This window comes from Winslowiella toletana, assembly GCF_017875465.1.
GTDB classification, from domain to species: Bacteria; Pseudomonadota; Gammaproteobacteria; order Enterobacterales; family Enterobacteriaceae; genus Erwinia; species Erwinia toletana.
This window is the reverse complement of sequence record NZ_JAGGMQ010000001.1, coordinates 284,781-746,153: the sequence shown is the minus strand read 5'-3', so window position 1 is coordinate 746,153 and position 461,373 is coordinate 284,781. Positions and strand designations below refer to the sequence as shown.

Below are 461,373 nucleotides of genomic sequence, written 5' to 3'. Positions count from 1 at the left end.
CTCTGCCGCGGCGTCATTTGCCGCCAATCCGCTCTACTTTGATCCGAAAAACATTGTTGAACTGGCGATTGAAGCCGGTTGTAACTGCGTGGCATCCACCTATGGCGTGCTGGCATCGGTATCACGTCGCTATGCACACCGTATTCCGTTTATGGTCAAGCTGAATCATAACGAAACCCTGAGTCTGCCGACCCAGTACGATCAGACCCTGTATGCCAGCGTCGGGCAGGCGTTTAACCTCGGCGCAGTAGCGGTTGGTGCGACCATCTACTTTGGGTCCGAACAGTCGCGTCGTCAGATTGAAGAGATCTCCGCCGCCTTTGAACGCGCCCATGAACTGGGCATGGTAACGGTGTTGTGGGCCTATCTGCGTAATAACGAATTTAAAAAAGACGGTACTGACTATCATGCCAGTGCGGATCTGACCGGTCAGGCTAACCATCTGGCGGCGACCATTGGCGCGGATATTGTGAAGCAGAAAATGGCGGAAAATAATGGCGGCTATCAGGCGGTGAAATTCGGTTATACCGATGAACGCGTCTACAGCAAGCTGACCAGCGACAACCCGATTGACCTGGTGCGTTACCAGCTGGCCAACTGCTATATGGGACGTGCCGGTCTGATTAACTCCGGTGGCGCAGCTTCCGGTGATACCGATATCGCCGAATCGGTGCGTACTGCGGTAATCAATAAGCGCGCTGGCGGTATGGGCCTGATCCTCGGTCGTAAGGCGTTTAAAAAGTCGATGAAAGAGGGCGTGGCGCTGATTAATTCAGTGCAGGATGTTTATCTGTCGAAAGATGTGACGATTGCCTGACAGACGGGCGGCGAGAACGCCGTCCCTGTAATCAATCCCGTAGGGGCGGCTTTTCGCCGCCCGTGTTACGGATTTTCACGAACGTATTGACGGCGTTCTCGCCACCCGCATATTAATGAGTTAAGCCTGCTCAAACCAGTCGCTATTCTGCTCAGCAATCGGCGTAATGGAGAAGATCATCTCCTGCAAGTGATGGCGTAAGGCGCTTTCGGCGGCGTCAGGATCCTGATCGATAATCGCCTGATAAATCTGCTGATGCTGCTCAATTAAACGTTCCGGCGGCGAGACTTCGCTCAGGGTGAGAAAACGCACCCGGTCCATGGTCGCTTTGATATTTTCCACTGTTTCCCACGCCAGCTCGCAGCGAATGCTTTGCGCTATCAGGCGGTGAAACTCATCATCCAGCAGTAAAAACGCCTGACTGTCATGACGCTGCGCCGCCAGCCGTTGCAGCTGTAAGTTATGCTCCAGCTCGCTCAGTGCTTCCGCAGTGGCTTCCAGCGCCGCACGACGTACCACCGCGACTTCCACCGCTTCGCGGATAAAACGCCCATCAGCCACGCGCTGGGCAGAGATTTTGCGCACAAAGGTGCCGCGCTGTGGCAGCACCTGAACCAGCCCGGCTTCCGCCAGCTTAATAAAGGCTTCGCGCACCGGCTGACGTGAGACGTTAAAGCGGGTGGAAACCTCTTTTTCTGACAGCAGCGCCCCCGGATGAATCACGCAGGTGACGATATCCTGACGCAAAAAGCGGTAAATCTGCTGATTTACCGGTTCGCTGGCAGTTATGGTGTAAGAGATCGACATTCAGCAACATCCTTTTTGCGGCTAACACAGAGGTCAACCTTGCTGGAAAGCTTTCAGTCTAAACAGCCCGTTGCGCCAGCGCCAGCATTAGTCGCTGGCGATCAGCTGTTTTACCGTCTCTCTGGCCCCCAGAGTTTGCAGCTGCTGGTAAAAGTGGTTTACCCGCGCCACCAGCAGCGGCTGTGCCGCCAGATCGTCGCCAAAAATAGTTTTTATCGCCAGTAAGGCGGCGACCCGCTGCGGGCCTTCCGCAGTTTCGGCCACCCGCCGGGCGATTTCATCTTTTAACGGATCGTTAATCACTATTGCCGCGCCTTGCTCATCAACCCCGCTGACATAACGCATCCAGCCGGCCACGCCCAGCGCCAGCAGATCAAAGCAGCTGCCGTTTTTCAGGTGCCAGCGAATGCTGTCGAGCCAGCGCTGCGGCAGTTTCTGGCTGCCGTCGGTGGCAATCTGGTAAGTGCGATGTTTAATCGCGCGGTTCTGATAGCGTGCAATCAGTGAATCAGCGTAAGCCGGCAGATCGACATCCCGGGTGCGCAATGTCGGCGCCTGTTCCGCCAGCATCAGCTGACGCGCGGCAAGCAGGTAATTCTGATCCGCCATACAGTCGCTGATATGCTGATAGCCGCCAAGGTAACCCAGATAAGCCAGAAACGAGTGACTGCCGTTAAGCATGCGCAACTTCATCTCTTCGAACGGCAGCACATCGGCTACCAGTTCGGCGCCCGCTTTTTCCCATGCCGGGCGGCCGCTGACAAAGTTATCCTCAATCACCCACTGAAAGAATGGCTCAGCGACCACGCCAGCCTCATCGCGACAGCCCAGTTTTTCGCTCAGCGCGGCCAGAGTTTCCGGCGTCATTGCCGGAACAATGCGATCGACCATGGTCGACGGGAAGCTGAGATGGCTGACGATATACTCTGCCAGTGCTGCATCCTGCTGGCGCGCCAGTTCGGTAATCACCGCGCGGGTAACGTGACCATTTTCCGGCATATTATCGCAGGACATCACGCTAAAAGGCGGCAGGCCGCGCTGCTGACGGCGTTTAATCGCCGCCAGTATTACACCAGGCAGTGAAACCGGGCTGTCCGGATGGGCGAGGTCGTGCTGAACAGAGGGATGGTCAAGATTCAGTGTGCCGCTGGCAGGGTGATGGCAGTAACCTTTTTCGGTTACCGTCATCGAGACAATAGCCACATCCGGCGCACTCATCGCCTCTATTACCGCTTCAATACCGTCGCTCTGTCCGTGCAGCGCGGCATTGATTACGCCGATCACCCGCGTCGACAGGCTGTCATCGGCCATTTCCGAAACCGTATACAGCAGCGACTGCGCGCGCAGTACTGCAATCAGTTCACCGCTGTTCAGATTCACTTCGCAGTAACCCCAGTCGCTGCCGTGGTCGCTGGCCAGTTTATCGCTGCATAACGCCTGATGGGCGCGATGAAACGCCCCAAAACCAATATGTACCATGCGGGTGCGCAGACGGGAGCGATCGTAATCGGGGCGCCGGACGTCTGGCGGGAGCTGTTCGAGGCTTAGCATAGTCAATCCTTGTCGGGAGAAGGGCGCTGAATGCGCCCTGAATGATCAGACCGAAACGGCGTCTCCGCTGCTGGCTTTCGGGCTTTTAATCAAAAACAGCACCAGGAAGGCGCCAAGGGCGGCAACCACCCCAGCCAGTACAAAGGCGCTGTCGAACTTGCCGGTGTTCTGCACGATATAGCCGGTGGCAATCGGGCCGATAATGCCGGAAATGCTGCCGATAAGATGGATAAAACCGCTGATGCCGCCGACCCGGCTTTTATGCACCACATCCTGAATAATCGCCCAGTAGATAGCGCCGGTGATATACAGAAAGAAGATCGATACCGACATCAATACCACAGCAGAGGTGACCTCTTTTACCGTACCCGCCAGTCCGACACAAATGGCCGCCGCCAGCAGTGAGACCACCAGCACAATTTTCCGCGACAGCAACAGCTTACCGGTGACCTTAAAGATCTTATCGGAGATCAGACCGCCCAGCGCCAGGCCGACAAAGCCAACAATCCACGGGATCATGGTGGTGATGCTCATCTCCTTGATATTCAGGCCATGGGCCTGCACCAGGTAAGCCGGGAACCAGCTGAGAAAGAAGAACAGAATATAGTTGTAGCAGAAGAAGGCGAACGCGGTCACCAGAATGATCGGCTGACGCAGATAGTAACCAAGGCCGTGAGCGGCTTGCGCCAGATCTTCCTCGGCGCTGATCTGCTCCTGCTTCAGTTTCTCAATCAGCGTGCGCTCATCGGCGGAAACATGCTTACTTTTCGCCGGATTGTCTGCCGAGATAAAGAACCACACCACCATCCAGACGATGCCGATGCAGCAGATAATCATAAACGCCGGACGCCAGCCGAACGACAGCGCCAGATAGCCGATAATCGGTCCGGCTACCGCGCCACCTAAAGGTGAACCGGCACTGAGGAAGCCCATGGCGGTGGCGGCCTGTTTCTTCGGAAACCAGCCGTTAATCGCTTTATTGGCGGAGGCGCAAATCGGTCCTTCAGCCATGCCAAACAGCACACGCAGAATCAGCATCGACCAGAAGCCGGTGGCGACGGCGGTCAGGCCGCAGAACAGCGACCACATACCGACCGCCACGCCGAGCACCAGCGTCGGACCATATTTATCGGTAGCCAGGCCGCCAATAAAGTTAAACAGTGCGTAACCGAAAAAGAAGCTGCCGAAAATCATGCCGAACTGCTCTGCATTCAGCAGCAGATCTTTTTCAATCATCGGTACGGTCAGGGAGAGGGCGACACGATCGAGGTAGTTAATCATGTAGACCAGAAACAGCAGCAGTACGATAGTCCAGCGCAGGTTCTTGAACATAATGACTCCGTAATAATTATAATATGCAGGTACAGTTTTCCCGGTACGGGCCAGCGGTAACTGGCCCGGTAAGTTGTTGTGTCAATCCACTTTTAAAATCACCTTGCAGCAGCTGCGGGGCTGCTTTTCAAACAACGTCATCGCCTGTTCCACATCACTCAGCGCAAAGGTATGAGTAACCAGTTTTTCCGGGTGAATCAGCCCCTGTTCCATCCAGCTAATTACCTGCGGAAAACGCTTACTGTTAAGCCTCGAGGTAAACAGCGACAGCTCTTTACTGGTCAGACTTTGTTGTGTCAGCGTGCAGGGATCGCCGGAAAAACCGAGCAAACCAATGCGTGCTGCCGGGGAGGCCAGTGCCACCGCTTCGGCAAGGATCGCCGGGTGACAGGCGGCATCGATAATCAGCGTTGGCTGGATGCCATCAAGCTGCTCTGCCAGCGGCCGTTCGCTGTTATCCAGCACCCGATCGGCACCGCTCTGGGTGGCCAGCGCCAGGCGTTCCGGCAGACGATCAACCACGATCACCTGCTGGACGCCATACACCCCTTTCAGCACCTGAATGGCGGTCAGTCCCATCGGTCCGGCGCCGTAAATCAGCGCGATATCGTTAGCCATGGGTTGCAGAAACGCGGTGATATTGGCGGCAATGGTAAAGGGTTCCACCAGGCTGGCCAGCGTATCGGGAATGCTCTCCGGCAGGGTATATGCGTTAGCGGCTGGCGCCAGCGCATACTGGCTAAAGCCGCCATCGCGATGCACGCCAATCACCTGCAACTCGCTACAGACATTCGGGCGACCGACAGAGCAGGGATAGCAGTGACCACAGCTGACCACCGGATCAACCGCCACTCGCTCGCCGAGGCGGGACGCATCAACCGCTTCACCGACGGCATCAATCACGCCAAAGAACTCATGGCCAATCACCCGTGGATAGCGGGCAAAGGGGTTGTGACCATGCCAGATATGCACATCGGAACCGCAGATACTGGCGTAACGCACTTTTACCCGCACTTCGCCACGCGCGGGCTGCGGGATATCGCGTTTTTCCAGCGTCAGCGCGCCCGGACGTTCAATGACTACTGAGTTCATCATCTGCTCCTTTACCAGTTCCACAGGGTGCCATCTTCGAGGCGCGCCACCGGCAGATAAGCGGGTTCATAGGGATAGCGGGCCGCCAGCTTTTCGTCGAACTCAATGCCGAGGCCTGGCTTATTGCCTGGATGCATATAGCCGTTATCGAAGCTCCAGCTGTGGCCGAATACTTCCAGCATCTGCTCGGAGTAGCCCATATACTCCTGTACACCAAAGTTCGGCACCCAGAGGTCAAAGTGCAGCGCTGCCGCCATACAAATCGGTGACAGATCGGAAGGGCCATGTGAGCCGGTGCGCACCTGATACAGCGAGGCGAAATCGGCGATGCGGCGCATGCCGGTAATACCACCGGCGTGGGTGATGGTGGTGCGGATATAGTCAATCAGCTGCTCTTCAATCAGCTGTTTGCAATCCCAGATGCTGTTAAACACTTCACCGACCGCAATCGGGGTAACGGTATGCTGGCGGATCAGGCGGAAGCTCTCCTGATTTTCTGCCGGGGTCGGATCTTCCATCCAGAACAGGCGATAATCTTCGACGCTTTTACCAAAGCGCGCCGCTTCAATGGGCGTCAGGCGGTGATGCATGTCGTGCAGCAGATGTTCGTCAAAGCCGAACTTATCGCGGATGGCGGCAAACAGCTTCGGCGTAAAATCGAGGTACTTTTCCGTCGACCACAGCTGCTCTTCCGGCCAGTTGCCTTTGGTGGCGGGTTCATAGGCCAGGCCTTTACCTTTCGCCATGCCATAAGTGGTTTTCATTCCTGGCACGCCGCACTGGGCGCGAATCGCTTTAAACCCCATCTCTTTATGGCGGGCGTAGTCGTCCATCACTTCATCGATGGTGTGACCGGTGGTATGGCAATAGACCATCACGCCGGTGCGTGAGGCGCCGCCCAGCAGCTGATACAGCGGCATATTGGCGGCTTTACCTTTGATATCCCACAGCGCCATATCGACCGCAGAAATGGCCGACATGGTGACCGGACCGCGACGCCAGTAAGCACCCTTATAGAAAAACTGCCAGATATCTTCAATCTGGTGGGCATCGCGGCCGATCAGCTGCGGGCAGACATGATCTTTTAAGTAGGAGGCCACCGGCAGTTCGCGGCCATTGAGCGTGGCGTCACCAATACCGGTTAATCCTTCATCGGTGGTGATTTTTACCGTGACAAAATTTCTGCCGGGGCAGGTGACAAACACTTCTGCGTTAATAATTTTCATCTTCACAACCTTGTAACAGCATTCGATGATGAAAAATTACGCGCCTTTATACTACCATACAAGTTCGATGGCTGGATTTTGCGGCAGGGATCACGTTGTGATGTTTGTGAGGAAGATCGACGAGAATGCCGTCGTCATGCTTTGTGCAACTCTTCAATACGGGGGGCGAGAACGCCGCCCCTACAATAAATAGCCAGTAGGGGCGGCGTTCTCGCCGCCCGTGTTAATAAACAGGGGAAATTCTAAGCCAGCAACTCACACGACGGCGGTAAACGACATTGCAGGGCATTTGGCAGCACTTCAATGCGGAATTCACTGCCGCTTAGCGGCTCGCCATCCAGGTTAAACGTCATCTCATTGGGTGAGCGGATCGTCAGCCACGGCAGCGAAGCGGAAATAATATTAGGATTATCATCGTCACGAGTAAGCGTGTGCAGCAGCGTTGGTAAGATCTCCTGTGAAGTCACAATACTCAGCTCCAGCGCGCCATCATTGATCAGAGCGCCCGGACAAAGACGCTGTCCGCCACCCGCCTGACGCCCGTTACCAATACCGATCACCAGCGCATCACCCTGCCAGCTGAAATCCGGGCCGCTAATTTCGCAGCTGTCCGCTTTCAGCTGATCCATACGCATCAGGCCATGAATAAAGTAGGAGACGCCGCCCAGCGCTGATTTCAGCCTTTCCGGGGTTTCGGTGGTGATTTTGGTGCCGAAGCCGCCGGTAGCCATATTGATAAAGTAGCGCTGCTGATTCACACAGGCCAGATCGATATCAACCGCTTTGCCGACAATCGCCAGACGCAGTGCCTGCTCCATGCCTTCGGGCACTCCGGCGCTGGTGGCGAAATCGTTGGCGGTGCCCAGCGGCAGAATTCCCAGTACCGGCGGTGTCGTATTCTCCAGCTGCGCCAGCGCGGTGGCTATTTCATTAATCGTGCCATCACCGCCACCGGCGACCACTGTTTCGGCGTTCAGCTGCACCGCTTCCTGCACATAGCGCGCGCCATCACCCTGTTCCCAGGTGACACGTACCGCAATGTCGTAGCCTTCATCACGCAAAGTCGTAATCGCTGCGCGCAGATCTTCGTTACCTGCGCCTTTGCCATTTAAAATCACCAGCGTAAGTGCCTGCTTTTCCATCGTTATCCCTTTTGTTGCGCTGGCCATAATGGCCGAAAAAATTGAAATCATTAGATGTATAGCACATCGGGGAGGAAAGGTTTACCGCAAGAGACGGCAGCGTTATCTGCGACAGAAAAAGAAAAACCCGCACGGGGGAGCCGGGCGGGCGAATGAGGTGGTTCCTGTAAAACCTTGCTTTTTTTATTGCTCGTTGTAGCAGGCGAGATAGTAGCGACAAAAGCGGCAAGGTAATGTGATCAAATTCTAATATCTGTAACAACAGGTGAATTAAACCTGGCGTAATCTCACATATGGTGTAGTGCCAGCTATGCTGGCAGATTGCGCATCAGCAGTGCGTAGCTGAGATCGATCTCGTCCGGGATCGGGATCCAGACAAAATGACCGTTGCCTGGCGCGACGGTCACCGGCTGCGCTTTACTGTTTTCCATCTCCTGCAAACAGAAGGTGACATTACCCGCTGGCGTCATCATCTCAAGGCTGTCGCCAACCAGAAACTTATTCTTCACATCCACCAGCGCCAGCGCGCCACGGCGTTCGCCGGTAAATTCGCCGACAAATTGCTGACGATCCGACAGCGAGTGGCCGGTTTCGTAACTCTGATAGCTGTCATGGGTGTGGCGGCGCAGAAAACCTTCGGTATAGCCGCGATGCGCCAGCCCTTCCAGGGTCTCCAGCAGGCTGGGGTCAAATGGTTTACCGGCGGCGGCATCGTCAATCGCGCGGCGGTAGACCTGCGCGGTGCGCGCGCAGTAGTAAAATGACTTGGTGCGTCCTTCAATTTTCAGCGAATGTACGCCCATCTTGCTGAGGCGTTCAACGTGAGCGACGGCGCGCAGATCTTTCGAGTTCATAATATAGGTGCCGTGCTCATCTTCGAACGCCGACATATATTCACCCGGACGCTGCGCTTCTTCGATCATAAAGACTTTATCGGTTGGCTGACCGACGCCGAGGGTCGGTTCGACGGTTTTTACCGGAATCGGCTGGTACTGATGGACGATATTGCCGACTTCGTCCTGTTTACCTTCCTGCACGTTATATTCCCAGCGACAGGCGTTGGTGCAGGTGCCCTGATTCGGGTCGCGCTTATTCAGATAGCCAGACAGCAGGCAGCGGCCGGAGTAGGCCATACAGAGCGCGCCATGGACAAAGATCTCCAGCTCCATTTCCGGCACCTGCTGGCGGATCTCCGCAATCTCTTCCAGCGACAGTTCGCGTGACAGAATCACCCGCGTCAGCCCCATCTGTTGCCAGAATTTCACCGTCGCCCAGTTAACGGCGTTGGCCTGTACCGACAGATGCACCGCCATCTGTGGAAAGGCTTCACGCACCAGCATAATCAGACCGGGATCGGACATAATCAGCGCATCAGGCGCCATCTCAATCACCGGACGCAGATCGCGGATAAAGGTTTTCAGCTTGGCGTTATGCGGCGCGATATTGACCACCACATAGAACTTTTTGCCCAGCGCATGCGCTTCAGCGATGCCAGTGGCAAGGTTCTCATGGTTGAATTCGTTATTACGCACTCGCAGGCTGTACCGCGGCTGACCGGCATACACCGCATCTGCCCCATAGGCAAAGGCGTAACGCATATTTTTCAGCGTACCGGCCGGAGAGAGGAGTTCCGGTTTAAACATGTTTTTCTCAGTCTGATGTCAGGTCAGAACGGCAGATCGCCGCCAGCCGACAGAGAGTCTGTCGGCCTTACAAAATGTGCGGGGATTGTAGGAGGTTGAGAAGGTTATGTAAATTGACGTGGATCAAACCAGGCGACAGATATCCGCTTCCCAGCGGTAGCCCATACCGTAGACCGCGCGAATAAATGGCTGCTCACTGTCGAGCGCTTCCAGCTTACGGCGCAGATTTTTAATATGGCTGTCGATGGTGCGGTCAGTCACCACGCGATAATCGTCATACAGATGATTCAGCAGCTGCTCGCGTGAGAACACCTTGCCCGGTTCCTGCGCCAGAGTTTTCAGCAGGCGAAACTCGGCCGGGGTCAGATCCAGCGGGCGATCGCGCCAGCTGGCGTGAAAGCGCCCCTCATCGACCACCAGCAGTGAGGCTTTCTGCACCTCTTCCGGCGAGCTTTTTACCCGCCGCAGAATGGTTTTCACCCGCGCCACCACTTCGCGTGGGCTGAAAGGTTTGCAGATATAGTCATCCGCACCGATTTCCAGTCCCAGCAGCCGATCAATCTCTTCGGTTTTGGCGGTGACGATGATCACGGGCAGTTCAGAAAAACGGCGGATTTCACGGCACAGCGTCAGGCCGTCGGTACCGGGCAGCATCAGATCCAGCAGGATCAAATCGGGAGGGGTCTGCTGCACATAGCTGATGACCTGAGCGCCATCGGCAATATGATGGGTGCGGTAGTTCGAAGCCTGCAAATAATCGATTAACAGCTGGGCCAGTTTCGGCTCGTCTTCCACTACCAGAATCATCGGTTCGTGATATTCAGTCATCTTCTCATATTCAGTTGGAGTCAGGCGGCAAGATTACCGTAATACGCAAGCCGCCCAAATCAGAGTGGTCTGCACTGAGTGTACCACCATGGGCTTCGACAATGTTTTTGCAGATCGCCAGCCCCAGCCCGGAGCCGCCGCTGGCGCGATTGCGTGAACTTTCCGTACGGTAAAAGCGCTCAAAAATCTGCTGCCGCTGCTCATCGCTGACGCCCGGCGCGCTGTCATCAAAATGTAGCAGCATTTTACCGGGCTGTTGTTGCAGCGAAATTTTCAGCCCGCCACCGGCATCGGTATAGCGCAGGCTGTTTTCCATCAGATTGCTGAACAGTTGCATCAGGCGATCGGCATCGCCAAACAGCGGCGCTTGCTGCGGCAGCGACAGGGTTAAGGATAGCTGACGGCTGGCAAAGCGGGCGCGGAAACTTCCGGCGACCACTTCCAGCAGCGAGACCACATCGGTGGCGGCTTTGCGGTAAGCCAGCGCGCCCTCATCCGACAGCGACAGCTGATGTAAATCGTCCACCAGTTTGGTCAGCGTCACCACTTCCGCCTGTAGCGAAGCGATAGCCTCCGGGGTCAGCTTACGCACGCCATCCTGCATCGCTTCCAGTTCACCGCGCAGGATCGCCAGCGGCGTGCGCAGTTCATGGGAGATATCGGCCATAAAGGCGCGGCGCATACTCTCGTTTTTCTCCAGTGAGCTGGCCAGCCGGTTAAAGTCCTGCGCCAGCCGTCCCAGTTCATCACGGCTGCCGACCTCAACGCGGGTGGCGAAATCACCGGCCGCCAGATGATGGGTGCCTTCGACCAGCCGCTTAACCGGCGCCAGCAGGCCGCGCGACATCAGCCAGGTAACGGCGGCGGCTAACAGCGTCGACAGACCGACAATCAGCCAGCTGGTGCGCCGCTGTTGCTGGTCAAAGTTAATATCGGTGCTGCGGGTAATGCGCTCGGACGGCGAGCCAATCACCCAGCCAACCACTTTATTATTGCTGGTGGTGATATTGCGCCGGGTGCCTTCCTGCGGGACTGGCGCACGCGGTCCCACCAGCACGCGATACTGCTGGTCGATAATCCAGAACTGGGTGCGCCAGCCGTGCGGCGGCAGCGAATTACTGGCATCCGGATTCTGCTCCAGCGAGCGCAAAATGGTAAATACCAGCTTGTTATTGTTACGCAGAAAATCCCAGCTGCCGTGCTGCTCATACTGATCGGCCAGTGCATCACTGAGCAGCGCCAGACGCTGCTCATTGCCGCGCTTAATATAATCAATAAAGCCATGTTCAAAACTGAGACGTACGCCCCAGTGCATAATAATCAGCACCAGCATGCAGGTGGAGAAGATGGCGAGGAACAGTTTGGCGCTGATGCCGATACGCATTTTTCTCATGGTTGGTTTTTTCTCCTGCGCGCGAGCGTCACATTTTTGCTGATATCCGTGGGCACCCGCCAGAACACCAGCGCTGGCAAGATAATCACCAGCGCCATACAGAGGTAGGTATAGATAAAGGTCTGATGCGCCATGGCGCTGTCGGCCACCGCATGATGGCCAAAAGCGCCAAGCAGCAGGCCCGCCACCGTCACGCCGATACTCATCGACAGCTGCTGCACCATCGACATCAGACTGTTGCCGCTGGAGGCCAGCTCATCCGGCAGATCTTTCAGCGTCAGGGTATTCATCGCCGAGAAGCGTATCGCATTGACCATCCCCTGTAAGAACAGCACCAGCGGCAGCAGCCAGAACCAGCCCAGCAGCGCCACCAGCGGGAACAGCACCACCACCAGCGCCAGCGCGATGGTCGAGCCGGTCAGCACATTGCGATAGCCAAAACGATTGACGATCTGCACCACGATGCGTTTCATGCCCATATTGCCCAGCACCATCGGCATCATCATCAAACCGGCATGCAACGGGCTGTAACCCATACCAATTTGCAGAAACAGCGGCGTCATAAACGGCAGCATAGCGCTGCCGATGCGCCCGGTCAGGCTGCCAAGCAGGCCAATCGAGTAGATACGATTATCAAACAGTTTCAGGCTGAACAGCGCCCGGTCATTGCCGCGGGCATGCAGCAGATAGAACAGCAGCGAAAACATCCCCACCAGGATAAACATCCCCAGCAGCAGCGGTGAAATTCCCGAGCCGCGCGGACCATCCAGCGCCAGCGTCAGGGTCGCCATCCCGGCGGCCAGCAGCACAAAACCGAGGAAGTCAAAGCGTCTGGCGGGCAGGGTATAGTTGGGCATCAGGGTCATGGTGGCGATAGCGCCGATAATGCCGACCGGGATATTAATCAGGAAGATCCAGTGCCAGCTGGCATATTCCACCAGCACGCCGCCCAGCGCCGGGCCAATAAGCGGACCAATCTGGCCGGGCAGGGTAACAAAGGTCATCGCCGCCATATACTGGTCGCGCGGCACAATTTTCATCACCGTCAGGCGTCCGACCGGCACCATCATCGCACCGCCAACACCCTGCACCACGCGTGACATGACCAGCTGATCAAGGGTGCCGGAGAGGGCGCACAGCAGCGAACCCAGGCTGAACAGCAGGATGGCGACAAACAGGATATTGCGCACGCCAAAGCGGTCGGCCAGCCAGCCGCTGAGCGGCAGGGTGACCGCTACCGTCAGCACATAGGAGACGATCACCGAATGCATATTGAGCGGGCTGACGCCAAGATCGCGCGCCATCGACGGCAGTGCGGTGTTGACGATGGTGGTATCCAGCGTCTGCATAAAAAAGCCAAAAGCGACAATCCACAGCTGCCAGCGCACCGTCGCAGGGGTATTACTCATGGGAAATGGTTCCTGGATGTTTAAATACGGGCGGCGAAAACGCCGCGCCTACGGAATTGCAGATGCTCCATCGCAGGTGCAGCGTTTTCGCCGCCCGTGCCAATAATGTCATCCTTGTTCCGTCAGCTGGGGCTGATACGCCTTTTTCCGCCGCAGCTTATCCATAAACAGATAGACTACCGGCGTGGTATACAGCGTCAGCAGCTGGCTCATCACCAGTCCGCCGACAATGGTAATCCCCAGCGGCTGCCGCAGTTCCGCGCCATCGCCGCTGCTCAGCACCAGCGGTAACGCGCCGAGCAGGGCTGCCAGCGTGGTCATCAGAATCGGACGGAAACGCAACAGGCAGGCCTGATAAATGGCGTCGCGTGCGCTCAGATCGCCATTGCGCTGCGCCTCAAGCGCAAAGTCCACCATCATAATGGCATTCTTTTTCACAATACCAATCAACAACATAATACCAATCAGCGCGATCAGGCTAAAGGGCGCATCAAACAGCTCCAGCGCCAGCAGCGCGCCGACGCCCGCCGAGGGCAGGGTGGAGAGGATGGTCAGCGGATGCACATAGCTTTCATACAGAATGCCCAGCACGATATAGACGGTGGCGATGGCGGCCAGAATCAGCCATAGCTGGCTGTTTTGCGACTGCTGAAACGCCTGCGCGGTGCCGGCAAAGCTGCCGCGTACGCTGGCTGGCACCCCCAGTCCGGTAATGGTGCGATCGATAGCCTCGGAGGCTTCTGACAGCGATACCCCTTCCGGCAGGTTAAAGGAGATGGTGGTTGCCGCTGACAGCCCCTGATGATTTACCGACAGCGGCGCGTTGGCAGGCTGCCATCTGGCGAAGAACGACAGCGGCACTGGCTTGCCGTCGCTGTTTAGCACAAACATCTTCTCCAGCGCGCTGATATCCTGGGTATAACGCGGATCGACCTCCATCACCACTTTATACTGATTCAGCGGCTGATAGATGGTGGAGATTTGCCGCTGGCCAAAGGCGTTATTCAGCAGTCCGTTAACATCCGCCACGCTGATGCCAAGACGATACATACTTTCGCGATCGTAGGTGATCGCCATCTCCGAGCCTTTATCCTGCTGGTCGGAGTTTACATCGGCCAGCTGTGGCAGCGCGGCAAAGGCGCGGCGGATCTTCGGTTCCCATTCACGTAAGTCATCAAGATTATCCGACAGCAGCGAATACTGATATTCGGCGTTTGACTCACGTCCGCCGAGACGCAGATCCTGCATCGCCATCAGAAACAGGCTGGCGCCCGGCTCTTTCGCCAGTTTAGTGCGAAGTCGTGCAATCACCTGCTGCGAACTCTCGTTGCGTTCGGATAGCGGCTTCAGCGTAATAAACAGGGTGCCGCTGTTGGTGCGCGAGCCACCGGTAAAGCCGCTGACGTTGGTGACGGCCGGATCCTCACGCACAATCTTCATAAAATCTTCCAGTTTGCTGCGCATCGCCTGGAACGAGATGCTCTGATCGGCAGAAATATTGCCCATAATGCGGCCGGTATCCTGCTCCGGGATAAAGGTTTTCGGAATGGAAATATAGAGATAAACCGTCAGCGTGATGGTCGCCAGCAGCAGCAGCAGGGTCCAGCGCGCATGGTCCAGCACCCACTTTAGTGAAGAGCCATAACCCTGCTGGATCTTCAGCAGCAGCTTATTAAATCCACGAATACGCGGCTGGCTGCGCACCTGATGGCCTTTAAGCAGATACGCACACATCATCGGCGTCAGGGTGACGGAGATCGCCAGCGAAATCATAATCGCCACCGACAGCGTCACGGCAAACTCCTGGAACAGCCGTCCCACCATGCCACCCATCATCAGTAGCGGAATAAACACCGCCACCAGCGATACGCTCATTGATAACACCGTAAAGCCGACTTCGCGCACCCCTTGTAGCGACGCCTGCAACGGTTTCATACCGGCCTCGATATGGCGCGAGATATTCTCCAGCACCACAATCGCGTCATCGACCACAAAGCCGGTGGCGATGGTCAGCGCCATCAGCGACAGGTTATTCAGGCTAAAGCCGCACAGATACATGGCGGCAAAGGTGCCAATCAGCGATACCGGTACCGCCACCGCCGGGATCAGCGTGGCGCGTGCGGAGCCGAGAAACAGAAATACCACCAGAATCACCAGCGCGACGGCAATCACCAGCGACTGCTCCACTTCGGCCAGTGAGGCGCGAATCGTCGGTGAACGATCCTGCGCAGTATCCAGCGTAATCGAAGCGGGCATCATCTCGCGTAATTCCGGCAACTGCGCGCGGATGCGATCCACGGTTTGGATAATATTGGCTTCCGGCGATTTACGGATCAGCATCAGCACCGCCGGTCGCGCATTGGACATCCCGGCGTTGCGCACATCCTGTACGGAATCTTCGACGCTGGCGACATCCTGCAGGCGTACCGCGGCACCGTTGTTATAGTGCACGATCAGCGGCTGGTATTCGGCGGCGGTTTGCAGTTCATCATTGGTTTTTAACTGCCAGCGCTGCTGCTGATCTTCTGTCACCCCCTGCGGTTTTCGTACGTTGGCATTGGCAATTGCCGTGCGCACCGCATCCAGCGACACTCCCTGATTAAACAGCGCCTGCGGGTTAAGCGCCACACGCACCGCCGGTAACGAGCTGCCGCCAACCGCGACATCACCGACGCCGTCAATCTGCGATATTTTTTGCGCCAGCTGCGTTGAGGCAAAGTCATATATCTGACCCGCTGACCACACATCCGAGCTGAGCGCCAGAATAATAACTGGCGCATCCGAAGGGTTCGCTTTGCGATAGGTAGGACGGGCGGGCATACCGCTGGGTAGCAGCGCCTGCGCGGCATTGATTGCCGCCTGCACATCACGCGCAGCGCCGTTAATATCGCGGTCGAAATCAAACACCATAATAATGCGCGTGCTGCCCAGCGAACTGGTGGAGGTCATTTCACTGACCCCGGCGATACGGCCCAGCGAGCGTTCCAGCGGGGTCGCCACCGAGGAGGCCATGGTTTCCGGCGAAGCGCCCGGCAGAGAAGCGCTGATCATAATCACCGGATAATCGACCTGCGGCAACGGCGCTACCGGCAGCAGACGGAAACCCAGAAAACCGGCCAGCGCAATTGCCAGCGTCAGCAGAATGGTCGCTACTGGGCGGTGGATAAACAGCGCAAAGAACTTCACGACGCACTCTCCGGGCGTTTCAGACGACGGCGTGTGGCATGCGCCAGGCGGTCAAACAGCAGATAGATCACCGGGGTGGTAAACAGCGTCAGCACCTGGCTGACAATCAGGCCTCCGACCATCGCTACCCCCAGCGGATGGCGCAGCTCAGCGCCAACCCCGCTACTCAGCATCAGCGGCAGCGCCCCCAGCAGCGCCGCCAGCGTGGTCATCAGAATCGGGCGGAAACGCAGCAGACAGGCCTGATAAATTGCATCATATGGCGTCATCCCCTGCTCGCGCTCGGCGGCCAGCGCGAAGTCGATCATCATGATGGCGTTCTTTTTCACAATGCCGATCAGCAGAATAATGCCGATAATGGCAATCACATCCAGTTCATTGCCGCTCAGCATCAGCGCCAGCAGCGCGCCGACACCGGCGGAGGGCAGGGTGGAGAGAATGGTCACCGGATGGATAAAGCTTTCATACAGCACGCCGAGCACGATATACATCGCCACTACTGCGGCGACAATCAGCCAGACGGTACTGCCCAGCGCCGCCTGGAAGGCCAGCGTGCTGCCCTGGAACTTCGTCATAATATCTGACGGCATCGCCAGCTGCTGTTCGGCGGCGGTAATCGCCGCCACCGCTTCACCTAACGCATAGCCGTCGCTGACGTTAAACGAGAAGGTGGTCGAAGGGAACTGGTCGAGATGATTGATGGTCAGCGCACCGTGGCGCTGCTCAACGCGGGCAATGGCGCTGAGCGGCACGCTGCCGCCATCGCTGCTGGTAAGACGAATGGTGTCGAGCGCCGCCAGCCCTGGCGTATGCTGAATATCCTGCTCCAGCACCACCCGATACTGATTTGCCTGAGTATAAATCGTTGAAACCAGCCGCTGACCAAAGGCGTTATACAGTGCGTTATCCACATCCGCCATCGAAATACCGAGACGGCTGGCGCTGTCGCGGTCAACATTAACGTAAGCTTCCAGCCCCTGGTCCTGCCAGTCACTGCTGACATCCTGCAACTGCGGTAACTGATGCAGCCGCGCCAGCAGCTGCGGCACCCATTCACTCAGGGCATCGAGCGAACCGGCCTGCAAGGTGAACTGATACTGCGTGCGACTGAGCTGGGTATCAATGGTCAGATCCTGCACCGGTTGCAGATAGAGCGCGACGCCCGGCACCTTCGCTACTTCATCCTGCAGTCGTGCAATCACTGCCGGGATGCGATCATCGCGTTGATCCAGCGGCTTAAGGTTGATCTGTAAACGCCCGCTGTTGAGCGCCGGGTTGGTGCCATCGACGCCAACAAAGGAGGTCAGGCTCTGCACTGCCGGATCTTTCATAATAATCGACGCCACGGTTTGCTGTCGTTGCGCCATATTGGCATAAGAGACCGACTGCGGCGCCTGCAAAGTGCCCTGAATAATGCCGTTGTCCTGCAGCGGGAAGAAGCCTTTCGGGATCAGCGTCCACAGCAGCAGGGTTAACAGCAGGGTGCCGATCGCCACGCTTAGGGTCAGCCACTGATGATTGAGCACCTTTTGCAGCAGACGACCATAAGCGGCAATAATGCGTTCAAACATCGCCTCACTGGCGCGCGAAAAACGGTTCTGTTTACGCAACGATTCGGCGCTCAGCATCCGCGCGCACATCATTGGCGTCAGGGTCAGCGACACTACGGCTGAAATCAGAATCGCCACCGCCAGGGTAACGGCAAATTCGCGGAACAGTCGCCCGACGATATCGCCCATAAACAGCAGCGGGATCAGCACGGCGATCAACGAAATGGTCAGCGAGATAATGGTAAAGCCAATCTCCCCGGCCCCCTTCAGCGCCGCCGCCAGCGGTTTTTCGCCTTTTTCGATATAGCGTGAGATATTCTCAATCACCACAATCGCATCATCGACGACAAAGCCGGTGGCGATGGTCAGCGCCATCAGCGTCAGGTTGTTGATTGAGAAGTCGAGGAAATACATCACCGCAAAGGTGCCGACCAGCGACAGCGGCACTGCCACCGCCGGAATAATGGTGGCGGGCACGTTGCGCAGAAACAGATAGATAATCATCACTACCAGCGCCATCGCCAGCATCAGCTCCATCTGCACGTCATGCACCGAGGCGCGAATATTGGTGGTGCGATCCGACAGCAGCTGCACATCGACCGATTTTGGCAGCGAAGCGGTCAGCGCTGGCAGCATCTGCCGAATACTGTCCGCGGTGGTAATAATATTAGCGCCAGGCTGGCGCTGTACATTCAGCACAATGGCCTGCTGGCGGTTGGCCCAGGCGCCAAGCCAGCTATTTTCCGCGCCCTGTTCGACGGTGGCGACATCACCCAGTCGCACCGCTGCGCCATTCTGGTACGCCACGATCAGCTGGCGATAATCTTCCGCCGATTTCATCTGATCGTTGGCGGAGAGAGTAACGGAACGTTCCGGGCCATCAAGGCTGCCTTTCGCCGAGTTAACGTTGGCGTTACTGATGGCGGTACGCACCTTTTCGCTGTCGAGGCCCAGTGCACCGAGCGCCTGCGCATTCAGCTTCACCCGCACGGCCGGACGCTGGCCGCCGGAAAGTGTCACCAGACCGACGCCGGAGACCTGCGAGATTTTCTGCGCTACTCGTGTTTCCACCATATCCTGCACTTGCGTCATCGGCATGCTGGTGGTGGTGACCGCGAGGGTCATAATCGGCGGATCCGCCGGATTGACTTTACTGTAGACCGGGGGATTAGGCAGATCGGAGGGTAGCAGGTTGGTCGCGGAGTTTATCGCCGCCTGCACTTCCTGTTCGGCGACATCCAGCGGCAGCGTTAACTGGAACTGTAAGGTGACCACCGATGCGCCGCCAGCGCTCTGCGATGACATTTGCTTCAGCCCGGACATCTGGCCAAACTGGCGCTCCAGCGGCGCGGTAATTGCCGAAGTGACAACATCGGGACTGGCGCCGGGATAGAGAGTGACCACCTGAATTGTCGGGTAGTCGACTTCCGGCAATGCCGATACCGGCAGCGCGCGATAACCGATAATGCCCGCCAGCAGAATCGCCACCATTAACAGCGTGGTGGCTACCGGCCGCAGAATAAACTGCCGTGAAGGCCCGCCGCTGGCGTTGGGAGGCATCACCTGCATCAGGAACGCTCTCCTTTAGCCGGTTGCGCGGTTTTCCCGGCAGGCAGCGGCGTGGTTTGCGGCGCCACCACTTCGACGCTCGCGCCTTCCGTCAGGCGATCAAGGCCGTCGGTAACCACGCGTTCCCCGGCGTCAAGTCCTGCTTTAATCACCACCTGTTTGCTGTCCTGCGTGCCGACGCTCACCAGTTTTTTGCTGACTTTATTCTCGCTGTTTACCACCCAGACAAAGTGGCCCTCGTTGCCCATCTGCAACGCGGCAGCCGGGATCACAATGGCGTCATGCAGGGTGTTGACCTTCAGGCGGGCATTAACAAACTGGTTGGGAAACAGCTGATCGTCGCTATTGGTGAAGCGCGCTTTCAGCTTGATGGTGCCGGTGGTGCTGTCGATCTGATTATCCAGGCTGAGCAGCGTGCCCTCGGTGATTTTTGTGCTGTTACTGCGATCCCAGGCTTCCACCAGCAGCGACTGGCCGCTTTTTTGCGCCTGCAATATCGGCGTGATGCTGCTTTCCGGCAGGCTGAAGACCACATCAATCGGGTGAGTCTGGGTGATCACCACCAGACCGGTAGTATCACCGCTGGTGATATAGTTGCCGATATCGACCTGCTTCAGGCCAACGCGGCCGGCAATCGGCGCGGTGATACGGCTGTAAGTCAGATTCAGCTGGGCGCTGGCCACGCTACCCTCATCGGCTTTAATCGTGCCGAGGGTTTCGCTGACCAGTGAACGTTGGGTATCCAGCTCCTGCTGCGATACCAGGCTGGTTTTCGCCAGCTTTTCAAAACGCGCCAGATCGCGGCGTGCATTGGCCAGTGTCGCCTGGTCTTTCGCCAGCTGGCCCTGCGCCTGCGTCAGCGCCACCTGATAAGGGCGCGGATCGATCTCCGCCAGCAGCTGACCCGCCGTCACCTGCTGACCTTCAGTGAAGTGCAGCGCCATCAGCTCGCCATCGACGCGGCTGCGCAGGGTGACGGTGCTGGCGGCGCTAACGGTGCCGAGTCCGGCAAGATATTGCGGTACGCTCTGCTTCAGCGCGCTGCTGGCCTGCACCGGCGCCAGCGCAGCGGAACGGCGTCCACCTTTACCACGTTGCTGCTGCTGAGGCTGTGCGCCACTTTCTGCGCCAGTTGAACTGCTGTGCTGCCACCACCAGAATGCACCGGCGGCAATCACTACGATAACAGCAAGGGTCAGTGTCGTTTTTCGGGCATTCATAAGGATGGGTTGCTCTCCAGCTGTGTGGCCAGGCATTCACGCGGATTAAAAAAAACCGGCAATCCGCAAAAACAGTAGTGTAGTCATCTGCTACGGTACAAAAATGAAGGAATTAAGGATAACTGTATAGTTTGGTTGTGTCGCGGCGATTGTACTGCCGCTGCCTGCGAAAATTCCGGATTAAGCGTAACTGAAATTGTTTCACCAGAATTGCGCAAAGCGCGGCGAAAAAAGTTTGCTAAGCTCACTGACGCACAGGAAAAACCCCTTTCAGGAGAAAAAAGTATGAGTCAGTTAACCGAACGCCAGCTTGGCCGCAGCGAACTTCAGGTACCTCCGCTTACTTTTGGTGGCAATGTATTTGGCTGGACCATCGACCAGACCACCTCCTTTTCCCTGCTGGATGCACTGGTAGAGAAGGGACTCAATTTTATTGATACGGCTGATGTTTACTCACGCTGGGCGCCAGGCAATCAGGGCGGCGAATCAGAAACCATTATCGGTAACTGGTTAAAGCGTAGCGGTAAACGTGAGCAGATTGTACTGGCGACCAAAGTCGGGATGGAAATGGGGCCAGCAAAAAGCGGGCTGGCGGCGAACTATATTCGTCAGTCGGTAGAAGATTCGCTGCGCCGTCTGCAAACCGATTATATCGATCTCTATCAGGCCCATCGTGACGATCAGGATACGCCGCTGGCTGAAACCCTCGCGACCTTTGACGCGCTGGTGAAAGAGGGCAAAGTACGGGCAATTGGCGCCTCTAATTATAGTGCTGAGCGCCTGGCGGAAGCGCTAAAAGTCAGTAAAGAGCATAATCTGGTGCGCTATGAGACGCTGCAACCGGAATATAACCTTTATGATCGTCAGGGCTATGAAAACGGTCTGCAACAGCTGGCGGTTGAGCAGGAGCTGGGAGTAATTAACTACTATTCACTGGCCAGCGGTTTTCTCAGTGGTAAATACCGTACGCCGCAGGATGCCAGTAAAAGTAAACGTGGTGATGGCGTGGTGCAAAAGTATCTTAACCCGCGCGGGCTGAAGATTCTGGCCGCACTGGATCAGATTGCTGATGGCCGTGGCGTCAGCCAGACGCAGGTTGCGCTGGCGTGGCAGATCGTACAGCCGGGGATTAGCGCGCCGATTGTCAGCGCGACTTCGCTTGAACAGCTGGAAGAGCTGGTGAAAGCGGCCAGTCTGAAGCTGAATATTGCCGAGATTGAACAGCTGACCGAAGCCAGCCGTTAATCAGTTTCAGAACATCACCTGCGCCCAGCGCGCGAGACCGGCGGTTACGGAACCAAAATCATCGCCGGTGGCCAGCGGGATATCCGGCAGTTGCTGCTGCAATGCCTGACGCAGCAGCGGCGAGCGGGCGCTACCCCCGGTAAGATAGATCACATCAGGACGGGTGCCGCTGGTGGCTAACGCCAGTTTCACCTGCTCCTGAATGCGGGCTAACGGCTGCGCAATCGCCGCCTGCAATCCTTCTACACTGATTTCACTGCTGAGCAATGGTTCGATAAAGCCGAGCGCAGCGGTGGTCTGATTGCTGTCCGACAGCGCAATTTTGCTCTCTTCGGCGGTACGCACCAGACGATAACCCAGGCGTTGCTGCCACACTTTCAGCAGGCGTTTTACCACCGCAGGCTGCTCCGCATCGCGAATCAGATCCTGCAGCTGCTTACCGCTGGCGGCGGCATAAAAATCACTTTGCGCCGGAACATCATTAATGGCGACGGCATTCCACCATGGCAGCGCCGGCAGACCAGTCCCTTTTTGCGTCTGACCGCCAAGGCCGAGATGCGGCATCAGCTCTTTAAACGCCAGCATAATATCGAGATCGTTACCGCCGACGCGGCAACCGCTGTGGCCGAGTAAACTGGCGCTGCGTTCCGCTTTGGCGTGCCATTGCGGGCCCATCAGCAGCATACTGCAGTCGGTAGTACCACCGCCGATATCGACCACCAGCACCCGCGTCTCCTGTTGCAGAGTGGCTTCAAACTCTAAGCCCGCGGCGACTGGTTCAAACTGGAAGATCACGTCGCGGAAACCGGCGCGATGCGCAGCGCGCTCAAGGATCCCCTGCGCCTGCTGGTTGGCGTCGTCGCCGCCTGACCCCTGAAAGTTAATCGGACGACCAATCACCGCCTGTTCAATCTGGCTACCCAGCTGGCCTCCGGCAGTCTGGCGGATATGCAGCATCATCGCGCACACCAGATCTTCGAACAGCGCAAGCTGCTGTGGCTTCAGGCCGCTGGCGCCGAGGAAGGATTTCGGTGATTTAACGAACCATACCTCTTCCGGATCAGCCATATACTGCGCCAGCGATGCCAGACCAAACTGCACGCTGTCTGGATTGACCTCAATATCTTCTTCGCGGTTAAAAGCGATGGCGCGGCGCAACAGCGCCTGGTTTTCCGCCTCCGGCGTGGCAACCTGATGGTGGCGGAACAGCCATTCGCTGATCGCTTCACGGGTTGGCGCGCATAACATTGAGGGCAACCAGGGCGAGTTATTTTCCAGTGGCAACAGACGTGGCGCGCCATTTTCCATCACTGCTACCGAGCAGTTAGCCGTGCCGTAATCGAAACCAATAAACATGGTTACCCTCCCAATGTCGAAAAAAGGGGGCGACTTTAGCGCAGCCCGTGGAACATGGCAAACGGTATCTGACCTGTTTCAGATCAACGCTGGCAGGGACAGTTATTTGCTGGCGAAATAGCTATCGGACAACAGGGCGCTCAGCGTTTCGCTGCTGCTAATCGCTTCGCCCCAGACGACATTGACGCCGATAGTCGCCAGCGTGGCCAGCGCTACCGGCAATTTTACCGGGCCTGCCATGGTGGCGATATTCAGCCGCTGCGCATGGCCGTGAATGACCGACACCATCATCTCATCCATCAGATTGCAGTGGACGTTGGCAATCAGATCGGCGCTGAACATCAGATAGTCAATTTCGTCGGCGTGCAGCACATTGAAGGCGTCAAGGTTACGACCAAAATTGCACAGAATGATGCCGCAGCCGAGCTTGCGCAAACGGGCAACGTTGGCATGCAGACCCTCATGCTGCTCCAGCAAGGCATCGGCCTCCGGCATAAACCACAGCAGATTGCCGTTGACCTTACCGCTGCTGATAGTGGCGACCAGCTCATCAATAAAGGCGTTATCTTTTAAACTATATCCGCAGAGTGGCAGGGCAATGCCAGTCGATTTACTGGCGATCCCCTCGGCATAATCGGCATAGAAGCTGTTGATCACTTTACGATCCAGCGCGATATGCTGCTGTGACTCGTGCAGGCTGGCGCGGAACTCGGCTTCATCAACCACCTGTCCGGTGCTGGAGAACAGTTGCAGCTCCGCCAGCCAGAAACTGACCGACTGGGTTTTACGTGGCGGCGCGACTGCCCGCGCCAGTAAGCGCAACGGACTATCATTAATAATGTGCACTATTTCGTCATCGGTTATCACCGGACGCAGCTGGGGTTGCAGCCGTGCTTCATACACTGAAATCTGGCCGCGCCCACTGTGCTTGGCGTTGTAACAGGCGAGATCCGCCTGCGCCATTACGTCGCTGCTGCTGCAGTTGTCGCGCCGGATTTGCGTTAATCCGGCGCTGGCACCGACGCGATACTGCCGTCCTTCCCACAGGAAACGGTATTCATTAATGCTGGTGACCAGACGCTGCACCACCTCTTTAGCGTGATCGAGCGCGCAGTCACTGAACAGTAAACCAAACTCATCACCGCCAAGGCGCGCCAGCAGATCGCTGCTGCGTAGCTGCGACTGCATCAATTTGCCCAGTTCACGCAACAGGGCGTCACCCGCAGCATGCCCAGCCGTATCGTTAATCGCTTTAAAACGATCCAGATCGATAAAGATCAGTACATGTTGCTGCTGATGTTCGCTGGCGGAAACCAGCAGCCGCTTCAGCTGATGTTCAAAACTGGAACGGTTGGGCAGACGCGTCAGCATATCGTGCGAGGCGCTGTAGCTGAGGCGTTTTAACATTTCCCGTGATTCACTGACATCATGAATCACCATCACACTGCCTTTACTGCGTCCGGCGAGGGTTTTCAGCGGGGTGATACTGTAATGAATATCAAACTGCTCGCCGCTGGCATTATGCAGCACCAGATCGTGATCGAAGTCAGGCGTGGTTTTTACCGCCGGTAAATCGCACAGCAGCAGGCTCTCCATTTCCGGGCCGTCTCTGCCGTGAGTGATATGCAAAATGGTGCTGAGATGCTTACCGGCGGCGGAAGACTGTGACCAGCCGCTGATGCGTTCGGCGACCGGATTCATAAAGGTCACCAGCATATCTTCGTCGGTACTGATAACCGCTTCACCAATCGAGTCGAGGGTGATCAGCATGCGCTCTTTTTCCTGGAACAGCGCATCGTTAAGCGCGCGCACTTCGGTAATATCCTGCGCCACGCCCAGCATGCGCTCAATATGGCCTTCGCGGCTGAGTATACGGTTAGCCTGCGAGCGAATATAACGAATCCCTCTGGCGCTGAAGACGCGGTATTCGACATTCAGGGTTTCCTGCTGATCCAGCGCACGCTGCACCGCTTCCGCCGCCATTTCGCGATCTTCCGGCACAATGCGTGACAGCCAGAAGTCATAGGTGGGACGTTCGCCGTTGCGCAGTTCGAAGATTTCATACATTTGCTTATCCCAGCTAATCATGTCATCAACGAAATTCCACTCCCAGACGCCAATGCCGCCGGCTTCATTGGCCAGCGTAATCCGCTCCATTAGCAGGCGGTTGACCTCAGTCGACCGTTTCAGCTCGGTGATATCTTCAATTTGCGAAATAAAGTAGAGCGGATTTTGCTCAGCGTCGCGCGACATCGAGACCGACAAGCGTGCCCAGACAATCTGGCCATCTTTGCGATAGTAGCGTTTCTCCATGGTGTAGGTTTCAATCGAACCTTCATGCATAGCGCTGAACTGTTCAAGGTCGGCATTCAGATCGTCAGGATAGGTAATCTGCTGAAAGGAGAGACGTTGCAGTTCGTCAGGCTCATAGCCAAGAAACTGGCACAGCGATTTGTTTACCTTCATCAGGACGCCTTCGGTGGAGACCAGCGCCATACCGATCGCCGAATGCTCCATGGCGCTACGGAAACGGTTTTCGCTGTCGCTGATATTCCTGCGCTCTTCCTGGAAGGCGTACATCACCATGGTCATCATATGGCTGGGGATCAGCGCCAGCAGAAACGGCAGCCAGGGCGCGGTGGCGATAAAGGCCTGGCTGACACCAACCCCGCGCAGATCCAGTAAATGGAGCGCCAGCATCAGTGACATCATGGCGATATTGGCGAGGTAGACTAAAAAAGCTTCGAGCCGCGGCAGGCGCACTGCGCTCCAGAACAGAATCACGATGACAAAGGTAAAAGGCCATGGCAAAAAGCGTAGCGCGATATAGCTTAGCGCCAGCGTGACCACAAGGATAATCGCCGCCTCAATACGCGCCGGTCTGCGCAGCTGTTTGCGGAAGTAGCCAGATTGCCACAGCAGCGCCACCGGGCCGAGCGACAGCATGCCGATCACTTCTGAAATCACCCAGGTGATAAAAAAGTGCAGGGTGGTGGTGTGGGTTTGAGGTAATAACGCGCTGGCCATTAAGCCGCCCAGTAATGGGGTGAGCACGCCCACCGCCAGCATCATTTTGTACCAGCTGGTCAGCGAGTTTAGCGGATTCTGGCGGTCCAGCAGCAGACGCAGCAAAAAACCGCCGATCAGCGCCTGCAGCAAATTGACCATCGGGAAAGTAATACTGGCGCTGGAGGGGCCAAAGATTAGCGCATTAGCCACGATAACGGCGACCATGCAACACAGCAGAATCGGCGGCAGCGCGCGGGCAGGATAACGGAATATCACCACAGTCATTAACGCGGTAGGAAACCACAGCGGTGATATATGTCCACTGATCATAATCAGTTCAAGACAGAATAGCGTCAGCAGAAAGCTTAATGCTCCCAGAATGAAAGCTGTGCGCCAGAGTGGCGTGGTATGTCGGAAGGGTAAAATATCTGTCGTCATCAACGGTTCCAGCTGCGTGCCTGAGAGCCGAACAGGCCGAATCTATCACAATAATTAATCTATTTGCATGCTAGCACATCCGTTGTGCAATGCCTGTGGCAAATCAAATTTATGCGTTATTCGACCGATTGACGGCGCTTTTCAGCGCCATTCATTGACAGAGTGGGACTGACGCGCCTGTTTGAGCATCTCGTGGCGGGTCCAGGGTTTCTCTACCCCGGCAATTTTGGTGGACAGTTGCGCGAGGAAATCTTGTGTACCGGCAATGCGGCCATGGCCTAACAGCAACAGTGGCAACAGCAGCGCGACGCCCAGTTGCATCACGCTAAAGCTTTTCAGGTGGGCGCTGCGCTGCGAGACTAAAAATGCGCTACTGAGCGTATACCCAAGCAGTAAGCCGCTAATCACTTCACTGGTGGAGTGCGCATGCAGCACCAGCCGCGACAGCCCGACCAGCAGTGGGATCAGATAACCAACACCAATCGCCATCGCACGCCAGAACAGCGGCAGACGGCCAGTAAGCAGCCACAGCATCACCGGCCACAGGGTGGCGGACATCGCGCTATGGCCGCTGAAACCAGTAAAATTAAAGCGCGCGCTGCCTATACCGAAGCCCATAAAAGCGATTTTCGACACACTGACAATTAACCCGGCCAGACAGAAAGTGGTGATCCAGAACCATACGGCGCGCCGATCGTCGTTTTTCCACGGCATCACCAGCGCAATAATCACTGCGGTGGGGATCAGCAGCATACTGTCACCGAAATAGGTTAACGTTCTCCAGGACATAGATTTCCTTGTTAATTGCACGGTTACTGCAGGCCGGACGGTGCGGAATCGATCAAATGCGGATAAATAACATCCGAATACCGGCTAAGTAGTTTACTGGTGAACGGTGTTTTTCCCTAAAGGGAAAGTCTGAAAAGCCGGATGCTGCTTTTTTCTGGCATCAAATCCGCTAAATCCCTATAATTGCCAGCGAATCACCCCTCTCATTCCTGACCAGTCAATAGGGCCGGGCACTGTAGTGCTGCCTTATCGATTTGTCACATAGTTATCAGGTCTTTAATTATATGACTGACAAGTCTCACCAATGCGTCATTGTAGGAATCGCAGGCGCTTCAGCGTCGGGTAAAAGTTTAATTTCCAGTACCCTGTACCGTGAAGTGCGTGACCAGGTTGGCGACGAACATATCGGCGTGATCCCGGAAGATTGCTACTACAAAGACCAAAGCCACCTCACCATGGAAGAGCGGGTTAAAACCAACTACGACCATCCCAGTGCGATGGACCACAATCTGTTACTGCAACATTTGCAGATGCTGAAGTCCGGTCAGGATATTGAACTGCCGGTTTACAGCTATGTTGATCACACCCGCACCAAAGAGACCATCCATCTTAAGCCGAAAAAAGTGATTATCCTTGAAGGCATTCTGCTGCTGACCGATGCGCGCCTGCGTCAGGAGATGAATTTCTCGATTTTTGTCGATACGCCGCTGGATATCTGCCTGATGCGCCGTATGAAGCGTGATGTGAATGAGCGCGGGCGTTCCATGGACTCGGTGATGGCGCAATATCAGAAGACGGTACGCCCGATGTTTCTGCAATTCATTGAGCCTTCCAAGCAGTATGCTGACATTATCGTGCCGCGCGGCGGCAAAAACCGTATCGCGATTGATATTCTGAAAGCGAAGATTAATCAGTTCTTCGAATAACATGCCTTTAATCCGTTCAGGGAGTAGACGACGATGAGATTATGCGACCGCGACATCGAAGCCTGGCTTGACAGTGGCAAGCTGGACATTACGCCACGTCCGCCGCAGGAGCGCATCAGCGGCGCCACTGTGGATGTGCGCCTCGGCAATAAATTTCGCACCTTTCGCGGTCATACCGCTGCCTTTATTGACTTAAGCGGTCCTAAAGATGAAGTCAGCGCCGCGCTGGATCGCGTGATGAGCGATGAAATTGTGCTGCCGGAAGGGGAGGCTTTCTACCTGCATCCTGGCGAGCTGGCGCTGGCGGTGACCTATGAATCCGTCACCCTGCCTGATGATCTGGTAGGCTGGTTAGATGGCCGTTCTTCGCTGGCGCGACTAGGATTGATGGTTCACGTTACTGCACACCGTATTGATCCCGGCTGGCAGGGGCGTATTGTGCTGGAGTTCTATAATTCCGGTAAGCTGCCGCTGGCGTTACGTCCGGGGATGCTGATTGGCGCGCTGAGTTTCGAACCACTTTCAGGTCCGGCCGCGCGTCCGTATAACCGTCGTCAGGATGCGAAATACAGGGATCAGCAGGGCGCGGATGCCAGTCGGATTGACAAAGATTAATAGCCTGGGTGTTCAGGTGAAATAAGAGGGTCGGATGAGAAGATTGATTACCGCGCTGGGCATTTTGCTGGTGGTGATTGTGGCAGGAATGTCCGCGCTGGTACTGCTGGTGAATCCCAACGATTTTCGTGCCTATATGGTTCAGCAGGTTGAACAGCGTAGCGGCTATAAGCTGACGCTGGAAGGCGATCTGCGCTGGCACGTCTGGCCACAGCTGAGTATTCTCGCCGGCCGTATGTCCATTACCGCGCCCGGGGCGCAGCAACCGCTGGTTGCTGCGGAAAATATGCGCCTCGATGTTAATCTTCTGCCGTTATTCTCCCATCAGCTCAGCGTCAAACAGGTGATGCTGAAAAATGCGGTGGTGCGCCTGACGCCGGAAAGTGATGCGCAGCGTCCGCAGGATGCACCGGTTGGCCCTTCTGACACGCCTGCGCCTGAAGCAGTTAGCGGCTGGAAATTTGATATTGGCCAGTTGCAGGTGGTGGACAGTTTGCTGGTCTGGCAGCAGGCTGGCGGCGAACAGATCAATTTCCGCGATATTAATCTGGATCTGTCACAGGACGATCGCAAACAGGCGCGCGTGGAGCTAAGCACCCGCGTCAGCCGTGACCAGCGTGAACTGCAGCTGGCGCTCAAAGGCGATATGAATGTGGCGCAGTATCCGCAGCAGCTTACCGGCAATATTCAGCAGTTAAGCTGGGAGTTAAAAGGCGCCGATCTGCCGCCGCAGGGTCTGAAAGGTGAGGGCAGTTTACTGGCCGAATGGCTGAATGATCGCCAGCAATTTACGCTGAAAAATCTGGCGCTATCGGTTAACGACAGTCAGCTGAACGGCACGATATCCGGCAAACTGGGCGCGGTGCCGAATCTGAATATCGATCTGCATTCCGCGAAGCTGGATGTGGATGCGCTGACCGGCCATGATCCCGCTGCGCAGGGAGAGAATAGTCCAACGGCACAGGCCCAGCTTTCCGGTCGCGCGCCGGTGATTTCCCAGCCAGCCGATCGCAACAGCGCCAACACGCCGCTTAATGATTTTACCGCAGAGGTAAAAATGCAGATCGATGCCTTGCGCTGGCGCGGCATGGATTTTAATCAGCTGATGTTTGCCGCCCGTAATGATCGTGGCCAGATTGCGATTAATACTCTGAGCGGCAAATCAGGCAGCGGTGATTTCTCGGTGCCGGGCATCATTAGCCTGAGCGGAGCGCAGAGCAAAGTGGCGTTTCAGCCACAATTGCATGCGATTGAACTTGCCCCGTTGTTAAAAGGCTTTGAATTACCGGAAACCGTCAGCGGCAAGCTGTCGATGGCGGGTAATCTGCGTGGCAATGGCTTAAGCGTCGCCGACTTTAAGCAAAACTGGCGCGGTAATGCCGAAATCAGCATGGATAATGCACGGCTGGCCGGTCTTAACTTCCAGCAGATGGTGCAGCGCGCTGTAGAGCGCAGCAGCGATCAGGTGCGTGGTAGCGCCAGTGAAGCCAACTATACCGAAGTTCAGCAGTTAAAAGGTTCGCTGCAGCTGGATAATGGATCCATGGCGCTGGTCAACCTGCAAGGGCGCTCTGCGCTGCTCGATCTGGCAGGGAAAGGGGTTATCGATCTTGATAAACAGCAGTGCGATATTACCTTTAATATTAAAGTGATCAGCGGCTGGCAGGGAGATAATGCGCTGGTGCAGACACTAAGCAATACCGCCGTGCCGCTGCGTCTGTACGGGGCATGGGATGGACTGCAATATTCGCTGCCGGTCGATCAGCTGTTGCGTAAGCGTATTCAGGATGAAGCGAAATCGCGGCTGAATAACTGGATCCAGCGTAATCCGGACAGCAAATATAACGATGATGCGAAGAAGTTACTGAAGTAGGGGCGGCGTTCTCGCCGCCCGTGTTGCGGATGTGCACAATGGCAGGGGCGGCGTTTTCGCCGCCCGCCAACTACACCTCGTAATCCGGTTCCGGCATATTCACCGGGATAATCTGTACTTTCTGCACGCGGTGGCTTTCAACCTGCAAAGTGCGGAACAGATAATCACCAATCTGCACCTCCTCTCCTTCCTGCGGAATACGTTGCAGATGCTCCATCAGCAGCCCGGCGATGGTGTGGTATTCGCGTTTCTCATCCAGCGGTAACGCCAGATACATCACCAGGTCATCCAGTGGCATATAGCCGTTGGCGGTCCAGCTGCCATCCTCGTTCTGCATAATGTCATGACGCGCATCCAGCTCCTCATTTTCATTCGGCAGATTTCCGGCGATGGTTTCCATCACGTCACTGAGCGTTACCACTCCTTCGACCGAACCAAATTCATCGACCACAAACGCAAAGTGCGTGCGCGCGCTGCGGAACTGCTCCAGCGCCTGCAACAGCGGTAACTGTTCAGGGAAGATAAGCGGCTGACGGATCAGCGCCCGCAGGTCGAGTGAGTTCTCATGCAACGACTGGTGCAGCAGATCGATGATATGCACCACACCCAGCGGTTCATCACTGTTATCGGTGATAATAATGCGCGTGTGCTGATTACGGTCCAGCTGCGCCATAATCTCTTCCGGCGGATCACTGAGGTCAATATTTTCAATATCATGGCGCGAGGTCATAATGCTACTGACGCTGCGTTGTCCCATGCCCAGCACCCGGGCGATCATCAGCCGTTCCTGCTTATTGAAAATACCATTGCTCTCATGGTGATCGGCCACCAGTGAAGAGGTTTCCGCATCCAGTTCGGCATTCTCATGATGACCACGCAGCAGGCGCAGCACGGCTTCCGCGGTGCGTTTGCGCAGCGGTAGTTTTGCTGACAGGAAGCGGCGGCGATTAAAATGCGCCAGCTGGTTCAGACTTTCGATAATCACTGAGAAGCCGATGGCGGCGTAGAGATAGCCTTTGGGAATATGGTAACCAAAACCATCAGCCACCAGACTAAAGCCAATCATTAACAGAAAACTGAGGCACAGGATGACGATCGTCGGATGGCTGTTCACAAAACGCGTCAGCGGTTTGCTGGCCAGCAGCATCAGGAAAATCGCCACAATCACTGCGGCCATCATCACCGCAAGGTGATCGACCATACCAACCGCAGTGATCACCGAATCCAGCGAAAACACGGCATCCAGTACGACGATCTGTGCCACGACCGGCCAGAAGCGCGCCCCGCGTTTCTGCGGATTTTGCTCCTCGTCTTTGCCCTCCAGCCGCTCATTAAGCTCCACCGTGGCTTTAAATAGCAGAAATACCCCGCCGACCAGCATAATCAGGTCACGTGCGCTAAAAGGGTGCCCCACAATGGTGAAAATCGGCGCGGTAAGGGTCGCGAGCCAGGAGATAGAGGCCAGCAGCAACAGCCGCATAACCAGAGCCAGCAACAGACCAGTGACGCGCGCGCGGTCACGCTGTGCCGGTGGCAGTTTCTCCGCCAGAATGGCGATAAAGACGAGGTTATCAATGCCTAAAACCAGCTCCAGCACGATAAGCGTGACCAGACCGGCCCAAATTGAAGGATCAGCGATCCATTCCATACGACGTAATTTACCTTATTGCAGAACATTAATCAGATTAATGCTGATAGTGAAGTGAGAATAGCCAGAATGCAATGCAGTATAAGATAATTCCTAAAATAAATTCAATTGCACTGGCACTAAGATGTTAGCTCCATAAAGGGGCATGGAAATTGTATAACCATTCTACGCCTTTATATGGTCTGTGCATTTATAACCGGTGGAAATTACAGCAAACAAAGATTGAAATCGCAAAAATATTATTATCAACATGGATTACTCTGGAAATCGCCCGCTTTGCGGTTTTATGTAAGTATTTGAAAAATAACATTTAAATTTTGATTTTGTTAGTCTTATTCTGAAAGTGCCCTGGTTTTGCATACTCAAGCTTGTAACGAACGATCAATAGTATAAAAATCTAGCCATAACATTAGTCGCCAGTTACTGATTACCTCTGTCTGATTGACAGTAGTGATTACCAAAAGTTTTATTGGCGATTTTTAAGCTCGGGTAATAAAAGCTCACTTATTCGTCACTCACAAATAGCACTGTTCCGGATTTAACAGCATTGGTAGCTGAAAGCCAGGGGCGGTAGCGTGCTTAAAATCGACGATGTATATTAAATAATGCACGTCAACATAAATATCGTTAATTGCGCTATTTTAAGATTAATGCCAGTTAAATCTGCGGAATTAACCTTTTCTTACTGAACTCAGCTACCTGTTTACGGTAATAAGTTCGGGAAAAATCAGGGGATTCGGAGAGTTACAGCTTGTCGGCGCGCCGCATGTTGCTACACTTCCCCTGGTCCGGTGGTGTGAATCTTGTCAAAACTCTTAAAAGGCTGCATTAAGTCAGCAACTTTTGTGCGCAATTTCGAGGGCGAATATCTGATGACGGAACGAGAATAGTTGGGGATAAAGCTGGACGTGGGTGAGACACGATTCACGAACACTTTGCGGCATTGACCGCTTTAGACAATAAATCAGCAATAGCGATGATAATTCAATGATGAAATCAAAACTCAAGTTGGCACCCTTGCTGGTGTCGATAACACTTATCAGTGGCTGTACCATTGTTCCAGGCCAAGGCGTTTCAACCAGCGGTAAGGATGTTATTAAACAGCAAGATGCTGATTATGATATTGATAAAATGGTCAATGTCTTCCCGATGACGCCAATGCTGATTGAGCAGATGCGTCAGGCGCCGGTCACCGCGCGACCGAACCCTCAGCTCGACCAGGAGCTGGCTGCCTATGAATACCGTATCGGTGTGGGCGATGTGCTTAGCGTTACCGTCTGGGATCATCCGGAGTTAACCACGCCAGCGGGTCAGTATCGTAGCGCCAGTGACACCGGCAACTGGGTCCACTCTGACGGCACGATTTTCTATCCTTATATTGGTAAGGTTAATGTCGTCGGCAAAACCATTCAGCAAGTCCGCAATGAAATTCAAAACCGCCTGACCACCTATATTGAAAGTCCGCAGGTTGACGTCAATATCGCCGGTTTCCGCTCGCAGAAAGTCTATGTGACTGGTGAAGTCGGCACCTCCGGGCAGCAAGCCATCACCAACATTCCGCTGACGGTTCTTGACGCCATCAACCGCGCAGGCGGTATGGGTCAGAATGCTGACTGGCGTAATGTGGTGTTGACGCATAACGGTCGTGAACAGCGTATTTCGTTGCAGGCCCTGATGCAGAACGGCGATCTGACGCAGAACCGTCTGCTCTATCCGGGCGATATTCTCTATGTGCCGCGTAACGATGACCTGAAAGTCTTTGTTATGGGTGAAGTGAATAAACAGCAGACGCTGAAGATGGACCGCAGCGGGATGACGCTGACCGAGGCGCTGGGTAATTCAGAAGGTCTGGATCAGACCGCCGCCAATGCTACCGGCGTATTTGTTATCCGTCCTAACCGTGGACAGGGCGGCAAAATGGCCAACATCTATCAGTTAGATACCTCTGATGCGACCGCGATGGTGATGGGAACTGAGTTCCAGTTGCAGCCTTACGACATTGTCTATGTCACCGCAACGCCGTTGACCCGTTGGAACCGTGTTATCAACCAGTTGCTGCCAACAATTAACACACTTCGTTACGGGGTCAGCACTACTCAACAACTGCATAACTGGTAATGAGTATGTTTGATTCAATTTTGATTGTCTGTGTTGGCAATATTTGTCGGTCGCCTACTGCTGAGAGATTACTTAAACAGTATGCGCCCGACAAAGTGATTACCTCGGCAGGCATTAGCGCGATGGTGGGTCACTCTGCCGATAAACGTGCGACTGAGGTGGCCTCAAAGCATCAACTTTCGCTTGATGGGCATATTGCACGTCAGTTAAAACCGGAACTTTGCCATAACAGCGACCTTATCCTGGTTATGGAACGGAATCATATTGATGCTGTATGTCAGGTATCTTCTCAAGTAAGAGGAAAAGTTATGCTTTTCGGACACTGGTTGTCGAAGGAAATACCCGATCCTTATCGGAAGAGTGAAGAATATTTTCAGTCCGTGTATTTGCTCTTAGATCAATCCGCACAAAAGTGGGCTCAGGCACTTAACTAATAAATCAGGGACCGCAATGACAGAGAAAAATAAATTATCGCTGCCAGGCATCAGCGACAATCGTGATGAGATTGATTTAGGACGTGTGTGGGGAAGTCTGGTTGATGCCAAGTGGCTGATTCTGACTATCACACTTTTCTTTATCATTATTTCCATCATTTACGTTCTATTTACTACACCCGTTTATCGCGCAGATGCCGTTGTGCAGGTTGAGAAAGCCCCTGGCAGCTCACTGATTTCGACTATCAGCAGCATGATGCCAGATTCAGAACCGGCTTCATCAACGGAAATCGCCCTGATCCAGTCACGTATGGTGCTGGGACAGACCATTGATGATCTTCACCTGGAGTATGATGTCGCACGTAACTACTTCCCGGTATTTGGTAAGGGATATGCGGCGTTAACCGGTGATGATAAAGATGTGGTGACCATCACGACTTTCACCATGCCGCAAAGCAGCATCAATCAACCCTTCACCTTAACCGTTACCGGCGCTGACACTTACACCCTTAGCAATGATCAGGGTGAGATCCTCTCCGGCAAAGTGGGTGAGCGTGTTACAGGGAAAGGTTACAGCCTGCTGATTTCGGCGCTGGAATCAAAAGAAGGCCGTGAATTCACCGTGGTTAAACACCCACTGCTGTCGGTTTACAACACCATTTACGGTGTGCTGCAGGTCGCCGATGCCGGTAAAGACACTGGCGTGATTAACCTCAGCTATGACGATACCAACCCGCAGAAAGCCGCCGATGTGCTGAACAGCGTTATTGACAACTATCAGCTGCAAAACGTTAACCGCAAAACGGCGGAAGCGCAGAAAAGCCTGCAATTCCTCGCCGATCAGTTGCCTAAAGTGCGCGGCAAACTGGATTCCGACGAAGATAAACTGAATGCGTATCGCCGTGCGAACGATTCAGTGGATATGTCACTGGAAGCCAAATCGACGCTGGATACGCTGGTGCAGCTGGAAGGTCAGCTGAACGAGTTAACCTTTAAAGAAACCGATATCTCCAAGCTGTATACCAAGCAGCACCCGGCATATAAAGCGCTGGTCGAGAAGCGTCGTGTTCTGGAAGATGAGCGTAATGAGCTGAATAAGAAAGTCTCGGCGTTGCCGGAAACCCAGCAGCAGATTCTGCGCCTGACGCGTGAAGTTGAAGTGGGTCAGCAGGTCTACATGCAGATGCTGAACCGTCAGCAAGAGCTGAAAATTGCTGAAGCGAGCACCGTCGGTAATGTGCGTATTATCGACCCGGCAATGACCCGCTTAAGCGCCGTCAAGCCGATGAAAGCGGTTATCGTGCTGCTGGCGGCAATCTTTGGTGGTTTCCTCGCCTGTGCCTGGGTTCTGGCGCGTAAAGCGATGCATAAAGGTATTGAGTCTCCGGACCAGCTGGAGAGCATGGGCATCAACGTCTATGCCAGTATCCCACTGTCTAAATGGCAGCAGGATCAAAACCGCACGCTGGCGACAGCCGGTGGCAAGCTGCAACGCCAGGAGAATCTGCTGGCGCTGGGCAATCCCACTGACCTGGCGCTGGAAGCGATTCGTAGTCTGCGTACCAGTCTGCACTTCGCCATGATGGAGTCGCAAAACAACATCCTGATGATCAGTGGTGTGAGTCCGTCGATTGGTAAGTCGTTTATCAGTGCTAACCTCGCGGCGATTCTGGCGCAGGCAGGGCAGCGTGTACTGCTGATTGATGCGGATATGCGCAAAGGCTATATGCATACCCTGCTGGAAGCAGCTGATGGCGATAAAGGCCTGTCGCAGATTCTCTCTGGTCGCTTAGCGGTTGAAGATGCGGTGAAGCCGGTCAGTAAAGTTGAAAATCTGTCGGTGATCAGCCGTGGTCAGATTCCACCCAATCCATCTGAACTGTTAATGAACAAACGTTTTGATGAATTACTGGACTGGGCCAATAAGAACTTCGATATCGTACTGATTGATACCCCACCGATTCTGGCGGTAACTGACGCTGCTATCTGTGGTCGCAGCTGTGGCACCTCGTTGCTGGTGGCGCGCTTTGAAGAAACCACCGCGAAAGAGGTTGATGTCAGTATTCGTCGCTTCGAACAGAATGGCGTGGAAATCAAAGGCGTGATTCTGAACCTGGCGGTACAGCGTGCAGCCAGCCAGTACGGCAATGGCGGTTACAGTTACTATCAGTATGAATACGGTGATGCCAAAAAATAGTTTTCACAGAAAGAGACCACTCCGGTGTCATTGTCCTCTCTCTGCATAAAAATGGCCGGGAGTTCCCGAATCGCGCAAGCGGTTCGGGAACGCTATGTCACTAACACGGCAAGGAAAACACTGTGAGGCATATATTTAAGTTCTTGATATTGTTTTCATTGGTTTGCACAGTAACCAATCTGGTACCAGCCAGCGTCATTATGATTGTGCTGCTGCCAATGGCTCTGATCGGCCTGTTTTATCGCAAAGATTTTCTGCGCTTTGAAAAAATTGAGCTGTACCTGATTCTGTTGTTCAGCTACGTCATCATCTCTACAGTGCTGTATAACAAATCTGCCCTCGGGGATTTCGATTTTTATCGACGCGATGGCAACTTTATCATCAGCTACCTGATTTTATTCGTCTTTATCTTTCTGCCGCTGGCCGTCAATATTAATGTCGACCGCGCGTTTTATATTATTTTCGCCATTTTCTTCGGCTTATCCTGTATCGGATTTGTTGGCATGCCACTGGAGGAGGGGGTCTATCGCTTCTTCTTTGTGTCACACAATGCCGCCGGCGGCTTCTACTCCGTGGTGGCCTCCGCCTGTTTAGGGTTGTGGTGGGTTAAACGACGTCCGCTCTATCTGCTGTACAGCCTGGCGTTTGTCTTCTTCCTGTATCAGACCGATTCAAGGGGCAGCGTGCTGGCGATTATCGCCGCTATCGGTTATGGCCTGACCCTGCGCTTTAAGCGTCCGGGTTTAGTGTTTGGCCTGTTCCTCGCCGTACAGTTTTTGGTGGTGCTCGATACCTATCCGGTATGGTTGTCGATGGGCAAAATTATGTCGGTGGGCGCCAACTTTACCATTAACCAGGATATGGACTTCGAACGTGCCGGTACCTTTATCGACCGCCTCTATTATCTGTGGCCACGCGCGTTTGATAACTTCCTGCACTCGCCGATTTTTGGCATGGGCTTTGGTAGCTTTGATGATCTCTGGTATCGCTACACCACCGTCATTCCGCATATCCTGACGCTGAAGGATCATCAGTTGCTGCGCCATACTGACTCCCATGCGCACAACTCAACCTTCACCATTCTGGCTGAGCTGGGCCTGGTGGGTTACACCCTGTTTGTGCTGCTGTTTGGTCAGATGCTGGCAAAAATCAGGAAGATGAAGGACTTTGATCCGGGTCTGGCATTAGCCCTCCAGCTTTCGTTCTGGACCTGCGTATTCTCTTCCGCCACCGAGCACCGCATTACCACGCCAGCGCAGATGATTCCGTTCTTTACGCTGTTTGGTATTGGCTATGTGAAGTATTTCGGTAAAAAAAGAGAAGCTGAAACACTTTCTCATCATGCAGCAAAAATTAAGCCGCCTGCTTCATCAGAAGGTAAGCCGGTAACATGAAGTCATTATTGTACTGGGTGATAAAAGCAACTTACCTCAAATGACCCTGCTGTCTGTACTTTTCTTGAAATCAAAGTGTGGCTTATGGCCACACTTTTTTCTGACGTAAGATTAAGGATCAATATCGATGAATCAGACTGTAAGCATCTATATTCCTACTCATAACCGACCTGGGATGCTGGCGCGCGCATTATCGTCGCTGACAAAACAAAGCTGGAAAAACTTGCAGGTGCTGGTTTGCGATGATGGCTCATCGCAGAGCTATGCTGAAGTCGTCGAAGAGTATAAAAACCAGTTCGACGATTTCGTCTTTCTGCGCAATGAAATACCGCAGGGCGCCTGCGTGGCGCGCAATAAAATGATTCACCGCGCCGACGGCGAATTTATCACTGGTCTGGATGACGATGATGAATTTCTGCCAACCCGCGTCGAGGAGTTTATGAACTCGCCGATGCGCGAAAAATATCCGTGGCTCAGCGCCGGACAGATTGTGAAAAACAGTAAGCATCTCTTCCGCCAGAAAATCAGCGAAGAAGAGATGACGCTGGATAAGCTGCTGTACCGAAATCTCGCCGGTAACCAGATCTTTACCCGCACTGCCGACTTTATTAAAGCGGGGGCATTTGATGACAGAATGCCGGCCTGGCAGGATTACGATGCATGGGTGAATATGGCGCTGAAGTGTGGTCCGGGCTACCGTCTGGAGAAGTACACTTACCAGCTGAATATTGACCATGAAGAGAACCGCATTACCAACTCGCCGAAAGCGGTAAAGGGTTATGAAATGTTTACTGAAAAGTATGCAGATATCCTTCAGCGCGGTCATCGTAACAGCCTGTTCCTGCAGGACCGCATTAACCGTAATCAGGATGTAAGTCTGAAAGAGTTATTCCAGCACTTTTCAAAACCTGTTGTGCCGATGTTTGTGAAATATAAAGTCAGAAAGAAAATGCCTTTCCTGAAAGCCATGCTCTTTCGTGCCTGAACCGCGGGAATAAGATGAAACAAATGAAAGTACTTCATATTAATGATAAGTATGAGGGCGGTGGGGCAGAGTCAGTATTTCGCGATACGATTAAGGCGACTGAAGAGTTAGGTTATGAAACCAAAATGCTCTTTTCGGACGGGAAAACCAATCCGCTGTCCTATCTCTTTTCGTCAAAGTATTATCGGGAAACTCTGAAGCTGATAACCGAGTTTTCTCCGGATATCGTTCACCTGCATAATTACTATCATTATCTGACACCTTCAGTGCTGAAAGCACTGCGCGATGCGAAGAAAAAGCATCATTTCAAAGTCGTATTAACAGCGCATGATTATCATCTGATCTGTCCTAATAGTGGTTTTCAGCACTTTACTGCGGGCAAAAGGACCAACTTTAATCCGCAGAAAAGCAACTTAAGTTATTTGCAGCGCTTTGATCATCGTTCTGTCATCCACTCGTTATTAAAATGCATGCAACACTTTATTAATTATCGCTTGCTTAAATTAAGCGGTGTTTTTGATTTAATTATCTCACCCGGGGAGTTCCTGAGCAGAGTGTTTAGCGCCTGGGGCGTTAAGCAGCCTGTCACCGTTGTTCGCAATCCTGTCGAATTCTTACCGTCAGAACCCGTTGTGCTGGAAACGTCTGCTGCTGCTGATGAAAGCAGGGCAAAAGAGTTAGTGTTTATTGGCCGTCTTTCGGTTGAAAAAGGGTTACTCGAATTTGTTGAGTTGCTCAATAAACAGAGCCATGGCGCGATCAACCTGAATATTTATGGCCAGGGAGAAGCGGAAGAGCAGCTTAAAGCCATGCCTTTGCGTGCGGGGCTGAAACTGATTTTCCATGGTTTTAAACCGCGAGAAGAGGTCACCGGTCATTTAGCGCAATATGATATTTTCGTGCTGCCTTCGGTCTGGTACGAAAATGCGCCAATCTCCATCGTTGAAGCGGCGAATGCCGGTCTGCCGGTATTAGTACCCGGTTACGGTGGATTGCAGGAGATGGCGGCGCTGACGCAACATGCTGTTCTGTTTGATTATAATCAGAATGACCTTAACGATAAGCTTGAGCAGGCATTTGCAAAGCGGAAAACCAACGCGCTGAAAGATAAAACCATTTTTACATTTGAAGCCTATAAGTCGAGCCTGGAAAAAATCTATACGCAGCTCGTCAATAATAAATAACAGGAGATTTAGCATGGGCTTACCGAGAGTTGCTATTATTCATGACTGGTTAGTCGTTTCTGGTGGGGGAGAGAAAGTTCTTTCGGAGATTATTAACGTTTTTCCTGACGCGGATCTGTTCAGCGTTGTGGATTTTCTGCCGGAAGATCAGCGTAAAATTATTCACAACAAGAAAGTGACCACCACTTTTGTTCAGCGCTTACCAAAAGCCAAAACAAAATACCGTAATTATCTGTCACTCATGACTTATGCTATCGAGCAGCTTGACGTCTCTGCTTATGACATTGTGATCAGCAGTAGCCATGCGGTGGCAAAAGGGATTATTACCGGTCCGGACCAGTTGCATATTTGCTACTGCCACTCACCGATTCGCTATGCCTGGGATATGCAGCATCAGTACCTGAAAGAGGCCAATCTCGATAAAGGTCTGAAAGGCATGCTGGCGCGCTGGATGTTGCATCGTATCCGTCTGTGGGATTACCGTACCGCCAATGGCGTCGACTATTTTGTCGCGAACTCCGGTTATATTGCACGCCGCATCAAGAAAGTATACGGCCGTAAAGCGGATGTGATTTATCCCAACGTTGCCGTTGAAGATTTTGCCGTGCAGGAAGCGAAAGAGGACTTCTACTTCACTGCTTCGCGTATGGTGCCTTACAAGAAAATCGATTTGATTGTCGAAGCCTTCAGCAAAATGCCGGATAAGAAACTGGTGGTGATTGGTGAAGGACCGCAGTTTGATAAAGTCAAAGCAGCGGCAAAAGACAATATCACCTTGCTGGGTTATCAGAAGTTTGACGTGCTGAAAGACCATATGGCGCGCGCCCGCGCCTTCGTTTTCGCGGCGGAAGAGGACTTCGGCATTGTTCCGGTTGAAGCGCAGGCTTGTGGCACGCCGGTGATTGCTTTTGGTAAAGGCGGTTCGCTGGAAACCGTGCGTCCACTGGGCAAAGAAAATCCAACCGGAGTATTCTTTACTGAGCAGACGGTTGAATCCATTTGCGCTGCGGTAAACCATTTTGAAACGCTGGCTGATGAAATCACACCAGCGGCCTGTCGCGATAATGCGGAAAAATTCTCTACCGTACGCTTCCACCACGAATTACACGAATATGTTATGACTCGCTGGGATCAGTTTCAGGCCGAGCGTGGCATCGTCACTCTTAAAGAGGTAGCAGAAAATGTCTAAGTTACATCCGGTTATTATGGCGGGCGGTAACGGTAGTCGCTTATGGCCTTTATCTCGCGTGCTCTATCCGAAGCAGTTCCTCGCCCTGAATGGCGAACAGACAATGCTGCAGGAGACCATTCAGCGTCTCGATGGCCTGGGTTGTGGCGCGCCGGTGGTGATCTCTAACGAAGCGCATCGCTTTATCGTGGCTGAGCAACTGAACCAGATGAACAGCCTGAGTAACAACATTATCCTTGAGCCGGTTGGTCGCAATACCGCACCGGCCATTGCGCTGGCGGCGTTTGTTGCGCTGCAGAAGCAGCAGGCTGAAGGTGATGATCAGGAGCCATTATTGCTGGTGCTGGCGGCGGATCACGTGATTAAAGATATCGCCGCCTTCCAGGCCGCAGTGAAAAAAGCCACACCGCTGGCGGAAAAAGGTCATCTGGTCACTTTCGGAATTGTTCCCTCGTATCCGGAAACCGGTTACGGCTATATTAAGCGCAGTGAGGCGATTGATGAAGATGGAGCTGCCGATACGGATGTAGTTTACGCCGGAAATAGTTTTAAAGTTGACAGTTTTGTTGAGAAACCAGATAGCGCCACCGCTGAAAAATATGTCAGTAGCGGCGAGTATTACTGGAACAGCGGCATGTTCCTGTTTAAAGCCAGCCGCTATCTGGAAGAATTAAAAAAATACCGCCCGGATATTTATTCAGCATGCTGTGACGCCGTGGCGAAAGTGGATCCGGATCTTGATTTTATTCGCGTCAACGAAGAGGTGTTCTCCCGTTGCCCGGATGAGTCGATCGACTATGCGGTGATGGAAAAAACCAACAGCGCAGTGGTTGTGCCGCTGGATGCGAAATGGAATGACGTCGGTTCCTGGTCTTCACTGTGGGATATCAGTGAGAAGACCGAACAGGGCAACGTATTGCAGGGCGATGTGATCAGTCACGACTCCACCGGCAGTTATGTTTACGCGGAGTCATCACTGGTTTCACTGGTCGGGGTTGACGACCTGGTGGTGGTGCAGACCAAGGATGCGACGCTGGTAGCCCGCAAGGACAAAGTGCAGGACATCAAGAAAATTGTTGAGCAGATTAAAACCTCTGGTCGCAAGGAGCACTATATTCACCGCGAAGTTTATCGTCCGTGGGGGAAATATGACTCAATCGATGCCGGGCATCGTTATCAGGTGAAACGCATCACGGTGAAGCCGGGTGAGAAGTTATCATTACAGATGCACAATCATCGTGCGGAACACTGGATTGTGGTTGCCGGTACCGCAAAGGTGACGCGTGGTGAAGAACAATTCTTATTGACTGAAAATCAGTCGACTTATATTCCTCTGGGGTCAAAACACTCACTGGAAAACCCAGGAAAAATACCATTGCATTTAATTGAGGTTCGCTCTGGCGCGTACCTTGAAGAAGATGACATTGTTCGTTTTGAAGACCGTTATGGCAGAATTTAACAGAAAATAGTTTGTTAATAATATAAAATTAACATTAAGGACATTTCAGACTATGAGCAACAAATTATCGTGTTTTAAGGCTTATGATATTCGTGGCCGCCTGGGCGAAGAACTGAATGCTGATATTGCTTACCGTATCGGACGCGCCTGCGGTGAATATCTGAAGTCGAAGACGATGGTGATTGGCGGTGATATTCGTCTGAGCAGTGAAGAACTGAAACTTGCTTTAGCGCAGGGTTTGCAGGATGCCGGCACTGACGTAATCGATATTGGCATGAGCGGCACCGAAGAGGTCTATTTCGCCACCTTCTTCCTCGAAACCGATGGTGGGATTGAAGTGACCGCCAGCCATAATCCGATGGATTATAACGGCATGAAACTGGTGCGCGAAGGTTCACGCCCAATCAGTGGCGACACCGGTCTGAAAGAGATTCAGCAGCGCGCGGAAGAGAACAACTTTCCACCGGTCGATGCAGCGAAACGCGGCAGCTATCGTCAGCTGTCAGTGATCAAAGACTATGTTGATCATCTGCTGGGCTATATTACTCCCGCCAATATTAAGCCACTGAAACTGGTGGTTAACTCCGGTAACGGCGCCGCAGGTCATGTTATCGATGAACTGGAGCAGCGCTTTGCGCAGCTGAATGTACCGGTCGAGTTGATTAAAGTGCATCATCAGCCGGATGGCAATTTCCCGAATGGGATCCCTAACCCCCTGTTACCAGAATGCCGCGCTGATACTGAAAACGCGGTACGTCAGCACGGTGCGGATATGGGGATCGCTTTTGATGGCGATTTTGACCGCTGCTTCTTCTTCGATGAGAAAGGCAACTTTATCGAAGGTTACTACATTGTCGGCCTGCTGGCCGAGGCGTTTTTGCAGAAGAATGCCGGTAGCAAAATTATCCATGACCCGCGTCTGAGCTGGAACACTATCGATGTGGTAGAACGCGCCGGTGGCGTGCCGGTGATGTCGAAAACCGGTCATGCGTTTATTAAAGAAAGAATGCGCAACGAAGATGCTATTTACGGTGGTGAGATGAGTGCTCATCACTACTTCCGCGACTTTGCCTATTGCGACAGCGGAATGATTCCCTGGTTACTGGTTGCTGAACTGGTGTCAATTAAAGGCCAGACGCTGGGTGAGTTAGTGGCTGACCGTGTCGCTGCTTTCCCAGCTTCAGGTGAAATCAACAGTGTCATTCAGGATCCGAAAGCGGCAATTGATCGTGTGTTGCAAAAGTACAGTTCGCAGGCAACGTTAATTGATCATACTGATGGCATCAGCCTTGAATTCGATAACTGGCGTTTTAACCTGCGCAGTTCAAATACTGAGCCGGTTGTACGCCTTAATGTTGAAGCAAAACAGTGCACGCAAACCGTTAAGGAAAAAACTGATGAGATCCTGGAGTTATTGAGATCGTGACTATCAATTGCCGCCAACAAGGCAATGCGGTTTTTCTCAAGCTTAACTACCGAATACAGGTGATTTTATGTCAGTGCTGAGCCGAGGCAGATCGCCGACTAACGCATCATTAATATCGATTACCCAAAGGTTTTCCGATATTTTAATTATGATCGTCGGGATTTACCTGATATGCCTTATCCATAATGAAAAATTTAACTATATTCACGCGCTGCTGATTCTGGGCGCGCTGGTTGTATTCCAGATGCTTGGCGGTATAACCGATTTTTATCGTTCATGGCGTGGAATTAAATTATCCAGTGAGCTGTTTCTTATTCTGCAGAACTGGACGCTAAGCCTGTTGTTAACCGTAGGGTTTGTCTCACTGTTTCGTGCAGTAGATTTACCTTTCAGCTTTTACCTCTCCTGGTATTTACTGGTGGCGGTGGGGCTGGTGATTGCGCGTTGCACTATCCGTTCAATCACCGCAATCTTCCGTAAACGCGGTTACAACCTGCGTTATGTGGCGATTGCCGGCAATATGCCACAGGGACTGGCGCTGGCGCGTTCATTTATTGATCAACCGTGGTTAGGCTTTAAAGTCGCCGGTATTTACGGTGAAAGCCGTGACTACGATGATGAAGATATTCCTTTTGGTGGTGATTTTACCGCCATGCTGGAAGATGCCCGTCAGGGACGTATCGACAAAGTGTATGTTGCGATGCCAATGAGCGAAGAACAGAAAATTCGCGATTTGGTCGATCTGCTGACCGACACCACCTGTACGGTGATGCTGATCCCGGATATTTTCACCTTCAACGTATTGCAGTCGCGCAGTGAAGAAGTCAACGGTGTGCCAATGGTCTCACTGATTGATACGCCGATGGACGGTATGAATATGGTGCTGAAGCGCCTGGAAGATATTATTTTGTCTTCGTTGATTCTGCTGTTTATTGCACCGGTGTTAATTACCATCGCTATCGCGGTGAAAGTGACCTCGCCGGGCGCGGTTATTTTCCGCCAGGTACGCTACGGCATGGATGGTAAGCCGATTAAGGTGTGGAAATTCCGCTCGATGAATGTGATGGAAAACGGCGATAAAGTGGTGCAGGCAACCAAAGGTGATGCACGTCTGACGCCAATCGGTGGTTTTTTGCGCCGTACATCGCTGGATGAGCTGCCACAGTTCTTCAATGTGTTAATTGGTGATATGTCGATTGTTGGCCCGCGTCCGCATGCGGTTGCACACAATGAACAGTATCGTAATCTGATTCGCGGCTATATGTTGCGCCACAAAGTGAAGCCGGGCATTACCGGCTGGGCGCAGGTGAATGGCTGGCGTGGCGAAACCGATACTTTAGACAAGATGGAAAAACGCGTCGAATACGATCTGGAATATATTCGTTGCTGGAGCATCTGGCTCGATTTACGCATTGTCTTCTTTACCCTGTTTAAAGGGTTTGTCAGTAAAACGGCGTATTGACGTTAAACGGTCAATGACTTTCAGGTCATTGACCGTTTTTATGCGTTGTGGCGCATAACGGTTAATACCCGCCACCACCGGTCACCACCGAGATTAAACATCTTACCTCTTCCGGGAACTTACTCTTAAACAGAGATGACTCTCTGTTTTCTCTCTGATCCTCTTTAAGGAGCTGGCAATGCTGCATATGCCTTTCAGAAAAAGTATTACCCTTGCACTGCTGTTGCTTGGTTCATTCCAGGCTGTGGCAAAGGATGTTTACTTCCGCGACCTGTTTGGAACGAACTATCTGCCTCCTGGTAAGGAGACGGCGAAAGATTTAGGCATCGGTTGGGTGCGTGAAGATTTCAGCTGGGCGCAGGTAGAAAAAGTTAAGGGAACGTATAACTGGGCGCAGCTCGATAAAAAAGTGCAAAGCGCGCATGCCCAGGGTGTTGAAGTGTTGCCTTTGCTGGCTTATACCCCGGCATGGAACCGTGTCACCCCTAAGACCACCGGCTCAGAGCCGAAAGATTATCAGGCATGGGTTAGCTTTGTGCAGGCTGCGGTTGACCGCTACAGCAAAGCGCCTTTTAACCTGAAGTATTTCCAGATCTGGAATGAACCAACACGCAAAGCCAGCTACTGGTTGGGTTCCAATCAGGACTTTATCGATAAAATTTATCTGCCGGCGGCAAAAATCATCAGAAATCACCAGGGTAAAGTGGTTTTTGGTGGCTGGCCTGCTTCAAATGGACTTAAGGAATTTGCTGATACCATTGAGTATCACGATGCGATTAAATACACCGATATTATCGATTTCCACTACGGCAATCTGCGTCCTTATCAGTGGCTGTATGACCGTTATGTCGCCACCGGCAAGGTTGATGGTATCTGGCAGACCGAGCTGGGTTACACCGCGAAGCCGGAGTCTGTGGCGCTGGTCTATTCCTACATCCTCGACTTTGCGACCACGCACAAGTGGGATGACCCGATGAAGTACAAGGCTTTCTGGTTCCCGGCATGGCAGGGGAATAAAAAGCCGCTGCGCTCAATGACCGTGACCGCATCTGACCGCAGCGTGGAATACACCGATAATGGTAAACAGCTGCTGTTGCTCAACTCATTCTTCAGCGGCGGCCCGCTGGCCAGAGAGAATTTGATTAAGCAGCCAGCCACCAATAACGATTCATGGACTAAGTATTTTGCCATTAACGTCGGTGAGCAGCGTCAGGTGATTACCTCGACGTACAAGCCGAAAGATAAACAGCAGAACTATCAGTACCAGCTGAAGAGTCTGAAACAGAATCCGCAAGCGACCTTGTATTTTGCTGACGGTGCTAAACAGAAACTGCCGGTGAAAACCGCCAATGGCGTCAGTACGATTAACGTTGCCGGTGATTTGCTGAGCAAAGGGTGTCAGAGCTGCGAACGCAGCGTGTTTTACATAGTACTGAACTGATTTGAGGATAAGAGGGGAGAGGTGTGGCAGCCAGGCTTTGTCTGCAGGCCGCACCAACGTTTTATCGTGGTCTCTGAGTCCCGTACCTGAGCCAGGCAACGTGAAGATAAAACGTGCCTATCAGGGATGTTAAGTACGAGGCCTGAATGTTTAAGGGGAGAACATTCAGGCCTCCATATCGAATAAAAAAGAAGATATCTATGAGCTTAAGAGAGAAAACGGTAAAGGGTGCCAAATGGTCGGCAATATCGACTGCCGCCAGCATCGGGATTAACTTTTTACAGATTACTTTACTGGCGCGGCTGCTGGAGCCGCATCAATTTGGATTGCTGACCATTGCGATGGTGGTGATCATTATTGCCGACACTCTGAGTGATTTCGGCATTTCCAACTCGATTATCCAGCGTAAGGACATCACGGAAGTCGAGCTATCCACACTTTACTGGATCAATATCGCCATCGGTATTGTGGTGTTTTGTGGCACCTTCTTCTTCAGTCACACTATTGCGCTGCTGCTGAAGCAACCTGATCTGGAATCTCTGATTGCCACCATGGCGTTTGCTTTCCTGATTATTCCTCATGGTCAGCAGTTCAGGGCGTTGCTGCAGAAAGAGCTGGAATTCTCCAAGATCGGCGCCATTGAAACACTGGCGATTGTCGCTGGTTTCTGCGTCACCATGATCAGCGCCTGGTTTAAGCCATTAGCCATTAGCGCCATGTGGGGCTATCTGGTGATGTCGACGGTGAGAACCATCTTGTTGTCGTGGGTCGGCAGAAAGCAGTATTCACCGCGTTTTATTTTCAAACTGAAAACGGTGAAGTCTAACCTGCGTTTTGGTCTCTATCTGACAGCGGATGCGCTGATTAATCAGCTCAACTCCAATATCGCTACCGCCGTGTTGTCGCGTTCACTTGGTGCGATTGTCGCCGGTGGTTACAACCTGGCGTTTAACGTTGCCGTATTACCGCCAACGCGCTTAAATCCGATTATTACCCGCGTATTATTCCCGGCATTCGCCAAGATTCAGGACGACCAGAAAAAGCTCAGTGAAAACTTCTATAAGTTGCTGTCGCTGGTTGGCTTAATCAACTTCCCGGCGCTACTGGGACTGATGGTGGTGGCTGACAATTTTGTGCTGGTGTTATTTGGTGAGAAGTGGCGCTTTATAACGCCGATTCTGCAAATTTTATGTGTAGTTGGCTTGTTACGTTCGATTGGTAATCCGATTGGTTCGCTGCTGATGGCCAAAGCGCGCGTTGATATCAGCTTTAAATTCAATGTGTTCAAACTGGTGCTGTTTATTCCAAGTATCTGGCTTGGCGCCCATCTTGCCGGAGGCATCGGGGCTGCGCTTGGCTTCCTGGCCGTTCAGGTACTGAATACTTACCTGAGTTACTTTATTTTGATTAAACCAGTGTTAGGGAGTAGTTACAGACAATATATCAATAGCATATGGCTGCCACTGTTACTGTCGTTACCGACCATCGCCGTGGCGTATGGCATAGCATTTATTCCGGGCTTACATTTGCCCGTAGCCGCAATGTTAATGCTGCAAGTTTCAGCGGGTGTGATTGTGTTCGCCATCACCATGATGGTCAGCAAAGCGCCGTTAATTACTGAAATAAAGCAGCAACTGTTTAAAAACCCTAAACTCCGTAAACTATTAAGAGCGTGACAATATATGCATCCTATGAGTCTTCTGAAACAAAAGCTGTCTGTGATTGATAGTGTTGTACCACGTGGCAGCAAGGTGGTTTATCTCGATATTCCTCTTCATCTTAATGTCGGCGATCTGCTGATCTATAAGGGTACAGAGCAGTTTTTTAAAGAGCAGAACTACAAGGTGCTGGCGCGTCGTACTGACAAAAGCAGCCTGAAATACGTTGAAGAGACACGTTCTCTGCCAGCGGATACTATTATTCTGTTACACGGTGGTGGTAATTTCGGCGATCTGTATGTTCACCATCAGCGCCTGCGCGAAGCGGTGGTGAAGAAGTTCCCAAATAATAAAGTGGTGTTCCTGCCGCAGACTCTGCATTTTGAAGACCATGATGAACTGGTTAAATCAGGCAATATTATCCGCAGCCATAAAGATTTAACCATTTTCTGTCGTGATGAGCGCAGCTTTAAAATCTTTAAAGAGCATTTCTGCGATAACGTGGTGATGTGCCCGGATATGGCTCACGCTCTGTGGGGTGTTTTCCCTAATCAGGAACGCGCGTCAGTGCCAAATGAAACCTTATGGATGATCAGGAAAGATATCGAAGGCGGTAAGGTTTCCGGCGATATTGATTTACCTTCAGCCAATGAGTACGAAGACTGGGAAGATATTTGCAGCGATAAAGACCGTAAAATGCTGAAGATGCTGGAACGCACCGAGCGAATTAATAAAACCTTTAGCAGCGGCCTGATTGGTACTTCCTCTATCTGGGAAAACTATACTGACAAATTAGTCACCCGTGTGAACAACTACTTTATGTCTTATGACACCGTAGTGACTTCACGAATGCATGGCCATATTCTTTGCTGCCTGCTCGGGGTTAAAACGAAGTTATTAGACAATTCCTATGGTAAAAACTCAGGCTATTATCAAGCATGGACCAAGGACGTTCCCGAGTGCGAGTTGATAACTTTATGAATGCATTAGAAAAAAAAGCAACTTTATCAATAGTCATCCCTGTCTATAACGTGAGTAAATATCTCATCCTGGCAGTGGATTCCGTTCTGGAGCAAACGGTTCAGGCTGATGAAATTATCATCGTGAACGATGGCTCTACCGATGACTCTGGAGAATTAGCTGAAAAACATTATGGTCATTTAAGCCATGTGAAGATTATTCACACGCAAAACCAGGGGCTTGGAGAAGCCCGCAATGTCGGCACCCGTGCCGCTACTGGTGACTATATTTACTATTTTGATTCAGATGATTTGCTGTTTCCTGGCCTGGTGGAAGATTTCTTCCAGGTTCTGGAAACAGAACCTGATTTGGATGTCTTTGCTTTCTCTGCGGAGTCATTTTTCGATCCACTGGCTGACAGTGCGGAAACAGCGGATAAGGCTCAGTTACCGGTTTACCGGCGTGCAGCTGAGTCGGTATTCAGTACCGGTGAAGAAGCTTTTAACGATCTTTCGCTGCGTCAGGTGTTTTACCCCAATGCATGGCTTTATATCTATGCAAGACCTGTGCAGGTAAAGAATCAGCTATTTTTCCAGCCGATTATTCACGAAGACGAAGAGTTTACCCCGCGCATGTTCCTGGTGGCCGGAAAAACCGTCGTCACCGACCGCATCTATTTTAAGCGTCGTGTCCGCCCCGGCTCGATTATGAATAGCGCGCGCTCGGAAAAAAATATTACCGGTTATCTTTGCAGTATTGATACGCTTGAATCACTGGCGATGTCGGCAAAGAATGAGACAACACGCAGCAATCTTAAACAGCGGATTATTTTAAATATCATCAATATTACACTGATGAAAAAATCTTCCGATGTAAAACTGAGTGCTGATACCCGCAGACGCTATAATGCGATTTGTGATAAGCATGCCAACTTTATGAGTAAGGTTGCCGGTGTGAATTTCTTCTTATATCGCGTTATTCGCTTTGGTTTAAGAAAAATTAAACAGGTAGCCAGCTAATTACAATTGCCTTTGCCCTACGCACCACGATGAATAGTGGTAGATATAATAATAATCTGGCAGGCATGGAATCAGGATTAATAACTTTGGGTCAGTAAACGCAGCTGTGGACAAAAAGTTTTAACAATAAGAGTGGTTATCTCTACTTCGGCGCTATTCAGCACCACACAGTGGTTGTGCTAAAGATAACCAGCTTTCATTTTTTCAGATGAAGATTATACTCTTTTAAATAATTTTGTTGCATAGTTTCGAAATGTTTAAACAACATAATATGGAAAAAATATGACCAAGCTTAAAGCAGTTATCCCCGTTGCGGGTCTCGGTATGCATATGCTCCCTGCTACAAAAGCCATTCCTAAAGAGATGTTGCCTATCGTTGATAAGCCAATGATTCAGTACATCATTGATGAGTGTGTTGCGGCAGGTATTAAGGAAATTGTGCTGGTCACCCACGCGTCCAAGAACGCGGTTGAAAACCATTTTGATACCTCATACGAGCTTGAAGCCTTGCTGGAAGCGCGTGTTAAGCGTTCACTGCTGAGCGAAGTGCAGTCCATCTGCCCGCCGGGCGTGACCATTATGAACGTACGTCAGGCGCAGCCGCTGGGGCTTGGTCATTCGGTACTCTGCGCACGTCCGATGATTGGCGACAATCCTTTTGTGGTGGTTCTGCCAGATGTGCTGTTAGATGATTCTACCGCCGACCAGTTGCGTTATAACCTCGCTGCGATGGTGGCGCGTTTTGAAGAGACCGGTCGCAGTCAGGTATTAGCGAAACATATGCCGCATTCCGATCTTTCTGAATACTCGATCATTGTGACCGAAGAGAGTCTGGATAACGAAGGCCACACCGCTGCCATCGCCGAATATGTTGAGAAGCCAGAAAATCCACAGACGCTGGACTCTGATCTTGCCGCTGTTGGCCGTTATGTACTCTCTGCGGATATCTGGCAAGAGCTGGAGACGTTAGAGCCAGGTGCATGGGGTCGTTTCCAGTTAACGGATGCGATTGCCAATCTCAGCAAGAAAAAGCCGGTTGATGCCTGCCTGCTGACTGGCCAAAGCTTCGACTGCGGACGTAAACTGGGTTACATGCAGGCATTTGTCTCTTATGGTCTGCGCAATAACACCCAGGGGCGTGAGTTCCGCGAACAGATTCAGAAGCTACTGGCGAAATAATTCAATCTTAACGCCGTACTACGCTGCGGCTGAAAGGAGTTCAGATGGCTATTTTGGTAACGGGGGGAGCGGGTTATATCGGTTCCCATACCGTACTGGCGCTGTTGCAGCGCGGTGACGATGTTGTGGTTCTGGATAATCTGAGCAATGCCTCAAGTGAGTCGCTGAACCGGGTGGAAAAACTGGCGGGTAAAAAAGCCGTTTTCTGCGAAGGCGATATTCTTGACCGTGCCTGTTTACGCGATATCTTTGCCAGTCACAGCATTAGCGCAGTGATTCACTTTGCAGGCCTGAAGGCCGTTGGCGAGTCAACGCGCAAGCCGCTTGAGTACTATGAGAATAATGTTTCCGGCACCGTGGTGTTGCTGGAAGAGATGCGTAATGCCGGCATTTTCCAGTTTATCTTTAGCTCAAGTGCTACCGTGTATGGCGCCAACTCACCGGTGCCTTATGTCGAGACGACGCCGATTGGTGGCACAACCAGTCCTTATGGCACTTCCAAGCTGATGGTTGAACAGATTCTGCAGGACTATGCCAAAGCAGACAGCAACTTCAGGACTATCGCGCTACGCTACTTTAATCCGGTTGGCGCGCATGAGTCCGGCGAGATTGGTGAAGATCCGAACGGTATTCCCAATAACCTGCTGCCTTACATTGCGCAAGTCGCGATTGGTCGTCTGGAAAAACTGGGTATTTTTGGTGATGATTATGACACCAAAGATGGCACTGGCGTGCGTGACTACATCCATGTGGTTGACCTGGCGGAAGGGCATCTTAAGGCGCTGGATCATCTGGCGGCTGTCGAAGGTTACAAAGCTTATAATCTTGGCGCCGGAACCGGTTTCTCGGTGCTGGAGATGGTGAAAGCCTTCGAGAAAGCTTCTGGCCGTGCCGTGCCGTATCAGGTGTCGCCACGTCGTGACGGCGATCTGGCCGCATTCTGGGCAGATGCCACGCTGGCTGACAAAGAGCTGGACTGGCGTGTTACCCGTGGTATCGATGCGATGATGCGTGATACCTGGAACTGGCAGTCGAAGAATCCGCAAGGCTACAAATAATCTTTTAAATTAAGCTCTCCTTTGCAGTGCGAAAGGGGAGCTTTTTTTTTGCTTCTTAAGCCGCCAAAACCCGCTGTTTTTTGCCTGTCAGCTCACAGTAAAAACCTCTGGATCGTGTGTGAATTAGCCAGTTGGCTGATGAATTGGAGATTCTTCTTGGGGTTGCCGCAAAACTTGCCTAATCTAAGCTTGTCTGTAACGCAGGTTAGTACGAGAATTACGGTTTAGCGCAGCGCAACGATGGCTGCCATTCAGGGTGGATTTCAGGTAAATCCCCTGATAACTGACGTACTTTGCTGCCTGATTTGCATCGCTGGAGAGATTTCAGCAACTGGTTGCTGGGAGCCAGGGGCGGTAGCGTGGTTATAGCTTAAGAAATTGCTGATGGTACATCCATATAACAGATTTCTGACTTTTCCCCGACACCTGGATCTGATTTTCTCTGATGAAAATTCGCGGACAAGGCTGGCTTCACTGATAAGTTCAATAACCGTAAACGCCCTCAGGAATTCATCCCATTAATAATGCGGCCCGCTATAAAAATGCAAACAACATACGAAAAGCGACTCGCCTTTAAATAAATGTTGTTGTTTCGACAAGCATAGGATTGATTAACGTGAAAATATTGGTAACTGGTGGCGCTGGATTTATTGGTTCGGCAGTAATACGTCATATTATTCAGGATACTCTGGACGCAGTCGTTAATGTAGATAAACTTACTTACGCAGGCAACCTGGAGTCACTGGCGGATGTAGCCATTTCTGAACGCTACGCTTTTGAGCAAGTCGATATTTGCGACCATGCGGCGCTGTCCGAGGTGTTCAATCGTCACCAGCCTGATGCTGTAATGCATCTGGCGGCAGAAAGTCATGTTGATCGCTCTATCTCCGGGCCGGCAGCGTTTATTGAAACTAATGTGGTCGGCACTTACACGCTGCTGGAAGTCGCGCGCGCATACTGGAATGGAATGGATGCTGCTCGTAAAGCGGTTTTTCGCTTTCACCACATATCAACTGATGAGGTTTACGGCGATTTGCCGCATCCGGATGAATGGCAGTCGACAGAAGAGCTGCCATTATTTACTGAAGAAACCCCGTATGCACCAAGTAGCCCTTACTCCTCCTCGAAAGCGTCCAGCGATCATCTGGTTCGTGCCTGGCTGCGGACTTACGGCTTACCAACGCTGGTGACCAACTGCTCAAATAATTATGGTCCTTATCACTTTCCTGAAAAACTGATCCCGCTGGTGATCCTGAATGCACTTGAGGGTAAACCACTGCCGGTGTATGGCAAAGGAGATCAGATTCGTGACTGGTTGTATGTCGAAGACCACGCCCGCGCGCTGTATCGCGTATTGAGCAAGGGCAACATTGGTGAAACTTACAATATCGGTGGCCACAACGAGAAGAAAAATCTTGAAGTGGTAGAGACGATTTGTGATTTGCTTGATGAGCTGGTACCTAAAAATAGTGCCTATCGTCAGCAAATCACTTATGTCACTGACCGGCCAGGCCATGACCGACGTTACGCCATCGACGCCAGCAAAATTTCCCGTGAACTCAACTGGCAACCTCAGGAAACCTTTGAGAGTGGCATCCGCAAAACTGTGCAGTGGTATCTGGATAACACTGTATGGGTTGAAAATGTGAAGAGCGGGAATTATGAATCATGGATCGAACAAAACTATCAGGGGCGCCAGTAATGATCATCCTGTTACTGGGTAAGAATGGTCAGGTGGGCTGGGAGCTCCAGCGCTCCCTTGCTCCGCTGGGAAAACTGATTGCGCTCGACTCAAAATCAACCCAGTGGTGTGGTGATCTCAGTCAACCTGAGCAGTTAGCTGCCACGATCCGTACCTTGCGCCCGGATATCATTGTTAATGCTGCGGCCTATACAGCGGTGGATAAAGCTGAGACGGATGCATTGCAGGCAAAACTGATCAATACGGATGCTGTTGAGGTGATTGCTGCTGAAGCTAAATCTATCGGCGCGCTTCTTGTTCATTATTCAACAGACTATGTCTACCCAGGCGACGGCAATACGCCATGGGGTGAAGAGGATCAAACGGCCCCTGCTAATATCTACGGGCAGACCAAACGAGCAGGAGAGCAGGCAATTGAACAGGCGGCTGGCAACTATCTTATTTTCCGCACCAGTTGGGTGTATGCCGCGAAAGGCAACAATTTCGCTAAAACCATGCTGCGACTCGCGCAAGAGAAAGAGAAGTTATCGATCATAAATGACCAGATCGGTGCGCCGACCGGTGCGGAGTTAATTGCAGATGCTACTGCTCATGCTATCCGTCATGCGCTCAGACATCCTGAGGTAAGGGGTATTTATCACCTTGCCGCGAAGGGCAGCACAAGCTGGTATGAATATGCGAAGCTGGTTTTCGATATTGCCCGTGAGCATAATATTGCGTTGGCCGTGCAGGACGTGAGTGCTATTCCAACCAGTGCTTATCCAACGCCTGCGAGCCGCCCTCTGAATTCGAGACTGGCGCTAAACAAAATCGAGCAGACATTTGGCTTAACAATGCCTGAATGGCAAATCGGCGTACGACGCGTTTTGGACGAACTCCTCGCTGTCTGATAACTCTTTTAATCGCTCATGTTTGTTTCTGAGCTAAACCTTTTGAGAATAATTATATGAACCGTAAAGGTATTATTCTGGCTGGTGGATCCGGCACTCGCCTCTATCCTGTTACTATGGCAATAAGCAAACAGTTGTTGCCAATTTATGACAAGCCAATGATTTATTATCCGCTGAGTACTCTGATGCTGGCGGGTATTCGCGATATTCTGATTATCAGTACTCCGCAGGACACGCCACGTTTTGAGCATTTGCTGGGGGATGGCAGTCAGTGGGGGCTAAACCTGAAATATAAAGTACAGGAAAACCCTGATGGATTGGCCCAGGCGTTTATTATTGGTGAAGAGTTTATTGGTGAAGATAGCTGTGCGCTGGTATTAGGCGATAATATTTTCTATGGTCACGATCTGCCTAAAGAGCTGGAAGCTGCCGTAGCCCAGGAATCCGGTGCAACAGTGTTCGCCTACCACGTGAACGATCCTGAGCGTTATGGTGTGGTGGAATTTGACGACAACGGTAAAGCGATCTCTCTGGAAGAAAAGCCGGAAGAGCCGAAAAGTAATTATGCCGTTACCGGACTCTATTTCTATGATAACAGCGTGGTGGAAAAGGCCAAAAGTCTGAAGCCTTCCGTGCGCGGGGAGCTGGAAATAACTGATATTAACAATCTTTATATGCAAAAAGGCACGCTGTCAGTCGCCACTATGGGACGAGGATTTGCATGGCTGGATACCGGTACGCATCAGAGCATGATTGAGGCGAGTAATTTCATTCAAACGATTGAAGCGCGCCAGGGTTTAAAAGTTTCATGTCCGGAAGAAATTGCTTACCGTAAAGGTTTTATTGATGCTGCACAGGTGCGAAAACTTGCTGAGCCACTGGCAAAAAATAATTATGGCACGTATTTGCTCAAAATGATCAAAGGACTCTGATTTCTATGAATGTTATTAAAACAGAAATTCCAGATGTGCTGATTTTCGAACCTAAGGTGTTCGGGGATGATCGTGGTTTCTTCTTTGAAAGCTTTAATCAAAAAACTTTCGAGCAAGCAGTGGGCAGAAATGTAGAATTTGTTCAGGACAATCACTCCAAATCCTCTAAGGGGGTGCTGCGTGGTCTCCACTATCAGCTCGCTCCTCATGCTCAGGGGAAACTAGTTCGTTGCATTGCTGGTAAAATTTTTGATGTTGCTGTGGATATTCGTCCGGAATCTGCAAGTTTTGGTCAGTGGGTTGGCGCTAATCTTTCGGCTGATAATAAAAAACAGATGTGGATTCCTGAGGGATTTGCTCATGGGTTTATTGCGCTGACGGATGGTGTGGAAATTTTATATAAAACCAATAATTACTATAATAAGAACTCAGAAAGATCTATTAAATGGAATGATAAACAACTCAATATACTCTGGCCAATTTCTGCTTCCTGCATTTCAGAAAAGGATGAACTGGCACCTTCACTCAAAGATATCACTGAGTATAAGTGAGGTTAAAATGGATGTTAAATTAATACCGCTGCAAATGCATGGCGACGAAAGAGGATCTTTAATTGCTTTAGAGCAAGAAAAAAATATTCCTTTTGTAATTAAACGCGTTTACTACATGTTTAAGACAAAGAACGATGTACGTCGTGGATTTCACGCACATAAAATTTTAAAACAAGTGGCAATAGCTGTACGTGGATCTTGTCGCTTTGTGCTTGACGACGGTAATGAAAGAATTGAAATTTTATTAGATAATCCTGCGCAAGGGTTATTAATTGATTCATGCATCTGGCGTGAGATGTATGATTTTTCGGAGGATTGTGTTCTGATGGTGCTGGCTGACTGTCTATACGATGAGTCCGATTATATCCGTGATTATGATGAGTTTTTATCTTCACGTTAGTAATAGTTATTATTGACATTTTTTTAACGACTCTCGCAAACTCATTAGTGGCTGAAAAATGATTAACTTCCTGGATTTAAAAGCAATAAACGCACGTTATTCAACTGAGCTGAAGGAAGCTTGTTCTCGGGTTATTGAGTCGGGGTGGTATATCCTCGGTGAAGAGTTGAAAAACTTCGAGAAAAATTTTGCTACTTATGTTAAGACAAAATATGCTATTGGCGTAGCCAATGGGCTTGATGCTCTTATCCTTACTCTGTGCGCGTGGAAAGAGTTAGGTTACATTAAAACAGGCGATGAGGTTATTGTTCAGGCAAACACCTATATTGCTTCGATAATAGCCATAACTCAAAATGGTTTAGTTCCTGTATTCGTTGAACCTGACGAAGTCAGCTTTAATTTGAATGCAAAAAACATCAAAGATGCTATCACCGAAAAGACACGTGTTATACTTCCTGTGCATTTGTATGGCCAAATTTCACCTATGAGGGAAATAATGCAAATTGCTCAGCAGCATAATCTTTTAGTATTGGAAGATTGCGCTCAATCGCATGGTGCATTGATCGATGGAAAACCAGCAGGATCGTGGGGAAATGCTGCCGGATTTAGTTTCTATCCGGGTAAAAATCTTGGAGCCTTGGGTGATGCTGGTGCAATAACGACAAATGATGACACTTTGGCGTCAACGCTAGTTGCTTTGAGAAATTATGGATCACATAAAAAATACGAAAATATCTATGTTGGGTTAAACAGTCGTATGGATGAAATTCAGGCCGCGATGCTCAACGTAAAACTAAAATATCTCGACTTTGATACTACTGTCAGACAAAAGATTGCTGAGAAATATAATACAGGCATAAAAAACCAACATATCAAACTGCCATATGTCAGGGATAAAAAAGAGCATGTATGGCATTTATATGTCATCCAGAGTCAAGATAGAGAGAGCCTGAAAAAATATTTGGATGAAAATGACGTGCAGACATTGATCCACTACCCAATTCCACCGCATAAACAGATAGCCTATAAAAAGTATAATAATCTTATTTTACCTGTCACTGAATCAATACATTCATCTGTCTTGTCGCTGCCATTAGATCCTACTATGGATGATAATGATATTGATAAAGTTATTGAAATTATAAATGCATATACTATATGAATTTAATAAAAACAAGTTTTTATAGTGGTATTGCAGTTATTATCCGGATGGCAACACTTCTGGGGTTAAATAAAATCCTGGCCATAACTGTTGGTCCATCTGGTTACGCCTTGATGGGGCAGTTTCAAAACGCAGTGACAATTGTTACTGCGTTTTCTTCCGGAGCTGTCAATAATGGTATCGTCAAATATACTTCTGAATACGCCGATGATGAGAAGAAACTAAATGCGTTGTGGGCAACTTCATTCTCGATTTGTTTAATCAGCTCACTAGTGTTTGCGTTGTTTTTAGCATTGTTTAGTAATAGTCTGGCTAACTTTTTTTTAAATAATGAAAAATATCAATACGTATTTATTATTTTTTCAGCGACATTAGTTTTTTTTGTAGGAAATGCCTTTATGCTTGCAGTGTTAAATGGCTTAAGGGAAATAAAAAGCTTTGTACTGGCGAATATTTTAGGAAGTTTATTATCATTATTAATCACTACGCTTTTGGCAACGAAGCTGGGATTGACCGGCGCTCTTATTGCATTGGCAGTTAACCAATCATTTGCTTTTATTGCTACATTTATAATATGCATCAGGAAAAAGATATTTAAAATAAGCAACTTTATTGAGGGTATAGATAAAGCTATCGCCACAAATTTGTTTAAGTTTGCTCTGATGGCCATCGTTTCAAGCATATTATCACCATTGGTGCTTATTGGCATCAGGTATGTATTAACAAACAGTATAAATATTGAAGCTGCCGGATATTGGGAATCATTAAACAGGCTAAGTGGCGCATATCTTACTTTTTTCACCACTACATTGAGTGTGTATCTATTACCTCGTTTATCATCTCTTTTGAATGCCAGTGAAATCAAACATGAAATTGTATTTTTTTACAAGATACTGATCCCCGTATTGGTTTTAATTTCGATGTTTATCTATTTCTTTCGAAGCCACATCATAACATTGTTATTTAGCGAAGATTTTATTCCTGTTACTAAAGTCATGGGATGGCAAGTCTTAGGGGATTTTTTCAAAATGTTGAGTTGGGTATTATCATATATAATGCTCAGTAAAGCGATGGTTAAATTATTTATCGTAACGGAAATTGTCTTCCAATTTATTTACTTCTCACTGACCTATATACTTGTCGGCAAACTTGGACTTGAGAGTGCGACTATTTCCTATCTTATTACTTATTTCCTGTACTTTATAACTTTATATATCTTGGTTTTCAAAAACCTTGATAAGCTTCTGCATGGAAAAGTAAATGCATAATTTAAGCGAAGTTGGCTTCCCACCGATCAATATAATTGTACCAACTTATAACCATTGCAAATATATTAACAATTGTATAATGAGTTTGTCACGTTCATATTCTGGAATTATCAACGTCATTGCTTGTGATGATTGTTCTACAGACAACTCCTTAGAAGCCTTGAAATCATCACTTGAACTGGCAAGTGAACTCAATCCACTATTGTCGTATCAGATATTAATCAATGAATGCAATAAAGGTGTGTCAGCATCACTTAATCACTGCCTGTCTTATTGTGCTTATGATTATGTGTATATTATTGCCAGTGATGACTCTGTTAATGAAAAAGCGCTGGATACTGCTTTATTATTTTTGATAAAATCCGGTGCTGATGCAGTGATCAATGATTGCAAGGTTATCGATGGTAACAACAACACTCTGTTTGAGAGCTGTTTTTTCCAATTCAGAAAATCTAATAAAAAACAGCTATTAACTACTCAATTAGCAAATGAATTGGTTTTCAACTGGAATGTGCCGGGTCCAGCATTAATTATTAAACGAGAAGCCTATGCGAAGACTGGAGAATATGATGAAACGCTTCGTGCTGAAGATAGAGATTTTTATCTAAGACTCGTATCTCAATGCAATGTGGTTTTCAATCAGGAAAAATTAGCAAACTATCGTGTGCATTTACAGAATGCTTCTCGCAGTAAACTATATCTTGAAAATGCTGAAAAAGAATTTGCTAATGTGAATTACAGACACGCTATGGCCTTCTCTGGATTAGCCAGATGGTATCTCCTGACTTACAGGATCGATATGGTTGGCTTTCTTAATCCGTTACCAAAACTTTTACGTAAAACCTTCAAGGTTATTTATGATTTTAAAATAAAAGTAATCAAAAAATGACAAAATTATCATTTCTCGAACTGTACTCTCAGAATTTGCTTTTGTCTCTGATCATAACTTTTTTAAGTGTTTTTTGTACGTATCTGATACTCCGTAAACACATATATATGCTGTATGATCCAATCGTTTTTATTGTGCTGATGGCTGGTTCCGGTTATTCAGTGGTATTTATACTATATCTGAATGGTCTAATTAAAGGTTATTATTTTTATTCATTTCTTGCTACCCAATCAGCCTTTTTTATTGGTTTTCTCTGCAATCGACGACCATCCTTTAAAAAGATCAATTTGAGTGGGCAGGGGCGGCGACCGTATTACGGTGGCACGATAAAGATCCTGTACCCCGCAAGCATCTTTCTGTTTATGTCTTCACAACTATTTATCTATTATCAGAGTGGTATTCCTCTTTTCTTTGCATCTCGTCTGGCGATTTTTTCTGGCGGGGACGGATACGGTATATTTAACAGGATTATTTTCGTTACTCAGATTGCAAGTTGCGCAATTGCTTTCTATCGCCTCTTCTTTGTTGAGAGAAAAGGCTTTTCTGTCATAGTTGACTATTTTGTCATTGTTTTTTGTCTGGTCGCTGCAATACTTAGTGGCGCAAAAGCCTCAATATTACTGATGGTGTTCAGTATGTTTTATGTATTGCTTTTTGTGAACAAGTTCGATGTCGAAAGGACGATTTACAAGAAAATAAAAAGATTTTTCCTGATCTTTCTTTCTCTTGGTGTTATGGCAGCGTTAATAACTATTTCTTATCAAACAAATAGTGATAATTTTAGCTACCTGTTTTCAGTATTAGCGATGCGTTTCGTAAATACCGGTGATATATATTTTATGTCCTACATCAATGGGACCTTAGAACAGCTGATGCCTGCTAATTTCTTTTTGGCCTTGTTTAAAGACTTCTTTGGCGCGTTCAGATTAGTGGATTGGGCTAATCTACCCACTAACCTTGGCTTGCAAATATTCTGGTCAGTGTACGACAGCAATCAAATCCAAGGGCCTAACCCACGGCATAATGTTTTTGGTCTGTTTTACCTTGGTCCTTACCTTTCAATTTTTTATTCTTTTATTGTTGGGTTCTCTGTGAGTTATATCAGGAACAAAATGCTGATGAAACTGTCCGCATCACCTGCTAGTATGATTTTTTATGTATTGATAGCGGCGAATACTCTATATATCGAGCAAGATACCACATTCGCTCTGGGTCAATATCTCTCAATTTGTATTGTTTTTATACCCCTATGGGTTTTGTCAAGATTGACTATGCAAATGTTCCAAATGGATAAGGGACACGCTCAGGATGTAAAAAATGACTAAAGTTGTGACTGTGTTAGTGACCTTTAACCCGGATTTGACCTTATTAAATCAAAGTGTTGACAATCTGTTATTACAAACTGATAAGGTTATTATTTGCGATAACTCTGATGGTTCATTGAATGCTGATTATTTGCCAAAAGATGAACGTATTATTATCATTTCGCATGGGAAGAATATTGGTATTGCTGCTGCTCAAAGTGTAGGGATGGAGATCGCTTTTGTTAAAGAGAATGCTGATTTCGTTCTGCAGATGGATCAGGATAGTTTAGCAAAGCCGGATATGGTCGAGCAATTGCTGTCGGCTTATAACGAACTCACTGCACACAATGTAAAAGTCGGCCTGGTAGGAGCACAGGATTTCGATCGATATACTAACGAAGTTAATAAAGCCAGAGTAAAAAAAGGCAAACCCGTCGTTCAGAATCATTACATGCAGGTGAGTTGTACGCTTAGTTCAGGCAGCTTGATAGTTAAAGATGCCTGGATGGCCGTGGGAGGAATGGCAGATGAACTTTTCATAGATGCTGTTGACCATGAGTATTGTTGGCGTCTACAACGTGCCGGATTTCAAGTTGTGCGTAACACGAGAGCGCTGCTGGGCCATCGTTTAGGTGATGGCAAATTTAAGATTCTTAATATTCTGAACGTAGGGATGCCATCCCCATTCAGACATTATTATGCAGTACGCAATGCTTTAATATTAATGCGCAGAAACTATGTTCCTGTTTACTGGAAATTAAGTAGTCTGGCAAAAATATTATTTAAGTGGGTTGTCTATCCAGTTTTTTTACCCGATGGAAAAAAAAGGTTGATTTTTATTACTCAAGGCATCTGGGATGGGTTAAGGAATCGCACCGGTGAATATGGAAAACGTTGAAGCTTCTTCGCATAAATTTTCTGTCCTCATTAGTGTTTATAAAGATGACCATGCGGATTTCTTATCTGAAGCATTGGAAAGTATATCTTTCGTACAGACATTGAAACCTGATGAAATTATCATCGTGGCCGATGGCCCCTTACCTCAGGATACTATTTCTGTTATACAAAGCTTTATCGAAAAATTTGACAGAACGACCACTTTTATTGAGTTAAAAGAAAATGTTGGGCTAGCGAAAGCCCTTAATATTGGTCTTGAAAATTGCAGTTATGATCTTGTTGCAAGAATGGATGCGGATGATTTATCTTTGCCTGATCGTTTTAAGCAGCAGATAAGTTTCTTCAATAATAATGCATCTGTTTCAGTATGTGGTGGCTATATTAACGAAGTCGATGCCCGCAGCCTGGATGTGGTCGCTTGCCGGAAGGTTCCCATTGAGCATGACGATATCTGTTACTTCGCGCGCAGCCGCAGCCCGATGAGTCACCCAAGCGTGATGTTTCGTAAAAAAGCGGTCATCGACAATGGCGGATACCCTCTTTTTCGTAAATCACAGGACTATGCATTATGGAGCCTGTTAATCACTAAAAATATTAAATTTGCTAATATTCCTGTCGTACTAGTCAATATGCGTGCGGGAGATGATCTCCAGAAGCGAAGAGGTTTCAGACATCTTAAATATGAGTTATCTGTGTTGAATTTCCAGCGGAAGATAAAATTTATCAGTTGGAATCAATATATATATAATTTTGCCGGGCGTGTAGTGCTGAGACTTATGCCCGTTTTTATAAGAAAAATTTTATATAAACTGGCCCGTTAATCCGTACATGTGCGAAAGTCATTGTTAACATATTTACTTTTCAGAAAATTGCTTACCAGCTATCGCACCAATTACTACCATCCCCCCCTAAACCTGAGTTAACATGTTCAGAACATTGACCGCAGTCACAGAACTGCTGGTTTTCTCACCTAGACAGGAGTAGGTATGTCCAAGCAACAGATCGGCGTTGTAGGTATGGCAGTAATGGGCCGTAATCTGGCACTCAATATTGAGAGCCGCGGCTATTCAGTCTCTATCTTCAACCGCTCACGCGAAAAAACGGATGAAGTGGTTGCAGAGAATCAGGGTAAAAACCTGGTCGCTCACTATAGTGTTGAGGACTTTGTCGATTCACTGGAAAAACCGCGTCGTATCCTGCTGATGGTGCAGGCGGGTGAAGCTACTGACAAAACCATTGCTTCCCTGACTCCTCACCTCGATAAAGGCGATATCCTTATCGATGGCGGGAACACCTTCTATAAAGATACTATCCGTCGCAACAAAGAGCTATCTGAGCAGGGCTTTAACTTTATCGGTACTGGTGTTTCCGGTGGTGAAGAGGGTGCACTAAAAGGTCCTTCCATCATGCCTGGCGGTCAGAAAGAAGCCTACGAACTGGTTGCGCCAATTCTTACCGAGATTGCTGCTGTTGCTGAGGGCGAAGCTTGTGTCGCTTATATGGGGCCGGACGGCGCAGGTCACTACGTTAAGATGGTACACAACGGTATTGAGTATGGCGATATGCAGCTGATTGCTGAAGCCTATTCACTGTTGAAAAACGCCCTGAATCTTGGCAACGAAGAGCTGGCTAAAACCTTCAGTGAGTGGAACGAAGGCGAACTGAGCAGCTATCTGATCGACATTACCAAAGATATCTTCACCAAGAAAGATGAAGAGGGTAAATACCTGGTTGATGTGATTCTGGATGAAGCTGCCAATAAAGGCACCGGTAAATGGACCAGCCAGAGCTCGCTGGATCTCGGTGAGCCACTGTCACTGATCACTGAATCAGTGTTTGCACGTTACCTCTCTTCACTGAAAACCCAGCGCGTTGCGGCATCTAAAGTGCTGAGTGGCCCAACTGTTCAGACTGTGAGCGGTGATAAAGCTGAATTTGTTGAGAAAGTGCGTCGCGCGCTGTATCTCGGTAAAATCGTTTCCTATGCTCAGGGCTTCTCTCAGTTGAAAGCTGCCTCTGATGAGAACAACTGGGATCTGCATTACGGTGAGATTGCGAAAATCTTCCGTGCTGGTTGTATTATCCGTGCTCAGTTCCTGCAGAAAATTACCGATGCTTATGCTGATAACGCTAACATTGCGAACCTGCTGCTGGCGCCATATTTCAAAAACATCGCAGATGAGTATCAGCAAGCGCTGCGTGACGTGGTGGCTTATGCCGTTCAGAACGGTATTCCAACGCCGACTTTCTCCGCTGCGATTGCTTATTATGACAGCTACCGTTCAGCGGTACTGCCAGCTAACCTGATTCAGGCTCAGCGTGATTACTTCGGTGCCCATACTTACAAACGCACTGATAAAGAAGGTGTGTTCCACACCGAGTGGCTTGATTAAGTTATCACTGCAACTCCCGCTTTGGCGGGAGTTTTTATTTAGAATTATTTGTCATATACCTCACTGCACCTTTTCCTGCTGTTTTCTTTCACCTTTTTGGCAAAAAACTTTATACTGACTTATAATGCTGTCAGTCATAGTTTAGTGATGTTTCAAGGAAATTATGAGTAATAATAAATCTGTTACACCGGAGCAATCTCCTTTACGCCAAAATTTTTACAATAGTGATGATGAGCTTGATATGCTCGATATTATTGCTCAGTTATGGCGAGGTAAGATTATTATCATTGCTGTCGTTATCATGATGGCTGTTTTGGCCGCAATTTATGTTTCTGTCGTTAAAGAGCAATGGACGTCGAAATCAATAGTCACAGTGCCCAGCGCAGGGCAGGTTGCCAATTACAATGTTGCACTAAATGCACTCTCTTCACAGTATCCACAGGATAAATTAGCGATTACCGATTTACAGCGCCAGCTTTTCAGTCGGTTTGGCGCTTCGATTTCAGCGCTTTCTGGCTCATTACATAATCTTGAAGTCCCACTCGACCTTAAAGTTGAGCAGCTGGTGAAAGACCAGAATGATACGCTGACAATCAGTTTTTCTGATCAAACTGCCAAAAAAGCACAGCAGGAGCTGACCAAATATATTCAGACCATCAATGCCCAGGTTGTAGATGATTACAGCGCAGATATTATGCGTAGCCTGGCAATTAAACAACGTGAGCTAGGTGAGTCGCTGGCGTTGCAGGTTAAGGTTGCGCAAGATAAGAAACAACGACGAATTGATGCGATAAAACAGGCATTGAGAATTGCTGAAGCGGCGAAGATTGAAAAGTCCCAGTTGCAGCAGGCCGAATATCTTTCTGATGATACTTTATATCTATTAGGTTCTGATGCTCTGCGCTCTATGATTGATAATGAAAATACTAAACCATTAGTATTTGACGACTATTATTATGAAACGCAGCGTGCTTTATTGGCGATTGAAAATCTGAATATCCAGGTAGATAATCTGCAATCCTATCGCGCTATAATGCAGCCAGATCTGCCAATTCGTCGTGATAGCCCGAAAAAAGCCCTGATTATGATTCTTGCTATTATATTAGGCGGAATTGCAGGTTCAGCAATTGTACTTGGCCGCAATATGGTACGCCATTATCGCGAAACCCACTAAATACCAGCCCGATTATCGAACCCGGCGATTGCCGGGTTTTTTTTCGTCTGCAAACCGTTGAAAAGCAAAAGGCCGGTTTCCCGGCCTCCATTTCCCTTATCCCGCTTACTTATGACGTTCGCGCAGATTGGCAATAATCGTACTCAGGTCAAGCTCCTGATCCTGCAGCAGCACCAGCAGGTGATAAATCAGGTCAGAGGCCTCGTTGGTCAGTTCATGACGATCGTTAACGGTGGCCGCCAGTGCGGTTTCCACGCCTTCTTCGCCGACTTTCTGCGCAATGCGCTTGGTACCGCTGGCGTAAAGACGCGCAGTGTAAGAGCTTTCCGGATCCGCATGCTTGCGCTCCGCCAGCAGTTGCTCCAGCTGATACAGAAAGGTCCAGTCCGCTGCGGCAGGCGAGAAGCAGCTGGACGTGCCTTTATGGCAGGTTGGCCCAATCGGATCCGCCAGTACCAGCAGCGTATCGTTATCGCAATCCGGCGTAATGCTTGCAACTTTGAGAAAGTGACCGGAGGTTTCGCCTTTGGTCCACAGGCGCTGTTTAGTACGCGAGAAGAAGGTCACATTGCCTTCGCTCAGGGTCTTACTTAGCGCTTCCTGATTCATATACCCGTGCATCAGCACTTCGCCGGAGACGCGATGCTGTACCACTACCGGCATCATGCCGTCAGTTTTTACCCAATCCAGACTGGACAGTTGTTGTTGTGTTAACACGCGCGAATCTCCACACCTTGCTTAATCAGGAACGTTTTCAGTTCGCCGATATTAATAATCTGTTTGTGAAACACTGAAGCTGCCAGTGCGCCATCGACATCAGCGTCGCGGAATGCCTGATGGAAATGCTCCATAGTGCCCGCACCGCCGGAGGCAATCAGGGGCACTTTACAGACTTCACGTACCTTTTTCAGCTGAACCAGATCGTAGCCATTACGCACACCATCCTGATTCATCATATTCAGTACAATCTCGCCAGCCCCACGTTTCTGCACTTCCTGAACCCACTCCAGCGTTTCCCATTGGGTCACGCGGGTGCGGCTTTCATCACCGGTATACTGGTTGACGTGATATTTGCCACTCTGCTCGTCAAACCAGGTATCAATACCCACCACAATACACTGTACGCCAAAACGATCGGCAAGACGGGTGATTAACTCAGGATCGGCCAGCGCCGGGGAATTAATCGAAATCTTATCCGCGCCAAACGAGAGGATCTGCGCAGCATCTTCCGCCGATTTGATGCCGCCCGCGACGCAGAAAGGGATATCAATTACTTCCGCCACGCGTGATACCCAGCTTTTATCAACCACACGGCCATCCGAAGAGGCGGTGATATCATAAAATACCAGCTCGTCAGCGCCTTCCTGCGCATAGCGCTGCGCCAGCGGCACGATATCGCCAATGATTTCATGGTTGCGGAACTGCACACCTTTCACGACCTGGCCATCACGCACGTCGAGACAAGGAATTATCCGTTTTGCCAGCATGAAATTGCCTCCGTAACCGTAAATTTATCTTCAAGCAGGGCGCGGCCAACAATCACCCCCTGCACGCCACAGCCGCGCAGGGCAGCGATATCATCCAGCGAGCCAATGCCGCCGGAAGACTGGAAAGCGATCTGCGGGTAGCGCGTGGTCACTTCCTGATACAGCTCAACATTCGAGCCGCTTAAGGTACCGTCACGGGAGATATCGGTGCAGAGCACATGCTTCAGGCCGAACGGCAGATACTGTTCAATCACCTGCTCCAGTGTGACACCGGCCGCTTCCTGCCAGCCGCTGATTGCCACTTCTTTACGATTACTGGCGTCAATGCGCACATCCAGCGCCAGCACAATCGCTTCCGCGCCATACTGGCGGAACCACTGCTGTACTTCTTCCGGCTGTTTTACCGCCGTGGAGCCAACCACCACGCGGGTGGCGCCAGCAGCCAGCAGCGCGGCAACATCCTGTTGCGTACGAATACCGCCGCCAACCTGGACCGGGATGGTGACGCCAGCCAGCAGTTTTTGCAGCAGTGGGATCTGGCGTGCTTGCGGGTCTTTTGCGCCGGTTAAATCCACCAGGTGCAATACCTGTGCGCCCTGACGCTGGTAGTCCTGCAGACGGGGCAGCGGGTCGCTGCCGTAATCGCGCTGCTGACCATAATCGCCCTGATGCAGACGCACCACTTTGCCATCAATTAAATCTAATGCCGGGATAATCATCGCTGTCACATCTCCAGGAAATTCTTCATCAGCTGTGCGCCGGCAGCACCGGAACGTTCAGGGTGGAACTGCACGCCAAAGAAATTATCTTTCTGCACTGCGGCGGTAAACGGCTCGCCGTAGTTGCACTGCGCGATGGTAAATTCATTTACCGGCATGGCATAGCTGTGGACGAAGTAGAAATAGCTGCCATCCTCGATACCGCGAAACAGATGGTTACCCGCCTGGGAGGTAATCTGATTCCAGCCCATATGCGGTAGCGGCAGGCCGTAATCTTTCATCAGCTTTACCGGCTGGTCGATAATGCCCAGTGTCTCAATACCGCCATTCTCATCGCTGCCGGAACCCAGCAACTGCATGCCAAGGCAAATCCCCAGTGTGGGCTGGGTGCAGGCTTTGATTAATTCAATCAGCTCACGCTGACGCAGCTGATCCATCGCTGCCTGTGCGGTGCCGACACCGGGCAGAAACAGCTTATCGGCATTTAACACCACATCCGCCTCGCGGCTGACCTGCGGCTGATAACCGAGACGCTGAATCGCCCACTTCACCGAAGAGAGGTTGGCGCAGCCGGTATCAAGAATAACGACGTTCATCACAGCACTCCTTTCGAACTCGGCAGGGTGTTGCCCTCAACGCGGATCGCCTGACGCAGCGTGCGGCCAAAGGCTTTAAACAGGCTTTCGACGCGGTGGTGATCGTTTTTACCTTTGGTGCGCAGGTGCAGGGTACTGGCCATCGAGTAAGAGAGTGAGCGGAAGAAGTGCTCCACCATCTCGGTGCTCAGATCGCCAACGCGCTGGTAGCTAAACTCGGCTTTGTATTCAAGGTGCGGACGACCAGAGATATCCAGCGCACAGCGCGCCAGGCACTCGTCCATTGGCAGGACAAAGCCAAAGCGACCAATGCCACGTTTGTCGCCGAGCGCTTTCAGCAGCGCTTCACCGAGGGCTAACCCGGTATCTTCCACCGTGTGGTGATCGTCGATATAGAGATCGCCTTTTACATCGATATTCATGCGGAAGCCGCCATGGGTACAGATCTGATCGAGCATATGGTCGAAGAAGCCGACACCGGTGTTGATTTTGCTGCCGCCTTCGCGATCCAGCCAGACTTCAACCTCAATCTGCGTCTCTTTGGTATTACGGTTTACGCGCGCATAACGGTCACGTCTGGTCAGCTGCTGGCTGATCTGCTGCCAGTTCAGGCCGTCTGTGGCATAGCGCAGGCCGCTGATGCCCATATTCTCTGCCAGTTCGATATCGGTGGCGCGGTCGCCGATTACATAGCTGTTGGCTTTATCCAGCACGCCTTCCGCCAGCCAGGCCTCAACCATCTGCACCTTTGGCTTACGGCAGTCGCAGTTATCTTCCGGCTTATGCGGGCAGATCAGGATCTGGTCAAACTTCACACCCTGAGAGGTCAGGATCTGCATCATCAGATTGTGCGGGCCATCGAAATCGGCCTGCGGGAAGCTGCTGGTGCCGAGACCATCCTGATTGGTGATCATCACCAGCTGGTAACCGGCTTTTTGCAGTTCCAGCAGCGCAGGGATCACCTCCGGCTCAAAGGCCAGTTTATCCATGCGGTCTACCTGAAAATCAGCGGGTGGTTCAGAAATAATGGTGCCGTCACGGTCAATAAAAAGCGTCTTCTGGCTCATGCTTGCTCCCTGGATACAGCTGCGCCGGGTAAAGGTTTCAGTGCGGCGACAGTTCGTTCGCACTCTTCACGGGTGCCAATGGAGATGCGCAGGCATCCGGCAAGCCCCGGTTGTTTATTCTGGTCACGCAAGATAATGCCTTGATCCCAGAGCGTTTTAAACACCTGGCTGGAAGCGCTAAAGCGCGCCAGCAGATAGTTGGTCTGGCTGGCGAACACCTGTTCCACGCAGTCGCAATCCTTAAGGGCGCCAGCCAGCCAGTCGCGGGTGGCATTCAGCGCGGCGACGTGCTCGCGCATCAGTGCGATGCCCTGGTCGCTAAGCGCCTGGGCGGCAATATCGGCCACCGGAGTGGAGAGCGGATAAGGCGCAATCACTTTCATCAGCAGGTCGATAACCGGCTTATTGGCCAGCGTAAAACCGCAACGCAGCCCGGCCAGCGCAAAGGCTTTTGACAGCGTACGTAACACCACCAGATGCGGATAATCTTTTAACCAGCCTGCCAGCGTCGCCTGCGGACAAAATTCAATATAGGCTTCATCCGCGACCACGATGGCTTTACCGCGCGTCATCTCCAGCAACTGACGCAGATCGTCAGGGTTGATCAGATTACCGGTTGGATTGTTCGGGCTGCAGACATAAACCAGTTTTACCCCTTCCAGCTGGTCGGCAATCGCCGGCAGATTCAGCTGCCAGTCTTCGCGCGCTTCAACGGTACGATATTCAATGCCGATGGTTTCAGCGCTGACGCTGTACATGCCGTAAGTTGGCGGGCAGAACAGCACCGCGTCTTTACCCGGCTCGCAGAAGGCGCGCATTAACAGCTCAATACCTTCATCTGCGCCGCGACAAGCCAGCACCTGCTCCGGCGTCAGGCCGGCATACGCGGCATAACGCTCAATCACCCGTTTGGGCTGACACTCCGGATAACGGTTTAACGTCTGCTGCGACAGTTCAAACGGCACCGCCAGCGGGTACTCATTGGCATTCAGCCAGACATCGCCATTGCCGCCGAGACGGCGCGCCGACTGGTAAGGCGTCAGGGCGCGGACGTTAGCGCGCGCCAGATCTTCGATATTTACGCTGTTCATGCTTTCTCCCGCAGTGCGGCTACGCGCAATGTCACGGCATTTTTATGGGCGGTCAGCTGCTCGGCAGCGGCCAGAATTTCAATAGTGGGCGCCAGATTGAGAAAGCCCTGCGGCGTCAGTTCCTGCACCGTCATGCGTTTCTGGAAATCTGCCAGACCGAGGCTGGAACAGGTGGCGGTATAACCGTAGGTCGGCAGCACATGGTTGGTGCCGGAAGCGTAATCACCCGCGGATTCCGGTGACCAGTCGCCAAGAAAGACTGAACCGGCGCTGGTAATACTGTCGACCAGATCGCGTGCCTGGCGCGTCTGAATAATCAGATGCTCCGGGCCATAGCGGTTTGAGATCTCCACGCACTGCTGCAGATCGCGCGCCACAATCAGGCGGCTGCTCTCTAATGCCTTACGCGCAGTTTCTGCACGCGGCAGCTGTGTCAGCTGTTGTTCAACCGCCACGGCGACCGCTTCAGCCATCGTCCGCGACGGCGTCAGTAAAATCACCTGTGAATCCGGGCCATGTTCTGCCTGCGACAGCAGATCGGAGGCGACAAAATCCGGCGTTGCTTCAGCATCGGCAATCACCAGCACTTCCGACGGACCCGCTGGCATATCGATAGCGGCGCCATCCAGACGCTGGCTCACCTGGCGTTTTGCTTCGGTAACCCAGGCATTACCCGGGCCAAAAATCTTGTCCACTTTCGGTACTGATTCGGTGCCCAGCGCCAGCGCGGCAATCGCCTGCGCACCGCCGACCTGAAACACTTCCTGCACGCCGCACAGCTGCGCAGCATAGAGAATCTCATCTGCAATCGGCGGCGGCGAACAGAGCACCACGCGCTGGCAACCGGCGATGCGCGCCGGGGTGGCCAGCATCAATACCGTGGAGAACAGCGGGGCAGATCCACCAGGAATATAGAGGCCCACCGAGGCCACCGGACGGGTGATCTGCTGACAGCGCACGCCGGGCTGGGTTTCGATATCCACCGCAGGCAGCTGCTGGGCAAGGTGGAACTTCTCAATATTGCCCACCGCGACCGCCATCGCCTGTTTGATATCATCACCCAGACGCGCAGCGGCGGCGGTGATGTCTGCCGCGCTGACGCGCAGGGCGTCAACCTGGGTTTTATCAAAGGTGGCGCTGTAGTAACGCAGCGCCGCGTCACCTTCATTTTTAACCTTGTCGAGAATCCCGCGCACGGTCTGCGTGATGTTCTCAGAAGCGGCGATGGCCGGACGCGTCAGCAAGTTTTGCTGCTGTGCGGCACTGCATGCCTGCCAGTCGATTACCGTATTGAACGCGCTCATGGGCTTACTCCAGCATCTTCTCAATTGGCAGCACCAGGATGGAACTGGCGCCCAGCGCTTTCAGTTTCTCCATGGTTTCCCAGAACAGTGTTTCGCTGCTGACCATATGCATTGCAATACGGCTCTTATCACCAGCCAGCGGCAGCAGGGTTGGGCGCTCGGCGCCTGGCAGCAGGGCAATGACTTCGTCCAGACGGTCACTTGGCGCGTGCAACATAATATATTTGGATTCGCGTGCTTTAATCACCCCCTGAATACGGGTCATTAACTTGTCGATAAGTTCCTGTTTTGCTGCTGGCATTTCGCCATCGCGCTGAATCAGACAGGCTTTCGAGCGGTAGATCACTTCGACTTCACGCAGGCCGTTGGCTTCCAGCGTGGCGCCGGTAGAGACCAGATCGCAGATGGCGTCGGCCAGGCCGGCGCGTGGTGCCACTTCGACAGAGCCGTTCAGCAGGCAGGATTTAAAGTTAACGCCTTGTTTATCGAGGTACTTCTTCAGCAGGTGAGGATAAGAGGTAGCGATACGGCTGTTTTGCAGGCACTGCGGACCGCTATATTCATCATCCACTGACATCGCCAGTGACAGACGGCAACCGCCAAAATCAAGGCGACGCAGCGTAAAGTAACGCGGGTCTTCGCCCTGCGCACGGCGGGTCAGCAGTTCTTCTTCCAGCACGTTTTCACCGATAATACCGAGATCAACCACACCGTCCATTACCAGGCCAGGGATATCGTCATCACGTACGCGCAGGATATCGATAGGCATGTTTTCAGCGAAGGCGATCAGACGCTGCTGCTGTAAATTAATCTTGATGCCACAGCGCGCCAGTAATTCGCGTGATTCATCGCTTAAACGGCCTGATTTCTGCATAGCTATGCGCAAACGGGTGTTATCTAACATCGGTCCTGTCCTCTTTTAACTCTTAGCTGCTGGTTAGCAATGAAACGTTTTTGATGCGCGTAAAGTCCAAAAAAAAAAAGCCCCCGGAAGGTGATCTTCCGGGGGCTCTCTTGCGTTCTGCACCACTGGAAGATCCTAAACGTCTTCCAGCACTCATCGCCTGAAAGACTAGTCAGGGTGATGGTGATGATGGTGATTGAACTGAACGCGTGTCATATAAATTCCGTAGATGAATGTGTATTCATTTAATGTGTAAATAACCTAACTAAGATGGGCGCTGATGGCAACCCTTTTTTGTCAGTGATGGCATATTCTCTTATCAGCCAGAGATTGTCAGTCTGAAAACAGTGGCGTAGCCTTAATGATCTGGACGGAACTGCGTGGGAGTAAAGGGCATGAAGAGAGTCGCGATAGTGGGGCTGGGCTGGCTGGGGATGCCGCTGGCAATGGCGCTGGCATCACGTGGCTGGCAGGTGACCGGCAGTAAAACCACGCCGGACGGCGTTGAGGCGGCGCGCATGTGCGGCATTGACGGCTATCAGCTGGAACTGACGCCAGAACTGATCTGCGATGCTGACGATCTGGAGTCGCTGCTAAGTGTCGATGCGCTGGTGGTGACGCTGCCGGCCAGCCGCACGGTGGAAGGCGGCGCGCATTATGTGCAGGCGGTACAGCAAATCGTCGACAGCGCGCTGGCGTTCAGTGTTCCGCGCATTGTTTTTACCAGCTCCACCTCGGTGTATGGCAAAGCCAGCGGCGTGATGAAAGAGAACAGCCCGCTGCTGCCGGAAACGGTCGCCGGTCAGACGCTGGTGGAGCTGGAGAACTGGCTACACGCTCTGCCGGGGACCTCGGTGGATATTCTGCGCCTCTCCGGGCTGGTGGGGCCAAATCGTCATCCGGGGCGTTTTCTCGCCGGTAAAACCGATGTCGCCGATGGCGATCAGGGGGTTAATTTAGTGCATCTGGATGATGTGGTGGAAGCCATCGCACTGTTATTGCAGACGCCGAAAGGCGGCCATATCTACAATCTTAGCGCGCCCGGTCATCCGCCACGTAATCAGTTCTATCCGGCCGTCGCCAGTCAGCTGGGCCTGACGCCGCCCACCTTTATCGACGATCAGACAGCCGCCAGCGGCAAAATCATTGACGGTAATAAGATCTGTAGCGAGCTGGGTTTTGAGTACAGCTGGCCGGATCCACAGAAAATGCCGCTGGCTTAATCCGGGTTATTGCAATACGGGCGGCGTTCTCGCCGCCCGTATTGATGGTTATACCCCTAACCGATCGCGCAGCGCATACCATGCTGCGCCCATTACCGTTAACGGGATCTGAAAACGGCGTCCGCCCGGGAAGGGCAGATGCGGCAGGGTGGCGAAAGCATCAAAACGCTCGGCATCGCCGCGCAGGGTTTCGGCAATCAGTTTACCGGCCAGATGGGTGCAGGTGACACCGTGTCCGCTGTCACCCTGCATGTAATAGACATTATTCTCCAGCCGGCCAAACTGTGGCATACGCGACAGCGTCAGCAGGAAATTGCCGCTCCAGCGATAGCTAAAACTGACGCCGCTCAGCTGCGGAAAGGTCTTTAGCAGTTTCGGCCGGATCAGTGCGTCGATATCCTGCGGATCGCGCGCACCGTAAATCACGCCGCCGCCATATAACAGGCGGTTATCGGCAGTCAGGCGGAAGTAGTCGAGCAGATAATTACAGTCTTCGACACAGCGATTATTGGGCAGCAGCGACAGCGCGGTATCGGCGCTAAGCGGTTCGGTGGTAATAATCTGTGAACCACAGGGCATGCTTTTTCTGCCCAGGCGCGGCTCCAGTTGTGGCGCCAGATAGGCGTTACCGGCGAACACCACAAATGTCGCCCTGACATCACCTTTGGCGGTTTTAACCACATTGGGCGAACCATAAAGCACGTTAGTGGCGGCCGAGTGCTCATAAATACGGCCGCCGTGACGGCGAATCGCCTCTGCTTCGCCCAGCGCCAGATTCAGCGGGTGCAGATGACCACCGCGCTCGTCCAGCAGGCCGCCGACATAGCGTTCGCTGGCCACTTCACGCCGCATGCCACTCTGATCCAGCAGGCTGATCTGCTGGTTGCCATAGCTTTCCCATAACGCTTTCTGCGCGCGCAAATGGCCCATCTGGCGGTTATTCAGCGCAGCGAAAATATTGCCAGGACGATAATCACAGTCAATCGCATAGCGGTCGATACGATCACGAATAATATCGGCGCCTTCAAACATCATGCTTCCCAGCATTTTGGCGACGTTAACGCCATAACGCTGCTGGATCACATCAATATCGCGGCTGTAAGAGTTCACTACCTGGCCGCCGTTGCGCCCGCTGGCGCCGTAACCTACGCGCGCGGCCTCCAGCAGCACCACATCGTAACCGGCTTCGGTCAGATACAGCGCCGATGACAGGCCGGTAAAGCCGCCGCCAATAATACAGACATCACACTGGATGCTCTCTTCCAGCTGGGGCCAGTCAGCGTGCGGGTTAGCGGTCGCTGCATAATAGCTTTCCACATGTTTCATACAACCTTCCTGGCACGGTTTAAAAAATATCGTTCTAAAATGTCGCTGGCGTATGCGCACTGACAATGCGACAAGGCTGGGTCGAGTTATTAGTAAAACTGTGCAGGTTACCGGTATTAATCACATAACTTTCACCGGCATGCAGATGATAAACCTGACCACTAATCGCCAGCATAATTTCACCTTCCAGCAGGGTGCCGGTCTCTTCGCCCTGATGGCGAATTTTTTCCCCGGTGGTGGCGCCAGGCTGATAGGTTTCCAGCAGCATTGCCAGCGTACGTTCGGCATTGCCGTTATGGATCAGCTTCAGTGACACCCCCTGGCTGCCGATATCGATCAGTTCAGACGGCTGGATCACCACTTTCGGTTCTTCGGCGATCACCGGCTCGGAGAAAAACTCCGACAGCGATAAACCATAAACTTTTAATAACTTCTGTAAGGTACTGACTGCCGGACTGACCTTGTCCTGTTCAATGGTGCTGATAGCACTGTGCGTCAGTCCCGACAGTTCGGCGACGCGCCGCTGTGACAATCCCATCTGCTGCCGGAGTTGCGATAAACGCCGTCCGGGCGCCAGAGTGGCTTCGCTCATAGCCGTGATTCCTTTTGATACCTGTTGCAGGCGTTGATAAAGCCATCGAACAACAGGCGTGACTGCGCCGATGCATCGCAATGCCATTCGGGGTGCCACTGCACGGCGAAAGCAAAAGGATGTTGTTGCAGACTGACCGCTTCGATCAGCCCATCGGCGGCGCGCGCCTCGATGCGGAGTTGCGGACCTAAACTGCGAATACCTTGTTGATGCAGCGAGTTCACCCATAACGTTTTGCTGCCATTAACTAATCCTGACAGCAGGCCATCGGGTTCAACCCATACCTGGTGGGCGTCAGCATACTGCTCGTCAAGTGACAGCGATTCATCTTCGCGGTGTTCCTGAAAACCGGGTTGCAGGTGTAACTGACGATGTAACGCACCGCCGGTAGCGACCACCAGTTCCTGCAAGCCGCGGCAGATGGCCATAATCGGCATCTGGCGGACAATCGCCTGCGTAATTAAAGCAAACGCCAGCTGGTCGCGGCCTGGATCAGCATAACTCTCGCTACCTTCTTCGCCATAGTGCCATGGCTCGATATTGCTCGGACTGCCGGTAAGCAAAATGCCGTCCAGCGCAGCCATAGCGTTTTCCAATAGATCGGGCTGGCTGATCAGATTGTGGGGCAGGCCAAGCGGCACGCCACCGGCAAGCGCCACGGCGTCAAGATACTTGTTATGCACCATCTGGGTGGGGTGGCCATCTTTATCGATCTGGCACATTACTACGCCAATCAACGGCTTGTTAAAAATAATGCCCATCTCATCCTCGCTACGCTGTCAAAAATATTAACCGGCAAGGCGCTCATGGCGCGAAACTGTGCAATATATTTTCAATCTAGCAATCGCTTGTTCATTATTCAAACTGAAATGTAACATTTGCACACTTTTTGTGTTGGAGCTATGTTAGAAATGTGGCTGTTATTTTGAGCATCACGCACAACCGATAAATTACAGGTCAACGGCGGGTGAATTATGACGAATCTGGTGGAAGTAGAAGACTTCACGAGACACAGTGAAGGGCAACGAACCAGCGCGTTCCAGCATGAGGTCAAGGCCTATCTGGAACGCCATCCTGAAACGCAGTATGTCGATATTCTTCTTAATGATCTTAATGGTGTCTTTCGCGGTAAGCGCATACCCTTCGCCAGTCTGGCAAAAGTTGAAAAAGGTTGTTATTTCCCGGCGTCAGTTTTCGCCATGGATATCCTCGGTAATACCGTAGAAGAAGCCGGTTTAGGCCAGGCGCTGGGTGAACCCGATAATATTTGTATTCCGGTTTCCGGCACACTTATCCCTTCTGCTTCCGACCCCAGACATCTTGCGCAGGTGCTGCTGACCATGCGTAATCAAGATGGCACTCCCTTTGACGTTGAACCCCGAAATGTCCTCAATCACCTCTGGCAGCAACTGCGCAATCGAGGTCTGTTTCCGGTGGTAGCGGTAGAGCTGGAGTTCTATCTGGTCGATAAACAGCGTGACGCCGAAGGCTATATTCAGCCGCCGTGCGCGCCGGGTAGCGACGAACGTAATATGCAAAGCCAGGTCTACTCCGTCGATAATCTTGACCATTTCTCTGAGGTGCTGAGTGATATTGATGAACTGGCGCGTTTGCAGGGCATTCCTGCCGACGGCGCGCTGGCGGAAGCCTCGCCGGGCCAGTTTGAGATTAACCTGCATCATACGCGTAATGTGCTAAGCGCCTGCGATCACGCAATCCAGCTGAAACGGCTGGTGCGTCAGGTGGCAGAAAATCATGGCATGAACGCCACTTTTATGGCTAAACCTTACGAAGAGTATGCGGGCAGCGGAATGCATGTGCATATCAGCATGCTGGATGCCGCCGACCAGAATGCTTTTGCCACCGATGATGGCAGTGACTCGCCGCTGCTGAAACGTACCCTTGCGGGCATGATTGATCTGATGCCCGCCTCAATGGCGCTGCTGGCGCCAAACGTTAATGCTTACCGCCGTTTTCTGCCTGATGCCTTTGTGCCATTGCAGGCTTCGTGGGGACATAATAATCGTACCGTGGCGTTGCGCATTCCCTGTGGCGATATCGACAATCACCGTATTGAATATCGCGTTGCCGGCGCTGATGCCAACCCTTATCTGGTGGTAGCGGCGATTCTGGCCGGGATGCTGCACGGCATGGATAACCCGCTACCGTTGCCACATGCCGTCACCGGTAATGGTCATGAGGCTGAAGGTAATCCACTGCCGATCCGCCAGAGCGACGCGCTGTATGAGTTTGAGCAGAGCGCGGCGTTACAGAAACTGCTGGGTGAACGATTTGGTTTTGTCTGGCACAGCTGTAAGCATCATGAGCTGATGCATTTCGAGCGGTTGATCACCGCGACGGAAATCGACTGGATGTTAAAAAACGCCTGATGTGATGGTTGGTTAACAAAGAAATTGTTACTGAAGGTCTCAACATCTTGTCATCCTCCCTCCGGATAGTGCAGAATATGCGCCCTGCAAAACAGCAACCCTAACCGACGCTTATCGCGCCGGTTATTTTTTTGCAATCAACCAAACCAGTACTTACAGGGGCCGGATCCGTTTCCGGATAGAGATACCTATACGCTTTTAGCACGTATAAACGTGATTTTTGAGGAAAAGAAAGATGGGGCAACACCTTAACTTTGCACCGGTTCCCGCCGGTATTCGCCAACGTGATGACTACGGCGCCGCTGCAGCAGCTCTTTCACCTGCCTGCTCCACTGTTTCCCCTCTGAAGAGTCTCTCTCGCACCTCGCGAAGTTTCCCTGTGGTTCAACCCAGAAAGGTTGGCGCTATGGGGAGGCTGAATCATGTCGCTTGATAACGTTACCTCTGCGCCACAGCCGCGCGCGCACCTGAAAAAAACACTGACGCTAATGCCTGTTGTAATGATGGGTCTGGCTTATATGCAGCCGATGACGCTGTTCGATACCTTTGGCATTGTTTCAGGTCTTACCGATGGCCATGTCGCCACCGCTTATGCTTTTGCGCTGATTGCGATTCTGTTTACCGCGTTAAGCTACGGTAAGCTGGTACGCCGCTTCCCCTCGGCGGGATCCGCTTATACCTACGCACAGAAAGCGATCAGCCCGCACGTCGGCTTTATGGTCGGCTGGTCATCGCTGCTTGATTATCTGTTTATGCCGATGATCAATATTCTGCTGGCAAAAATTTATTTCGAAGCGCTGGTGCCCGGCATTCCTTCATGGATCTTTGTCGTGCTGCTGGTGGGCTTTATGACCATCTCGAACCTGAAAGGCATTAAAACCGTTGCTAACTTTAACAGCGTGATTGTGGTGCTGCAGGTGGCGGTGATGGTGGCGATTATGGGCATGGTGGTTTACGGTGTCGCCCATGGCGAAGGGGCAGGGACGCTGGTCAGCAGCCGTCCGTTCTGGTCTGAAAATGCCCATGTGGTGCCGATGATTACCGGCGCAACCATTCTTTGCTTCTCGTTCCTAGGTTTTGATGGCATCAGCTCGCTGTCCGAAGAGACCAAAGATGCAGGCCGGGTGATCCCAAAAGCGATCTTCCTGACCGCGCTGATTGGTGGCGTGATCTTTATTCTGGTCTCCTATTTCCTGCAGCTCTACTTCCCGGATATCAGCCGTTTTAAAGATCCGGACGCATCGCAGCCTGAGATTATGCTGTATGTGGCAGGCAAAGCCTTCCAGTTTGGCATTCTGATCTTCTCCTGCGTGACCGTACTGGCTTCCGGTATGGCGGCTCATGCTGGCGTATCGCGTCTGATGTATGTGATGGGCCGTGATGGTGTCTTCCCGGAGCGTTTCTTTGGTTACATTCATCCAAAATGGCGCACCCCGGCGCTGAACGTGCTGCTGGTGGGCGTGATTGCGCTCTCTTCGGTGACCTTTGATCTGGTAACCGCCACCGCGCTGATTAACTTTGGCGCACTGGTGGCGTTTACCTTTGTTAACCTGTCGGTAATTTCGCAGTTCTGGATCCGTGAAGGTCGCAATAAGACGCTGAAAGATAATTTCAACTTCCTGCTGTTGCCGCTGTTGGGCGCGATGACGGTAGGGGCGTTATGGATTAACCTGGAAGAGAGTTCGATGATTCTCGGCCTGGTGTGGGGGGCGATTGGTCTGACTTACCTGGCGTTTGTCACCCGCGTGTTCCGTAATCCGGTGCCACAGTGCAGTGAAGATTTGATGTAATCTGATATCAAAAGTAAGGGCGGCTTAAATAGCCGCCTTTTTTATTCAGGAAACCAGCTCGCGGGCATAATCAAACAACGCTTTCAGCTGCGCTATTTTGTCACTATCCCCTTCATATAAGTTAGCCAGCGACTCCAGCTCCTGTACATAACTCTGTACCCGTTCCGGGTTCAGCGCTTCGCGACGATGTTGCAGCCAGCGCTGCTGCTCGGCGTCATCAAGGGTGCCGGGGAAGTTGCGTGCGCGATAGCGGAACAGCAGTTTCTCAATCCGTTTATCGTTAAAGGTCAAATCCAGCGCCGGTAAGTTGGCTGGCTCGGTTTGCAGAATAATATTCATCGCCGATTTATCAGCATCACTAAAGAAGCCATCATACAGCTGCGCATCAACATCATCCGCGGCGACAAAAGGTTCGGCTTCGGCAAACAGCGTCACCACTTTTTCGCGAATTTCCGCATGCTGACGCAGCAGGGCGAGATTATCCAGGCAGCGCTGGCGGTCGATACCGATGCGCTGCGCATCTTCCGGGCGCAGAGTATTGGCGGGCGCCAGTACCGGGCATTTATTGATATGCACCAGCTTAACCGGCACCGCAGCGGCATCGCCCAGCTGGTCACGCCGTGTATACAGACGCTCGCGCAGGGCATCGGCATCCAGCTCCAGCAGCGGTGTCATATCCCCGGCCAGATCGCAGGTAATCAGCGCATTACGGTTATCCGGATGCCAGGCGAGCGGGGCAATCCAGCTGGTATTGCCACGAAACGCGCCAAACATGCCGGAAATATGCACCAGCGGCTTCATCTGCGGGATATCGATCAGCGGGGTAAGTTTCTGCTTAGTGCGATGGGTTAACAGATAGTCATACAGCCTGGGCTGCTGCTCTTTTACCAGCTTTGCCATGGCGATGGTGGCATAGACATCGGACATCGCATCGTGGGCATTGGCATGTTCGACGCCATTGGCTTTGGTCAGATGTTCCAGACGGAAACTCGGCATGCCATCGTCGTTTTCTGGCCAGTTGATCCCTTGCGGGCGCAGCGCATAGCAGGCGCGCATCACATCCAGCAAATCCCAGCGGCTATTGCCATTTTGCCAGCTCCAGGCGTAGGGGTCGTAGAAGTTACGATAAAAAATATTGCGTGTCACTTCGTCATCAAAGCGCACATTGTTGTAGCCCACTACGCAGGTGTTGGCTTCACTAAACAGCGTATGAATACGCCGTGCAAACTCAGCTTCACTGACGCCACGCGCCTTCGCCTGTTGCGGGGTGATACCGGTGATCATTACCGCCTCCGGCTGCGGCAGATAGTCATCTGCTGGCTGGCAGTAAAAGACTTCCGGCTCACCGATGATATTGAAATCCATATCGGTTCGCACACCGGCAAACTGCGCCGGACGATCCAGAGACGGGCTTTTGCCAAAGGTCTCGTAGTCGTGAAAGAGGAAGGTGGGCTGTTTAGCTTCGTTTTTCACTGTTTTTATCTGTCCATTTATGTTGTTTAACTTTATGAAAACGCAGTCATTATAGTTCACTTCAGTGCATGTAATATCGCGTGCATAATATTATTATGGCTTTCAGTGACACTAAAATCCGCTTGTTACATGGTAAACCAAATTCAGAAAGTCCAGAAGCAACAGATGCTGATGACTGTTCCACAAGGCAAACGGGCAGACTTGAGTGAATTAGAAGATCCTGTTCTTAACGATATCTGACCAGGCTCGAAATTTTTTAACTTAATATTTTTTTAACTATTTTATTGCATAAATTAGTGACGCAAAAACCTATAACTAGAGAAATTATAATTGAAGTTATAAACGCAATAGGTACAGCTATAGGGTTATTGATGTTGTTAAATGATTGTGAAATATAAAAAATAACCTTATGATGAACCAAGAAAGTCGCGAAAGAGTATTTTGCTATAAAACTTATCACTCTTGCAATGTTTCTATCAATAAGTAAATGATTACCGAGGTAAGCAAGTAATATAAACAAAAGACATGGGTAAATGAACGATTTAACTAGCGGTTCAAGAATAAATAAACTTGTAAATCCTGTTATGAATAATATTGCATTTATCTGGTTGTTTTTTGATAGTGAATAATAACAATAATTCATCCCGAATATCATTAAATTAGCCTGAAATATCGGATTTGTCCATTTTTTCAATGTGAATAATTCAGTATAATAGTAATTTGTAATGATGCTAATAGTTAATACTGATATCGTAAGGAGTAGTGGGTTTATTTTTATAAGGAATAACATTAATGGGAATAATATATAAAGTATGATTATCATCCCTAAAAACCATTCACCTACCATATAATAAGTTGGGATTATTTGGTTTATCAGTCCATCCAGCCCGATGAATGAAAATATTAAAGTCCAGGCTTGTGCGTTATTCGGCAGATGACCATAATAAATGTACCCGGATAAGGCAGCCAGGGAATAACTCAACCAAAATGAAGGGTATATAGATAAGAACCTTTTTAAATAGAAGTCACCCGGGTTAAAATTCGGGTTGTTAAGGTTGCTGTTCATTAGGGAGAAACCAGACACTATCACGAAAACACCAACGGCAATTGAACCCAAGTCTGTAGATTTATCAAAGGTTGAAACAAGGTCTATTTTTTTCTCACCTTTAACTATAGAGATCTGAATGAAAAAATGAAATATTATAACCATTATCAGAGATATGGCTCTAATAAAATCTATATAGAACAGACGATTCTTATTCATTAAATACCATGCCAGATAAATGAACAGTTGTTTCTACATTATGCTATTATGAACACTTTATATCAATTAATTAATCAATGAAATTCCAACTTTATCTTAAGCTGCCCGCTAGCAGTATTTGGGAAAAGCCCATTTTACCGATAATGTAGGGTAAAATCTGTTTGCGGCAGGCTGGAGGGCGATATTTTCTGGCTTGCACTGGACTTTTGTTAACTGGGATCGATTATAATATGAGATGCAGAGTTGCAGAGTTGCAGAGTTGCAGAGTTGCAGAGTTGCAGAGTTGCAGAGTTGTTGAGAGATGAGATAATGGCTTGTATAAGCTATTATATTCATATAAGCACCGTCAGATTGCAGGCAGTGCTTTTATGATAGCAGTGAGAGTTCAACCCTTTGGTAACTCTTGCACCAGCGCAGTGGCTGACTCGATAATGCAGGTCGGTTGATATTCCGTTAAGGAATTCCTGGTCATAAAGCCACTTAGCACTGCACATGTCCGGATACCTAATGCGCGTCCGACCTGAATGTCTTTACCGGTATCGCCAATCATCCAGTCGTGGCTTGCCAGGTTAGCGATATGTTCACTGATCAATGATTCCTTACTGTGCTTCTGTTCGGTAACCATTATTTCATCGAAATATTGCAGTAAATTAAGGCTGGTCAGTTGTTTTAGTACAGGATCACGCAGTTGCCGGGCGGTACATACATGGAGATTAGCCGCAAGCTTTAGTTTCTCCAGCGCCTTGTGCATGCCGCTGAAGTTAAGATCCAAAGCGAGCATTTCGGGGCTTTCAATAAGGCTCATCCATTGCCTGGAAAACCCGGCAATCTCGTCTTCACCGTATCCAAACTCACGCGATAGAATAGCCTCGTGCGAAAGTCTGGCATACTTAAAATCCCAGTATTGTTGATATGTCAGCTTCGAAGCCGGAACCAGTTGCTGAAAAAGAGTATACAACCGCGGCTTTGAATCGATCAGCGTTCCGTCCAGATCAAATATAATATTCATTTTAGATTTTCAAAATAAGCAAACTCTGTGCTTAATCCAGTTGTAAAATCAGTCTCAGCTGGCAGTAAGTATTTTTTTAGTTTCTCGTTGTCAAAAACGAGATCCCGTTTTACGCCGTTAAAATCTTTCGCAATTACTTCAACCGATCTGCCACTTAACAGTATGAGTTTATCAAGTACCTCTTTAATCGACACGGCATGACCACCAACAAGGTTGATTACTCCTGCATTCTCATCCAGATTTACGCTAGCCAAAATCGCCTTGATGACATCGTCGATATAGATAAAGCTTCTTAACTCTGAGCCATCACCATACAGTTCGACCCCTCCACCATTAACGATGCTTTTAATGGTTTTGGGCATAAACTTGGCAAATTTTTCCTCACCGGGACCGTAGACATGACCAACTCGTAGAATCTGGCTTGAAATGCCTTTTTGCGCCGCGAAAATGGAAACCAACTGCTCACAGTATAGCTTTGACCAGCCATATAACGTCGCAGGTTGTGTTGGCGTGAGTTCAGAAATTTTTGGTTCTGCGGAATATACATCGACAGTGCTGGTAAAGACGACTTTTTTAAGATTGTTAAAGGGTAACTTCAACAATTGCTCAGTAAAGAAAATATTCTCATTACAGGCACTGATGGCGTTCGCTTCGCCACCATTTTTAGGGATAAAAGCACCAATATGAAGGATGGTTTCAATTGTCTCGAGTAGTGTTATATCAGGCGCACTCAACCCAAAATCAACTAATTCTCTCTGATAAACAATGCTGGTACATTTGGTGTTTTTCTGTGAACTGAAGGCGACAACATTTCCGTCGCCCCACGCCGCGATTGCAGCATCAAGCAGTTTTCCACCAATAAAACCCGATGCTCCAGTAATTAATACTTTCATAGGAAAGTAATCTCGTTTTGGATACCTTCTGATGTGGTCAGTTTAGGTGGGGTATCCATACCACGCAGCCACATCAAACCATCAGGCAGAGGGTTCACCCTGGTCTTAAGCTCCGGGAACTCGCCGTACAGTGCAATATCTTTGAAAATCTCAGGCATATTCAAACCTGCTTCTGCGAAGAATTGCACAGTGGTAAAGAAGCGTGAAATATTGATTTCAGTCGGGTTTGGCACACCATTGCGATCATAGGCCATATCTACCCCAAAAATACCATGCGGCTTTTTATCTACGGCTTTTACGCAATTGGTGGCGATCTCAGTAGCCAGATCGTTAGTGCATGTCACACCGACTTTTGTTACGCCGGTAACGCCAGAGATACTTCTGTTGCCATGAGTCCAGCTGCTACGTTCGCGTGACTGCGCTACGACGAGATTACCTTCATGCCAGATTGAGAGCCAGGTGATAGTTTGCGACTCTAACATTTCGGCCGCTACAAAATCACCCCAACCCTTATAGTGATCAATCCATGCCTTAGCGAGAGAGAAGTCTGCTGTCGGGATAGAACCCTTACCACCGCCGCCGATTGAGGATGCACGAAGCCAAATTTTCCCATCGCCGTGGCCTAACGTGCTAAACGCTTCGCGCAGATCATTCTCGTCATTAATCATAATATTACGAGGAACCGGGATGCCAGCATCCTTAAACGCTGTATACGATTTATGTTTATGTACGCAGGTGTCAATGACGTCATGATCAGGCATATACAGTTTTGTGCCTGTTGCGAGAATATCTTCACGAATAAGAGAGGCATGGTAAATCTCCAGATCATTCTGAAAGTGCAATAAATCTGGCTTTTCTGCATTAAGGATTTGAATTAGCTTATCTTTATACTCAGGAGTGTTTGCATAGGGAATATAAAATTTCTTGCTCGCTTTTGATAACGCGAGATCGGTAGGTTCTGAACCCATGCCGATAACAGTTTCATCTTTACGACCCATTAAGAGAGAGTTGATGACACCTTCAGAAGGCGCGCCACCGGCTCCTGCGATAAGTATTTTAGACATGCTGGGCTCCAAATTATGAAGTAAAAATTCACACTGTGCGAAAACGTAGATACTCTATCAAGATAGGGTAACATGATGTTGTGTATAGACATATAGATTACTACAGGTTGCGCAAGTCAGCTGTTTGTTGTAAGCACAATTACTAATAATGCATTTTTTCGCACGAATAAAAGGGTTAATTTCTTATTCGCTGATTGTAACATTTCCTTAAACTTCCCCGCTGAATCAATTCAGCCTTTCCCCCGCTAAACAGTTCGCAAGCAAATCAATAACTGTTACAATGATCACGTTTTTCTGCAACATCTCATTTTCGTTTGCATTGAAGGCCCTTGTCGCACCGCGGTCGGTGACCCGGAGCAGATGCCAGTGGGTTGAAAACCAGGCAAATTAAGCAACTGCCTTTATACTTTTGGCAGCGGCGATACGCCGTGGCTGCTCAGTGCTGTGTTGATGAAGAGCGGGTGACTTCTCTCCGGGTTTTTGTCCTGAGAAGAATTGTTGAAGTGTTAACTCTAAAAATGAATCATTCCAGTGAACAATAAAACCTCTGCTTTTATTCTGACTCCGCTGTTTCTGTTACAACCCTTTTCTGTCAGCTATGCGCAGTCTTCTGCCACCTCCGCCAGCGAACCCGCCGGTTCGCAGGGCTCTTCTCTGATCGTTATTAAACAGCGCACTGGCTTATCCGAGCTGGACACTCCGGCCGCTGTCAGCGTGATTGACGGCCAGGATCTGCGTAACAGCACCGCGCAGGTCAACCTGTCGGAAAGCCTTGGCAGCGTGCCAGGCCTGCAAATTCAGAACCGCCAGAACTATGCGCAGGATTTGCAACTGTCAGTACGCGGCTTCGGTAGCCGTTCGATGTATGGCGTGCGTGGGGTGCGTATCTATGTTGATGGTATTCCGGCCACCATGCCGGATGGCCAGGGGCAGACCTCCAATATCGATATTAACTCTGTCGACAAGGTCGAAGTGCTGCGCGGACCTTACTCTGCACTGTACGGCAACGCTTCCGGCGGCGTGGTGAATATCGATACTGAAACCGGCACCCAGCCAACCACCTTGCAGGCCGGTACGTATTACGGCAGCTACGGCAGTGTTCGCAACAGTGTTAAAGCTACCGGTGCCACCGGCGACGGCAGCCATGCTGGCGACGTTAATTATGCGATTTCCGGCTCGCGCTTTACCACCCATGGCTATCGCGACCATAGCGGCACGCAGAAGAGCCTCGGCAACGGTAAGTTTGGCGTGCGCCTTGATGATGTCAGCACCCTGACGCTGCTGTTTAACAGCGTCTCGGTTGACGCTAACGATCCCGGTGGATTGTCAGAGTCCGAATGGAAAGATAACCCGCGTCAGTCGCCGCGCGGCGATCAGTACAATACCCGTAAATCCCTCGATCAAACGCAGGTTGGTCTGCGCTATCAGCGTCAGATAAGCGAAAACGACGAGCTGACGATGATGGCGTGGCACGGCGAGCGTCATACCACTCAGTATCAGTCGATCCCGATGTCGCCTCAGTTAAACCCAGGCCATGCGGGCGGGGTGATTGTGCTGGAAAGAAAATATCAGGGGATCGATACGCGCTGGAAGCATCAGGACAGTATCGGTTCAGTGCCGTTCAGCCTGACCGGCGGCATTGATTACGAAACCATGACTGAACGTCGTCAGGGTTTCGAGAACTATAATCTGAACAACGGCGTGGTGGAGTATGGTGAGAAGGGCGCGCAGCGTCGTAACGAAAAGAACCAGATGTGGAATCTCGATCCCTATCTGCAAACCAGCTGGAATCTGACTTCACAGTGGACGCTGGATGCCGGTGTGCGTTACAGCACAGTGAATTTCGACTCCAAAGATTATTACATCACCAATGGCAATGGCGACGACAGCGGCAGCGCTCGCTATCACAAACTGCTGCCAATGGGGTCGATTAACTATGCGGCGACACCCGCCTGGAATCTCTACTTCTCGGCAGGACGCGGTTTCGAAACGCCAACCATTAATGAGCTTTCTTACCGTTCCGATGGTCAGACCGGCCTGAATACCGGATTGCAGCCTGCCACCAGCGATACTTTTGAGCTGGGCAGCAAAAACCGTGTCGGCAATGGCCTGATCACCGCAGCATTGTTTCAGACCAATACCGACAATGAACTGATTGTCGCGGAGAGCAGCGGTGGGCGCGCCAGCTATACCAATGCCGGTAAAACCCGTCGTCGCGGCATTGAGCTGGGCGTCGATCAACAGTTTGGCATGGACTGGCGCATGAAGATGGCGTGGACGCTGCTGGATGCCACTTTCCGTAATGAAACCTGTGGCGTCAGCTGTACCCCGTCCGGCAACCGTCTGCCAGGTATTGCGCGCAATATGGGCTACGCTTCGCTGGAGTGGGCGCCGGAAGCGGGCTGGCACGCCGGTGCGGATATCCGTTATATGAGCGATATTCAGGTTAACGATGAAAACAGCGCGCAGGCGCCGTCTTATACCGTTGCCAGCCTGAACAGCGGCTATCGTTTTAACTGGAGCAGCTGGTCGCTCGATCTGTTTGGCCGGGTAGATAACCTGTTTGACCGCCAGTATGTCGGTTCAGTAATCGTCAATGAAGGCAATGGCCGTTACTTTGAACCGGCGCCGGGACGCAACTGGGGCGGCGGCGCGACGCTGACTTACAGCTTTGAATAATTTACCCGTCATACTTCAAGCCGCATCTTTGTTGGCTGCGTTCACTCACCCGAATCACGTAGTTAACTACGCTCATCGGGATTCGTTCGCTTGCCGCCTTGATGCGAGTTGAATTATTTAGGGTAAAAGCGGCTGATACGCCGCTAACAGAATCCAGCAAGCCGATCGCGTTTTGTGATCGGTGCGAAACGCCCGGATGGATAATCAGACACAAACCGGGCGTTTTTGAAGATTTAGCTTAATCTCTAAATCGACGATGTTAAATTTTGGTAAGGTAAAAATATGAAAAATGGAACTTCGTTATCACGAGTTCTGCTGATACTCACGGTGCTGTTTGCAGCCCTGAGTGGTGTGTACTTGTTAGTCGGTGGTATCTGGCTGGCGAAACTGGGCGGCTCACTGTATTACATCGTGGCTGGTCTGGTGATGCTAATCACTGCCTGGTTGCTGTTCCGCCGTCGTACCGTCGCGCTGCTGCTCTACGCGATTTTCCTGCTCTGCACCACCGTCTGGTCATTGTGGGAAGTCGGTTCTGATTTCTGGGCGCTGACGCCGCGTCTGGACGTTACCTTCTTCTTCGGCTTGTGGATTGTATTACCGCTGATCTGGCGCGGTCTGCCGTCTGGCGGCAAGCTGGCGCGTGGCGCGCTGGCGGCATCGCTGCTGTTTACGGTAATTGTTCTGGCTTACTCCGTGTTCAACGATCCGCAAGAGATCAATGGCACTCTGACGTCAGATCAGACCGCGGCGATTGAGAAGAATGCACAGGGTATTCCTGACGGTGACTGGCCAGCCTATGGTCGCACCCAGGAAGGGACGCGTTATTCGCCACTGAACCAGATTAACGATAAAAATGTCGGTGAGCTGAAAGAGGCATGGACCTTCCGCACTGGCGATCTGAAAACCGCTAACGATCCGGGTGAAATCACCGACGAAGTGACGCCGATTAAAATCCGCGATTCCCTCTATCTCTGTACCCCGCACCAGAAGCTGATTGCGCTGGATGCTGCCAGTGGTAAAGAGAAATGGCGCTTTGATCCGCAGCTGAAAACCAATCCAACCTTCCAGCATGTGACCTGCCGTGGCGTTTCTTATCATGAAACGCCGGCTGTCGCTGAGGCGCAAGCCGCAGGCACGCAACCGGCACTTTGCGCGCGTCGCATTATCCTGCCGGTCAATGATGGCCATTTGTATGCGCTGGATGCGGAAACCGGTGCACGCTGTGCAGAGTTTGGTGATAACGGCGATGTGAATCTGCAAGCCAATATGCCAAATGCCCGCGCAGGCGCTTATGAGCCGACGTCACCGCCAGTAATCACCGACAAGGTGATTGTGATTGCCGGTGCGGTAACGGATAACTACTCAACGCGTGAGCCGTCAGGCGTGATCCGTGGCTTTGATGTTAACAGTGGCAAACTGCTGTGGGCCTTCGATACCGGCGCGAAAGATCCGAATAAAGTGCCGGGAGTGGATGAGCACTATACGCCGAACTCACCAAACTCGTGGGCGCCAGCTGCGTATGACGCGAAGCTGGATATCGTCTACCTGCCAATTGGTGTCGCGACCCCTGATATCTGGGGCGGCAACCGTACGCCGGAGATGGAGCGTTATGCTACCGGTCTGCTGGCGCTGAACGCTACTACCGGCAAACTGGCATGGTTCTACCAGACCGTTCACCACGATCTGTGGGATATGGATGTTCCGGCTCAGCCGACGCTGGCGGATATCGATGATAAAAACGGTAACAAGGTTCCGGTCGTCTATGTGCCGACCAAAACCGGCGATATCTTTGTGCTCGATCGTCGCGACGGTAAACCTGTCACGCCAGCGCCGGAAATGCAGGTGCCGCAGGGACCCGCTAAAGGCGACCGCCTGTCACCAACCCAGCCTTACTCTGAGCTCTCTTTCCGTCCGAAAGCGCATCTGCAGGGTAAAGATATGTGGGGCGCGACCATCTACGATCAGCTGATCTGTCGTGTGATGTTCCACAGCCTGCGTTATGAAGGTCCGTTTACACCGCCTTCAGAGCAGGGGACGCTGGTATTCCCGGGTAACCTCGGTATGTTCGAATGGGGTGGCATCTCTGTAGATACCAACCGTCAGCTGGCAATCGCTAACCCGATGGCGCTGCCGTTTGTATCAAAACTGATCCCACGTGGTCCGGGCAATCCTATGGAGCCTGATGAGAACGATAAAGGCGGCACCGGTACTGAATCCGGCGTTCAGCCGCAGTACGGCGTGCCTTACGGCGTGACGCTGAATCCGTTCCTGTCGCCGCTTGGCTTCCCATGTAAGCAACCGTCATGGGGCTATATCTCCGCGGTAGATCTGAAAACCAACGATATCGTGTGGAAAAAACGCATCGGTACCGTACGTGACAGCTCTCCGGTGCCATTACCATTTAAGATGGGCATGCCGATGCTGGGTGCGCCAATGACCACCGCAGGCAACGTGTTCTTTATCGGCGCAACAGCGGATAACTATCTGCGCGCCTTTAACGTCTCTGACGGTAAACAACTGTGGGAAGCACGTCTGCCGGCAGGTGGACAGGCGACGCCAATGACCTATGAAGTGAACGGTAAGCAATATGTTCTGATTGCTGCCGGTGGTCATGGTTCATTTGGCACTAAGCTGGGCGACTATATTGTGGCTTATGCACTGCCTGACCAGAAATAACTGACAGGCTGTAACCTTAAACGCCCGATTTTATCGGGCGTTTTTTTTCGTCTGTTGATCACCGCCAGGTGATTTTTGGAAGCGAATAGCGTCATTCTGCGTTATTAACCCGTTGCTGCCTGCGTGCGCAAACAGCAACTGGGTATTTTCGAAACAGCTTGCTGATATATATCCCGTTATCAGGAGTGATTATGTATCCCGTTGCTTCTGCCAGTCATGGCTCTGTTAGCAGAAACAGTTCCTCCGTCAGTCCACCTGTTGTGGTCTCTTCACCCCCCCCTGCGGCCCCGTCGGGAAACTATTTGTCAACGTTAAGCGCGGAACGCTATGGGGCAATAATCAATGATTTAGGTCATAACGGATTATGGAACACGGAGGTAATGGAGCTGACGCCTTTTATTGCGCTGAATCTCCCCGGCTGGGAACAGGTTGCGCTGCGCATTGAAGACGAGGAGAGTCGCTGCGTGCTGTTTTTACCGGCGATGCGGGAGCAAGCCAATATGCTGATTGTAATGCGTCAGCAGCAAAATCAGCGCGGTCAGTTATTTTATCAGCCGCTGGTGGGGCAACGTTTTGAGGAGGTCACGACCGGTGAGTATGGCGACCACTTTTTAGCCGCGCTCTATGCGGCAAATTTTGATCTGCTGCCTGGTCAGTTAGGAAGCCATGAAGTGGGCGGCTTTCGGCAGCAGCTGCTGTATACCCTGGAACATAATCAACATTGTCGTGATTTTATCGAACGACACTTTTACCACTGGGCGCCAGCAGCGCCGGTTGCCACGCCACCTTATCGCGGCAATAACGACGATTTTGAGCATTATCTCTCCACCATCGGTTTTTCGATTATCGCGCGCGGTGAGGATGTTTATCGTCAGCTGCCGCAAATCCGTGAAGCGCTGGTGCTGTTTGATAACAGTTTGCTCTACACCCTGAACCATAGCGCGCAAAATACCTCACGTCTGGCGGGGATCCTTGCGCGACGACTGGGGATCCGCCCGAATCAGGTCACACCTGCGATGCTGGAAAAGGCCCGTACGCGTCTCGTCAGTTATCATCGCCTTACCCAGCGCTATCTGCAGCAGGACGCCAGCCAGTTTTTGCTCTCGCGGCCAAATAGCCAGCGCCGGGGGGTTAGCGCGCAGGCGTTTCCCTGTGACAGCCAAAACCGTATCGTGTTTACCACGATTAATCATGAGGCCGTATTTCTGGAGATATTGCAGGTGGTGCCCCATGAAATCAGTCATATGTTGCCGGACGACAGGGAGTCGACTAATGACTACTGGTATGATTTTAGCTATGGCACGCCTGAGGAGCTGCGGCGCACAACCGCAGGCATCGCCGCGATGGTAGCAGAGGAGGAAGAGAGCGGATCACTGCAGGGGTTTACCGAACTGATACTGGCGAAAATTTGTGATGACCTGATGATGAACACCGGGTCGCCAGCGGGGATGCGCAGGACGCAGTTTCTGGAAATGCTGGAGCGTATAAGAGGCGCGGCGCTGGACGATGATCGATGGCAGCAATTTCTGCGCTACGCACAGCAATATTATCCGGTATCGGCGGAGTGGTTAAACACGCTGCGCCTGGAGATTTATACCAATCGTGTCTGGAGTCAGCTTGCGCTGGTCAGCGGCCTGAATCCAACCAGCCCTGCGGGTTTACTGGCGGGTATTCATGCCGATAAAGAGCTGTTATTACAGGTTATTCTGCAAAATGCCGACTCGCTGGTCACGCTGGTGATCAGTTACGATGAGCAGCTCTCCAGGCAGTTAGACCGCCAGGGACACCGGTTTATTCGGCCCAATGTCTCGTCAGATAGTTTTGATACGTTATCGGATACCAGCATGACGTCGGAACCCGGCTATACCGCGCTGGCGCATCCCGAGACGCTCACGCCTTACCAGCTGCACTGCGCGCTGGAGGATCTGGCGCAGGCCGCGACCACTCTGGCTGACACCCGGCAGGCTGAAGGCGCTGATATGCTGGCTGTTGGTCGTTTTCTGGCGCGAACAGCAGCGAGAATTGCCACGCGTCTCGGTTATCTGACGGGCCAGCAGTCAGCGCTGCCGCAGATCAGCACCACCCTGTTTCTCACCACCCTGAGAAAAATGTTAGCGGAAAAGCTGATGACGCCAGGGCAGATTCTGAACATTATCCTGCCAGGTTGCCGCTATCAGGGCTGGTCACTGTGCGATGCCGTCGTCAGTCACTTTTGGTGTGGGGGCAAACTACTGGCATGGCAGCAACTGGTCGCGGACTGTTTGAGCCTGCTGCGCTGGCCGGTCCGGCACAGCTATCAGGATGATTTTATCTCCTCTCCCTGCGGGCGGGCGTTTCTGCAAGCGCTGGCCAATCAGCTGCGCGACATTGCCCCTTACAGCGACAGTTACCCGGAGGTGATTAATACCCTGAAGATGATGATCCAGGGCGGTCTGATCCCCTTCAGCTATCAACTGGCGTTCGATATTCGCAGCCTCGTGCCGCTTAGCGTCGACCCCACGCCGCCGCAGGCAGTGATGGATGTCTTCAGCACCCTGAATTATGTCAGAGAGTTCAGACATATCATTAATGAAGAACAGATTCAGCGTCTGCAACTGGCGGATATGCTGGCGGGGCTGGCAACGCAGCATCGCTGGTTTGTCGTCGGGGAAAATGAAGACGGGGAGATGCAATATTTCTTTGATCCGCAGGGCAATGATATCAGCGCGCAACCGCCGCAGCTGGAGAATAACGAACGGGTGCTGGTGGTTCGCGGCAATACGCTTCAGCTGTATCTGCAGACAGCCGAGGGACCGCGCGATCTGGGCAGTAGTCAGTGGCCGTCGGGGGATAATCTTGCGCTGATTGCCGGAGTGCAGCAGCTTACCGGTTATCCGTTAACTAACCCACCGATGATCAATCAGCAATTTCTAAGAGCGATATCGCTCAACATCCCCGCTCAGCCCGCGACGGAAGCCGTTGTGCCAGCTGCAGCAATGTCAGCGACCAGCTGGCTGGCTGGCCCGAATAATACCAGCCAGATTCACAAACATGCTGAGAAAATTCACCGTTATTTAGATAAGTACCTGGAGGAAATGACGGCGGATAACCGGTTTACTCATCGGGGAAGGAAGGGGCCGCTGTACATGATTAAAACATCGGTAAAGGAACTGGCTGCGCGCAAAATAAGTGGCGCTGAAAGGGCTGACTTAAACGCCATCGCCGGATGGATAAAAAAAATTGAAGCGCAACTGCAACAGATAAGCAGCAGTCAGGGGATTGATCTGCGCATGGAGCATTTTAATACGCTGCCCAATGTTTTTCATCAGATGCGACAATGTTCGTCAGGTCTGAGGCGCAGTTACAGGCAGAACCCGCGAGATAAAAAGAACTCGGCTCCCTGCCAGCGCGAAATTAATAAGATTGAGGCACAGAGCGAAAAGGGGATAAGCCTTACGCTTAAAACCAAAGGTAAAATCCATTCAAAGAGCAGTAAGGGCGGAGATGGCGCGCCCGCACGTTATTACGCCCGGATACGTAAGTATGCCGCAGCTGAGCAACGGACAATGGCGGAAAACCGTGCTCCGTCATTTCCGCCAGCGTCAAGTGCTGACTCCTTTGCGGATATGTTGAACCTGGCGTTTGACGGCGCTATTGAGATGATCTCCCGCACGCCATTTTCCGCTGAATTTGCGCAGCAGTGCCTGCAGCGTGATAAAGAAACGGAGCAAGAAAAAAACAGAGAGCGGGCGATGCGTGATGCCAGGGCGCAGGAGTTGATGGCGCAAGTCCAGAGTCAACTGGAGAACTTAAGCTTTGAAGTTCAACAGTGGCTGGCGGGGCGTAATGAGCCGCGGGCAGGGCGTCGCCAGCATCTGGTGTGGCTGACCGATGATCACGGCATCAGTGAGGGCGCGAGTGATGCCACTGGCAGTAACGCGGTTGCTGAACAACCAGCGGCTGAGCAGCAGGCGGCGCAATGTGTCAGCATTGCGCCCGCACCCGTCAGCGAGGCGGGGGCCGTTGCGGTAAGCAGCGGTGTGATGATTAACCGCGGCGGCGGGGGAACGGTGACGCAACTACTGCCGCCCGGCTCGCTGCCACAACGACCACCGCAGGGCAGGCAGTGGACTGCCCCCGTTCCTGCTCAGCCCTTCAATCATCTGCCACACAGTGGAACCAATATCAGGACGATGAGTGAACTGCTAAGCCACGAACCCGCCCCTGAGCCGCAGATAACCGAGGCGATCCTGCGTATCAGCACCCGCCCCCCGGCACGACCTTCATCTGCTCCAGCGCCCGAAACCCCCAGCCCGCAACAGATACGCGACCTTCGTCTGCAGTTTTTTGGCCGCGGAGGTTTCCAGGCGGCGCCGGAACCGGAAATTAACCGCCAGGCACGCATTGCCGAAACGGCCGCAGGACAACATCGACGAATGGTGATGGCTTCCTCACGGGTAAGACTGTTTGATGCGCAAAATAACGCCAAAAAAAATCCGCAACCCTGAGGGCTGCGGATCTTATCGCGTATTCCGCCAGCGTTAGCTGGCGATATCGGAGGCGGCCGGACGCGGCGCCAGCACGCGTTTACCCAGCAGAATGCCTGGCTTCTCAACAAAGCGATACAGCAGGGTGGCAATGGCGTAAGTCAGCGGAATACAGATGGCGCAGACAATGCCGAAACGCAGCGGCGCGCTGACGCCATCCATATGGTAGTCACGCAGCAGCAGGGCGATAGCAGGCACCACAATCAACAGATGCAACAGATAGACCGAGTAAGAGACATCACCCAGCCAGGTGCTGAAGCGGTTGGTCAGAATGGCGCGCGGCAGCGCGATGGCTTTCTGCATCATCGCGCCCGGCCGGTATTGCCATAAAATGGCGGCCATACCGATAATCATCACTGCTTCCATCACAATAGCCAGCTTGCTTAAATCACTGCTAATCACCGCACTCAGCACCGGCGCAATTAATGCCGCCAGCAGATAACCGGGATGTTTTTTCCGCACCGCTTCGGCCAGCAGCATACCCGCCATAAACATATGCAGTTTAATCAGAATCATCGACGGCATGGCAAAGGCTTCATAGTAGCTGGCGAGGGCAAAACGTCCTGCGGCGCACACCGCCATCAGGACCAGCAGCGTCGGGATATAACCGAGACGCAGCGTCAGCAGCATAATAAACGGGAACAGCAGGTAGAACTGCATTTCCAGGCCGATGCTCCAGTCCGGTAATACCGTATTAAAACTGTAACCCGGTAAAAAACCAAAGGTGAAACTGAGATGAGAAACAATATTGCCCAGTGACTGGTCGGCATAACGGGAGGTTTCAGTCGCGGTAGAGGGGAAGAATTGCGCAATGGTATCGCGCATCTCGCCGTACCAGTGACCATTGACCATCGCCACAATCAGCAACAGGTAGTAGAGCGGAGCAATACGGAAGAATCGTCGGATCCAGAATTTCTTAACGGTACTTACGCTATTCCACGGCTCTTTTTGCTGACGTTCAATATAGTTTTTCGCCATCAGATAACCTGACAGCAAGATAAACAGATCGACCCCCATGCTGGGCATCGAAATGATTGGGATGGTGCAGTGAACCAGCAAGCTGACATGTCCCAGCAACACCCATAGCGAAGCGAATCCTCGCAGGCCCTCTAACTCTGTTGACCATCCTCTTGATGTCGACATCTCTACCTCAGAATAATTTACAATCCACAGGTCGAGGGTAGTTGATTAGGAATTCTTAACAATGTTGATGATTCTTAAAAAGAAAATTATCGGATTATCCCTGGGTGTATGAGTACCACTTCAACCTGTTTCTGACGCTTTTCTTACAAAAACAGTGCAGAAGCGGTACGGAAAATTATTCATATTTACTTGCAATTGATTAACGCAATCACAGGATGATTACCGTAAAACATCGCCCTGATTAACGAAATGTTTTTGATTAGAGGATGAACTGTTGAAAAGGCGTCAGCTTGCAAGTTTTAGTCTGTTTTTGGCTTTTGTTTCCCTGGCGCATGCCGATGAGAGTGCGATGCCTTTCCCGTTAACCCCGCCAGCCGTTGATGCGGCCTCCTGGGCGCTGATGGATGCCACCACCGGCCAGATCCTTACCGAGGGCAATGCCGATCAGCGGCGTAATCCTGCCAGCCTGACCAAGCTGATGACCGGCTATGTGGTTGATCGTGCAATTGATAATGGCCATATCACCCGTGACGATATTGTAACAGTGGGTAACGATGCCTGGGGCGCAGGTAATCCGGTATTTAAAGGTTCGTCACTGATGTTTCTGAAACCCGGCGAGAAAGTGACGGTGCGTGACCTCAGCCGCGGGGTAATTATCGATTCTGGTAATGATGCCTGTGTGGCGCTGGCGGATTATGTCGCCGGCAGCGAAGCGGGTTTCGTTAAAATGATGAATGAGTATGTGACTAAACTCGGTCTGACCAATACCCATTTTGAAACCGTACACGGACTCGACGCGCCGGGACAGTTCACCACCGCGCGCGATCTGGCGAAACTTTCCCGGGCGATTATCCAGGGGGAGCCGGATTTCTATCAGATGTACGGCGAGAAATCCCTGACCTGGAACGGCATCACCCAGCAGAATCGTAATGGTCTGCTGTGGGATAAAACCCTGCATGTAGACGGGCTGAAAACCGGTCATACCGAAAGCGCGGGCTTTAATATCATCGCTTCCAGCGTTGAAGGGCAGCGCCGCCTGATTGCGGTTGTGATGGGCGGTAAAAGCACCAAAGGCCGTGAAGAGCAGGCGCGTAAGCTGCTGACCTGGGGCCAGAACAGTTTTGATACCGTACAGCTGTTCCATGCCGGTAAAGCTATCGGCCATGAAACCGTCTGGTACGGTAATCCGCATCAGGTAGACGTTGGTGTCGACAACGATATTTATCTGTCACTGCCGCGCGACCAGGTGAAAAGTATTAAAGCGAAATACGTTATCGACCGCAAAGAGCTGGAAGCGCCGCTGAAAGCCCATGAACAGATTGGCACTATCCAGCTGATGGCGGGTGATAAGCCGATTGCCAGCTATCCGCTGATGACATTGCAGGGCGTCGCCACCGCAGGTATCGTGACCCGTATTGAAGATTATCTGAAACTGACATTCTGATGTTCACGGGCGCGTGAACTGCGCGCCCGTATTACCCCTTCCCTGATCCTCTTATCTGATTATTGCCGCCGCGATCGGAGATTGCGCTGTGCGCCATACGCTATTATCGATGGCTAATCAGCCAATATAAGGAGCAAACAGATGAATGTTCAGATTATGCAACTACCGCAGCGTACCATTGCGGGTTATCGCCTGATTGGTCCCTGGCCGCAGACGGCGCCGGCGGGTTTTGAAAAATTATCTCACTGGGTCAAGCAACATCAGATTGTCGGCGGCGACTGGCTGGCGGTTTACTACGATAATCCGGAAGTGGTGCCGGAAGAGGCGCTGCGTATTGATACCGCCATCAGCGTGCCTGATGATTTTGTGCTGCCGTCGCACAGCGATGAAGTGGAGATTCGTCATCTGGCGGCTGGCACTTATGCGGTAGCGCAGGTGCGGGTTGAGGATGGTGATTTTGCCAAACCCTGGCTGGCAATGTTTGCGTGGCTGGCTGGCAGCGATTACCACAAAGCCGATGCTCCCTGTTTCGATCGCTACCTGAATGATGGATCGCTTAGCGGCATCTGGGAATTTGAGATTTGTGTGCCGGTGATTAAATCCTGAACAGCGTGCCGCCAGCCGCAGGAATAGCTGCCAAACCAGTTGATAATCAAAGATTAATGGCCTGTTGGTGTAGTGTTAATTAAGCCAGGCAATAAGGTAAAACCGGCAAAAACGGTGTTGAAATAGCGATAATGGGTTTAAAACCGTACAAATCGATCGGTTATGATAAGCCCCGAAATCCTTATTACTCACCGGAGAACACCTTTGCGCCCCGACAAGCCGCTTTCGGCCATTGAATTCAGCATTTACCGGCATTACCGGATTGTGCATGGTTGCCGTATCTCACTGGCGTTTGTGCTGACCTTTTTACTGGTGCGCGGGCTGGATATTCCCGAAGGCACCTGGCCATTAATCACCCTGGTGGTGGTGATGGGGCCCATCTCGTCGTGGGGTAACGTGCTGCCGCGAGCGGTGCAGCGCATTGGCGGCACGCTGTTTGGCTCCATCTCCGGCCTGATTGCGCTGAAACTGGAACTGATCTCGCTGCCGGGGATGCTGGCATGGTGCGCGGTGGTGGTGTTTCTCAGCGGTTACCTGGCGCTGGGCAAACACCCCTATATGGCGCTGCTGATCGGCATTACTCTCGCGGTGGTCTGCGGCGCACCGGCAGGTGATTTCGAAACGGCGCTGTGGCGCGGTGGCGATGTGATCCTCGGCTCGGTGCTGGCGCTGCTGTTTAGCAGTATCTATCCGCAGAAGGCCTATACCCACTGGCGCATTAAACTCTCCGACGCGCTCTCTTCAATGGCGAAACTGCATCATGCCGGTTTCTCGCCAAATCTGGTGGAACAACCACGGCTGACCAGACATATGCAGCGGTTGCTGACTGACGTGGTGAAAATGCGCGCCTTCCTTGATCCCGCCAGCAAAGAGACACGCATACCGAAGTCAGTGCTGGATGGCATCCAGACCGTTAATCGCAATATGCTGTGTACGCTGGAACTGCAAATCAATGCCTGGTGGTCGTCGCGTGAGAGTCACCTGCTGATGCTGAATGCGCAGACTCTGCGTCGTACCCAGCAGATGACCGGGCAGACTTTACAGGCGCTGTCGGCGGCGCTGCTAAGCGCCGATACCAGCAAACTGGCGGCGACCAGCGCCGAAATGGCGGAAATCTCGCAGGAGCTGAAACAGCTGATCGCCGAAGCCAACAGCGACCCGCGGGTAGAAACCCAGATTCACGGCTATGTCTGGCTCAGCCTGGAGCTGACGCGTCAGCTGGAACGTTTGTCGGATCTGATTCGGCTGGCGATGCGGAAGTAGATGATCAAAGTGACGACGGCAGAGCTTTAACAACAACTTACTGCGCCGCTGGCACTTTTCGCGCTAAGATAAGCGCCTGTCCGAATTTGAATGTGAAGAATTGCCAACGGCGACAGTGAGCCGCTAAGCTGAAGGCTACGACAATTACGCCTGCCTCTGCAGGCCCAATGAAGGGTGTCATCATGGAAAACGCAAAGCAATCTTTTCAGGACGTGCTGGAGTTCGTACGTATGTTCCGTCGTAAGAATAAACTGCAGCGTGAAATTCACGACAACGAAAAGAAAATTCGTGATAACCAGAAACGTGTGCTGTTGCTGGATAACCTCGGCGAATATATCAAGCCAGGTATGAGCATTGAAGCGATTCAGGAGATTATCTCCAGCATGCGTAGCGACTATGAAGATCGCGTTGATGACTACATCATCAAAAACGCCGACCTGTCGAAAGAGCGTCGCGAACTGTCGAAGAAACTGAAAGCGATGGGCGAGCCGAAGCCACAGGAATAACGTTCCCCTGACAATCTGCAACATCGTAGGGGAGCCGTTTTCGGCTCCCGCTCAAATAGCAGGCACAGTGCTAACCTGTGATACGGGCGGCGAGAACGCCGCCCCTACGGTTTAATCTTCAACCGCCTTAATTGCTGCGCCAGTGATGCTAACTGGTCGGCGACCTCGCGAATATCCGCTCCCTGATCCACGCTGGCCGTGGTTTCGCGCACCACCAGTTCGGTGGCTAATGGCGCAAGCTGCTCTCCCTGTTGACTCTGCATCGCCGCTACCAGGCAATCAACACTCTGCTGACCCAGTAAACGAATATCCTGACGAATGGTGGTCAGCGGTGGCTGATACCAGGCGCTTTCCGCCGTATCGTCATAGCCAACCACTGAGATTTGTTGCGGGATGCGGATACCATGCTGGTGCAGGGCGCGCATCGCACCCAGCGCCATCTGATCGTTAGCGACCAGCAGCGCCGTTGGCAGATTATCCGGCAGCAGCGATCTGACCGCCTGATAGCCCGACTGCGCGCTCCAGTCTCCCTGATGCACCGAATGGGGCGCCAGCTGATATCCGGCCAGCGCACGTTGCCACGCCTGAAAACGCTGCATTGCGGAAACCGAGGTGAGCGGACCATTAATCAGCGCAATCTGGCGGTGGCCCAGGGCATACAGATGTTCCACACCCTGGCGCGCGCCTTCGCTGGCGCTGAACTGGCAGCGATTAACCGTGGCGTCACTGGCGACATCCATAAACAGACAGGGCAGCTGACCCGTCAGTTTATCCAGCGCCAGCGCTTCATCATTCTGCAACGGCAGATTCAGCAGCAATCCGTCGACGCGCTGCGCCAGTAAATCATTTACTGCCGCCTGCGCGGAGGGGAAGCCGGGCAGGTCGGCCATCGCAATCACCAGCTGATAACCGAGAGCGGCGGCGCGATGCTGAATCGCTGAAGCAATTTGCGCCGGGGCCAGCAGCATCAGATCGGTGGTGGCCAGCCCGATGGAGCGGGTGGCTTTGCCTGCCAGCTGCTGGGCGACGCGGTTAGGCACATAGTTAAGTTGCAGCATCGCCGCACTGACTTTTTCGCGTGTGGCGGCGGAAACCTTGGCCGAATGATTCAGCACGCGTGAGACGGTCTGATAGGAGACGCCGGCCAGTTTCGCCACGTCTTCAAGGGTCACCGAACGGGATGTCATGGCTATCTCCTGAATATGTTGGCGCGAGTGTAGCAAATAATGCACGTAGTCTGAAAATGGTCGCGCAGGGTTTTACAGCACAGGTCAGATATCTGATGATAGCTATCACTATGATGTTGCTTAAGGAAACTGAAATGTCGCAGACAGCAATGGATCCGGCGCAATGCGCAGCGGTTAATACCCTTGCCCGCTGGCTGGCGCTGGATGATGTAACACCACAGCGCGCGACGCTACAGGCTGATCTGCTGGTGCTGGCGGGGCATGCGGTATTACCGAATATCGAAGGGGCTTTCACCCTTGCGCGCGAATATCAGCTGCCGCTGTTGCTGAGCGGCGGTATCGGTCATTCGACGGTTTTTCTCGCCGAAGCGATGGCGGCGCATCCGCGTTATCAGCATCTGCACACTAATGGATTATCAGAAGCGGCGATGTTGCGTGCTATTGCGCTGGAGTGCTTTGATATTCCGGCGGAGAGGATTTTAAGCGAAGAAGCTTCGACCAACTGCGGACAGAACGCTGCTTTTAGCTGTCAGCTGCTGACGGAGAAAGCGATTAACGCGCAGCGTATCGTGCTGGTGCAGGATCCACTGATGCAGCGGCGCACATTTGCCACCTTTAGCCATCACTGGCAGCAGGCCGGGCTGACGGCAACCTTTTTAAACTGGCCGGTGCTGGTGCCGCAGCTTGAGCTGAATTATGGCGGTGCACAGTTCAGCGGCAAACCTGGCGCAGGCATCTGGTCGCTGGATCGCTTTCTGTCACTGCTGCTGGGGGAAATCCCACGCTTAAGGGATGATGCCTGTGGCTATGGTCCGCAGGGAAAAAACTTTATTGCCCACGTGGATATTCCGGCAGAGGTTGAGGCGGCGTTTCAGTTATTAACGCAGAGTCCTTTACCGGAAGCGGTGGCGCAACGTCACTGGTGAGGCGGCTGTGGATAAATATCCTGCGCACGGCGAATAAACAGCCCCGGCAGCATGCGCACCACCATACTGAAAAACGGCGCCAGCGCCAGCTTCAGCAACGGATTAGCAAAGCGATAGCCGACGGTGAAGGTGATGCTGCATTGCTGCTCCGACAGCGCCGTAAAGCGCCATTCACCTTCAAAGGCGGAGAGAAACGAGCCTTCGCTCAGCTTCAGATGCAGTGCGTTATCGGGGTCAAAGGTCGCAAGGGTGGTGAGACTCAGTTGCAACGGCGGTTTGTGTTGCAGACCAATGCGTACCCGTTTGGTGTTTTCACCGCTGTCGAGGATCTCGACGCGGTGGCACCACGGCAGAAAGTCGGGGTAGGCGGCCACATCGGCGATCAGCTGATACATCTGCTGCTGACTGAATGCCACCACCACGGTTTTTTCGAAAGACGTCATTGCCAGCCTTATTTATCGGTTCCCTGCTGCATGCTGTGATCTATAACAGAGCGACAGCGATCAGTCCAACGTCCGTGGGCAAAGCGTGGCGGCAAAATCAATAACCTGCGCCAGTCCCCACTGCCACGGGCCAAAACCAGCTTCGCTGTTAATATGTCCCGCTTCACCAATATCCAGCAGCGTACTGCCCCAGGCCGCGGCCCAGAAACCGGCGCGGGCATACGGCAGCAGCGGATCGTTATGGCTGGCGAACAGCAGGCTGGGGCAGGGCAACGGCTGCGGCAGAATGCGATCCCCGACCAGAAAACGCAGCGGCTCTGCTGGCGCCACTAATACCAGACCGGCAACGCGTTCAGGATGACGGCGCGCCCAGCTTAACGCCGCCAGCGCGCCAAAGCTGTGACCAATCAGCAGCGCGGGCGAACCTTGTGGCGGCAGCTGGCGACTAATCGCATCACACCAGCCATCCAGATCCGGCTGACTCCAGTCACGCTGGGTAATGCGTTTCCAGTGCGGATGTTGTTGCTGCCATGCGCTTTGCCAGTGACCAGCATCGCTGTCACGCAGACCGGGAACCAGCAGAAACTCGATCATGCCGGAAAGGCAGCCAGCACCATGCTGACCGCCAGCAGATCGGCGCTGCCGCCCGGACTGAGATTGCGTAGCGTCAGCTGCTGGTCCATCGCCTGCAGATCGGCAATCTGCCAGTCACTGTTCAGCAACTGGCGTGCGGATTGCTGCACATAGCGCAAGCCAGCAAGGCCGCCACGCGATACCAGATTGGTATCGGCATTCACCGCCATCAGGCGCAACAGCGCCGCCAGCAGGCGTCGGCTGGCATCCTGTTCCTGATACCAGTAAGGCAGCACATAGCGCCGCACGGTGGCAAACCCGCTCTGGGCTTCGCCGCGCGCGCCGCTCAGGCCGTAGCGCTGATAAAGGCGTTCGCCGACCGTCGCCTGACGACCTGACTGCTGTAATTCGCGCATTACCAGGCCACGACACAGCGCCGCCACTTCCGCGCATAATGAGGCCTGGCTGAGCGGCAGCGCACGCTGAGTTAACCGTCCGGCGGCAAAACAGAGCAGACCCAGCGAGAAGATACCGCCTTTATGGCTGTTAACGCCGGCGGTGGCGCTAAACATCGCCTGTTCGCAGGCGATGCCGACCGGCCGCACCTGCGCCAGCGCCTGCATGGCGGGCAGTTCCGCCGCCTGCTGTCCGGCAGTGACAAACTGCGCAAACCACGGCGCAATGGCGGCGATGCTGGCAAGAAACAGCGGCAGATCCATATCGCGATGCGCGCCGCTATTGCTGGCATCAACCAGCCCCGGCTTCGGCGTCAGCCACACCTCCTGCAACAGCGCCTGTTCGGAAAGCAGTGCAGTATCGGTTAACGCCAGCGCCGGGTTAATCACGGGTAAACCAGGCATCGATAATCCCCTCCACTTTGTTCACCACCTGCTCAAGCGGATGCTGGCGCGAACGGGCGCAGGCGTGCGCCGGACCGTCGCAAATCAGGCAGCGGCGGCTGGCTTCATCGAGTGAGCGGCGGCCAATCACTCCCTGCTGCGGGCAAATCACATCAATGTCCCACAGACGGCCAAGGGGATGCTCCGCTTCCAGTGCGACAGTGGCGGCTTTGATCTCCGGCGCGCCGTGATCGATACACCACAGCGCTTCAGCGCCGGTCGGTAGCCACAGTACCTGACGTGCGACAACGCGCCAGTGATGCTGCCAGAACAGCTGATCGCAGGCCTGCAACGCAATGCCCATGGTGCGGTGATAGCGACTGTTATCTTTTACCGCGCCGGGCGTGACTAAGGTCAGGGAAACCAGCGGATGGGCGTAATCGGTTAACCAGCCGGACTGCCGCTGCGCGCGCGCCTCTTTGGCGTCCAGCAGTGCCGACAGGGTAACGCCCGCATGTGCGGGCGTAATCGTTGACATTATGACTCCTCCTGAACCTGACGCACCACATCGATCACCGTACCGTCACGATAGCGGATCACACCGACAATCCGCTGGGTAAAGGCGATGGGTTTTGGTTCACCGGTCAGCGAAATGGCGCGCTGATACAGGGTGTCGATATCCATCACTTTCAGTCCGGCGGCAACCAGGCGCTGACGAATTTCCGGTCGCGCCGGATTAACGGCGATACCGTGGTCAGTGACCAGCACATCAATGCTTTCGCCGGGCGTCACGCGGGTGGTGACGCGCTTCACCACGGTGGGAATACGGCTGCGCAGCAGTGGAGCGACGACAATGGTCAGATTGGCGGCGCTGGCGACATCGCAATGGCCACCGGAAGCGCCGCGCATCACGCCGTCGGAGCCGGTAATCACATTGACGTTAAAGTCGATATCGATCTCCAGCGCACTGAGGATCACTACATCCAGCTGATCGCAGCTGGTGGCTTTCGCCGCCGGGTTGGCGTAGACGTTGGTTGAGATCTCAATATGTCCGGGATTGCGCGCCAGTGAAGCGGCGGCCTGACCGTCAAAGCACTGGGTATCCAGCAGCGTCTCAATCAGCCCTTTTTCGTGTAAATCCACCAGGCTGCCGGTGATGCCGCCCAGCGCAAAACGGGCGACAATCTGCTGGCGCTCCATCTTCTCTTCCATAAAGCGGGTGCAGGCGGTAGCGGACGCGCCGGAGCCGGTCTGCATTGAGAAACCCTGACGAAAATAGCCCGAGTGTTCGATCACCTCAGCGGCGCTGCGTGCAATCATCAGTTCGCGCGTATTACTGGTCACGCGGGCGGCGCCGACGCTGATTTTCGCCGGGTCGCCCACTTCTTCCACCTGCACAATATAGTCGACGCGATCCTGCATAATACTGGCGGGCATATTCGGGAAAGGCACCAGCGCTTCGGTAAGCAGCACCACCTGGCGGGCATACTCCGCATCAACCATCGCATAGCCCAGCGAGCCGCAGCAGGATTTTCCCTGAGTGCCATTGGCATTGCCAAATTCGTCGCTGCACGGCACGCCGAGAAACGCCACGTCGATCTGCAGCTCGCCGTCCTGCAGCAGTTTGACGCGGCCGCCATGGGAGTGGATCTGTACCGGCTCGGCCATCAGGCCATGGGATATCGCATCAGCCAGTTTGCCGCGCATACCGGAGGTGTAAATGCGGGTAATAACGCCAGCCTCGATATGTTCGATCAGCGCTTCGTTGCAGGTCATCAGCGAGCTGGAAGCCAGCGTCAGATTTTTAAATCCCAGCCGCGCAAGGGTGGCGACCACGCGATTAATGGTGCGATCGCCTTCGCGGAAGGCGTGATGAAAGGAGATCGTCATACCATCGCGCAGGCCGCAGCGCGCCACAGCATCTTCAAGGCTGGCGCATAACTTACGCTGATTTTTGCCAGCGGCGTCGTCCAGCCATGGCGTGCTGCTATGGGCGCAGTCAAACGGGCGCAGATCGCGCAGCTGGGGGTACTGCATATGGAGCATTTCAGTCAGATTACTCATTACTCGTTCCTGTTATAGGTTCGCAGCGTTAGCGGCGCACGCCGGAGGCAGATGCACGTTCCAGCACCACCCGTGCATGATTGATAATCGGGCCGTCGATCATTTTGCCATTCAGCGAGATCACGCCCAGTCCGTTGCGTTCTCCCTCTTCGGCGGCGGCAATCACCCGGCGTGAGTAATCGACCTCTTCCTGGGTGGGCGCATAGGCGTTGTGCAGCAGTTCGATCTGCCGTGGATTGATCAGGGATTTGCCGTTAAAGCCCATTTTGCGCACCAGATCGACCTCGCGCAGGAAACCGGCTTCATCATTAATATCGGACCACACCACATCAAAGGCATCGATACCGGCCGCGCGCGCCGCATGCAGCACGGCGCAGCGCGCATAGAACAGCTCAGTGCCGTCACCACGTTCGGTTTGCATATCCATCACATAGTCGAAAGCGGCGAGGGCAATACCAATCAGACGCGGCGAGCAGCGGGCAATCGCCACCGCATTGATCACGCCAGTCGCCGATTCAATCGCCGCCATAATTTGCGTGGAGCCGGGGGTGCGGCCACAGGCTTTCTCAATGCGCTCAATATGCGCTTCGAGTTGATAGATATCTTCCGGCGTATCGGTTTTTGGCAGGCGGATAACATCCACACCGGCGCGCACCGCAGCTTCCAGATCTTTCAGACCAAACGGGGTGTTCAGCGGATTAATACGGACGACGGTTTCGATATCCTGATACATCGGATGTTGCAGCGCATGGAACACCAGAATGCGTGCGCTGTCTTTTTCGCGCAGCGACACCGCGTCTTCCAGATCGAACATAATGGAATCCGGACGGTAGATAAACGCGGTCGATAGCATGGCGGCATTGGCGCCGGGCAAAAACAGCATACTGCGGCGGAGTTTTTTCATTGTAGTTTTTCCCAGTTGATCTCATCGACACCCGCGGCGCGCAGTACTGCACTTTGCACCCGTGCGCGGATAACGCAGTCCAGTGCGCCTTTATCTTCGATCAGAATCAGCCCTTCGCGGATATCGAGCGCGGCCAGCGTCTGGCTGACCACCAGGCGGATTTGATCGCCAAACTGTTTCATCACTTCACTGTTAATAACGAGGTTAAATTCGCCCTCAGCGGGTGCAATTTTCACCAGCAGATCGCTGGATTCCACCGTACCGGCGAGTGCCTCCTGAATGATTCTCATAATTACTGTCCTGATTAATAAAAATTAGTTAAGCCACCGCCACGCAGTAGTGCTGTTGCAGATGCGCCAGCGTGGTTGGCGGCACAATCTCGGCGATGCGCGTCCACTGCTGGGTTTTAAGCAGCGCGCGAACCTCGGAGGCGGAGATCGCCCGACCTGAGGGATGGCGCTTGCGTGGCGTTTCGACCACCGCAACGGGCGGCAGCGGCGAGCGACTGCGGTCTGCCAGCCAGTGCTGCATATCGAGGTTGTACTGATGGGTGACCGGGCAGAAAGGCTCGGTACCGACAAAACGATGGGTAATGCCAAGCGCCGGGGCGATATGGTTGCGGAAAATCAGCAGATCCATTGCGCTCCAGGTCTGACTGACCAGCCCGGCGTCTTTCAGAAAATAGCCCGGAAAGGTGGCGCGCGAGATCAGGTATTCGGATCCGGCATGCACGGTGACATTTGGCAGATCGGCCACTCCCTGCTGCACCATCTCCAGCCGGGCGCGAAACGGGAAAAACGACACATCCTCACGCACCACAAACAGATGCAGCCAGTCGCAGGCTGCGGCGGCCTGTTCCGCCAGATAGCGGTGCCCAAGCGTAAAGGGGTTGGCGTTCATCACTGCCGCGCCAATGCGCTCACCGCGCTGCGCCTGCGCTTTCAGCCGCTGGCAATAGTGCTGAATGCCGACCGGGGAGTTTTCCATCAGCACCGCCACCTTGTCCCACTGTACCAGCGGGTAAAATCCGCAGCCGCGAAAGCGCGCCAGATTACAGGGGCGGGTATAGAGAAACAGATGAAAATGGCCGTTACTCAGCGCCAGATTTTCCACCTCACTCAGCAGGCGCGCGCTGAGATTAGCGCCGCGCCGGTCCGCGCGAACCGCCACGCATTTAATAATATTACTCACCAGCCCGGCGCAACCGACCAGCTGCTGCCCGTGATGCGCCACCACAAACCGTTCGATATCATCATCCATGCCCAGCTGACTCTGTTCCAGCAGCGCGCGCACGTCATCCAGCGCCGCTGGCTGCCGCACAACGTCAATAACACTAAAGTCGATGGAATCACGGTTAAACATAGTTCTGTCCCTGCTGCGGGTAAAAAACGCCGGGCGGCGTGCGCCCGGAAAAGGTCATCGGTCAGTTATGCCAGCGCGTTCTGCGGCTGAACGGCGGCGACAATGACATTGCTGAGATGGCCGATTTTGTCGATTTCGACTTCGATCTGGTCGCCAGGATGCATAAACAGCGGCGGCGTGCGTTTTTTGCCGACGCCGCCCGGTGAGCCGGTAATAATCACGTCGCCCGCGCTCAGATGGGTAAAGGTGCTGATGTACTCAATCAGCTCCGCCACGTTATGGATCATGCTGCTGGTGTTGTCCTGCTGCACCATCACGCCATTCAGCCAGGTGCGTATGCCCAGGGTTTGCGGATCGGGGATCTCATCGCTAGTGGTCATCCATGGGCCAAATGCCCCGGTGCTGGCCCAGTTTTTACCGGCGGTAAACCAGCTGTGCTGCCAGTCGCGCGCCGAGCCATCCATATAGCAGCTGTAACCGGCCACATGCGACAGTGCGCTGGCGCGTGGTATATTTTCGCCGCCCCGGCCAATAATCACCGCCAGCTCGCCTTCGTAGTCAAATTCGCTGGAGCAGTGCGGTTTAATCACCGGCGCCGCGTGGCCGGTCTGTGAATCGGCAAAGCGTACAAACAGCGTCGGCGCCGGGTTGTGCTGGTCAAACTCTTTGCGTTTTTCGGCGTAGTTCATCCCGACGCAAAGGATTTTTTCCGGATGCTCAATCACCGGCAGAAAAGTCAGCTCATCGAAGCGGATATCTGGCGGCAGATGCGCCAGCTCCTGCGCCAGCGCTAAGCCATTACTGGCCAGCAGCGCTTTCAGATCCGGAAACAGATGGCCGAGATGGACATGTAAATCGATCATCCCTTCCGCAGTGGGAATGCCGTAGCGACGAATGCCCTGATGAAGATAGCTTGCAAGTTTCATAGCGTGTGCCTGACAGGTTGAGGATTAAATAAGGAAGTTGCCGAGAACCAGCAGCGCAACCGAAACGTTAATCGCGCCGCCGATGCGGGTGGCGATTTGCGCAAATGGCATCAGCACCATGCGGTTACCGGCAGTCAGGATGGCGACGTCGCCGGTGCCGCCCTGGCCGCTCTGGCAGCAGGAGACAATCGCCACATCGATTGGGTGCATACCGATCTTTTTACCGACCAGAAAACCGGTGCCGACCAGTGCGCAGACGGTGCTGACAATTACCAGCAGATTTGACAGGGTGAAGGCGTTGACCAGCTCCTGCCATGGGGTGATCGCCACGCCCACTGCAAACAGAATCGGGTAGGTGACGGAGGTCTGGAAGAATTTGTACACCACCTGCGAGCCTTCCAGCATGCGCGGTGAGACACCGTGGCACAGCTTGATCAGTACCGCGACAAACAGCATGCCAACCGGCGCGGGCAGGCCAATAATGCGGTGACCTAACATGCCGACCATATATAGCAGTACCGCCAGCAGCGCGCCGGAAGCGATGGTGGTGACATCGGCTTTACCGCTAAACACCGCGTTAAGTGGCGTGCTGTTTTTGCGCTCTTTTTCGCTGGCGGGCATCAGTTCGCCTTCACCGGTCAGATGCGGATAGCGTTTGCCCAGCTGGTTAAGGCAGCCGGAGATCACAATGGCGGTCAGGCTGCCGAGCATCACAATCGGCAGAATACGGCCCAGCGCCACGCCCTGATCGATATGCAGTAATGCGGCATAACCAATCGACAGCGGGATGGCGCCTTCACCGACGCCACCGGCCATAATCGGCAGGATCAGGAAGAAGAAGATCTGGAAGGGTTCCAGACCCAGCGCCATGCCGACACCCATGCCGACAAACATGCCGACCACTTCACCGCACAGCATCGGAAAGAAGATGCGCAGGAAACCCTGAATCAGAGTGGTGCGATTCATACTCATAATGCTGCCGACGATAATGCAGCAGATATACAGATAGAGGATATTGGTGCTTTTAAAGAATTTAGTGGTGGAGTCGACGACGACATCCGGCAATAAGCCGTAATAGACCAGCGCCGATGGAATAAAGGTGGCGCAGATCGCCGCCGCGCCCATTTTGCCAACAATCGGCAGGCGTTTACCGAATTCACCGCAGGCAAAACCAAAGAACGCGAGAGTGGCGACCATCACCACAATATCACTCGGTAATTTGCCACCCAGGCAGTCGATGGCAATCAGCGCACCGGCCAGCACAAACAGCGGCAGCGGAATAATGCCTACCTTCCAGGTATCGAGAATATGCCACCATTTCTCTTTCACGCTGGTCTGCTTGAGGGTTATCGGCTCTTCGGTTTGTGGTACAGAGAAAGAATCATCAGTTGTGCTCATGCTATAAGCCCCTTTTGTCATTATGTCGGTCCAGACTAATGGTTCAGAAAGGCGAGGGATGTGAAGCGTCGCAAATTAAAAGGGGTGTTTTAAAGGTTTCTATGGTTTTTAAGGTTTTTATTAATGTGCAGATAAAGCAATAAATATGTGGAGTTTATGGTTTTTATTATTTTCGCGAATGGCGTTGTTATTAATGTTATTTATTCTGGCGTAAAATAGTTATTGTTAATTAACTGTGAGCGTTATGTTGTGGTCGGTTTTTATATTTATATTACCTTAAGTAATGCCGGTAACGTCCATGATATCACTGTGGGGAAGATCACAACTTTCCGCTAAAGTCGCAGTCAGACAGTGGGTTACGTGTTAGGGTTACAGGCTGGTTTTTCGGCGTCTGGCCTGAATATGCGCATCAAGATCTCTTTCCAGATAAAACTTTTCCTCTGGCTGACGGCGTTTTTCCTGCTGTTGTTCTCCCTGCTGGGATTCTATTATTACCTGGATATTGATCGTCAGCTTTATGATGAGATGGGCGTGCGGGCGAAAATTCAGGCAGAAGAGATCGCGGTGATTCCCGATCTGAATCAGGCGATTAAAACGCGCGATATCGCGGCGATCGCCCGGCTGATGAATAATATCACCCATCACAGCGACGCCAGTTTTATTGTTATTGGTGATCGCCATGCGGTGCATCTTTATCATTCGCAACACAGTGAAAGAGTGGGCAAAGAGCTGGTCGGCGGCGATAACAGCGGGGTGTTGCAGGGGAAGAGCACCACGACTGTGCGGCAGGGCGGCATCGGTATTTCGCTGCGCAGTAAAGCGCCGGTGCTGGATAAGGATGGCACGGTGATTGGCATTGTTTCCGTCGGCTATCTGACCAGCCATATCGACAATGTCACCAGCGGCAAAGTGATCAATATTCTGCTGACTATCGTGGTGGTGCTGAGCGCGTTATTTATTCTCTGCTGGTTCTTTTCGCGCGGAATTAAAAAGCAGATGTTCTCACTGGAGCCGCGCGAGATTGGGCTGCTGGTGCGGCAGCAGAAGGCGCTGATGGAGTCGATCTATGAAGGGGTGATCGCGGTTGACGATCAGCTGCGTATTGCGGTGATTAACCAGGCGGCGAAATCCCTGCTGGGGATTAGCGCGCCATCGGCGACACTGCGTGGCAAGCCGCTGGCTGAGGTGATCAGACCGGTGCCATTTTTCGACCCGACGCAGATGCTGGCGGAAGATACCCATGATGAGATCTGCCTGTTTAACCAGCTGACGGTGATTGCCAGCCGGGTGCGTATTCTGCTGGAGGATGAACTGCAGGGCTGGGTGATTAGCTTTCGCGACCGCAATGAGATTGACCGGTTAAGTATTCAGCTCAGTCAGGTGCAGCGCTATGCCGACAATCTGCGCATTATGCGTCATGAGCAGCTTAACTGGACCGCTACCCTTGCCGGATTGCTGCATATGGGGCGTTACGACGAAGCGATCCGCTATATTGAAGCGCAGTCGGAAAGCGCGCAGGAGGTACTGGATTTTATCTCTGCCCGCTTCTGTTCGCCGATGCTGTGTGGTCTGCTGCTGGGTAAATATGCCCGCGCGCAGGAGAAGGGAGTGGCGCTGGCGTTTGATCCCGCCTGTCGCATCAGTTCTCTGCCGCAACGGCTGACGGAAACCGAGCTGATGTCAATTATCGGCAACCTGCTGGATAACGCGATTGAAGCGACATTGATAAGTGAACCACCGTGGGCGCCGGTCGAAGTGTATATCGCCAGTGGCGCAAGGGAACTGGTGATAGAAGTGGCGGATCGGGGCTGCGGTATTGCCCCCGCGCTGCGGGACGATCTGTTTACGTTTGGCGTCACCTCTAAACCGCAGGGGGATCACGGGCTGGGCCTGCATCTGGTGGCCAGTTATGTCAGCAAGGCTGAAGGCGCGATTGAAGTGGCGGAGAACCTGCCGCGCGGCACCGTTTTTTCACTGTTTATTCCGGATAATAAACCACATCACCAGGAAGATGACATTTATGCAACCTGAAATAATAGATGTACTGATTGTTGAGGATGAAAGTCAGCTGGCGCAGCTGCATGCCGATCTGGTGGAAAATCACATCTGGCTCAGACTGTGCGGCATCGCGTCGACATTAAGTGAGGCGCGTATCATGCTGGAGGAAAAACGCCCGCAACTGGTGTTGCTGGATAACTATCTGCCGGATGGCAAGGGCATTAGCCTGATTGAAAGCGAGCTGATTAAATCACTGAAGTGTTCAGTGATCTTTATTACCGCTGCCAGCGATATGCATACCTGTAGCCAGGCGATTCGCTGCGGTGCTTTTGACTATATTCTGAAGCCGGTCTCCTGGCGTCGCCTGCAACACTCGCTGGCGCGCTTTGTCGAGTTTAGCCGAACCCAGCGCACCTGGAAGGTGGTGGATCAGCAGAACGTCGATAATCTGTATAAGTTACAGGCGGCGGGTACGGGCCAGGACGCAGGCAGTAAAGGTATCGAGCAAAAAACGCTGCAGCGTATTGAGCAGTTTTTCACGGTTAACGATCAGCACTGCTATTCGATTGTTGATGTGGCGGCGGAAACCGGACTGAGTAAAACCACCACCCGGCGCTATCTGGAACACTGCGTCGATAAAGGCATCCTGATCGTCGAGATGCTGTATGGCAAAGTCGGGCACCCGCGTCGCCTGTATCGTCGTAACAGTGGCGTGGCGCCGCTCAGTTAAAGTTACGCGGTTTTTCGCGGCGGAAGCCCAGCCCAATAATCCAGCCAAAAACATAAGGCAGAAACGGCAGGCGCTTGATTAGCTTTGGTAGCGGACTGCCCTGACTGTCTTTGCGTTTTTTACCGCTCATTTTTATCTGTAAAAACTGCGTGGCGCGGGTGGGAAACTGACGCCGTTTCTGCACTTTTGCCAGCTGATGCAGGCTGATCTCGCCTTTACGCAACGCGGGCGTCAGCAAATTGGCAGTGGCTACCGCATCCTGAATCGCCAGATTAACCCCGACGCCGCCAATCGGTGACATCGCATGCGCCGCATCACCGATGCACAGCAAGCCGGGTTTCATCCAGCGATCGAGGCGGTCAATACGGATCACCAGCAGTTTTAGCTGATCCCAGCTGCTGATCTCCGCCAGCCGCTCAGCCGGGAAGGGCGCGACGCCGGCAATCTGGCGTTTTAACGCATCGAGTCCCGCCGCCTGAAGCGCCGGATAATCACCTTTGGTGATCGAATAGCCACACTGCCAGAACTCGCCGCGATCGATCATAATAAAATTCTGCTTCGGCCCTTTATGGCCCATTCCCCATTGCGGGTCGCTGTCCGCTTTGCTTAACCTCAGCCACAGTACGTCACGCGGCGAACCAAACGACTGACCGGGTAATCCAGCTTTCTCCCTTACCTGTGAATGGCGGCCATCAGCACCAATCACCAGCTGGCTGTGGATAGTCATTTCTCCTGCGCTGGAGGTGGCGCGTATGCCGCAGACTTCGCCATGCAGATACAGCAGGTCATCAAAAGCGGTGGATTGCAGCAGGGTGAAAGTCGGCAGTTCAGCCGCTTTGCGGGCGAGAAAATTAAGGAAATCCCACTGCGGCATAAAGGCGATAAAGCGGCATTTCACCGGCAGGCGGGTGAAGTCCGCCAGCGTCACCTCTTCACCACCGACTTCTGCCTGTAACTTTTCCGCCCGCTGATGGGGCAGACGCAGTAACTCTTCCAGCAAGCTTAACTGATGCATAATTTGCAGCGTCGAGGGGTGAATGGTATCGCCGCGAAAATCACGCAGAAAATCGCCGTGTTTCTCAATCACCACCACCCTGATGCCCGCGCGGGCAAACAGATAACCGAGCATCAGTCCGGCCGGGCCTCCGCCAACAATACAACAATCCGTGCTTAAGCTTTGCGCTGATACCGGCTGCATCTGATCTGTCCCGCTGTGAAGTGTGTTATTTATGATAATGCTTATCATTATCTTTGTCGCGCGGGGAGAGAGGTATTTGTCAGGAGAGTCGCCTCTCCTGACTTATTGAGAGGGTTACTGCGCGGTGATAATAATGCGGCGATAAGAGGTTAACGCTGGCGTACCATCGTCGGTCACCGCCAGAATTATATGTCCGGTACCGCTATTTTTCAGTTTTACCTCAGTTGTTTGCTGGCCATTATTGCTGAGTGATAACACTGGTGGCGCCTGTAACAACTCCTCGCCACGTTTGCCGACCACTTTTTCTGGCGCCACCGGCTGCGACTGGGTTGAACTGGCCTCCGGATAAAGGAACCAGTTATAGCTAAGTTTATTACCATCCGGATCCTGCGAACCTCTGGCGCTTAGCGTCAGGGTTTCGCCGACTGTGGCGCTGAGGTTGAGCACCTCTTTACCCGCTTTATCATTTACCACCACCTGCGGATTGTGGTTGGCGGCGGCATAATCCTTGATGCTCCAGTCCATTCTGGCGGCAAAATCGTGCTGGAACGCTTCGCGCCAGCGCCAGATCGTCGCCTGACCGGAGGTGTAAGATTTACCGTCACTGCCGGTCACCGTATCGGCGGCATTGGCATTGCCCGGATAGAAATCGCCACCGCTGCTCCAGATCGGATGGGATTCATTCTGCGGCTGGCGCACGATATAACGCCCACCCCAGCCGCCCCAGCCAGGGTTCATTTCACTGTTCAGTCCATTACGGATTAAGCCGAGGAAGGCTGGCGTATCGCCCTCCATAATAAACGCATATTGCAGATAACCTTTGCCTAACGGCCCTTTGCTGCGGATATTTTTATCCAGCCAGCTTTGTGAAACGGTGGTGAAATCGGCGCCGGGCGCATTACGGTAATATTTATCGCCGCTGATGCCGGTCCAGGTCGCTCTGGCATAGTCGTCACCGTTCTGACTGGAGGGATCAACGATATATGTAATCTGCGGGTAGTGCTGACGCACCCAGTAACCGGCGTCATCCTGGTCGGAGATCGAATAGACAATCAGATTGCGGGTTAGCGCCTGCACTTTATCCGCCGGGTATTTCGCCGATAAATCGGTCAGCGCCTGCGCCAGGGTGTTAGCGCCGCCCCAGAGACTGATAAACAGTGGATGAGCCGCATCGCTGCTGCGCTCAATCGATTTCAGCAGCAGATCTGAACCTTTGCTCTGTTTGCCTTTGCCGGTGGCGGCCATACCCCAGGCGGGCTGGCCGGAGGCCACCAGCGCGTTCAGATCTGCCGCAGGCGGATAGTGCTTATCGTGTTTGAGCAGATTCGGTTGCACCTGCGCATAGTGACCCAGCACCAGGTTAATCATATCGGGATGCACTTTTTCCCGCTGCCAGGTGGAGGTGGTCGCTACCAGCCCTTCGACCGTCATTTCATTGCTGTATAGCAGGAAACGGGTCAGCGACATCTGATCGTCCGGCTCGTTACCAATATCGGTCAGCACAAACACGCGCGGCTTAGTCTGCGACGGAATGGTTTTGCCAGCGATCTGCTGCAGCGTCTCTGCAGCAACGCTGGTGGCGGGCAAGGTGGCACATAGCAGTGGCAGGGTAAGCAACAGCGCTCTGGTGATGGGATTGGGCAGTGGCGTTAACATTTTACTTTTAGTCCTTAAAAATAAGTTAGTTATGGTTATTTATTGGTTTTATGACATGCAGTAACCGAACAAAAAACACATTAGTTAACAGTGGAAACAAAGTAAAAAATAAAAGCCGTTTTTGTAAGCAGCATCACAAAAAGTAGGTGACTGAATTAAATCAGGGTATCGGTAATGGCGTCTGAGCTGAGTTGCACCAGACCAAACATGCTGTAGTTGTACGGGGCTGGCATATATTCGAGGCGGATTGTGTTGATATGTTCACTGGGATTGTCGGCCAGCAATTTCGCCGTCAGCGGAATAATCAGGTCGGCATGATCTTCAAACAGCTCACCGCTAAGAATGACGCGTTTTATATTGTGGATTGGCGCGGTACAGCAGATGGCGAAACAGAGCGCCGCCGCCGCGCGCTCAGCTGACTGCTGTGCGGCAGTTTCATCGAATTGCAGCGCATTTTCCAGCCCACCGGCATATGGCAGATGGACGATTTCCGGATAGAAGCCATTATCGCCGAGTCCCGGCTTACCATTGATGCAATAACCATATCCCAGGCTGCCGAATCCCGGCATCAGGGCGATCCAGGAGTCACGACAATCAATGCGCTTGTTGATCATATGACAGGAGCACCAGGCGATATTGACCACTGCAGTGGCAATGCCGGTGGTCTGACGCAGCCGCTCACGCAGATTGTAGTGCTGCTCCTTCAGCACCGGGCTCCATCTCACCACGCCGGAATGCTGTTCGATACCGCCGCCAAGGGCTAACCCAATATGTCTGACCTGGCTGGCATCGACTGCCGCCATGCCGCAGAGTTCAGCAAGCAGATTATTGACCGTGTCGGCCAGTTGATCGGCGCTTAATGGTGCATGCAGCGGATACTCAACGGCGGCGGCTGTCGGTTGCAGTGTATTGTAATCATTGAGGGTTGCCTGCAAGCCATGGCTGCGCAGCATAATATTGAGGCTGTAAAATTGTCCCGCTTTTACCGCCAGCATCTGCTGCGGACGGCCAAACGGCGAATCTTTTACTTCGCGCGCTTCAATAATCCCCGCTTCCAGCAGGGATGAGGTCAGCTTGGTGACCCAGGCCCTGGTGATCTGCAACGTTCTGGTCATGCTGACCCGTGATTCCACGGCGCTATGCAGGATATTAAGAATCTGTTGTTTGTCGTTCATTGCTGCTTCCGTCTGGCATCAGGTTGCGGGCATAACATAGCATTGATCCGGGATTTTTGAGCGGGCTTTTATACAGGGTTGCCTGCCATGGTCGGATGCATTTCCACCTTAACCGAACGCTACAGAAAGCGCCGTAACCACTCGCGATAACCACGGGTAAGAAAGCCGTGATTCAGTTGCAGATAGCTGTCGCGATACGCCAGCCAGATCTTGCGCAAGGCAAACCAGGGCACGGCCGACAGAATTATTGAATTTAAAATTAATCATTTAAATTTAAATTATGAATTCGATATCCATATTTAAATTTAAGCTAAGCAACTTGAACCGACTGCCAGATTATGATAAATAATTTTGGACTTCGATAAGGAGATATTGAATGGGAAAAATAGTTAAAACTGCAAGTGACAGAGCTTATGCTGTGGCCCTGGCTGTGGCGTCTAAATATGCAAACTATAACACCGGTATTAATGATTCTATTAATGTGAGTGCTTCATCTTTGCGACTTGCCAGACAGCGTTCAGCTAAGCGTTCAGCTGCGGAGCTGAATTTAATGTTTGAAAAAGCTTTCTCTGTAGTTATGAAATAATAATTCATCCTTGATGCTTTTTGGGAGAGCGCTTCGTGGAGTCCAGACAGTGGGTGTTTAAAGAATTGGTGAGTAATGACCATGATTATCAGGGGCTTCTGGCATATGCATGTTATAAACTCGAAAAAGATAAACTTGCACGGGATTTAATTAACGCCAAAAAAACCGCAGATGATATTGCAAACGCCTTAAAACAATTCCATGCGGTATCCGTTACGCAAGGGCAATTAGAAAAATTTAGAGAGAAAGGTTTAGCCGTTATGACGGCTCTCACCGAAAGTCTGGACCAGGGATTAATCGATAAGCATAAAGAAGAGATAAATCTCCTTGAAGATCATTATAAAAATGTTCTTCAGCAGAAAGAGCAAACCTGTAAAAAAGCACTCGGCAGATGTAAGGCTGAAACAAAATCGGCAACCCAGAAAGAACTGCTGACAAAAATGAAAGCCTGGCCGTTAACACATTACTCATTGAAGAAAAGGATGTTCCTGTGGGTGTGGAATGGTTATCAGAGTGTGGTTGCCGTGTTTGTATTGATCTTTATTTTGCATTCTGTTGCATATTGGTCCTCTGATAAAGAAATCAAAGCTGGAGTATTGAACAGCTTTTGGGGGCGTGTTCAGAATATGTTTAATAGCCCGATTGCCTCATCTGAAGTTAAGCTTAAATCAGAGGCTGATGCTTTAAAATAATAAACTATTAAACATATTTCTTCACCGTCCTGGGCCGCTACTGCCACACTCCTTGTGTTTCATCGCTGGCTATCACTTTAAAAACCGCTCCTCCAGCGTTGCTTCCAGGCCAAGCATCGCATCTTCGGCATGCTGCATATGTTCGGTCATAATCGTTTCGACCGCGCTGGCATCTTTGCGGCGCATGGCTTCAATCAGACGGTACTGATAGTCGATACCCACACTACGATCCACCGGTTGCGGACGCTGGTAGATATCTTTGCATACCGCCAGGTCTTTGAGCAGACGTTGCAGAAAGTGGCAGATAAAGGCCAGCAGCACATTGTCAGAGTAGCTGGCGACAACGGCATGAAAATCCAGCTCCGCCATGCGCTGCTCCCAGCGTTCGGCATCGTCCGCCGGTTCATGGTCATACACCGCAATCAGCTGATGCAATTGTTCAAAGCCTTTGGCGTCAATATTGCCAATCGCACTGACTGCAACCAGCGGTTCGAGGGCTTTGCGCAGGGCATAGATATTGGCAATCGACAGCTGGCGGGTAAACAGATAGTTCGACAACAGACTGATGGCACGGGTTTCGGTCATCGAATCAATAAATGCGCCGCCGCCAGGGCCGGTCTTGGTACGAATCAGCCCCTGAACTTCCAGAGACTTCAGCGCTTCACGCACCGTCCCTTTGCCTGCTGCATAACGGGTCGCCAGATCTTTCTCCTGCGGCAGGCGGTCGCCCGGCAACAGATTGTCGCGAATAATACTCTCTTTGATGGCATCAACGATTTCATCGGTACGCTTGCGACGCAGCGGTTCAGGTGTTGCCGGAGTTGCACTGCTCATAGACTTTTTATCCTTACAGTCGCGGCGCACTGGCCAGCAGACTCTGGGTGTAACTGTGTTGCGGCGCGCGAAACAGGGCGTCGTTATCGGCACATTCTACCAAATCTCCGCGATACATCACTGCTACCCGATCGGCGATGGATTCGACTACTGCCAGATCGTGGCTGATAAACAGATATGACAGCGCAAATTGCTGCTTAAGCTGATCCAGCAGCAACAGTACCTGCGCCTGCACGGAGACATCCAGCGCACTGACCGGTTCGTCGAGCACCAGAATCCGCGCTTCCGCCGCCAGCGCACGGGCGATAGCCAGCCGCTGGGCCTGGCCGCCGGAAAACTCATGCGGATAACCGAGCAGCGCATCGGCGGGCATCTGCACCGCCTCCATCAGCTCCAGCATGCGGCTTTTACGTTGCGCTGCGCGATAGCCACATAAATGGCTGAGCGGTACGTCGAGAATCCCGGCGATGGTTTTGCGTGGATTAAGTGAGGCCACCGGATCCTGAAACACATACTGAATCAGCTTACCCAATGCTTTTGCGTCACGCCGCTGCACGGTTTCGCCCATCAGTCTGATGCTGCCGGAGGTGGGCGTCTCCAGCCCGACCAGCATCCGCGCCAGGGTGCTTTTGCCCGATCCACTTTCGCCGACCACCGCCAGGGTTTCACCGGCGGACAGCTGCAATGATACCCCTTTAACCGCCTGCACCTGATGACGCGCCGGAGAGAGCCAGCTGGCCTTACGGCCAAAGGTTTTATACAGGTTATCGACTTCAATCACATAGCTCATAGTGTCTCCTGCTGCGGCTGGCGTGGCGGATAGAGTTTTGCCACCTGTTGCAGAAACTCCCGTCCGTGGCCCAGCTTCGGCACACTGGCAATCAGTCGCCGGGTGTAGTGATGCTGTGGTGCATTGAGTACCGTGGTGGTGTCGCCGGTTTCGACAATTTCACCCTGGCGCATCACTGCCACGCGGTCGCAAATCTGCGCGATTACGCCGAAATCGTGGGTAATAAACAGCAGCGTCAGCCCGCGTTCACGGCGCAGCTGTTGCAGTAACTCAAGGATCCGCGCCTGCACGGTAACATCGAGTGCGGTAGTGGGTTCATCAGCGATAATAATCTGCGGGTCATTGGCCAGCGCCATGGCGATACCGGTGCGCTGACGCTGACCGCCAGAGAGCTGATGCGGATACGCGTGGAAGCGCTGTGCGGCATCCTGAATACCGACACTGTCGAGCAATTCCAGTGCTTTCTGCTGCGCCGCGCCTTTCGACAGCGGCTGATGGGCCTGAATAGCTTCGATTAACTGCGCGCCAATACTTATTTGCGGATGCAGGGTGGTCAGCGGATCCTGAAAAATATACGCCACCCGCGCGCCACGGCGCTGTTGCAATGCCTGCTGCGACAGCGACAGCATCTCCTCACCGGCGACATAGATTGCGCCACCGCTGATTTCTCCCGGCGGCGAGGCTACCAGCCCCATCACCGACAGCGCGGTCACGCTTTTACCGGATCCACTTTCGCCAATCAGGCCGAGGCATTCGCCGGCTTTAACATAAAAACTGATGCCTTTTACTGCCGCCTGCGTTTTAATGCCGGAACGGAAATTGACCTGCAAATCGACCACCTCCAGCAGCGCATTATCGCCCTGAATGGCTGCCGGTATGGTTTTACGGCTGACGCGGGTCACCGCGCTGGCGCGCTGCAATACGCCGGATTTCAGCCGTGGATCGAGCAGATCGCGGATGCCGTCGCCGAGCAGGTTAAAGCTCATCACCAGCAGGAAAATCATGATCCCCGGCACCAGCGAGACATGTGGCGCGCTGAACATCTGGGCGCGTCCCTGACCAAGCATTGAACCGAGATCCGCGGCGGGAGGCTGGGCGCCAAGCCCAAGGAACGACAGCCCGGCAGTTTCCAGAATCATCCAGCCGACGGTGGTCGACATGGTGACCACAATGACCGGCAGCACATTCGGCAGCACTTCGCTAAGCAGGATCTGGCGGTGATTTTTCCCCGACAGACGGGCGGCCTGCACAAAATCACGCTGACGCAAACCCACGGTCAGACCGCGAATATTGCGTGCGAAGAACGGAATATTCACCACCGCAATAGCGTACAGCGCATTCAGCAGGCCCGGACCAAGCACCGCAACAATCACCAGCGCCAGCAGAATATAGGGAAACGCCATCAGCATATCGATCAGACGCATCAGCAGGCTGTCGGTTTTGCCTCCGGCGTAACCGGCAATCAGACCGATCAGCGTACCGAACAACGCCGCCAGCAGGGTGGCGCTGATGCCGACCGCCAGCGAGATGCGGGTACCCCAAATCAGCCGTGACAGCACATCACGCCCCAGCGGGTCAGTCCCTAACAGATGGCCTGGTGATAGCGGCGGTAACAGTCGTTGCAGTAAATCGGTGGCGTCGGGATCGGCCAGCGGCAGTAGCGGGGCGCATAACGCGGCAATCAGCGCGGTCAGCAGAATAATCAGCCCCAGCGTCGCCAGCCGGTTGGCAAGCAATAACGACCACGGCGACGGGCGATGGCGCGTTACCGGAGAGTTCAGCGTCTGGCTCATGATTTTAACCTCGGGTCGAGAAGGGCCTGAAGGATATCGGCGCACAGGTTGATCAGCACATAAGCGGCCGCTGCGACCAGCACGCCGCCCTGCACCAGTAACAGATCGCGGGTCGAGACCGCTTTTACCAGCATCGCGCCGAGACCGGGCCACTGAAATACCGTCTCGATATATACCGCGCCGCCCAGCACAAATCCGGCCTGAATACCGATCACCGGGATCACCGATACCAGCGCCATACGAAAGGCATGACGGTAAATCACTTTGCGTTCCGACAGACCTTTCGCCCGTGCGGTGCGAATAAAGTCCTGCCGCAGCACTTCCAGCATCGCGGTGCGGGTCAGGCGGGCAATCACTCCGGTGGCGACAATCGCCAGCGTGATTGCCGGTAGCGCCAGGTGATGCAGCAGGTCCAGCCAGCCGCCGCCGCCCCAGATGGCATACATACCGGAGGCCGGGAACCATTGCAGCTGTACGGCGAACAGCATAATCATCAGCAGGCCAATCCAGAAGGAGGGCAGTGAAATGCCAAGCAGTACCAGCAGGGTGATCAGGCGATCGCCCCAGCCAAACTGGCGTACCGCGGACAGCGTACCGGCCAGCAGACCCAGCACGGTGCTCAGCAGCAGGGCGCTGCCACCCAGTATCAGCGTGGCGCTCAGACGCTGCATCACCTCATCCAGCACCGGACGGTTCAGCACATATGAGCGGCCGAAATCACCGTGCAGAATATTGCCCGCCCAGATCAGATACTGGCGGTACAACGGCTGATCCAGCCCCAGCTGCTGGTTAATCCGCGCGACATTTTCCGGGGTGGCCCAGGCGCCCAGCAGCGCCTCGGCGGGATTGCCCGGGATCATCGCCATAATCAGAAAGACAATCAGCGACAGGCCGATAAACACCGGGATAACTGATAACAGCCTCTTCAGCAGGTAACTCCACATAATCATGCTCCGCGTTAATAATCACTGTTTCGTCACCCGGTTGAGTAACAGATTGAAGTTGGGTTGCAGGGAAAAGTGGCCGATGCGGGTTGAGGTCACCGCATTCTGCTTCCAGCTGGCGACAAAAATCCACGGCGCATCGTTATGTACCCGCTGCTGCACCTGGCGATACAACTGGCCGCGCGCGGCGTTGTCGGTGGTGAGACGCGCCTGTTCCAGCAGCTTGTCGACCTGCGGATTGCTGTAATAACCGGAGTTAAAGCCGCCTTTTTGCGGCCAGGCATCGCTGCGCAGGGTGAGGAATGGCAGAGTATCGGGATCGTTGGTCATCCACGCCATTTCCGCCATATTAGTCTGGTTATCAAGTCCGGCATTGACCTTCGACAGATAGGTATTCCACTCATAAGTTTTGATATTGACATTCAGCCCGACCGCTTTTAAATCCGCCTGAATGGCGGTGGCCATTGGTACCGGATCCAGCATCCCTGAGCCGCCTTCCGTGACGTAAAACGTCAGCGTCGCGCCTTCGGCACCGGCAGCTTTCAGCAGCTGGCGGGCTTTGGCCGGATCGTAAGGATAAGCGGTAACCTCCTGACTGGTGGCCCAGTGAAAGGCGGCGGGTATCGGGCCGTCGGCCACGCCAGCCGAGCCTTGTAAAATATTATCCACCAGCGACTGCTTATTCACCGCGTAATTCACCGCCTGGCGCACCCGCAGATCATTAAACGGCGGCACCCGGGTATTCAGCATCACATACCAGACGTGGGGGCCAGTGGTTTCATACAGACGGAAGCGTTTGCTTTTTTTGGCAAACAGTTTCACCGTATCGGGCGGTACTTCCACCATCGCATCGATCCCGCCGGAGAGCATCTCCGCCACGCGCGTATTGCCATCGGTAATCGGGCGGAATACCACGGTATTGACCGCCGGTTTACCGTCCCAGTAAGCGCTGTTTGCCGTGACCACCACACGCTGGCTGGCCTGCCATTCAGCGAACTGAAACGCGCCAGTGCCCACCGGATGACGGCCAAAATCCTTGCCATATTTTTTTACCGCCGCAGGTGAAACGATCAGGCCGGTTGGCGTGGCGAGGTTAGAGAGCAGCGGCGCAAACGGCTCCTTGAGGTGAAATACCAGCGTATGTTCGTCAGGGGTGTCGATCGATTTTATCGATGAGAAGAAGAACGACAGCGGGAACGGGCCGGTATTATGCCAGGGATTCTGCTGATCCAGCATGCGCTGGAAGGTAAATTTTGCCGCATCGGCATTAAACGGCGTGCCATCCTGAAAGCGCACGTTCTCGCGCAGCTGGAAACGATAAGTGAGGCCATCCGGGCTAATCTGCCAGCTGGTGGCCAGCGCCGGTTCAATATCCAGCTTGCCTGCGCCATTACGCACCAGGCCATCATAGACATTCACCAGAATACGCGAGTCATTGGCCGCAGTTGCCACCTGCGGATCGAGCGATTGCGGCTCCGCCACCTGGCCAATCAGCAGGGCATCTGCAGGCGTGGCGGCCTCGACGGTGGCGATGCCACCCATACCGAGCAGCAGGCAGAGCGGCAGGGCTTTTCTGATTAACACATCTCTTTGTCGCGCACTCAGCATAGCGGCCTCATCAGTTTCTGGTGAAAGAATAAGCGTTGTCCTGCTGTTTATTTATGCGTATAAATAAACATTATTGCAATAATTTATGCATATAAATTTAATCTGACCCGGATGGAGCTGAGATGACTTTTTCGATAGTCGCGCGTGATCCCGTTACCGGCGCGCTGGGTGTGGCCACTGCCACGGCGGGTCCGGCGGTGGGTGCGCTGGTGGTGCATGGCAGCGCCAGCAGTGGAGCGATAGCGACTCAGGCGATGACCAATCCGCTATACGGTATTCGTGGCCTGGCGTTGTTGCGTAAAGGCATTTGCGCCAGTGAGACGTTGAAGCTGCTGCTGGCGACTGATGCCGATGCCGCACGACGGCAGGTGATGATCATTGATCGTTACGGCGATATTGCGCACTGGAGCGGTAAGCAGTGCGGTGAATTTGCCGCCAGCCAGCAGGGTGCAACCTGTGCGGTGGGCGGCAATCTGCTAAGCGGGATCAATACCCTGAACCAGATGTTAAACAGTTTTCAGACGCGGAACGATCTGACTTTTGCCGACCGGCTGCTGGCGGCGATGCAGGCCGGGGCCGCTGCCGGTGGCGATCGTCGCGGGCTGAAATCGGCGGCATTAAAAATCTGGCATGATCGCGAGTACGCCAGTGTCGATTTGCGTGCCGACTGGTCGGATGCACCGCTGGAAATGCTGGAGGAAATTTTGCGCCAGACGCGTCAGCCGCCGCATGCGGATTTCTTTGCAGCGCTGCCGAAAGGTAAGGTGGAGTGATAGTGCAGGCGGCGATAACGCCGCCCGTCAGTTAAATCAGAAACGATAACTCAAGCCCGCCTGCCAGGTACGGTCGCGGCCAATCCAGCAGTAGCTGCTGCTGTAGCAGGTATAGGTGAACTTATTGGTCACGTTCTGCGCACCGGCTTTCAGACTTAATCCTTTCAGACTCGGGCTAAGCACGCCCATATCGTAAGCCACGGCTAAGTCATACTGCGTATTGCCGCCCATCGCTGGCTCAGAGTTGTCCGGCGTAATGGCGGTTTTACCCTGGTAGCGCATACCGCCGCCCAGCATCAATCCATTCAGTATGCCGTCATCAAAGGTGTAGTCAGCCCACAGCTTAAGTGCGTTTTCCGGCACCTGGGTCGCGCGCTGTCCCTGGTAGAGGTCATCTTCGGTATTAATCGCATGGGTATAAGCATAACTTGCCAGCAGGTTCAGGTTGTCCAGCGGACGGCTGACGGCGGTAAATTCAAAACCTCTGGACTCCACTTCGCCGGTCTGACGGTAGTTCAGCTGGCTGTTGGCGTCGTAAGTGTAATCGGTGGTCAGCACATTTTTCTGCGTGATTTTAAATACCGATGCCGTCAGGGTGGTGGCGTAGTTCGCCAGCAGATATTTCACTCCGCCTTCCAGCTGTTCGCTGGTGGTCGGTTTGGCCTGATCGGCGGTCAGCGTGCCCTGTGGCGAAACCGGCATAAAGCCTTCGGCGTAGCTGATATACGGCGCGATGCCATTGCTGAACTGATACAGCGCTCCAAGACGTTTGGTCACCCGATGCTGATCGACCCAGCTTTTACTGTCGCCATCCAGCTGATTAGTGGTGGTGGAGCGGTAATCATCATAGCGCAGGCTGGCGACCAGGTTCAGACCACCGAATACCAGCTGATCCTGTAAGTAATAACCCGCCTGATTAAAGCTCAGGCGCTGCTTTGTCGCGGTATACAGGCCAAGATTGTCATCGGTCAACTGATTATGGTCCGGGTTGAGCATATCAATTCCCGGATAGGCGGTGCCATAATCATATTTAAAGTTGGAATTCAGGTGCTGGTAGTCAAATCCGGCTAACAGATGGTGCGTCCAGTCGCCCAGCCCGACGGTTTTTTTCAGCTGGTTATCAATATTGAAGCTGTCGAGATCTTCATCGGTGGTGTAGCCAAAGCGCGACAGTTCGGTATTGCTGCCGCTGGTGCCGGTGGAGTAGATGCTGCGCTGATAAGTCTCGACGGTGGCGTAGCGCGCTTTCTGCACAATGCCCCAGCCGCTGTCGAACTGATGCTCGAAGCTGTAGCCCAGCAGGGTCTGGCGCTGCTGGAAACCGTTCCAGCTGTCACCGGCATAGTCGCGGCTGGAAGCATAACCACTGCGCAGATAAGCCAGTGGCAATGGGTTGGAAGGCGTCAGGCTCGGCTGATTCTGATAAATGGCGTCAAGGGTCAGACGGGTCTGCTCAGAGGGCTGCCAGGTCGCTGACGGGGCCAGCAGATAGCTTTCATATTGGGTGGTTTCCGGCTGATCGTCACTGGCGCTGGCCTTGCCGATAAAACGATAGTTCCAGTCACTGTCGGCAATCTGCCCGGTGGAATCGAGGTAGCCTTCGCGCAGATTGCGGTTGCCGCTGTTAAAACCAACTTCGGTGCTCTGCTGCTTCTGCGGGGTTTTGCCCTGAATATTGACCAGGCCGCCGGGTGATGCATTGCCGTACAGCACGGAAGAGGGGCCTTTCAGCACATCCACCTGCTCAATCAGAATCGGATCAATACTGGCTTTGGTGTTGCCGCTGACGTTATACGGCAGTTGCAGGCCGTTATAGTATTCATGTTCTGCACTGAAGCCGCGGATCTTATATTCGCTCATATAAGTGGTCGAGCCGCGCATTTCGCTGGAGACGCCCGCATCATAACGCAGCACTTCATTCAGTGAGGTGGCGTGGCGTTTTTCGATCTCCTGCTTACCAATGGTATCGATGGTTTGCGCGGTGCGGCTTTCCGGCACGGCGGATTTGGTGGCGCTGTTGGTGTAAGGCGCGACACTGTTATCGCCGCCGTCACCCTGTGCCGAAACCACCATCGTGCTGTCTGTTTTCTGCTCCGTTGCTGCCCGGGCCTGGGATGAAAGTGCGGCGGCAATACTGAGCGCCAGCAGGGAAAAATGTGCGTAACTGTGCCTGGTCATAATCTGTTTCTCGCGTTTTTTTTATAAGGTGCCTGGCGGCTATTATTATCTTTCAGCGCGTGCGGGCAGCTATGCACAATGACGGGTTATGTATGAGAGATGACAAAATGGTGCTAATCGAGCGGGAGGGGGCGTTAAGCGGAGTGCAGCGCGCTGGGCGCAACCCCGTAGCGGCGGCGAAAGGCGGTGGCGAAATTGCTGGCATGCTGGTAGCCGGACATCCATGCCGCCTGCTGCACGCTGTGTCCTTGCTGTAAATAACGCCGCGCCAGCGCCAGCCGACAATCGCGCAGATAGTTAAACACCGAGTCGCCATAGGTCTGACGGAATTTGCAGCGCAGGCTGCTGGGACTCATGGCGGCGATACGCGCCAGCGCATCCAGCGTATGGGGATGTTCGGGAGAATCTGACAGTAACTGGCGTACCTGCTCCAGCCGGCTGCGCTCGCCTGGCGGCAGGATAATCTGGTTGTCCGGGATTACGTGAGTGTCAGGAAGCGACGGCGCCAGCAGCTGTTGCGCCAGCAGTTGCAGCAGCAATCCCTCCAGCATCAGCTGACGCGCCACCGGGTTCGCGCAGGGTTGCAGCACACAACGCAGCCCGGTTAACAGATGATCGGGTATCCGCCACACGGCTGACGCAGGATTTTTTTGCTGCCAGGCGGTCAGCAGGGTGGCGATTTCCGAGCGCGGATGAAAACGCCCGGGCTGGATGCCGAGGGAGATGGTCACCAGATGTTGATCCTGCTGATGACGGGCATTCAGCACCAGCTGTTCACCGATGCAGGTGGCCAGCGCCATACCGGGCTGCATATATTGCGCTTCGCCGTTCAGCCACAAATTTACGCTGCCTTCAACCATCACCAGAATATAGAGCGGAGAGCTGCCGACGGAGGTGGTTTCATAAGGTTCCAGCACGCGCAGATCCGAGCAGGTCACACTGATGCCTGACGGCAGTAAAATTTCATCAACATGACCCTGCACCACAGTATGTTGCGCCGGGCGCGCAACCGGATCCATCAGCGACGGAAAACGGTAATCAATGCCGTGGCGTTGACCATAATCAAGAAAGTTCGCCACAGAGAAATGCTGTTCCTGCCGTGCGGGTCGCTGTGTGTTCATGCTGGTCCGGTTGCTGCGGGGCGGGCAGGTGAACCCCCCACCTGCGCTGGATAAGGCGCATCTTAGCACTGCAAATCGCAATGGTAAAATAAATGATACGTATTCGCATTGGGTGTTTGCTGGCAATATAGCCATCGAATTATTGCCGTGATGACCGGCGCGGTTAATACGCAGGAAAGGATTAACTATTGCTGATGGAATAATGGCATGCTGAGTAAACTTTTCTGCATATAAGGGCAAATACGCCATGAAGAACATTGGATTTCTGTCGTTTGGTCACTGGACGCCTTCACCACAATCAGGCACCCGTTCGGCCGCCGACGCGCTGTTGCAATCTATTGATCTTGCTGTCGCAGCTGAAGAGCTGGGCGCCGATGGCGCCTATTTCCGCGTGCATCATTTTGCCCGTCAGCTGGCTTCCCCTTTCCCGTTATTGGCTGCGGTTGCCGCACGTACCCGTAGCATTGAAATTGGTACAGGCGTTATCGATATGCGCTATGAAAATCCGCTGTATATGGCCGAAAGCGCCAGCGCCGCCGACCTGATTTCCGGTGGCCGCCTGCAACTGGGCATCAGCCGAGGTTCGCCGGAGCAGGTGATCGACGGCTGGCGTTATTTTGGTTATCAGCCTGCTGAAGGTGAGACCGATGCCGATATGGGCCGACGTCATACCGAGGCGCTGCTGGAGGTGCTGCGTGGCGAAGGCTTTGCCAGACCTAACCCGCAGCCAATGTTTCCCAATCCGCCAGGACTGTTGCGTACCGAACCTTTCTCGGCGGGGCTGCGCGATCGCATCTGGTGGGGCGCTGGCTCAAATGCCACTGCGGTGTGGGCGGCGAAGCTGGGCATGAATCTGCAAAGCTCGACGCTGAAAGATGACGAAACCGGTGAAGCATTCCATGTGCAGCAGGCGCAGCAGATCCGCGCTTACCGTGCAGCATGGGCTGAGGCGGGTCATACGCGTACCCCACGGGTGTCGGTCAGCCGCAGCATCTTCGCACTGATGGACGATCGCGATCGGGCTTATTTTGGCCGTGGCGGAGAGGAAGGGGATAAGGTGGGCTATCTCGACGAGAAAACCCGGGCGATCTTTGGCCGTAGCTATGCCGCCGAACCGGAACTGCTGATCAAACAGCTGAAGCAGGATGAAGCGATTGCCGAGGCGGATACCCTGCTGTTAACGGTGCCGAATCAGCTGGGCGTTGACTATAACGCGCATGTGATTGAATCGATCCTGCAACATATTGCCCCGGCAATGGGCTGGCGTTCGTAACCGAATAGTGTTTAGCGCTCCGTTGATAACGGAGCGCTATTACGCCCGCCGCTTAAAAAACGTTATAATAAATTAATCGATACTTATCGCAAAAAGAGTATAGCGGTTAAAGCGTTTCATCTTATTTCACAATCAGGGAAAAGATTCTCGCTATTGTCGTTTTACAATCGAATAACAGTGCTTTAATAATTTAATCCGGATCAATAAAACGGATACGAATAATGGACAGCACCATTCAGATTGCTAAACCACAAGATGCGGAAGAGATATATAACCTGCTGCAACGCGCTTATGCAGCACTGCTGGATCTGAATGTAAACTTCACCATTACCCGCGCCTCTGTTGATGTGGTGCAGAAAGCCATCCGCGAAGAGACAGTGCTGGTGTTGCGTCAGCAGAGAGAAGCCATCGCTACCGTCACCGTCCGCCTGCCACAAGGGGACAACCCCGCCGGACTGCCGGCGCTGCCTTTTATTCACTGGTTTGCGGTTGCGCCGGAATATAAACGTCAGGGATTTGGCGATCAGATATTAACCTGGGCCGAAAAGAATTTATTAACCGAAAAGCTTAAAGCCCCCGCAGTCTATTTAGCAACGGCAATTAAACATCCCTGGCTGACCCAGCTCTATCAGAAACGTGGTTATCACTGTTTTTACCATAAGGTGAATCCACTGGGTGAAGAGCTGGTCTATCTGAAAAAAGATCTTCCGCCATTAAATTAATTAAGGACAATATGAAAGCCAATTATTTGCAATCTGCGCTGGTTATTGCCTGCGCGCTGGGGATCAGCCATTTTTCGTTTGCCGCCGAACAACCACGTAATGGCGGCACGCTGACCTGGGGCATTGAGACTGAACCCAATACCTTTAACCCGCAGCTGAACGGACAATCAAAGGCCGAACTGATCTTACGCGTCGCCTGGGAATCATTGCTGGCGCGTAAAGCCGATGGCGATTATGTGCCCTGGCTGGCGGAAAGTTATCAGGTCAGCGATGACGGCAAAACTTTCAGCTTTAAGCTGCGCAAGGATGTCAGTTTTTCCAACGGGGAAAAATTTAACGCTCAGGCGGTAGCACAGAACTTTCTGCATACTCAGGATGCCGCTTACTGCGCTGGATCCAGCCTGTGCGCCATGGGGGCGCGTATCGCCAGCGTGGAGACGCCCGATGACTTTACTCTGGTGATCAGGCTTAAACAGACTTACACCCCCTTTCTCTCGTTTGCGGCATCACTGAAACAGCTCTCTCCCGCCAGCTGGCGATCAACGCAACTGAAAGCGGGCGGCAAAGAGATTGCCGGCACCGGTCCGTTTATTCTGGAAAGTTATGAGAAAGGTCAGCAGGTGACCTTCGTGAAAAATCCGCATTACAACTGGGCGCCAGCGGTAACAAAGCATCAGGGGCCAGCTTACCTCGATAAAGTTATCTATCGTTTCTTGCCGGAATCATCGGTGCGCAGTGGCGCGCTGCTCTCCGGCCAGGTGGATGTGATTGAAGGGATCTCCGGCAACGACGCCACAGAGTTCAAAGATAACGACGATTTCACCTATCAGCACGCACTTAATACTGGCACCCCTTATTCGCTGTTTCTGAATGTTGACTATGGCCCGACGCGCGAATTGCACGTGCGCCAGGCGTTGCTACAGGGGCTGGATATCGATCCGATCCTGAAATCGGTTTATCGCGGCGAGCGCACGCGGGCGTGGGGCATCACGTCGCCGGTCGATCCGCTGTATGACAAGGGGCTGGAGCAGAAGTATGGCAATCAGCCGGATAAAGCGAATCAGCTACTCGACGAGGCGGGCTGGACGGTACGTGATAGCGCCGGTTTTCGCACCAAAGCGGGTAAACGTCTGAGTGTGGAGATTATCCAGGCGCAGGCCACGGTGCGCGACCAGCGCGATGTGCTGTTACAGGCCATCCAGGCGCAGGCGCGGCAGCGTCTGGGCGTGGAGCTGAATATCCGCTATGTCGATTCCGGCACCTATGCCGAAGTGCGCAAAAGCGGTCAGTTTGGTTCGATTGCTAACTCCAATACCGAAACTGATGGCATTGATATCGAAAATCACTATCGCCCGGTGAATGCCGGTGGCTCGATAAATTACAGCCGCGTTAATAGTCCGCAAATTCAGTACTGGCTGGATGAGGCTTCGCGCACGCTGGATACTGCTAAACGCCGCAGTCTCTACGGTCAGTTGCAGCAGTACGCCTTGCCTGAGCAGGCGGTGGCGGTGCCGCTGTACGAGCCGGAAGATCAGATTGCCGCCGCCAGCTATGTGCATGGCGTCGGTTTCCGCAGTTACAAACAGATGCCGGAAAACGCCTACGACGTCTGGCTCAGTGACCACTAATTTGCCGGAGGTAATTATGAGTCTGGAGAGCACAGTTACCGCACCGCAGTCGCGTCGCACGCCCCCTTTTGGCGGCAATAGATTAACCCGACGCATCGCTGAACGCCTGCTGGGCGGCGTGCTGGTGTTATGGGCGGCGATCAGTCTGGCATTTCTCGGCGTGCATCTGGCGCCCGGCGATATTGTCAGCCTGCTGGTTGGCGAGCAGATCGCCACGCCGCAGATTGAAGCGGCGATCCGCGCCGAGTGGGGGCTGGATCAGCCGCTGTGGTGGCAATATCTGCACTATTTGTGGCGGCTGCTGCATGGCGATCTGGGGCGCTCTTATATCCTCAATACCGATGTCAGTCAGCTGCTGCTGTCACAGCTGTGGCCGACGCTGAAACTGACGCTGGCGGCGCTGCTGGTTAGCCTGATCTTTGCCGTTGGGGTCGCGGTGGCGACTGCCCACCGGCGCTGGGGACGGCGTATTGCTAACGGCATTGAACTGCTGCTGGCCTCCATGCCATCGTTCTGGCTTGGACTGGTGCTGCTGGCGATTTTTAGCTTCACACTGCGCTGGTTTCCGGTGGCGGGGGATCGGCATCTGTCGGCACTGGTACTACCCGCGCTGTCGCTGGGGCTGGCGCAGGGGGCGGTGGTGGCGCAGGTATTGCGACGCGGGCTGGAACAGGCACTGGATGAGCCTTTTACCCTGACGCTGCGCGCCTGGGGGATAGGTGAGCGCCGTATCCGTCTGCGTCATGCCCTGCGTCATGCAGCGCTACCGGCGGTGACCCTGACCGGCTGGCTAATTGGCGGCCTGCTGAGCGGCGCGGTGATCACTGAACAGGTGTTTGGCCGTCCTGGACTGGGCAAGCTGACGGTCGACGCGGTGCTGGCAAAGGATCTGCCGGTTGTGCTGGCGGTAGCGATCTTCTCGGCGCTGATCTATGTGCTGATGAGCACGCTGGTGGATATTCTCTACCTGCTGATTGACCCGCGTTTACGGCAGGGGCCAGGGGAGGCGCGCCGATGAGCAGCTTAGCATTGCGTCTGCGCCCCTCGCTGCCGTGGCCGCTATGGCCAGCGCTGGGCTTTCTGCTACTGGTGGCGCTGGCGGTGATCGTGCCGGGCTGGCTGACGGCAAACGATCCGCTGCTGGCGGATCCGGTCAATGCCCAGCTGCCGCCTTCACTGCATCACTGGCTGGGTACGGATCAGTTAGGACGTGATCTGCTGACCCGGATTATCTATGGCAGCCGTTACTCGCTGTTAATCAGTGTGGCGGCGATCTCGCTGGCGGTGGTGGCCGGCACCTTACTGGGTCTGTTCGCGGCGCTGGCCAGAGGGGTGGCGGATGAGCTGCTGAGCCGTACCGTAGATGTGATCTCCGCATTTCCCGATCTGTTGCTGGCGCTGATGCTGATTGCTTTTACCGGCCCCGGCACCAGCAATCTGATTATTGCGCTGGGGGTTGCTTCGGTGCCGCGCTTTGCCCGGGTCGTGCGCGCCCAGACCTTTCTGGTGCTCTCTTCCGGTTATGTTGAACAGGCACGCACCTTTGGTTTGCGGCGATTCACTCTGATTAGCCGCCATGTGCTGCCGCATGCGATTGCGCAGGTGCCCGCGCTGGCCACGCTCGGACTGGGCACCGCGATTATTGGCACTGCCGGGTTAAGCTTCCTTGGGATGGGGCCACAGCCGCCCACTGCGGAGTGGGGGCTGATGCTGGCCGAAGGGCGCAATTATCTGCGCAATGCCTGGTGGATTGCCGTCTGGCCAGGGGTATTTATCACTCTGACGGTGGTGGCGGTCAATACTCTCGGGCGCTACTGGCAGGCACGTTTTGAAGGGAGGCAACCATGAGTAAACCACTTATCGATATCCGTCATCTCACCATCCGCTTCGGCGCGGTGACGGTGGTGAAAAATATTGATTTGCAAATCTGGCCGGGCGAATCGGTGGCGCTGGTGGGGGAGTCCGGCAGTGGAAAGACCCTGACCGCCCGCAGTCTGCTGGGTTTACAGCCGGATGACGCCACCCTCAGCGCCGACAGCTTTCTGATTGACGGGCGCGAGATGCTGAATGCGGATCAGCGTCAGTGGCGGACGCTACGCGGTCGCAGTATTGGCTACGTATTGCAGGACGCGCTGATCTCCCTCGATCCGTTGCGGCGCATCGAACAGCAACTGGCGGATGCGCTCTCTGCGTCGGGCATCCGCCAGCCCGCAGTATTACGCGAACGCAGCCTGGCGTTGCTGCATGCGGCAGGTATCGCCGATGCGGAGAGCCGGATGGCGCTCTATCCGCATCAGCTCTCCGGCGGCCAGCGCCAGCGCGCGCTGATTGCCACCGCGCTGGCCAACAGACCGGGGTTACTGATTGCCGATGAACCGACTACGGCGCTGGATATGACCGTCCAGCGCCAGATCCTGCAATTATTGCTGCAGCGCCAGCGCGACGGCCATGCGCTGTTGCTGATCAGTCACGACCTGGCGGTGGTGGCGGAGCTGGCCGACAGAGTGCTGGTAATGCGTGATGGCGAAGTGGTGGAGCAGGGACCAACCCGGCAGCTATTGCAGTCGCCGCAGCACGCCTGGACGCAGCGTCTGCTACGCGCTGTGCCGACTGCGCAGACGCGCGGCTTACGGCTGGCAAGCGCGGAACCGATGCCGTTAGCCGCCAAAGTTATCCAGCGCGAAGTACCGCTGTTGCAGGCGATAGCGCTGAACAAGGCGTATGGCGAACGTCAGGTGCTGAACAATATCCACTTTACCCTGCATGCCGGAGAAACCCTTGGCGTGGTCGGAGAATCCGGCAGCGGCAAGACCTCACTGGTCAGGGTGGTGATGGGACTGAGCGAACCGGACAGCGGCGTGCTGCTACTGGATGGTCAGCCATGGAACAACCTGACGGAGTCGGCGCGGCGACCACGCCGCGCCCGGCTGCAACTGATTTCGCAGGATCCCTTCAGCTCGTTTGATCCACGTTACACGGTAGATAAAATTATCGGCGAGAGCCTCGACAGCGTCGGCATCTTTGGTGATGCGCGCCGCCAGCGGGTACGCCAGTTGCTGGATGAAGTGCAGCTCGGCGATCGTTTTTTAACCCGCTACCCGCGTGAGTTATCCGGTGGACAGCGCCAGCGTGTGGCGATTGCCCGCGCTTTCGCCCCCAGCCCGGCGCTGCTGGTCGCTGATGAACCGGTCAGCGCGCTGGATGTGTCGGTTCAGGCGCAGGTTCTCGATCTGCTGGCCGATATGCAGGCACAACACGGCACGGCGCTGCTGTTTATCTCACACGATCTGGGTGTGATTCAGCATCTGGCCGATCGGGTGCTGGTGATGCAGGACGGCAAAGTGGTGGAGAGCGGCGATATCAGTCAGGTGTTCACTGCGCCGCAGCACCCCTGGACGCAAAAACTTTTACAGGCGCTGCCGGTTCTGCCGCAGCAGGTCGCCTGACATTTTATCTGCAAGGAGTGAATTATGAGTCAGACACAACCTCAGCTGCGCCTCGGCGCCATTATTCAGGGCGTCTCCGGCAATATGTCCGCCTGGCGTCACCCCGATGCGGTGGCTGATGCCAGCATCAATATTGCGTATGTGCAGCAGCTGGCGAAAAAAGCTGAGCAGGGCAAAATTGATTTCCTGTTTCTCGCCGACGGTCTGTTTATTACCCCGCAGTCGATCCCGCATTTTCTTAACCGTTTTGAGCCGATCACGCTGTTGTCGGCGCTGGCGCTGGTGACACAAAACATCGGGCTGGTAGGCACTCTCTCCACCTCTTACAGCGAACCCTTTACCGTAGCGCGTCAGTTCGCCAGCCTCGATCATCTTAGCGGCGGGCGTGCGGGCTGGAATGTGGTGACCTCGCCGCTGGAAGGCTCGGCGAAAAACTTCTCGCGCCAGAGTCATCCGGAACATGATGAACGCTACCGGGTCGCCAGCGAATATTTGCAGGTAGTGACCGGGCTGTGGGATTCGTGGGAAGGCGATGCTTTTGTGCGCGACAAAGCCAGCGGTGAGTTTTTCGCCGCTGACAAGTTGCATACCCTGAACCATCAAGGCAAATATTTCTCGGTGCAGGGGCCGCTCAATGTCGGGCGCTCACCGCAGGGGCGACCGGTGGTGTTTCAGGCTGGTGCATCGGAGGCCGGAAAAACCTTTGCTACCGAGGTCGCCGATGCAATTTACACCCGCCATGAAACCCTGTCGCAGGCGCGCGCCTTCCGCGAAGATGTGCGCCGCCGCCTGGTGGATCGCGGACGTCAGGCCGACGATATTCGTATTTTTCAGGGCATCAGCGTGATTATTGGCGATAACGAAGCCGACGCTGAGCAGCGTTATCAGCAGACCGCACAACTGGTGAGTATCGATAAGGCGCTGGAGTATCTGGGACGTTACTTTGAGCATCATGATTTCAGTCAGTACCCGCTGGATGCGCCGTTCCCGGATATTGGCGAACTGGGCCAGAACAGCTTCCGCAGCACGACCGATACCATCAAACGCGATGCCCGTCAACGCAACCTGACGCTGCGCGAAGTGGCGCTGGAAGCCGCTACGCCGCGTCCCGGTTTCCTTGGCACTGCTCAGCAGGTAGCGGATGGTCTGGCGCAGTGGTTCCTGGAGGGGGCGGCTGATGGCTTTATCGTACGCGGCGGTACGCCAAACGCTTTTGAGGATTTTGTCGACCAGGTAATTCCGCTGCTGCAACAGCGCGGTATCTATCGCCGTGAATACGAAGGCGCGACCCTGCGTGAAAATCTCGGGCTGGCGGAACCGGAAAATCAGTTTAGTCGTGCGCGCCGACAGGAGGTGGCCTGAACTGCATTAACGGCGCCTGCCGGACGATAATTATCAGGGGCAGGATTTTCGCTGTAGTCTGGCGCTGGCGTTATTAAAAAAAAGGTGTAGTCGAGTGGTAAGTAAAAACCCCGCTCAGGGAAATCTGATCGGGGTTTTAAAATATATGTTGTATTGGTAACGTCATTGGCTAACTATTGCTCTGGCAGCGAGGTTATTTATTTACCTGTGATCGAAAATCTGAATGTCAATGCTGCATCAGTCCATAATTTGCGAGCATCTTTATTATCAAGATAACTATGTGTATCATCGATAATATATTCGATCACATAATAATAACGTTTAGTATTATGGACAAAATAAGAATAAATAAGATAACTGTCGCTGGTGCAGTACCATTGATGCAGGATGCCTTCAGTTCTTTTCTCATCACTGGACAGGGAATCATCGAACCAGTCAATGCAATCTTCTGTATTTTGATAAACATGCAGATGGGTTAGTGTTTCCCGGCTCTCAGTTAAGGCAGGATCAATAAATTGTCAGTCTCTGCCAAAAAAGTGAGGATAACGAAGGCCGCGATTGCTGAACTTTATTCGTTGGACGAGAGTGTTCAGATCTATCGCTGTTAATTTTATATTGAATAAATTCCTGATGCGTTGATTAAAAATCAGGATCTTCTGCTAATTCTTTGGCGGAACTAAAACATATCTCAAAGCTCATCGCATTTATCCATAACAAAATCAGCCAATTTTAACGTTCATCGCTTCCAGGTGCTTTTTTAATCTTTCGCTACCACGGGCAGCAGCTTTACGTGAATCTGCTGCAATTTTCTTACACTGCTCGGGGGTAAGTGCGGTAGTCTGAGACTCTTCAACGGCTTTTTTCCTGATCATAACAGACCTCCTGCAATTAGCCTTTTTACGGCTGATAAATTGGACGTAAATCAAGCAAGGAAATCAAATAACAACACTACTGTCGCGGGTAGGCCACTCTATTATTGTTTGCCTGAAGCAGGGCGAAATACGCCTCGCCCTGGTGATCTTCGCCGCATTTTTGCACCATCAGCGTGCGCAGCCTGAGTTTCATGCCACTATAGTTAAGATTCAGGACGGTCCGGACACCGCGCATCCCTGCCAGCCATATGATGGCTACTTAACACCCTGTTAGTTAAAACACGGGCGGATAACTCCCCGGTTACTGCCTGTTGCGTCGCATATCAGAAAGAAATTATCGGTTTCTGCTCTTTCTGGCGGAGTTTTTGCTTATCTTCTTAATTAACCGTAGTAACCGAAGCAACAAAAGCCGTTCGCGGCCCGCTTGAAAGCACCTTGTATTGACGAAGTCCGTGATTTTTCCCGCGCCAGATGCTGGCGCCTGGTTCTGAACAGTGCTGAGGAATATCCGAATGTCTTTGAAAATGATTAAGTTACCGCTTCAGATGGCTATTGCTGGTTGTTTAAGTACCGCGCTGTATGCGCATGCGGATGTGACAATTGGCATCGCCGGGCCATTAACCGGTCCTAATGCCACCTATGGCGCCCAATACTGGAAAGGGGCGTCACAAGCCGCCGCCGATATTAATGCCGCAGGCGGTATTAAAGGCGAAAAAATCGTGCTGGTGCAGGGCGATGACGCCTGCGAACCCAAGCAGGCGGTGGCGGTGGCTAACCGCCTGGTGGATGAATCTAAAGTCTCTGCCGTCGTTGGACACTTCTGCTCCTCCTCAACCATGCCGGCATCGGAAGTGTATGACGAAGCCGGTGTGCTGACCATTACCCCGGGATCGACCAACCCGAAAATTACCGAACGCGGTATGAAAGGCATGTTCCGTATGTGTGGCCGTGACGATCAGCAGGGTGTGGTGGCGGCGAACTATATGCTGGATGTGCTGAAAGCGAAAAAAATTGCGGTTATCCATGACAAAGATACTTACGGGCAGGGGCTGGCCGATGCGACCAAAGCAGCGCTGGAAAAACGCGGCACCAAAGAGGTGCTGTATGAAGGCCTGTCGCGCGGTGAAAAAGACTTTAACGCGCTGGTCACCAAAATCGGCGCTCTGAAGCCGGATGTGGTCTATTTCGGCGGCTGCCATCCGGAAGCTGGCCCACTGGTGCGCCAGATGCGTGAGCAGGGTGTGCAGGCGAAATTTTTCTCCGGTGACTGTGTGGTCACTGCCGAGATGGTTACCGCTGCCGGCGGCCCGCAGTATACCAAAGGGGTGCTGATGACTTTTGGTAATGACCCGCGCACCATTCCTGCCGGTAAATCGGTGATTGAAAAATTCCGCGCCAGCGGATTTGAGCCGGAAGGCTACACCCTGTATGCCTATGCCTCCATTCAGGCGATCGCCGCGGCCTATAACGGCGCCGGCAAAGACAATGAAAAAGCCAGTGAATGGCTGAAATCCCATACTGTCGATACCGTGATGGGGCCGAAATCCTGGGACGGCAAGGGCGACCTGAAAGTGTCGGATTATGTGGTCTATCAATGGGATGATCAGGGCAAATATCACCAGCTGTAACCCTGTTGCACCGGTACTGACTCTCCGTCCTGCCGCCGGGTTGGGACGTCGCGACACCGAAGGCAGTCGGGGCCTGTCGCCCTGCTGCCTTATCACAGGCGAGACTGTTCACAATGGATGCATTCTTACTGCAACAGCTGATTAACGGGCTGACGTTGGGCGCGGTATATGGCCTGATCGCCATCGGTTACACCATGGTTTATGGCATTATCGGCATGATTAACTTCGCTCACGGCGAAGTCTATATGATCTCCGCTTACCTCTGCGCCATCGGCCTCGGTCTGCTCTCCTTTTTTGGCATTCACTCCTTTCCGCTGCTGATTTTTGGCACGCTGATCTTCACCATCGTGGTGACCGGTGTTTACGGCTGGACGATTGAGCGTATCGCCTATCGGCCGCTGCGGAATTCAACGCGGCTGGCGCCGCTGATCTCAGCCATCGGTATGTCACTTATCCTGCAGAATTACGTCCAGATCAGTCAGGGACCGAATCAGCAGGGGATCCCGACGTTGCTGACCGGCGTATTACGCTTCGATGTCGGTGACGGCGTGGTGCAAATCACCTGGACCAAAATATTTATTCTGCTGGCGGCGCTGGCCGGAATGGCGCTGCTGACATGGATTATTCAGTTTACCCGCCTCGGGCGCATCTGCCGCGCGACGCAGCAGGACCGGCGAATGGCCTCGATTCTTGGCATCAATACCGATCGGGTGATTTCACTGGTGTTTGTGATGGGCGCGGCGATGGCCGGACTGGCGGGGGTACTGGTGACCATGAACTACGGCACCTTTGATTTCTATGCCGGATTTATTATTGGCATCAAAGCGTTTACCGCTGCGGTGCTGGGCGGCATTGGCTCATTACCCGGTGCGATGCTCGGCGGTTTACTGTTGGGCATTGCCGAAGCGCAATTCGCCGGGCTGGTGAACTCCGATTATAAAGATGTCTTCTCGTTTGGCTTGCTGGTGGTCATCCTGATTTTTCGCCCTCAGGGGTTGTTGGGCCGTCCGATGGTCGCGAAGGTTTGAGGGATAAACGATGACAGAGAGGGCTATCAAACCGGGGCTGAATATCCGCCAATGCCTGGTCGATATGGTGCTGGCCGGACTTTGCGCGCTGGTGGTGTTTGGACCGATCGTTGGCGTCATTTTAAAAGGGTACAGTTTTACGCTTTCGCCTGGACGCGTGGCGCTGCTGGTTGGCGTGGTGATGGTGGGGCGCTTATTGCTCAGCCTGACGCTGCAAAGCCAGCGCGGGCGCCAATTTATCAGCCGTTTTGAGGGCGCTGATGATGGCGTCTATGTCCGCCCGGCCGGCTACCAGTCGCGTCTGCGCTGGATTATTCCGCTGCTGCTGCTGCTGGCGATACTGTTTCCGTTTATCGCCACTAAGTATCTGCTGACCGTGGCGATTCTTGGCCTGATCTACGTACTGCTGGGGCTGGGGCTGAATATTGTGGTGGGGCTGGCGGGGCTGCTCGATCTTGGTTATGTAGCGTTTTATGCGATTGGCGCTTACGGGCTGGCGCTCGGCTATCAATATCTCGGGTTGGGATTCTGGGCGATGTTGCCGCTGGGTGCGATTCTGGCGGCGCTGGCGGGCGCGCTGCTGGGGTTTCCGGTGCTGCGTATGCATGGTGACTATCTGGCGATTGTCACACTGGGGTTTGGCGAAATCATTCGTCTGGTGCTGACTAACTGGCTGAGTTTTACCGGTGGGCCGAATGGCGTATCGGTGCCCGCGCCGACCTTTTTCGGCCTGGAGTTCGCGCGCCGTGCCAGAGACGGCGGCGTGCCGTTCCACGAATTTTTTCATACCACCTACAATCCCAACCTGAAATTTATCTTTATCTACGCGGTGCTGATTCTGGTGGTGTTGCTGGTGCTGTTTATTAAGCACCGCCTGACACGGATGCCGATTGGCCGCGCATGGGAAGCACTGCGCGAAGATGAAATCGCCTGCCGCTCGCTGGGGCTGAACCATGTGCTGGTTAAGCTTTCCGCCTTTATGCTGGGGGCGTCGACCGCAGGTGTCGCCGGGGTGTTTTTCGCCACTTATCAGGGATTCGTGAACCCAACCTCTTTTACCTTCTTTGAATCGGCGTTGATCCTGGCGATTGTGGTGCTGGGGGGGATGGGGTCGACGCTGGGGGTGGTGCTGGCGGCGTTTGTGCTGACTGTAGCGCCTGAACTGCTGCGCAGTTTTGCCGAATATCGCGTGTTGCTGTTCGGCGTACTGATGGTGCTGATGATGATCTGGCGACCGCGCGGACTGGTACGTACCAGCCGCACCGGTGTTGTGGTACGCAAAGGAGTCGCGCCATGAGTGACAGCATTCTGCGTGTGGAACATCTGATGATGCACTTTGGCGGCATCAAAGCGCTGAACGATGTAAACCTTGAGGTGGAGCGCGGCTCCATTACCGCGCTGATTGGCCCTAACGGGGCGGGGAAAACCACGGTATTTAACTGCCTGACCGGATTTTATCAGGCTTCTGGCGGCGTGATTATGCTTAATGCACAATCACGCATGACTGATGTGATTCAGGTGCTGGGACAGAAAATTCGCCCGGCGGATTTTCTCCATCCGGCCCGACTGGGGTCACGTATCTGGTATAAAATGTTTGGCGGCACGCACCTGGTGAACCGCGCCGGGCTGGCGCGCACTTTCCAGAATATCCGCTTATTCCGTGAGATGTCAGTGGTGGAAAATCTGATGGTGGCCCAGCATATGCAGGCCAATCGCAATCTGATCGCCGGGATCTTCAATACTCCGGGTTATCGCCGGGCGGAAAATCAGGCGCTGGATCGGGCCTTCTACTGGCTGGAAGTGGTAGATCTGGTGGAGTGCGCCAATCGTCTGGCGGGTACGCTCTCCTATGGTCAGCAGCGGCGGCTGGAGATTGCCCGCGCGATGTGCACCGGGCCGGAGATGATCTGTCTTGACGAACCAGCCGCGGGCCTCAATCCGGTGGAAACCCGCGCGCTGAGCCATATCGTGCGGACATTGCGGCAGCAACACGGGGTCACGGTGCTGCTGATTGAACATGATATGGGCATGGTGATGGAGATTTCCGATCAGGTGATTGTCCTCGACCATGGCGATGTGATTGCCCGCGGTACGCCGCAAGAGATTCAGCGCAATGTCAGTGTGATTGCCGCCTATCTGGGCGCCGACGAAGAGGAGATCGCCGGATGAGCCAGCCACTACTTGAGTTTCGCCACGTTGATGTATTTTATGGCCCGATTCAGGCACTGAACGGCATTTCGCTGACGGTCAATGAAGGTGAAACCGTCTCGCTGATTGGCGCGAACGGCGCCGGGAAATCGACCTTACTGATGTCGATCTTTGGTCAGCCGCGTATTGCCGCCGGGCAGATCCTCTATCGCGGCGCAGATATCAGCCAGAAATCTACCCACTTTATCGCCAGTAACGGTATTGCGCAGGCGCCGGAAGGGCGGCGGATTTTTCCGGATATGACGGTCGAGGAGAATTTGCTGATGGGCACCATCGCCATCGGCAGCCGCTATCAGAAGGAGGATAAGGCGCGAATGTATCAGCTGTTTCCGCGACTGGAAGAGCGACGCAGTCAGCGCGCAATGACCTTGTCAGGCGGCGAACAGCAGATGCTGGCGATTGCCCGCGCGCTAATGAGCCGGCCCAAACTGCTGTTGCTGGATGAACCCAGTCTCGGGCTGGCGCCGATTGTGGTGAAGCAGATCTTTCAGATTCTGCGCGAGCTGACGCAGCAGGGGATGACGCTGTTTCTGGTGGAGCAGAATGCTAATCACGCCCTGAAGTTATCAAATCGCGCTTATGTGATGGTTAACGGCGAGATCCGCCTGACTGGCAGCGGGCAGGAATTGCTGGTGAATCCTGAAGTGAGAAGTGCTTATTTGGGTGGGGTGTAAGACCATCGGCTGCGGGCTGCCTCCGCCCGCAGCCGATGGTTTTCAACGAAAAGTTCAATGTCCTGTTTCACCGCGAATAAAAGCCTCAACGTTTTCATGGGCGATATCGTCAGGAAATTGTTCTGCTGGCGACTTCATAAAGTAACTGGAAGGGGCAACCAGAGGCCCTCTAAGCCCGCGGTCTAAGCCAATTTTCGCTGCCCGCACGGCATCAATGATTACACCCGCTGAATTAGGCGAGTCCCAAACCTCAAGTTTACATTCTAGCGAGACTGGAGCATCACCAAAGTTACGTCCCTCCAGACGGATAAAGGCCAGCTTCCGGTCATCCAGCCATGGGACATGATCAGAGGGGCCGATATGCAGATTCCTCGCCGATAATATTGCTGAAGTATTTGAAGTGACAGCCTGGGTTTTGGAGATCTTCTTAAGCTCCAGCCGATCCCGCTCCAGCATGTTTTTAAAGTCCATATTGCCACCGACATTCAGTTGGTATGTGCGATCGAGAACCACGCCTCGTTTTTCAAAAAGCTTTACCAACTCGCGATGGGTGATTGTCGCCCCAATTTGGGATTTAATGTCATCGCCGATAATTGGGATTCCGGCGTCCGTGAATTTTTTTGCCCATTCGGGTCTGCTGGCGATAAACACGGGTATCGCATTGATAAAGGCCACCCCCGCATCAATTGCCGCTTGTGCGTAGAAGCGGGCTGCGTCTGCTGAACCAACCGGAAGATAATTGATCAGCACCTGGACGTTAGCATTTTTTAATGAAGTGACGACGTCAACCGGAGGTGCGTCAGACTCCTGAATAAGCTGCCGGTAGTAATATCCCAGCCCGTCCAGCGTTGGGCCACGAAGCACTGTTACGCCGGTGGATGGCACTGGGGAAAATTTTATCGTATTGTTCTCCGACGCATAAATTGCCGCCGACAGGTCAAGCCCGACTTTGGCTGCGTCGACATCGAAGGCCATCACAAATTTAATATCAGAGACGTGATATTTACCGAACCGTACGTGCATCAGACCCGGAACGGGCTGATCATCTGGTGCATTCTTGTAGTACTCAACACCCTGGACCAACGAAGAAGCACAGTTGCCAACGCCGACAATGGCCACACGAATAGGATTGTTTGTACTCATCATATTTCTCCTTATAAACTCCTTTTGATGAAATCCAATGGTCGTTGTGATGAATCTAACGAGCATCAGGTTATTTACTCCCTACAGAACACCGGGAATGAGACATTGCTATGAAGATGAAATAAGCAGGCGTGTTTTTATATCAGGTAAAAATCACATTCAGTAATCATGTCTCTATGTTTTTATTATTAGCTGCGTAATTAGCCGTTAAGACAGCTTTTATACCTGCAATAAGTGTAATTTCAGGCTGCCAGTTAAATAATTCCTTAGCTAAGGAATTATCGATTGAAACATATTTTACATCAAAGGCTCTGGCAGGTTTTTTAATCATCTCAATGGGGCGAACGGTTGCTTTGGTAAAAACGTGATAAAGCTCTTCAAGCGTAATCGTCTCCCCGGAGGCGATATTGACAGTTAGCCCCGTATAACGCGTTGGAGAGTTATGCGCGATTTTTAGAAAGATGTCTACCAGGTCAGCGATGTTGAGATAATCCCGACCTGAATTCCCCATCATTTCAATGGGTTCATACCTGGATATTTTTTGTGCCCAATGGGCTATAACACCGAATCCCGGTTTGGCCTTTTGATACGGGCCGTAAATATTTGAAAGTCTTAGTATAAGAGGCTCCACCCAGCTGGCTTCTCGCACCACGTTTTCTTGTTCTAGCTTGCTTTGTCCATAGTGGTTTACCGCTTTCAACCAAGAGGATTCTCTGTAAGGCTGAGGTCCGGCAGGGTCATATACTGTCCCCGCTGAAGAAGCGAAGACGAATAAAGGGCGTGTTTTAACTCCTTTTAAATTATCCAGAAATTGCATAAGAGACTTTAAATCAAACCTGGAGTGTACGGCATTATCCGCTGCGTTATGTGGCGTACACGAACCCGCCAGATAAAACACGATATTGATATTATTAATGTCTTTGTCGATTTTACTATTTCGGGTGACAGTGATGGGGCTGTAGCCGTTTAAACAGAGTTCTTTGACTACAGCGCTCCCAATAAATCCATCTGCTCCAACAACGGTGACATTTTTCATTGAAATTTCCCTCTATTTCACCAGCAGCTTCCTTAATGGCTGAATAACATTCCAGCGCCAGATGCTAATCTTTCGTCAGCCCCATGCAAATCTTTGACTACGGACAGTGCAAACCAACTTCAACAAAAAATATTCTGGTAAACAACATAACTGTCATTTATAGTTGGTCAAAGTTTAATCTGTTAGTTCACAATATAACCACTCAATGTAACGATGTCCAGACCATAACTGTAGCAAGGAGAGTGTAAAGAAAATTTTATTATTATTCTTTTACGCATAAAACAAATAGTTAAAACATCTTAATTCTCATTATTTTCCAAAGAAATCGTTAGGCCAGTATCTGAAACGTCAGCTTTTTTGGATAGCACTTCAGATTTTAACTAGGCTATTAATCCTTAATATTAATAATTTCTCGCGCTATGCATTATGGTGAGGTTTATTATTGTTTTTAACCTTAATCAATACGGAGAGAGAATAATGCAAGGGACGGTTAGCATTAAAACAGGTGTAGTGGGTTGTGGTGCTATTGCCCAAATTATGCACCTTGCGCATCTAAAAGATCTCAGTGAACTTTTTGATCTGCAAGCGATATGTGATCATTCTATTCAGCTTCTGCATTATATAGGAAGAAAATATAGTATTGATGTTAATAATCGCTATTCGGACTATATAGAATTTCTTGCGTCTGATACTGATGCTGTATTTGTTTTAACCGAAGGTTCCCATGCTCCGCTTGTTGTGCAGGCTTTGAGGGCCGGGAAACATGTTTTTTGTGAGAAGCCACTCTGTTTTACTGTGGCAGAAGCTGAAGAAATTGAAAAAATAGTGGAGAGTTCAGGTAAGGTGTTAATGGTTGGTTATATGAAACGTTACGATAGCGGATTTAACTACGCGCTTGATATTGCCAGAAAGATTAAACATCCCCGATATACACAAGTGACAGTACTCCACCCGGAAGAACAGCAGTATTTTGATATATATAGTGTTCCCCGCTTCGATGATGTACCTGAAGAGGTGAATAAAGCCAATGCCCGGCAACAGTTGAGAATTCTAACTAATGCGGTGGGCGATATTGCTGATAACCTTAAAACCGTTTATTACGATGCCATGTTGGGTAGTATGATTCATAATGTCAATCTCATCCGTGCTTTTTTTGGCGAACCCGTTAGCGTACTGTCAACGAACATATGGCCGGCACACTCTTGTTATCCGACCATAACGACGATGTTAGATTATGGTGAAGCACATCGTATAATATTTACCTGGTCGTACTTATCCGGCGTCAGGAATTATGTTGAAGAGTTCTCGGTATATTCAGATTCAGAACGGTTAAAGGTAAGTTTTAGTTCTCCATTTCTGAAAAACAGACCCACTCTAGTGTCACACGTACATATGCAGAACGGGAAGCTGATCACCAGCGAGGTAGAAGTATCTTATGATAATGCTTTTAAAGAAGAGCTAAAAGTTTTCTATCAGTGTGTTACCACTAATAAACGTGTGATTACTGATGTAAGAGATGCCAAAGCAGATATTAAATTACTTCAGTTAATATTGGCAGCTTATCAGCCGCAAGGTCTGGGCGGTGAAGCCCTGGCACAACAGCTCAGGGCATATAAAGCTGATTGACACCCGAGGGGGAGATATGGGTAACAGAATGAAGCCGTCTCGATCGTCAACAACCAGGGAAATAATATCGAATTTATTGCAACACTCCCTGCCTGGGGGGGCAGCAATAAATGAGTATTCAAATATTGTCATTGATCATGCTGAGAACGCATACATTTGGGATACTGATGGCAATCGGTATATCGACTTTTTCACTGGAGTCGGTGTGAGTAATATTGGTCATTCTCACCCGAAGTTTCTGACAGCTGTGAGCAAACAATTGGCCCGATGTACGGTCGGCAGTTTCTACACCGAGGTACGCGCGCAACTTCAGCAAAGCCTGGCGGCGCTATTGCCATCAAATTTGCAGCACATACATATGTATTCGACCGGTAGTGAGGCAGTAGAAGCTGCTGTACGATTTGCGCGGGCTGCAAGCGGCCGGGAAGAGATAATTAGTTTTTGGGGGGGGTTCCACGGCAAGACCCAGGGAGCGATGAGCCTCCATGCCGGGCCGCGTAAGCGAGATGCCGGCCCGTTTCCGACAGGCTCCCATCATGTTCCCTACGCCTATTGTTTCCGTTGCCCTTTAAACCTCAAGTTCCCCGGGTGCCATTATGCCTGTGTTGAACTTGCAAGAAATAGCATCAAAGAGAGCACAGCAAATAATGTTGCTGCCATCATTATTGAACCAGTACAAGGCACAAATGGCAATATCGTTCCTCCCGCGGGATATCTTAAAGAGATACGTAAACTGGCAGACGAATTTGGCGCGTTACTCATTTTTGATGAGGTAATTACTGGATTTGGCAGGACAGGGCGATTTTTCGCTTTTGAACACGAAGATGTGGTGCCTGATATCCTGGTGCTTGGTAAGGCGATGGGTTCCGGCGTGCCGGTCAGCGCAGTCATCAGCGATGCGGCCCTGGTAGAAAATACTTCATTTTCTCTGCCAAGTGCGGCCTCTTCAACATTTGGCGGCAACCCTTTAGCCAGTGCAGCAGCCTTAGCAACGATTGAAATTATCCGCGATGAACATCTGGTCGAACGAAGCTGTGAATCAGGCAAGTTAGCCGAAAGTATCATGAAATCCTGGTCTGGGGAGCTGACTGTCATCGGTAATACTGGAATATCCGGGCTGATGATAGGTTTAGAGTTAGTCTATCCAGGCACAAATCGTCCGTTATCTGCTGATGTGATGCGTAATTTTTTTTCCTCTGTACTTCATCGCGGTATTATCGCCATGGCGTATGGGAGCAGAATAAGATTATATCCGCCCCTATCGATCAATGATTCTGATCTGAAAGAGGGCTTGCTAACCCTGTACAGTGAACTTCAATGTCTTGCACAGTTTGTTGAAAATTATCCTTATAAGGATTAACTATTATGCGCATTGGGTGTGTTATTTCTGATAGCAGCCAACTGGCGTGGGCTGCAGAATGTGACTTTGATTACTTAGAAGCCAAAGGGGATTTTATTCTCCAACTGTCCAGAGCTGATAGTCGCGATAATTTGTCAGCGTTAGAGCATTATGCTTTCGAAGCAATGACTTCGCCGTTACCACGAGAGCTAGGGGCAAGGATTGTAGGCAATGACGCGGATCATAAATACGCCCTAAAAATTCTAACTCAGATGCTAGATCTCTCCGCGATGATTGGCGTGCGCAAAATCGTTCTGGGTTGCGGGCAGGCACGTAATATACCGCACTATTTCCAGCGTAAGTTGGCCTGCCAGCAATTTATCGCATTTATAAAAAAAGCCAGTCTGATCAGTATGGAGAGAAAGCAAAAACTCAGTATAGAGCCATTACATCGTGGCGAAACAAATTTTATCAATTCTTGTGCTGAGGCCAAAAAGTTAATCAGCGGTATTTCTGAAGTTGCTATAACAGTTGATTGTTACCATATTTGTAGCGAGAAATTGAGTATTGATGATGAGCTGGATAACAGTAAAATAATGCATGCTCATACATCATACCTGCCGCGTGGGTCGGGATTATTTTACGAAGAGTATCAATGTGCCTTCTTAAGGAAACTACAGGAAATTGGTTGTCATAGTATTTCAATAGAGGAAAGGTTTGAAAGCAAGGAAAGTATGTACGCATTTTTATCACAATTACGCATATTAAGCAGCAATAACCCAGGAGGGGAAATATGACGATCTCATTTATTACAGACCAGACTTCGCCTGTAACCCGTTCATTTATCAATCAGGTGGTGGACTTATGGAATAAAAACCAATCGGCCAGGCCGGTTATTCTCACTTTCCTCGATCATGAGGAGCTTAGAAACTCGCTGGAGCACTACCTTACTTGCGCAAACCCACCTGACGTTTTGACCTGGTTTGCCGGAAATCGGATGAAATCCTTTATAAACCGCGAACTGATGATCAAAACGGATTCAATTAAGGGGATAGCGAAATTTTATGCGTCGCTGCAACCCCGGTTTCAGAATATGTTTGCTACGGGGGATGCGCAATATTGCATTCCGACCTCCTATTTCTGGTGGGCAATATATTATCGTCCATCGGTTTTTAAAAAGGCAGGAATAAAGATGCCAGTCAACAACTGGCATGACCTCACCATTGTGGCTGGCAAGCTACTTTCAGTGGGTATCATCCCTTTTGCGTTAGGTTCGCGTTATCGTTGCCCAGCGACGGCATGGTTCGACTACCTTAATATGCGGTTAAATGGTCCGCACTTTCATCAGCAATTAATGGAGCTGAAAATACCTTATACGGATGAAAGAATTAAAACCGTTCTTACCTTCTTCAGAAAGTTGCAGGACAACGGCTGGTTTCTGGGGAAGGCCGATTCTTATGATGAAGAAGAAGCGGTTGCGGCAGTGTTGAGTGGTAAAGCTGGAATGACCTTGATCGGCAGCTATGCCCGGGATGAATATGTACCCCCTGATTGCGATGAGCAATTAGATTTTTTCAGATTTCCAGTTATCAATGAAAATGTGGCAATCGGAGAAGACACCCCGATTGATGGTTTTTTTGCTGCCGGACGTTCAAATCACCCGCAAGATGCTGGCGATTTTTTACTGTATTTAGCCTCCCATGAGGTTCAGAAGCTCGCAACACAGTCGATCAACGCGTTACCTGTTCGCTCAGATATTGCTATTACCCATAAAAGAAGCGATTTAGCCAAAGGGCGTGAACTGATAGATCGCGCTGATTATCTCTTCCAGTTTTACGATCTGGATACGGCGTGGGAAATCGCTGATACAGGCATGGCTTGTATAAATGACTTTGCTAATTATCAGATCGATGAATCAGAGGTTCAATATTGTATTGAAGAAGCCCGCCTGCGTTTTTTAGGCTGTTTCGAACGACAGGAGAAAATATTATGAACACGTCTGAATTGGCAATAAATGGTGGAAACGCTGTTCGCACTTCGCCATGGCCCACATGGCCAGTAGCGACGAAACACACTATGACAAACCTTGAAGCGGTAATGTCCTCAGGCCGCTGGGCGATTAGCGGATGTTACACCGGAGCGAGGGGCTATGAGCAAAGATTCTGTCAGGCATTTGCTGATTATCAGGGCTCTTCTTACGCTGTTGCTACGACTAACGGCTCGGCGGCGATCAAAATAGCCCTGATGGCGGTAGGTGTCGGGCCGGGAACCGAAGTTATTGTTCCCGGGCTGACCTGGGTAGCTTGCGCAGCAATGGTTTTTGAGCTGGGTGCAGTACCCGTGCTGGTTGATATTGACCCGCATTCGCTCAGCATTTCTGTTCAGGCCGCAGAGTCGGCCCTCAGTGATAAAACTGTGGCGGTCCTTGTGGTGCACGCCTACTGCTCTGCCGCTGATATGGATGGTTTTGTCGAGCTTGCAAATCGCGCCGGTATCGCGTTGGTTGAAGATTGTTCACAAGCCCATGGTGCCGAGTGGAGAGGACAAAAGTTGGGTTCATTGGGGCAGTTTGGCGTTTTTAGTTTGCAGCAAACGAAGGTTTTAACCTGTGGTGAGGGTGGAGTTGTCACGTGCAGTGCCGCCGACGCTTATCGCCGTCTTCAACAGCACCGCGCCAATGGTCGCATTTACACCACTCATCCGCTGGCAGGACAATTGGAACTTATTGACGTGGGAGAAGTATACGGTACCAATCACGCTATGTCAGAAATTCACGCGGCAATTGCACTTGCTCAGCTCGAATTATTAGATGAACAAAATACCGTGCGTGAGGCTAATGCTTTATACTTAACCCATGCACTGGAAAAAATCCCTGGCGTGAACACCATTATTCCTCCTGCCGGGCTGACCCGTCGGACATATTATGATTACGTGATTCAACTGAATGCCGATATTACAGGGCCATTTCTGATACATCGGGTGGTCGAAGCTATGGCCGCAGAGCTGGGTACATTTATTGAAACCCTGGATGCACCAATGAACGCAAATATTCTCTATAATCCGCTCTTAGCGAAAACTGTCAATACGCAGGAGTTAATTCGCCAGTTAGAACCGAAACGGTTTAATTTGCCATTTGCGCATCAGGCTTATAATTGTAGTTTTGCATTTCTCCATCACCTTCTTCTTGGCACCACTAAAGATATGGATGACATTATAAACGCAATGTTAAAAGTATTAAGATGCATGGACAAACTACGAGGCTGATAATGAAAAGCATCCAGTTTATTGAGGGTAAGGTTTTTAACCCTGATGGGATTGAGATTAATGCAACCTTGCATTGCAATATGGCTTGTAAGTCTTGCGCGCATTTATCGCCTCTGTTTCGCAAGACAAATGCTGAGCCTGAGAGTGTTCGTCGGGATTTAGAAATTCTTAGCCGTTCGTATCACGCATCTTATGTGAAGATTATGGGAGGGGAACCACTTCTACATCAAAATTTAGTAGAGTTAATCAACGCGGTTGCCGCTTCCGGTGTTGCCGATGAAATTTTGTTAACTACTAACGGAACACTGCTTCATAAATCCCCGGAAGCCTTGTGGGACGTCATAGACCGGCTTGAGCTTTCACTTTACCCGGGCAGGATACCTGATGCGGATAAGATTGAATCCTTCAAGTCCAGGGCTGATCTACATAACGTAAAATTATTGATTAACTATTACGGCAATTTCCGATTTAGTTATTCAGAAAAAATAAATGGTGATAACGATCTGGTCCAGGATGTTTACGATACTTGCAAAATGGCTCATCTCTGGCATTCACACACGGTTATAGACGGCATGCTTTTTCTTTGTCCTCAGAGTGTTTTTATCCCACAGCAAGCAGTAGCAGGGGGCTGGAATAACGAAGTAGATGGTTTGCGAATTATTGATAAACCGGGATTCGCAGAAACACTGTATCAATTTCTGACTCGCCGGCAACCGCTTAAGGCTTGCCACTACTGTCTGGGCAGTGTCGGGAAACTTCATTTACATACTGAATTACGCAAAGGTGAGTGGCGTCCGCTGGGGGAATATGAAGATTTGGTTAGCCGTGAGTTCTTAGAGGTCTGCCGAAAAGACATAGCAGCCGATGATGGTTGTTTGCTGTCATCCGAACGTTACCTGAGGGAGTAGATTATGTCTGGAATTTCAGTGATTACACTGACGCGTTACCGGCCTTTGGAGGTTCGAAGGGCGATATTGAGTGTGCAGCAACAGACTGAGCCTGCTGCGGAACATATTGTGCTTATCGATGGTGATAACAGCATTGAGGAAAGCGTCATCAGGTTTATTGATGCTCATCGCATTGAACGATGTAAAGTTCATCTTGTGCCTCGTACCTCAGGGGATGTGTCTGGCCCCGCCCGCTCGTCTTTTTTGCGCAACCTTGGGATAAATATGGCGGAGAATCCCTGGATAGCCTTCCTTGATGATGATAATGAATGGTTGCCCAATCATCTTTCGTCGCTGAGGACACTTGCCTGCCAGATAGATTCTCCTGCGGTCTACTCCGAAGTCGCCCTGGTAACGGCTACAGGGGAACCCTGGCTCGAACACAGATGGCCCTGGGCGAGCTCGCTTGAGGAAGGCGAACGCAAGTACTGGGATTATGTGGCGCAGGGTGTCTTAATTCCGGGAACCAATATTATTTATGACCGGCCTGAAGTTCGCGACGTGCCAGTTGATACCAGCGCCTGGCTTTTGGCGCGGAATTTACTGTTGTCGGTGCCATTTGCTGAAAACTTCTCTCTGGATGATGCACGCACCCTTACCAGTGAGGATGACAAGCTGTTTTACTCGTTACTTGAACGCGGAGTAAGACTGTCATGTACTCATCTGCCTACCTTGCGTTATTACCTGGGCGGGTATTCTAACAGTGGCGATACAGTATGGACGGACGAGGCCATTAGATGGTCAAACATGGAATGATCATAATTGCGACAAGAGGGATATTTTATGAGCGGAGAAATAGCTATCGAGACGGAGTCAGGCAAGTATCTATGGGGCGACAGTTTAGCTGAAATGCGTAATATATCGGCGAGCAGTGTCAACGCGGTGATTTGCTCGCCGCCATTTGAAGGGGAGAGCACCATTCGCGACGCTGACCGCCTGGGAGATCAATTTGTCGGATGGTTTGCTGATTTCATCGGTGAGTTCGAGAGAATATTACCCTCTCAGGGCGTCGTAGCATTTGAGCTCGGTAGTCTGTGGCTTGATGACGCATCGGGCAAGTCTGTGCAACACGCCTCTTTCTTGCGGTATCTGATTTCACGCGGATGGAAACTCATTCAGGAGCTTTATTACTTTAATCCTCAACTGCTTCGTCCTCAGCCTGCAGTGGGGTTATCAAGGCTGCCTGATGCGATTACTCCGATTTGGCTGGTGAGCAGGGGGTATACGGGAAACTACCAGCCGGACGTCGCTGAGCGTGCGCCCTATGCACAGTATATTCGCGGAAACTTGTTGGAATTTGACACCTCGGATAAATACGACCAACAGTATGAGCGATTTCTGGCTCAAAGGGGAGAAAGCCCCTACGCGGATCGTTGGCCAGCGATTCTGCCGGCTTTTTTGATTGAACTATTGACGGTGCCTGGGCAGACCATTCTGGATCCTTTTGCCGGCACGGGCGCCACTTGCCATGCTGCGAATCGGCTTAAGCGTTGTTGGATAGGGATTGAACGAGATAAATCGCTATCTCTACATGTGAATGCAATGTTCTCTGGCCTTATTTGAGTCAGGATAAAATATGCCTGCTTGCCTTACAAAAGAAATGATTACCAGCCTGGTTTCACGCTGTACGATAGCTGCCAGTGAGGCTGCCAGATATCTTCCGCTTATTTCGGATCAGAGGCGGTTATTGTCTGCGAAGAAAGGCGTTTATCGCGAAGAGGTCACCCAATATGATAAAGAACTCGAAAAAAAAATTCTGTGTCATTTACTTTTACCAGATGACGGATATCTGGCAGAAGAGACAGGGTACCGCTGTGGAACGTCTGGAATTAAATGGATAGTTGATCCCATCGATGGGACACTAAATTTTGCACGCCGCTTACCTGCTTATGTTATTTCAATTGCAGCAGAAGTCGGTGGTAATGTTGTTGCGGGGGCTATCTATGATCCTACTCATCAGGATGTTTTTACGGCCGGTCTCGGTATGGGAGCCAGATGCAATGGTTATGAAATTAAGTCGAGTAACATTTTCGAACTATCAGATGCTATTATATCGACGGGTTTTTCGATAAGGCCTGAAATTCGCCGAAAGCAAGCTGAAATAATTGCGAGGATTTTGACCGAAGTGCGGGATATTCGAAGCTGTGGCTCGGCTGCCTTAGAGCTTTGCTGGCTGGCGGCGGGGAAAGTAGATGCGTACTACGAACATGACCTGCGCTATTGGGATTATGCCGCAGGTGCATTAATAGCCAGCGAAGCCGGGGCTGATATACGGGTGCAAGGTGATTTTGTGATTGGTGCTGCACCGGCAATATCACCGAAATTTAATCATCACTTAAAGATATAGCCCCTGCACATAACGGAAAAAATAATAAAACTGCGATAAGTAAAGTAATTTAATAATAAACATAACAATAATTATAAATGTATTTAAAATCTCTTATTGTGCTCATGTTATGCAGTTTCGTATGGCTGTTATTAATGAGTCAGTTGCATTTATGTGTTCCATAGCCCATGAGGTAACTAATATGAAAGGTGCAATAATAGGTTTTGGCAAGATAGCAGCCGGACATCTTGCCGGGTACCGACAGTGCGATGGACTCTTAATCACATCCATTGTCGATGTCTCTCCCAAAAGACGGCGTCTGGCGGAGGAGCGTTTTGGACTCGCAGCTTATTCCACCTTTAAACAACTTGTGGCATCACAAGATCTTGATTTCATCGACGTATGTACGCCGCCAGATACTCATGCCTTCTATAGCGCACAAGCGCTGGATGGCGACTTTCATACGTTATGCGAGAAACCTGTGTTTCTGCCCGATCGGTCGGGATATCAGGATCAAATAGCCCAAATAAATTCAAGCAATCAGCTTTTTTATCCCTGTCACGTCTACAAATTTTCGCCAATACTTAGCGAAGTAAAAAAAATCGTACAAGGTGGGACGTTGGGGAAAATTGTGCGCGCGGATTTTAAAACGTTCCGTGCTGGTCACGCCTTAGGTGTAGAAGAGTGGCAGCCCGACTGGCGCAGGAAAATGAGCATCGCAAAAGGTGGCATTCTTCGTGATCATGGCCCACATAGCATTTACACCGCAATGCATCTGACCCACTCAATGCCTCTGTCAATTTCATGTATTACCGGGCGGTTTGCTAAGGGATTTCCGCAAACTGAGGATACCGCGCTCGTTCGCATGAAGTGCACCAATGATGTCGAGGTCAGCTTCACATTATCCTGGTCGGCAAGCCACAGAAGCACCTGTTACAGCCTGTCGGGAACGCATGGGTCATTAATGGTTGATGACGATGAGCTTAGCTGGTCATCAAAGGGAAAAGTGAATAAAAAGTTAATAAATTCTGAATTCAATGACCCATCACATCAGAACTGGTTTCGGGATATGTTTCGTGATTTTGAAGCGTTAGTTTGCCATCCCGAACGTCGTGTTCCGTTAATCATTGAGGCGCTGGTGACATCGGCGGCTATAGATGCTGCATACCGTTCCAGTTGTCGGGCTGGAGCATGGATTGAGTTGGATATTCCTGAATACCCTGTAACCTGAATGCTGAAGTAAATTGAGAAGGAGCTCGTGTAATGTCAATAAAATCGGATCAACCCATTCATGCGGATGCCCCCCGAGCCTGGCTGGCGCTTTGCCTGCTTTGCTTTCCAACGGCTGTACTTGCTCTTGATATGAGCGCACTTTATCTGGCTCTTACTCACATCGCTGCCTCCCTTGATACCACCTCAGTAGAAGAGTTGTGGATTCTGGATATCTACCCGTTAATGATTGCTGGCTTCCTGATCCCGATGGGCGGGATGGGGGATCGCTGGGGCAATCGTCGTGTCTTACTTATCGGCTCCACTTTTTTCGCCATACTTTCGGCAATTGCCTCCATGGCACCAACGGCCACTGCGCTGATCGCCATAAGGGCTGCTCTCGGCATTGCCGGGGCGTCGCTGATGCCCGCTACCCTTGGCTTGATCAGTGAACTGTTCCAAAATCCGCAACATCGCAGGCAAGCGATTTCGATATGGACTGCTGCATTTATGGCCGGATTCGCACTCGGACCGATAATCGGCGGGGCATTACTGGAGTTTTTTGCATGGGGGGCGATTTTTTTGCTGGCGCTGCCGGTGATACTTCCTCTGCTCATCGCCGGGCCAATAATTTTTCCGCGAGGTGTCAGACCTGAAAGCCAGACTCGTTACGACTGGCTGAGCAGCATACTCTTTCTTGCGGCTATTTTTCCTTTTGTTTATGGACTAAAAGAACTTGCTATTACCGAACAAACGTTAAGCGCTTCGCTGAGTTTATTATGGGGAATACTGCTCGGTAGCGTTTTCGTGATGCGTCAACTTAAGGTCAGCAACCCCCTGCTGGATCTTAAGTTGATTGTAGCCAATGCAGAGGTCGCGACCGCCCTGACGATACTTTTATTGGGGCCTGCAATTGTCGGCGGCTTAACCCTGTTTGTGCCGCAGTATCTTCAGCTGACTTACGGATTAAGTGCTGTTGCTGCGGGGACAGCAATTGCGCCAGCATCTGTTGGACTGATTATTGGCGCACTTATCTCTCCCGCTCTGGCGAGAAAAATGGGCAGCAGTGGATCAGTGATTGGCACAGGTTTTCTTGTGATGTCGGCAGGCCTTATTACCATCGCTTTTGGCGTTCAACTGGGGCCGGTGTGGGTGGTGGCCGGTTTTGTCCTGGTGTATTTGGGGTGTGGTCCATTCGATGCACTCGGCACTGATATCGTCATTTCCCTGGCTCCTGAAGGTAAGAGTGCTTCAGCGAGTGCGGCGTCAGAAACTGCGACTGAACTCGGTATGGGGCTGGGGATCGCCATTTTCGGTACGCTGGGAGCCGCTATCTACCAGCGATTTTTGGCAGGTCACCTTATTGATAGCGACATGGATAGCTCGGTTATTGAACATTCGGTGCATTCATTCTCGGTGGCGATAACAGAAGCCTCCTTGCAGGGAGGGGCGGAAGGTGTGTATCTTCGGGAGCAGGCAACCGCCGCCTTCGCATCGGGTTTCGCTGTAGTGGCGGGTTCCTCAGTAATACTTGCCCTGGCGTTGTCGATACTCTCTTTTGTTTATCTGCGGAAAACAGCCTGAGTCAGTTTCAGGGCTGGGGGCTGGGCAATTCTGAGGTGATGAGTGCGTATCTGGTTGGGGTGTAGCAAGTTGGAACAAGCGTCAGGTGCGCATTTATAAAATTTACAGCCCTCGGAATTATAGTGCTCGCAATATGGGTGCATAATTAATGCGTGTATGTTGCATTTGGAGGGAATGCCATGAGCGTATTACTTCAGAGTCCATTGAGCGTTCAGTTTCGTGAACCTGATATCGCCTACCTGTCACCTACCGTCGGTTTAGTTTTTCCCGGCCACGATGCTAACGCCAATCCGTTCCGCAAGCTCAGGCACCTGATCCCACGCCGCTTCACAGCAAACTATTAATCCACATCCATAACGGTAGTGTCGCCATCGACAGCAGCGTGGTAAGGCAGATGGCCGAACTGGTTATCTGCGTGTCTTGCTGTGAACGCGAAAACCCCAGCACGTTAACGCCGGAAGGGTTGGCGGCCATCAGTACCAGTACCCCGCGCGGCATGCCGCTGATATCCAGCGCCATACATACCAGCAGCACCAGCAGTGGCATGGCGGCGAGTTTGGCGAAGGTGATGCCGGCCACATAAGCATTGGGACGCAGCCGATAGCCGGAGAGATTAGCTCCCAGCACGATCAGCGCACAGGGCAACGCTGCCTGCGCCAGCCAGGTCGCCAGTTTCATACTCCAGTCCGGCAGCATCAGACCTGACAGATTAACCGCCGCCCCCAGCAGCAGCCCGACGATCATCGGATTGGCGAGGCTGGTCACCAGCACCGCAGGTTTAAACGGTTCACTGCCAGCAAGGCTGCTATACAGACTCTGAAAGCTGAACAGCAGCAGGCTATGTACGGCGAGTACGGTAAACAGCAATACCAGCCCCGCGTTGCCATACAGTCCTGCCACCATCGCCAGACCGATCAGGGCGTTATTGGAGAAGGAGGCGGTGAGGCCGAAAGGGGTCGGATGCCCGATACGGCGGTGGGCAAGCAAGTTGACCACCGCGAAAATCAATAGCGCCGGAACAAAGTAGGCGGCGAGGATCCTGATATTCAGACCGTCGTGCAGCGGCGCGTTAACCATCCCGGTAAACAAAACCATCGGCATAAACAGTTTAAACGCCAGACCGCCCAGCGCTTTGTTGGCATGGGGATCGAGCGCCCCCCGGCGGGCCAGAACATAACCCAGAATAATCAACAGAAACACAGGCAGGATGGTTTGTGGCACGGTCACAGTAAAAGGCTCCGGTAAAAAAAGGCGAATGATATTAATACCGGAGCCTTCCCTCGCTGTCAGCGAAATTTTCGCGACACTGATGCCATTGGCATACTAATTGCTAACACCCTATAACCTGGTGTTAAGCGCTTAGCGTTATGCGCACCCCACTCATTCTTCAGAGGTAAATCGAATGCAGTCGCTTAATCTGCGTCAGATTGAAGTCTTTCGCGCGGTGATGATCACCGGTTCGATCAACGGCGCCGCGCAACTGCTGTATGTCTCCCAACCCGCGGTCAGCCGGATGCTCTCCCACACCGAGGCGCGTATCGGCTTCCAGCTGTTCGAACGGGTAAAGGGGCGGCTCTATCCATCACCGGAGGCGCGCAGCCTGTTCAGTGACGTCGAATCGGTATACCGCGATATCCAGCGGGTTAATACCACGCTGCATAACCTGGTCCAGCAGCGCCACGGCGTATTACGGATTGCCAGCAGCCCCAGTCTGGGGCATCAGCTGGTGCCAGATGCGATTGGTGCTTTCCGGCAGTGCAATGAAAAGATTCTCGTCAGCCTGGAATGTCTGCGCCATATGCTGTTACGCGATCGGTTGCTTGACCAGCAGGCAGACCTTGGCATCTCGCTGTTTCCGATTGAGCACCCCAACCTGCGCGCTGTGCCGCTGAGTTATATCCGGGTGATGGTGGTGTGCCCGGCGGATCATCCGCTGACCCGGGTGCCCGCGCACGAGCTGCCTGATGCGCTGGCGGAGGTGCCGTTTATCGGTTATTCCGCTGATACGCCGTTCCACAGCTTTATGAAGCAGGCTTTCGAACGCGTCGGATTGCCTTACCGGCCGAGTATTGATGTTGATTCTCCGCACCATGCCTGCGCACTGGTGAAAAACGGCACCGGTTTTTCGGTGGTGGATGAGATCTCCTTCCGTGCATCGGGGGCTGAACGGATGGCGGTACTGCCGATCCTCAACGAAGAGCGTCTGACCATCAGCCTGGTGCACTTGCGGCATGAACCGCTGGCGCAGTTTGCGCAGGGGTTTGTGGAACATCTGCGCGGCGCGCTGAGCGCGAGCGGTTTTCACCTGTTCAATATGGATTAACTTCAGGTTAAGCAAGGACCACATATTGGTATACGACATACGGCGCTGAACCTCACACAATGACCTTAAGCAATGCAAAAGGGTAGCCGGCACCGGGTCGGCCTTGTGGAGGAGAGTAGTGCATGCGCGAAATTGTTATTGGTGGCGCTCAGTTGGGTGCAATCCAAAAAAGCGACTCAAGAGAAAGTGTGGTGCAGCGGATGCTGGCGTTACTGGAGCAGGCGCGTCAGCAGGGATGCGAACTGGTGGTGTTCCCTGAGCTGGCGCTGACAACGTTTTTCCCCCGCTGGTATATGGAAGATCAGCACGAAGTCGATAGCTGGTTTGAGCGCGAAATGCCCAGTGATGCGACCCGGCCATTGTTCGATTTTTCCCGCGAACACGGGATTGCCATCACCTTTGGTTATGCCGAGCTGACCCCGGATGGACACCACTATAACACCTCAATTATGACCGACCGCCAGGGCAATATCGTTGGTAAATACCGCAAAGTGCATCTGCCAGGTCATGTTGAATTCGACCCCCATCGTGACTTCCAGCATCTGGAAAAACGCTATTTCGAACCCGGCGATCTCGGTTTTCAGACCTGGGAAAACCAGGGCGCGGTAATGGGCATGTGCATCTGCAACGACCGCCGCTGGCCGGAAACCTACCGTGTGATGGGATTGCAGGGCGTGGAGCTGATCACGCTGGGTTACAACACCCCTTCAGTCAATTCCCTGGAACGCGGGGAAGGCGAAACCAAGCGACTGTTCCACTCTGAACTCTGTATGCAGGCGGGCGCTTACCAGAACGCTACCTGGGTAGTGGGGGTGGCGAAAGCCGGAGTGGAGGATGGTTTCCCCCTGATGGGCGGCAGCGTGATCGTTGATCCCAACGGTTTTGTGGTAGCCAGAGCCAGCGGGCAGGGCGATGAGCTGATTTCCCATCGTTGCGATATGGACCTGTGCCAGTTCGGCAAAACCACCATCTTCGACTTTGCGCGTCATCGTCGCATTGAACACTACGGCATTATCACCCGCCAGACTGGCGTTGAACGCCCTTAACCTGGAGAGTTCGCGTTATGCGTACCGTATACCTGAATGGTGAGTTTATAGCGGAAACTGAGGCGAAGATTTCGATCTTCGACCGTGGTTTCACCTTCGCCGACGCCATCTATGAAGTCACCGCCGTGCTGCAAGGCAAGCTGGTGGATTTTGATCTGCACCTTGCCCGCCTGCGCCGCTCGCTGGGCGAGATGGCGCTGGATTTGCCGGTCGATAACGATCAATTACTGGCGATCCATCAGGCGTTGATCGACCACAACCAGCTGCAGGAGGGCCTGATCTATCTGCAAGTGAGCCGTGGCGTTGAAGACCGCAACTTTGCTTTCCCGCCTGCGGGCACGCCGCCAACGCTGGTGCTCTATACCCAGGCGAAAAATATCCTCGCCAGCCCACAGGCAGAGCAGGGGATAAAAGTTATCAGCCTGCCGGATCTGCGCTGGGGGCGCTGTGACATTAAAACCACTCAACTGCTTTACGCCTGTCTGGCGAAAGAGCAGGCGAGACAACGCGGCGCCGACGACGCCTGGCTGGTGAAGGAGGGATTGATCACCGAAGGCACGTCTAACAATGCGTTTATCGTCACCGCTGACGGCGTGGTGGTGACGCGTGAGCTTTCCCGCTCTCTGCTGCCCGGTATCACCCGCGGCGCGCTGATTGCATTGCTGAGTGAGCATGGCCTGCGTCTTGAAGAACGCGGCTGCACGCTGGATGAGGTCAGGGACGCCGCAGAAGCCTTTATTACCTCATCCACCTCGTTTATTTATCCGGTGGTCAGCATCGATGACCATGCCATCGGCGACGGCAAGCCTGGCTCGCTGACCCGGCGTTTACGTCAGCTGTATATCGACCATGCGCTGGCGCTAACTGCCTGACGGCGGCAGGCCGCGGTTTCAGGCATCCGGCGTTCTCTTATTACATTGCATACACCGCAACTCCCGACACCAGGGATTGCTCTTTACTGGAGTGTTAAGCGTGAAACTATATCCGTCCCGTTCTTTGATCGCCTGTCTGTTATCGATTGGCCTGAGCACCGCCATCACCGCCCCGTCGGCGATGGCGGCGGAGAAAACCCTGCATGCGGTAATGTCCTCATCGTTGCGCGTGCTGGATCCAATTGCCACCACCGCGCAGATCACCCGTAATCACGGTTATATGATTTATGACACCCTGATTGGCATGGATGAAAACCTGACCCCCAGGCCGCAAATGGCTGACTGGACCGTTTCACCCGATGGCCTGACTTACACCTTTACGCTGCGTGACGGTCTGCTGTGGCATGACGGTAAACCGGTGACCGCCACCGATTGCGTCGCCTCGCTTAAACGCTGGGCGCACTACGATGTCGGCGGCCAGCTAATGATGAAGTACACCGACAGCATTACCGCCACCAATGATAAAACCATCACGCTGAAGCTGGCGAAACCCTTCGGCTATGTGCTGCAACTACTGGCGAAGCCTTCATCGGTGGCGGCATTTATGATGCCGGAGCGGGTAGCGAATACGCCGGATGGCAAAATGATCACCGATTACACCGGTTCCGGCCCGTTTAAGTTTGTCGCCAGCGAATTTGATCCCGGCAACCGCGTGGTTTACGAAAAATTCCAGCAATATGTGCCGCGCAAAGAGCCAGCCAGCGGCACCGCGGGCGGCAAAGTAGTGAAGGTTGATCGCGTTGAATGGGTCAATATGCCGGACCGCATGACAGCGATTAATGCGCTCTCATCCGGTGATGTCGACTTTATCGAACAGCTGCCGATCGACCTGTTGCCGATGGTGCAGGCCGATCCAAACCTTAAGTCCGGTACCCTGAGCAAGCTCGGTTCGATGACCGGCGGGCGCATGAATTTCCTCTATCCGCCATTTAATAACCCGGATATCCGCCGCGCCGCATTGCTGGCGATGAATCAGAAAGATGTACTCGACGCGCTGGTCGGTAACCCGCAGTACTTCAAACTCTGTGCATCGGTGTTCGGCTGTGGCACGGCGCTGGAGACCCAGGCGGGCGGCGAATCACTGCTGAATGGCGGTAATCTTGATGCCGCCAAAGCGCTGCTGAAAAAGGCTGGTTACGACGGTACGCCGGTGGTGATTATGCAGCCGACCGATGTGCCGAGCCAGGCGTCACAACCGGTAGTGGCGGCGCAGGCGCTGCGTAAGGCGGGCTTCAAAGTTGATTTGCAGCCGATGGACTGGCAGACGCTGGTGTCGCGCCGCGCCAACCCGAATCCACCGTCACAGGGCGGCTGGAACCTGTTCTTCACTTACTGGAATGCAGAAACTATCTGGAACCCGGTGGTTAATCCGATGCTCGATGGTGGCGGACGTAAAGGCGCATGGTTTGGCTGGCCGACCGATCCTCAGATGAATCAGCTAAAAGTCGATTTCGCTACCGCTACCGATGCGGCGAAACAGAAACAGATAGCGGTTGAGATCCAGAAGCACGCGATGGACCAGGTCAGCTACATTCCGCTGGGGCAGTTCTATGATGTGGCGGCGTGGAGCAACCATATCAGCCACTTGATGACCGGGCCTTCTACGGTGTTCTGGAACGTCGAGAAAAGCGACTAATTGCCAGCTAAATACGACCTCAGGAGGTGCCTGTGTTGGGTTATTTTATTCGCCGTGTGCTGGCGGCAATCCCGGTAATGCTGGTGGTGGCGCTGTTTGTCTTCTTGCTGTTGCGACTGTCGCCGGGCGATCCGGCGGCGATTATTGCCGGTGATATGGCGACGCCAGATCAGCTGGCGGCAATCCGTGAAAGTCTGGGACTGAACCAGCCGTTGTACCAGCAATTTTTTGTCTGGATTTCACAGCTGTTGCAGGGCGACTTCAGCACCTCGCTGATGGCTCAGACCCCGGTGCTGACCATGATTGGTCAGCGTCTTGAACCGACCCTGAGTCTGGCGCTGGTGGCAATTGGCTTCACCATCCTGATTTCGGTGCCGCTCGGGGTGCTGGCGGCGTGGAAACACGGCAGCTGGATCGACAATCTGGTGATGTCCTCATCGGTGCTGGGGTTCTCGGTGCCGGTGTTTGTGATTGGATATCTGCTGAGTACGCTGTTTGCCATTGAACTGAAATGGTTGCCGGTACAGGGATTTAGCAGCATCAGCAATGGCGTCTGGCCGTTTGCGCAGCGGATTATTTTACCGGCATTGACCCTGTCCTCGGTCTATATCGCACTGGTGGCGCGTATGACGCGCGCCAGCGTGCTTGAAGTGCTGGGTGAAGACTATATTCGCACCGCCCGCGCCAAGGGATTGTCGGAAATCCATGTGCTGTTCCGCCATGCGCTGCGCAATTCGATGATCCCGATTCTGACGGTGATTGGCACCGGCTTCGCCCTGATGATCTCCGGCGTGGTGGTGACCGAAAGTGTGTTCAATATCCCGGGACTGGGGCGGCTGATTGTCGATGCGGTGCTGGCCCGTGACTACCCGGTGATTCAGGGCATGATCCTGCTGACCAGCGGGGTGTATGTGATCATCAATCTGCTGATCGATCTGTCGTACGCGCTGAGCGATCCGCGCATTCGTTATTGAGGGTATGGCATGAGCATAAGTAAACCTGTATCTGCGATGCTGCCGACCCCGCGGCGTCGTTTTATCACCCTGCCGCGCATCCCGCTGATGTCGGCGATTGCGCTGGTCATTCTGCTGCTGATTGTCAGCATGGCGCTATTTGCCCCGTGGATCGCCAGTCACGATCCGGTGGCGCTGTCGCCAGCGTTTCGCCTGAAGCCGCCCGGAGAAACGTTCTGGCTGGGTACCGACGCCTACGGGCGCGATCTGTTTTCACGCATTGTGTATGGCGCGCGCATCTCGCTGATGGTCGGGCTGGGTGTGACGGCGATGAGCGTAATCATTGGCCTGCCATTAGGCTTGCTGGCAGGCTACTTTCGCGGACTGGATGCGCTGCTGATGCGGGTGATGGATGGCCTGATGGCGATACCTGGCATCCTGCTGGCGATTGCTATCGTTTCGCTGAGCAGCGCAGGCATCTGGACGGTGATGGTGGCGATTATGGTGCCGGAGATACCGCAGGTCGTACGTCTGGTGCGCTCACGGGTGCTGTCGGCGCGTGAAGAGCCTTACGTCGAGGCGGCGGTATTAATGGGTACGTCCACCTTTAAGGTGCTTACCCGCCATCTGATGCCGAATACGCTGGCGCCGTTGATTGTTCAGAGCACCTATATCTGCGCGTCGGCGATCCTGACCGAAGCGATTCTGTCATTTCTTGGCGCCGGTATCGGCACTGAAATTCCGACCTGGGGCAATATTATTTCCGAAGGCCGCCTCTACTTCCAGCTCAAGCCGTCGCTGGTGCTGTGGCCGGGTCTGGTGCTCTCACTGTGTATTTTATCGATTAACCTGCTGGGCGATGCGGTAAGCGATGCCCTCGATCCGCGACTGAAGAAAAGAGGTGGCGCATGAGCGAAGCGCAAAACGATATTCTGCATGTGGATCGTCTGTCGGTGAGCACTGCGCAGGGCGCACCAATTTTGCAGGATATCTCCTTCAGCATTCGCGCTGGCGAGACGCTGTGTCTGGTCGGCGAAAGCGGTTCGGGCAAGTCGGTGACATCGCTGACGACGCTGGGCCTGCTGCCTAAAGGTGCGCTCAGCGTCACCAGCGGGCGCATTATGCTGGATGGCGAAGATGTGTTGCAGGTCAGCAACCGACGCCTGAAAGCACTGCGCGGCAGCCGGATGGCGATGATTTTCCAGGAGCCGATGACCGCGCTTAATCCGGTGCTGACGGTAGGGAGGCAGATCGATGAAGTGCTGCAAACGCACACTGGCCTCAGCGCGGCGCAACGTCATGCGCGTGTAATGGATGCGCTGGAGCAGGTGCATCTGCCGGATATCGCCCGGGTTTACGCCGCTTATCCGCATCAGCTGAGCGGCGGTCAGCGGCAGCGCATTATGATCGCCATGGCGCTGGTGCTTGAACCTCGTCTGTTAATCGCCGATGAGCCAACTACCGCGCTGGATGTGACCACGCAACAGCAGATCCTCAAACTGATCCGCGAACTGCAGCAAAAGCATGGCACTGCGGTGTTGTTTATCACCCACGATATGGGGGTGGTGGTCGACATCGCTGACCGCGTCTGCGTGATGCGCCAGGGGAATATCGTTGAATCCGGCGAGCTGCAACAGGTGCTGTCGCAACCGCTCGAGGATTATACCAAAGCCCTGCTGGCCGCTGTGCCTGGCCTGACGCCGCGGCCTGCGCGCAAGCCGATTAGCGCCCAGGTGGTGCTGGATGTGGTGGAACTGGGAAAAATCTATCCGCCGAAAGGGGGCGGGCTTAACTGGTTCGGCAAGCGGCGTGAAGGTACGCGTGCGCTGCATGATGTGACCTTCAGCCTGAAGCGTGGCCGCACACTGGGCATTGTCGGCGAAAGCGGCTCTGGCAAATCGACGATGGCGCGCTGTGTGATGCGTCTGCTGATGCCTGACGCAGGCGCGATACGTATCACCGGCAACGATATTTCGGAGCTTTCCAGCGCCGGACTGAAGCCGCATCGCAAACGCATTCAGATGATCTTCCAGGACCCCAACCGTTCGCTTAATCCGCGTATCAGTATTGGCAACAGCTTAGTTGAAGGCCCGATGAACCACGGCGTCTCCTGGGCGCAGGCCTGGGCCCGTGGTCAGCAGCTGCTGGAGCTGGTCGGGCTGCCAGCTGATGCCATCGACCGTTTTCCGCATCAGTTCTCTGGTGGCCAGCGGCAACGTATCGCCATCGCCCGGGCGCTGGCAATGGAGCCGGATGTGATTGTCGCCGATGAAGCAGTGTCGGCGCTCGACGTCTCGGTACAGGCGCAAGTGCTGCAACTGCTGGAGGAGATTCAAAACCGGCTGGGTATCGCGATTTTGTTTATTACCCATGATTTGCGGGTGGCGGCGCAGCTGTGCGACGACGTGCTGGTAATGCAGCACGGCGAAGTGATTGAGTATGGCGCGGCAAGCGATGTGCTGGGGGCGCCGCAACATCCCTATACCCAACAACTGATGGATGCGGTGCCTGGCAAAGGCTGGGATTTCGCTGCCGGACGGAGGATCTGAATATGGCGTTTGATTTACTGTTTCATGCCGTCACGGTGGTGGATGGCAGCGGCGCTGAACCCTATGTCGCGGACGTGGCAATCAGTGGCGACCGTATTGCCGCTATCGGTAATCTGGCCGATCAGCGCGCTCAGCGGGTGATCGAGGGCAACGGACGTTGCCTGATGCCGGGTTTTATTGATGTTCACACCCATGACGATACCACGCTGATTGATCAGCCGCAGATGCTGGCGAAGATTTCGCAGGGCGTGACTACAGTGATTGTCGGCAATTGCGGCATCAGCGCCTCGCCGGTGAGTTTATCAGGCCCGCCGCCGGATCCGCTAAATCTGCTGGGCGCGCAGGAGGCCTTTATCTATCCCACCTTTCAGCACTATGCCGATGCGGTTGAGCGCGCCTGCCCCAGTGTCAATGTGGCGGCATTGATCGGCCATACCGCGCTGCGGGCGAATGTGATGGCGCAATTTGATCGCCCGGCGACGGCAGAGGAGCTGGCGCAAATGTGCGTGGCGTTACAGGGCGCGCTTGATGACGGCGCTATCGGTCTTAGTTCCGGGCTGGCGTATACTAATGCGAAACAGGCGCCAGCGTCGGAGATGCAGCCGCTGGTGGATATTATTGGCGCAGAGGGTGCGCTGTACACCACCCATATGCGTAACGAACATGACGGTCTGCTGGCGTCGCTGGATGAGTCGTTTACTACCGCCCGCCATGCCGGGGCGGATCTGGTGATCTCCCATCTGAAATGCGCAGGGGCGGGTAACTGGGGTCGTGCGTCACTGGCGCTGGCGGCGCTGGAAAAAGCCGCCAGCGAGCAGTCATGTAACTGCGATTGTTATCCCTACTCGCGCAGCTCCACCACCCTTGACGCCTGGCGTGTCGACGGGCAGATGGAGATTTATATCACCTGGTCGGAGCCGCATCCGGAAATGGCCAGACAGACGCTGCAGGAGATTGCCGCGCAATGGGGGGTAGATCAGTGGCAGGCGACTGAGCGCCTGCGCCCGGCCGGGGCGATTTATTCGATGATGAATGAGGACGATGTGCGCACGATCCTCGCGCATCCGCTGGCGATGATTGGTTCGGATGGTTTGCCATCCGATCCTAATCCTCACCCCCGGCTGTGGGGGACATTCCCGCGCGTGCTGGCGCACTACTGTCGTGATCTGCAACTGTTCAGCCTCGCCGAAGCGGTGCGCAAGATGACCGGCATGTCGGCCGCGCGTTTTCGCCTGCACGATCGCGGCGCGGTGCGCGAAGGCGCCTTTGCCGATTTAACCCTGGTGGATATGGCGCGGATTGAAGATGTGGCGACTTACAGCGATCCCTGCCGACAAGCGCCGGGTATCGATCTGGTGGTGGTTAACGGGGTAGTGAGTTATGAGGATGGCGAGGTGAAAGGCCGGCAAGGGCGTTTATTGAAACGTCAGCCGCTTTAATGCTATTACCATCAGCGCGTTATATTCATTATGTCTTTATCGCCAGATAAAGACATTGCTATATCACTTCTTTAATACCCCCGGACAATAAGCCGAAAACTGGAATGGGCTGATTTATCTGACCAGTCTGATTTTAAGGGTTTTGTCTTAGCGGGGTATATCAATTTTCCGCAACGCTGGCTTATAATCCTCTGCATCGAAATTGAGTAATTTCTTATTTAAATAAAGATTCGGCACTGGCTGCAGAATGAATATTCTGTCTGTACCTGACGGCTGGCTGTGATTCAGCTACAGATAATCTTGTAATCAAGATAGCAGACGCCAGCAATCTTATGGTTAATATAATAACGTTAATTCGTATTTACCAATGGTGGGGGGATTATGACTATTACTTTTAATAAAAAGGTACTGATTGCGCTGGGTATTGCGGCATCATATATAACCGCATTTTCATCTTTAGCAGAGGGTGGCATATCTGTTCAGGGAACCCGGATTGTTTATCCCCTGCATGCAAAACAGGAAAATATCACGGTCAGCAATACCTCTGCTACGGACTCTTTTCTGGTGCAGTCCTGGACAGAAGATGCAATCGGTAAAAAAAGTAAAGATTTTGTGGTGACGCCGCCGTTATATCTTAGCGGACCGAAGAATGAAAATATCCTGCGCCTGATGCAGCTTAATGGCAATTTACCGCAGGACAGAGAATCGCTGTATTACTTTATAGTCAAGGCGATTCCGTCAGTGGATGAGGCCAGCGGCGCGAATAAGAGTGTGTTGCAGATTGCCACCGCCAGCCGTATCAAGCTGTTTGTACGGCCTGCCGGGCTGGCGCCCGAGGCAGATAAAGCGCCAGGTTATCTCCGCTTTCAGCATGAGGGTAATCAGCTGAATATTGATAACCCAACCCCTTATTATATTACCCTGACGCGCATAGTGTACGAGGGTAAAGGGCTTAAAGATATTATGGTCGCGCCGAAAAGCCATGCACTGATGCTATTACCGCCAGGCAGCGCCAGATCAATAACATTCAGTACGATCAGTGATCATGGTGCGGTCACAAAAGCGGAAACGAAAGAGATAAAATAACGCAGTTATTTAATTAGCTGGCGGAATTAAATCTGCCATCAATAATGCATGAGTTAATATAAATTGATCTGTTCACGTTTTTCTTTATCGCTGATGGCCAGGTCGCTGATATTGCTGTTTCCGATTTCTGCCATGGCGAAGTTACATTTTGATCCATCAATGATTGACGGTAATGCTGATTCAGTCTCCGACCTGTCGCAGTTTGAACGCGAAGGGACTCAGCTGGCGGGTGCTTATCCGGTCGATATCTATGTAAATGGCAATAATGCCGCCAGCCGGGTCGTGCGTTTTATGCCCGCGCAAAATAGCGCAGAGGTCCATGATGCCACCGGTCTGGTCGCCTGCCTGACAATAAAAGATCTGGCGGCGACAGGGGTAAATACTTCTGCCTTTGCCGCGCTGAGTTCGCGGGCGGATGATTATTGTGTCGTACTGGGGAAAGATATTCCGGGTGCTTATACGGCATTTGATTTTAGCAAGATGCGGCTGGATATCAGCATGCCGCAGGCAGCGATGCAAACTCAGCCGCACGACTGGATAGCGCCGGAACGCTGGGATGAAGGCGTTAATGCCGCGCTGCTCAGCTATCAGTTTAGTGGCAGTGAAAACGCTGGCCGTTATGGCAATAGCAGCCACTACCTGAATCTGAACAGCGGCATTAACCTCGGGCCGTGGCGTCTGCGGGATAACAGCACCTGGAGCGATTACGAAAGTCGCGACGGATATCACAGTGGCTGGCAGCATCTGAGTACCTCGGTTCAGCGGACGATTATCCCGTTGCGTAGTGAACTGACAATCGGTGAAAGCAGCACCAGCAGTGAGGTTTTCGATGCGGTTTCGTATCGGGGTGCTGAGCTGGCCACGGATGACAATATGTATCCGGATACCCAGCGCGGCTACGCGCCGGAGATCAAAGGCATCGCCAGGAGCAATGCTCAGGTCAGCGTTCTGCAGCAGGGGAATGTGATTTACCGGACGTTTGTCGCCCCCGGCGCTTTTGTGATTAACGATCTGTTTCCGGTGTCAACTGGTGGCGATCTTGAGCTGGAAGTGAAGGAAGCCGATGGCTCGGTACGGGTATATACCATTCCGTACGCATCGATTCCGGTGTTGCAACGGCAGGGGCATATTCGTTATGCGCTGACTGCAGGAGAATATCGCCGGAGCGGCGACAATTATGCCACGCCGTCATTTGTGCAGGGCACGTTGTTGTGGGGACTGCCGCACAATATTACTGCCTATGGCGGTGTCCAGCTGGCTGAAAGGTATCAGGCGCTGGCGCTGGGCGCGGGAATTAATCTTGAGGTATTGGGCGCGTTATCCGCTGATGTGACCCAGGCGAACAGTACCCTGGCGGATGATTCGCGGCAGGGTGGTCAGTCGCTGCGTTTTCTGTATGGCCGGACGCTGGCGTCTACCGGCACCACGCTGCAACTGGCGGGCTATCGTTACTCAACCCAGGGATTCCATACGCTGGAAGAGACGGCGCTGAAGCCGAATAGTGGTGAATATGACAACCTGCACAGCAGCAAGCGTGAACGTGTTCAGGTCAATATTTCCCAGCAAGTTGGCGAGCTGGGTTCGTTAACGGTCACTGGCAGTCGCCAGACATACTGGCGTAACGCGGCGGCGACGAACACGTTGCAGGCCGGTTTTAGCAGCCACTGGGGCAGTGTCAGCTATACGCTGGCGTACAGCTACAGCCAGCAGGGCGGGCAGCCGCAGCCCGATAAAGCGGTGCTGTTTTCGCTCTCGGTGCCGCTCACGTTTGGTCCGGCGCAGGACAGCAGCAAGCAGCATCAGATCTGGGCGACCTCCACCACCAGTCGTGACGGAGGCGGTAATCTTAATCAGCAGACGGGACTTAGTGGGACGGCGCTGGAAGAAAATAATCTGAACTGGAGTGTGTCGCAGGGTTACGGACAGCGTGAAGGGACAAATGGCGACGTCAGCCTGGATTACAAAGGTACTTATGGCAACGTTGCTGCGGGTTATGGCATCAGCAATGGTTATCGCCAGCTGCGTTACGGCGCTTCCGGCGGGATAGTCGCTACCGGCAGCGGAGTAACGCTGGGGCAGCCACTGGGCAACACCAATGTATTAGTTGCAGTGCCAGGCGCGGCGGGGGTGCCGGTCGAAAATGAAACCGGGATCCACACCGACTGGCGGGGGTACACCGTGGTGCCTTATGCCAGTGTATACCGCGAGAACCGGGTTACGCTGGATGTCAGTCACCTGGATGACAATGTCGATATTGATGATGCGGTGACCCGCGTTATTCCGACGCGTGGAGCTCTGGTGCGTGCTGACTTCAGCGCCCATACCGGCGTTCGTGCGCTGGTGACACTGTTATATAACGGCAAGCCGGTTCCTTTTGGCGCCACCGTTAACGCCGGTGACGCCGCCAGCAGCGGTCTGGTGGGGGATGAGGGGCAGGTCTATTTATCTGGTCTGCCGGCCAAAGGCATTATCAGCGCAAAATGGGGTAATGAAACGGGCCAGCAATGTGCCGCGCATTACCAGTTAAATGAAAATAACCTGCATCAGTCGTTAATTCAGATTCAGGAAACCTGTAAGTAATATTTTTATTAATCTACCGAGGTAATAACTACCTCTTAGCAAAAAAGGAAATATCGATGTCTTTAATCACCAATAAAATGGCGGCTCTGGCTTCTGTGGTTGTCGCTCTGTTTACTGTCTCCCTGAATACACAGGCAGCGTCGGAAAGCGCCACGGTAAATATTACGGCGGAAGTCGCTGATAATACCTGTACGCCGGAATGGGGAAGTTCAGACGTTAATGTACAGATGGGCAAAGCCTCGCAGCATGATTTTAACGGTAAAGGAAAGGTGGTGCTGACTAAACCTTTCACCTTAAAGCTGAAAGATTGTGGTGATGCTGCCTCTCAGGTGACTGTGATCGCCAATGGAATGGTGGATTCGGGGGATGCTGATGCTTTCGCCAATACACTGAGTACTGAATCGGGTGGTGCTGGCGGCGTAGCAATTCTGCTGTATGGCGGCGAAGGGCAGAATAAAAAGATAACCCCCAATGGCGCCACGCCGGTGATATATAAAGTGACTGGCCATAAGGTGGATATGGATTTTACCGCCAAACTGGAACAAAGCAGCGCTGCTACTGTCACGGCGGGTAATGTAAAAAGCGTTGTTACTATGCAAATTAACTACGAATAAGAAAACGGTAAAGGTATCAGGCGTATTCCCCAAGGCGTTAATCAAGGGGTGTGCTCAGGTTATTATTTGAGAGATGAAATCATGATAAAAGTAATAGTGGGCGCACTCCTTGCAAGCCTCTCCTTTCTGGCTTTTGGCGCGGTTCCGGAGACGCAGCTGCATATTAATGAAACGAATTTTAAACGATATATTAATCATGAAAAGGTTGAGCTGGATGAAAAGATAATCGTTCGGGTTGATGAGTCAATACTGGCTGGCCAGTCCGCCAGCGTTGAGGTGCAGTGGGCTGGCTGCAAAGCACAGGGCGGTTCGTCCGGTTTTGATGTGCAACTCATCGGATTACGCGATTTGCCAGAGGTACATGACAGTTATCAGTTGAAACCGGGTGAGGCGCAATTCCAGACCAGCGCATGGATAACCATTACCAGGAAAAGATCGGAGGAGATAATCTCTAAACGCCAGGTGTATGAATGCAATCTGCTTGGTACGGAATATTACCCGGTCTCAATCAAAGATAAACTGATAGCAAAACTGATTGTCACCATTGAGGTGCCACGACCCAGCTGTTCGATAACGGTGCCTGCGACCATTAAGGTGCCAGCCGTATCCAGGAAAAATCCGCAGTCGAGGGTGGCGCTGCCGGTAGAACTGACCTGTGAACGAGCCGATCAGTTTCAGTTTATCCCGGATGTATCCCTGACGCTGACCAGCGATGCGCATGATGCGCATGGACATCTGCTTGAAGATGATAACCTGACGCTGCAAATGCTGTATGGCAGTGATGTCCCGGCTCAGGAAGGCAACGAGTGGCTGGCTGATGGCGAGCAAAAATATCCGGCAGGAAAAATCAATGGCGAGAGTAAAACCGTTACGCCAGTGATTAAAGCCACCATTAAAGAGGGGGCGGCGCCTGAAGTGCGCAAGGTTAATGCGACTTTAACGATGAATTTTTCATAACCCGTAAAGTAAAAAAGCAGCTGCCCGGGGGATCTGCTTTTTTTTAATATAAAGCGGCCGGCTTACTGATGAAATTCCTGATGAGGTGCTTCCGGTGACATCTGTTTGCGTCATTTTACTTTTACCGGCCACTATCACCGACATTGCTCGCTAACGGAAAAACTTCGCCAGCGCCGCAGTCAGCGTCGCAGGTTGTTCATCCGGGATAAAATGACCGCTATGCGCGATGGTGATGCCGCTGACGTTATCAGCAAACTGGCGCAGCGGCGCAGCCATATCGGCGATGGAACCCTGATCGGCGCTGATCGCCAGCACTGGCAGCGCAAGTTTGCCCGCTTCAAGCAGCGCCCGATTCTGCGCAGCAGACGTCGTCACCTCGCGGTAGGGAGCCAGTCCGGCACGCAGTGCGCCGTTCTGTTTTAACAGCCGTATATATTCCGCGATATCAGCGGCGCTGAAGGCCATTGGACTGGCGGTTTTGCGCCGCAGGAACCACTCCAGATAAATCTCTTCACGGCCGGTTATTAAGGCTTCCGGCAGATCGGGTAACAGATGGAAAGCGAAGTGCCAGGTTTTCCATGCCTTATCCGGCGTGGCAGGTAAGGCATCTGGCAGAGTTATGCCCGGAATGCCAGCATCGAGCAGCGCCAGCTTGATGACCTGCTGGCTATAGCGCATAGCGTAAGGCCAGGCCACCCACGCGCCCACATCATGGGCGGCGAGGTAATAGCGCTTAATCGCCAGTTTTTGCATCAGCCCCTGCACCTTCTCCGCCAGCGCCTGGGTATCGTAGCCGGATTGCGGCTTGTCGGAGTCGCCTTGTCCCGGCAGATCCGGTGCGATGATCAGATAACGATCGGCCAGCAGGGTCATTACCTGATGCCATGCGTACCAGCTTTGCGGAAAGCCCGCCAGCAGCAGCAATACTTCACCCTGCGGGTTGCCGCCGCTGACGTAATGCAGGCGAACGCCCTCTACCGTCTCGTAATAATGCGCAAAGCCAGGTATGCTGGCGACCGGTTGTGACCAGGATTGTGCGATTGCATTGTCAGACATTTAAACCTCCAGTTATTTGGGAAGTGATCGTTTCCTAAATGGATAAAAAATTTAATCGAGCAGTGTGAGTGCGGTAACTATCAGCCGATTGTGTGCCGGTAAGTCCTGCATCTTTCCTGCCACCCGCATACCCAGTATCAGACACAGCAGCACGCCGCCCAGCGCTTCAGCATCATGTTGCGGATTAACCGAGCCATCCTGCTGACCCTGTGCAATCAGTTGCCGGATAGATTGCTGATTACGCTGAAGCGCAGCACGCACCAGTCCGGCAAGTTCAGCATCGAGCTGCTGCAATTCGATGGCGCTGCCAACCACCAGGCAGCCGCGCCGCCCTTCAATATCACTGGCAGATTCAAGATAGAAGCGCAGCAGTTCGGCGATCCTTGCCCGACCATTAGCCTGTTGCGCCAGCCGCTGGCGTAGCGCCTGATTGCGCAGCGAGGTATAGCGCGCAAACACCTGCAAAAACAGGCCACGTTTGTCGTGAAAGGCTTTATAGATACTGCCGACGGTGAGCTGCATGGCTTCACTGAGATCGCTGATCGAGGCGTTGTGGTAACCTTTTTCACGAAATACCAGCATGGCGAGATCAAGCGCAGCATCGGCATCAAACTGACGGGGACGTCCACGCTCACTGACTGTCCGTGGTTGCTTTGACATCATTCTCACCATTTAGGAAACGATCGTTTCCTGGAATTTGCCATATTTACGGCTAAATGGGAAGCGCACGGACGAATAAAATTTTAACAGGTTAATTTGCGCTTTTTACTGATACATAAGCTGGCTGTACAGGATATGCCTCAGCGAGGATTGCCTGATTTTATTGTATCTAATTGATATTAAATCATTTTTAAATTTTGATTTGTTTCCATCTCAATTAAACATTTACGTATTTAAATGTATAAATATAATAACCACTTCTTTTACATCACGGACAACGATTTTTATGAGCCAGAAAACCCTCTTCACCCCACTTCAGCTTGGAGAATTCACCCTACGTAATCGTATTGCTCTTCCTCCGCTGACACGTTGTCGCAGCGAACAACCTGGCAATATTCCGGGTGAAATGATGGTGGAGTATTATCGTCAACGTGCCAGCGCCGGATTTATGGTTACCGAAGGCACACAGATTGAGCCACGGGGCCAGGGTTATGCCTGGACGCCGGGTATTCACAGTAAGCAACAGATCACCGGCTGGAAAAAAGTTACCGAGGCTGTTCATCAGCAGGGTGGGGTTATTTTCTGCCAGCTCTGGCATGTTGGCCGCGTTTCTCACAATGAGCTGCAACCGGAAAAACAAGCGCCGGTTGCACCTTCTGCCATTGCTGCTGAAGGTGTCCGCGTATTTATCGAAACCGGACCAGCTGCAGGGATGCTGACCTCACCGAGCATGCCACGGGAATTGCGCACCGGGGAAGTTAAAGATATCGTCGAGCTCTACCGGCAGGCGGCAGAAAATGCTAAAGAAGCGGGGTTTGATGGTGTAGAGCTGCACTCGGCAAATGGCTATCTTATTAACCAGTTTATCTCTGAACACACCAACTTCCGTACCGATCAATATGGTGGTTGTTTAGCAAACAGACTGCGTTTTCTGCAGGAAATTATTGTTGCAGTGAGTTCTGTTTTCGGCAGCGATAAAGTTGGCGTCCGCTTTGCGCCACTGTTTACCAGCACTGATGAGGAGCGCGTTTATCTGGGGCTGGTAGAAAGCGATCCGCATGCGACCTATATTGCCGCTGCGCAAATGTTAAATGAACGCAACATCGGCTACCTTTCGATTGCCGAGGCTGACTGGGACAATAGCCCGGAGATGCCTGAAGATTTTCGCATTGCGCTGCGCGAGGCATTCCGATCCCCCATTATGTATTCAGGACGATATACCCGGGAGAAAGCTGAGTATGTGCTGAGCAGGGGATGGGGAGATTTATTTGGCTTTGGTCGCACCTTTATTGCAAACCCGGACTTGCCAGCGAGATTCAGACACCATGCCAGTCTGAACCCCGTAGATAGCGCTTCGCTGTATGGTGGAACCCGTAAAGGATATACTGACTATCCTGTTTACCATTCCTGATCCTTGTGAGGCTGCATGTCGCCTGAAAATGCCATGAAATTACTGTCCAACCCAACCCGTCTGTCAGTATTGAAATGGCTGAAAAATCCGGGCGAAGCGTTTACAGGCTATACCCAGCTCTATGACTACGATATGTATGGGGTTTGCGCCAGCCTGATTCAGGATAAAGCCGGGCTTTCTCAGCCCGCTACATCGCTATGCCTGAAAGTTCTGCAGGATGCCGGGCTGCTTGAAGCCAGCAAAGTGGGTAAGTGGACGTATTACCGGCGCTGTGAACCGCGGATTGATGAGGTTACATCAGCGCTGGGTGATTTCCTTGAAACCCTGTAAACAGGCCTGACTGAACCGTTATCAGCATAACGCCGGTTATGCTAACTGACCGGCGTTAACGCCAGCGCCCCTTAGCTTTATAAGAAGGGCATCCGTGTGTGTCTCTGTGTATAGTCAACGGCTGAAAGGAGAGGGGATCGATATGCAACCAGTACGGCTAATGGGTGACGGATATGAACCTTATGTTGAGCAGTCAGGCGAGCGGTTGACCTACGATCTGCCTGTCGACTCCGGGTTTGCCAGCTTCAGCTTCACATTTGAAATTTGTCAGGCCGATGTGGATGTCCTGCTTGCCGATGACTACAGGCGCGCCGTTCTCGAAACCACTGCCCATACACTGCTTCAGCGTTCGACGCTGCGGGGCAATGACCGCTTTACGCAAAGCGATTTCGATAGCCTTGTCGCGGATACGCTTCACTCCACGTCCGACGTTCTCCAGGCGTTTATTGCGCGAGTGAGCCGCGAGAATCATATTGCTATTGAGCACTATGTGAAAGAAGTGATGGACCGACGTTCGGCTGCAAGCTGAGTGTGTCGGGACCTCTTCAGCCAGTTTACTCTCACCAATATAAGCGACTGGTTTATTGGCGGTAACCGGGAGAAACTAAATGGAATGTTGTCGCACGATATGTCAACGTTTTTCCTGTCGCAGCTGGCCATGTTGCTCAAGCTCATACTCGATAAACGCATCTGTCATAGTCCGGTAGACTTTTTCGATAATCACTTCGGGAAGTCCTGCTTCAGCTGCTTTCTCACGTACCTTGTCGATGACCTGTTGCACGCGATCCGGGGCACGAACGGCCAAGTGATCAGCTTTGAACGCAGCGGCAGCTTTAACACATTCGGCACGTTGAGCAATGATTTTGACCAGCTCGCTATCAATCTGATCGATGCGACTTCTGACATCTTCAATGGTGGAGAAAGTCATTTTCTGAACCCATAAACGAGTATGTGAGTACGACAGGGTACATTAATTTCCGTTTGATTCCAGCAGTGTGTCAGAAGCGGGCTTTTCTGATGTTACTGCTTCTTGTTAAGCCTCGACTTTAAATCGGCAAAGGGATTCCAGGTTGCTGCACCAACATCTTTTTGCGCATCTTCACCCGCCACAACGCGAGTGCCGTACTGGTCAGCTTCAGTGTACTTTGAATGTTCGTGGTCATGACAATAGAGACACAACAACTCCCAGTTACTGCCATCTTCCGGGTTATTGGTATGGTCGTGATCGATATGGTGGACGGTTAACTCGCGCAGGTTTGAATAAACAAACTCACGCGAGCAGCGCCCACATACCCACGGGTAGATTTTTAGTGCTTTCTCACGGTAGCCGCTTTCCAGCCGCATGTAATTTTTGGGAATCAGAGCCATGGCCGATGTTACCTGTTAAAAAGATATAATTTCACAATAGTGCTGCCAATATATCCCATAACGGAACAGAAGGAAAAATGACAGACGAAGACGATGTTGATTTTTTTACTGGTAAATTTCACAAGATTGGCCCGGTGGCCAGTCACTAAGAAAACCTCTATGATTAACTTTTGATTCAGTGGGTTATCGCATCACAATTGCCCGGGAGCAATCGGGTAGTTTGCGAACGGGTGATCGAGTAAAATGCGAAAAGCTGTCAGATCAGATGCAATTGCGCAGTACACTACCTTCCGGCAGATGACAGAAAAAACGCAATAAGCATGACATTATCCAGGCCTGAAGATGCAGGCAGTCACTGACCTGGACGTTAAACCTTGTGGGGCTATTTATGAACAACGAAGTACCGCTTAAATTTTTTGATATCGTGGATGAGTACACGAAGGAATCAGCAGAGCCGGTGAGTGAGGCAGAACGTGAACCGCTGGCGCGCTACTTCCAGCTGTTAATCACCCGCTTAATGAATAACGAAGAAATCAGTGAGAATGCGCAGAAAGAGATGGCTGCTGAAGCGGCTATCGGCGAGCAGCGTATTGATGAGATAGCGACGTTCCTGAATCAGTGGGGCAATGAATAACGCTAAAGGCCATTTTATGCGCCAGGGCATTATTTTCTGATGAGCTTCAGGGAGCAATATTGTCAGTTTCGCTGACGACAATGCGCCCTGAACAGCAAAAAACATCCGCTCCTTTCATCCCCATCAAGCCCCAGACAGCAAAAAGCCCGCTTAAGTTTCCTTAAGCGGGCTTTTCTATGTATGGCTCCTCTGACTGGACTCGAACCAGTGACATACGGATTAACAGTCCGCCGTTCTACCGACTGAACTACAGAGGAATTGTTGGAACGGGGCGCATGATATCGAGGGTGCCCCAGGTTGTCAAAGCCTGTTTTCACCTGATGCTGCTGACTGCCGAATAAAGCAGCGATTGGCGCAGGATTGGCCTGAATTTGTGCTTTGCATCAGCAAAAGGTTTATCCACTGCAGCCTGGCGCATGACAGGCAGCGATAACTAATATCGCTAAGCAAAGTAAAATATTGTGATCTTAATCGCCCTCGTTATGCAAACTGACGGTGTCGTTGCATCTTTACTGCCATCATTCTGCAGAATGATCACGTTTATTTCATTTCCTGATTGTGTAAGCCTTTTTTGAAATATACATTCCGAATAAATCGTTCATCTGCGAACAGGAAACCGGCATGGAAAAGGTAAGAATCGGGCTTATTGGTACGGGTTATATCGGGCGTTGTCACGCTATCGCCTATGCACAGGCATCCACCGTATTTAAGCTGAAAGGCGAAATTGTGCGGGAGATGCTGGCGGAGGTCACGCCGGAACTGGCGCGCAGCAAGGCTGATGAATTTGGCTTCAGCCGTGCCACCGGCAACTGGCGCGAGCTGGTGAGCGATCCCAATATCGATGTGGTGGATATCTGCGCGCCCAATTTTCTGCATAAAGAGATGGCGCTGGAAGCGATTCGCCATGGCAAACATGTGTATTCCGAGAAGCCGCTGGCGCTGTCAGTCGCTGATGCCGAAGAGATGACCCGCGCCGCGCAGCAGGCCGGGGTTAAAACGCTGGTGGGCTTCAACTATATGAAGAACCCGACCAGCCAGCTGGCGCGTGAGATTATTGCGCGCGGCGAGATTGGCGAAGTGGTGCATTTCTACGGCACACACAATGAAGATTACCTGGCGAACCCGCAAACGCCGCTCGACTGGCACTGCCAGAAAGCGCTGGCCGGACTGGGCGCGCTGGGCGATCTGGCGGCGCATATCGTGAATATGGCGCACTATCTGGTGGGGGATATTGAGGAAGTCAGTGGCGATATGCTGACGGTAATTAAGCAGCGTCCGGATCCAAAAGATACCACGCGCTTATTGCCGGTGGAAAATGAAGATCAGGCCAGCGCCTTGCTGCGCTTCACCCAGGGGGCGCATGGCGTGGTTGAAACCTCGCGTATCGCCTGTGGCAGTAAAATGGGGCTGACCTATGTGGTTACCGGCACCAAAGGGGCGCTGCGCTACACCCAGGAGCGGATGGCGGAGCTGGAACTCTATCTGCACGATGATCCGGCCGGGCGTCAGGGTTTTAAAACCATTCTGACCGGGCCTGCGCATCCGGACTATGCCGCTTTCTGTATTTCCGCCGGGCACGGTATTGGCTTTAACGATCAGAAAACCGTCGAAATCCGCGATCTGATTAATGGTATTGCTGGCGGCGACCGGATGTGGCCGGATTTTGCCGAGGGATTGCAGGTGTCGAAGGTACTGGAAGCAATTGCGGTGTCCGCGGTGGAACGCCGCTGGATTAAGGTGTAATCATTTGTGGGCTGCGTTATGGGATGTACCGCAAAAGTGAGTCATCTTTTAATAAAACCCCTGAATAAAGGGGTTTAGTCGTTATTATTTTACTACTACTTTGTTATTGCCTATTTCAATGCTAACAGTTCCATCTTTATTGTTTTCAATTCTCATCAAAAGATCTTTTTCTATGCATTTTCCGTTGTCATTATTAAAACACATCATATCTTGTGTTTCTGCATTAAATATTCTTATATCACCTTTAGGTTTTTCTTTAAATCCATTGCCATAATTCCATACATTAATATACCAGTCACCATTTTTAGCGGGAACAGGAATGTCGAATTCACTTTTTATTTTTCCTTTATTATTTTTCCACCAGGCTATTTTCCCTTTCTCGGTGAGTGGGAGTTCTTTAACAGCCAGATTTGAAAAATTAAGTTCCTGATCTGTTAGCACAATCTCCGGCTTTCGGACAAAATTAAGATATCCCGCAATAACAACAATTGCTATTAATGGAGCTATTATATATTTTATTTTAAGCATTTCTTTTTCCTTTTATCGCCACAAAAGTTTCCATGTCAGTGAAAAATGGTTTAAACCCATAATCCTGAGATCTCTGTAAAACAAACCATGTTTTGAAAAAGTAGAACTGGCTGAATTTCCAGTTTTTGATATCATCCTGATCTAAGCCAAAATGATCCTGCACCTTATATCTAATCAAAGCCCTGTATTCATTTTGACTTATGTCGAGTTCTTTAATGTAAATATCTGTGCTGTATGTATCATGCACAGCCAAACCCAGCCCGTTAAAGCTGTCCTGAATTCGTGTGAATTTAGGCAATATACCACTTTTGATATTTAGTGTTATCTGAGGAATAGCTTCAGCGGGTAATGTTTTTTTTCTCATAGTCAATGTTTTTATCAAGGATTTCTTTAATCCTTTTCAGATTACTATTAGAAGAATAATCACAGGTTATATTGTGATTGAGTGCCGAATTCAGCATTGCATTACTGAAACTGTGACCGTTCGTTATTTGCATATGGATGAACATCTGCTTGATGATGTCACTGTAAGGACCCCAAAATGAAAATGGTAGAGTCAGTTTTCGTAGGTCATCAAACATCAATTTCACACATTCCTGTTTACTGATCTTTTTCCCTGATGTTGGGGCATAAAAACGGCTCTGAGGATGGTTAAAGGGTGAGACCTGTTCCATTGTGTAGGGGTTGACCACAGTAGACACATCACGAAGATTAAGATGGTTTTGCAGGAATGAGTCTGTTAAATCCCCATGCTGCATGTCATCAGAGCTACTATCGTTAAATCGTCTCTGTGTTGAGTATACAAGTATCGGTTCCATTTTTATTAATCTCCATTGATTACTCATCATCCAATACTAAACCATCACACACAAAAAAGTCACCCCGCAGGATAATGCCGGTCACTTAAGGTAACCGGCATTGTTTTTTAAGGGATATTACGGCCGTGTTAGCTTTGTGGCCGGTTTATATTATATCGCCACCCGTGCCAGATTATTTCAGTCCGCTACGGCGCGCGGCGACTTTCGCCAGCGCCGCCCACTCCAGATCGCCTTCATTGTGCGCCAGTGCATCAACGCAGTTATCGCGGATCACGCTGGCAAACGGCATCGGCACATTTTTCGCCTCGGCCGCCTGTTGCGCCAGACGAATATCCTTTAACCCCAGACGCAGCTTAAAACCTGGCGGAGAGTAGCGCTGCTGCGCGATTAACTCGCCGTAGCCTTTGTATGCCGGGGCATTAAACAGCGTGCTGGTCAGCATGCCAAGAAAATCAGCGGCCGGAATACCGTGTGCGCGCACCAGTGCCGAGGCTTCCGCCATCGCTTCAATGGCGCTGCCCAGCATAAAATTTGCCGCCAGCTTGGCAGTGACCGCCTGAGTCGGCTCACTGCCAAAATACCAGGTTTGCTGACCGAGAATATCGAAAATCGGCTGCACGCGGGCAATCAGCGCTTTGTCGCCAGCCGTAAGAATATTCAGCTTACCGGCAGCCGCGACATCGTTACGGCCCAGTACCGGCGCCGCCAGATAGCTGACGCCATTGGCCGCGGCATGGGTCTGCATCTCATGGGTAAAATCGACAGAAACCGTCGCCATATTGATCCAGATAGCGCCATCACCCAGTGACTCCAGCGCACCATGGCCGACAATCACCTGTCGGGTTATTGCATCGTCCGCCAGCATGCTGATCAGCACATCACACTGCGCCGCCTCCGCCGGTGATTCGCAGACGGTAGCGCCGAGTTTTTCCAGCGCTTCCGCCGGTGCGGCAGAGCGGTTCCAGACATTCAGAGAGTAATGGGCCTGCAGCAGATTTTCCGCCATTGGCTGGCCCATCGATCCGAGACCGATAAATCCAATTCGCATCACCTGTTCCTTATTTGTGGTCGACCTGACTGGCGATCTGCTGCCATAAAACGTCAAGATCATAGTAGCGATCACGTTGCGCTGCCGGTTGCTGCCAGTCGCGCTGCCAGGGTTTGGCGAGGATGTAGTGGATATTCTTCACCTGGGCCATATCCCATGTGGCCGCATGCTGCACTGACAGCGTCTTCAGCGCATTATAGATATAAGGTAAACCTTTCCAGCGTCCGTGAAAGTGCTCATTTAACAGATCCTGTTCAGAAAACTGATAACGGGACAGATCGTCAATCGCGGCGATACGGCTTTCCAGCGCACTGAACACCTCCGCGTCTGGCGTCAGCACCAGAAAACCGGCGTTAAAATAGGCATCAAGCTGTGCGGGCGCGGGTTGCTGGCGATCCTGCCAGGTGTAGAAACAATTTTCCGGCACCCAGCTTTTTGGGTAGCTGGCGATGCTGTTCGGATTGCAGCGGCAGGCGTGACAGGCGGCGATGCCGTTTTCCGGCAGTTCGAGCGTCATCAGCTCATCCATATTCTGCACCACCAGCATATCCGCATCGAGAAATACCAGCCGCTGATAATCGGTTAACTGCCAGGCGCGCAGCTTGGTCCACACTTCGGCGAACTGCGCGGAAGCATAGTGGTGCGTCAGATCGGGATGCGGATTAAGTGGCGCGACGGCAATCACCTCGCAGCCGTCGGCTTTAAGTTGTGCGCAAATCGCCGGAGCGATATTTTCCGTCACCATCACCACCAGCGGATAAGCGGTTTTGCTCTGGCGCAGAGACTGGTGCAGGGTCTGCACGCCAGTCAGATATTCGGGCTGAGTCAGTAACGTGATCCATGCTGACATAGAGTGTCCCCCTGGTAAGAAAAGTCAGTCAAAAAGCTGGCTAAGATAGTGGTTGCTGAATTTGCCCGTTGGATCGAGCTGTCGACGCACATCGCGAAAGGCATCCCACTGCGGATAGACCTGCGGCCACTGGTAGAGCGGCTGATGATAATATTTTCCCCAGTGCGGACGACCGCCTTCGGCCGCCAGCAGTTTTTCCACTTCACTAAGGAAATGGCAGCCTTCCGCTGACAGCGTGCCGTCATCGGCGTAATAGACCACAAACCCAAAGAAGCAGGTGGCTTGCTGATAAGCCGGACTCAGCCAGGCAGTAGAAGGGCCGGTGCAGCGCAGGATAATCGGGTAGTGCATATGTGGATGATTTTGCGCGTACCAGCGTTTGATTTTGCTAATCACTTCGGCGGCGCGCGCCAGCGGAATACCGATTTCAACATTGATTTGCGGCACGGCGATACCGCGGCAGAACACCTGATAGATATCGCCGGTGACATCCGAGAAGTCTTTAAAGCGCGTAACGGTTTTAAACTGTTTACCGCCATCGCCGCGAATCTGGGTGTCGTTATGCATATGTTCCAGCGTCTGCTCAATGGTGTTATTCAGTGAGCTGTCGCTGTCCGGCTGTTTAACCAGTTCGCCCAGGTTAAGCTGATACGCCTGCTGTTCTTCGCGGGTCGCTTCACGCGCGCGCCAGACATGCATCTGATCGTCATCGACAAACCACCAGGCTTTGCTTAAGGCATAGTTATTGTTCCAGCCATACAGATCGGCTTCCAGTGAGCTGGCGCTAACGGCATGTTTAAAGCAGGTATAAATGCGCGACGGAATGGTTTTTAGCGTGACTGCAGTGACCACGCCGAGAGCGCCCAGCGCCACCTGAGCCGCGCCAAACCACGGGTGCTGGCGATCAAACTCAGTGACAGTGCCGTCGGCCAGCACCATACGAATCGATAACGCTTCATCAGCCAGTGAGCTTTGTTGCAGTCCCTGACCATGCGTACCGGTAGCCATTGCGCCCGCCAGGGTCTGAATATCGATAACCCCGGGCGAAGAGGCCAGCATCCGGCCCATTCTGGTCAGTGTCTGATACACCTCATGTAACGGCGTCGCCGCAGCAAAGGTGACGCTGTTATCGGTCTGCGCCATCAGGCCGGTTAACTGACTGAGATCCAGCAACAGATCGCCATCATCGCTAATCTTCAGCATCCGGCCAGGCGCCAGGCGGCTGCCAATCACCCGTATTTTGCCACTGTGGCTGGCAATACGCTGTTGCAGTTCGGCTTCACTGGCTGGCATATACAGCTGTTGCTGGGCACCCAGTTGGGCATTTTGCGCCCAGTTCCATAGTTGCGTATCACCCTGCACAGACTGGGTGTGTCTTAGCGGAAATTGTTCGTCCTCTGCTTTCACTACAGCGTTCCTTTGTTAAGGTCTGTGAATTGCCCTGACGAGCATTAACCAAAAGGTGGCTCTGAAGCCACCGTTTGGTTTAAGCGTAGACTATTTGCATTTCCATCAGGTAAGAGGTTACAGAGGCGGTGGGGAAATAAAGGGGTGGGATCAATCGCGGCGGATATAGCGCAGCGTGGCGGTAACCGCTAACCGGCGATTGCGGGCCGCATTCTCTTCGTCGCTGATATTGCGGGTAAACAGGGTGCTGAAAGTGTAACGGTTCGAGACATAGTGGACACAGATGCTGCTGAGCAGCCGGTGGACATCAATGGTTTCCACCTCATCGCTGAACAGGCCTGCGGCGCGCCCGCGGGCTAAAATTTCATCCAGTACATCCAGCGCACTTTTATTCAGTGTCTGGATATGTGGCGACTGGCTGATATAACGGCCGCGCAGCAGGTTTTCGCTGCACACCAGACGGATAAAGTCGGGGTGGGTGGCGTGATAGTCAAAGCTCTCTTCCACCAGTTTAATCATCGCTTCTTGCGGCGGCAGTGCTGACAGATTCAGGCCGGTTTCATGCTGGCGAATCTGCTGATAAACCAATTCCAGCACCGTGATATACAGTTTTTCTTTGCTGCCAAAGTGATAAACCACCATACGTTTGGTGGTTTCAGCATGTTCCGCAATCTGTTCCAGCCGCGCGCCCTGCATCCCAAACTCCGCAAAAGCCTTAAGCGCGCCGGCAATAATGCGTTTCTTCAGTCCTTCAGGATCGTTCTTTCTTTTGGCGACAACAGACATAGCGGTCAGGGCATCCGGAGATTAATCAGGGCAGGGGAGCTAAGAGTATCTTTCCTGCCCGGCGGACACAACCGGGAGACGACATAGTCACTAAACTACGCGTTACGACACTTCCCGGAGATATGCCGGACTCTCCCCACGATGGATCATCTTTCCCTGAAACAGTGCATCAGATTGTTCTGTAATTGCTTTTGCCGTGACGCCATACACCGCTCACGGGTCAGAGTATTTACTTATAACCAGAATGATAAAAAATTTACCTGATTGAATATACGCATTTTTTTTTGCCGTCTGCATCGGTTGAGAGAAGTTGGCACCGTTTATGCTTCAGAGAGAATATGCATAAATCATAATGTCATTATGAAAATGCACATGTGACTGACTGGGTGTTAACGAAGTTGTCCGGACTGACAGGAACGACTTTCTCAATTGTTTTTTAATCCTGGAGGATTACCTGTGGCCAGAAATGTAACCAACCCTGCTCTGCAACGAAAACTGATTGGCACCACCCTGCTGGCGCTGCTCGCATTCAGTGGCGCTGCATCCGCTAATCAACTGGCGGATATTAAAGCGCGCGGTGAACTGGTGTGCGGCACGCTCGCCACCACCGAACCGCTGGGCTTTACCGATGCGAAAACCCGCAAGATTGTCGGCTTTGATGTTGATATCTGTCAGGGGCTGGCCGACCAGCTGGGGGTGAAGATGGTACAAAAAAGCCTGTCGGTGGAAGCACGCATTCCGGAGTTACAGATTGGCCGTGTCGATGTGCTCTCTGCGGCGCTGGGTTATACCGCCGAGCGTGAAAAGCAGATCGATTTCTCCTCTTCACACTTCCAGGTGCCGTTAAAAGTGCTGGCGCCGGTGGCGGCAGGGTATAAAACGCTGGCCGATCTCGATGGTAAACGCGTGGGCATGACCTCGGGCTCCACCTCGGAATACTGGTTACGGAAATCCTTCCCGAAAATTGGCGTGGTGACTTATCACGATTCTCCTTCCGGTTTTCTGGCGCTGGAACAGCGTAAAATTAGCGGTCAGGCCTTTGCCCAGACATCCGGGATGCGTTATCTGCAAGCCGGAAAAGGCAAATACGCATTTATTGACCAGGCTATCAGCTGGGAGCCTAATGCGCTGGGGATTAAAAAAAATGAGCCTGAGCTGCTGGCGGCAGTCAATGGCGCGCTGGAAAAAATGGAGCAGGATGGTCAGCTGGAAGCCATCTGGAATAAATGGATGGGTTCAGAAACGGTATATAAAATTAAACGTGAACATAAGTTAGAGCCGATTGAACAGGTCAGAAGCAGTGTGCAGTAATTATTAATGATACCAGGCTATGCGCCGTGGTCGCCACTGTCGCGGCGTCATCGTTGCCGGTCATCAAAAATTAATTAAATCTGTAAGAGTGCTTTTATTTTCTACCCGGTGCGCAATAAAAACATGACTGCATCATGGTTTTTTAGCTATGCCTGCTCCAGGGAGTCGAGTCTGATGATAAGTTTTGACCCAATAACATTACTGCAAGGGCAATATTTGCAGTGGATAATTACCGGGCTGGAAACCACATTGACACTGTTTTTTCTGTGTCTGGTTTCTGGTTTTATTTTAGCCCTGCTGCTGGCATCCATGCGTATTTCCGGCATCGCGCCATTGCGCTGGTTTGTGGTGTGTTATGTCGAATATCACCGTAATGTACCGGCGCTGGTGCAGTTACTGTTGTGGTATTTTGGCCTGTCGGCCGTGCTGCCTTATGCATTATCGGAATGGGTGAATCAGCATGGCAGTGAGTTCTTTTTTGCTTATGTTGCCCTGACGCTAAATACCGCCGCGTTTATGTCGGAGGATATTCGCAGCGGATTACGCTCGATCGCCGGCGGGCAGATGGAAGCCTGTCGCGCGCTGGGGCTAAGCTTTGCCCAGGCGATGCGTGACGTTATTCTGCCGCAATCGATTCGGGTGTCGATTCCGCCGCTGCTGGGGCAGTCGCTGTCGCTGTATAAGTCCACCAGCCTGGCGATGGCCATCAGCGTGGCGGAACTGACGTATGCGGCGAAGCAAATTGAGAATGAAACCTTTCGCACCTTTGAGGCTTTCGCCATTGTCTCGGTGATCTATCTGATCGGTTCACTGCTGATTACCAGCGTCGGCTCTGCTTATGACCGCTATATTTTCCGCGCCGGGAGTCGATAAGATGAACGATATGCTCGATATTGTTATCAACTATCATGATTTACTGCTGAGCGGCAGTTATCCCAATGGTCCGTTAGGCGGGCTGGCATTAACGCTGTTTATTGCGGCTGCGGGGTTAGTCTGTGCTTTTCCGCTGGCGATATTCATTGGTATTGCGCGTACCAGCAAATTTAAAATTATTTATCTGCCGGTCACCCTGTTTACCAGTGTGATCCGCGGTTTGCCAGTACTGATGCTGGTGTTCTGGTCATATTTTGCGGTGCCACTAATTTCGGGCCACTCCATCTCCGGGGTGAAAACGCTGATTGTAGCGTTAATTATTTATGAGATGGCGTTTCTCGGTGAAATTGTCCGCGCCGGTATATTGTCAGTGCCACGCGGTCAGATTGAAGCGGCACGCACATTGGGGATCAGTTATTCACGCACCATGCTGGAGATCATTTTACCGCAGGCGTTATTTACTATGATCCCCAGTATCCTTAATCAGTTTATTAATCTGATTAAAAACACCTCGCTGGGTTATGTGATTGGCGTCGCCGAATTAACCTACTCGGCTTATCAGATTAATACCCTCGAACTGACCAAACCGCTACAGGTCTTTGGCGTTTTAGCGGTTATCTATTTTATCGTCTGTTTTTCACTGACGCAGTTAGTCGGAAAACTGGAAAACGTTATTCAACGTAAGCGCCAGATTAAGCTGTAGGGAGCTGAGATGTTAACACTTGAAAATGTCGAAAAATGGTATGGCGCGCATAAGGTGCTGAATGGCGTCAGTGAGCAGGTCGCCAAAGGCGAAGTCGTGGTGGTGTGCGGCCCCTCTGGTTCGGGGAAATCGACCTTAATCCGCACCATTAACCGCCTGGAAGAGATTCAGCACGGACGCATCCTGGTTAACGGCGTTGACAGCCGTGATCAGGGCGTCGATTTAAACCAGTTTCGCAGCAATATCGGCTTTGTTTTTCAGCAGTTCAATCTGTTTCCCAATCTGACGGTGCTGCAAAACGTCACCCTCGCGCAGCGCCGGGTTCGGAAAAGCAGTAAGCGCGAGGCCGATGAAATCTCCACCGCGCTGCTGGAGAAAGTGGGGCTGGCGGCAAAACTGCAGGCCTACCCGCATCAGCTCTCTGGCGGCCAGCAGCAGCGTGTGGCGATTGCCCGCGCGCTGGCGATGAAACCGCCGGTGATGCTGTTTGATGAGCCAACCAGCGCCCTTGATCCGGAAATGGTCGGCGAAGTCTTACAGGTTATGAAGCAGCTGGGCAAAGAGGGCATGACCATGGTGTGTGTCACTCATGAGATGGGCTTTGCCCGCGAAGTCGCCGACCGCGTGATCTTTATGGATCAGGGCGAAATAATTGAACGCGCCACACCCGAATGCTTTTTCCATCAACCACAACATCCTCGTGCGCAAAAATTTGTTGCCGATATTCGTCACTGACAGGACTCCGGATATGAACATTCTTTCTCAGACCCTCAACCGTATTAAACCTTCAGCCAGCAATGCCGCCAGCCAGCTGGCGCGTGAGATGAAAGCCCAGGGCAAGGACGTGATTGCGCTCAGCTCGGGCGAACCGGATTTTGATACCCCGGATCATATTAAGCAGGCGGCGTTACAGGCAATGAATAACGGCGAAACTAAATATCCGCCGATTGCCGGTATACCGGCGTTGCGCGAAGCGGTGGTGAATAAATTCCGCGTCGACAATCAGCTGGAATACACCAGCAAGCAGATTATCGTCTCGAACGGCGCCAAACAGATTATCTCCAATGCGCTAATGGCCACGCTTAATCCGGGTGATGAAGTGATTATTCCGGCGCCTTACTGGGTGTCATATCCGGAAATGGTGTCGCTGTGCGGCGGTACGCCGGTGATTGTTTCCGCCAGTGCGGAACATGGCTTTAAGCTGACCGCCGACGCGCTGGAACAGGCGATTACGCCAAAAACTAAATGGCTGCTGTTTAATTCCCCGTCCAACCCCTCCGGCGCGGTCTACAGCCATCAGGAACTGCGTGCGCTGGCCGATGTGCTGCTGCGCCATCCGCACGTCTGGGTGATGGCCGACGATATCTACGAAAAGCTGGTGTATGACGACAGCCAGTTTTACACCTTCCCGCAGGTTGAACCGGCGTTAATCGAACGCTCACTGATTATTAACGGCGTTTCAAAAGCCTATGCGATGACCGGCTGGCGTGTCGGTTACGGTGCTGCGCCGGCGCCATTGATCAAAGCGATGGAAACCATTCAGGGGCAGACCACCTCCGGCGTCTCTTCAATTTCTCAGTGGGCCGCGGTTGCCGCACTGACCGGGCCGCAGGAATTTCTGGCTGAGTGGCGCGCCAGCTTTGTTGAGCGTCGCAACTATGTGGTGGCGGCACTGAATGATGCGCCAGGTCTGCACTGTCAGACGCCACAGGGGGCATTCTATGTTTATCCCTCCTGCGCCGGCGTACTGAATAAAACCACGCCGCAGGGACGGGTGCTGCATACGGATAAAGATTTCACCGAGGCGCTGCTGGCCAGTGAAGGCGTGGCCTTAGTGCATGGCGCTGCATTTGGCCTGGCGCCGAATTTCCGCCTCTCGTATGCCGCGTCGATGACGCAGCTGCAGGAAGCCTGTGTGCGTATTCAGCGCTTCTGCGCCAGCCTGAAGTAACGTTTTGCTCAACACCGGGTGAGATTACTCACCCGGCACCTGACGATTTTTATCGGTGGTGGATTTATCCCGCCACCGTCAAGGATGTCGCATGATTCTGGCTGGTACTTTTCCTGTCTTTAAAGAACGGATGACGCGCAGGTATTTGATGGGACAGGCGGCATCCATTGTTGGTTTATGGACGCAAAACGTCACCCTGAATTTATTGCTGTGGCAGATGAGCCATTCGCCATGGTTACTCGGCGTGCTTAATTTTCTGCTCTACTGCCCGGCGCTGATTGTGCCGCTGCTGTTTGGCAGCCGCCTTACCCCTGCACGGGTGAAAGGCATCATGATGAAAATCCTCTGCCTGTCGATGACCATCAGCAGCCTGCTGCTGGCCAGCGTGCTGTTTGGTTTTATCTCGCCGCCGTTTATTTTGCTGATCGCTGCGGTGGCGGGCTGTGTCTCGTCGATGGAACTGCCGACGCGACATCTGTTGCTGACCAGCAGCCTGCAGGATAAGTCGCTGATGTATAACGCCGTCGCCATGAACACCATGGTGTTTAATATCGGGCGGATGTTTGGCCCGGCGATTGCGGCCTGGAGTTTTAATCACTACGGCGCGGCGGCAGGGTTCGTTATCTCCCTCTGCGGCCTGATCACCATGTGGTTTGCGGTGCGCAGCATGCAGGTGGTGGCAAGCGAAACGGGCGGCCGCCGCGCCGGTGGCATGCGCAATGCGCTGCGCTATGTGAAAAATGATGACTTCGCGATGCGCTTTTTACCGATGCTGGCGTTTATGGGCATCTTTGCCGGTTCCTATCAGTCACTGATTCCGGTGCTGGCGGCGCAAAGTTTCCATGATACCGCGCGCTTTACCGGCTGGTTCTTTAGCAGCGCCGGTGTTGGTTCGCTGCTGGCGGCGCTGCTGATCTCGGCGCGTATCTCCCATCAGCGTCTGGTGCAGTGGCTGCAGGTTGCGCCCTGGTCCGCGGTGCTGGCGCTGGGCGGTATCGCCAGTTCTTCGGCGCCGTTACTGACCTGCTTCTGCTTTCTGTGGTTGGGGCTGTCACTGACTTTTTTCTCCACCATGATCAACTCCACCCTGCAACACCACAGTCCGCCAGAGCTGCGCGGCGGCGTGGTGGGCCTGTATGGCATGTCATTTCAGGGCACCATGCCGATCGGCAATCTGCTGGTTGGCATGCTGGCATCGCTGGGCAACATCATGCTGACCTTCCTGCTGATGTCGCTGATGCTGGCGGCATTACTCGGCGGCCAGTGGGGCATGCTGAAGTGGAAACAACACAATCCGGCGACAACTGAATAGATGAGACAATAATGGAAAAGAACGTATTAATGGTACGCATGCTGCCCGCCGGACTGGTGGAAAAGTTAAACATGCATTGCAATCTGATGGGACCAGTCAGTGCGCTGGACGGCAGCGATCTGCCCGCAGGCGCGGAAAGCGCGGAAGTGCTGTTAACCATGAGCAGCATTCAGACCGGACGCGCGCTGATTGATGCATTGCCAAACTTAAAGCTGGTGATCTGTTATGGCTCCGGCATGGAGTTTGTCGACAGCGACTATTTAAAGCAAAAAGGCATCGCGCTGACCAATGCCTCCGGCTCTAACGCCAGCAGCGTCGCCGAATTCGCTCTCGGCCAGATCCTCGCCAGCTGCCGCCATATTCTGTCCGGCGACCGCTTTTTACGTAGCGGTGAATGGAAGGGCAACAGTGTGGAGCGCTATCCGCTGGTGGCTGGCTTACAGGGCCGAAAGATCGGCATCTACGGTCTGGGTGAAATCGGCCTGCAGATTGCGCGTCTGGCGCAGGCATTTAATATGGCGGTAGGTTATCACAGCCGCGCGCGCAAGCCCGGTGACTACCTTTACCTCGAGAGCCTCGAACAGTTAGCGGAGTGGGCCGATGTGCTGGTGGTGGCCGCACGAGGTACGCCGCAAAACTACCATATTATCGATGGTGCAGTGTTGCGCTTACTGGGCGCTGACGGCCATCTGATTAATATCGCCCGCGGTATGCTGGTCGATGAAAATGCGCTCTGTGATGCGCTGGAGTCCGGACAGCTGGCTGGCGCCGCACTGGATGTCTACGAATTTGAGCCTGAGGTCTCCGCCCGCTTGCGCGCCGCGCCAAATGCGATTCTGACGCCGCATATCGCCGCTAATACCTGGTCGGCGCAACAGGCGCAGCAGCAGCGGATGCTGGATAACGTAATCCGTTACTTCGCCGGTAGTCCATTGATTGGCAGGGCATAGTAATTTTTGTACATTACTGCGTATCTGTAATCGTCATGTTGGCTTACTGAATGGGAAGTTATGTCGAGACAAAAGAGTACTGATGTCGATCGTTCGGTCAAAGCGGTTAAGCGCACGCTGGCGATCCTTGATGCTTTTATTCCACATCCGGGCGGGATTACGCTGGGTGAACTCGAAGCGGCAACCGGTCTGTTTAAGAGCGTGATTCTGCGCTATATGCTGACGCTGGAAGCCGAGCGCTATGTGTTTAAGCGCGCGGACGGATGCTATGAATTAGGCTCCCGCGCGTTTCAGCTGGGGTGTGTCTACGAGCGCACCTTTGATTTGCACCGCCATGTGATGCCGGTACTGGAAAAACTGACCGCCGCGACGCTGGAGAGCAGCACTTTTTATGTGCGTGATGGTGATTTTCGTATGTGCCTGTTGCGCAAAGACTCGCCGCAACATATTAAATCCAGTGTACCGGTCGGGACCTTACTGGCAATGGACGATACCTCCGCTGCCAGCGTACTGCGCCAGTTTGAACAGGGAATGCCTGCGCGCTGGCGTTATCAGGATGGTGTGTTTACCTCAAGCGGCGCGGGTCTCAACCGGCTGGAAACCAACAGCCTGCTGACCGCGTCGATAACGGTGCCAGTGTTTAAACATAACAACCAGCTGGCTGGCGCGCTGAGTATTTCCGGTCCTACCAGCCGTTTTAACCCGGAAGAGGCTGCCACGCAGCAACTGTTGCTGGAGGCGGCGCAAGGCTTGTCGCATGTGCTTGGTGCGGCGAGCGGCGCATAGGGTTACTCCTGACAGGTATGGGCGTTAAGCGCATACCTGTCGATGTCAGCCAAACGCGGCGGCGACACCGCGCAGTTCGGGCAGTACAGCCAGATTTTTCTCCTGAATAATGTCTTCATGGATCTTCAGAATCACCGCTTTTACCACATCAGAATTCTTCTTCATGCTTTGCTGCTGCATAATTGCATTTAACTCTTCCAGCTGCCGCTGACTGACTTTCATCGAAATACGTTTTGATGATTTGGCATCCGCAAGGTCGCTGCTTAACAGCATTTTCAGCTGTGTCTGCGGGTAGTGGCCGGTGGTCAGGGCATGAAGGTAGTAAAGAATCAGCGCCTTATTAAAATCCTCATTTAGCGATGCATCAATCTTCTGCGTCGCCACATTCAGAATGTCGAGATAGTGCGCTGGCACTCTGACTTCCAGCGGCAGTTTTCGCTGTTCAAACGCGGTTTTAATCTGCGGCGTACATTGCGCCGGTATGCTGACCACCTCGTCACACTGATCACAGACGCCAGCAAGAATATTTTTTACCATGCCGCTGCCATCGCTGAAGTTGACATCGCGTAAGCGATAAGTTGCCGTTGATTGGCCACACTGATGGCAGAGCACTTTGCGTGTATCGCCTTCTTTTACAATTCTCACGGAACACTCCTTTGCTGATTAGCGGTGGACGCTAATAAAGATAAGATCAGGTTCGATAAAGTAGAATTTTACATACCAGTAGCAACCCGATTTCCACGGTCTGAGGATATGAACATCAATATCCGCATTCTGGTGGTGTGGCGTGCAGAGATAGTCCTCTCCGCTGGTTTTCCTGATTAACTCAATAACTCCGGCCTGATCAATCTGGCCGGTAGCAAACATATTTTTGACACTGATATTGATACGGTTCTCATGGTCATAAGCGCCATCCAGCAGACAGCGTATCGCTTCCCGTTTTACGTCCCTGAATCCCATAATGCCTCCATTATTTTGTACGAGTATTGGCGTACATGCAAGATGCCAGCAGCGATTTCTTGCGGAGGATTTTAGCGGCAGCAGAGCAGGGGAGGCTATGCGCTGAACATGTTGCAGCGCAGGAAAGTTTAAAAAGTCGAGGGGGCTCGCAGAGTGGTTGCTACAGTGATGAAAAGTAAAACGCCCGCTGACCAACGCGGGCAGTTAATTTACCGATCAAGAAAATTGACCAGCGCATCGTTAAACTCATCTGGCGCCTGCATAAAGGCAAAATGGCTGGTATTGGGAATAATCAGCAGACCGGCCTGCGGGATGGTGGCGGCAATATGCTCCAGATGCGGACGCAGGATCCCTTCATCATGATCGCCATCGGCCACCAGAATCGGCGTACGAATGCTTTGCAGTTGGCTGTCGCTCCAGTTGGGCTGTGTTTCCCACATATGGCCAATCTGTTCAACAAAGCTGTTGTACTGATCCGGGGTTTTGGATAACCGCTGATACTCCTCACCCGCGCGGGCAATATAGGAGGCAAACAGCGGATTTTCAGCGACGTCGGCGCGTACGCCCGCCGTGGTGGTATTGGGCGCGAAAGCAAAGACTTTATTGATGCGTCCGGCATGGCGCAGCGCCAGATCGATACCGATAATCGCGCCGTCACTCCAGCCAACAATATCTGCCTTTTGCAGATGCAGATGATCCATCAACGCCACGACATCATCGGTCATCAAATCGTAGCCGTAAGGCTGGCTGCTGCGCGTACTGCGACCGTGGCCTCGGCTGTCCAGCACGATCACCTGGTGGTTGCGGGCAATCACCGGCACCTGCTTGCCCCAGTAATCAGAATTCGCCAGCCCGCCGTGAATAAAGATTACCGGCGAACCCTTGCCGATCACACCGTAATAGAGATCTATGCCGTTCACTTTGGCGTAGCCGGTTTTCAGGCCACGGACCGGCGCAGGCGTTGGCGGCAGATGCTGCCAGCGCTGGCCCCAGCTGACACTCTGTTCAGTGGCCGTGACGGTGAGGGGACAAGCCGCACCGGCAAACAGCAAGATGGATAACAGCCATGCAAAAAGGGGTCTATATTTCATCGCTCTGCTCCTGAAGGTAGATAAAAGAGGGAAACGCGTTTCAGAGCGAAGCTTAGATGTATTTTGGGCTGTGGCATGGCGGGATGTGCTATAGCAAACCGCCCCTTCTCAGGTTAGCGGGCTGCACAACTGACTATCGAATCGCAGATAAACCGGGGAGCATCTCGCTCCCCGCAGAAGGAAGTGCTGAAGGCCGCAGACGATGACATGAGTGAGTCAATAAACGGCGGCTCAGGCGGTAGTATTGATATTTCTTCCGATCGCCGGGTTAGCTGGCAACTGTTGGATCGATTCGAGGATCCCGTTTGCCGCAACCTGTTGGTTATCCAGTGTCTTCTTCAGTACGAGGGTGCTCACCTTACTATTCAAATCCAGGCTATCAAGACTGGTAGCCAGTGAAGCAATTTGCGATACATCCATTTTGCTCTCCTGTTCGATACTACAAAAAAGGAACTGATAACGGCTTCGTTACAAAGCCTTGCAGGGTTATCGGCATTTGCTGAAAAAACTTCAGAGGTAAATGGCTGGATGAAGCAGAGTGCCTGCATCCGGTTGTTGGCGAGATAGTGATGAACGAACAGACAGCAAAAAGCCCGCTCAGGTTTCCCTGAGCGGGCTTTTCTATGTATGGCTCCTCTGACTGGACTCGAACCAGTGACATACGGATTAACAGTCCGCCGTTCTACCGACTGAACTACAGAGGAATCGTTGGAACGGGGCGAATATTAGCGATGCCGCTGGTGAATGTCAAAGGCGGAATTCACCTTTTCAGTGCGTTTGCTGGCAAAAACAGCGAATTGCTGTTTTTCCGTCTGATATGGCTGAAATCTAATCTGCTGACTGGATCCCACTTTAAAGCGATTTCAGTGCAGATGTTAGATGTGTGTCAAATTTTTGTTATTTGTCGATTTTAAAACGCGTGTTTCAGTGCTTTTATTATGAAAGTTTCAAACTAGTTAATTATGAAATAAATGAACTAAAATAGTCACGCAGGTCACTTTTGTCAGCAAAGTGAAATAAAGTTTTGAAATTAAAATTTTAATTAACAATCAGTTGAACGAAAGAAGTAAGCAGTAATTTTAGCAGCAGAATCATAGAGTCTGACCTCTCCCTACTCATAAAGTCGACGGTGACGTTGTGTGAATGTAAAAGATATTTTTCATTCGTCGTCCAGCCCAGCCTTCGCATGTTAACGATTATAAGGGTTACCCATGAACTTCAAAAAAGCGATCGTAACGTCGATGTTAGCCTGCATGTTGCCAGCAGCCGCCTTTGCCAAAGATATTCAGGTTGGTGTATCCATGGCGCTATTTGATGACAACTTTCTGACTATCGTGCGCACTGCGATTCAGAAAGAGATGCAGAAAGATGGTGTAAAAGGGCAGGTTGAAGACGCCAAAGGCGACGTTGCTCAACAATTGCAACAGGTGCAAAACTTTATTGGTCAGGGCGTGGACGCGATTATCGTCAACCCGGTAGATACCAATGCGGTGAAACCGATTATGGATCAGGCCACCAAAGCGGGTATCCCGCTGGTGTTTGTTAACCGCCGTCCGCAGGCGCCGCTGACCGATAAAATGGCGTATGTCGGCTCCGACTCCGAACTGGCTGGTCGCTTGCAGATGGAAGCGCTGGCGAAAGCGTTAAACGGCAAAGGCAACGTGGCGATTCTGCTGGGTGATCTGGCGAACGAAGCGACCCGCGACCGTACCAAAGGTGTGGAAGCCGTCGCGGCAAAATTCCCTGATATCAAAATCGTGCAGAAGCAGACCGCAAAATTCCAGCGTAATGACGCGGTAGATGTGGTCAGTAACTGGCTGACTGCCGGGGATCAGATCAACGCCATTGCCTCTAACAACGATGAAATGGCGATTGGTGCGCTGCAGGCGCTGGGTAAAAATGCCGACAATGTGCTGATTGCCGGTGTTGATGGCACGCCGGACGCATTGCAGATGATCAAGAACGGCAAAATGGTCGCCACCGTCTTCCAGGATGCGAAAGGACAGGGTGAAGGCTCCGTACAAACGGCAATCAAGCTGGTAAAAGGCGAGAAAGTGCAGAAAAACGTGATGATCCCTTATCAGCTGATCACCAAAGACAACTACGTCGAATTCACCACCAAGAACCTTAAATAATCGTTCCTGACCCAGCTGTACGGAGGTGATGTATGACCGCTTATGCGCTTGAAGCCGAAGGCATCAGCAAGTTTTTCCCTGGTGTAAAAGCCCTGAATAAGGTGTCGTTACGCGTTAAGCCAGGAACGGTTCATGCTCTGATGGGGGAGAATGGCGCGGGTAAGTCGACTTTAATGAAATGCCTCATCGGGATATACCGTCCCGATGACGGCATCATCCGCATTAAAGGCGAGCCGGTGCAGTTTGATGACACCATGGACGCACTACGTTCTGGCATCTCGATGATCCATCAGGAGCTTAATCTGGTGCCGCATATGACGGTAGCCGAGAACATCTGGTTAGGCCGTGAACCGATGAAGTACGGTTTTGTCGACCATGCCAGGCTCAATAAAATGACCACTGAGCTACTCAGCAAACTGAATATTCGCCTTAAAGCCCATCAGATGGTGGGCGAACTGAGTATTGCCGCTCAGCAGATGGTGGAAATCGCTAAAGCGGTGTCTTGGAATGCTGACATTGTCATTATGGATGAACCAACCTCCGCGCTGACCGAAGGGGAAGTGGCGCATCTGTTTACCATTATTCGTGACCTGCGGACGCAGGGCAAAGCCATCATCTATATCAGCCATAAAATGGATGAGATCTTTGCCATTACCGATGAAGTCAGCGTGTTCCGTGATGGCGCGTGGGTGGCGAGCGATCAGACTTCCAGCTATACGCGTCAGTCGCTGATTACCCAGATGGTAGGCCGTGAATTAACCCAGCTGTTCCCGAAATTTAATAATGATATCGGCGCCGAAGTGCTGACGGTGCGTAACCTGACGCTGAAGGATAAATTTCACGATATCAGTTTCAGCGTGCGCCGTGGCGAAATCCTTGGCGTCGCCGGGCTGGTTGGCGCCGGACGCAGCGAAGTGATGGAAAGTCTGTTTGGTATGGCGTCGTATGACAGTGGCGAAGTGCTGATTGATGGCGTGCCAACACGTATCGAGTCACCGTCGGTGGCGATTGAAAAAGGGCTGGCGTTTCTGACCGAAGACCGCAAAAAGTCGGGCCTGTTTCTGGTGCTGTCGGTGATGGAAAATATGAGCATCGTCAATATGCCGGAATATATCGGCAAGGCGGGGTTTGTCAGCCATATGCAGATGGCGAAAGATTGCATGGAGCAGATCCGCCGGCTCAATATTAAAACCCCCACCATGGATCAAATTATCAACAACCTCAGCGGCGGTAATCAACAGAAAGTGCTGATTGCACGCTGGCTGCTGGCGCAACCAAAAATCCTGATCCTTGACGAGCCAACGCGCGGCATTGATGTCGGTGCGAAAGCAGAAATCTATCGTCTGATCAGTGAACTGGCGAACCGCGGTGTCGCCATCATTATGGTGTCGTCTGAACTGCCGGAAATCCTTGGCATGAGCGACCGGGTAATGGTGATGCATGAAGGTCGTATTACCGGCATTCTCGATAAAGAAGACGCCGATCAGGAAACCATAATGTCGCTGGCATCTGAGTAAGGCGTGAGGAAAATTATGAGTAACGTAAAAGTCAGTTCGCAGCAACCTGCAGAGCGCACTTCACTGTACGACAATATCAAAAGCAAATTGCCGAAAGATACCGGTATCTTTGTGGTAATGGTCGGCATTGCGCTGATTTTTGAAATTGCCGGCTGGTATGTGCGTGATCAATCCTTTCTGATGAACCCAAACCGTCTGGTGCTGATTGTTCTGCAGGTCGCGATTATTGGCATTATTGCGGTGGGGGTGACGCAGGTCATTATTACCACCGGTATCGACCTCTCTTCAGGCTCGCTGATTGCGCTCAGTGCAGTGGTCGCCGCCAGTCTGGCGCAAACCTCTGACAGTCTGTCGCCGATGTTCCCGTCACTGGTTAATCTGCCCGCCGTGGTGCCAATCGTCGCCGGTATTGGCGTCGGGTTGCTGTGCGGCATCTTTAACGGTGTATTGATTACCAAAACCGGTATCCCGCCGTTTATCGCCACCCTGGGGATGATGGTTTCGGCGCGCGGCCTGGCGCAGTACTACACGCAGGGTAATCCTATCAGCTTCCTCTCTGACGGCTTTACCGCCATCGGCCAGGGCGCGATGCCAGTGATTATTTTTCTGGTCGTGGCGGTAATTTTCCATATCGCGCTGAAACATACGCGCTACGGTAAATATGTTTACGCCATTGGCGGCAATATGACCTCCGCTAAAGTGTCCGGGATTAACGTTAATAAGTATCTGATTATTGTCTATACCATCGCCGGTGCGCTCTCTGGCCTGGCAGGCGTGGTGCTGGCGGCGCGCGTCAGCAGTGGCCAGTCAAGTATGGGCGTCTCCTACGAGCTGGATGCGATTGCGGCTGCAGTTATCGGTGGCAGCAGCCTGATGGGCGGTGTCGGTCGTATTACCGGTACGCTGATCGGTGCGGTGATCCTCGGTCTGATTAAAAGCGGTTTTACCTTTGTCGGTGTCGACGCCTATGTGCAGGACATCATTAAAGGGATGATTATTGTGGCGGCAGTGTCTATCGATATGCATCGTAACCGTAAGAAACGCTGATTGAGTTTGATCATATATCGTCAGGCGACAGTGATGTCGCCTTTTTTATGGCGATTTTTTATCCACTGGTACCGTTTACACTGCACATCACTAACGCATTTACTGCACCCCGATGGTGCGTCATAGCGCACTCCTCTGACCTGATCACTATTATTGGTACTGATTATCCGCCAGCCAGTAATCAGAAACGCTTATTTTCCCGTCTGTTAGCCCGCTGCGCTTTTTACTTTATGCGCTTAACAAATAATTGGCCTGCATATTGCAATCTTATGGCTGCACCAGTGTTAAAGCTAATTCTAACAGCCGCATTCAGGCATTCGGGGATCCGTTACGGAGGCAAAATGAACTTAAGACGACTCAAATATTTCGTGAAAATCGTCGATATCGGCAGCCTGACTCAGGCAGCAGAAGTGTTGCATATTGCACAGCCTGCGCTTAGTCAGCAGGTTGCGACTCTGGAAAATGAACTGGACCAGCAGCTACTGATCCGCACCAAGCGTGGCGTGACGCCAACGGAAGCGGGCAAGATTTTATATGCTCATGCGCGCACCATTTTACGCCAGTGCGAGCAGGCGCAAACCGCAGTAATTAATGCCGGCCAGTCACTTAATGGCCAGGTTTCTATCGGTCTGGCGCCAGGCACTGCCGCCTCATCGCTGACCATGCCATTACTGCAAACCGTGCGTGAGCAGTTCCCGGAAGTTCTGGTTTACCTGCATGAAAATAGCGGCGCTTCATTAAACGAAAAAGTGATGAATGGTCAGCTTGACATGGCGGTACTTTATGACCGTGCACCGACTGCCGGTATCACCAGCATGCCATTAATGAAAGAAGAGCTCTATCTGGTTGGCGCGACCACCTGTCCGGGCCAGACTATCGATCTCGCCGATGTGGCGCTGATGAATCTGTTCCTGCCACGCGACTACAGCGCAGTGCGTAAACGGGTTGATGAAGCGTTTTCACTGCGTCGCCTGAGTGCGCGTATTATCGGTGAAATCGAATCGATCGCTACCCTGACTGCCGCGGTATCCAGCGGAATGGGCGTCACCGTGCTGCCTGAATCCGCCGCGCGTGCGCTGGTTAGCGCCACCAATGCGTGGATGGCGCGGATTAACAGTCCGTCACTCAGCCTGCCGCTGTCACTGAATGTTTCGGCGCGTCTGCCGCTTTCACCTTCCGCTCAGGCAGTGAAAAATATTCTGCTGTCGCTGCTGAATAAACCGCTGGTTGAAGATCGTGAACTGATGTTAGTGAGCTAATTAAAATCCCTCCAGATCCTGGGCGCGCACGGAAGCGGCTCACTCCTTATCACTAAATCGCATAACAAACCCTTTTTTATTATTTGTTGCTATCAATTTGCCTCCTTAACATAAAGGCAACTTAGCAGATAACAGAGGGGAAAAGCGCGTGAATTTCCAGCAACTTAAAATCATTAAAGAAGCCGCCCGTTGCGAATTTAACCTCACCGAAGTCGCTAATGCGCTATTCACCTCGCAATCGGGCGTCAGTCGCCACATTCGCGATCTGGAAGATGAACTGGGTGTGGAAATCTTTATCCGTCGTGGCAAGCGGCTGTTAGGCATGACCGAGCCGGGTAAAGCGCTGCTGACGATTGCTGAACGCATCCTCGATGAGGCCGGAAAAGTGCGCCGCCTGGCGGATGTGTTTACCAATGAATCGAACGGGGTGCTGACGATTGCCACCACCCATACCCAGGCGCGTTACAGCCTGCCGCGGGTGATAAAAGCGTTCCGTGCGCTCTATCCGAATGTGCGTCTGGAGCTGAATCAGGGTTCCCCACAGGAGATTGTGGCGATGCTGGTGGCGGGCGAGGCGGATATCGGCATTGCCAGTGAGCAGGTAGTCAACAACCCGGCGCTGGCGGCGTTCCCGTGGTTTAGCTGGCATCATGCGCTGCTGGTGCCGAAAGGCCATGAGCTGGAGCAGCAGCAGCCGGTGACGCTGAACGCCCTGAGTCGTTATCCTTTAATCACCTACCGTCAGGGGATCACCGGGCGTTCGCGGGTTGACCGGGCATTTCATGCCGCCGGGGTGAAACCCGATATCGTGCTCAGCGCGCAGGATTCTGATGTGGTGAAAACCTATGTTGAGCTGGGTCTGGGGGTTGGCGTGCTGGCCGATCAGGCCTGCGAACTGGATGAGCATTCCACTCTGACACGGCTGGAAGCGAAACATCTGTTTGAATCGAATACTGTCTGGCTGGGGCTAAAGCGCGGTCAGCTGCAGCGTAATTATGTCTGGCAGTTCCTGGAGCTATGTAACGCTAATCTGTCGCTGGAGGAGATTAAGCGCCAGGCGCTGTCGGTTGGCGAAGAAGAGCAGCCGGTTATTGATTTCCAGATCTGACTTTTCTGCTTTCATCATTACGGGAACCGCAAACCGCTCCCCTACAAAAGATTCCATACATCTGCAGGGGCGGCGTTCTCGCCGCCCAACGCATGCAGCATAAAATTTCGTTTCCTGCGCAAATTCCTTATCGCCAGCATCAGCAGACCCCGCATAACGCAGCATTGATTTTCCCCGTTGGTTACAGTGAAGTCATCAGACAAAAGGGGATGCTATGCTCGAACAACGTTTACAAGATGCTGGCCTGTTGCGTCAGCAGGCTTTCTTTGCCGGTGAATGGCAGGGCGCGCACAGTGGCGAGACACTGGCGGTCACCAATCCGTCCACCCGGCAAACCATCGCCACCATTCCGGCGCTGGGTAAAGCGGAAACGGAACTGGCGATTAGCTGTGCGGAAGCCGCACGAATCAGCTGGGGAAAAACGCCGAACGCGCAGCGCGCGACTCTGCTGGAGAAATGGCATCAGCTGATTGTGGCGCACGCCGACGATCTGGCAATCATTATGACCGCTGAACAGGGCAAACCGCTGGCGGAAGCCAGAGGCGAGGTGCTGTATGGCGCCAGCTTTGTAAAATGGTTTGCCGAAGAGGCGCGGCGTATCTATGGTGAAACCATTCCAGCGCCAGGCGATGACCGACGCATTCTGGTGCTGAAGCAGCCGGTGGGCGTGGCGGCGGCGATTACACCGTGGAATTTCCCGATTGCGATGATCACCCGCAAAGTGGCACCCGCGCTGGCCGCCGGTTGCCCGATTATCGTTAAGCCATCTGAACTGACGCCGCTCTCAGCGCTGGCGCTGGTGGAACTGGCGCAGCGCGCCGGTATTCCGCCGGGCGTATTGCAGGTGGTAACGGGTTTACCGCAGGAGATTGGCAGTGCACTGACCGCCAGCCGCACGGTACGCAAAATCTCCTTTACCGGCTCCACTCGCGTCGGTCAGCTGCTGATGCAGCAGAGCGCCGACAGCATTAAACGCCTCAGTCTGGAACTGGGCGGCAACGCGCCACTGATTATCTTTGATGATGCCGACCTCGATCTGGCGGTCAGTGGCGTGATGCTGAGTAAATTTCGCAATGCCGGACAAACCTGCGTCTGCGCCAACCGCATCCTGGTTCAGCGCAATATCTATCCGCGTTTTACCGAACGTCTGCTGGCGGAGGTAGCGAAACTGCAGGTCGGCGACGGCTTTGCCGACGGCAGCACGCTGGGGCCGCTGATTAACCAGAACGCCGTCGAAAAAGTGAATGCGCATATTACCGACGCGTTAAACAAAGGAGCAACGTTGCTGAGCGGCGGGATCAGTCAGGGGGAAGGCACGTTTGTCCAGCCGACGGTGCTGGGCGAGGTGACGCGCGAAATGCTGATCGCCGCTGAGGAGACCTTTGGCCCGGTAGCGCCGCTGTTTATTTTTGATGAAGAAGATGAAGCGATAGCGATGGCCAACGACACGCCATTTGGCTTAGGTGCCTACTTCTTTACTGAAAATATTCGCCGCGCATGGCGAGTGGGCGAAGCGCTGGAATTTGGCATGGTCGGATTTAACACCGGATCCATTTCGCTGGAAGTGGCGCCTTTCGGCGGGATTAAATTGTCCGGTATTGGTCGTGAAGGTTCCCATCATGGCATTGATGAATATCTCGAAACCAAGGCATTTCATTTCGGTGGATTGTAAGCAAAAATAACCGATAACTGCCTGAAAAACGCCGACGATAAATAAATCGCCGGCGTTTTTTTGTTTATTTATTCTGCGCTACCCCATCCTGGTTAAATTTCCCGCTCGCTGTTTTGGTGCAGCATTAGCATGCTTTGCTCTATGCTGGTGCGCTTATAATGTGATGTAAATCATCTGGTTACACAATCGGTTTATCTGGAAAAATTTGCCTTTATTTACGGCAGAAAATTTTTTTCACGCCTTCTTTACGCATTTTTATTTTTTAGCGGGCTGGCATACTTTCTGCATTAGCTAAATAACAGTGAATAAGTCAGATGAAAAAATTATTTGGTTAGCAGGCTAAATAAAAAACTCGGCGCTTATTCTGCAGGCCCGCTAAATATAAGGGTTTATCCATGTTAAGTTTCGATCCCGATAAAGTTACTTTGCCAGCCGGTCATTATGTTAATGGCAAACATCTGCGTGGTCAGGGTAACGCTTTGCTGGTGAAACGGCCTTCTGACGGCCAGCCCGTCGCCGACCTGTACGAAGCGGATGCGCAACTGGTAGATGAAGCAGTGACCCTTGCCGACCGCGCGGTTAAACAGAGCGGCTGGGCCAGTTGTCCGCCACGAGAGCGCGGCGCGGTGCTGCGCCGCTGGGCGGATCTGATTGCTGCCGATACCGACACTCTGGCACGGCTCGAAGCCTTAAGCTCAACACGTCCAATCCATGATGTGATCCATCATGAACTTCCGTTTACCGCCGAAGCCATCCGTTTCTATGCCGAATGCGCAGACAAATATAGCGGCGATCTGTTGCCTACCCGCGCTGCCAGTCTTGGCATGCTGGTGCCGGAACCTTATGGCGTGATCGGCGCGATTACGCCATGGAATTTTCCAATGTCGATGGCGTCGTGGAAATGCGGCCCGGCGCTGGCGGCAGGTAATGCGGTGGTACTGAAACCTTCTGAACTGACGCCGTTCTCCACGGTGCGAATGGCGGAACTGGCGATCCAGGCCGGACTGCCCGCTGGCGTGCTGAATATTGTACAGGGCGGCGGGGCGGTAACCGGCAGTGCGCTGGTGGCCCATCCGCTGGTGCGCAAAGTCTCCTTTACCGGCTCGACGCAGACCGGCGCGCGCATTATGAGTGATGCGGCGTTTAACGGCATGAAGCCGGTCACGCTGGAGCTGGGCGGTAAAAGTCCGCAGTTAGTGTTTGATGATGCCGGCGATCCTGCCGACGTGGCCGGACGTATTCTGCGCGGCTTTACCGCCAATGGCGGCCAGGCCTGCGTGGCGGGCACCCGGCTGCTGGTGCAGCGCGGTATTGCGCAAGCGTTGATCGAAAAGCTGGTGCTGCTCTGCCAGGGCTTTCGTGCCGGAGTCACCTGGGATGAAAACAGTCGCTATGCGCCAATGATCGATGCCCGCCAGGCAGCGAAAGTGCAGCAGATTATTGTGGCGGCGCAGCAGCAGGGCGGTGAAATTCTGGTGGGCGGCGAACGTTTCGCCGATACCGGCGACGGTTACTTCTGGCAGCCGACGCTGATCGCTGGCGTCAGCAGTGATAATCCGGCGGTGCAGGAGGAGATTTTTGGCCCGGTGCTGACGGTGCAGATTTTTGATGACGAAGAGCAGGGGCTGGCGCTGGCTTCCCACGCCACTTACGGCCTGTGCGCCGGAGTGCATACCCGTAGTCTCGATCGCGCCCTGCGCGCGATGCGCGGTATCGCCGCAGGCACCGTCTGGATCAACCGTTATGGCCGCTCCGGCGACTTTATTATTCCCACCGGCGGCTTCCACGGCTCCGGCATCGGCAAAGATTTAGGCCGTCAGGCATTCGAAGCCTGTCAGCGCTACAAAAGCGTATTGATCGATTTTTAATCCCAATGTAATTCAACAATCTGAAGAGGTCGCGCAATGGCTGTGTTTAAACCGAAATACATCACCTTCGACTGCTACGGCACCTTGATCAACTTTGATATGTCCGGTGCGGCGGCGGCAATTTTTGCCGATCGCGTCAGCCCTGAGCAGATGACGGCGTTTACCACCGATTTCGCCCGCTACCGCATGGATGAGGTATTGGGCGCTTTTAAACTCTATCCGCTGGTGGTAGCGGATGCGCTGTATCGCACCTGCAATAAATGGCGCGTCGAATGTACCGAACAGGACTGCGCCGCAGTGATGACCGCCTGTGCCAGCTGGGGGCCACATGCCGATGTCCCTGCCGGACTGGCAAAAGTGGCGCAAGAGTTTCCGCTGGTGCTGCTGACCAACTCCACCGACGAACTGATTAAAAACCATGTGCCACGTCTTGGCGCGCCAATCCATATGACCATCACCGCCGAAGAAGTGGGCGCGTATAAGCCGCAGATGAAGGGCTTTGAATACATGCTGAATAAGCTGGAGTGCGGACCGGAAGAGATTCTGCATGTCTCTTCCAGCCTGCGCTATGACCTGATGACCGCCCATGACCTCGGCATCAAAAATAAAGTCTGGGTGGCGCGCGGGCATGATGCCGGTAACCCGTACTTTGGTTACAGCGAAATTAAAGATATCGGCGGCCTTCCGGCGGTTGTCGGACTGTAAGCGGACACGGGAGCAGGCGATGAAACTGGAATCCTTCTGGCAGGCAACGGCGCCCGCTTTTGACGGCGCAGCTGCAGGCGATTTGCCCGCCACCGCCGATGTGGTGGTGATTGGCGGCGGTTTTACCGGTATTTCAGCGGCGCTGAACCTGGCGCGCAGCGGCATCAATGTGGTGCTGCTGGAAGCTGGCGAGGTGATGAGCCAGGCCTCCGGGCGTAACGGCGGGCACTGTAATACCGGCGTGGCGCAGAACTTTTCCGCGCTGGTAGAGAGCCAGGGCGTTGAGCAGGCCAGCCGCTATTACCGCGCCTTTGCCGGTGCGGTGGATTATGTGCAGCAGCTGGTGGCGAGCGAACAGATCGACTGCGATTTCCGCCGCTGCGGCAAGCTGAAGCTGGCGAGTAAAGCCTCGCATCTGCCAGCGCTGAAAGCGGCCTGCGAGATGATGCGTCGCCATGTGGATCCGGACGTCGAACTGCTGAGCGCCGATGAGGTGCGCCGCGAGATTGATTCTCCGGCGTTTCACGGCGGCCTGCTGCAACAGCATGGCGGCCAGATGCATATGGGCAAGTTCGGTATCGGTCTGGCTAATGCCGCCGCGCGCAGCGGCGCGAAAATCTATCCGCAGACCGCAGTCACCGGCTTAACCCGTCTGGATGGTTATCGCCATCGCGTCAGCACCGCCAGCGGCGAGATTATCGCCGAAAAAGTGCTGATGGCCACCGGCTGCTCCAATATCGGCCCCTTCGAGTGGTTCCAGCGCCGCATTATTCCGGTTGGCAGTTTTGTGGTGGTCACCGCGCCACTGGAAGCCGATCTGTTGCAGCAGCTGTTGCCTGAGAATCGCACCTATGTCACCTCGCTGAACCTGGGTAATTACATTCGCACCACTGCGGATAACCGTCTGGTCTTTGGCGGCCGCGCCCGTTTCGCCATCAGCAATCCGACCTCGGATGCACGCAGCGGCGATGTGCTGAAAGCGGGAATGAAAAAAATGTTCCCGGCGCTGACCGCGCCAGTTATCGACTACTGCTGGGGCGGGCTGGTGGATATGACCGCCGATCGCCTGCCACATGCCGGTGAACACGAGGGCGTGTTCTATTCACTCGGCTACAGTGGCCACGGCACGCAGATGTCGGTGTGGATGGGAAGCGTTATGGCGGATCTGATCGCCGAAAAAAGCCCTGAGAATCCGTGGCAGCGGGCCAGCTGGCCAGCCGTACCGGGCTACTTTGGTAAACCCTGGTTTTTGCCCGTGGCGGGCTTGTACTACAAGGCTATGGATCGGCTCTCCTGAGTCACTGAACGTTTTACTTTTGAGGGTGTGCAGATGAGTAAATTTCGTAAAGAATTTAGCCCGGTTAATCCTGCAATCACGCAGGCAATTAACGATGTGTCGATCTCCCGGCGCGGCATGATGAAGCTGCTGTCAGCAGGCGCCGTAATGAGCAGTGGCCTGGTGGGTTTCCCTCAATTTAGCTATGCCGCAGAAACGCCGGTTGCCGGCGGTAAGCTGCGCGCGGCGGTGGCCAACTCCTCTGCAACCGATACTCTGGATCCGGCAAAAGGCAGCAACAGCGGCGATTACAGCCGTCAGTTTATGTTCTACAGCGGGCTGACTGAACTCGACAAAAACCTGGTCGCGCAACCGGCGCTGGCGGAGTCGATTGAAAGCAGCGACGGTATTCTCTGGCATCTTAAACTGCGTCCTGGCGTCACCTTCCACGACGGCAAGGCGCTGACCAGCGACGACGTTATTTACTCGCTAAGCCGCCATAAAGATCCGGCGGTGGCGTCGACGGTGATCACCCTCGCTTCACAGATGAAAACCTTTAAAGCGATAAGTCCAGCCGAGCGGGAGATCACCCTTGAGCAGGCCAACTTTGACCTGCCATCGATTCTCGCCACCAGTTCGTTCCTGATTGTGCAGAACAACACCAAAGACTTCAGCAAAGGCATCGGCACCGGTCCGTTTGTGCTGAAATCTTTCCAGCCTGGCGTGCGCACCGTCGGCAGCAAAAATAAAAATTACTGGAAGCCGGGACTGCCGCACCTTGATGAGGTCGATCTGATGGGCGTCACCGATCCAGCGGCACGGGTTAACGCACTGATGTCCGGCGATCTGCATATCGTTTCCACCCTGTCGGCCAATGATGTTAAGCGCCTGAAGCAGAGCGGGCAGTTCGGCATTATGGAGACCAAATCAGGGATGTACAGCGACCTGATTCTGCGTACCGATCAGCAGCCGGGCAGCAATCCTGACTTTGTGCTGGCGATGAAATATATGCAGCCGCGCGAAATGATGCAAAAAACCGTGATGCAGGGCTATGGCGATATCGGCAACGACACGCCAGTGCCGCCGTGGCATCCGATGTTTAACAAAGATATCCCGCAGCGCCCGCTGGATCTCGACAAGGCTAAATTCCATCTGAAGAAAGCCAATATGGTGGGCGCGAAAGTCGAAATTATCACCACGCCGAATATCGAAGGCGCAGTGGAAGGCGGCCAGCTGATTCAGCAGATTGCCCGTTCCGCCGGACTGAACGTCAATGTGCGCCGCGTACCGTATGACGGTTACTGGTCGACCCACTGGATGAAAGATCCGATTGGCTATGGTTCGGTCAACCCGCGTCCGACGCTGGATATGCTGTTCTCACAGTTCTACCGCTCCGATGCGCCGTGGAATGAATCGGGCTGGAAAAATCAACAGTTTGACCAGCTGGTGACGGCAGCGCGCGGCGAGCAGGATCAGGGCAAACGCAAGCAGATGTATGGCGATATGCAGAAGCTGGTGCATGACCACTGCGGCACCATTATCCCGGTGTTTATCAGCACCATGGATGGACACAGCAATAAAGTGAAAGGGGTAGAAGCCTGGCCATCAGGCATGATGATGGGCTATCGCTTCCACGAGTTTGCCTGGCTCGCTTCCTGATTTGATTAAGGAGAACGGCGATGAATCGGACCATTTTCACACTGGTTGCACGGCGCCTCGGCTCCGGCTTATTAACGCTGCTGATCGTTTCGGCGCTGGTGTTTCTGATCACCAGTATGCTGCCGGGCGATGCGGCGCAGATGATCCTCGGACAAGGGGCCACCCCGGAAACCATTGCCGCGCTGCGTCAGCAGCTCGGGCTTGATCAGCCGCTGGTGTTACGCTATTTCAGCTGGCTGGCCGGTATGCTTCAGGGCGATTTTGGCACCTCCTTCGCCAGTAATTTACCGGTGACACAGCTGGTGGCGCAGCGCATTCCCGCCACCTTCCAGCTGGCGGCCACCACCACGCTGGTGTCCGTCCCGCTGGCGCTGGTGATTGGCATCACCGCCGCGATGAAACGCGGTTCGCTGCTGGACCGTGCGCTGGTGCTGAGCACCATGGCGGTGGTGGCGGTGCCGGAGTTTCTGGTGGCGACCATTGCGGTGATTATCTTTGCGGTGAAGCTGCACTGGGTGCCAGCGATGTCGATTGGCTCGCCGGATCAGGATCTGCTGGGTTTTCTGCGTACCTACGCGCTGCCGGTGCTGACTCTGTGCTGCGTGGTGGTGGCGCAGATGGCGCGCATGACGCGGGCGGCGATTATCAATCAGATGGACAGCCCTTATCTGGAGATGACGCTGCTGAAAGGGGTTTCGCCGCTGCGCGCTATGCTGCGTCACGCACTGCCAAACGCGGTCGGACCGATTGCCAATGCTGTCTCGCTCAGCCTCTCTTATCTGTTTGGCGGCGTGATTATTATTGAAAGCATTTTCAGTTATCCGGGGCTGGCCAGCCAGATGGTGGATGCGGTCAGTAACCGCGATCTGCCGGTGGTGCAGCTGTGTGTGATGTTCTTTGCCGTCTGCTATCTGGTGCTGTTGCTGGCGGCGGATATCCTGACGATTGCATTTAATCCCAAGTGGAGGGGCTGATGAATACGCTTCTGTTGCCCTTAAGATTTATCCAGTCGCTGAATAACGCTGGCCGCCTCGGCCTGCTGATCACGCTGTTCTGGATTTTTATGGCGATATTCGGCACCGCGCTGGCGCCGCACAACCTGGAAGATATTGGCGGCGGCCCGATGTTTGGCGGTTTTAGCGCTGAATTCTGGTTTGGCACCGACTATCTTGGCCGCGATATTCTCAGCCGCATTATGTATGGCGCCCGTTACTCGATTGGTCTGGCGCTGAGCGCCGCACTGATGGCCAGTATTGTCGGCACCCTGCTGGCGTTGCTGGCGGCGGTCACCGGACGCTGGCTGGAAGAAATTCTTGGACGCATCAACGATGCGATGCTGATCCTGCCGGGTAAAATTCTGGCGCTGATGATTGTGGCGGTATTCGGCTCTTCGCTGCCGATGCTGATTATCACCGCAGTATTTACCTACTGGCCGGGCGCTTACCGTATCGCCTATGCGATGGCCTCCAGCCTGCGCTCGATGGACTATGTGCAGGCGTCGCGGCTGCGCGGTGAAAGCCGCTGGTATATCGCCATCCACGATATTCTGCCAAATATGGTGCATCCGATGCTGACCGACTTCGGTCTGCGTTTTGTCTATATCGTGCTGATGCTGAGTGGCCTGAGTTTCCTTGGCCTCGGCGTTCAGCCGCCTTATGCCGACTGGGGCACGCTGGTGCGCGAAAACCTGCAAGGGCTGTTTGATGGCTCACCGGCGGTGCTGATGCCAGCGGTGGCGATCGCCAGCCTGACCATTGGCGCGAACCTGTTTATCGACAGCTTACAAGCGATGCGTCCGATAAACTGGGTGAAGGGGGTTGCATGAATATTACGCCACATAGCGCACGTCCGATGGTGTCGGTGGAAAACCTGCGGGTGACCGCTAAAGCCGACGACGGCCAGGAAGTTTCGCTGGTTTCTGATATCCGTTTTACCGTGCAGAAGGGCGAAGTGCTGGCGCTAATCGGGGAATCCGGTTCCGGCAAAACTACCATCGCGCTGGCGCTGATGGGCTACGCGCGCCATGGCTGCCATATCGCCGCAGGCACGATTCATATTGCCGATACCGAAGTCACCGCGCTGACGCCGGGGCAGCTGTGCGAATTCCGCGGTAATAAAGTGGCCTATATTGCGCAGAGCGCGGCGGCCTCATTTAATCCGGCGATGAAAATCCTCGACCAGGTGATTGAGCCGGTGGTGATCCATGGCCTGATGAGCCGCGCCACGGCGAAGAAGAAAGCGCTGGAGCTGTTTCGCGAACTGGCGCTGCCAGATCCGGACACCATTGGCGATCGCTATCCGCATCAGGTTTCTGGTGGTCAGCTGCAACGTCTGATGACGGCGATGGCGCTGATAGGTGATCCGGAAGTGGTGATCCTTGATGAGCCAACCACCGCGCTGGATGTCACCACTCAGGTGGAAGTGCTGAAAGCTTTTCGCCGCGTGGTGCGTCAGCGCGGCACCACGGCGATCTATGTCAGTCATGATCTGGCGGTCGTGGCGCAGATGGCAGACCGGATTCTGGTACTGCTGAAAGGTTCAATTGCCGAATACGGCAGCACCGACAGATTGCTGGCGGCGCCGCAGGCGGAATATACGCGGTTGCTGCTGGACGCCGCGCAGCAGAAAACCCGCGACAGCGCCTGGCATGCGGAAGAAGCGGGTATTCATCCGCTGCTGGAAGTGCGGGATCTCTCTGCCGGTTACGGCCCGCTGGACAGCGATGGCCAGCCGAAAATCAAAATCTTACAGGATATTCACTTCAAACTGTTTCGCGGTCAGGCGATTGGCATTATCGGCGAATCCGGCTCAGGTAAAACCACGCTGGCTCACGCCATTGCCGGGATTAATACACCGTCCAGCGGCCATATCCTGTTTAATGGTCACTATATCGCCGGGGCGCTGCAACAGCGGCCGGAAAATGAACTCAGGCGAATTCAGTATGTGTTTCAGATGGCGGACACCGCGCTAAATCCGGCGCACAGCGTGGAAAATATTCTGACGCGTCCACTGAAACTGTTTCACGGTTTACGCGGTGCGGCGCTGGAAAAACGGCTATTTGAGCTGCTGGATCTGGTGCGTCTGCCGCGCAGCGTGTTGTGGCGACGGCCCTGGGCGCTCTCCGGCGGCCAGAAACAGCGGGTAAACCTGGCGCGGGCGCTGGCTGCCGAACCGGACCTGATCCTGTGCGATGAGGTGACCTCGGCGCTGGATACGGTGGTGGCTGCAGCGGTGCTGGATCTGATTACCGATTTGCGCCGTGAGCTGGGGCTGTCGGTGCTGTTTATCAGTCACGATCTGCATGCGGTGCGTTCGGTGTGCGATGAAATTATTGTGGTGAAAAGTGGCCGCATGGTGGCCCAGGTGGCGCGCGCCGATTATGACAAACCGTCCAGCGATCTCTACTATGAACGCCTGAAACGGGCGGTGCCGGAGCTACGTCAGGGCTGGCTGGATGAGCATGACGAGGGCGATATCGCCCTGTAATGACGGCGTCGATGCGGGAGCCGATAACGGCTCCCCTACGCACAAATAAACCGATGCAGGGGCGGCGTTCTCGCCGCCCGTGCCAAAAATTTGCATATGAGGTAATACACGCAATGCCAGCACCGATTCGATATGTACAGGATAATGCATATTTTCCTGAATCCGCTGATGTGGTGGTGATCGGCGGTGGTATCGCTGGCGCCGCAGCGGCCTATGAACTGGCAAAACAGGGTGTAAAAGTGGTTTTGCTGGAGAAAGGGCTGGTGGGCGGCGAACAGTCCAGCCGTAACTGGGGCTGGTGCCGCCAGCAGAACCGCGACGAACGTGAATTACCGCTGATTATCTATGCCCTGCGGCGCTGGGAAGAGCTGAGCCAGGAAACCGGTGAAGAGCTGGGTTTCCGTCGCACCGGTCTGGTGTACGCCACACGCGATCAGAGCGAAATTGATGCCTGGGATAACTGGGGCAAAATGGCGAAAAGCTACGATGTGCGCAGCGATATACTTAACGCGGAGCAGGCGAAAGCGATGACGCCCGGCAGCACCACCGCCTGGCTGGGCGGCGTATCGTCGCCGACGGATGGCCATGCCGAACCGTCACTCGCCGCGCCGGGTCTGGCGATTGCCGCGCAGCGTCTCGGCGCTTGTGTGATTCAGCAGTGCGCGGTGCGTGGGCTGGATATCGCGGCGGGCCGCGTCAGCGGCGTCTGGACCGAACGCGGACTGATTAAAACCGCCAGCGTGATTTGTGCCGGTGGCGCCTGGACCTCAATGTTCTGCCGCCGTCATGGCATCGATCTGCCGCTGGGCAATGTGATTGGCACCGCCTTCCGCACCGCACCGATTGAGCAGGCCATTGCCATGCCGCTGTATACCCCGGGCTTTGCCTGCCGTCCGCAGCTGGATGGCAGCTATACGGTCTCGGTTTCAGGTCGTGGCCGCTTAGAGCCGGGCGCGCAGGGGCTGCGTTATGCGCGTCAGTTCTATCCCACCTTTAAAGCACGGCGTAAAAATCTGAAGATCCGTCTCGGTCTTGCGCCTTTTTACCGCGGGCCGGAAGCGCTGGGCCGCTGGCAGTTCGACGCGGTGTCACCGTTTGAAAAAGTGCGGATTCTCGATCCGCATGCCGATCTGGCGCTGGTGCAGGAAGGCATTGCCGCCATGCGCAAAGAGTATCCGGCGCTGGCGGATCTGCGCATGGTACAGGCGTGGGGTGGCATGATTGACAGCGCGCCGGATGCGATCCCGGTGATTTCCACGGTGCCGCAGCTGCCGGGACTGGTGATTTCCGCCGGATATAGCGGACATGGTTTTGGTATCGGGCCGGGGGCCGGACGACTGGCCGCCGATCTGATTATGAATGAGCAACCGGTGGTCGACCCGACACCGTATCGTTATTCGCGACTGGTCGATGGATCCGGTCTTGATACGCCAGGCATGATGTAAGGAGAAGCGATGAGCATCCAACTACGCGCAATGAGTGAGCGCGATCTGGACGGCGCTTTTGCGCTGACCCAGCAGATGAAGTGGCCGCATCGTCGCGCCGACTGGCAGCAGGCGCTGCAACTGGGCGAAGGGGTAGTGGCGGAAGAGCATGGTCAGCTGATCGGGACGGCGCTCTGCTGGCGCTGGGGCAGCGACTACGCCACCCTCGGGCTGGTGATTGTTGATGGTGCCGCACAGGGGCGCGGGATTGGCAAACAGCTGATGCTGGCAGTGCTGGAGAAACTTTCCGGCAGCAATGTGCGGCTGCATGCCACCGAGGCGGGCAGAGGGTTATATGAAAAACTCGGCTTTGTCGCCACCGGCAATGTTGAGCAGCATCAGTGTCGTGAACTGGCGGATATTGCGGCGATAGCGCCCGCTGCCGATCAGCAGCTGCGTCAGGCGCAGCCAGAAGATGCGGCGCTGCTGACGGCGCTCGATCAGCAGGCGCATGGTCAGCATCGTCCACAGCTTATCGCCGCCCTGCTGGCCAGCGGACAGCCGTTGCTGCTGCTGGAGCAGAGTGGTCAGGCGCAGGGATTCGCCTGTTTGCGTCGCTTTGGTCATGGCTATGCGATCGGGCCGGTGATTGCCCGCGATCTGGCGTCGGCGAAACTGCTGGTCACTCAGCTGCTCAGCAAAGTCAGCGGCCAGTTTGTGCGAGTAGATACCGATGCCTCCAGTGGTCTGGGAGACTGGTTAACCGCGCAGGGACTGGCGAAAGTCGATGCGCCAACCACCATGATTAAGGGAACACCCTGGCAGCCCGCAGCGGGCGCTATGCAGGTGTTTGGGTTAATGACCCAGGCGATGGCCTGATGAATATTGTCTATAAGTCTGAACCCGAGCGCGGGCGCAAATGGGCGGCGCTGGTAAAAGAGCAGGTGCCGCATGCCAGTTTTCGCCTGTGGCCGGATATCGGCGACCCGACGACAGTCGACTATCTGGTCGCCTGGCAGCCGCCAGCGGATATTATGCAGCAGTTCCCGAATCTGAAGGTGCTGTTCTCCGTCGGCGCTGGCGCTGACCAGTTTGATTACGCGCGCCTGCCTGCCGATTTGCCGGTGGTGCGTATGGTGGAGCCGGGCCTGATTAATGGCATGGTGGAGTACGTCACCTTTGCTGTGCTCGGCCTGCATCGCGATATGCCGCGCTATTTTCAGCAGCAGCGTGCGCAGCAGTGGCAGCCACATCTGATGCGTTCGGCGACGAAGTGTCGTGTCGGCGTGATGGGGTTGGGCAGTCTGGGCGAAGCGGTGCTGAAACCGTTGCAGGCATTTGGTTTTGACTGTGGCGGCTGGAGCCGTACGCCGCGTGATATTGAGGGCGTGCAGTGCTGGGCTGGCCCCGATCAGCTGGCGGCGTTCCTTGCGCGCAGCGATATCTTAATCTGTCTGTTGCCGCTGACCGACAGCACCAGAGGGCTGCTGAATGCCGACTGCTTTAACCAGCTGCCGCGCGGTGCGGCGCTGGTGCAGGTCGGCCGTGGCGCGCAGCTTAATCACGACGACTTACTTAGCGCGCTGGACAGCCAGCAGCTGAGCGCGGCGGTGGTGGATGTTACCGATCCGGAGCCTCTGCCCGCCGGACATCCGTTCTGGAACCATCCGGCCATCTGGTTAACCCCGCATATTGCCAGTCACAGTATGGCGGACACCGCCATCGAAGCGCTGCTGGCCAATATCCGGCGTTTTGAAGCCGGTGAGGCGATGGTCGGGGTGATCGACAGACAGAGAGGGTATTAATATGGCGTTGTCACATTTAGTCGCGCTGCGACGGGATCTGCACGCCCATCCGGAGCTGGGATTTGCCGAGCATCGCACTGCGGAGATCGTGGCGCAGTTCCTTAGCGCGCTGGGCATTGAGGTGCATCGCGGCATCGGTAAAACTGGCGTGGTCGGCGTCTTGCGACGCGGCGACAGCGGCCGCAGCATCGGTCTGCGCGCCGATATGGATGCGCTGCCGATGGATGATGGCGGTGGCCAGCCATGGAAAAGCTGCCATGCTGGCGTCAGCCACGCCTGCGGCCATGACGGGCACACCACGATGCTGCTTGGCGCGGCGGAAGCGCTGGTAAAATCCGCTGATTTTAACGGTACGGTGCACTTTATTTTTCAGCCTGCCGAAGAGGGGCTGGCGGGCGCGAAAGCGATGATCGATGACGGTCTGTTTACGCGCTTCCCCTGCGATGCGGTGTACGCGGTGCATAACTGGCCGGAACTGCCGACTGGCAGCGCGCAAACCCGTGCGGGACCGATTATGGCCGCCGCCGACCGTTTTGATATCAGGTTAACCGGCGGTGGCGGTCATGCGGCGCAGCCACATCTCAGTGCGGATACGCTGTTAGCCACCAGTGAACTGGTGGTGCAGCTGAATACCATTGTGGCGCGCGCGATAGATCCCTGCGAACCGGGATTACTGACGGTGACGCGCATTCAGGGTGGCTTCTCGCACAATATGATCCCGGCGCAAGCGGAGATTACCGGTACGGTGCGCACCTTCAATCCGCAGGTGCAGGATGTGATTGAGCAGCGTCTGCGGCAGATGGCGGAACATGTCAGTGCCGCCCACGGCTTGCAGGCGGAAGTGCAGTATAACCGTTACTATCCGGCGACCATTAACAGCGCAGCGGAAGCGGCGATTGCCTTACAGGCGGCGCAGCATGCCGGGCTGCAGGTCACGGAAGCCGATAAGCCCGCGCTGACCTCGGAAGACTTCTCATTTATGTTGCAGGCGCGTCCCGGCGCTTATCTGTGGCTCGGCTCTGCCGACAGCCGTCCTCTGCACCACTCCGCCTATGACTTTAATGATGATGTGATCCCGTTCGGCGTAAGCTGGTTTTGCGAAGTGGTGCGCGAAACGCTGGGGTGAAAATTTAATTAACTGATTCCCGCTGAATTCGAAAGTAAATGCTGCTGCCGTGGGAATTACGGCAGCTTAGCGAAAGGGCTTATTGCGATACTTGACCCATATTATCGTTACGTCGATGAGGTAGAGAGATGCAAAATTTAATGGCTGAGCAGCAAACATTTTCTGATAACGCACTATTTCTGAATGCACGCGAAGAGAATGTGCCGCGCGGTGTGGTCACCGCTCACCCGGTGGTGATCGCCAAAGGGAAAGGCTCTGAAGTCTGGGACGTGGAAGGTAATCGCTATTTAGATTTTGTTGGCGGCATCGGCGTGCTGAATGTCGGTCACAGCCATCCGGCGGTGATTAATGCGGTGACGCAGCAGTTACAGCAGATATCCCACCCCTGTTTCCAGGTGGCGGCCTATCCCGGTTATATTGAGCTGGCAAAACGGCTAAATAAATTAATCGGCGGCGATGAGGCGTTTAAAAGTGTATTTTTCACCAGCGGCGCCGAAGCGGTGGAAAATGCGGTAAAAATCGCCCGCGCTTATACCAGTCGTCCGGGAATTATTGCCTTTGACGGGGCGTTTCATGGCCGCACCTTATTAGGTGTCACCCTGACCGGTATGAGTCAGCCTTATAAACAGAATTTTGGTCCTTTCCCTGGCGATATTTATCGCGTGCCTTTCCCCAATGCTTTCCATGATATTTCACCAGAGGATTGTCTGGCGGCGCTGGATAATCTGTTTGCGGTGCAGATCCTGCCGGAACGCGTTGCGGCGATAATTATTGAGCCGGTGCAGGGCGACGGCGGTTTTCTGCAGGCGCCCGCCAGCTTTATGCATGCGCTGCGCGAAATCACCGAGCGTCATGGCATTTTGCTGATTTGTGATGAAGTGCAGACCGGTTTTGGCCGTACCGGCAAAATGTTTGGTTTCGAGCACTCTGCCATTACCCCGGACCTGGTCACCGTCGCGAAAAGTCTCGGTGGCGGCCTGCCGATTTCAGGCGTAGTAGGGCGTGCGGAGATTATGGATGCGCCAGCCCCTGGCGGGCTCGGCGGCACCTATGGCGGCAACGCGCTGGCCTGTGCGGCATCGCTGGCGGTGCTCGATCTGCTGGAGAATGACAATCTGCTGGCGCGTTCCAATATACTCGGTGCGCAGCTCAATGCGCGTTTACAGCAGCTGGCGGATAAATACGCCTGTATTGGTGAAGTGCGCGGTATTGGCTTTATGCAGGCGGTGGAAATTATCGATTTTGAGAGCAAAAAACCGGATGCGGCGCTGACGCAGAAGATCCTCGACAGCGCCTGTCAGGAAGGTCTGCTGCTGATTAAATGCGGCCTGCATCGTAATACCGTGCGTTTCCTTGCGCCGCTGGTGACCAGTGATTCGCAGCTGGAAGAGGCGTTGCATATCTTCGATATTGCGCTGGCGCGTGCGACTGGTCGTTTAGGCTAGTCATAGTTTCCTCATTGAAATTGTTGAAGTTATCATGGCCGCCAGCGCAAGGGTCTGGCTCCGCTTAGCGCTGGCGCGCTGACCAGAAAGCGTGTTATACCATCAAGCGAGGCGCGCACAATTGGGTAACAATGAGGGGTTCTATGAACGGCTTAATGAAACTGGACCGCATCGACATCAATATCCTGGTGCAACTGCAAAAAGATGGCCGCATCAGCAATGTGAACCTTGCCGACGCCGTTGGGCTTTCGCCCAGTCCCTGCTTACAGCGCGTAAAACGTCTTGAGACCGCGGGCTTTATTACCGGCTATGAAGCCCATATCAATCTGACCAAAATTACCGATTCAGTGACGGTGTTTACCGAAGTGACGCTGGCAGGCCATCGCCGCGAAGATTTCCAGAAATTTGAGAACGCGATTCGCGAAGTGGATGAACTGATGGAATGCCATCTGATCACCGGCGGTTATGACTATCTGTTACGCTTTATCACCCGCAGTATTGAGCACTATCAGGAAGTGATTGAAGGCTTGCTGGATGCCAAAGTCGGTATCGATAAGTACTTTAGCTATATCGTGATTAAGTCGCCGATTATGAAAAGCAGCGTGCCGCTGCGCTCACTGATTTCACGTCATTCGCAGGTGGAGTTTTAGTGAGCTACGCAAGGGCGGCACTCCCCGCCGCCCGTGTTAGCTGTCTGACCTTTGCAATAAAAATCCCCCCGGCAGAAAATTTTTTCTGGCCGCAAATTTCGCCATAAATTCGCTGTTGCCGCCCCTCGTTCGCCAAAAACACCCGCCGCTAACTTCGTAAACTCAGAGTGTCTGTTTTTCAGTCACCAGGAGCCACCATGTTTTTACCTTTTTCACCGCAGCTGGCGGAATGGCAGCGCGATGATTATTTACTGAGTAGCGATGCGGCAAAACTCGATATCGACTGGATTCACCATCAGCTGTCGCAACATAGCTACTGGGCCAAAGATCAGCCACGTGAGATGACGCTGCGCTCGCTTGCCGGGTCGCTGCCGTTCGGTATTTACTGGCAACGGCAGCAGGTCGGTTTTGGCCGCCTGATTACCGATTACACCCGTTTTGCTTATCTGAGCGATGTGATTATCGACGCTGAGCATCGCGGGCGTGGTCTGGGCCGCTGGTTTGCGCAGAGTGTGGTGACCCATCCCGATTTACCAACCGTTCGTCGCTGGCTGCTGGCGACTGATGATGCGCATGAAGTCTATCGCCGGGCGGGCTGGCGCGCGGTGGCGCAACCTGAGCGGCTGATGGAATACGCCAGAGCTGACCGTCAGGAGCAGCCATAATGAGCTACCGTGTTGGCGTCGATATCGGCGGCTCGTTCACCGATTTTGCCCTGCTGGATGAGCGTGATAACAGCATCCGTACGCTGAAAGTGCTGTCGCGTCCCGACAGTCCCGGCAGTGAAATCACCACCGGTCTGATGCAGTTGCAGCAGCGTGACGGCATCGCCCCGCAAGATATTCACTACTTTACCCATGGCACCACGGTGGGAGTTAATGCGGTGATCCAGCGCAAAGGCGTCAGGCTGGCGCTGTTTGCCACCGAGGGCTTCTGCGATGTGCTGGAGCTGGCGCGGCTGAAAATTCCCCATATTCACGATCTGTTCTCGCGTCGCCCTGATCCGTTAATTTCCCGTGACCGGGTATTCCCGATTCAGGAGCGCACCGGCAGCGATGGTAAGGTACTGAAAACCGTCGATCATCAGAGCGTGGCGGCGGCGATTGCCGCCGCGCGTGCGGCAGGTTGTGAGGGCATTGTGGTTTCGCTGCTGCACAGCTATCGCAACCGCGAAAACGAAGCGCAGGTGAAAGCGATCATTGCGGAACTGGCGCCTGAGCTGCTGACCTGCTGTTCCGCCGATATCTGGCCGATTATTCGTGAGTATGAACGCACCATTACCGCCACGATTAATGCCTATGTACAGCCGAAAGTGATCCACTATCTGCAGGCTTTTGAACAGGCACTAAGCACCATGGGGGTGCCGGTGCCGCCGCGTATCACCAAATCCAATGGCGGCGTAATGAGCGTGGCGCAGGCCAAAGATGAGTGCGTGCAGATGGTGCTTTCCGGCACCGCATCTGGCGTGATTGGCGCCAGCTATATTGCTGAAAGCTGTGGTTTCGACAAATTACTGAGTCTGGATATTGGCGGCACCAGCGCCGATGTGGCGGTGATCATCAACGGTAAGCCGGAATATGGCAGCGGCGAGATTATTGGCGATTTCCCGATTTTTATTCCGTCAGTATCGGTGACTTCCGTTGGTCAGGGGGGCGGTTCGATTGCCTGGCTGGATCCTCTCGGCGTATTGCAGGTGGGGCCAGACAGCGCCGGTTCTCTGCCGGGGCCGGTCTGCTTTCAGCGCGGCGGCACGCAAGCAACCGCCACCGATGCATTTGCCGCCTGTGGGCTGATCGGCCATGGCGGGCTGGGCTATAACGCGGTGCAGGTGGATGTGGCGGCGGCGCGCGCGGCAGTGGATAAGCTGGCGCAACCGCTGGGCATCACGGTGGAAGAGACGGCGGAAACCATTATCGCGCTGGCGGTTTCCAGTATGTACAGCGATACCAGCGGGTTGCTGTCGCGCTTTGGTATCGATCCGCGCGAGTTCTGGTTCCTTGCCTTTGGTGGCGCGGGGCCGATGATGGGCTGCTTCCTTGCACGTGAACTGAATATGAAGGGGGTAGTGGTGCCGCCTACGCCGGGGGTGCTGTCGGCGCTTGGCGGGCTGGTGGCCGATATCAAAAATGACTTTATTCGCACGCTGTACGCCGAGGTCGATCAGGCGATGGCCACACCGCTAATCAGCCATAGCGCGGCTTTGCGCGCCGAGGGGGAAGGCTGGCTGGATAGCGAACATGGCGCACAGCTGCCGCGCAGCTTGCAGTTCTCCGCCGATATGCGCTATCGCGGTCAGTCGTTTGAAATTGAGGTGCCATTACAGCAGAACTGGCTGGAGCAGGGTGATGTGCAGGCGATGCGTGCGGCATTTGATCGGCGGCATACCCAGCTGTTTGGTCACTGCGATGCCAGCGCGCCGGTGCAGATGATCAGTCTGCGGCTGGTGCTGTCATCGCCGACGCCAAAACCACGGCTTAATCGTCTGCCACAGGCGGATAAACCGGTTGAGGTGGTGAAACAGGTACAGGCGTGGATCGATGGTCAGTGGTGGGCGGTGGATGTGATGCAGCGCGCTACGCTGCGCGCCGGCCATCAGTTCACCGGGCCGGTGATTGTGGCGCAGGATGACTGCACCACCTGTGTGCCGCCAGCGATGCAGGTCCGTGTCGATGACTTTGGTAACTTACTTATTACTCCGCTGCCGGGAGCGCATCATGGCGATTGATGGTCGTAATCTGCAAATTTTAGCCAACTACTGCGCGGCCGCCGCCGATGCAATGGCGTTTACCCTGATGCGCACCGCGCACTCTACGTTTGTCAAAGAGACCGAAGACTTCTCTTGCCAGATTGTCAGCCGCAGCGGACTGGCGTTTGCTTCGCCGCGCAGCTTTGGCGCGCCCTGGTATAGTGGCATCGATTATGGCCCGGTGCTGGCGCTGATCGACAGTTATCAGCAGGGGGATATCTGCATTACCAATGACGCCTACGCCGGTAATGTGGCGACCCATTCGCCGGATATTCATATCTGGAAGCCGGTATTTTATCAGGACGAGATCGTCTGCTTTGTGGTCGGCCATATTCATAACACCGATGTGGGCGGCGCGGTGCCGGCGTCGCTGTCGCGTTCGCTGACCGATATTGTGCAGGAGGGAATTCGCATTCCACCGCTAAAAATTATCGCTGGCGGCCAGCTGAACGAAGAGGTGGCGCGCATTATGCGGCTGAATGTGCGCGCGCCGGAGCAGAACTGGGGCGATTTTAATGCGCAAATCGCTTCGGTGAATATCGGTGAACGCAAGGTACAGGAGATTATTGCGCGCTTTGGCGTCGATGATTTTATTAGCGGTATCGAAGGCATCCTTGATTACGCCGAACAGCAGGCGCGCAATATTATCGCCACCATTCCTGATGGCGACTATTTCTATGCCGACTATGCCGATGAAGATGGCGAAGGAGGTTATCCCTGCCGTATCGCGGTGACCCTGCGCGTAACCGGTGAAACGCTGGCGCTGGATTACACCGGCAGCGATCCGCAACTGATGTCGTCGCTCAATATGCCGACCGGTGGTCGTGAACGTCATCCGCTGGCGCTGGTGGGGGTGACCTACGTGTTGTCGACGCTGGATCGATCGCTGTTGCTGAACGCCGGTACGCTGCGCCCGACACGGGCGATTTTGCCGCCGGGCACCATTATGAACTGCGAAGCGCCCGCCGCCGTCGGGATGCGCTCGCTGACCTGTGCGATGTCGCAAATTGCCACCGTCGGCGCGTTCTCGCTGGCGATGCCGCAGCGCTTACCGGCTAACTCACCGGGCGGCAATTCGATTATCAATATCCGTACGGTTGACCAGCAGAGCCGCACCGTGGTGGCATCACTCGGGCCGGTGGGTGGCGGAGCCGGTGGCACGCCGCAGCATGATGGCCCGGATGGTTCCGGCGGCCTGTCTGCTTTCCTGAAAAATACGCCGATTGAAATTAACGAAGCCGAAGTGCCGGTGCTGTTCCACCGTTACGGTCTGGTGGCCGACAGTGCTGGCGCCGGTAAGTATCGCGGTGGGCTGGCGACGGAAATGGCGTTTGAGGTTTTTGCGCCCAATACCACCATTACGGCGCGTAACCGCAACCGTTCGGTATTTGCCTCGGCGGGCGCGGCGGGTGGTCGTGCCGGATCCACCTCGTGGTTTCGCACCCGTTCGGCGACCGGTACTACTGAGCATGGCAATACCGATGTGATCCATTGCGGTCCCGGCGATGTGATTGCTATTAAAGGGCCGGGAGCGGGCGGCTATGGCGCAGCCAGTCAGCGCCAGCCGCTGGCGGTATTGCGCGATGTACGCTGCGGTTTTGTTTCGCTGCAGGCGGCGCAGCGCGATTACGGCGTGGTAATTGTTAACGATGAGGTGGACTATGCACAGACGGAGCAGCGGCGCGCGGCGATGGTGGCGCGCGATCCGGCTGAACACTTTGATGTTGGCGAGGCGCGCCGTGAATTCGAAGCGCTGTGGACGCCTGAACGCTATCAGCTGCTGACTGCATTTCTTGCATCGTCGCCAGTGGTGTGGCGTCATTTTCTTAAGCATCAGCTGTTTGCGGCGGTAAAAGCCGGGCAGCATGCCGATCAGCCGCTGGTTGCGCAGATGGCCACGCTATTTGCCGAATTGCGCCAGCGTTTTCCGGCGCTGACCTGACGCCTTTTACCGTTGCGCACAAACCGCCACGCCAGCCCTCTTCGTTAGTGACTATGCTGTTTACCATCAAACCCGACCGCATTCGTGGTCGGGCTCTTATCTGTTTACGATGATTCACCACTGATTCTGATGAGGATAACACTATGGTTGCAGAGAAACGCCCTGTCTGGTTTATCACCGGCTGTTCCACTGGCTTTGGCCGTGAACTTGCGCAGCAGGCCATTGCACAAGGATTTAACGTGGTGGTGACCGCACGTAATCAGCAGCAGATTAGCGATCTGGTGGCCGGTCATGACGCCAGCACGCTGGCGCTGACGCTGGATGTTACCGATAGCGAAAATATTGCCCGCGCGGTGAAACAGACGCTGGAGAAATTCGGCACGGTTGATGTGCTGGTGAATAACGCTGGCTATGGTTATCAAAGCTCGGTGGAAGAGGGGGTTGAGGCGGAAATCCGTGCTCAGTTCGACGCCAATGTCTTTGGTCTGTTTGCCATGACGCGCGCGCTGTTACCGGCGATGCGTAAGGCGCGCAGCGGGCACGTGATTAATATCACCTCGGTTGCCGGTCTGATTGGATTTCCGGGATCCGGTTACTACTCCGCCAGCAAGCATGCGGTTGAAGGCTGGTCAGATTCGCTGGCGGCTGAAGGCGCGCCGCTGGGGATTAAGGTGACCTGCGTCGAGCCGGGACCGTTCCGTACCGACTGGGCCGGACGATCGCTGCGTCAGACCGCCAGCCAGATTGCGGATTATGCGGAAACCTCGGCGGCGCGGATGAACAATACCGCGCAGTATAGCGGTAAGCAGCCTGGCGATCCGGCACGTGCGGCGCAGGCGATGATTGCCATTACGCAACAGGACAATCCGCCACGCCATCTGGTGATGGGCAAGTTTGGTTTTGAGGCGGTAACCAGTAAGTTAAAACAGCGTCTGGCGGAAATTGAGCAGTGGAAGGAGACGACGCTGGGCACGGATTTCCCGGAATAGTCGCGGGCGGCGAAAACGCCGCCCCTACGGTCATACTAATGTAGGGGCGGCGTTCTCGCCGCCCGTGTTAATTACGGCATCGTCAACCGCGGATCAAAAGCGAAATCCAGCATTTTTACCGTCTTCAGGCAGGCGGCAAAATCGGGATGCTGGTTATTCAGCAGCGCATTGTATTCCATTGGCACAATCGCGGAGGGCACCATCAGCGCCACGCTCGATGCTCCGCTGAACCAGCCGCTGCCAATCTGTTTGGTGGCGCGACCTGGCACCTCAGAATTCCAGTTAGCGGGCAGATCGTGCGGATCCAGTTTGGCGATCCGCGCATCGGGGATCTCAATGCTCATCAGCTGATACCATTCCAGAATCGATTCATCCTGTACATGCACCAGAATTTCCAGCATCGCCAGCGATACTGAAGACGCCAGATAGACCATCGGCGTCCCCGGCATATTCCAGCGCGCCAGGCTGTTATTGACCGCACCGACGCCGCTCCATGCGGTGGCTACCCACTTTTTCTGGCAGAAGCGATACAGAATCACATTACCACGCCATGTTTAATGCCTTCGATCAGGCTCATCACATCACGCGCGCCGGTTTCGGTCTTCATCGCCTGATTTGGCGTTTCACCACCCAGTACGCGGGCGGGCGTATCCATCCAGTTAATGGTTTTTTGATAATCGTTGTTAAACATCGATAACGCCAGGTCGAAAGCGGTGACATAGCGGGTAATCGATTCACTCTCAATCGGCGACAGCCGATCTTTACGGCGCGCGATACTGCGGGCGCTCAGTCCGAGGGTTGCGAGAAACTCCTCTTTTTTAAATCCGACGATATCGCGGATATTATCGATCACCCCGACCTGCAAACCCAGTGACATCAGGCCGCGCAGCTCCGGGCCGGAGGCATCCGGCAGGTTCGCCGCCACCCATAAACTGGCGGGCGTCTCGGTTTTTAGCGGGAGAGAATAGGTTTTCATTGTCGACCTCATTACTGCCATTTGACATAGTCTATCTTAGCCATTTGGCAGTAAGAGTCAATCTGCACCACAGCCTGCACGGCAAATTCATCAGTATGCAATCTCACTTTAACCTCCCTGTCACACGATAACGGCAAGGTAATTGCACACCAGAACCGATGAGTCAGTTAACAGCGGTGACGGAACGCGATTTTCGCCATCCCCGTGTTACGGAGGTTACGCTTATGATGAACTTATCCAGACATCCGACCACTGTCTATCAGGCCGTCGCCGCGCAACTTGAAGAAGAGCTGCGCCAGGGTTACCGCTGCGGTGACTACCTTCCTTCGGAACAACAACTGGCCAGCCGTTATGCGGTCAACCGCCACACACTGCGCCGTGCGGTGGATGAACTGGTCAATAAAGGGCTGCTGCAACGCCGTCACGGTATTGGCATCCTGGTGCTGATGCGCCCTTACGATTATCCGCTGCACTCGCAGGCGCGCTTCAGTCAAAACCTGCTGGAGCAGGGCAGTCATCCCACCAGCGAACGTCTGCTGGCGGTGCTGCGCCCGGCCAGCAGCGAGGTCGCGGCGGCGCTGGCCTGTGCGGAAGGCGCGAATGTGATCTATCTGCGTACGTTACGACGGGTCAATGGCGTGCCGGTCTGTGTAATTAACCACTTTATTCCCCACCTGACATGGTGGCCGCAGCTGCAACAGTTCCATAGCGGCTCCCTGCACGAATTTATCGATCAACAACTTAATCATCAGCTTACGCGTCATCAGACACGGATTAGCGCACGCAAGGCGCAAGCCAAAGAGAGCAAGCTGCTGGAAATTGGCCTGCAGGCGCCGCTGCTGTGTGTACGTACCTTAAACGTGATGGACGGTGGCGCGATGGCGGAGTACTCCGTCAGCCTGACGCGCGCCGATATGATTGAACTGACGCTGGAGCATTAATCAATGGAAGCGTTAAAAGCACGTCAACACTGGCTGTCGGTGCTGGCGCACAGCCAGCCGCAGCAGCTGGAACAGCACTGGCAGGCGCTGAAGTTGCAACCGCACTATGAACTGTTACGCGCTGCCGAAACCGGCTTAACCCGTTTGCAGGGGCGGATGGGGGGCAGCGGTAAACGCTTTATCCTCGGCGATATGACCGTGACGCGTGCGGTGATCCGCCTGGCGGATGGCACCTGTGGCTACAGCTATATCGCCGGACGCGACAAAGCGCACGCCGAGCGCTGCGCGCTGATTGACGGCTTACTGCAACAGCAGGAAACCCACCAATTGTTGCAACAGCATCTGATCACGCCGCTGGCGGCGGCACGCGCGGAGCAGCAGCAACTGCGCTCGCGTGAAATCGCCAGCAGTCGCGTGGATTTCTTTACCCTGGTTCGGGGAGATAATTAATGACGTTACTGGCAAGTTTTAACCATCCGGTGGCCGATGCGCAGCACGCTTTCCGCCGCATTCTGAAGGCGATGAGCGAACCTGGCGTCATGGTCTCGCTGCCGATGCAGCATGGCTGGGGCGCGATTTCGCCTGCGGCAACCTCGGTATTGCTGACGCTGGTCGATCGCGAAACCCCGCTCTGGCTGGATGACGCGCTGCACGATGAGGTGCTGCTCTCTAATTTGCGCTTTCATACCGGCGCGACAGTCACCGATCGCCACGATGCGCCTTTTGCTTTACTGCATGCACACTCAGCAATCGATCCACACTGTTTTGCCCCCGGTGACGATATGACGCCGGAAAAGAGCACCACGGTAATTATTGAAGTGCCGTCACTGAATGGCGGGCTGACGCTGCGCCTGCGCGGTCCCGGCCTGATGGAGACGCGTGCCATTGCGCCGCAGCTGCCGGAGCGCGTAGTGCAGGCGCTACGCGAACGCCAGCAGCGTTTCCCGCAGGGTATCGACCTGATCTTTACCTGTGGCCAGGCGATGATGGCGCTGCCGCGTACCACCCAAGTGGAGGTGTGCTGATGTACGTCGCAGTTAAAGGGGGCGAAAAAGCGATAGCCAATGCCCATCAGTTGCAGGAGAGCCTGCGACGTGGCGACCCACAGCAGGCAGAGCTGGAGTGTCAGCAGATCGAACAACAGCTGGGGCTGGCGGTGGATCGGGTGATGACCGAGGGCGGTATTTATGACCGTCAGCTGGCGGCGCTGGCGATTAAGCAGGCCAGTGGCGATCTGGTGGAAGCGATTTTCCTGCTGCGCGCCTACCGCACCACGCTGCCGCGACTGGCCGACAGCCTGCCGCTGGCCACTGGCGAGATGCGCCTTGAACGCCGTATCTCGGCGGTTTACAAAGATCTGCCGGGTGGCCAGCTGCTGGGGCCGACTTACGATTACACCCACCGTCTGCTCGATTTTACCTTACTGGCCAATGGCGAGGCGCCTGCCGCGCCGCGTGCCGATCAGCCGCTGGACGGTCGCTGTCCGCATATGTTTGAGCTGATGACCCGCGAAGGGTTAGCGGCGCAGGAGCTGGATGATGGCAGCGAGCCGCTGGATATTACCCGCGAACCGCCTGCTTATCCGTCACCGCGATCCGCGCGGCTGCAACAGCTGGTGCGCGGTGATGAAGGTTTTCTGCTGGCGCTCGGCTATTCGACGCAGCGCGGCTACGGACGTAATCATCCGTTTGCCGGTGAAATTCGTACTGGCGCTATCACGGTAGAAATCGAGCCAGAAGAGCTGGGCTTTACGCTGGAGATTGGCGAAATCCTGCTGACCGAGTGTGAAATGGTCAATGGCTTTACCGTGCCGGACGATCAACCGCCGCATTTTACCCGTGGTTACGGGCTGGTATTTGGTCGTGCGGAGCGCAAGGCGATGGCGATGGCGCTGGTGGATCGTGCATTGCAGACTGCCGAATATCAGGAGCGCATCACCAGTCCGGCGCAGGACGAAGAGTTTGTCTTATCCCATGCCGACAACGTTGAAGCCGCCGGTTTTGTCTCGCACCTTAAATTACCGCATTACGTCGATTTCCAGGCCGAACTGGAACTGCTGAAGCGGCTGCGTAACACCCGTCAGGAGTGCAAAAACGATGAGTGAGTTGATCGGCTATAATCCCGGTTACCTTGATGAGCAAAGCAAGCGCGTGATACGCCGCGCGATCCTGAAAGCGGTGGCGATCCCCGGTTTTCAGGTGCCGTTTGGCGGACGCGAAATGCCGATGCCGTATGGCTGGGGCACCGGCGGTATTCAGCTAACCGCCAGTATTATTGGTCAGCATGATGTACTGAAAGTGATTGATCAGGGCGCGGACGATACCACCAACGCGGTATCGATTCGCCGCTTCTTCCAGCGCGTCAGCGGTGCGGCGACCACCGAGCGCACCGCCGACGCCACCCTGATCCAGACCCGCCACCGTATTCCGGAAACCCCGTTAAGCGAAGATCAGATTCTGATTTATCAGGTGCCGATTCCGGAGCCGCTGCGTTTTATCGAACCGCGCGAAACCGAAACGCGCAAAATGCACGCGCTGGAAGAGTACGGCATTATGCAGGTGAAACTGTATGAGGATATTGCCCGTTACGGCCATATCGCCACCACCTACGCCTACCCGGTAAAAGTCAACGATCGCTATGTGATGGATCCGTCGCCGATCCCGAAATTCGATAATCCGAAAATGCATATGATGCCGGCGCTGCAACTGTTCGGTGCCGGTCGCGAAAAACGCATCTATGCCTTGCCGCCCTACTGCAAAGTGGAAAGTCTCGATTTCGATGACCATCCGTTTAGCGTGCAGCAGTGGGATCAGCCCTGCGCGATCTGTGGCTCGCATGTCAGCTATCTTGATGAAGTGGTGATGGATGATAGCGGTACACGCATGTTTGTCTGTTCCGATACCGATTTTTGCCGTCAGCAGCAGGAAACAACCGATGAACAGTGAACAACCGCTGCTTGCAGTGGATAACCTGACGCATCTCTACGCGCCGGGCAAAGGCTTTGAGCAGGTGTCATTTGAGCTGTATCCCGGTGAAGTGCTGGGGATTGTCGGTGAGTCCGGCTCCGGCAAAACCACCCTGTTACAGGCGATTTCCGCGCGTCTGACGCCGCAGCAGGGCAGCATTCTGTATCAGGGAAATGAACTGTATGCGTTAAGTGAAAGTGAACGCCGTCGCTTGCTGCGTACCGAATGGGGCGTGGTGCATCAGCATCCGCTGGATGGCCTGCGACCGCAGGTGTCGGCGGGCGGCAATATCGGTGAGCGCCTGATGGCGGTCGGTGAGCGCCATTACGGCGATATTCGCCAGCGCGCCAGCCAGTGGTTGCAGGATGTGGAGATCCCGGTGGAGCGCCTCGACGATCTGCCGACGACCTTTTCTGGCGGCATGCAGCAGCGTTTGCAGATTGCGCGCAACCTGGTGACGCATCCGCGCGTGGTGTTTATGGATGAGCCGACCGGCGGGCTGGATGTCTCGGTGCAGGCGCGTCTGCTGGATCTGCTGCGCACCCTGGTGCGCGAACTGAATCTGGCGGTGGTGATTGTGACGCACGATCTGGGCGTCGCACGTCTGCTGGCGCACCGTCTGCTGGTGATGAAGCAGGGGCGGGTGGTGGAGAGCGGGCTGACCGATCGGGTGCTGGACGATCCGCACCATCCCTATACCCAGTTACTGGTGTCGTCGGTATTGAGTTGAGGCAGAGACTGTAAGCATACCTGTTTTAGTTCCACACACTTTTTGAGAGTTCCGGTTTTTCAGCCATCAGCCGGTATTCTTCCGGCGTCAGGTTATTCAGGGATTCATGAGGCCGCTCGCTGTTGTATTCCGTCAGCCAGCGCTCTGTGATTTCCCGTGCTTCATTCAGCGTTCTGAACAGATAAAAATCCAGGATTTCTGTCCGGTACGTCCGGTTAAAGCGTTCGATAAAGGCATTCTGTGTCGGTTTGCCTGGCCTGATAAATTCCAGCATCACGCCATGGTCCTCAGCCCATTGTGCCAGAGCCAGTGATATCAGCTCCGGGCCGTTATCCATCCGCATCTTCAGCGGATATCCACGGTTTGCCACTATCCTGTCCAGCACCCGCACAACCCGCTGCGCCGGGATATTCAGGTCAATTTCTATGGCCAGAGCCTCACGGTTAAAATCATCCACGACGTTGAAAGTCCGAAAACGTCGCCCACATGTCAGCGCGTCGTGCATAAAATCAATCGACCAGCTCTGGTTGAGTGCTTCCGGCGTTGCCAGAGGAGCCGGATTGCGCACCGGAAGACGTTGTTTCCCCTTGCGGCGAAAATTGAGTTTCAGCAGGCAGTAAATCCGGTGAACACGCTTATGATTCCAGGCGTTACCCTGCCTGCGAAGTACCTGAAAAAGCTTCTTAAATCCGTATCGCGGATAGCGTTCTGCCAGTTCAGTCAGCGCCAGGATCACCGGTTCATCACGCCGGGTATCGGGCTGATAAAAATACACCGTCCTGCTCAGCGATACTGTCCTGCATGCCTGGCGGATGCTCATGGAAAATTGTGCAGTCAGATAGCTGACAAGCTCCCGCTTTATCGCTGGTTTTAGAGCTTTTTTTCGATAACGTCCTTCAGCGCCCGGCATTCCAGACTCAGGTCGGCGAACATCTGCTTCAGGCGACGATTCTCGTCTTCAAGATCTTTCATCTTTTTGATATCTGAAGCCTCCATTCCGCCGTACTTTGCTTTCCAGTTGTAATAGCTGGCTTCGGATATTGCCGCTTCGCGGCAGACGTCCTTAACGGTACGTCCGGCTTCGACAGACTTCAGAACGGCAATGATCTGGTGTTCGGTGAATCGGGCTTTACGCATGGCGATCTCCTCAGAGGACATAATCAGTATGTCGGAAGATCTCTAAAAGTGAATGGACCGTTTTATCGGGATACTTACAAGACAAGTGATGAATACACAACTTCGGGTTGAGAATCTCAGTAAAACTTTTGTGCTGCATAATCAGCATGGCGTGGTGTTGCCGGTACTGCGTGAGACCAGTTTTACGGTTGATGCGGGCGAATGCGTGGTGCTGGACGGTCAGTCCGGCAGCGGCAAATCGACGCTGCTGCGTTCGCTGTATGGCAACTACCTGCCGGAAAGCGGTCATATCTGGCTGCGTCATCAGCAGCAATGGATTGACCTGGTGAGCGCGCCCGCGCGGCAGATCCTGGCGGTGCGCCGCGAGACGATCGGCTGGGTCAGCCAGTTTTTGCGCGTGATTCCGCGTATCTCTACACTGGAAGTGGTGATGCAGCCGCTGCTGGAGCGCGGTGTGGAACGGTCAATCTGCGAAGCGCGGGCGCGTCATCTGCTGTCACGCCTGAATGTGCCGCAGCGCCTCTGGTCGCTGGCGCCATCTACTTTTTCCGGCGGAGAACAGCAGCGCGTCAATATTGCGCGCGGTTTTATCGCTGACTATCCAATTTTACTGCTGGATGAACCTACCGCGTCGCTCGACAGCAGCAACAGCGCGGCAGTGGTGCAACTGATCGAAGAAGCCCGCGAACGCGGTGCGGCGATCGTTGGTATTTTCCATGATAAAACGGTGCGCGAACGGGTTGCCGATCGTCTGCATCTGATGTTACCCGCCGCCCAGGAGCGCGCATATGATCATCAATAATGTCCGGCTGGTGCTGGAAAACGAGGTTGTCAGCGGTTCGCTGGAGATGCGCGACGGCATAATCCGCAGCTTTAGCGACTCGGTCAGTCAGCTGCCTGCGGCGCTGGATGGCGAAGGCGGTTTTTTACTGCCGGGGCTGGTGGAACTGCATACCGATAATCTCGACAAATGCTTTACGCCGCGTCCCAAAGTCGACTGGCCCGCCCATTCGGCGATGAGCAGCCACGATGCGCTGATGATCACCAGCGGCATCACCACCGTGCTGGATGCGATTGGCGTCGGTGATGTGCGTGACGGCGGCCACCGTCTCGATAATCTGACTAAAATGCTGGATGCGATTACTCACAGCCAGCGCCTCGGGCTGAACCGCGCCGAGCACCGTATCCATCTGCGCTGTGAACTGCCTTTCGACGGCACGCTGGCGCTGTTTGAGCAGTTAAAAGCGACGCCGGGACTGTCGCTGGTATCGCTGATGGACCATTCGCCGGGCCAGCGTCAGTACACCTCGCTGGAGAGTTATCGCACCTACTTCCAGGGCAAATATCAGCTCAACGACAGCGAAATGGCGGCATATGAAGAGCAGCAGATCGCGCTGGCGCAGCGCTGGTCGCAGCCGAATCGCGCGGCGATTTCCGCGCTGTGTCGCGAGCAGGGTATTGCACTGGCCAGCCATGATGACGCCACCGCTGCCCACGTCGACGAGTCACATGCCATTGGCAGCGTCATTGCCGAATTCCCGACCAGCGAAATTGCCGCCCGGCGCTCGCGTGAGCTGGGGTTACAGATCCTGATGGGCGCGCCAAATATTGTGCGCGGCGGTTCGCACTCCGGCAATGTTGCGGCGCACCGTCTGGCGCAGTGCGGCCTGCTGGATATTCTGTCATCCGACTACTATCCGGCCAGCCTGCTGGATGCCACCTTCCGTCTGGCGCAGGATGAAACCAACAGCTACGACCTGCCGCGCGCCGTGGCGCTGGTTACCGCCAATCCGTCCGCCGCCTTGCAGCTTAACGACCGTGGCGTCATTGCCGAAGGCAAGCGCGCCGATTTGTTGCTGGCGCATACCGACCATGGCCATGTGCATATTCGCCATGTCTGGGCGCAGGGCAGGACGGTGTACTGATGGCCAGGCTGATCTGGCTGATGGGCGCCTCCGGCTCCGGCAAGGACAGCCTGTTAAATGCGCTGCGTGAGCAGCCGCCGGAAGGGATTATGGTGGCGCACCGTTATATCACCCGGCCTGCTGACGCGGGCGGCGAAAACCATATTGCCCTCAGTGAAACAGAGTTCCTGCGCCGTCGCGGCAAGGGACTGTTCGCTATCGACTGGCAGGCGCATCAGCACTATTACGCGCTGGGGATCGAGATCGATCTCTGGCTGGCGCAGGGTATTGATGTGGTGGTTAACGGCTCGCGGCTGCATCTGAGCGCCGTCCGTCAGCGTTATGGCGGGCAGCTGTTGCCCGTCTGTTTGCAGGTCTCTCCGGCTGTGCTGGCGACACGTCTGCGTCAGCGCGGGCGCGAAAGCGAAGCGGAGATTGCCCGGCGACTGCAACGTGCGCAGCAGGGGGCGCCGGAACCGTGCCTCAGCCTGAATAATGATGGCGCGCTAAGTGACACCCTGCGCCAGTTTCGCGCGCTGCTGGAGGCACAGCACTTTTAACGTCGTCATCGTTTTATCATCCGCCTGTCATCAGGGATTCACACCCCGTGCCCTTAATAAGCGTGCAAATCCATGAACCCACTGACCAGACACGGATAAAAATATGGCACAGGCACTATTGAAATCCGCTCCTGAAACTGAGGTGCGCTTGCAGCCGGTACGGCAGCAAAAGGTCCTCGCCGTGCGGGGATTAGGCAAATCGTATTCCGCCCGGCAACCGGTGTTGCAGGATATCAATTTTGATCTGCATGCCGGTGAACTGGTGGCGGTGGTGGGCCGTTCCGGCGCGGGTAAATCGACCCTGCTGCATGTGCTGAACGGCACGCTGCCCGCCAGCGAAGGGTCGATTGTCAATTACCGCCAGCAGGGCGATCAGCAGGATATCGTTAAGCTAAGCAGCCGTCAGCTGCGTCAGTGGCGTAGCGAATGCGGCATGATCTTCCAGGACTTCTGTCTGGTGCCGCGCCTTGATGTGCTGACCAACGTGCTGCTGGGGCGTCTCAGTCAGATCTCAACGCTGAAATCCTTTTTCAAAATTTTCCCCGACGAAGACCGCGCCCGCGCCATCGCCTTACTGCAGTGGCTGAATATGCTGCCGCAGGCGTTACAGCGCGCGGAAAATCTCTCCGGCGGGCAGATGCAGCGCGTGGCCATCTGCCGCGCACTGATGCAAAACCCCAAAATCTTGCTGGCTGATGAGCCGGTGGCGTCACTCGATCCGAAAAACACCCGACGCATTATGGATGTTCTGCGTCAGGTCAGTGATAACGGCATCAGCGTGATGGTCAACCTGCATTCGGTCGAGCTGGTGAAAGAGTACTGCACGCGGGCAATTGGCATTGCACATGGCCGCATCGTGTTTGATGGCCATCCCGCGCAGCTTAATGAAGCACTTCTCCATACGCTGTATGGCGATGAAATCAGTCAACTTAACTAATGGCGACAGCAATGAAAAAAACCATGGGTCTTGCAACACTCTTAACCGGCGCAGCGATCACTTTCAGCGCGGTGGCAGCGGATGCACCGAAAGAATTAAACCTCGGTATTCTGGGCGGTCAGAACGCCACGCAGCAGATCGGTGATAACCAGTGCGTAAAAGATTTCTTCGATAAAGAACTCAGCGTCGATACCAGACTGCGTAACTCGTCAGACTACTCAGGGGTAATCCAGGGACTGCTCGGCGGTAAAATCGATATGGTGCTGAGTATGTCGCCATCCTCTTTTGCGTCGGTGTATATCAAGGACCCGAAAGCGGTCGATGTGGTGGGGATCGTGGTTGATGATACCGACCAGTCGCGCGGCTACCACTCGGTGGTAGTGGTGAAAGCGGACAGTCCGTACCAAAAACTGGAAGATCTGAAAGGCAAATCCTTTGGTTTTGCGGATCCGGATTCCACTTCCGGCTTCCTGATCCCGAACCAGACCTTTAAGCAGATGTTTGGCGGCAGCAGCGATAACAAATACAACAACACCTTTAGCAGCGTCACCTTCTCCGGTGGTCATGAGCAGGACGTGCTTGGCGTGTTAAACGGCCAGTTTGAAGGCGCCGTAACCTGGGCTTCAATGATTGGCGACTACAACACCGGCTATACCAGCGGCGCGTTCACCCGCATGATCCGTATGGACCATCCGGACCTGATGAAGCAGATCCGCATTATCTGGCAGTCACCGTTGATCCCGAACGGACCGGTGCTGGTCAGCAATAAATTACCGGCGGACTTTAAGCAGAAAGTGATCGCGGCGATTAAGAAGCTGGATACAGAAAACCACAGCTGCTTCGTGAAAGCGGTGGGTGGCAAGCAGCATATCGGCCCGGCGACGGTCGCGGATTACCAGCAGATTATTGATATGAAACGTGAGCTGACCAAAGGCGACCGCTAAACCCCGTGGCCCGCCTGCCAGGGCGGGCCTCTGTCTGTATGGATATTTATGCATAACGACTTTGAACGCTATTACCAGCAGATAAAAGGCCGCCAGAAGCGTGACACAATCCTCTGGTCGCTGTTGCTGGTGCTGCTCTATCTGGGAGCGGGTCAGGTAGCGGAATTCAATCTGCATACCGTCTGGGTCTCCCTGCCGCATTTCTTTGACTACCTGCATGAAACGATCCCGGTGCTGCACTGGTCACTGTTATTTGCTGATGGTCATACCGAAGGTTCTTTCGCTTACTGGGGCTATCGTCTGCATATTCAGCTGCCGCTGATTTGGGAGACGCTGCAACTGGCGCTGGCCGCCACGCTGATGTCGGTGATGGTAGCGACAATACTGGCCTTTTTTGCCGCCAGCAATACGCAAAGCCCGGCGGCGCTGCGGCTGGCGATCCGCACGGTGGTGGCTTTTTTACGCACCATGCCGGAACTGGCATGGGCGGTGATGTTTGTGATGGCGTTTGGTATTGGCGCTATTCCGGGATTTCTGGCGCTGGCGCTGCACTCAATCGGCAGTCTGACCAAACTGTTCTATGAGGCGATTGAATCCGCCTCCGATAAGCCGGTGCGCGGCCTTGCGGCTGGCGGCGCGACGAAGATACAGCGGATGCGCTTTGCCTTCTGGCCACAGGTAAAACCGATTTTCCTCTCCTACAGCTTTATGCGCATGGAAGTGAATTTCCGCCAGTCGACCATTTTAGGGCTGGTGGGGGCCGGGGGCATTGGTCAGGAGCTGATGACCAATATCAAGCTGGATCGCTATGACCAGGTGAGTATGACCCTGCTGCTGATTATTGTGGTGGTGTCATTGCTGGATACTTTCTCCGGACGTTTACGCCGCTGGGTGGTTGAGGGACAAGCTGCATGATTACATTGCATACTGAACGGGATCTGGCGCAAATCCGGCAGCAACACGCGCCGCTGTTTAACCTGCAGCGTCGCTATCTGCGGCGTATTCTGCTGCTGGCCCTGGCGGTGGCGCTGTTCTACCTCGGGTTCTTTCAGATGTTTGGTATTCCGTGGGCGCAGTGGGTGAATGGCTGCCAGCAGATTAGCCGCTATTTCTTGCGCATGTTTGTCTGGCACGATTTTGCCAGCTGGCCGTTTGGCTACTACCTGTCGCAGATCGCGATTACGCTGGCGATTGTATTTGTCGGCACCTTAACCGCCACCGTGCTGGCGTTACCGCTATCATTTCTTGCCGCGCGCAATGTGATGGCCAGCCGCGGTCTGCGTCCGCTGGCGCTGCTGGTGCGGCGTTTGCTGGATATTCTGCGTGGCATTGATATGGCGATCTGGGGACTGATTTTTGTCCGTGCGGTGGGCATGGGGCCGCTGGCCGGGGTGCTGGCGATAGTGATGCAGGATATTGGGCTGCTGGGCAAGCTGTATGCCGAAGGGCATGAAGCGGTAGAACGCTCGCCGGGTCGTGGTCTGAATGCGGTTGGCGCTAACAGCCTGCAGAAACATCGCTATGGTATTTTTACCCAGTCCTTTCCAACGTTTCTTGCGCTGAGCCTGTATCAAATTGAATCCAATACCCGTTCGGCAGCGGTGCTGGGATTTGTCGGCGCCGGAGGCATCGGTCTGGTATACGCCGAGAATATGCGGCTATGGAACTGGGATGTGGTGATGTTTATCACCCTGATTATGGTGGTAATTGTGATGATTATGGATGCGATTTCCACCCGTCTGCGTCGTCGCTATATTACTGGTAAAGCGATTCCGTTGTATCAGCCTTAAAATTACGGGTGATCGGCTGGCAGCGGCAGGCGACTCGCCGTCAGACTGCGCTGCCATGCCCGACGCATCGCCTGCGCCAGCTGCGACTGACTGTAGGGCTTCGCCAGCCGTTCGCACAGCGGTAGCGCGCCTTGCTGCTGCTGCCGCAGATCCTGACCGCTGACCAGCAGGGTAGCCAGCGCCGGATTAGCGCTCTGTGCCTGGCGAATCACTTCGGCGCCATTTAATCCGCCTGGCAACATCAGATCGCTGACCAGCATGCTGATATCCGCAGTTCGCTGCAACAGGGTCAGCGCCTGGTCGCCGGTGGTGCACTCCAGCGTCAGATAGCCCAGCTGATGCAGCTGGTCACACAGTGTCTGGCGTACGTCTGCTTCATCGTCCAGCACCAGCACCAGACGGTCATGCTGTCCGGCCTGCTCTGGCTCTGGTGTGCGGCTGGCGGGTTGCAGTTGCGCCGGTGCGCGCGGCAGCTGCAAACGAACCAGCGTGCCCTGACCCGGGGCAGTCTCCAGCTGAATGCCGCCGCCAGACTGACGTACAAAACCGTATACCATTGACAGCCCCAGACCGCTGCCGCTGCCAGGCGCTTTGGTGGTGAAAAAGGGTTCAAAAACCTGTGCGCGGACCTCCTCGGACATACCGCACCCGTGGTCGATAACCTCAATCGTGACGCGGTCACTTTTTTCCTGCGGGCTGATTTCAACCCGCTGATTATAAATGCGTATTTTAATCTCACCGTCACTCTCGCCCAGCGCGTCGCGGGCATTGACCACCAGATTGATTAGCGCGTTCTCCAGCTGACCGGCATCAATCCATGCCAGCCAGCCCGGCTGCTGCGCCTCAATCGCCAGCGTCTGGCCGGGAGATAGCGAATGACTCATTAGCTCTTGCAGATTTTCCGCCAGACTGGCGACCTGCACCGCCTGCGGATGCAGCGCCTGTTTGCGCGAAAACGCCAGCAGGCGCTGGGTCAGCTGGGCGGCGCGTTCGGCGGCTTTTAGTGCGCGGCTGATGCGCTGAGCGCTCTGCGCATCAACACTGGCGCGATCGATTAATTCCAGGCTGCCAATAATCACTGCCAGCAGATTGTTAAAATCATGGGCAAGGCCGCCGGTAAGCTGACCGACCGCTTTCATCTTCTGGCTGTGCACCAGCGCTTCCTCCAGCGCCTTGCGTTCGGTGCGTTCCAGCACCGTATTGACCATCCCGCGATGCGGCACCGGGCTGAAGCGCAGTTCGATCACCCGGCCATCATGCAGCCGCAGCTCCTGCGGCTCCGGCAGGTCGTGGCTGAGATTAAGCGCTGACTGCGGAGCGAGTTGCCGCAGCAGTTGCTGATAGTGCTGCCCGCGATGCAGCTGCTGCGCCGCCAGCCCGAGCAGCAGCGGATACTGCGAGTTCCACACCACCAGATGCCCGCTGCCATCGAACAGCGCAAAACCGTCGCGCATCGCCAGAAAAGTCGACTCCAGCTGATTACTTTTTTCTTTTAACAGCCGTGAAGTGTGTTCCAGCGAGGCGGTATTACGCGCAAATACGCTAAAGGCGCGCGCCAGGTCGCCCAGCTCATCACGCCGTTGCAGCGCCGGAACGCTGACGTCGCGCTGTCCCTGCGCCAGCCGGGTCATGGCGCTGGCAATCGCCGTCAGATTCGAGCCAAGATTTCGGTAGATATAGAATCCGGCAAAGCCGGTGATCACCAGTGACAGCAGGGCAAACAGGGTGATAAACAGAATAATCAGATTCAGTTCATGATGAGTGGCGGCGGTACGCAGCGTGGTTTCCTGCGCCACTTTGCCGACATACAGCGTGATATCCTCATTAAGCATCGCCACCAGCGCTTTGATTTGGTAGGTGTGGTAAGCAATCGCCAGATCGCTGTCGGCCAGCTGCTGCGCCAGCGGCGGCAGGGAACGCCCGGTCGCCAGCAGTCGCTGTATTTTATCGTTCAGCAGAGTATTGCTGCTGTGCTGCGGCCATTGCAGCATTACCTGCCGCCACTGCTGAATCGCCGGTAACGGTGACGGTGTCAGGGTGGCGACAGTAATCAGTCGATCGATCTGCTGACGTAGCGGCAGCGGCGGCTGAGTGAGCCGGTCTCGCCGCATAATGTCGTTGATATGGTGCAGCTGCAGCTGGGCCTGATACAGGCCGCTTAACATCATATTGCGTTGCAGATGGCGCTGATGGCCGCGGGTAAGCAGTCTGCTGACGCTCTGTTCGAGGGTCAGGCTGCGCTGTGAGATACGACTAACCAGCTGCGGTTCGCGGCTGGCCAGCGGCGCGGCGGCGATGCGCAGCAGCGACTGTTGCAGCGCCTGCTGAGTTTGCCGTAATCGCGCTGCTTCACTCTGATATTCCAGCGCGCCCACCACCTGCGACAGGCGCGCCGCCGAGGTGGCGACACTCGCCGTATCGCGCGCCAGCGCCAGACTGCCGGTCATATCATCAAGGGTTTGCGCCTGCGCCTGTTCCTGAATGGCGCCCGCATGGTTAAAACCAATAATCGCCACCGCACTGACCATCAGCGTAACCGCCACCACCAGCAGATTAAATATCAGCAGACGGCCACGTGCGCCCGCCAGTCGTCGGGGGTAAACCGTTTCAGTGGACATAGAGTGGCTCCGCAACATCGCTGAGACTGTGCGGCGAGTATAAAAGTGGCGGGGTTTAACACTATGACAAAGATGAATGAGCGCTGACATTTTCCATTTATTTAATCCTGTTTTACTGCTGCCATGATCCGGCGAACAGGATGCATGGCATGGCAGCGACAGCAATTCTGGAAATGAAAAATATCTCGCGCCGCTTTGGTCAGTTCTGGGCATTAAAAGATGTCAGTCTGACGGTCTGGCCGGGCGAAGTGCATGCCTTAATGGGCGAGAATGGCGCCGGTAAGAGCACCTTAATGAAGATTCTGGCCGGTGCTTACAGCGCCAGCAGCGGAGAGATTCTGATTGATGGTCAGCCGAAAATGATTAAAGGGCCAAAGGATGCGCTGGAAGCCGGTATTACGCTGATCTACCAGGAGATGAATCTGGCGCCTAATCTGACGGTGGCTGAAAACATCTTTCTTGGCAGTGAAATCCAGCGCTACGGGCTGGTGAAACGGCGGCAGATGGCGCAGGAAGCGCAAAAGGTGATTGACCGTCTGCATGCCCGTTTTTCGGCAACTGACCGGGTGTTCAGGCTGAGTATCGCTGAACAGCAGCAGGTGGAGATTGCCCGCGCCTTACACCGTAACAGCCGGATTTTAGTCATGGATGAGCCGACGGCGGCGCTGTCGTCGCGTGAAACCGAACAGCTGTTTGCGCTGATTAAACGGCTGCGCGCCGAAGGGATGGCGATTATCTATATCAGTCACCGTATGGCCGAGGTGTATCAGCTTTCCGATCGCGTCAGCGTACTGCGCGATGGTCAGTATGTCGGCAGTCTGACGCGTGACAATCTGAATGCCAGCGAACTGGTGCGCATGATGGTGGGTCGTCCGCTCAGCGATCTGTTTAACAAAGAGCCGTCGATTAGCGATGGCGCGCCGCGGCTGACGGTGGATGGTCTGACTGACGGCGGCAAAATCCATCCCTGTAGCCTTGAAGTGCGCGCCGGGGAGATTGTCGCCCTCGCCGGACTGGTGGGAGCCGGACGCTCCGAGCTGGCGCAGCTGATATTCGGCGTACACAAAGCCACTAACGGCACGGTGGCGGTCGATCAGCAGCCGGTGCATATCTCCTCGCCGCGTGAAGCGATTGCCCTTGGCATCGGCTATCTGCCGGAAAACCGTAAAGAGCAGGGGCTGTTTCTGGAGCTTGCCGCCCATGAAAATATCGTCATGGCCACCATTGAACGCGATGCCCATTACGGCCTGCTGGATCGACGCAAAGGGCAGCAAATCTCTGGTGACGCCATCCACTCGCTTAATATCCGCGTTCCGCATGCGCAGGTGCGGGCTGGCGGACTCTCCGGCGGTAATCAGCAGAAGCTGCTGGTGTCGCGCTGGGTGGCGATTGGTCCGCGCATTCTGCTGCTGGATGAGCCAACACGCGGCGTTGATGTCGGCGCCAAAAGCGAGATCTACCGCATGATGAACCGCATGGCGCAGCAGGGGGTGGCGATCCTGATGATTTCCAGCGAACTGCCGGAAGTGGTCGGCATGAGTGACCGGGTTTATGTGATGCGTGAAGGGGCGATCGCTGGAGAGCTGCAACGCGACAGCATTACCCAGGAGAATATTATGACGCTGGCAACCGGCGTTGATCTTCCGCAACCGGTTAACGTCTGAGGAGCCATCCATGACTAACTCTGTCCCTGCACGCAGCAAAACCCCGGTGCTGAAGCGCGTACTGATGGCTGACATGATGCAAACCATCGGTATTCTGCCGATTCTGATCCTGATCGTGGTGGTGTTTGGCTTTGCGACGCCCAACTTCTTTACCGAATCGAATCTGCTGAATATTACGCGTCAGGCTTCAATCAATATTGTGCTGGCGGCGGGGATGACCTTTATCATTCTGACCGGCGGTATCGACTTGTCGGTAGGCTCAATGCTCGGCGCAACTGCGGTGGTGGCGATGGTCACGTCGCTCGATCCGGCGCTGGCGAATCTGACCATTCCGGCGGCGCTGTTTTCCGGACTGCTAATGGGACTGTTTAACGGCGTGTTAGTCGCCTGGGCCGGACTACCACCGTTTATTGTCACCCTTGGCACCTACACCGCGATGCGCGGCGCTGCCTATCTGCTGGCGGATGGCACCACGGTGATTAACTCCAGTATTAATTTTGAGTGGATCGGCAATGGCTATCTCGGCCCGATCCCCTGGCTGATTGTGATCGCTTTTGCGGTGATCGCCATCTGCTGGTTTATCCTGCGCCGCACCACGCTGGGCGTTCATATCTACGCGGTGGGCGGCAATATTCAGGCGGCGCGTCTGACCGGGATTAAGGTGGGCGCCGTGCTGCTGTTTGTCTATGCCGCCAGCGGACTGCTCTCCGGGCTGGCCGGGCTGATGAGCGCTTCACGGCTGTATAGCGCCAACGGCAATCTGGGCGTCGGCTATGAGCTGGATGCGATTGCGGCGGTGATCCTCGGCGGCACCAGTTTTGTTGGCGGTATCGGCACCATCACCGGAACGTTAATTGGCGCGCTGATTATCGCCACCCTCAACAACGGTATGACGCTGATGGGCGTCTCCTATTTCTGGCAGCTGGTGATCAAAGGTGCGGTGATCATTATTGCTGTGTTGATTGATAAATATCGCACCCGCCATCACCAGGCGAACTGAGGATTTCCCGACATAACTGACACGCCATTCTGCTGTTGGCGACAACCGATACAGGAGAAGGTCCATGCGTTTAAATCCGATTATCACCGGGCTGCTGACCGCCACCATGCTGGTGGCCGCGCCACTGGCGCAGGCAAAGCCACTGAAAACCATTGGCGTGACCGTGGGGGATTTGGCCAACCCGTTTTTTGTACAGATAGCGAAAGGCGCTGAGATGAAGGCGCGGGAGCTGGCGGGTGACAATGTAAATGTCACACTGGTCTCCAGCGGCTATGACCTTGGTCAGCAGGTGGGGCAGATTGATAACTTTATCGCCGCGAAGGTGGATATGATTATCCTTGGCGCTGCCGATTCGAAAGGGATTGCGCCTGCGGTAAAGCGCGCGCGTGATGCCGGGATTGTGGTGGTGGCGGTTGACGTGACCGCCGATGGCGCCGATGCCGCGGTGACCTCCGATAATACCCAGGCCGGTAGCCAGGCTTGCCAGTATATCGCTGAACGCCTGAAGAATAAGGGCGATGTGGTGATTATCAACGGTCCGCCGGTCTCTTCGATTCAGGACCGGGTATCCGGCTGTATGCGCGAGTTTAAAAAGCATCCGGATATCAAAGTGCTCTCTTCTAATCAGAACGCCAAAGGCAGCCGTGAAGGCGGGCTGGAAGTGATGACCTCGTTGCTTTCGGCCCATCCAAAACTTGACGCGGTATTTGCCATCAATGATCCGACCGCCATCGGCGCGGATTTGGCCGCCAAACAGGCGCAGCGCAGCGAGTTCTTTATCGTCGGCGTTGACGGTTCGCCAGATGGTGAAGAAGCGCTGAAACGTAAAAACTCACTGTTTGTCGCCACCCCGGCGCAGGATCCGCAGGTGATGGCGGCACGGGCGGTGGAGATTGGCTATGACATTTTGCAGGGCAAACCTGCGCCGAAAGAGACGGTGTTGATCCCGGTGAAAACCATCGACCGTAACAATATCGGCGAATATAAAGGCTGGACGGTGAAATAAGCGCCTCCGTGGCAGGCAGCGCAATCGCTGCCTGCCTGATTCAACAGGAGATAAGCTGATGAAGCGCTCTGAGGTCAATGCGATTTTGCAGCAAACCCACGAATTTTTTGCCCGTCAGGATGTGCATCTGCCGCGCTGGGCTGAGTTCTCGCTGGCGCAGTGGCGGCAACGGGCGCGTGAGGAGTGTCGGGAGGTGTTTGATCTGAAGCTGGGCTGGGATGTTACCTCTTTCGGCAGTGACGATTTTCAGCAGCAGGGGCTGACGCTGTTTACCCTGCGTAACGGTTCGCCTGACGGCGCACCCTATGCCAAATGCTATGCCGAAAAGATGATGCACTGCCGTGAAGCGCAGGTGACGCCGCTGCATTTCCACTGGCGCAAACGTGAAGACATTATTAATCGCGCGGGCGGCAACCTGATTGTTGAGCTGTATAACCGTGACGGCGAGGCGCTGGCGAATACCCCGGTAACGGTGGTGATTGACGGTTTCCGTCAGACCCATGCCGCCGGGACGCAGATCCGTTTATCGCCCGGTGAGAGCGTCACACTGCCGCCTGGCATCTGTCACAGTTTCTGGAGTGAGGCCGGGCTGGGTGATGTGCTGGTAGGGGAGGTATCGATGATTAACGATGACGAACACGATAACTTTTTTCTGTCGCCGATAGCGCGCTTTAATCCGGTGGAAGATGACGAAGCGCCGCGCTGGTTACTGTGTAATGAATACGGGCGCTATCTGCCATAAATTGTTTATTAGCTTTGGTTTACGGGCGCGGCAAATACCTGCACGCCCACGCCCCTTGGGCCACCGCTGACCAGCCACAAAAAATGGTTTTAGTTATGAGCAGATTTGCTAATTTCACCATCGGCTTTAAGGATATATACAGCATTTTCAAAACTAAATTTTGTATTGCCGTTTCGCAAATATACCACCCGCATGATAATTTTTTTATCAATGCATTTTTTTTGCGCAGGTATATCATCAAAACATAACCTATCCTCATTGCCTTCTTCTTTATAGCCTTCGCCAAATTTATAAATGGTTACAGAGTATGGTCCGCCGCTCTCTGCTGTTGAAATATTATACTTAGCGTAGATCTCTGATTGGTTCTTCTGCCACCATTGAATACTGGCCGAATCTGATACAGGAAGGGTATTAACCAGTATCTCAGCCGTATATTGGTTGTGATGGGCGTCAACAATATTTACTTTTCTGTTATCCATGTATAGATATAAAGCAAAACCTAAAATAGCTAATGCGAGTAATGCTTTAATTAATTTATTCATTGGTTAGCGCCTTCAATATCAATAGTGGCTTCCATATTAGTGAAAAATGGCTTAAATTCAAACCTATTGAATATTTGTAATATAAACCAGATCCTGAAAAACTGAAACTGCTTAAACTTGTTTTTTCTGATATCTTCAGTATCTAATCCAAAATGGTCCTGACCGATGTATTTTATTTTTTGCTCGCCAATGATTTTCGTTTACTTCCAAACTTTGTAAATATATCTGTGTAGCATGAACATCATGGATGGTGATACCTAGACCATTAATATTATCCAGAATTAAAGAGTTAAATTTTGGTAAAGCAGTATCACCGATTGCATTTGTTAATGCATTAATTTTACTCGCCGGATATCCTTTCCCTGAATAGTCAATAAATTTATTAATTGCATCTATGATTGCAACTCGCGAGCTGTTTTTTGAGCTATCATTAATTATCTGTTTTTTATAAGCATTATCCAGTTGCATATCTCTGAAAGGGTTGCCGGTCGATTTTTGCAGGTGAGTAAGCATTTTGTTGATTAAGTGTCTGTAAGATCCATAGAAAGCGTAGGGAAGTGAGGTTACCTGCATTTCAGTAAATAGCAATCTGGCGCATTCCTGAACGCTTACAGATTCCCCTTTTTTGCTTCCATAGACTCCCGAGAATCTTGACTGTGGATTGTTGAATGGTGTTAAACGAGTCAATGTATAGGGATCAACTAAATTTGAGATGTTGCTTAGGTTAAACTCTCGTTTCAACCTCTCCTCAGTGATGTCTCCATATCTCATATCGTCAGCGCCGTAATCATTAAAATTGCGACGAGTTGCAAAAATTTTTTGAGGGAACGTGGCAAATGTCATGGCTGCTATCCTTCCTTGATGTGGACCAATCCTTCAGATTAAGCCTGAATGTTAACCTGGCTTAATGAATATTTTCAATTCATGCCTTTTATTTGCCATGGATTTCCGGCGGGACAAAACACATCATCAGCGCGGAGAGCAGCGCAAATATCGTCAGTGCTATGGCTGCGCCCATTGCGGCATACAGTATACCGAAGATCACTGAACCTATCACCTGTCCTGCCACCGGAGACGGTGGCATAACTCGCGCCACACAGCGCCACGGCCGGATAATAAAACCGAAGGGATCAGGCAATACGACTGTTAATCAGCGCTGCGTCCGGGCGCACCGCATCAGCGGAAAACACATAACCCAGTCCGCGAATGGTGCGGATCAGCGTCGGCTGGTGCGGGTTGATTTCAATTTTGCGCCGCAGCCGCATAATCAGTACATCAATGGTGCGGTCAAATACATCGAGGGTTTCACTGTGGGTCAGTTCAAGCAGCTGATCGCGCGTCAGCACTTTGCGCGCATGACTGATCATCGCCAGCAACAGCGTATATTCGCCCTGCGTCAGCACCACCTCTTCACGCTGTGGATTCAGCAACACGCAGCGATTTTCATCCAGCCGCCAGCCATTAAACTGCCAGCCACGCCAGCTGGTATATGGATTCTCCACCGATAAGAAACCGCTACGGCGTAACACCGCTTTGGCGCGCGCCACCACCACCCGTGGGTTAAATGGTTTGGCGATATAGTCGTCTGCGCCCATCTCCAGACCGACCACGATATCTGACTCCGACCCCATGCCGGTCAGCATAATGACCAGCAGATCGGGACGTGTGCGCTGCATCTGCTGCAGCACCAGCAGGCCATTGGTATCCGGTAAAATCATATCCAGCATCACCAGCGCGATCTCGCGATGGCACGCCAGTAAGTCCAGCGCATCCGCGCCGCAATGGCAGCTGTAGAGGGTAAAACCATGTTCACTCAGCACATCGTTAAGCAGCTCGCAGATGGCTTTATCGTCGTCAACCACCAGAATGGCGGGTTTCATCGCAGCGACCTCACAGGTTGCAGACAGGTTAAAAAGCAGTGTATCTGAGCCGATAATCTGCGTGCGGGGCAGGCGATAAAACTGTGAGACGGGTCGCGGGTGGCGCGTGGATTTTTCGGCATTCGCCGCAGAATTGCCGCGCGTGGCGTTAACCCGCGCGGCTGAAGGTTACTCCTGCGACCGCACCCGCGGATATTTCCATAACCAGCGACCACTGGCCATCCGCCAGTAGAAACAGATGCCGCGTACAATCCAGTCAAAGAACATGCCGAGCCAGATACCGACGACGCCAAAGTCGAGCACGATGCCGAGGGTATAGCCCACCACAATCCGGCAACCCCACATACTCAGCATCGATACCCACATGGTGTAACGCGCATCGCGCGCGCCTTTCAGCCCGGCAGGCAGCACCCATGAGGCGGCCCAGATCGGCATAAAGGCGGCATTGAGCCACACCAGCACTTTAACCACATCAATCACATCCTGTTCGCTGGAGTAAAACGAGGCCAGCACGCCCGCCAGCGGCACCGAAATCAGCGCCAGGCAGCACAGGCCGAGAGTCGATAACCAGAAGATATGTTTCAGCTGACGCTCCGCCTGACCGATCTGCTGTTTGCCGAGCCGGGTGCCGACAATAATGGTCGACGCCGATCCCAGCGAGTTGCCCGGCAGGTTAATCAGTGAGGCAATCGAGAAGGCGATAAAGTTACCGGCAATGACATTGGTGCCCATGCCTGCGACAAACACCTGCGTCAGCAGCTTGCCGCCGTTAAACAGCACCGATTCAATACTGGCGGGCAGACCAATGCTTAGCACCTCCATCAGAATCGAGCCGTTCATACGCGTAAAGTAGCTTTTCAGGGTGATCTTCAGCGCCGGATTAAAGCCGATCATCAGCACATAAATCACCGCCGCAGCGCCGATATAGCGCGACAGCGTCAGGCCAATGCCCGCACCAATAAAACCCAGTCCGTCCCAGGAGAAACAGCCGTAAATTAATACGCTACTGATAATAATATTGAGGATATTCATGCCGCCGTTGATCAGCATCGGCATTTTGGTATTGCCCGCGCCACGCAGTGCGCCGCAGCCAATTAAGGCAATAGCCGCCGCCGGATAGCTCCAGACCGTAATGCGCAGATAGATCAGCGCTAACTCTTTCACTTGTGGTTCGGCAGCGCCAGCAATCACATCAATAATCGCTGAACCGCAAAATTCAATTACCAGCGCCAGCAGCACTGAGGCCAGCGTCATCAGCACCAGCGACTGACGGGTCGCGGCGCGCGCGCGCTTGCGATTACGCTTGCCCAGACTGAACGCCACCACCACCGTGGTGCCGAGGTCAACGGCGGCAAAAAAGGCGATAATCACCATGCTAAAGCTTTCGGCCAGTCCGACCGCCGCCATCGCCTCTTTACCTAAACGACTGACCAGAAAGGTGCTCAGCACCCCCATCAGCAGTACACACATATTCTCGAAGAAGATCGGCACCGCGAGCGGAGTAATTTCACGCCGCAGCAGAACATACCAGGATCGCCGTTTAGGATACCAGGCGGTGCCCTGAATGGCGTGCAGCAGTTTGGTGTACAGCTTTTGCAAGTGAGTTCCGGCAACATCAGAAAACGGGGGGAGTAAAGCAAGGATGGTTAAGGGCTGAACAATAATCAATTTATTTATCTGGCACCGCACAAAAAGTCCTTTTTTACTGACAGACGCGCTTTATCCACTGTAACGGCCGGGCGTAAACAGGTTTAAATTCAACAGGATTAGCGCTATGATAATAATACTCATTTACATTAAATTCGTTAATAAATGAAAAATTTGCTGTCAAAACGCGCATCGCAATGGGTTGCGCTGCTTGTGTTTCCGCTGGCCCTGATTTTGACGGGCTGTGACAATAATCAGAGCGATCAGCCAGTGGCAAGCCCGCCGGGCGCACAGCAGGGCGACTGGCCACGCACGCTGAAGACGGCAAAAGGGCCGCTGACGCTGGATCACGCGCCGCAGCGGATTGTTTCTACCAGCGTGACGCTGACCGGTACTTTACTGGCGATTGATGCGCCGGTGATCGCTTCCGGCGCCACCAGCCGCAACAGCAGCGTGGCGGATGAGCAGGGCTTCTTTACCCAGTGGGGCGCGCAGGCCAAAGCGCGTCATGTGAAACCCCTCTATATCACCGAGCCGAATGCGGAAGCGATCGCTGCTGAAGCGCCGGATTTGATTGTGATTGCTGCTACCGGTGGCGATTCGGCACTGAAACTTTATGATCAGCTGTCGGCTGTCGCGCCGACGCTGGTGATTGATTACGGCAATAAAAGCTGGCAACAGCTGGCGACCGAGCTGGGCGCTGTCACTGGTCATGAAGCCGATGCACGTCGCCGGATTGACGGTTTTGCGCAGCGGGTAGCGGCGGTGAAGCAGGCCATTACGCTGCCACCGCAGCCGGTATCGGCGCTGGTCTACTATGAAGACGGACGTGGCGTTAACCTCTGGACCCCCGCCTCGGCGCAGGGACAGCTGTTAAGCGAACTCGGCTTTACGCTGGCCACGCTGCCAGGCAATATTGATGCGCAAACCAGTATGGGTAAGCGCAATGATATTATCCAGTTATCCGGGGAGAATATGGCTTCCGGTGTTAATGGCGATACGCTGCTGCTGTTCTCCGCCGATGCGCAGACGGTGAAACGCGTCAGCGCCAATCCTTTTCTGACCCATCTCGACGCCGTGCAGCAGCAACGGGTGTATGCGATGGGGCCGGATACTTTCCGCCTCGATTACTACAGCGCCAGCAATATGCTCAACAGTATTGAGCAGCATTTTGCGACGTCCAGACCATGACGCAATACAGTACGCAACGTCAGCTCAGCCTGCTCGGCATGCTGTTGCTGTTACTGCTGCTGTGCAGTGGCGCCAGTATGCTGCTGGGAGCGAAAACCATCAGCCCGGCGGATGTCTGGCATAGCCTGAGCGGACAGCTGCAAAATGGCGACAGCGTAATTATTGTCGATGCACGTCTGCCGCGCACCCTTGCCGGGATCCTCGCCGGTGTGGCGCTCGGCGGTGCGGGCGCGGTGATTCAGGCGTTAACCCGTAATCCGCTGGCCGACCCGGGCATTTTAGGCGTCAATGCCGGCGCCAGCTTTGCCATTGCTATCGGTATCAGCCTGTTTGGCGTCAGCGGCATGGCCGGATGGCTGGGCTTTGCCTGGGGCGGCGCGCTGCTGGCCAGTATTGCGGTATGGCTGATTGGCTCACTGGGTGGCGGCAGGGTTAATCCTGTGCGTCTGACGCTGGCGGGGGTGGCGCTAAGCGCGGTACTCACCGGCATGACCTCTTCGCTGGCGCTGCTGAATCCGCAAACGTTTGACCAGATGCGTATCTGGCAGGCGGGTACGCTCGATATCCGTTCCCTGCGCAATCTTTGTTTTGTCGCCCCGGCTATACTCGCTGGCTGTCTGCTGGCGCTGGTGTCGGCGCGCGCGCTCAACAGCCTGAGCATGGGGGAAGAGATGGCGGCGGCATTGGGTACGCGAGTGCTGCTGGTGCGTCTGCTGGCGGTAGTGGCGGTGATGATGCTGTGTGGTTCCACCACCGCATTAGTCGGGCCGATTGCGTTTGTTGGCCTGATGATCCCGCATGTCGCGCGCTGGTGGTTTGGTTCAGATCAGCGCTGGATTCTGCTCGCCTCTTTTCTGCTGGCGCCGCTGCTGCTGCTGACCGCCGATATCACTGGCCGCCTGCTGGTGGCGGGTGAACTGCGGGTATCGATTGTCACCGCCTTTATCGGCGCGCCGGTGCTGATTTGGCTGGTACGGCAACGTAAATATTAAGGAGAGCAGAGTGGTAGCCAGAACCGTGCTGCTGGGTGATCCCGGTGGCATGCTCAATGGTCGCATTTCATTGCGTGTGATGCTGACCAACGGCCTGTTACTGTTGCTGGCACTGCTGCTGGCGCTGTTTGCCCTGTGTTATGGCACCCTGAGCCTGACGCCGTTACAGGTATGGCGTGCCTTGCAGGGCAGCGGCGAACCGGCAGTGATCACGGTAGTCAGCCAGTGGCGTGCGCCGCGTATTGTGCTGGCGCTGGTGCTGGGCGCAGGCCTCGGTGTCAGTGGCGCAGTGTTTCAGTCGGTGATCCGCAACCCGCTGGGCAGTCCGGACGTCGTCGGCTTTAATACCGGCGCCTACACCGGGGTGCTGGTAACCATTATCCTGCTTAACGGTAGCTATTATCAGATCGCCAGCGGCGCGCTGATTGGTGGTATCGCCGCCGCCGCACTGGTGTGGCTGCTGGCGTGGCGCGATGGCATTGCCGGTTTTCGCCTGATCATTGTCGGGCTGGGGGTCGCGGCGCTGCTGTCAGCGTTTAACAGCTGGCTGATTATCACCGGTTCGCTGGAGAGCGCGATGAGCGCCGCGCTGTGGGGCGCAGGTTCGCTAAACGGTATGACCTGGGCGAAAGGGCAACCAGCGCTGCTGTGCATGCCGCTGACCATTATCGCCATATTGCTGCTGGGAAAACGACTGCAACTGATGGAGATGGGCGATGACAGCGCGCGTGCGCTGGGGGTGAATGCTGAAGCCAGCCGTCTGTGGCTGATGCTGTTCGGTATTATCCTCACCGCCGTGGCCACCGCCAGCGCCGGACCGATCTCGTTTATCGCCCTCGCAGCACCGCAAATTGCGCGCCGTCTGACGCGCGCCAGCTCCGTGCCGCTGTTTTCGGCGGCGACCAGCGGGGCACTATTACTTCTGGCCGCTGATCTGACGGCACAACACAGCTTCAACGGCGTGCAGCTGCCGGTTGGCGCAGTGACTGTCAGTATCGGCGGGCTGTATCTGATTTGGCTGCTGATCCGTGAGTCCCGTCGCAAATGACCAATAGTAACCTTAACCATCGTTTACAGGCTGCCGCGCTGACGCTGGCTTATGAGCAAAAAGTGATTGCCCGTGAGCTAAACGTTACAGTGCCTGACCGGCAGTTTAGCGTGATTATCGGCCCTAACGCCTGCGGCAAATCGACGCTGCTGCGTGCGCTCTGTCGGTTGTTAAAGCCGCGTGCGGGCCAGGTGCTGCTGGACGGTAAAGATATTCATCAGCTGGGCACCAAAGCGCTGGCGCGCCAGCTGGGACTGCTGCCGCAACATGCCATTGTGCCGGAGGGAATTAGCGTGGCGGAGCTGGTGGCGCGTGGCCGCTATCCGCATCAGAGTCTGTTAAAGCAGTGGAGTGAAGCCGATCGTCAGGCAGTAGATGCGGCGATGGCCGCCACACATGTCAGCGATCTTGCCGCACGCAGTGTGGATGAGCTGTCGGGTGGTCAGCGTCAGCGGGTATGGGTGGCAATGGTGCTGGCGCAACAGACGCCGCTGCTGTTACTGGATGAACCGACCACCTGGCTGGATATTGCGCACCAGATTGAGCTGCTGGATCTGTTTCGTCAGCTTAATCAGCAGTCGGGCCATACGCTGATTGCGGTGCTGCACGATCTGAATCAGGCCTGCCGCTATGCCGATAACCTGATTGTGATGCACAGCGGGCAGATTGTGGCGCAGGGCAAACCTGCGGAGATTATCAGCGCGCAGCTGGTGCAGCAGGTGTTTGGCATGACCAGCGTGATTATTGATGACCCGGTATCGCATACGCCGCTGATTGTTCCCTGCGGTCGTTTCCATCCGGCACCGGCGCGTTAAGCGCCGGACGGAAGGGCGGTTACAGCGTATCTTTCAGCAGCGCCTGCACGCCGTCAATCAGGCCACCCCGCCAGCAGAGCGGGTCGTGACCGCCGATATATTCGCGGTAAGCCACCTGTATCCCGGCCTCCTGTAACGCGCTCAGCATCTGCTGATTCACAAAGCCAATATCTTCTTCGTTACTGCCGGATTCCATAAAAATCTTCAGTGTCGCCGCCGACTGCTGACGCCGCGCCACCTGCTTTGTCAGCCAGCCGCTATTGTCAGTGTCAGGATGACGCATAATGTTCACATCCGGCCACCAGAATGATCCCGACTGACTGAGAATACGGCCAAAGCGCTGCGGCCAGTGCAGTCCGGCATACAGTGCGGCAAGACCACCGTAGCTCTGACCGCTGACCACCGTGCGCTGCGCATCGTCGCTGAAAGGGGTGACGCGTCGGCTTAGCGGCAACAGCTCCTGCTGCACTGCCTTCCAGAAATGCGGATTGCAGGGCAATTCCTGCCCGCGGTGCGCCATATCAATCACATCAATAAATAACCAGCAGGCGGCAGGCAGCAGACCGGCGGCGGTTTGCTGGTCAATAGCGGCATAGATTGGGATATTCTGCGCCCAGTTCTGGCCATCAAGCACTATAATCAGCGGCCGTTGCGCTGGCAGTGCGCTTTCCCCACTGGTATACAGCCAGATCGGGCGCTGATTACCGAGTAAGCCACTCTGCCAGTGAAAACGGTGCAGGCGTGTAGCGTCGGCCGCGATATCAGCGCCGCTGTCAAATTTCTGCCAGCCCTGTTGCACCGGCGCTTCCGGCATATGGGCGGCGGAGAGCGCTTTGCGGCGGCTGGTGAAATGAGGGCGCAGCGGATTCAGCGGATCGGCGATCGCCAGCGGGAACAGCGATATCCACCACTGGCGCTGTTGCTGGCGCGCCGTGTCGGCATCCTGACTAAAATCGGGCGGCAGCTGACTGGCATCCACCGGAATCAGACTGTAGCTGCCGCGCCAGCGCGGATCGATAGCCGTTGACCAGTACCAGACATCAGTGTCCGCTACGCGCTGCATAGCTGGTGGTTGCTGGCTGTGGTGATCGGTGACGCCATCGACATCAATATAGACCTGCACCGTTTTCGACTGCTGTTGGTTGCCGCCGCTGTCACGCCAGAAATAACTCATCCTGACGTCACCTCCCGCCTGCTGTTCAACCAGCGGTGTGCCGATCTCCGCCAGTTGTCGCCACCAGTCTGGCTGGCCGACATTGGCGGCGGCCAGCAGTTGTGTCAGCGTACCGGCCGGTTGCAGGGCTGGCATCAGGTTTGTTCGCTTTATCATCGACTTGTCCTTCGTTACTTTTCGCGACAGAGACTAACACTTTGTTGTCAAAACCTCGCTTAAGAAATACTAATACGAATGTTATTGAGAAGCATTTGTGTTTGCAATAGCATGCCTGGCATTCCGCTGGACGCGATATTTTCCCTGTATGGCAAGGGGTTATCGTCACAAGCGGGAGGAGAAGTGGCTAATGCCGTCTGATGATATGCATTCAGTACCTACAGGGATTATAAAAAAATGTTTAAGTGTATAAAAAAACAGCAAGCAGCATGCTGCGCCGTGCGGGCGGACAGCGCGCGCAGGCACCTGATACTGGCTTCAGCGCTGATGATGGCGCCGTTTGCCCATGCGACGGCGGCAGGCGAAGAGACGTTAACCGTCACTGCCGCAGCGCGGGAGAGTGTCACTTCTCCGCTAAAAGGCAGTGTGGCAAAAGAGAGTGCGTCTGGCACCAAAACCGCCACGCCGCTGCGCAAAACCCCGCAGGCGATTTCGGTAATCACCCGCCAGCAGATGGACGATCAGGCGGCGCCTTCAGTTTCCGATGCGTTAAGTTACACCAGCGGTGTGATGACCAATTACCGTGGCAACTCCAACCGTAACGATGAAGTGATCAGCCGTGGTTTCCGTTATGCTCCTAAGTTCCTTGATGGCCTGAGCTATGGCTTGTCAGGGCAGGGCGGCGCAGCCGGGCAGGTGGATCCCTGGTTGCTGGAGCGGGTGGAAATGGTGCACGGTCCGGCATCGGTGCTGTATGGCCAGGTTAACCCCGGCGGGCTGATCAATATGACCAGCAAGCGTCCGACGGCGGAAAGCATGCATAAAGTCAAATTCAGCAGCGGTAATCAGCACCTGGCTGAGGCAGCGTTTGATTTCGGTGGTGCGCTGAATGATGACTACAGCCTGTTTTACCGGCTGAACGGCATCGCCAGCACTAAACATGAATTTGTTAAGAATGAAAAACAGCAACGGATGGCGATTGCCCCGGCGCTGACCTGGTTACCGAACGAAGACACCAGCATCACGCTGTTAACCAGCTACACCAATGAGCCGGAAGCGGGCTACCGTAACTTTCTGCCGTATGCCGGAACCGTGGTGCCGGTAAACGGCAATACCATTCCTTATGACTTTAATGTCAGCGACACCAGCTATCACGAAGCGAAGCGCGAACAGACCTCCGTGGGTTATATCTTCGAACATAACCTTAACGACGGCGTGTCGTTTACGCAGAACTTCCGCTACAGCAACATGAGCGAGTCATATAAATATCTGGTCTACACCAGCGATGTTGCCGGTTCGCCAGGGGTAATTGGTCGCCGTCCGCAACACGATAAAATCGAATCAGAAGAGCTGGGGATTGATAACCAGCTGAAGGCACTGTTTGACACCGGAGAGGTCACACACACCGTGCTGGGCGGGCTGGATTATAAGTGGAGTGATGTTGATAACCAGATGTGGCTGGTGCGCGGTGATGAGTACAATCTGAACTGGTCAAACCCGAGCCGCATCAGCGTTGACGAAAGCAGCATGAGCCTCTCTACCGATACCCGTAAGAAGCTCGATCAGGTTGGCGTGTATTTGCAGGACCAGCTGGAGTGGCATAACTGGAATCTGCTGCTGTCAGGCCGCAATGACTGGGCGGAAGTCCGCACCCTTGATCGCACCTCCGATACGCATTCCCAGCAAAATGACAATAAGTTTACCGGTCGCGCCGGACTGCTGTATGCGTTTGCTAATGGTGTTTCACCCTATATCAGTTACAGCACCTCGTTTGAGCCGAACCTGAACAGCGGCGCGCCAGGCAGCAATCCATTTAAGCCGACCACCGGTGAGCAGACTGAAGTAGGCGTGAAGTATCAGCCGCCGGGCAGCGAGACGATGATTACCGTCTCGGCGTTTGATATTACACAGAAAAATATTACCCAGTACAACAGTACGCTGGGCTATAACGAGCAGATTGGCAAAGTGCAGTCCAAAGGGGTGGAGACGGAGATCCACAGCCAGCTGACGCCGGAAATTAATCTGATGGCGGCATACACTTACACGGATGCGGTGACCAAAGAGAGCAGCATCGCCGGACAGGTGGGTAATACGCCATCGACTATTCCGCGTCATGCGGCATCAGCGTGGGGCAGTTACCGCTTCCGTGACGGGGTACTGAACGGTCTGACATTAGGCAGTGGCGTGCGTTATACCGGCGTGGCCTGGGGGGACTCGGTTGGTGGGGTTACGGTGCCGCACTACACCCTGTATGACGCGATGGCGAAGTATGAACTGGGTGAGGCTTTATCGGCACTGAAGGGCACTACCCTGCAATTTAATGTCAATAACCTGACTGACGAGCACTACGTTTCCTCCTGCAGCAACGACAGCGCCTGCTTCTATGGCAGTGGTCGTACGATGGTGGCTTCGGTGAGCTACAGCTGGTAATCCGTATCTGCACGGGCGGCGAGAACGCCGCCCGTATCAATGATTTGCAGCGGCGTTAAATACGTTCTCATAATCCTTTACGCTTAACGGAACGGCGGCTCGTTAAAGGTGCGCAACTTACGCGAATGCAGGCGATCGCCCTCGGCGCGCAGCAGATCGATCGCGCAGATACCGATCTGCAGATGCTCTGAGATCGCCCCTTCATAAAAGCGATTAGCCTGACCAGGCAGTTTAATTTCCCCATGCAGTGGCTTATCCGACACACACAGCAGGGTGCCGTAAGGTACGCGGAAGCGATAACCCTGCGCGGCAATGGTGGCGCTCTCCATATCCACCGCGACGGCGCGACTCTGGTTAAATCTCAGCGCTGACGCGGAATAACGCAACTCCCAGTTACGGTCGTCGGTGGTCGCCACCGTCCCGGTACGCAGCCGCTGTTTAACCTCTTCACCTGGCATATTGCTGACCATTTTGGTGGCGTCGAACAGCGCACGCTGCACTTCGGCAATGCTCGGGATTGGAATATCCGGCGGCAGCACCGCATCCAGCACATGATCGTCACGCAGATAGGCATGCGCCAGCACATAGTCGCCAATCGTCTGGCTTTCGCGCAGACCGCCGCAGTGGCCGATCATCAGCCAGGCGTGCGGGCGCAATACCGCCAGATGGTCGCAGATGGTTTTGGCATTGGACGGGCCGACGCCGATATTCACCAGTGTAATACCCTGGCCATCGGCGGCGATCAGATGCCAGGCGGGCATCTGATGATTTTTCCACGCCAGATCGGAAACGGTCTGCTGCGGATTGCTGGTCTCAGCGGTAATCACAATACTGCCAGCGCAGGAGAGCGCCTGATACGGCGAACCGGCATCGGCAATCTGCTCACAGGCCCAGCGTACAAACTCATCGACATAGCGGGTGTAATTGGTAAACAGCACCCATGACTGAAAATGTTCCACCGGTGTGCCAGTGTAGTGCTTCAGGCGCGCAAGGGAGAAATCGCTGCGCAGCGCGTCAAAATGGGAGAGCGGCAGAGTTTCGCCCGGATGGAAGATGCCGTCGGCATTTTCATCACCAATCTGCGACAGTTCGGTGGTCGGGAAGTGCTGGGCGATACCGGCGCTCATGGTGCGATCCAGCATCAGCCCGGAACCATCGATTACATAAGGGAAGGGGATCTCCTGCGTGGACGGCTGCACCTCCAGCGTAATCGGGTATTCGCTGTGCAGCATTTCCAGCTGCTGTTGCAGATAAGCGCGAAACAACGCCGGACGGGTGATGGTGGTGGTGTAACAACCGGCACGGGTAAAGCGACCAAAGGCACGTGACAGACGGTGATCGGCGGCGTTGCCCTGCCAGCTGACGCGCAGTTCCGGGTAGACAAACAGCCCGCCTGCACGCAGCGCGGCATCCGGCAGGCGGCCATCCTCAATATAGGCGGTGATGGCATCGCGCAGGGCGTTCACTGCCGCATCGTACATCGACTCCAGCTTATCCAGTGCCTCATTGACGGTTAAACCGTTCATATTCGCTCCTTAATACGGATTTCCGCTCAGTATATCACTGGTTGCAGATGGCGTTTTAGCATCGCTGTAAAACAGTGTGTAATTGAGAATGCTTATAATTTTCATTACTACATTTACTACGTTTATAATGCAGGCACTCACTCCGCTTATAAAGCTAACTAAATGATTATCAGTAATTTTTTATGCCGTAATCTTGCGGTTTCCGGGGTTAAAACGAAAAAAATCGTCGTGCTGAGCGCATTACTGATCGCCGCTGGCGCGTCTGCCGCTGAGCAGACGCTGACGGTGACTGCCGCCACGCCTGATGCGGCGGCGGCAGGCAGCTACGCTAGCGATGAAGCCACCACCGGCAGCCGTATTGCTACGCCGCGCAACGAAACGCCCCAATCAGTCAGCGTGGTGACGCCGCAGGTAATGCAGGATTATCAGGTCAGAAGCGTCAATGATGCGGTGAAATTTGTCAGCGGCGTGACGCAGGGTAATACGCTGGGCGGCACCGAGGATGGTTTTGTGAAACGTGGTTTTGGCTCGAATACCGATGGTTCGATCTTTATCGATGGCATCCGCAGCAATCAGGGACTGGCAATGGACGCCTCCATCGAACGGGTGGAAGTGCTGAAAGGCTCGGCATCGCTGATGTATGGCATTCTTAATCCTGGCGGCGTCATCAATCTGGTGAGTAAAAAACCGCAATATCAGTGGAATACCCGTATCAGCGGGCAAAGCAGCAGCTATGGCGGCGGATCCGGCATGATTGATGTTACGGGGCCGTTAGGCAATGGCTTTGCGTTTCGTATGGTGGCCGAGCGTCAGCGCGAAGATTACTGGCGCAATTTTGGCGTTAATCAACATACGTTACTGGCGCCTTCGCTCAGCTGGTACGGCGAGCGGGCGTCATTCAATATTGGCTATGTCGAGTATAAGTTTGATGTGCCTTACGATCGCGGCACGGCGTTTATTGACGGCAAACCGGTCGATATTGCCTATAACCAGCGGCTGGATGACAGCGCAAATCACGCCTGGGGCAAAAATAAACGGCTGAATGTGAACTACAGCCTGATGCTGGATGATACCTGGGAGACGCACGTCAATTACGCGTGGATGCAGCGTCGCTATGACAGCAATGAAGTCAGGGCCACGGCAATTGATACCACCACCGGTATCGTCTCACGACGTGCGGACGCCAACCGTGGTTTTAACCATCAGACCCACTATACCTCATGGGATATCAGCGGCAGCCCGCTGATCGGCGGAATGCAGCATGATGTGATGCTGGGCGCTGATTATGAGCAGAACGAAACCTATAAAGCCGGTTCATGGCGCGGCACGGTGTCGAAATCCTTTAATATGTACGATCCGGTATACGGTGAAGAGCCGGTGCTGGATGACAGCACTTACCGCGATTCGCTGAGTAATTTGCGTACCAATCTCTACAGCCGCTCGGTATTTGCCAAAGACAGCATCCATCTGAACGACAAATGGATCGCGGTGCTGGGCGGACGTTTCCAGCGCTTTACGCAAACCGCCAGCAACGGTTTTATTACGCCGGAAAGCACCCTGAATGATCGCGGCAATGCGTTTTTACCGCAGGCCGGGCTGGTGTATAAAGTGACGCCGGACCTGTCGCTGTATGGCAGCTACAGCCGATCCTTTACGCCGTCAACCGAGACGGATGATGACGGCAATGTGGCGTCAACCGAGAAGGGCACTACCTGGGAAGTGGGCAGTAAATGGCAGGTCAGCCCGGCGCTGGCGGCAACGCTGGCGCTGTACCAGATTGATGAAACGGATATGTCGATCTTTATTAACGGCGTGACCCGCAGCATCCCGAAGGCTCGTTCCAGCGGCGTTGAGCTGGAGCTAAATGGCGAACTGACGCCAGACTGGAATATCATCGCCAACTACAGTTACGACAAAACGGAAATCACCGAAGATAATGTTAACCCCGAAAATGTGGGTAACCGTCTGGTGAATGCGCCACGCAATATGGCCAGCCTCTACCTCAGCCATACCCTGCGTTTTAGCTGGCTACCGGGTGAACTGCGCCTCGGCGGCGGTGGCCGTTATGTCGGTACCCGCGCAGGCGATCCTGAGAACAGTTTTACCATGCCGGACTATAGCGTGGCGGATGCTTTTGTCGCCTGGGACAATACGCTGATTGGTAAACATGCACAGCTGAAACTCAATATTAAGAACCTGTTTAACAAGGAATATTATGAGTCCAGTGCCGGTAATTTGCGGGTGATTGAAGGGGAGCCACGCGTAATGTATCTGCAGGCGGCGGTTGATTTCTGACCGCACTTAAAGTACCGGGCCTTTTTGTGCCCGGTAAAAGTGCCGGCAGCAAAGCGCGCTAACGTAGTGGCTTTTTCGCTTTCGCCATCGAGTTATTCAGTTCATACAGCCGGTTCATGGTCTGCAACGGCAGCTGAGGCGCGGAGGCGGCCAGCGCCAGCACCAGAATTTCCAGACAAATAAGTGGCGCGCCATGAATCGGGATCTTCTCCGCTTCCACCCCACGCGGGATAAAAATAACCGTGTCGGCCTCTTTGATAAACAGCGAGTCGCTGGAGCCGGTCAGTAAAATGGTGGGAATGCCAAGTCGCCGCGCTTCGCTCAGGGTGGTCACCCCTTCACGGTGGGCGCTGCGTTGCGCCATCATAATTAAGACGTCGCCCGGCGCCATGGCGATCAGCTGTTCGGTTAACGAAACCCCGGTGCGGTTCAGCACATACGCGCGGGTGCCGTTACGGTTAAACAGCCGCGCGGTATATTCCGCCAGTACTCCCGATGCACCCAATCCAAACACCGCCACCCGGGCCGCACGCTGCAGCAGGCTGGTGGCGCGTGACAGCGCCAGACGGTTTTTCTCTTCCGCCAGTACCTGACAGGCAAACCGGTAACCCTCCAGCACAAAGTCGATACTGGAGTTAGTATCAGGCGTCAGCGCGTTGACCGTTGAGGCCATACGCGCGGCAGAGGAGAGCGTCTCGCCGAGATAGCCTGCAAGGACATTTTTCAGATCGCGCAGCCCGGAGAAGCCCAGCGCCTGAATGGCACGCACCACTGTGGCGTCGGAAGTATGGGTTTCCTCGGCGATTTCCAGCGCGGTTTTATCGAGGATCGCGCCGCGATGTTTATGAATATACAGCGCCACGCTGTGCAGACGCGGCGACAGCAGATGTTTGCGCTGGCGGAAGCGTTCACCAAACAGATCCTGTGGTGCGCGCTTTTTTTTATTGTTGGTGGTCACATTTTAACCTGTTAATGCGGATGCCTGACGGGCGCTACAGTCGCGTCACGGCTTCACGTTGTGCGTCCAGCGCACGTTTCTCCAGCGGAACATAGCCTTCCGCGCTGTGAGTCTGGGCAGCGACCACGGCCTGGCCGTCGGACGACAGCGCGGACAGCAGCCACGCCTTGCGCAGCGCATCCAGTTTAGCGCCTGGCGCCAGATCGATATACAGCGAAACATAGCTGGAGAGCGGATAGTTCCCCTGCGCCACATCCGACAGCTGCGGTGAGTAAAACTGCGCAGGCTGCGCGTCGCTGGCCAGCGCCAGCATCCGCACCTCAGTCGAAAACAGCGCCGCATTACACCAGCCGAGAGCGGCGATGCCAAAGGGGTCCTGCGCCACCGCTTCAATCACCGCCTGGCGATCGGCCAGCGCTTCATAGTGGCCGGGATAGTGACGTGAAGCGAGATGCGCATGGCGAAACGCGGTGGCGTATTTACCGTTATCACGCAGGCCATACAGATGAATGCGGCGCGCCTGCCATTTGCCGTCAGCGTTCAGCTGCTGCCAGTGGGTGATGTCGCCTGCTGGCGCGGCAACCGAGAAGATCGCCGCCAGCTGAGACATTGTCACGCCCGCTAACGGATTTTCGCGATGCACATAGATCGCCGGCGGGCTTTTGGCTCCCGGACGCGGCCCGTGACCGGTATAACCCACATGCACTGCGGTGGGCAGATAACCTTTTAGCGCAGAGAATGCCGCCAGCTCGTGTGGCCAGGGGGCGCGCGACATTGGCGCCAGCCAGCTGGCGTCGGCGGCCAGCGCCATAATCGCGGTGGACGATCCCTCCAGCGTGCAGTTGAACTTAATTTGTGGCTGCTGCTGACGGAACAGTTCACACCATGGCGCGACCAGCGAGGCCATCCCATCATTGCCGACAATCGGCAGAGTTTGTTGCGCGCGGTTCATCGTGGCTCCAGCAGGCGTGATTGTTGATGTGCGGCTTCGCTGGCGCTGAGCGCGAAAAAGTCGCTGCCGCTCTGGCCAATGATCTGCTGACCCGGCGCTGACAGCATAAATTGCGCCAGGCGCGGGTCGGCGTCGGGTGACAGATAGAGATAAACATAACGCGTTAGCGGATAGTGGTCGCTAAGCCGGTGCTGCGCCGTGGTGGCGTTATCCGCCGCCAGTGGCAGCAGGCGTATGGCGGCGTTCTCGCCACCCGCTGGCGCGATGGCAATCGCCTGCGGACACTCTGCCAGCCGCTTCAGCAGTGCGTCGTTATCGGCAAAGTACTCACTGTGGGCACTCAGCTCGCGTCCGGCAAAATGGTGCTGCTGCAGATAGTGCATCAGCGCGCTATCTTCGGCGTAACTGAGCGGACAGATGGGCTGCTGTCGCCACGGGTGATCGAGGTCCAGCTGCCCCCAGTAGGAAAGGTTGCCTGCGGCTGCGCCCTGGGTAAAAATCTGCGCCAGCTGACTAAGGGTCAGCTGCGGCAAGGGATTGCTGCGATGGACATAGACGCCTGCTGTGGCGTGCGCGCTGATAGCGACCCGCAGCGCAAAAGGGCTGGTGGCGGTCTGCTTGCGGTACGGCACGCTCTCCGGCGGGGTGATCTCACGCTCGATCAGCGCCATGCTGGCCTGGCCATTAATCAGCAACGCAAAGGCGCTGGCTTCGCCGCGCAGATCGCTGGCGAACGCCATGTCCGGGTGCTGAGTGCTGCAGGCCGCCAGCACATTTTTTAGCATTGTCTCTGCCTGCGCCGTGCCCACGATGCGGTTCACGCCATCTGAATTCACTGTTCCACCCTCTGCATGTTCGTTCGCGCGATGATGATAAGGATTATCATTATCTTTAGTGGCGCCATGATGGGGAATGTAGTTGTAGTAGTCAATTTCTTTGCCGGAGGGGCTGATATGCGTGTGTTTAAGTAAAACGGCGTTAATGGCAGGTTAATATTAATTATCAGATAAAACAGATGTTTATTATGTTTCTGCCAGACAGTGCCCCCTGATTTTCCAGGTTTTCTTTCCGGTTATTTCACAGCGTTTACTACTACAGAATGCTGTGTTTGAATGATAATCATTCCAATTAAATAAGTGCAAAACCTCCACGCAGACAGGCTGTGGTGAGAACGCTTTTACGCAGTATTTCTGGGGAAATATGATTTTCAATAAAATAACCGACAAGACTTTAGCGTTACTGATTACCGGTATTCTGCTGCCGTTGCCGGTGAAAACTTCTCTGGCCGCAGAGAGCAGTGAAACGAAATCCGACAGCAGCAGCGAGCAGAATATGGTGGTCACCGCAGAGCGTGATACCCGCCCGCCTTCCGGCTATGTGCCGGGCTATGCCGATGCGGGAACTTATCAGGGACGCGATCTGATGGATGTTCCGGCTTCCGTCAGCGTGGTGCCACATCAGGTGATCGAAGCCCAGCAGGGCAGCGGACTGCATGATGCGTTACGCAATGTCGCTGGCGTGGTGCGCCAGCAGCAGAGCGGTATCGCTTACGATCAGCTGTCGGTGCGCGGTATTAACCTCGATAACCGTTCGAGTTATATGTTTAATGGCGTGCTGCCGTTTGATAATAACCTGCCGATTCCGATGGAAAATAAAGAGCGCATGGAAGTGCTGAAAGGCGCGTCGGCGCTCTATTACGGTTTTGTTGCACCGGGCGGCGTGGTGAATATGGTGACGAAACGCGCTGGCGCGACGCCGGTTAAAACCGTGACCTTCTCGACCGATGATAATGGCTCGGCGCTGGCGCATATTGATCTTGCCGATCGCTTTGGTGATGAAAACCGTGTTGGCGTGCGGGTTAACGCGGTCAGCAATAATATTCATACGCCGATTGACGGCGACAATGGCAATCGCCGGATGTTTAGCGCCGCACTGGACTGGCAGGTTAACGATCGCCTGCTGTTAAAATACGATTATGAATATATTCGCGCGCGGATTACCGAACAGGCGGCGATTGCCACGCCGACGGCGGTCAATGGCGTGATGACCATGCCGGATATTCCCGACCCGAGCAAGCTGCTGTCGATGAAGGGCAAGGATACTCATTCGGAAGCCAAAACCCATCTGTTGCAGGCAGAGTATGCGTTTAACAGCGACTGGAGCGGCAAGTTCACCGCCGGGCAGTCACGTACTAAACGTGACCGCTGGCTGTGGGTGTTTGACAACTATAACGCCAGCAGCGGCGACGGCACCGTATATGGCGCGGATCAGAAGGGACAGGATTACCTTAACCAGAATCTGCGCGCCGAAGTGAAAGGGACATTTTCTACCGCCTCGATTGACCATGAGCTGCTGATCGGCGCCAGCCAGAACCGCCTCTACCAGCCGAGTTTCGATACTTATATGTATCTGGCGGCGCAGAATATCTACTCGCCATCCACCATTACCTCGCTGACCCGCAACGGGACTAACAGCAAAAACACCCTGAAAGATCGCAGCTTTAAGGAACAGACAGTGCGTGACGGTGGGGTATTCCTGCAGGACTGGATCACGCTTAACGATCAGTGGCAGATGACCGGCGCGGTACGCTACGGCAAATACAGCAGTAAGCAGCTGGACAGCGCCGATGAACAGGTCAGCGCCGTCACCCCGGCATTTAGCGTGCTGTATAAGGCGACACCGGATATCAGCCTGTATGCCAGCTATGTTGAAGGTCTGGAGTCGGCCGGTGTGGCGCCGTCCACTGCCGCCAATGCCGGTCAGTCACTGAAAGCGGTGGTCAGCCGTCAGAAGGAGATCGGGATTCGCACCCGCGTCTGGGGTGAACTCTATGCGTCGGCGGCGTGGTTTGAGCTGAAACAGGCTTCGGCCAGCACCGGTGATGACGATATCTATGCGATTAATGGCCAGGCACGTTATCGCGGCGGCGAGTTCTCCTTGCAGGGCGATATGACTGACAATACGTCGGTGATGGGTTCGCTGATGCTGATGGATGCGGAAGTGATCTCCTCAACCAATGCCAGTATCCTCGGCAAAACGCCGGAGAATACGCCGGATAAAGTCGCCAGCCTGTTTGTTAATCATCAGATTGCGCGGGTGCCGGGACTGTCGGTCAATGGCGCGGCTTATTATGTCGGTTCGCGGCCGGTGAATGCCCGTAATCAGGCCGAGGTTGCCAGCTACACCACGTATAATGCCGGTGTTGGCTACAGCACTAAACTTGGCGATACCAAAGCCACCTTCCAGGCGACGGTAAATAACCTGACCAATAAACGCTACTGGAGCGCCGCGGGCAGTGGTCAGCTGGCGGTCGGTATGCCAAGAACGCTGCTGCTCTCCTCAACCTTTGAGTTCTGAGCACCTTACTCCCCCGCGTGGCGACGGGGGGGATGCTGATATTGTAATGATAACCATTATCAACTATCATCCCGTTGTGAATTTCTGGTCTGGTTATGTAACTTGATATGTCCACTCTTGCTGCCGCATCCGCTCGTCACTTTGAGACGTTATACAGTTCGCACCATCGCTGGCTGAAAAACTGGCTCCAGTTTAAGCTGGGATCGGCACATGATGCGGACGATCTGGCGCAGGACACCTTTATGCGCATTCTGGCGGGCGACAGCGCCGCGCAGATCCGCGAACCAAAATCCTTTCTCTGTACCGTCGCGCGCCGGGTGATGGTGGACTTCTTCCGCCGTAATGCCCTTGAACGCGCCTGGCTCGAGATGCTGGCGCTGTTGCCGGAAGAGCATGTCCCTTCTCCCGAACAGCGTCACTGCCTGCTGGAAACCCTGCAACAGATTGACGCGATGCTGGATGGTCTCGGCGCGAAAGTGCGGCAGGCCTTTCTGTTGTCGCAGCTGGAAGGGCAGACCTATCCGCAGATTGCCGCACGTTTGCAGGTATCGGTGAGTTCGGTAAAAAAATATATGGCGAAAGCCACCGAGCACTGCCTGTTATTCACGCTGGAACAGTCGTGAGCGCCACACCGCTTAGCGATCATCAACGTCTGGCGCTGAAAATGGCGGCGCAGTGGTTTGCCACACTCTGTGCGGGCGAGGTATCGCCGCAACAGACGCAGAAGTGGCAGCTCTGGTATCAGCAGCATGAAGATCATCGCTGGGCGTGGCAGCGGGTGGAGTCGTTGCAGGGACAGCTGCACAGTATGCCTGGCAGCTTCAGCTACCAGACGCTGGAGCATGCGCGTCAGCACTCGGCGGTCAGCCGTCGGCGGGTGCTGAAAAGTCTCTGTCTGCTGCTGGGCGTTGGCGGCAGCTGGCAGTTATGGCAGTCACCGGTCGGCCAGGGCTTGCGTGCCGACAGTCGCACCGCCACCGGCGAAATCAAAAGCCTGCGCCTGAGCGACGGTTCTCAGCTGGCGCTGAATACCAACAGCGCCGCCGATATCCGCTTCAGCGCACAGCAGCGCCTGATTTTTCTGCATCAGGGTGAAATCAGCATTACCACTGCCGCCGATGCGCAACCGCAACCACGACCTTTCCTTGTGCAGACCGCACAGGGCATGTTGCGTGCGCTGGGTACCGAATTTGTGGTACGCGAAAGCGGTGACAGCACGCTGCTGTCGGTGATGCAGCATGCGGTGGAGGTCCGGTTACAGGCGCAACCAGAGACGACGATTAAGGTCAGCGCCGGGCAGCAACTGCGCTTTAGCGCCAGCGAGGCGGGTCCGCTGCTGCCGTTAGCGGCGGGCAGCGGCAGCTGGACCAGGGGATTACTGAGCGTCAGCGACTGGCGGCTGTCCGAGGTCATTGAAGAAATTAGCCGTTACCGGCACGGGCATCTGAGTTGTGATGCGGCGGTAGCGGATCTGCGTATCAGCGGCACCTTCCCGCTGCGTGATACCGACCGTATTCTGACGCTGCTGGCGCAGACATTGCCGGTTAAAGTGCAGACGATAACGCGCTATTGGGTAAAAGTGGTTGCCGCGTAAAGCACCAGGCTAAATAAAAATGATAAAAAATCGCATTCGCAATTGTCCCTTTTGATTTCTCATCCGACTCCTGAGTAATACAGCAAAAAAATAACTTACTTTTGGAGACGGTATGTCCAGTTCTTATGCACGCACGCTGCGCGCCTTCAGCAAAACAACTCCTCTGGCCATTGCGATTCACTGCGCGCTGATCCCGGCGGCGTTACTGACGCCGGTGATGGCGATCGCCGCCAGTCAGCAGGCCAGCTATCAGATCGCGCCCGGTAATCTGGATCAGGCGCTTAATCAGTTTGCGGCGCAGGCGGGTCTGACGCTGTCAGTGGATGCTTCGCTGACGCGCGGCAAACAGAGTCGTGGTTTGCAGGGCAACTATACGCCAGCAGAAGGGCTGAATACCCTGCTAAGCGGCAGCGGTTTACAGGTGAAAACGCTGGGCGATAACGCGTATACCCTGACGCCGCAGGCGGCTGCGGTTCCGGTGACGGAAACCTTAACCGTGGTCGGCGACTGGCTGGCTGACGCGCGTGAAAACGATGTGTTTGAACATGCGGGCGCGCGTGATGTATTGCGGCGCGCAGATTTTGCCAAAACCGGCGCCACCACCGTGCGTGAAGCGCTGAACCGTATTCCGGGGGTGAACGCGCCGGAAAACAACGGCACCGGCAGCCATGATATGGCGATGAACTTTGGTATTCGCGGCCTCAATCCCCGTCTTGCCAGCCGTTCCACCGTCCTGATGGACGGTATTCCGGTGCCGTTTGCCCCTTACGGCCAGCCGCAGCTTTCGCTGGCGCCAGTGTCGCTGGGTAATATGGATGCGGTTGATGTGGTGCGTGGCGGCGGTGCGGTGCGTTACGGACCGCAAAGTGTCGGTGGGGTGGTCAACTTTGTTACCCGTGCAATCCCGAAAGATTTTGGTATTGCGGCGGGGATTGAAGGGATGTTAACCCCGACCTCCAGCCAGAATGACCCGAAAGGCACCAGCAATCTGATGGTCGGCGGCACGGCGGACAATGGCTTCGGTGCGGCGTTACTCTATTCTGGCACCCGTGGCAGTGACTGGCGCGAACACAGCTCCACCAAAATTGATGATGTGATGCTGAAAACCCGTTATGCGCCGAATGAGGTGCATACTTTTACCAGCCTGTTGCAGTATTACGAAGGCCGGGCGCAGATGCCGGGCGGCCTGTCGCGCGCCGATTATAACGCCGACCGTTTTCAGTCCACCCGTCCTTACGATGAATTCTGGGGACGTCGCCAGTTAGCCAGTCTGGGCTATCAGTTCCAGCCTGATCAGCAGCATAAGTTTAATATCCTCGGCTTCTACACCAATACCCTGCGCAGCGGCTACCTTGACCAGGGTAAAAATCTTACCCTGTCGCCGCGTGAATACTGGGTGCGCGGTATTGAGCCGCGCTACAGCCAGAGCTTTAACTGGGGTTCTTCCGCCCATGAAGTGGGCGTCGGTTATCGCTATGTCAGCGAGTCGACCCATGAAGTGCGCTACACCAGTCTGGCCAGCAGCGGCGTGTTGCCAACCAGCAGCAGCCCGTACGACCGTGACACTCAGTCCGGCACCCAGGCTCACGCCTGGTATATCGATGACCGCGTCGATATCGGCAACTGGACCGTAACGCCGGGGATGCGCTATGAGCATATTCAGTCGTATCAGAATGATTACTACAAAGGCGGCAAGCAGGAGATCAGCTATAATGCGCCGTTGCCTGCGCTGAATGTGGTTTACCATCTGAATGAGTCCTGGAATCTGTATGCCAATACCGAAGGCTCTTTTGGCACCGTGCAGTACAGCCAGATTGGTAAAGCGGTAAACAGCGGCAGCGTGGAGCCGGAAAAAGCGCGCACCTGGGAGCTGGGCACCCGCTTTGATAACGGCGATATTCAGGCGGAAGTCGGTCTGTTCCTGATTAACTTTAATAATCAGTACGATTCCAACCAGACCAACGATACCGTGACCTCACGCGGCAAAACCCGCCATAGCGGACTGGAGAGCCAGCTGCGTTATGATCTGTCGCAACTCTCGCCAGCGCTGGATGACTTCTCCGCTTACGCCAGTTATGCCTACGTCAATGCGGTGATCCGCGAAGATGGCGACACTTACGGCAAGCAGGTGCCGTTCTCGCCGAAACATAAAGGCACCCTTGGTGTTGATTACACCCCGGGCAGCTGGACCTTTAACCTGAATAGCGAATATCAGTCCAGCCAGTATGCGGACAATCAGAATACGGTGGAAGAGAGCGCCGATGGCAGCACCGGGCGTATCCCGGGCTTTATGCTGTGGGGCGCACGCGCTAACTACAACTTTGGTCCGCAAATGGCCAATCTCAATCTGGCGGTCGGGGTAAAAAATATCTTTGATCAGCACTACTTCACCCGCGCTTATGACGACAACAACAAAGGCATTTATGCCGGTCAGCCGCGCACCCTGTATATGCAGGGCTCCCTGAAGTTCTGACAGCCGTAACGGGCAGCCTCCGCTGCCCGCTTTTTTTTGCTTAACGCCAGGAGTTTATATGTCGTTGTTTATTCGCTTTGCAGTGCTGTTCAGCGTGCTGGTCAGTGGTTTTGCGCAAGCCGTCACGGTACAGGACCAGCAGGGCAGCTTTACCATCAACAGTACACCGCAACGGGTGGTGGTGCTGGAGCTCTCATTTGTCGATGCGCTGGCGGCGATTAATGTCAGCCCGCTGGGGGTAGCTGATGATAATGATATCGCGCGCATTCTGCCGGAAGTGCGCCAGCGTATTGCGCCATGGCAATCGGTCGGCAGCCGTTCACAGCCAAGCCTGGAAGCGATTGCCGCGCTGAAGCCGGATCTGATTATTGCCGACAGCAGCCGCCATAGCGGGATTTATGCCGCGCTGAAAAGTATCGCGCCAACGCTGCTGCTGAAATCACGTAACGAAACGTATAACGAAAATCTGCAATCGGCGGCGATTATCGGCAAAGTTCTGGGCAAAGATAGCGAAATGCAGCAGCGACTGGCGGAACATCATCAGCGGATGCAGGCCTTTGCCCGCCAGCTGCCGTCCGGTACTAAGCTGGTATTTGGCACGTCACGCGAGCAGCAGTTTAATCTGCATACACGTGACTCTTATACCGGCAGCGTGCTGACCGCGCTGGGGATGGATATTCCTGCGCCGGTGAATCAGCAGGCTTTAGCCAGCATCAGTCTGGAGCAGCTGCTGGCGATCAACCCGGACTGGCTGATTGTCGCCCATTATCGTCAGGAAAGTATTGTGCGCCAGTGGCAGCAGGATCCGCTGTGGCAGGTGATGAAAGCGGCGCAGCAACATCAGGTGGCTGAAGTCGACAGCAATACCTGGGCGCGGATGCGTGGTCTGGTGGCGGCGGAGAAAATTGCTGCCGATCTGGTGGCTATTCTGCATAAACAGGCGCTGACTGCGACGCCATGAGCGCGGATAAACGTCGCTTAACGGCAGTGCGCTGGGCGCTGCCTTTGCTGGTGCTGGCGATCAGTTTCTGGTTAACCCTCTTCTGCCGTTCGGCGGTGCCGATTGGCGCGCTGGAGGCGCTGCGCGCGTTGCTGCCCGGGCAACCGCCGACACTGGCGCAGGCGCTGGTGCTTAATTTACGCCTGCCGCGCAGTCTGGTGGCGCTGCTGCTGGGCGCCAGTCTGGCGCTGGCTGGCAGTCTGCTGCAAACGCTGACGCGCAATCCGCTGGCTTCACCTTCGCTGTTTGGCATCAATGCCGGCGCGTCGCTGGCGATGGTGCTGGTCAGCGCCTTCAGTCCGCAGCTGTTTTCCGGTTACAGCATTGCGCTGGTGGCGGCGGTGGGTGGCGGCCTCAGCTGGGGAGCGGTGATGCTGCTTGGCGGTGGCTGGCAGCAGGCGGGAGACCGCAGTCGTCTGATCCTCGCCGGGGTGGCGGTTTCCGCGCTCTGTGCGGCGCTGACCAAAGCCACGCTGATTCTGTCGGAAGATCACGCGTACGGCATTCTCAACTGGCTGGCCGGTGGCGTGGCCCATGCACGCTGGCCTGCGTTCTGGCAGCTGTTTCCCTTCACCCTGATTATTGCGCCGATCTGCATGCTGCTCGCCAGCCGTCTGAATCTGTTACAGGTCAGCGATGAGAGCGCCCATACACTGGGCGTCAATCTGCCGCGTATGCGCCTGATGATTAATCTGCTGGTGTTGCTGCTGGTGGGCGCCTGCGTCAGCGTCGCCGGGCCGCCGGCATTTATTGGCCTGCTGGTGCCGCATATGGCGCGTGGCTGGATCGGTTACGATCTGCGCCGGATGCTGCCGATCAGCATGCTGTTTGGCGCGTCACTTATGCTGCTGGCCGATTTGCTGGCGCGCTTTCTCGCCTGGCCGGGAGAGCTACCGGCCGGTGCGGTGCTGGCGTTAATTGGCGCGCCGTTCTTTGTCTGGCTGGTACGGAGGCGTGCATGAAGCGTTTTATGCTGCTGCTGGCGCTGCTGTTGATCACCCTGTGGCTGTCGCTGCGCTATGGCACCCAGACACTGAGTCTGCAACAGATGCAGCTGGCGCTGACGCCCGGCGACCAGCACCATTTTGCGCTGTTTAACTACCGTTTGCCGCGTGCGTTGCTGGCGATGCTGGTGGGCGCGGCGCTGGCGCTGTCCGGGGTGCTGGTGCAGGGGGTGATCCGCAATCCGCTGGCCTCGCCGGATATTCTTGGCGTTAATCACGCTGCCGGGCTGGCGGCGGTCAGCGCGCTGCTGCTGTTTCCGGCGCTGTCGGTATTGTGGCTGCCGCTGCTGGCGTTTATTGGTGGCGGGCTGGCCTTTTTGCTGCTGCGTCTGCTGTGCGGCAACAGTGCGCCGCTGCGACTGGCGCTGATGGGCGTGGCGTTAACCGCGCTGTACGCCAGCCTCAGTGACTATCTGATGCTGGCGCATCCGCTGGAGATCAATAACGCCATGCTGTGGCTGACCGGCAGCCTGTGGGGGCGCGGCTGGAATTTTGTCTGGCTGATCGTGCCGCCCTTGCTGTTGTTGCTACCGCTTAGCCTGTGGTTTTGTCGCGACCTGGATGTGATGGCGCTGGGGGATGAAAGCGCCGCCACGCTGGGCATACCGCTGCGCCGGGTGCAGTTACTGGTGCTGCTGCTGGCCGTGGCGCTGGCGGCAACGGGCGTCGCCTGCTGTGGGCCGATTGGCTTTATCGGCTTAGTCGCGCCGCATCTGACGCGCAAGCTGGTGGGCGGTCGTCACCGGCGGCTTATCCCGGCCTCCATGCTGGTCGGCGCACTGATTTTATTGCTGGCCGATTTGCTGGCGCGTACCCTGCATCCGCCACTGGAGCTGCCCGCAGGTGTATTAACAGCCGTAACTGGCGCGCCTTATTTCTTCTGGCTACTGATGAGAACCCGTTAATGATGCAACTTTCCAGCGAGAACCTGTACGCCGGTTATGGCAATAAAACCATTCTTAACGGGCTGTCACTGACGGTGCCGGCCGGCAAAATTACCGCGCTGATTGGCCCCAACGGCTGCGGTAAGTCGACTCTGCTGAAGTGTTTTTCCCGTCTGCTGACGCCAGTTTCTGGTGAACTGCGACTGGGCGAACACAATATTGCGACGCTCTCTGGCCGTCAGCTGGCGCGCCAGCTGGCTCTGTTGCCGCAGCAACATATTGCGCCGGAAGGGATCCGCGTGCGTGAACTGGTAGGCTATGGCCGCAGTCCGTGGCTCAATCTGTGGGGACGACTGACACAGCAGGACCGCGTGCTGGTTGATCAGGCGATGGCGGCTACGCAGACCGACGCGCTGGGCGATAAGCTGGTCAGTGAACTCTCCGGGGGCCAGCGCCAGCGGGTCTGGCTGGCGATGGTGCTGGCGCAGGATACGCCGCTGCTGCTGCTCGATGAACCCACCACGTATCTGGATATCAACCATCAGGTGGAGTTAATGGCGCTGCTGCGGCAGCAGAATCAGCAGGGCAAAACCCTGGTGGCAGTGCTGCACGACCTGAATCAGGCCAGTCGCTACTGCGATTATCTGGTGATGATGGCGCAGGGGCGAGTGGTGGCGCAGGGCACACCACAGCAGGTGATGACTCCTGAACTGCTGGCGCAGGTGTTTCAGATTGATGCGCAGATCCACTGCGATCCGGTTTCCGGGATGCCGATGTGTATTGTTAAATAAAGCAGCAGATATCAGTAACATCAGCCAGGATTACCACACACTCACTGATATCCGGTAACCATGAACCTGCTAAGCAGATGGCAAAAAATCGGCGCGTGCTGTTTTACCCTCGGCGGGCTGCAATATTTACTGGCGGAACGCGTCACTGCGCTGGCGTGGCAGCAGCCGCGCTATTTCTACCGCCAGAACTATATCAGCGATCTGGGGATCCCGCAGTGCGGGCCGCAGATCTGCTCCCCGCTGTATGCGGTGATGAACAGTGGCTTTGCGCTGGAAGGCATCCTGTTTTTCAGCGCCTGCTGGTTATTGCGTGGGCTGTTTAGCGGCTGGGGACGCACGCTGTTGCTGCTTACCGGTCTGTTGCACGCGGTCGGCGGCGTGATGATTGCACTGTTTCATAGCGGCGGCGCAACAGAAGGTGTGACGCTGCATCAGGCGGGCGCGGTTATGGCGATCGGCGGCGGCAATCTTTGTCTGATAAGTGTCGGCGCATGGCTGCTGCGGCGCGGCGAATCGCGGATTTACAGCTGGCTCAGCCTGCTCGCCGGGATATTGGGTTTGCTGTGCATGCTGGCGATCCCCCAGGGGTGGCTGCCAGTCGGCCTGATTGAGCGCGCGGCGGTCTATCCGATTACTGTCTGGCAGATCCTGACCGGGATGATGCTGTTGCTGAAAGCAAATAAACGCTATACCTCTGGCTGAAAATGGTTATGTTATCTGCATCACTTTTTTCCAGAGACGCTCGTTATGTCAGCCAAAGTCGCCGTTATCCGTGTTGTTACTTCATCCGATCAGCATTTCCTTGATATGCATCAGACGCTGATCGCCACTGTCTGCCCGACGGCGCAATTCACCACGCGCTGTCTGCCGGATCAGCCAGACGGCATCCATAATCAGGCAACGCTGGCGCTGGCCGAACCTAAACTGCTGGCGCTCGGGCAGCAGTTTCAGCAGCAACAGTATGATGCGCTGGTGGTGAGCTGCGCCGCCGATCCGGCCGTCGCCGGGTTGCGCGCGCAGCTGACGATTCCGGTGATTGGTGCGGGCGAAGCCTGCTGTCGGCAGGCGCTGACGCACAGTAACAAGGTGGGGGCAATTGGTATTGAAGCGGAGGCGCCAGCGATATTTCATCAGGTGCTGGGCGCTAAACTGCTGGCGTATCATCAGCCGGATGGCGTGAACTGCACCCATGATATTCATACTGATGCGGGCAAAGCGGCGATTATCGCGGCGGTGCTGGCCTGTGAAGCGGATGGCGCCGAAGTGATTGCGCTGGCCTGTACCGGTATGGCTACTACCGATGTGGCGGCGCTGGTGGCGCCGCATACCCGATTGCCGGTGATTAATCCGGTGATTGCCGCCGGTCAGGCGCTGGCCGCGTTGCAGATGCAGCCTGCCTGACGGCGCGGTTTAAACGTGCTGACCGCCATTCACATGAATTTCCGCACCATTGATATAGGACGCCCCCTGGGTACAGAGGAACCACACCAGCGAGGCGACCTCCTCAGGTTTTCCCAGACGCTGTAACGGCACGCTGCGATCGACAATCTCGGCGGTGCCCGGTGACAGAATTGATGTCTCGATCTCGCCCGGCGCAATGGCATTAACACGAATGCCCGCCGGGCCAAATTCATGCGCCATTTCACGGGTCAGGGCAGAGAGCGCGGCTTTGGAACTGGCATAGGCGGCGCTGGCAAACGGATGCACTTTACTGCCCGCGATCGAGGTAACGTTAATAATGTTGCCCTGGCAGGCTTTCAGTTCATCAAACAGGCCGCTGGCGAGGATCGCCGACGAGAACAGATTAACGTTAAACACCTTCATCCAGCTGGCGTAATCGGTGTCGCGAATGCCGAGGCGTCCACCTGCGGCATTTTTTGGCGAGATCCCGGCGTTATTGACCAGCGCATCCAGCCGTCCGCCAAGCAGGCTTTTAATCATCGGCAGGCTGCTGTGGATCTGATCGATATCTTCCAGATCAAGATGGATATGGTTCAGCAAACCTTCAGCCCACGGACACTCCTCCACCCAGCTCTGCCGTGACGCGGTATAGATTTTCCAGCCAGCGGCGTGAAAATGTTTTACCGTAGCATGCCCGATGCCACGACTGGCGCCGGTAAGAAGCAGGGTCTTTTTCTGCTGCTGCATAACTGAACCTCCATTGTGATTAGCTGCGCAGGCGTTCGCTGCGGCGGCGAAGAACTTCCATCACGATTAACAGTATCAGCGATGCGCCAATCATCAGACTGGCCGCGGCGGCGATGGTTGGATCGAGGTTTTCGCGGATACCGGCGAACATCTGAATCGGCAGTGTACGCTGGCGCGGACTGGCGAGAAACAGCGTCACCACCACTTCATCAAAGGATGCGGCAAAAGCGAACAGCGCGCCGGAAAATACGCCTGGCGCAATCAGCGGCAGGGTGATTTTACGAAACACCAGCAGCGGACTGGCACCGAGGTTTGCGGCGGCGCGTGACAGATTGGTGTCGTAGTTTTTCAGCACCGCAGTAACGGTGATCACCACAAACGGCACGCCAATCAGCGCATGGGCCAGCACCAGACCGGCATAGCTGTTCAGCAGTGACAGACGGGCAAAGAAGAAGAACATACCGACGGCGATAATCACCACTGGCGCAACCATCGGCGAAATAATTATCGCCATCACCAGCCCTTTACCGCGGAATTCGCCGCGCACCAGCCCCATCGACGCCAGCACCCCGAGTACGGTGGCCAGCAGGGTGGCGAGCGGGGCGATTAACAGACTGTTACCCAGCGCGCCCAGCCACTCCTGCGAGTGGAAAAAGGTCTGGTACCAGCGCAGGGAGAAGCCGCTTAACGGATAGCTGAGAAAGGAACCGGCATTAAACGACAGCGGTACGATCACCAGAATCGGTATGATAAGAAAAAGCAGAATTGCCGCGCCATAGAAATTAAAGGCATATTTCCACAGGCGTAACAGTTGCGAGCCATGTTGTTTCATTACGCTTCTCCGTGATTAATGACGCGCTGCTTCCGCAGAGGTTCGGGTGACGCGGATATAGACGATATACAGCAGGATAACGATAATCAGCAGCTGCGTGCCCAGTGCGGCGGCCATACCCCAGTTCATGGTGGTATTGGTAAAGAAGGCGACAAAGTAGCTGACCATCTGATCTTCCGGTCCGCCAAGCAGCGCCGGGGTGACGTAATAGCCAATCGCCATCATAAATACCAGCAGCGCCCCGGCAGTGACGCCCGCGTAAGTCTGCGGCACATAGACCCGCCAGAAGGCGCTAAACGGATGCGCGCCAAGGGAGACCGCTGCGCGCACATAGTTTGGCGAGATGCCTTTCATCACCGCATACAGCGGCAGCACGATAAACGGCAGCAGAATATGGGTCATTGAGATATAAACGCCAACACGGTTAAACACCAGCGCCAGCGGATGGTCGATAATCCCCAGCCACTGTAACGAACTGTTGATCAGGCCGCCGGACTGTAACAGTACGATCCAGCTGGCGGTACGCACAATCAGTGAGGTCCAGAACGGCAGCAGCACCATAATCATTAGCAGATTGGCGCGGCCCACCGGCTGCTTCGCTAACCAGTACGCCAGCGGATAACCGAGCGCCACGCAAAACAGCGTCACCACGGTCGCCATCCATAAGGTGCGCAGCAGCACATTAAAGTACAGCGCCTGATCGGCGGGCAGCTTTTCGATTTTGCCGCTGTCGACATCGACCTTGCGATCAAATACCGACAATAAATAGTAGGGCGTCACGCTGGCCGAAGCACGTTGCAGCGCCTGCCAGGTGCTGATCTTGCCCCAGTCGGGCAGGGCGGCGATTAATGTCTCTTTTACCGGCGCGCCATCTTTGGGCATTTTACGCGGGGTGGTGACAATCAGGCGGCGAAAGCGGCTGTCTTCATAACTCATGCGTTTGGCGACCGCCGCAATCTGCCCGCGCTCGCGCGCCGCGACCAGTTCGTTGCCGAGGGTGGCGAACAGCGCTTCGTCAGGCAGGCTGACGCCGTCCCATTTTTGCAGCGCCGCCACGCTGTTCGGTAGCGTGCTGGTCAGTTCCGGGTTTTGCACGCTCTTAATCAGAATCGAACCAATCGGGAATAAAAAGCAGACCACCACAAAAGCCAGTAACGGGGCGATAAGCCACAGTGAGCGGCGTGTTTTAGCGGCATCGACTTTGCGCAACCGCTGGTTCAGGGTCGGACCGTCGGTATCAGGGGCATTGTTGATGGCGTTGTCCATCACGGGATTCTGGCTCAATGGCTGGCTCCTTTACGGGTTAAATCGGCAGGATGCGGCCGGTGAAGGCCGCATCACAGGTTATTTCGCCGCCCAGGCGTTAAAACGTTGCTCCAGATCTTCACCGTGTTCAATCCAGAACTCGGTATTCACTTGCAAAGAGACGGCCAGGTTATCCGGCGCCGTCGGCAGGTTTTTCAGGATACTGGCATCAATCAGCGGCGTGGTGTTTTTATTGGTCGGACCGTAAGGAATGTTTTCAGCGAAAACTTTCTGATTTTCCGGCTTGTTAGCAAAGGCGATAAAGTCCTCAGCCAGTGCTTTATGTTTGCTGCCTTTAACAATCGCCCAGCTGTCGAGGTCATACAGGCTGTTATTCCACACCGCTTTAAAGTCATGTCCCTCTTTCTGCGCGGCGCTGATGCGGCCGTTATAGGCAGTGGTCATTACCACATCACCGGAAACCATCCACTGCAGCGGCTGCGCACCGGATTCCCACCACTGAATATTGGGTTTCAGCTGATCGAGTTTTTTAAACGCGCGCTCGACACCGGCCGGCGTCGCCAGCACTTTATAGATATCTTCACGTTTGACGCCGTCCGCCAGCAGGGCGATTTCCATGGTCAGCTTGGCGCTTTTACGCATTGCGCGTTTGCCCGGAAACTCTTTCACATTCCAGAAATCACTCCAGTCGGTTGGCGCTTTTTTCAGTTTCTGAGCATCGTAAGTCAGCACCGTTGACCAGAGGAAAATCCCGGCGCCACACTCACCGACGATGGTGCCCGGCACGAAATCATCTTTATTGCCCAGTTTGCTCCAGTCGAGGGTTTCGAACAGCCCTTCGTCACAGCCACGCACCAGCTCCGAGCTTTCCACTTCCACCACATCCCAGCCGACCTGACCGGTTTCCACCATGGCGCGGATACGCGCCATTTCACCGTTATATTCGCCTGGCTCAACGCTGCCTTTGCCGGTAGCGGCGAAAGGTTTATAAAAGGCTTTATCCTGAGCGTCCTTGTTCAGACCACCAAAAGAGACCACGGTCAGCGTTTCCGCCTGCGCGGCAAAGGCCATGGTGGTTAACACGGCGAGAGCGGCCAATTTCTTATGCATGCTGTGACTCCTCGGTATCCCGGTAATGGGTGAAAAATTCGATGGCCGAAAAACGGCGTGAAAATCAGATGTATGATGCATCATGTTTTTACATGGATTTTGTACTGCATTATTTGTGCCATAACGCATCCTGCGGCACACAGCCCTGCGTATGCGTTCAGCGGCGGCGATCCTGCACCAGCCTGGTGCGAAATCCCCGCCGCTGCGTGCTTAACTTTGCAGAATAGTGGTCAGGCGGCTCAGGCCTTCGCGGAACTGCGCATCGGGAATGGTCAGTGGATAGAGAAAACGAATCACATTGCCGTGGGTGCCGCAGGTCAGCAAAATCAAGCCAGCGGCCAGCGCGCGCTGCTGAACGCTGCGCGCGATATCCGCCGACGGTTTGCCGCTGGCCGGATCGTTAAACTCTACCGCCACCATCGAACCGCGGCCGCGCACATCGGCGACCGCCGGGTTATGGCAACCTTTGACGCTGGCGGTCAGTTCAGCGCCAAGTTGCAGCGCGCGTTCGCACAGCTGCTCTTCGGCAATCACATCCAGCACCGCGCAGGCGGCGGCTATCGCAATCGGGCTACCGGCGTAAGTGCCGCCGAGGCCGCCGGGCAGCGGCGCGTCCATCACTGCGGCGCGACCGGCAACGGCGGAGAGCGGAAAGCCGCCACCGAGGCTTTTCGCCATGGTGATCAAATCCGGTTTAACATCGTAGTAGTCACTGGCGAACATTTTACCGGTACGGGCAAAGCCGCTCTGGATTTCGTCGGCAATCAGCAGAATACCGTGCTGGTCGCAGAGTTCGCGCAGGGCAGTGACAAACTCTGCCGGAGCGATATTAAAGCCACCTTCACCCTGGATCGGTTCGTAGAGGATCGCCGCCACCTGTTGCGGGGCGATATCGCAATGGAAAATATCATCAAGGCTTTGCATCGCGTCGGCAACGCTGACACCCTGTTGCTGATTGGGATAACGGGCATGGAATACCGAAGCGGGGAACGGACCAAATCCGGTTTTATACGGCGTGACTTTGCCGGTTAGCGCCATGGTCAGCAGGGTACGGCCATGGAAGGCGCCGGTAAAGGTGATGACCCCCGGACGTCCGGTGGCGGCGCGGGCAATTTTCACCGCATTTTCTACCGCTTCGGCGCCGGTGGTGAAGAAGGTGGTTTTCGCTTTGCCAGCGATCGGCACGATGGTGTTCAGGCGCTCGGCCAGCGCAATATAATTTTCATACGGCAGGACCTGGAAAGCGGTATGGGTAAAGCACTCCAGCTGTTCACGTACGGCGGCCAGCACTTTTGGGTGACGGTGGCCGGTGTTCAGTACGGCAATACCGGCGGTGAAATCGATATACTCACGGCCATTCTGATCCCAGAGGGTGGCGTTTTCCGCTTTCGCGGTAAAGAAATCACACATCACGCCAACACCGCGGGGCGTGGCGTCGAGACGGCGTTGCTGAACTTCACTGATGCTCATAGGTTTACCTCACTCAGTTCCTGCTGCGGTTATTCCGCGTTGATTCCGTATGCTGCCCTTGCTTTTTAGCCTTCCGGCGGTTGTATTATCCAGAGCCAGTTTTAATTATTTCGAGGTACCAATTTGCGATCGTTACTTGGCGACCTGCTCGCCCACCGCTTAGGCAGGATGACCGTCGGTGCTCTCGGCAAGCGTTTGTACGACGCTTTACAGAGTGCGATTCAGGAGGGCGCGATTGCCCCCGGCGCGCGGCTGCCGGCCTCGCGCGATCTCGCTGCGGAGCTTTCCGTATCACGTAATACCGTGCTGGCGGCCTACGAACAGTTGCAGTCCGAGGGCTATCTGGCGACCCGCGCCGGAAGTGGTACCTTCGTCAGCGATCCGCTGCCCGATTTGTGCCCGACGCCGGAGGATGCGACAAAAAAACCATCCAGTACGCCATTCAGCCCGCTGCGACTCTCCAAACGCGGCAACACGCTGCTGAGCCGCAGCGGTGTCGGCCCGTTCCAGTGGGGCGCGTTTATGCCGGGGGTACCGGATGTCACCCATGTGCCGCATGATATCTGGCGCAAAATTCAGCTGCGTCTCAGCCGCCGGATGCCGTTTGCCTCACTGACCTACTCGCCGCACGGTGGCTGCCTTGAACTGCAACAGGCGCTGGCGGACTATCTGCGCGTGGTGCGCTCGGTGGTGTGTACGCCGGACCAGATTGTGATTACCGCCGGAACCCATCAGTCGCTGGATCTGCTGGCGAAGATGCTTTGCGACCCCGGCGATACGGCATGGATGGAAGAGCCAGGTTACTGGGGGATCCGCAATGTGCTGGCGGTAAACGGGGTGAAAATTATTCCCACCCCGGTTGATAACGGCGGCATGAATCCAACACCGCAGGATGACGGGCTACCGCCGCCACGCCTGATTTGCGTCACGCCCTCGCATCAGTATCCGCTGGGGGTGGTGATGAGTCTGGAACGCCGTCAGCGTCTGCTGAGTCTGGCGCGCGAGTGGGGCAGCTGGGTGGTGGAGGATGACTACGACAGTGAATTCCGCTTTGCCGATAGCCCGATTCCGGCGCTACAGGGGCTGGCGCCTGATGCACCGGTGATCTATCTCGGCACCTTCAGCAAAACCCTCTATCCCGGCATCCGTATCAGCTACATGGTGCTGCCGAAGCAGCTGGCGCCGCGGATGAAGATGGCGCACTCCGAGCTGTATCGTGGCGGCAATGGTCTGGTGCAGCTGACGCTGGCGGAGTTTATTCGCGAAGGACACTACGCCGCCCATGTGCGCCGCATGCGCCAGTTATACAGCAAGCGCCGCGCGGCGCTGGTGGCGGCGATTACCCGCGAGCTGGGGCCACAATTTCTGAATCTGCAGAACAACGCCGGGCTGCATCTGGTGCTGGTGTTGCCGGATACCATCGACGATGTGGCGGTCAGCGCCGAGCTGGAACAGGCTGGCGTACTGACGCGCGCACTGTCGGGATATTACATGTCCGGCGCTAAACGGCGTGGCCTGTTGCTGGGTTACGCCTGCGTTGACGAGGCGCAGATGGCGGAGACGTTTGCGCCGATTGCGCACTGTCTGAAGCGGCATTTGCATCGTGACGGGGCAACGGCGTGAGGGGATTGCCGCGCAACGGGGATTGCCTGATTCTGTTCGCGGCATAACACGGCCGCCTGATGGGGTATTTTAAAAAGACAATAGAAAACAACAGCCTGAAGCGATATTCCTCAGGCTTTTTTTTCGCATTTTTTGTCAAATGCTACTTGTTTCGGCAAATTTTCGGTGGTAATCCTAAAAAAAGACCCGCCACCGGAAAGTTCGCATTAGCCGGATGATGCAGGAATCATGCCGGATTAATTGCCAACGCATTTGAGAAGAGAGCGCGATGAGAACATTTGTCAGTTTCCGCAATATCAAAAAGAGCTACGACGGCGATAAGCTGGTGGTTCGTAATCTCAATCTGGATGTGGAAGAGGGAGAATTCCTTACTCTGCTTGGCCCCTCCGGCTCCGGGAAAACCACCAGTCTGATGATGCTGGCCGGGTTTGAAACCCCCACCGACGGCGAGATTTTGCTGCGCGACCAGCCACTGCACACTCTGCCGCCGCATCAGCGCGATATCGGCATGGTGTTTCAGAATTACGCGCTGTTTCCGCATATGACCGTGGCGCAAAATCTGGCGTTTCCGCTGAATATTCGCCGCATGAATAAATCCGATGCGCAGGAGCGGGTAAAACGCGTGCTGGATATGGTGAAACTGACCGATCTGGCAGACCGCTATCCGGCGCAGATGTCAGGCGGCCAGCAGCAGCGTGTGGCGCTGGCGCGTGCGCTGGTGTTTGAGCCGAAACTGGTGCTGATGGATGAACCTCTGGGAGCGCTGGATAAGCAGTTACGTGAACATATGCAGATGGAAATCAAACAGTTGCATGAGATGCTAAATCTGACGGTGGTCTATGTCACCCATGATCAGAGCGAGGCGATGACCATGTCGAATCGCGTGGCGGTGTTTAATGACGGCATGATCCAGCAAATGGACAGCCCGAGCAAACTGTATGAAGAGCCAAATAACGCCTTTGTGGCGCAGTTTATCGGCGAAAATAACACACTGCTGGCGACGCAGGCGGGGATTAGCGGTGATTATTATCAGGTGAAACTGGATGACGGAACGCAGCTGAATGCGCTGAAAGTGCGTCCCAGTTCACCGGGTAAAAAGATCCAGCTCAGTATCCGTCCGGAGCGGGTGAATGTGAATGCGCCGGAAACGGGCGATCAGCAAATTCGCGCGCGGATTCAGCAGTTTATCTATCTCGGTGACCATGTACGCATGCTGACTGAAGTCGCCGGGCAGGGCAATTTTATGGTGAAACTGACGCCGGCGAAAATTGATCCGCGCTGGCGTCCAGGTGATGAAGTGCTGCTCTCCTGGCAGCCGCACCATCTGCGTGCGCTGGATGTGATGATTCAGTAAGCGTTTCGCTCGGGCGGCGAGAACGCCGCCCCTACAGATGGGGGGAATCTTTTCCTGGGACGGCGTTTGCGCCTCCTGTTGTTGCTTCTGTCGCCTGATAACTGGCTTCCATCGCATCAAGCGCGGCTTTATTATCCTGCCCCCACTGATACATCAGTTCGATCGGTTCGGCAAAAGTACGTCCCAGCGCGGTTAATTCATATTCCACTTTCGGTGGCACCACATTAAACACATTGCGCGTCACCAGGCCGCGGCGTTCAACTTCGCGTAATGACTGCACCAGCATCTTCTTCGAAATGCCATCAAGGCTGCGCTGTAGCTCGCCGGTGCGGCATTTGCCGCCAGGCCAGTGATAGAGCGCATGGATCACCATAGAGGTCCATTTTACCGAGAACAATTCCATTAAGCGGCGCGGCTCTGAGTCCGCATAAAACATCATTTTGCCGTTCACCATTACAGGCATATGGTCACCATTTGGTATCTATGTCCCAAAAGGGTAACTACTACCAATAGTGACGCCAGTTGTCTATAGTGCCTCCCCGCAAATTTTACTGACCCGGATTGCCCTATGAAAATTAAAGGCCTTGTCGCCAGCGCCGCTCATCTGCCCCTTGCTACCGCCACGCTGGATGCGCGTGATATGCAACCTGATGATATCTGCATTGATATCCTTTATTGCGGCGTCTGCCATTCCGATCTGCATATGGCGCGCAATGAGTGGGGCGTCAGCAACTATCCGATGCTGCCTGGCCATGAAATTGTTGGCCGCGTGCTGGAAAGCGGTCATAACGTCACGGGTTTTAAACCGGGCGACCTGGTGGGCGTCGGCGTGATGGTTGATTCCTGCGGTCACTGCGCAGCCTGCGCCAGCGCCGAAGAGCAGTACTGCGAATCCGGTTTTACCGCCACCTACAATGGCAAAGATAAGTACACCGGCGGCACAACTTATGGCGGCTATGCGCAGAGCATGGTGGTCGACAGTAAGTTTGTGGTGTCTGTGCCGGAGAACCTCGAACTGAGTGGCGTAGCACCGCTGTTATGCGCTGGAGTCACCGTCTGGTCGCCATTGCGTCACTGGAATGTGAAGGCCGGAGATAAAGTTGGCGTTGTTGGCCTCGGCGGTCTCGGCCATATGGCGGTGAAACTGGCCAGCGCGCTGGGGGCGGAAGTGACGCTGTTTACCACCTCCGCACACAAGGGTGAGGATGCCCGACGCCTTGGCGCGACATCGGTGGTGGTGTCGACCGATGCACAGCAGATGGCGGATGCGGCTAATCATCTCGATCTGATTCTTGACTGTGTTGCTGCGCCGCACGATCTTGATGCTTATCTGCGCACGCTGAAAACCAATGGCCATCTGGTGCTGGTGGGGATCCCGGATAGCCGTCATCCGGCGCCGGATGTGACGCCAATGGTGTTCCGCCGTCTGAGTATTAGCGGCACCTCAATTGGCAGTATTGGTGAAACCCAGGAGGTGCTGGATTTTTGTGGTCAGCACAATATCACCGCCGATATTGAGTTAATTACCGGCGAACAGATTGAAACGGCGTTTGCCCGCATGCTGAAAAGCGACGTGAAATATCGCTTTGTGATCGATATTAAAAACAGCGCCTGGTAACTGTCATGCCGCCGGGGGCCATCCCCCGGCGGCGGCTGAACATTACTTTATTTCAATGGCATAGTCGCTGACCGGAGTGATTTTCTTGATCAGCTTATGATCAAACAGAAATTGCTCATACGCCTGGTAACGTGCGCTATCCAGCTGCGCCGGATCGCGGGCAAACAGCGGCAGCGTTTTTTGCCATGCACGGCGGTTCAGCTCGGTATTCAGCTCCGGATGGCTGCTGGCGAAGCTGCTCCAGGTCTGCTCAGGGTGGGCCTGTAAATAGCGGGCGCCTTTCTGCAGCGCAGCGAGGAACTTCTTAATTTTCGGCTGATTAACCTCGGCTTTGTTGGCGACAATAATCAGCTCGTCATAAGCCGGTACGCCATAATCCTCGACATTAAGCACCACCGGTTTTTTGCCTTGTAACTCCAGTTCCAGCGCTTCAATATTGCGATAGCCGCCAATAATCGCATCGACCTGGCCCGCCAGCAGCGCGCTGGTAAGCTGGAAATTAACGTTAATCATTTTCACATCGCCGGTGCTGAGCTTTTGCTGGCGCAGCATGGCGCTCAGCGTCGCCTCCTCAATGCCACTGACCGAATAACCGATTTTCTTGCCGCGCAGATCGGCTGGCGACGTGATGTTTTTATCCAGCGTCATCACTGTATTCAGCGGTGAGTTAATCAGGGTGCCGACGCGCATCAGCGGTAGTCCCTGATCGGCGAAAAAGTGCAGCTGCGGCTGATAAGTGATGGCAAGATCCGCCTTGCCAGCGGCGACAAGGCGGGGTGGCAGCGCCGGATCGGACGGCGGCACGATTTTGACCTCCAGCCCTTCCTGTTTAAAAGCGCCGATCTGTTCGGCCACCATAATTGGCGCATGATCGGGATTAATATACCAGTCGAGCATCAGGGTGATTTTATCGGCAGCACTGGCCTGAGCGGCAAACAGCGCGGCGAGCGTCAGTGCGGGCAGGGATTTCGGTATCATGGTTTTGACCTTTTTATTTTACGAATGTGAGCGGGCTTCTGGCGTCCAGTTAATCAGGCGGCGCAGCAGGACATCGACGGTTTTCCACAGCAACAGGGTCATCAGCACCAGGATAAACAGCGCGGCAAAGCAGAGATCGGTTTGCATACGGGCGTTAGCGTTCAGCATCAGATAGCCCAGACCTTCCGCTGAGCCGACCCATTCACCGATAATCGCGCCAATCGGGGCGACAGCGGCGGCCATGCGTAATCCGGAGCCAAATGCCGGCAGCGCCGCCATCAGCCGCACATGACGCAGTTGCGCCCACGGCGATGCGCCCATGGTGCGCGCCAGATCGAGGTAGTCGTGACTGACGCGCCGCAGTCCGTCGAAAAAGCTGGATGCCACCGGAAAGAAAATCACCAGTACCGCCATCGCCACTTTGGCGCTGATGCCGAAGCCAAACCACAGCACCAGCAGCGGCGCCAGCGCAAATACCGGGATCGCCTGACTGGTGACCACCACCGGCATCAGCCAGCGTTGCAGCCGGGGAGAGTAGATCATCGCCAGCGCCAGCAGTGCGCCAAGCAGCACGCCCAATAGCAGGCCGCTAAGCATCTCGCTGGCGGTGATCAGGCTGTGCCAGGCCAGCACCGATCGGCTATGCCATAACGCTTCCGCTACCGCCAGCGGCGTGGGCAGCAGAAATGCCGGAATACCGCTAAGGGTGAGCAGCCACCACAGCAATACAAAACCAGCGAATACCGTCAGCCCCTTCATCCTGCTGCCCTTATCAGTTGCTGTAACAGCTCTCCCTGGCTATGCAGCAGGTGCTGATCGTCTGGCGCGCGCGGCGGCTGACCGGCAATGGTCAGGCTATCGGTAATCTGCGCCGGCTGGCCGCTAAGCACCAGCAGACGATGGCTGAGGCGACAGGCTTCCAGCGGATCGTGAGTAATCAGCAGCACGGTATGGCTGGCCAGCAGCTCTGCCGCCAGCTCCTGGATCATCGCGCGGGTAATGGCATCAAGCGCCGAGAAGGGTTCATCCATTAACACCACTGGCTGGCGTTCATAAAGGGTGCGCGCAATCGCGGCGCGCTGGCGCATGCCGCCAGAGAGTGTCGCCGGACGCGCATTGCCCTGGCCGCTTAGCCCGACGCGCTCCAGCAGATGCAGTGCCCAGGCGCGGTCGGCTTTCTCGCCGCGCAGGCGCGCGCCAAGGGTGATGTTGTCCAGCACCGTCAGCCACGGATACAGCAGATCATTTTGCCCCATCCACGCGATGCGTCCGGCAATCGGCAGACCGTCGCTGCCGACAACCCGGCCTGCGTTCTGCCGCGTCAGCCCGGCGATAATTCTCAGCAAACTGCTTTTACCCACGCCGCTGGCGCCAAGCAGGGCAACAAAACTGCCGCCTTCGATGCTGAAATTAAGCCGTTCGTACAGGGTGTGGCGGCCATAACGCAGGGCTAAATCTTCGACCAGAATGCCGGGGGGTGAGAAGCTGCTCATTGCGCATTTAATCCCATCTGCCAGAATGCCGCTTCCAGCCGGGTGGCGGTGGTAAAGATTGCCGCCAGCGCATCAAACCGGCTCTCAGCCCCACGCTGATCACCGACCTGTTCCAGCAGATCGATGGCCGCCTGCACACCATGCAGATAGTGCGCGTCGCCATAATTATTTATCCATGGAGCATAGGGATTGCCGTCAATCACCGTTGCCGGATTGCTGAGCAGACGCAGGCCAATTTCCGCATAGCCCGCGACACAGGGCAGCAGTGCCGCCAGCAGATCGAGCGCATCGCCGGACTGGCCAATATCCAGCACATAACGCGTGTAGTTAATCGTCTCCATCGCTTCGGCTTCACTGGCCATCTCTGATTCGCTCAGTCCCCAGTTAGCGCAATAACCGACATGCAGCGGCAGCTCCGCGACTATTGCCTGCAGTGAGCTGGCGGCGGCGCGAATCTCTGGCAGGGTGCGCATTTTGTACACCAGCAGGGCGTAAGCACGGGCGAAATGGATCAGGAACAGATAATCCTGCGTCAGATAGCGGCGAAAAGCGCTTTCCGCCAGCGTTCCGGCCCCCAGCTGCTGGATAAAGGGGTGATGGATATAGGCCTGCCAGTCGGCGCCAGCCTGCAGACGTAAACGTCCGTAGAGACCCTGGTCGAAATCAATGCTCGTCACAGGGCGCCTCGCGGAATAACCGGCAAGGATGCAGCGGAATGTTTAACGTTGATGCTTAACATGCGACCTCCAAAATAGTACGTGGAGATCCGGGTGCGATAAGGTGAATGGCAAATGCAGACTACCAGCCCGTCCCTTCGCTGGCATGACCCAGATCAGGTTCAAAGGGTCCGGCTTACGCCATCTCAGCCCATTACAGGACACCCCTCGGAGCAGATATTTATACGGTATTCATTTTTTGATTTCAATGGCTGCGGGGGGCGCCGCGCGGAACGACAGTCGATTTTCATCGCAAGCGATATTGTAACTTGTTGGTGTAACATAATGAAAATTATAGTAAAAATAATAGAAAGCGCATCCGTGATGGGGTGATAATTGCGCAACTTAAGACAGCTATGGAGAGAACCCATGACAGGGAGTGTTGCGCTAAGAGAGGAGAAGTTTCTTTTTTCATGGCAATTTCATCGGTATGACCGGGAGATGGAGAGACTCGCGAAATTCATTAAAGAATCGTGCCATAACCGGCCAGTAATCTTAAAGATCACTGTTTACGCGCATAATGGCGGATATATCACTGTTATGAAAAAATTCATAACAGCAGTAGAAATGGCGAATGAAAAAAATATAAAAGTCGAACTGATTTTTAGTGGCTTTGCTATTAGTGCTGCGGCTTATTTATTTAGTTATTTTAACTATCATCGAGCCCTGTCTAACGTCAGAGTGTCGGCAGGTTCTAACCTTTGTGTCGTATATCATAAACCGCGATTGATCGATCCAGCTACCAGCGAGATTGTTTTATTTGCGACTGACGTCCGAGATCCTGCAAACCCTCGTGTGGATGAAAAAGTGATATTGGATTTAACTGCTGATTTTGACAAGGTTTTCAGCTCAATGTGTAAGTTTCTGGCGCGCACCGGAAGGTCGCTTGCTCCTCATCTGCTGAATGCCTATAATTTGAATGGTGATGTTGCAATTCCCTTTTTACGGGGTGAGCAAAAAAAATACGAGGTTAATTATGATTCCGCTAACTAATAAAGATATCCAGGAAGGTCGTCGTATTCGCGCGCAAATGATGGTATCGGGAGAAATGCCAGATCCCGGCACCTCAGTAGATATGAAATTACTAAAAGAATTAGAAGCCTTACAAAACAGACGCTGTGGAAAGCAGCGCAGAAGGCTGATTGCGGTATGACGTTGTTATTGCCGCCTTGCGCTCCTGCTGATATGCCGCAAGGCAGCAAATAGCCGCAGATTTAGCCTGATCACTCTTCCTGCCGTTTAATGCCTTCCGCCATAAACATCAGAATCAGCGACATTGAGACCGCACCGGGATCAAGATGGCCGATAGCGCGTTCGCCAAGGGCTCTGGCGCGGCCAAATTTCGCCACCATCTGGCGCGTCTGTTCGCTGCCCGATCTCGCCGCCTGCGCGATTTTCGGCAGTGCATCGTACAAAGGTTCGGATATCAGCAACTGCGCCGCGTCGGCCGCCGCCACCAGTGCATCGACCATGGTTTTATCCCCGGGTCTGGCGCCGCCGCGCTGGCTTACCGCCTCCAGACCGCTACGGAGAAAACGCGCCAGCAGCGGTGTTGTCAGAACCTGTTCACCGCTCAGGCTTTTACCGCCTGCCCGAAACAGGGTGCCAAAAATCGCCCCCGATGCACCACCCATACTCGACATCAGCTTGCTGCCGATATCGGTTAACAGGATGCCGATATCATCACCCGGTTCCTGCGTCAGCAATATTTCCACCGCGCTAAAACCACGCTGCATACCCGTGCCATGGTCGCCATCGCCAGTCGCCCTGTCCAGATCTGTCAGTTGCGCTTCGCTGGCTATCATATGGCGGGCAACAAAGTGCATCAGGCGCGACAGCTCACTGGCGTTCATGGTTTTCTCCAGGCAAAACTATGGCAGGGCGCGTCATACAGCGCTTTCAGCTGTTTATCCAGCCGGAAAAAAGTCAGCGAATAGCCGGACATCTCTTGCGAGGTGCAGTAGCTGCCAATAAGCGTGTCGTGGATAGTGATAGCGCGCTGCGCCAGCAGCTGATGGACTTTACGACTGGCGATCAGCAGTTCGCTGAAAGTGGCTGCGCCGAGATTATTGATTAGCAGGCAAATTTCATCACCGGCTGCCAGTGCCTGATCCGCGCAGAGGCTTTCCACCAGCTCGCTGACCAGCTGATCGGCGGGGATCATTTTCTGACGGCGTACACCCGGCTCGCCGTGAACGCCGATACCCAGCTCAAACTCATCGTCCGCAAGGGTAAAAGTAAACTCGCCGGTTTGCGGCAGCGAGCAGGGCGATAACGCCACGCCAATGCTGCGGCTGTGCTGACGGGCTTTATCGGCCAGCCGCCAGACCTCATCCAGCTGCAGGCCCTGACGCGCGGCGGCACCGGCAATTTTCAGCACCATCATATCCCCGGCCACGCCGCGCCGGTCTTGCTGGCGATCGGCGGGAGCCGAGGCGATATCATCATTGACCCGCACGCTGCGGCTGGCAATGCCCTCTTCCTCAAGCAGTTCGGCGGCAATCGCAAAGTTCATATTGTCACCGGCATAATTGCCGTAGATAAACAGCACCCCTTTACCGGGACGCGCATGCTTTACCGTCGTCATAATCGCGTCAGGCGGCGGAGAAGTGAAAATCTCACCCTGCACTGCGGCATCCGCCAGCCCGTCGCCGACATAGCCAGCGAACATCGGTTCATGCCCGCTGCCGCCACCGGTCACTATCAGCACCTGCGCATCGGGTAAATCGCTGCGCACCACCGCGCTGACGCCGGTGACGGGCTGGATATTGCCATGGCAGGCGGCAATCAGACCGTCAAGCTGTTGCTGGCAAACATCGGCGGGATGATTCAGTAATTTTTTAGCTTTTCGCATTATCGGCTCCCGCTGCCTGCTTATGGAACTGCTGGTCGTAATAGTCGATCCGCGCCACTTTTGCTGCCGAACCGCCCGCTTCGAACTCAGACGCCAGCCACGAGGTGAGGATGCTTTTTGCCAGTTCCGGGCCGATTACCCGCGCGCCGAGCGTAATGATCTGCGCATCGTTGCTTTTGCGCGCCCGTTCGGCAGAGTAATTGTCGTGGCACAGCGCGGCGCGGATACCCGGTACTTTATTCGCGGAGATCGACATGCCGATGCCGGTGCCGCATAACAGAATGCCGCGCTGATGCGCGCCATTAACAATCTGCTGCGCCAGATAAACGGCAATATCCGGATATAAATTACCCGTATCGCTATAATCTGTGACTTCCACGCCTTTATTACGCAGGAATGTCAGCAGGGTATCTTTTAATTCTGTTGCGGCATCATCGCTGCCAATCGCAATAGACGACATGTTTCCTCCAGCAGGTTAACTCGTCGCGCGAGTGTGAAGTTTATATGTAATTTACCGTAGTGAAAATTTGAGTAGCCTCGCATAAAACAGCGATTTATCGCGGTAATTAAACGTTCTGATAGCTGACTCGCATTATCCGCTGCCAAAAAAGAAGTATTAATCTTTATCTGAAGCTAATTCGCTACCGCAGTAATAAACGGCATTATTTAATTAAGAGGTCAGCCATGAACGTTTTTTATCAACAGGCGCTGCGCGAACTGGCCGTGGTGCTGGAAAATTTAAATGAAAATACCGTGCAGCAGGGGCTGGATCTGATTCAACACGCGCGGCGCATCAGCCTGTATGGCGTGGGTCGTGAAGGGTTGCAGATTAAGGGATTTGCCATGCGTCTTTATCACCTGGGACTACGCGCGTCAGTGGTGGGCGAAATGACCACGCCGCCGCTGGCGCAGGGCGACTTGCTGATTGTGTCGGCCGGGCCGGGCTGGTTTTCTACGGTCGATGCGCTGTTAAACACCGCCCGTCAGGCCGGGGCGGCGACGCTGTGTATCACCGCTCAGCCTGCGGGAGTCAGTGCATTAAAAGCCGACCGGATTATTACGCTGCCCGCGCAAACCATGGCCGACGCAGAAGATACTGCGGGGTCGGTATTGCCGTTAGGCTCGTTATATGAGGGCGCGTTATTTCTGCTGTTTGAGAATATTATTGTGCAGTTACAACAAGCGCTGGCGATTTCCGCAGCGGTGATGTCCGCTAATCATACCAATCTGGAGTGAACATATTAATAAGCTGTTTATTAACCGAGGCGACAGGTTTGGGCGATAGTTATGTGAGCCTGCACGCAGATTAAATCCGGCTAAAGTGCGAAAACAAAACTAAGAGATAAAGATAGTTATTATTTAAACATAGTCGCTGTCAGCGATGCTGGTTCTCTCTGTTAATAACTGGTCCTGCAATCTCCCGTGCGAAATACCGGGTTAATATGGAGTGAATGATGAATAAAATAACTCTGGGTATTATGACCGCCGCCGCTCTGATATTACCGCTTGTTGCTTCTGCACAGGACGAGCAGCCCGGTCTGCAAAAAAAAGATAGCTACCGTTTTGTTATTGTTCCCAAAGTTGTCCATCCGTGGTTTGACAAGGTTAACAACGGCGCCAGACAGGCGGCGGCAGTGATTAAAGCGCAGACCGGCTCTGACGTGCAGATTGTCTACAGTGCGCCGCAGCAGGCTGATGTGGTGATCCAGAATCAGATTCTGGAAAGCTCGATCGCCACCCGCCCTGATGGCATCGCCATCGATCTGCTGGATGAGAAGGGCAACCGGGCTTCGCTGGAGGAAGCGGTCAGTCAGAAGATCCCGGTGACGATTTTTGACTCGGTGCCACCTGCTGATATGAATCTGACCAGCATCGGCAATGACTTTTGTGAGCAGGCGCAAATCGCCTCACGACGGCTGGTCGAACTGTTAAAAGGGCAGGGCGAAGTGGCGATTATGATGGGCGTCCCCAGCGCGCCTAACCATGCGATTCGCGCCAAATGCCATCAGGAAACCTTTGCCCGCTCACCCGGGATTAAAGTGGTCGCCACCGGCATTGATAACGACGATATTGAAACCGCGCAAAAACAGGCTGCCGCTATTATGCAGGCCCATCCCAATCTTAAGGGCTGGGTGGCTTGCGATGCGGCAGGTCCTATCGGTATCGGCCAGGCGATTAAAGAGGCCAATAAAGCCAATAAGGTGATTATGGTCGGTCTGGACAATTTGCCGGAAATGCTCCAGCTGATCCGCGACGGCGTTGCCGACAGCTCCTCGTCGACCAAACCGGAAATGCAGGGTTACTGGGCGGTGATGGCGATGTGGCAGCAGGCGATGGGGATCCCCACGCCGAAATATATCGATACCGGCATTGCGATTATCAATCAGCGCAATGTCGGGAAATAATCGCGCTGCCCAGGAGAGCACAGCATGGCTATCCTCGAAGTTGAAAACCTCGGCCGTGATTTTCCGGGCGTTACGGCGCTGAATAACGTGAGTCTGAGTTTTGAATCCGGTCGGGTGCATATTCTTGCTGGCGAGAATGGCGCCGGGAAATCGACGCTGGTAAAGCTGCTGACCGGCACTTATGCCCCAGACCGTGGCGTTATCAGGATTGACGGCGAGGATCCGCTGGCAAATCGCGCGCTGTTTAACGCGGTAGCTTATGTTCCGCAGGAGCTGAGTCTGTTTCCCCATATGAGCGTGGCGGAGAATCTGTTTATCCCCTATGCCCGCTCGGGGTTCAGCGGCCGCTATATCAACTTTGCGGCGATTAACCGTGCGGCGCAGTTGTACCTCGATAAATTCTCGATCGAGGCGCGGGCGGAGGAGCTGGTGCGCAATATCTCGATCTCCGATCAGCAGCTGCTGCAAATCGCCCGCGCCTCCACCAGTAAGCAGATGAAGGTGTTAATCCTTGATGAACCGACTTCTTCGCTCACCCGTACCGAAGTTGAGCGGGTATTCCGCGTTATCGCGGATTTTAAAGCGCGTCATCTCGCCATACTGTTTATCTCACATAAGCTGGATGAGCTGTTTGCCATTGGTGACGATTACACCGTGCTGCGAAATGGTGAAATTATCGAAAGCGGCCAGATCAACCAGACCAGCGAAGCCGGACTGATTAAAGCGATGTCCGGCGCGGATATGAAAATCAACGCGCATTTTCGCCCGATTTCGCCGCCGCAGCCGGATCAGAAGGAAACCATTATTCACGTGGAGCAGCTTAGCGGTCGGCGGTTTAACGCTGTCTCCTTTACGCTGAAACGCGGGGAAATTCTGGGGTTCGCCGGACTGGTAGGCGCCGGACGCAGTGAAGTGATGCAGACCCTGTTTGGTTATCTGCCTGCCAGCGGCGGCCGTGTGATGGTGAAGGGCCAGCCATGGAAGCTGGGCAGCCCGCCTTTTTCGGTGAAAAACGGCATGCTTTATCTGTCGGAAGAGCGCAAGCTCCACGGCATTTTGCCGCTGCTGAGCGTACGGGAAAATATCGGTATTGCGGTGATTAAACAGACCCTGTCATGGTCAGGAATTGCCGCCGGGAAAGAGAAGTCACTGGTGAGGAAAATAATTAAAGCCTACGACGTGAAAACCTCCAATATCGAAACCCGCATTACTTATCTCTCCGGCGGTAACCAGCAAAAAACCATTATCGGACGTGCAATGGCCACCCGACCGGAGGTGCTGATTTTTGATGAGCCGACCAAAGGCATCGATGTGATGACCAAAGTGGAAATCTACAAAATCATGCGCTTACTGTGCGAAAACGGCGTCGGGATTATTCTGGTGTCATCGGAGCTGGAGGAGTTATATAAATGCGCCAACCGCATTATCACCATGCATAACGGCGCGATTACCGGTGATTTTCCCACCGCCACTACTGATACCGAAACGCTGGTCAGGGCGATTTTTGCACCGGAGAATGAGTATGCCGCGTAGCCGTCTGGCCATTCTGGCGACAAATCCGCTGGCCGGAGTGCTGGTGGCGCTGGTGATTATTTTTATCCTGTCATCATTCGCCTCACCTTATTTTCTCTCGCCTTACAATATGTCGGTAGTGGCGCGAACCCTTGCGTTTATCGGGCTGATTACCGTCGGGCAATCGATGCTGCTGATTCTCGGCGAGCTGGATCTCTCTCTCGGCATGACTGGCGGCTTATGCGGCGTTACTGCGGGGATACTGATGGTGAATAGCGGTATTCATCCCGCTATCGCTTGTCTGATGGCGCTGGGGCTTGGCGCTGCGCTTGGTCTGATTAATGGCCTGCTGGTGACCAGACTGCGGCTGCATTCGCTGGTGCTGACCATCGGAACCGCCGGGATTTTCGGCGGCGCCAATCTGGTGCTGACCCGCGGTGTTGCCATCACCGGTATTCCGTCCAGCCTGCAGTATTTTGGCCGCGGCGATATTCTGAGCCTGCCGGTGCCCTTTGTTATCATGCTGGTGGTGCTGGCGATGGCCAGCTTTATCACCCTCAGGACACCGTTCGGACGCTATATGTATGCCATTGGCAATAATGCGGCGGCGGCGCGGATGCTGGGAATCAAGGTCGACCGGGTGCGGATACTGGTGTTCACCTGCGCCGGTTTCCTCGCTGCGCTGGCCGGTATTCTGATGGTGGCGCGCCTTGGCACCGCTCAGCCCTCGATCGGTGAAAGCTGGGTGCTGCCGCCGATTGCTGCTTCGGTGATTGGCGGCGTCGCCACCACTGGCGGCGTCGGATCACCGTTTGGCGCGATTATCGGCGCGACCATTATCGGCATTATCGAAAATATTATTGTGCTGTTCGGCGTCTCGCCGTACTGGCAGGGTATTGTCAGCGGTGTGCTGGTGGTGGTCGCCATTTCTTTCGACGCCATTTCGCGGCGTTATATCCGTAAAGAAGAGTGATACGCCGTCGCGGCGTGCATATGTGCGGAGGTAAAGATGAAACTCGGATTAAATCTCTCATTTGCCATCAAACGCTGGCTGGGCGGCGAGCAGCTGGCAAAAGTGGTCAGTCAGGATCTGCAGATCGATCGTGTGCAGTTTACCTGGGATTTAGTCGATCCCTGGTGGCCAGCATCCGAGCGTAACGCGGTTGCGCGCGAATATGCCGATGCCTTTCGCGCCGCCGGTATCACCGTCGAGAGCACCTTCGGCGGGCTGGCTTCCTACTGTTACAACCATTTCCTCGCGCCCAGCGCCACTCTGCGTAATCTCGGCAAGGAGCATCTCAGACGCGCGATTGATATGACCGCCGAGATGGAGGTGGCAGCGACGGGAATGCCGCTGGGTTCGTATTCGGCGCAGGACGCGCAGGATCCGGTGCGACGCGAGGAGATTTATCAGCGGGCGCTGCTATCGCTGGTGGATGTCGCCCGCTATGCGAAAATTCGTGGTCTGTCGACCCTGCTGATTGAGCCGGTGCCGCTTGCTACTGAGTTCCCGTCGTCTGCGGAGGATGCGTTGCGTCTGATGACCGATCTGGACGGCGAAACCGATATCCCGGTGCGACTGCTGGTGGACTGGGGCCATGCGCTGTTTACCCCGCTGTTCGGCGAGCACGCCAATATGGAGCACTGGATAGCGCAGTGTGGCGACTATATCGCCGCTTATCATATCCAGCAAACCGATGGTCTGCTCGATCGCCACTGGAGTTTTACCCAGCCGGGGATTGTCACCCCGCAACGACTGAGCGCATTCTGGCGCGATAACCAGTTAACCGATCAGACATACCTGCTGGAGATGATCTACCCGTTTGAGCAGACCGATGAGTTTGTGCTGCAGGATATGCAGCAGGGGATTCAGCTACTGAAGAGTGCGGCCTGACAGCGCCTGCTTAGCCGCGGCGCAGCTAAGCAGGCGAGAGCATCAGCCTGACACCACCGCCGCCAGCGCGCGGATATCATTGCCGCTCGGCGTCTGATAAATACGCAGACCAAATTCTTCAATTACCGCAAAGATATGATCGAAAATATCCGCCTGGATAGCTTCATACTCCAGCCATACCACGGTGTTAGTAAAAGCATAAATCTCCAGCGGTAAACCTTCGGCCGCAGGCGCCAGCTGGCGCACCATCAGTGTCATATCCTGACGAATTTGCGGATGATTACGCAGATACTCCGCCAGGTAGGCGCGGAAAGTGCCGATATTGGTCATATTGCGCCGGTTAAGCACCGACGGCGTGGCGGCATTCTCCTGATTCCAGGCGCTGATCTCCTGCTGGCGCGCCGCCATATAGGGTTGCAACAGGCGCGCCTGAATAAGGCGCTCCTGCGCTTCATCCGTGAGGAAATGGATGCTGGTGGTATCAATATTAATACTGCGCTTAATGCGTCGTCCGCCAGAGTCAGTCATTCCGCGCCAGTTTTTAAACGCATCGGACACCAGCGCATAGGTGGGAAGGGTGGTAATGGTATTGTCCCAGTTACGTACTTTTACCGTGGTCAGGCCAATATCCGTCACCGCGCCGTCGGCGCCATATTTTGGCATCTCCAGCCAGTCGCCCAGTTTCAGCATACTGTTGGCGGAAAGCTGGATGCCAGCCACCAGACCCAGAATAGGATCTTTAAATACCAGCATCAGCACCGCGGCCATGGCGCCAAGTCCGCTGATCAGAATGGCAGGCGATTTACCGATAAGCAGCGAAATCATCATAATGGCAATCACAATGGCGCTGATCAGTTTGACACTCTGGAAAATCCCTTTTAGCGGTAACTGTGAAGCCACTGCGAACTTCGCCGAAAGCTCGTACACCACATCCAGCAGCGAGAAGAATGACATCAGTGCGTAGAGCATTACCCACAGCTGGGCGCAGGTGGTCAGTATCGCCGCCGCATCGCTGCCTTTCTGCAACCAGAGTACCGCCTGCACATTGACGATAATTCCCTGCAACACAAAAGCCAGCCGCTGGAACAGTTTATGCTGCGTGATAATCTGCAGAGTCAGACGCGCGCTGGCGCGGGCGCGCTTTTCAAACGTACGCAGGACGATGCGGTGCAGAATGAAATGGACGACAACTGCCGTCAGCAAGATGATGGCGAAAATCACCATTAATGATGTGGGATGGTCCGGCTCAATGCCAAACTGTCTGAGGATGGAAATCAATTCCTGCATAACAACTCCTTAAGAAACAAGGGAGCATCATGCCTTGTGGTGTTTCTTACTGCAACCGCACGGGGGAATGAGCAAAAGCAAAAATCCCGCTTAAGTTGCCATAAGCGGGCTTCATATTTCAGCCTGTAATGCTTTCCAGAGTGACCGATGCCCCACCGCAAACAATGACCAGTACATTATCAGCAGGGTTAAACCTGATTTTTTTGTCGTACAAGACAGAAAGCGACACACCGCATGCCGGTTCAGTGAGCACGCGGTGGTCATTAAGAAATTTTCGGCAGGCACTCAGCGCTTCCGTGTCAGACACCAGCATACTTTTGACATCCAGTTTGCTCGCCACTTCAAAAGCTTTATTACACACCTGATTTGCGGCCAGCGTCGTGGCTATACCACTGACATTATCAAGGCGCACCAGCTTACCGGCCTTAAGCGAGGCGTTAAGAGAGGCCGTGCCGTGAGTTTCAACGGCGTAAATCGGAATACTGCTAAGTTGATGTTGTTCCAGACCCTGAGCTATGCCGGACAGCATGCTTCCGCCGCCAACAGACACAATTACCGCATCAGGTTTTACACCTTCGCTGATGACTTCATCCACGATTGTGCTGATGCCTTCCCACAAAAGTGGATGATCAAATGGATGCACATAGATGATCTCATCAGTCGCCAGTGACAGGGCGAAATCGTTCGCTTCACTCCATACTTTACCATGCACAATCAGCCTGGCACCCTCCTGCTCAATAAGCTGTTTTGCTCTGGCTGAAGTGGTTTCCGGCACAACTACAGTTACCGGCAACCCCAAATTACGGCCGCTGTGTGCCACCGCGATACCTGCGTTACCTCCGGATGAACTGATAAACGCCTTTGCTCCATTTTCTGCGTAATAGCGACAAATATGGCCAGCACTTCTGAGCTTAAACGAACCGGTCGGCTGAGAGGATTCCATCTTAAGCCATATGTTGCACCCGCAATGCTGGCTTAATGGCAGTGAGTGTATCAATGGCGTCCGGATAGCTATTCCCATGAGTGTGTTCCTTATTATTTTGTCCCTTTTAAACCGGGGCAGGCTGACAGAAGGGGCTATCATAAAAGATAAAATCATTGAGGGATGGATACAAATGCATAGGATTGCGCAGGTTACAGTTCCGCACTGCCAGCATAGACGTCAGGCCATTTTTCGTAAACACGCGACTTTGCCTGCTCGGCTATTCACCTGGTCTCAGAAACAGACGTTGCAAATGGTTAGTTTTAGCAAGATCGCCCGCTGTTGTATCCAGCTGTAGACTCAGTCTTTCTTTCGCCGCTCAGTAATTTTTCATCGGTCGCAAAACTTTGGTTTCCACAAATTGGCATATTTCGGTGCGGACCGAAGTATCAGCTTTTAGTGGGGTATAAGCTTTCTGAAAATTAACTGAGGAGCAGACCGATGATTGCAGTACTTTTTGAAGCAGATGCGTTACCTGAAGCGCAGGAACGCTATCTTCAACTTGCTTCTGATCTCAAGCCCTTATTGTCAGACACGCCGGGCTTTATCTCTATTGAACGATTCCAGAGTATGAGTGCGCCCGGGAAAATACTTTCTCTTTCATGGTGGGAGGATGAGAAATCGGTGGCTGGATGGAAGCAGAATGTCATGCATCTGGCGGCGCAGAAAGAAGGAAAACAATCGATTTTTTCATATTACAGAATCCGCGTTGCAAACGTATTCCGTGACTACTCTTCTGATAAGGAAGCACATCAGTATGTATAACATTCACATAATCCTGAGTAATACTCCGGGTGCGCTTGGACAACTTGGCAGCGTGTTGGGTAAAAACGGTGTTGGTCTTGAAGGGGGCGGTGTATTTTCAACACCCGAAGCGGGACATGCACATTTTCTGGTTGAGAATGGCGAGAAGGCCCGCAAGGTTCTGTGTGAAGCTGGATTTGATGTGCAAAAAATATCCCGCCCTGTAATAAGAAAGTTACCGCAGGAGCGCCCGGGGGAACTGGGAGAGATAGCAGAAACAATCGCCAGGAATGGAATTAACATTCTGGTACAGTACAGCGATCACAGCAACCGGCTCATTCTTCTGACAGATGACGATACCCTGGCAGCGGAAGTGACGCAAAAATGGGCATTACCCCTTAAATGAAGTTTCTGAAAACGGAATACGTCAGTGAGTCGGATGATTCTCTCGAAAAATCAATGTCTCTGATTGCTTCTGCCATCGCTGACCCTTCAAGGGTCAGTATTCTATGCGCCCTGATGGATGGACGTGCGTGGACAGCAACAGAACTCAGTGCTGTTGCTGACATTGCAGCATCCACGACCAGCGGGCACCTTAACCGGCTTCTCAACAACGGACTGGTTATATGCCTGACGCAGGGACGCCACCGTTATTACAGCCTGGCGGGTCATCATATCGCCGGATTGCTGGAAAACCTGATGGGGGTATCGATGCATACCTTCAACTCCCCTGAGCCGCGGACGCCGGTAAATTTACGCTTTGCCCGAACCTGTTATGACCATCTGGCAGGCGAGCTTGCCGTGAATATTTATGAATGTATGTTGCGAAACAATTGGCTTGAAGCAGATGGCTCGGCACTGACAGCTTCTGGCAAAATGCATTTTGAACAACTGGGGATAGAAATTAACGCACGCACGCGCCGCAAGCGCTGCTGCCCCTGTCTTGACTGGAGTGAGAGACGTTTCCACCTCGGCGGTGAGGCCGGTTCAGCACTTTTAACATTTTTTCTGCAAAAAGAATGGATAACGCGCGTACCGGGCTATCGTGAAATAAACGTGACCAGTACAGGCAGGGATGCAATCTCCCGGTTGTTTAGTCTGAAAGTAATCTGATTTCAAATCCTGTTCCTGTTTATTTGACTCCATACCCGGCAGGTTAAATGCTTATAAATTTTTTTATGTGATGAGCTCCATTTATCGCCCAGAGCGCACGTTCAGCACCCGGCGCTTGTCCGCTTCGTGCCAGAAGTGGACATTGCGCGTTTCATAATTTAAATCAAGGTTGAGCATTAAAAGGAGGATGGTAAGGTTGTTGTTTGCCAACTTCAAAAAAAGGATCTCATTATGAACAATGTGTTACGGAAGAATTATCCTGAGTTAGGTGAAGTAAAGGCTCCTTATGTTCATTCTGTAAAACATGATAGTACGCTCTACATTTCAGGACTGACTGCATTTGGCACAGCGGCCCAACATAAGGGCATGCCTGAGCAGGCTGAAGAAATATTCAGTCAAATCAGGAGAATTATCAGCGTAGAAGGCTCGGATTTTTCAGCCCTAATCAAAGTGACAATATTCATTACCTCTTTTGAGGAGATCGACGAGCTACGCAAAGTATTGTACCGAAATTATGGTGATCACTTGCCAGCCAGCTCGCTCGTAGAAGTCAGCCGCCTCTTTTCACCTGATCTCTTGATAGAAATTGAGGCCATATTCGGCCTTTAATTGCTTATAACCGGATAGCGACAACTGTTCGGTTCTTACGCCGTTTTATAAAACCGCCTATCAAATCTAACGTCCGCTTTTCGCTCAAAGCTGCCCGTCAGCGCAAGTCTGCTGATAAAACAGACTTGCGTGAGATGTTTTCCGTTTTATAAGCGGATCCCTTAAACTACACCGCGCAGGTCACCCTATACGCGCAATGACCATAAACGACTGTAATCCTGGGTTTTAGACCCGTGATTTAGAACCATTGCCAGCATGTTTTTATAAGCGACTTCCATTTGGTTCGCGCTGACGTGCCAAGCGGCACCGAAGGTGCGAAAAGGGTGGTCAGCTGTTGATACGAAGGAAGTAAGATGTTTTTCTCAGAATTGAGTTTTACAAAAACAGTATGTCAATCGTCATTTCAGGAATGAGCCGTCAGCTGTTTGTTTCTCTGGATGGGCCCAAGGGTACCGGCAAAACCACATTGCTGGAGGCCATTACGAAAGTACTAAGGGCAGACAACAAGAAGGTGATCCGACTTTGCGAGAAAAAAAGCGATCCCTACAGGAGAGAAACCATGGCTCTCGTCAACAAGCTGGTCAGAAATCCCACCCTGGATTTGGAATTGGAGATTTGTGAGCGGTTTGCTGATAGCCGGGCATGGATTTCCCGGCATGTGCTGACTAAACAACCTCCGGACAGCATTATTTTGATGGATCGCTGGTACCCGTCTGATGCCGCGTTTCGCCGGATGATTCCATTCGCAGAGATTTTACAGCTTAACATTGAACGCAACGTGCGCACGCCAGACCTGCATATCGGTGTTGTTACTGCGCCTGATATTTCATGGGCGAGAGCTGCGGCCCGATCGCGTGGGTTGAGTAGTACGGTAATTCATAAGCTGGAAGAGCATGTCGCTTGTACCGAGGCGTTCGAGCGAGAAATTGCCGATCACGGCTGGGTTTTATGCCGTAATGAAGGAACGATCGAAGACGCAACGATGCAGGTGATTTCTGAAATCAACAACGTGGCTGGATCCCCGGCAGGCATCGTTTTTGCGGGCAGAGCTCCTGCCGAATGCCATCAGTAATTACTGCCACCTAATCAGTCACTCTCCACCCATGAGCCACAGCTTTGCGCTGTGTGGCAATGTCGATACCGAACTGGTTCTGCTCTGAGGATTCCGATATGACCACCTTTTATCAACTTAATGCCATCAGCCTGCGTGGTCAGCTCATCTCTATGGCCGACTACACTGGCAAGCTGGTTCTGGTGGTTAATACCGCCAGCCATTGTGGATTCACGCCACAATGGCTGGCCTTGAAGCGCTTTACCGGAAATACGCCGCCAGGGGGCTGATAGTCCTTGGTTTCCCTTGCAACCAGTTTGGTAAGCAGGAACCCGGCGGTACAGACGAAATTATGCAGACCTGTCATATCAACTACGGTGTGAGTTTCCCGATGTTCGAGAAAGTGGAGGTCAACGGCGCCGCAACGCACCCGGTGTTTCGTTACCTGAAGGATGAGTTGCCCGGCGTTCTGGGCGGGCGGGTCAAATGGAACTTTACTAAGTTTCTGATCGGGCGGGACGGCAAACCGCTCAGGCGTTTTGCACCGATCTCTACCCCGGAGAAAATAGAAGCCGCAATCATTGCTGCAATTGAAAGCAAAGTGTTTCTTTAATCCGACCCTTCATCTTGAGAGCAGATTATATGCGTGTCAGGTTAACGTCTGCTCCTCGCTTATCATCGACGCCGGTAAGTCGTGCCAGATAAAGCAAAAAGCCCGCTCAGGTTTCCCTGAGCGGGCTTCTCTAATATGGCTCCTCTGACTGGGATCGCCTTTGCCAGTAACTGGCTAATAAGTAAGCTAAATCAGAATCGCTTTCCTGTCAAGACCACCAGAATGACCACCAACAGTTACTGGTTACTAAAAGCCGGTTTAAATACTTCGCTTCATGGGTTGATCGTTCTACGACGTTCTCTGCAAAGGAAGGGGCGCTTGAACGAGCATCAAAAAGTATGTTCTATGCGAGATTGTTTCCAAAGAGAGATGTGAATCGCCTCGGGCTATTAAAGCCGTCAGGATCCGTTATAAAGCAACTGAGGCTGTACTACTCGAAGTCGATACTTCTGATGGAATTAAGATGCTTTCAACAAAAGTGCTATTTGGCTCTGAACTGCAGGATTGGATTGACCAGTTCCTGCAGATCCGCAAGGGCGTTGTCGCAAAATAAATTAATACAGCAGGTTACGTTCCCTGAGATATCACCTAGTCCACCAAAGCCCGGTCTTCTTGACCCATGTGTGGCTGGCTGGAACAACAACGGGAAAATGTCAACCATAACGCCAGCCAGATATGGCGTGAAATGGTAGCTATGAGCTTCACCGGCAGTGAAACAACGGTCAGAGATGCCATTGCCAGATGGCGTAAAGGTTTACCAGATCCGGTTACGGTTTTGGTCCGTCTTCCCTCAGCCTTAAGGTTGAGTCGCTGGTTGATGCCATGGAGAATAATCAAAGGGGAAGAAAACTACCCATCACGGTTCATCGGGTTATAGTGTGCGAAAAAGAGCCCCAACTGAAAATGGCGCAGCAACTGGCCCTCGACTTCTACAGGATGCTGAAAACGAAAATAAAACAATGTTAAAACTGTGGTTCATCAAAGTAAGCGAAAGCGGACTTGATTGATCTGCAATGAGTTGCAGCAGGAATGGAATCTGACGCAGCCGCAATAGTAAAAGCGATCAGTTGCAGATGAAGTAACAGAGTTGTTGAGGGGCATGTAAACCGACTGAATATGTTGAAACGTCAAATGTTTGGTCGTGCCGGGTTCGAGTTGCTGAGACGGCGAGTGATGAGTCCTCTTGCATTAACAGATCCACCCGAGTCGTGGAAGACCCATTTTTACATAGGTACTAACACCTTACCGCTGCCCTGTTTTTTAACAGCATATAAGCTTTCACAAAAAGGACACTTCACGTCAACCAGAGCCATAAATCCTTAACCGTAAAATCATGAATTATAAACATCTGTCAACAGATTGAATACTTGACCCGCTTCTACACAGTCGTTCAGATCTCACCATCACATCGTCGCCAGTTACGCCCCACCTTTATGACAGTCGCTTTCGCCTTTTTCTTCCCTTTGCTCGTTCCTCGCAGCGACGATAAAAGGGAAGCTGACCTTTAAAGAGGGGGGCGTCACGCTACCGACTTTTGGCCTGTAACATAGCCGCGACGGTGTGCGGGGCTATGCCCCCCCAAAATAAACCGCTGTCGTGGGCGACAGCTTTTCGCTCGCTGGGGCGGCAAAATTTATTCGGCTCCCCCCGGCCGGCAAAATCTGTGTGGGCGCGGCTGTTTGCCGATGAGGCGCGGTGCCTGAACTATTTTCGCGCCTTAACCCGCAAAAATAATTCTGTCCGCTGCCTCATTGTTACTGCCTGCATTCCTTCACTCCTTAATCCAAAAAAAAGTGGTGGGCAGTAAAAGCGTAAAGACCCTGATAAAGCAGGTTTATGCAAATTACTTAATAATTATTGCTTAATCCGCATTTAACTCCTTGCCCAGCCGATACTACAGTTACCTTTCTGGTTAAATGTTAACAAGGTAGTTAATGTGAGTAGTGATAAATTTATAAGTCAGCATAATATTTTCGTTCATCAAATTTCCAGGCCCCACGGCGAACCTCTGGCAGATAACTTCCGCTTCGTTGAGCAGCCGCTGGAACCCTTGGGAGAAGGGGCTGCATGGGTCGAGAACGTCCACTTCTCGGTCGATCCTTATATGCGGGAGTGTATGGATGGTGACTGGGAATTAAACGAACCATTAGAAGGCAGAACGATTGGGCGAGTGATACGCTCGAATACGCCAGCCCTGCATTCAGGTGACTGGGTATTTCATCGCAAAGGTTGGCGGACCTATGCACAGGTGACGCCGGAGGAAGGCCGCGTCATTGCCCCCGTTACGGGCATGGCTGAGTCTGCTAGGAGGTACTGGACTTACCGCTTGGGTGGCACTGACCAAAATTGCTCGTTTGCAGCCCGGTGAGTCACTTTATATCTCCTCGGCGGCAGGCGGAGTTGGCTCGGCAGCAGCCCAGTTTGCGGCACTGCTTGGTGCAAAACGCATAGTTGGTAGCACACGTAATGCTGAAAAGTCTAAAATTCTGACTGAGAGACTCGGTTATACCGATGCGTTTGTCTATCAATCTGGCAAGATAAGCGCGCAGTTACGTGATGTCATTCCTGAAGGCATCGATGTTTATCTGGACAATGTGGGCGGTGAACAGCTCGAGGCTGCTATTGCTGCATTTAAAGATTTTGGGCGCGCGGCACTTATCGGCGCGGTCGCGCAATACAGCGCGTTAACGCCGCCCACTGCCCCTTATAACCTGTTTGATATTGTGGGTAAGAGCCTAACTCTGCAAGGCTTCCTGGTGCGCGACTATAAAGATTTTCAGGACGAGCTGGAGGAATTCATTATTCCTCACATTCAAAGTGGAAGGGTGGTGCCAGAAGACACTGTTACCCACGGTTTTAATAATATTGTAGACGCTTTTCTTTCCATGCTTAAAGGTGGAAATATTGGTAAGGCGATCGTCAGTATAGAGTAATGATATAAATAGGTAAGTAAATAGCGCAATTTACATTGCGCTATTTGCACTTGTCTGCAATTAGTCATTAATTCTTAATGTTATTATCTTTTGTGGTAAATAATAATGCTTATCTATTAAAATTATTTAAATAAATTTAACTTAAGGGGTATCGTCGAACTGTAAAGGGGTGTGCTTTATTAGCGGGTGTACTTTATAACAGAGGTGAGCCATGTCGATAATTGAGGTTGAGAATAAAGATATTTATAGTGATATCTTTTTCCATACATTGCAGCATTTGAAATCTACGGAAGCATATCGTCACTTCCTCGAGTTCTCTCGCAGTGCCGGCCATTTCCCTCTGGCCGATTATCAGAATGAAAAGATTGAAGTCTGGTGCAGTAACGACTATCTGGGAATGGGGCAGGATCAGCAAGTTATTAATGACTTCAAGGCATCACTGAGCAGGTACGGTGCGGGTTCTGGGGGGTCACGTAATATCTCGGGGAACACCTTGGCGCACGTAGCTCTGGAAAAGAGATTGGCCGATCTTTATCAGCGAGAGAGTGCTCTGGTTTTTAATAATGGATATTTAGCCAATACGGAAAGTTTAGGTGTTCTAGTAGTGTAAGTATCCCGATAAAACGGTCCATTCACTTTTAGAGATCTTCCGACATACTGATTATGTCCTCTGAGGAGATCGCCATGCGTAAAGCCCGATTCACCGAACACCAGATCATTGCCGTTCTGAAGTCTGTCGAAGCCGGACGTACCGTTAAGGACGTCTGCCGCGAAGCGGCAATATCCGAAGCCAGCTATTACAACTGGAAAGCAAAGTACGGCGGAATGGAGGCTTCAGATATCAAAAAGATGAAAGATCTTGAAGACGAGAATCGTCGCCTGAAGCAGATGTTCGCCGACCTGAGTCTGGAATGCCGGGCGCTGAAGGACGTTATCGAAAAAAAGCTCTAAAACCAGCGATAAAGCGGGAGCTTGTCAGCTATCTGACTGCACAATTTTCCATGAGCATCCGCCAGGCATGCAGGACAGTATCGCTGAGCAGGACGGTGTATTTTTATCAGCCCGATACCCGGCGTGATGAACCGGTGATCCTGGCGCTGACTGAACTGGCAGAACGCTATCCGCGATACGGATTTAAGAAGCTTTTTCAGGTACTTCGCAGGCAGGGTAACGCCTGGAATCATAAGCGTGTTCACCGGATTTACTGCCTGCTGAAACTCAATTTTCGCCGCAAGGGGAAACAACGTCTTCCGGTGCGCAATCCGGCTCCTCTGGCAACGCCGGAAGCACTCAACCAGAGCTGGTCGATTGATTTTATGCACGACGCGCTGACATGTGGGCGACGTTTTCGGACTTTCAACGTCGTGGATGATTTTAACCGTGAGGCTCTGGCCATAGAAATTGACCTGAATATCCCGGCGCAGCGGGTTGTGCGGGTGCTGGACAGGATAGTGGCAAACCGTGGATATCCGCTGAAGATGCGGATGGATAACGGCCCGGAGCTGATATCACTGGCTCTGGCACAATGGGCTGAGGACCATGGCGTGATGCTGGAATTTATCAGGCCAGGCAAACCGACACAGAATGCCTTTATCGAACGCTTTAACCGGACGTACCGGACAGAAATCCTGGATTTTTATCTGTTCAGAACGCTGAATGAAGCACGGGAAATCACAGAGCGCTGGCTGACGGAATACAACAGCGAGCGGCCTCATGAATCCCTGAATAACCTGACGCCGGAAGAATACCGGCTGATGGCTGAAAAACCGGAACTCTCAAAAAGTGTGTGGAACTAAAACAGGTATGCTTACACAACCTTTGACCCGTTGCCGCAGGCTGAAAGCCTGTTCAGGAAGAGCGGTGCAAACATCATCGAGAAAGGACAAAATGCCTTTTTCCGACCCTCAACTGATGAAGTCTGGCTACCGGAGCGCCATCTGTTTTCAGATGCAGCTAATTTCTATGCCACTGGCCTGCATGAGCTGGTTCACTGGAGTGGGGGTAAAAAACGCCTGAACCGTGAAATGAAAGGGAAGTTTGGCAGTGCAGATTACGCGGAGGAGGAATTAGTGGCGGAGCTGGGAAGTGCCTTTCTGATGGCGGACCTGGGGATTAAGGGAGAGGTACAACATGAAAGCTATATTGCTTCCTGGCTGAAAGCGCTGAAAAACGACAAGCGCTATATTTTCAAAGTGGCCAGCGCAGCCTCCAAAGCGCGTTCTTATCTGATGGATAAACTCTGAGGCTGGAGCCGAAAAACCGCAAGGGAATGCGGTTACATTGCTTTACTGGCAACGCTGCAAGGCGCAGACTGAGGCGGAACGCAGCACAGCGAGTACCGAACAGTCTGCGCCTCGCAGTGGAATAAAAAAATCGTCCGGCCTGGCGGTATCGCCGCCAGGCCGGTGAAGCCGTCACGATGCCCTGAGTCAAAGCTTACGTATAACTGTCTAATGACAGGCGCTTCAGTTCATCAAGGGTATAAATGCGAAACACCCGGCGGTGACGTTCTTCCAGCGGGACGTGCTGATGGTTGATGATGACATGTCTGATGCTGTCGAACAGCAGTTCAAGCGCACGCTTCTTCTGTGGATCGGGCACAACATAAAAAACGTAAATCCACTGCTTGCGGGTACGTGCCAGCAGGTGGCTTGCCATGATCGACTGATAACGGGCTCGGGTTTTCAGGCGGCGCTCAGTTTCAATAGCAATAACGTTACCGTCGGGCAGCGTCAGTAATCCGTCTGGGCGATGTTTTACCTGATACTGGTTGAGAAAGCTGGCCCGGTCGCCGTTAATCCATCCCGAAGCGCCTTTCTTCTCCAGAATAAGCCTGGTGGCCTGATTATCAAGATGGTGCTCCAGCGTCCAACCGGTGATTTTTGATGGTTCAAACCGCGCAGGAAAGATTTTATCATTCGGGGTTAACACCACCGCCAGCCCGTCGCTGGTGATCCCCCATAATGAAATCTTTATTGTTCGTGATTCAAGCATATGCTTCTGTATTAACTCCATTCGCTCTGTTTTTGCCAGTAGCGAATAAAGCGACTTATGATCCTGGAAACCAAATAACAGCATCAGAGTTTTAAAATCACTGTAAGTTTCTTCTTTCAGGAAGTTCAGCAGTCGTTTTATTTTTTCGTTGTTACGCGTCTGGCGCTCGTGAAATGATGAAATCAGCATAAGCGCTCCTTAAAAATCAAGCGGGGACAGGTGTTCTTCATCATCAGGTTTCGGCTTTACCGGTTTGACTTCGCTTTCGTCGAAGAAAAGTGCCGGGTGTGTTGTCGTCACATCCGACATGGCGGGTTTATCATCCTCGCAAAAATCCAGCATGATCTTCACGGGGGCTACCGCTACGGCAATATCAGGGGAAACCGAAAAAGTTTTTAGCTGACGCTTTCTGACCTTTATCGGCGAGATCAGTGAAGCAGAAGGTAGCGTTTTTGTCGTAAAGATAAAGCTGACAAAATCGGGTAGGTTCAGGATCATATTGTTGTCAATAAAGAAACGTTCGGCCTGGCGGATTGTGCGCTCACTGTCGATGGTCTCCGTGAGCATATTATCTGTTTTAGCCTTACGGAGTTCGTCATCTACCAGAATAGTGCCTGACATTCTCGCTACCCATTCCGCTGTATCCGGGTCCATAACCCGGTAAACCAGTTTGAATTTGGCATTTTCTACGACCGCACCGACAACGGCGTCATCTTTCAAATCTGCCGGGCAGTCTTTTAAATCGGCAATGGACTGGTGGTCCATAATAATATGCACGCCTTTATCCCGCGCTGCTCCTAATCCCTCCAGTGCTGACCTGGATAAATGGTATTTCAGTTCGGAAAGATAAACAGCAATGGGGCGGGGGACGTCTGTTACTCGATCGCGCTTTTCTGCCAGCTGGTAAAGGCGAACCAGTAGCATGCGCTGGGCGGTAATAATTTTGCTGTTTCGCATGGAGCCGACAACATAACAGCAGCCGCCCTCATCAAATATGTGCTTAAGCGAAAAGCCTTCTGGTGAGTTAATGGCATTGAGTAATGCCAGTTCCTCAATTTTTCCGAAAAAGGCTTTGATCTTTTCGGCAATACTCTGAACGTAATCACCGTTATAAACATCCCGGATTGTTGTCGATGGATTATCGCTGACAAATTGTGCGGCTATACGGGCGGCTTTTCGGTCATCAATGCGATAAAAATCAGATTCCTGCCCTTTTTCTGCCAGGCTGAAACCTGCAACAAACAATTCTTCCAGCTCATCGGACGTGATATCTTCAATCAGATTTAACTGGTATTGCTGTTTTCGCAGGTCAATTAAGGCAAAAGGCTTGCCTGCATCCTCGCAGGCTTTGCGGTAAAGATGCGGTGCCCATTCATCGTCTTTAGGGTCCATAACAAAAACACCTTCACCGGCCAGAATACTTTGATAAAGTAATATGCCGGCGGCTACCCCTTTACCGGCCCCTGTGGTGCCGATAATATCCGCGTGTTGTTTCTGCCAGTCTTTTAACGGGAGATACATTGGTTCATTTTCCCTGCTCATGCCGGTAAAAATGCCTTTATTCAGGTCGATATAATCCAGCGGGTTATAATGCAGTGTTTCCGGCAGTAGAGACTTTACGGTGCGGACATCGGTGCGCAATTCCCGTTCAAGGGTGGTCTTTTTAACAAGGCGTTTCTTTATTTTGTCCAGTTCCGGTGTGATTATCCGGCGAAGCATAATATGAAAAATAATCCCGGTTACAGTGAAAGCAATCCGTACTGACCACGCCAGTACCGTATTATCACTGGTGGGTCTGATCTTATACAGCCACTGAAAGGATCCGATTACGACCGGAGCCAGTGTGCCGGAGAGAAAACACAGCAGGGAAAAAGCAATAATCAGCTTTTTCCAGAGCGGCGCTTTCTGCCGTTCATCGCTTTTTATTGATGCAAAAAACGGCATCGTCAGCCCCGCTAATAACGCCAGCATCAGTTGTTGCTGTTGCACAAAAGCCAGCAGCGCCAGCATCCCGTTCACTATCGGCGACAGTGAAGCGGCAAGCTTATTTAAAATCATCGTGCCTCCTTCGTCAGCGATTTGCCCCATGACATAGCCCCGTCAATTCGCCCCACGGTGTCGGGCGAAAAGGCGGGGCGAGCGTATGGGGTAAAGAAGGTGGCCGCTGTGCGGCCATGTGCCGGAAAGCATGCTTCCCGGTACGAAACGGCATGCGCCAGTTCATGCGGGCTGGAAGCCCTTATTGCCTGTTGCATGGGGGGGAATGTCGCGGCTGGACGCCGCACCAAAACCCCCAACGTCAAAGGCGGCACACCGTCGCCCGCTACGCGCGACCACCCCCTTTAAGACGGTCGCTTTCGCCTTTTTCTTCCCTTTACTCGTTCCTCGTAGCGGGAATAAAAGGGAAGCTGACCTTTAAAGAGGGTGGTCGCGCCACGCTACCGGCTTTTGGCCGGAGACTTAGCTGCGACGGTGTGCGGGGCGATGCCCCCCAAATAAATCGCTGTCGTGGGCGACAGCTTTTCGCTCGCTGGGGCGGCGAAATTTATCCGGCTCCCCCCGGCCTGCAAAATCCGCGTGGGCGCGGCTGTTTGCAGGTGAGGCGCGGTGCCTGAATTATTTTCGCTCCTTAACCCGCGAAAATATTTCTGTCCGCTGCCTCATTTTTACGGCCCATGTTTCTTCGCTCCTTAATCCGCGAAAAACAGAAGCCGTAAAAACCTGAAAACCGTCACGCTCTTTGCCGGTCTCGCCAGTATTAACCACGAACGCGGCCATATTTACTGATGATCTGATCGATAGTCGCCGGGTCTGCCGAATCACATTCACTCAAAAATGATTTTCTGGCATCGGCCGTATGGTCAGGAAGAAAGCCGTGTTTATTCTTTTTCACGATATTAAAGAATGCCCGTTCAGCGGAGTGACATTCACTGCCGCCGCTGTTTCCCGTTGTTTTACAGTAAATAGCTGCGCCTAATACCGCTCCACTTTTGCCAGACCATGTTTTCCTCCGGGGAATGGGCTGGCGGTTTCCATAAAATGCCGTACCTTTTTCAGCAGTTGCCACATCGTACGGCATTGATGGTTGCGCGTTATCGTGTCGTGCAACGCCTGCCATAACCGCTCAACGTGATTCACCCACGGCGAGTAAACCGGCTGATAAATCACCCTGAACTTCGGGTTCTCCTTCAGCCAGCGCTGGGTTTCCCGGCTTTTGTGGATAATGTAGTTGTCCACGATCAGCGTGATGGTTTTTGCCCGCCGGTACGTCGCTTTAAGCCGCTTCAGCAGGCTGATGAACAGCGCCGAACTTTTGCTGTTGCCGCCCACGTAGCTGACTTTGCCCGTGCCGCAGTGCAGTGCTCCGGCCAGATAGTATTTTTCGTTCTGTCCCGGCGTCACCACGCGTTTTTGCTGCCCGCGCAGCTGCCAGTCCGCACCGATTTTGGGATTAAGATGGATATCCACCTCATCTTCATAAAATACCGGATGCTCTGCGCTGCATTCGTCCAGTGCTTTGTGGATTGCCGCCATCTTTTCATCCTTATGCGGGTCACGGATACGCAGAGTTGGCGCGGCCCTGCGCCATACCATCCCGGCCGATGGCAGCCAGCGGCGAAGGGTCCCGGCATGTAACTGACATCCGGTTATCTCATTGATTTTTATTGCCAGCAATTCGGTACTCCAGCGTGAACGCTGATAGCCAAAATCACCGGGAGTGTGTTTTATCAACTCACGTAATAACGTGCAGATATGCTCAAACGGCCAGCGACGGGAACGTCCTGCGGGTAAGGATTGAAGGCCTTCGACACCCGACAACGTAAACCAGTTAATCCAGCGCCCGACGGAGGAACGGGCGCAGCAGAGCGTTCTGGCGACATCGCTGACACGGTCTCCCCGGTGCAACATCAGTATGGCTGTGAGTCTGCGTGCATGATTTTTATCGCGCGTTTTATGGATAGCTTTCTGCATCAGTCGTCGTTCGTCGCGAGGAATGGGTGCTATGATCGGCATTGCTCAGTCCGGTTGGTGATTTGTGATGTTCAGCGATTGATCAGATCGCACAATCCGGACTGAGTTCCCTCAAAGTGATCTACTATTCCGCGCAGCTATTTACATGCATAAAACCACTTCGCATGCATCAGCGGCCATTGCGGATGTTGAACATGACGCAATAACGCAGAACAATAATACGGAGGATATTGCTTTTTGCATTTCAGTTACCATTATGATTAATGAAAGGTTACGTATCCTGGGTAATGTTATTTGCCGGAGTTATTTTCTGAATGTTTCTTTCATGCTGTTTAAATGAACTGGTTTGAAGTAAATGTCGCGCATCCGGCGCACATCGCCGTGTATATCAATACTGACGATGACATCAATGCTTTTAAGTACCTTGCGTAACAGCACATCGAAAGGAATGTTCCGGCAGTCCGGGTTTTCATAGCAGCGGTCAATGATCCCTTCAATGCATTCTTCCGGGCTGCCCGCATGCAGGGAGGTGATTAATCCCTCGTGCCCGGAGCCGACAATTTTCAGCGCGTCCCACGCCTCCCTTCCACGAATTTCTGCCAGTAATATCCGGTCAGGGTTCATACGATAATTAGCCCGGATCAGCCTGCCAGGCGTGACAATGGCGTTGTCCCCGGCATCCGCCGGGTAAAAAAGATGAACATAATTGGCGTGGTGATAAAAGCGGATTTCGGGATTGTCCTCAATTGTAACCAGCCGGAGATGCGGTGGAATATAATGCAGCAGCGTTTTCATATAGGTGGTTTTACCGGAGCCGGTTTCACCCACAATAAAAATCGTTTTGCCGTATTCCACCGCCTTTTCCATAAAGCGGGGAATATCTCCGCTGTGGTATAACCGGATCAGTGCATTATCCTGACTTTCCGTATTTTCCTGACCGGCCACGCGCTGATAAAATCCCGCATCAATCCATGACTGATGTGTTTTCCGCTCAAACGAGGGTTTGCGTAACGTAATGGATACCGTGTTACGCTCACAGGCCGGGGGAATAATCGTCTGAATACGCTCGCCGGATTCGAGCGTGGCCGACAGTATCGGTGACGTATCGTCAATATTATCGTCATGCCAGGACGCCAGTGCTCTGGCAAAGGCGTAACAATGACGCAGCGTGATCGGGGATTCACGCTGCTGCCATGCCCCCTTTATTTTGGTGTGCAGTTCCCCCGGTCGGTTAATCGCGATTTCGGTCAGCCCTTCGACTGGCAGATAATCACCGAACAGCTGATTTTTCATAAAATCCAGTGACAGGTTTTCAGCGCTCATACCATTTCTTTTTTAGCTGTAGTTGATAAACAGAGGAAAAATCAATATCCGTGCCGGTCATGATGCCGATCACATCGCCCTGGTTCAGGTACATCGTGGGCGGGATACTGATGCTGTTTTCCAGCGTCGTTTTCGCCATTTCCGCCGTGGCGGCGCGGGTGTTTTCGGTATAGTCGGTATTGCGGTCTTTACCCGGCGCAGCATCTGATGCCGCTGCCGCCACGTCCTGCACGGTACTGAGCATCAGGGCGTTGCCGAAACGCTCCCAGAAATGGCTGTCGATCCAGCCTGCGATCCCTGCTTCACCGAGCGGGCCAGTGGCCTGCGTATCAGTGAGAGGGATTTGCAGGCTGCCGGGCTCCGGTGTGCGCAGCTCCGTCCACAGCACAAACATCCGGCTGCGCCCGTGTTGCAGTGCGCCGGTGCGGTAGACGCCACGGGCGACCGTTCCTGCCGGGATCAGCTTCACATGGTTACTGGCGCTCCAGACATTCTCACTGATCAGGCAGGAGATATGACCGCCAACATCGGATACGAAGCGCCGCATCATCGAACACGGAATATAACGATCCACCGGGATATAGAGATCGGGATCGAGGCCCAGCCGCCTGACACCGGTGACGCGGGCAACGCCCGGATTGTCGTTGTTATTGCTGCCTGCCGGTGCTGTCGTATCCGGGCAGCGCAGGCGTCCATCTTCGCCACTGACCAGTACAGACTGACAGGATGTGTACGCCGTGGAGGCTGACGGTCTGCCCGACGTTTCCGTGTTGCTGCGCACTCCTCTTCGGGACGTGCGTGTATTGTCCCCTGACCCTGTACTGCCGCTGTTCAGCCCGTCTGCCAGTGCTGCCGCCTTGTTCAGGGTGGGCTGCCCGGGCGGCAGAGCTGGAGTGGCCGGGGCGCTCTGACTGGCAGGGCCTGCGCTTTCCTGCCTCCCTGGCCCGAACAGGCCAAACGGGTTACTGTCCATGCCCAGATTCTTACGCTCCTGCAGCACTGCCCCGGAGGAGGGCGGCGCGGTGTCAGATCCTTTCTCATCACCCCTTTTCAGGGCGCTGAGAAAACGATCGCCACCGGATGCCAGCGCGATGACCAGGACCAGACTCAGCAGGCTGACTATCAGCGTGCGGCGATCAGATGCTTTACGGAAACGGGTCACTTCCGGCTGGCCGGGCGGCGTTTTCTGCTCCGGCTCCTGATATGCCATTGCCGCGCGGGCGCGTTCGCGGGCTTCTGCTTCCCGTTCTGCGGTGGTTTTTTCCGGTTCGTCCGGGAAAGATTTGTCGGTCATTTTGCCTCCAGCGTAACGGACGGCGAAACGGTGTCACTGCTGGTCAGTGGGATACGCCCGAATCCGTTGTTTTCGATCCCCACCACCGAGGTACCGTAACGCAGAACCAGCTGCGGCGATGCCGGAACCGCCATCACGGTGTAGTTGCCCTGTTTAATGGTCTGGGGCGTGACCGCCTGCTCCTGACCATTAACCACCCGGAAAACTGAAGGCAGGGTTTTTGTGGGGGAAAAACCGATATACGCAAAACGACCGTCATCCCAGGTAAAGTCCGGGGCGATGGCGGCGGAACCGGCTGCCACCCGTTTTGTATAGCGCCAGTTGCGCGGCGTGGTGGTCTGCCCGAATGCCGCCGCTATCCGCTGCCGGTCCAGTGTTTCCTGCTGATGTTGCTGACGGGCGGCGCTAGCGGCGGCTGACTTTTTCCGCAGTTCGTCGGGATAGCGGTAGCGGATAACAAAGGCCTGAGCGGGCGAATCTTTATCCAGCACGTTCAGCTCCAGGCTGTAATCGCGCTTCGATGTCACCACGAACAGATTGGTTTTCCAGTCTTTTGCCGTCGGCAGAAACACCTGGCTGACGTTGTTGCCGCTGGCATCCGTGACCGGTTGGGTAATCGGGTTCGGGCTGACGCCCACCCGGTTATCGCTTTTCGTCACGGTCCAGCCTCTGGGAAAACCCGCCTGCGCATCGATAACGGGTTCATCATCGTCAAACACCAGCATGGTGACGTAGCCGGGGCGGGTACTGACGACCGTGGCGTTCTGGTTGTTGTATGTGACGTTCTGCATCCGGCTGTCATACGCGCTGCCGCGCGGTGTCGCTGCGCTCCATGCCACGCATGACATTATTAAGCCAGAGAGGAGCAGGGTATGTTTCAGCATCATTCCCCCCTCAGCTCTTTGTCGCGCTGGTAGCTCGTGACGATAAAGCCCAGCGGGTTCACTTCGCGCTGGCTGTCGGTCAGTTGCCGGTGCGGGACGTAGCGGTAGGTGAGGCGGATATTCCAGACATCCGTTTTCACGGAATTATCAGCAATACGGCGGATAGCGCGCTTGATACGCAGGGTTGCCAGATTATCCGGCCCGGTGGCAGGCGCATGTACATTGGAAATAATGTCGATATCAACAACATATTCCGCCTTGTTAAAAATCACGTCCGGTGCCTGGTCGCCGTTAAACCCGTCCAGATAGTCCCGGTTCACGCTGTCGCTGTTAAATAACTGCACGTCGTCATAATCACGCTGGAGGGAGAAATAATTATATCCCTCGCGGAGTCTGACATAGTGTGCTGCCAGTGAATGCGCCAGCGCTTTTTCAGATGAAATATCCCGCTCCTTCACGCGGGTCATATATTCATAGCGACCGGTCTGTTTATCCACTGACCATAATTCAGTGTCGGTGGTTTTAAGCGGCAGCAGGATAATAATGGCCGCAATCGCCATTGCGGCCAGAATCAGTCCGGCAGCAGCCACCCGCCAGGCGGTTTTTCGGGAACGCTCTTCCTTTTCCAGCAGGATGGATTCAAAAGAGCGGGAAACATTAACAATGTTTTGAATATCAGACATGGTGAGTCAGCTCCTGAATGATGGCGGGGGAATTCACTGGCTCGGGTTCGCCGGATACCGACGGGAGGTCGCCCTGATGCCGTGCGCAGCCCGTGAGCGCGCACAGCATCAGAAGGATGATTCTGAATTTCATGGAAGCCCCTTATCGTATGGATGCAGGAATGCCCCACCGGTGGCGCAGGCCACGGCGTGACGGGGAAAGAAAATTAAGGATCGGGAGGATTAACGGTGACGCTGCCGGTTCAGGCGTTTCATACTTTCGATGGCGGCGGCGCGTTTCTGCCAGGCACTCACGGTTTTACCCGCGCCTGCGCCGGTGAGTCTGCCGGTCGCCGCGGCGACGGCCATGCCGCCTTTCGCAGCCAGGCGGGCACCACCCTTTACACCCGGACCGGTGAGGTCGGCGGATTTCTTTGCCAGTCCGCTCAGGCCACTCATGGCTGCACCCTGCAGCACCGCCTGTACGGCGGCCCCGCTGAGTGCGCTGGCGAGTTTCGCGGAGAACCAGACCACCACACCTGCCGCTATCCCGGCCAGCAGGCACTGCGCCGCCAGTGTTACCATATTGGTTTCAGCGGATGTTTTTGTTGCAGCATCCAGTATCTTATTCAGGTAATTAATGGCAATACGGATGGATAAGGCAGAAAACATGATCGTTAATATTGCCGCGAAAATTGTTTTCAGCCAGTTATCAAACATCGGTTTAAGAAAACCGTACAACAGGCAGAAAATAAAGAGCGGCGCGGTGGTCGTCATTAACAGGATGGTGATTTCGGCGAGCAGGTTCACAAAGGTGGCTGCCATCAGCAGGACAACAGAGCCGCCCCATACCAGGACTTCGGCAAGGCCGCCATTCAGTTTGACGTAAGTTGAGGTGTCCATATTAAATAACTTTTGCCCCAGCGCCTGTGCCTTTTCCCAGACGGTATCGAGCAGCGCCCAGACGTTATCATCGCCGCTGATACCGTCTTTGAGTCCCTGGATAGCCGCTACCGCCAAATCCAGCCAGCCATCCCGGTTTAACGCAAAGGTGGTGATCAGCAGCATTCGCCCCACATCCCAGACGACATCTTCAACCGGGGTCCGGAGTTTGCCAGCCAGTGTCTGGTAACCGCGGTACAGTATAAATAAGGTAAAAGAGCTGGCGATGATGACGCTGATCATCGTGCCGTAAGTGGAAGACTGACCTTCCAGTACGGCATTCAGTCCATCCATGATGTTTTTGTCCATACCAACAAAAATACCACCGGACATGATGCCTCACCTGATATATAAAGAAAGGAAATAAAAACAGGGAGAATTCCCTGTTTTGCTGGAGGAGAAATTACTGTGTCACTGCATTTCGTTTTTCAGCTTCCTGCTGAAATATCGCCCCGAATTTCTCCTTAACCCCGGGCTGGCCTTCCTGTGCAAACATAAGTGCTGCCCGGTGGGCAAATTCGCAGTTATCGCTTGCCTCGCCATCCTTCAGGCATTGCGTATAAACCGCATATGTTTCGTCAGGATGCTGCTTATACCAGGCTTCGGATTTGGTTTCCTTGCAGCCGGACAGTAATATCACGCCTGAGAGTGTGCATAAGGTGAATAAGGATCTGAGCACGGATAACCTCCTTATAAATTATTAAGGTCAGCAACAGGTGCCGTTAGCTGCTGCTGTTCAAAGGCTTTCTGTCTTTGCTGTTCCAGCAATGTCGTTCGCTGTTCAGCCTGTCTGACAGACATCTCCCACTGATTCGTCAGCGCATTTAACTGTACGCTTTTCGCCGCGATGGCGTTAGCCAGATCCTGAGACTCTTTCGAGTCCTGCGCATTCGATATACGGTCAGATAAGTCTGATATGTCGCTGAGTGTGCTGTTGATCCTGTTTTCAACGTCAGTGGTATTCTCAATCGCCATTGCCTGATTGAGGATCATCTGTTTACAACTGTCGGCCAGGCCCTGAGATTTTATTCCTTCCTGTTCCTCGCTGCATACGCTGAACGATTTGTATTTATTGTAAAGGTTTTGCAGTTCAGAAGAATATGAACTGTTTTGCGTGGTCAGCAGATCATCCAGTGAAATACCGCTCTTACGGAGATTATCAATATTGGTTTTCAGACTTCGGGCATCACTGAGAAAACCCTGAATATCCCGCACACCGGTTGCGGTAGCCAGTTGCTTCTTATATGCATCAAGTTCACTTTTATAATGGGTAGCCGTATCCTCCCATTGTTGTAGTTTCTGCATCCACTGGTTAATGGATTCGGTATTCTGCACGGCATCGAAAACCGGTATTCCGCCGCTGAACGCCTGCGTCGAGAAAAATAACGATAATGCCAGAAAGGTATATCGGGTCCGCATATCAATGACCTCCGTATGAATATTAGATTGCCCGCTCAAGGAAGGTTTCTTTCCATTCATCAGGTCGCATACCGTCCTGATAAATGGCATCGAATATTTTCAGGTTGTCCTCACTGCCGCTGAGAAGCCGGGTGAGTTTACCCAGTCTGGACAGATCCATTTTCGCCATTGCCACAAACGGGCGGGTTTCCCCGGCCCGAAGCGGTGTTTTTAGGATGACCATATAATGCTCGCCTGGATCCAGATTCCTGACCGTCTCATAAACGCTGTCCGGCACTTTCATTTTCTCCACGTAATCCGTATGGCTGGCCTTCGGGTTGGCGAGGAAAATCTGGGTGCCGCACTGCTCAATAATCGCCGGGGCGATGGGGTGTCTGACGATTTCATCCGGTGACTGTGTTGCCGGGACGAAGATACCGTTCAGCTTGCGGATGACTTTCAGCATATTGAGGGAGAAGCGGGAAAATTCGACATCGGCCAGCCAGCGCCAGAACTCATCCATAAACATCACCAGGCGGCGACCGTCCAGCAGGCTGGTCACGCGATACAGCAGGTAAAAGGTGATGGGGCCGCGAATATCGTCATCATCCAGAAATTCGGTGCCGTCGATACCAAAGTTATCGACATCGCTGATGGTGAATGTATCGGCCTCGTTATCAAACACCCAGCCGAACTCGCCCCCCTGCGCCCACTGTTTCAGGCGAATACGCAGCCCGTTGGTGCGGGCATCTGTAGTCGGCGGCTCCGGCAGCACTTCCAGCAGCCGGGTGATCCCTAACCGGTGGTACTCCGGCGGATAGTCCAGCATGATGGTGTCAACGGCGGCACTGATCCGCTCCTCATCGCGCGGATCGAGCGGCTTACCGTTGCGGCGGCACAGCATGCGCACCAGCCGTTTGATGAAACTGATGTTCCGGCGGGTTGGCTCCAGCGCAAACGGGTTGAAGCCGGTGGGCTCGCCGGTACGGATGCGGAAGTATCGTCCACCCGCCTGGCGGATCGCCATCTCCGCCGCCCGGTCCTTATCGAAATACACCGTGGTCAGCCGTTTGATGGTGGCAGAAGGCGCAAACGTTGCCGGGTTGCGGTACTTCTGCATCAGCTGCTGCATGACAGTCATCAGCAGGGTTTTACCGGAGCCGGTTTTTCCGATAATCGCCGTATTCCCCGGCGTTTTCTCTCCGGTGTCATCCCGCCCGGCCTGGCTGTCGTGCAGGTTCAGGTAATACCCGCCACCGCCGGGAGATGTGAGGATGGCGATGGCTTCTCCCCACGGATTACCGCTGCGTTTGTGGGGATGGAAGTTATGCAGGCAGGCCATATCGGCAAAATTCTGGCTGCTGACGGCCACCAGTCGGGGACGCAGCGTATAGACGCCCGGCAGTTGCGCCAGATATGCGGCGGGCAGTGACAGGGTGGAGAGCGTCGTCATAATACCCAGATCGGCGAAGGGCTGGGCCAGAACGTTAGTGTCCTTCACCACCTGTCCGGGACTTTCTGAGGAGATCAGCAGGGAAAAGTGGAATTTACCGCACGACACATGTCCGGACTGCAGCAGGTCGCGCAGGACAATCAGCTCTTCGCGCTGGGAAATCGCGTCGTCGTCCGTGGAGTTCAGCCGTTTTTCCGCCAGCCGGATATGATTCTGCGCCTCATCCCGTGCCATACAGGTAAAGGACTGAGTCAGAACATACTCGCTTTCGGCGTACAACAGTGCGTCCAGCATACCGGTATGGGTTTCCGGGGAATAATCCTTAATCTCCAGGCTGCGGAAGAAGCGGGAACCGCTGACCGTCTGGCATTCACCGGTGTCGGTGGTAAAAAACACGTCCGGCGTGCTTAATGTTTCATAAAACGGCGAGCACGTTGCGGCCACTTTCTGCCACTGTCCGGTGATCAGGCGGTGGAAGAACGCCAGTTGCGAGGAATACACTCGCCCGTTTTCTTCATATATCCCCAGCGGCGTTGCCATATAACGGGATAATGAGGATTCCAGTGCTTCACGGTATTCCAGCATGATTTTGAGTGCGTCATCCAGTGCTGCCTGGCGTTTACCGTGCGACTGCGCTTTCATGGTTTTCTTCTCAATCTGAGAGAACGGCGCGTAGCAGACGGTGAAAAACAGCCGGTGCCGCCAGAACGGTTTTTCTTTTACCGGCTGGTAATACCGACGTGTTACCTCATCGGAAAAGGGAATGCCGGAATTCGCCTCAAAGACATCATGATATTTTTCACGGAGCCGGTGAATATAGAATGTTACCCGCAGCCCCTCAAACGAACGAATAACGTTATTCAGGTGCGTGGCCATCAGGGTCAGGTGTTGTTCGTCTTCACATTCAAAGACTGTGCCGCCCAGCTCCCAGGTGGCAACAAAATCACGGTGACGATTTCTGATGACGTAGGGGTGAATATGGGAGGAATACGGAATATATTTATCCAGCGTAATACGCTCGTTTAATTTCATTTTCTGAATAAACTCCGAGACATCAACATTATCGTACTGATTCGCCAGAAGGGCATTCGCGCCAAAATGGGTATTGGTGAAAAGTCGTCCACGGGTTTTAAACGCCAGCCAGAGCAGACTGAAATAATGAATGTCCTTTCGGGCTTTATTTTTCATTTCCGCCCAGGCCGGGATCAGTAACAGCGCCAGGTAATAGCTGGCATAGACCGCCAGCAGGACGATGGCCCCACTGACGAGAACGAACGGCACAAGAGGAATACCCATAATGGCGGCAGGCCGCGTGAGTGCTTTATTCAGCGTAGCCATCGTTACCTCGCTTATGATGCCCAGTAGGCACCGAAGCCGGACGCGCCGACAATCAGGATCGCGCCGATGATGACGTTACGCATGTCGTGCAGGCTCTTGCCGTCGAACAGCACCTTGTAGCCCACCCACATGGTCGCCAGTGTGATAGTGACAGCGGCCAGTCCCAGCAGGCCGGTCGAGGTATTGCTCAGTGTCTCATTGGCCTTGTTAAATCCGCTGTCTGCCGCCAGCAGCGGTGCAGGCAGCAGCACGGAAGCAACAACGGAGTAACGGCACTTACGCATGATCATTTCTCCTCATCAGGGATAACAGGGATAGCGCCGCGAATGACGGAACCGGGATAATGCAGGGAAGTCAGGACCGGCGCAGTGGCACTAGCAGGCTCGCCACGCAGCACAACGGCGGGATAACGGACAGGTGGTTGCGCGTTCCGGTCAGGGTCACGCTGCCGGTCTTCCCGGGTGGACGGGACGACATAGCCAATGCGCTGCACGTAGCTTGTCCGGTTAAAGGCGGATTCCGGTCGCTGGCCGGTTTCAAAGTTGCCGGAGTAGTAACAACTGAGCGCCCGTTTCAGGGTGCCGCCGCGACGGTAACAGTCGGCGAGAATGCGCTCAAATACCGACAGATTGATGCAAGGGTTAAGCAGGGCGCTGGCAGTGACGCCGTAATGGCGGAAATTAGTACTGGTGATTTGCATCAGTCCAACAGAGTAACGGCGGCCCTGAGACATCAGGCGGCGGAGAATATGCTCTGCCTCTCCCCGACTGACTGGCTGGTGAGAATTAACGTGTTTATCGCCGGAAGATTCTCCGGAGTTCGGAACAATCTCGGCGATGGCATACGGGTTAAAACCGGATTCCACCCGCGCCACGTCGAGTGCCGTGGACGGATGAATGCTGGTGGCGCACTGCATGGCCGCCGCCAGAAAGGCAGTGGTGGAAAGCATGATGGGCCTCAGAGAGCAGACAGCATGCAGGGTCTACAGACGCTGCATGCTGTGGAGTCAGAATCAAAGGGATTACTTCGCGGTTTCGACAGGAGCCGTACTCTGCTGCGCACTGTTTTCCTCGCGGGGTTCCAGCAGGACCAGTTTGCCGGAGACGGCAATACCGGGCGTCAGGACAATATTCAGACCGGCTTTACCGTGGTGAGCAAAGGCAACGCCGACTTTTGTCCAGTACGTATTTTTCTCGCCCTGAGTAGCCGGCTGACTTTCCTGGGCAACATATGCATAATAATCGGGTTTTCTCATGATGAGCCCTTGTAATAAATGGTAGAAAATAATATTTTTCGATCACGTCCCGATTCTGCATTCCGGTTTTAACGGGTCAGCGAGAACATTCAGCGGCATCCTGAATTGTGGTTTTGTGACAGCCCGTTCCGTATTATTAAAGAGCAATACCCGGCCCGGACGAATTAACGTCCATTAGGGCAACCATTCTGTAATGGCGTGTTCAGTATGAGAGGTCTGGATCGAGTCATAAACGATAAACTCAAAACAAAAATGAAAGAGTTAGCCGGATGGATAAATAAAGAAATGGGAGAATAGGAAATGAAGTTGAAGTAAATTATGGGGATTTATTTTTATTTTCTGATACAGATAAAGACGTATGAGCATTTATTACTCATACGTCTTTTGGTTCACATTTAACAACGACGGCGTTCAAGTTTATCCTGACATTCCGTACAGTTTGTTACGCCTGGTAGCGCCTGCCGTCGTTTTTCAGGAATAGGTTTACCGCACAAACGGCAGTGGAATAATGATGGTGTTGTTCCTGGTTTGAAACGGCTCTGTTCAATCATCTCTTCCAGTCGTTGTTCATTGAACTCCTGATCGCGGTCGATCTCATCCGGCATTTGATGCCCTCCTGTTGGCGGCTTCCTTTTCGCAGAGTGTGATGCGCTTCCAGATGGTGGTGAGAGACAGACCTTCGGCGTCCGGCAACAGCTTTTCCGTCACCTGCATCATGGCGGCCAGCGCGTCGGAGGATTCAAGGTTATCCACCCGACATTTTTGCCATTGCCGCCAGATTTCGGCATCTGTCTCTTCATCTGGTTCAGGCGTCCGGCCATACGGCACGCTGACACTCAGCAAGCGGCGACGAAGACATGTTTCGTTGGAGGTGAGACCAAAATACTGGTTAAGCAGGGCTATCGACCCGCCCAGTCGGATCGCCTGGTTAATCTGTTCCTGGCGTTTGTGCTCTTGTCGGGCCCGAGCCAGTAAATGAAGCAGAACATCATGGCGGATACTGACGGAAACAAAAGGTGCCGCAGCCCGGCTGACCATAAACAGTTCATCAAGCGATAACAGATTAAGAGCGTTCATTTCGTCAAACGTGAATCCCAGAGACTCACAGTGGCGAATATCGCCCTCTTTGAGAGCATTTAAAGCGTCGGTTAAGACGGCGTAATTCAGTGACGGGATCATCCTGTCGTCTCCTCACGCTATATTTCAGGAAATAAGAATAAATAATTAAATTCGAGTGAATGTAAGATGAAAAAGCCTTTCGAAAGGCAAGTTCATCGTTCACGATTAATTAACCCTTGCGGTTACCTAATTTGACGTCGACCCACTCATCAATTTCAGATTCCAGCCATGCCACACTGGATGGGCCGATCTTAATTGACCGAGGGAACGAGCCATTTTTCATGTATAGATATATCTGAGAACGTTTCAGACCAGTTTTTTCTTCAACTTGTTTGAGTCGTAATAAATGATGAGAAGTCATATTTTTCTCCTGTGACTAAAAGAACCTGATAACAGCTGGAGTTTATAAAAGACATAGTATTCACACTCTGGAAAGCAGGTAATCCCTTAATAAGGCTCATGACACCCTTATTATTGGTTTTGGGTTTAATCATGTAAGGATGTGTTTAGCGGGATAAGAATGCTGAGGGAGGAGCACCACGCTCCAGAGCATTTTTCAAAGTTTCAGCGCTCAAAGATTCTGTGATACCGTCATCTGATGCCCATATTTCAAAAATAGAGATAAGTTTATATGGATGTTTCAGCAGTGGGCTGATTGCATCATTATGTTTGCAGGCCAGCCAGAACAAGCGGGATAAGGGGGTAGTCATACGTGTTGATGAGTTAGGCAATTCTTTGTTCTTTATATTTAAATTAATTAGTTTCTCAACTTCCTCCTGACGTATGACAAAACGAGCATCTGGTGGTAAGTCATGTAGAGGGAAATACCCATTTTGCTGATATTTTCTGAGAGTGTTTTCAGATATCTGAGCAATAAGATTATGTGAGATATCTTGAGGTAATCTCGCAATTTGTTTTTTAGCACGTTTTACCCAGGTCATCTTCTCAAAGATTTGATATGCCTCTCCTAGAAAATTGACAGTTATGCCGTAGTTGGAAGTTTTTCCTCCAGTAATCGGTAGGGAAAAATGAAGTTCATGTGCCAGCATTCTTTGCAGCAAAACATATTCATAACCCATTAGTGTCGTATCAATAATCTGTTGCATGGGATGAATATATTTATCTTCTGTGCTTAGAATCAAGTTTTTTCCGTAAGTAAACCCTCTGTTATCAAGAAGACACAGTTTGTCAATCAATTCCCCTTCCAGTTGTCTGAATTTTAACTTTCCATTGCTGATTTGTATTTTTTTAAGTATGACGGGTGACTGGAAATAAATTGAAAGAATAATATTTCCGCTTAAGGCATGACGATAGATATCGCTGGGGGTGATCTTTTTCTTTGCTGATTCTGTCGCGATCTCGACGGCTTCTGGGATAGTAACCCAAGCGGGCATTTTATTATCGATAGTTAATCTTAGAGCGGTTTTTGGCATGATATCACCTCTTTATGTATATTATCAGAAAAATTAAGAAAGGTAATCCTCCCATTTTTAACGGAGGTGATAAGTAGAATCAGGTCATGCGTTGAATATGCTGCATCGGCGTGTAGCCATTCAATGCCATATTCGGACGCTCGTGATTATAAAACCATTGCCAGCGTGTGGCATAGTCCTGCAATTCATCCAGCGAGGAAAACAGGTACTGCCCTAAATAGCTGCGCGGAATAGTAGATCACTTTGAGGGAACTCAGTCCGGATTGTGCGATCTGATCAATCGCTGAACATCACAAATCACCAACCGGACTGAGCAATGCCGATCATAGCACCCATTCCTCGCGACGAACGACGACTGATGCAGAAAGCTATCCATAAAACGCGCGATAAAAATCATGCACGCAGACTCACAGCCATACTGATGTTGCACCGGGGAGACCGTGTCAGCGATGTCGCCAGAACGCTCTGCTGCGCCCGTTCCTCCGTCGGGCGCTGGATTAACTGGTTTACGTTGTCGGGTGTCGAAGGCCTTCAATCCTTACCCGCAGGACGTTCCCGTCGCTGGCCGTTTGAGCATATCTGCACGTTATTACGTGAGTTGATAAAACACACTCCCGGTGATTTTGGCTATCAGCGTTCACGCTGGAGTACCGAATTGCTGGCAATAAAAATCAATGAGATAACCGGATGTCAGTTACATGCCGGGACCCTTCGCCGCTGGCTGCCATCGGCCGGGATGGTATGGCGCAGGGCCGCGCCAACTCTGCGTATCCGTGACCCGCATAAGGATGAAAAGATGGCGGCAATCCACAAAGCACTGGACGAATGCAGCGCAGAGCATCCGGTATTTTATGAAGATGAGGTGGATATCCATCTTAATCCCAAAATCGGTGCGGACTGGCAGCTGCGCGGGCAGCAAAAACGCGTGGTGACGCCGGGACAGAACGAAAAATACTATCTGGCCGGAGCACTGCACTGCGGCACGGGCAAAGTCAGCTACGTGGGCGGCAACAGCAAAAGTTCGGCGCTGTTCATCAGCCTGCTGAAGCGGCTTAAAGCGACGTACCGGCGGGCAAAAACCATCACGCTGATCGTGGACAACTACATTATCCACAAAAGCCGGGAAACCCAGCGCTGGCTGAAGGAGAACCCGAAGTTCAGGGTGATTTATCAGCCGGTTTACTCGCCGTGGGTGAATCACGTTGAGCGGTTATGGCAGGCGTTGCACGACACGATAACGCGCAACCATCAATGCCGTACGATGTGGCAACTGCTGAAAAAGGTACGGCATTTTATGGAAACCGCCAGCCCATTCCCCGGAGGAAAACATGGTCTGGCAAAAGTGGAGCGGTATTAGGCGCAGCTATTTAGCCAGTCATAGCGTACTGTACGATTATATCGCTCAATATAAGCGTTCTGCTGAGGTTTACCGGGCTGAATAAAACGCAGGGTTATATTCTGTCGGGCCGCCCATGACATCAGTATCCTGCCTGTATATTCTGGCCCGTTATCGCACCGGATAGCTGCTGGTTTTCCCTTCCATTCAATGAGCTGCTCCAGCGTTCTGACCACCCGACTCGCTGGCAGGGAAAAATCCACCTCAATCGCCAGCGCTTCCCGATTAAAGTCATCGATAACATTCAGTAAACGAACAGAACGTCCATCCGATAGCTGATCATGCATGAAATCCATCGACCAGCATTCGTTGCCACTTTCAGGCACCATCAGTGGCTCAGGTTTATCCCGTTTCAGTCGTTTTTTCGGCTTGATCCGCATGTTAAGCGACAACCCGCAATAAATCCGGTACACCCTTTTATGGTTAAACTGGAAACCTTTTACGTTACGCAGATACAGAAAACACAGGCCAAATCCCCAGTTACGCTGACTGTCAGTGATACGGAGCAGCCAGTCGGCGATGACGTCATTTTCTTCATTTCGTTGCGGCTGGTAGCGATAGCAACTTTCGCTGACAACAAACAGCCGGCAGGCAAAACGCACGCTGACGTTTCGGCTCCTGACGGCTTCTTGCGCCATCTGCTTTCGACGCGATGGCTTCACCACTTTTTTGCCATGGCTTCCTGAATAATTTCGGCCTTGAGACGCTCTTCAGCATACATTTTTTTGAGGCGACGGTTTTCCTCTTCCAGTTCTTTGAGGCGGGTCATCATGGAAGCATCCATCCCGCCAAAGCGTGAACGCCACTTATAGAAACTGGCGTTGCTCATGCCATGCTCGCGGCACAGTTCGGCCACCGGCGTTCCTGCCTCGGCTTGCTTCAGGATGGACATGATCTGGCTGTCAGTGAAACGTGATTTTTTCATAGAGATCTCCCCGGTTCAGGTTACGAGAAAATTCTACTTATGAACACACCGGTTTTTCGGGGGGATTACCGAAACAATAACTTCCACGCCAACAGTGCAGGTATTTATCTGTCAATGATCTGATAGAGAATAAGACGGTGGTGATAGTGAATATCGGTTGATAATATACAGGTCGTTCTCATACTGTTAAGTGATCGTGCTATTCACTTGTTAAATAGGTCTTTTCTCCTTAAAATGGAGATTTACAAAAGAGAGTGGCGAGAATGGCTTTTGGGTTTTGTTAGTAAGTAAACGTTATTTGTTTTTTTTCATAGTAATATCAGGTGGATAAGTTGCTTTAACGAATGCCTCCATTTCAGTTATCATTTGTGATTGTGCAAAAAAGTGGTTTGTTAGATATGATAAAATGCAATAATCTATTGTAGGTATAATTTGGTCATGTATTCAAAGTGTGATTTCTGTTATTACAGGTAATGCTCCCGCTCAATAAATGTACCAATCACTTTGTCATGCATTTCTGTGGATTTCGAATACCCCAGAGTCTTTCTGTTGAGTCGTTTCAGTCTGTTCCTGAGATTCAGGTTTTTACGTTCGATGCGTTGCGTATAAAGCTTACCTGTGATGTGTTTTAGATTCGGCAGTATGTCGTAAGCGATGAATTTATCTGTGCACAAGAAGGCAACACTAAGTCTCGATAACCGCTTCAATAACTTACGAAATATCTTTTTATTTCGGCGACCAAAAGCATGAGCAACAATACGTTTGAGACGAGGCTCCCATGCATACAACAACCAGCGCTGTGGCTTTTTGTTGCCGACAAATGACTACATTTCATCAACTTCACTGATGAGCTGGATTTGTAGGTTATCCAGAGGCAGAGCGGTTACGCATCGTGGTGAGGGTTTTTTACGTGCGCGCAACGGCATTAATGCTGATGTGCAACGCCCGTGCGGTGCCACGGATGCCCGCATTATTCATAGCAAGGTCAACAATCTGCTCTTTGATGCCAAGCTGGTAGGCACGATAAGCATAATCAAGCTGGAAAGTCTGGCTGCACATTTGGCACCGATAGCGCTGATGTTTAGCTTTTCCCAGACCATGCTTTTTAAATGCCTCGGTTTGACCACAAAACGAGCATTTTACGTCAACTTAGCCATTCGATACACTCAGCAAAAAGAGAGATCTTACTTCCTGATCAACACCTTGAATACTTGACCGTATTTCTGATTCAATCAGAATTGAAATTTTTCTTAAATAATTTCTTCTGGCATTTTTCCTTCAATGAAAATAGCATTCTTATATTGTTTTTGTATTACGTAAGGCAATAGAGGTATTATTCTTTGCTCAAGAAATGGAGCAAGTGCACAACATACTGGATCTTTAGAAAATAATCCATTGCTATAAGAAACGCTATTTCCTCTGCATCCTCCATGTGCAATAAATTTATATCTACAATCTTTACAGGGGAGATCATGTATTGTCATTTCGGAGAATTTTTTGAATTCTTCATTTTCATCATATGATACACTACTTATCTTTTTTTCTTCATTGTTGAAAATTACAGCCTCATTATATCTGAGTGATGGACAAAATCTAATTTTGTTACCATCTTCAACTATTACACTTCCGAATTGATATGAGCATGGATGATAAACATCGCTAGAGATAATTTTAAAGCCATTATCTAGAATTGAAGATCTAAATAATTGAACGATTTCAAGACGCATGTTTGTATAGCGAGGGTAAGTTGAAAGGTAATCTCTGATAATTTGATAATAAGATTCTTTGGCAATATCAAGCCATTCTTCTTTATTCTGTACTGCGTAACTTGTTGTGCTTCTACCACTCATGAATACCTGATCAATCTGCCATCTGTCGACTTTAAGTGCGAGTAATTTTCTATATAGTGAATACAATTCTTTTGCTGTTACTTTGTTGCAAATGGTAGTGTTTACAGTTACATATAATCCATATTCTGTAGCGAGCTTTATTTTTTCGAGAATTTTTTTATGGCTGACAGGTTTGCCATTTTTATATTTTCTGATCAGATCATTACCCTCAAGGCCATCAAGGCTAATTCCCAGGCCTATGGTCAAAGGGCTCATTTTACCTAAAATTGTGCTGAACAAGGATTTTATGGTTTCTTTAACTTTCAAATGGGCAAGCCACTCGAGTATACTTTTTTTCAGGTAAATTCCATTTGTTATAAAGTATATGTTGCGATAACCTACAGAAATTGCATATTCAATGAGCTCTTTGCTGTCAGAGCGCATCAAAAATTCCCCACCAGTAAAAGTAATGCGAGTGGCTCCTTTTTGAGAAGTCGTAAGAATTGTTTTTTTGAGTTGTTTTAATTTGTGATGCTCAAAATTATCTGAGGCTGAAACATAACAATGTTCACAAAGCAGATTGCAGCGCTTCGTTGTTTCCAAATGCAAACGATGCGGTGAATTATATTTTTCTGTTAATTGCATACGAATCCTATGAGCGTCATGTAGTTAAAGTCAAGGGCATAAGACCAGGACCTGAGTCCTGGTCTGTATACAACGTCAGTTAAGCTTCCACTTAACCCCCGATAGGACCAGTATCAGCGCTATCTACCAGGTGTCCGTTGAGCCCGTTATGTACACCGAAGTGCCGGACTGGTGATACACACAACTTAAGGATTTTCGAAAGTACGTTCATTTCTACTACCTCACGTTTCACTGATTAGTTAAGTTAAACTAGATGATAGTTCCAGAACTATTTCAATGCGCAAATTAATGCGCGATAGCTATAATCCACAAAATTTGTGTGGGTTTGTTGATTTTGATCACAAAACGTACAATTTGTTCTGTGTTGTGATGTGTGACATTGATTTCCAGCAAAGTTCGAGGTGGCAGATGAACAGCAGACTTGGCAGAAATTTTTGGATCTACAGATGTGGGCAGATAGCCACCGCTTTGGGATATAGTGCATCATCCATTGCCGTTATCTGGTGGGTTTTAGGTGAGTATCAAAAAATGATATACGTATCATATATTATTGTTCCTCCTTTAATAATTTCAGCGATATCTCAACCATTAGTTGCCCCTCTCGGTGATCGATTCAATAAGAAGAGATTGCTGCAATATGGGCTGGGTATACAATTTGTCAGTTATCTCATCGTTGCAGCTATCTTCATTGTCGGCAAAATGAATATTGCTGTTTTGATTGCATTTGAAATGTTGTCAACGACAGGGAAAATCATTTTTAACTCGGGTTCCATTGGTATTCTTCCTCATCTTGTTTCAGAAAATGATATTCCTGATGGCATAAATATTACTCAGAGAATTAATTCTGTAATGTCGATACTGGGGGGGGCACTCGGTGGTTCGATGGTCACATTTTTAGGAGTGGCAAATTCCTTCTTGTTTCTTTCGGCCTGTTTGCTCGTGGCGTTTCTTCTTTGTATGTTGATACATTATTCAGCACAAAGTGAAAATGCAGGTGCTAATATATCAACGTGGATGAATGATGTTAAAGAGGGATTTAGATATACAATACAAAATCCTGTTGTTTCTGGTTTTTTTATATACAGCATTATTATAGGCATTGCTTTTGCTCCAATGACATTGGCGTTTCCATATATAATAAAGGAGATAAATGGTCTCCCCCCATTTTTTGTCGGATTTTTAACAACAAGTATGGGGAGTGGTGTTATATTAGGCTCTTTATGTCTCCCTTATTTAAAAAGGGTTTTTGATAGTAAATATATAGTATATCTATCATCGACTCTTTTTTTCTTGTCATTATTGTTGGTAGGTGTATATCATCACGTTGTTGTGTTGTTTATAGGCCAATTTATTATTGGTTTGTCCAGGAACTGGATAAATGTAACTGTTGATTCACTGTTAATGGTTAACCTGCCTAAAGAACTGAGGACAAGAGTTTTATCAAATCTTATGTTTTTTGCTATGATTAACATGCCATTAGCAATGCTTATATTTGGTGGTTTAATGGATGCCTTGGGTGTGTATAATATTTTTTTGGTTCTGTCTATGTTATCTTTTGCAGGTATGCTGGCGATTGTATCTAACAAGGGAGTCAGGGGATTTCTTTCTGCGAAACCAGAGGAAGCAATGGCAATGTTATCTAAATAGCTGCGCGGAATAGTAGATCACTTTGAGGGAACTCAGTCCGGATTGTGCGATCTGATCAATCGCTGAACATCACAAATCACCAACCGGACTGAGCAATGCCGATCATAGCACCCATTCCTCGCGACGAACGACGACTGATGCAGAAAGCTATCCATAAAACGCGCGATAAAAATCATGCACGCAGACTCACAGCCATACTGATGTTGCACCGGGGAGACCGTGTCAGCGATGTCGCCAGAACGCTCTGCTGCGCCCGTTCCTCCGTCGGGCGCTGGATTAACTGGTTTACGTTGTCGGGTGTCGAAGGCCTTCAATCCTTACCCGCAGGACGTTCCCGTCGCTGGCCGTTTGAGCATATCTGCACGTTATTACGTGAGTTGATAAAACACACTCCCGGTGATTTTGGCTATCAGCGTTCACGCTGGAGTACCGAATTGCTGGCAATAAAAATCAATGAGATAACCGGATGTCAGTTACATGCCGGGACCCTTCGCCGCTGGCTGCCATCGGCCGGGATGGTATGGCGCAGGGCCGCGCCAACTCTGCGTATCCGTGACCCGCATAAGGATGAAAAGATGGCGGCAATCCACAAAGCACTGGACGAATGCAGCGCAGAGCATCCGGTATTTTATGAAGATGAGGTGGATATCCATCTTAATCCCAAAATCGGTGCGGACTGGCAGCTGCGCGGGCAGCAAAAACGCGTGGTGACGCCGGGACAGAACGAAAAATACTATCTGGCCGGAGCACTGCACTGCGGCACGGGCAAAGTCAGCTACGTGGGCGGCAACAGCAAAAGTTCGGCGCTGTTCATCAGCCTGCTGAAGCGGCTTAAAGCGACGTACCGGCGGGCAAAAACCATCACGCTGATCGTGGACAACTACATTATCCACAAAAGCCGGGAAACCCAGCGCTGGCTGAAGGAGAACCCGAAGTTCAGGGTGATTTATCAGCCGGTTTACTCGCCGTGGGTGAATCACGTTGAGCGGTTATGGCAGGCGTTGCACGACACGATAACGCGCAACCATCAATGCCGTACGATGTGGCAACTGCTGAAAAAGGTACGGCATTTTATGGAAACCGCCAGCCCATTCCCCGGAGGAAAACATGGTCTGGCAAAAGTGGAGCGGTATTAGGCGCAGCTATTTAGGGAGTGAAAGCATAACTGAGAATTTTTATAAAAGAATATATTTATCACTTGTGTTCTAGTCTCGACTATAGCACCTCTGTATTGCTTCTAAAATAGAATCCCTGTCAGTCAAGACTGACAGGGATTCTATTTTCCTGAATTAATAATTCATATGTCAGGCGGCGGTACCGCGCTTTTCTCGTCCAAGGATATAGGGCGGGATATAAGATTTATGACACGTACCCAGATAATCCGACCACCATTGCATCATTGCCCGTCGGGCTTCAAGATGTTCCGCCTTATGAATGTATGCCAGACGCACTGTATTGCGCTCCTGATGGCTCATCTGGCGTTCCACCACATCCTGCGACCATAAACCGGACTCCATCAGGGCGCTGCATGCCATTGTCCTGAACCCATGACCGCAGATATCCTGTTTAGTGTTGTATCCCATAAGGCGCAGTGCCTTGTTCACGGTGTTTTCGCACATCGGCTTATACGGGTTATGATCGCCGGGAAAGACCAGTTCATATTCACCGGATATGTCCTTAATCCTTTTCAGAATGGCGACAGTCTGTTCTGAAAGGGGCACGATATGCGGAGTACGCATTTTGGCCCCACGCCCTGAATAACGCACGCCTGCAATGGCTTCACGGGTGGCGGGTATCATCCAGATTCTGTTTCTAAAATCAATTTCACGCCAGCGGGCAAAGCGCAGTTCACTGGAGCGAATGAACACATGCAGCGTCAGCAGGACGGCAAGGCGGGTCAGTTCACGGCCCTGATGATAGCCCTTAATGCGTTCAGTCAGCTCAGGCAGCCGCTCCAGCGGCAGGGCGGGATAGTGGTGTCGGACGGGCGGTGTTGTCACACCGTCAAGGTTTGCCGCCGGGTTGCTGTCGATGAATCCCTGATGGACGGCATGGCGCATGATGTTGCAGAGATGCTGCCGCGTGCGGGACGCAACTTCAAGCAGGCCTTTTTCCTCAATGCCTTTCAGCAGGTCAATGAAATGCCGGGGTTTAAGCTCTGAGACTGACAGGTGGCCGATAACCGGAAAGATATGATTGTTCAGGCTGGCAAGCAGACGGTCGGCGGTGTTCTGCGACCATTTTTTATTACTCCCGTGCCACGCCAGCGCCACCTTTTTAAATATTTTCTCCGGTGTGTGTGAGCCATGTTCAGCAGACCGCTGTTGAGCAGGGTTGATGTTCAGCGCCAGCATTTTGCGTATACCTTCACGCTGCTGGCGGGCATCAGACAGGGAAACAGCAGGATAGGCACCCAGTGCAATGCGGGATTCTTTACCACTGATACGATACTTGAGATACCAGTGACGTGAACCGCCCGGTTTGACCAGCAGATACAGACCGTGGGAATCGGAGACTTTAAAGGGTTTATCAGAAGGCTTGAGAGTGCGAATTTTCGCGTGGGTAAGAGACATATGGGGGTCACTCCATTATCGAACTAACCTGACCCCAGATTTGACCACCAATTTTTCCCGATGCAGAGGGTAAAATCAAAATGCACCGGGAAGACTTTTCACGCCAACCTGTTGAATCCATATCAGAAAGGAATTCGCAAGGATGCATAAAAACAGGAAATTGGCTCCTCTGACTGGACTCGAACCAGTGACATACGGATTAACAGTCCGCCGTTCTACCGACTGAACTACAGAGGAATCGTTGGAACGGGGCGAATATTAGCGAGTGGCCGTCAGACTGTCAACAGCTAAAAAACATTTAGCTTTCAACTGGCTGCGTTTTCAGCAAGGCGATCGCTTAATGAACAGCTGCGTCATTGTCACGCCGCTGCTGCCAGCTTTCGACGCGTTTTAACGGATCCTGCCCATAAAAGCGCGAGAAGCGCAGATAAAGCGACGGGAAACGTTCATGCAGTAATTCCGGCGCGCTGAAAAAGTACTCTGATAACACCGCAAAACACTCTGCCGGATCGCTGGCGGCATAAGCATCAATGGTGGCAGCGTTCTCGCCCACCAGATCGATCTCTTCCTGAATGTTTTCCATCGCCAGGCGGATATCCAGCTCCCAGGCGGAGACATCGCGCAGCGCAATCGGCGGGATGCCATTGGCGTGGCCGCTGCCGCGCGCGTCCAGTTTATGCGCCACTTCATGCACAATCAGGTTAAAACCGGAGAGGTCGAAAGAGTCCTGAATATCAAGCCAGTTCAGCACAATCGGTCCCTGCTGCCAGCTCTGGCCGGATTGCACCATACGTTCGCTGTGCACCAGGCCAAAATCATCCTGCCACTCATCGTCAACCACAAACGGGCCAGGATAGATCATCACTTCATAAAAGCCATCCAGCCACTCCAGCCCCAGCTTTAATACCGGCAGGCAGAACAGCAGGGCAATACGGGCGACGCTGAGCGGTTCAGGTACGAAGTTTTGCAGTGGCACCAGGCGTTTTTGTTGCAGAAAACGCGCGGCCATTTTTTGCAGCGCTTGTTGGTCCGCCGCAGAGAGTGGGGCGAAGATCGGCACCGCCAGCGCGCGTTGCCAGGGGAGTGATGAGAGGGACTCTTCGGTATTTGCTTTCCACGGCCATTTAATCATTATTCTGCTCACTGTGGTTGCCCGCCTGCAGCTGTTACTAACATGCCGCAGCCCGGGCCTGACCGCAATAATTATCACCATCAGCAGCAGAGATAACTAGTCAGCATGGCGAGGGATCGCAGCATTCCATCCTGAGAGGAAGCGGAATTGAGTGCGATTATTCAACCACTTACTGCTATAAATGTCTGTGATTAACGCCGCAATGTGAACAAAAAACGACGATAATCCCGGCGTCAGCGTGGTGTCAGATGCGACTAAATTCGATCACCCACACCCACGGATTCACTTCCCAGCTGGTGCCGCCATACTGCTTTTCCCAGGCTTTCATATAGGCCTCTTTTGGCGCCACTGAGTCGTTTTTCAGGGTGAAGAAGTTGTTAAGAAAGTGCGAGTCAGTTTGCACCCCTTCCGCCATAATATCGTCGTCGCTGATATCCTGGATTTTCTGCGCCCGCACCCCGGTGATCTGCAGGTTAATCCGGCTGGCCCAGCGCGGCATATGAATGGCGGTCTGCCAGCCGGACTGTTCGTTATCTTCATCCAGCGATGATCCCAGCTCACTGCTGTCGGCGCGATACTGGCAATAGCGTGTGCTGCGATAAGCCTCAGGCGATTTGGCGTAATCGGCCATCTGCTCTTTAGGCACCACCGGTCCGCGCCAGGTTTCGCGTACCCACAACCGGTCGCCAGGCTGGCCAAACGGACATTGATAACTGAGGTCGGACATCTCCATCACATGACGCCCGCGCATCTGGTTGCTGATAACGTCAAAACCGTAGCAACCTTCGTGGTTATCCTGGCCTGGCGTGAATGCCAGCGATTTCATTATCCGGCGTGTCTGAGTCTGTTGTCCTGTTAACAGAGCGCGAACTCGTTGGTCAGAAAAAAGAATTGGCCGCTCTTTCATGAATTACCTCATTGTACTTATTATTGAAATTCCCGGTCATCACTATAGTTATCGGCAGCCAGACCATTCTAAACATCACTTTTGCAAAAGATCCTGGCATTGAGCAAGCAATGATGAGAGCAGCTAATCAAATGCTGCAGTGAAAAGGCATCTTTTTATCGACAACCAGGATACCCCTTAACTGCGACAATAGCTGGCACTGAACTGTCAACCTGCCGGGTTGAAGATCGGGTGCATAGATTACTGATTTAATGAAATATTATGGCAATAATTGCTGTATGGGAATCACTTAAGACTGATTATTTGAGTTTACGCATTACTTAAGTGTAATCGATTTACCAGAGATAATATCAAACGGTACTATTTAAGACTTATCTCATATCATCGTAATCTTTTCTAATGTTTTTTCCCTTTCCGGAAGATGAGTCTGAGCGAGAACCGACTGATTTATGCGACAGCGCGGGTGGATAACCGTCTGCGGCGGTTTAACTTGATGAGGATCTCATTTTGAAGGGTGTAGTTTCATCTCTTGCATAAGGTGTTCGTTGCGTGTCATAAAAGTGTTATCAGTCATCGACTATAAACGGATTACCGGCAGCAGAATAAGCTGGCTGTGCGCTTGATCGGCAGCACAGTGATAACGACTGTAAAGGTCATAAAAGCACACAGGGAGAAGTCTATGTCATCAATGTCCCTCGAAACCTGGCAATCACGATTTGAACACTGGCTGCACCAGAGCTGGCCGCAGGATGATAAGGCGCATGATGTTGCGCATATGAAACGTGTCTGGCAGACCGCACAGCGCATTATGCGTGACGGCGAGGCCAATCCGCTGGTGGTGCTGGCCGCCTGCTACTTTCATGACGTGGTTAACCTGCCGAAAAATCATCCCGATCGCCATCTTGCTTCCAGTCAGGCGGCGGTGGAAACGCGGCGCATTTTGCAGGATGAATTTCCGGATTTCCCGGCGAGCCTGATTGATGCAGTCGCCCACGCGGTTCATGCGCATAGCTTTAGCGCTGGCGTCACGCCACAGACGCTGGAAGCGAAAATTGTGCAGGATGCAGACCGGCTGGAATCACTGGGGGCGATAGGACTGGCGCGGGTATTCTACACCTCGGGCGCGCTGGGACGTCCGTTATTCGACAGCAGCGATCCTCTGGGCAAACAACGTGAACTGGATGACAGCCGCTGGACGCTGGACCATTTTCAGAAAAAACTGTTTACGCTGCCCGATACCATGCAAACCGCAGAGGGCAAGCGGCTGGCGCAGCATAACGCGCATTTCATGGTGACCTTTGTCGCCAAATTATGCGCCGAGTTGCAGGGTGAACTCTGTGAGCTGGATCAGTCGGTGTTACGCGATTTCGCTCCGGATGGACTGAAATATTAAATTTTTGTGACAGTGTGTTAAACCACAGCGGCTTAGGCTACCGTGTTGAAGAATATCATCAGGAGAATCAGATATGACCGGCACCGTTAGCTTAACGATTAAAATCGATCCCGCGTTGAAAGAGATTTTGAAAAACCTGGCGCTGGAAAATCAAGTTTCTGTCAGTCAGGAAGTCAGCCAGCGGCTGCAAGCCAGTCTGCTTGTTATTGAGCACCCGGCGGTTGACAGCCAGCATACGGCGGAAGCCGAAGAAGCGGTGGAAGAGACGCCTGTACAGTTGAGCAACAGCGAATTAAAACAGATTCGCGCTTTACTGAAAAAGCAGAAGAAGAAAAAGTAAGTCGTATTCTGTGATCTCTCAGGCCACCACCACCCGGTGGCCTTTATCTTTCCCGTCGTGTTTACTCTTCATCACCGTAATAGAGCACACCCAGCTTAATCAGCGGGCGACCCTGTGATTTGCGATGCAGATTGCTGTCGCGCAATGAGTAGACACAGCCGCAATACTCCTGCTGGTAAAAGCGTTCGCGTTTGCTGATCTCAATCATCCGTGAGGAGCCACCCTGCTTGCGCCAGTTATAGTCCCAGTAAACCATATCGGGGTAGGGCGCGGCGGCGCGTTGTCCGCAGTCGTTAATCTGTTGCATGTTTTTCCAGCGCGAAATACCCAGTGAGCTGGAGATCACCGAAAAACCGTGTTCCCAGGCGTACAGCGCGGTGCGCTCGAAACGCATATCAAAGCACATCGTGCAGCGCACGCCGCGCTCCGGCTCCCATTCCATGCCTTTGGCACGTGCAAACCAGTTATCGGTATCGTAGTCGGCATCAACAAAAGGCACGCCGTGTTGCTCAGCAAAGCGGATATTCTCCTCTTTGCGCAGCAGATACTCTTTCTGCGGATGGATATTGGGGTTGTAGAAAAAAATAGTGTAATTAATGCCGGAAGCCTGAATCGCTTCCATCACTTCACCTGAACAGGGCGCACAGCAGGAGTGCAGCAGCAGTTTGTCGGCGCCATCAGGCAGAGTTAACGGGGTACGCGGCGTTGCGCTCATATTGTCAGGCTCCTTAAACGAAAACAGCGCAAGTTTAGAAGCCTGAGCCGAAAATGTCACGGTCAGGTGCTGGCGCGTTTGATTAAGCGGGAAGGCGTGGCGCTGACATCGGCCACCGCATTGCCTTTTAACAGCGACAATAAGTTTTCGGCGGCGATACTGGCCATCTCTTTATACGCCACCGCCACAGTGGTTAATGCCGGTGAGCAGATGGCCGATAACTCGCTGCCGCCGATACCGGCGATCGCCAGCTGTTGCGGCACCGCAACGCCAATATTGTGACAGGCTAAAATCGCGCCGCAGGCCACATCATCGGCGGTGCAGATCAGCAGATCCAGCTCCGGCCAGGTGAGCAGGATCTCCGGCAACAGGCTGTGTCCGGTGGTAAAGGTCGGCGGCAGCGGGGTGCTGACCACCCGGTGCGGCGAACGGTTAACCGCCAGCATTGAGGTATTCCAGCCGCTCAGCATCTGCTGAAAGATATTTTGCTCATCATGGGAGCAGAGCAGGCCGATATTACGGTAGCCCTGCTGCTGCATCTCAGTGACCAGCATCTTGATCGCCAGCGCATAATCACAGCCGACACTGATGCCGATCGGCGATTTATTCAGACCGCCAATCTCCACCACCGGGATCCCGGCGTTTGACAGGACTTTCTGCGCGCCAGGCGAGTTATCGAAGTTATACTGCATAATCGCCGCCGGATTATAAGCCAGCAGCGTCTCGATCAGATCGCTGCCGCTGGCGTTCGAATGGTCGGCTTCGGAGAGTAAAATATTATAGCCTTCCGGCAGTAATACCTGCTGCAGGGTGTGAAAAATCGTCGCGCAGCCCGGGGTTTTCAGGGATGGAACCACTAAGGTTATCAGGCGGGAGGAGGCGGAAGCCAGAGCGCTGGCCGCCAGATTGGGCACGTAGCCCAGCTCGGCGATGACCTGCTGAATCTTCTCGCGCAGCTGATCTGACACTTTTTCCGGCGCTCTTAAGGCGCGGGAAACGGTCATCGCACTGACACCGACAAGTTTGGCCACATCTGCGAGCGTGCTTTTGCCTGTTCCAGGCCGCCGCTTACTTTCCATGTACACTCCCGTAATTACGCAATTTGGTCATTTTTGCAAAATGCGCCATATCATACCATAGGGTGATTTCGCCCGGATAATAGCGTTACAAAGCTGATGATTTAAATAGCAATTCCACGGTTTTAACCGGCGGGTAATTAGCCTGGCGGATATAACGTCCCAATCTTACTCACAGTTGTTAAACATTAAAAGTGTTAGCGCTAACAAATATTTTAACAAAAAACGATGTTAGCGCTAACTTTGTGAGGATTGTCACGGATCTTAGCGGCTGAATTCGTCAACATGCACAGCATCAGCAAAAAAGGGAAGACCAGCGATGTTATCTAATTGGCTTACACCAGAAAGAATTAAAATCATTGATCAGGTCACCCACTGGGAAGAGGCAATAAAGCTTAGCGCCGAACCCTTACTGGCCGACGGCGCAATCAGTGAAGCCTATATCGACGCTATTATTCGTTCGCATCATGAGACCGGACCTTATTATGTTCTGGCTCCCGGGCTGGCAATGCCGCACGCCCGGCCGGAGCAGGGCGCGTATAAAACCGCACTGTCACTGTTGCATATTAAACAGGGTGTCAGTTTCGCTGCTGATGAAAATGATCCGGTCTATATGGTTATTTTCCTCTGTGCGTTAAGCGGCGAAGAGCACCTGTCATTAATTTCCCAGCTGGCTGAACTGTTCAGTAATGAAGAGGATCTGGCTGCGCTGTTAAACGCTGATAATCAGTCAGCGATTGATGCCTTAATCGCGAAATATTAATTTACCTGTCAACCCATGTTATCTGAGGTGCCTGTGAAAAAAATTCTTATCGTCTGTGGTAATGGTCTCGGCAGCAGCTTTATTGTGGAGATGAATGTCAAAAAAATCGTGAAGGAATTAGGTAAAGAGGCGGAAGTTTCCCATACCGATCTGACCTCGGCAAAATCTGAGAAGGCCGATATCTTTATTGGCGCCCAGGATATTATCTCGCAGCTGGATGATGGCAGCCGTCTGGTATTTGGACTGAAAAACTTACTCGATAATAATAAGATTAAAGAAATACTCGCTGAGAATCTGTGAGTTTTTTCGATAAATACCGGAGTATATGATGCTTAGTTTTATCATGCAGGACGTGTTGGGTACCCCAGCGATTCTGGTGGGGTTATTCTCGCTTATTGGTTTACTGCTGCAGAAAAAGTCCTTCTCGGAGGTGATTTCCGGCACCACTAAAACCATTATGGGCTTTCTTATTCTGATTGCCGGCGCCGCGCTGGTGGCGACCACCCTGACGACCTTCAGTCAGCTGTTTGAGCACTCATTTAATATTCAGGGTGTGGTGCCGAACACCGATGCGATGGCCGCGCTGGCGCAGAAGAATTATGGCGCCGCTACCGCGATGATTATGGTGTTCGGCATGCTGATCAACATCCTGCTGGCCCGCATCACGCCGCTGAAGTATATCTTCCTTACCGGGCACCACACGCTGTATATGTCGGCGATGCTGGCGGTGATCCTCTCCAGCGGCGGTGTGAGCGGATTCTGGCTGGTGGCGATTGGCTCGTTGATCCTTGGTGCGATGATGGTGATTTCGCCAGCCATTCTGCAGCCGTTTACGCGTAAAATTACCGGCAGCGACGATCTGGCGCTGGGACACTTTGGCTCAACCGGTTATCTCTGCTCGGCGTTAGTCGGCAAGCTGGTGGGTAAAGGCAGTTCATCGACGGAAGAGCTGAATGTTCCGAAGTCGCTGAACTTCCTGCGTGATTCATCGGTGGCGATTTCACTGACGATGACCATTCTGTTTCTGGTGTTAGTGCTGGTTTCCGGCAAGGAATACACCGAATCACAGGTCAGCGGCGGGCAGAACTATCTGGTGTTTGCGCTGATTCAGGCGATTACCTTTGCCGGTGGCGTGTATATCATTCTGGCCGGTGTACGTATGGTTATCGCGGAAATCGTACCGGCGTTTAAAGGGATTGCCGATAAATTAGTGAAAGACGCTAAACCGGCGCTGGACTGCCCGACGGTGTTCCCGTTTGCGCCAAACGCGGTGATTATCGGCTTCCTGTGCAGCTTTGGCGCCGGTCTGTTAAGCATGTTTATTCTGCCGCTGGTGGGGTTGAGCGTGATTGTGCCGGGGCTGGTGCCACACTTCTTCTGTGGTGCGACGGCTGGCGTATACGGTAATGCGACCGGTGGACGCCGTGGTGCGGTCATTGGCTCCTTTGTCCACGGACTGATTATCTCCTTCCTGCCCGCTATTCTGTTACCGCTAATGGGCGACCTTGGTTTTGCCTCGACCACCTTTGGTGATGCTGACTTTGGTGTGGTGGGTATTGTGTTGGGCAATATGATTAAGATCTTCAATTAATCGTTGTTGACGATAAGTCTGAATTAATTAGCTAAGGAATCTGTCATGAGCGCCATGTTCAATCCCTCACTGATGTGTATGGATCTGACCAAATTCAGTGAGCAAATTACTGCATTAAACAGCCGGGCAAGTTTTTATCATGTGGATATTATGGATGGCCACTATGTTAAAAATATCACGCTGTCGCCGTTCTTTATTGAGCAGCTAAAGAAGGTCAGCACCATTCCGATTGATGTGCATCTGATGGTGGAAAATCCGGAAGAGATTATTCCGATGTGCCTGGAAGCGGGCGCCGATTATATCAGTTTCCATCCGGAGACGGCGAATAATAAAATCTTCCGCCTGATTAATGAAATCCATGATGCCGGAAAAAAAGCGGGTGTAGTGCTTAATCCGGCCACCTCCGTGGCATCGATTAAAGAGTATATTCACCTGCTGGATAAAATTACCATTATGTCGGTGGATCCCGGTTTTGCCGGGCAGCGATTTATTCCGGAAACACTGAATAAAATTGCCGAGCTGGTGAGGTATCGTGACGAGCATGGTCTGCACTATCTGACCGAGATTGATGGTTCCTGTAATGAGAAAACCTTTAATCAGGTCGCTGATTCCGGGGTGGATGTATTTATTGTCGGCACATCCGGATTATTTAATCTGGATGAAGATATTACGCTGGCATGGGATAAGATGGCCGCCATTTTTGAGCGTGAAACCGGCCGCGCAGTCAGTTAATTTTCCCTGCCACACGACGCTGGCCCGCATGACGATTTTTTGTCTGCGGGCTCATTATCCGCAAAATAACATTCTGTTTTCGGTCATCAGGTCAGATTCGGTCATTAACGGTCATCATTTCTTCATGCACCGATGCGAAAAAGCGGCCGTGCTGATGATAATTATGCGAATCAGATCACCTTTTCTTACGCTATTCCGCGGTTTTAAGTCCGTTGCCGACGACATCGCATGTATTCATTCTGTCTGCCGTTCTGTGGCAGAGAAACTCCTGATCAGTTCACGGTTTATCTTTGCTATTCCCCTTAATTTAAAGGTTTGAAAACACAGAACCTGCGCCCTGAAAAAATGTGGAGTTAAACCCGATGACGGCAGACTTTAGAAGAAAAATTATCCTCGATACTGACCCGGCGATTGGTATTCCCGGCACCGATGCGGATGACCCGATAGCCATTATGCTGGCAGTAAAAGATCCGCGCCTTGAGCTGCTGGGCGTGACCACCATTTTTGGCAACTGCCCGCCGGATTTAGGCGCACGTTGCGCGACTCAGGTGCTGGCATCCGCTGGCAGAAGCGATATCCCGGTGGCAATTGGAATGGCGACGCGCATGGGCGGTGATCTGCCGGAGTTGCTGCAACAGGCTTATGCTGGCGCACGCGGTCAGCCGGGTTCGATCCCGCTGCCTGCGCTGGAGGATGCGCATAATCATCAGCACGCCGTCGACTTTATTATAGAGACAGTGCTGGCGCATCCGGGTGAGGTAACGATTGTCGCCATCGGTGCGCAGACCAATATTGCGCTGGCGATGGTGAAAGAGCCAAAAATTTGCGCGGCATTGCATTCGATTGTGTTTATGGGCGGCGCGCTGGGCTTTAATGCCGAACATGGCCGCGGCAATATTACCCCGGTGGCGGAATGTAATATCTGGTTTGACTCGCAGGCGGCGGATATTGTATTTCGCTCGGGCGTCGATTTAACGATGGTCGGCCTCGATGTAACTAACCCGGCGACCGGGCTGGTGCTGGCGAAAGAGCCGGTGGCAAATATCAATGCCGCAGCATCACCGCTGGCGGCAATGTTTAAACAGGTGTGCGCCACGTTTCTTGATGCACCGATGTTTGAATGGTCCGAGGGATGTGTGCTGTATGATCCACTGGCGGTCGCCGTGGCTGCCGATCCGGCGCTGGGCCAGTTTACGCCGATGGCGATCGCCGTCGAGACTCAGGGCAGGCTGACGCTGGGTCAGACAGTGCCACTGCGCGATCAACCGGCCAATATGCGTGTCTGTACCGGGGTTGACGGTCAGGCGGCAGTGCGGGATATCGTCGCAACGATTCTGGCGTGACTGCGGGGGCGAGAATCTCGCCCCAATACTCTCGCTTCCTTAATTCTTAACAGGGTAAAGAATAGCCTTATTTCTGATTATTTCTGAATATGATTTTATGTTGTATGAAATCTATATTATTTTTTCAGGAATAGTTATTTATGCGTAAAAATACACTTGCCGTGATGATCCCACTCGCGCTGCCTGGTTTAATGTGGGCAACGCAATGTCTTGCAACCGGTTATGTCTCCGATCCTCCCGCACGTAATTTTCTCTGTAAAAAAGGCGAGAACCAGAACTGCGATAATTCATCGCTCTATGCCAGCGATTATATTGTGGCTGCAACTAATGCTGTCGGTTTTCCCGCGGATGGTCATATACCGGCTGGTGGCTTAGAAGATTATCAGTCACTTAATCGTGAAGATGAGGGGCTATGGAAAAAGACGCTGATCAATAAAGGTAATATTAATATCAGCTGGCAGCTCACTTCGCCGGCAAAAATCGTAAGCTGGAAATATTATATTACGCAGGCCAACTGGCGCGACGGCGTCAATGGCCAGCATCCGCTGACGCGGGAAAGCTTCGACGCCGAGCCATTCTGTGAAATTAAGGGGGAGGCACAGCAGCAATATCAGGGAATGATCACGCATCAATGTAAACTGCCTGAGCGCGATGGTTATCAGGTGATCTATGCGGTTGCCGATCTTGCAGCGGCCGCTGATGGCAGCCGCCGCAGTATCTATAACGTGGTTGACGTTGATATTGCGGATGTTACGGCCAGAAGCAACAGCGATATAAATACGCCATGGAAAAAAGAGATCGCCACTATCGATCGTGCCGATACAAACGGCCCGGTCCTGGTCAAGGCTGGGGATGTTATTCGCGCCCGTTTCTTTAGTCATGAAGGTGAGTTACAGGCGATGGAAGTCAGGCTGACTATTTTGCCTGGTGAAGAATCTGACTGGTCATATCATCTTGCCCGCGCAATTAATGAAAAATACAACAATATCCGCGCTGGCGTGCTGAATGAGAATGGCGATATTGTTCCCGAAAGTGAAAAGATAAACACTATTTTTGTCGGGGAGAATAGTCAGTTAATTCATGCGGAAGTTTCTTTTAATTAATTATTTTTTAATTTTGGTAGATTTAATATGAATACAGTCAAAGTAAAGTTATTGCCTGTCGCAATAACCCTGGCGCTGAGTGCAGGATATTCTGCAACTGCGGGCGCCCATGGTTATGTGATGAGTCCTGAGAGCCGCTCTTATCAGTTTTATGCCAAACCCTGGCCTGCTAATGAAATTGAAGCGCCGAAATTGCCTGCAGGTGGCACGATGGCGGCTGAGAATGCGTTTGAAAATAGTTTTGAATTCCCCGCCGATGGCAAGCTGGCGAGTGGTAATAACGCCAGTCGTTCACAAATGGATAATGAAGGCTATCCGTGGCGCATGAGCCCGATGAAAGCGGGTGAGCAGCAATTTAAATGGCATCTGCAGGCGATGCACAGAACCACCTACTTCACCTATTACATAACCAAACCCGACTGGAAGTCCAAACCGGGTTACGGTCAAAGACTGACCCGCGAAATGTTTGAGGATAAGCCGTTCTGCCATAAAATTTACGCTTATTCACCGACGCCGGCTCTCGACCAGTCGATGCCTGTGGCCTATACCACCCACACCTGCAACGTGCCTCAGCGTAGCGGTGAGCAAAAAATTTATGCGGTATGGCGGGTACGGGATACCGGTAATGCCTTTTACCAGATGATTGATGTGAAGTTTGACGGCGATAACCCGATTGAAGAGGTGATAGAGGCGCCAAAAGTCACCTTAAACCAAAACGCACTTAGCGTCGTGGGTACCGGAGATTGGGCATGGGGTTACCGGTTTACCGGCAGCAGCGATCAAAGCAGTGTGAACTGGAAATGGGAGTTTGTTGAAGGCGATAAGCGCATCTATCTGAAAGATTTCCAGAATAACGGCGCTTCAGCGGAATTTGTGGTGCCGAAAGGCGTTGATAGCGTATCCGCTAAGTACCGTCTGGTTGCCACTAACAGCCAGCAAAAATCCGGTGAGGCGATTGCTACTCTGACGGTGGAGAAACCGGCCGTCAGCATTACTGGCGGCAACAGCATGCCTGCGGCTTCTCCGCTGCAATTGCAGGCTAAAGCTAACTTCGCGAATGAGAGTTATACATGGCGTCTGCTGCGCGCTAATCAGGTTATTAGTGGCGGTATCAGTCAGCAGGGGCTGATCGCATCTGGTCTGGCAGCTGGCGACTATATCGCAGAAGTTACTGCATCGAGTGAAAGAGGGCAGCGTTCCGCTACCAGCACCCATGCGGTGAAAGTCACGACAGCGGTGGAGAATCATGACCAGGCGTTTATTGCGGGGCTGAAACTGGCGATGCAGGCTACCGACAGCGACGCCAGCGTCACGTTCAGTGGCGGGGCGAGTTCTGATACAGCGCCAACCAGCACCCCGCTGTACCAGTGGACACTGCCGTCTGGCGCTCAGGGGGGGAGTCAGGGCGCAGCGCAGCAGCACTTTGCGCTGAGTAAAACCAGTCAGGTGCAGAATCTGCAGGTGAAAGTGAAGGTCAGCGCAGGCAGCCAGTCCCGCGAACTGGCGCAGAGCATCACGGTGCCGGCATTAACGCCACCTGGCGATGCTGAAGGCTATAACGCCAGAATCAGCTACCCCGGCAAATGCACCAGCGTCAGCTACAAAGGGCAAATCTGGCAGAACCAGTGGTATGTAAACCCGGGCCAGGAAGAGCCAGGCACCGGCGGCGCCTGGGGAGCATGGCGGGCGAAGAATGCCGTCAATAATACCTGCCCCTGATCGTGAGTTGTTAATCTGCCGCTGTTTGCGGGCTGTGGGGGAGGGGATTCCTCCCCCCATTGCAGCCCTGGAGCGCGCTCACCTTTAACTGCGGATACTGTTGCATTCTTTCCAGTACTTCGGCATAACGCGGCATCCCCTGCGCGGCGCCGATATTTTCCACACTCACCGAGGCATAAGCCGAGGCAAACAGCGCCGCAGTTTCCAGCGCATCCCCCGAAGCCAGACGCGCCGCTAACGCGCCATTGAACGCATCGCCAGCACCGGTCGTATCTTTGGGCTGCGCCGGATAAACCGGCACCAGTGACATCACGCGGTCAACTGACAGCAGCGCGCCCTGCATCCCCAGCGTAATAATCAGCTGTCCAACCCCCTTATCGTGCAGGATCATCGCCGCCCGTTGTGCGCTGGCCAGATCGCTGACGGTAATCCCGCTCAGCTGCGAAGCCTCGGTGCTGTTGGGGGTCAGGAGATTGACTTTATTCAGCAGCGCATCGCTGACTTTCTGCCATGGCGCGGGATTGAGAATCACAAAGGTGCCGCTGTCGCGCCCGATATCGATCATGCGCTGAATGGCGCTCAGATTATTTTCCAGCTGTAATAGCAGAATATCTGCTGCGGCAATCGTCGGCTGGCAGCGCTGGGTTTCGGCGGCGGTGACGGTTAAATTTGCTCCCGGATAGACCGAAATCATATTCTCCGCATCATCACCGGCGACGAAGATCAGCGCGTTGCCGGTGGGTTTCTCTTTACAGGTAAACAGGGTGATGGCGTCAAAACCGGTATTTTCCAGGTGGCGGCGGGCAAAAATACCGTAATCGTCGTTGCCGATTTTGCCGATATAATGCACCCGCGCGCCAGCGCGCAGCGCCGCGGTGGCCTGATTAGCCCCTTTGCCTCCGGCACCCATCATACTGCTATGGGCCACCAGTGATTCACCGGGCTGCGGAAAGCGCGCCATACCGGCGACAATATCCAGGTTAAAAGAGCCGAATACACATACTCTGCCTTTCATAACACCCTCCTGAAATGTCGTTCTGCTGCATAACAGGCGCCGCGACAACCGGTATAGTCGGTGGCTTTACTGAAAATAATCTTTAGCCCATCACGGGTGACGGGCGGACGCAGATGCTGAATAATCTGCTCGCGCAGGCTGGCCAGCGGGAAGTCGCTCATCCCCAGCACGCCGCCGCCAAGGATCAGATACTCCGGGTCGAGAATATTTATCTCAATGGCAATCACCTGCGCCAGACGTTGCACAAACGCCTGCAGATCAGGGTGCGCATGATGGCGGCTAAACAGCTGCGCCATTGCGGTATCCGGCACATGCTGTTGCGCCCAGCTACTCAGCCAGTGGCCGGAGGTCACCGTCTCCACGCAGCCATGATTGCCGCAGGGGCAGGGCAGCGGCGTGGCGGCTGAAGCGCTGTGCAGCAGCGGAATATGGCCTAATTCGCCGGAACTGCCGTGCTGGCCATGGTAGAACTGACCATTCAGCCACAGGCTGTTGCCCAGCCCGGTGCCCGGATAGATGCCGACCGCATTATCCGGCAGCTGTGGCAGCTCCATCAGATCCCACAGCATCAGATGGTTAACATCTTTATCCATCGCCACCGGAATCCCGATCTGTTCGCTTAGCAGCTGAGCGATGGGCTGATGGTCCAGCGCCTGAATAAACGGTAGCGACAGCACCTGACGGCGGTCGCGGCTGAGGATGCCGGGCAGACCCAGCATCACGCCATGAATATGCTGTTTTGCCACCGCCGCCCGAATCAGCCCGGCCAGGGTCGACAGCGCATCATCAGCGGTTGCCCAGCTGCGGGTGGCGATTTTATCGAATCCCTGCCACTGGCGATCGCTGTCCATAATCTGAAACCGGGTGCTGGTGCCGCCAATATCTATGCCCAGCCAGGATTGTGTCATGCGGTCGCTCCTGGCGCATTCTGAGCCTGCTGAATGTTGTGGCTCATGGTGTCCCACGCCGTTTCAAGATTATCGTCGAGGTTAAACAGACCGGAGGTGCCGACAATCAGTACTTCCGCCCCGGCGCCCAGCAGGGTGGAGTAGGTTTTGGTGTTGCAGGAACCGTCGATTTCAATCAGGTATTTGTGACCGTGCTGCGCTTTCAGCGCTTTCAGCTCGACCACCTTCTCCACCATTTCCGGGATAAACGGCTGACCGGCGTAACCTGGATCGACAGTCATAATGGTGATTTTATCCAGCAGATGAATATAGTGATGGATAAAGGAGACCGGGGTTGCCGGGTTTAATACCACGCCAACCTTTTTATTTAATGCGCGGATCTGGTTAATCACCCGGAAGGCATCTTTATTAATGGTTTCCGCATGCGGGCAGATATAATCGGCGCCCGCTTTAGCCACGGCGTCAATAAAATCAGTCGGCTGTTCCACCATCAGATGGACATCGATCTGCAATGGCGTGTGTGGACGGATCTGCTCAATAAAAAAGGGCGACAGCGTAATGTTTTTAACAAAGTGCCCATCCATAATATCAACATGGAGGAAATCAGCGCGCGTATTCAGCACATGCAGCTGCTGCTTAATTTCCATCAGGTTCATACACATCAGAGAAGGGGAGATTTTAGTACGCATCAGATTTCCTTTTTATTAGTCAGAGCAGTCTGTTGGGCAGATTGCGCACTGCGACGCATTGCACGATGTGCTGCATAATGAGAATTAAAATATTTGATTGCCAGCACCACAATCAGCACCGCCCCCCACATGGCGAGACTAAAATGCTGACTGATATTCATCAGGTTAAAGCCGGTGGATAATACCTGCAGGACGATCAGCGATAACACCACGCCGGTGACCTTGCCGAATCCCCCATTGGGATCGGTGCCGCCGAGAATAATCGCCAGCACGGTCAGCAGCAGATACGAGTCGCCGTAACCGATACGCGCCGAGTTAAAGCGCGCCATCATTACCAGACCGGCCAGCACGCAGAGCAAGCTGGAGATGACATACACCATAATCAGCATACGGTGAGTATTGACGCCGCTAAACCAGGTGGCGTTGATATTGCTGCCGCCCATATAGATGCATTTACCGGCGCGGGTTTTGCCAAGGAACAGCGCCATCGCCGCAGCGGCGATAATAAACAGATACAGCGGCAGCGGGATGCCCAGCAGGGTGCCGGAACCAAAGATGCGCACCACTTCCGGCATGCCGCTAATTGAAGTGCCTTTAGTCAGATAAATACCAATCCCTTTTACCGTCATCATGGTGGCGAGGGTTACCAGAATCGGGTGCGCGCCAATCCGCGTCACCATCAGCCCGGTAATCACGCCAATCACCGTGGCGATCATCGCCGCGCCAATAATACCGAGGGTCAGCCACAGCAGTTGCATCGCGATACTGGCATCAGCCGGTAAATAACTGATCAGGATCCAGGCAATAAACAGACTGGTAATATTAGCGGTGGCGATAATACAGAGATTCAGTCCGCCGCTGAGAATGGCAATAAACATCGCCAGCGTCAGCAGGCCAATTTCCGGCAGCTGAAACGCAATGCTCATAAAGGTTGGCGCAGTTAAAAAGCGTCCCGGTAATAACAGGCTGAAGGTTAATACCGCCAGCACAATAAGCAGCAGCAAACCGCCCTGAACACCGTCAGGTTTAAACATATGCAGTCGTTTCATTTACCTCTCCTCGATGTCAGATAAAGCTGACGTCGGTCTCTTTACGCTTTTTATAGTGAGTAATAGCGATGGCTAACATAATGACGCTGCCAATAACGATATTCATAAAGTAGTCAGAAACGCCGATCAGATTGAGACCGTTTTTCAGGATGGCAATCAGGAATACCCCCATCAGGGTGCCGGTGACCGTACCTTTACCGCCCATCAGACTGGCGCCGCCCAATACCGTCGCCGCCAGTACGTCGAGTTCACCGCCGACTAACGCATTCGGCACCACTTCGCCCATCCGGTAAACCTGCACCAGGCCGCCAATCGCCGCCAGCGCGCCGAGATAGCCGTAAGCAAAGATATGGATCAGGCCGACGCGGATGCCAATGCGGCGCGCCGACTCCTGGTCGCCGCCAACCGCATACAGCTGACGGCCAAGATGGGTTTTATTCAGTAATACCCAGGTCAGCGCGGCGATACACAGCATCACCAGCAGCGGCAGACCGATCTGGAAGCTCTGACCATTTACCTCAAACGGCAGCACGCTGCGCAGCGTCGTCCACCACTCCGGCAGGGAGTAGAGACTGCGGCCATCGGTCAGCCACATCAGCATGCCAAACAGCAGCGACTGCATACTGATGGTGATAATGATCGAGACAATGCGTAACGAGTAGATCAGGATGGCATTGATAATGCCGAACAGCATGCCGGTTAAAATCGCCAGCGTAATGCTCAGCAGCGCGCTATCAAACTGAAACTGTATAAACAGGGTGGCGATAAAGTACTGCACCACTGAAGCCACGGCGGCAAAGGAGATATCAATTCCGCCGGTAACCAGCACCACAAACAGGCCAAGAGCGAAGATGCCGGTGACCGCATAAGTCTCCGTCAGATCGAGTAAGTTCTGGATAGTGAGAAACTGGTCACTGGAAAAAGAGAAAACCGTGAAGCAGCACACCAACACCCATGCCAGCCAGCCCTGACTGGACTGCGGTTTAAAGAAGGATAAATCAGGCATTGATCACCTCTGCAAGCGTATGTTGCGCGACGCTACCTGGCTGATACTCGGCAGTTACCGTGCCATCGCGGAAATGAAGAATGCGATCGCAGTTGTAATAGACTTCAGGCACTTCATCGGAAATAAGAATGATGGCTAATCCTTCCAGCGCCAGCTGGTGGATCAGACGGTAGATACTGGCTTTGGCCCCGACATCGACGCCAACAGTAGGAGAGTCGAGAATCAAAATTTTCGGCTGCGTCAGCACCCATTTCGCCAGCACAATTTTTTGCTGGTTGCCGCCGGAAAGGGTGGAAATCGCGTTATTCGGGTCGGCAACGCGCACGCCTAACTGATTGATCCAATCAAGGATTAACTTGTTTTTGCGGTATTCATCGATGATATGGAAACGGTTACGCAGCTGGTCGAGAATCGACAGCACCATGTTGTCGGCCACTGACTGCTGCTGGATCAGGCCAAGGGTGAGGCGGTCTTCGGAGACATAGCCGATACCGCTTTTAATCGCATCTTCATGACCACGGAATTTTACCGGCTTACTGTCGAGCCAGATTTTGCCGCTGTCCGGCTGCGTCATACCAAACAGCGACAGCGCCAGCTCGGTGCGTCCGGAACCGAGCAGGCCGCACAGGCCAAGCACTTCACCGGCGCGCAATGTGAAATTGACATTGTTGTACTGGCCGCTGCGCGACAGATTTTCCACTTCCAGCAATACCCGGCCTTCGACGGCGTTGGGGGTTTTGAGCTGATAATCGAGTTTCAGCCCGGTCATCAGCTCGGTAAGGCGGTGGCTGTCGATTTCACAGGCGGGCCAGGTGCCGATTTTACGGCCATCGCGGATCACCGTGACGCGGTCGGAGATCTCCAGTACTTCATCAAGGCGATGGCTGACAAACACCACGCAGATATTCTTCTCTTTCAGATAGCGTACGGTACGCAATAACTGATTCACTTCGGTACGGGTGAGGGAGGCGGTCGGCTCATCCATAATCACCAGTTGCGCATCGGCGACCAGCGCGCGGCAGATCGCCACCTGCTGGCGCTGTGCAATCGACAGCGCCGAAACGTTGGCATCCAGTTGCAGATTAAACTGCAGTTCGTCGATTACCCGCTGAGCGGTCTGACGCAGCTGTTTCGCGTTATACCAGCCCAGCAGGCCATTCAGGTTATGTTCAAAGGCGATATTTTCCGCCACGCTGAGATTAGGGAATAATGAGAGATCCTGATAGATCACCTGAATACCAAACTCACGCGCTTTTTTCGGCGTCAGACGCGGAAAGCTTTCACCGTTACCCAGCGTAATGGTGCTGCCGCTATCCGGGGCATGCACCCCGGAGATGATTTTAATCAGCGTACTCTTACCACAGCCGTTTGTGCCGGCCAGGCAATGCACTTCGCCAGCCATCAACGAAAGTGACAGTTCACTTAATGCCCGGTTGCCGCCAAAGGTTTTTGACAGGTTTTCCAGCACAATGAGCTGGCGTGGTTCGATTGGCTTCATAGCTTACAGTCCCAGTTTGACCAGTTTCGGCAGGTTAGCTTTATCGAGGCTCTCGGTGCTGTTACCGAGGATGGTGTGGGTCTTCTCATCCACTTTCACTTTGCCCAGCCCTTCAATGGTCATACCGTCGGTAAACGCCTCTTTCTTATGTGCCATATCGGCGATGCGGATAAACACTTCACCGGCAGTCAGTGGGTTCCAGATATAACCGCCTTTAATTGCGCCACGGTTGACCAGTGAGGCACCCTGGCTTGGGCTGAAGGCGCCAATTACGCACACCTTGTCGATCTTCTGCCGGTTCATCACCGCACGACCGGCGCCAATCGGGCCGCTGGAGCCAAACGCCATCAGACCTTTCAGATCCGGATATTTCGACATCAGCTCATTGGTGGTGCGAATGGAGTCATCCAGTGATTCGCCGACGCCAAATTTGTCACCGACCAGCTGCATTTTTGGATAGTGTTCTTTCTGATAAGCGATGGCTGAATCCGCCCACTGGTTATGCAGCGGAATCGTCAGGCCGCCGATATACATGGCGTATTTGCCTTCTTCTTTCATGCATTCGGCAAGTTTTTTCATATTGGTGATGCCGTAGGTGGTTGAATCAACCAGCTCGAAATCCCAGTCGGCATATTTCTGGTCCGGGGATTCGTGGGTAATGACCAGAATACCGGCTTCTTTCGCGCGTTTTAATACCGGCTCAAGCACTTTAGGGTCGTTGGGCACCACGCCGATAATATCGACTTTCTGCGCAATTAAATCTTCAATGGCACGTACCTGTAATGCCGGGTCAGCCGACGTCGGGCCAACCTGCCATGCATCAATACCGCGTTTGGCCGCTTCACTTTTAATTCCGCTTTCCATGGCGTTAAACCATGGAATACCGCCAACTTTAACCACGATACCCATACGCAATTTATCTGCGGAGTGAGCGAAACCAGTAGCGAATAACGACATCAGGGTACAGGCAATAAGTGTTCTTTTCATTTTCTCTCCGATATACCCGGCGTACCTGAAGTGGCTACTCCAGGTAGTATGGATAATATTATTTTAACAACGGATCAGTAATTGATTATTTGCGTGGCCTGCGGACGTTGGGAGCAGTCAATAATATTGACGCCGTTCCACGCTAATTCTTGTTTTAATTCTTTGTCTTTCATACTGTCGGTGATAAGGAAGTCCACTTCGCGGTAATGACAGATACGCGCGAATGAGGGGTTAAGAAACTTACTGGAGTCCAGTAACAGAAACTTGCGCTCCGAGGCCAGCAACATCTGCTGTTTCAGATGGGCATTGTTTTCATGCCCTTCACGCAAGTAGCCGTCATTATCCAGACTACGACAGGAAAAAAAGATCTTATTGATCAGGAAGTCTTTTAATGGCTGTTCTGCGACTAAACCATTAAAGTCTTCATAACGTATTGAGTATTCGCCCCCGAGACAGATGGTGCGAATATTTCCCTTTGGTGCCAGCGTTTGAACATTACGTAACGAATTCGTCAGTACAGTTAATTCTATATCCGGTAACTGGCGCGCCAGAAACCAGCTGGTGGTGCTACTGTCCAGTAATATACAGTCGCCGGGGCTGATAAAATCGAGCGCCCGTTTCGCAATCTGCATTTTTTGCTGCACATTATCATTCATCCGTTGGCTGAATGATAAAGCATGTTCTTCCGGCCGGCTGACCGGGGCGGCTAAATTACCCACACTGCGTTGGGCGGTTACTGCACCACCATGACTGCGGTTCAGTAAGCCTTTTTTTTGCAATGCCGCTAAATCACGACGAATAGTCTCTTGCGATACCTTGAGCCGTTCAACTAACTCTGAAACCAGAATTCGGCCATCTTTATTGAGTTCTTCAATAATCAGGCGCTGGCGTTCAATTGGCATCATGGTGACCTCCGGTTGACATTAAGATTAAGGAAAATCAGACGTAAAGAACGTGTGCTGCATGGCACTCTGATACGAAGAAATCTGTTGCCGGTTTCAGGTGATGAAATACGAAGATTTATTGTGAAATTTAATGGTGATTACAGTTAAATATTGATGCTCATCACATTTATTTCGATTAAAGGCTAACTTTTAACCGATCTGCTACGGCGTGTGATGGTCGCATATGGAATGAATGGCTGACCGCTTGTGACCGTTTGTGTGGATTTGACCGTTTGGCTTAGCTTAGTGAAGCTTTTCATTGTGGTAAAGTATCAATGCTTATCACAGGCGAAACGTAGGGGGCGGCGTTATCGCCACCCGTGCCAGTGGTTAGCAAGATGCCTGCCATTTAAACGGGAGCCGTTAACGACTTCCCTGGGACAGAAGTAAAGCGATTAAAGAGGCCCGCGTTATGCTGCAGCAACAGGTGCGTTACTATCACCCGGCGGAAATGCCAGGCATGGTGCTGGGTGAAGCGCGCTTTTCTGACTTTACCTTTGCGCCGCATTACCATCTTGATTACCACATCGGGGTGGTAAGCGATGGCGCGCAGCGCCAGCGGTTTGCCGGCAGTTCACAGCTGCTGGCGGCGGGGCGGATATCGGTTATGCCGCCAGGCGAAGTACATACCGGCACGCGCGAAGGCGAGAGCGCATATACGCTGTATACCTTCCGTGTAAAGCCGCAGTTGCTGCAAAGCCTGGCGGATGAGATTGCGGGCAAAACGGTGGATTTGGCGTTTGGCGGCGCGATTGTCACCGCTCCCGGGCTGAGCCGCATGCTGCAGCAGCTGCACCAGCAGTCAACCCGCCAGCCGCTGGTCGATGAACACTATCTTAATGCGCTGGAGCCGCTGCTGGTGCAGCTGAAAACTCTGCAACCGCAGGCGGTGAAGGGGGGCTTGTCCGATCGCGATTTCCGGCGGGTGCGTGATTACTGCTATGCCAATATCAGCGACAACCTCACGCTGCCTCAGCTGGCGGCGCTGTGTGATCTGAGCCGTTTTCAGTTTTTACGTCGCTTCAGTCAGCGCGTGGGCATGACGCCGCATGCCTGGCTGCTGCGTCTGCGGCTGGAGCTCGCCTGTCAGCGCCTGAATCACGGCGGCAGACCGATTGCAGAGGTGGCTGCCGCTGTTGGTTTTTACGATCAAAGCCACTTTAACCGCGCCTTTCGCCAGGCATTTGGCGTTGCCCCTTCCGCTTACTGATTAACTGGCGCTCAGCGTATAGCTGATGCGCACGCCATCCTTCAGTTTAATCTTCGTCAGTTGCACCGCCTGCAAACTGGCGGTGTTGCTGATATGGGTGCCGCCACAGGCAAAGGGACGATAACTGCCGATGGTCACCAGGCGAATTTCATCAGTTTGTGGGATCGCGCCCGCCAGCTCGGGACGCAGCGCAGTGATATACGCCAGGCTTTCACTGCTGATGGTCACCGGTAGTCTGGCGGCGATGGCGGCATCGAGCTGCTGCTGTACCTGCGGCAAAAACGCCTGTGCATCCTGCGTCAGTTCACCGGTAAAAGCCACATACGCGCCCGGCAGAAAATGGTGGCCTTTGGCCGGCACCAGCGCTGGCATCAGGGTTTCCACCACATGCGAGATCAGATGGCCTGCGCTGTGCGCGCGTGATGCCAGCTGGCGGAAACCGGCATCGATAGTGAGTTCCAGCGGGTCACCAGGTTGCCATGCGACAGCGCTGTCGAGGTAGTGACGCACTTCGCCATCACGCACCAGCACCTGCTGGCAATTAACGCGCTGCTGGTTAAACTGTAGCGTGCCGCGATCGGACATCTGGCCGCCACCCTGCGGGTAAAATACCGTGCGGTCGACCTGCACCCACTGGCCTTTCTCATCGTCGCCGCAGTTGATTACGCTGGCGTGGCAGCTGACCGCATCGGGTTGGCTACGGCAAATCAGTTCAGTCATCATGTACTCTTTATTAAGCAAATATACATGCACTATGCCGGGCAGCCGGGTCGCTGGCTTGTAAAAAATTGCAGCATGCGCCACTACCGAGAAGGAGAGAGTATGGCCGATGTTCACTCCGCCGCCATCCGCAGTAAAAATATGCGCGCCATTCGCACGCAGGATACGGCGATTGAAAAGCGTCTGGCGGCATTGCTGGATGCGCTGGGATTTAGCTATCACATGCAGGATAAAAGCCTGCCGGGGCGGCCTGATTTTGTGCTGGCGAGCCATCAGACGATTATTTTTGTCCACGGCTGTTTCTGGCATCGTCACCACTGCCATCTGTTCAGGCTCCCGGCGACACGGGCAGAGTTCTGGCTGGAGAAAATTAACCGTAATGTGGCGCGCGATGCGCGCGATAGCGCCGAATTAACCGCGGCGGGCTGGCAGGTGCTGATTGTCTGGGAATGTGCGTTACGCGGCAAACTGCGGCTGGATGATGAGGCGATAACCTCACGGCTGGAGGAGTGGATTATTGCCGGAAACGGTAATGCCGAGATTGATCATCAGGGCATTCACCGTTGTTAGCTGTGCGTTTACGCTGGCTGATTGCGTGCTTTTGCCGTCAGCAGATATTTACCCAGCGTCACCAGCACCACCGCAAAGATAATAATGCCTAACGCGAGCCATTCGCGCGGCGACAGGGTTTCGTTGCCAAAACTGGTGCCAAGCAGCACCGCGACCACCGGATTGACATAGGCGTAGCTGGTCGCCACTGCTGGTGTGACATTGCGGATCAGGTACATATAGGCATTAATCGCAATAATCGAGCCGAAAACAATCAGAAAACCCAGCGCCAGAAAGCCCTGCAAATCTGGCGTCGCCTGTAACTTCTCCCCGCTGAGGGTGCTGGCTGTCAGCAATACTACGCCTGCCGCCAGCATCTCAACCGCTGCCGCCATCGGCCCTTTGGGCAGTTCGATACGTGAGCCCCATACCGAACCAAATGCCCAGCTGACCGCCGCCAGCAGAATCATCAGCGCACCCCATGGGTTGCCGCTCAGATGACCGCCGCTGTTTAGCAAAATAATACCGCTCAGGCCGACCGCAATCCCCAGCCACTCAATCCAGCGGGTGGCGATACCAAACAGCTGGCTGAAGCACAGCGCGAACAGCGGCACGGTGGCGACCATTACCGCTGCAAGGCCGGAGGGCACATTCTGATGTTCAGCAATGGTCACCAGCCCGTTACCGACCGCCAGCAGCAGCACGCCAACAATCGCGGCATTCACCACTGCCCGACGCGCAGGAAGTGGATACCCGCGCAGGCGCAACACGCTAAACAGAATGATTCCTGCGGTGAGAAAGCGTAAGCCCGCCATCATCATCGGTGGCCAGCTCTCCACGCCGAGGCGAATAACGTAGTAGGTAGAACCCCAGATAATATACAGCGTGAAAAGTGAAGCGATTAACAGCACAACGGGGGCAGTAAAGCGTGACATGATCCATTCCGGTGGATTAACAGGGGAAATACATTAACGTTAAAATTATTTCACCTCCAGAGATTCGCGTCCCGGCGGAAAAAGTTGCCGATTAAATCAACTGTTAACGATTACAAAGATTGCCATTGTGACCCATAATTGTTTAGATCTGCCGTTCCATTGCTAACACGCCCACGGTGAACCTATGTCCAGCATTAAGCTGACCGTACGACGTCTGTATAAATTGCGCGACCAGCGCCTGGTGAATACTCAGGCAACCGCGCGTATTTATGTCGGCGACACCCTGATTGCCACAGAAGAGATCGCCGGAATGACGGAAAGTCCGGTGAGTAAATATCTGCATCACGATCAGGCCGAGGGGCAGCCGGTGCGGGTGGAATGGGATTGCGATGGCATTGCTGATATGGCTGTCGCTGAAGTGCAGGTCTGTCCCTGCTGTCAGCACCACGAACATTAATCAAGGAATCCACTTTGGCTGGAAGTAGCTTACTGACGTTATTAGATGATATCACCACGTTGCTCGATGATATTTCGGTTATGGGCAAGCTGGCGGCAAAGAAGACCGCCGGGGTACTGGGTGATGATTTATCACTGAATGCACAACAGGTGAGCGGGGTTAAAGCCAATCGGGAAATACCGGTAGTCTGGGGCGTGGCGAAAGGGTCGTTCCTCAATAAGCTGATTCTGGTGCCGCTGGCGCTGGTGATCAGCGCATTTGCGCCCTGGGCGATTACGCCGCTGTTAATGGTCGGCGGCGCTTACCTCTGCTATGAAGGGGTGGAAAAGGTGATGCATAGCCTGCATCGCGATAAATCGCAGGAGTCACCGGAAGCACGCCAGCAGCGGTTGTTAAAAGCCGCGGATAAAAATCCGGCGGAATTTGAAAAGAAGAAGATTAAAGGAGCGGTGCGCACTGACTTTATCCTGTCGGCGGAAATTGTCGCCATTACGCTGGGGATTGTCTCTGATGCGCCGCTGCTGAATCAGGTGCTGATCCTTTCCGGCATTGCCATTCTGGTGACGGTCGGGGTGTATGGCATCGTCGCCGGGATTGTGAAGCTCGATGATCTGGGATTGTGGCTGTCAGAGAAAAGCTCTGCGCTGGCGCAGACCACTGGCCGTGCTCTGCTGGCGGCGGCGCCATGGCTGATGAAGATCCTGTCGGTAGTGGGCACGCTGGCGATGTTTCTGGTCGGTGGCGGCATTGTGGTGCATGGCATCGCCTGGCTGCATCACCATATCGACGCTTTTAGCGGCGGATTTAACGGGCTGGTGGCCGCGCTGATCAGCAATGGCGCCAATTTAGTCATCGGCTTTATCATTGGTTCGATTGTGCTGTTTGTCGTAAATATGATTGCGAAGATGCGCACTAAATCAGTATAAAGAGCGCAAGTATCTGTAAGACTAAAACCTGGAGTAAACCATGAACGACGATATTTTTGAATTTGATATTGATGCACAGCTGGAACAGGCTGAAGCAAATGCCGAGAAAAAAGCCAGCGAAGTGCCCGCCGATCTGGGCGATGAAGCCGATTGTGAAGGCTGCAAAATCTGATTCCAGGCCTAACGGTTTCATTAAAAACGGATAACTGCGGTTGTCCGTTTTTTTTTACCCTTTTTTTGATAATTTACGCAAATAGTCATCATAAAATCCTATATCTGGCTAAACCACTACAATATCGATATTTTCTACTGGTTATTCTTGCTAAGTCCATTTTTGTATCGCTGGTCGCAGGCGGAAATCAAACGCGGCTGCTATATTTTTGCAGGTATGTTTATCTCACCCTGATATGGAGGCGCATGATGTTCTTTTTTGTCAGTGATGAAGTACAGCTTAAAAATGGTGGACCCCGCATGATTGTGACCGGTTTCGCCAGTGGGATGGTTGAGTGCCGCTGGTATGATGGCCACAGCGTCAGGCGTGAGGCATTCAGAGAAGATGAACTGCTTGCGCTCTCCTCCGGACGTCAGCTTGCCAGTTAGACTCTGCGCCGCCTGTCATTTCTCTCCCCCGCAGGCGGCGCAGCTTTCCAGTCGCACGGTTTAAGTATAAACTTTAAGTTCATTATGGCGGTGATATGAACCAGGTGAACTTATGTTGGAACAACTTCAGCAACGCAGGGCATTCTCCGCCCGCCTTAACGAAGCCTGCCGGCTAAAATCCCTTGATGCGCATGGTCGTGGCGTGCAGCTGGCGCGTGCGCTGGACGTGACGCCGCGTGCAGTCGGTAAGTGGCTGAATGGCGAGGCAATACCACGTCAGGCGAAGCTACAGGCGCTGGCTGGCTTCCTTGATGTCAGTCTGGAATGGCTGCAACTTGGCAGCAGCGTAGGGGATAACAATGTTAAAGCCGTCGCGCAGCCGTCCGCTTATAACGGCTATCCGCTGATTAGCTGGGTCAGCGCCGGACTGTGGAGTGAGGCGATAGAACCGTGGTCGCGTGATGAAATCGATCGCTGGCCAGCCACCAGCCGTCACGTAAGTGAGGGCAGTTTCTGGCTGGAGGTGAAAGGCGACTCAATGACCGCGCCGGTGGGGCTGAGTATTCCGGAAGGGATGCTGATTCTGGTCGATCCGGAGGTGGCGGCCAGCTCCGGTAAGCTGGTGATTGCCCGCCTGACCGATGATAACGAAGCCACTTTTAAAAAATATATTGAAGATGGCGGGCGTAAGTATCTGAAACCGCTTAATCCTGAGTACAAAATGCAGGAAATCAGCGATAACTGCCGCATTATCGGCGTCGTGGTCGAAGCGAAATGGGAAAATTTAGGTTAAGCGATCCGCTTAACAAAATGCGTAATCTTAATTGCTGAATGTGAACTTTAAGTTCATTATTATTCCATCTGCTGACTAACAGGAGAAGCCAATGGAAATAATAATGAATGCGCTACTGCTGCTGCTCGGGGTCGCCAGAAGTAGCTTAACCCGGCTAAGTCTGCAGGAGTGGGGCTATTTACTCGGAGTGTTTTTTACCCTGTTACGCGGGCTGATGATCTGGCGTGATAACCGTACTGAACAGCGTAAGCGCACGGCTATTTTACAGCAACTGGCGCAACGGCTGGACGCCGATGCGCTGCAGAAGGTGAAGAACAGTTTGCCGCCGCCAGATAAAGAGCAACCGCACTAAGCCGGGCGTTACACTTCGCCGGTGTTGTCCTCTTCCACCGCCTGATAGATGCGTTGCAGGATATCCGGGAAAGCGGATTGCACGCGGCTCCAGCTGGGAATAAACGGCTTTTCGTTTGGACGTTCAATAAACGACTGGCCCGCTTCAAGAATCGACTGGGTAAACATCTCTACTGCCGCTTCTTCGGCGTGCTGGTCGAACTTCAGGCCATTCATGGCCGCTTCGTGATTATAGACTTCCATCATATCCAGCGCGTTGCGATAGTAAGTGGCTTTCAGCACGCGGAAAGAGTCACTGGTGATATTAACCCCCATGGTAGCCATTTTACGCAGCAGTGACTGCACAATATCATTACTCATGCGGCGCAGCCCGCCGGTGCCATCCTCTTCTGATAGCGGCTGATGTTTATGGTCATAGTTATCCGCAATCTCCACCTGACAGCTCTGGCGCGTGGTGTAGTTGCGATAGATCTCTGACAGTACGCCAATTTCCAGCCCCCAGTCGCCGGGAATTTTGATGCCGTTCAGCACATGGGTGCGCATGGCAAATTCACCGGAGAGCGGATAGCGAAAGCTGCTGAGATAGTCGAGGTAGTCAGAGTGACCATACACCTTTTGCAGCGAGCGCAGCAGTGGCCCGACCAGCAGACGACCGACGCGGCCATTGAGTTTGTTATCCGCCACGCGCGCATAGAAGCCCTTACAGAACTCATACTGGAAGGAGGGATTCGCCAGTGGATAGAGCAGGCGCGCCAGCATGCCGCGCTCATAAGTGACAATATCGCAGTCATGCAGCGCGACGCAGCTGGTGCGGTCGGATGCCAGTGTGTAACCAGTACAGAACCAGACGTTGCGCCCTTTACCGGGCTGGGCAGGGGACAATCCCTCTTTATCCAGCTCGGCATCCAGCGCTTTCAGGCGCGGACCGTCGTTCCACAAAATACGATGCCGCTGCGGCAGACGCGAAAAGAATTCCCGCGCATACAGAAATTGATCGCGGTCGGCGCGATCAAGCCCGATAACAATCTCTTCCAGATAGGGCACTTTCGCCAGTTCATCAACAATATGATCCAGCGCCGGGCCTTCCAGTTCGGAAAACAGCGAGGGCAGTATCAGCCCCATTTTGCGTTTTTGCGAAAACGCGATCAGATCCTGTTCCAGCTCGCTGACGCGTCGGCCGGTCAGATTATGGAAATTGGTAATAACACCATTCTGGTAAAAATCACTCATAGCATTCCCCTTTAAACAGCGTACGGCTTGCCAGCATTTTGGCTAATCTTGCGCGATAAAATGTTGCAGTCCTTCCTGCCAGCCTTCAGGGCCATAAGCTGAAGTATGATAGATATTGTGCTGATCCTGACGCGTTAAAGTGACAGGCGTTTTACTGTGACCTTTAATCACCACCGCGTAGTCAACACTGTCGAGCATCGGCGCATCATTGGGCCCGTCGCCGAGGCCAATGGTGATAAAATCGTGCTGACTGAACCGTTTATCCTGTTTATATGCCTGCAACAGCCATGCCAGGGCTGCGCCTTTGCCACTGCCGCTGGCCATCACATGCCAGAAACGGCCACCCTGCGTCAGCGCTAATCCCTCCTGCTCCAGCGCCGCGGCAAAAGCGGCAAACTGCGCTTCGCTGTCGCGCCATACCAGCGATTCCGAGGCTTCGCGGCGGCGGGCAAGGGCGGCATTACGCACTGTCAGACCGGTAATATCGGCCACTTCCTGATCGGTAAAGTCGGCAAAGCCACTGAAACGAAACTGATATTGCTGGCGTAAACGGCGCAGGCAGTGGCAGATTTCACTGTAATCCTTACCGGCGTGATGGCGCATATTTTCGCCATCGGCGCGGTCCAGTTGCACCAGCGCACCGTTTTCTGCAATAAAAGGCGCACCACTAAACCCCAGCTGCTGTTGCAGCGGGATAATTTCGGAGGCGGTTTTGCTGGAACAGATCACCAGCGGAATCTGATGCTGAACAATTTTATCCAGCCACGGCTGCGCCGGTTGCCAGCTGTAAGTATGGTGATCCAGCAGCGAGCCATCTAAATCAGTCACTATCATTAACGAGTCATGCAAACCGGGCATGTTGCGTACCTCAAATATAAGCCAGACGACAAAGATAACTTCCTGATTAATCGTTAAGTATAACGGACTCTGCGGCGGGCGGAATGTAACCACCGGTATTAGTGGCTGAGGGGGGAGAGAAGCTGATTGATTAGGATTTATCTTAAAGCGGAGCGGGGGTTATCACGCTGAGAAATTATCATCATCGCCGCGTAAGCCGCGATTATCATGACTTCCCGCCGTCGCTATGGACAATTGTTGCGGGAATTGTCGCATTTTTGCTGCAACATCAGACTTGTCTTAGAATGGTTAAAGCGTAATCTGATTAAGTTAAGGAAGTCCCTGGTGTAACAAATTTCATTGAAGCGTTTTTTATCCCGACCACTGGTCGGGATTTTTTTGAAATCGATTTCATCGGTTCACTTCACTGATTGAAAAGTCGCGGATATCCAGCTCAAAGGCTTCCGCCAGCTCGCTACAGGAGTGATACGCTCTGCCGTCCACTTTGAAGTGATGGGCATCATCGCTTTCGATAAAATCCTGCACCTCACCGGATGCACGACGCTGAATCGCCTCCAGTAACGCCTCAACATCAATGCCAACTTCGCGCTGAATGTTATCGCTGTACTCTTTCGCCGTCGTCATTGCCATACCCTCACAGAGCAACTGTTCTGTAAGTATAGACGCGCTCAGCAGCAGGGGGCAGGGTGAAAAAAGGCTAAAAAAAAGCCCGCGCTGCGCGGGCAAAAATCCTTGTTACTTTTAGGTTGACTGCGCCTTTGGGGTTGGTGCAGTAGAGAAATTGTAGCGCCAGCGGGTGTCAAAAATCTCGTTGCGAACTGTTAAGAAATCGAAAATCTTGCTGCGCGTGTACGAACTTACGATGTTTTACACGGCTAACAGAGCAACAGGCGAGATAACTGCTATCTTTAGCGGTCAGATTAAAAAATGTTGTACGGACTATTTATCCAACAGGAGTCATTATGGATTTTCTGCGTATTGTTATCGCTATTTTGTTACCACCACTGGGTGTCTTTATGCAGGTCGGTTTTGGCGGCGCGTTCTGGCTGAATATTTTGCTTACGCTCTGCGGCTATATTCCGGGTATCGTGCATGCCGTATGGGTGATCGCTCGTCGTTAACTGATTGCGCAAGGTCAGGAAACCCGCCGCGTTTTCAGTTAAACTTCAGCGGGTATCCAGCAGGAGGAAGCGCATGAAGGTTAATGATCGGGTAACGGTTAAGACAGATGGCGGGCCACGCCGCGCGGGCAACGTGCTGGCAGTGGAAGAGTTTAGCGAAGGCACCATGTATCTGGTGGCGCTGGATGATTATCCGCTGGGCATCTGGTTCTTTAATGAACAGGGCCATGAGGATGGAATCTTTGTCGAGCCGTGCGGCGATTAGCATTTATCCGGGCGGCGAGAACGCCGCCCCTACGGGTATGGAAAGCGTTTTCGGTTCCCGTCTTAATTTGCCGTGCCATACGACGGTTAACTGTAGGGGAGCCATTTCGTAAAATATAAACGGTGGCTCCCGTATTATTGCTAGAAGGTTTCCCAGTTATCACCACCACTCAGGGCGGGGCGTCCGGCGATCGCCCGCGGCGCTTTGACTGGCGTCGCTGAGGGCATTTTTTTGCCGCTAAGATGCTGTTGATCGCTGAGACGGAAGGCGGCGACCGCCTGCGTCAGGCGGCCAGCCTGCTCTTCCAGTGAAGAGGCCGCAGCTGAGGCTTCTTCAACCAGTGAGGCGTTCTGCTGCGTGACGTTATCCATTTCGGTAACCGCCTGGCTGACCTGCTCAATACCCCGGCTCTGTTCATCTGAGGCGGCGGCAATTTCCGCCATAATATCGGTGACGCGACGTACGGCATCGACAATTTCGCCCATGGTATCGCCCGCGTGTCCCACCTGTGATGACCCCTTGCCAATCAGGTCCACCGACTCTGAGATCAAACCTTCAATCTCTTTCGCCGCCTGCGCGCTGCGCTGCGCCAGGCTGCGCACTTCGCTGGCCACCACGGCAAAGCCGCGTCCCTGCTCACCGGCGCGTGCCGCCTCTACCGCGGCGTTAAGCGCGAGGATATTGGTCTGAAAGGCGATACTGTTGATAACGGTGGTGATTTCGGCGATTTTCTTTGAGCTGTTGGAAATATTATTCATGGTGCTGACCACACCGGTCACGATATCGCCGCCCTGACGGGCCTTACCGGAAGCGTCTGCCGCCAGCTGGCTGGCGTGATGGGCGTTTTCGGCGTTCTGCTTCACCGTTGCGGTTAGCTGCTCCATACTGGCGGCGGTCTGCTCCAGCGCTGCCGCCTGTTGCTCGGTGCGCGAGGAGAGGTCGGTATTGCCCGCAGAGATCTCACTCGAACCCTGATAGATCGCCACCGCGCCTTCGCGCACCGTACCGACGGTTTTCATCAGCGCCTGCTGCATAATTTGCAGGTTATGGCTGAGAGCGCCGATTTCACTGCGTCCCCACGACTGCATCGGAGCGGTTAAATCGCCGTTGGCGATCAATTCGATCCGACCCACGGCGTTATGCAGTGGGTTGATAATCACCCGCCGCAGGAAGATAAAGGTCACTAAGGTAATAATCAATGCTAAAGCGAATGCGCCGCCCATCATAATAAAGCCGAGGCGTGACTGCTGCTGCGCCACACTATTAATCTGTTCCGCACGGTCGGTGCGAATCTTAATTGCCTTTAGCAGCACTTCATTATATTCATTATCGAGCTTACGCGTGACATCGGTCTCCTGAGCAATCACGCCTTCAAAACTGCCCTGGCTGGCCGAACTTAACATCGGCTGCAACCCTTTACTGACGTAGTTATCAAATTTTTCTTTTAGCGGGCCATCAAGGCTTATTCCTTCAGCCGTTTTATTGCCACGGTTCATATAAATAAGAAAGTTATCCTGCGCCTGTTTAATTCGTTTTTCGGTGGCCGCGAGGTTAGCTTTAAACTCATCCATTTCACCAATACGTGCTGCCGCGCCAGCATGAATGACCAGCAGACGGGCGGTACGCAAATGGTTGGAGCTATTAGACAGCCCCATGCGGATTTGGATTTCCTGGGTAGCGTCATTTAATGACTGATTACTTTTAACCAGAAAATAGCTGGAAAGACCAATGCACAACGCAAATAACAGCAGAATCCCACTGAAGATCACTGCGAACAAAGGAACCAGTCGCAGATTCTGCCAGAAACGTATCCCACCCTGTTCGGGCTCTTGATTAGCTTTCATATCCTGTAGCTCTCTGTCAGATGAAGGGCGAAGCATCGCTCCGGTAATCGATCCAGACATCGGCCAGCAGGGGAGAAACATTAGGGGGGCAAGTGGGATCTGCGTCGCAAAACCAGCGAAAAAAAGTTAACAAAAAGGCCGGCAGGCGCCGACCTTTTCATTGCGTGATTATCTCACGTTAACATAAATGCCCGAGGTGACATTATCAGTCAAACGAACCACATGATAAATAACTTGTTTGTTGTGTGTTTTTATTTTGCGTTTGATATTGCCTTTATGCGATGAAACTGTCTTGGCTTTAATTTGCATCTTGTCAGAGATCTGAATAGTGTCATGACCTGACATCCACATTTTCAGCATATTTGATTCAGTCTGGCTTAATGTCAGTGGATGCACATCGAGACCAGATGAAATACGCGTTGTGGTGCTGAATTTTTTTTGTAAATAGGTGCTCAGCAGATTATCTAAAGTTGATGGCTTTATCGATTTTGATGTAATAATCAGGTTCTTGCGAACGTAGAGATATTCCTCAAAATGGATATTAGAAATGGCCATAAAGATGAAAAATAACGTATCCGGATGCTGCATAATAATACTACGGATCCGCTGGCTGGCATCTGCTTCGTGAATAAAACATTCTTCATTAATAAATACAATGCCAGGTTTAACCTGTTGGCATTTATTATGAAGCTGGTCGATATCACTGGCAGAGGAGATATTTTTTTTCTTAACTCCTTTTAACGCCATGTAGTCCATTAAACCAAGTCGTGTATAGCTGCATGAATCCATAATAATCGTTGGCATGTTAGCGACCCTCACCAAATTGTTATCCGTTAAATCAACGATGAATTACGCGTATCGCGGTACGAGAAAGATTGTTATCACTAGTTTTTATTGTTGCTCAGCTGTCAGGATTCCGTAGCGATGTTAAGCCTGGACCCTCTTTTTATCCTTGCTGATTGCTGCATAGTTGGGTTTGGGAGACGTAGTGCTCTGTCTAAACGCAGGGAAATGGTGCCGATCAAAACGACCCGCTGGCAGCCCGCCATTCCATAATATCCACTGCAATTTTTTGAAAGCGCTGCCACTATCGCGCAGAACTAGTCTGTTGCTGATAGGACAATTCTTAAATTCATTTACTCTCCGAATGTTTTGCACCCCGAGGAGTGTTGACAATGCCGCAAAAAACAATTTTAGGCAAGGAAAAAAAACTAAATAAAAATTCCTTTTAAAACACCAATTTACGCTGTATGACCGCAGTAAACCTGAGCCCGCTCAGTTTGGGTTTTCATTTTTAAAATACGCGAAGCGCCATTTAATAAGAATAATTTTCATCGGTGAAATGCATTTATCAGAATTTCCTTAGTTGAATTCTGATAAAAATGGTTCGAAAAATGCACATATAGATTTTGGATGCTTAAGTATCGGGGTGGCGTTGTGTTTGTCGGGCTAATGTTTACTTTCCAGGCATCTCTGAGAGGATGTCGGATAGCAAATCAAACACTTCGCTGAACAAATGTTCGCAGAAGGGGGCCAGCAGCGGCATCATGACCCCGAGGGTCAGAATTCCGATCGATAAGGTAATGGGGAAGCCAATCGCAAAAACCGACAGCTGTGGTGAAACACGGTTTAACAAACCCAGTGCCATATTTAAGGTGAGCAGCAAAGTGATAAGTGGTAACGCTAACATCATGCCATTAAGGAAAATTAATCCACCGGCTTTCGTCAGGGCCAGGAAAGCATTCGCGTTAAGCGGATCGCCACCAATTGGCAGGGTATGAAAACTGTCCGCCAGTAACGAGATCAACCATAAGTGGCCGTTGAAGGTGAGAAACAGCAACATCGCCAGCATATCGAGAAAACGCGCCAGCACTGGCATATTCAGGCGGCTACCCGGGTCGAAGAAGGTAGCAAATGAAATCCCCATCTGTAAACCAATCACTTCCCCGGCGGTTCGCACCGCTGCAAAAGCAAACTGCATGGTTAAACCCAGCGCAATGCCAATCAGCATCTGCTGGATTAACAGCCAGAAGCCACCGACTGAAAACAGCGTAACGTCAGTTGGCGGCAGTGACGGCACCAGCACCCAGGTGATCATTGCCGCCAGGCCGAGTTTCACTTTGCGGCTGACTGAACGCTCACTGAGGATTGGCGCGGTGGCAATCAGCGCCAGTACACGTACCATTGGCCAGAAGAACTGGCCGATCCAGCTAAGCAGTTGACTGCTGTCGAAGGTCAGCATTAGCCGATAATGTAAGGCAGGTTGCTAAACAGGGTGCGCATATAGTCGAGCACCAGGCTGAGCATCCACGGACCGGCGATCACCGCGGTAGACGCCACGGCGAGGATTTTTGGAATAAAAGAGAGGGTCTGTTCGTTAACCTGGGTCGCCGCCTGCAACAGGCTAATCAGCAATCCGCTAATTAACGCCGCCAGCAGCAGCGGGGCAGCCAGCGCCAGCGCGACTTTCATCGCTTCCTGGCCGAGGACCATTACCGATTCAGGTGTCATATTGTGTTTTCCAGGTTACTAAGAGTAGAAACTCTGCGCCAGTGAGCTGACCAGCAGTTGCCAGCCATCGACCAGCACAAACAGCATCAGTTTAAAGGGCAGGGCGATGCTTGCCGGTGGCACCATCATCATTCCCAGCGCCATCAGTACGCTGGCGACCACTAAATCGATAATCAAAAACGGAATAAATACGGTAAAGCCAATCTGAAACGCGGTTTTCAGCTCGCTGGTGACGTACGCGGGCAGCAAGATCCGCATTGGCACCGCTTCCGGACCGGCAAGCGGCGGCGTATTCGCCAGACGGGCAAACAGCGCCAGGTCAGCTTCGCGCGTCTGACGCAGCATAAACTCACGTAGTGGCTGCGCGCCTTTATCAATCGCCACTTCCATGCTGATCTTATCCTCGCTAAACGGCAGATAAGCATCCTGATAAATCTTGTCGAACACCGGCGCCATAATAAAAAAGGTCAGAAACAGCGCCAGACCAAGCATCACCTGGTTAGGCGGCGCTGACGGGGTGCCGAGGGCGTTACGCAACAGGCCAAACACGATAATGATGCGGGTAAAGCTGGTCATCATCAGCAGTATGGCCGGTAAAAAAGTCAGCGAGGTGATAAACACCAGCGTCTGCACCGGCAGTGACCAGCTCTGGCCACCGTTGGCCAGGGGTTTACTGACCAGACCCGGTAATTGGGCATGAACCTCAGGCACCAGCACCAGCAATAACAGTGGCAACAGGGTTAACAGGCGACGAATCATTGCGGTTTTCCCGGGCGTTTGGTCAACGTCTGCAACATCTGGCGGAAATCGGCTTTTGCCGCTGGCAGCGGATTTTCATCCGCAGCCTTTGGCGGCAGCGTATGCAGATGCGTAATAGTTTGTGCAGTAACACCCAGCACCAGACGCGCATCGTCAACATCGACAATCACCACGCGTTCACGCTGGCCGACACTGACACTGGCGCTGATATTCAGCGACTGCGACCCGACCTTTTTTGGCGCAAAACCAAAACGGCGCGCCAGCCAGGCGCAGAACAGAATCAGTAACACGATAAATGCCAGTACTGAACTGACCTGGGTCAGCATTGAACCCGCAGAGGCTGCGGGTGGGGCTGAAGGCGTTTGTTGGATCTGCTGGGTGCTGCTTTTCATTTAACGGCTCAGTCGACGCATACGTTCAGACGGGGTAATGATATCGGTAATACGCACACCGTATTTATCCGCCACAACCACCACTTCACCCTGGGCAATCAGGTAACCGTTGATCAGGATATCCAGCGGTTCACCGGCCAGACCATCCAGCGCCACCACCGAACCCTGTGACAGGCGCAGCAGCTCTTTGATGGTCATCTTGGTGCGGCCCAGCTCAACGGTGAGCTTGACCGGAATATCCATAATCAGGTCGATATCCTGCATTGAACCGACCACGTCGTTGCTTTCCAGCGACTTAAACACCGTTTCCGGTGATGGCGCGCTGGATGACGACGCCTGCTCGTTCATCGCTTCAGCCCACAGATCGTCCGCGGACCCGTTATCGTCGGACGGTTTATTGTCAGTCATGGGGCTGTTCCTCGTTCAGCGAATTCAAAATCGGGTTAATCAAATGTTCTACACGCAGCGCATATTGGCCATTCAGCGTGCCATATTGACTGGTTAATACAGGCACGCCATCGACGTGCGCGATAATACGGTCGGGCTTTTCAATCGGCAGTACATCACCGGGTTGCAGCTTCAGAATGCGCGAAATCTGCAGTGAGACGTCGGCAAAATTCGCTACCAGCTCCAGCTCTGAGTGCTGCACCTGCTTCACCAGCGTCTGACGCCAGCTCTGATCTTCCTGCCGCGAGTTCTCCAGCGGCGGGTTAACCAGCAGTTCGCGCAGCGGTTCAATCATGCTGAACGGAATACAGATATTGAATTCGCCGATCAGGTTGCCAATTTCCACCTGGAAGGGGGTGGTAACCACGATATCGTTCGGTGACGTGGTGATATTGGTGAACTTAACCTGCATTTCCGAACGCACATACTCTACGTCGAGCGGGTAAATCGCTTTCCATGCGTCACTGTAGCTCTCCAGCGCCAGTTTCAGCATGCGGCGAATAACGCGCTGCTCGGTATGGGTAAATTCGCGACCTTCAACTTTTGTCGGGAAACGACCATCGCCACCAAACAGGTTATCCACCGCGATAAACACCAGACCCGGAGAGAACACAAACAGCGCCGTACCGCGTAAAGGCTTCAGATGTATCAGGTTAAGGTTAGTCGGTACCGGCAGGTTGCGGGCAAATTCATGGTAAGGCTGAATCTTAATGCCGCCAACGCTGATGTCCGGGCTACGACGTAACAGGTTGAATAACCCCATACGAAATGCACGCGCAAAGCGCTCATTAATAATTTCCAGTGCCTGTAAACGCTCGCGCACCACGCGACGCTGGGTGTTTGGATCGTAAGGACGAATATCGCTTTCGCCCTTACCTTTAATATTTACGTCTTCCGCGCTGTCGCTGTCGCCGTTAAGTAGCGCATCGATTTCAGCCTGGGAAAGAATACTATCGCCCATTGACTCACCTCAAAATGAAGGCAGTAAACAGTACGTCGTTTACCACCTGCGGAGGTTGACCCTTCACCAGCGGAGGCGCCAGCACCTGTTTGATCTGCGTCATCAGATCCTGTTTACCCTGTTCATTCGCCAGCGCCGCAGCGTTCTGACGAGACAGCAGTAACAGCAAACGACTGCGGACCTCAGGCAGATAGTCGTTCATGCGACGACGAGTCTCATCATCGGGCACACGCAGGGTAAAGCCTACGTACAGCACACGATCGGGATCGTTGTCAGCATTGACCAGGTTAACCGTAAAAGTATCAAGTGCTAAAAATATAGGCGCTGCCGGCGGTTCCTGCTTTTCAGCAGCAGCATCAGCTGTGTCAGCAGGTTTGTGCATCATGCGCCAGACTGCGTAGCCGCCCGCGCTACAAGCGGCCAGTGTTACGACCAGTAACAGCGGGATCATAATTGAACGTTTGCGGCTTTTGGCTTTCGCGTTATCAGACATGTTGCAATAACTTCCTGTGAATTATTTGAGCGACGCCAGCCGGCGAGCCAGGTCAGATTATCCCGCGTCTCTCGCCGTTCAATGGGGGGAAAAGACACGCGTTTTGCTATTACCTTCTGCGTTTGTTGCTATCAGGCGAAAATATCGACAGCATTATTGCCTGCCGCGCGCGCCTGTAAGGCGGCGGGAACGGCGATTGGCGTTATTTCGCTATCGCTGTCCATGGCCTGGGCAAAACTGCCGTTACCGCTGTCGCGCCGCGATTCCTGCTGGCCACTGAACGTCTGGCTCTGTGGGAAGGCATCGCTGCTGACATTGGTCTGTCCGAGGTTGATGCCGCTCTCCGCCAGCGCAGTGCGCAGTTGCGGCAGGGCGGCTTCAAGCGCGGCGCGCACCTGACTGTGTCCGGAAACCATACTCAGCTGCGCCTGGTCGTTATCCAGTTTCAGACTGATTTGAATACTGCCCAGATCCTGCGGATGCAGGCGTAACTCGGCGTTCTGCTGACCATTACGGCTAAACATCAGCACCTGCTGGCTTAATGCCTGCTGCCACTCCGGGCTGCCGAGCTGTGAATTCAGCTGCGGCGTGACCGGCGTCAGACTGGTGGCTGAGGCGGTCGGCGTGGTGACGACGCTGGCGCTGGAGACCACGGCGCTCAGGTTAACGCTGCTGGCCTGCTGCGTACTCTGATCCAGCGGCTCTTCTTTAGTGAAGTTGCTTAATGCCTGCTGGAAAGGGCTGCTGGCCGATAAATCGGTTGCCGCCTGATTGCTGCTGCTTGCACTGAACATGCTGTGCAACGCAGTGGTGGCGTTTTTACCGTCACTGGCGCTGCTGCTGGTGGTCAGCGTGGCCGTCGCGCTATTGCTGGCATCCTCGCCAGCGGCTGTTTTCGCGCTCAGGCTGCTCAGCGCCGCCGCCAGCATCGCGTTTTTATCGGTGCTGCCGCCAGTGCCCGTTACCGTTCCGCTACCGGCCAGCGCACTCTGTGCGGCGGCAGGGGCGGTAGCCAGTTGCTGCATCTGCGCCTGTGGCAGCATGGCAAACAGCGCCTGTAACGTCTGCACATCACTGTCGCTTAGATCAGTTGCGGCTAACTTATCTTTATCATCGGCGGATTTGCTGTCGCCTTTAACATTTTCAGTCTGCAACAAGGCATTTAAGGTTTCCGGTTTATCCAGCGCCGCCATCAGGGCGCTTAGCTCGGCTACCGGCTGCTGCTGGCCTTTGGTTTCGCCTTTGCCCAGCTGCGCGCTGTCGGTCGCGGCGCTGCCTGACTGCTGCGCCAGGGTCAGAAGACGGTTGCCCAGCAGGGTTAAAAACGCTTTTGGCGTATCACCCGCGGCCAGCAGACTTTCGCCGCTGGCTGAGGTATCCACGCTGGTGTCCGAGGTGACTGAAGTGGGAAGTGTTGGCAGCGTAATCATTCGCCTTTCCTCAATGATGCCCGTTGGGCAAATTCATCCATCCGTTTCTGATCGAGACGGTTTTCTTGTAGCAATTCGTTAGCCTCGGCGCGGGCCTGCAGTGTTTCGTAGGCATGAAGCCGCTGCTGTTTATTGCGCCACAGCTGTAAAGCCTGTTCCAGTTTGACGTTCCACTGCGCCAGTTGATTACGGTGCTGCTCAATGGCCTTTTCCAGCGTCAGAATAAACTGGTGATAGTTATGCCAGCGGGTGCTGGCGATACCGCCCGACATATCGTTATTGAGCTTATTGCGATATTCATCCTGATAGTTGAGCAGCATCGAGAGCTGTTCGTCGGCCTGCTTGTGCGCGCGGCGTACATCGCCCAGCTGCACAGCGGCTTTCTCGACGTCTTTTTGCGCCAGGTCGCGCAACGTCTCTATCGGTGTATTCTGTTTCGCCATGCTGGTCTCAACGGATGTTATCGGCGGTTATCATTAACCGAAAATGGCCTGCAGATGCAGGCTGGCGTCATCATATTGACTGCGCTCAAAAATGCCCTGTTGCAGGAAGGCTTCCAGTTCCGGATAGAGCTGAATCGCTCTGTCCAGCGTCGGATCGCTACCGGCGGCATAGGCGCCGACACTGACCAGATCGCGGTTGCGCTGGTAGCTCGACAACAACTGTTTAAATTGCCTGACGCGGGCGTAATGTATTTCGTCGATTAACGAGGTCATTGCACGGCTAATCGAGGCTTCGATATCAATCGCCGGATAGTGACCGGCTTCCGCCAGGCGACGTGATAACACAATATGGCCATCAAGAATGGCGCGCGCCGAGTCGGCAATCGGGTCCTGCTGGTCATCGCCTTCGGTCAGAACGGTGTAGAACGCGGTGATCGAGCCGCCGCCGTCGATACCGTTACCGGCGCGCTCAACCAGCGCTGGCAGTTTGGCGAACACCGAGGGTGGATAGCCTTTGGTGGCCGGTGGCTCACCGATCGCCAGCGCAATTTCACGCTGCGCCATCGCATAGCGCGTCAGGGAGTCCATAATCAGCAGCACATGCTGACCGCGATCGCGGAAATCTTCGGCGATACGCGTGGCATAGGCGGCGCCCTGCATACGCAGCAGGGGAGAGACATCGGCAGGCGCGGCAATCACCACCGCCCGGGAACGCCCCTCAACCCCCAGAATATTTTCAATAAAGTCTTTTACTTCACGGCCACGTTCACCGATGAGCCCGACCACAATCACATCCGCTTTGGTGTAGCGCGCCATCATGCCGAGCAACACGCTTTTGCCGACGCCGGAACCGGCGAACAGACCCATACGCTGACCGCGACCGACAGTAAGCAGGGCGTTGATCGCGCGTACGCCGGTATCCAGTACATCGGTAATTGGCGTACGTTGTAACGGGTTAAAAGGCGGGGTGATCAGCGGGGCGCGGTAGCCGGTATCCGGCGCCGGTAAACCATCCAGCGGACGGCCCGCGCCATCCAGCACGCGACCCAGCAGCTCAGGTCCCAGCAGCAGCTGTTTGCCGCTGTGCTGGTTATCACCGGCCACGCGTGCAAATACGCGCGCGCCGGGCAGAATGCCTTCGACTTCTTCCAGCGGCATCAGAAACAGTCGCTGACCATTAAAACCCACCACTTCGCTTTCGACTTCGGAAACCTCGTTGCCGTCATGACGTTCAATAACGCAGGTGGCGCCCAGCGGCAGTTGCAGGCCGGTGGCTTCCAGCACCAGTCCGGTGGCGCGCACCAGACGGCCATAACGGCGTACTGTCGGCACCTGGGCCATGCGCTGCTCGAAGGCGTCGAGAGTGCCAAGCCAGCGTGAAAGACGCGTCGTCATTACAATTCTCCCGGTGCGGCCAGGCGGCACAATTCATGCCAGCGCGTGGCGATGCTGGCGTCAAGGTCGCCATCTTCCGCACTGACTTTGCAGCCGCCAGGGTGCAGCGAACTGTCGGCCAGTAAGCGCCAGCCATGCAGATCCAGCGTCGCGCCCAGCGTCTGCTCGACGCGCTGTAAGTCGTCCGGATGCACCCGTAGCTGCGGCTTGCCGCTAAACATCGGCTCCTGCTGAATCATCTGCTGGATCTGACGCAGCAGGGCAGTGCCGTCGACGGCGGTGGCCTGACCAATCACCGTACGTGCGGCTTCCAGCGCCATCTGCATCAGACGCGCGGCGATCACGCTGTCGAGCGCTTCCAGCGTATGCTGGAATTCGGCCACCAGCTGTTGCATCCGCGCCTGCAACGGCGCCTGCTGCTGCTGGGCTTCCGCCAGACCCTGCTGAAAGCCAGCTTCATAACCGGCCTGCTGGCCTTCGCTTAAGCCTTTTTTATGCCCTTCGGCATAACCCAGGTTCTGCGCATCATGGCGGATCTGCGCCTGCAACATCTCCAGCTGGCTCTGCTGTTCATCGGCTTCGTCGGCGTCGTCGCTCACTATCTGCGGCAGCACAAACTCTTCAACTAATGGCTTCTCCGGCTGCGCCAGATCATCAGGCTGCCAGGCTTGCCATGGTCGGGAAGAAAAGGCATCAGACATAAGTTTCCTCGCCGCCGCCAATCACCATTTCGCCGCTTTCCGCCAGACGACGAACAATCAGCAGAATCGCTTTCTGTTCGTTTTCCACTGCGGACATACGTACCGGGCCACGGTTGGCCAGGTCGTCGCGCAGGATATCGGCGGCACGGGCAGACATGTTCTTGAGGAACTTCTCGCGCAGCGGCTGTTCGGAACCTTTCAGTGCGACCAGCAACTGCTCGGACTCCACTTCCTGCAACAGGCGCTGGATACTGCGGTCGTCCACTTCCACCAGATTTTCGAACAGGAACATCTCGTCGATAATTTTCTGCGCCAGCTCGCCGTCGAATTCGCGTACTGCTTCGATAACCGCTTCTTCCTGCTGCGTTTTCATCAGGTTGATAATCTCGGCTGCGGTTCTTACGCCGCCCATCTTCGCACGTTTGAGGTTCTGACCATCGAGCAGGCCGTTCAGCACTTCGGTCAGCTCCGCCAGCGCCGCTGGCTGTACACCGCCGAAGGTGGCGATACGCAGCATCACATCGTGACGCAGACGATCGTCGAACTGCGCCAGAATATCCGCCGCCTGACCACGTTTCAGATGCACCAGGATGGTGGCGATAATCTGCGGGTGTTCGTCGCGAATCAGGTCTGCCGCTGCCTGCGGTTCCATAAAGTTCAGCGTTTCCATACCGGTGGTGGTTTCGCGGGTTTCGAGAATATCCTCCAGCAGGGTGGCGGCACGCTCTTCTCCCAGCGCTTTAGTCAGCACCGAACGCAGATAATCATTGGAGTTGAGGCTCAGCGCCGCAAACTGTTCAGCATCAGCTTCGAACTCACGCAGCACGTCAGTCAGCTGTTTGTGCGACACCTGCTTCATATTGGCCATCGCCGCACTCAGATGCTGCACTTCGCGGGTGCCGAGGTGTTTAAACACCTCAGCTGCTCGTTCTTCGCCAATTGTCATCATCAGGATGGCGCTTTTTTCAGTACCGGTAAGACTCATAGTTCGTTACTCATCCATTGGCGAATAACCAGGGCCACCACACGCGGATCGTTTTCAGACATCTCACGAATACGTTGGCTCAGGACCTCAGCGCTCATACGATGCTGAGACTTACGTTCCTGGTCCTGCTCGTCTTTACTGAGCGAGACCTTATAATCTTCTTCAACTGGCTGCTGGGCTTTGGCCGCTGCCGCTTCTTCCGCCGCTTTCTCCAGCTTCTGCTTACGCACCAGATGCGGACGCACCAGTTTGCGGTAGAGGATAAAGGCGACCAGTGCAATCAGCAGCCAGCGTCCGGCGACCATCAGCTGGTCAAAGAACGACTGCTGTTGCCAGAATGGCAGCTCAGCGGCGCTGATATCACTCTGCGTAAACGGTGAGTTAACGACGTTGACGCTATCACCGCGGTCAGTAGAGAAGCCCATCGCTTCACGCGTCAGGTCTTCGATCTGCTTAATCTGCTGCTCATTAAGCGCGATCTCTTTGCCTTTATCATCGGCGCGATAGTTAACTACTACCGCGACCGACAGGCGTTTCACGTTGCCGACATTCATTTTGGTATGCAGGATGGTGCGGTCGACTTCGTAGTTAGTGGTGTCATCCTTACGGGTGTTCGACGGCACTGCACGTGCACTGTTGGCGCTGGTGGTCGCCGCAGCATTCGCGTTGTTCGGGTTATTCGCGTTGTTGCCATTAGCATTCGCGGTGCCATTTGCGGCAGGCGCGGTGTTCTGCGTTGAAATCGGTGCGGTATTCGCCGGCGCCGGTTGATTCGATAACGCGCCTGGTACGCCGCCTGCACTCTGTCCACCCAGCTGTTCGCTGACGCTGCTCTGACGAGAACGAATCGCCGCATTACTTGGGTCAGTATTCGGTTTGTACTGTTCGTCGGTCTGCTCACGGCTGTCGAAATCAATCTGCGCGGTAACCTGAGCGTGAACGTTAGTCTGGCCGACAATCGGACCCAGAATTGCTTCAATACGCTGCTGGTAACGGTTTTCCACGTCGGTTGTGTATTTCAGCTGAGCATCGTTCAGGTCACGTCCAGCGGCTTCAGCGCGGGTCAGCAGACGACCAGCCTGATCGACTACCGTCACGTTGCCTGGCGGTAAGCCAGCGACGCTGCTGGAAACCATATGCACCACCGCGCTGATTTGACCTTCATCGAGCGCACGGCCCGGCTGCAGATTCAGCGTTACGGAAGCAGAAGGTGATTTTTGCTCACGGACAAATAAGGTGGGTTTTGGCATCGCCAGATGGACGCGTGCGCTTTTGACCGGACCAAAGGTTTCGATGGTGCGGGCCAGTTCACCTTCAAGGGCGCGCTGATAGTTAACCTGCTCGCTGAACTGGCTGATACCAAACTTCTCTTTATCCAGCAGCTCAAAGCCTACCGCGCCGCCTTTTGGCAAACCCTGTTGCGCCAGACGCAGACGCAGTTCGTGAACCTTCTCCGCTGGCACCATTAATGCGCCGCCGTTTTCTTCAAAACGGTAGGGGACATTCATCTGGGTTAACTGCGTAACGATTGCGCCACCGTCTTCGTCGGTGAGGTTGTTATAAAGGACACGATAATCTGGTGCTTTCGCCCACAGGACCATGGCAATGACCACCGCGATAACAAACGCGGAGGCAATAATTAAAGGAATGCGAGGGTTTGCGCGCAGGCGAACCAAAAGGTCACTAATGCCTTTCTTTTCTGCTGAATCCTGTGTAGTAGCATTCATGACCGGTTCCTGCCTGACAGTTGACCTGAAGGTTTCACGTTGTGTGGTAGCAAAACTGACTCCCTGATGCGGCTTGCAATAAATAAAGTTCCACCTCAATGGATTGCCATTATTTTCTGAATCGTAAAATTCGATGGGTGAATAAGCTGTGTTTTTTGCTGCTATTTAGAGGCTTTGTCTTATTGACACTGTGATAAGTTTGCAGACATCAAAAAATCACCATCATCTATACCGGGGTAAAAAGATGGCAATTCAGGGCATTGAGAGTGTTGTTCAGCAGTTGCAGACAACGATGTTGCAGGCCAGCAATCAAAGCAGTGACAGCACCACGCATGCCGATTTCGCCGGTGAGCTGAAAGCGGCATTAGGTAAAATCAGTGAAACGCAGAATGCGGCGCGCACGCAGGCTCAGGACTTCGAACTGGGTAAACCCGGTGTGGCGCTGAATGATGTGATGGTCGATCTGCAAAAATCATCAATTTCCATGCAGATGGGCATCCAGGTGCGCAATAAGCTTGTGTCGGCGTATCAGGACATTATGAATATGCAGGTCTAGTGGACATCAGCTAACCCTGTGGGGGCGAGATATCTGTGCCCCCGGCTCTGCTCTTTTTTCTGCTGTGTGTCCTCCATCCTTTCACCTGACATATCTTTGGTAACCTTGACAAAAAAAGTGATTCACCGGTGGTTTTGCTGGTGATAAAATCAACGTTAACAATACGAGGATGGGGCACAACCCTGTAACATCAAGGAGAAGAGACTATGGAGCAAAGAATTACACAGCTTGAAATGGATATTGCGATAATCAAAGCTAACTACTGCACCAGAGCCGATCTGCATGAAGAGATAAACAAGCAGACCAAATGGATCGCCTCGATTATTATTGGTACCGCCGGTCTGACCGTGGCGCTTGCTAAACTGCTGTTCTGAGCCCGTCAAACTTCCTCGTACTGTTTTGCAAAATTAATCCTTATTCTCCGCTTTCAGGCCTCTATTTTTTCTCACCACTGCCGATAACCTTTAACAGTGATTACAACAGCACGCATGCTCGTGAGAAGGCGCAGGCTTTACTGCTTTAGCTCATCATCGATATCACATGTAAGTTTACATTAATAAATAATTGCTTAGAGGTTAACGATGGATAACTTTCAGAAAGAGATCGATGAAAGGGCGAATCTGACATTATCAAATAAATTCGAACTTTTATTATTCCGTCTGGGAAAAGCGAATCAGGAAGAGAAATCGGAGCTGTTTGGTCTTAACGTCTTTAAGCTGCGTGAAATTGTCCCCATGCCGCCAATTACCCGCGCCGCGGGGATGAAATCGCCACTGCTGGGCATGGCCAACATTCGTGGTCAGCTGATCCCGGTGATTGATATGCCGGCAGTGGTAGGTTGTGAACCGACGACCGGTCTGAACCTGCTGTTAGTGACCGAGTACGCACGCAGCACTCAGGCCTTCGCCGTGGAGTCCGTGGATAATATTGTCCGTCTGAACTGGAGCCAGGTGCATCCGGCCGACGCCAGCGTCAGCAGCCGTAATGTCACCAGCATTGCGTTGCTTGATGATGAAGAGCAGGGCAACGGCAATAATATGGCGCTGGTGCTGGATGTTGAGCAGATTCTGCATGACATCATTCCTTCCGTGCGCGATGTGCCGGCGGAGCAGATTCAGGAAAAATTCTTTAAGTTTACGCCTGGCGCCGTCGCAATTGTGGCGGAAGATTCCAAAGTGGCGCGCAACATGCTGGAACAGGGGCTGAAGATTATGGGTATTCCGGCGGAGTTGCATAACACCGGACTGGAAGCCTGGAATAAAATCAAACTGCTGGCAAAAGAGGCGCAGTCGGAAGGGCGGCCAATTAGCGATAAGATCTCGCTGGTGCTGACCGATCTGGAAATGCCGGAGATGGATGGTTTTACCCTGACGCGCAATATTAAAACCGATACGGTATTAAGACAGCTGCCGGTGGTGATCCACTCGTCGCTGTCAGGCAGCGCTAACGAAGACCATGTGCGTAAAGTGGGTGCCAATGGTTATGTGGCGAAGTTTGAGATTAATGAGCTGTCTGCGGTGCTGCATCGGGTAATGGATGAAGCCTCTCGTTAATCCTGATGATCTTCAAATGGTATAACTGCTGTTAAGAAAGAAGCTGCTACTCTGCATTGTACCTTTCGCAGAGCTAACGCCACAGCGATGTGAGCGCCGGAGATAAGCGCCGGAGAAAGGTCACCCCCCTGTTCTGTTAAGGCTGCCTGCACTGTCAGGCGGCTTTTTTTGGCGCTAAACGATGCGGCAAATGCATCTTCCGATTATTCCTAAGGTTAACTGGCAATTTTGCACTACATTTAACTGTGTAGTGTGATTTCTTTACGCTAATTAACCAGAAAGGGAACAGCATGAGTGATAATGAAACCCCGAAAACGCAGACCGATTATTTACGTGATGTGACTTCGCAGTTGAAAGAGATGCGTCACTATGCACAGTCCAATACCGAAACGCTGTCAGCACACTGGCTGGCGTTTGATGCCGGCGAATACAAAAATCAGGAATTCGCTGCGGCGATAAACGATCTGCTTACTCAGCAGGGCGCCGTGCTCGAAACTCTGGAAAAAACCGTGCAGGATCTCGAAATCGAAGCGAATCGCATCGAAAATGAAGCCTGATAACTGCCGGGGCCCGCATATTGCGGGTCTTTTTTTTGCCGGTTAACCGTCAGGAATTGTTGCAGCCAGGTTACGGCTGTTAAAAATAAATCGATGATAGTGCTTGCTTAAAAAAGTGTTCCATGTGTAAATAGCGCATCGGTTTGTGGTACAGACCTATTTATGCCAAGCGGTTTTATTAAAGCAGTTCTCAGTTCGAGCGTTATCTCAGATATCTCTTTTCCTGAATCTTCTTATTACCTTGCTCATAAGTATTATCTGCAAAGCAATCCTGTCCGCCTGTTTACGGGCTTTGAAATTCAGAGGAAAGTATTATGTCTAACAAAATGACTGGTTTAGTAAAATGGTTTAACGCTGAGAAAGGTTTCGGCTTTATCTCTCCTACCGATGGCAGCAAAGATGTATTCGTACATTTCTCTGCAATCCAGGGTGATAACTTCAAGACCCTCGACGAAGGTCAGAGCGTAGAGTTCTCTGTTGAGAACGGCGCTAAAGGTCCTTCAGCGACCAACGTTGTTGCACGCTAAGCAATAACGTCACAAGCTTAATGACGATAGCGATGATGGCCCCGGCCGGAGCAGTGTCTACAGCCTGTAATAAAAAGCCCGCCTTGTGCGGGTTTTTTTGCGTCTGAATTTCAGTAACAGTGTCACTGACAGGCTGTTACAAAGAGGAAAAATGCAGACAAAAAAATAATATTGCGGCTGACAATATTATTTTCGTGGTTTTATTAAGGCGTTTTTTCGCTATTGCGCGCTGCAGCCGTGAAATAGTGGCCGCAATGTGGACAAATCAGCGTCTGATTTTTGCTGACTTTCGCCGCGAGTTGCTTATGAGAATGCGCGCAGGCGGGGCATTTTATCTGCCGGGTGCCGGAGCGAAAGAAAAGTAAACTGTCGAGATTTATCATGGTGGTTATCTCACTCGTCACAGGTAGCTCAGTTTACGCCCGCGGCCGGGCAATAGCTCGTTTTATCTCCGCCGGACAGCATGCTAACGCCCGCATTAATCTCAGGCGTAATCCGCTTACATATCCGCAACCAGCCACATATCTGCTTCTTCAAACATCTCTTCAATAATACGCGCCATAATCGCCTTATCACTTTTGCTGGCGTCAGTGTCGATGGCATTACGCTGCATCGGCTTTACTTTCACCAGCGCCTGCGGAAATGCGCGGTGAATACGCTTTTCCAGCTCTTCCCGAATCATTTCATTGGCGTTATTCAGCCCTGCCACATTGCGCTTATCGTAAATCAACTCGACGAACATTACTGTAAACCTCTCTGGTTAGGGATCCCTGGGTGATCATTTTGCTCGCCAATAATACTGGATAATAATACAGTATCAATGGCTATCCGCATTCAACTGGTGATTTTCACGGCGATTGTCGCAATAATTATCATTCCTGCGTGCAACAGTCTTTCTGAAACCGGTGAGACAGTGGTAGCCTTTAGCGTTCGCGTGGGGGGACATAACAGATTTGGAGTGAGTATGGCTAAGCATCCAACGGGTAAACACCTGAGGGCAGAAGTGCTGCATGAGGGTAAGCAACTGCTTATTTATGTGGTTAAAGGCGCGCGGATTGAAGATATGCCGCCCGATGATAACGATGATTATCCCGGTGAAATGTTTATGGCGTTACCCAATCTGAGTAAAGAGTTTGATAGCGAACTTGATGAAATGCTCGGCGAGGCGCAATCCGGTGATGTGTTAGTACTGGTTTGTCCTGGTGATCAGACCTTCAGTTATGGCTATTCACGGATTAAGGCGATGAGCGCCACCTGATCCAGGTCGGGGTTTATGGTTAATACACAGGGGAATACCTATGAAGCAACTGGTTATCGATATTTTAATGAAGCTGGCGAAGATGGACGTGGATAACAAAGAGCTGACGGCTCAGGTTGAAGCGCAGTCTCTGCTGATTGCGGCGCTGCTGCTGACTGCAGGTAAAGAGGGTTCGAATAATATCTCACAGAATATTCAGAATGCTGTGCAGATGGCGACGGAATCTCCGGCGTCATTTTTACAGTCCGATGTCGATCTGCTGCTGACCCATGTCAATCGCCTGCTGGCGGTGACGCGTCATGTTGATGAGAAATCTGAAGCATAAACCTGTCAGCGCGTGTTGAGCTCGCCGCAGCGAGCTCAATAGCGATTTATTTACGGCCAATCACTTTTCCCAGCACAAATCCGATGCCCGCAGCAATGGCCAGCGCGCCGAGCGGTGAACTTTTGGTTTGCTGTTTTACCGAATCAACCAGATCATCCACAGCATAGCTGCCACGCGCCAGCTGCTTGCGCACCGCGCCTTTCACTTCGTGTTCTGGTGAACGCGTCGCTTTGCCAAACTGCTCCTGACCTGCACCGATAGCTTCATCAACTTTGTCTTTAGCCTGGTCAAACATAGTTTCTCCTTAATAATCTGTTGAGTCGTCATTACGTGACACCATTAAGGGTAGACCATCAGCGGCAAAGACCGCGGTATCAGTTGTTTATAAATGTTGCTTCAGGGGGGAGGGGCGAAAAATTAACCTCTGGAGGTGGAAATCCAGTGACACTTCCAGAGGCCGTGCAAGCGCACGATTCGTTATAAGGTTACAGCACGACCTGAGTCGCGCATTTAATCTATACAAAATTTGCGATATTGTACAACTTTAATTAAGCAAAGCTTGTTGAAACGATAAAGTATTTTTATTTAACGCTTAACAGTCAGTTCCTCTGGGTGAGGGCGTGGTTATAACTCGTTTTTAATGCAGAACGCTTCCCAGGTCATACCGAGTGCTTTGGCATGCGACCGCAGATATTTTTCAATCGCCTGCGCCGCGACTTCTTTGTCAGGTTCAGCCAGCTGGATAGAGAACAGCATCGCATCCTGTTTTTTTGCCCGCAGAAAGGCGGCATAGATACGATCGGCCTGAATCTCTTTCAGTTTTTCCAGCGACACCCCCATCGACTGCGCGTCCTGGGGCGTGATTTTTTCCATCGCGGCGTTAAAATCGGGATGCGCCTGCAAGAACATGGCGCGGGCGAGGGTGTAATACTCTTCAGGGGTTTTCATACTGATTATCCTTTTGACTCAATCGGCATAGTTTACACTTGATAAACCGCAGATGCTCCCCCGGCGGCCCGGCCGGTTGGAAATTTGGCGAATGTTTCTTGCAGAAATTACCGGAAAGATTATACCGTACCGGCGTACGCATCGAAGACAGGGAATTAAAATGAAGAAGTGGATTGCACTTTGTGCGTTAGCACTAAGCGGTTGTACGCAAATTACCAGTTATGATCAGGCGGTTAAGACGCCCGCTCCGGCCGATTTGCAGGGGATCTGGCAAACGGTCACCCCTCAGTCTGGGTTAATCAGCGATGAGGCGGTGGCCAGTCTGATTATTACTCCTGAGGGAGATACGCTGGATTGTCGCCAGTGGCAGCGGGTGATTGCCAAACCGGGCAAACTGACGGTACGCAGTGGTGAATATGTCAACGTTAACCGGGCGTTGCGTGTGATGCCGCTGGAGAGAAAAGGCACGACGCTGCGGTATGACAAACTGGAAATGCAGAAAATGAATCACCCGACGGCTGAGTGCCAGCAGGCGCTGGATGCATTGCAGAGTCAGCCTGATGCGACAGTATTGCAAAATATTGAACCGGCGCTGATGAAAGTGAAGAAAACCACACCTTAACGACAGCGTTATTGCGCCCGGAGAGCATTCTCCGGGCCAGCGGTGTTAATCCTGCTGCATGACCCAGACGCTGACACTGCCTGCGTTGCAGTAAAACTGCCCGTTCCCCTGCTGATCGCAGGTAATGATCTGCTCGCGATGGCCAAGCCAGTCATACCACTGTGAGCCAGCGCGATGCTCGCCCAGCGCGACACTTTTCGCGCCTTCCTCGCTGTTAGATATCACCACCACACAGCCGGGCTGCTGTTCGGTGCCGCTGCGACTGAAGGCGATGCAGTTCGGATGGTCAAAGTAATCGGTCTGCACGCCATGAGCAAACAGCTGACGTGCGCGGATCAACGCTTCAAGTTCCGCAATCACTGGCATCTCAATGGTGTGATCTTCGCCATCGCTGCCCTTATCACTGTAGCTGGCGCCAAACAGGTCCGGATAAAACACCGTCGGTACACCCTGTTCGCGCAACAGAATCAGGGCATAGGCGAGGGGTTTAAACCAGGGCTCGACCGGCGCTTCCAGCGACTGCAATGGTTGGGTGTCGTGGTTGGCGACAATTGTCACCGCGTGAAAGGCATCGGCGGCGACCAGCGTGTCGTTAAAGATCTGGCTGAGATCGTATTCGGCCCCTTGCTTCGATGCGATATGGAAGTTCATCTGCAGTGGCGCATCAAACAGCATGGTTTTGCCTTCCACCTGATGAATATACTGCTGCAGTTTATCCACTTCATGAGACCAGTATTCCGCCACAATAAACATCGGCTGTTCGGCCACTTCCTGAATGTGGTCGATCCACTGTTTGTAAAACCAGGCGGGAATATGTTTAACCGCATCGAGGCGAAAACCGGTGCAGTGGACTTCATTCATCACCCAGCGCGCCCAGTATTTCAGCTCTTCGGTTACCGCGCGGTTGCGGAAATCGATATTGGCGCCCATCAGGTAGTCGAAGTTGCCCAGTTCGTCATCAACCTGATCGTTCCAGCCGTCGCCGGTGTAGTCATTCACAATCTTAAACACGCCGTTTTCATCGGGGTTTTCGATATGATCGACGCCGCTGAAGCATTTATAATCCCAGATAAATTTTGAGTACTGGCCGTTACGTACCGGAAAGGTAAAGCGCGTCCAGGCTTCCGCCGTCACCACTTCGGCATCGATCTCTTCGCGATTATCCGGATTGACCCGGTTAACCTGCACCGCCTCTTTTTCATCGGCGCCCATTTTATGATTCAGCACCACATCCAGCAGTACGCCAAGGTTGTGGGATTTCAGTGCTTCAACCGCCGCCAGCAGCTGTTGTTTGTCACCATATTTGGTGGCGCGGCTGCCTTTGGCGTCAAATTCGCCGAGATCGAACAGATCATAGCTGTCGTAGCCTACCGAATAGCCGCCAGCATCACCTTTTGAGGCGGGCGGCAGCCAGACGGTGGTAAAGCCGATTTCCGCCAGCCATGCTGCGCGTTCGGCCGCTTCGGGCCACAGTTTGCCGCCGTCCGGGTAATACCAGTGAAAGAACTGCAACAGCGTGGGATTGCGCATCATTTTGTTCCATTTTCCACCGCAGGGAGAATGAAGTATGGTGCAAGGCGGATAAAAAGAAAGCCGGTTGTCAGTGAACTGACAACCGGCCTGGGTTCAGGAAATGAGGGGAATTAATTGTTGTCGTGCGGCATCAGTAACTGCCCGGATAAATTTCCGTAGGCATGCAGCACATTTCTCTGCGTCGTCGAGCCGGCGATCAGGCGGCTTAACTCATCCTGCCGCTGTTGCAGCAATCTTTTTACTTCGGTTTCGTTGTCGATCAGATGGCGCAACACCGGACGAATTTGTTGCAGCGTGCGATCAGACATCAGATTGTTCTGCGTCACAACCGCCAGTTTTTCCACTGCGCTAACATAGTCAACTTCTGTCGCGATCAGCGCATCCCATTCGCCATCATTCGCCAGACGAAGCATATTCTGGCTAAGACTCAGTAAATGCTGATAGGTTTCAAACACGTGTGGCAAATGACTCATTATGAAACGTCCTGAACGGGGCTCGGAAAAGTTGATGCCTCTTTCCAGGCATCGGCAATGCCACGCAGCAGTTCTTCAACTTCTTCGATGGCGGAAATATCGTTGCGCAAATTAGCGTGGAGCAGACGACGCACCATGTAATCGTATAAAGCGAGCAGGTTATCGGCGAGCTCATCACCCGCCTCATTAATCAGTCCCACCTGCAGGCCATTCTGAATAATATTGATGGCTTTAGAAATCGCGTTTCCCTTGCCATCAATCTGACCATCCTGCATAAACAGACGGGCGCGCACCAGCGAGCTGAGCGCCCCGTCAAACAACATAATCAGTAGCTGACTCTGGCTTGCTTCCATGACGCCACTTTCCAGCTCCACTTTCTGGTAGAGCTGCGCCCCCGAATTTTTATACATGTAACAACCTTTTCAATCCTTAGCTTGAAGAAGAACTACTCTCGAACTGACTCGTCAGGTAGGTCGACGTGTTAGTCAATGAGTTAATCAACGTACTTAAATTGGTAAACTGAGTCTTATAACGCGCCATGGTCGCTTCGATACTGGCTTCCATTGCATCGTAACGATCGCTTAAATCATCGATGGTGGTCTGAATACCATCCTGGGCATTTTTAATGATGCCCTCTTTGCCCACCGTGGTGCTGAGCATATCGGTCAGCTTGGTATTCATGGTGGTGGCAAAGCCGGTGGTCGAGCCGTCGCCGATAAAGAAGCTGCTGACTGCCTGTGGATTGTTGGTCAGGGCAGTGGTCAGCTTAGTCTCGTCAATGGTTAACGCACCGGTAGAACCATCGCTCTGGGTGGTGGGATCAATGGTGATACCCATCTGCGCCAGAATAGAGTAAGAGCCGCCGCTCTGTACCGTGGTCAGCATACTGGCCAGACGGGTCTGCACCGTACGCACCACGTTATCACCCAGCAGGGCGCCATTGGTGCTCGACTGGTCTTCACCAGAGGATACTGCGGTATATTTTGTGGCTGAGGCGATGGTTGACTGCAGCGAGTTATAGGCTGTCACAAACGCTTTAATCGCCGTCAACGTGGTATCAGTTGATGCGCCGACGGTCAGGGTTTCGCCATCGGTACTGCTGCTGGCGGATTTCAGGTTCAGCGTGACGCCAGTTAACGCGTCGGTGATGGTATTGCTGCTGCGTTCCATCGCCACGCCGTTGACCGTCAGCTTGGCGTTCTGGGAAGCGGTCTGTACCGACATATTTTGCGTGCCGGTTGCGGTTGAGTCATAGCCAATCAGACCTTGCAGTGTGTCATCACCGCTAACCGAAAGGGTAATATCGCCATCGGTACCGCTGGTTTTCGAACTCAGCAGCAGGCGGTAGTCGCCGTTGCTGGCGGTAATGATAGATGCGCTGACATTACCCGCGCTGCTGTTAATCGCACTGACAATGCCACTCAGCGTGGTCTGGCTGTCTTTCAGCGTAATAGTCAGCGGATCGCCGCTGCCCTGGCTAATCGACAGCGTACGGGTGCCGTCGGTGGTGGTTTCACCTAGCTGGGTACTTTTGCTGCTGAAAGAACCAGAAATCAGTGACTGCGCTTTGGCGATCTGCTGAACATAGACACTGTAATCGCCGGTACTGGCGGTGGCGTCAGTCGTCGCGGTAAATGCCGTGTTGCTGCTGGTTACCGAAGTCGCGGTAAACGCGCTGGCTTTGGTTAACGCAGCGACCGCGGTCTGCAATGATGTCAGTGAGCTTGAGAGCTTGCCGTAAGCAGTCAGTTTCGATGTATAGCTGGACTGCTGCGTGGTGATCGCAGTTAATTTGGTTTTTTCAGCTGTTTCTAAAGAGGTGTAGAGCGTATCCAGATCGAGGCTGGTCCCTACACCAAGACTACTTACAGTCGCCATAATTAATCCTCAGGTTAAACGGATGTACGAGAGGCATATCGGCCTTAATGGGGAAAAGTTTAGATCTGCTGGCGAAAAATGATGGGCGGAATAACGTACTTGTTTATAGGTAATTAGCGGGATAGCGTTCGCGGCAAAAAAAACGCGGATGTCAGTTACCTGTAAGCATAAACACAGCAACCATCGTGATGCTTTGCAGTGGTCAGAAATGCGTGCCAACCCCAGTTGCCGGGAAAACGCATTTCCCGGCCCGATCATCGCTGAGCGGGCCGGGGGCTATCCTGCTAATCAGGCAGCCAGATTTTTGCCCATTTTTTAAGTGGTTCGCCGGTTAGCATCCAGTCTCTGAGTACGGCTTCACGTAAAGCATCGCCGCTACGCCATGAGGCTTCCCGGTCGCTCAGGTGTGTTTCGATCGCCTCTTTCCACGCCTGAGATCGATTGCGCACCAGCGTCACTGGCAGATTATTGCGATAACACTCCAGATCGCTGGCAATAACCGGATAACCACAGGCGCCGAATTCGAGCAACTGCACATGACTTTTGCAGCGATTAAACAGGTTGTCTGCAAGCGGAATCAGCGCGAGGTCCAGATTTAACGATGCCAGTTTAGCCGGATAATTATGCACATTCATATCTACGTGGAATTCATAGACATAAGGGCGTAAATGGGCAGGGCACATCCCTACGAATACCCATTCAACTTTATCGGCTAACGCGCGGACAACATCACTAATAATCTCCAGATCAAGCATATCATTGACGCCACCGGCCCAGCCAATGCGAGGTTTTCTGCCCTGAGCCCGCAGAGGGGCCAAATGTCCCCATTCTCCGACCGGGAGCCGGGTTTCAGCAATCCGTATATCTGTATGCGCGTTGGCAAAGCGTTCAGCTAACATCGGAGTGGCAACAACAAAACGGTCAACCATACTCAGACTTTTTTGGATTGAGCTCAGCATTTCCACCGATATATTGCTTTGCCCACCACGCTGCTGCGCCAGGGCTGGCAGGTAATCATCTAACTCCATCACTTTAAAGGCATGCGAAAACTTACTAATACGCGCCAGCCACTGTTGATCCTCTGGCGTCATTAAGCGCTGAAACACAATGCTGTCAGTTTTGAACTGAGCAAACTGCGGAATACTCATCAACTGTGCTGATAATGTACCCTGCACCAGACCCGCATTTTCCATCGCCTCAAAGGGATGAATGATCCGGTAGTGGCCGCTACCGGCCAAATCGGCCATATGCGCCATCACAGTGGGAACCGGATCCCAGTAAACCGGCCGCCAGGTGTGTTTGCTGTCATCTGACAGTGCAAAACCTTCGCCACTCAAGGTCAGGTTACTGTTATAAGAGGGATCCTTCGCGATAAGGGGTAACCATTTACGATACATCTCATCCTGTTCATCCTCAAAGCGTTTGCGTTTCGCCTCAGCGGTGGCGGTGTCAACTTTATTCTGGCTGAGGTTGCCTTCATGCATCAACATGGCATAAGGCGTCCATACCGTCATAAAACCAAGTTCGCGGACTTTGAGACAAAAATCAACGTCGTTATAGGAAACACGGAACTGTTCTTCATCAAGGCCGCCAGCTGCCTCGTAAACCTCTTTGCGCACCATCATGCAGGCAGCGGTTACGGCGGTGTAGTTCTGGTCGGCGATAAGGCGGTTAAGATACCCTGTTTCGTCACCCGATCTGCCGATAAACGGATGGTCAGCCGGGCCACGTAAACCAAGCACCACGCCGGCATGCTGAATACTTCCATCAGGGTAGAGTAGTTTTGCACCGACAATCCCCACCTCCGGGCGCTGCGCATGGTTAAGCATGTTTTCCAGCCAGTCTGGCTGAATAATCGCGGTGTCGTTGTTGAGCAGAACAAGGTATTCACCGCGCGCCTCTCTTACCGCCATATTGTTGATGGCTGAGTAGTTAAACGGCAACGGATAGGGGAGCACTCGCAGACGATCCGGGTCAACTTGCGCAATATTTTCCAGCCACTGTTTGGTCTCATCTGATTCGCTATTATTATCTACAATCAGAATTTCATAATTCGAATAGGTGGTTTTTTCCAACAGCGTAATAATGCAGGTAATAAGTACCGGTAGTTGATCCTTGGTTGGTATGATAATCGACACCAGAGGTTCGGACGGTACATTGTATTTCAGTCGCCATACACCAGGGTACTGGGCATTGACTGTTGCATTTTCATAGCCACGATTATAGAGATGTTTCTCCAGAATCATTTTTTGCTGTTCGCAATGGTTCAACGTATAAGGAAGGCGCACAACAAACGGCTCATCCAGATGACCGATAACCGCAATGCCTTTTTGCTCAATAATGCGTGTTATGTATTCAAATTGCATTGCATCGGGCCATTCTTGCGAAAAACCGCCGAGTTCAATAAACGTATTGCGATTGAACAGCCAGTTCTGCGCCATGATGCCAGGCATGCTTAATAGCAGGTCGAGGTTAAAATCAGGCAAGAACGCCAGACTATTAATCTCGTCGCCCTCGGCAAGAACGGCGTCACTGTAGACAGCAGCGCAAGCCTGAGCCATGGGTAATTGTAACCTGGCAACCAGCGTGCCGTTACGCGTTAATCTTTCACCCGCATTGAGCAAAACAAACCAGTCATGCTCATTTCCCAGCACCCACTGATTAATCGACGCAGCCAGTTCCGTTTTGTCTACTGTATAAATATTATGATCTGCAACCGCAGGCAGCGTTTCGCCAGTCAAATTAAATATGACCGGTTTCAGCGTTAGCGAACCCATCTGCTGATTCAGCTTCGCCAGATTGTTCAACGTTGAATGAAGATTATCCTGCAAGTTATTTACCAGAATTAAGCAGTTAAGACTGGTTAACTGAGGATGAAGCTGTTCATGCTCATCAATAAATCGTATCTGTGCTGCAGACGGCGTACGAGCCGCCAGCCATTCGTTCATGCCTGAAGAGTGTACGACCGGCTCAAGCAGTGACAGTTGAGCTGACTGCATGAAAAACGCGATGTTATCGATAAAGTCATTTGGCGTTCGGACGCTAGCGCTGCTGATGATTCTGACATCACACAGTCCCTCTTGATTAGCGATAAAGGGAATGTCCAGCACACGCTCATGCGTGCTTTCGATCAGTTCTTCTTTAACGATATTACCGTTAACGACTACCTTAATCGAGAAGGGAAATTGATCATATCCCTCTGGCGGAATAGCGGTGATATTTAACTTCAGAGACGTCTCTTTCGGCGTCGTGCCGATAATGGCCGGAGTCAGTAACAAATGCGCATCGTCGCTGACTTTAAACCAGGGCTGTCCTGGTTTACGGACCAGGCCGTCTAACGGTGTTGCATTAAACTTATCGTCACGCCATCTGGATTCATGGCTATCAGCCGCATTGAGCTTGAGTGGATCAAATGTTACGGCATCGTGCGCAGACATTAAAACCAGCGCGGGCTGATCTGCTGAACGCATAACCAGGCGTTTGAAATTGCCGCGGGCAAGCTCCTGCAACCCACGCGTTATTTGATGAGCGCTGGTTGGAATCAGACCTTTATCGGCGTCAATAAACAGTACAGCATGATGACGGTAAGGTTTTTCTTCCAGCGTTTGTTGCCAGTCATTGAGGGACTTATAAATATTGTCGCCTTTGCTGTCATCGCTAATAACGGTGATACGCGAAAAGGCCAGCCAGTTGTCAATCTGCGCAGCCAGTAGCGTTTTGTCAGAAGAGGCGGTGTTTTCCCCGTAAATAACCACATCGAGAGGGGGATGGTCGATGATTGTCGTCGCGACCCGGTTAGTGGAGCGACCATCCTGGAAGATACCATGTAAAAACGCGGTTCGGTTCGCCTGAGCTTTACTGCAGTACTGTTTATGATGTTGAAAAACATTACGCAGATGACTGATAAACGTTTCGTCATCATTGAATTCAAGACCAATATCACGCCATGCATTGCCCGGTGCGTTCGGGTTGTATTCCCAATGCGAAACCCTTTTCTCGGCTGAATAGAGAATAACAGGTCGGTCAAGCGTCATAAATTCATAAATTAAAGACGATGCGTCAGCAAGCAGAATATCAGCCCGGGCAAAGCTGTCAGCAATACTTGCTTCCGGATTATCGACGAGTTCAACTAATGGATCTTGCTGGCACTGTTCCCGCCATTTACTCATCAGATTGGCGAAAATGGCTTTATCAATAACAAAGGTGTGTTCATGCTGAACGATCGCCGGATGTGGCTTAATGATTATCCGCGCATGCGGATAAACGCTACGAATCAAATCAACCACGCGCTCGCCAAAGAATACGGCTGCGCTGATTTCAGGGTTGTAGGTAGGCGCAAAAAGAATGGTGAGATTGTTATGGTCGACCTCTTTTTTGCCAATCTGGAAAACCTGATCGACCCAGGAGTTGCCGGTTATCAGAAAACCTTTACGCGGTAATACACTGGATTGCAGCGTGTCTTCAATATCCCATGGGCTGCCACAGAGGTAATCGGCATAATTGTACTGGCTTTCTGCAAAACCATAGCGTGTTACAGAACCATGGCGCATACCAATTAACTGAACATTATAGGTGTCGCAGTAATCTCGCCAATATTCAGCGCCCCAGCCATCAGCAACGGCAATCACATCGGGCTTATAAGCCATGATCTCATCAATGGATAGCGTGACAATACTGTCGCTAAACATCGCAGCGAGGGGTTTCAGTGAGCGGAAGTGAAACGGCATACTGCCGTGACAGGCAACTTTAAGAGTGTGGTTGACGCCATCGAAAGCTTTTGGTCGCGTTAATCGAAAAATTGCTGCGTTTTCCGCCGGGGAAATCAGTTGGCAACCTTCGTACTGAAATCCCATCAGGCCAGCAAATGATTGCCAGGTTTCAAGTTCATCATCTCTGCCCGCTAAGATGAGAAGGGCATTGTCATTCATAAAGGTGGTGGCGCGAAGCAGTACGCGCAACCTGACAGTATCGTCGCTAAAGCCTCTGAGGCCATCAGAGAAGACCACGCAGTCATATTTCTGCTCGGTTTCGTAATCAAGGATGGCTTGATTATGTAATGTAATATTATCCAGACTGGAGTGGCTGGCTTGCGACGATATGTGATTGATGCTGGGGAGGCGACTATCTAAAACGACGACCTGATTAAAGCAGGCGGCAGCGTCCAGAGCGAGATCGCCGTAGCCACCATCGAACTCTATGTAGTTATTTTTTTCGACCGAGAGTAATGAAAAATCAAATTTCTTCATGCCCATTGCGCATTTCTCATTGCCACTATTGGCGTCGTTGATTTTTTTTTCGCTGACTATCATGATCTTCCCCAACCATTAGTCGTAATATCTTTCGCCATATCCAGGTCCTGAATGGTATCGATATCAAATGCATTTATATTAAACAGCGACATCGGTAAAAAAGATGTCAGTGACTCGTAGACGAATATTGGCTCATCAACAACCATTTCAGGGGTGATGATCGCGATTCCAGTCCATTCAAGTGGATATTCAGTTTCGCGCGTAAAATTTGTCACTGCACTGCCTTGCGGGTTAACACATACTCTTACGCCATCACTGGTGGTATAAGAGGACACGCCGATCAAAACATGTTCCTGTTCACCCGCGGAAACAAAACGTGCAAAACTCTCGTCTTCAACCACGGTATCCGCATCAATGATCAGGAAACGCTCAGATAAATGACGAGCAACACGCCAGATACTTTGTAGCGTATTGGTTTTCATATAATCAGGATTACGAACAATGATACAGTCGGGACGCAGACGCTTTGCCTCCTGAATAACGTCTTCTTCCTGGAACCCCACTACAATCCACACGTTTTCAATCTGTTGCAAACGCTCAAGGTGATAATGAAGCAGGGTTTTCCCGGCAACTTCGACCATACATTTGGCGCGGTTCAGACCAAGACGAGAGCCAATGCCCGCGGCACTAATTACAACATGTTTAACAGACGACATAATGCGCTCCCGTCATACACGATAAAGTCACTTAACTTGCATAAAACTTTATTGGGTTCATGCGTAGCGCCAAATGCGATGCGCCAGTCAGCTTCTTCAAACATCGGAACATCATTCATCCCTTCGCCTACCGCCACGATGTGGTCAAAATGCTGACGAAGCGTGCGGATCGCGTCCGATTTATTGAGAATATGTTTAACGCCACAAAGCTGGCCACCCTGATTCAGTTCGGCAATAGAGGTAAAACTCTGGATGCCAAGTTTGTTTAACAGCGGTTTGACCCACAGATCAAGGTTACCGGTGATAACAAAACATTGACCAGGATGCTGTTGAATAAAGTTAAGAATGGCTGACTGAAACTCTACGCGTGTTTCCAGCGCATCATGGATCCACCCCAGATTGGCGTCTTTTAATAGCCGCACGCGCAATTTAAAAGACTTTTCGAACGGCAGTAGACCCGCAATGGTAGCTTCAGTCAAAACTGAAATCTCATCATCTAACCCGACTGATGATGCAATCAGCGGAAGCAGTTCCTGACGGGTAAGCGTGCCGTCCAGGTCAAAGCAGTATGCAGTTGTCATGCATTACCTCTGCGGCTAATTAAGGTAAACAATTGATGGGTTTCTTTTCGGTTAGCGAGTGCTTCGCCAAAAGGAGACTGCCAGGGCAAGCGCGTATAGTTCTCAGCAGGCATGATGTTGATAATCATTTCGTCCATTTCATTGGTTGAACGATAAATAGCTGAGTAGTTATCTTTAAGTTCTTCTGAGTAAAACTCTTTTAATGTCAGGCGATCGCTGACAGCCAGAGGCTCACGAATATAAATGCTGCCACCTGGCGTGCAGAGCCGGGCTGCATTTCGCAACACAGATTGACAGTCGACATCATTCAGATAGAGCATCAGGCCCGAAATGATAATCAAATCGAAGGGCGGAGTGAGCAGCAGCGACTCATCGTTCATCTCAGTGACAGACATCACCTGGAAATGCGATTCATGAGCAACATTTTCCTTCGCCAGCTTTTTGGCCTGTTCAATCAGTGAAGATGAAAAGTCGATGCCTAAATAAGTGATTTTTTTCTCTTGCGCCGCAAAAAACCAACTCCAGCGCCCAATGCCACAGCCTAGTTCTAAGACACGGCTTGGCATATTTTGCGCAAGATGCTCCAGCAGGAGCTTTTTCTCAGTGCTGTCTCGCTGGCTCACTAAGTCAGGGTTTTGATCCTGATACATCGTGGCGCTTAGCGGGTTGTCGTATTCAGCGTTACCGCGCGCTTCGAAGAAACGCTGTGTTGACTGGTAATCTATATCAACGGCAACGGAGCTAATCCGCTTGTCATTGCTCATGGTTGAGTTCCTAAATGTGTTCTCACATACCAGTTTATCGGGGTTATCTGTGAGCAATCGGTAGATAAAAACGTCTCAATACCGCTATTTTTGCCATTCAGGAAAATTGATGGGGTTGACTGATAGTCTTAAAATATTAACTGGCAGGCCTGAAGAGGCGACATTTTGCGTGGCGGAAGGCCGGATCAGAAGGGGAAATAATGTATCTGCAGCCTAAGGGGTTTTCTTCGCGGTTGTCATATTGGAGCGCAACGTAAAATAGTGGGCATGATATCCACACTGAGATTAAGAATTAACAGATAAATCTGGCGGTAAAATTACGGTTCTCTTTCCCTGATTTGCTATCAATCTGCTAATGTAGTCATGCATTGAATAGCCAGTGGTTTAAATATTTTAAATAAAAACACTTAACATTCAGTGATTTAATAATTAATTTCATTTTTTTCTAAAGATCAGAATCAGGCTTCCGATAATTTGGTTGACGGTGAGAGACGCCGTGAGCTGTAAGGCTCATACCTAAACCCAACTGAATTTAAAGGATACTACCATGGCCGTTATCAATACTAACATCATGTCCCTGACTACTCAGAACAACCTGAACAAATCACAGGCTTCTCTGAGCACCGCCATCGAGCGCCTGTCTTCTGGTCTGCGTATCAACAGCGCTAAAGACGACGCAGCAGGTCAGGCAATTTCTAACCGCATGAGCTCAAACATCAAAGGTCTGACTCAGGCAGCACGTAACGCCAACGATGGTATCTCTCTGTCGCAGACTGCTGAAGGTTCACTGAACGAAATCAACACCAACTTACAGCGTATCCGTGAGCTGACTGTTCAGGCGAAAAACGGCACCAACAGCGCTGACGACATCACCTCCATCCAGGCTGAAGTTGATGCACGTCTGTCTGAAATCACCCGTATCGGTGAAGCAAGCAAGTTCAACGGCACCTCAATCTTCAACAGCACTGGCAGCGTGAAAATTCAGGTTGGTGCAGATGATGCATCTGGTGCGAACGTTATCTCTATCGCTCTGTCAGGTTCAGGCTTCCAGGCTTCTACTCTGGGTTCATCATTCTCCGTAACTGGTGGTGACCTGTCTGCTCTTGATGCTCGCATCAAAAACGTTGACAGCGCACGTAGCGACCTGGGTGCGATTCAGAACCGTTTTGAATCTACCATCAACAACCTGAACACCACTGTGACCAACCTGTCTGCGTCTCAGTCACGTATCCAGGATGCTGACTACTCTACTGAAGTTTCTAACATGTCTCGTGCGCAGATTCTGCAGCAGGCTGGTACCTCAGTACTGTCCAAAGCCAACCAGACTACTCAGAACGTACTGTCTCTGCTGCAGTAATTGTTCTAAAGTTAAAAGACGAACCCGGCTAAGGCCGGGTTTTTTTTGCTTAAGCCCACATTCGATGGCGCGGAGAAAATAGATGAAACGGATCCTTTTAACGATTGATAAAATTAACCGGTTTACTGATTGTGAAACAACATTCCTTGATATTGTTGAACACTTTCATCATAAGGGCTGGCAGGTAGATATTGTCACCCGTATTGTCGATGGCCATTTCCTTAAGCAATTGCGCGAGTTCAAAGATCAAGGTCAGGTCAACTATTACACTGAAGACCAGCATTCGCTGGCGCAGAGCTATCAGTTGATCTGGATTTGTCAGGGTTATATGAGCGCCGCAATGATTTCCGCACTACAAGCCGGTGAACTCTCTGGCGTTTGCGTTTTTCATCACTATTTCAACTATGCCGATCAGGATCTGCCGTATGGCGCCTCACTCGAGAACAAACTCGCGTGGCGCAGTCTGGCGGTATCCAACGTCTCCGCCACCAAAATGGCGCTTAAGGGGATTGACCAGCGCAAACTCAAGATTTTTCCATTGTTGGTTAGTGAGGCGTTTTGTCAGCCATTAACCATGCCTGCACCACAAGCGCTTACCCGCATTTTGCTGCTCTCAGCAGACAAAAGTGAAGAAGTTACCACCTTAACCTCGTTACTGGCGGAACAGGGGATTGTCCTTGACTGCCTCAATACTGGCCGTGGTGAAGTTGAAGTGACCCCTGAATATTTACAGGACTATCAGGCCGTCATGGGCGAATCGCGACTGATTGCCCAGGGGCTGGCATTGGGTCTGCCTGCGTATGTTACCGATACCTTTTATGGCGGTGGTTATGTCAGCCAGCATAATCTGGAAACCCACCTTGATCGTCATTTTCTTGCCGATGTGGATATGCAGATTGCCAGTACGGAAGCGTGGGCCGCTGATATTGTTGATCATTTCGCTACAGCACAGCTGTGGGCGCGTGGCTGGCGGCAGGAAGCGATTGCTCGCTGGGGGTTAAACCCGCATCTGGAGCAGATTGTCCAGGAATTGCCGGAAGCGAAACCGCTGTCAATTAGTCAGAGCGAGGCGGCGAGCCTGACATTACACCGTAAAGTGGTCGCTGAGGACGCTGAGAAATCACGCGTGCTTGAAAACTGGCTGAAAACCCGTCAGCCATCAGTGACACGTATTGAAGTACTGCGTTCTTTCCTGCAGCAGTCACCTGCGGCTGCGGATATTGGCGTGGTGATTGTGCAGCAGCCGGGTGAGGAGGATGCCGTTAAAGCGTCACTCGCTTCGCTTCAAACCCAGCAACTGGCGGCGCAGCAGGTGTTGCTGGCTGAAGCAAGCGACCTGAGCGCGCTGTTCGCGACGAGCGAGCGGACATCGTTGTTAGTGATCAATGCAGGAACTGTTTTGCAGCCGCAGGCGCTATTACTGTTTGCCGAACATTGCCTGCGTCAGCCTGAAGTAGCGGTTTGGTATTGTGACACTATTAACGGCACCCACCTGCAGAATGCGGAAATGTTGTTAAAACCTGATATCAACCTCGATCTGTTACGCAGCCAACCCTATATCGGCAATCAATTGCTGGTTAATCTGGCTGCCGTGCGTGAATTCGGCGAGCTGGAAGCCAGCTTGCCACAGCTGGCGCTGCTGGATTTAGTCTGGAAGATCATCGAAACCCGGGGCACCGCGCATATCGGTCATATCTCGGACGTGTTGATGCAGATTCCGACAACTTACGATAGCTGGCTAATGCTGCCGGGGGTAATTGCAGAAAACCTGAAACTTACTACTGCCCATCTTGCGCGCTGTGGCTTGCCTGCCGACGTTGGCCCGGGACTGGCGGCAGGATTGCAACGCGTACGTTTCCACCATCAGGAACGACCGCTGGTGTCGATCATTATCCCGACGCGCGATCGCCTGCCATTACTACGGCGCTGTATCGAAAGTCTGATGGAAAAGACCCGCTGGCAGCAGTATGAATTGCTGATCGTCGATAATGGTTCACAGGATGCAGATGCCTGCGAGTATCTTGGGCAGCTGGAAGCGCTGGATCTGGCACAGGTGCGAGTGTTGCGCTGGCCTCATCCCTTCAACTTTTCGGCCATTAACAACTTTGCAGTAGAACAGGCGCGCGGAGAGTTACTGTTACTGCTGAATAACGATATCGAAATTATTGATGGTGACTGGCTTGAGGCGCTGGTGGAACACGCACTGCGTCCTGAGGTGGGGATTGTTGGGGCGCGTCTGGAGTTTCACGATGGTCGTATTCAGCACGCGGGTATTGCCACCGGGGTCGGCCTTGGTGCCGGACCTGTCTATGAAGGGACGCCGGGCGATAACCCTGGCTATATGCAGCGCCTGAATTCGATCCACAATGTCACCGCCGTGAGCGCCGCATGTATGATGGTGCGTAAGTCAGTGTATCAGGAGCTGGCTGGTCTCGATGATGTCCAGTTCCCGGTATACCTTAGCGACGTTGATTTTGCGCTGAAAGCTCGTGATGCCGGTTATCTTACCGTCTGGACACCTTATGCCCGCTTACAACATATGGGCGGCGCTACTCGTGTACTGGGTGATAAAATTGGTGTGCCATCGTTCCCCGCTGGGGAGATATTTGATGTACTGCGTGAAAAATGGCGTAACGCGCTGAGTAGCGATATCAGTTATAACCGCCAGCTGGCGAAAGTGGGCAGCAATTTCCGGCTGGGCACGCGCCAGGCGGAATATCAACAGCCGCTACCGGGGCGCCCATTGCCAGTGATGATGGCCTGTAATAAGAACTTTACCGGTTGTGGTAATTATCGCGTGATCATGCCGTTTAAGGCGCTGGAACACAATCTGGTGCTGGAAGGGGGGCTGACCCATGGTTTTCCGTCGGTAATGGAAGTTGCTGAGGTTCAGCCCGATATCCTGCTGCTGGAGCTGATTGTTGAGCCAGAAGTCTCGCAGCGTATTAAGCAGTATCGCCAGGTAAGCAACACTAAAATCATTATGGAATATGATGACTATCTGCCTAATTTGCCACTAAAAAGCGCCTTCCGCAAACAAGTGCCAAAAGATGTAGTGAGCCGTTTACGCCGTTCTATTGAACAAGCGGACTGGCTGGTGGTTTCCACTGAACCCCTGGCGGAGTCTTATGCCCCTTTTCATCATGATATCCGCGTGGCGAAAAACCGTCTGGATGTTGAGCTGTGGGGCTCGTTGACCAGTGCCCGTCGTCAGGGAAAAAAACCACGCGTCGGTTGGGCTGGGGGAAGTAGCCACACTGGTGACCTCGAAATTCTGCTGCCTTTTATTAAGGAGCTGGAAAACGATGTCGACTGGGTATTTATGGGTATGAAACCACAGGGTATCAAATGTGAATATCATATCGGTGTGCCTTTCGATTACTACCCGGAAAAACTCTCCACGCTAAACCTTGATCTGGCGCTGGTTCCGCTCGAAATAAACCAGTTTAACGAGTGTAAAAGTAATCTGCGTTTGCTGGAGTTAGGTGCATTGGGTGTACCGGTAATCTGTACCGATATTGAACCTTACCGCTGCAACTTGCCAGTGACTTGTGTGTCAAATCGCTATAAAGACTGGATGAAGGCTATTCGCGAGCATCTGTCCGATATGGATGCGCTGGCGCGTAATGGCGATGTGCTGCGTGACGCAGTGCACAAGGACTGGATGCTGCGCGATCATGGTATCGATGACTGGGCACAGGCTTGGTTACCGCGTTAATAATGAGCGCCCGCTGCATAGCAGCGGGCGTTTTTCTTTTCCTGCCGATAAAGTAATCCCCCTTTACCCGCCTGACGCTGTAGAAAATCTCGCCGTTGCCGATAACAACCAGTGAAGTTATTGCGTTATTTTTCCTTTTTTCTTATTTGTTGTGGAGTGTGCTATGCGCTTCAATTATGACTTGTTACCTGGGGACGTGCTGTCGTTCGATGAGATCAGCGAACGCTATAGCCAGAAATACCCTGATGACAAATTACTGACCACCCGTGGATTGCTGAGTCCTTCCACAACCAGTAAGAGTCTGACCATCCGCGCTGTTTTCGCCAGCAAGGATGGTCATATTCCGCTGGAAGATCTGTTGTTTATCAGTGGTGATAACGAACGCAAAAACTATCTGTCGCGTTTTGAACACTACTTGCACAATCAGGAGAGTTTCCTCTACTTTCGCCGCGCCCAGGAACCTGCACCCTGGAACAGCTGGAAGGTGCTGGGGGAGAGCAAGGTGCTGGCGATGCTGGATCCTGCGTCGATCATGGCGCAGTCGTTGTTGCAACAGCGCGGCTATACGCTGACGCTGATGCGCAGTGATGAGGAGGATGAGTACTGGCAGTTATTTGATCCGCAGTCGAAGTCCTGCTTTGAGTACTCGCGCCAGTTGCAGTTTATTGTGGTGCTCTCCTCGGCGCTGCTGCCGCCGCCTGGCGCAGTCATACCTGGCACCCAGGTCGGACGGCGCGTCAAGGCGCGCTTATGGCAGCGCGCCAGCCACTCGGAGTTTAACCAGGCGGTGCGTGCGCGTTATGGCGCTTGCGTGATCACCGGAACGCGCTTGTCCGATGAACAGGCCTGGCCATGGGTGGAAGCCTGCCATATCGATACCAGCGAGAACGATCTGGGCTTTCTGCAGGATAACAGCACTGACAACGGGCTGTTTTTACGCAGCGACTTGCAGCGTCTGTTCGCCAGTCAGCGCCTGTCAATCGATCCGCTAACCGGCACGGTGCACTTGCGTCAGACATTGCTCGAAGATCAAATGCTGCTGCCGTTTTATCGTGAACTGGAAGGCAAAGTCTGTGCGCTGTGGTCGCAGGTGCCGGACAATACCCGTCAGCGTTTAGGGCGCAAACCCTGATTGCTGGTTTTACCCGGATCCCGCTGTTGCTCTGATGCAATCGCGGGATCCAAATCGCCATAAAAACGAAATAACCCGCCTTTTTTATCCCTATTCCGCCAATCGATATCCCTACAGAATCGGATAATCATGCCGATAACTTAATTAACGCAGGAAAGTCAGAGTGAACGATCTATATACCGCCGACGGCGTGATGGATAAACATTCGCTGTGGCAGCGATACGTACCGCTAGTGCGCCATGAAGCATTGCGCCTGCAGGTGCGGCTGCCAGCCAGCGTCGAACTGGACGATCTGCTACAAGCGGGGGGTATCGGCCTGTTAAATGCCGTGGAACGCTTCGATGCGTTGCAGGGGACAGCCTTTACCACCTATGCGGTGCAGCGAATTCGTGGCGCGATGCTGGATGAGCTGCGCAGTCGCGACTGGGCGCCGCGTAGCGTTCGTCGCAACGCGCGTGAAGTTGCCGGCGCCATGCATCAGGTAGAGCAGCAGCTGGGCAGAACGGCCACCGAACAGGAGGTTGCCGCTCAGCTGAATTTATCGATGGAAGAGTATCGACAGATATTGCTGGATACCAACAACAGCCAGCTTTTTTCCTACGACGAATATCGTGAAGAGCATGGCGACAGCGCGGAACTGGTGACAGAGGGGCATGAAGAGGCTAACCCGCTGCATCAGTTAATGGAAGGGAATCTGCGTGAACGTGTCATTGAAGCCATCGAGGCTTTGCCCGATCGCGAAAAGATGGTGCTGACACTGTATTACCAGGAAGAACTGAACTTGAAAGAGATTGGCGCGGTATTGGAGGTCGGGGAGTCCCGGGTCAGCCAGCTGCACAGTCAGGCGATAAAACGCCTGCGCGCCCGGTTGTCGGGAGCGCGCTGACAGAGTCAGTTCTCGCTTTCAAACACCAACCGGGGAATTCCTAATGGGATCCAAAACTAAAACAAGGCCTTTAAGCCGATATTTGAAAGACTACAAGCACAGCCAGAGCCATTGTTCCCATTGCAGTAAAGTGTTAGACAGAATGGCACTGGTGTTTCGTGGTCAGATAATAAATAAAGAGGCCATCGCCCGGATGGACCAGCTAATAGACGATCAGGTCTGGCTGAAATTGCAAAATGAACTTACGGCGCTGTGCCGTTTTTGTAGTGATATTTATTGCAATACTCATCCTAATTACTTTGACATCATGGCGTTCAAACAGTACCTGTTTGAGCAGACCGAAATGAGCCACAGCACGATTCGCGAGTATGTGGTGCGCTTGCGCCGCCTCGACGATATGCTGTCAAAACGTAATTTCCCGGCGGATAAACTGCGGGGCAATAGCTGGCGTGAATGTCTGGAAAACGACCTGCCGGATGCGGGTCATGACAACTATCGCATCGCGCTGCGCAAATACGATCAATTTCTTGGCTGGCAGAGTGCTTAGTTAGCATTGTGCGTAAATGGAAGATGACCATCCGGTCATCTTCTGCAAGACTGTAAGGATAACTGAAACCGTAGCTGCGGAGGCTCCGTTGTCCTTACACCATTTAATGCAATTTCCCCGTCTTGAATTTATTGGCGCCCCGACGCCGTTAGAGCACCTCCCACGTCTTTCTGACTATCTTGGCCGCGATATTTTTATCAAACGTGACGATGTCACGCCGCTGGCGCTTGGCGGTAATAAGCTGAGAAAGCTGGAATTTCTCGCTGCCGATGCGCTGCGCCAGGGCGCCGATGTGCTGGTTACCGCCGGGGCGATTCAGTCCAACCATGTCCGCCAGACCGCCGCCGTCGCCGCTAAACTGGGCTTAAAATGCGTCGCGCTGCTGGAAAATCCGATTGCCACCCGCGCCGAAAACTACCTGAGTAATGGTAATCGCCTGCTGCTGTCATTAATGGACTGCGAAGTGGTGATGGTCGATGCGCTTGATGCGCCGGATCGCCAGATGGAAGAGCAGGCCGTACTGCTGGAAGCGCAGGGCTTCCGTCCGTATGTGATCCCGGTTGGCGGATCCAATGCGCTTGGCGCACTCGGTTATGTCGAATGCGCGCAGGAGATTGTCCACCAGTGTGAAGGCATTATTGATATCGCTGCGGTGGTGGTCGCCTCAGGCAGCGCCGGGACCCATGCCGGGCTGGCGGTCGGTCTGGAACAGCTGCTGCCGGATACCGAGCTGGTGGGCGTGACCGTTTCGCGTAAAGTCGCCGCTCAGTTACCGAAAGTGCAGCAGCTGCAACAGGCGCTGGCACAGTCGCTGGAACTGACCGCCAGCGCGCCCGTCACTCTGTGGGATGACTATTTTGCTCCGCAATATGGCATGCCGAATGAAGAGGGCATGGAAGCGGTAAAACTGCTGGCACGGCTGGAGGGAATTATGCTCGACCCGGTCTACACTGGTAAGGCAATGGCAGGATTGATTGATGGTCTTGCCCAGCGACGTTTCCGCCGCGAGGGACCGATTGTGTTTGTGCATACCGGTGGTTCACCGGCGTTATTTGCTTATCATCCTTCGGTCTAAGGTCAGGGCGAAAAACGGAATATAATCCGCACGCTTATACTGATAATTAATGGGGTTGCTATGAAATTTTCTCTGGTGCGTCGCCAGCTGGCGATGGGGGTGATGGCAGTTGCATTGCTGGCGGGTTTTCAGGCGAAAACCTTTGCGGCTGAAGATCTGCTGAATAAAGTGAAACAGCGCGGTTCGCTGCTGGTCGGGCTGGAAGGCACTTATCCGCCATTCAGCTTCCAGGACGAGAACGGTAAGCTGGCCGGCTTTGAGGTCGACTTTGCCAATGCGCTGGCGCAGCATCTGGGGGTAAAAGCCAGTCTGAAGCCGACCAAATGGGACGGCATGCTGGCGTCACTGGATTCGAAACGGATTGATGTGGTGATCAACCAGGTCACCATCTCGGATGAACGTAAAAAGAAATATGACTTCTCCACGCCGTACACTATCTCGGGTATTCAGGCGCTGACCAAAAAAGATCAGGCGGCCAGCATTACCAAACCGCAGGATCTTAACGGTAAGAAAGTCGGCGTTGGCCTTGGCTCTAACTATGAGCAGTGGCTGCGTGAAAACGTCAAAGATGCTGATATCCGCACCTATGATGATGATCCAACCAAATATCAGGATCTGCGCGTTGGCCGTATTGACGCCATTCTGGTGGACCGCCTGGCGGCGCTGGATCTGGTGAAGAAAACCGGCGCCACGCTGGCGGTTGCGGGTCCGGCTTTCTCGCGGCAGGAGGCGGGCGTAGCGATACGCAAAGGCAATGATGATCTGGTGAAAGCCATTGATGGCGCGATTGCAGAGATGCAAAAAGACGGAACGCTCACTAAACTTTCTGATAAGTGGTTTGGCGCGGACGTCACTAAATAATGCAAGAGAGTATTCAACTGGTGCTGGATTCAGCACCTTTTTTATTGAAAGGCGCCGTCTTTACCCTGCAACTGAGTATTGGCGGCATGTTCTTTGGCCTGATCCTCGGTTTTATCCTGGCATTAATGCGGCTGTCGACCTTCTGGCCAGTCAGCTGGCTGGCGCGTTTTTACGTCTCGATTTTCCGCGGCACACCGCTGATCGCCCAGCTGTTTATGATCTATTACGGCCTGCCGCAGTTTGGCATTGAGCTGGATCCGATTCCTTCGGCAATGATTGGCCTGTCGCTGAATACCGCCGCTTACGCTTCTGAGTCACTACGTGGCGCGATTGCCGCTATCGAGCGCGGTCAGTGGGAGGCGGCGGCCAGTATCGGCATGTCGCCGTGGCAAACCCTGCGACGCGTTATTCTGCCACAGGCGGCGCGCACCGCGCTGCCGCCGCTGGGCAACAGCTTTATCAGTCTGGTGAAAGATACCTCGCTGGCGGCCACCATTCAGGTGCCTGAGTTGTTCCGTCAGGCGCAGTTAATCACCTCGCGCACGCTGGAAGTGTTTACCATGTATCTTGCGGCTTCGCTGATCTACTGGGTGATGGCGACACTGCTGTCGGCATTGCAAAATAAGCTGGAAGATCATGTTAATCGTCAGGATCGGGAGTCAAAATGAGCGCCATTGAAGTCAGTAAACTGGTGAAGCAGTTTAATGGTCAGACGGTGTTGCATGGCATCGATCTGGAAGTCAGCTCCGGCGAAGTGGTGGCGATTATTGGTCCGAGTGGATCCGGTAAAACCACCTTGCTGCGCAGCATCAATCTGCTGGAAGTACCAGACAGCGGCACCATCAAGGTGGGCAATATCCTGATTGACGCCGCTATGGCGATCAGCAAACAGAAAGAGAAAGTACGCCAGCTGCGTCAGCAGGTGGGCTTTGTGTTCCAGAGTTTCAATCTGTTTCCGCATCGCTCGGTGCTGGAAAATATTATTGAAGGGCCGGTGATCGTCAAAGGCGAGAACCGCGCTGAAGCCGTCGCGCGTGCGCGTCAGCTGCTGGAAAAAGTCGGTCTGCAGGGCAAAGAAGAGAGTTATCCACGCCGTCTGTCCGGCGGCCAGCAGCAACGTGTGGCGATTGCCCGTGCGCTGGCAATGCGTCCTGCTGTGATTCTGTTTGATGAACCGACTTCTGCATTGGATCCGGAGCTGGTCGGCGAGGTGCTCAGCACCATTCGCGCGCTGGCGCAAGAGAAGCGCACCATGGTGATCGTCACGCATGAAATGAGCTTTGCCCGCGATGTGGCGGACCGCGCGATTTTTATGGATCAGGGCAAAATTGTCGAGCAGGGCGCGGCAAAAGCGCTGTTCGCCAATCCGCAGCATGCCCGAACCCGTCAGTTTCTGGAAAAATTCCTCAATAATTAACTGGTTTGCTGACAGCACGGGAAATCTGAAAAGTCTTCACCCTATGGGCGCCGCTTCGCCGCCCATACTCACTCTTTACACCCATCCTGACATAACTTTAGTTATTATCCGGGCCAGCGCATCCTCTTTAAGATAAACGCTAAAGCTATTCGCTGCGCGTTCCGTTAATAATTTCCTTAATGATTAAAATAATAATAGCGCCGCAGAATGCGTATTTCACTCTACACATAGCTGGAGTTAACACCATGAATAATAACAAAACAGAAGAGATTCTGTGGGTCAACACGCTTAAAGGTGCCTGCATATTACTGGTTGTGCTTTATCACGTGGTATTACCAGGATATCAGGGTACGCTGCAATATCTGACGGCGGGGATTATTCCCGCGCGACTGTGGATTGAATTCAATACGGTGTTATCGCCGCTGCGGATGCCCGCTTTCTTTTTTGTTTCCGGTTTGCTGGCAGCCAACGCGATTATTAATAAGCCGTGGAAAGAGGTATTTACCAGTCGCGTCACCAATCTGTTCTATCTCTATATTTTATGGGGTGTGATTCAGTGGCTGTCGATTTACAGTATCTCCACCGGGATTACCGGACATCGCATTTCGCAGAATCTTAATTCATCCTACTCGCAGTCGCCGCTGGAGTTTATCAAGCTGATGCTGCTGGCGATGAGCAGCTCATGGTACCTGTATGCGCTCGGGCTGTTTTTCCTGCTGGCTAAACTGTTCCATCAGCAACGTCTGCCGTTAATGGCGGGCGCGTTGCTACTGAACTATGCGGCGGTCGATAATATTATTCCTGGCTGGGGGCCGGAGAGCCTGTCGCAATACTTTATCTACTTCCTGCTCGGCGCGTTTTACAGTACCGCGATGATTCGCCTGAGCGAATGGCATCGCAGCAATATCCTGCCGTGGCTGGGGTTAGTGGCGCTGGCTGGCGTGCATATCTGGCTGGGACTGGATAAGAGCATCTTTCTCTGCATGCTGGCGATCGCCTGTTGCATCGCCATCACCCGGAAGCTGAATCAGCATTTTGATATGAGGCTGTTGAACTGGATGGGGAAAAATACCCTGCAGATTTATGTGCTGCACCGTATTTTTATTGAGTATTTTGGCATGACGGCCATTCTGTTTGCGCTGCAACATCAGCTGTTCAGCCATCGTCTGTTTTCTCTGCTGTGGGCGACTGGTTTCCCGATTGCGATGGTCGCGCTCTGTTCCGCCTGCTCAATGGCGGTCTGGACGCTGCTTAATCGTGGTATGGGCAAATCGTTGTTTATCTATCCGAAATTATTGCGTATGAAGTTTGATCACTGATGGGTATGACCGCCAGTCTGATCACTGGCGGTCAGTAACAACAGCGTTAACCGATGGTCATCAGACTGGCGTTGCCGCCAGCAGCAGCGGTATTGACACTCAGTGAACGTTCGATCAGCAGGCGTTCCAGCAGCAGATTGCTTTCGCCGCGGGCAAAGCCCTGCACCGAGACAATCGCGCCGTCACGCGCCGCCACCTGGCCACACAGCTCGCGCAGCTGGTCAGCATCACCGTGGTGGATCACCGCATCGAAATCCTTATCCAGCACATCGGCGGCAAAGTCGATACGCTCCTGCACCAGCGGTGGCAGCGTATCAAACAGCGCGCGGCAGGCGGCATCCTGCGGCCACAGCGCACGACTGCCAACGCTGGTTACCGCAGCCAGCTGCACCAGACGGTCTTCATCGTTATCCGCCAGGCACAGTACACGTTCGCGCGGCAGCAGGGCAAAGCTGTTGCGTTCACCCGTCGGGCCTGGCAACAGGCGCAGCGTGCCGCCCTGCGCCAGTTCGGCATAGCGCTGGCAGATGGCCGCCAGCTGCGGTTTATCCGCCGCCCAGTCACTGAGCGCCTGATGCGGCGCCTGTAATGCCGGACGCAGCGTAGCATCAACCGGACGTTCAGCATCCTGACGATCCAGCGTGACACGCAACGCGCCATCCGGACGATGCGACAGCAGGCGATAGAGGTACAGTGGGCCACCGGCTTTCGGCCCGGTGCCGGAGAGTCCCTCGCCACCAAATGGCTGCACGCCGACTACCGCGCCGACCATATTGCGGTTCACATACAGGTTGCCGACTTTGGCGCTTTGCGTTACCTGATTAATGGTTTCATCAATGCGGGTGTGTACGCCAAGCGTCAGACCATAACCGGAGGCATTGATCTGCTGCACCAGTGACGGCAGCTGGCTGCGCTGGAAGCGCACCACATGCAGCACCGGACCAAACACCTCTTTATCCAGATCCTCCACCGTATTCAGCTCAATCAGCGTCGGCATCACAAAGGTACCCTGCGACCACTCTTTGCTGTCCTGTGGGTTCTCCTGCGCCGCCTGCCAGACCTGCAGACCCTTCGCGCGCATCGCCTGAATATGGCGATCGATATTCTCTTTAGCTTCGGCATCAATCACCGGGCCGATATCGGTCGACAGGCGTTCCGGATTACCCATCCGGCATTCGGCCATCGCGCCGCGCAGCATTTTCAGCGTATGTCCGGCGACATCTTCCTGAATACACAGCAGACGCAGCGCCGAGCAGCGTTGTCCGGCGCTGTCGAATGCTGAGGCGACGATATCGGTCACCACCTGTTCGGTGAGGGCGGAGGAGTCGACAATCATCGCATTCATGCCGCCGGTTTCGGCGATCAACGGCGTCGGGCGACCCTGGGGATCGAGGCGTCCGGCAATATTGCGTTGCAGCAGGGTGGCGACGGCGGTGGAGCCAGTAAACATCACGCCACGTACCCGATCGTCACCGGTCAGCTGCGCGCCGACAGTTTCACCGCGGCCCGGCAACAATTGCAGCACGCCAGCCGGTACACCGGCATCCAGCAGGATCTGTACCGCCTGAGCGGCAATCAGCGGCGTCTGTTCGGCAGGCTTCGCCAGTACGCTATTGCCCGCCGCCAGCGCGGCGGCAATCTGGCCGCTGAAAATCGCCAGCGGGAAGTTCCACGGGCTGATACAGACCACCGGTCCCAGCGGACGATGGGTTTCATTATCGAAGTCGTCACGCACCTGACCGGCATAGTAGTGCAGGAAATCGACCGCTTCGCGCACTTCGGCAATTGCGTTGCTGAAGGTTTTTCCGGCTTCACGCACCAGAATCCCCATCAGCTGCTGCATCTGGCCTTCCATCAGCATCGCCGCGCGCTCGAGGATTGCGGCGCGCTCCTGCGGCGGGGTGGCGAACCAGATGGAACCGGCGCTTACCGCGGCATCCAGCGCAGTGGAAACCTCCTGCTCACTGGCTTCGCGCACTTCACCGACAATATCTTTCGGTTCCGCCGGGTTGATCACCGGTTGGGTGGCGCCGCCAGTCAGCTCACCGTCAATCATCGGCAGCGCCTGCCATGCCTGACTGGCGCTGTTCAGCAGGGCGCTGGAGAGCGAGGCCAGGCGATGTTCGTTAGCCAGATCCAGTCCGGCGGAGTTCTGCCGTTTTGCGCCATACAGATCGCGCGGCAGCGGGATCCTGGGATGCGGAATACCCACCGCGCCTTCAGCGGCTGCCAGTTTCTCCACCGCCAGCACCGGATCGGCGACCAGCTCATCCAGTGGCAGCGTGGCATCGGCAATGCGATTGACAAACGAGGTATTGGCGCCATTTTCCAGCAGGCGACGCACCAGATAGGCCAGCAGTGTTTCGTGGGTGCCGACCGGCGCATAGATGCGGCACGGACGGTTCAGCTTGCCGTCGGCCACTTTACCCACCACCTGTTCGTACAGCGGTTCGCCCATGCCATGCAGGCACTGGAACTCATACTGTCCCGGATAGTAGTTATTGCCCGCCAGCTGGTAAATCGCCGCCAGCGTATGGGCGTTGTGGGTGGCGAACTGCGGATAGATCAGATTTGGCACCGCCAGCAGCTTACGAGCGCAGGCAATATAGGAGATATCGGTATAGACCTTGCGGGTATACACCGGATAGCCTTCCAGTCCTTCCATCTGGGCGCGTTTGATTTCGCTGTCCCAGTAAGCGCCTTTTACCAGACGGATCATCAGGCGACGACGGCTGCGCTGCGCCATATCGATCAGCGAGTCGATAACAAACGGGCAGCGTTTCATATAGGCCTGAATCACAAAGCCGATACCGTTCCAGCCTTCCAGCTCCGGTTCAAAGCAGAGTCTTTCCAGCAGATCTAATGACAGTTCAAGGCGGTCGGCCTCTTCGGCGTCGATATTAATACCGATATCGTAACTGCGCGCCAGCAGGGTAAGGGACTTCAGGATCGGATAGAGTTCTTCCATCACCCGATCATACTGAGCGCGGCTGTAACGTGGATGCAGCGCCGACAGCTTGATGGAAATGCCCGGACCTTCATAGATGCCACGACCGTTAGAGGCTTTACCAATGGCGTTAATCGCCTGCTGATAAGAGTGCAGGTAGGCTTTCGCGTCTTCGGCGGTCAGCGCCGCTTCACCCAGCATATCGTAAGAGTAACGGAAACCTTTCTCTTCCAGCTTGCGCGCGTTGGCCAGCGCTTCAGCAATGGTTTCGCCGGTAACAAACTGCTCGCCCATCAGGCGCATCGCCATATCGACGCCTTTACGGATCAGCGGTTCGCCACTTTTCCCGATAATCCGGTTCAGCGAGCGCGACAGACTGGCTTCATTATGGGTGGACACCAGACGGCCGGTAAACAGCAATCCCCAGGTGGCGGCATTCACAAACATCGACGGGCTGCGGCCGAGATGCGACTGCCAGTTACCGTTGCTGATTTTGTCGCGGATTAACGCATCGCGGGTCGGTTTATCCGGAATACGCAGCAGCGCTTCCGCCAGGCACATCAGCGCCACCCCTTCCTGCGAAGAGAGGGAGAACTCCTGCAGCAGACTTTGCACCATACCGGCGCGTCCGGTTGCCCCTTTTTGGTGCCGCAGCTTCTCGGCAAGGCTGTACGCCAGCTGATGGGTTTTCTCTGCCAGCGGGGCAGGCAGACGCGCCTGCTCCAGCATCATTGCCACCGCTTCGCTCTCCGGACGACGCCAGGCGGAGGTGATCGCCGCGCGGCCGACCGACTGCGGCAAAATATGTTCGGCAAAGTCGAGGAACGGCTGGTGGAACTCTTCCACCGGCTGCTCATCCGCTTCATTTTCGGCGCTCAGTAACGCCAGTTCCGGCAGGGCATCATCCGCTTCAAGATGGGCTAAGTAATTGAAAATGGCTTGTTTAATAAGCCAGTGCGGTGTGCGGTCGATTTTATGTGCGGCCAGTTTAATCCGATCACGCGTAGCTTCATCAAGCTTGACACCCATCGTGGTTGTTGCCATGCTAGAAACACTCCTCAAAATGAAAAATGATGATAATCAGCAGCAATATCACTGATGTTGCAACTTTGTGCAACCGTGTTAATTGTGACGTGGATAGCAAGCTGATAATTCCTCTAAATGTTAACGCCTGAAAAGCGGCATGGTTATTGCTGCAAAATCCTCGCCAGTTCTGACTATCCTGTAAATCCGTAATATTATTCGGGTTGTTATCAGGTGCAACCGGTGGAACTGTGATCGGGTGCAACCTGCTGGCTTTTTTTGTCACAGCGAAGGTGAAGTGGCAGTAATGAATGTGTTAAATCCATTGTGTGCATAACCGGTTTCCGGCAGGATACCGCGCCTCGGGGGTTGAGGTGGTGATACCGCTACGTTCCGGCGGTAACAAACGGGGGGCTCTCTCCCCGCTAAAAAATTGATAAAAAATGGAGATCCTGGATGACGATAAGTACACCGATGATGGTGACCTTTACGGTTTATATTCTTGGCATGGTGTTGATCGGTTTTCTTGCTTACCGTTCTACTAAAAACTTTGATGACTATATTTTAGGTGGACGAAGTCTCGGCAGCGTGGTGACGGCGCTGTCGGCGGGCGCTTCCGATATGAGCGGCTGGCTGCTGATGGGATTGCCTGGCGCAATCTTTCTTTCGGGGATTTCGGAGAGCTGGATTGCCATTGGCCTGACGCTGGGCGCGTGGCTGAACTGGAAAATTGTCGCCGGACGCCTGCGGGTACAAACCGAACATCACGACAATGCGCTGACGCTGCCGGATTACTTCTCCAGCCGCTTTGAAGATAAAAGCAAGCTGCTGCGGGTGATTTCGGCGATTGTGATTCTGGTGTTTTTCACCATCTACTGCGCTTCCGGCATCGTCGCCGGTGCGCGCCTGTTTGAAAGCACCTTTGGTATGAGTTACGAAACCGCGCTGTGGGCTGGCGCCGCAGCGACCATTATCTACACCTTTGTCGGCGGTTTCCTCGCGGTAAGCTGGACCGATACCGTGCAGGCCGGTCTGATGTTTTTCGCCCTGATCCTGACGCCGGTGATGGTGATCTTCGCGGTGGGCGGCATCAGTGATTCGTTGCGGGTGATTGAGGCGAAGAGCCTTGAGAATCTTGATATGCTGAAAGGCCTGAACGTTGTTGCGGTAATCTCGCTGCTGGGCTGGGGGCTGGGTTACTTTGGTCAGCCACATATCCTGGCGCGCTTTATGGCGGCGGACTCGCATCGCTCGATTCGTACCGCACGCCGCATCGGCATGACCTGGATGATCCTCTGCCTTGCGGGCACGGTGGCGGTGGGCTTCTTTGGTATTGCTTATTTCCAGAACAACCCGGCACTGGCCGGTGGCGTTACAGAAAACGGCGAGCGGGTATTTATCGAACTGGCGCGTATTCTGTTTAACCCGTGGATTGCCGGTATTCTGCTGTCGGCGATACTGGCGGCGGTGATGTCGACGCTGAGCTGCCAGCTGCTGGTCTGTTCCAGCGCGCTGACCGAAGATCTGTATAAAAGCTTCCTGCGCAAAGATGCCAGCCAGCGTGAGCTGGTGTGGGTAGGGCGCATGATGGTGCTGCTGGTGGCGGTGATCGCCATTGCGCTGGCCGCCAACCCGGATAATCGTGTGCTGGGGCTGGTCAGTTATGCCTGGGCGGGCTTTGGCGCGGCCTTTGGTCCGGTAGTGCTGTTCTCGGTTTGCTGGTCACGTACCACGCGTAATGGCGCGCTGGCCGGGATGATTATCGGCGCGGTTACGGTACTGGTATGGAAGCAGTACGCCTGGCTGGGACTGTACGAGATTATCCCTGGCTTTATCTTCGCCAGTATTGCGATTGTGCTGTTCAGCCTGCTGGGACGTGCGCCGTCGCAGGCTGCGCAGCAGCGTTTCGCCGCCGCCGAGGCGGAGTTTAACGCGCCTTAAATCTTTTTCGGCCAGCATCCCGTTAAAAACCCCGCTCAGTCGGGGTTTTTTTATCAGCTAAAACCGGGCAAATACGCAAAATACCGCAGCACCCTCTTGTATTTTTAGCGGCGATAATGATAATCGATATCGTTTTGATTTACGTTTCTTTACCCCCGTTGACCGCGTTTCACATTCGAGGTGTCAGGCATGTTTGTTCCATTTCTTATTATGCTACGTGAAGGATTAGAGGCGGCGCTGATTGTCAGCCTGATTGCCAGCTACCTGAAGCGTACCCAACGGGCGAAATGGTTTGGCGCGATGTGGATTGGCGTGTTTATCGCGGTGGCGCTCTGTCTGGCGGTCGGCGTGTTTATTAATGAAACCACCGGTGAATTTCCGCAGAAAGAGCAGGAGCTGTTTGAAGGCATCGTGGCGGTGATTGCGGTGGCGATCCTGACTTATATGGTGTTCTGGATGCGCAAAGTCTCCCGCAATGTCAAAGCGCAGCTGGAAGACGCCGTCGACCATGCGCTGCAGAAGGGGAATAACAACGGCTGGGCGCTGGTGCTGATGGTGTTTCTCGCCGTAGCGCGCGAAGGGCTGGAATCGGTATTTTTCCTGCTGGCGGCTTTCCAGCAGGATGTCGGGATGGCGCCGCCAGTTGGCGCAATGCTTGGCCTGGCGGTGGCGGTGATCCTCGGCATGCTGCTGTACTGGGGCGGCGTGCGTCTTAACCTGGCGAAATTTTTCAAATGGAGCAGCCTGTTTATTCTGTTTGTGGCCGCCGGTCTGGCGGCGGGCGCGATCCGTGCCTTTCATGAAGCCGGTCTGTGGAACCACTTCCAGGATATCGCCTTCGATCTGAGCAATTCCCTCTCCACCCACACCCTGTTCGGCACGCTGCTGGAAGGGATTCTGGGCTATCAGGAGACGCCAACCGTCAGTGAAGTGGCGGTGTACTTTATCTATCTGATTCCGGCGCTGCTGCTGTTTGCGATGCCAGCACGTCCATCGGCTTCGGCGGCGAGAACAACGCGCTAAGCTGGGTGACAGCGCGTTTTGCGACGCGCATTTAAACGACCTAAAAGGGAAATTGTATGACTACTCGTTTTCGCCGTAAGGCGCTGTACGTCGCGCTGCTGGCGATTTCCGCCGCCTCCGCTGCGCAGGCTGCTGATGTTCCACAGGTAAAAATTAGCGTTAACGACAAACAGTGTGAGCCGATGACCCTGACGGTAAACGCCGGCAAAACCCAGTTTATTATCAAAAACGACAGCCAGAAAGGGCTGGAGTGGGAGATTCTGAAAGGGGTGATGGTGGTGGAGGAGCGTGAGAATATCGCCCCTGGTTTCACCCAGAAGATGACCGCCAATCTGGAAGCCGGCGAGTACGATATGACCTGTGGCCTGCTGAGCAATCCGAAAGGCAAGCTGATCGTCAAAGATAGCGGCGCCAAAGTGAATGACGGTAAACCGGATGTATTGCAGCTGGTCGGCCCGATTGCTGAGTACAAAGTGTATGTCACCAAAGAAGTTGAGCAGCTGGTAACCGGTACCAAAGCCTTTACCGATGCGATAAAAGCCGGCGATCTCGATAAAGCGAAAGCGCTGTTTGCACCAACCCGTCAGCACTACGAGCGCATTGAGCCTATCGCCGAGTTGTTCTCCGATCTTGATGGCAGCATCGATGCGCGCGAAGATGACTTCGAGAAGAAAGCAGAAGATCCTAACTTCACCGGTTTCCACCGTCTGGAGAAAGCGCTGTTTGCCGACAACACCACCAAAGGACAGGAAGCCTTTGCTGACCGTCTGTATAAAGACACGCTGGATCTGCAAACCCGCATCAACGAACTGGCATTCCCGCCAGGTAAAGTGGTGGGCGGCGCGGCGGGTCTGATTGAAGAAGTGGCGTCCAGTAAAATTTCCGGCGAAGAAGATCGTTACAGCCGTACCGATCTGTGGGACTTCCGCGCCAACGTCGACGGTGCGCAGAAAATTGTTAACCTGCTGCGTCCGTTGCTGGTCAAAGCCAATCCCGAGCTGCTGGCGAAAGTGGATGGCAACTTCAAAAAAGTGGATACGATCCTTGATAAGTATCGTACCAAAGAGGGCTATGAGTCCTACGATAAACTCACTACTGCCGATCGTAATGCGCTGAAAGGACCGATCACTTCCCTGGCTGAAGATCTCTCTCTGCTGCGCGGTACCTTAGGCCTGGATTAAGCACAAATGGCAAAAGAGTATGATGCGACGATGCCGTCGCGTCGGCGATTATTGAAAGGGATGGGCATCCTCAGTGGTGCCCTGGTAGTAGCTGGCGGTTGCCCGGTGGCCGCCGCCGCGGAGCAGGAGAAATCCTTCTCGCCTGGCGCCTTGCCGCCGAATGCGCGGATGGAGGAGCAGCCTTTCTACGGTTCGCATCAGGCCGGTATCGTCACCCCACAACAGGCCGCCATGATGCTGGTGGCTTTTGATGTGCTGGCGGCGGATAAAAACGATCTGCAACGCCTGTTTATCCTGCTGACCAGGCGCATTGCGTTTTTAACCAAAGGCGGTAAAGCGCCTCTGGTCAGTAATCCACAGCTGCCGCCGCTGGATTCCGGCATCCTTGGCGACAATATCTACCCTGATAATCTGACTATCACCGTATCGCTCGGCGCATCGCTGTTTGATGAGCGCTTTGGTTTACAGCAGCTGAAACCCAATAAGCTGCAAGCTATGACGCGTTTTCCCAATGATGCGCTGGATGCCAGCCTCTGTCATGGCGACCTGCTGTTGCAGATTTGCGCCAATACCAACGATACGGTGATCCACGCGCTGCGCGATATTATTAAGCATTCGCCGGATCTGCTGAGTGTGCGCTGGCGCAGGGAAGGGTTTATATCCGACCATGCAGCGCGCAGCCGCGGTAAAGAGACGCCGATTAACCTGCTGGGCTTTAAAGATGGTACCGCTAACCCGGATACCGCCGATCAACCGCTGATGGATCGCGTTCTGTGGGTCAGCGGCGCGCAGGGAGAACCGGCATGGACGCAGGGCGGCAGTTATCAGGCGGTGCGCATAATCCAGTTCCGCGTTGAGTTCTGGGACCGTACGCCGTTACGCGAGCAGCAGACCATTTTTGGCCGTGAAAAGCATAGCGGTGCGCCGCTGGGCATGCAGCATGAGCATGATGTACCGGATTACGCTAAAGACCCGGACGGTAATATCATCCCGCTGGATGCGCATATTCGCCTGGCGAATCCACGTACGGCGGAAACCAGTAATAGCCTGATGCTGCGTCGTGGTTATAGCTATTCGCTGGGAGTGTCAAATTCCGGCCAGCTGGAGATGGGGCTGTTATTTGTCTGTTATCAGCATGATTTAGAAAAAGGCTTTCTGACGGTGCAAAAGCGTTTAAATGGCGAAGCGCTGGAAGAGTATATCAAACCTGTCGGCGGCGGTTATTTTTTCGCCTTGCCAGGTGTGCCGGATGATAAACATTATCTGGCGCAAAGTTTACTCGAAGCTTGATAGCCACTCTGGCCGCCACTCCCTGCCGGGAAGTGGCGGTTAGTTTTTAATCTAATTTTCTATTAATGATCCTGTTGTGCTTATCAGCTGCGGATCCTCTGATTTATTCCCCCAATAATGACCTGATAAAACCCATTGTTTTATATGGGGAATTTAATTTAGCGCTTAATTTGCCGATAAAATCTATGCTTTTTTCTGCGATAAGAAGTGAAAATAATGTTGCAATCTGATCGTGGTTTGATGCACTTTAATCTTAGCGGTAGTCAGATGTGTTTATGAATTACCATGGAGATCGCGAATGGAAAAAGCAGTATCAGGACAATTAAATGTTAGTGGCTGTTTAAGCGCTTTTCCTCGCGAGGGTGTCTCTTCCTCAACAATATTCTCTTCTCTTTTCTGTTTCCAACGCCCTATTCAAACTGATATGCATTACCCGGTGCGTAATACGCTATGGCCTCTGTGCGCACTTTTCTCAACGGCTATTCAAGGCTTAAAAGGAAGCCACGACCTCTAAAGCGTTCACGTAATCGCTTCTCTTAATGTTAAGAGCAGCGGGAAATGAAACCAACTGTAAGGTGCCACTATGGGAAGACAGAAAGCAGTGATCAAAGCGCGTCGTGAAGCAAAACGTGTGCTTCGTAGCGATTCACGCAGTCATCGTCAGCGTGAAGAAGAATCGGTCACCTCGCTGGTGCAGATGGGTGGGCTGGATTCAATTGGCATGGCACGTGATACCCGCGACCATTCACCGATTGAAGCCAGAAATGAAGCTCAGGCGCACTATCTCAATGCCATAGAAAAGAAACAACTGATCTTCGCTACCGGCGAAGCAGGTTGCGGTAAAACCTGGATCAGTGCCGCGAAAGCGGCCGAGGCCCTGATACATAAGGATGTCGACAGGATTATTGTTACGCGTCCGGTACTGCAGGCGGATGAGGATCTGGGATTTTTGCCAGGTGATATCTCAGAGAAGTTCGCGCCTTATTTCCGGCCGGTGTATGACGTTCTGGTTAAACGTCTGGGTTCTTCCTTTATGCAGTACTGTCTGCGACCTGAAATCGGTAAGGTCGAAATCGCGCCCTTTGCTTATATGCGTGGACGCACCTTTGAAAACGCCGTGGTGATCCTTGATGAGGCGCAAAACGTCACCGCCGCTCAGATGAAGATGTTTCTGACACGCCTTGGGGAAAACGTGACGGTTATCGTCAACGGTGATATCACTCAGTGTGATTTACCGTCCCATGTGCAATCGGGCCTCAGCGATGCTTTAGCGCGCTTCGAGGAAGATGAGATGATTGGCATCGTACGTTTTGGTAAAGATGACTGTGTGCGCTCGATGCTCTGTCAGCGCACGCTGCATGCTTATAGTTAGTTGAGTTAGTATGTAGCCGCAAGCCCGGACGTAAGTCCGGGCTTTTTTATGGCTAAAACACAGTATTCTGCTCATCAATATCCATTCAGGAAAGTCAAAATTTAGAAGAACTGAATAAATAATTATGACATTTTCTGATTTTTAATGATCTTCAGAGGGCAGAATTTATGTCAGATATCAGTGGCGTGTCACGCAACATGCAATTTGATCAACCGGCTCTGGTTAGCGCTGTCTCGGTGTTAACCGCTGAACATCAAAATGCTGTACATCTGTTAGGTCAGCCAGTGGAAGGTTCTGAAGTCAGGGTTATGCCCACAGCATTAGCTGAAGCATTTCGTGAACATGATGGCACTGAAATACAGAAATTTATGGCGGAAAATAAACTTTTGTTCCTGTCGGTGATGATGGTTTCTGAGGAAAAAAAAATTATTGCCGCTTATACCTTCGGCTTTTCCACGCTCAGCGAAGGGCTGGCGGTGGTTAAATCCAGCCTTGAAGGCAGCACAGTTATCAGTTCAGCTGCGCAAAAACTATCAAGCGCGGAAGATTTTCAGCGCTTTTTCGCCTCATTTGCATCGAACCAGCAGTGTGGAGAGCAGCTTATGCGGACACTAACCGAAGCGGAGCAGCCTGTGACTAGTCATGCAAGTACAGAGGGACAATCGCAACTGGTTAAGGTGCAGGCTAAAATACGGTCACTGTATTTTAAAGTAAACCAGCCTGGGTATTTGGTCACCAGTAAGGACAATGAACGGCTGAATGACTTATTGAATAAAGAGATAGAACTGCGGACTGAATTAGTGAAAGGTTTAGTTCCCGTGGCCTCTGACCTGATAGAGCCCCCCGACGTCTGACACGATGAGGCAAATCTCTCGCTGCATAAACTTCAGACAAAAAAAAGTCTGAACTTGCGTTCAGACTTTCTCTTTTAAGATGGCGGTGAGAGAGGGGTTCGAACCCTCGATACGTTGCCGTATACACACTTTCCAGGCGTGCTCCTTCAGCCACTCGGACACCTCACCGTTTTTTTTCACGTCATCCTCCGCAGAGGGCAACGGGGCGCTACTATAGGGAGTCGGGCGGTAACGGTCAAGCAGATTTTTTCCCTTTCGTTATATTCGGTTAAGGCGTAACCATTAACGATTTTTTCAGGCAAAAAACCTGCCGTCACTGCTACGGATTCAGCGATTTCACCCGGTTTGCATAGCTTTTACGTAGCTTCTGCAGTTTTGGTGGGATCACCGCCATGCAGTAACCGTTCTGCTGACCACGGCCACTCCAGTAATCCTGATGGTAGTTTTCCGCCGGATACCATTCACCGCTTTCAATCGTCGTCACTACCGGTTGCTGATTATCCTGCTGCGCCCGCGTAATGGCCGCAGCCGCTTCCTGACGTTGCGCCTCGCTGGTCGGGAAAATTGCTGAGCGGTATTGGGTGCCAATATCATTGCCCTGGCGGTTTAGCTGCGTAGGATCGTGAGTGGCGAAACTGATATCCAGTAAATCGCCATAGTTCAGCTTCTCCGGGTCAAAACCGATGCGGATACCCTCGGCATGGCCGGTGGTGCCGCTGCACACGTCTTCATAGGTCGGATTGGCGGTGTGGCCACCGATATAGCCGCTTTCGACGGTTTCTACGCCGATTACATCTTTAAATACCGCTTCGGTACACCAGAAACAGCCACCGGCAATAATTGCGTATTCAATCGCCATCGTAAAACTCCTGCCTGTTAATACATATCTTCTATTGTAGGCATATCTGCCCGCTGGCAACCAGCGTCGGTTTACAAAAAAACGGTTGTTGACGGCGTAAACGTTATAAGTATTAGCTATTTAGTGCCATCACAGGATTGCGGTATTCTCAGAGACATCCAGATTAATCTTTGCGAAAAAAACCGTGAACATCCTTAACGCCGATAAAAATCATATTGCCGCCATTCAGGCGATTTACGCCCACCATGTCAGCACCGGTCTGGGCAGTTTTGAAACGCTGCCGCCCTCCGCTGAAGAGATGGCCAGCCGCATTGCCAAAGTACAGCAGGAAGGGCTGATCTGGCTGGTAGCGGAAATGGATGGCTGCGTAATGGGATACTGTTATCTGTCATTTTATCGCACGCGCTATGCCTATCGTTACACGCTGGAAGATTCAGTGTATGTCGCTGCCGATTATCAGGGGCGCGGCGTGGGTAAGACCCTGTTGCAGCATGCCATTGACTGGGCGCAACAGCAGGGTTATCGCCAGATGATTGCCAATGTCGGCAACAGCGAAAATCATGGTTCGCTGGCGCTGCATGAATCGCTGGGATTCACGCTGTGCGGCACCCTGCATTCGGTAGGGCTGAAGCACGGTCAGTGGCTGGATACCGTTTTCCTGCAGCGCGAGCTGGGCGAAGGGGACCGCACGCTACCCGACAACGCCGCCAGCATGAGCCGCTGAACTACAGCATTTCCGGGCGAAAATCCGCGCTTTTATCAAGATGCTGGTCACCGGCAAGCGTAAAGATGCCGTCGCCGGTATAGTGCAGGGTTTGTGGGTATTCCGGCTGACGACAGATATGTGCTTTCACCACTTCAAAAATAAAGAAGTTATAGTTTTCCACCAGCGCATCATCGTATAACCGGCACTCAAAGTTCGCGTAACACTCTTCAATCAGCGGCGCCTGCACCTTGCTGGCGGCCGCTGCCGTCAGCTGGTTGGCACTGAATTTATCGATCCTGGTCCCGCTGCTGTTGCCAATCGCCACCACCTTATCGACCAGATCCGCCGTTGGCAGATTGATCACGCATTCACCGCTGGCGCGGATCAGCTGATGGCTGTGATTCATGGCGGAAATCATACAGCCCACCAGCGACGGCGAGAATTCCATAATGGTATGCCAGCCGAGAGTCATAATGTCGTGCTCTTCCTGCCACTGCGAAGAGATCAGCACCACCGGGCCTGGCTCAAGATATTTTCTGACGTTCTGTGGCGGGAAATCGATTTTCGCGTTAGTGCTGCTCATGGCGGCTTCTCCGGTTGTTCAGGTCAGCCTTAAGTGTGATAAAAGTGCGCAGAATTGCCAGTGATGATGGAAAAAACAGACTGCTGTTGCCCGCGCGCTTGCTTTAACGGCATGATGTTTGTTTATGCATCTGACAAGGATAAACCATGGCCACTCCACCGCTGCTGACTGAGCGACTGATTTTACTGCCGTTAACCGCAGAAGATGCCCGGCAGATGCAGCAGATATTTCCGCGCTGGGAAATTGTCCGTCATCTGGCGGCCACGGTGCCCTGGCCATTTCCGGACAATGGCGCGGAACATTACGTTAACCAGGTGGCACTTCCGGCGGTGGCGGCCGGAACCGCATGGTTCTGGTCCATCCGGCGTACAGCCGCGCCTGCAGAGATGATTGGCCTGATCTGTCTGTCCGATGATGCGGATAATAATCGCGGCTTCTGGCTGGTGCCGGAGTGGCAGCGTCAGGGCCTGATGACGGAGGCCTGCCGGATCGTCACTGATTTCTGGTTTAACCAGCTGCAACGCCCGGTATTGCGTGCGCCGAAAGCCGGTGTGAATAACGGCTCAAGGAAAATCTCGATTAAGAGTGGAATGCGCTTAGTCAGCCGCGGGCAAAAAGAGTATGTCGCGGGCGTACTGGACTCAGAAGTATGGGAGATCACCCGCGACGAGTGGCTGGCGCAGCTTTCACAGGAATGAGAGATCACCAGAAAACCCCCGTTTTGTGCCAGATGTTTATTATTCGACCCTGCTTTTTTAGCGGCGCAGTATTCTGTAAACGACTAAATTATTACGTTTTTCACCTGGCCGGTTACCATACCAGAATAGTTCCATCCCTTCGGGGGGCGGGGGGATATGATCAGACAGTATTATCAACCAACGACAGTGCTCCGGTTGTTCAAACATTGTCTGGCGTTGATGGAGGATACCGGTGAAGTAATACAGCATGGGCGCTTCTGATTCACCAATCTTGTAAGAGGCCATACAATCACTTTCCCGATACTGGCCCACAAGCTGATTTCTCAGAGCTGAAAAGACACCTTCGTACCCCTTAGCATAGTCAATCCAGCCAATAAATAACGTAAACAATATCCCCCAGGTAGCGGTGATCCCGGCCCCCCAGTCCAGCGCCGCGCGTAATGGTTGGTTCGCTGAGCCATACAGGTATCTGCGACAAAACCAGAGAACGGTTACTGTAAAGGCGAAGATAAAGGGTAGCCACGAAAAATGCATTTCATAGCCCATCGGCAACCAGCGATCGAATGTTGCCAGCCACTCCTTCTGGTCGTGGGTCAGCTTGAGAAAATAAACACACCAGAGAAGCAGAATAAGTCCGGACCAGAAAATAGAAGCGAAATAAGAAAAATACTGTAATGGCTTTGGTTTTATTTGTAGCAGCAGCCGGGAACCAAGTATTGCCATTGGTGCGATAAATGGCAGCAGATAAAGAGCCCGGCTGGTTGCTGATATCTGCAGTAATATTAACCCTGATAAAGAGTACATAGTAATGGCATACTCGTCCTGATTAAACAATCGCTTAACAGGATGACGAAGGAAATAGAGTGTTGCCAGTATCCCTGACGGCAGAGAAAAAAAGACAATGGCCTCAGGTATCAGGGTCGGTGTGGCTCCTGCACCAAGAGAGGAGACCGAAAACCCTAAAAAACGACCAATATTATTATCCCAGAACCACACCATGAAAAGATCGGGGTGTTTAAAATAAAGCAGTGCTGGCCATGGCAGAATAAGGAGTAATGCAACCCCCCCGGCAATCAGAGAAGGGCGCCAGAAATTTTTAGATCGGCACTGAGGCAGAAACAGAGGTCTCAGGATTAACGAAATCCATAATACGCCTGGAATAAAAACCCCTTTGGACAACATGGTGAAAACCGTTCCCAGACAAAGCCACAGCGCTGACGCAGAGACTTTCTCCTGGCGAATCAGGCCCATCAGGCCATACAGTCCAATCGTTGCGCCAGCGGTTAATGCTGTATCAGTAAACATATCATGGCTGTGACGTAATGCTCCAGGGGCGCAGATATAAACTGCAAAGGCTAACCAAATGCGATAGTCAGAAAGATCTTTACTCTGAAATACTCTTTTAGCCAGAAGAATAAAGAAATAAAAATTAAGTGTTGAGAATAAAAACGTCGCTGTTCTGGCAGCATCATGCAATGGTAATAGATTGGATAACAGATGTACCATTATAGTCGCCACCCAGTAATAAAGGGGGGGCTTCTCCATAAAGGGTTCGCCAGCATTGGTGGGAACCAGCCAGTTACCGCTTTCATACATAGACTGAATGATGCCAAAACTATAATTTTCGTCCTGTTTCCATGGTGTATGACCATATATTCCAGGTAACAGGTAAATGATAATAAAAATGGTGAAAAAGAGAAGGGTTTTTACATCACTATACTGACGTACAGAGATCCTCTCTTTAACAAAATTAAACTGGCGCATAGAAATCCTTCCCCTTAGCGTAATTAAACTGGCATGTTCTGAATATCAGACCGACGCCAGCGTAGCGTAAGGGGGGGAAACTAAAGTTAAATAACAACTCAGAATGGCAGTCCGGCGGCACCCGTTCTGTCGCTGAGTTGACCACAGCGCTGGGGGGCAATGTATTCCGCATCCGCTGAGGTTCAAGGCCATCAATTCGAGCGGAAAGATCGGTTAACTAAATCTCCTGCACAATCAGTCTGCTAGCCGGTTTCCGAAAAAATCCAGTTGTCACTGCTGTTGTGAACGATAATACTGTATGTATATACAGATATTTTGCAGGTCAGCATGATAACTTTCTTACGCATGGCAGATATTCCTCCCGCTGTTTCCCTCCCGCTGTTTCTGGAAAAGGTTCCCTGCGGTTTCCCGTCTCCGGCCCAGGACTACGTCGAAAAACGGATCGATTTAAATGAGCACTGCATCCTGCATCCCAGCGCCACCTATTTTGTCAAAGTGTCTGGTGATTCGATGATCGAAGCCGGGATCAGTGACGATGATATGCTGGTGGTCGACAGTTCGCTGAATGCTACTCATGGCAGCATTGTGGTGGCGGCGGTGGAAGGCGAGTTTACGGTAAAAAAGTTACTGCTGAAGCCGCGCGTGCAACTGATGCCGATGAACCGCGCTTACTCACCGATTATGATCGGTAGCGAAGATCGGCTCGATGTGTTCGGGGTGGTGACATTTGTGATTAAAAATATGCAGTAATCTCCGTATCACGGCACATTATCTGCCGGATGGCTGGCGGCGAAACGGCTGCGGGCGCTACGAAAGGCCGCCGCGTTATCCATCAGCCAGTTCCATAACGGCAGCATATTCAGCAACATCCCTTCGCCCAAAGCCGTTAACGTATATTCGACCCGCGGATGCGGATATTTTTGCTGGTAGTCATGACGGCTAATCAGGCCGTCACGTTCCAGCTGGCGCAACGTGCGGGTCAGCATGCGTTGCGTGATGCCGCTCAGCTCGCGCGCCAGCTCGCCATGGCGCAGTGCGCCCTGCGTACCTAAGGCGTAGACAATTCCCAGTGACCAGCGGTTGCCGGTATGGGTGAGGATCTCGCGCTTCATGCTGTCATCTTCATCGCTGAGCGCATCACAAATTGCCGCGAACTGACTGATTCTCTCTGCACTTAACTTCATTATTTCCCCTGGTATCACGCGTGTACCTGATTGTTGCCTCCCCCCGGCGCTGGCAGGATAGGGCGCAACAACAGGAGGAGAGTATGAACGATTCTGACATGCGTCAATGGCAAAATATTTTGATTCTGGGGGCGGGCGAACTGGGTATGGCGATGCTGGCTGGCTTTATCCGGCAACGTCAGCAGCATCCCGCGTTGCGGCTGAGTGTGTTGCTGCGTCCGGCATCGTTAACCAATCCGCACCCGGCCAGCCAGGCGCGGCTAAAGCAGTTTGCGGAGTGGGGCGTTACGGTGATTACCGCGGATTTTGCCCGGCAAACCACCGCGGAACTGAGCCACTGTTTTGCGCCTTTTGATGCGATTATCAACTGTAGTGGTTTTGTTGGCGGCGCAGGCACTCAGCTGAAGATCACCCGGGCGGTGCTGGATGCCGGTGTCGCACGCTATTTCCCGTGGCAGTTTGGTGTCGATTACGACCAGATTGGTAAAGGCAGCGGGCAGCCGGTATGGGATGAACAGCTGGCGGTGCGCGAAATATTACGTGCTCAGCAGCAGACGCAGTGGGTAATTGTTTCCACCGGCATGTTTACCAGCTATCTGTTTGAACCGAGCTTCGGCATTGTCGACTGGCAGCAGCAGCGGATTTATGCGCCGGGCGCTGCTGACTATGCGCTTACGCTGACCACGCCGGAAGATATTGGTCAGCTTACCGCGCAGATCTTCTGCCATCAGCCAGCGTTTAACAACGCAGTGGTATATATCGCGGGCGATACCCTTACTTATCGCCAGCTGACCCGTGTGCTGAGTGAGCACTATGGCGTACCTTTCACTCTGCAGGTGCTTAGTCATCAGAGCCTGCAGCAGACGGCGGCGGCGACGCCCGGCGATCTGGCCGCCGCTTACCGGCTGGCTTTTGCGCGTGCGGAGGGCGTGGCGTGGGAAAAAGCAGACAGTTTTAATGCCCGGCACGGCATTGAGGTGACCGATGTTGCACAGTGGCTGACTGACAACCGCCCATCGTTAAATGGCCCAATAGCACTATGAGGGTATCTTTGTTGGCTATCACTCTGTTATTTCTGTTATTACAGCACACTGATGGAGAAACAGATGAAAGCGATAATCTATGACCAGCCCGGCGAGCCGGAAGTTTTACGGCTGGAGGACGTTGCCGATCCGACGCCAGCGGATACTGAGTTACTGATCCGCGTTGAAGCGATCAGTATCGAAGGTGGCGATTTGGTCGGACGCAGATATCGTGCCGGCGGCGCGGACGCTATCCTCGGATATGCAGCTGCGGGCGAAGTGCTGCAGGTTGGTAAAGCGGTAGAGGGATTTGCGGTGGGCCAGAAGGTCACCACCTTTTACTGGACAGGGTCGCACGCGGAACTGCGCGTGGTTCCGGCGACAAACTGCTTTGTAGTGCCGCCGGGGCTGGATATGCGGATTGCGGCGGCAATTCCGGTCGGGCCGGGTACTGCGGCCTGGGCGTTACAGCTTGGTGCGCTGCAACGCGGTCAGACGGTACTGATTCTCGGCGCTGCTGGCGGCGTGGGTATTGCTGCGGTACAGCTGGCGGCAAAAATGGGCGCACGCGTGATTGGCACCGGCACCAGTCTCGCCAGCCTGGAAAAGCTGCGCCAGTATGGTTTAACCGACGCCATTGTTACCGGCTCCCGTACTGCCAGCGCCCAGCTGCGTGATTTGCTGGGTGGCAATGCGGTCGATCTGCTGATTGATAATATTGGCGGCCCGGAGCTGAGCGATGGTATCGAGGCGCTGCGAGAAGGGGGGCGCGCGGTATTGATCGGCGTACTGGCTGGACGTAACCAGCCAATTGATGCCGGGCATTTGCTGATGCATCGCAAAACCGTTATCGGCTGTCTGTTTGGCCCGGAAATGGGTGATCCGCAGCCGCGGGCGCTGGTCGCCGATCTGCTGGAAAAAGCACTGCATGGCGAGTTGCAGCTACCGATTGATGCCACTTTCCCGCTGTCGGAAGCCGCCGCCGCCCATCGTCGCGCGGAAGAGCGCGGCCGCATTGGCCGGGTGTTTATCACCGTATAATATTGTTAGCAGGGGGGCGTTACGCCCCCTTTCTTACTGCCGCGTCTTCGATCAAGCGCATGCAGTCGGGAAAACTGCGGATAACCCGTGATATCGCCGCTGAATATTTGCTCCTCAGCGTTCTTCTGGCTGTTTGAAAAATTGCGGCGCTTACCGCATCATACTGAATGAAGTGTGAGCTGACGGGATTGACGGGTGGGTGAAATTTGGGTAGCATTTATTGCAAGTACACCCGCCACGCCTAGTCTCCCAGAGATGCGCATTATGGCGGGTTTTTTTTTTGCTAAATTTCTCATACTGGAAAGGACTCCATGGGACGCCAGCAGAACAGCAGACTCAGGTTGTATCAGAAACCGCCAGAAACTATCCCTGCATTAACCGCCAGGCTCCGACGACGCGGTCTGATTATCAATGATGAAAACGCAGCAGTTACCGTTCTTACGTTTATTGGTTATTTTCGTCTGAGAGGGTATTGCATACCTTTTTATCAGGTTATGCAGGAAAGTTATCCCCGATTAGTAGAACCAAAAACCTTTATTTCTGGAACGCGATTAGAAGACATTATTGCACTATATGAATTTGACAGGAAACTGAGGCTGATCGTCCTTGAACAAATCCAGAAAGTAGAAATTGGTTTACGTACCTGTTTATCAGAATATATGTGTGCTAAGTATGGTAGTCACTGGTTTATGGACTTAACAAACTTAGATAATGATTACGACTATGAGGGTTTTTTCGGCCAGATAAGAGAGGCGAAGGAGGTCTTTATTGATCACTATAAAGAAAAATATGGCCACCCTAAATATCCTCCTTCATGGATGATTACGGAAACCCTGAGCTTTGGCGCATGGTCAAGAATATATAAAAATCTGCATCACTATGATCAAAAGAAAATTGCCGAAAAATTTAATATTCGTAATACTGAAGTCATGACTTCCTGGTTTCATACCCTTAGCCATTTTCGAAACCTGGCCGCACACCATAACCGTATCTTGAACAGGGTCTTTAAGGCCTTTCCTCCTTCCCGGCTTAATGGCTATGAGCATCACATGTCTAATCCCCAGACATTGTACAGCCGACTCGTTGTCCTTAAATACCTGTCAGATCAGGTGTCGTGGTCGGATGGCCTGAAAAATCAACTTAATGGAGTGATGGCCGAAAAGCCGGACTGTGTTACCTGGGAAAAAATGGGTTTTATCCCTGGATGGGCTTCTGATCCTCTGTGGACGCGAGCGATGAACCCACCTCCACAAGTATAGTTCCATTCAAAACTGCAAAAGGGCGGGCATAGCCCGCTTTTGCGAAGGAAGAAGTAGCGATTGTTAGCCTGGCTGACACAGATAAATCCCCCATAACAACAACCCCTTCGTGAAATTCTGCCACAAGTTGCTTGATCACCACCTGCGATTGGTAATACTGTATATATATACAGTTTATCTGTCATGCACTTTTAGCCCGGGAAACTATCAATAACTATGTATGCGCTGGTCGATGTCAACAGCTTCTATGCCTCCTGTGAGACGGTGTTTCGTCCCGATTTACGCGGTAAACCGGTGGTGGTGCTGAGTAATAATGACGGCTGTGTGATTGCGCGTAGCGCAGAAGCTAAAAAGCTGGGGATCACCATGGCGGATCCTTATTTCAAACAGAAAGCGCTGTTTCAGCGCCATCAGGTCACGGTATTCAGCTCCAACTATGCGCTGTATGCCGATATGAGTGAGCGGGTGATGACCATTCTGGAAGAGATGGCGCCGCAGGTGGAGATCTATTCGATTGATGAAGCCTTCCTGGTGCTGCACGGCGTCAGTAACTGCATGTCGCTGGAGCTGTTCGGCCAGCAGGTGCAGCAACGTATTTTGCGTGAAACCCATATGCGGGTTGGCGTCGGTATTGCGCCGACCAAAACGCTGGCTAAGCTGGCGAATCATGCCGCCAAGCTATGGAGCAAAACCAACGGCGTGCTGGATCTGTCGAATATTGATCGCCAGCGTAAGCTGCTCAGTCTGGTCGAGGTCGGCGATGTCTGGGGCGTAGGGCGCCGTATCGGTAAGCGACTGCAACTGATGGGGATTGAAAGCGCCCTGCATCTGGCGGAAGCCACCCCGAGCTTTATCCGCAAAAACTTTAACGTAGTGCTGGAGCGTACGGTACGTGAGCTGCGTGGTGAACCTTGTCTGGAAACCGACGAGTGCCCGCCGCCTAAACAGCAGATTCTCTGCAGCCGCTCCTTTAGCAGCCGCATTACCGAGTATGCCGATATGCGCGAAGCGGTATGCGCCTACGCGGAGCGTGCGGCGGAAAAGCTGCGGGGAGAGCATCAGTATTGCCAGCAAATATCGGTGTTTGTGCGCACCAGCCCCCATGCGCAGGGGGAAACCTTCTATGGCAATCAGGCGATGGTGAAAGTGCTGACACCGACCAGTGATACGCGCGATATTATCCGCGCGGCGATGGAGTGCCTCGATCGTATCTGGATCAATGGTCATCGTTATATGAAAGCCGGGGTAATGCTGGGTGACTTTTTCAGTCACGGCGTTGCGCAGTTAAATCTGTTTGATAACTATCCGCCACGGGTTAACCATGCGGAGTTAATGCAGGTTATTGATAATATTAATCAGAAAACCAATAGCAGGGTCTGGTTTGCCGGACAGGGCATTCAGAAGCCCTGGGCGATGAAGCGTGAGATGCTCTCGCCAGCGTATACGACCCGTTATGCGGGATTACCTGTTGCGCGGTAAGCCTGAACGCCCATTTTTGCACGCGATCCGCAGCCTGACGGCGAGGAGGGGGATTGTCTTGATCACTCTTAGCGAAAATGATCAACATAAACACTATCCGGTCAGCTCGCCAGATCCTGCAGAAGCGATCAAATTCCGTATGGCGCAGGCTGATTTAAAACCTGCTGTCTGTTCTGATAAGCTTTATCGCTTAATGGCGAAGAGGATCATCATGAGCGAATTTAGCGGTGTTACCCAGCGCGGGCTGACATTCTTACAACAGCTGAGCCAGAACAATAATAAAGAGTGGTTCGACGAGCATCGTGGGATATATGACGAGGAGCTGCTAAAGCCTGTACGCCAGCTGGTCGCCGATTTAGCGCAGGATATGCTGATTATCGATGAGCTGTTTGAGATACGCCCGGCAGTTGGCAAGACCATTTCCCGTATGCATCGCGATACGCGTTTTTCCCGCGATAAGTCGCTGTATCGCAGCAATATCTGGCTGACCTTTAAACGGTCACGCAAAAACTGGACCGATGCACCGACCTATTTTTTCGAGTTTGGCCCCGACTGGTGGCGCTATGGCCTCGGCTATTACAGCGCTTCACGTATCACCATGAATCTGTTCCGGGAGCGTCTGCTGCAGGACCCTGCTGCTTTTCTTAATATGAGCGCCGCGATCCCGGATAACTTTGTGCTGGAAGGTGAAAGTTATAAGCGTGAGCTGGTAAAGGGCATGCAGCCGGAGCTGTCGCAATGGTACAACAAGAAATCCTGGGCATTAATCAGTGAGCAGCGGCAGATGGATCTACTGTTTTCGCCGCAGCTGGTGCCGGTGTTAGCGGCTGGCTTCCAGCAGCTGGCGCCGCTCTATGATTTTCTGATGAAAATTGAAGCGCAGAAAAGGCTGCAGCCTGCGCTGTGATAATTTGCATTTATATACAAAGCGGGCAAAAGCCTTCACAGAATCTCCATGATTGGTTATAAAAAAGACAATAAAATTAACCCGTTAATATTTTATTACCAAGATACAACGGGTTAAGTAATCTGCGCCGCACAGAAAAAAACGCCATTCCTGCCTGAATCCCGATACCCGTCACGCCATTGCTTAAAACCCCACCTGCCAGCTGTGTTTATTCTGCTGCGCTATCGCGTATGATTGTGACAATTGGTAATAAGAATCGTTACTGTTTTAATTCGCGGTTACAGTTATTTACTTTTCAGGAGAGAAAATGAAATTACGTTTAGCGTTGGCTGCGTCGCTGGTGGCTGTGACCTTTATCGTCAGTGGCGTCGCCCCGGCAATCGCCGAAGTAAAAAAACCGAGTATGACGATTGAACACGCGCAGGGCGTCACCGAGGTACCGCTCAATCCTGCTAAGGTGATTGTCCTGAATCCGGCCACGCTGGATATTATTGATGCGTTACAGATCCCGGTTGCCGGGGTGCCGCAAAGCAGCGTTCATCTGCCGCCGTTTCTGGCTAAATATCAGGGAAGTGCGTATCTGAACGCCGGCACGCTATTTGAACCAAATTATGAAGCGCTAAGTAACGCTAAACCTGACTTAATTATTGCTGGCGGTCGCGCCCGTGATAGTTATGAAAAACTGAGCGCCATTGCGCCGGTTATCTCTCTTGATATTGATGAGAAGCACTTTGTCGCCAGCCTGTCACAGCGCACTGAACAACTGGCGGCTCTGTTTGGTAAACAGCCACAAGCCAGCATTCTGCTGGATAACTTTAAACAGAAAATCGCCGACCTGAAGGTGAAATCGGCGAATGCCGGTACGGCAATGGTGGTGATGGTGAATGGCGGCAAGATGTCTGCCTATACCCCAGGCTCACGCTTTGGTTTTGTGTTTGATGTGCTGGGTTTTAAACCGGCCACCCGTTTCCCGCAGACTGGCCGCCACGGTAATGTCGTCTCTTCCGAGTTTATTTTGCAGGCGAATCCACAGTGGCTGTTTGTACTGGATCGCGATAATGCCATTGGCCGCAAAGAGGGGCTGTCTGCTCAGCAGGTGCTGGATAACCCACTGATCCGTAAAACCGCGGCCTGGCAGAATAAACATATTGTTTATCTCGACTCCGGCGCGCTGTATATCGCCGGTGGAGTGCAAAGCTACAGTCAGCTGATGGACAAAATCAGCGCGACGCTGGATCAGCAGCCGCAGCTGTAATGACCGGCGATGAAAACCTTTCATTTAATTATTGGCCTGGCCGGATTACTGGGCCTGATGATCTGCAGCCTGTGTATTGGTGCGGGCTATATAACGCTTGACGGCTTCTGGTCCGATGCCGATATGCGCGATATTTTCCTGATCAGCCGGGTGCCGCGCACGCTGGCGCTGGTGCTGGCAGGTGGGGCGATGAGCGTCGCCGGTCTGATTATGCAGATGCTGACGCAGAATCGCTTTGTCGAACCGTCGATTGCCGGTACGACCCAGTCCGCCAGCCTTGGCCTGCTGCTGGTGATGGTTATCAGCCCGTCGGCGTCGGTGCTGGTGAAAATGGTGGTGGCGGTGCTGTTTGCGCTCGGCGGCACCGCACTGTTTATGTTACTGCTGCAACGTATGCGGATTAAGTCGGCGCTGATGGTGCCGCTGACCGGCATTATGCTGGGCGCGGTATTTAGCGCGGTAACCACTTTTCTGGCGATGGAGTTTGATCTGTTGCAGTCGCTGGGCAGCTGGGAGTCGGGTGATTTTTCCGGTGTATTGCAGGGGCGCTATGAACTGCTGTGGATTGTTGGCGCACTGACGCTGCTGGCGATGCTGATTGCCGACCGTTTTACCGTCGCCGGTCTTGGCCGGGATTTCTCGCTGAATGTCGGCATTAACTATCAGCATGTGATGCTGATCGGTATGGCGATTATCGCCATTATTTGCGGCGTGGTAGTGGTGGTGGTGGGCGTACTGCCGTTCCTCGGCTTAATCGTACCGAATATTGTCAGTATGGCGATGGGCGATAATCTGCGGCGCTCCATTCCGTGGGTGGCGATCGGTGGCGGCGCGCTGGTGGTGCTGTGCGATATCATCGGCCGGCTGGTCAGCTATCCGTTTGAAATTCCGGCCAGTGTTATTCTCGGCGCGATGGGCGCGCTGATCTTTCTGCTGTTGATCCTCAGGACAAAACGCCATGCAGGTTAATCCGTTATCCTCAGAGCAGACCGCTGTTGCAGGCGCTGGCCTGAGCAGACCCGCGCGGCGTTTGCTGCTGCTGGGTGTGCTGGCGCTGCTGGCGGTTACGCTGTTTATGACCATCAATCTGCACGGCAATATTGCTTATATTCTTGTGCATCGCGGTCTGATTCTGGCCACCATGTTGCTGGTGGCCTTTGCCTCCGGCGTGGCGACGCTGCTGTTCCAGACCGTGACCAATAACCGCATTCTGACGCCGTCAGTGATGGGACTGGAAGCGCTGTTTGTACTGATCCAGACCTCAATGATCTTTTTTATTGATGCCGACGGGCTGCGCGTGCTGGGGATCAGCGGCAAATTTATCTGTGAGTCGCTGCTGTTACTGCTGTTTTCACTGCTGCTGTATCGCTGGTTGTTAAACAGCAGCGGCGTCAATCTGCATCAGGTACTGCTGGTGGGGCTGGTGTGCGGCACGCTGTTCCGCAGCCTGTCGAATTTGCTGCAGCGTCTGTTGTCACCCGGTGAATTTGCCGTCTTGCAAAGCCGTATTTTCGCCACCTTTACCCGCGCCGCGCCGGAAATAATCGCTTTAGCCGCCGCCATTGTGCTGCTGGTGGCTATCGTTATCTGGCGCATGCGTTTTACGCTGGATGTGCTGGCGCTGGGACGCAATAGCGCAATCAATCTGGGAGTGCCTTATCAGCAAAAAGTAATGATTATCCTGTTGCTGGTATCGGTGCTGGTGGCGGTCTCCACGGCGCTGGTGGGGCCACTGACGTTTCTCGGTCTGCTGGTCGCTAATCTCAGCTATCAGCTGATCGGCTCTCATCGTCATCGCTATCTGCTGCCCGGGGTGGTGCTGACCGGGGTAATAGCGCTGGTTGGCGGGCAGCTGATCCTTGAGCGTATCTTTAATATGGCGGGTACGCTGTCCGTGGTGATTGAATTTACCGGCGGTGCGCTGTTCCTTTACCTGTTGCTGAAAAAGGCATCGTTGTGATTGAAATAAATGCGGTGGTAAAAAAATACCTCGATACGCCGGTGCTGAATCAGGTCACCGAAAACATTGCGCAAGGCGGAGTGACGTCGATTATTGGCGCTAACGGCGCGGGTAAGTCGACGCTGCTATCGGTGATGAGTCGTCTGCTGACGCCAGACGGCGGCAATGTCAGTTTTAACGGACTGGACGTGTCGAAAACGCCTGGCGACAAGCTGGCGAAAATTCTGTCGGTGCTGCGGCAGGAGAATCATCTTACCAGTCGCCTGACGGTGTATGATCTGGTGGGCTTTGGCCGCTATCCCCATAGTAAAGGACGGCTGACTGCTGACGATCGCCAGCATATCGCTGCGGCGATGAGCTTTCTTAATCTGCTGCCATTACAGGATCGCTATCTGGATGAATTATCCGGTGGTCAGCGCCAGCGGGCCTGGGTAGCGATGGTGCTGTGCCAGGATACGCAGTATGTTTTGCTGGATGAACCGCTGAATAATCTGGATATGAAGCACAGCGTGGCGATGATGAAACAGTTGCGGCGCGCGGCGGATGAACTGAATAAAACCATTGTGCTGGTGATTCATGATATCAATTTTGCCTCTGCTTATTCGGACCATATTATTGCGATGAAAGAGGGCGAGGTGATCTATCGTGGTACGCCGCAGCAGATTATGCATCCGCAGATTATCGAAGCGATCTTTGATACGCAAGTGACCATTGAACAGGTTAATAACCAGTATATTGCGGTGTACTATCGCTGAAGGGGCAGTGAAGGTGCTGAGATCAGCACCTTGTGATGGTTTAGCGCTGCATCCCCCAGCGTTTAACGGTGATTTTCTCAATGGTGGCGAATATCAGCCCTTCCACCAGCAGGCCAATCACAATCACCGATACCAGTCCGGCAAACACCCGGTCGGTAAACAGCTCATTACGGTTCTGATAAATATACCAGCCAAGCCCCCCCTGGCCGCTGGAGGCGCCAAAGACCAGTTCGGCGGCAATCAGCGTGCGCCAGGCAAAGGCCCAGCCAATTTTCAGGCCGGAGAGGATGGCGGGCAGCGAGGCCGGAATCAAAATATTCAGCACCAGCCGCGGTCCTTTCAGCCCGTAGTTACGACCGGTCATGCGCAGGGTATCGGAGACACTGCTAAAACCGGACCAGGTGCTGAGGGCGATCGGCCACATCACCGAATGGATCAGCACAAACAGCAGGCTGTTATTGCCGAGGCCAAACCACAGCAGCGCCAGCGGCAGCAACGCGATGGCGGGCAACGGGTTGAGCATCGCGGTCAGGGTGCTGAGCAGATCGCGGCCAAAGCGGGTAGAGATCGCCAGCGCACTCAGCAGCAGCGCCAGCACGCTGCCAGTCAGATAGCCCTTCAGCAACAGCGACAGCGAGATCGCCATACGCGCCGGTAGCTCCCCGCTGGCCATATCGGCGACAAACGCCTGCCAGGTCTGAATCACGCCCGGCAGCATCAGGTCGTTATTCTGCCAGCGCGCTGCTGCTTCCCACAGCAGCAGCAAAAAAGCGACGATCACCGTTTTCCGCAGCCAGGTCTGATTCCACAGGCGCTGCGGCCACGGCAGCGGCACCTCCAGCGCAAAGTTTTCCAACGGCGTCAGTTCACGCTGATACTCGGGACGGATGGGGGGCAGGGTTGACATGATTTTTATCCTGTTCAGAAGCGGCAGGCGCAACAGTTTGCCCCTGTTGCGGGAATAACAGCTGGTGGATCTGGCGCGCGGCGTGCTGGAACGACTCACTGCCAGCGTGCGTAAGCGAGTACTGATGGCAGTTAAGTTCAGCGCGAACTCTGCCCGGATGCGGCGAAAGCACCAGAATACGGTTGCCGACCACCAGCGCTTCTTCAATCGAGTGGGTGACAAATAACAGCGTAAAGCGCGCCTCTTCCCACAGGTTCAGCAGCTCCTCCTGCATATGGCGGCGGGTCAGGGCGTCAAGTGCGGCAAAAGGTTCATCCATCAGCAACACTTTGGGCTTCATCGCCAGCGCGCGGGCAATCGCCACCCGCTGCTTCATCCCGCCCGATAATGTATGCGGCAGCGCATCGGCGAAACCGGACAGTCCGACCTTCTCAAGAAAATGGCGGGCGATCTCCCGTGCCTCACGGCGTCGCGCTTTGCCACTGACAATCAGCGGAAACATTACATTTTCCAGCACGCTTTTCCACGGCGGTAGCTGATCGAACTCCTGAAACACCATCATACGGTCCGGTCCAGGCTGGCTGACCAGTTGTTGATCAAGATGGATAGTGCCTGCAGTCGTCGGCAGAAAACCACCAATAGCTTTCAGCAGGCTGGATTTGCCGCAGCCGGAGGGGCCAAGCAGGATAAAGCGATCGGATGGCCAGACATCAAAACTGACGTCATGGGTCGCGCGTATCAGACGCTGGCCGGTGCGATACTCCAGCCCGACACCTGCCACTTGTAGCAGGGGAGCGGCGGATTGTTGTTCAGTCACGGTGGCTTCTCCTGCGCTAGCTGCCGGGTTGTTCCCAGGCCTCATTAAAGAAATAGTCCTGCCATGAAGCAGCACGATTTTTCAGCACGCCTAACTCATGCAGTTTTTCGGCGTAGACAAAGGTGCGTTCTGGCGAGACGGTGAAATTAATTTCCGGGTCGGCGACAATTTTTTGCACCAGTGGCAGCGGCAGACGGGATTTTTCCACACGGATATAGGTTTCCGCCGCTTTAGCTTTATCCGCATTAATTATTTGCGCCGCTTCATTTAATGCATCATAAAAGGCGCGGTAGGTTTTTGGATTCTGGTCATGGAATCTTTTGGTGGTGTACAGCACATTAAATGTCGCCTCACCACCCAGGACATCGTAAGAGCTGAGAATTTTATGCACATTGTTATGCTCCAGCGCCTGATACTGGAAAGGGGGGCTGGAGAAATGGGTATTGATTTCAGAACCACCGGCAATTAATGCCGCAGTAGCATCCGGATGGGGCAGGCTGACGCTGATATTATCGAAGCGTTTATATTCGGCATTGCCATAACGTCTGGCGGTTTCTATTTGCAGGGTGCGCGACTGGAAACCGACCCCGGCAGCCGGCACTGCAATGCGGTCTTTACTGCTCAGGTCATCAATGGTTTTTACCGCCGGATTGTTCGACAGCAGATAATTGGGCATCGAGCCGAGTGAGGCGATAGCCCGCACTTCCTGCGGACGACCACGGGTACGGTCCCACAGGGTCAGCATGGGTGGCACCCCGGCGGAGGCGACATCAAGGTGGCCGGACAGCAGCGCTTCATTCATTGCCGTGGCGCCGGAAAGGGTGCGCCAGTCAACCTTAATCTCCAGTCCCTGTTTTTTACCCTGTTTCTCAATTAAATGCTGATCGCGCACCACATCGAGAATTAAATAGCCGATACCAAACTGCTGCGCAATGCTGATATTTCCCTCGGCGCGCGCACTGACTGAACTGACCAGTAAGCTGAAGGCGGTCAGTGTGCCAGCCACAAGATGCCATGGTGAGTATATTTTGCTGTTCATTGTATTTATCCGCAAAGGTAAAGGACGAAAGGCGTTTTTCGCCAGCTGGAAAAACAATATCCTGCCGGACTGGCAGAAATTTGAAACGTGTTTATTGGAATAATATATGTTGAATAATTAAATGCTTTTTCAGACTTTGCTTTGCCAGAATTAGCGAATAGAAAATTACCGGCAGAACTTTTTCTGTGACCGCTGATGACTTCGGATTGCTCTTAAAAGCCCAATGCTCTGGCAGAAGCAGAAATAGCGGCTATACTAAATTGTGATGTTATGCGCAGTTTAGTCAGAGAAAATGAGTTATCAGGGCTTAAAGTGAAGGGTCAGGACAGGAGAAACACACCGCAGTACAATGATAATTACCCGGTAATCAGTCGCTCCAGGTCAATTGCCACGCCCCCTCCACTTTACGGTTTATTCCATTCCTGCCGCCAGGGCAACAGAAAACCAGCACTGTCTCTGACCGCCATAACAGATGTTCGCGCACAAGATATCCAGTGAGGGTATGCGCGATCCGATGCAGACAGGAGGAAAGTGTGACGATAGATTCCGAAGTATTCCCTTCTTTAGGTGGCGGCCTCTACGCGTTTTTCTTCGATGTTGATGGCACGCTGGCTGCCATAAAACCGCGCCCGGATGAGGTATCGATCCCGGAGCAGGTTGTTCATACCCTGCAATCAATCTCCACGCTTAGCCATGGCGCGCTGGCGCTGGTTTCTGGTCGTCCAGTTGAACAGCTGGACCAGCTGGCCGCGCCGCTACGGGTACCGGTTGCCGGTGTTCATGGCGCTGAACGGCGTGATGCCAGCGGTGAAACACATCGTACGGTGTTACCCGAAGAGGTAGTCAATGCTCTCGGAGCGACGCTAAGCAGCAGCATGGCCAACTGGCCCGGCACACAGCTGGAGACCAAAGGCATGGCGTTTGCGCTGCATTATCGTCAGGGCATGCAGTATGAAGCACAGATTTTGCAGCTGGCTGAGTCCATGGTGGAACATTTCCCGATGCTGGCGCTACAGCCGGGCAAATGTGTGGTGGAGCTCAAACCTGCAGGTATCGATAAAGGTGCGGCGATTCGTACTTTTATGCAGGAAGCGCCTTTTGCCGGACGCATTCCGGTGTTTATTGGTGATGATTTGACTGATGAAGCCGGGTTTCTGGTGGTAAACGCCATGAATGGCTTATCAGTAAAGGTCGGTGAAGGTTCCAGCCATGCACGTTACCGCCTGAAGGGCGTGGATGAGGTGTATGTCTGGCTGGAACAGATGAAATTACAATTAGATCAAGACAAGACAACGTCGGTAAGGAGTAAAGGTTATGAGTCGCTTAGTGGTCGTATCTAACCGTATCGCTGTACCCGATGGTTCGAAAGCCAGTGCAGGTGGTTTGGCAGTCGGTATTCTGGACGCATTAAAGAAAACAGGTGGATTGTGGTTTGGCTGGAATGGTGAAATCAGCACCATTACTGAAGAGGATGATGACGAACAGCTGGGTGTCGTTAAACAAGACGGTATCACCTATGCGTCATTTAGCCTGTGCCAGAATGATTACGACCTCTACTACAGCCAGTTTTCCAACACTGTTATCTGGCCCGCTTTTCACTACCGTCTCGATTTGGTGCAGTTCCAGCGTGAAGCCTGGGAAGGTTATTGCCGGGTAAATGAGCTGCTGGTCGAGCGCCTGCAACCGCTGGTGGAGCCGGATGATATTCTGTGGATCCACGATTACCATCTGCTGCCGTTTGCCGCTGCCTGCCGTAAACTGGGATTGAAAAACCGTATTGGCTTCTTCCTGCATATACCTTTCCCCACCCCGGAAATTTTCAACGCCTTGCCTCCGCATAAAGAGCTGCTGGAGATGATGTGTGATTATGATCTGCTGGGATTCCAGACCGAAAGTGACCGTACCGCTTTCCTGGAAAGCCTGTCGCTGCTGACTCAGGTGCAGAATAAAGGGCCGAAACAGCATCGGGCGTTTGGCAACGAGTTTGTCACCGAGGTCTATCCCATCGGTATTGAGCCGGAAAGCATTAAAGAGATGGCTGAAGGTCCGCTGCCGCCGAAAATGGCGGCGATGAAGCGTGAGCTGGGTGATGCAAAAAATATTATCGCCTGCGAACGTCTGGACTATTCGAAAGGGTTGCCGGAGCGTTTCCTCGCCTATGAAGCCCTGCTGGAGAACTTCCCGGAGCATCGTGGCAATATTCGCTATTCACAGATTGCGCCGACCTCTCGTGGCGATGTGCAGGCGTATCAGGATATTCGTCACCAGCTTGAAACCGAAGCCGGCCGGATTAACGGTAAATATGGCACGCTGGGCTGGACGCCGCTCTACTATCTTAACCAGCACTTTGACCGCCGCTTACTGATGAAAATTTTCCGTCTGACCGATGTCGGACTGGTAACGCCACTGCGCGACGGGATGAACCTGGTGGCGAAGGAGTATGTGGCCTCGCAGGACCCGGACGATCCAGGTGTACTGGTATTGTCACGCTTTGCCGGTGCCGCCAATGAGCTGACCTCCGCGTTGATCGTCAATCCTTATGATCGCGATGAAGTGGCGGCGGCCCTCGACCGGGCACTGAATATGCCGCGTACCGAACGTATTTCGCGCTATAACGATATGATGGCGGTATTGCGTAAAAACGACATTACGCACTGGCGCGAGACCTTCCTGAAAGATTTGCAGGCGATTGCACCGCGTGCCGACGATCACGAGGTGGCCAATAAGGTCGCGACCTTTCCACGATTAGCCTGAAGCGCCGTAAAACGCGTCTGCAACCCAGGGAGCCATTTTTGGCTCCCTTTTTTATGTTGTCCCTGCATTTATGCGTGCGTCATAACGTCCTGCGAGATAAAAGCGCTGCTGGCGATAATTTTTTTTATGCCACATTTCACGGAACGGTGAAAAAAACTGCGCATCGCTTAAGTATGGCAACAGAATAAAAGTGAGATTAGGGTCTAAATTTGCCTTAAAAATAGCTTATTCAGGGCCATTTTAAAAAAAAGCTACTTTTTTTCTAAAGAATAATGAACCGCTGCCGATAGTTAGCTTGTATCCCCTGCCTCAACCATTAAACATTCACTCTGCTAATGTAATGCCCTGTTACATGTTTTGTCTGCTCCTGAACACTCCTCTTAAAAAGTTAACAAATCATTGCGCTACGCTGCGTAAACCCTGCTGTTGATCACAATTTAAATCTGATTTCCGGTAAAATAGTTTCATTATGTTACTAACTATTGCCGCGACAGTTACGCCAATTAATTAGCACTTAACTCTGAAACTATTGCTTTTATTAGCCTTTAATATGCACATATAAGCAATTAACCATCTGATTGTTTTGATTGGATCAATATATAAGCATTTTTGGCGGAAAAATTACCCACGCAGGTGAATTTTAGCAAAAAATGGGGTAATTGGACGTTTTTTTGAGCGATTCAAAAGCGGTGCTGATGGGTCAGGTGAAAAGATTTGGCTTAAAAGTGTGATCTGGATCACACTTTATCTAAAATTAGGTGGCTCGCTCGTTGTATGTAGAAATCAGAGCGGATAGAGTTGCGTTGCTTTCGGAATATTCTTAAAAGCGATGTAAGCGGACGTCACGGAAGATTGTTAAAGCTCAGGCCAGAGTGACGGCAAAATGGGTTAAAGACGACTTACTGAGACAGTGTGCGGCCAGAAACTAAAGTGTGTTTCAGTGAACGTTCGGCTACAGCCACATGTTTTTGCCATCTTAAGATTTACCAACCAGCAACCAAGGTAGCGGATTCATTCCGCACACGTTAAAAGTAGTGTCAGTCAGGATGGAAAAAACAATGGGTACATCAGAATTACTCAAACATATTTACGACATCAACTTGTCCTATTTATTGCTTGCACAACGTTTAATTAACCAGGAAAAAGCCTCTGCAATGTTTCGTCTGGGTATCGACGAACCAATGGCAGATACATTGGCGAAATTGACTTTACCTGAAATGGTGAAATTGGCTGAGACGAATCAGCTGGTTTGCCAGTTCCGTTTTAACGATCACCAGACTATTAATCGTCTGACCAAAGAATCTCGTGTGGATGATTTACAGCAAATCCATACCGGTATTCTGTTATCCAGCCGTTTATTACGCGACGCTTCTGCAAGCGAAGAGTTGCCGAAAAAGAGGGCGGGATAATGACCGAAAAAAGTATTGTTCGTGAAGCGCGTGATATTCAGTTGGCGATGGAACTGATTACTCTTGGCGCGCGATTACAGATGCTGGAGAGTGAAACTCAGCTAAGTCGCGGCCGTTTGATTAAATTATATAAAGAACTGCGCGGCAGTCCTCCGCCGAAAGGCATGCTGCCATTTTCGACCGACTGGTTTATGACCTGGGAGCAAAACATCCATGCAACGATGTTTTGCAATGCGTGGCAGTTTTTACTGAAAACCGGATTATGCAGCGGTGTGGAGGCGGTGATTAAAGCTTACCGTCTCTATCTGGAGCAGTGCCCTCATGCGGATGAAGCCCCTCTGCTGGCGCTGACCCGCGCCTGGACGCTGGTGCGTTTTGTTGAAAGCAATATGCTGGAACTTTCCAGCTGCAAATGTTGTAACGGTAGTTTTATTACTCATGCTCATCAGCCAGTCGGCAGCTTCGTCTGCAGCCTGTGCCAGCCGCCATCACGAGCGGTAAAAAGACGTAAACTTTCTGCGGAGTTTGCCGATAGTAATCCACAACTGCTGGATGAACAGGTTAAACGCGCCGTTTAAGATTGTTCGAAACGTGGAATGACATCCAGCAGCGGTTTTTAACCGCTGCTTTTTTTTTGCGTCACGTTTAACGAATAACGCCTTCGGCTCTCTGGCTTAACTTCCACCCACACGTTGTTTGCGACGTAAGGATTTATTGTGCTGGTTATATTGGGATATTTGCTGGTAACAGGCTCAGTGCTGGGGGGCTATATGATGGTCGGCGGCCATCTTGGCGCCCTCTATCAGCCCTCGGAATTGATCATTATCGGCGGTGCGGGCATCGGCGCTTTTATTGTCGGCAACAATGGCAAGGCAATTAAAGCCACCCTGAAAGCCTTACCCCTGTTAATGAGAGGGTCAAAATATAACAAAGCGGTCTATATGGATCTGATGGCGTTGTTATATCGGCTGATGGCGAAATCACGGCAGCAGGGCATGCTGTCGCTGGAAAGGGACATTGAAAGTCCGCGCGAAAGTGAAATCTTTGCTAATTACCCGCGCATTCTTGCCGATAACCGTTTAGTCGACTTTATTACCGACTATCTGCGGTTAATGGTGAGCGGAAATATGAACGCATTTGAAATCGAAGCGCTGATGGATGAAGAGATTGAAACCTACGAACACGAATGCGAGGTTCCGGCGCAAAGCCTGTCGGCGCTGGGGGATTCGTTACCGGCATTCGGTATCGTCGCCGCGGTAATGGGCATTGTGCATACGCTGGCAGCGGCGGACCGTCCGGCAGCGGAACTGGGTGCGTTGATTGCCAATGCGATGGTCGGAACCTTCCTCGGCATTTTGCTGGCATACGGTTTTATTTCGCCGTTAGCCCCAGTGTTACGGCAGAAATGTGCGGAAACCACCAAGATGATGCAGTGCATTAAGGTGACGCTGCTGTCCAGCCTGAATGGTTATGCGCCGCAGATCGCGGTGGAATTTGGTCGCAAGACCCTGTACTCCACCGATCGACCGTCGTTTACCGAACTGGAAGAGCATGTGCGTAATGCCAAATCACCGGCGCAACAGACTTCGGATCAAGATGCATGAAGAATAGCAATCACCCCATCGTGCTGGTTAAGCGGCGCAAAGCGAAACATCATGGGGGCGCGCATGGCTCATGGAAAATCGCTTATGCCGATTTTATGACCGCCATGATGGCCTTCTTCCTGGTGATGTGGCTGATTTCGATCTCCAGCCCTAAGGAGCGGGTACAGATTGCTGAGTATTTTCGTACTCCATTAAAAGTGGCGCTGACCGGTGGGCAACGCAGCAGCGACAGCGAAAGTCCGATTCCGGGTGGCGGCGATGACCCGACACAGCAGGAAGGTGAAGTTAAAAAAGTGGTCGATATGGATGCGCAGAAACGCAAGCTGGATGAAATCCGCCTGAACCGTCTGCGTGAAAAACTCGACCAGCTGATTGAAGCTGACCCGCGTCTGCGTGCGTTACGTCCGCATCTGATCATTAACATGGTAGAGGAGGGGCTGCGTATTCAGATTATCGACAGTCAGAATCGCCCGATGTTTAAGACCGGTAGTGCGGAAGTTGAGTCCTATATGCGCGATATCCTGCGGGCGATCGCGCCGATCCTCAACGATATTCCAAACCGCATCAGTCTGGCGGGACATACCGATGATTTCCAGTATGCCAGTGGCGATCGTGGCTACAGCAACTGGGAGCTGTCGGCAGACCGTGCCAACGCCTCTCGTCGTGAGCTGGTGATTGGCGGGCTGGATAGCAGCAAGATGCTGCGCGTGGTGGGCATGTCCGACACCATGAAGTTGAAAAACCGCGTGGGCACTGATGCGGTAAACCGTCGTATCAGTCTGCTGGTATTGAACCATGATACCGAGGCGCAGATTGAAAAAGAGAACGCTGAGAGTGATGCAGTACAAATCAACGATGCAATGAGTATTAAACAAGTTACCGCACCGGCCGAACCTTCAGCCGCGGCATTAACACCAGACCCTAAACCTTCACAGGCCGCACCGAACGCGCAGCCGCAACCGGTAACCACGTTACCGGCCGCGCCTGTCAGTCCGTCGCAGCCTAATCGCGACTCACAGCCGAGGTGATACCGTGAGCATGGATATTAGCGATTTTTACCAAACGTTTTTCGATGAAGCCGATGAGTTACTGGCTGACATGGAACAACACCTGTTGGGGTTAGACCCACAGGAACCCGATTCGGAACAGCTAAACGCCATCTTCCGTGCGGCCCATTCGATTAAAGGCGGAGCGGGTACTTTTGGTTTTACTGTATTACAGGAAACCACGCATATTCTGGAGAACATTCTGGACGGGGCTCGCCGCGGTGAAATGCAGCTCAGCACCGATATCATCAACCTGTTTTTGGAAACCAAAGATATTATGCAGGAACAGTTGGATGCCTATAAAACCGCGACCGAGCCTAACGCCGAGACCTTTCAGTATATCTGTCAGGCGCTGCGTCAGCTGGCGCTGGAAGCAAAAGGCGAAGTTATCGAGCCAGCAAAAACTCTGGCTGGCGTTGAAGCTGCACAGCCTGAAGCTGCCGCCGGTCTGCGCCTGGCGCTGGTCGATCTGAAGCCGACGGAAGTGGATCTGATGCTGGAGGAGCTGGGTAACCTCGGCACCATCAGCGACATCACTAAAGGCCAGACTTCAGTCGAAGTGACGCTCGATTCATCGGTAGATAAGGATGATATCGTTGCGGTGCTCTGTTTTGTCATTGATGAAGCGCAGATCAAATTTATCGATCAGCCAGCGGCTGCGGCTGCACCGGTGGTTGAAGCAGCAGCCGAGGTGGCGGCCGTGGCTGAAGAGGAGCCGCAGCTGGCGACCGTCAGTGATATTACGCCGGTCGCCAAACGCGAAAGCAAAAAGGCCGCGCCAGCACGTGGCAGCGAGTCGACCAGTATTCGTGTGGCGGTTGAGAAAGTCGATCAGCTGATTAACCTGGTTGGCGAGCTGGTGATTACCCAGTCGATGCTGGCGCAGCGCTCCAGCGAACTCGACCCGGTTAATCATGGCGAACTGCTGAACAGTATGGGGCAGCTGGAACGCAATGCGCGTGACCTGCAGGAATCGGTAATGTCGATTCGTATGATGCCGATGGAGTATGTGTTCAGCCGCTTCCCACGCCTGGTGCGTGACCTGGCCAGCAAGCTGGGTAAAGAGGTGGAACTGACGCTGCAGGGCAGCTCGACCGAACTGGATAAGAGCCTGATCGAACGTATTATTGACCCGTTAACGCACCTGGTGCGCAACAGTCTCGATCACGGTATTGAATCACCGGATAAACGCGTGGCCAGCGGCAAAGCAGCCACCGGTAATCTGACGCTGTCAGCGGAACATCAGGGCGGAAATATCTGCATTGAAGTGACCGATGATGGTGCGGGCCTCAACCGTGAACGTATCCTGGCGAAAGCACTCTCTTCGGGGATGCAGGTCAGTGAAGCGATGAGCGATGAAGAAGTAGGTATGCTGATTTTCGCGCCAGGCTTCTCCACCGCCGAGCAGGTTACCGACGTTTCCGGTCGTGGCGTGGGCATGGATGTGGTGAAAAGAAACATCCAGGAGATGGGTGGCCATGTCGAAATCAGTTCGAAGCAGGGCAAAGGCACCACGATTCGCATTCTGCTGCCGCTGACGCTGGCGATCCTCGATGGTATGTCAGTGCGGGTGGCGGAAGAGGTGTTTATTCTGCCACTGAATGCGGTGATGGAATCACTGCAACCGCTGGCGGAAGATCTGCACCCACTGGCAGGCGGTGAGCGCGTGCTGGAAGTGCGTGGTGAATATCTGCCGCTGGTCGAGCTGTGGAATGTATTTGAAGTGCAGGGCGCCAAAACGGAAGCAACCCAGGGCATCGTAGTGATCCTGCAGAGTGCCGGCAAACGCTATGCGCTGTTAGTTGATCAGCTGATTGGTCAGCATCAGGTGGTAGTGAAAAACCTGGAAAGCAACTATCGCAAAGTGCCGGGTATCTCAGCCGCCACCATCCTCGGCGATGGCAGTGTGGCGCTGATTGTTGACGTCTCTGCACTGCAATCTTTAAACCGAGAAAAGCGTGTGGCCGGCGCCGCAGCTTAATTGTAACCGATTAAGGGTAGACTTATGACTGGATTGGCAAATGTCACTAAAATCACTGGCGAAAGCGTAGGACAGGAGTTCCTGGTATTTACGCTCGGTGATGAAGAGTATGGTATCGATATTCTTAAGGTGCAGGAGATCCGCGGTTACGATCAGGTAACGCGCATTGCAAACACCCCACAGTTTATTAAAGGTGTGACAAATCTGCGCGGCGTGATCGTGCCGATTATCGACCTGCGTATTAAATTCGCCCAGCCTGGTGTTGAATATAACGATAACACCGTGGTAATCGTGCTGAATCTGGAACATCGCGTGGTCGGCATTGTGGTGGATGGCGTCTCTGACGTGCTGTCTCTGACCCAGGAGCAGATCCGTCCTTCACCTGAATTCGCCGTCACCATGTCCACCGAGTACCTGACCGGACTCGGCGCACTGGGCGACCGCATGCTGATCCTGGTTGACATCGAAAAACTGCTCAGCAGTGAAGAGATGGAACTGATGGATACGCTGCGTAGCGCATAATTAAAAAAAGTCGGGGCAGCGCAAAACTGCCCCGATTATTATTATTGAGCAGCAATAACAATAATTACTTTAGCTGAAAAATGCAGAGCGCAAATAAACTCCCCCCATCGCCATGCCGATAACAGAGTTGTAACTTCACTTAGCACATATCAAGGGTAAACATGTTTAAAAGTATCAAAGTGGTCACCAGTTTAATTCTGGTGCTGATGATTTTTGGTGCCTTGCAGTTGGTGTCCGGCGGACTGTTCTTTAATGCATTAAAAACCGACAAAGACAATTTCGCCGTTGCGCAAAATTCAAGTATGAATGTCGCAACCTTTACTGATGCATGGATTGCCCTTAACCAGACGCGCATTATTCTGAACCGTGGCATGTTGCGTATGCAAAGCAATGACACGTCATCACTGGCGGCATTAGCGGAGCAGGGCAATAAACAGCTGGAGCAGGGTAAACAGTATTTTGCTGCATATAAAGCGACGCCAGATACCCCGGGCCTTGATAAACATCTGACCGAAGAGCTGGAAAAGAATTACGCCATCTACAGCGGCACGCTGGAGCAGATGCTGGCGATGATGACCAACAATCAGCTGAAAGAGATGTTTGGCCTGAATGTTGAACAGAAACAAAATGATATGACCGCGATCTATGGCAAATGGCGTGAAGCGCAGGCGCTGCTGACCGCTGCCGGTGTTGAGCAGAACCAGTCGGCTTATCAGCAGATGATGTGGATCCTCGCCAGCATTATGCTGGTGGTGGTGGCGGTTATCCTGGTGTGCTGGTTCGGTTTACAACGCATCCTGTTGCAACCGCTGCAACAGACTATCAGCCATATCAAATATATTGCCGCCGGTGATTTAACCCAGCGTATCGACGTGGAAGGCCGCAGTGAAATGACGCAGCTGGCTGCCAGCCTGCAGAATATGCAGCAGGAACTGATGCGTACCGTTAGCGATGTGCGTGATGGTTCTGATGCGATCTTTACCGGCGCCAGCGAAATTTCTGCCGGTAACAACGATCTCTCGGCGCGTACTGAAGAGCAGGCGGCCTCGCTGGAAGAGACCGCAGCCAGTATGGAGCAGCTGACCGCCACGGTGAAACAGAATGCTGAAAACGCCCGTCAGGCGTCGCAGCTGGCGCTGAGCGCCTCTGAAACCGCGCAGAAAGGTGGTCAGGTTGTTGATGGCGTGGTGAAAACCATGAGTGAAATTGCCACCAGTTCGAAGAAAATCGCCGATATTATCAGTGTTATCGACGGTATTGCCTTCCAGACCAATATCCTGGCGCTGAACGCGGCGGTAGAAGCCGCGCGCGCCGGTGAACAGGGTCGTGGTTTTGCCGTCGTGGCGGGTGAAGTGCGTAACCTGGCACAGCGCAGCGCGCAGGCGGCGAAAGAGATTAAGACGCTGATCGAAGACTCTGTCAGCCGCGTCAATACCGGTTCTTCACTGGTGGAAACCGCCGGTTCAACCATGACCGATATCGTCGGTGCGGTAACCCGCGTCACCGATATTATGGGTGAAATCGCCTCAGCTTCCGATGAGCAGAGCCGTGGTATTGACCAGGTGGGCCAGGCGGTAACCGAAATGGACCGTGTGACCCAGCAGAACGCCTCGCTGGTGGAAGAGTCCGCAGCAGCGGCAGCGGCGCTTGAGCAGCAGGCCAGTCGTCTGAGCCAGGCGGTGGCGGTATTTAAAGTGCGCGCAGATAAAGTGATGGCGGCTGCCAGCCAGCCCGCGTCACGCGCTGTAGCGACGCCAGCACTGCGTAAAGCAGCGGCGCCTGCTAGCGCAGACAACAACTGGGAAACCTTTTAACCCTCTGAGGGCGGCGGTGCCGCCCTCACCGTAAAGGTTCACCTGTCGCTGCCGATAATCCCCTGCAGAGAGCAATCCAGTTCAGTAATGGCAATGTCATAAGGGATCGTATGTTTAAGCGTATGAAAGTGGTTACCAGCCTGATTTTAGTGCTGGTGGTTTTTGGCGCACTGCAATTAATGTCCGGCGGTCTTTTCTTCCAGGCGTTAAAAAGTGATAAAGCGAATTTTACCCTCACAGAGCAACTCCGTCGCGAGCAGACCAATCTGACTGCCTCGTGGATTGCGCTGATCCAGACCCGTAATACCCTTAATCGCGCAGGTATGCGCTATATGCTCGATAGCAATCAGATCGGCACCGGGGCAGGGATGAAGGAATTATTAGACCTGGCCAAAACCCAGCTGGCCACCGCAGAGCAGCAATATGCGCTGTATAACGCCGAACTGCCTGATGATGTAAAAGCCCTCAGCCATGTGAAAGCGGTTGCGGACAACTACGTCATTCTGCATGACGCGCTGACCGAACTGATTCAGATGCTGAGCAGCGGCAATATCAAGGGGTTTGTCGATCAACCGACGCAGGGATATCAGAATGGTTTTGAAGCCGCTTACAGCAGCTGGCTGAACAACACCGCCGATCTGTTTGCTCAGGGGTCGACGCAAAATGAAAGCGCGTATCAGCAGGCGATGTGGGTGATTGGCATTGTGGTGCTGATTCTGCTGGCGATTATGCTGCTGGTGTGGCGCGGCATGCACCTTATCCTGTTACGTCCTCTCAACAGCACTATCGATCATATCCGTCATATCGCCAGCGGCGACCTGACGCAGCCGATCCTGGTGGAAGGGCGTAGCGAAATGACTGAACTGGCCTCCAGCCTGCAACATATGCAGCAGGAGCTGGTGAAAACGGTGGGTGATGTTCGTGATGGTTCCGATGCGATCTTTACCGGCGCCAGCGAAATCTCCGCCGGTAATAACGATCTTTCGGCGCGTACCGAAGAACAGGCGGCCTCGCTGGAAGAGACTGCGGCCAGTATGGAGCAGCTGACCGCCACGGTGAAACAGAACGCCGAAAACGCCCGTCAGGCGTCACAGCTGGCGCTCAGCGCCTCCGAAACCGCGCAGAAGGGCGGCAAAGTGGTGGATGGCGTGGTGCGCACGATGAGCGATATTGCCGGAAGTTCGCGTAAGATTGCCGATATTATCAGCGTTATCGACGGCATTGCCTTCCAGACCAATATCCTGGCGCTGAACGCGGCGGTTGAAGCGGCGCGTGCCGGTGAACAGGGCCGTGGTTTTGCGGTGGTGGCGGGCGAAGTACGTAGTCTGGCCCAGCGCAGCGCGCAGGCAGCAAAAGAAATTAAGACGCTGATTGAAGAATCGGTTAACCGGGTCGATACCGGATCTGTGCTGGTGGAAAGCGCTGGCGAAACCATGGGCGATATCGTCAGTGCGGTAACCCGTGTTACCGACATTATGGGCGAGATTGCCTCTGCATCTGATGAACAGAGCCGTGGTATCGACCAGATTGGCCTTGCCGTCACCGAGATGGATCGGGTGACTCAGCAGAATGCTTCGCTGGTGGAACAGTCTGCGGTGGCTGCTGCAGCGCTGGAAGAGCAGGCCAGCCGACTGTCGCAAGCGGTAGCGGTATTCAGAATTCGTAAAGAAATTCCGTCGCGCGCCGTTAACACTATTACAGCAACCAAAACCGCTCTGATCGCTGGCTCCGGCGCAGCATCGCAAAAAGCGGGCAATAAGGTTTCCGACAGTAACTGGGAAACATTCTGATAAGTACATGTTTGCCGCCCGCATTGGGCGGCCTGGCCGGAGGAAGTGATGTATAGCCGTATTCGTGTCTCAAGTGCGCTGATTTTTATTCTTGCCGTGTTCTGCCTGATGCAACTGGTCAGCAGTGGCTTGTCGTTCAACTCTTTCCGGCTGGACACGAATAATTTGCATCAGGTTGCCGTCAGTGGACAGCAGCGTGATGCGCTAAGCGAAAGCTGGGCTCTGCTGCTCAGTACCCGCGTTACCCTGAGCCGGGCCGGCACCCGCGCGGCGTTAAACGCACCGCGTGACAAAGTGTTAACCCTGATGAGCAGCGCGCAGAAGGATCTGGATGCCGCCACCGTCAGCTTTCAGCAGTTTATGGCGTTGCCGCGTGTGACACCGGAAGGTGAGCGGCTGACGCAGGCGATGAAAGTGAGCTTTGATAGCTATCACCATGAGTTGTCACAGCTGATCGCTTATTTGCAGAACAATCAGCTGCAGGACTTTCTCGATTCGCCGACACAGACGTTTCAGGATGATTTTCTGCAGCACTATAACCGCTGGATGACGCATATCGATGACATCCTCGATCATGCGAAACAGCAGAGCAGCGGCTTCTACAGCCAGTCGAAATGGATTTTCGCCATGGCGGTGACCTTCTCACTGCTGGCGACTGCGGCGGCGCTGTGGTGGCTGAAGCTGGCGTTAATCGCGCCGCTGACGCGTATGCGGCGCCATTTTGAACGCATTGCTTCCGGCAATCTTGCCGGGCGCATTGATGAGAGCGGCAGCAATGAGATTGGCCAGCTGTTTGATGGCCTGAAAGTGATGCAGAGCAGTCTGGCGGAAACCGTACTGCAGGTACGCGACGGCAGCCAGAATATGCATGTCGGCATCCGCGAAATTGCTGCTGGCAATAACGATTTATCCGCCCGCACCGAGCAGCAGGCAGCCTCGCTGGCCGAAACCGCCGCCAGCATGGAGCAGTTAACCGCCACCGTCACCGGTAATGCGGAAAATGCCCGCCAGGCGTCGCAGCTGGCGCGTGACGCCTCCACCACGGCGCACAAAGGCGGCACGCTGACCAGCAATGTGGTCAGCACTATGCATGAGATAGCCACCAGCTCGAAGAAGATTGGCGATATCACCAGTGTGATCGACGGTATTGCTTTCCAGACTAATATTCTGGCGCTGAACGCGGCGGTAGAAGCGGCGCGCGCAGGCGAGCAGGGACGCGGCTTCGCCGTGGTCGCTGGCGAAGTGCGCAACCTTGCGCAACGAAGCGCGCAGGCGGCAAAAGAGATCAAAGTGTTGATTGAAGAATCAGTCAATCGGGTTGACCAGGGATCCACGTTAGTGGCATCCGCCGGGGAAACCATGGAGGAGATTGTTCAGTCGGTCACGCGTGTGAACGACATTATGGGGGAAATTGCTTCGGCGTCTGACGAACAGCGTCGTGGCATTGAACAGGTCGCTCAGGCGGTCAGTCAGATGGATCAGGTCACGCAACAGAACGCCGCGCTGGTAGAGGAAGCGGCATCCGCCACCGAGGCGCTGGAATCACAGGCCGGGTTGCTCAGCGAAGCAGTAACGAGATTTACGCTCGATACTGCCGCCGAACCCGCCGTTTTCCCGCACTCCTGAGTGGCATCAAGGGAAGTGGCATCGTATTAACCCCTTAATCAGCCTTTTGCTGGGTGGCCTTAGATGAAAAAATCGACGTTGCTGGCAGCGCCGCCTGAAAACCCCACGCTGCTGTCGCAGATGGTACAGCGGCTGCCATTATCAGATACGCATTTCCGGCGTATCAGCCAGCTTATTTACCAACGAGCTGGCATTGTTCTCGCCGATCACAAGCGGGAGATGGTTTATAACCGCTTAGTGCGTCGGTTACGTACGTTAAATATTGATGATTTTGGTCGTTATCTGGCGCTGCTGGAGCATGACCAGAATAGCGCAGAGTGGCAGGCGTTTGTGAATGCGCTGACCACAAACCTGACGGCATTTTTCCGTGAGGCGCACCATTTCCCGATTCTGGCTGCACACGCCAAACAGCGTAGCGGTAGCTTTAACGTCTGGAGTACGGCGGCGTCAACCGGTGAAGAACCTTACTCCATCGCCATGACCCTCGCGGAAACGCTGGGCGCCGGACAGGGGAAGTTCCAGGTGCATGCCACCGATATCGATACCCAGGTGCTGGAAAAAGCGCTGGCGGGCGTCTATCGCCAGGAAGAGTTGCGCACGATTTCACCGCAGCAGTTGCAGCGCTTCTTTCTGCGCGGCACCGGCCCCCATACCGGTATGGTGCGGGCGCGTCCGGAACTGGCCGGGATGGTCAATTATGCCCAGCTTAACCTGCTGGCGCCGGAGTGGTCATTACCCGGCCCGTTTGATGTTATTTTCTGCCGTAACGTGATGATCTACTTCGATAAAGAGACACAAGAGAAGATCCTGCGGCGTTTTGTTCCGCTGCTGAAACCTGGCGGTCTGCTGTTCGCCGGACATTCAGAAAACTTCAGCCAGATTAGTAAAGAGTTCTATCTGCGTGGACAGACAGTCTATGGACTGACTAAGGAAAGATAATGAGCAAAATCACAGTCATGTGCGTTGATGACTCAGCGCTAATGCGGCAGTTAATGACCGAGATCATTAACAGCCACCCTGATATGGAGATGGTGGCCACTGCACCGGATCCACTGGCCGCGCGCGATTTGATCAAACAATTTAATCCGCAGGTGTTAACGCTGGATGTCGAGATGCCGCGGATGGATGGCCTCGACTTCCTTGAAAAGCTGATGCGTCTGCGGCCGATGCCGGTGGTGATGGTGTCGTCGCTGACCGGTAAAGGTTCCGAAGTGACCCTGCGTGCGCTGGAGCTGGGGGCGGTGGATTTTGTCACCAAGCCACAGCTGGGGATCCGCGAAGGCATGCTGGCCTACAGCCAGATGATCGCCGATAAAGTGCGTGCCGCGTCGCGGGCGAAACTGCATGTGCGTCGCAGCGATGCGCCGCCGGTGATGTTAAAGGCGGGTCCGCTGTTAAGTAGCGAGAAGCTGATTGCGATAGGCGCATCAACCGGCGGCACCGAGGCGATTCGCCATGTGTTGCAGCCACTGCCCGCCACCAGTCCGGCGCTGCTGATTACGCAGCATATGCCACCCGGTTTTACCCGCTCCTTCGCCGAGCGTCTGAACAAGCTGTGTCAGATAACGGTGAAAGAGGCGGAAGACGGCGAGCGTATTCTGCCGGGTCACGCCTATATCGCGCCGGGCGCGATGCATATGGAGCTGACGCGCAGCGGCGCTAACTATCAGGTGAAACTGAATGATGGCCCACCGGTGAATCGTCATAAGCCGTCGGTGGATGTGCTGTTTCACTCCGTGGCGCAGTTTGCCGGCCGCAACGCCGTCGGGGTGATCCTGACGGGTATGGGCAATGACGGCGCGGCAGGATTAAAAGCGATGCATCAGGCAGGCGCCTGGACCATTGCGCAGAACGAAGCAAGTTGTGTGGTTTTCGGCATGCCACGTGAGGCGATTGCCCACGGGGCGGCCAGTGAGGTGGTGGATCTCCACCAAATCAGTCAGCACATGCTGGCGAAAATTAGCGCCGGACAGGCATTACGTATTTAACCTAAGCCCGTCCCGCGGGTCGAGATAACACAGGAGTTGATATGGTTGATAAAAATATGCGCTTTTTGGTAGTGGACGATTTCAATACGATGCGTCGTATTGTGCGTAACCTCCTGAAAGAGCTTGGCTTTAATAACGTCGAAGAAGCAGAAGACGGTGCCGATGCACTGAACAAACTGCGCGCTGGCGCATTTGACTTTGTCATTTCCGACTGGAATATGCCGAACATGGACGGTCTTGAACTGCTGAAGACCATTCGTGCTGATGGTGGCATGGCGAAACTACCGGTGCTGATGGTGACGGCAGAAGCCAAGAAAGAGAATATTGTCGCGGCTGCGCAGGCGGGTGCCAGTGGCTATGTCGTTAAACCTTTTACAGCTGCAACCCTGGAAGAGAAGTTAGGTAAAATCTTCGAAAAACTGGGTATGTAAGGAGAGCTGATGAGCGAACTTCCGAAACCAGGCAACAATACGGCGCCTGCTCCAGATATTATTACGCAGATTGGCTCTCTGACGCGTATGTTACGTGACAGTCTGCGTGAACTGGGTCTTGATAAGGCCATTGCCGAAGCCGCGGAAGCGATTCCGGATGCCCGTGATCGTCTTGACTATGTTGTACAGATGACGGCGCAAGCGGCCGAACGCGCTTTAAACTGCGTGGAAGCTTCTCAGCCACGTCAGACGGAAATTGAAAATGGCGCCAAAGCGCTGAAAGGTCGCTGGGATGAGTGGTTTGAAAATCCTATTGAGCTTTCCGATGCACGTTCACTGGTTTCGGATACTCGTAGTTATCTGGAAGTGGTGCCGACCC

General features: G+C 53.1%; 426 protein-coding genes, 4 tRNA genes, 7 pseudogenes, 1 riboswitch and 1 other annotated feature (2 of these 439 running past the window's edge). Of the genes and pseudogenes, 252 read left to right on the top strand and 185 right to left on the bottom strand.

The features are described from left to right. A protein-coding gene (gene fbaB, locus J2125_RS03545) for a class I fructose-bisphosphate aldolase (protein ID WP_017799398.1) crosses the window boundary here: on the top strand, positions 1–817 show its 3' portion. The gene continues 236 nt to the left of window position 1, outside the view; the window shows 817 of its 1,053 coding nt (coding positions 237–1,053); its start codon lies beyond the left edge, outside the window; its stop codon occupies positions 815–817. A gap of 120 nt (positions 818–937) precedes the next feature. Here fbaB and J2125_RS03540 read toward each other — a convergent pair whose 3' ends face one another. From J2125_RS03540 to J2125_RS03480, 13 genes are all read right to left on the bottom strand, one after another. After that, on the bottom strand, positions 938–1,624 hold the full coding sequence (locus J2125_RS03540; RefSeq protein WP_017799397.1) for a GntR family transcriptional regulator: 687 nt from the start codon (positions 1,622–1,624) through the stop codon (positions 938–940). A gap of 87 nt (positions 1,625–1,711) precedes the next feature. Next, complete coding sequence (locus J2125_RS03535) at positions 1,712–3,175, bottom strand: mannitol dehydrogenase family protein (RefSeq protein ID WP_017799396.1); 1,464 nt, start codon at positions 3,173–3,175, stop codon at positions 1,712–1,714. 45 nt (positions 3,176–3,220) lie between these two features. Then, on the bottom strand, positions 3,221–4,507 hold the full coding sequence (locus tag J2125_RS03530) for an MFS transporter (protein ID WP_017799395.1): 1,287 nt from the start codon (positions 4,505–4,507) through the stop codon (positions 3,221–3,223). 81 nt (positions 4,508–4,588) lie between these two features. Further along, a complete protein-coding gene (locus J2125_RS03525; RefSeq protein ID WP_017799394.1) occupies positions 4,589–5,599 on the bottom strand; it encodes a Zn-dependent oxidoreductase in 1,011 nt (336 codons plus the stop codon). A gap of 11 nt (positions 5,600–5,610) precedes the next feature. Continuing rightward, positions 5,611–6,825 (bottom strand): D-mannonate dehydratase ManD, encoded by a 1,215-nt coding sequence (gene manD, locus J2125_RS03520; protein ID WP_017799393.1) that lies wholly within the window; start codon positions 6,823–6,825, stop codon positions 5,611–5,613. Positions 6,826–7,067: 242 nt separating this feature from the next. Continuing rightward, on the bottom strand, positions 7,068–7,967 hold the full coding sequence (gene yegS / locus J2125_RS03515; RefSeq protein WP_017800263.1) for a lipid kinase YegS: 900 nt from the start codon (positions 7,965–7,967) through the stop codon (positions 7,068–7,070). A gap of 308 nt (positions 7,968–8,275) precedes the next feature. Continuing rightward, positions 8,276–9,610, bottom strand: a complete 1,335-nt coding sequence (gene trhP / locus J2125_RS03510) for a prephenate-dependent tRNA uridine(34) hydroxylase TrhP (protein WP_017800262.1) — start codon at positions 9,608–9,610, stop codon at positions 8,276–8,278. A gap of 123 nt (positions 9,611–9,733) precedes the next feature. Next, positions 9,734–10,438: an envelope stress response regulator BaeR gene (gene baeR / locus J2125_RS03505; RefSeq protein WP_017800261.1), complete on the bottom strand. Its 705-nt coding sequence runs from the start codon at positions 10,436–10,438 to the stop codon at positions 9,734–9,736. Positions 10,439–10,448: 10 nt separating this feature from the next. Further along, complete coding sequence (baeS, locus tag J2125_RS03500) at positions 10,449–11,831, bottom strand: envelope stress sensor histidine kinase BaeS (protein ID WP_017800260.1); 1,383 nt, start codon at positions 11,829–11,831, stop codon at positions 10,449–10,451. Next, positions 11,828–13,240, bottom strand: a complete 1,413-nt coding sequence (mdtD, locus tag J2125_RS03495) for an MFS transporter (protein WP_017800259.1) — start codon at positions 13,238–13,240, stop codon at positions 11,828–11,830. The genes baeS and mdtD overlap by 4 nt, the downstream gene beginning before the upstream one ends. A 108-nt stretch (positions 13,241–13,348) precedes the next feature. Beyond that, positions 13,349–16,426 carry a multidrug efflux RND transporter permease subunit MdtC gene (mdtC, locus tag J2125_RS03490; RefSeq protein ID WP_017800258.1) on the bottom strand — a complete coding sequence of 1,026 codons (3,078 nt, stop codon included), beginning with the start codon at positions 16,424–16,426 and terminating at the stop codon, positions 13,349–13,351. Next, positions 16,423–19,545 carry an MdtB/MuxB family multidrug efflux RND transporter permease subunit gene (locus J2125_RS03485; protein WP_017800257.1) on the bottom strand — a complete coding sequence of 1,041 codons (3,123 nt, stop codon included), beginning with the start codon at positions 19,543–19,545 and terminating at the stop codon, positions 16,423–16,425. The genes mdtC and J2125_RS03485 overlap by 4 nt, the downstream gene beginning before the upstream one ends. Beyond that, a complete protein-coding gene (locus J2125_RS03480) occupies positions 19,545–20,765 on the bottom strand; it encodes an MdtA/MuxA family multidrug efflux RND transporter periplasmic adaptor subunit (RefSeq protein WP_017800256.1) in 1,221 nt (406 codons plus the stop codon). The genes J2125_RS03485 and J2125_RS03480 overlap by 1 nt, the downstream gene beginning before the upstream one ends. A gap of 285 nt (positions 20,766–21,050) precedes the next feature. On the opposite strand from J2125_RS03480, the gene J2125_RS03475 reads away from it, so the two are divergent. Then, positions 21,051–22,010, top strand: a complete 960-nt coding sequence (locus tag J2125_RS03475; RefSeq protein ID WP_017800255.1) for an aldo/keto reductase — start codon at positions 21,051–21,053, stop codon at positions 22,008–22,010. A 6-nt stretch (positions 22,011–22,016) separates the two neighbouring features. Here the strand turns inward: J2125_RS03475 and yegD are convergent, their stop codons facing one another. From yegD to J2125_RS03460, 3 genes are all read right to left on the bottom strand, one after another. Continuing rightward, complete coding sequence (yegD, locus tag J2125_RS03470) at positions 22,017–23,366, bottom strand: molecular chaperone (RefSeq protein WP_017800254.1); 1,350 nt, start codon at positions 23,364–23,366, stop codon at positions 22,017–22,019. Positions 23,367–23,468: 102 nt separating this feature from the next. Beyond that, positions 23,469–26,813 carry a diguanylate cyclase gene (locus tag J2125_RS03465; RefSeq protein WP_017800253.1) on the bottom strand — a complete coding sequence of 1,115 codons (3,345 nt, stop codon included), beginning with the start codon at positions 26,811–26,813 and terminating at the stop codon, positions 23,469–23,471. 141 nt (positions 26,814–26,954) lie between these two features. Further along, the gene (locus J2125_RS03460; protein WP_017800252.1) at positions 26,955–27,602 is read right to left on the bottom strand and encodes a phosphatase PAP2 family protein; all 648 of its coding nucleotides are present in this window, start codon (positions 27,600–27,602) and stop codon (positions 26,955–26,957) included. A gap of 284 nt (positions 27,603–27,886) precedes the next feature. Here J2125_RS03460 and udk point away from each other — a divergent pair, with 284 nt between their 5' ends. From udk to asmA, 3 genes are read left to right on the top strand one after another with little or no spacing between them, the layout of a single operon-like run. Beyond that, positions 27,887–28,528: a uridine kinase gene (gene udk, locus J2125_RS03455; protein ID WP_026111595.1), complete on the top strand. Its 642-nt coding sequence runs from the start codon at positions 27,887–27,889 to the stop codon at positions 28,526–28,528. A gap of 33 nt (positions 28,529–28,561) precedes the next feature. After that, the gene (dcd, locus tag J2125_RS03450; RefSeq protein WP_017800250.1) at positions 28,562–29,143 is read left to right on the top strand and encodes a dCTP deaminase; all 582 of its coding nucleotides are present in this window, start codon (positions 28,562–28,564) and stop codon (positions 29,141–29,143) included. A 34-nt stretch (positions 29,144–29,177) separates the two neighbouring features. Beyond that, complete coding sequence (gene asmA / locus J2125_RS03445) at positions 29,178–31,016, top strand: outer membrane assembly protein AsmA (protein ID WP_026111594.1); 1,839 nt, start codon at positions 29,178–29,180, stop codon at positions 31,014–31,016. A 70-nt stretch (positions 31,017–31,086) separates the two neighbouring features. Here the strand turns inward: asmA and J2125_RS03440 are convergent, their stop codons facing one another. Then, the gene (locus J2125_RS03440) at positions 31,087–32,664 is read right to left on the bottom strand and encodes a TerC family protein (RefSeq protein WP_017800248.1); all 1,578 of its coding nucleotides are present in this window, start codon (positions 32,662–32,664) and stop codon (positions 31,087–31,089) included. A gap of 987 nt (positions 32,665–33,651) precedes the next feature. On the opposite strand from J2125_RS03440, the gene J2125_RS03435 reads away from it, so the two are divergent. The 29 genes from J2125_RS03435 to wzzB all read left to right on the top strand — a co-directional run bounded on the left by J2125_RS03435 (position 33,652) and on the right by wzzB (position 67,389). Further along, positions 33,652–34,782: a polysaccharide export protein gene (locus J2125_RS03435; RefSeq protein WP_017800247.1), complete on the top strand. Its 1,131-nt coding sequence runs from the start codon at positions 33,652–33,654 to the stop codon at positions 34,780–34,782. 5 nt (positions 34,783–34,787) lie between these two features. Further along, on the top strand, positions 34,788–35,216 hold the full coding sequence (locus J2125_RS03430; protein WP_026111593.1) for an arsenate reductase/protein-tyrosine-phosphatase family protein: 429 nt from the start codon (positions 34,788–34,790) through the stop codon (positions 35,214–35,216). Between the two features lie 16 nt (positions 35,217–35,232). After that, positions 35,233–37,413 carry a polysaccharide biosynthesis tyrosine autokinase gene (locus J2125_RS03425; protein WP_017800245.1) on the top strand — a complete coding sequence of 727 codons (2,181 nt, stop codon included), beginning with the start codon at positions 35,233–35,235 and terminating at the stop codon, positions 37,411–37,413. A gap of 200 nt (positions 37,414–37,613) precedes the next feature. Next, the gene (locus J2125_RS03420; RefSeq protein WP_017800244.1) at positions 37,614–38,807 is read left to right on the top strand and encodes an O-antigen ligase family protein; all 1,194 of its coding nucleotides are present in this window, start codon (positions 37,614–37,616) and stop codon (positions 38,805–38,807) included. Between the two features lie 127 nt (positions 38,808–38,934). Further along, entirely contained in the window at positions 38,935–39,792 is an 858-nt protein-coding gene (locus J2125_RS03415; protein ID WP_017800243.1) for a glycosyltransferase, read from the top strand. A 14-nt stretch (positions 39,793–39,806) separates the two neighbouring features. Beyond that, positions 39,807–40,976, top strand: coding sequence for a glycosyltransferase family 4 protein (locus J2125_RS03410; RefSeq protein WP_017800242.1), 1,170 nt, complete (start codon positions 39,807–39,809; stop codon positions 40,974–40,976). Between the two features lie 13 nt (positions 40,977–40,989). Next, positions 40,990–42,165 carry a glycosyltransferase family 4 protein gene (locus J2125_RS03405; RefSeq protein WP_017800241.1) on the top strand — a complete coding sequence of 392 codons (1,176 nt, stop codon included), beginning with the start codon at positions 40,990–40,992 and terminating at the stop codon, positions 42,163–42,165. Further along, on the top strand, positions 42,158–43,624 hold the full coding sequence (locus tag J2125_RS03400) for a mannose-1-phosphate guanylyltransferase/mannose-6-phosphate isomerase (protein ID WP_209499463.1): 1,467 nt from the start codon (positions 42,158–42,160) through the stop codon (positions 43,622–43,624). Before J2125_RS03405 ends, J2125_RS03400 begins: the two co-directional genes overlap by 8 nt. Positions 43,625–43,676: 52 nt before the next feature. Beyond that, positions 43,677–45,050, top strand: coding sequence for a phosphomannomutase CpsG (gene cpsG, locus J2125_RS03395; protein WP_017800239.1), 1,374 nt, complete (start codon positions 43,677–43,679; stop codon positions 45,048–45,050). 67 nt (positions 45,051–45,117) lie between these two features. Then, a complete protein-coding gene (gene wcaJ / locus J2125_RS03390) occupies positions 45,118–46,512 on the top strand; it encodes an undecaprenyl-phosphate glucose phosphotransferase (protein WP_017800238.1) in 1,395 nt (464 codons plus the stop codon). Between the two features lie 178 nt (positions 46,513–46,690). After that, positions 46,691–47,953: a GH39 family glycosyl hydrolase gene (locus J2125_RS03385; protein ID WP_017800237.1), complete on the top strand. Its 1,263-nt coding sequence runs from the start codon at positions 46,691–46,693 to the stop codon at positions 47,951–47,953. A 200-nt stretch (positions 47,954–48,153) separates the two neighbouring features. Continuing rightward, complete coding sequence (locus tag J2125_RS03380) at positions 48,154–49,629, top strand: MOP flippase family protein (RefSeq protein ID WP_017800236.1); 1,476 nt, start codon at positions 48,154–48,156, stop codon at positions 49,627–49,629. Positions 49,630–49,644: 15 nt separating this feature from the next. Continuing rightward, entirely contained in the window at positions 49,645–50,592 is a 948-nt protein-coding gene (locus J2125_RS03375) for a polysaccharide pyruvyl transferase family protein (protein WP_017800235.1), read from the top strand. Further along, positions 50,550–51,590 (top strand): glycosyltransferase, encoded by a 1,041-nt coding sequence (locus tag J2125_RS03370; protein ID WP_241763932.1) that lies wholly within the window; start codon positions 50,550–50,552, stop codon positions 51,588–51,590. The genes J2125_RS03375 and J2125_RS03370 overlap by 43 nt, the downstream gene beginning before the upstream one ends. A 282-nt stretch (positions 51,591–51,872) precedes the next feature. Further along, positions 51,873–52,769: a UTP--glucose-1-phosphate uridylyltransferase GalF gene (gene galF, locus J2125_RS03365; protein ID WP_017800233.1), complete on the top strand. Its 897-nt coding sequence runs from the start codon at positions 51,873–51,875 to the stop codon at positions 52,767–52,769. Positions 52,770–52,813: 44 nt separating this feature from the next. After that, a complete protein-coding gene (gene galE, locus J2125_RS03360) occupies positions 52,814–53,827 on the top strand; it encodes a UDP-glucose 4-epimerase GalE (protein WP_017800232.1) in 1,014 nt (337 codons plus the stop codon). Between the two features lie 616 nt (positions 53,828–54,443). After that, the gene (gene rfbB, locus J2125_RS03355) at positions 54,444–55,529 is read left to right on the top strand and encodes a dTDP-glucose 4,6-dehydratase (RefSeq protein ID WP_026111592.1); all 1,086 of its coding nucleotides are present in this window, start codon (positions 54,444–54,446) and stop codon (positions 55,527–55,529) included. Beyond that, positions 55,529–56,419: a dTDP-4-dehydrorhamnose reductase gene (rfbD, locus tag J2125_RS03350; protein ID WP_017800230.1), complete on the top strand. Its 891-nt coding sequence runs from the start codon at positions 55,529–55,531 to the stop codon at positions 56,417–56,419. The genes rfbB and rfbD overlap by 1 nt, the downstream gene beginning before the upstream one ends. A 56-nt stretch (positions 56,420–56,475) precedes the next feature. Continuing rightward, positions 56,476–57,351, top strand: a complete 876-nt coding sequence (gene rfbA, locus J2125_RS03345) for a glucose-1-phosphate thymidylyltransferase RfbA (RefSeq protein ID WP_017800229.1) — start codon at positions 56,476–56,478, stop codon at positions 57,349–57,351. A 5-nt stretch (positions 57,352–57,356) separates the two neighbouring features. Then, positions 57,357–57,902: a dTDP-4-dehydrorhamnose 3,5-epimerase gene (gene rfbC, locus J2125_RS03340; protein WP_017800228.1), complete on the top strand. Its 546-nt coding sequence runs from the start codon at positions 57,357–57,359 to the stop codon at positions 57,900–57,902. A 7-nt stretch (positions 57,903–57,909) separates the two neighbouring features. After that, entirely contained in the window at positions 57,910–58,302 is a 393-nt protein-coding gene (locus J2125_RS03335; protein WP_017800227.1) for a sugar 3,4-ketoisomerase, read from the top strand. A 58-nt stretch (positions 58,303–58,360) separates the two neighbouring features. After that, positions 58,361–59,464, top strand: coding sequence for a DegT/DnrJ/EryC1/StrS family aminotransferase (locus J2125_RS03330; protein WP_017800226.1), 1,104 nt, complete (start codon positions 58,361–58,363; stop codon positions 59,462–59,464). After that, on the top strand, positions 59,461–60,732 hold the full coding sequence (locus tag J2125_RS03325) for an O-antigen translocase (protein WP_017800225.1): 1,272 nt from the start codon (positions 59,461–59,463) through the stop codon (positions 60,730–60,732). The genes J2125_RS03330 and J2125_RS03325 overlap by 4 nt, the downstream gene beginning before the upstream one ends. Continuing rightward, entirely contained in the window at positions 60,725–61,621 is an 897-nt protein-coding gene (locus J2125_RS03320; protein ID WP_071590498.1) for a glycosyltransferase family 2 protein, read from the top strand. Before J2125_RS03325 ends, J2125_RS03320 begins: the two co-directional genes overlap by 8 nt. 107 nt (positions 61,622–61,728) lie before the next feature. Next, entirely contained in the window at positions 61,729–62,946 is a 1,218-nt protein-coding gene (locus tag J2125_RS03315) for an O-antigen polymerase (protein ID WP_157819435.1), read from the top strand. Beyond that, positions 62,939–63,823, top strand: a complete 885-nt coding sequence (locus J2125_RS03310) for a glycosyltransferase family 2 protein (protein WP_017800222.1) — start codon at positions 62,939–62,941, stop codon at positions 63,821–63,823. The genes J2125_RS03315 and J2125_RS03310 overlap by 8 nt, the downstream gene beginning before the upstream one ends. Next, the gene (locus tag J2125_RS03305; protein ID WP_017800221.1) at positions 63,810–64,643 is read left to right on the top strand and encodes a glycosyltransferase; all 834 of its coding nucleotides are present in this window, start codon (positions 63,810–63,812) and stop codon (positions 64,641–64,643) included. Before J2125_RS03310 ends, J2125_RS03305 begins: the two co-directional genes overlap by 14 nt. A gap of 165 nt (positions 64,644–64,808) precedes the next feature. Then, positions 64,809–66,215 carry an NADP-dependent phosphogluconate dehydrogenase gene (gndA, locus tag J2125_RS03300; RefSeq protein WP_017800220.1) on the top strand — a complete coding sequence of 469 codons (1,407 nt, stop codon included), beginning with the start codon at positions 64,809–64,811 and terminating at the stop codon, positions 66,213–66,215. Between the two features lie 163 nt (positions 66,216–66,378). Beyond that, positions 66,379–67,389 carry an LPS O-antigen chain length determinant protein WzzB gene (gene wzzB / locus J2125_RS03295; RefSeq protein WP_017800219.1) on the top strand — a complete coding sequence of 337 codons (1,011 nt, stop codon included), beginning with the start codon at positions 66,379–66,381 and terminating at the stop codon, positions 67,387–67,389. A gap of 105 nt (positions 67,390–67,494) precedes the next feature. On the opposite strand, the gene hisIE is transcribed toward wzzB, so the two are convergent. The 9 genes from hisIE to hisL all read right to left on the bottom strand — a co-directional run bounded on the left by hisIE (position 67,495) and on the right by hisL (position 74,773). Next, a complete protein-coding gene (gene hisIE / locus J2125_RS03290) occupies positions 67,495–68,106 on the bottom strand; it encodes a bifunctional phosphoribosyl-AMP cyclohydrolase/phosphoribosyl-ATP diphosphatase HisIE (RefSeq protein ID WP_017800218.1) in 612 nt (203 codons plus the stop codon). Next, entirely contained in the window at positions 68,100–68,876 is a 777-nt protein-coding gene (gene hisF, locus J2125_RS03285; RefSeq protein WP_017800217.1) for an imidazole glycerol phosphate synthase subunit HisF, read from the bottom strand. The genes hisIE and hisF overlap by 7 nt, the downstream gene beginning before the upstream one ends. Then, a complete protein-coding gene (gene hisA, locus J2125_RS03280) occupies positions 68,858–69,595 on the bottom strand; it encodes a 1-(5-phosphoribosyl)-5-[(5-phosphoribosylamino)methylideneamino]imidazole-4-carboxamide isomerase (protein ID WP_017800216.1) in 738 nt (245 codons plus the stop codon). Before hisA ends, hisF begins: the two co-directional genes overlap by 19 nt. Before the next feature lie 5 nt (positions 69,596–69,600). After that, on the bottom strand, positions 69,601–70,191 hold the full coding sequence (hisH, locus tag J2125_RS03275; protein WP_017800215.1) for an imidazole glycerol phosphate synthase subunit HisH: 591 nt from the start codon (positions 70,189–70,191) through the stop codon (positions 69,601–69,603). Next, positions 70,191–71,258: a bifunctional histidinol-phosphatase/imidazoleglycerol-phosphate dehydratase HisB gene (hisB, locus tag J2125_RS03270; RefSeq protein ID WP_017800214.1), complete on the bottom strand. Its 1,068-nt coding sequence runs from the start codon at positions 71,256–71,258 to the stop codon at positions 70,191–70,193. Before hisB ends, hisH begins: the two co-directional genes overlap by 1 nt. After that, a complete protein-coding gene (hisC, locus tag J2125_RS03265) occupies positions 71,255–72,349 on the bottom strand; it encodes a histidinol-phosphate transaminase (RefSeq protein WP_017800213.1) in 1,095 nt (364 codons plus the stop codon). The genes hisB and hisC overlap by 4 nt, the downstream gene beginning before the upstream one ends. After that, a complete protein-coding gene (gene hisD / locus J2125_RS03260; RefSeq protein ID WP_017800212.1) occupies positions 72,346–73,653 on the bottom strand; it encodes a histidinol dehydrogenase in 1,308 nt (435 codons plus the stop codon). Before hisD ends, hisC begins: the two co-directional genes overlap by 4 nt. A 4-nt stretch (positions 73,654–73,657) precedes the next feature. Next, positions 73,658–74,557: an ATP phosphoribosyltransferase gene (gene hisG, locus J2125_RS03255; protein WP_026111590.1), complete on the bottom strand. Its 900-nt coding sequence runs from the start codon at positions 74,555–74,557 to the stop codon at positions 73,658–73,660. A gap of 71 nt (positions 74,558–74,628) precedes the next feature. Continuing rightward, positions 74,629–74,750 (bottom strand) — a sequence feature (His leader region). Beyond that, positions 74,726–74,773 carry a his operon leader peptide gene (gene hisL, locus J2125_RS03250; RefSeq protein ID WP_100396937.1) on the bottom strand — a complete coding sequence of 16 codons (48 nt, stop codon included), beginning with the start codon at positions 74,771–74,773 and terminating at the stop codon, positions 74,726–74,728. (Overlaps the previous feature by 25 nt.) A 179-nt stretch (positions 74,774–74,952) precedes the next feature. Here hisL and J2125_RS03245 point away from each other — a divergent pair, with 179 nt between their 5' ends. Then, positions 74,953–75,780 carry an SDR family oxidoreductase gene (locus tag J2125_RS03245; RefSeq protein WP_026111589.1) on the top strand — a complete coding sequence of 276 codons (828 nt, stop codon included), beginning with the start codon at positions 74,953–74,955 and terminating at the stop codon, positions 75,778–75,780. 48 nt (positions 75,781–75,828) lie between these two features. On the opposite strand, the gene J2125_RS03240 is transcribed toward J2125_RS03245, so the two are convergent. Genes J2125_RS03240 through puuD form a run of 3 tightly spaced genes read right to left on the bottom strand, consistent with a single transcriptional unit; the run spans position 75,829 to position 78,459 of the window. Continuing rightward, positions 75,829–77,106, bottom strand: coding sequence for an NAD(P)/FAD-dependent oxidoreductase (locus J2125_RS03240; RefSeq protein ID WP_017800209.1), 1,278 nt, complete (start codon positions 77,104–77,106; stop codon positions 75,829–75,831). Positions 77,107–77,140: 34 nt separating this feature from the next. Then, entirely contained in the window at positions 77,141–77,698 is a 558-nt protein-coding gene (puuR, locus tag J2125_RS03235; protein ID WP_017800208.1) for an HTH-type transcriptional regulator PuuR, read from the bottom strand. Beyond that, positions 77,695–78,459, bottom strand: coding sequence for a gamma-glutamyl-gamma-aminobutyrate hydrolase (puuD, locus tag J2125_RS03230; RefSeq protein ID WP_017800207.1), 765 nt, complete (start codon positions 78,457–78,459; stop codon positions 77,695–77,697). The genes puuR and puuD overlap by 4 nt, the downstream gene beginning before the upstream one ends. A gap of 213 nt (positions 78,460–78,672) precedes the next feature. On the opposite strand from puuD, the gene J2125_RS03225 reads away from it, so the two are divergent. Beyond that, complete coding sequence (locus J2125_RS03225; protein WP_017800206.1) at positions 78,673–80,088, top strand: glutamine synthetase family protein; 1,416 nt, start codon at positions 78,673–78,675, stop codon at positions 80,086–80,088. 422 nt (positions 80,089–80,510) lie between these two features. Then, entirely contained in the window at positions 80,511–81,878 is a 1,368-nt protein-coding gene (locus J2125_RS03220; RefSeq protein ID WP_017800205.1) for an APC family permease, read from the top strand. A gap of 45 nt (positions 81,879–81,923) precedes the next feature. Here J2125_RS03220 and sbcB read toward each other — a convergent pair whose 3' ends face one another. The 5 genes from sbcB to J2125_RS03195 form a co-directional block, all read right to left on the bottom strand. Beyond that, complete coding sequence (gene sbcB / locus J2125_RS03215; RefSeq protein ID WP_017800204.1) at positions 81,924–83,351, bottom strand: exodeoxyribonuclease I; 1,428 nt, start codon at positions 83,349–83,351, stop codon at positions 81,924–81,926. Between the two features lie 256 nt (positions 83,352–83,607). Then, positions 83,608–84,615: an acyltransferase family protein gene (locus tag J2125_RS25240; protein ID WP_209499462.1), complete on the bottom strand. Its 1,008-nt coding sequence runs from the start codon at positions 84,613–84,615 to the stop codon at positions 83,608–83,610. A gap of 385 nt (positions 84,616–85,000) precedes the next feature. Next, positions 85,001–85,624, bottom strand: coding sequence for an HAD family hydrolase (locus J2125_RS03205; RefSeq protein ID WP_017800202.1), 624 nt, complete (start codon positions 85,622–85,624; stop codon positions 85,001–85,003). Further along, on the bottom strand, positions 85,621–86,517 hold the full coding sequence (locus tag J2125_RS03200) for an NAD-dependent epimerase/dehydratase family protein (protein WP_017800201.1): 897 nt from the start codon (positions 86,515–86,517) through the stop codon (positions 85,621–85,623). Before J2125_RS03200 ends, J2125_RS03205 begins: the two co-directional genes overlap by 4 nt. Beyond that, positions 86,514–87,581 carry an ATP-grasp domain-containing protein gene (locus J2125_RS03195; protein WP_026111587.1) on the bottom strand — a complete coding sequence of 356 codons (1,068 nt, stop codon included), beginning with the start codon at positions 87,579–87,581 and terminating at the stop codon, positions 86,514–86,516. Before J2125_RS03195 ends, J2125_RS03200 begins: the two co-directional genes overlap by 4 nt. A gap of 531 nt (positions 87,582–88,112) precedes the next feature. Here J2125_RS03195 and pqqU point away from each other — a divergent pair. The 3 genes from pqqU to J2125_RS03180 all read left to right on the top strand — a co-directional run bounded on the left by pqqU (position 88,113) and on the right by J2125_RS03180 (position 97,423). Continuing rightward, the gene (gene pqqU / locus J2125_RS03190) at positions 88,113–90,260 is read left to right on the top strand and encodes a TonB-dependent receptor PqqU (protein ID WP_017800199.1); all 2,148 of its coding nucleotides are present in this window, start codon (positions 88,113–88,115) and stop codon (positions 90,258–90,260) included. Positions 90,261–90,542: 282 nt separating this feature from the next. After that, positions 90,543–92,936, top strand: a complete 2,394-nt coding sequence (locus J2125_RS03185) for a glucose/quinate/shikimate family membrane-bound PQQ-dependent dehydrogenase (RefSeq protein ID WP_017800198.1) — start codon at positions 90,543–90,545, stop codon at positions 92,934–92,936. 302 nt (positions 92,937–93,238) lie between these two features. Continuing rightward, positions 93,239–97,423, top strand: coding sequence for a hypothetical protein (locus tag J2125_RS03180; RefSeq protein WP_157819434.1), 4,185 nt, complete (start codon positions 93,239–93,241; stop codon positions 97,421–97,423). A 33-nt stretch (positions 97,424–97,456) separates the two neighbouring features. Here J2125_RS03180 and J2125_RS03175 read toward each other — a convergent pair whose 3' ends face one another. Then, positions 97,457–98,605, bottom strand: a complete 1,149-nt coding sequence (locus tag J2125_RS03175; protein WP_026111586.1) for an acyltransferase family protein — start codon at positions 98,603–98,605, stop codon at positions 97,457–97,459. 274 nt (positions 98,606–98,879) lie between these two features. Here J2125_RS03175 and dacD point away from each other — a divergent pair, with 274 nt between their 5' ends. The 4 genes from dacD (at position 98,880) to J2125_RS03155 (ending at position 102,424) form a co-directional block, all read left to right on the top strand. After that, positions 98,880–100,049, top strand: coding sequence for a serine-type D-Ala-D-Ala carboxypeptidase DacD (gene dacD / locus J2125_RS03170; protein ID WP_017800195.1), 1,170 nt, complete (start codon positions 98,880–98,882; stop codon positions 100,047–100,049). Between the two features lie 141 nt (positions 100,050–100,190). Beyond that, the gene (sbmC, locus tag J2125_RS03165; protein ID WP_017800194.1) at positions 100,191–100,655 is read left to right on the top strand and encodes a DNA gyrase inhibitor SbmC; all 465 of its coding nucleotides are present in this window, start codon (positions 100,191–100,193) and stop codon (positions 100,653–100,655) included. A 204-nt stretch (positions 100,656–100,859) separates the two neighbouring features. Further along, complete coding sequence (locus tag J2125_RS03160) at positions 100,860–101,918, top strand: FUSC family protein (protein WP_017800193.1); 1,059 nt, start codon at positions 100,860–100,862, stop codon at positions 101,916–101,918. Positions 101,919–102,100: 182 nt separating this feature from the next. After that, on the top strand, positions 102,101–102,424 hold the full coding sequence (locus tag J2125_RS03155; RefSeq protein ID WP_017800192.1) for a DUF496 family protein: 324 nt from the start codon (positions 102,101–102,103) through the stop codon (positions 102,422–102,424). A gap of 104 nt (positions 102,425–102,528) precedes the next feature. Here J2125_RS03155 and J2125_RS03150 read toward each other — a convergent pair whose 3' ends face one another. Continuing rightward, positions 102,529–103,611 carry a LacI family DNA-binding transcriptional regulator gene (locus J2125_RS03150; RefSeq protein WP_017800191.1) on the bottom strand — a complete coding sequence of 361 codons (1,083 nt, stop codon included), beginning with the start codon at positions 103,609–103,611 and terminating at the stop codon, positions 102,529–102,531. A gap of 134 nt (positions 103,612–103,745) precedes the next feature. Between J2125_RS03150 and J2125_RS03145 the strand changes: the two genes are divergently transcribed. Beyond that, positions 103,746–104,537, top strand: coding sequence for a YdcF family protein (locus tag J2125_RS03145; protein ID WP_017800190.1), 792 nt, complete (start codon positions 103,746–103,748; stop codon positions 104,535–104,537). On the opposite strand, the gene J2125_RS03140 is transcribed toward J2125_RS03145, so the two are convergent. The 10 genes from J2125_RS03140 to J2125_RS03095 all read right to left on the bottom strand — a co-directional run bounded on the left by J2125_RS03140 (position 104,528) and on the right by J2125_RS03095 (position 113,046). Next, positions 104,528–104,980 carry a type II toxin-antitoxin system RatA family toxin gene (locus J2125_RS03140; protein ID WP_017800189.1) on the bottom strand — a complete coding sequence of 151 codons (453 nt, stop codon included), beginning with the start codon at positions 104,978–104,980 and terminating at the stop codon, positions 104,528–104,530. The two genes, J2125_RS03145 and J2125_RS03140, sit on opposite strands and share 10 nt — an antisense overlap. Before the next feature lie 60 nt (positions 104,981–105,040). After that, entirely contained in the window at positions 105,041–105,574 is a 534-nt protein-coding gene (locus tag J2125_RS03135) for an RBBP9/YdeN family alpha/beta hydrolase (protein ID WP_017800188.1), read from the bottom strand. After that, the gene (gene citG / locus J2125_RS03130) at positions 105,571–106,413 is read right to left on the bottom strand and encodes a triphosphoribosyl-dephospho-CoA synthase CitG (protein ID WP_017800187.1); all 843 of its coding nucleotides are present in this window, start codon (positions 106,411–106,413) and stop codon (positions 105,571–105,573) included. Before citG ends, J2125_RS03135 begins: the two co-directional genes overlap by 4 nt. Further along, positions 106,391–106,930 carry a citrate lyase holo-[acyl-carrier protein] synthase gene (citX, locus tag J2125_RS03125; protein WP_017800186.1) on the bottom strand — a complete coding sequence of 180 codons (540 nt, stop codon included), beginning with the start codon at positions 106,928–106,930 and terminating at the stop codon, positions 106,391–106,393. The genes citG and citX overlap by 23 nt, the downstream gene beginning before the upstream one ends. Continuing rightward, positions 106,930–108,456 carry a citrate lyase subunit alpha gene (gene citF / locus J2125_RS03120; protein WP_017800185.1) on the bottom strand — a complete coding sequence of 509 codons (1,527 nt, stop codon included), beginning with the start codon at positions 108,454–108,456 and terminating at the stop codon, positions 106,930–106,932. The genes citX and citF overlap by 1 nt, the downstream gene beginning before the upstream one ends. 28 nt (positions 108,457–108,484) lie before the next feature. Next, the gene (citE, locus tag J2125_RS03115) at positions 108,485–109,360 is read right to left on the bottom strand and encodes a citrate (pro-3S)-lyase subunit beta (protein ID WP_017800184.1); all 876 of its coding nucleotides are present in this window, start codon (positions 109,358–109,360) and stop codon (positions 108,485–108,487) included. Further along, positions 109,357–109,650, bottom strand: a complete 294-nt coding sequence (gene citD, locus J2125_RS03110) for a citrate lyase acyl carrier protein (protein WP_017800183.1) — start codon at positions 109,648–109,650, stop codon at positions 109,357–109,359. Before citD ends, citE begins: the two co-directional genes overlap by 4 nt. A 28-nt stretch (positions 109,651–109,678) precedes the next feature. Beyond that, positions 109,679–110,722 (bottom strand): [citrate (pro-3S)-lyase] ligase, encoded by a 1,044-nt coding sequence (gene citC, locus J2125_RS03105; RefSeq protein ID WP_017800182.1) that lies wholly within the window; start codon positions 110,720–110,722, stop codon positions 109,679–109,681. A 65-nt stretch (positions 110,723–110,787) separates the two neighbouring features. Further along, the gene (locus tag J2125_RS03100; protein ID WP_017800181.1) at positions 110,788–111,648 is read right to left on the bottom strand and encodes a fumarylacetoacetate hydrolase family protein; all 861 of its coding nucleotides are present in this window, start codon (positions 111,646–111,648) and stop codon (positions 110,788–110,790) included. Positions 111,649–111,672: 24 nt separating this feature from the next. Continuing rightward, positions 111,673–113,046 carry a 2-hydroxycarboxylate transporter family protein gene (locus J2125_RS03095; protein ID WP_017800180.1) on the bottom strand — a complete coding sequence of 458 codons (1,374 nt, stop codon included), beginning with the start codon at positions 113,044–113,046 and terminating at the stop codon, positions 111,673–111,675. A 402-nt stretch (positions 113,047–113,448) separates the two neighbouring features. Here J2125_RS03095 and J2125_RS03090 point away from each other — a divergent pair, with 402 nt between their 5' ends. Both J2125_RS03090 and J2125_RS03085 read left to right on the top strand, forming a co-directional pair. Next, positions 113,449–115,077, top strand: a complete 1,629-nt coding sequence (locus tag J2125_RS03090) for an ATP-binding protein (protein WP_017800179.1) — start codon at positions 113,449–113,451, stop codon at positions 115,075–115,077. Beyond that, on the top strand, positions 115,067–115,774 hold the full coding sequence (locus J2125_RS03085) for a response regulator (RefSeq protein ID WP_017800178.1): 708 nt from the start codon (positions 115,067–115,069) through the stop codon (positions 115,772–115,774). The genes J2125_RS03090 and J2125_RS03085 overlap by 11 nt, the downstream gene beginning before the upstream one ends. Here J2125_RS03085 and J2125_RS03080 read toward each other — a convergent pair. The 3 genes from J2125_RS03080 to J2125_RS03070 form a co-directional block, all read right to left on the bottom strand. Continuing rightward, the gene (locus J2125_RS03080) at positions 115,767–116,972 is read right to left on the bottom strand and encodes an FAD-dependent oxidoreductase (protein WP_017800177.1); all 1,206 of its coding nucleotides are present in this window, start codon (positions 116,970–116,972) and stop codon (positions 115,767–115,769) included. The genes J2125_RS03085 and J2125_RS03080 overlap by 8 nt on opposite strands. Positions 116,973–117,086: 114 nt before the next feature. Continuing rightward, complete coding sequence (locus tag J2125_RS03075; protein WP_017800176.1) at positions 117,087–118,628, bottom strand: nucleoside hydrolase-like domain-containing protein; 1,542 nt, start codon at positions 118,626–118,628, stop codon at positions 117,087–117,089. 155 nt (positions 118,629–118,783) lie between these two features. Then, a complete protein-coding gene (locus J2125_RS03070; protein ID WP_017800175.1) occupies positions 118,784–119,803 on the bottom strand; it encodes an ROK family protein in 1,020 nt (339 codons plus the stop codon). A 376-nt stretch (positions 119,804–120,179) separates the two neighbouring features. Between J2125_RS03070 and J2125_RS03065 the strand changes: the two genes are divergently transcribed. Both J2125_RS03065 and J2125_RS03060 read left to right on the top strand, forming a co-directional pair. After that, positions 120,180–120,389 carry a hypothetical protein gene (locus J2125_RS03065; RefSeq protein ID WP_017800172.1) on the top strand — a complete coding sequence of 70 codons (210 nt, stop codon included), beginning with the start codon at positions 120,180–120,182 and terminating at the stop codon, positions 120,387–120,389. Between the two features lie 53 nt (positions 120,390–120,442). After that, positions 120,443–121,081 carry a hypothetical protein gene (locus J2125_RS03060; RefSeq protein ID WP_017800171.1) on the top strand — a complete coding sequence of 213 codons (639 nt, stop codon included), beginning with the start codon at positions 120,443–120,445 and terminating at the stop codon, positions 121,079–121,081. 72 nt (positions 121,082–121,153) lie between these two features. Here J2125_RS03060 and J2125_RS03055 read toward each other — a convergent pair whose 3' ends face one another. From J2125_RS03055 to J2125_RS03035, 5 genes are read right to left on the bottom strand one after another with little or no spacing between them, the layout of a single operon-like run. Beyond that, entirely contained in the window at positions 121,154–121,915 is a 762-nt protein-coding gene (locus tag J2125_RS03055) for a FadR/GntR family transcriptional regulator (RefSeq protein ID WP_017800170.1), read from the bottom strand. Between the two features lie 13 nt (positions 121,916–121,928). Further along, a complete protein-coding gene (locus J2125_RS03050) occupies positions 121,929–122,705 on the bottom strand; it encodes an ATP-binding cassette domain-containing protein (RefSeq protein WP_017800169.1) in 777 nt (258 codons plus the stop codon). Continuing rightward, complete coding sequence (locus tag J2125_RS03045) at positions 122,702–124,498, bottom strand: dipeptide/oligopeptide/nickel ABC transporter permease/ATP-binding protein (RefSeq protein WP_017800168.1); 1,797 nt, start codon at positions 124,496–124,498, stop codon at positions 122,702–122,704. The genes J2125_RS03050 and J2125_RS03045 overlap by 4 nt, the downstream gene beginning before the upstream one ends. Next, positions 124,495–125,442: an ABC transporter permease gene (locus J2125_RS03040; RefSeq protein ID WP_017800167.1), complete on the bottom strand. Its 948-nt coding sequence runs from the start codon at positions 125,440–125,442 to the stop codon at positions 124,495–124,497. Before J2125_RS03040 ends, J2125_RS03045 begins: the two co-directional genes overlap by 4 nt. A gap of 21 nt (positions 125,443–125,463) precedes the next feature. After that, the gene (locus J2125_RS03035) at positions 125,464–126,984 is read right to left on the bottom strand and encodes an ABC transporter substrate-binding protein (protein WP_100229614.1); all 1,521 of its coding nucleotides are present in this window, start codon (positions 126,982–126,984) and stop codon (positions 125,464–125,466) included. A gap of 188 nt (positions 126,985–127,172) precedes the next feature. Between J2125_RS03035 and J2125_RS03030 the strand changes: the two genes are divergently transcribed. Continuing rightward, positions 127,173–127,823, top strand: a complete 651-nt coding sequence (locus tag J2125_RS03030; RefSeq protein ID WP_017800165.1) for a DUF1028 domain-containing protein — start codon at positions 127,173–127,175, stop codon at positions 127,821–127,823. A 36-nt stretch (positions 127,824–127,859) separates the two neighbouring features. Here the strand turns inward: J2125_RS03030 and J2125_RS03025 are convergent, their stop codons facing one another. Both J2125_RS03025 and J2125_RS03020 read right to left on the bottom strand, forming a co-directional pair. Then, positions 127,860–130,001, bottom strand: coding sequence for a TonB-dependent siderophore receptor (locus J2125_RS03025; protein WP_017800164.1), 2,142 nt, complete (start codon positions 129,999–130,001; stop codon positions 127,860–127,862). Between the two features lie 134 nt (positions 130,002–130,135). Further along, entirely contained in the window at positions 130,136–131,122 is a 987-nt protein-coding gene (locus J2125_RS03020; RefSeq protein WP_040462338.1) for a helix-turn-helix transcriptional regulator, read from the bottom strand. 247 nt (positions 131,123–131,369) lie between these two features. Here J2125_RS03020 and J2125_RS03015 point away from each other — a divergent pair, with 247 nt between their 5' ends. The 7 genes from J2125_RS03015 to J2125_RS02985 all read left to right on the top strand — a co-directional run bounded on the left by J2125_RS03015 (position 131,370) and on the right by J2125_RS02985 (position 139,553). Beyond that, complete coding sequence (locus J2125_RS03015; RefSeq protein ID WP_017800162.1) at positions 131,370–132,395, top strand: LLM class flavin-dependent oxidoreductase; 1,026 nt, start codon at positions 131,370–131,372, stop codon at positions 132,393–132,395. Positions 132,396–132,616: 221 nt separating this feature from the next. After that, a complete protein-coding gene (locus J2125_RS03010) occupies positions 132,617–133,117 on the top strand; it encodes a GNAT family N-acetyltransferase (protein ID WP_017800161.1) in 501 nt (166 codons plus the stop codon). An 11-nt stretch (positions 133,118–133,128) separates the two neighbouring features. Next, positions 133,129–134,745, top strand: a complete 1,617-nt coding sequence (locus tag J2125_RS03005; protein ID WP_017800160.1) for an ABC transporter substrate-binding protein — start codon at positions 133,129–133,131, stop codon at positions 134,743–134,745. Between the two features lie 16 nt (positions 134,746–134,761). Further along, positions 134,762–135,763, top strand: a complete 1,002-nt coding sequence (locus tag J2125_RS03000; RefSeq protein WP_017800159.1) for an ABC transporter permease — start codon at positions 134,762–134,764, stop codon at positions 135,761–135,763. Next, positions 135,760–136,593 (top strand): ABC transporter permease, encoded by an 834-nt coding sequence (locus J2125_RS02995; protein WP_017800158.1) that lies wholly within the window; start codon positions 135,760–135,762, stop codon positions 136,591–136,593. Before J2125_RS03000 ends, J2125_RS02995 begins: the two co-directional genes overlap by 4 nt. After that, positions 136,590–138,191, top strand: coding sequence for a dipeptide ABC transporter ATP-binding protein (locus J2125_RS02990; RefSeq protein ID WP_017800157.1), 1,602 nt, complete (start codon positions 136,590–136,592; stop codon positions 138,189–138,191). Before J2125_RS02995 ends, J2125_RS02990 begins: the two co-directional genes overlap by 4 nt. A gap of 24 nt (positions 138,192–138,215) precedes the next feature. After that, complete coding sequence (locus tag J2125_RS02985) at positions 138,216–139,553, top strand: LLM class flavin-dependent oxidoreductase (RefSeq protein WP_017800156.1); 1,338 nt, start codon at positions 138,216–138,218, stop codon at positions 139,551–139,553. A gap of 719 nt (positions 139,554–140,272) precedes the next feature. Here the strand turns inward: J2125_RS02985 and J2125_RS02980 are convergent. After that, a complete protein-coding gene (locus tag J2125_RS02980; protein ID WP_017800154.1) occupies positions 140,273–140,425 on the bottom strand; it encodes a hypothetical protein in 153 nt (50 codons plus the stop codon). A gap of 512 nt (positions 140,426–140,937) precedes the next feature. On the opposite strand from J2125_RS02980, the gene J2125_RS02975 reads away from it, so the two are divergent. The 5 genes from J2125_RS02975 to J2125_RS02955 all read left to right on the top strand — a co-directional run bounded on the left by J2125_RS02975 (position 140,938) and on the right by J2125_RS02955 (position 145,963). Continuing rightward, positions 140,938–142,053 carry a branched-chain amino acid ABC transporter substrate-binding protein gene (locus J2125_RS02975; protein WP_017800152.1) on the top strand — a complete coding sequence of 372 codons (1,116 nt, stop codon included), beginning with the start codon at positions 140,938–140,940 and terminating at the stop codon, positions 142,051–142,053. Positions 142,054–142,166: 113 nt separating this feature from the next. Beyond that, positions 142,167–143,081 (top strand): ABC transporter permease subunit, encoded by a 915-nt coding sequence (locus J2125_RS02970; protein WP_017800151.1) that lies wholly within the window; start codon positions 142,167–142,169, stop codon positions 143,079–143,081. Positions 143,082–143,091: 10 nt separating this feature from the next. Further along, positions 143,092–144,378 (top strand): high-affinity branched-chain amino acid ABC transporter permease LivM, encoded by a 1,287-nt coding sequence (gene livM, locus J2125_RS02965; protein WP_017800150.1) that lies wholly within the window; start codon positions 143,092–143,094, stop codon positions 144,376–144,378. Next, positions 144,375–145,250 (top strand): ABC transporter ATP-binding protein, encoded by an 876-nt coding sequence (locus J2125_RS02960; protein ID WP_017800149.1) that lies wholly within the window; start codon positions 144,375–144,377, stop codon positions 145,248–145,250. The genes livM and J2125_RS02960 overlap by 4 nt, the downstream gene beginning before the upstream one ends. Next, positions 145,247–145,963, top strand: a complete 717-nt coding sequence (locus J2125_RS02955) for an ABC transporter ATP-binding protein (RefSeq protein WP_017800148.1) — start codon at positions 145,247–145,249, stop codon at positions 145,961–145,963. The genes J2125_RS02960 and J2125_RS02955 overlap by 4 nt, the downstream gene beginning before the upstream one ends. A 54-nt stretch (positions 145,964–146,017) precedes the next feature. Here J2125_RS02955 and J2125_RS02950 read toward each other — a convergent pair whose 3' ends face one another. Further along, positions 146,018–147,109 carry an inositol-3-phosphate synthase gene (locus J2125_RS02950; protein ID WP_241763929.1) on the bottom strand — a complete coding sequence of 364 codons (1,092 nt, stop codon included), beginning with the start codon at positions 147,107–147,109 and terminating at the stop codon, positions 146,018–146,020. Positions 147,110–147,272: 163 nt separating this feature from the next. Then, positions 147,273–148,142, bottom strand: coding sequence for an NAD-dependent epimerase/dehydratase family protein (locus J2125_RS02945; protein ID WP_017800146.1), 870 nt, complete (start codon positions 148,140–148,142; stop codon positions 147,273–147,275). A gap of 477 nt (positions 148,143–148,619) precedes the next feature. On the opposite strand from J2125_RS02945, the gene J2125_RS02940 reads away from it, so the two are divergent. From J2125_RS02940 to J2125_RS02885, 12 genes are all read left to right on the top strand, one after another. Then, entirely contained in the window at positions 148,620–149,768 is a 1,149-nt protein-coding gene (locus J2125_RS02940) for a Gfo/Idh/MocA family protein (protein WP_017800145.1), read from the top strand. A 16-nt stretch (positions 149,769–149,784) separates the two neighbouring features. Next, positions 149,785–151,128 (top strand): aspartate aminotransferase family protein, encoded by a 1,344-nt coding sequence (locus J2125_RS02935; protein ID WP_017800144.1) that lies wholly within the window; start codon positions 149,785–149,787, stop codon positions 151,126–151,128. Between the two features lie 5 nt (positions 151,129–151,133). After that, a complete protein-coding gene (locus tag J2125_RS02930) occupies positions 151,134–151,904 on the top strand; it encodes a sugar phosphate isomerase/epimerase family protein (protein WP_017800143.1) in 771 nt (256 codons plus the stop codon). After that, on the top strand, positions 151,901–153,100 hold the full coding sequence (locus J2125_RS02925; RefSeq protein WP_017800142.1) for an ABC transporter substrate-binding protein: 1,200 nt from the start codon (positions 151,901–151,903) through the stop codon (positions 153,098–153,100). The genes J2125_RS02930 and J2125_RS02925 overlap by 4 nt, the downstream gene beginning before the upstream one ends. Beyond that, complete coding sequence (locus tag J2125_RS02920) at positions 153,097–154,371, top strand: DegT/DnrJ/EryC1/StrS family aminotransferase (protein ID WP_017800141.1); 1,275 nt, start codon at positions 153,097–153,099, stop codon at positions 154,369–154,371. The genes J2125_RS02925 and J2125_RS02920 overlap by 4 nt, the downstream gene beginning before the upstream one ends. A gap of 2 nt (positions 154,372–154,373) precedes the next feature. Next, positions 154,374–155,279, top strand: a complete 906-nt coding sequence (locus J2125_RS02915; RefSeq protein ID WP_040462337.1) for a radical SAM protein — start codon at positions 154,374–154,376, stop codon at positions 155,277–155,279. Between the two features lie 3 nt (positions 155,280–155,282). Then, positions 155,283–156,074: a glycosyltransferase family 2 protein gene (locus J2125_RS02910; protein ID WP_026111580.1), complete on the top strand. Its 792-nt coding sequence runs from the start codon at positions 155,283–155,285 to the stop codon at positions 156,072–156,074. Positions 156,075–156,101: 27 nt separating this feature from the next. Next, the gene (locus J2125_RS02905; protein WP_017800138.1) at positions 156,102–156,881 is read left to right on the top strand and encodes a DNA methyltransferase; all 780 of its coding nucleotides are present in this window, start codon (positions 156,102–156,104) and stop codon (positions 156,879–156,881) included. Positions 156,882–156,894: 13 nt separating this feature from the next. After that, the gene (locus tag J2125_RS02900; protein WP_017800137.1) at positions 156,895–157,665 is read left to right on the top strand and encodes an inositol monophosphatase family protein; all 771 of its coding nucleotides are present in this window, start codon (positions 156,895–156,897) and stop codon (positions 157,663–157,665) included. Between the two features lie 121 nt (positions 157,666–157,786). Beyond that, positions 157,787–158,875, top strand: coding sequence for a Gfo/Idh/MocA family protein (locus tag J2125_RS02895; RefSeq protein ID WP_017800136.1), 1,089 nt, complete (start codon positions 157,787–157,789; stop codon positions 158,873–158,875). A 32-nt stretch (positions 158,876–158,907) separates the two neighbouring features. Continuing rightward, positions 158,908–160,437: an MFS transporter gene (locus J2125_RS02890; protein ID WP_017800135.1), complete on the top strand. Its 1,530-nt coding sequence runs from the start codon at positions 158,908–158,910 to the stop codon at positions 160,435–160,437. A gap of 179 nt (positions 160,438–160,616) precedes the next feature. After that, complete coding sequence (locus J2125_RS02885; RefSeq protein WP_157819433.1) at positions 160,617–160,781, top strand: hypothetical protein; 165 nt, start codon at positions 160,617–160,619, stop codon at positions 160,779–160,781. On the opposite strand, the gene J2125_RS02880 is transcribed toward J2125_RS02885, so the two are convergent. Further along, the gene (locus tag J2125_RS02880) at positions 160,765–161,664 is read right to left on the bottom strand and encodes an AEC family transporter (protein WP_017800134.1); all 900 of its coding nucleotides are present in this window, start codon (positions 161,662–161,664) and stop codon (positions 160,765–160,767) included. The genes J2125_RS02885 and J2125_RS02880 overlap by 17 nt on opposite strands. A 175-nt stretch (positions 161,665–161,839) precedes the next feature. On the opposite strand from J2125_RS02880, the gene J2125_RS02875 reads away from it, so the two are divergent. From J2125_RS02875 to J2125_RS02820, 12 genes are all read left to right on the top strand, one after another. Beyond that, a complete protein-coding gene (locus J2125_RS02875; RefSeq protein WP_017800133.1) occupies positions 161,840–162,760 on the top strand; it encodes a LysR substrate-binding domain-containing protein in 921 nt (306 codons plus the stop codon). 122 nt (positions 162,761–162,882) lie between these two features. Then, a complete protein-coding gene (locus J2125_RS02870) occupies positions 162,883–163,806 on the top strand; it encodes an N-carbamoyl-D-amino-acid hydrolase (protein WP_017800132.1) in 924 nt (307 codons plus the stop codon). 17 nt (positions 163,807–163,823) lie between these two features. Next, entirely contained in the window at positions 163,824–164,678 is an 855-nt protein-coding gene (locus J2125_RS02865; protein ID WP_017800131.1) for a D-amino-acid transaminase, read from the top strand. 100 nt (positions 164,679–164,778) lie between these two features. Then, positions 164,779–166,374 (top strand): ABC transporter substrate-binding protein, encoded by a 1,596-nt coding sequence (locus J2125_RS02860; RefSeq protein ID WP_026111578.1) that lies wholly within the window; start codon positions 164,779–164,781, stop codon positions 166,372–166,374. Positions 166,375–166,406: 32 nt separating this feature from the next. Beyond that, a complete protein-coding gene (locus J2125_RS02855) occupies positions 166,407–167,348 on the top strand; it encodes an ABC transporter permease (protein ID WP_017800129.1) in 942 nt (313 codons plus the stop codon). A 9-nt stretch (positions 167,349–167,357) separates the two neighbouring features. Then, entirely contained in the window at positions 167,358–168,239 is an 882-nt protein-coding gene (locus J2125_RS02850; RefSeq protein WP_026111577.1) for an ABC transporter permease, read from the top strand. Continuing rightward, positions 168,236–169,876, top strand: coding sequence for an ABC transporter ATP-binding protein (locus J2125_RS02845; RefSeq protein WP_017800127.1), 1,641 nt, complete (start codon positions 168,236–168,238; stop codon positions 169,874–169,876). The genes J2125_RS02850 and J2125_RS02845 overlap by 4 nt, the downstream gene beginning before the upstream one ends. A gap of 2 nt (positions 169,877–169,878) precedes the next feature. Continuing rightward, the gene (locus J2125_RS02840; protein WP_017800126.1) at positions 169,879–171,315 is read left to right on the top strand and encodes an N-acyl-D-amino-acid deacylase family protein; all 1,437 of its coding nucleotides are present in this window, start codon (positions 169,879–169,881) and stop codon (positions 171,313–171,315) included. Positions 171,316–171,696: 381 nt separating this feature from the next. Next, entirely contained in the window at positions 171,697–172,401 is a 705-nt protein-coding gene (locus J2125_RS02835) for a fimbria/pilus periplasmic chaperone (protein WP_017800125.1), read from the top strand. A gap of 132 nt (positions 172,402–172,533) precedes the next feature. Further along, positions 172,534–174,981, top strand: coding sequence for a fimbria/pilus outer membrane usher protein (locus J2125_RS02830; protein ID WP_017800124.1), 2,448 nt, complete (start codon positions 172,534–172,536; stop codon positions 174,979–174,981). A 56-nt stretch (positions 174,982–175,037) separates the two neighbouring features. Then, a complete protein-coding gene (locus tag J2125_RS02825) occupies positions 175,038–175,595 on the top strand; it encodes a fimbrial protein (protein ID WP_017800123.1) in 558 nt (185 codons plus the stop codon). 81 nt (positions 175,596–175,676) lie between these two features. Further along, positions 175,677–176,552 carry a hypothetical protein gene (locus tag J2125_RS02820; protein ID WP_017800122.1) on the top strand — a complete coding sequence of 292 codons (876 nt, stop codon included), beginning with the start codon at positions 175,677–175,679 and terminating at the stop codon, positions 176,550–176,552. Positions 176,553–176,702: 150 nt separating this feature from the next. Here J2125_RS02820 and J2125_RS02815 read toward each other — a convergent pair whose 3' ends face one another. Beyond that, a complete protein-coding gene (locus tag J2125_RS02815) occupies positions 176,703–177,608 on the bottom strand; it encodes an alpha/beta fold hydrolase (RefSeq protein WP_017800121.1) in 906 nt (301 codons plus the stop codon). A 51-nt stretch (positions 177,609–177,659) separates the two neighbouring features. Next, positions 177,660–178,271 (bottom strand): TetR/AcrR family transcriptional regulator, encoded by a 612-nt coding sequence (locus tag J2125_RS02810; protein ID WP_017800120.1) that lies wholly within the window; start codon positions 178,269–178,271, stop codon positions 177,660–177,662. Between the two features lie 283 nt (positions 178,272–178,554). On the opposite strand from J2125_RS02810, the gene J2125_RS02805 reads away from it, so the two are divergent. The 3 genes from J2125_RS02805 (at position 178,555) to J2125_RS02795 (ending at position 180,538) form a co-directional block, all read left to right on the top strand. Then, the gene (locus J2125_RS02805) at positions 178,555–179,679 is read left to right on the top strand and encodes an alkene reductase (RefSeq protein WP_026111573.1); all 1,125 of its coding nucleotides are present in this window, start codon (positions 178,555–178,557) and stop codon (positions 179,677–179,679) included. 15 nt (positions 179,680–179,694) lie between these two features. Then, a complete protein-coding gene (locus J2125_RS02800; protein ID WP_026111572.1) occupies positions 179,695–180,009 on the top strand; it encodes an ArsR/SmtB family transcription factor in 315 nt (104 codons plus the stop codon). Between the two features lie 142 nt (positions 180,010–180,151). After that, positions 180,152–180,538: a hypothetical protein gene (locus tag J2125_RS02795; protein WP_026111571.1), complete on the top strand. Its 387-nt coding sequence runs from the start codon at positions 180,152–180,154 to the stop codon at positions 180,536–180,538. Positions 180,539–180,640: 102 nt separating this feature from the next. Here J2125_RS02795 and J2125_RS02790 read toward each other — a convergent pair whose 3' ends face one another. Both J2125_RS02790 and yajD read right to left on the bottom strand, forming a co-directional pair. Next, on the bottom strand, positions 180,641–180,937 hold the full coding sequence (locus tag J2125_RS02790; RefSeq protein ID WP_017800116.1) for a chorismate mutase: 297 nt from the start codon (positions 180,935–180,937) through the stop codon (positions 180,641–180,643). A gap of 92 nt (positions 180,938–181,029) precedes the next feature. After that, complete coding sequence (gene yajD / locus J2125_RS02785) at positions 181,030–181,377, bottom strand: HNH nuclease YajD (protein ID WP_017800115.1); 348 nt, start codon at positions 181,375–181,377, stop codon at positions 181,030–181,032. Between the two features lie 388 nt (positions 181,378–181,765). Between yajD and J2125_RS02780 the strand changes: the two genes are divergently transcribed. Further along, a complete protein-coding gene (locus J2125_RS02780) occupies positions 181,766–182,011 on the top strand; it encodes a YmjA family protein (RefSeq protein WP_017800114.1) in 246 nt (81 codons plus the stop codon). Between the two features lie 181 nt (positions 182,012–182,192). Here J2125_RS02780 and J2125_RS02775 read toward each other — a convergent pair. Continuing rightward, positions 182,193–182,268, bottom strand: a tRNA-Asn gene (locus J2125_RS02775). Positions 182,269–182,632: 364 nt separating this feature from the next. Between J2125_RS02775 and J2125_RS02770 the strand changes: the two genes are divergently transcribed. Further along, the gene (locus J2125_RS02770) at positions 182,633–183,754 is read left to right on the top strand and encodes a Gfo/Idh/MocA family protein (protein WP_017802784.1); all 1,122 of its coding nucleotides are present in this window, start codon (positions 182,633–182,635) and stop codon (positions 183,752–183,754) included. Between the two features lie 84 nt (positions 183,755–183,838). On the opposite strand, the gene J2125_RS02765 is transcribed toward J2125_RS02770, so the two are convergent. From J2125_RS02765 to J2125_RS02740, 7 genes are all read right to left on the bottom strand, one after another. Continuing rightward, positions 183,839–184,282: a DUF943 family protein gene (locus J2125_RS02765; protein ID WP_017802783.1), complete on the bottom strand. Its 444-nt coding sequence runs from the start codon at positions 184,280–184,282 to the stop codon at positions 183,839–183,841. After that, entirely contained in the window at positions 184,275–184,646 is a 372-nt protein-coding gene (locus J2125_RS25125; protein ID WP_017802782.1) for a DUF3289 family protein, read from the bottom strand. The genes J2125_RS02765 and J2125_RS25125 overlap by 8 nt, the downstream gene beginning before the upstream one ends. Continuing rightward, complete coding sequence (locus J2125_RS25120) at positions 184,621–185,100, bottom strand: DUF3289 family protein (RefSeq protein ID WP_017802781.1); 480 nt, start codon at positions 185,098–185,100, stop codon at positions 184,621–184,623. The genes J2125_RS25125 and J2125_RS25120 overlap by 26 nt, the downstream gene beginning before the upstream one ends. Before the next feature lie 172 nt (positions 185,101–185,272). Beyond that, positions 185,273–186,148: an NAD(P)-dependent oxidoreductase gene (locus J2125_RS02755; RefSeq protein WP_017802780.1), complete on the bottom strand. Its 876-nt coding sequence runs from the start codon at positions 186,146–186,148 to the stop codon at positions 185,273–185,275. Positions 186,149–186,158: 10 nt separating this feature from the next. Next, positions 186,159–186,998: a glycosyltransferase family 8 protein gene (locus J2125_RS02750; RefSeq protein WP_017802779.1), complete on the bottom strand. Its 840-nt coding sequence runs from the start codon at positions 186,996–186,998 to the stop codon at positions 186,159–186,161. A 24-nt stretch (positions 186,999–187,022) separates the two neighbouring features. Next, on the bottom strand, positions 187,023–188,405 hold the full coding sequence (locus tag J2125_RS02745; protein WP_017802778.1) for a D-arabinono-1,4-lactone oxidase: 1,383 nt from the start codon (positions 188,403–188,405) through the stop codon (positions 187,023–187,025). Positions 188,406–188,555: 150 nt separating this feature from the next. Continuing rightward, complete coding sequence (locus J2125_RS02740) at positions 188,556–189,191, bottom strand: TetR/AcrR family transcriptional regulator (RefSeq protein ID WP_017802777.1); 636 nt, start codon at positions 189,189–189,191, stop codon at positions 188,556–188,558. 456 nt (positions 189,192–189,647) lie between these two features. On the opposite strand from J2125_RS02740, the gene J2125_RS02735 reads away from it, so the two are divergent. The 8 genes from J2125_RS02735 (at position 189,648) to J2125_RS02700 (ending at position 197,077) form a co-directional block, all read left to right on the top strand. Then, complete coding sequence (locus J2125_RS02735; RefSeq protein ID WP_017802776.1) at positions 189,648–190,502, top strand: transporter substrate-binding domain-containing protein; 855 nt, start codon at positions 189,648–189,650, stop codon at positions 190,500–190,502. A 174-nt stretch (positions 190,503–190,676) separates the two neighbouring features. Next, positions 190,677–191,375 (top strand): amino acid ABC transporter permease, encoded by a 699-nt coding sequence (locus tag J2125_RS02730; RefSeq protein ID WP_040462525.1) that lies wholly within the window; start codon positions 190,677–190,679, stop codon positions 191,373–191,375. A gap of 1 nt (position 191,376) precedes the next feature. Further along, positions 191,377–192,078: an amino acid ABC transporter permease gene (locus J2125_RS02725; RefSeq protein ID WP_017802774.1), complete on the top strand. Its 702-nt coding sequence runs from the start codon at positions 191,377–191,379 to the stop codon at positions 192,076–192,078. Between the two features lie 9 nt (positions 192,079–192,087). After that, the gene (locus tag J2125_RS02720) at positions 192,088–192,813 is read left to right on the top strand and encodes an amino acid ABC transporter ATP-binding protein (protein WP_017802773.1); all 726 of its coding nucleotides are present in this window, start codon (positions 192,088–192,090) and stop codon (positions 192,811–192,813) included. A gap of 13 nt (positions 192,814–192,826) precedes the next feature. Further along, positions 192,827–194,029: a pyridoxal phosphate-dependent aminotransferase gene (locus tag J2125_RS02715; protein ID WP_017802772.1), complete on the top strand. Its 1,203-nt coding sequence runs from the start codon at positions 192,827–192,829 to the stop codon at positions 194,027–194,029. Between the two features lie 91 nt (positions 194,030–194,120). Beyond that, positions 194,121–195,341 (top strand): MFS transporter, encoded by a 1,221-nt coding sequence (locus tag J2125_RS02710; protein WP_017802771.1) that lies wholly within the window; start codon positions 194,121–194,123, stop codon positions 195,339–195,341. An 11-nt stretch (positions 195,342–195,352) separates the two neighbouring features. Next, positions 195,353–196,291: an NAD(P)-dependent oxidoreductase gene (locus tag J2125_RS02705; protein ID WP_026111929.1), complete on the top strand. Its 939-nt coding sequence runs from the start codon at positions 195,353–195,355 to the stop codon at positions 196,289–196,291. A gap of 60 nt (positions 196,292–196,351) precedes the next feature. Then, entirely contained in the window at positions 196,352–197,077 is a 726-nt protein-coding gene (locus tag J2125_RS02700) for an IclR family transcriptional regulator (protein WP_017802769.1), read from the top strand. Positions 197,078–197,122: 45 nt separating this feature from the next. On the opposite strand, the gene J2125_RS02695 is transcribed toward J2125_RS02700, so the two are convergent. The 5 genes from J2125_RS02695 to J2125_RS02675 all read right to left on the bottom strand — a co-directional run bounded on the left by J2125_RS02695 (position 197,123) and on the right by J2125_RS02675 (position 199,832). Further along, positions 197,123–197,722 (bottom strand): hypothetical protein, encoded by a 600-nt coding sequence (locus J2125_RS02695; RefSeq protein WP_017802768.1) that lies wholly within the window; start codon positions 197,720–197,722, stop codon positions 197,123–197,125. A gap of 18 nt (positions 197,723–197,740) precedes the next feature. Next, positions 197,741–198,037: a hypothetical protein gene (locus J2125_RS02690; protein ID WP_017802767.1), complete on the bottom strand. Its 297-nt coding sequence runs from the start codon at positions 198,035–198,037 to the stop codon at positions 197,741–197,743. A 209-nt stretch (positions 198,038–198,246) separates the two neighbouring features. Continuing rightward, on the bottom strand, positions 198,247–199,128 hold the full coding sequence (locus J2125_RS02685) for an alpha/beta fold hydrolase (RefSeq protein ID WP_017802766.1): 882 nt from the start codon (positions 199,126–199,128) through the stop codon (positions 198,247–198,249). A gap of 231 nt (positions 199,129–199,359) precedes the next feature. Beyond that, a complete protein-coding gene (locus J2125_RS02680) occupies positions 199,360–199,548 on the bottom strand; it encodes a YjfB family protein (RefSeq protein ID WP_017802765.1) in 189 nt (62 codons plus the stop codon). Positions 199,549–199,756: 208 nt separating this feature from the next. Further along, a tRNA-Asn gene (locus tag J2125_RS02675) sits at positions 199,757–199,832 on the bottom strand. A 507-nt stretch (positions 199,833–200,339) separates the two neighbouring features. On the opposite strand from J2125_RS02675, the gene J2125_RS02670 reads away from it, so the two are divergent. The 23 genes from J2125_RS02670 (at position 200,340) to J2125_RS02560 (ending at position 228,987) form a co-directional block, all read left to right on the top strand. Then, complete coding sequence (locus J2125_RS02670; RefSeq protein ID WP_017802763.1) at positions 200,340–201,263, top strand: sugar ABC transporter substrate-binding protein; 924 nt, start codon at positions 200,340–200,342, stop codon at positions 201,261–201,263. Between the two features lie 32 nt (positions 201,264–201,295). Continuing rightward, positions 201,296–202,780 (top strand): sugar ABC transporter ATP-binding protein, encoded by a 1,485-nt coding sequence (locus J2125_RS02665; protein ID WP_017802762.1) that lies wholly within the window; start codon positions 201,296–201,298, stop codon positions 202,778–202,780. A gap of 15 nt (positions 202,781–202,795) precedes the next feature. Continuing rightward, positions 202,796–203,827 carry an ABC transporter permease gene (locus J2125_RS02660; RefSeq protein ID WP_017802761.1) on the top strand — a complete coding sequence of 344 codons (1,032 nt, stop codon included), beginning with the start codon at positions 202,796–202,798 and terminating at the stop codon, positions 203,825–203,827. A 341-nt stretch (positions 203,828–204,168) separates the two neighbouring features. Next, entirely contained in the window at positions 204,169–205,086 is a 918-nt protein-coding gene (gene nac / locus J2125_RS02655; RefSeq protein WP_017802760.1) for a nitrogen assimilation transcriptional regulator NAC, read from the top strand. A 148-nt stretch (positions 205,087–205,234) separates the two neighbouring features. Beyond that, positions 205,235–206,194 (top strand): HTH-type transcriptional regulator Cbl, encoded by a 960-nt coding sequence (gene cbl / locus J2125_RS02650; RefSeq protein ID WP_017802759.1) that lies wholly within the window; start codon positions 205,235–205,237, stop codon positions 206,192–206,194. A gap of 214 nt (positions 206,195–206,408) precedes the next feature. Next, entirely contained in the window at positions 206,409–207,866 is a 1,458-nt protein-coding gene (locus J2125_RS02645; RefSeq protein ID WP_017802758.1) for an NAD-dependent succinate-semialdehyde dehydrogenase, read from the top strand. A 395-nt stretch (positions 207,867–208,261) separates the two neighbouring features. Next, positions 208,262–209,734, top strand: a complete 1,473-nt coding sequence (locus J2125_RS02640; RefSeq protein WP_017802757.1) for an aldehyde dehydrogenase family protein — start codon at positions 208,262–208,264, stop codon at positions 209,732–209,734. 36 nt (positions 209,735–209,770) lie between these two features. Continuing rightward, positions 209,771–210,439 carry a haloacid dehalogenase type II gene (locus J2125_RS02635; RefSeq protein WP_017802756.1) on the top strand — a complete coding sequence of 223 codons (669 nt, stop codon included), beginning with the start codon at positions 209,771–209,773 and terminating at the stop codon, positions 210,437–210,439. A 19-nt stretch (positions 210,440–210,458) separates the two neighbouring features. Next, complete coding sequence (locus J2125_RS02630; RefSeq protein WP_017802755.1) at positions 210,459–211,736, top strand: NAD(P)/FAD-dependent oxidoreductase; 1,278 nt, start codon at positions 210,459–210,461, stop codon at positions 211,734–211,736. Between the two features lie 33 nt (positions 211,737–211,769). Continuing rightward, positions 211,770–213,374: an ABC transporter substrate-binding protein gene (locus J2125_RS02625; RefSeq protein ID WP_209499461.1), complete on the top strand. Its 1,605-nt coding sequence runs from the start codon at positions 211,770–211,772 to the stop codon at positions 213,372–213,374. A gap of 20 nt (positions 213,375–213,394) precedes the next feature. Further along, the gene (locus J2125_RS02620) at positions 213,395–214,348 is read left to right on the top strand and encodes an ABC transporter permease (RefSeq protein ID WP_017802753.1); all 954 of its coding nucleotides are present in this window, start codon (positions 213,395–213,397) and stop codon (positions 214,346–214,348) included. Continuing rightward, entirely contained in the window at positions 214,348–215,199 is an 852-nt protein-coding gene (locus J2125_RS02615) for an ABC transporter permease (RefSeq protein ID WP_017802752.1), read from the top strand. The genes J2125_RS02620 and J2125_RS02615 overlap by 1 nt, the downstream gene beginning before the upstream one ends. After that, the gene (locus tag J2125_RS02610; protein ID WP_017802751.1) at positions 215,196–216,860 is read left to right on the top strand and encodes an ABC transporter ATP-binding protein; all 1,665 of its coding nucleotides are present in this window, start codon (positions 215,196–215,198) and stop codon (positions 216,858–216,860) included. The genes J2125_RS02615 and J2125_RS02610 overlap by 4 nt, the downstream gene beginning before the upstream one ends. Before the next feature lie 113 nt (positions 216,861–216,973). Then, a complete protein-coding gene (locus J2125_RS02605; protein WP_017802750.1) occupies positions 216,974–218,305 on the top strand; it encodes an NAD(P)/FAD-dependent oxidoreductase in 1,332 nt (443 codons plus the stop codon). A gap of 9 nt (positions 218,306–218,314) precedes the next feature. Continuing rightward, positions 218,315–219,163 carry a GNAT family N-acetyltransferase gene (locus tag J2125_RS02600; RefSeq protein ID WP_026111928.1) on the top strand — a complete coding sequence of 283 codons (849 nt, stop codon included), beginning with the start codon at positions 218,315–218,317 and terminating at the stop codon, positions 219,161–219,163. Further along, positions 219,163–220,089, top strand: coding sequence for a 2-hydroxyacid dehydrogenase (locus J2125_RS02595; protein WP_017802748.1), 927 nt, complete (start codon positions 219,163–219,165; stop codon positions 220,087–220,089). Before J2125_RS02600 ends, J2125_RS02595 begins: the two co-directional genes overlap by 1 nt. 1 nt (position 220,090) lies before the next feature. After that, the gene (locus tag J2125_RS02590) at positions 220,091–221,215 is read left to right on the top strand and encodes a M20 aminoacylase family protein (RefSeq protein ID WP_017802747.1); all 1,125 of its coding nucleotides are present in this window, start codon (positions 220,091–220,093) and stop codon (positions 221,213–221,215) included. 128 nt (positions 221,216–221,343) lie between these two features. Further along, a complete protein-coding gene (gene gabT, locus J2125_RS02585; RefSeq protein WP_026111926.1) occupies positions 221,344–222,660 on the top strand; it encodes a 4-aminobutyrate--2-oxoglutarate transaminase in 1,317 nt (438 codons plus the stop codon). A 143-nt stretch (positions 222,661–222,803) separates the two neighbouring features. Then, the gene (locus J2125_RS02580; protein ID WP_017802745.1) at positions 222,804–223,310 is read left to right on the top strand and encodes an Lrp/AsnC family transcriptional regulator; all 507 of its coding nucleotides are present in this window, start codon (positions 222,804–222,806) and stop codon (positions 223,308–223,310) included. 197 nt (positions 223,311–223,507) lie between these two features. Further along, positions 223,508–223,975 (top strand): GNAT family N-acetyltransferase, encoded by a 468-nt coding sequence (locus tag J2125_RS02575; protein ID WP_017802744.1) that lies wholly within the window; start codon positions 223,508–223,510, stop codon positions 223,973–223,975. After that, positions 223,975–226,035, top strand: a complete 2,061-nt coding sequence (locus J2125_RS02570) for a hydantoinase/oxoprolinase family protein (RefSeq protein ID WP_017802743.1) — start codon at positions 223,975–223,977, stop codon at positions 226,033–226,035. Before J2125_RS02575 ends, J2125_RS02570 begins: the two co-directional genes overlap by 1 nt. Next, a complete protein-coding gene (locus J2125_RS02565; RefSeq protein ID WP_209499460.1) occupies positions 226,025–227,998 on the top strand; it encodes a hydantoinase B/oxoprolinase family protein in 1,974 nt (657 codons plus the stop codon). Before J2125_RS02570 ends, J2125_RS02565 begins: the two co-directional genes overlap by 11 nt. 143 nt (positions 227,999–228,141) lie before the next feature. Further along, positions 228,142–228,987 carry an oxidoreductase gene (locus tag J2125_RS02560; RefSeq protein WP_017802741.1) on the top strand — a complete coding sequence of 282 codons (846 nt, stop codon included), beginning with the start codon at positions 228,142–228,144 and terminating at the stop codon, positions 228,985–228,987. 71 nt (positions 228,988–229,058) lie between these two features. Here J2125_RS02560 and J2125_RS02555 read toward each other — a convergent pair whose 3' ends face one another. After that, positions 229,059–229,526: an RES family NAD+ phosphorylase gene (locus J2125_RS02555; RefSeq protein ID WP_017802740.1), complete on the bottom strand. Its 468-nt coding sequence runs from the start codon at positions 229,524–229,526 to the stop codon at positions 229,059–229,061. Beyond that, positions 229,523–229,963, bottom strand: a complete 441-nt coding sequence (locus tag J2125_RS02550; RefSeq protein WP_017802739.1) for an antitoxin Xre/MbcA/ParS toxin-binding domain-containing protein — start codon at positions 229,961–229,963, stop codon at positions 229,523–229,525. The genes J2125_RS02555 and J2125_RS02550 overlap by 4 nt, the downstream gene beginning before the upstream one ends. Positions 229,964–230,190: 227 nt before the next feature. Between J2125_RS02550 and phnF the strand changes: the two genes are divergently transcribed. Genes phnF through phnK form a run of 6 tightly spaced genes read left to right on the top strand, consistent with a single transcriptional unit; the run spans position 230,191 to position 234,600 of the window. Further along, positions 230,191–230,904: a phosphonate metabolism transcriptional regulator PhnF gene (gene phnF, locus J2125_RS02545; RefSeq protein ID WP_026111925.1), complete on the top strand. Its 714-nt coding sequence runs from the start codon at positions 230,191–230,193 to the stop codon at positions 230,902–230,904. 3 nt (positions 230,905–230,907) lie between these two features. Continuing rightward, on the top strand, positions 230,908–231,354 hold the full coding sequence (gene phnG / locus J2125_RS02540; protein ID WP_017802737.1) for a phosphonate C-P lyase system protein PhnG: 447 nt from the start codon (positions 230,908–230,910) through the stop codon (positions 231,352–231,354). After that, complete coding sequence (gene phnH, locus J2125_RS02535; protein WP_017802736.1) at positions 231,354–231,929, top strand: phosphonate C-P lyase system protein PhnH; 576 nt, start codon at positions 231,354–231,356, stop codon at positions 231,927–231,929. The genes phnG and phnH overlap by 1 nt, the downstream gene beginning before the upstream one ends. Beyond that, positions 231,929–233,008, top strand: a complete 1,080-nt coding sequence (locus J2125_RS02530; protein WP_017802735.1) for a carbon-phosphorus lyase complex subunit — start codon at positions 231,929–231,931, stop codon at positions 233,006–233,008. Before phnH ends, J2125_RS02530 begins: the two co-directional genes overlap by 1 nt. Beyond that, positions 233,001–233,849 (top strand): alpha-D-ribose 1-methylphosphonate 5-phosphate C-P-lyase PhnJ, encoded by an 849-nt coding sequence (locus tag J2125_RS02525; protein WP_017802734.1) that lies wholly within the window; start codon positions 233,001–233,003, stop codon positions 233,847–233,849. Before J2125_RS02530 ends, J2125_RS02525 begins: the two co-directional genes overlap by 8 nt. Further along, entirely contained in the window at positions 233,839–234,600 is a 762-nt protein-coding gene (phnK, locus tag J2125_RS02520; RefSeq protein ID WP_017802733.1) for a phosphonate C-P lyase system protein PhnK, read from the top strand. Before J2125_RS02525 ends, phnK begins: the two co-directional genes overlap by 11 nt. Before the next feature lie 25 nt (positions 234,601–234,625). Here phnK and J2125_RS02515 read toward each other — a convergent pair. Next, a protein-coding gene (locus J2125_RS02515) for an IS3 family transposase (protein WP_209499454.1) occupies positions 234,626–235,737 on the bottom strand; the annotation gives its coding sequence in 2 pieces (ribosomal slippage) (positions 234,626–235,476 and positions 235,476–235,737; 1,113 coding nt in all). Between the two features lie 88 nt (positions 235,738–235,825). Here J2125_RS02515 and phnL point away from each other — a divergent pair. The 7 genes from phnL (at position 235,826) to phnE (J2125_RS02480) (ending at position 241,872) form a co-directional block, all read left to right on the top strand. Further along, positions 235,826–236,539: a phosphonate C-P lyase system protein PhnL gene (gene phnL / locus J2125_RS02510; protein ID WP_017802732.1), complete on the top strand. Its 714-nt coding sequence runs from the start codon at positions 235,826–235,828 to the stop codon at positions 236,537–236,539. After that, positions 236,526–237,662, top strand: coding sequence for an alpha-D-ribose 1-methylphosphonate 5-triphosphate diphosphatase (gene phnM / locus J2125_RS02505; RefSeq protein WP_017802731.1), 1,137 nt, complete (start codon positions 236,526–236,528; stop codon positions 237,660–237,662). The genes phnL and phnM overlap by 14 nt, the downstream gene beginning before the upstream one ends. Beyond that, positions 237,662–238,201, top strand: coding sequence for a ribose 1,5-bisphosphokinase (gene phnN, locus J2125_RS02500; RefSeq protein ID WP_017802730.1), 540 nt, complete (start codon positions 237,662–237,664; stop codon positions 238,199–238,201). The genes phnM and phnN overlap by 1 nt, the downstream gene beginning before the upstream one ends. Positions 238,202–238,304: 103 nt before the next feature. Beyond that, positions 238,305–239,138 carry a phosphonate ABC transporter ATP-binding protein gene (gene phnC / locus J2125_RS02495; protein WP_017802729.1) on the top strand — a complete coding sequence of 278 codons (834 nt, stop codon included), beginning with the start codon at positions 238,305–238,307 and terminating at the stop codon, positions 239,136–239,138. An 11-nt stretch (positions 239,139–239,149) separates the two neighbouring features. Beyond that, the gene (phnD, locus tag J2125_RS02490) at positions 239,150–240,082 is read left to right on the top strand and encodes a phosphonate ABC transporter substrate-binding protein (RefSeq protein ID WP_017802728.1); all 933 of its coding nucleotides are present in this window, start codon (positions 239,150–239,152) and stop codon (positions 240,080–240,082) included. Positions 240,083–240,130: 48 nt separating this feature from the next. Next, positions 240,131–240,997 (top strand): phosphonate ABC transporter, permease protein PhnE, encoded by an 867-nt coding sequence (phnE, locus tag J2125_RS02485; RefSeq protein ID WP_017802727.1) that lies wholly within the window; start codon positions 240,131–240,133, stop codon positions 240,995–240,997. Next, positions 240,994–241,872, top strand: a complete 879-nt coding sequence (gene phnE / locus J2125_RS02480) for a phosphonate ABC transporter, permease protein PhnE (RefSeq protein ID WP_017802726.1) — start codon at positions 240,994–240,996, stop codon at positions 241,870–241,872. The genes phnE (J2125_RS02485) and phnE (J2125_RS02480) overlap by 4 nt, the downstream gene beginning before the upstream one ends. Before the next feature lie 2 nt (positions 241,873–241,874). Here phnE (J2125_RS02480) and J2125_RS02475 read toward each other — a convergent pair whose 3' ends face one another. After that, positions 241,875–244,490 (bottom strand): ATP-binding protein, encoded by a 2,616-nt coding sequence (locus tag J2125_RS02475; protein ID WP_017802725.1) that lies wholly within the window; start codon positions 244,488–244,490, stop codon positions 241,875–241,877. Positions 244,491–244,639: 149 nt separating this feature from the next. Here J2125_RS02475 and J2125_RS02470 point away from each other — a divergent pair, with 149 nt between their 5' ends. The 4 genes from J2125_RS02470 to J2125_RS02455 all read left to right on the top strand — a co-directional run bounded on the left by J2125_RS02470 (position 244,640) and on the right by J2125_RS02455 (position 248,902). After that, on the top strand, positions 244,640–246,154 hold the full coding sequence (locus tag J2125_RS02470; RefSeq protein ID WP_017802724.1) for a sugar ABC transporter ATP-binding protein: 1,515 nt from the start codon (positions 244,640–244,642) through the stop codon (positions 246,152–246,154). Positions 246,155–246,164: 10 nt separating this feature from the next. Continuing rightward, positions 246,165–247,154 (top strand): ABC transporter permease subunit, encoded by a 990-nt coding sequence (locus J2125_RS02465; protein ID WP_017802723.1) that lies wholly within the window; start codon positions 246,165–246,167, stop codon positions 247,152–247,154. Positions 247,155–247,218: 64 nt separating this feature from the next. Then, on the top strand, positions 247,219–248,160 hold the full coding sequence (locus tag J2125_RS02460) for an ABC transporter substrate-binding protein (RefSeq protein WP_017802722.1): 942 nt from the start codon (positions 247,219–247,221) through the stop codon (positions 248,158–248,160). A gap of 58 nt (positions 248,161–248,218) precedes the next feature. Next, a complete protein-coding gene (locus J2125_RS02455; protein WP_017802721.1) occupies positions 248,219–248,902 on the top strand; it encodes a D-lyxose/D-mannose isomerase in 684 nt (227 codons plus the stop codon). An 89-nt stretch (positions 248,903–248,991) separates the two neighbouring features. On the opposite strand, the gene J2125_RS02450 is transcribed toward J2125_RS02455, so the two are convergent. The 6 genes from J2125_RS02450 to J2125_RS02430 all read right to left on the bottom strand — a co-directional run bounded on the left by J2125_RS02450 (position 248,992) and on the right by J2125_RS02430 (position 252,923). Continuing rightward, positions 248,992–249,444: a DUF943 family protein gene (locus tag J2125_RS02450; RefSeq protein WP_017802720.1), complete on the bottom strand. Its 453-nt coding sequence runs from the start codon at positions 249,442–249,444 to the stop codon at positions 248,992–248,994. Continuing rightward, positions 249,441–249,575: a DUF3289 family protein gene (locus J2125_RS25175; protein WP_338063272.1), complete on the bottom strand. Its 135-nt coding sequence runs from the start codon at positions 249,573–249,575 to the stop codon at positions 249,441–249,443. The genes J2125_RS02450 and J2125_RS25175 overlap by 4 nt, the downstream gene beginning before the upstream one ends. Before the next feature lie 4 nt (positions 249,576–249,579). Next, positions 249,580–250,287, bottom strand: a complete 708-nt coding sequence (locus J2125_RS02445) for a DUF3289 family protein (protein WP_338063270.1) — start codon at positions 250,285–250,287, stop codon at positions 249,580–249,582. 88 nt (positions 250,288–250,375) lie between these two features. Next, positions 250,376–250,528, bottom strand: coding sequence for a hypothetical protein (locus J2125_RS02440; protein WP_017802719.1), 153 nt, complete (start codon positions 250,526–250,528; stop codon positions 250,376–250,378). 46 nt (positions 250,529–250,574) lie between these two features. Next, on the bottom strand, positions 250,575–251,324 hold the full coding sequence (locus J2125_RS02435) for a response regulator (protein ID WP_017802718.1): 750 nt from the start codon (positions 251,322–251,324) through the stop codon (positions 250,575–250,577). A 168-nt stretch (positions 251,325–251,492) separates the two neighbouring features. Beyond that, positions 251,493–252,923, bottom strand: coding sequence for an EmmdR/YeeO family multidrug/toxin efflux MATE transporter (locus tag J2125_RS02430; RefSeq protein WP_017802717.1), 1,431 nt, complete (start codon positions 252,921–252,923; stop codon positions 251,493–251,495). A gap of 213 nt (positions 252,924–253,136) precedes the next feature. Here J2125_RS02430 and fepB point away from each other — a divergent pair, with 213 nt between their 5' ends. The 4 genes from fepB to J2125_RS02410 are packed head-to-tail and all read left to right on the top strand — an operon-like array spanning position 253,137 to position 257,017. Then, complete coding sequence (gene fepB / locus J2125_RS02425) at positions 253,137–254,162, top strand: Fe2+-enterobactin ABC transporter substrate-binding protein (protein ID WP_017802716.1); 1,026 nt, start codon at positions 253,137–253,139, stop codon at positions 254,160–254,162. After that, the gene (fepD, locus tag J2125_RS02420; RefSeq protein WP_017802715.1) at positions 254,159–255,154 is read left to right on the top strand and encodes a Fe(3+)-siderophore ABC transporter permease; all 996 of its coding nucleotides are present in this window, start codon (positions 254,159–254,161) and stop codon (positions 255,152–255,154) included. Before fepB ends, fepD begins: the two co-directional genes overlap by 4 nt. Before the next feature lie 10 nt (positions 255,155–255,164). Beyond that, entirely contained in the window at positions 255,165–256,202 is a 1,038-nt protein-coding gene (gene fepG, locus J2125_RS02415) for an iron-enterobactin ABC transporter permease (RefSeq protein ID WP_017802714.1), read from the top strand. Beyond that, positions 256,199–257,017 (top strand): ABC transporter ATP-binding protein, encoded by an 819-nt coding sequence (locus tag J2125_RS02410; RefSeq protein WP_017802713.1) that lies wholly within the window; start codon positions 256,199–256,201, stop codon positions 257,015–257,017. The genes fepG and J2125_RS02410 overlap by 4 nt, the downstream gene beginning before the upstream one ends. 19 nt (positions 257,018–257,036) lie before the next feature. Here J2125_RS02410 and fes read toward each other — a convergent pair whose 3' ends face one another. Continuing rightward, positions 257,037–258,347: an enterochelin esterase gene (gene fes / locus J2125_RS02405; RefSeq protein ID WP_241764028.1), complete on the bottom strand. Its 1,311-nt coding sequence runs from the start codon at positions 258,345–258,347 to the stop codon at positions 257,037–257,039. A 237-nt stretch (positions 258,348–258,584) separates the two neighbouring features. Here fes and J2125_RS02400 point away from each other — a divergent pair, with 237 nt between their 5' ends. Next, the gene (locus J2125_RS02400) at positions 258,585–260,777 is read left to right on the top strand and encodes a TonB-dependent siderophore receptor (protein ID WP_017802711.1); all 2,193 of its coding nucleotides are present in this window, start codon (positions 258,585–258,587) and stop codon (positions 260,775–260,777) included. Positions 260,778–260,860: 83 nt separating this feature from the next. Here J2125_RS02400 and J2125_RS02395 read toward each other — a convergent pair whose 3' ends face one another. Beyond that, the gene (locus J2125_RS02395) at positions 260,861–262,303 is read right to left on the bottom strand and encodes an AMP nucleosidase (protein ID WP_017802710.1); all 1,443 of its coding nucleotides are present in this window, start codon (positions 262,301–262,303) and stop codon (positions 260,861–260,863) included. A gap of 162 nt (positions 262,304–262,465) precedes the next feature. On the opposite strand from J2125_RS02395, the gene J2125_RS02390 reads away from it, so the two are divergent. Then, positions 262,466–264,598 carry a TonB-dependent siderophore receptor gene (locus J2125_RS02390; protein WP_017802709.1) on the top strand — a complete coding sequence of 711 codons (2,133 nt, stop codon included), beginning with the start codon at positions 262,466–262,468 and terminating at the stop codon, positions 264,596–264,598. A gap of 58 nt (positions 264,599–264,656) precedes the next feature. On the opposite strand, the gene J2125_RS02385 is transcribed toward J2125_RS02390, so the two are convergent. Genes J2125_RS02385 through J2125_RS02375 form a run of 3 tightly spaced genes read right to left on the bottom strand, consistent with a single transcriptional unit; the run spans position 264,657 to position 267,317 of the window. After that, positions 264,657–265,556 (bottom strand): MurR/RpiR family transcriptional regulator, encoded by a 900-nt coding sequence (locus tag J2125_RS02385; RefSeq protein ID WP_017802708.1) that lies wholly within the window; start codon positions 265,554–265,556, stop codon positions 264,657–264,659. Between the two features lie 34 nt (positions 265,557–265,590). Further along, positions 265,591–266,508 (bottom strand): PstS family phosphate ABC transporter substrate-binding protein, encoded by a 918-nt coding sequence (locus tag J2125_RS02380; protein WP_017802707.1) that lies wholly within the window; start codon positions 266,506–266,508, stop codon positions 265,591–265,593. Continuing rightward, on the bottom strand, positions 266,505–267,317 hold the full coding sequence (locus J2125_RS02375) for a substrate-binding domain-containing protein (RefSeq protein ID WP_338063271.1): 813 nt from the start codon (positions 267,315–267,317) through the stop codon (positions 266,505–266,507). The genes J2125_RS02380 and J2125_RS02375 overlap by 4 nt, the downstream gene beginning before the upstream one ends. Positions 267,318–267,708: 391 nt before the next feature. Here J2125_RS02375 and J2125_RS02370 point away from each other — a divergent pair, with 391 nt between their 5' ends. The 10 genes from J2125_RS02370 (at position 267,709) to J2125_RS02325 (ending at position 279,012) form a co-directional block, all read left to right on the top strand. Beyond that, positions 267,709–269,865: a TonB-dependent siderophore receptor gene (locus J2125_RS02370; RefSeq protein ID WP_017802704.1), complete on the top strand. Its 2,157-nt coding sequence runs from the start codon at positions 267,709–267,711 to the stop codon at positions 269,863–269,865. 107 nt (positions 269,866–269,972) lie between these two features. After that, a complete protein-coding gene (gene fecI, locus J2125_RS02365; protein ID WP_017802703.1) occupies positions 269,973–270,488 on the top strand; it encodes a ferric citrate uptake sigma factor FecI in 516 nt (171 codons plus the stop codon). After that, a complete protein-coding gene (gene fecR, locus J2125_RS02360) occupies positions 270,485–271,459 on the top strand; it encodes a ferric citrate uptake sigma factor regulator FecR (protein ID WP_017802702.1) in 975 nt (324 codons plus the stop codon). The genes fecI and fecR overlap by 4 nt, the downstream gene beginning before the upstream one ends. A 112-nt stretch (positions 271,460–271,571) precedes the next feature. After that, on the top strand, positions 271,572–273,932 hold the full coding sequence (gene fecA, locus J2125_RS02355) for a TonB-dependent Fe(3+) dicitrate receptor FecA (protein WP_017802701.1): 2,361 nt from the start codon (positions 271,572–271,574) through the stop codon (positions 273,930–273,932). 58 nt (positions 273,933–273,990) lie between these two features. Continuing rightward, positions 273,991–274,893, top strand: a complete 903-nt coding sequence (locus J2125_RS02350; RefSeq protein ID WP_017802700.1) for a Fe(3+) dicitrate ABC transporter substrate-binding protein FecB — start codon at positions 273,991–273,993, stop codon at positions 274,891–274,893. Further along, positions 274,890–275,894: an iron-dicitrate ABC transporter permease FecC gene (gene fecC / locus J2125_RS02345; RefSeq protein WP_209499459.1), complete on the top strand. Its 1,005-nt coding sequence runs from the start codon at positions 274,890–274,892 to the stop codon at positions 275,892–275,894. The genes J2125_RS02350 and fecC overlap by 4 nt, the downstream gene beginning before the upstream one ends. Next, positions 275,891–276,841 (top strand): Fe(3+) dicitrate ABC transporter permease subunit FecD, encoded by a 951-nt coding sequence (gene fecD / locus J2125_RS02340; protein ID WP_209499458.1) that lies wholly within the window; start codon positions 275,891–275,893, stop codon positions 276,839–276,841. Before fecC ends, fecD begins: the two co-directional genes overlap by 4 nt. A gap of 2 nt (positions 276,842–276,843) precedes the next feature. Then, positions 276,844–277,611, top strand: a complete 768-nt coding sequence (gene fecE / locus J2125_RS02335; protein WP_026111923.1) for a Fe(3+) dicitrate ABC transporter ATP-binding protein FecE — start codon at positions 276,844–276,846, stop codon at positions 277,609–277,611. 60 nt (positions 277,612–277,671) lie between these two features. After that, on the top strand, positions 277,672–278,313 hold the full coding sequence (locus tag J2125_RS02330) for a DUF998 domain-containing protein (RefSeq protein WP_017802696.1): 642 nt from the start codon (positions 277,672–277,674) through the stop codon (positions 278,311–278,313). 45 nt (positions 278,314–278,358) lie between these two features. Beyond that, positions 278,359–279,012: an aspartate/glutamate racemase family protein gene (locus J2125_RS02325; protein WP_017802695.1), complete on the top strand. Its 654-nt coding sequence runs from the start codon at positions 278,359–278,361 to the stop codon at positions 279,010–279,012. 9 nt (positions 279,013–279,021) lie between these two features. Here J2125_RS02325 and J2125_RS02320 read toward each other — a convergent pair whose 3' ends face one another. The 5 genes from J2125_RS02320 to J2125_RS02300 all read right to left on the bottom strand — a co-directional run bounded on the left by J2125_RS02320 (position 279,022) and on the right by J2125_RS02300 (position 284,437). Continuing rightward, the gene (locus J2125_RS02320; RefSeq protein WP_017802694.1) at positions 279,022–279,759 is read right to left on the bottom strand and encodes an SDR family NAD(P)-dependent oxidoreductase; all 738 of its coding nucleotides are present in this window, start codon (positions 279,757–279,759) and stop codon (positions 279,022–279,024) included. 19 nt (positions 279,760–279,778) lie between these two features. Then, positions 279,779–280,591 (bottom strand): ABC transporter permease, encoded by an 813-nt coding sequence (locus J2125_RS02315; protein WP_017802693.1) that lies wholly within the window; start codon positions 280,589–280,591, stop codon positions 279,779–279,781. Positions 280,592–280,606: 15 nt separating this feature from the next. After that, positions 280,607–281,857 carry an ABC transporter permease gene (locus J2125_RS02310; RefSeq protein ID WP_017802692.1) on the bottom strand — a complete coding sequence of 417 codons (1,251 nt, stop codon included), beginning with the start codon at positions 281,855–281,857 and terminating at the stop codon, positions 280,607–280,609. 78 nt (positions 281,858–281,935) lie between these two features. Then, positions 281,936–282,967 carry an ABC transporter substrate-binding protein gene (locus J2125_RS02305; RefSeq protein WP_017802691.1) on the bottom strand — a complete coding sequence of 344 codons (1,032 nt, stop codon included), beginning with the start codon at positions 282,965–282,967 and terminating at the stop codon, positions 281,936–281,938. A 210-nt stretch (positions 282,968–283,177) separates the two neighbouring features. Next, positions 283,178–284,437: a 4-aminobutyrate--2-oxoglutarate transaminase gene (locus J2125_RS02300; protein WP_017802690.1), complete on the bottom strand. Its 1,260-nt coding sequence runs from the start codon at positions 284,435–284,437 to the stop codon at positions 283,178–283,180. A 123-nt stretch (positions 284,438–284,560) separates the two neighbouring features. On the opposite strand from J2125_RS02300, the gene pdxR reads away from it, so the two are divergent. Next, positions 284,561–286,060, top strand: a complete 1,500-nt coding sequence (gene pdxR, locus J2125_RS02295) for a MocR-like pyridoxine biosynthesis transcription factor PdxR (RefSeq protein WP_026111921.1) — start codon at positions 284,561–284,563, stop codon at positions 286,058–286,060. A 268-nt stretch (positions 286,061–286,328) separates the two neighbouring features. Further along, a complete protein-coding gene (locus tag J2125_RS02290; protein WP_017802688.1) occupies positions 286,329–287,414 on the top strand; it encodes an ABC transporter ATP-binding protein in 1,086 nt (361 codons plus the stop codon). A gap of 31 nt (positions 287,415–287,445) precedes the next feature. Here the strand turns inward: J2125_RS02290 and J2125_RS02285 are convergent, their stop codons facing one another. Beyond that, positions 287,446–287,877 (bottom strand): winged helix-turn-helix transcriptional regulator, encoded by a 432-nt coding sequence (locus J2125_RS02285; protein WP_017802687.1) that lies wholly within the window; start codon positions 287,875–287,877, stop codon positions 287,446–287,448. Positions 287,878–287,982: 105 nt separating this feature from the next. Between J2125_RS02285 and J2125_RS02280 the strand changes: the two genes are divergently transcribed. Further along, on the top strand, positions 287,983–289,032 hold the full coding sequence (locus J2125_RS02280; RefSeq protein ID WP_017802686.1) for an NAD(P)-dependent alcohol dehydrogenase: 1,050 nt from the start codon (positions 287,983–287,985) through the stop codon (positions 289,030–289,032). A gap of 42 nt (positions 289,033–289,074) precedes the next feature. Here the strand turns inward: J2125_RS02280 and J2125_RS02275 are convergent, their stop codons facing one another. From J2125_RS02275 to tenA, 4 genes are read right to left on the bottom strand one after another with little or no spacing between them, the layout of a single operon-like run. Further along, positions 289,075–290,010, bottom strand: coding sequence for an ABC transporter substrate-binding protein (locus J2125_RS02275; protein ID WP_017802685.1), 936 nt, complete (start codon positions 290,008–290,010; stop codon positions 289,075–289,077). A gap of 18 nt (positions 290,011–290,028) precedes the next feature. Continuing rightward, positions 290,029–290,769 (bottom strand): ABC transporter permease, encoded by a 741-nt coding sequence (locus J2125_RS02270; protein WP_017802684.1) that lies wholly within the window; start codon positions 290,767–290,769, stop codon positions 290,029–290,031. Beyond that, entirely contained in the window at positions 290,766–291,503 is a 738-nt protein-coding gene (locus J2125_RS02265) for an ABC transporter ATP-binding protein (RefSeq protein ID WP_017802683.1), read from the bottom strand. Before J2125_RS02265 ends, J2125_RS02270 begins: the two co-directional genes overlap by 4 nt. Then, positions 291,500–292,180 carry a thiaminase II gene (tenA, locus tag J2125_RS02260; protein ID WP_017802682.1) on the bottom strand — a complete coding sequence of 227 codons (681 nt, stop codon included), beginning with the start codon at positions 292,178–292,180 and terminating at the stop codon, positions 291,500–291,502. Before tenA ends, J2125_RS02265 begins: the two co-directional genes overlap by 4 nt. A gap of 115 nt (positions 292,181–292,295) precedes the next feature. Continuing rightward, positions 292,296–292,398, bottom strand: a riboswitch (TPP riboswitch). A gap of 190 nt (positions 292,399–292,588) precedes the next feature. Between tenA and J2125_RS02255 the strand changes: the two genes are divergently transcribed. Beyond that, positions 292,589–293,212, top strand: a complete 624-nt coding sequence (locus J2125_RS02255) for a hypothetical protein (RefSeq protein ID WP_017802681.1) — start codon at positions 292,589–292,591, stop codon at positions 293,210–293,212. After that, complete coding sequence (locus tag J2125_RS02250) at positions 293,196–293,372, top strand: hypothetical protein (protein WP_157819470.1); 177 nt, start codon at positions 293,196–293,198, stop codon at positions 293,370–293,372. The genes J2125_RS02255 and J2125_RS02250 overlap by 17 nt, the downstream gene beginning before the upstream one ends. A 70-nt stretch (positions 293,373–293,442) precedes the next feature. Here J2125_RS02250 and dhaL read toward each other — a convergent pair whose 3' ends face one another. From dhaL to rpiB, 3 genes are read right to left on the bottom strand one after another with little or no spacing between them, the layout of a single operon-like run. After that, positions 293,443–294,072 (bottom strand): dihydroxyacetone kinase subunit DhaL, encoded by a 630-nt coding sequence (dhaL, locus tag J2125_RS02245; RefSeq protein ID WP_017802680.1) that lies wholly within the window; start codon positions 294,070–294,072, stop codon positions 293,443–293,445. Beyond that, the gene (locus tag J2125_RS02240) at positions 294,069–295,073 is read right to left on the bottom strand and encodes a dihydroxyacetone kinase subunit DhaK (protein ID WP_017802679.1); all 1,005 of its coding nucleotides are present in this window, start codon (positions 295,071–295,073) and stop codon (positions 294,069–294,071) included. The genes dhaL and J2125_RS02240 overlap by 4 nt, the downstream gene beginning before the upstream one ends. Then, positions 295,060–295,533, bottom strand: coding sequence for a ribose 5-phosphate isomerase B (rpiB, locus tag J2125_RS02235; RefSeq protein ID WP_017802678.1), 474 nt, complete (start codon positions 295,531–295,533; stop codon positions 295,060–295,062). Before rpiB ends, J2125_RS02240 begins: the two co-directional genes overlap by 14 nt. Before the next feature lie 224 nt (positions 295,534–295,757). Here rpiB and J2125_RS02230 point away from each other — a divergent pair, with 224 nt between their 5' ends. The 5 genes from J2125_RS02230 to J2125_RS02210 all read left to right on the top strand — a co-directional run bounded on the left by J2125_RS02230 (position 295,758) and on the right by J2125_RS02210 (position 300,884). Next, positions 295,758–296,309, top strand: a complete 552-nt coding sequence (locus tag J2125_RS02230; protein ID WP_017802677.1) for an SIS domain-containing protein — start codon at positions 295,758–295,760, stop codon at positions 296,307–296,309. 218 nt (positions 296,310–296,527) lie between these two features. Beyond that, positions 296,528–297,478 carry a substrate-binding domain-containing protein gene (locus J2125_RS02225; protein WP_017802676.1) on the top strand — a complete coding sequence of 317 codons (951 nt, stop codon included), beginning with the start codon at positions 296,528–296,530 and terminating at the stop codon, positions 297,476–297,478. A gap of 24 nt (positions 297,479–297,502) precedes the next feature. Then, a complete protein-coding gene (locus J2125_RS02220; RefSeq protein ID WP_017802675.1) occupies positions 297,503–299,011 on the top strand; it encodes a sugar ABC transporter ATP-binding protein in 1,509 nt (502 codons plus the stop codon). Continuing rightward, positions 299,001–299,963, top strand: coding sequence for an ABC transporter permease (locus tag J2125_RS02215; RefSeq protein WP_017802674.1), 963 nt, complete (start codon positions 299,001–299,003; stop codon positions 299,961–299,963). The genes J2125_RS02220 and J2125_RS02215 overlap by 11 nt, the downstream gene beginning before the upstream one ends. Positions 299,964–299,999: 36 nt before the next feature. Next, a complete protein-coding gene (locus tag J2125_RS02210) occupies positions 300,000–300,884 on the top strand; it encodes a sugar phosphate isomerase/epimerase family protein (RefSeq protein ID WP_017802673.1) in 885 nt (294 codons plus the stop codon). A 42-nt stretch (positions 300,885–300,926) separates the two neighbouring features. On the opposite strand, the gene J2125_RS02205 is transcribed toward J2125_RS02210, so the two are convergent. Beyond that, positions 300,927–302,171 (bottom strand): mechanosensitive ion channel family protein, encoded by a 1,245-nt coding sequence (locus J2125_RS02205; RefSeq protein WP_017802672.1) that lies wholly within the window; start codon positions 302,169–302,171, stop codon positions 300,927–300,929. A gap of 118 nt (positions 302,172–302,289) precedes the next feature. After that, positions 302,290–303,192: a pyridoxal-phosphate dependent enzyme gene (locus J2125_RS02200; RefSeq protein ID WP_026111918.1), complete on the bottom strand. Its 903-nt coding sequence runs from the start codon at positions 303,190–303,192 to the stop codon at positions 302,290–302,292. 402 nt (positions 303,193–303,594) lie between these two features. On the opposite strand from J2125_RS02200, the gene J2125_RS02195 reads away from it, so the two are divergent. The 13 genes and pseudogenes from J2125_RS02195 to J2125_RS02140 all read left to right on the top strand — a co-directional run. Next, positions 303,595–303,918, top strand: coding sequence for an antibiotic biosynthesis monooxygenase family protein (locus tag J2125_RS02195; RefSeq protein ID WP_017802669.1), 324 nt, complete (start codon positions 303,595–303,597; stop codon positions 303,916–303,918). Further along, complete coding sequence (locus tag J2125_RS02190; RefSeq protein ID WP_017802668.1) at positions 303,911–304,303, top strand: amino acid-binding protein; 393 nt, start codon at positions 303,911–303,913, stop codon at positions 304,301–304,303. The genes J2125_RS02195 and J2125_RS02190 overlap by 8 nt, the downstream gene beginning before the upstream one ends. After that, positions 304,300–305,010 (top strand): ArsR/SmtB family transcription factor, encoded by a 711-nt coding sequence (locus tag J2125_RS02185; protein WP_017802667.1) that lies wholly within the window; start codon positions 304,300–304,302, stop codon positions 305,008–305,010. The genes J2125_RS02190 and J2125_RS02185 overlap by 4 nt, the downstream gene beginning before the upstream one ends. Before the next feature lie 231 nt (positions 305,011–305,241). Beyond that, the gene (locus J2125_RS02180; protein ID WP_017802666.1) at positions 305,242–305,619 is read left to right on the top strand and encodes a RidA family protein; all 378 of its coding nucleotides are present in this window, start codon (positions 305,242–305,244) and stop codon (positions 305,617–305,619) included. A 409-nt stretch (positions 305,620–306,028) separates the two neighbouring features. Beyond that, the gene (locus J2125_RS02175) at positions 306,029–306,691 is read left to right on the top strand and encodes a dTMP kinase (RefSeq protein WP_026111917.1); all 663 of its coding nucleotides are present in this window, start codon (positions 306,029–306,031) and stop codon (positions 306,689–306,691) included. Positions 306,692–306,750: 59 nt separating this feature from the next. Then, positions 306,751–307,283, top strand: a pseudogene (locus J2125_RS02170) (glutathione peroxidase). 328 nt (positions 307,284–307,611) lie between these two features. Further along, a complete protein-coding gene (locus tag J2125_RS25235; RefSeq protein WP_209499557.1) occupies positions 307,612–307,836 on the top strand; it encodes a Tn7-like element transposition protein TnsE in 225 nt (74 codons plus the stop codon). 13 nt (positions 307,837–307,849) lie between these two features. After that, a pseudogene (locus J2125_RS24905) lies at positions 307,850–308,471 on the top strand (transposase); the annotation flags it as partial. A 748-nt stretch (positions 308,472–309,219) separates the two neighbouring features. Next, on the top strand, positions 309,220–309,651 hold the full coding sequence (locus J2125_RS02160) for a hypothetical protein (RefSeq protein ID WP_209499457.1): 432 nt from the start codon (positions 309,220–309,222) through the stop codon (positions 309,649–309,651). Next, positions 309,614–310,216 carry a zinc-binding dehydrogenase gene (locus tag J2125_RS02155; RefSeq protein ID WP_209499456.1) on the top strand — a complete coding sequence of 201 codons (603 nt, stop codon included), beginning with the start codon at positions 309,614–309,616 and terminating at the stop codon, positions 310,214–310,216. The genes J2125_RS02160 and J2125_RS02155 overlap by 38 nt, the downstream gene beginning before the upstream one ends. Before the next feature lie 211 nt (positions 310,217–310,427). Beyond that, a complete protein-coding gene (locus tag J2125_RS02150; RefSeq protein ID WP_209499455.1) occupies positions 310,428–310,826 on the top strand; it encodes an aminotransferase class I/II-fold pyridoxal phosphate-dependent enzyme in 399 nt (132 codons plus the stop codon). Between the two features lie 74 nt (positions 310,827–310,900). Further along, positions 310,901–312,012 (top strand): IS3 family transposase gene (locus tag J2125_RS02145; RefSeq protein ID WP_209499454.1). Its coding sequence is split into 2 segments (ribosomal slippage): positions 310,901–311,162 and positions 311,162–312,012, totalling 1,113 coding nucleotides; the frame shifts between segments, so codons are not numbered across the junction. Between the two features lie 18 nt (positions 312,013–312,030). After that, positions 312,031–312,459, top strand: a pseudogene (locus tag J2125_RS02140) (zincin-like metallopeptidase domain-containing protein); the annotation flags it as partial. A gap of 193 nt (positions 312,460–312,652) precedes the next feature. Here the strand turns inward: J2125_RS02140 and mobC are convergent. The 20 genes and pseudogenes from mobC to J2125_RS02040 all read right to left on the bottom strand — a co-directional run. Further along, positions 312,653–313,399 (bottom strand): MobC family replication-relaxation protein, encoded by a 747-nt coding sequence (gene mobC, locus J2125_RS02135; protein WP_209499453.1) that lies wholly within the window; start codon positions 313,397–313,399, stop codon positions 312,653–312,655. Positions 313,400–313,408: 9 nt separating this feature from the next. After that, on the bottom strand, positions 313,409–315,268 hold the full coding sequence (locus J2125_RS02130) for a type IV secretory system conjugative DNA transfer family protein (RefSeq protein WP_209499452.1): 1,860 nt from the start codon (positions 315,266–315,268) through the stop codon (positions 313,409–313,411). A gap of 700 nt (positions 315,269–315,968) precedes the next feature. Beyond that, positions 315,969–316,175: pseudogene (locus J2125_RS24900) on the bottom strand (TrbM/KikA/MpfK family conjugal transfer protein); the annotation flags it as partial. 8 nt (positions 316,176–316,183) lie between these two features. Beyond that, entirely contained in the window at positions 316,184–317,224 is a 1,041-nt protein-coding gene (locus tag J2125_RS02120) for an IS630 family transposase (RefSeq protein ID WP_209499438.1), read from the bottom strand. Between the two features lie 261 nt (positions 317,225–317,485). Beyond that, the gene (gene virB11, locus J2125_RS02115; RefSeq protein WP_209499450.1) at positions 317,486–318,505 is read right to left on the bottom strand and encodes a P-type DNA transfer ATPase VirB11; all 1,020 of its coding nucleotides are present in this window, start codon (positions 318,503–318,505) and stop codon (positions 317,486–317,488) included. Beyond that, positions 318,495–319,799 (bottom strand): VirB10/TraB/TrbI family type IV secretion system protein, encoded by a 1,305-nt coding sequence (virB10, locus tag J2125_RS02110; protein ID WP_209499449.1) that lies wholly within the window; start codon positions 319,797–319,799, stop codon positions 318,495–318,497. The genes virB11 and virB10 overlap by 11 nt, the downstream gene beginning before the upstream one ends. After that, entirely contained in the window at positions 319,796–320,686 is an 891-nt protein-coding gene (gene virB9, locus J2125_RS02105; protein WP_209499448.1) for a P-type conjugative transfer protein VirB9, read from the bottom strand. The genes virB10 and virB9 overlap by 4 nt, the downstream gene beginning before the upstream one ends. Then, positions 320,683–321,366 (bottom strand): VirB8 family type IV secretion system protein, encoded by a 684-nt coding sequence (locus tag J2125_RS02100; protein WP_135770558.1) that lies wholly within the window; start codon positions 321,364–321,366, stop codon positions 320,683–320,685. Before J2125_RS02100 ends, virB9 begins: the two co-directional genes overlap by 4 nt. Positions 321,367–321,588: 222 nt before the next feature. Next, positions 321,589–322,620, bottom strand: coding sequence for a TrbL/VirB6 family protein (locus tag J2125_RS02095; protein ID WP_209499447.1), 1,032 nt, complete (start codon positions 322,618–322,620; stop codon positions 321,589–321,591). A 70-nt stretch (positions 322,621–322,690) separates the two neighbouring features. Continuing rightward, positions 322,691–322,966, bottom strand: coding sequence for an EexN family lipoprotein (locus J2125_RS02090; RefSeq protein ID WP_064170455.1), 276 nt, complete (start codon positions 322,964–322,966; stop codon positions 322,691–322,693). 11 nt (positions 322,967–322,977) lie between these two features. Further along, positions 322,978–323,706: a TrbJ/VirB5 family protein gene (locus J2125_RS02085; protein ID WP_209499556.1), complete on the bottom strand. Its 729-nt coding sequence runs from the start codon at positions 323,704–323,706 to the stop codon at positions 322,978–322,980. A gap of 22 nt (positions 323,707–323,728) precedes the next feature. After that, complete coding sequence (locus J2125_RS02080; protein ID WP_209499446.1) at positions 323,729–326,476, bottom strand: VirB4 family type IV secretion/conjugal transfer ATPase; 2,748 nt, start codon at positions 326,474–326,476, stop codon at positions 323,729–323,731. An 11-nt stretch (positions 326,477–326,487) separates the two neighbouring features. Further along, a complete protein-coding gene (locus tag J2125_RS02075) occupies positions 326,488–326,766 on the bottom strand; it encodes a TrbC/VirB2 family protein (protein ID WP_075324485.1) in 279 nt (92 codons plus the stop codon). Continuing rightward, positions 326,763–327,425: a lytic transglycosylase domain-containing protein gene (locus J2125_RS02070; RefSeq protein WP_209499445.1), complete on the bottom strand. Its 663-nt coding sequence runs from the start codon at positions 327,423–327,425 to the stop codon at positions 326,763–326,765. Before J2125_RS02070 ends, J2125_RS02075 begins: the two co-directional genes overlap by 4 nt. A gap of 72 nt (positions 327,426–327,497) precedes the next feature. Then, entirely contained in the window at positions 327,498–327,731 is a 234-nt protein-coding gene (locus tag J2125_RS02065; protein ID WP_209499444.1) for a hypothetical protein, read from the bottom strand. Positions 327,732–328,126: 395 nt separating this feature from the next. Further along, a complete protein-coding gene (locus J2125_RS02060; RefSeq protein WP_209499443.1) occupies positions 328,127–328,336 on the bottom strand; it encodes a TraR/DksA family transcriptional regulator in 210 nt (69 codons plus the stop codon). After that, positions 328,326–328,910 carry a DUF2857 domain-containing protein gene (locus J2125_RS02055; protein WP_209499442.1) on the bottom strand — a complete coding sequence of 195 codons (585 nt, stop codon included), beginning with the start codon at positions 328,908–328,910 and terminating at the stop codon, positions 328,326–328,328. Before J2125_RS02055 ends, J2125_RS02060 begins: the two co-directional genes overlap by 11 nt. Positions 328,911–329,019: 109 nt before the next feature. Continuing rightward, complete coding sequence (locus tag J2125_RS02050) at positions 329,020–329,211, bottom strand: AlpA family transcriptional regulator (RefSeq protein ID WP_209499441.1); 192 nt, start codon at positions 329,209–329,211, stop codon at positions 329,020–329,022. A 145-nt stretch (positions 329,212–329,356) separates the two neighbouring features. After that, positions 329,357–330,283, bottom strand: a complete 927-nt coding sequence (locus tag J2125_RS02045; protein ID WP_244987142.1) for a hypothetical protein — start codon at positions 330,281–330,283, stop codon at positions 329,357–329,359. A 79-nt stretch (positions 330,284–330,362) separates the two neighbouring features. Continuing rightward, positions 330,363–330,500, bottom strand: a pseudogene (locus J2125_RS02040) (integrase core domain-containing protein); the annotation flags it as partial. Positions 330,501–330,599: 99 nt separating this feature from the next. Here J2125_RS02040 and J2125_RS02035 point away from each other — a divergent pair. Then, a complete protein-coding gene (locus J2125_RS02035; RefSeq protein WP_209499438.1) occupies positions 330,600–331,640 on the top strand; it encodes an IS630 family transposase in 1,041 nt (346 codons plus the stop codon). 11 nt (positions 331,641–331,651) lie between these two features. On the opposite strand, the pseudogene J2125_RS02030 reads toward J2125_RS02035, so the two are convergent. From J2125_RS02030 to J2125_RS02020, 3 genes and pseudogenes are all read right to left on the bottom strand, one after another. Next, a pseudogene (locus J2125_RS02030) lies at positions 331,652–332,604 on the bottom strand (IS3 family transposase); the annotation flags it as partial. Between the two features lie 464 nt (positions 332,605–333,068). Then, positions 333,069–333,753 (bottom strand): annotated as a pseudogene (locus J2125_RS02025) (IS1 family transposase); the annotation flags it as partial. Between the two features lie 101 nt (positions 333,754–333,854). Then, the gene (locus J2125_RS02020; protein ID WP_209499440.1) at positions 333,855–335,078 is read right to left on the bottom strand and encodes a radical SAM/SPASM domain-containing protein; all 1,224 of its coding nucleotides are present in this window, start codon (positions 335,076–335,078) and stop codon (positions 333,855–333,857) included. Positions 335,079–335,486: 408 nt separating this feature from the next. On the opposite strand from J2125_RS02020, the gene J2125_RS02015 reads away from it, so the two are divergent. Further along, positions 335,487–336,725, top strand: a complete 1,239-nt coding sequence (locus J2125_RS02015) for an MFS transporter (RefSeq protein WP_209499439.1) — start codon at positions 335,487–335,489, stop codon at positions 336,723–336,725. 95 nt (positions 336,726–336,820) lie between these two features. After that, complete coding sequence (locus tag J2125_RS02010; protein ID WP_209499438.1) at positions 336,821–337,861, top strand: IS630 family transposase; 1,041 nt, start codon at positions 336,821–336,823, stop codon at positions 337,859–337,861. Positions 337,862–338,029: 168 nt separating this feature from the next. On the opposite strand, the gene J2125_RS02005 is transcribed toward J2125_RS02010, so the two are convergent. The 4 genes from J2125_RS02005 to J2125_RS01990 all read right to left on the bottom strand — a co-directional run bounded on the left by J2125_RS02005 (position 338,030) and on the right by J2125_RS01990 (position 341,337). After that, positions 338,030–339,298 carry a tyrosine-type recombinase/integrase gene (locus J2125_RS02005; protein WP_209499437.1) on the bottom strand — a complete coding sequence of 423 codons (1,269 nt, stop codon included), beginning with the start codon at positions 339,296–339,298 and terminating at the stop codon, positions 338,030–338,032. Positions 339,299–339,459: 161 nt separating this feature from the next. Then, positions 339,460–339,535, bottom strand: a tRNA-Asn gene (locus tag J2125_RS02000). A 100-nt stretch (positions 339,536–339,635) separates the two neighbouring features. Further along, the gene (mtfA, locus tag J2125_RS01995) at positions 339,636–340,430 is read right to left on the bottom strand and encodes a DgsA anti-repressor MtfA (RefSeq protein ID WP_017800113.1); all 795 of its coding nucleotides are present in this window, start codon (positions 340,428–340,430) and stop codon (positions 339,636–339,638) included. Positions 340,431–340,674: 244 nt separating this feature from the next. Continuing rightward, on the bottom strand, positions 340,675–341,337 hold the full coding sequence (locus tag J2125_RS01990; RefSeq protein WP_026111569.1) for an ASCH domain-containing protein: 663 nt from the start codon (positions 341,335–341,337) through the stop codon (positions 340,675–340,677). A 688-nt stretch (positions 341,338–342,025) separates the two neighbouring features. On the opposite strand from J2125_RS01990, the gene J2125_RS01985 reads away from it, so the two are divergent. Both J2125_RS01985 and J2125_RS01980 read left to right on the top strand, forming a co-directional pair. After that, the gene (locus J2125_RS01985) at positions 342,026–342,730 is read left to right on the top strand and encodes a phosphohydrolase (protein ID WP_026111568.1); all 705 of its coding nucleotides are present in this window, start codon (positions 342,026–342,028) and stop codon (positions 342,728–342,730) included. A gap of 73 nt (positions 342,731–342,803) precedes the next feature. Beyond that, the gene (locus J2125_RS01980; RefSeq protein ID WP_017800110.1) at positions 342,804–343,070 is read left to right on the top strand and encodes a hypothetical protein; all 267 of its coding nucleotides are present in this window, start codon (positions 342,804–342,806) and stop codon (positions 343,068–343,070) included. Between the two features lie 61 nt (positions 343,071–343,131). On the opposite strand, the gene J2125_RS01975 is transcribed toward J2125_RS01980, so the two are convergent. Beyond that, complete coding sequence (locus tag J2125_RS01975; protein WP_017800109.1) at positions 343,132–343,785, bottom strand: epoxyqueuosine reductase QueH; 654 nt, start codon at positions 343,783–343,785, stop codon at positions 343,132–343,134. A gap of 62 nt (positions 343,786–343,847) precedes the next feature. Continuing rightward, a complete protein-coding gene (locus tag J2125_RS01970; RefSeq protein ID WP_017800108.1) occupies positions 343,848–344,864 on the bottom strand; it encodes a LacI family DNA-binding transcriptional regulator in 1,017 nt (338 codons plus the stop codon). Between the two features lie 316 nt (positions 344,865–345,180). On the opposite strand from J2125_RS01970, the gene J2125_RS01965 reads away from it, so the two are divergent. From J2125_RS01965 to J2125_RS01935, 7 genes are all read left to right on the top strand, one after another. Continuing rightward, a complete protein-coding gene (locus J2125_RS01965; RefSeq protein WP_017800107.1) occupies positions 345,181–345,624 on the top strand; it encodes a PTS sugar transporter subunit IIA in 444 nt (147 codons plus the stop codon). A 33-nt stretch (positions 345,625–345,657) separates the two neighbouring features. After that, positions 345,658–345,924 (top strand): PTS sugar transporter subunit IIB, encoded by a 267-nt coding sequence (locus J2125_RS01960; protein WP_026111566.1) that lies wholly within the window; start codon positions 345,658–345,660, stop codon positions 345,922–345,924. Between the two features lie 28 nt (positions 345,925–345,952). Continuing rightward, positions 345,953–347,215: a PTS ascorbate transporter subunit IIC gene (locus J2125_RS01955; RefSeq protein ID WP_017800105.1), complete on the top strand. Its 1,263-nt coding sequence runs from the start codon at positions 345,953–345,955 to the stop codon at positions 347,213–347,215. 45 nt (positions 347,216–347,260) lie between these two features. Continuing rightward, positions 347,261–347,947: a D-allulose 6-phosphate 3-epimerase gene (alsE, locus tag J2125_RS01950; RefSeq protein WP_017800104.1), complete on the top strand. Its 687-nt coding sequence runs from the start codon at positions 347,261–347,263 to the stop codon at positions 347,945–347,947. Positions 347,948–348,309: 362 nt separating this feature from the next. Continuing rightward, a complete protein-coding gene (locus tag J2125_RS01945; RefSeq protein ID WP_017800103.1) occupies positions 348,310–349,290 on the top strand; it encodes a nucleoside hydrolase in 981 nt (326 codons plus the stop codon). A gap of 140 nt (positions 349,291–349,430) precedes the next feature. Continuing rightward, positions 349,431–350,393, top strand: coding sequence for a lytic polysaccharide monooxygenase (locus tag J2125_RS01940; protein WP_017800102.1), 963 nt, complete (start codon positions 349,431–349,433; stop codon positions 350,391–350,393). Between the two features lie 120 nt (positions 350,394–350,513). Further along, positions 350,514–352,112 carry a lytic polysaccharide monooxygenase auxiliary activity family 9 protein gene (locus J2125_RS01935; protein WP_017800101.1) on the top strand — a complete coding sequence of 533 codons (1,599 nt, stop codon included), beginning with the start codon at positions 350,514–350,516 and terminating at the stop codon, positions 352,110–352,112. 10 nt (positions 352,113–352,122) lie between these two features. Here J2125_RS01935 and J2125_RS01930 read toward each other — a convergent pair whose 3' ends face one another. The 8 genes from J2125_RS01930 to J2125_RS01895 all read right to left on the bottom strand — a co-directional run bounded on the left by J2125_RS01930 (position 352,123) and on the right by J2125_RS01895 (position 360,169). Continuing rightward, positions 352,123–353,127 carry a ribokinase gene (locus J2125_RS01930; protein WP_017800100.1) on the bottom strand — a complete coding sequence of 335 codons (1,005 nt, stop codon included), beginning with the start codon at positions 353,125–353,127 and terminating at the stop codon, positions 352,123–352,125. Continuing rightward, positions 353,124–354,035 carry an allose kinase gene (gene alsK / locus J2125_RS01925; protein ID WP_017800099.1) on the bottom strand — a complete coding sequence of 304 codons (912 nt, stop codon included), beginning with the start codon at positions 354,033–354,035 and terminating at the stop codon, positions 353,124–353,126. Before alsK ends, J2125_RS01930 begins: the two co-directional genes overlap by 4 nt. Further along, positions 354,032–354,724, bottom strand: a complete 693-nt coding sequence (alsE, locus tag J2125_RS01920; protein ID WP_017800098.1) for a D-allulose 6-phosphate 3-epimerase — start codon at positions 354,722–354,724, stop codon at positions 354,032–354,034. Before alsE (J2125_RS01920) ends, alsK begins: the two co-directional genes overlap by 4 nt. Then, positions 354,724–355,773 carry an ABC transporter permease gene (locus tag J2125_RS01915; protein WP_017800097.1) on the bottom strand — a complete coding sequence of 350 codons (1,050 nt, stop codon included), beginning with the start codon at positions 355,771–355,773 and terminating at the stop codon, positions 354,724–354,726. Before J2125_RS01915 ends, alsE (J2125_RS01920) begins: the two co-directional genes overlap by 1 nt. 16 nt (positions 355,774–355,789) lie before the next feature. Continuing rightward, on the bottom strand, positions 355,790–356,779 hold the full coding sequence (locus J2125_RS01910; protein WP_017800096.1) for an ABC transporter permease: 990 nt from the start codon (positions 356,777–356,779) through the stop codon (positions 355,790–355,792). After that, positions 356,772–358,277, bottom strand: a complete 1,506-nt coding sequence (locus J2125_RS01905; RefSeq protein WP_017800095.1) for a sugar ABC transporter ATP-binding protein — start codon at positions 358,275–358,277, stop codon at positions 356,772–356,774. Before J2125_RS01905 ends, J2125_RS01910 begins: the two co-directional genes overlap by 8 nt. Before the next feature lie 3 nt (positions 358,278–358,280). Then, positions 358,281–359,264: a substrate-binding domain-containing protein gene (locus tag J2125_RS01900; protein WP_026111565.1), complete on the bottom strand. Its 984-nt coding sequence runs from the start codon at positions 359,262–359,264 to the stop codon at positions 358,281–358,283. Between the two features lie 74 nt (positions 359,265–359,338). After that, complete coding sequence (locus J2125_RS01895; protein ID WP_017800093.1) at positions 359,339–360,169, bottom strand: DeoR/GlpR family DNA-binding transcription regulator; 831 nt, start codon at positions 360,167–360,169, stop codon at positions 359,339–359,341. Positions 360,170–360,620: 451 nt separating this feature from the next. On the opposite strand from J2125_RS01895, the gene J2125_RS01890 reads away from it, so the two are divergent. Continuing rightward, a complete protein-coding gene (locus J2125_RS01890) occupies positions 360,621–361,418 on the top strand; it encodes an AraC family transcriptional regulator (RefSeq protein WP_017800092.1) in 798 nt (265 codons plus the stop codon). Here the strand turns inward: J2125_RS01890 and J2125_RS01885 are convergent, their stop codons facing one another. Then, positions 361,419–362,138, bottom strand: a complete 720-nt coding sequence (locus tag J2125_RS01885) for an alanine--tRNA ligase-related protein (RefSeq protein ID WP_198510879.1) — start codon at positions 362,136–362,138, stop codon at positions 361,419–361,421. Positions 362,139–362,240: 102 nt separating this feature from the next. Here J2125_RS01885 and J2125_RS01880 point away from each other — a divergent pair, with 102 nt between their 5' ends. Beyond that, a complete protein-coding gene (locus J2125_RS01880; protein WP_017800090.1) occupies positions 362,241–362,708 on the top strand; it encodes a very short patch repair endonuclease in 468 nt (155 codons plus the stop codon). Between the two features lie 8 nt (positions 362,709–362,716). Here the strand turns inward: J2125_RS01880 and yedA are convergent, their stop codons facing one another. Then, positions 362,717–363,622 (bottom strand): drug/metabolite exporter YedA, encoded by a 906-nt coding sequence (gene yedA, locus J2125_RS01875; protein WP_017800089.1) that lies wholly within the window; start codon positions 363,620–363,622, stop codon positions 362,717–362,719. A 184-nt stretch (positions 363,623–363,806) separates the two neighbouring features. Between yedA and J2125_RS01870 the strand changes: the two genes are divergently transcribed. The 6 genes from J2125_RS01870 (at position 363,807) to J2125_RS01850 (ending at position 366,750) form a co-directional block, all read left to right on the top strand. Then, the gene (locus J2125_RS01870; RefSeq protein WP_017800088.1) at positions 363,807–364,079 is read left to right on the top strand and encodes a hypothetical protein; all 273 of its coding nucleotides are present in this window, start codon (positions 363,807–363,809) and stop codon (positions 364,077–364,079) included. A gap of 14 nt (positions 364,080–364,093) precedes the next feature. Continuing rightward, the gene (locus J2125_RS01865; protein WP_017800087.1) at positions 364,094–365,005 is read left to right on the top strand and encodes a DUF808 domain-containing protein; all 912 of its coding nucleotides are present in this window, start codon (positions 364,094–364,096) and stop codon (positions 365,003–365,005) included. A gap of 40 nt (positions 365,006–365,045) precedes the next feature. After that, positions 365,046–365,177: a hypothetical protein gene (locus J2125_RS25115; RefSeq protein WP_017800086.1), complete on the top strand. Its 132-nt coding sequence runs from the start codon at positions 365,046–365,048 to the stop codon at positions 365,175–365,177. A 248-nt stretch (positions 365,178–365,425) separates the two neighbouring features. Next, entirely contained in the window at positions 365,426–365,605 is a 180-nt protein-coding gene (locus tag J2125_RS01860; RefSeq protein ID WP_017800085.1) for a YodC family protein, read from the top strand. Positions 365,606–365,717: 112 nt separating this feature from the next. Next, positions 365,718–366,398: a LexA family protein gene (locus J2125_RS01855; protein WP_017800084.1), complete on the top strand. Its 681-nt coding sequence runs from the start codon at positions 365,718–365,720 to the stop codon at positions 366,396–366,398. Positions 366,399–366,489: 91 nt separating this feature from the next. Further along, a complete protein-coding gene (locus tag J2125_RS01850; protein WP_071590497.1) occupies positions 366,490–366,750 on the top strand; it encodes a hypothetical protein in 261 nt (86 codons plus the stop codon). A gap of 8 nt (positions 366,751–366,758) precedes the next feature. On the opposite strand, the gene J2125_RS01845 is transcribed toward J2125_RS01850, so the two are convergent. The 3 genes from J2125_RS01845 to yodD form a co-directional block, all read right to left on the bottom strand. After that, a complete protein-coding gene (locus J2125_RS01845) occupies positions 366,759–367,979 on the bottom strand; it encodes a glycosyltransferase family protein (protein ID WP_017800082.1) in 1,221 nt (406 codons plus the stop codon). A gap of 42 nt (positions 367,980–368,021) precedes the next feature. Then, positions 368,022–368,837 (bottom strand): mannosyl-3-phosphoglycerate phosphatase-related protein, encoded by an 816-nt coding sequence (locus tag J2125_RS01840; RefSeq protein ID WP_026111563.1) that lies wholly within the window; start codon positions 368,835–368,837, stop codon positions 368,022–368,024. 390 nt (positions 368,838–369,227) lie between these two features. After that, positions 369,228–369,461, bottom strand: coding sequence for a YodD family peroxide/acid resistance protein (yodD, locus tag J2125_RS01835; RefSeq protein ID WP_017800080.1), 234 nt, complete (start codon positions 369,459–369,461; stop codon positions 369,228–369,230). Positions 369,462–369,799: 338 nt separating this feature from the next. Here yodD and J2125_RS01830 point away from each other — a divergent pair, with 338 nt between their 5' ends. Further along, on the top strand, positions 369,800–369,958 hold the full coding sequence (locus J2125_RS01830) for a YqaE/Pmp3 family membrane protein (RefSeq protein ID WP_017800079.1): 159 nt from the start codon (positions 369,800–369,802) through the stop codon (positions 369,956–369,958). A gap of 73 nt (positions 369,959–370,031) precedes the next feature. Next, entirely contained in the window at positions 370,032–370,223 is a 192-nt protein-coding gene (gene dsrB / locus J2125_RS01825; RefSeq protein WP_017800078.1) for a protein DsrB, read from the top strand. Positions 370,224–370,363: 140 nt separating this feature from the next. Here the strand turns inward: dsrB and J2125_RS01820 are convergent, their stop codons facing one another. The 15 genes from J2125_RS01820 to fliF form a co-directional block, all read right to left on the bottom strand. Further along, positions 370,364–372,067: a methyl-accepting chemotaxis protein gene (locus J2125_RS01820; protein WP_244987141.1), complete on the bottom strand. Its 1,704-nt coding sequence runs from the start codon at positions 372,065–372,067 to the stop codon at positions 370,364–370,366. A gap of 168 nt (positions 372,068–372,235) precedes the next feature. Beyond that, entirely contained in the window at positions 372,236–372,871 is a 636-nt protein-coding gene (rcsA, locus tag J2125_RS01815) for a transcriptional regulator RcsA (RefSeq protein WP_017800077.1), read from the bottom strand. Positions 372,872–373,523: 652 nt separating this feature from the next. After that, positions 373,524–374,309: a flagellar biosynthetic protein FliR gene (fliR, locus tag J2125_RS01810; protein WP_017800076.1), complete on the bottom strand. Its 786-nt coding sequence runs from the start codon at positions 374,307–374,309 to the stop codon at positions 373,524–373,526. Beyond that, positions 374,309–374,578, bottom strand: a complete 270-nt coding sequence (gene fliQ, locus J2125_RS01805; RefSeq protein WP_017800075.1) for a flagellar biosynthesis protein FliQ — start codon at positions 374,576–374,578, stop codon at positions 374,309–374,311. Before fliQ ends, fliR begins: the two co-directional genes overlap by 1 nt. A gap of 18 nt (positions 374,579–374,596) precedes the next feature. Continuing rightward, complete coding sequence (gene fliP, locus J2125_RS01800) at positions 374,597–375,334, bottom strand: flagellar type III secretion system pore protein FliP (RefSeq protein WP_026111562.1); 738 nt, start codon at positions 375,332–375,334, stop codon at positions 374,597–374,599. Continuing rightward, on the bottom strand, positions 375,334–375,729 hold the full coding sequence (fliO, locus tag J2125_RS01795) for a flagellar biosynthetic protein FliO (RefSeq protein ID WP_017800073.1): 396 nt from the start codon (positions 375,727–375,729) through the stop codon (positions 375,334–375,336). The genes fliP and fliO overlap by 1 nt, the downstream gene beginning before the upstream one ends. Continuing rightward, positions 375,730–376,137 carry a flagellar motor switch protein FliN gene (gene fliN / locus J2125_RS01790; protein ID WP_017800072.1) on the bottom strand — a complete coding sequence of 136 codons (408 nt, stop codon included), beginning with the start codon at positions 376,135–376,137 and terminating at the stop codon, positions 375,730–375,732. Next, the gene (fliM, locus tag J2125_RS01785) at positions 376,130–377,137 is read right to left on the bottom strand and encodes a flagellar motor switch protein FliM (protein WP_017800071.1); all 1,008 of its coding nucleotides are present in this window, start codon (positions 377,135–377,137) and stop codon (positions 376,130–376,132) included. The genes fliN and fliM overlap by 8 nt, the downstream gene beginning before the upstream one ends. Positions 377,138–377,141: 4 nt before the next feature. Then, positions 377,142–377,630 carry a flagellar basal body-associated protein FliL gene (gene fliL / locus J2125_RS01780; RefSeq protein ID WP_017800070.1) on the bottom strand — a complete coding sequence of 163 codons (489 nt, stop codon included), beginning with the start codon at positions 377,628–377,630 and terminating at the stop codon, positions 377,142–377,144. Positions 377,631–377,761: 131 nt separating this feature from the next. Beyond that, positions 377,762–379,060, bottom strand: coding sequence for a flagellar hook-length control protein FliK (locus tag J2125_RS01775; RefSeq protein WP_017800069.1), 1,299 nt, complete (start codon positions 379,058–379,060; stop codon positions 377,762–377,764). Then, positions 379,057–379,503: a flagellar export protein FliJ gene (fliJ, locus tag J2125_RS01770; protein ID WP_026111561.1), complete on the bottom strand. Its 447-nt coding sequence runs from the start codon at positions 379,501–379,503 to the stop codon at positions 379,057–379,059. The genes J2125_RS01775 and fliJ overlap by 4 nt, the downstream gene beginning before the upstream one ends. Positions 379,504–379,536: 33 nt before the next feature. Beyond that, a complete protein-coding gene (fliI, locus tag J2125_RS01765) occupies positions 379,537–380,898 on the bottom strand; it encodes a flagellar protein export ATPase FliI (protein ID WP_017800067.1) in 1,362 nt (453 codons plus the stop codon). Next, entirely contained in the window at positions 380,898–381,599 is a 702-nt protein-coding gene (gene fliH, locus J2125_RS01760) for a flagellar assembly protein FliH (RefSeq protein ID WP_017800066.1), read from the bottom strand. The genes fliI and fliH overlap by 1 nt, the downstream gene beginning before the upstream one ends. Continuing rightward, on the bottom strand, positions 381,592–382,584 hold the full coding sequence (gene fliG, locus J2125_RS01755; protein WP_017800065.1) for a flagellar motor switch protein FliG: 993 nt from the start codon (positions 382,582–382,584) through the stop codon (positions 381,592–381,594). The genes fliH and fliG overlap by 8 nt, the downstream gene beginning before the upstream one ends. Next, positions 382,581–384,311 (bottom strand): flagellar basal-body MS-ring/collar protein FliF, encoded by a 1,731-nt coding sequence (gene fliF / locus J2125_RS01750; protein ID WP_017800064.1) that lies wholly within the window; start codon positions 384,309–384,311, stop codon positions 382,581–382,583. The genes fliG and fliF overlap by 4 nt, the downstream gene beginning before the upstream one ends. Before the next feature lie 244 nt (positions 384,312–384,555). Here fliF and fliE point away from each other — a divergent pair, with 244 nt between their 5' ends. The 5 genes from fliE to cspE all read left to right on the top strand — a co-directional run bounded on the left by fliE (position 384,556) and on the right by cspE (position 387,504). Next, entirely contained in the window at positions 384,556–384,867 is a 312-nt protein-coding gene (gene fliE, locus J2125_RS01745; protein ID WP_017800063.1) for a flagellar hook-basal body complex protein FliE, read from the top strand. Between the two features lie 206 nt (positions 384,868–385,073). After that, positions 385,074–385,241, top strand: a complete 168-nt coding sequence (locus tag J2125_RS01740) for a hypothetical protein (RefSeq protein ID WP_017800062.1) — start codon at positions 385,074–385,076, stop codon at positions 385,239–385,241. A 207-nt stretch (positions 385,242–385,448) separates the two neighbouring features. Beyond that, positions 385,449–386,420, top strand: coding sequence for a chemotaxis protein (locus tag J2125_RS01735; RefSeq protein WP_017800061.1), 972 nt, complete (start codon positions 385,449–385,451; stop codon positions 386,418–386,420). 290 nt (positions 386,421–386,710) lie between these two features. Continuing rightward, entirely contained in the window at positions 386,711–386,977 is a 267-nt protein-coding gene (locus tag J2125_RS01730; protein ID WP_017800060.1) for a hypothetical protein, read from the top strand. A 314-nt stretch (positions 386,978–387,291) separates the two neighbouring features. Continuing rightward, complete coding sequence (gene cspE, locus J2125_RS01725; protein ID WP_017800059.1) at positions 387,292–387,504, top strand: transcription antiterminator/RNA stability regulator CspE; 213 nt, start codon at positions 387,292–387,294, stop codon at positions 387,502–387,504. A gap of 203 nt (positions 387,505–387,707) precedes the next feature. On the opposite strand, the gene J2125_RS24895 is transcribed toward cspE, so the two are convergent. Then, positions 387,708–387,887 carry a YnfU family zinc-binding protein gene (locus J2125_RS24895; RefSeq protein ID WP_071590496.1) on the bottom strand — a complete coding sequence of 60 codons (180 nt, stop codon included), beginning with the start codon at positions 387,885–387,887 and terminating at the stop codon, positions 387,708–387,710. Between the two features lie 116 nt (positions 387,888–388,003). Then, on the bottom strand, positions 388,004–388,246 hold the full coding sequence (locus J2125_RS01715) for a DinI-like family protein (protein ID WP_017800057.1): 243 nt from the start codon (positions 388,244–388,246) through the stop codon (positions 388,004–388,006). 222 nt (positions 388,247–388,468) lie between these two features. Between J2125_RS01715 and J2125_RS01710 the strand changes: the two genes are divergently transcribed. Next, the gene (locus J2125_RS01710) at positions 388,469–388,762 is read left to right on the top strand and encodes a hypothetical protein (protein WP_026111560.1); all 294 of its coding nucleotides are present in this window, start codon (positions 388,469–388,471) and stop codon (positions 388,760–388,762) included. A gap of 40 nt (positions 388,763–388,802) precedes the next feature. Continuing rightward, a complete protein-coding gene (gene iraP, locus J2125_RS01705) occupies positions 388,803–389,087 on the top strand; it encodes an anti-adapter protein IraP (protein ID WP_017800055.1) in 285 nt (94 codons plus the stop codon). A 46-nt stretch (positions 389,088–389,133) separates the two neighbouring features. On the opposite strand, the gene J2125_RS01700 is transcribed toward iraP, so the two are convergent. Continuing rightward, on the bottom strand, positions 389,134–389,382 hold the full coding sequence (locus J2125_RS01700; RefSeq protein ID WP_017800054.1) for a hypothetical protein: 249 nt from the start codon (positions 389,380–389,382) through the stop codon (positions 389,134–389,136). Between the two features lie 329 nt (positions 389,383–389,711). Then, positions 389,712–390,035: a DUF6388 family protein gene (locus J2125_RS01695; RefSeq protein ID WP_017800053.1), complete on the bottom strand. Its 324-nt coding sequence runs from the start codon at positions 390,033–390,035 to the stop codon at positions 389,712–389,714. Between the two features lie 160 nt (positions 390,036–390,195). On the opposite strand from J2125_RS01695, the gene yedD reads away from it, so the two are divergent. Then, complete coding sequence (gene yedD / locus J2125_RS01690) at positions 390,196–390,657, top strand: lipoprotein YedD (RefSeq protein WP_017800052.1); 462 nt, start codon at positions 390,196–390,198, stop codon at positions 390,655–390,657. A 45-nt stretch (positions 390,658–390,702) separates the two neighbouring features. On the opposite strand, the gene amyA is transcribed toward yedD, so the two are convergent. From amyA to J2125_RS01650, 8 genes are all read right to left on the bottom strand, one after another. Then, positions 390,703–392,187 (bottom strand): alpha-amylase, encoded by a 1,485-nt coding sequence (gene amyA / locus J2125_RS01685; RefSeq protein WP_017800051.1) that lies wholly within the window; start codon positions 392,185–392,187, stop codon positions 390,703–390,705. Between the two features lie 113 nt (positions 392,188–392,300). Next, entirely contained in the window at positions 392,301–392,663 is a 363-nt protein-coding gene (gene fliT, locus J2125_RS01680) for a flagella biosynthesis regulatory protein FliT (protein ID WP_017800050.1), read from the bottom strand. Beyond that, positions 392,663–393,073 (bottom strand): flagellar export chaperone FliS, encoded by a 411-nt coding sequence (gene fliS / locus J2125_RS01675; protein WP_017800049.1) that lies wholly within the window; start codon positions 393,071–393,073, stop codon positions 392,663–392,665. Before fliS ends, fliT begins: the two co-directional genes overlap by 1 nt. Before the next feature lie 19 nt (positions 393,074–393,092). Continuing rightward, positions 393,093–394,541, bottom strand: coding sequence for a flagellar filament capping protein FliD (fliD, locus tag J2125_RS01670; RefSeq protein ID WP_017800048.1), 1,449 nt, complete (start codon positions 394,539–394,541; stop codon positions 393,093–393,095). A 284-nt stretch (positions 394,542–394,825) separates the two neighbouring features. Further along, the gene (locus tag J2125_RS01665) at positions 394,826–399,850 is read right to left on the bottom strand and encodes a glycosyltransferase (protein WP_017800047.1); all 5,025 of its coding nucleotides are present in this window, start codon (positions 399,848–399,850) and stop codon (positions 394,826–394,828) included. Continuing rightward, positions 399,847–400,506, bottom strand: a complete 660-nt coding sequence (locus J2125_RS01660; RefSeq protein WP_017800046.1) for a phosphocholine cytidylyltransferase family protein — start codon at positions 400,504–400,506, stop codon at positions 399,847–399,849. The genes J2125_RS01665 and J2125_RS01660 overlap by 4 nt, the downstream gene beginning before the upstream one ends. After that, positions 400,482–401,087 carry an HAD-IB family phosphatase gene (locus J2125_RS01655; RefSeq protein ID WP_017800045.1) on the bottom strand — a complete coding sequence of 202 codons (606 nt, stop codon included), beginning with the start codon at positions 401,085–401,087 and terminating at the stop codon, positions 400,482–400,484. Before J2125_RS01655 ends, J2125_RS01660 begins: the two co-directional genes overlap by 25 nt. Continuing rightward, positions 401,084–401,851 carry a class I SAM-dependent methyltransferase gene (locus J2125_RS01650; RefSeq protein WP_017800044.1) on the bottom strand — a complete coding sequence of 256 codons (768 nt, stop codon included), beginning with the start codon at positions 401,849–401,851 and terminating at the stop codon, positions 401,084–401,086. Before J2125_RS01650 ends, J2125_RS01655 begins: the two co-directional genes overlap by 4 nt. 547 nt (positions 401,852–402,398) lie before the next feature. On the opposite strand from J2125_RS01650, the gene J2125_RS01645 reads away from it, so the two are divergent. The 10 genes from J2125_RS01645 (at position 402,399) to J2125_RS01600 (ending at position 414,163) form a co-directional block, all read left to right on the top strand. Further along, on the top strand, positions 402,399–403,208 hold the full coding sequence (locus J2125_RS01645; RefSeq protein WP_017800043.1) for a flagellin N-terminal helical domain-containing protein: 810 nt from the start codon (positions 402,399–402,401) through the stop codon (positions 403,206–403,208). Between the two features lie 82 nt (positions 403,209–403,290). Further along, positions 403,291–406,926 carry a glycosyltransferase gene (locus J2125_RS01640; protein WP_017800042.1) on the top strand — a complete coding sequence of 1,212 codons (3,636 nt, stop codon included), beginning with the start codon at positions 403,291–403,293 and terminating at the stop codon, positions 406,924–406,926. A 163-nt stretch (positions 406,927–407,089) separates the two neighbouring features. Beyond that, positions 407,090–408,058, top strand: coding sequence for an HNH endonuclease signature motif containing protein (locus tag J2125_RS01635; protein ID WP_017800041.1), 969 nt, complete (start codon positions 407,090–407,092; stop codon positions 408,056–408,058). Positions 408,059–408,221: 163 nt separating this feature from the next. After that, the gene (locus J2125_RS01630) at positions 408,222–408,944 is read left to right on the top strand and encodes an RNA polymerase sigma factor FliA (protein WP_017800040.1); all 723 of its coding nucleotides are present in this window, start codon (positions 408,222–408,224) and stop codon (positions 408,942–408,944) included. 43 nt (positions 408,945–408,987) lie between these two features. Further along, complete coding sequence (gene fliZ, locus J2125_RS01625; RefSeq protein WP_026111559.1) at positions 408,988–409,491, top strand: flagella biosynthesis regulatory protein FliZ; 504 nt, start codon at positions 408,988–408,990, stop codon at positions 409,489–409,491. An 88-nt stretch (positions 409,492–409,579) separates the two neighbouring features. Further along, positions 409,580–410,566, top strand: coding sequence for a D-cysteine desulfhydrase (locus tag J2125_RS01620; protein ID WP_026111558.1), 987 nt, complete (start codon positions 409,580–409,582; stop codon positions 410,564–410,566). Positions 410,567–410,626: 60 nt separating this feature from the next. Then, positions 410,627–411,427, top strand: coding sequence for a cystine ABC transporter substrate-binding protein (gene tcyJ, locus J2125_RS01615; protein WP_017800037.1), 801 nt, complete (start codon positions 410,627–410,629; stop codon positions 411,425–411,427). After that, the gene (gene tcyL, locus J2125_RS01610) at positions 411,427–412,095 is read left to right on the top strand and encodes a cystine ABC transporter permease (protein WP_017800036.1); all 669 of its coding nucleotides are present in this window, start codon (positions 411,427–411,429) and stop codon (positions 412,093–412,095) included. The genes tcyJ and tcyL overlap by 1 nt, the downstream gene beginning before the upstream one ends. Continuing rightward, positions 412,092–412,844, top strand: a complete 753-nt coding sequence (gene tcyN, locus J2125_RS01605; RefSeq protein WP_209499436.1) for an L-cystine ABC transporter ATP-binding protein TcyN — start codon at positions 412,092–412,094, stop codon at positions 412,842–412,844. The genes tcyL and tcyN overlap by 4 nt, the downstream gene beginning before the upstream one ends. A gap of 245 nt (positions 412,845–413,089) precedes the next feature. Continuing rightward, positions 413,090–414,163, top strand: coding sequence for an acyltransferase family protein (locus J2125_RS01600; protein WP_017800034.1), 1,074 nt, complete (start codon positions 413,090–413,092; stop codon positions 414,161–414,163). Between the two features lie 46 nt (positions 414,164–414,209). Here J2125_RS01600 and putA read toward each other — a convergent pair whose 3' ends face one another. Next, positions 414,210–418,154, bottom strand: a complete 3,945-nt coding sequence (gene putA / locus J2125_RS01595; protein WP_026111557.1) for a trifunctional transcriptional regulator/proline dehydrogenase/L-glutamate gamma-semialdehyde dehydrogenase — start codon at positions 418,152–418,154, stop codon at positions 414,210–414,212. A gap of 435 nt (positions 418,155–418,589) precedes the next feature. Here putA and putP point away from each other — a divergent pair, with 435 nt between their 5' ends. The 7 genes from putP (at position 418,590) to J2125_RS01560 (ending at position 425,794) form a co-directional block, all read left to right on the top strand. Continuing rightward, positions 418,590–420,074 carry a sodium/proline symporter PutP gene (putP, locus tag J2125_RS01590; protein WP_026111556.1) on the top strand — a complete coding sequence of 495 codons (1,485 nt, stop codon included), beginning with the start codon at positions 418,590–418,592 and terminating at the stop codon, positions 420,072–420,074. A 189-nt stretch (positions 420,075–420,263) separates the two neighbouring features. Next, the gene (gene efeU / locus J2125_RS01585) at positions 420,264–421,097 is read left to right on the top strand and encodes an iron uptake transporter permease EfeU (protein WP_017800031.1); all 834 of its coding nucleotides are present in this window, start codon (positions 420,264–420,266) and stop codon (positions 421,095–421,097) included. A 56-nt stretch (positions 421,098–421,153) separates the two neighbouring features. After that, a complete protein-coding gene (gene efeO / locus J2125_RS01580; RefSeq protein WP_017800030.1) occupies positions 421,154–422,278 on the top strand; it encodes an iron uptake system protein EfeO in 1,125 nt (374 codons plus the stop codon). Positions 422,279–422,284: 6 nt separating this feature from the next. Further along, a complete protein-coding gene (gene efeB / locus J2125_RS01575) occupies positions 422,285–423,568 on the top strand; it encodes an iron uptake transporter deferrochelatase/peroxidase subunit (RefSeq protein WP_017800029.1) in 1,284 nt (427 codons plus the stop codon). A gap of 298 nt (positions 423,569–423,866) precedes the next feature. After that, positions 423,867–424,082: a hypothetical protein gene (locus J2125_RS01570; RefSeq protein WP_209499435.1), complete on the top strand. Its 216-nt coding sequence runs from the start codon at positions 423,867–423,869 to the stop codon at positions 424,080–424,082. A gap of 69 nt (positions 424,083–424,151) precedes the next feature. After that, positions 424,152–424,940 carry a phosphate starvation-inducible protein PhoH gene (gene phoH, locus J2125_RS01565; protein ID WP_017800028.1) on the top strand — a complete coding sequence of 263 codons (789 nt, stop codon included), beginning with the start codon at positions 424,152–424,154 and terminating at the stop codon, positions 424,938–424,940. Between the two features lie 167 nt (positions 424,941–425,107). After that, entirely contained in the window at positions 425,108–425,794 is a 687-nt protein-coding gene (locus tag J2125_RS01560; protein WP_017800027.1) for a hypothetical protein, read from the top strand. Between the two features lie 80 nt (positions 425,795–425,874). Here J2125_RS01560 and J2125_RS01555 read toward each other — a convergent pair. Next, positions 425,875–425,962, bottom strand: a tRNA-Ser gene (locus J2125_RS01555). 151 nt (positions 425,963–426,113) lie between these two features. Continuing rightward, complete coding sequence (gene msrA / locus J2125_RS01550; protein WP_017801995.1) at positions 426,114–426,653, bottom strand: peptide-methionine (S)-S-oxide reductase MsrA; 540 nt, start codon at positions 426,651–426,653, stop codon at positions 426,114–426,116. A gap of 184 nt (positions 426,654–426,837) precedes the next feature. On the opposite strand from msrA, the gene J2125_RS01545 reads away from it, so the two are divergent. After that, the gene (locus tag J2125_RS01545) at positions 426,838–427,377 is read left to right on the top strand and encodes a GNAT family N-acetyltransferase (protein WP_017801996.1); all 540 of its coding nucleotides are present in this window, start codon (positions 426,838–426,840) and stop codon (positions 427,375–427,377) included. A 1-nt stretch (position 427,378) separates the two neighbouring features. Here J2125_RS01545 and J2125_RS01540 read toward each other — a convergent pair whose 3' ends face one another. Beyond that, entirely contained in the window at positions 427,379–427,942 is a 564-nt protein-coding gene (locus J2125_RS01540; protein ID WP_017801997.1) for a flavin reductase family protein, read from the bottom strand. 146 nt (positions 427,943–428,088) lie between these two features. Here J2125_RS01540 and J2125_RS01535 point away from each other — a divergent pair, with 146 nt between their 5' ends. After that, positions 428,089–428,640: a GNAT family N-acetyltransferase gene (locus J2125_RS01535; RefSeq protein WP_017801998.1), complete on the top strand. Its 552-nt coding sequence runs from the start codon at positions 428,089–428,091 to the stop codon at positions 428,638–428,640. A 57-nt stretch (positions 428,641–428,697) separates the two neighbouring features. Here J2125_RS01535 and J2125_RS01530 read toward each other — a convergent pair whose 3' ends face one another. Continuing rightward, positions 428,698–430,404, bottom strand: a complete 1,707-nt coding sequence (locus J2125_RS01530) for an ArnT family glycosyltransferase (RefSeq protein ID WP_017801999.1) — start codon at positions 430,402–430,404, stop codon at positions 428,698–428,700. 327 nt (positions 430,405–430,731) lie between these two features. On the opposite strand from J2125_RS01530, the gene umuD reads away from it, so the two are divergent. Further along, the gene (umuD, locus tag J2125_RS01525; protein ID WP_420864405.1) at positions 430,732–431,154 is read left to right on the top strand and encodes a translesion error-prone DNA polymerase V autoproteolytic subunit; all 423 of its coding nucleotides are present in this window, start codon (positions 430,732–430,734) and stop codon (positions 431,152–431,154) included. Positions 431,155–431,162: 8 nt separating this feature from the next. Here umuD and J2125_RS01520 read toward each other — a convergent pair whose 3' ends face one another. Next, positions 431,163–431,588: a winged helix-turn-helix transcriptional regulator gene (locus J2125_RS01520; protein ID WP_017802002.1), complete on the bottom strand. Its 426-nt coding sequence runs from the start codon at positions 431,586–431,588 to the stop codon at positions 431,163–431,165. Positions 431,589–431,671: 83 nt separating this feature from the next. Here J2125_RS01520 and J2125_RS01515 point away from each other — a divergent pair, with 83 nt between their 5' ends. From J2125_RS01515 to J2125_RS01475, 9 genes are all read left to right on the top strand, one after another. Further along, the gene (locus tag J2125_RS01515; protein ID WP_017802003.1) at positions 431,672–432,631 is read left to right on the top strand and encodes an aromatic alcohol reductase; all 960 of its coding nucleotides are present in this window, start codon (positions 431,672–431,674) and stop codon (positions 432,629–432,631) included. A gap of 63 nt (positions 432,632–432,694) precedes the next feature. Then, positions 432,695–433,651: a quinone oxidoreductase family protein gene (locus J2125_RS01510; RefSeq protein ID WP_017802004.1), complete on the top strand. Its 957-nt coding sequence runs from the start codon at positions 432,695–432,697 to the stop codon at positions 433,649–433,651. A gap of 311 nt (positions 433,652–433,962) precedes the next feature. Next, complete coding sequence (locus J2125_RS01505; RefSeq protein WP_017802005.1) at positions 433,963–434,910, top strand: Abi family protein; 948 nt, start codon at positions 433,963–433,965, stop codon at positions 434,908–434,910. 216 nt (positions 434,911–435,126) lie between these two features. Beyond that, positions 435,127–436,389, top strand: coding sequence for a translesion error-prone DNA polymerase V subunit UmuC (gene umuC / locus J2125_RS01500; RefSeq protein WP_017802006.1), 1,263 nt, complete (start codon positions 435,127–435,129; stop codon positions 436,387–436,389). Positions 436,390–436,597: 208 nt separating this feature from the next. Further along, positions 436,598–437,296 (top strand): DUF2461 domain-containing protein, encoded by a 699-nt coding sequence (locus tag J2125_RS01495; protein ID WP_026111822.1) that lies wholly within the window; start codon positions 436,598–436,600, stop codon positions 437,294–437,296. A 307-nt stretch (positions 437,297–437,603) separates the two neighbouring features. Then, positions 437,604–438,551 carry a siderophore ABC transporter substrate-binding protein gene (locus J2125_RS01490; protein WP_017802008.1) on the top strand — a complete coding sequence of 316 codons (948 nt, stop codon included), beginning with the start codon at positions 437,604–437,606 and terminating at the stop codon, positions 438,549–438,551. Positions 438,552–438,560: 9 nt separating this feature from the next. Then, a complete protein-coding gene (locus tag J2125_RS01485) occupies positions 438,561–439,520 on the top strand; it encodes an ABC transporter permease (RefSeq protein ID WP_017802009.1) in 960 nt (319 codons plus the stop codon). Further along, positions 439,510–440,511 (top strand): iron chelate uptake ABC transporter family permease subunit, encoded by a 1,002-nt coding sequence (locus J2125_RS01480; protein WP_017802010.1) that lies wholly within the window; start codon positions 439,510–439,512, stop codon positions 440,509–440,511. Before J2125_RS01485 ends, J2125_RS01480 begins: the two co-directional genes overlap by 11 nt. Next, the gene (locus J2125_RS01475) at positions 440,508–441,266 is read left to right on the top strand and encodes an iron ABC transporter ATP-binding protein (protein ID WP_017802011.1); all 759 of its coding nucleotides are present in this window, start codon (positions 440,508–440,510) and stop codon (positions 441,264–441,266) included. Before J2125_RS01480 ends, J2125_RS01475 begins: the two co-directional genes overlap by 4 nt. A 40-nt stretch (positions 441,267–441,306) precedes the next feature. Here J2125_RS01475 and J2125_RS01470 read toward each other — a convergent pair whose 3' ends face one another. The 3 genes from J2125_RS01470 to J2125_RS01460 are packed head-to-tail and all read right to left on the bottom strand — an operon-like array spanning position 441,307 to position 444,029. Then, a complete protein-coding gene (locus tag J2125_RS01470) occupies positions 441,307–442,173 on the bottom strand; it encodes an ABC transporter permease (protein ID WP_017802012.1) in 867 nt (288 codons plus the stop codon). Continuing rightward, a complete protein-coding gene (locus J2125_RS01465) occupies positions 442,133–442,990 on the bottom strand; it encodes an ABC transporter ATP-binding protein (RefSeq protein WP_338116524.1) in 858 nt (285 codons plus the stop codon). The genes J2125_RS01470 and J2125_RS01465 overlap by 41 nt, the downstream gene beginning before the upstream one ends. Positions 442,991–443,006: 16 nt before the next feature. After that, positions 443,007–444,029, bottom strand: coding sequence for an ABC transporter substrate-binding protein (locus tag J2125_RS01460; RefSeq protein WP_017802930.1), 1,023 nt, complete (start codon positions 444,027–444,029; stop codon positions 443,007–443,009). Positions 444,030–444,562: 533 nt separating this feature from the next. Here J2125_RS01460 and otsB point away from each other — a divergent pair. The 15 genes from otsB to cheZ form a co-directional block, all read left to right on the top strand. Further along, positions 444,563–445,369, top strand: a complete 807-nt coding sequence (otsB, locus tag J2125_RS01455) for a trehalose-phosphatase (protein WP_241764036.1) — start codon at positions 444,563–444,565, stop codon at positions 445,367–445,369. After that, positions 445,344–446,783, top strand: coding sequence for an alpha,alpha-trehalose-phosphate synthase (otsA, locus tag J2125_RS01450; protein WP_017802928.1), 1,440 nt, complete (start codon positions 445,344–445,346; stop codon positions 446,781–446,783). The genes otsB and otsA overlap by 26 nt, the downstream gene beginning before the upstream one ends. A 1,058-nt stretch (positions 446,784–447,841) precedes the next feature. Continuing rightward, positions 447,842–448,192, top strand: coding sequence for a flagellar transcriptional regulator FlhD (gene flhD, locus J2125_RS01445; protein ID WP_017802927.1), 351 nt, complete (start codon positions 447,842–447,844; stop codon positions 448,190–448,192). Beyond that, positions 448,192–448,770 carry a flagellar transcriptional regulator FlhC gene (gene flhC, locus J2125_RS01440; protein WP_017802926.1) on the top strand — a complete coding sequence of 193 codons (579 nt, stop codon included), beginning with the start codon at positions 448,192–448,194 and terminating at the stop codon, positions 448,768–448,770. Before flhD ends, flhC begins: the two co-directional genes overlap by 1 nt. Before the next feature lie 138 nt (positions 448,771–448,908). Then, positions 448,909–449,796, top strand: coding sequence for a flagellar motor stator protein MotA (gene motA / locus J2125_RS01435; protein WP_017802925.1), 888 nt, complete (start codon positions 448,909–448,911; stop codon positions 449,794–449,796). Further along, the gene (motB, locus tag J2125_RS01430) at positions 449,793–450,824 is read left to right on the top strand and encodes a flagellar motor protein MotB (RefSeq protein ID WP_017802924.1); all 1,032 of its coding nucleotides are present in this window, start codon (positions 449,793–449,795) and stop codon (positions 450,822–450,824) included. The genes motA and motB overlap by 4 nt, the downstream gene beginning before the upstream one ends. A 10-nt stretch (positions 450,825–450,834) precedes the next feature. Then, positions 450,835–452,823 (top strand): chemotaxis protein CheA, encoded by a 1,989-nt coding sequence (gene cheA, locus J2125_RS01425; protein WP_017802923.1) that lies wholly within the window; start codon positions 450,835–450,837, stop codon positions 452,821–452,823. A gap of 24 nt (positions 452,824–452,847) precedes the next feature. After that, positions 452,848–453,345 carry a chemotaxis protein CheW gene (cheW, locus tag J2125_RS01420; RefSeq protein ID WP_017802922.1) on the top strand — a complete coding sequence of 166 codons (498 nt, stop codon included), beginning with the start codon at positions 452,848–452,850 and terminating at the stop codon, positions 453,343–453,345. Positions 453,346–453,506: 161 nt separating this feature from the next. Next, positions 453,507–455,159, top strand: coding sequence for a methyl-accepting chemotaxis protein (locus tag J2125_RS01415; protein WP_209499433.1), 1,653 nt, complete (start codon positions 453,507–453,509; stop codon positions 455,157–455,159). Between the two features lie 110 nt (positions 455,160–455,269). Further along, positions 455,270–456,949, top strand: a complete 1,680-nt coding sequence (locus J2125_RS01410) for a methyl-accepting chemotaxis protein (RefSeq protein ID WP_017802919.1) — start codon at positions 455,270–455,272, stop codon at positions 456,947–456,949. 48 nt (positions 456,950–456,997) lie between these two features. Next, positions 456,998–458,575: a methyl-accepting chemotaxis protein gene (locus tag J2125_RS01405; protein WP_017802918.1), complete on the top strand. Its 1,578-nt coding sequence runs from the start codon at positions 456,998–457,000 to the stop codon at positions 458,573–458,575. Positions 458,576–458,638: 63 nt separating this feature from the next. After that, on the top strand, positions 458,639–459,514 hold the full coding sequence (gene cheR / locus J2125_RS01400) for a protein-glutamate O-methyltransferase CheR (RefSeq protein WP_017802917.1): 876 nt from the start codon (positions 458,639–458,641) through the stop codon (positions 459,512–459,514). Then, positions 459,514–460,563, top strand: coding sequence for a protein-glutamate methylesterase/protein-glutamine glutaminase (locus tag J2125_RS01395; RefSeq protein ID WP_017802916.1), 1,050 nt, complete (start codon positions 459,514–459,516; stop codon positions 460,561–460,563). Before cheR ends, J2125_RS01395 begins: the two co-directional genes overlap by 1 nt. Before the next feature lie 41 nt (positions 460,564–460,604). Next, entirely contained in the window at positions 460,605–460,994 is a 390-nt protein-coding gene (gene cheY, locus J2125_RS01390) for a chemotaxis response regulator CheY (RefSeq protein WP_017802915.1), read from the top strand. A gap of 9 nt (positions 460,995–461,003) precedes the next feature. Beyond that, positions 461,004–461,373: the 5' portion of a protein phosphatase CheZ gene (gene cheZ, locus J2125_RS01385; protein ID WP_017802914.1), read on the top strand. The gene runs 275 nt beyond the window's last position; only the first 370 of its 645 coding nucleotides appear in the window; its start codon is at positions 461,004–461,006; its stop codon lies off the right edge, out of view.

Coding starts and splice junctions, on each gene's coding strand:
- J2125_RS03540 (WP_017799397.1), bottom strand. CDS start 1,624: ATGTCGATCTCTTACACCATAACTGCCAGCGAACCGGTAAATCAGCAG.
- J2125_RS03535 (WP_017799396.1), bottom strand. CDS start 3,175: ATGCTAAGCCTCGAACAGCTCCCGCCAGACGTCCGGCGCCCCGATTAC.
- J2125_RS03530 (WP_017799395.1), bottom strand. CDS start 4,507: ATGTTCAAGAACCTGCGCTGGACTATCGTACTGCTGCTGTTTCTGGTC.
- J2125_RS03525 (WP_017799394.1), bottom strand. CDS start 5,599: ATGAACTCAGTAGTCATTGAACGTCCGGGCGCGCTGACGCTGGAAAAA.
- manD (WP_017799393.1), bottom strand. CDS start 6,825: ATGAAAATTATTAACGCAGAAGTGTTTGTCACCTGCCCCGGCAGAAAT.
- yegS (WP_017800263.1), bottom strand. CDS start 7,967: ATGGAAAAGCAGGCACTTACGCTGGTGATTTTAAATGGCAAAGGCGCA.
- trhP (WP_017800262.1), bottom strand. CDS start 9,610: ATGTTTAAACCGGAACTCCTCTCTCCGGCCGGTACGCTGAAAAATATG.
- baeR (WP_017800261.1), bottom strand. CDS start 10,438: ATGACTGAATATCACGAACCGATGATTCTGGTAGTGGAAGACGAGCCG.
- baeS (WP_017800260.1), bottom strand. CDS start 11,831: ATGAGAAAAATGCGTATCGGCATCAGCGCCAAACTGTTCCTCGCCATC.
- mdtD (WP_017800259.1), bottom strand. CDS start 13,240: ATGAGTAATACCCCTGCGACGGTGCGCTGGCAGCTGTGGATTGTCGCT.
- J2125_RS03485 (WP_017800257.1), bottom strand. CDS start 19,545: ATGCAGGTGATGCCTCCCAACGCCAGCGGCGGGCCTTCACGGCAGTTT.
- J2125_RS03480 (WP_017800256.1), bottom strand. CDS start 20,765: ATGAATGCCCGAAAAACGACACTGACCCTTGCTGTTATCGTAGTGATT.
- J2125_RS03475 (WP_017800255.1), top strand. CDS start 21,051: ATGAGTCAGTTAACCGAACGCCAGCTTGGCCGCAGCGAACTTCAGGTA.
- yegD (WP_017800254.1), bottom strand. CDS start 23,366: ATGTTTATTGGTTTCGATTACGGCACGGCTAACTGCTCGGTAGCAGTG.
- J2125_RS03465 (WP_017800253.1), bottom strand. CDS start 26,813: ATGACGACAGATATTTTACCCTTCCGACATACCACGCCACTCTGGCGC.
- J2125_RS03460 (WP_017800252.1), bottom strand. CDS start 27,602: ATGTCCTGGAGAACGTTAACCTATTTCGGTGACAGTATGCTGCTGATC.
- udk (WP_026111595.1), top strand. CDS start 27,887: ATGACTGACAAGTCTCACCAATGCGTCATTGTAGGAATCGCAGGCGCT.
- dcd (WP_017800250.1), top strand. CDS start 28,562: ATGAGATTATGCGACCGCGACATCGAAGCCTGGCTTGACAGTGGCAAG.
- asmA (WP_026111594.1), top strand. CDS start 29,178: ATGAGAAGATTGATTACCGCGCTGGGCATTTTGCTGGTGGTGATTGTG.
- J2125_RS03440 (WP_017800248.1), bottom strand. CDS start 32,664: ATGGAATGGATCGCTGATCCTTCAATTTGGGCCGGTCTGGTCACGCTT.
- J2125_RS03435 (WP_017800247.1), top strand. CDS start 33,652: ATGATGAAATCAAAACTCAAGTTGGCACCCTTGCTGGTGTCGATAACA.
- J2125_RS03430 (WP_026111593.1), top strand. CDS start 34,788: ATGTTTGATTCAATTTTGATTGTCTGTGTTGGCAATATTTGTCGGTCG.
- J2125_RS03425 (WP_017800245.1), top strand. CDS start 35,233: ATGACAGAGAAAAATAAATTATCGCTGCCAGGCATCAGCGACAATCGT.
- J2125_RS03420 (WP_017800244.1), top strand. CDS start 37,614: ATGATTGTGCTGCTGCCAATGGCTCTGATCGGCCTGTTTTATCGCAAA.
- J2125_RS03415 (WP_017800243.1), top strand. CDS start 38,935: ATGAATCAGACTGTAAGCATCTATATTCCTACTCATAACCGACCTGGG.
- J2125_RS03410 (WP_017800242.1), top strand. CDS start 39,807: ATGAAACAAATGAAAGTACTTCATATTAATGATAAGTATGAGGGCGGT.
- J2125_RS03405 (WP_017800241.1), top strand. CDS start 40,990: ATGGGCTTACCGAGAGTTGCTATTATTCATGACTGGTTAGTCGTTTCT.
- J2125_RS03400 (WP_209499463.1), top strand. CDS start 42,158: ATGTCTAAGTTACATCCGGTTATTATGGCGGGCGGTAACGGTAGTCGC.
- cpsG (WP_017800239.1), top strand. CDS start 43,677: ATGAGCAACAAATTATCGTGTTTTAAGGCTTATGATATTCGTGGCCGC.
- wcaJ (WP_017800238.1), top strand. CDS start 45,118: ATGTCAGTGCTGAGCCGAGGCAGATCGCCGACTAACGCATCATTAATA.
- J2125_RS03385 (WP_017800237.1), top strand. CDS start 46,691: ATGCTGCATATGCCTTTCAGAAAAAGTATTACCCTTGCACTGCTGTTG.
- J2125_RS03380 (WP_017800236.1), top strand. CDS start 48,154: ATGAGCTTAAGAGAGAAAACGGTAAAGGGTGCCAAATGGTCGGCAATA.
- J2125_RS03375 (WP_017800235.1), top strand. CDS start 49,645: ATGAGTCTTCTGAAACAAAAGCTGTCTGTGATTGATAGTGTTGTACCA.
- J2125_RS03370 (WP_241763932.1), top strand. CDS start 50,550: ATGGACCAAGGACGTTCCCGAGTGCGAGTTGATAACTTTATGAATGCA.
- galF (WP_017800233.1), top strand. CDS start 51,873: ATGACCAAGCTTAAAGCAGTTATCCCCGTTGCGGGTCTCGGTATGCAT.
- galE (WP_017800232.1), top strand. CDS start 52,814: ATGGCTATTTTGGTAACGGGGGGAGCGGGTTATATCGGTTCCCATACC.
- rfbD (WP_017800230.1), top strand. CDS start 55,529: ATGATCATCCTGTTACTGGGTAAGAATGGTCAGGTGGGCTGGGAGCTC.
- rfbA (WP_017800229.1), top strand. CDS start 56,476: ATGAACCGTAAAGGTATTATTCTGGCTGGTGGATCCGGCACTCGCCTC.
- rfbC (WP_017800228.1), top strand. CDS start 57,357: ATGAATGTTATTAAAACAGAAATTCCAGATGTGCTGATTTTCGAACCT.
- J2125_RS03335 (WP_017800227.1), top strand. CDS start 57,910: ATGGATGTTAAATTAATACCGCTGCAAATGCATGGCGACGAAAGAGGA.
- J2125_RS03330 (WP_017800226.1), top strand. CDS start 58,361: ATGATTAACTTCCTGGATTTAAAAGCAATAAACGCACGTTATTCAACT.
- J2125_RS03325 (WP_017800225.1), top strand. CDS start 59,461: ATGAATTTAATAAAAACAAGTTTTTATAGTGGTATTGCAGTTATTATC.
- J2125_RS03320 (WP_071590498.1), top strand. CDS start 60,725: ATGCATAATTTAAGCGAAGTTGGCTTCCCACCGATCAATATAATTGTA.
- J2125_RS03315 (WP_157819435.1), top strand. CDS start 61,729: ATGCTGTATGATCCAATCGTTTTTATTGTGCTGATGGCTGGTTCCGGT.
- J2125_RS03310 (WP_017800222.1), top strand. CDS start 62,939: ATGACTAAAGTTGTGACTGTGTTAGTGACCTTTAACCCGGATTTGACC.
- J2125_RS03305 (WP_017800221.1), top strand. CDS start 63,810: ATGGAAAACGTTGAAGCTTCTTCGCATAAATTTTCTGTCCTCATTAGT.
- gndA (WP_017800220.1), top strand. CDS start 64,809: ATGTCCAAGCAACAGATCGGCGTTGTAGGTATGGCAGTAATGGGCCGT.
- wzzB (WP_017800219.1), top strand. CDS start 66,379: ATGAGTAATAATAAATCTGTTACACCGGAGCAATCTCCTTTACGCCAA.
- hisF (WP_017800217.1), bottom strand. CDS start 68,876: ATGCTGGCAAAACGGATAATTCCTTGTCTCGACGTGCGTGATGGCCAG.
- hisA (WP_017800216.1), bottom strand. CDS start 69,595: ATGATTATCCCGGCATTAGATTTAATTGATGGCAAAGTGGTGCGTCTG.
- hisH (WP_017800215.1), bottom strand. CDS start 70,191: ATGAACGTCGTTATTCTTGATACCGGCTGCGCCAACCTCTCTTCGGTG.
- hisB (WP_017800214.1), bottom strand. CDS start 71,258: ATGAGCCAGAAGACGCTTTTTATTGACCGTGACGGCACCATTATTTCT.
- hisC (WP_017800213.1), bottom strand. CDS start 72,349: ATGAACAGCGTAAATATCGAAGATCTGGCGCGCGCTAACGTCCGCGCC.
- hisD (WP_017800212.1), bottom strand. CDS start 73,653: ATGAGCGCGTTCAATACGGTAATCGACTGGCAGGCATGCAGTGCCGCA.
- hisG (WP_026111590.1), bottom strand. CDS start 74,557: ATGTTAGATAACACCCGTTTGCGCATAGCTATGCAGAAATCAGGCCGT.
- J2125_RS03245 (WP_026111589.1), top strand. CDS start 74,953: ATGAAGAGAGTCGCGATAGTGGGGCTGGGCTGGCTGGGGATGCCGCTG.
- J2125_RS03240 (WP_017800209.1), bottom strand. CDS start 77,106: ATGAAACATGTGGAAAGCTATTATGCAGCGACCGCTAACCCGCACGCT.
- puuR (WP_017800208.1), bottom strand. CDS start 77,698: ATGAGCGAAGCCACTCTGGCGCCCGGACGGCGTTTATCGCAACTCCGG.
- puuD (WP_017800207.1), bottom strand. CDS start 78,459: ATGGGCATTATTTTTAACAAGCCGTTGATTGGCGTAGTAATGTGCCAG.
- J2125_RS03225 (WP_017800206.1), top strand. CDS start 78,673: ATGACGAATCTGGTGGAAGTAGAAGACTTCACGAGACACAGTGAAGGG.
- J2125_RS03220 (WP_017800205.1), top strand. CDS start 80,511: ATGTCGCTTGATAACGTTACCTCTGCGCCACAGCCGCGCGCGCACCTG.
- J2125_RS25240 (WP_209499462.1), bottom strand. CDS start 84,615: ATGAATAAGAATCGTCTGTTCTATATAGATTTTATTAGAGCCATATCT.
- J2125_RS03205 (WP_017800202.1), bottom strand. CDS start 85,624: ATGAATATTATATTTGATCTGGACGGAACGCTGATCGATTCAAAGCCG.
- J2125_RS03200 (WP_017800201.1), bottom strand. CDS start 86,517: ATGAAAGTATTAATTACTGGAGCATCGGGTTTTATTGGTGGAAAACTG.
- J2125_RS03195 (WP_026111587.1), bottom strand. CDS start 87,581: ATGTCTAAAATACTTATCGCAGGAGCCGGTGGCGCGCCTTCTGAAGGT.
- J2125_RS03185 (WP_017800198.1), top strand. CDS start 90,543: ATGAAAAATGGAACTTCGTTATCACGAGTTCTGCTGATACTCACGGTG.
- J2125_RS03175 (WP_026111586.1), bottom strand. CDS start 98,605: ATGTCGACATCAAGAGGATGGTCAACAGAGTTAGAGGGCCTGCGAGGA.
- sbmC (WP_017800194.1), top strand. CDS start 100,191: ATGAATGTTCAGATTATGCAACTACCGCAGCGTACCATTGCGGGTTAT.
- J2125_RS03155 (WP_017800192.1), top strand. CDS start 102,101: ATGGAAAACGCAAAGCAATCTTTTCAGGACGTGCTGGAGTTCGTACGT.
- J2125_RS03150 (WP_017800191.1), bottom strand. CDS start 103,611: ATGACATCCCGTTCGGTGACCCTTGAAGACGTGGCGAAACTGGCCGGC.
- J2125_RS03145 (WP_017800190.1), top strand. CDS start 103,746: ATGTCGCAGACAGCAATGGATCCGGCGCAATGCGCAGCGGTTAATACC.
- J2125_RS03140 (WP_017800189.1), bottom strand. CDS start 104,980: ATGACGTCTTTCGAAAAAACCGTGGTGGTGGCATTCAGTCAGCAGCAG.
- J2125_RS03135 (WP_017800188.1), bottom strand. CDS start 105,574: ATGATCGAGTTTCTGCTGGTTCCCGGTCTGCGTGACAGCGATGCTGGT.
- citG (WP_017800187.1), bottom strand. CDS start 106,413: ATGCCTGGTTTACCCGTGATTAACCCGGCGCTGGCGTTAACCGATACT.
- citX (WP_017800186.1), bottom strand. CDS start 106,930: ATGTCAACGATTACGCCCGCACATGCGGGCGTTACCCTGTCGGCACTG.
- citF (WP_017800185.1), bottom strand. CDS start 108,456: ATGAGTAATCTGACTGAAATGCTCCATATGCAGTACCCCCAGCTGCGC.
- citE (WP_017800184.1), bottom strand. CDS start 109,360: ATGAAAAAACTCCGCCGCAGTATGCTGTTTTTGCCCGGCGCCAATGCC.
- citD (WP_017800183.1), bottom strand. CDS start 109,650: ATGAGAATCATTCAGGAGGCACTCGCCGGTACGGTGGAATCCAGCGAT.
- citC (WP_017800182.1), bottom strand. CDS start 110,722: ATGTTTAACCGTGATTCCATCGACTTTAGTGTTATTGACGTTGTGCGG.
- J2125_RS03100 (WP_017800181.1), bottom strand. CDS start 111,648: ATGAAACTTGCAAGCTATCTTCATCAGGGCATTCGTCGCTACGGCATT.
- J2125_RS03095 (WP_017800180.1), bottom strand. CDS start 113,046: ATGAGCACAACTGATGATTCTTTCTCTGTACCACAAACCGAAGAGCCG.
- J2125_RS03090 (WP_017800179.1), top strand. CDS start 113,449: ATGCGCATCAAGATCTCTTTCCAGATAAAACTTTTCCTCTGGCTGACG.
- J2125_RS03085 (WP_017800178.1), top strand. CDS start 115,067: ATGCAACCTGAAATAATAGATGTACTGATTGTTGAGGATGAAAGTCAG.
- J2125_RS03080 (WP_017800177.1), bottom strand. CDS start 116,972: ATGCAGCCGGTATCAGCGCAAAGCTTAAGCACGGATTGTTGTATTGTT.
- J2125_RS03075 (WP_017800176.1), bottom strand. CDS start 118,628: ATGTTAACGCCACTGCCCAATCCCATCACCAGAGCGCTGTTGCTTACC.
- J2125_RS03070 (WP_017800175.1), bottom strand. CDS start 119,803: ATGAACGACAAACAACAGATTCTTAATATCCTGCATAGCGCCGTGGAA.
- J2125_RS03065 (WP_017800172.1), top strand. CDS start 120,180: ATGGGAAAAATAGTTAAAACTGCAAGTGACAGAGCTTATGCTGTGGCC.
- J2125_RS03055 (WP_017800170.1), bottom strand. CDS start 121,915: ATGAGCAGTGCAACTCCGGCAACACCTGAACCGCTGCGTCGCAAGCGT.
- J2125_RS03050 (WP_017800169.1), bottom strand. CDS start 122,705: ATGAGCTATGTGATTGAAGTCGATAACCTGTATAAAACCTTTGGCCGT.
- J2125_RS03045 (WP_017800168.1), bottom strand. CDS start 124,498: ATGAGCCAGACGCTGAACTCTCCGGTAACGCGCCATCGCCCGTCGCCG.
- J2125_RS03040 (WP_017800167.1), bottom strand. CDS start 125,442: ATGTGGAGTTACCTGCTGAAGAGGCTGTTATCAGTTATCCCGGTGTTT.
- J2125_RS03035 (WP_100229614.1), bottom strand. CDS start 126,984: ATGGGTGGCATCGCCACCGTCGAGGCCGCCACGCCTGCAGATGCCCTG.
- J2125_RS03030 (WP_017800165.1), top strand. CDS start 127,173: ATGACTTTTTCGATAGTCGCGCGTGATCCCGTTACCGGCGCGCTGGGT.
- J2125_RS03025 (WP_017800164.1), bottom strand. CDS start 130,001: ATGACCAGGCACAGTTACGCACATTTTTCCCTGCTGGCGCTCAGTATT.
- J2125_RS03020 (WP_040462338.1), bottom strand. CDS start 131,122: ATGAACACACAGCGACCCGCACGGCAGGAACAGCATTTCTCTGTGGCG.
- J2125_RS03015 (WP_017800162.1), top strand. CDS start 131,370: ATGAAGAACATTGGATTTCTGTCGTTTGGTCACTGGACGCCTTCACCA.
- J2125_RS03010 (WP_017800161.1), top strand. CDS start 132,617: ATGGACAGCACCATTCAGATTGCTAAACCACAAGATGCGGAAGAGATA.
- J2125_RS03005 (WP_017800160.1), top strand. CDS start 133,129: ATGAAAGCCAATTATTTGCAATCTGCGCTGGTTATTGCCTGCGCGCTG.
- J2125_RS03000 (WP_017800159.1), top strand. CDS start 134,762: ATGAGTCTGGAGAGCACAGTTACCGCACCGCAGTCGCGTCGCACGCCC.
- J2125_RS02995 (WP_017800158.1), top strand. CDS start 135,760: ATGAGCAGCTTAGCATTGCGTCTGCGCCCCTCGCTGCCGTGGCCGCTA.
- J2125_RS02990 (WP_017800157.1), top strand. CDS start 136,590: ATGAGTAAACCACTTATCGATATCCGTCATCTCACCATCCGCTTCGGC.
- J2125_RS02985 (WP_017800156.1), top strand. CDS start 138,216: ATGAGTCAGACACAACCTCAGCTGCGCCTCGGCGCCATTATTCAGGGC.
- J2125_RS02980 (WP_017800154.1), bottom strand. CDS start 140,425: ATGATCAGGAAAAAAGCCGTTGAAGAGTCTCAGACTACCGCACTTACC.
- J2125_RS02975 (WP_017800152.1), top strand. CDS start 140,938: ATGTCTTTGAAAATGATTAAGTTACCGCTTCAGATGGCTATTGCTGGT.
- J2125_RS02970 (WP_017800151.1), top strand. CDS start 142,167: ATGGATGCATTCTTACTGCAACAGCTGATTAACGGGCTGACGTTGGGC.
- livM (WP_017800150.1), top strand. CDS start 143,092: ATGACAGAGAGGGCTATCAAACCGGGGCTGAATATCCGCCAATGCCTG.
- J2125_RS02960 (WP_017800149.1), top strand. CDS start 144,375: ATGAGTGACAGCATTCTGCGTGTGGAACATCTGATGATGCACTTTGGC.
- J2125_RS02955 (WP_017800148.1), top strand. CDS start 145,247: ATGAGCCAGCCACTACTTGAGTTTCGCCACGTTGATGTATTTTATGGC.
- J2125_RS02950 (WP_241763929.1), bottom strand. CDS start 147,109: ATGATGAGTACAAACAATCCTATTCGTGTGGCCATTGTCGGCGTTGGC.
- J2125_RS02945 (WP_017800146.1), bottom strand. CDS start 148,142: ATGAAAAATGTCACCGTTGTTGGAGCAGATGGATTTATTGGGAGCGCT.
- J2125_RS02940 (WP_017800145.1), top strand. CDS start 148,620: ATGCAAGGGACGGTTAGCATTAAAACAGGTGTAGTGGGTTGTGGTGCT.
- J2125_RS02935 (WP_017800144.1), top strand. CDS start 149,785: ATGGGTAACAGAATGAAGCCGTCTCGATCGTCAACAACCAGGGAAATA.
- J2125_RS02930 (WP_017800143.1), top strand. CDS start 151,134: ATGCGCATTGGGTGTGTTATTTCTGATAGCAGCCAACTGGCGTGGGCT.
- J2125_RS02925 (WP_017800142.1), top strand. CDS start 151,901: ATGACGATCTCATTTATTACAGACCAGACTTCGCCTGTAACCCGTTCA.
- J2125_RS02920 (WP_017800141.1), top strand. CDS start 153,097: ATGAACACGTCTGAATTGGCAATAAATGGTGGAAACGCTGTTCGCACT.
- J2125_RS02915 (WP_040462337.1), top strand. CDS start 154,374: ATGAAAAGCATCCAGTTTATTGAGGGTAAGGTTTTTAACCCTGATGGG.
- J2125_RS02910 (WP_026111580.1), top strand. CDS start 155,283: ATGTCTGGAATTTCAGTGATTACACTGACGCGTTACCGGCCTTTGGAG.
- J2125_RS02905 (WP_017800138.1), top strand. CDS start 156,102: ATGAGCGGAGAAATAGCTATCGAGACGGAGTCAGGCAAGTATCTATGG.
- J2125_RS02900 (WP_017800137.1), top strand. CDS start 156,895: ATGCCTGCTTGCCTTACAAAAGAAATGATTACCAGCCTGGTTTCACGC.
- J2125_RS02895 (WP_017800136.1), top strand. CDS start 157,787: ATGGCTGTTATTAATGAGTCAGTTGCATTTATGTGTTCCATAGCCCAT.
- J2125_RS02890 (WP_017800135.1), top strand. CDS start 158,908: ATGTCAATAAAATCGGATCAACCCATTCATGCGGATGCCCCCCGAGCC.
- J2125_RS02885 (WP_157819433.1), top strand. CDS start 160,617: ATGAGCGTATTACTTCAGAGTCCATTGAGCGTTCAGTTTCGTGAACCT.
- J2125_RS02875 (WP_017800133.1), top strand. CDS start 161,840: ATGCAGTCGCTTAATCTGCGTCAGATTGAAGTCTTTCGCGCGGTGATG.
- J2125_RS02870 (WP_017800132.1), top strand. CDS start 162,883: ATGCGCGAAATTGTTATTGGTGGCGCTCAGTTGGGTGCAATCCAAAAA.
- J2125_RS02865 (WP_017800131.1), top strand. CDS start 163,824: ATGCGTACCGTATACCTGAATGGTGAGTTTATAGCGGAAACTGAGGCG.
- J2125_RS02850 (WP_026111577.1), top strand. CDS start 167,358: ATGAGCATAAGTAAACCTGTATCTGCGATGCTGCCGACCCCGCGGCGT.
- J2125_RS02845 (WP_017800127.1), top strand. CDS start 168,236: ATGAGCGAAGCGCAAAACGATATTCTGCATGTGGATCGTCTGTCGGTG.
- J2125_RS02840 (WP_017800126.1), top strand. CDS start 169,879: ATGGCGTTTGATTTACTGTTTCATGCCGTCACGGTGGTGGATGGCAGC.
- J2125_RS02835 (WP_017800125.1), top strand. CDS start 171,697: ATGACTATTACTTTTAATAAAAAGGTACTGATTGCGCTGGGTATTGCG.
- J2125_RS02830 (WP_017800124.1), top strand. CDS start 172,534: ATGGCGAAGTTACATTTTGATCCATCAATGATTGACGGTAATGCTGAT.
- J2125_RS02825 (WP_017800123.1), top strand. CDS start 175,038: ATGTCTTTAATCACCAATAAAATGGCGGCTCTGGCTTCTGTGGTTGTC.
- J2125_RS02820 (WP_017800122.1), top strand. CDS start 175,677: ATGATAAAAGTAATAGTGGGCGCACTCCTTGCAAGCCTCTCCTTTCTG.
- J2125_RS02815 (WP_017800121.1), bottom strand. CDS start 177,608: ATGTCTGACAATGCAATCGCACAATCCTGGTCACAACCGGTCGCCAGC.
- J2125_RS02810 (WP_017800120.1), bottom strand. CDS start 178,271: ATGATGTCAAAGCAACCACGGACAGTCAGTGAGCGTGGACGTCCCCGT.
- J2125_RS02805 (WP_026111573.1), top strand. CDS start 178,555: ATGAGCCAGAAAACCCTCTTCACCCCACTTCAGCTTGGAGAATTCACC.
- J2125_RS02800 (WP_026111572.1), top strand. CDS start 179,695: ATGTCGCCTGAAAATGCCATGAAATTACTGTCCAACCCAACCCGTCTG.
- J2125_RS02795 (WP_026111571.1), top strand. CDS start 180,152: ATGCAACCAGTACGGCTAATGGGTGACGGATATGAACCTTATGTTGAG.
- J2125_RS02790 (WP_017800116.1), bottom strand. CDS start 180,937: ATGACTTTCTCCACCATTGAAGATGTCAGAAGTCGCATCGATCAGATT.
- yajD (WP_017800115.1), bottom strand. CDS start 181,377: ATGGCTCTGATTCCCAAAAATTACATGCGGCTGGAAAGCGGCTACCGT.
- J2125_RS02780 (WP_017800114.1), top strand. CDS start 181,766: ATGAACAACGAAGTACCGCTTAAATTTTTTGATATCGTGGATGAGTAC.
- J2125_RS02770 (WP_017802784.1), top strand. CDS start 182,633: ATGGAAAAGGTAAGAATCGGGCTTATTGGTACGGGTTATATCGGGCGT.
- J2125_RS02765 (WP_017802783.1), bottom strand. CDS start 184,282: ATGCTTAAAATAAAATATATAATAGCTCCATTAATAGCAATTGTTGTT.
- J2125_RS25125 (WP_017802782.1), bottom strand. CDS start 184,646: ATGAGAAAAAAAACATTACCCGCTGAAGCTATTCCTCAGATAACACTA.
- J2125_RS25120 (WP_017802781.1), bottom strand. CDS start 185,100: ATGGAACCGATACTTGTATACTCAACACAGAGACGATTTAACGATAGT.
- J2125_RS02755 (WP_017802780.1), bottom strand. CDS start 186,148: ATGCGAATTGGATTTATCGGTCTCGGATCGATGGGCCAGCCAATGGCG.
- J2125_RS02750 (WP_017802779.1), bottom strand. CDS start 186,998: ATGTCAGCATGGATCACGTTACTGACTCAGCCCGAATATCTGACTGGC.
- J2125_RS02740 (WP_017802777.1), bottom strand. CDS start 189,191: ATGTCTGTTGTCGCCAAAAGAAAGAACGATCCTGAAGGACTGAAGAAA.
- J2125_RS02730 (WP_040462525.1), top strand. CDS start 190,677: ATGATAAGTTTTGACCCAATAACATTACTGCAAGGGCAATATTTGCAG.
- J2125_RS02725 (WP_017802774.1), top strand. CDS start 191,377: ATGAACGATATGCTCGATATTGTTATCAACTATCATGATTTACTGCTG.
- J2125_RS02720 (WP_017802773.1), top strand. CDS start 192,088: ATGTTAACACTTGAAAATGTCGAAAAATGGTATGGCGCGCATAAGGTG.
- J2125_RS02715 (WP_017802772.1), top strand. CDS start 192,827: ATGAACATTCTTTCTCAGACCCTCAACCGTATTAAACCTTCAGCCAGC.
- J2125_RS02710 (WP_017802771.1), top strand. CDS start 194,121: ATGATTCTGGCTGGTACTTTTCCTGTCTTTAAAGAACGGATGACGCGC.
- J2125_RS02705 (WP_026111929.1), top strand. CDS start 195,353: ATGGAAAAGAACGTATTAATGGTACGCATGCTGCCCGCCGGACTGGTG.
- J2125_RS02700 (WP_017802769.1), top strand. CDS start 196,352: ATGTCGAGACAAAAGAGTACTGATGTCGATCGTTCGGTCAAAGCGGTT.
- J2125_RS02690 (WP_017802767.1), bottom strand. CDS start 198,037: ATGGGATTCAGGGACGTAAAACGGGAAGCGATACGCTGTCTGCTGGAT.
- J2125_RS02685 (WP_017802766.1), bottom strand. CDS start 199,128: ATGAAATATAGACCCCTTTTTGCATGGCTGTTATCCATCTTGCTGTTT.
- J2125_RS02680 (WP_017802765.1), bottom strand. CDS start 199,548: ATGGATGTATCGCAAATTGCTTCACTGGCTACCAGTCTTGATAGCCTG.
- J2125_RS02670 (WP_017802763.1), top strand. CDS start 200,340: ATGAACTTCAAAAAAGCGATCGTAACGTCGATGTTAGCCTGCATGTTG.
- J2125_RS02665 (WP_017802762.1), top strand. CDS start 201,296: ATGACCGCTTATGCGCTTGAAGCCGAAGGCATCAGCAAGTTTTTCCCT.
- J2125_RS02660 (WP_017802761.1), top strand. CDS start 202,796: ATGAGTAACGTAAAAGTCAGTTCGCAGCAACCTGCAGAGCGCACTTCA.
- nac (WP_017802760.1), top strand. CDS start 204,169: ATGAACTTAAGACGACTCAAATATTTCGTGAAAATCGTCGATATCGGC.
- J2125_RS02645 (WP_017802758.1), top strand. CDS start 206,409: ATGCTCGAACAACGTTTACAAGATGCTGGCCTGTTGCGTCAGCAGGCT.
- J2125_RS02640 (WP_017802757.1), top strand. CDS start 208,262: ATGTTAAGTTTCGATCCCGATAAAGTTACTTTGCCAGCCGGTCATTAT.
- J2125_RS02635 (WP_017802756.1), top strand. CDS start 209,771: ATGGCTGTGTTTAAACCGAAATACATCACCTTCGACTGCTACGGCACC.
- J2125_RS02630 (WP_017802755.1), top strand. CDS start 210,459: ATGAAACTGGAATCCTTCTGGCAGGCAACGGCGCCCGCTTTTGACGGC.
- J2125_RS02625 (WP_209499461.1), top strand. CDS start 211,770: ATGAGTAAATTTCGTAAAGAATTTAGCCCGGTTAATCCTGCAATCACG.
- J2125_RS02620 (WP_017802753.1), top strand. CDS start 213,395: ATGAATCGGACCATTTTCACACTGGTTGCACGGCGCCTCGGCTCCGGC.
- J2125_RS02615 (WP_017802752.1), top strand. CDS start 214,348: ATGAATACGCTTCTGTTGCCCTTAAGATTTATCCAGTCGCTGAATAAC.
- J2125_RS02610 (WP_017802751.1), top strand. CDS start 215,196: ATGAATATTACGCCACATAGCGCACGTCCGATGGTGTCGGTGGAAAAC.
- J2125_RS02605 (WP_017802750.1), top strand. CDS start 216,974: ATGCCAGCACCGATTCGATATGTACAGGATAATGCATATTTTCCTGAA.
- J2125_RS02600 (WP_026111928.1), top strand. CDS start 218,315: ATGAGCATCCAACTACGCGCAATGAGTGAGCGCGATCTGGACGGCGCT.
- J2125_RS02595 (WP_017802748.1), top strand. CDS start 219,163: ATGAATATTGTCTATAAGTCTGAACCCGAGCGCGGGCGCAAATGGGCG.
- J2125_RS02590 (WP_017802747.1), top strand. CDS start 220,091: ATGGCGTTGTCACATTTAGTCGCGCTGCGACGGGATCTGCACGCCCAT.
- gabT (WP_026111926.1), top strand. CDS start 221,344: ATGCAAAATTTAATGGCTGAGCAGCAAACATTTTCTGATAACGCACTA.
- J2125_RS02580 (WP_017802745.1), top strand. CDS start 222,804: ATGAACGGCTTAATGAAACTGGACCGCATCGACATCAATATCCTGGTG.
- J2125_RS02575 (WP_017802744.1), top strand. CDS start 223,508: ATGTTTTTACCTTTTTCACCGCAGCTGGCGGAATGGCAGCGCGATGAT.
- J2125_RS02570 (WP_017802743.1), top strand. CDS start 223,975: ATGAGCTACCGTGTTGGCGTCGATATCGGCGGCTCGTTCACCGATTTT.
- J2125_RS02565 (WP_209499460.1), top strand. CDS start 226,025: ATGGCGATTGATGGTCGTAATCTGCAAATTTTAGCCAACTACTGCGCG.
- J2125_RS02560 (WP_017802741.1), top strand. CDS start 228,142: ATGGTTGCAGAGAAACGCCCTGTCTGGTTTATCACCGGCTGTTCCACT.
- J2125_RS02550 (WP_017802739.1), bottom strand. CDS start 229,963: ATGAAAACCTATTCTCTCCCGCTAAAAACCGAGACGCCCGCCAGTTTA.
- phnF (WP_026111925.1), top strand. CDS start 230,191: ATGAACTTATCCAGACATCCGACCACTGTCTATCAGGCCGTCGCCGCG.
- phnG (WP_017802737.1), top strand. CDS start 230,908: ATGGAAGCGTTAAAAGCACGTCAACACTGGCTGTCGGTGCTGGCGCAC.
- phnH (WP_017802736.1), top strand. CDS start 231,354: ATGACGTTACTGGCAAGTTTTAACCATCCGGTGGCCGATGCGCAGCAC.
- J2125_RS02530 (WP_017802735.1), top strand. CDS start 231,929: ATGTACGTCGCAGTTAAAGGGGGCGAAAAAGCGATAGCCAATGCCCAT.
- J2125_RS02525 (WP_017802734.1), top strand. CDS start 233,001: ATGAGTGAGTTGATCGGCTATAATCCCGGTTACCTTGATGAGCAAAGC.
- phnK (WP_017802733.1), top strand. CDS start 233,839: ATGAACAGTGAACAACCGCTGCTTGCAGTGGATAACCTGACGCATCTC.
- phnL (WP_017802732.1), top strand. CDS start 235,826: ATGAATACACAACTTCGGGTTGAGAATCTCAGTAAAACTTTTGTGCTG.
- phnM (WP_017802731.1), top strand. CDS start 236,526: ATGATCATCAATAATGTCCGGCTGGTGCTGGAAAACGAGGTTGTCAGC.
- phnN (WP_017802730.1), top strand. CDS start 237,662: ATGGCCAGGCTGATCTGGCTGATGGGCGCCTCCGGCTCCGGCAAGGAC.
- phnC (WP_017802729.1), top strand. CDS start 238,305: ATGGCACAGGCACTATTGAAATCCGCTCCTGAAACTGAGGTGCGCTTG.
- phnD (WP_017802728.1), top strand. CDS start 239,150: ATGAAAAAAACCATGGGTCTTGCAACACTCTTAACCGGCGCAGCGATC.
- phnE (WP_017802727.1), top strand. CDS start 240,131: ATGCATAACGACTTTGAACGCTATTACCAGCAGATAAAAGGCCGCCAG.
- phnE (WP_017802726.1), top strand. CDS start 240,994: ATGATTACATTGCATACTGAACGGGATCTGGCGCAAATCCGGCAGCAA.
- J2125_RS02475 (WP_017802725.1), bottom strand. CDS start 244,490: ATGTCCACTGAAACGGTTTACCCCCGACGACTGGCGGGCGCACGTGGC.
- J2125_RS02470 (WP_017802724.1), top strand. CDS start 244,640: ATGGCAGCGACAGCAATTCTGGAAATGAAAAATATCTCGCGCCGCTTT.
- J2125_RS02465 (WP_017802723.1), top strand. CDS start 246,165: ATGACTAACTCTGTCCCTGCACGCAGCAAAACCCCGGTGCTGAAGCGC.
- J2125_RS02460 (WP_017802722.1), top strand. CDS start 247,219: ATGCGTTTAAATCCGATTATCACCGGGCTGCTGACCGCCACCATGCTG.
- J2125_RS02455 (WP_017802721.1), top strand. CDS start 248,219: ATGAAGCGCTCTGAGGTCAATGCGATTTTGCAGCAAACCCACGAATTT.
- J2125_RS02450 (WP_017802720.1), bottom strand. CDS start 249,444: ATGAATAAATTAATTAAAGCATTACTCGCATTAGCTATTTTAGGTTTT.
- J2125_RS02445 (WP_338063270.1), bottom strand. CDS start 250,287: ATGACATTTGCCACGTTCCCTCAAAAAATTTTTGCAACTCGTCGCAAT.
- J2125_RS02440 (WP_017802719.1), bottom strand. CDS start 250,528: ATGCCACCGTCTCCGGTGGCAGGACAGGTGATAGGTTCAGTGATCTTC.
- J2125_RS02435 (WP_017802718.1), bottom strand. CDS start 251,324: ATGAAACCCGCCATTCTGGTGGTTGACGACGATAAAGCCATCTGCGAG.
- fepB (WP_017802716.1), top strand. CDS start 253,137: ATGAAAAATTTGCTGTCAAAACGCGCATCGCAATGGGTTGCGCTGCTT.
- fepD (WP_017802715.1), top strand. CDS start 254,159: ATGACGCAATACAGTACGCAACGTCAGCTCAGCCTGCTCGGCATGCTG.
- J2125_RS02410 (WP_017802713.1), top strand. CDS start 256,199: ATGACCAATAGTAACCTTAACCATCGTTTACAGGCTGCCGCGCTGACG.
- fes (WP_241764028.1), bottom strand. CDS start 258,347: ATGATAAAGCGAACAAACCTGATGCCAGCCCTGCAACCGGCCGGTACG.
- J2125_RS02400 (WP_017802711.1), top strand. CDS start 258,585: ATGTTTAAGTGTATAAAAAAACAGCAAGCAGCATGCTGCGCCGTGCGG.
- J2125_RS02395 (WP_017802710.1), bottom strand. CDS start 262,303: ATGAACGGTTTAACCGTCAATGAGGCACTGGATAAGCTGGAGTCGATG.
- J2125_RS02390 (WP_017802709.1), top strand. CDS start 262,466: ATGATTATCAGTAATTTTTTATGCCGTAATCTTGCGGTTTCCGGGGTT.
- J2125_RS02380 (WP_017802707.1), bottom strand. CDS start 266,508: ATGAACCGCGCGCAACAAACTCTGCCGATTGTCGGCAATGATGGGATG.
- J2125_RS02370 (WP_017802704.1), top strand. CDS start 267,709: ATGATTTTCAATAAAATAACCGACAAGACTTTAGCGTTACTGATTACC.
- fecI (WP_017802703.1), top strand. CDS start 269,973: ATGTCCACTCTTGCTGCCGCATCCGCTCGTCACTTTGAGACGTTATAC.
- fecA (WP_017802701.1), top strand. CDS start 271,572: ATGTCCAGTTCTTATGCACGCACGCTGCGCGCCTTCAGCAAAACAACT.
- J2125_RS02350 (WP_017802700.1), top strand. CDS start 273,991: ATGTCGTTGTTTATTCGCTTTGCAGTGCTGTTCAGCGTGCTGGTCAGT.
- fecC (WP_209499459.1), top strand. CDS start 274,890: ATGAGCGCGGATAAACGTCGCTTAACGGCAGTGCGCTGGGCGCTGCCT.
- fecD (WP_209499458.1), top strand. CDS start 275,891: ATGAAGCGTTTTATGCTGCTGCTGGCGCTGCTGTTGATCACCCTGTGG.
- fecE (WP_026111923.1), top strand. CDS start 276,844: ATGCAACTTTCCAGCGAGAACCTGTACGCCGGTTATGGCAATAAAACC.
- J2125_RS02330 (WP_017802696.1), top strand. CDS start 277,672: ATGAACCTGCTAAGCAGATGGCAAAAAATCGGCGCGTGCTGTTTTACC.
- J2125_RS02325 (WP_017802695.1), top strand. CDS start 278,359: ATGTCAGCCAAAGTCGCCGTTATCCGTGTTGTTACTTCATCCGATCAG.
- J2125_RS02320 (WP_017802694.1), bottom strand. CDS start 279,759: ATGCAGCAGCAGAAAAAGACCCTGCTTCTTACCGGCGCCAGTCGTGGC.
- J2125_RS02315 (WP_017802693.1), bottom strand. CDS start 280,591: ATGAAACAACATGGCTCGCAACTGTTACGCCTGTGGAAATATGCCTTT.
- J2125_RS02310 (WP_017802692.1), bottom strand. CDS start 281,857: ATGGACAACGCCATCAACAATGCCCCTGATACCGACGGTCCGACCCTG.
- J2125_RS02305 (WP_017802691.1), bottom strand. CDS start 282,967: ATGCATAAGAAATTGGCCGCTCTCGCCGTGTTAACCACCATGGCCTTT.
- J2125_RS02300 (WP_017802690.1), bottom strand. CDS start 284,437: ATGAGCATCAGTGAAGTTCAGCAACGCCGTCTCGACGCCACGCCCCGC.
- J2125_RS02290 (WP_017802688.1), top strand. CDS start 286,329: ATGAGAACATTTGTCAGTTTCCGCAATATCAAAAAGAGCTACGACGGC.
- J2125_RS02285 (WP_017802687.1), bottom strand. CDS start 287,877: ATGCCTGTAATGGTGAACGGCAAAATGATGTTTTATGCGGACTCAGAG.
- J2125_RS02280 (WP_017802686.1), top strand. CDS start 287,983: ATGAAAATTAAAGGCCTTGTCGCCAGCGCCGCTCATCTGCCCCTTGCT.
- J2125_RS02275 (WP_017802685.1), bottom strand. CDS start 290,010: ATGATACCGAAATCCCTGCCCGCACTGACGCTCGCCGCGCTGTTTGCC.
- J2125_RS02270 (WP_017802684.1), bottom strand. CDS start 290,769: ATGAAGGGGCTGACGGTATTCGCTGGTTTTGTATTGCTGTGGTGGCTG.
- J2125_RS02265 (WP_017802683.1), bottom strand. CDS start 291,503: ATGAGCAGCTTCTCACCCCCCGGCATTCTGGTCGAAGATTTAGCCCTG.
- J2125_RS02255 (WP_017802681.1), top strand. CDS start 292,589: ATGACAGGGAGTGTTGCGCTAAGAGAGGAGAAGTTTCTTTTTTCATGG.
- J2125_RS02250 (WP_157819470.1), top strand. CDS start 293,196: ATGATTCCGCTAACTAATAAAGATATCCAGGAAGGTCGTCGTATTCGC.
- dhaL (WP_017802680.1), bottom strand. CDS start 294,072: ATGAACGCCAGTGAGCTGTCGCGCCTGATGCACTTTGTTGCCCGCCAT.
- J2125_RS02240 (WP_017802679.1), bottom strand. CDS start 295,073: ATGCGAAAAGCTAAAAAATTACTGAATCATCCCGCCGATGTTTGCCAG.
- rpiB (WP_017802678.1), bottom strand. CDS start 295,533: ATGTCGTCTATTGCGATTGGCAGCGATGATGCCGCAACAGAATTAAAA.
- J2125_RS02230 (WP_017802677.1), top strand. CDS start 295,758: ATGAACGTTTTTTATCAACAGGCGCTGCGCGAACTGGCCGTGGTGCTG.
- J2125_RS02225 (WP_017802676.1), top strand. CDS start 296,528: ATGAATAAAATAACTCTGGGTATTATGACCGCCGCCGCTCTGATATTA.
- J2125_RS02220 (WP_017802675.1), top strand. CDS start 297,503: ATGGCTATCCTCGAAGTTGAAAACCTCGGCCGTGATTTTCCGGGCGTT.
- J2125_RS02215 (WP_017802674.1), top strand. CDS start 299,001: ATGCCGCGTAGCCGTCTGGCCATTCTGGCGACAAATCCGCTGGCCGGA.
- J2125_RS02210 (WP_017802673.1), top strand. CDS start 300,000: ATGAAACTCGGATTAAATCTCTCATTTGCCATCAAACGCTGGCTGGGC.
- J2125_RS02205 (WP_017802672.1), bottom strand. CDS start 302,171: ATGCAGGAATTGATTTCCATCCTCAGACAGTTTGGCATTGAGCCGGAC.
- J2125_RS02200 (WP_026111918.1), bottom strand. CDS start 303,192: ATGGGAATAGCTATCCGGACGCCATTGATACACTCACTGCCATTAAGC.
- J2125_RS02195 (WP_017802669.1), top strand. CDS start 303,595: ATGATTGCAGTACTTTTTGAAGCAGATGCGTTACCTGAAGCGCAGGAA.
- J2125_RS02190 (WP_017802668.1), top strand. CDS start 303,911: ATGTATAACATTCACATAATCCTGAGTAATACTCCGGGTGCGCTTGGA.
- J2125_RS02185 (WP_017802667.1), top strand. CDS start 304,300: ATGAAGTTTCTGAAAACGGAATACGTCAGTGAGTCGGATGATTCTCTC.
- J2125_RS02180 (WP_017802666.1), top strand. CDS start 305,242: ATGAACAATGTGTTACGGAAGAATTATCCTGAGTTAGGTGAAGTAAAG.
- J2125_RS02175 (WP_026111917.1), top strand. CDS start 306,029: ATGAGCCGTCAGCTGTTTGTTTCTCTGGATGGGCCCAAGGGTACCGGC.
- J2125_RS02150 (WP_209499455.1), top strand. CDS start 310,428: ATGTCGATAATTGAGGTTGAGAATAAAGATATTTATAGTGATATCTTT.
- mobC (WP_209499453.1), bottom strand. CDS start 313,399: ATGCTGATTTCATCATTTCACGAGCGCCAGACGCGTAACAACGAAAAA.
- J2125_RS02130 (WP_209499452.1), bottom strand. CDS start 315,268: ATGATTTTAAATAAGCTTGCCGCTTCACTGTCGCCGATAGTGAACGGG.
- J2125_RS02120 (WP_209499438.1), bottom strand. CDS start 317,224: ATGCCGATCATAGCACCCATTCCTCGCGACGAACGACGACTGATGCAG.
- virB11 (WP_209499450.1), bottom strand. CDS start 318,505: ATGAGCGCTGAAAACCTGTCACTGGATTTTATGAAAAATCAGCTGTTC.
- virB10 (WP_209499449.1), bottom strand. CDS start 319,799: ATGACCGACAAATCTTTCCCGGACGAACCGGAAAAAACCACCGCAGAA.
- virB9 (WP_209499448.1), bottom strand. CDS start 320,686: ATGATGCTGAAACATACCCTGCTCCTCTCTGGCTTAATAATGTCATGC.
- J2125_RS02100 (WP_135770558.1), bottom strand. CDS start 321,366: ATGTCTGATATTCAAAACATTGTTAATGTTTCCCGCTCTTTTGAATCC.
- J2125_RS02095 (WP_209499447.1), bottom strand. CDS start 322,620: ATGTCCGGTGGTATTTTTGTTGGTATGGACAAAAACATCATGGATGGA.
- J2125_RS02085 (WP_209499556.1), bottom strand. CDS start 323,706: ATGCGGACCCGATATACCTTTCTGGCATTATCGTTATTTTTCTCGACG.
- J2125_RS02080 (WP_209499446.1), bottom strand. CDS start 326,476: ATGGCTACGCTGAATAAAGCACTCACGCGGCCTGCCGCCATTATGGGT.
- J2125_RS02075 (WP_075324485.1), bottom strand. CDS start 326,766: ATGATCATGCGTAAGTGCCGTTACTCCGTTGTTGCTTCCGTGCTGCTG.
- J2125_RS02070 (WP_209499445.1), bottom strand. CDS start 327,425: ATGCTTTCCACCACTGCCTTTCTGGCGGCGGCCATGCAGTGCGCCACC.
- J2125_RS02065 (WP_209499444.1), bottom strand. CDS start 327,731: ATGAGAAAACCCGATTATTATGCATATGTTGCCCAGGAAAGTCAGCCG.
- J2125_RS02060 (WP_209499443.1), bottom strand. CDS start 328,336: ATGCCGGATGAGATCGACCGCGATCAGGAGTTCAATGAACAACGACTG.
- J2125_RS02055 (WP_209499442.1), bottom strand. CDS start 328,910: ATGATCCCGTCACTGAATTACGCCGTCTTAACCGACGCTTTAAATGCT.
- J2125_RS02050 (WP_209499441.1), bottom strand. CDS start 329,211: ATGACTTCTCATCATTTATTACGACTCAAACAAGTTGAAGAAAAAACT.
- J2125_RS02045 (WP_244987142.1), bottom strand. CDS start 330,283: ATGCCAAAAACCGCTCTAAGATTAACTATCGATAATAAAATGCCCGCT.
- J2125_RS02035 (WP_209499438.1), top strand. CDS start 330,600: ATGCCGATCATAGCACCCATTCCTCGCGACGAACGACGACTGATGCAG.
- J2125_RS02020 (WP_209499440.1), bottom strand. CDS start 335,078: ATGCAATTAACAGAAAAATATAATTCACCGCATCGTTTGCATTTGGAA.
- J2125_RS02015 (WP_209499439.1), top strand. CDS start 335,487: ATGAACAGCAGACTTGGCAGAAATTTTTGGATCTACAGATGTGGGCAG.
- J2125_RS02010 (WP_209499438.1), top strand. CDS start 336,821: ATGCCGATCATAGCACCCATTCCTCGCGACGAACGACGACTGATGCAG.
- J2125_RS02005 (WP_209499437.1), bottom strand. CDS start 339,298: ATGTCTCTTACCCACGCGAAAATTCGCACTCTCAAGCCTTCTGATAAA.
- mtfA (WP_017800113.1), bottom strand. CDS start 340,430: ATGATTAAATGGCCGTGGAAAGCAAATACCGAAGAGTCCCTCTCATCA.
- J2125_RS01990 (WP_026111569.1), bottom strand. CDS start 341,337: ATGAAAGAGCGGCCAATTCTTTTTTCTGACCAACGAGTTCGCGCTCTG.
- J2125_RS01985 (WP_026111568.1), top strand. CDS start 342,026: ATGTCCCTCGAAACCTGGCAATCACGATTTGAACACTGGCTGCACCAG.
- J2125_RS01980 (WP_017800110.1), top strand. CDS start 342,804: ATGACCGGCACCGTTAGCTTAACGATTAAAATCGATCCCGCGTTGAAA.
- J2125_RS01975 (WP_017800109.1), bottom strand. CDS start 343,785: ATGAGCGCAACGCCGCGTACCCCGTTAACTCTGCCTGATGGCGCCGAC.
- J2125_RS01970 (WP_017800108.1), bottom strand. CDS start 344,864: ATGGAAAGTAAGCGGCGGCCTGGAACAGGCAAAAGCACGCTCGCAGAT.
- J2125_RS01965 (WP_017800107.1), top strand. CDS start 345,181: ATGTTATCTAATTGGCTTACACCAGAAAGAATTAAAATCATTGATCAG.
- J2125_RS01955 (WP_017800105.1), top strand. CDS start 345,953: ATGCTTAGTTTTATCATGCAGGACGTGTTGGGTACCCCAGCGATTCTG.
- alsE (WP_017800104.1), top strand. CDS start 347,261: ATGAGCGCCATGTTCAATCCCTCACTGATGTGTATGGATCTGACCAAA.
- J2125_RS01945 (WP_017800103.1), top strand. CDS start 348,310: ATGACGGCAGACTTTAGAAGAAAAATTATCCTCGATACTGACCCGGCG.
- J2125_RS01940 (WP_017800102.1), top strand. CDS start 349,431: ATGCGTAAAAATACACTTGCCGTGATGATCCCACTCGCGCTGCCTGGT.
- J2125_RS01935 (WP_017800101.1), top strand. CDS start 350,514: ATGAGTCCTGAGAGCCGCTCTTATCAGTTTTATGCCAAACCCTGGCCT.
- J2125_RS01930 (WP_017800100.1), bottom strand. CDS start 353,127: ATGAAAGGCAGAGTATGTGTATTCGGCTCTTTTAACCTGGATATTGTC.
- alsK (WP_017800099.1), bottom strand. CDS start 354,035: ATGACACAATCCTGGCTGGGCATAGATATTGGCGGCACCAGCACCCGG.
- alsE (WP_017800098.1), bottom strand. CDS start 354,724: ATGCGTACTAAAATCTCCCCTTCTCTGATGTGTATGAACCTGATGGAA.
- J2125_RS01915 (WP_017800097.1), bottom strand. CDS start 355,773: ATGAAACGACTGCATATGTTTAAACCTGACGGTGTTCAGGGCGGTTTG.
- J2125_RS01910 (WP_017800096.1), bottom strand. CDS start 356,779: ATGCCTGATTTATCCTTCTTTAAACCGCAGTCCAGTCAGGGCTGGCTG.
- J2125_RS01905 (WP_017800095.1), bottom strand. CDS start 358,277: ATGAAGCCAATCGAACCACGCCAGCTCATTGTGCTGGAAAACCTGTCA.
- J2125_RS01900 (WP_026111565.1), bottom strand. CDS start 359,264: ATGAAAAGAACACTTATTGCCTGTACCCTGATGTCGTTATTCGCTACT.
- J2125_RS01895 (WP_017800093.1), bottom strand. CDS start 360,169: ATGATGCCAATTGAACGCCAGCGCCTGATTATTGAAGAACTCAATAAA.
- J2125_RS01890 (WP_017800092.1), top strand. CDS start 360,621: ATGCTGCAGCAACAGGTGCGTTACTATCACCCGGCGGAAATGCCAGGC.
- J2125_RS01885 (WP_198510879.1), bottom strand. CDS start 362,138: ATGACTGAACTGATTTGCCGTAGCCAACCCGATGCGGTCAGCTGCCAC.
- J2125_RS01880 (WP_017800090.1), top strand. CDS start 362,241: ATGGCCGATGTTCACTCCGCCGCCATCCGCAGTAAAAATATGCGCGCC.
- yedA (WP_017800089.1), bottom strand. CDS start 363,622: ATGTCACGCTTTACTGCCCCCGTTGTGCTGTTAATCGCTTCACTTTTC.
- J2125_RS01870 (WP_017800088.1), top strand. CDS start 363,807: ATGTCCAGCATTAAGCTGACCGTACGACGTCTGTATAAATTGCGCGAC.
- J2125_RS25115 (WP_017800086.1), top strand. CDS start 365,046: ATGAACGACGATATTTTTGAATTTGATATTGATGCACAGCTGGAACAG.
- J2125_RS01860 (WP_017800085.1), top strand. CDS start 365,426: ATGTTCTTTTTTGTCAGTGATGAAGTACAGCTTAAAAATGGTGGACCC.
- J2125_RS01855 (WP_017800084.1), top strand. CDS start 365,718: ATGTTGGAACAACTTCAGCAACGCAGGGCATTCTCCGCCCGCCTTAAC.
- J2125_RS01850 (WP_071590497.1), top strand. CDS start 366,490: ATGGAAATAATAATGAATGCGCTACTGCTGCTGCTCGGGGTCGCCAGA.
- J2125_RS01845 (WP_017800082.1), bottom strand. CDS start 367,979: ATGAGTGATTTTTACCAGAATGGTGTTATTACCAATTTCCATAATCTG.
- J2125_RS01840 (WP_026111563.1), bottom strand. CDS start 368,837: ATGCCCGGTTTGCATGACTCGTTAATGATAGTGACTGATTTAGATGGC.
- yodD (WP_017800080.1), bottom strand. CDS start 369,461: ATGACGACGGCGAAAGAGTACAGCGATAACATTCAGCGCGAAGTTGGC.
- J2125_RS01830 (WP_017800079.1), top strand. CDS start 369,800: ATGGATTTTCTGCGTATTGTTATCGCTATTTTGTTACCACCACTGGGT.
- dsrB (WP_017800078.1), top strand. CDS start 370,032: ATGAAGGTTAATGATCGGGTAACGGTTAAGACAGATGGCGGGCCACGC.
- J2125_RS01820 (WP_244987141.1), bottom strand. CDS start 372,067: ATGAAAGCTAATCAAGAGCCCGAACAGGGTGGGATACGTTTCTGGCAG.
- rcsA (WP_017800077.1), bottom strand. CDS start 372,871: ATGCCAACGATTATTATGGATTCATGCAGCTATACACGACTTGGTTTA.
- fliR (WP_017800076.1), bottom strand. CDS start 374,309: ATGCTGACCTTCGACAGCAGTCAACTGCTTAGCTGGATCGGCCAGTTC.
- fliQ (WP_017800075.1), bottom strand. CDS start 374,578: ATGACACCTGAATCGGTAATGGTCCTCGGCCAGGAAGCGATGAAAGTC.
- fliO (WP_017800073.1), bottom strand. CDS start 375,729: ATGAAAAGCAGCACCCAGCAGATCCAACAAACGCCTTCAGCCCCACCC.
- fliN (WP_017800072.1), bottom strand. CDS start 376,137: ATGACTGACAATAAACCGTCCGACGATAACGGGTCCGCGGACGATCTG.
- fliM (WP_017800071.1), bottom strand. CDS start 377,137: ATGGGCGATAGTATTCTTTCCCAGGCTGAAATCGATGCGCTACTTAAC.
- fliL (WP_017800070.1), bottom strand. CDS start 377,630: ATGTCTGATAACGCGAAAGCCAAAAGCCGCAAACGTTCAATTATGATC.
- J2125_RS01775 (WP_017800069.1), bottom strand. CDS start 379,060: ATGATTACGCTGCCAACACTTCCCACTTCAGTCACCTCGGACACCAGC.
- fliJ (WP_026111561.1), bottom strand. CDS start 379,503: ATGGCGAAACAGAATACACCGATAGAGACGTTGCGCGACCTGGCGCAA.
- fliI (WP_017800067.1), bottom strand. CDS start 380,898: ATGACGACGCGTCTTTCACGCTGGCTTGGCACTCTCGACGCCTTCGAG.
- fliH (WP_017800066.1), bottom strand. CDS start 381,599: ATGTCTGATGCCTTTTCTTCCCGACCATGGCAAGCCTGGCAGCCTGAT.
- fliG (WP_017800065.1), bottom strand. CDS start 382,584: ATGAGTCTTACCGGTACTGAAAAAAGCGCCATCCTGATGATGACAATT.
- fliF (WP_017800064.1), bottom strand. CDS start 384,311: ATGAATGCTACTACACAGGATTCAGCAGAAAAGAAAGGCATTAGTGAC.
- fliE (WP_017800063.1), top strand. CDS start 384,556: ATGGCAATTCAGGGCATTGAGAGTGTTGTTCAGCAGTTGCAGACAACG.
- J2125_RS01740 (WP_017800062.1), top strand. CDS start 385,074: ATGGAGCAAAGAATTACACAGCTTGAAATGGATATTGCGATAATCAAA.
- J2125_RS01735 (WP_017800061.1), top strand. CDS start 385,449: ATGGATAACTTTCAGAAAGAGATCGATGAAAGGGCGAATCTGACATTA.
- J2125_RS01730 (WP_017800060.1), top strand. CDS start 386,711: ATGAGTGATAATGAAACCCCGAAAACGCAGACCGATTATTTACGTGAT.
- cspE (WP_017800059.1), top strand. CDS start 387,292: ATGTCTAACAAAATGACTGGTTTAGTAAAATGGTTTAACGCTGAGAAA.
- J2125_RS24895 (WP_071590496.1), bottom strand. CDS start 387,887: ATGATAAATCTCGACAGTTTACTTTTCTTTCGCTCCGGCACCCGGCAG.
- J2125_RS01715 (WP_017800057.1), bottom strand. CDS start 388,246: ATGTTCGTCGAGTTGATTTACGATAAGCGCAATGTGGCAGGGCTGAAT.
- J2125_RS01710 (WP_026111560.1), top strand. CDS start 388,469: ATGGCTAAGCATCCAACGGGTAAACACCTGAGGGCAGAAGTGCTGCAT.
- iraP (WP_017800055.1), top strand. CDS start 388,803: ATGAAGCAACTGGTTATCGATATTTTAATGAAGCTGGCGAAGATGGAC.
- J2125_RS01700 (WP_017800054.1), bottom strand. CDS start 389,382: ATGTTTGACCAGGCTAAAGACAAAGTTGATGAAGCTATCGGTGCAGGT.
- J2125_RS01695 (WP_017800053.1), bottom strand. CDS start 390,035: ATGAAAACCCCTGAAGAGTATTACACCCTCGCCCGCGCCATGTTCTTG.
- yedD (WP_017800052.1), top strand. CDS start 390,196: ATGAAGAAGTGGATTGCACTTTGTGCGTTAGCACTAAGCGGTTGTACG.
- amyA (WP_017800051.1), bottom strand. CDS start 392,187: ATGCGCAATCCCACGCTGTTGCAGTTCTTTCACTGGTATTACCCGGAC.
- fliT (WP_017800050.1), bottom strand. CDS start 392,663: ATGAGTCATTTGCCACACGTGTTTGAAACCTATCAGCATTTACTGAGT.
- fliS (WP_017800049.1), bottom strand. CDS start 393,073: ATGTATAAAAATTCGGGGGCGCAGCTCTACCAGAAAGTGGAGCTGGAA.
- fliD (WP_017800048.1), bottom strand. CDS start 394,541: ATGGCGACTGTAAGTAGTCTTGGTGTAGGGACCAGCCTCGATCTGGAT.
- J2125_RS01665 (WP_017800047.1), bottom strand. CDS start 399,850: ATGATAGTCAGCGAAAAAAAAATCAACGACGCCAATAGTGGCAATGAG.
- J2125_RS01660 (WP_017800046.1), bottom strand. CDS start 400,506: ATGTCGTCTGTTAAACATGTTGTAATTAGTGCCGCGGGCATTGGCTCT.
- J2125_RS01655 (WP_017800045.1), bottom strand. CDS start 401,087: ATGACAACTGCATACTGCTTTGACCTGGACGGCACGCTTACCCGTCAG.
- J2125_RS01650 (WP_017800044.1), bottom strand. CDS start 401,851: ATGAGCAATGACAAGCGGATTAGCTCCGTTGCCGTTGATATAGATTAC.
- J2125_RS01645 (WP_017800043.1), top strand. CDS start 402,399: ATGGCCGTTATCAATACTAACATCATGTCCCTGACTACTCAGAACAAC.
- J2125_RS01640 (WP_017800042.1), top strand. CDS start 403,291: ATGAAACGGATCCTTTTAACGATTGATAAAATTAACCGGTTTACTGAT.
- J2125_RS01635 (WP_017800041.1), top strand. CDS start 407,090: ATGCGCTTCAATTATGACTTGTTACCTGGGGACGTGCTGTCGTTCGAT.
- fliZ (WP_026111559.1), top strand. CDS start 408,988: ATGGGATCCAAAACTAAAACAAGGCCTTTAAGCCGATATTTGAAAGAC.
- tcyJ (WP_017800037.1), top strand. CDS start 410,627: ATGAAATTTTCTCTGGTGCGTCGCCAGCTGGCGATGGGGGTGATGGCA.
- tcyL (WP_017800036.1), top strand. CDS start 411,427: ATGCAAGAGAGTATTCAACTGGTGCTGGATTCAGCACCTTTTTTATTG.
- tcyN (WP_209499436.1), top strand. CDS start 412,092: ATGAGCGCCATTGAAGTCAGTAAACTGGTGAAGCAGTTTAATGGTCAG.
- J2125_RS01600 (WP_017800034.1), top strand. CDS start 413,090: ATGAATAATAACAAAACAGAAGAGATTCTGTGGGTCAACACGCTTAAA.
- putA (WP_026111557.1), bottom strand. CDS start 418,154: ATGGCAACAACCACGATGGGTGTCAAGCTTGATGAAGCTACGCGTGAT.
- putP (WP_026111556.1), top strand. CDS start 418,590: ATGACGATAAGTACACCGATGATGGTGACCTTTACGGTTTATATTCTT.
- efeU (WP_017800031.1), top strand. CDS start 420,264: ATGTTTGTTCCATTTCTTATTATGCTACGTGAAGGATTAGAGGCGGCG.
- efeO (WP_017800030.1), top strand. CDS start 421,154: ATGACTACTCGTTTTCGCCGTAAGGCGCTGTACGTCGCGCTGCTGGCG.
- efeB (WP_017800029.1), top strand. CDS start 422,285: ATGGCAAAAGAGTATGATGCGACGATGCCGTCGCGTCGGCGATTATTG.
- J2125_RS01570 (WP_209499435.1), top strand. CDS start 423,867: ATGGAAAAAGCAGTATCAGGACAATTAAATGTTAGTGGCTGTTTAAGC.
- phoH (WP_017800028.1), top strand. CDS start 424,152: ATGGGAAGACAGAAAGCAGTGATCAAAGCGCGTCGTGAAGCAAAACGT.
- J2125_RS01560 (WP_017800027.1), top strand. CDS start 425,108: ATGTCAGATATCAGTGGCGTGTCACGCAACATGCAATTTGATCAACCG.
- msrA (WP_017801995.1), bottom strand. CDS start 426,653: ATGGCGATTGAATACGCAATTATTGCCGGTGGCTGTTTCTGGTGTACC.
- J2125_RS01540 (WP_017801997.1), bottom strand. CDS start 427,942: ATGAGCAGCACTAACGCGAAAATCGATTTCCCGCCACAGAACGTCAGA.
- J2125_RS01535 (WP_017801998.1), top strand. CDS start 428,089: ATGGCCACTCCACCGCTGCTGACTGAGCGACTGATTTTACTGCCGTTA.
- J2125_RS01530 (WP_017801999.1), bottom strand. CDS start 430,404: ATGCGCCAGTTTAATTTTGTTAAAGAGAGGATCTCTGTACGTCAGTAT.
- umuD (WP_420864405.1), top strand. CDS start 430,732: ATGATAACTTTCTTACGCATGGCAGATATTCCTCCCGCTGTTTCCCTC.
- J2125_RS01520 (WP_017802002.1), bottom strand. CDS start 431,588: ATGAAGTTAAGTGCAGAGAGAATCAGTCAGTTCGCGGCAATTTGTGAT.
- J2125_RS01515 (WP_017802003.1), top strand. CDS start 431,672: ATGAACGATTCTGACATGCGTCAATGGCAAAATATTTTGATTCTGGGG.
- J2125_RS01510 (WP_017802004.1), top strand. CDS start 432,695: ATGAAAGCGATAATCTATGACCAGCCCGGCGAGCCGGAAGTTTTACGG.
- J2125_RS01505 (WP_017802005.1), top strand. CDS start 433,963: ATGGGACGCCAGCAGAACAGCAGACTCAGGTTGTATCAGAAACCGCCA.
- umuC (WP_017802006.1), top strand. CDS start 435,127: ATGTATGCGCTGGTCGATGTCAACAGCTTCTATGCCTCCTGTGAGACG.
- J2125_RS01490 (WP_017802008.1), top strand. CDS start 437,604: ATGAAATTACGTTTAGCGTTGGCTGCGTCGCTGGTGGCTGTGACCTTT.
- J2125_RS01485 (WP_017802009.1), top strand. CDS start 438,561: ATGAAAACCTTTCATTTAATTATTGGCCTGGCCGGATTACTGGGCCTG.
- J2125_RS01480 (WP_017802010.1), top strand. CDS start 439,510: ATGCAGGTTAATCCGTTATCCTCAGAGCAGACCGCTGTTGCAGGCGCT.
- J2125_RS01470 (WP_017802012.1), bottom strand. CDS start 442,173: ATGTCAACCCTGCCCCCCATCCGTCCCGAGTATCAGCGTGAACTGACG.
- J2125_RS01460 (WP_017802930.1), bottom strand. CDS start 444,029: ATGAACAGCAAAATATACTCACCATGGCATCTTGTGGCTGGCACACTG.
- otsA (WP_017802928.1), top strand. CDS start 445,344: ATGAGTCGCTTAGTGGTCGTATCTAACCGTATCGCTGTACCCGATGGT.
- flhD (WP_017802927.1), top strand. CDS start 447,842: ATGGGTACATCAGAATTACTCAAACATATTTACGACATCAACTTGTCC.
- flhC (WP_017802926.1), top strand. CDS start 448,192: ATGACCGAAAAAAGTATTGTTCGTGAAGCGCGTGATATTCAGTTGGCG.
- motB (WP_017802924.1), top strand. CDS start 449,793: ATGAAGAATAGCAATCACCCCATCGTGCTGGTTAAGCGGCGCAAAGCG.
- cheA (WP_017802923.1), top strand. CDS start 450,835: ATGGATATTAGCGATTTTTACCAAACGTTTTTCGATGAAGCCGATGAG.
- cheW (WP_017802922.1), top strand. CDS start 452,848: ATGACTGGATTGGCAAATGTCACTAAAATCACTGGCGAAAGCGTAGGA.
- J2125_RS01415 (WP_209499433.1), top strand. CDS start 453,507: ATGTTTAAAAGTATCAAAGTGGTCACCAGTTTAATTCTGGTGCTGATG.
- J2125_RS01410 (WP_017802919.1), top strand. CDS start 455,270: ATGTTTAAGCGTATGAAAGTGGTTACCAGCCTGATTTTAGTGCTGGTG.
- J2125_RS01405 (WP_017802918.1), top strand. CDS start 456,998: ATGTATAGCCGTATTCGTGTCTCAAGTGCGCTGATTTTTATTCTTGCC.
- cheR (WP_017802917.1), top strand. CDS start 458,639: ATGAAAAAATCGACGTTGCTGGCAGCGCCGCCTGAAAACCCCACGCTG.
- J2125_RS01395 (WP_017802916.1), top strand. CDS start 459,514: ATGAGCAAAATCACAGTCATGTGCGTTGATGACTCAGCGCTAATGCGG.
- cheY (WP_017802915.1), top strand. CDS start 460,605: ATGGTTGATAAAAATATGCGCTTTTTGGTAGTGGACGATTTCAATACG.